Raw genomic sequence first — 453,955 nt, 5'->3', positions numbered from 1 at the left:
GCATCCGCCGCGCCTGCTTCGATCTTTTTCATCATCTGGGCGAACTGCGGCTCGTCCTTGCGGCGCAGCACGACGACGACCTGAATCGTTTCCGACGGATCGCACTGCGCGATCACCTTCGAACCGGGCGCGAGCGTGCGCTCGCTGCCGGGCAATGGATGCTTCGACATGGTTGCGATTCTCCCTGTGTCGACGGGAGTGAGCGCCTGGCGCTGACTCCCGTCTCATCCAGCATGGTTGCGGCGAATGACTCGAAGCCACGCGTTTTGATACACGCTGCACCGACGGACACTCAGGCGCACCGTCATGCCACGCGGCAACGACATCCGTCCGACCAATCCATTCGAACACAGTTCCAGCGCTTGCGACACCTGGCCGATCGGCTAGCTTCCGGCATGGGTCAAATCGGGGTTACGTTGCTCCAGCAGCTTTTACGCTGTTGCGTTACGCTATGCGACCGCGTGCCAGAGAGTGCGCGACTCCAGCAATTCAAGGACCCTCCATGACCATTTCGATGTTTCAGGCATCCATCCCCGTGCTGATTCGCGGCCTCACGAACCTGCAGGCCATTCTCGGCAAGGGACAGGCGCACGCGGCAGAAAAACAGATCGACCCGTCGGTGCTTACGGGCGCCCGTCTCTTTCCGGACATGCATCCGCTGGCCCGTCAGGTACACATCGCAACGGATACCGCAAAGGGTTGCGCAGCGCGGCTGGCTGGCGTCGAAGCGCCGAAGTTCGACGACGTGGAGTTCACGTTCGACGAGCTGCACGCGCGCATCCAGAAAACGATCGATTATCTGAAGGAGTTCAACGCGGCGCAGATCGACGGCTCGGAGACGCGCGCCGTGACGCTGAAGATGCGCAGCGGCCCGGTCGAGTTCACAGGCCAGTCTTATCTGCTCGGCTTCGCGATGCCGAACTTCTACTTCCACATCACGACGACGTACGACATCCTGCGTCATAACGGCGTCGAACTCGGCAAGCTCGATTTCCTCGGCAAGCCGAACAGCTAACGCTGAAGGGAAATATTGACGAGCGATGCGCGAACCGGTTCTAGCCGGGTTCGCGCATCGCGGCTCAAACGCGTAACAGCGCGTGGCATCACGCGACGTGAAGGGAAATCAGACGCGCGGCTGGAACGCGATGATGCCCATGCCCGCCAGCGTCAGCGCGACGCCCGCGAGATCCCATGCGCTCGGACGCACATGGTCAACGCACCATAGCCAGAGAATCGCCACCGCTACATAGACGCCGCCATATGCGGCATAGACGCGGCCCGCCGCCGCGCCATGAAAGGTCAGAAGCCACGCAAACAGCGCGAGGCTCAATGCGCCCGGCAACAACAGCCACGCGGGGCCGCCGTCCTTGAGCCAGCGCCAGGGCAGATAGCAGCCGACGATCTCGGCGATCGCGGTCACAACGTACAGCAACAGGGTCTTCATCGGCAGGATTGAGGTGATCGGTCAACACGGCTTCAAGGCTTTGGCCGTGCAGTCTATCGCCTTTATTAACACAATCACTTTGCCTGCCGGCGGCGCACCATGCGACATTGACCTTTCATCCTCCATTCAAACGATCACGTGTACGCCAGCATGAGTGTCAAATCGCCCTGTATCGACATCTGCAAGTTCGACAGCAAGACCGGTTATTGCATTGGCTGCCTGCGCACGAAGGAGGAATGCAAAGGCTGGAAGAAGATGAAGGACAAGCATCGCCGCAAGGTCATTGACCAGAAGCCGGAACGCGCGGCGATGATCCGCAAATAAACACGCGCAACGCAGGCGCGCTTCACAGACACATCAATCGAGCGACAGGCGCAGCGCGAAACCGATCAGCGCGGCGGAGAACGTCCAGCGCTGCACAGACTGCGCGAGCGGATGCGCGCGCACCCAGCCGGCAATCCGCGCGGCGCCGATTGCATAGACCGCGTCGAAACACGCGCCGAGCGCGACCAGCACGACACCCAGTTCGACCATCTGCCACGCGACGGGCCCCGCTTCCGGACGCACGAACTGCGGCAACAGCACCGAACAGAACAGCAGCGCCTTCGGGTTCAGCAGATTCGTGAACAGCCCTTTGACGAACGCCGTCCGCAACGCGCCGTCCTCGTCTGGCTGCATGCCGCTCGACGGCAGCGCGAACATGGGCGAGCGGAAAATCTGCACGGCAACCCACGCCAGATAGATCGCGCCGCCGTAGCGCACCACTTCGTAGAGCCACGGCGCGTTGCGCAGCAGCGCGGCGACGCCGCAAGCGGACAGCGTGACATGCGTCGCGCGCGAAAGGCCAAGACCGACGGCGGCGGCAAAACCATTGCGCGCGCCGCGTCCGATGCTCGTCTGCAGCACGAGCGCCATGTCCGGTCCGGGCAGCGCAAACACCACGACCAGGGCCGTGACATACATGATCAGAAGATGAGCGGAAATCATGGTGAACCTCACGTATCGAGGCATTCATGATGCATTCAAGCGAGTAGCGAATATTGGCGATTTTCTACCACTCAGCATCATGAATTAGCGGATTGCCCTAAAATAGCTCCATTCATAAAAGGTTTCCGCCAGGCATGATCGAACTCGACAAAACAGACCGCGCCATCCTCGCCGCGTTGCAATCGGACGGCCGGATGTCCAACGCGAAACTCGCCGACACGGTCGGCCTGAGCGAGACGCCCTGCGCGCGACGGCTCAAGCGGCTCGAAAACGACGGGTATATCGAGCGGTATCGCGCGATGCTGTCGCGCTCGGCGCTCGGATATGGCGTCGTTGCGTTCGTGTACGTGCGCTTTGCCGTGCATGACCGCGCCACCGCGACGCGCTTCGAGCGCGAGGTACTGGCGATTCCCCGCATCCTGTCGTGCCACAACGTATCGGGCAGCGCCGATTACGTGCTGCAAGTCGTGGCGCGCGATCTCGACGACTACGGCACGTTCATGCGCGACGAAATGCGCAGCTTGCCGGGTGTGACGTCGGTGGAATCGTCGCTGTCGCTGCGCGAGGTGAAGGCGAACGGCGGTTTGCCCTTGAGCTGAACCCTACGACGCAGAGCGCGAAATGCGCGGCGAGTCGTGGCATAGTGAGCGCCTCGCCGTCACGGCACGATGAATCACGGAGCATTGGTATGGACCACGCAGCGGCGCGAGCCGAAGAAACCCGCGCCATGGAGCGCGTTCTGAACGCAACGAAACAGGTGCAGACGGCATTCGCCGCGCTGCAGTCGCAATTCCCGCCGGACGGCAGCGGCCGTCCATCGCAGATCGCGTTGCAGACTTTCGACGCCGCGCTGCAGGAACTCGAAGACGCCCAATCCGAATTCGACACGATCCTTAACGATCTGCTTGACGGCAACCGTTGAGCCGACTACGCGCCGGGCGGCTGATGACGTCCGGCGTAACGCGCGGCGGGGGCATGTCCGGATGCCTCTGTCGCGCGCCGCGGAGAAGGCGGGAGTTAGCGGGGGCTGACAGTTAGTTGCGATTGCGCGGACCACTGTCATCACTATGGTGAATGGCGGATGATTCAATAAATAAACTTCGGAAATACATCCGTCGCCGCTAAGCTGGCTTCACCTCTTCAAGGCGAAGCATGTGATGGCGGAACTCTATCTGGTACGGCATGGCCAGGCGTCCCTGGGCGCCGACGACTACGACCGACTTTCAGACGTAGGCGAGCAGCAAGGCATCTGGCTCGGCGAATACTTCGCGCAGCGCGATATCGCGTTTGACCGCGTGATGACAGGCACACTCCGCCGCCACGCGCAGACCCTCGATGCGATCCGGCGCGGCCTCGGTGTGCCGCGCATCGATTGCGAGATCCATCCCGGTCTCGACGAATACGACTTCCACGCACTGTTTCGCGCGCTTGGCGACGAGCACAGCGCGCTGGCCGAACGCGCCACGCGCAGTCCGCGCGATTTCTTCAAGGCTTTGCGCGAAGTCCTGCAACTTTGGACGGAAGGCGCGCTCGACGGCCGCGCGCCCGAAACCTGGGTCGCGTTCCAGCAACGCGTCGCCGAAGCGCGCGGCGCGATCCAGCAAGGCAGCGGCCAGCGCGTGCTGGTCGTGAGTTCCGGCGGCGTGATCGCCGCGCTGACGCAGCAGGTCTTGCAGGCGCCCGCCGCCACGGCCATCGCGCTCAACATGCAGATACGCAACAGCAGCGTCAGTCATTACTTCTTCAATCGCGACACGCTGCATCTGTCGAGCTTCAACGGCATCGGCCATCTCGACGATCCGCAGCGCCGCGCCTTTCAGACCTATGGCTAATCCAGGGCTTAACGCATCGAACGATATGACTTGCGATCACCACGACACCACGCTCGACCTCGAACGCCTTGCACGATATCTGGAGCAACACGTCAAGGGCTTCCGCGGCCCGTTGCACGCGACGAAGTTCGCAGGCGGCCAGTCCAATCCGACTTATCTGCTCGACGCGCAGAGTGGCCGCTACGTGCTGCGCCGCCAGCCGCCCGGACAGTTGCTGAAATCGGCGCATGCCGTCGACCGCGAATTCCGCGTGCTGAGCGCGCTCGCCGATACGCCCGTGCCTGTCGCACGCGCCTGGCATCTGTGCGAGGACCGCGATGTAATCGGCAGCATGTTCTACGTGATGAGCTACGAGGAAGGCCGCATCTTCTGGAACCCGGCGCTGCCCGAAGTGGAACGCGACGCGCGACGCGACTATTACGCGTCGATCGTGAAGACGCTCGCAGCGTTGCATGACGTCGATCCGCAAGCAGTGGGACTCGCCGACTATGGACGCGCCGGGAATTACTTCGAGCGTCAGATTGGCGTCTGGACGAAACAGTACCGCGCCGCCGAAACGCAACGCATCGACGCGATGGAAGCGCTGATCGACTGGCTGCCCGCGCACTGCCCTGCCGATGCGCTGCGCGCATCGCTCGTGCATGGCGACTTTCGCATCGACAACCTGATCTTCGCGAGCGACGCGCCACAAGTACGCGCGATTCTCGACTGGGAACTGTCGACGCTCGGCAATCCGCTCGCCGATCTTGCGTACTTTTGCATGTGCTTGCGGCTGCCCGCGCACGGACATATCACGGGATTGCGCGGACAGGATCGTGCCGTCCTGGGCGTGCCCGACGAAGAAGAAATCGTCGCCCAGTATTGCGCGCTGCGCGGGCTGCCCGCGATCGACAACTGGCCGTTCTACCTTGCGTTCAGCTTCTTCCGGCTTGCGTCGATTGCGCAGGGCGTGAAGGCACGCGCGCTGCAGGGCAATGCATCGAGTGCGCAGGCGCATCAGGTCGGCGCGATGGTCGAGCCGCTCGCGCAACTGGCGGCCGAGCTGATCGCGTAGCCTCGAACACAATCATTGACGAGAACATGAAGGAGACAACATTGAGCACAAATCTTTTCGACCTGACGGACCGCATTGCACTCGTGACGGGCGCGAGCCGTGGCATTGGCGAGGCGATCGCGAAATTGCTCGCGCAACAGGGCGCGCATGTGATTGTGTCGAGCCGCAAGCTCGAAGAATGTGAGCATGTCGCGGCGGATATCCGCGCGGCGGGCGGAAGTGCCGAAGCGTTTGCGTGTCACGTCGGGCGTATGGAGGACATCGCGGCGACGTTCGCGCATATTCGCGAGAAGCATGGACGGCTGGATATTCTCGTGAATAACGCTGCCGCGAATCCTTACTTTGGGCATATTCTCGATACGGATCTTGCTGCGTATAACAAGACTGTCGAGGTGAATGTGCGTGGGTATTTTTTCATGTCGGTGGAAGCGGGCAAGCTGATGAAAGAGCGAGGACGTGGCGCGATTGTCAATACGGCGTCTGTCAACGCGCTGCATCCTGGTGATATGCAAGGGATTTATTCGATCACCAAGGCGGCTGTCGTCAACATGACTAAGGCGTTTGCCAAGGAATGCGGGCCGTTGGGGATTCGTGTTAATGCACTGTTGCCTGGGCTTACCAGGACGAAGTTTGCTGGCGCGCTGTTCGAGAACAAGGATATCTATGACCAGTGGGTCAACAGTATTCCGCTGCGCCGGCATGGGGAGCCTTCTGAAATGGCAGGGACGGTGTTGTATCTCGTTTCTGATGCAGCTAGCTATACGAACGGGGAATGTATTGTTGTTGATGGAGGACTGACCGTCTAGGGTTTTTTTGCCCTGCGGGCGCGTTGGGTCGTGGCGCGGCGTATTTGCTTTGCGTTGGGCGTTGCGTTGGCCTTTGCGTTGGCATCCGCGATTCGTTAGCTTGCTTCAAGCGTCGCCCCTGTGCGGGGCGGCACCTACTTTTCTTTGCCGCCGCAAAGAAAAGTAGGCAAAAGAAAGCGGCTCACACCGCCAACTCTAGTTTTTGCCTGAGGGCCCCCAAAGGTTCTTACGCTTCACACGGCAGCCTTTCTGTTCGCGTTCGTTGCCAACGCTACGAATGAGCGCCTCACCCGCTTCGAATACGTGTAGTCGGGCAAGCGGCAGCGAATGGTATGTGCCGCCCAGGTGGCAAACTGTGTGTAGGTTGTCGCGGCGTATAGCCTGGCGCTCTTACATGGTGGAACGCATGCGTTACCGGTCCGAAGTGAGGCGTGTGTGGCTCTACGGCCTACACACAGTTTGCCACCTGGGCGGCCGTGGACTATCTGGCACGGCGCGCTGTAGTGCGGGAGCGTGAAGCGGGTGAGGCGCACTGCAAGAGCGCTGGCAACGAACTTGAATCGAGAAGTTGCCGCCTGAAGTAAGGGACCGGTTGGGGGCCCTCAGGCAAACACAAGAATTAGCGGTGTTAGCCGCTTTCTTTTGCCTACTTTTCTTTGCGGCGGCAAAGAAAAGTAGGTGCCGCCCCGCACAGGGGCGACGCGTGAAGCAAGCTAACGAATCGCGGATGCCAGCGCAAAGGCAAACACCCAACACCCAACACCAGCACTCGCGCACCAAGTACCAAGTACCAAGTACCAAGTACCAAGTACCAAGCACCAAACATAGGAAACACATCATGAACTTCGGCTACAGCCAAAAAGTAGAAACCCTCCGCACCCGCGTAAGCGCCTTCATGAACGAGCACATCGTGCCCCGCCACGCCCAGTGGCTTGACGAAGTGCATGCGGGCCACTTCCCCGCCTCCTTCATGGAGGAGCTAAAAGCAAAAGCCAAATCGGAAGGCTTGTGGAACCTGTTCCTGCCACACCTGAAGACCGACGAACCCGGCACAGCCCTGACGAATCTCGAATACGCGCCGCTCGCCGAGATCATGGGCCGCATCTCCTGGGCGCCCGAAGTCTTCAACTGCAACGCCCCCGACACGGGCAACATGGAACTGCTCCACATGTTCGCGACACCCGCGCAACGGGAGCAATGGCTCACACCACTACTAGAAGGCACAATCCGCTCAGCCTTCGCGATGACAGAACCCGACGTCCCGTCGTCAGACGCAACCAACATCACGACATCGATCCGCCGCGACGGCGACGACTACGTGATCAACGGCCGCAAATGGTTCATCACGAACGCCGCGCATCCGAACTGCAAGATCTTCATCGTGATGGGAAAAACAAACCCGGACGCGGAAACGCACCAGCAACAAAGCATGATTCTCGTGCCCGCAGAAACGCCCGGCGTGAAAGTCATCCGCAACATTCCCGTGATGAACCACATCTCACCGGAAGGCCATTGTGAAATGACGTTCACGAACGTGCGCGTCCCCGCAACGAATCTGCTCGGCGAAGAAGGCAGCGGTTTCGCGCTCGCCCAGGCGCGGCTCGGACCGGGACGCATCCATCACTGCATGCGCTCGATCGGCGCGGCGGAACTCGCGCTCGAACTGATGCTCGAGCGGTCGCAGGAACGCAAGACCTTCGGCAAGTATCTGCATCAGCACGGCACGATCGGCGAATGGATCGCGAAGTCGCGCATCGAAATCGATCAGGCAAGGCTGCTCGTGCTGAAGACCGCGTGGCTCATCGACGAAGTGGGCGCCAAAGCGGCGCGCAAGGAAATCTCGATGATCAAGGCGGTCGTTCCGCAACTGCACACCACCGTCTGCGATCGCGCGATGCAGGTGTTCGGCGCGATGGGCCTGAGCCCCGATACGCCGCTCGCCGATCACTGGACATGGGGCCGCGCGCTGCGTTACGCGGACGGTCCCGATGAAGTCCACCTGCAGGCGATCGCGCGCATGGAACTCGCACAAAGCAAGGAGTCGCTGGGAGCCGCCGCCGCGTATCTGACCATGCCGCCGCGCGACTGAATGCGCACACGGACGCAACGCATCGATGCCCTCGCTTATCATCTCGCACGAAAGGAGACACTTCCGCGATGCGTCCACCCAAACTCGATCTGAACCTCTTCGTCGTATTCGAAGCGATCTACGACAAACGCAACCTGACGCGCGCGGCCGACATGCTGTTCATCACCCAGCCCGCCGTCAGCAACGCGCTCGCGCGCATGCGCAAGGCGTTCAACGATCCCCTCTTCGTCAGCACGCCGTCGGGCATGGTGCCGACACCCCTGTCCGAGAACATCATCGGCCGCGTGCGCGAAGCGCTGCAACTGCTGGAAACGAGCGCGACGGAAGGCGACGTGTTCGTGCCCGCCGCGTCGGAGCGCACGTTCCGTCTCAGCATGCCCGACCTGACCGAGGCGATTCTCCTGCCCGCGCTCGGCGAAGTGCTGCAGCAACAGGCGCCAGGCATGCGCATCGAAAGCTATTTCACGCCGCGCAGCGAAGTGGCCGCCGCACTCGCGACGGGCAAGATCGACTTCGCAATCGACGTGCCCCTCATCGACGATCCGCAACTGCATCAGATGCCGCTCGGCAGCGACCGCTACGCGTGCATGCTGCGCCACGATCATCCGTTCGCGGGCGACACGCTGACCATGGACGACTATCTCGCGCTCGGCCACGTTCAGGTATCGAGCCGTCGACAGGGCAGCGGTCTCGTCGACGCCGAATTGCACAAGCTCGGCAAGCGCCGCCAGCTGCAGATGCGCGTGCAGCACTACATGGTCGCGCCGCTCATCGCGTTGCGCACCGATCTCGCGCTCACTGCGCCCGTGCAGTTGCTGCAACGCTACGACGCGCGCATTCTCGCGTTGCCGTTTGCGCTCGCGAAGCTCGAGTGGCATCTGTACTGGCATCGCAGCGGCGAGCAGGACCAGGCGAACCGCTGGGTGCGCGGCGAAGTGATCCGGCTGATGAAGGAAATGGCCGAGGCGGGCGGCGAGTAGAACGTTGCCGCACATCAGTGACGGCGGCAGCAACATCTGGTAAGGAAAGGCCTCTTTTCACGGCTGTTCCGCGTTTTGGAAACAGCCGCTTGCGGCGATCATCGCTTGAATCCGCAGGCGCGCGTGCGCCTTGCGGAACGACCTGAGCGAATCATCGACGTAGAGAAAGACGTGAATACCTTGTTCGCACGAACGGTGCTGTTATCGGTGGCGATGTTGCTTACCGTGCATGTCGGTTATCGGCTGATCGAGTCGGTTTCTTTAGCCACCGACGGCTTTCCTTCCGGCACGCCGCAAGCGGGCGCGTCGTACGCCGCGCGCGAAGACACGTTCCTCGATACGGGCGACGCGGCGGGCATCGGCCCCGCCCTGTCGATCCGCCCGCGTATCGTCGATCTCGGCGCACCCGTCGCGCCCAGCCTGCGCGCCGCCGTGTGGTCCGGCGCGCCGATGTCCATGCAGCTGTCTGCCTCAATAAATGCGCTCGCGCTGGCCGACACCGCATCACCCGATAGCTGGGACGACGCGCCCTTCTCCTACGCATACGACCCGCGCTTCGCGCCGTTGATCCTGTCGCTGCCTGCCGCGTTGATCGCCCTGTGCGCCTACTGGTTCTGCCAGATGCGGCGCAACCTGTGCGAGCTCGCGCAGATGGCGCGCAACGCCGACGCAGGCGGCACCGCGCTGCGCGCGCCTGATCGCGGCGTCTGTGACGTGCGCGCGCTCGCGCGCGCGTTGAACGACCTGATGGGCCGCCACAGCCGGGCGCTCGACGAACAGTCGACGGCGCTCGCCGCGTTCTCCCGGCAGATCGATGCGCGCGTCGCCCGCTTGCGCACGCGTGCGCTGAACGTCGCGCAATGGCACCGGCGCGTGGGGTTCATCGAAGACATCGATCTGTTCTCGAGCGTCGCGCGTCAGTTCGTCGACGTCGTGGGACGCAGCGAAACGCAGGCTGCGCAGGTGTGCGTCGATGCGTGGCTGCACGACCGCTTCGTGCATGGCGCCACGCTCGACGACGCGAAGATCGTGCTGCGCCTGAATGCAGGCGCGGACTTCAAGCTGCCGCGCAACGCGCTGGAGCGGCTCGTCGGCAATCTGGTCGGCAATGCGCTCGCGCACGGCGCGCCGCCCATCGAAATCTGCACGGCGCGCGGCGTGCGCACGTGGATGCTGAGCGTGCGCGATCACGGCAAGGGCATCAGCGAAAGCGACCTGGCCGCGGCGACGCAACCGTTCGTGCGTCTCGCGACGAACGAGACAGGCGGCGAACCACTCATGGCGCACGGCGAGCATTGGGGACTCGGGCTCGCGATCGTCAGCCGGCTCGCGCAGCATTGTGGCGCGAAACTCAAGCTCGGCAATCATCCCGAAGGCGGGCTGTGGGCGCGCGTGATCGTCGCGATGCCCAAGGCCCGCCTGAATTGACGCTCGCGGGTTCCATGGCGGCGCTAACGGGTTCCATGGCGGATATGACCCGGTTGAAAGCAGAGGAAATAAGGCTCTCTTAAGCAGACGCCCCCTAGTCTGTGGCCTTTGTGCCGCGCTGCAGCGAAATACGACGCTCGACGCGACGCACCTTTCACTCACTTTCACGCCCGACGCCATGGAAAAACTGAATAACGCCGTCGCCAAGGTTCCCGAGGTCACGCTCGCGTTCTGGATCATCAAGATTGCCGCCACCACACTCGGCGAAACGGGCGGCGATGCCGCTTCGATGTCGATGAGCCTCGGCTATCTAGTCAGCACGCTGATCTTCGGTGTCATCTTTCTGGTCGCCGTAACCGCGCAGATCAAGGCGGACCGCTTCAATCCCGTGTTGTACTGGGTCACGATCATCGCGACGACGACCGTCGGCACGACGCTCGCCGATTTTGCCGACCGTTCGCTGGGCATTGGCTACGCGGGCGGCAGCGCGCTGCTGCTGGGGCTGCTGCTCGCCTCGCTGCTGGTCTGGTATCGGACGATGGGGTCGGTATCCGTGACGACCGTTTCGTCCTCGAAAGCCGAAATGTTCTACTGGGTGACGATCATGTTTTCGCAGACGCTCGGCACCGCGCTCGGCGACTGGACAGCCGACACCGAAGGTCTCGGCTACGCCGGCGCGGCGCTGATCTACGGCGGCCTGCTGCTTGCGATCGTCATCGCGTACTACGCGACACGGATGCCGCGCACCTTGCTGTTCTGGGCCGCGTTCATCCTGACGCGTCCGCTCGGCGCCGTCGTCGGCGATTTTCTCGACAAGCCGATCGCAAACGGCGGTCTCGCGATGAGCCGCTATGGTGCATCCATCGCGCTCGTACTGTTCATTCTGGTTTGCGGGACGCTTTTCCGGCAGCGGCCAGCGAAGGTTTCGCACTAGCTGCGCAATACCGCCGCCCACGCGGCGGCGCTAATTTGCAGCACTGCGCCTGTGCATGCAGTCGTCCGGGCGCAGCTTGCTGCCCCGCTCCGCAACGGGCACCTTGCAGTTGTCGACGCGCTGGTCGTCGCTTGCCTTGTCGCCCAAACGCTCCTTGAGCGTTTTGGGTTCGCTTGCCGCGGTGTCGGCGGCATTGGCCGCATGCGCCGACGCAGCCCCACCCAGCGCGAGCAGCGCAACAAAAACATACGCGATGGCGGACGTTGACGGCATCGCATGCCCTCCCGTGACTGTTGCGCAATATTAGGTCAACTCGCCGCTGGAAAGATTGCTTACTCATTCGTCCGAGCGCGCATCGCGTCCCAGTGCGCCATTTTTCGTTGGCAGATCCTGAGAACGATCCCTTCTCGGCCAACGTGCTCGCCGCGCAACGCCGCAAGGCGCGCCGCATGCCCAGCGGCACACGCAACCGCTAACGGCACCCAAAGCGCCGAAACTGCTTTGATTCTGAACATTGATTGGTTCGCTCGCGTGGTCGGCTTCGCTACATTGAAGGCTTCGATCACAGCCAGGCGCGAGGGCGATCAATGGCACAGCTTCGACGCTTTGCATCCTTCACGCAGTCGCGCGCTCTGCGCGACTTCCTGACGACGGCAGCCGCCGCGCTCGCCCTCAGCTACTTCGGAACCCCGCAATCCCACCGTTCGCTGGACTGAAACCCAACGAAACGCGCTATTGGACCGCCTTGGAACGCTTGCGCTCATACGCGATAACGATAGCGCTCGATATTATTTGCGCGGCCACGAGCGGCTCTCTACGATCTCGGCATCTTCAACCGATGACTTCTGAATCATGAAAACAACCAGGACGCTCAAAGCCGCACTCTTCTCCGTTCTGCTGACATGCGGGATTGTGAGCGCACAAGCGGCACTCGCCGCGGACCAGACGGTACGCGTCGGCATCATGTCCGGCGAAGACGAGGACGTGTGGCGCGCAGTCGCGGCCAACGCGGCGAAGCACGGCATCAAGGTCAAGATCACGACCTTCTCCGACTACACGCAACCCAACGAGGCGCTCGCGCAACACGATCTCGACGCCAACTCGTTCCAGCACAAGCCGTATCTCGATGCGCAGATCGCCGCGCGCCACTATGACATCGTGCCTGTCGGCTTCACCTATGTGCAGCCTATCGGCCTCTATTCGCGCAAAGTGAAGTCGGTCGCAGCCCTGCCGCAAAACGCGACCATCGGCGTGCCGAACGACCCGAGCAACGAAGGCCGCGCGCTGCTGCTGTTGCAGGCCAACGGGCTCATCAAGCTGCGTCCCGACGTCGGCCTGCTGCCGACGGCTCGCGACATCGCGGACAATCCGAAGCACATCCAGATCAAAGAACTCGACGCGGGGATCGTGGGCCGCGCGATCACCGATGTGGACGCAGCCGTCGTCAACACCGATTGGGCGATCAAGGCAGGCATCCAGATTCCGCAAGAACGGATCGCGCAGGAAAAAGTGCCGGGCAATCCGTATCGCAACTTCATCGCGGTCAATGCGAAGGATGCGAAAGCGGCCTGGGTGAAGACGCTGGTCGACAGCTATCAGCAAACCAATGTCGCTTCGTCGATCCTGACCGTCTATCACGGCGCAACGCTGCCCGCATGGGACGGCGCACCGCAGCACTAAGCGCGCACACTCGCCATGTCTATGACTAACCGACGTTCGTTTCTGAAACAGTCGCTGGCTGCCGCTGCGGCGGCGGCCGTGCCCGCCGCCTTCGCGCAAGGTTCACCGCGCACGCTGCGCATCGGCAACCAGAAGGGTTATCTGAATCTGCTCAAGGGGCGCGGCACGCTCGAAAAGCGGCTCGCGCCACTCAACGTAACCGTGAGCTGGACCGAGTTCTCCACGGGCCCTGTGCAACTGGAAGCACTGAACGTCGGTTCGATCGATTTCGGCGACGTCGGCGAAGCGCCACCCATTTTCGCGCAGGCCGCGGGCGCGCCGCTCGCGTACGTGGCGGCGACGGTGACGCGGCCGCAATCCGAAGCCGTGCTCGTGCCGCCGAACTCGCCCATCCGCACGGTCGCGGATCTGAAGGGAAAGCGGATCGCGCTCAACAAAGGCAGCAACGTCCACTACTTTCTGGTGAAGCTGCTGCGCCAGCACGGCTTGCAGTATGCCGACGTGAACCTCGTGTTCCTCGCGCCCGCCGATGCCCGCGCCGCGTTCGAGCGTGCCTCCATCGACGCATGGGTCATCTGGGACCCGTTCTTCGCCGCAGCGGAGAAATCGCTCGGCGCTCGCGTGATTGCGGATGCGAGCGGCGTAGTGGGAAATCGCGCGTACTACTTTTCGTCGCAGACGTATGCCGCGAAAAACGCCGACGTGATCCGCATCGTGATCGAGGAACTCGGAAAGGTCGACGACTGGGGCCGGCAGAACAAGGATCAACTGGCGAGCGAACTCGCGCAGTTGTGGGGCTTGCCGAAACCCGTCGTCGATGTGGTCGTGGCGCGCCAGCAGTTCGGCACCCAGCCCATCACGCGCGCGATCCTCGCCGAACAGCAGCAGATTGCGGATACGTTTCTCGAGCTTGGGCTGATTCCAAAGCACGTGGACGTGCTGAAGGCCGCGCCGCCGAACCTCGCGTAGCGCCACCCGTTTCGCGCGTTGCCGTTACAATCCAGCACTTCGATCGTAACAGGCAAACTGCGAGGCACACTGCGCGATGAAATTCCTTCCTGCATCGACACTCGCGGCGGCAATCGCCGTCGCGAGCACGGCTGCGATTGCCGCGGACTCCGGCTCGAACGGTAACCTCAGTTGCGCGATTGGCTATGTGACGGGCGTTGGCGGAGCGGCTGACAGCATGCGCGAATATCTCGCGACGCCCGACCGCGACCGCTATCGCTACATTTCCGAGCACCCGATCCAATGCCACGTGAACGACGATGGGCGCGCAAGCGGCTGCGTCGGCGTCGAGAACCTTCGCAAAGAGAAGGTGAGCGTGTACGACGAGATCGACAGCGCGACGATGTCGGTGGTCGCGCGCATCGAACTCGAACATGGCCAGACGTATCCCGTGATTATCGTCGTGCAGAAGAAGGACGTGCGCTGCGACGATTGAGTTCGCCGCCCTTCTCCTTCATGTCGACAACGGCTATTCGCGGGTGTCCGCGCCTGCTTCCGCGCTTTCGTCCTCACTTTCGTCCGGGTTTTCGTCCGCTAGCGCCGCCGTGATTTCCACCACCATCTGGTCGAGCAGCCCCAGCACGGGCGTATAACTCGTATGCACCAGATGCAGTTGCCCGTCGAACGTCGCCGCGCCGATCACCTGTTCATCGACGACACCCACCGAAACCGACGGGCCCCAGACCGCGTCGAGCGTGAGCGGGCCGAACCGCTTCGGCAGATTCACGACGCCCAGATTCGTGACCACTGCATCGTTCGCGAATGCCTGCGCGAAAACGGCTTTCGCGTCGGCCGTTCCATTCACGGTGTCGAGCAGCGCGTGTGCCGTCAGCACGCGCTCTGCCAGTACATCCGTCGACTCGATATCAGCGAACGCCTGTCCGGCGTGGCGCGCGCGGCTCCACAGGCCCGCGTCGCGCGGACCGTCGTCGGCGTGAACGACGCCACTCGCACACATCGCAAGATGATCGCTGCCGTCGAGCAGGCGACGCCGCAAATCGACGGGCGATAGTACGCGCGGTTCCCTTTGCGCATCGGCATTCAGAAAGCACATTGCCCGCGTGAACGCCGCGATCAACGCCGACTGAACCGAGGTACGCTCGGCCCTTGAGCGCTCGCGGAGCGCGCGCGTCATCGTCGACGTCAGACGCAGCGACTCGACATGCGGCGCCGACCCGTCCGGCCGCCGCATCTCCAGCGGCGCACGCATGGGCTCATCCGACGGCACGGGCGCGTTCGAAGGAAGCTTCGGCGCGCCATGCTTCAGTTCGATCAACCGCTCGAGCGCCCTGGTCTCCCCGCTGCGCATCAGATTTTCGCCCGCCACCGCGCGCAGCAGATCGCCGAGCAACGACGTCAGTGACAGCCCGTCACCGATCGAATGATGCGCGACGAGCACGATGATCGAACGTACTTCGCCATGCAGCAGCGTCGCGCGCAGCAGCGGCGGATGCAGTTCATCAAAGGGTTGCGCGATTTGCGCGGCGACTTCATCCGTCCAGTTCGTCGAACCAACCCGCGCCACTTTCATCGGCACCGAACCATGCGGAACGGGCACGAATGCGGGCGCGCCGTTGCTGCCCCGTTCGACGCGCGACCACACGAGCGGCGAATGGTGCGCGACCAGATCGAGCGCGTCCTGCCACTGATCCACGCGCGTAGGTCCCGACACCTCGCCAACCATGGCGAAATGGTTTGGATGACTCTGATTCAACAGATAAAAGAACTTTTCCATTGCACCCAGCGAACGCGCGGCGCGGATCATAACGGGTTCGGCTAATGAATTCATAACATCCTTCCATGTTTCGTTGGCGGTTGTATTTCGAAGAACGCCTGACGAATTCCGCTTATTCCGTCCACGCGCCAGAAATATCGATGATCTGATGAATAGCACTGGGCGCTTCGCATTTCAGCACGCGCTGCGAAGTCGCATCGTCACATGCGAAGGCGTGACCTGGATGCAACGCTCGAACGCAATAAGCAAAAAACGTTGGAATAGGCGGGCCGCGACAGTTGTTATGGAGAGAGGTCCTATCTCAAGCGGACCGTTTGAATCGCCCAAGAACCTCTCAGTTCTATTTATTAGCGATCCTATCTATACGTATCACAACGATTGAGGAAGTCGATGATGAAGACCTATAGACCTTTATTCGCAGTTTCACTCGCCGGCGTTCTGGCAGCCGGCCTCGCCGCATGCGGTGGCGGAAACGATTCGTCGGCGCCGCCCGCGCCGCCCCCCAGCCCGTTCACGTCGACTGCACTGGTTTCTGATGGCAGCACGGCGGCCGCGCATACCGATCCGAACCTTCAGAACGGCTGGGGCGTGGCGTTCAATCCGAAGGGCACCTTCTGGGTGTCGGACAATACGACTCACAAGTCGACGCTCTACGACGGCAATGGTGTCGTGCAATCGCTCGTCGTGACGATTCCTGATGGCAAGAACGGTCCCGCCGGACCGACGGGCATCATCTTCAATTCCACTACGGATTTCACCATCAGCAGCGGCGGCAACAGCAGCAGCGCTGTCTTCGTCTGGGCCACCGACGCAGGCACGATCGCCGCCTGGTCACCGAAAGTCCTGCCGACGCAGGCCGTCACCGCATTCGATGACGGCAGCGCAGGCGCCAACTACAAAGGTTTGACGGCAGCCGCCGTGAACGGCCAGAACCTGCTGTACGCGGCGGACTTTCACAACGGCAAGATCGACGTGTTCAATACCGCGTTCACGAAGGTCCAGCTCGACGGACAGTTCAAGGACCCGACGCTACCGGCAGGCTTTGCGCCGTTCGGCATTCAGGCGATCGGCAGCAACATCTTCGTCACCTATGCGAAGCAGAACGCGACGGCGAGCGCGCAGGTCGTCGGAGCCGGGCTGGGCGTGCTGGACGAGTTCGATCTCAGCGGCCACTTCGTCAAGCAGTTCGCCGGTATGGGCGGTGTGCTGAATGCGCCGTGGGGGCTCGCGCAGGCACCTGCGAACTTCGGCACGTTGAGCAACGATCTGCTGGTTGGCAATTTTGGAGACGGCACGATCGAAGCGTTCGATCCGAATAGCGCGAAGGATCTTGGCAAGCTCACGCTGCACGATGGTCAGCCGTTCACCCAGCACGGGCTGTGGGGGATCAGCTTTGGCAACGACGTCGATATTCAGCCGAAGAACACGCTGTTCTATGCGGCGGGGCCGAGCAAGACGACGGGGGTGTTCGGGAGGATCGACGCGGCGGCGAATTGATCGAGGGTCATTGGGGCGCCAGGCGCTGAAAGATTTACGGTTTCGGCCCGAGCGGATGCTGTTGCTGGGTTGGGTTCGCGGTTTGCTTTTGGTTTGCTAGCGTTGTCCCGCTCTCTGCAGGGAGTGTCTCTGCTCTTGGGTGTCTGCGACGCTGGGTGGTTTGCTTGTTTTTGCTGCTGGCATCCGCGATGCGTTAGCTTGCTTCAGGCGTCGCCCCTGTGCGGGGCGGTATCTGCGTTTGGTCGTCTGCGACGCTGGGTGGTTTGGTTGTTTTTGCTGTTGGCATCCGCGATTTGTTAGCGTGCTTCAAGCGTCGCCCCTGTGCGGGGCGGCACCTACTTTTCTTTGCCGCCGCAAAGAAAAGTAGGCAAAAGAAAGCGGCTAACACCGCTGATTCTTGTGTTTGCCTGAGGGCCCCCAAAGGGTCTTACGCTTCACACGGCAGCATTGCTGTTCGCGTTCGTTGCCAACGCTTCGAATGAGCGCCTCACCCGCTTCGAATACCCGTACTCGAGCAGGCGGCAGCGAATGGTATGTGCCGCCCAGGTGGCAAACTGTGTGTAGGTTGTCGCGGGGTATAGCCTGGCGCTCTTACAGGGTGGAGCGCACGCGCTATCGGTCCGAAGTGAGGCGCATGTGGCACTACGGCCTACACACAGTTTGCCACCTGGGCGGCGGTGGACTACCTGGCAAGGCGTGCTGCAGCGCGGGTGCATGAAGTGGATGAGGCGCAGTGCAAGAGCGTTGGCAACGAACATGGGTCACGTGATTGCCGTGTGAAGCGTAAGACCCTGTGGGGGCCCTCAGGCAAGAAGAAATGTTGGCGGTGTTAGCCGCTTTCTTTTGCCTACTTTTCTTTGCGGCGGCAAAGAAAAGTAGGTGCCGCCCCGCACAGGGGCGACGCCTGAAGCACGCTAACGAATCGCGGATGCCAGCGAAAACCCATAAAAACCAAACCGCCCCCGCCAGGAAACCAAACCGCGGATGCCAGCGCAAAGTCAAAAACACCAACCCGGCATCCAAACAAGATCAATCATCGAGCAACGACAAATCCCTCACCGCGCCCTTATCCGCCGACATCACGAGCTTCGCATAGGCCTTCAGCGCAGCTGACACCTTCCGCGGACGCGGCTTAACCGGCTTCCAGCCCTTGGCATTCTGCTCTGCACGACGACGCGCGAGCTCCTCGTCCGACAACAGCACATCGATCGTACGGTTCGGAATATCGATACGAATACGATCGCCATCCCGCACGAGACCGATCGCTCCACCCGCCGCCGCTTCCGGCGAACAATGACCAATAGACAGCCCCGACGTACCGCCCGAGAAGCGCCCATCCGTCAGCAGCGCGCACGCCTTGCCGAGCCCCTTCGACTTGATATAACTCGTCGGGTACAGCATCTCCTGCATGCCGGGACCCCCCTTGGGCCCTTCGTAACGCACGATCACGATATCGCCCGCCTTGACCTTGTCGTTGAGGATGTTTTCCACCGCTTCATCCTGCGACTCCGTCACGTGCGCCGAGCCTTCGAACACCAGAATGCTTTCGTCGACGCCCGCCGTCTTCACCACGCAACCATCGAGCGCGATGTTGCCCGTCAGCACCGCAAGCCCGCCTTCCTTCGAGAACGCGTGCTCATACGAACGAATGCAGCCTTCCGCGCGATCGAGATCGAGACTCGGCCAGCGCGTGTTCTGGCTGAACGCGACCTGCGTCGGAATGCCGGCGGGGCCGGCCATATAGAACGTCTTGACGGCTTCGTCGTCGGTGAGCGCGATGTCCCACTGGTTCAGCGCGTCCTTGAGCGTCGGAGCATGCACGGTCGGCACGTCGGTGTGCAGCTTGCCCGCGCGATCCAGCTCGCCGAGGATGGCCATGATGCCGCCCGCGCGATGCACGTCTTCGATGTGGTACTTGTTCGTGTTAGGCGCGACCTTGCACAACTGCGGCACGATCCGCGACAGACGGTCGATGTCCGTCATCGAGAAGTCGATTTCCGCTTCCCGCGCGATAGCAAGCAAATGCAGGATCGTGTTGGTCGAGCCGCCCATCGCGATATCGAGCGTCATCGCGTTTTCGAACGCCTTGAAGCCGACCGAACGCGGCAGGATGCGCTCGTCTTCGTTCTCGTAGTACTGGCGCGCCAGTTCCACCACACGGCGCCCCGCGCGCTTGAACAGTTGCTCACGGTCCGCGTGCGTCGCGACCACCGTCCCGTTACCAGGCAGCGAAAGACCCAGCGCTTCCGTCAGGCAGTTCATCGAGTTCGCCGTGAACATGCCCGAGCACGAGCCACAGGTCGGGCACGCAGAGCGCTCCACTTCGGCGACGTCGGCGTCGGAGTATGACTGGTCGGCGGCGATCACCATCGCGTCCACGAGGTCGAGCTTCTTGAACTCGATGGTACCCGTCTTCGGGTTCGCGAGGCGCGTCTTGCCGGCTTCCATCGGGCCGCCGGACACGAAGATCACGGGAATGTTCAGGCGCATCGCGGCCATCAGCATGCCGGGGGTGATCTTGTCGCAGTTGGAGATGCACACCATCGCGTCGGCGCAGTGCGCATTGACCATGTATTCGACAGAGTCCGCGATGATGTCGCGGCTCGGCAGCGAATACAGCATGCCGTCGTGGCCCATCGCGATGCCGTCGTCGACGGCGATGGTGTTGAATTCCTTCGCAACGCCGCCCGCCGCTTCGATTTCACGCGCGACGAGTTGGCCCAGGTCTTTCAGGTGAACGTGTCCGGGCACGAACTGGGTGAACGAATTGACCACCGCGATGATCGGCTTCGAGAAGTCTTCGTCTTTCATGCCGGTGGCGCGCCACAGCGAGCGCGCCCCAGCCATGTTGCGGCCGGCGGTGGAGGTTTTGGAACGGTATGCGGGCATCGTGGTTGTGGGTGAAATATCGCAGAGAGAAAGCGGGCCGCGGGAATAATGGCCCTTCTTGCGCCCGTGCGAACAACCTCGTGAGTCGCGCCCTGGGCAAACCGCGATTATCCCACACAGCCTTTAGGCGCGTCGGAATCCCACTACCTGGAAATCCCCGCCCGCGCTTACGGCGCGTACCGCGTGAAGACGTAGTCGCGGTCCTTCACCCGTGCCGCGTGACAGGCGAAACACGTCTGGTGCTGCGCGAGGTCGGCTGGCTGTCCGTTGATGAAGCGCCCGAACCCCCAACCACCCGTCGATGCATAGCGTCGCGAGTCCTTCACCATCACCTGCACCGTGGTCGCCTGTCCCGGCACGGTCGCGGATTCGAAATCGGGCGACTGCTTGCGCTTGTACGCGAGCTTCACGAGTATCGTGCCGTCCGGGTACGGCAGCGTCGAGCTTTCGATCGCCTTGATCGCAGCGGGATTGCCGAGCACGACGCGCAGTTCGTCGAGCGGCGCGGCTTCCTCGGCGGGCGCGATCATCTGCCACTTGCGGTATCCGTCGGGAATCGTGACACCGTAAATCGGCGATGCCGGTTTCGTTGCAGCGGCAGGCTTGGCGGATTCGGCAACTGCCTGATCCGCCGACACGGCGCCGAGCAGCAGCGCCGTGCTGAGGACAACATACGCGGTCCGGATGGCTCGCATTGGATGGCTCCCCGGTCGTCCGTTCAGAAACGCGCTACGTCGATAATCGCGTCGGCAAATGCCTTCGGCGCTTCCTGCGGCAGGTTGTGCCCGACGCCGCCGCCGATGTTCCGGTGCGCGTACTTGCCCGTGAACTTCTTCGCGTACGCAGACGGGTCCGGATGCGGCGCGCCGTTCGAATCGCCTTCCATCGTGATGGTCGGCACCGAAATGGTCGGCGCTGCCGCGAGGCGCTTTTCGAGTTCGTCGTATTTCGCCTCGCCGCGTGACAGACCGAGACGCCAGCGATAGTTGTCGATCACGATGGCAACGTGGTCCGGATTAGCGAACGACTCGGCCGTGCGATCGAACGTCGCGTCGTCGAAATTCCACTTCGGCGAGGCGAGTTGCCAGATCAGCTTGTTGAAGTCGTGGCGATTCGCGTCGTAGCCCGCATAACCGCGCTCCGTAGCGAAGTAGAACTGATACCACCACGCGAACTCCGCTTTCGGCGGCAGCGGCGCGTGGTTCGCCTGCTGGCTGCCGATCAGATAACCGCTCACCGACACCAGCGCCTTGACACGCTCCGGCCACAGCGCCGCGATGATGTCCACCGTGCGCGCGCCCCAGTCGAACCCGCCCAGCACGGCCTTATCGATTTTCAACGCGTCCATCAGCGCGATGATGTCGACGGCGATCACGGCTTGCTGGCCGTTGCGCGGCGTATCCGCGGACAGGAAGCGCGTGCTGCCGTAGCCGCGCAGATACGGCACGATCACCCGATAACCGGCCGCAACCAGCAGCGGCGTGACTTCGGCAAAGCTGTAGATGTCGTAAGGCCAGCCGTGCAGCAGGATCACGACCGGGCCGTTCTGCGGGCCCGCTTCCGCATAGCCGATGTTCAGCGTGCCCGCGTTGATCTGTTTGATCGTATCGAACGAAGCGGCACGTCCACCCGTCTTGACGCTGGTCTGCGCGTTGGCGAGCCCGCTCAGGCCCAGTTCCATCAGGCCGATGCCTGCAATGGTCGTCCCGAGCAGACGACGGCGCCGCGTGTTGATCTGATCCGACATGTTTTTTCCTCAGGTACGGTTGCTTGGATGACATCTGCGCGCTCTTGTCAGATGCGCAGCCTGTTGATTCGACAGCACGCGGAACGCGCACAGCGCGAGCGTCGGCTCAGTGCGTTTCACGCGAACGCCTGTTCGCGCTTCCCGTTCGCAACGCCAGAACAGCTGGCATGGAGGTATTAAACATGTCGGACGTATCTGCGGTTTGTCCGCAATGTCCGCCAATGAGTCGTTATGTATCAGGCGGCGGCGCAGATACATTGGGATACAAAAACGTCGTGGATTCCGGTCCGGGAAACGGGTTCGGCCATTCGGACCGTCTTACTACTTCTTCGCTTCGTCCGCATCGTAGGTGACGTAGAGCTTGGTGTAACCCTGCGTGTCGAACTGCCCCGTCCATCCTTTCGGCAGCGTAACGGCTTCGCCTGTATTCACGACCATCACCGAACCGTCCGACGACGTCAGCTTCACATTGCCCGAAAGAAAATAGAGGAACTCCGTATAAGGCAGACCTTGCGGACCTTTGATCTCCTCGTGCAACGGACCCGATTTGTAGACGCCCGTCTGATAGGCGTTATCCGGCGACGTGAAGGTGACCACGTCCGTACTTCGCTGACCGTTTTCGTCTTTCTTGACCGCGTCGTTCCGGTTGAATACCGCGCCCGCAAGTTCGGCTTTCGAAACCTTGACGGGCTTGATCGTTTCCGCGTGCAACCCCGTCGATGCGATTGCACTGCTCAATGCCAATGCTGCGAAAAATGCCTTGTTCACGACGTTTCCCTGTGAGTGAAATGCTTTTAAAAGTGATTGCCCAGAAAGCGGAAATCCGATGGCGACACGCCGTATTGCCGCTTGAACAGGCGGCTGAAATGCGCTGCCGTGGTGAATCCGCATTGCCATGCAACTTCCTGAATCGAACTGTCGTGCGCGCCGCGCGTTCGCAGCAACAGCGCCGCGCGCTCGAGCCGCGTCTGCCACAGATACCGCATCAGCGACATGCCTTTTACACGGAAGAGCCGCTGCAGGTGTTGTGAAGACACATGCACGCCGGACGCAATCGAAGCGACGTCGAGCCCCGCCTCGCCAAGATGGCTTTCGATGTAACGCTTCGCCTGATGGATCAACGCTTCGGGACACCGCCTCTTCGATCGCGCGCCAGGATCGATCATCGCGAACTCGATGAGTTCGAGCAGTTGCTCTCCCATCATATTTTGCGCAATGACGCTCGGCGCGGTGGATTGCCGCGCGATGCACTGAATGAGATCGCAGGTCGCGCGAACATCGGGCGACAGCGCATCGCCCACCAGCGGCCCCGCACTCGAACGATGCACGCCACGCTCGCGCAAACGCGCTTTCGGTACGCGCAACACCGTCATCCGCGCGCGCTCTGGGAACACTTCGACAAACGGATAGACGGGGTCGATGATGAACATGCTGCCCGCGTCGAAACGCTCGACCAGGCCGCGCGATTTCACATGCACATGCCCCTCCGTCACGAGCTTCACGAACAGCCAGCCGCCTTGCCACGACGGCAATTCCTCGCCGACGGGCGACAGCGTCTGCGTTGCCAAGTCGGCAAGCGAGACGCCGACTGCGCCTAAGGTCCAACTCTTGACGGTCGAGTCGATCGACTGCCGCGGATCGAATGCGCATTTCAATCCGTGGCTGTTCAACATGATGTGCGACCATCGCTCGCCCGCGCTCAGACCAGTAGCGAAAGTGATCTCGTGCGTGTCGAAGTGCATGAAAACGTCCCATGAATCAAAACGGACGGGCATGCGCAGGTCTTTGGCGCGCGCGTAACGAATCGACTATAACGATCGATCACGCCCGCGCCTCTCTGCCTGTCATCCAGCCGCCGTCGGCATGAACACTGCCTTGGTTTCGAGGTACGCCTCCAGTCCCTCGCGGCCGCCTTCGCGGCCCACTCCTGATAACTTGAAACCGCCGAACGGCACATTCGCAGCCAGTTCGATTCCGTTAATGCCGATATGGCCCGCCTGGATGCGGCACGCGAGCGCGTAGGCCCGCTCCACATCGCTGCTATAAACCGAGCCGCTAAGGCCATACGGCGTGTCGTTCGCAATACGCACCGCGTCGTCGATGTCATCATAAGGAAGAATCGAAACGACGGGGCCGAAGATCTCCTGCTGAGCAATCGTCATGTCCGGCGTGACGTGACTGAATACCGTAGGCTCGACGAAATAGCCCTTCTCGAAGCCACCATTGCCAGTACCGCCCAACACGATCTGCGCGCCTTCACTGATGCCCTGCTCGATATAGCCACGCACGCGCTCGCGCTGCACGGCGTTCAATACCGGCCCGATGCGCGTATCGCTCTCGCGCGGGTCGCCAAGCTTCAGCTTCGAAATGATCTCAGCGTACGCGCTGACGACCTCGTCATGTCGTGCCCTGGGCGCAAGTATGCGCGTCTGCGCGAAGCAGATCTGGCCGGAAAACGGCATCGTGAACGGTGTCAGTGCTGCCAGTGCCGAAGGCAGATCGACGTCGTCGAGAAGAATCGCCGCCGATTTCCCGCCGAGTTCCAGCGTCACACGAGCCAGACGGTCCACTGCCGCGCGTGCGATCCATTGCCCCGTTGCGACGCTGCCCGTAAAGCTGATCTTGTCGACATCGCGTGATTGCACCAGTTGCGCGCCCTCGTCGCGGCCCGCCGTGATGACATTCAGCACGCCCGGCGGCAGGCCCGCAGCCGCCGCGCATTCCGCGATGACAAGCGCATCCAGCGGACTCTCCGGCGGCGACTTGACGACGACCGTGCAACCCGCGGCCAGCGCCGCCGCGATCTTGTGCGACACGATCGGGAAGGTAGCATTCCACGGCGCAATCAGCACGGCGACGCCGACGGGTTCGCGGCGCACGCGCGCATGCCCGCGCCGCGTCGGTCGTGGGTCCTCGAACTCGAACGTCTCTGCGAGCGACGCAAAGAACTCAAAGCGCGTGATGCCCGTGGGAAGCAGACCATTCGCGAACGTAATCGGCGCGCCGACCTGATCGGTCCACAGTTGCGCGAGCAAGGGCAAGCGCTGGCGGATTTCTTCCGTCAGCCGCTTCAGATAGATGCTTCGCTCGGCGCCCGATAGCTTCGGCCACGGACCGTGGTCGAACGCCCGGCGCGCCGCCGCAATCGCGCGCTCGACGTCTACGGAATCCGCGAGCGGAACCGACATGAATGGCTCTTCCGTCGCGGGAGAGATCAGCACATGGCGTGCGTCGGAGTGGCTCAGCACCCATTCGCCATCGATGAAAAAGCGACTGCGGACATTCGACGAAAGTGCTGTGGAGTACTCGGTCATGGTCTTTCCGATTGAAAGTCTTCTACATCTACAGTGAAAGGGTTTCGATCGCGCGATGTCGGCTTGAAACCCACCAACGGATTCCGCCAACGTCGGGAACCTGTGACTTTTCAGTGTAGTGATTCGACTCTTTCGGAAATTGTCCAAGGCAATTCGATCGCTTGTCCAAAACGCGCTTTCTGACTGATGCCTGGTTATAGCCTGGTTTTAGCGCAGGAGTATGTCGTAATGTATCTGCCGCCACTCCGGATACATTCGGTTTCAAAGACCTTCCCGGGCATACGTACCCGCTGTCGTTCACGTCTATAGCGTTCGAATGCGCGTCCCAGACAAGACAAATGCGCCGCATGGACAAGGCATCCGTCAATTGGGAGCGATAGAGTAGACAGTTCCCCTCCGTCATTCCGCTTCCCGATTGCAATGCAGTGCATAGATTTTTCGCTCGTTCTTCCAGACATGCTTCCCCGGCTCTGGTCTTTCGCGTTACGGCTGACAGAGAACGAATATGAAGCGGAAGAACTCGTTCATCAAGCCTGCGCGCGCGGGCTTGAAGACTCACACACGCTGCCTCGCGACACATCGCCGATCGACTGGATGTTCTCGATCGTCTATTCCATCTGGCGCGCCGATCCGATAGGCCATGCGCGGCGGCATTGTACTGCGAAGAAAAGTTCTCTTTGCTCACAACACCTTTTCCAGAAAAACGTGTGTGGAATAGATCCACCTGGCTAAGCGTTGTTGAGAAGAGCACCCGAAATCCAGCATCGGATTCGTGCGACCCGCATTACGAAATCCTCACTTTCAATCGGAGTACGATCCGCTTCGCGCTCCGTTACGGCCTCGAAAGAACATGTCATCCTTTTCAAGAATGCTGCTTGTCTACGACGAAACGTTAGAAGCTCAAGCCGCGCTGAAACGTTGCTCGCAATTGTCGCTGGCGTTGTCCGCACACGTCGATGTGGTTTCCGTCGTCGATTCGATCACGGCCAATGCGACCTGTGCAGGCATGCTGTCGGATCTCGCATGCAGCAGTATGGAAGCACACGCGCAACACGCGCTCGACGTTGCAGTCGCGCATCTCGTGAATCTTGGCGTCACCGCGCATGGCTTCATCAAGTTCGGACGCACTATCGACGTGGTTCCGCTGCATGTCGCAGCATTCCATGCCGATATCGTGGTGATCGGCCATCGCGTGCAATCGGGGTTCGCGCGCTGGTGGGGCGGGCGCCCGGTTCATCTCGATCTGGCCGAACGGCTGCGTGGCGCCGCAATCGTGGCCGTCACCGCGCCCCTTTCGTGATTGTTGATGAGGGCGCGCGCGGACCGGGCGGCAGTTGCCGCCCGGCAAGCTCAAACAACAGGGTCGATAGGCGAAGGCGGTACGCCGCGCGCTTCGATCGCTTCACCCGCCAGCAGACACAAGTCCTCGCGATAATGCGCCGCGACGATCTGCACGCCGACGGGCACGCCGTCGACCAGTTGCGTCGTTACAGCCAGGCCCGGCAGCCCCATCGCGGGTAGCGCGCGCATCGTGAGCTGCGCTTCCCATACCCGGTCGAAACCTTCGGGGCCACGCTGATCGAGGTCGTCGGGAAACGGCAATTCGCCTGAGACGGGCATCAGCACCACCGCATACTGATCGAGGAACAGACGCCATTGACGCACCAGCGTCGAGCGCCGCACTAGCGAACGGCTGATGACATCGGCAGGCAGGCCCTGTACCTTCAGACGCGCCGCCGCGACGACGGCAGCGGCGCCTGGATCGCCGTCACGCGCGACAGAATCCGCCAGCGCGTCAAAACCGTCGCCCAGCCATAAGCGCTCCTGCAATTGCCCGGCTTCACGGATCGACGGCACGTCGTCGATTTCCTCGACGGTCCAGCCTGCATCGACGAGCCGGCGCGCCGCATCGAGCAACGCATCCTCGACTTCCTTCGCGATCTGCAAACCGCCAGGTCGCAGGCACAGCGCTGCGCGCAGCGGCACGGCGCGCCCTTCCAGCGGCAGCGGCACATACCAGGGGTCGCGAAGATCCGGCGCGGCAAGCGCAAGCAGGCCGAGACGAAGATCTTCGATCGTGCGTGCAATCGGTCCCGCTGCCGACATCAGTTGCGCGCCGATCGCGCGTTCCGGCGATGACGCGTTGAATGCGGGTACACGCCCGAAGCTCGGCCTGAGTCCATGCACGCCGCACGCATAGGCGGGATAGCGAACCGAGCCGCCTATATCGGTGCCGAGCGCGAGTTGCCCAATGCCCGCAGTGACAGCCGCAGCCGCGCCGCCCGATGAGCCACCCGGCGTTAGCTTTGCATCGCGCGGATTCAACGTGCGCCCGTGCACCTGGTTCGACGTGAACCAGCGCAGCGCGAAGGTCGGCGAATTGCTGCGGCCAAGCAGCACCGCGCCCGCCTTCGACAGATTGTCCACGGCCGGACTATTCGTTTCGGCGATCAGGTTTTCCTGTAGACGCGTGCCGTTTGTGGTCGCAAAGCCAGCCTGATCGACGTTGATCTTCACGGTGACGGGCACGCCTGCGAGCGGCCCCGGATCTTCGCCGCGCGCGATCGCCTGGTCGATTTCGTCCGCCTGGCGCAGCACCCATTCGGGCTTGTGCGCGACGACCGCGTTGATGATCGGGTTCACTGCATCGAGACGCGCCAGCGCGGATTGCGCCGCATCGCGCGCGGATACCTCACGGCTGCGAACACGCCTCGCGAGTTCAGCCGCCGACAAGCGCCATAGTTCAGTCATGTTGTCCCCGATAAAGATTCGGACTGGAAATGATACGCCTCACGCAGCCGCCTGTTCCGCGTGCGGATCGAGTGTCGCGGCGAGGATCATCTGATGCCGGTTGGACGGCACATGAAAGTCATGCGCGCGTGGACGAAACACCTCGTCGCCGCGGCTGATCGCGCGGCCCGTCAGCGCGCACACGGCTGCGTCGCGCGCGAGTCCGCTGCGCCATATCTGTGCGTTGTATCGCCCCGAGCAGGGATCGCTCCACGAGACGCTGATCGTGCATGACGACAGCCGCTCCTCGACGACGATATGCGCGGGCCGGGACGGCGCGTCGTACGTGTCTTCAACGACAGGCGAAGGGATGCTGACGCGCAGCTTCTTCAGCGCCGCATAACGGTTGACTGCGCACGCATCGCGCTGTTCTGTGGATGGGTCCAGCACATTCAGCAACGTGCGGACCACGATGTTGTCTTCGGATAGCGCATTCATCGACTCATCTCCCGTCCCTGTCGCGGGCCATAGCCTGAAAACGTCTTTGTTCTGACGGCGGTGGCCCTGCGGGACACCTGCCCGCAAGGCCGTTCGCCTTCGTGTATTACGCTGCGATCAACCGCCGCCTTGCTGGCGCAGCGTCAGCTTGCTGACGACGGCCGTGACGCCACGCACCTGCTTTGCCGTTTCGACGGCGAGGTGATCCTGGTCCTCGCTCGCAATCTGTCCGGCCAAGGTCACCTGACCCGTCTTCGCGTTGCCGAATGCCGTGATCGACGTATCTTCCAGGCCCTTCGTCTTCAACAGCGTCTTTTGAACGGTCTTCGAGAACGCGCGATTCGCAACGCGAATCGACTTCTTCGACGTGGCAGCGGGAGCGGCCGCCGTTGTGTCGGTTGCCGATGCTGCCGCGTCCGCAGCGAACACCTGCGTGCAAGAGAATGCGATAACGGCGGCGAGGCCGCTGCCCATCACGAATTGGCGGAGGTTCATTGTCTTGTCCTTGTCGTTGTAGAAACTGGTTTGCAGGCCATCGAACGAGCTAACGTCGATGCCTGCCAAGGATTAGAAGCGCCGAATGTGTCGTCTGTTTTTCCTCGACGTATCCAAATGTATCGGGATTACAGTTGCATTGCATTCGCTCACGCATAACGCTTTCAACAGTACGACCTGATCGTCATCCGTATCCGAGCGCACGACCTATCCACGTCTCCAGTTCCAACGCATCGATCGGTTTTTCGATCATGCATAGTGCCGCACCCGCCTGCACGCGCTCGCGTATGCGAACCGTGGCGAAGGCGGTAATGAAGATCGTGGGGATACGCATACCGTTGCGCTCCAGCGTGTCGAGCAGTTCGATGCCGTCCATGTCCGGCATTTGCACGTCGCAGACGAGGCAACGCGTGCGTTCGAGCACGTCGGAAGCAAGCAGGTCCGCGCCGGATGCAAAGACGCGTGCCTCCCATCCGAACGAACGCACCAGACTGCCGGCCGCGGCGCGCACAAGGGAATCGTCGTCGACGATGGAGACTAGCTCGTTGTTGTGCAGGGACAAGGACACTCTCACTGATGACCAGGCAAGCGAATGAGCGGATCCCAATCTTGCCCGGCAGCTTCAGGATAGGGCGCGTCTCACCTGCCCGCCATCATATGATCGTATATGGCCCTACTTGCCATTTTCCGGCTAGCCGAGTGTAGGCTATCGCGGCGTTTGAACGATGCCGAGCGCTTCCATTTTGCGCATCAGTTCCGCGACCGAACGTGAGTTCATCTTGCGCATTGCCTGGCCGCGATGAATCTTCGCGGTGATCTCCGCGATACCCATGTTCGCGGCAATCTGCTTGTTCAACAGCCCCGTTGCGACGAGTTGCAGCACTTCGCGCTCGCGTGGCGTCAGCGAGTCCCACGCCGTGCGCATCGTATGCAGTGAGCGATCCGACGCGAGGCGCCGCGCATCACGCTCCAGCGCGGCGATCACGGCGTCGATCATGTCCTGATCGCGGAACGGCTTGGCGAGAAAATCCATCGCGCCGGCCTTCATTGCTTTCACCGACATCGCAATGTCGCCGTAGCCCGTCATGAAGATGATGGGCATATGCAGGCGTCCGTCGTCGATCAGCGTTTGCTGCAACGCGAGGCCGCTTTGACCGCGCAACCGCACGTCGAGTACGAGACACGAAGGAATGGCTGGCTTGTCGGCAGCGAGAAATTCTTCTGTCGACGCGAACGCGCGCACGTCGATGTCGATCGAGCGCAACAGGCCCGAGAGCGCGCCACGAACGAGCTCGTCATCATCGACGACATAAACGAGGCGGGCATCGGATTCAAGGGAACCAGTCTGGAACGGCGTGGATTTGGACATCGTTGGTTTTTGCTGTTTTCGACGACGCGAACGTCCGCGCAATCAAGCGGACGGCGATGGTAACAAATGCGATCGCGACGGTCCACGACGCTCATCGGCGAACGCGCGGCAATCATACGATCGTATGCGGCGGCTCAAGCGACGAAGCGCGGCAGCGTGAACGTCGCGCGCGTGCCTTTCGTTTCGCGCGGCGACAGCGTCAACGTGCCGCCATGTGCTTCGACGATCGAATTGCAGATGGCGAGGCCCATGCCCATGCCGTTTTCCTTCGTGGTGAAAAGCGGTTCGAGCAGGCGCCCGGCAATCTGCGGATCGATGCCACTGCCGCGGTCTTCCACCGACACGCAAACAGGCGCCCCGTCATCCGATGTACAGATCAGTCGCAGCTTGCGTTCGCCCTGCGCGAGCGACGCCATCGCTTCGGCGCCGTTCGTCAGCAGATTGATGGCGACCTGCTGCAACTGGATACGGTCGCCGCGCACCTGCACAGGACAGTCGAGACCGCGCAACTCCAGCGTGATCGCCATGGCATCGAGTTGCCCGGCGACGAGCGCGGCCGCTTCACGCAGCGCCTCGTTCAGATCGAGCGTCGTGAATTGCGGCTCCGCTCTGCGCGCCTTCGCGCGCAGACCCTGAATGATTGCCCTTGCCCGCGTCGCGCTCAGGCCGATATGCGTGAGCATCTCGCGTGTCTCGCCGATCTCGGGCGGATTGCGGTTCAGCCAGCGCAACGCCGCACTCGCCGACGTATCGACGGCAGCAAGCGGCTGACCAACTTCATGCACGATCGACGCGACCAGTTCGCCCATCGCCTTCAAACGGCTCGCGCGCTCCAGATCGCCGAGCGCGTTGCGCAACTGGTCTTCGGCCTTGGCGCGCTGCCGGTTCTGCTCGAACAGCTCTTCATAGAGACGCGCGTTTTCGAGCGCGAACGCCGCTTGCGAAGCGACGACTTCGAGCAACGCCGCTTTCGCCGTCGTGAACACGTTCGCCGCGAGATTGTTCTCGATATAGAGCACGCCGACGAGCATCGCGTAACGCATCAGCGGCACGCACAGCACCGAGCGCGGGCGATGACGCCGCACGTAGTCGTCCTGCGCATAGGCAGGCGAATCGCACGCGTCGTCCAGCACGAGCTTTTCCTGCGTACGCGCGACGGCATGCACGATCGACACCGGCAGCGTCTCCGACGAGAAATCGGCCGCTTCGTGCGAGACGACGATGGCGCCGCCGAGCACATGCGCGCGCGCCGCGACACGCCACACGCCGCGTTGCAATAGCACCAGCGCGCCCTGCTCGGCACCCGCGCTTTCGAGTGCCGTGCGCAACAGCGTTTCCACCAGACGCGCCGGCACGATGTTGCTGGCAAGCGCATTGGAAATCCGCAGGACGGCCTGAACGTCGAGTTCCTGCAGACGGCTCGCGCCCGGCGCGCTGCTATCGGACTCAAAATAGTCCGGGTAGTCCGCCTGCAACTGGCGCACCTTGCCCGTCGCTCCCCAGCGCTGCCACGCGCCGCGAGCATGGTTCAGATACGCTTGCGCGGGCACCTCTTCCTCGCGCGCGGCATGGAAGCGCGCCGCCAGTTCGGCGGCCAACGCTTCGACCTGTGTGAAGCCGTGACGGCGCGCGTGCGACACGGCCTTCGCATAACCTTGCCCGGCTTCGTTCGAGAGGCCCACTGCGCGCAAGTATTCGGCCCGCACCAGTTCACGGCGCGCCACGAAGTTCATCGGGCATGCGCGAGCCCACACATCGAGTTGATCCATATGGCGCTGAAGCGCCGCTTGCTGTGCGGCATCGCGCGTGGGCAACGCGAGCAGCGTCAGCGCGCCGTAGTACGGCAACTCGGCGCGCTCCGCGAACGAGCGCGCGAAGTGCGCGCAGGCGTCGGCCCGTCGATGCGACTCGACGGCATCATGCAGATCGCCGAACAGCAGCGCGCGTTGCATGCGATACACCCAGTAGGCGAGATCCACCAGCGTGACGGGCGCGCCCTCGACGGGAACGGGCGGCGGCTCTTCGTCGGAATCCGGCGCGCCATCCTGCAGCGCCGTGACGAACGCCCACTTCGCGAGAAACGATTTGATGACGAGGCGAAAATTCGCGTCGCGCACCAGCGCGAGACCTCGCGCAATCGTCGCGCGCACGTCGCCGAGGAACTCGCCTGCGAACAGCATCCCCGTGACCTGGTTGCTGGGGCAATACATCGCGAAGGTGTGATCGCCGCTTTGGACGGCGACATCGAACGCACGGCGGATGTAGTCGTGCCCCGCTCTCGCCGGCAACGCCCACGGTACGACGAAGGTGCCGAACACCATATAGACCCGCGCGCGATAACGCGCGAGGCCGCGCTCGTCGACGAGATGCAGCGCCAGCTCGCCGAACGGCAACGCCGCCGTATGGTCGCCGTAGCGTGCGCCGAAAATCTGCTGCATGCACGTGTACACGTTCGCGGACGCATCGGAGTGGCCGTGCTCGATCCCGAGATTGACGGCACGCAGCAGCATCAGGTCGACGAGATCCTGATCCGTGTAGAGCGCGGGTGGAATCAGATCCGCGAAGATGTCGGTGATCGCGCGGCGCAACGGGTCAGCGACGATCGGCAGGCGGCGCAGCCCGTCGATGCCATGCTCGTCGAGCCAACCGCGCAGACGCGCGTATTCGCGGTCGACGTCGTAGACACTCGGGCGCAACGGCACGTCGATGCCCGCTTTGCTCAGGAACGCGAGCCCCACTTGCAGCGCGAGATCGTAGCGGCCGAGCGTCGTGTAGAGCGCCGCGCGCAACCGCGCCAGGTCCGCGCCGAAGATGCCGTCGCCCGCCACCTGCTCCAGCGCCGACAGCCGCGCCTCGGCGGGTTCGAGCGCGCCCGTCATGAACTCCGCCTCGCCGCACAGCATGCGGGCTGTCAGACCTTCTTCGCTGTTGTCATCGTCGCCGAGAAAGTCGAGCGCCGCGCGAAACAGGCCCAGGGCCGAATGGTGCGCCGTCGCTGCCTTCGCCTGGCGCCCGGCATCGAGATTGAGGCGCGCGAAGGCGAGCCGCTCGTCAGGGTCCGTGACGGCGGACCGCGCGAGATTGATCTGCACGGCCATCGCGAACACGTCGGCTTGCGCGGCGCGGTGCGCGAGCATGCGCCGCGCGATCTTCAGATGCAGCGGCGCGCGGTCGGCCTTCGGGATCGACGCATACGCCGCCTCGCGGATGCGGTCGTGCCAGAACACCCAGTCCTCGCCGTCGCGGTAGACGCTGCCCGCTTCGAGCGCGGCATGCAGGCCTTGAACCGTATCGCAGGTTGGCAGCGCCGAGGCGATGGCGAGCATGTCGCCCGATGCGCGGTCGCCAAGGCAAGCTAGCGTGCGCAGCACGCACTGCGCGGGCACGGGCAACTGCTCGAGCTTGTGCGTCAGCAGGTCGATGACGTTGTCCGCGCCGCGATGGCTCATGATGCGTTCGAGGTGCCATCCCCACGCGCCTGCTTCGAGGTCGTATTCGAGCGCGCCTTCGTCGGCGAGCACGCGCAGCAGATGGCGAACGAAGAACGGATTGCGCCCGGTCTTGCGGCCGATCTCGTCGGCCAGCGGCGCGAGCGCGTGGATGTCCCGATGCAGCGCAAGCGCGATCAGTTCGCGCAGCGCGTGGTCGTTCAACGGTCCCAGTTCGATGCGCAGCGTGTCGCGCGAGTGCGCCAGCGGACCGACCCGCAACGGATGATCCGCGCCGACTTCGTTGCCCCGGAATGCGCCGATGAACAGCAGCGCCGCGTCCGCGTGCCTGAACAGCCGTTCGAGCACATGCAGCGTGCCGACGTCCGCCCATTGCAGGTCGTCGAGCAACAGCACGAGCGGACGCGAGGCCGTCGCGAAGCACGCGATCAGGCGCGCCATGCCTTGCAGCACGCGCTCGCGTTCGAGCGAAGGCTGCGGGTCCGGCGCCTCGCCGATGCCCGGCTGCGAACCGAGCACGGCCGTGAGGGTCGGCAACAGACCCGCGAGCGTGCGGCCTGCCGGCCCTGTCGCTTCACGGATGCGGTTGCGCCACTGCGCGAATTCGTCGTCGGCGCAGCCCAGCACGTATTGCAGCAAGGGCTCCAGTGCCTGCACGAGGATCGCATACGGTGTCGCGCGGCGGCCTTCCTCGCTCTTGCCCGCGGCAAGCAGCGGCGCGTCCGTGCGGCGAATGCGCGCGACGGCTTCCTGCAGCAAGGTCGACTTGCCGATACCGGACGCGCCGGCGATCCATGCGACGCGCGCCTTGCCGCCGTCAGCGACGATACGGTAAGCCGTGGTCAATGCTTCGAGTTCTGCTTCACGTCCAAACACACCGTCGGCACGCTGCAGCGATTGCAGCGCGGCGTGTGTATCGAGCGCAAATGGTGGGATGTGCCCGGCACGGTCGTGCAGGTCCTCGCACCGGCGCAGATCGGCGAGCAGGCTTGCGGCATTGGCGTAACGCTGCCCCGGCGCCTTCTCCAGCAACTTCATGACCAGTTGCGAGACTTGCGGCGGCACGTGCGCCGCGAACTCGGCGGGCGGACGCGGGCGATGCGTCGCGTGCGCGTGGACGCGCGCGGCCGCATCCGTCGCGCTGTCAAAAGGCACGACACCCGTCAGCAGTTCATAGAGGATGCAACCCAGCGAATAGAGATCGGCCCGTTCGTCGACCCGCACGTTCATGCGCGCGCCAAGCTCGGGCGCCATATAACTGAAGCTCGCTTCGCACCATTCGAAGTCGGCATCCGGCACGCTCGCCAGGTCGTTCAGTACACACGACGCAAAGCCGAAGCCCACCAGTCGAGCCCGGCTTTCTTCGTCGATGAGGAAACTGCGCGGCATCAGCGCGCGATGGACCACGCCCGCCGCATGCATCGCGCTCAACGCGGTCGCGAGGCTCACAGCCAGCGCGAAGAATGCCTTCAGGCCAACGGGACCTTGCATCCGCGCGTGCAACGGCTCGCCGCCCGGGTCGGCCAGCACCAGCAACGCGCCGTTGCCATGCGGCTGCAACGTCAGCGGCACGGCGCACCACGCTTCGTGCAACCTGTCGCGCAGTGCGTATTCGCGTTGCAACACGGCCAGTTCGGCGGGAGTCGCATTGGCACGGCCAACGACGAGAACGGGCGCAGCGCTTTCGGCTACGGCCCGTTGCAGTCTGAGCGCTCCCGCGCTGAGTTCAATGAAGTTTCGGGTAAGAAGATCGATCATGCGATGACGTTGCAGACACAGCGACGGGCATAACAGGCCCGATACTGTACCGTGCCTGTCACCCCGCAACGCCCGTATGTGACGCCGGGCTCATATTGTGACGTCGTGCGATCGCCGGTCGATCTTCCCGGGCTCAACGCAACGGCCTGAACCCGGCCCGCACTTCCTGGGCGAACAGCAGCGGCTCTTCCCACGCCGCGAAATGGCCGCCCTTGTCGACCTCGTTGAAATAGATCAGGTTGTGATAACAACGCTCGGCCCAACTGCGCGGCGCCTGATAGATCTCGCCCGGAAAGACGGTGATCGCGGTGGGCAGCGAGATATCGACGGCATTGAAGTTGTTCGAGTGGTCTTCCCAATAGATCTGCGCCGACGACGTCGCGCTGTCGGTCAGCCAGTACAGCGAGATGTCGTCGAGAATCTCGTCGCGCGTCAATGAGCGCTCGGGCACGCCGCCGCTATAGGTCCACTGCGAGATCTTGTCGTACATCCACGCGGCCTGGCCGGAGGGCGAATCGGCGAGCGCATAGCCAACCGTTTGCGGACGCGTGACCATCATCGCCGAATAACCGCAGTTGTCGCGATAGAACACGGCGAGCTTCTCGTATGCGTTCTTCTCCTTGGGCGACAGGCCGGCCGGCGCGGGATCGCCGAGCGCCAGCGAGCGCGCGATATCAGCCGGGACGGTGGCGGGCATGTTCACATGAATGCCGATCAAACCCTTGACGTGCTGCATCGCCATGCGGTGCGACACCACGGAGCCGCAATCGCCGCCTTGCGACACGAAGCGCGTATAACCAAGCCGCTCCATCAGCACGCCCCATGCGCGCGCGATGTGATCCGAGCCCCAGCCCGGCGTGGTCGGCTTGCCCGAAAAGCCGAAACCGGGCAAGGACGGCACGACCACATGGAAGGCATCGTCGGCGCTGGCGCCGTAGGCGGTCGGGTCGGTGAGCGGACCGATTGCCTTGATGAGTTCGAAGATCGAACCCGGCCAGCCATGCGTCATGATCATCGGCATCGCGTTCTTGTGGCGCGAGCGAACATGGATGAACTGGATATCCAGCCCGTCGATCTCCGTCACGAACATCGGCAAGGCGTTCAGCTTCGCTTCGCCCTTTCGCCAGTCGTATTCGCTGCCCCAGTATTGAACGAGTTGCTGCATGCGCGCGAGCCGCACGCCCTGGGATTCGTCGGTGACCGTTTCCTTACCTGGCCAGCGCGTTTTAGCCAGACGCTGGCGTAAATCAGCGAGGTCGCTATCGGGAATATTGGCTTTGAATGGACGGATATTCCCCGCGTTATTCGCCGCGTAAATCGCTTCGGGAAATAACGCAAATGCGCCCGCTGCCGCCGTGGCGGCCAGCACGTTACGCCGCATCGGCGAGAACGGAGTTGAAGACATGCTTTGTCATCCTGTTTCCAAGGAGTGGGCATCGACGTGCATGACGCTATGCACATCGATGTGAGCGAACTGGCAGAGCAATGCTTGACCGCTTGCGAAGCGAATGGCCAGAAGCGTCCCACTCATTAGAAACGACGAATGTATCTCGCGTTTGTCCGCGATGTACCTGTTCGTAACAGGCTGGCGTTAAAACACCAGGAATAACTTAAAGTTGCACGCGGGAATAAACGAAGGAATCGATATAGGCGAGCGTGCATATCATACGTTCGTTTGGATTGACCCTTGCCCCCATAGCCGCGATTATTCCAGCGCAATAGCAAACAGAGGAATGCGATGAGTCAGCATCGACACGACAGCGACGATCCACAGGCAGGCAAGCGTCCTTCCCCGCTGGAGCCGCAATCGGATTCGAATGCGGCTCCGAAGGCCGCGCCTGCCGATGACCGTTACCCACGCTTCAGCACCGCCGACATCGAAAAGATGATGCGCTTCGGCATGATTGAGCATTGGCGCGCAGGCGAGGTGATGTTCCGCATCGGCCAGCCCGGACTCGGCATGCGCGTGCTGCTCAGCGGGCGTGCAAGGCTGTCCCGGCGCGATGGGCTCGGCAGGTCGCAGACCATCGTCGAGTTGGGCGCAGGCCAGTTCCTCGGCGAAGTGGCGCAGCTCACGGGCAAGCCTGCGCTCGCCGATGGCCTCGCACTCGACGACGTTGACGCACTAATGATTCCGCCACAGCAGATCCGCGACATGCTCGTCGCGGAAGCGCACCTGGGCGAGCGGATCATGCGCTCGCTGGTGCTGCGCCGTTTCGGCCTCGTGCGCGAAGGCGCCGGCCCGGTGCTGATCGGACGATCCAGCGATCTCAGGCTGCTCGCGCTCGAAGGGTTGCTGCATCGGCTCGGTCATCCGTACTCCGTCGCGGACCCCGCGACCGATACCGACATCCGCGCTCTGCTCGAAGAATGGGGCGTATGGCACGACGACGTGCCCGTCGTGATGCTCGCGGACGGCACGCTGCTGCGAGACCCCGATGAGCGTCAACTGGCCGCGCGCCTGGGCCTGCTGCCCGAACTCGACTCGGCGCGCACCTATGATGTTGCCGTGGTCGGCGCGGGACCAGCCGGCCTCGCCGCTGCCGTGTATGCGGCATCCGAGGGTCTGTCGGTGATCGTCTTCGACAGCCACGGCCCAGGCGGACAGGCAGGCGCCAGCGCGCGGATCGAAAACTACCTCGGCTTTTCGACAGGCGTGTCGGGCCGCGAACTGGCGGCGAACGCGTTCGCGCAAGCAGTGAAGTTCGGCGCGGAAGTCGTGATCCCCACCCGCATCGACCGGCTCGACTGTGCGCAGGCGCCGCTTCAGCTCGAACTGCAAGGCGGCCAGCGCATCTCGTCGCGCACGGTCGTGATCGCGACGGGGGCGGCGTACCGGAAGCCCGCCATCGAAGGCCTCGACGAAGTCGCAGGCCGTGGCGTCTACTACTGGGCTTCGTCGATCGAAGGACGTCTGTGCCGTGGCGCGGAAGTGGTCCTCGTCGGCGGCGGCAACTCGGCGGGGCAGGCCGCCGTGTTCCTGTCGACACACGCGAGCCGTGTCCACATATTGATTCGCGGCGACAGTCTCGAGTCGAGCATGTCGCGCTATCTGATCGATCGTATTGCGTCGCTGGGTAACGTGGTGCTGCATACACGGACCGTCGTCGCGTCCGTCAGAAGCGATGAATGGGGCCTCGAAGCCGTCACATGCAACACGCCCGAAGGGGAGCTCGTCTTCGATACGCGGCACCTGTTCCTGTTCACGGGCGCGAACCCCAACACGCAATGGCTGCGCGATTGCAGCGTCGAGATCGACGACCGGGGCTTCGTCAAAACGGGCCTCGCGGCAGGCGTGCGCGCCGATACGGCATGCTTCGCGCTGCAGACCAACGTACCCGGCGTGTTTGCGATCGGCGATGTGCGCAATGCATCGGCGAAGCGCGTCGCGGCGGCAGTCGGCGACGGCGCCGCTGTCGTCGCGGAGATTCATCAGTTTCTGAGCGCGCCGTTGCCTATCGCATGAGCGCGCCGTTCGCATGAACCGACGGGTTTGGGGAGAAACCCAGCGTAACCTATACGAACGTATGCGGTTGCCCATCCGTATGAATCAGCTGGCTAGATGCAGATTGTATGGAACACATGCAGCCCGCAGTCTAATCTTTGCACATCGATGCTTTGAAGCGGCGATCGGTCAGCTTGCCTTGCGTTAGCGAAGCAAGCCCGAACGACTCTGACAAAAAAACTGTACGAAAAAAAGGAGTACGCACATGCAAGACACGGTGAATCTGCGCCGCCGTCGACTGATCGGGACGACTGCGGCAGGCATCGGGCTGCTGGAACTGGGCCTCGGCAACCTCGCGCACGCGCAAGCCACGAAGAGCGCGCACGCCGCAAAGAAAGCGGCTCACCATACGTCGTTCGATGCGATCCAGCAGATCGACGCCGGCACGCTGAACGTCGGCTACGTGGACATGGGCCCGAAGGACGGACAGCCTGTCGTCCTGTTGCACGGCTGGCCGTACGACATCTACGCGTTCGTCGACGTCGCGCCGATCCTCGCTGCGGCGGGTTACCGCGTGATCGTGCCGTTTCTGCGCGGCTACGGCTCGACGCGCTTTCTTGCCAACGAAACGCCGCGCAACGGCCAGCAGGCCGTCGTCGCCGTCGACATCATCGCGCTGATGGATGCGCTGAAGATCGATCAGGCCATTTTCGGCGCATTCGACTGGGGCGCGCGCACGGCGTGCATCATCGCCGCACTGTGGCCGCAGCGCTGCAAGGGGCTGGTGTCGGTGAGCGGCTATCTGATCGGCAGCCAGGAAGGGAACCGCAAGCCCTTGCCGCCCAAGGCGGAGTTCGCGTGGTGGTATCAGTTCTATTTCGCCACCGAGCGCGGCGAACTGGGCTACGCGGCCAACCGCAACGACTTCAACCGGCTGATCTGGCAACTCGCGTCGCCCAAATGGCATTTCGACGATGCCACCTATCAGCGCACGGCGGCATCGTTCAACAACCCCGATCATGTGGCCGTGGTGATTCACAACTACCGCTGGCGTCTGGGCCTCGTGCAGGGCGAGCCGCAATACGACGAGATCGAGCAGCGTCTCGCGGCGCTGCCCACCATCGGTGTGCCGACCATCACGATGGAAGGCGACGCGAACGGCGCGCCGCATCCCGATCCGTCCGCGTACGCGAAGATGTTCACGGGCAAGTATCAGCACCGCAACGTGAGCGGCGGCATCGGCCACAATCTGCCGCAGGAAGCGCCTCAGGCATTCGCCGAAGCGGTCCAGCAAGTCATTCGCCTTTGATCTCCGATGCGTTCAAGCATGACACGCCAATCGTCGCCCCTGACCTGACATCATGGACAAACCCGACCACGTTCTGATCGTCGACGAGGACCGCGGCATGCGCGAGTTCGTCGCCAGCTATCTGGAGAAAAACGGCATGCGCGTCTCGCTCGCGTCCAGCGGACGCGACATGCACGCCGTGCTCGACCGGCATACGCCCGATGTGATCCTGCTCGACGTGATGCTGCCGGGCGAAGACGGCCTCGCGCTGTGCCGTGGGCTGCGCGCGGGCCGCCATCGTGCCGTACCCGTGATGATGGTGACAGAGCATTGCGATGAGATGGACCGGATCATCGGCCTGGAGATGGGCGCCGACGACTATCTGGCCAAGCCGTGCGCCGTGCGCGAGTTGCTCGCGCGCATCCGCGCGGTGCTGCGGCGCACGCGTATGCTGCCGCCCGGCATGCTGGTGGAGGAATCGACGGAGATGCTGAGCTTCGGCGACTGGCGGCTCGATACGACGGCGCGTCACCTGCTCGACACCGCGGATGCCGTGGTCGCGTTGAGCGGCGCGGAATACCGGCTGCTGCGCGCGTTTCTCGATCACCCGCAACGCGTGCTGACGCGCGACCAGTTGCTCAATCTCACGCAGCGGCGCAACGCCGAACCGTTCGACCGTTCGATCGACCTGCTGGTCAGCCGTCTGCGGCAAAGGCTCCGCGACGTCGCCCGCGTGCCGCGCTACATCAAGACGCTGCGCAACGAAGGCTATGTGTTTTCGTCGACGGTGAAGGCTGTCGAGGAAGCGCGCGCGAGGCAGCATGCCTGATGCGTGGCGCGTCCCCGGCGTCTTCATGACGACGCTTTAGCCACGCTCGCCAACGAACGGCGGCCGCCCCGGCCGTCGTTTGTATCGCCATGTATCCGGCGGCGCAGCCGATACATCGCGATACGCAACCCCTCCCTCCTGAAATTCGCCGGATACATGTGCGGGCTTTAATCCGTCACAAGGGCACGCGCGCGATCGACATGCGCTGCGTGCAGACCGGTTGAATCAACCGTTTCCGGATCAGGAGGTCGATTCCATGTTACTCATCGTCATTGCGTTTCTGGGCGGGGTGCTCACCATCCTGAGCCCATGTATCCTGCCCGTCGTGCCATTTGTCTTCGCCCGTTCCGACAAGCCGTTCGTGACGGGCCGGCTGCCGTTGCTGCTCGGCCTGGCTATCACGTTCGCGCTCGTCACGGGCGTCGGCATTGCCGGCCTGAGCGGCGCCGCGCAACTGAACCACTACGGGCGGTGGGTGTCGCTCGCGCTGTTCGGCGTGTTCGGCGCATCGCTGCTGTTCCCGGCGCTGTCGGCGCGTCTGTCGCGGCCGTTCTTCGGGATCGGTAACCGCGTCGCCGCGCTGTCGCAAATGCGCGGCACGCGTTTCCAGATCGGCTCCGCGCTGCTGCTCGGCGTGGCGACGGGCTTGCTGTGGGCGCCCTGCGCGGGCCCCATTCTCGGCCTGATTCTCACGGGCGCCGCGCTGCATGGCGCGACCTGGGCGACGGCGGCGGCACTGACCGCGTACGCGCTCGGCGCGGCGAGTTCGCTCGCCGTCGTGTCGGGGCTCGGCAAGCAGGCGCTCGACGGACTCAAGCGGTCGCTCGGTCTCGGCGAGCATGTGCGCCGCGCGATGGGCGCGCTGGTGCTGTTGAGCGTCACGGCCATCGGCTTCGGTTTCGATACACGCGCCCTCGCGCAGTTGCCGTCGGCATCGACGACGGGCGTCGAGAGCCGGCTGGTCGGCCTGCTTGGTTCCGACCACACGCAACAGCCGCGTACGCTGAAGCCGCACATCCAGCGCATCAGCGCGAAGGTTCCGTCCGCGCTGCCTGTCGAAGGCCATCTGCCTTCGCTCGATGGTGCCGAGAGCTGGATCAACTCGCCGCCGCTCACGAGCGACGCGTTGCGCGGCAAGGTCACCGTCGTCAACTTCTGGACGTATTCGTGCATCAACTGCCTGCGCACGCTGCCGTATCTGAAGACGTGGTCGGACCGCTATCGTAACGATGGCCTCGCGGTGGTCGGCGTGCATACGCCGGAGTTCGCCTTCGAGCACGATCCGTCGAACGTGAAGCGCGCCGTCGCCGACCTCGGTGTGCGCTACCCCGTCGCGATCGACAACGGATACAAGATCTGGCAAGCGTTCGGCAATCAGTACTGGCCGGCGTTCTATATCGTCGATGCGCAAGGTCGCATCCGTTATCACCATTTCGGCGAAGGCGGCTATGCCGAAGCCGAGAAGGTGATCCAGCAGTTGCTGGCAGAGTCGGGACACACGACGCAGGCGCGCGATCTGCCGCCCATTCAAGGCGCCGGCGCGCAGGCGGCCGCGGATAACCCGAATGTCGAATCGGGCGAGACCTACGTGGGTTATCAGCAGGCGCGCGGCTTCGCGTCGCCGGAAGACCTCCGGCCCGATGACGTTGCCGCGTACACCGTGCCGTCGCAGTTGCAGCTCAATAGCTGGGCATTCGGCGGGAAGTGGATCGTGGGCGGCGAAGCGGCCGTGCTGGACGACGCGCATGGACGCATCGCCTATCGATTCCATGCACGCGACCTGCATCTCGTGCTCGGCCCCGGCGTGAATGGCAAGCCCGTGCGCTTTCGCGTGACGATCGACGGCGCGGCGCCCGGCGACTCGCATGGCGCCGATGTTGCCGCCGACGGCAGCGGCGTCGTGACGAGCGCCCGCCTGTATCAACTCGTGCGTCAGCACGACGCCGTGCGCGACCGGACCTTCACGATCGAGTTTCTCGATCCGGGCGTGCAGGCTTTCTCGTTCACGTTCGGCTGACACGCGTGGTCAGCGCTTCAGGCAACGCCACTGCGCTTTCGCGGCGCAGTGGCGTTTGTCATTGGCAACCCGCTGCCCGAGATTTGTACCGAAATGTATATATCCGCGATAGAGAAATACTGGCTTACATTCCGGCGCATTCTGGAAACAAGCCAGATACGTGAGCGGGTTCAAATAACGACACGCAAGGTTGATTCATGACAGTGCGACTGACCGGGCGAGAAAGCATCGCGAATGCAATGCGCAAAGCGCGATGACCGCCCGGAATGACATCAACGCAGACCCGCTTCACTACTGGAGAATACTCATGAAACTCGTTCAATCCCTCATCGTTGCAGCCTTGATCGCCGCTCCCGCCGTGTCGTTCGCGCAGTCGAACCAGCCCGTGACCCGCGCGCAGGTGCGCGCCGAGCTGGTCCAGTTGCAACAGGCCGGCTACAACCCGGCGAGCGACAACACGCAATATCCGAAGAACATCGAAGCCGCGCTGTCGCGTATTCAGGCTGAAAACGGTGCTGCGTATGGCGGCGTCGCAGCGGGTCAATCGAACTCGGGTGCGCATCGCGACACCGCACAAACGCCCGCTCCTCAGCAGGACGTGCTCGGCCTCGAACCGATCTACGCGCACTCGTGATCGCCGCTGCTCCGTTGCCGATGCATGCATGCGCATGCGTCGCAACGGAGCGCCCAACTGACGCAGCAGAAAAACATCCATCGATAACGCGGTACTCAGGGGCAACACAATGACAAGAAGCTTCAGGACCATCCTCGCGTTCGCCACGATGCTGTGCGGACTTTTTGCGCTGCAGGCTGCACACGCGGCCACGCCAGCCGATCTCAAAGGCACCAGTGTCGTTCTCGTACACGGCGCATTCGCCGACGGATCGAGCTGGAACCGCGTGATCCCGTTACTCGAAGCACATGGGCTGCACGTCGTCGCGGTGCAGAATCCGTTGAGTTCGCTCGCCGACGATGTCGCGGCAACGAAGCGCGTCATCGATCAGCAGACAGGACCTGTCGTGCTGGTCGGTCATTCGTGGGGCGGCGTGGTCATCAGCCAGGCGGGCAACGACGACAAAGTGAAGTCGCTCGTCTACGTCGCGGCCTTCGCGCCCGACGCCAACCAGTCTATCGCCGACATCACGCAAGGCATGAAGCCGCCAGCATGGGCGAATGAACTGCAAAAGGATTCGGCCGGCTATCTGACGCTGTCGGACAAGGCCGTGCGCGACGACTTCGCGCTTGATCTGCCCGCAAGCCAGCAGCGCATCGTCGCCGCGACGCAAGGACCGTGGTTTTCCGGCAGCTTGAACGACAAGGTGACGCAGGCCGCCTGGCACGAGAAGCCGTCGTACTTCGTGATTCCCAGCCGCGACAAGATGATCGATCCGCATCTGCAGGTGAAGATGGCGACGCAGATCCATGCGAAGGTGACGCGCGTCGACGCGAGCCACGTCGCGATGCTGAGCCAGCCCGAGGCCGTCGCCAACGCGATTCTCGCGGCAGCGCGCAACGCGCACTAAGGCAGAGGCGCACGACATGAAGACCATCATGATGGACGGTCCGGGAGGGCCGGAGAAGCTTCGGCTGGTCGAATGCGACGAACCTGTCGCTGGCCCGGGCGAAGCCGTCGTCGAAGTGGATGCCGCCGGCGTCAACTTCATGGACATCGGCGTGCGGCGCGGCGGCATCTGGTCGACGATGGCGAATCCGAAACCGCTCGGCGTCGAAGGCGCGGGACGGGTGTCGAGCGTCGGCGACGACGTTGCGGATATCCGGCCGGGACAGCGTGTCGCGTGGGTCTATGCGCCGGGCAGCTACGCGCAGCGTATTGCGATACCTGCAGCCTCGCTCGTCCCCATTCCCGATGCGATCGATCACACCACCGCCGCCGCCGTGATGATGCAGGGCCTCACGGCCAGTCACTTCGCGACGGACTTCTACCCTGTCCGCCAGGGCGACATCGCGCTGGTGCATGCGGCAGCGGGCGGCCTCGGGCTGTTGCTCACGCAGATCATCAAGCTGCGCGGCGGCATGGTGATCGGCCGCGTGTCGCATGAAGACAAGATCGAAGCCGCGCGGCAAGCGGGCGCCGATCATGTGATCGTCGACAGCGAAGGCCGGTTCGCCGATGAAGTCATGCGCGTCACCGACGGCGAAGGCGTGCATGTCGTCTACGACGGTTCGGGACCGGCAACGTTTCAAGGCTCGCTTGCATCGCTGCGGCGCTCGGGCACGTTCTGCTGGTATGGGCCGGTGCTGGGCGCGGCCGGCCCGCTTCATATCATGAGCCTGCCGAAGAGCATCAAGATCGGGTACGCGACGTTCGCCGATCACGTCCACACCCCTGCCCTGCTGCGCGCGCGTGCGAAGCAATTGTTCGACTGGATCATCGCGGGCGTGCTCGACGTGCGGATCGGCGGCGTTTATCCGCTTGCGGATGCTGCGCGTGCGCACGCCGACATGGAGAGCCGCAGGACCACGGGCAAGCTGCTGCTGATTCCCTAGGCGATGCAGTTCATCACAGGCGCATGCGATATATGGCTTTCGACACGCATCACCGCGGCCGAAAACAGATAGCCTTCGTTGCGCAGCGTCTTGATGTAGCGTCCGTCGCGCACGCCGTCCTGCAGCCGTTGACGCACGCGGCTCACGAGCAGATCGATCGAACGGTCGAGCAGGTCGGCGTGACGGCCTTGCGTCAGGTTCAGCAACTGGTCGCGCGTGAGCACGCGGTTCGGATGATCGAGGAACACTCGCAACAGCCGATACTCCGCTCCGCTCAACGCGACCACCGTGCCTTCGGGATCGAGCAGACGGCGCGCCGCCGTATCGAGCCGCCACTCGCCGAAGCGCAGCACGGTGGCCGATTCCGCGACGCGCATGCCGGGCGGCAGCATGTTCGTGCGGCGCAGGACGGCGCGAATGCGCGCCAGCAGTTCGCGGATTGCAAACGGCTTGGACAAAAAGTCGTCGGCACCCAGTTCGAGGCCGACGATGCGATCCGCTTCGTCGTGACGCGCGGACAGCATGACAACAGGTATCGCGTGAAATTCGCCTGCGCGCAATTCGCGGCACAACGACAGGCCGTCCGCATCCGGCAACCTCGCGTCGAGGACGATGAGATCGGGCGTGTCGCGCGCGAGCGCCGCGCGCATGTCGCGCCCGCTGGACGCGTGCGATACCCGCATGCCGTTTCGTTGCAGATGGATGGCGACGAGTTCGCGGATCTCGCGATCGTTATCGACGATCAACACGTGTTCGAGCTTCTTCATGACTGATTCAACGACTGCGGCTACAGCAAGGCGCGCTGCTTCCGGCTCGCACTGATGGCGCGACCGTGCTGACAGCAGCACGGTCATCGCCTTCGTACGCGCATGTATCCGGCCCACACCCGCCGATACAAAACACTGCCTGCGAGCCACTTCAAGACATGTGACGGATACATGCCGCTGCTCAAATGAGCAACGTCGACACGCGTCACGCCGGCCACCGGGTGCGGGTTAATGTGCCGCGCATGGTGGCAGGAACGCATCGTTGACACAACAGCAACTGTGCTCACTCTCTGTTGCCCTATGGGCAACACTTGAGATTTCATGGGTCTGACAACGATGCGAACAATCAATCACCAGCGCCTGAGATATTTCTACGCGGTCCTGACGCAAGGATCGATTCGCGGCGCCGCCGACGACATGAACACGTCGCCGTCGGTCATCACGCGGCAGATCCGGCTGCTCGAAGACGAACTGGGCGTCAGGCTATTCGAGCGCGGAGCCAGAGGTGCGCGGCCGACGGAACCGGCGGCGCATCTGCTGGAGTTCTGGGAGGGCTGCCAGTCGCAGCAGGAGAAACTCGAAGACCAGTTACATGCATTTCGCGGCCTGCGTCATGGGCGGGTGCAGTTGGCTGTGAGCGAAGGTTTCGTCGATACATTGACCGAGGATGTGCTCGCGCCGTTCTGCGCGAAGTATCCCGCGCTGACGATCGAGATGAGCATGCTGGCTCGTGATGGGATTGTCGAAGAGGTGGCTGAAAGCCGGGCGCATATCGGGCTGGCTTATAACCCGCCGCCGCATCCGCGGCTTGAGTGTCTTGCGAGCTCGGTTCAGCGGGCGGTTTTGCTGATGCGGCGGGAGCATCCGCTTGCGATGCGCAAGCGTGCCGCTACCGTTCAGGATTTGCGGGCGTTTCCACTGGCGTTGATGCCGCAGACGTTTGGGATCGGACATGCGGTGAAGATGCTTGAAGTTGCCGAAGGCGTGCAGATCGAGCCGGCGGTGACGAGCAATTCGCTTGCTGTGCTTAAACGGATGGTTGCGGTGGAGAACTTTGTTACGTTGATTGGGGAGTTTGCGGCGCGGCGTGAAGTGGCAAGCGGTGAGCTTACGACGGTGCCCGTCGATCATCCTGTTTTTCAGAGTACGCACGCGCGGTTGATCGTAAAGGCGGGGCGTTTGCTTACGCCTGGGCCGATGGAATTGCTCAAGTGGATTCAGCGGAGGCTTTCTGTGTTTTCGGTGGAAGGTGTCCACATGTCGTAGTGGTGGTTTTTTGTCTGCGACTGCTGGATGGGTTTGGTTTGTACGCTGCGCGGGCATCTGGTTTGGGTTTTTGTTTTTACGCGGGCTTTAGCCTTCGTGGCGCAGTTGGTTTGGTTTGCTTGTGTTTGCGCTGGCATCCGCGACTTGTTAGCGTGCTTCAAGCGTCGCCCCTGTGCGGGGCGGCACCTACTTTTCTTTGCCGCCGCAAAGAAAAGTAGGCAAAAGAAAGCGGCTCACACCGTCAGCTCTTGTTCCTGCCTGAGGGCCCCCAACGGGTCTTACGCTTCACACGGCAGCCTTTCTGTTCACGCGAGTTGCCAACGCTTCGAATGAACGCCTCACCCGCTTCGAAGACCCGTACTCGGGCCAGCGGCAGCGAATGGTATGTGCCGCCCAGGTGGCAAACTGTGTGTAGGTTGTCGCGTCGTATAGCTCGGCGCTCTTACATCGAGGCGTGCGCTATCGGTCCGAAGTGATGCGTGTGGAGTACTACGGCCTACACACAGTTTGCCACCTGGGCGGCGGTGGACTATCTGGCACGGCATGGTGAAGCGCGGGTGCGTGAAGCGGGTGAGGCGCACTGCAAGAGCGCTGGCAACGAACATGGGTCACGTGATTGCCGTGTGAGGCGTAAGAACCTTTGGGGGCCCTCAGGCAAACACTAGAATTAGCGGTGTTAGCCGCTTTCTTTTGCCTACTTTTCTTTGCGGCGGCAAAGAAAAGTAGGTGCCGCCCCGCACAGGGGCGACGCTTGAAGCACGAAGGCATAACGCGGATGCCAGCAAAAACACAAGCAAACCAACCCGGCCGCGCCACGAAGTCAAAGCCAGCGCAAACATAAGCAGCCCAAACCGCCCGCGCCGCAAAGGCGCCACACACTAAATCCTCTCTACAAGCAAATCCTCAATCATCACCGGCAACCTCCGCGCTCTGACACCCGTCGCATGATGCACAGCATCAGTAATCGCCGCCGCGACGCCAGCCAGCCCAATCTCGGCAATCCCCCGAGCGCCCAGCTCGTTAAACACAGGATCGGGATAATCCAGAAACGTCACATCGAGCGCCGGCATATCCGCATGCGAAGCGACAATATAGTCAGCAAGATTGCTATTGATCGGCGCACCGCTTTGCGCGTCATACATCGTATGCTCGAAGAGAGCCATGCCAACACCCATCACCACAGCCCCTTCAATCTGATTGCGCCCGGCGCGCGGATTCAGAATCCGCCCCGCGTCGATTACCGTCACGATGCGGCTCACGCGCAGCCGCGCCGTCTCCGGCTGCCACGTCACCTCAGCGAAATGCGCGCCATACGAGTAGATCGAATAGTGCTTCTTCAGCGGATCGTCGAAGCCGCCCTGCGCACTGCCCTTCCCCGACGCCGCATGCATCTTCGCGGCCTGCAAAATCTGCGCAAACGGCACACCCGTCCCGGCCGCATCAGTCTTGCGAAACACACGTCCCGCCCCGAACGCGAGCGCGTCCTTGTCGGCACCCTTGAATGGCGACTCGTCGACAGCGACAGCGCGCGCCAACACCATGTCCGTTGCCGCGCGCGCCGCCTGCAGCACGGCGGGAATCACGGAAGCCGTCGCCGCCGAGCCACCCGATATCGGCCCCACGGGCAGCATCGTATCCCCGAGCACGACTTCAATCTGGTCGAGCGGAATGCCCGTGTGCCCCGCGACCAGTTGCGCGAGGATCGTGTACGTGCCCGTGCCGATGTCCTGCGTGCCGCACACGACGCGCGCCGTGCCGTCCGCGCGCAGATCGACGCTCGCCTCGGCGGAAAAACGCAGCCCCGGCCAGCCGCATGCGCCGACGCCCCAGCCGAGCGTCAGCCCGTCGCGCGTCATCGAACCGACTTCCGACGTGCGCTGCCCCCAGCCAAACCTTTCCGCGCCCGTCGTCAGACACTCGACGAAATGCCGCGACGAAAACGGCAAGCCCGTCGATTCGTCGACCTTCGGCTCGTTCCTCAAACGGAATTCGACAGGATCGATGTCGAGCTTGCGCGCCAGTTCGTTCATCGACGATTCGAGCGCGTAGAGTCCCGGCACCGCGCCCGGTCCACGCATCGCGGTCGGCGATCCGACGTTGCGCCGCACGAGACCTGAACTCACGCGCAGATTCGGCACGCTGTACAAAAACGGCGTGATCTCTCCGCAGCTTTCCTCGTAGTCGTCGGCGATCGCGGTGTGATTCACGTAGTCGTGGCGAATCGACGTGAGCTTGCCGCCGCGATCGGCAGAAAGGCGCATGCGCTGCTGCGTCGTCGGACGATGCCCGACGTTCTGGAACATCATCTTGCGGCTCACGACCAGCTTCACCGGCTGCCCCGTTTGGCGCGACGCAGCCGCCGCCAGCAGCGAGTGCGGCCACATCCACAACTTGCCGCCGAAGCCCGAGCCGAGATAGCGCGAGATCACGCGCACTTTCTCTTTCGGCAGGCCAAGCATCTGCATCAGCGTGCCCTGATGATTCGACACGGCCTGCGTGGTCTCGTAGAAGGTGTAGCCCTCGCCGTCCCACTGCGCGACGGTCGCGTGCAGCTCGATCGGGTTGTGCGTTTCGACGGGCGTCACATACGTCTCGTCGAGCGTCACTTCGCTCGTGTCGAATGCGGATGCCGCATCGCCGCGCTCGCTCTGGACATGCGGCTCGCCCTTCGCCTCGAGTTCGTCGCTGACGTCATGCGCCGTCTTTTCATAGCCGACTTTCACGGCGGCCGCGGCGTTGCTCGCCGCCTCGAATGTCTCGGCGACGACGGCGGCCACGTACTGGCCGTAATAGCGGATCACGTCGTCCTCGAACGGCGGACGCGCTTCGTCGACGAAACCCGTCTCCATCGAATTACCCGAAATACGATAGAAGCGGCCGATGTTGCCGCGATGCAGAACCACGCGCACGCCGGGCATCGCCTGCGCGGCGGCGAATTCGAGCGACGTGACACGGCCGCTCGCGATCGTCGCGCACACGGGCACCGCGTACAGCATGTCGGGCAAATCGATATCGGAGGTGTACTGCGCGCGTCCGCTCACTTTCAGCGGACCGTCGATGCGCGACTGCGGCTGCCCAATGATGGACAGCAAGGAATCGGACACAGTGGACATGGAAAGAAGTCCTCGAAAAAGTTTCAGACGGACTGCATGACCTGCGTCAATGCATGTATCAGGCAGCGCCTCGATAGTTCGATCTTGAAGCCGTTCTGGCTCTGCGCTTTCGCATTCACGAGCGCGGCGTCGGCGGCGCGCGCAAAGCTCGCCGCATCGGGCACGGCGCCCGCGAGTTCGGCTTCGGCTTCGCGCGCATGCCACGGCTTCGTGCCAACGCCGCCGAGCGCAACATGCGCGCGCGTGATACGCCCGTCGGCCACATTGACGACGACAGCCGCCGACGCCAGCGCGAACTCATACGACGCGCGGTCGCGCAGCTTCAGATACAGCGAGCGGCTGCCCGGAATCGGAGGCAACGTGACATGTGTGACGAGATCGCCCGGTTCGAGCACGGTTTCGCGCTCCGGCGTGTCGCCCGGCAGCAGGTAAAAATCGTCGATCGGGACACTGCGCGCGCCCTTCGTCCCCTGAATCTGCACAGTCGCGCCGAGTGCCGTGAGCGCAACGTTCATGTCCGACGGATTGGTCGCGATACATGCATCGCTCGTACCGAGTATCGCCATCGTCCGGTTGAAGCCGGTGATCGCAGCGCAGCCGGAACCCGGCACGCGCTTGTTGCACGGCATCGCGGTATCGCGGAAGTAGACGCAGCGCGTGCGTTGCAGCAGGTTGCCGCCCGTCGTCGCCATGTTGCGCAACTGCGCGGACGCGCCCGCCAGCAGCGCCTGCGACAGCACTGCGTACGGCTCGTGAATCAGCGGATGCAGCGCGAGGTCGGCGTTGCGCACGAGCGCGCCGATACGCACGCCGCCGTCGTCCGCTATTTCGACGCGATCGAGCGGCAAGCGGCTGATATCGACCACGCGCGCCGGTTTCTCCACATCGAGTTTCATCAGATCAAGAAGCGTCGTGCCGCCCGCGAGAAAGCGCACCTGCGCGCCCTGCTGCGCCGTTTGCGACGCGGCGCCTGCGACGATCGCGTCGCGCATGTCGTTGGCGCGCGAAAGCTGGAACAGTTCCATCGTGGCCTCCTAGCGCTTACCGCGCACGGTCTGGATGGCCGTCACGATGTTCTGATAGGCGCCGCAGCGGCACAGGTTGCCGCTCATCGCTTCGCGCACGTCGGCGTCGTCGGGGCCGATCGCTTCGTCGAGCAGCGCGACGGCCGACATGATCTGGCCGGACGTACAGTAGCCGCACTGATAACCGTCGCATTCGACGAACGCGGCCTGCATCGGATGCAGCGCATCGGGCTCGCCGATGCCTTCGATGGTCGTGATCGTGTCGCCTTCGTGCGTAGCCGCGAACGACAGACACGCGTTTTCGCGGTGGCCGTTCACGTGAACCGTGCATGCGCCGCACTGGCCGTGGTCGCAGCCTTTCTTCGTGCCCGTCAGATGCAGATGCTCGCGCAACGCATCGAGCAAGGTCGTGCGTGGATCGAGCGCGAGCGCGTACGACGTGCCGTTCACGTTCAGTTCGACGGGAATCGTGACGCTCGACGACGGCTGTGCGTGCGGCGTGTCACCGGGTTGATTCGCTTCCTGCGGAGTGACTTCGGGTCGGGCGATGGTATGGGGCATCGGGAAATCTCCATGCAGCAATCGGAAGGGGACGATCGGAAGGAAGACGGTCGAATGCCAGATGGCGCGTGCCACGATCGCGCGACGCCGTCGCAACACCGTGGAGCACCGATGGACAAGCGAAAAGTATAGGCGCCGATCCGTGGAAGCGCCGGTGGCGTGCTTGCTTTAAACCCTTCGCGTTTGAAACGTTCCGCGCTTCTGGCCGCCCGGATGCCGGACTGACCGACCGGCAGACTGATCAGGCGCAGCAAGCGCAATGCCCGGCCTCGTGCGAGCCGCTGCAAAAATCCATACCCGGGGACATCTGCCCCTTACAGCGACGCTCGGCTTCGGCGCGGACGCGTACGCCGCGATCCATCACGGCGAGGACCCGGACGAACGCCCGACAGGCGACGGCATCCTGTCGGGCATCGTGTCGGTGTCGGCGTCGTATCGTTTCACGCAGCACTGGGCGGCGCGCGTTCACGCCAGCGCTTGCTCCTCGCCAAGATCAGCCAAAGGATGCGCCTGCGCGCGCCACGGCGACGACAGGAAATGCCGCACGCGCTCGGGCCGCACTTCAGCCAGCGTCGCGGGCGCCCAGCGCGGCTTGCGGTCCTTGTCGACGAGATGCGCGCGCACGCCTTCGCTGAAATCGCCCTCTTCGATCGCGCGCGTGACGATACCCAATTCCATCCGGAAACATTCGGCGAGCGTCATCTGACGGCCGCGCAGCAACGCGTCGCGCGTGACGTATAGCATGGTCGGCGAATGCGACGTCAGCGCTTCATGCGTCGCTTGCAGCCACTGACGCACCTCGCGCTGGCCCATTTGGGGCGAATGCTCGCGCTCCAGATCCTGACGCAGCGTCGCGACGATCCGCTCGACGCCCGAGCGCCGGTCGAAGTGCCGCAGGATCAACTGCGTGAACGCGCCGAGCCCCGCGTGCGGGACGATGTTGCACGGCGGCTCGAATACGGTGCGCAAGGCGCGCAGCAGATCGTCGGCGGCGACGTCGGCCGTTGCGATGCGCAACAGACGTTCCTCGAACGTATCGAGCCATTCGGACGGCACGCACAGATCCGCCAGCTGGAAGCGCAATGCCTCCGCACCCGACAGCGTCACGCCAGTCAGTCCGACATACAGTTCGACCTCGGCGGGCATCACGCTCAGAAAACGCGTTGCGCCGACGTCGGGCAGAAAGCCGATGCGCGTCTCGGGCATGGCGATCTTCGTGCGCTCGGTGACGATGCGCAGCCGCGCCGCCTGGCCAAGCCCCATGCCGCCGCCCATCGTGATGCCGTCCAGCAGCGCGACAACGGGCTTCGGGAAGGTATGCAGCGCGTAGTCGAGCCGGTATTCGTCGATGAAGAACTGCTGCCAGTTTTTTTCGTTACGCTGCCGCATGCCGTACAGCGCGCGTACGTCGCCGCCTGCGCAGAAACCTTTCGCACCCGCGCCGCGCAGCACCACGGCAACGATCTCGCTATCGGTGCGGCAGCGCTCGATCAGCACGGCCAGTTCGCGCACCATCTCATGCGACAGCGCGTTCAGCGCAGCCGGGCGGTTCAGCGTGACGATCGCGACGCGATTGACGACGCGGAACAGCACGTCGGGTTCGTGCATGCTTGCCTCTTTGAGAACAGCGTTCATCGCTGCGACTCCTTCGATTGCGCGCCTTGCCACTTCGGCGCGCGTTTTTCGAGGAACGCGTTGACGCCCTCGCGCTGATCAGCGCCGTCGAACAGATCGACGAAGCGCTCGCGCTCCACGGCCAGCGCCGCCGTGCGCGGCACACCGTTGCGCGCCTGCTGGATCAGTTCCTTGCTGAAGGTGACGGCCTGCGGGCTCAAGGCCGCAACGCGCGCCGCCATCTGCAGCGCGAATTCGCGCGCCGCGCCTTTCTCGACCACTTCCTCGACGAGCCCGATGCGCAGCGCCGTCGCGGCATCGACGCGTTCGCCCGTCAGCACGATGCGCTTCGCCCAGCCCTCGCCGACGAGCCACGGCAGCGTCTGCGTGCCGCAGCCGCACGGCAGCAGGCCGACGGCCGTTTCCGGCAGCGCCATCACCGCGTGCTGCTCGGCAATGCGGATATCGCACGCGAGCGCGCATTCGAGCCCGCCGCCCATTGCATAGCCGTTGATCGCCGCGATCACGACGGGCCGCGCGTTTTGCAGCGTCTCGAACGCCGTGCCGAAGCGCGATGCTGCTTGTCGCGCGACTTCCTTGTTGCCGTCGGCGAAGGTGTTGAGATCGGCGCCCGCGCTGAAGAACTTCGGACCGTCGCCCGTGATGACGATTGCGCGCACTTGCGCGTCGTTGTTCAGGCGTTCGACGGTGTGGTGCAGCTGCAATAGCCCTTCCGGTGTGAATGCGTTCGCTGGCGGGCGCTTCAGGGTCAGCACGGCGACGCTGCCGTCATGCGCGTGGTCGAGTTCGATCATGACGCGCCTCCGTCCTTGCGATACAGCTTGATCACCGCTGAGAAGTCGAGCTTGCCGGCGCCGTTCGTGCTCATGGTTTGATAGAGCTGTTGCGCGAGCGCGCCGAGGTAGACGGGTTGGCGCGCGAGCTTTGCGGCATCGGTGGCGAGTCCGAGGTCCTTGAGCATCAGGTCGGTGCCGAAGCCGCCTGTGTAGCCGCGCGTCGACGGCGCGGTGTCGATGACGCCGGGGAATGGGTTGTAGGTGTCCGAGCTCCAGCAACGGCCCGTCGATGTGTTGATGATTTTGCCCAGTACCTGGGGGTCGATGCCGAGTTTTTCGCCGAGTGCCATCGCTTCTGACACGCCTGCCATCGTGATGCCCAGCACCAGGTTGTTGCAGATCTTTGCGACCTGGCCGGTCGAGGTATCGCCGCAGTGGACTATGTTTTTGCCCATTGCTGAGAGGATTGGCTTCACCTGTTCGTAGGTTTCCGCGGTGCTGCCGACCATGAATGTCAGTGTGCCGGATGTGGCGCCGCCTGTGCCGCCTGAGACTGGCGCGTCTACGAAGGTGTTTCCGTTTTGTGTCGCCAGGTCGGCGAAGGCTTTTACGCTGGCCGGGTCGATCGTGCTCGAGTCGATGATCGTTATGTTCTTCGCGATGCCCGCGAGGATGCCTTCTTCGCCTGTTAGCACGGCTCGTACATGCGCTGCCGCTGGGAGCATCGTGATGACGTATTCGACGTCCGTCGAGGCTTCTTTTGGGGTTTTTGCTGTTCTTGCGCCTGCTTGTTTCAGGGTTTCTAATGCTTGCGTGTTCAGATCGAAAACGCTTAGGGCGTGGCCCGCTTTCAGCAAGTTCAGCGCCATCGGCGCGCCCATGTTGCCTAGTCCTATGAAGCCGATTTTCATGTTCGCTCCTGTGGTTTTGTCTGCTATCGCGGTGTTTTGCTTTCTGCGCTGGCATCCGCGGTTTGTTAGCGTGCTTCACGCGTCGCCCCTGTGCGGGGCGGCACCTACTTTTCTTTGCCGCCGCAAAGAAAAGTAGGCAAAAGAAAGCGGCTAACACCGCCAACATTTCTTCTTGCCTGAGGGCCCCCAAAGGGTCTTACACTTCACACGGCAATCACGTGACTCATCTTTGTTGCCAGCGCCCTTGCGCTGCGCATCACCCGCTTCATGCACCTGCGTTGCGGCACGCCGTACCAGATACTCCACCGCCGCCCAGGTGGCAAACTGTGTGTAGGCCGTAGTACTCCACACACCTCACTCCGGACCGATAGCACACGCGTTCCACCATGTAAGAGCGCTAACGTATATGCCGCGACAACCTACACACAGTTTGCCACCTGGGCGGCACTAACCGTTCGCTGCCGTTTGCAGTTATGCAGGCAGTTGAAGCAGGTGAGGCGTTTATTCAAAGCGTTGGCAACGAACGTGGGTCACGTGATTACCGTGTGAAGCGTAAGACCCTTTGGGGGCCCTCAGGCAAATACAAGAATTAGCGGTGTTAGCCGCTTTCTTTTGCCTACTTTTCTTTGCGGCGGCAAAGAAAAGTAGGTGCACACAAGAACTGGCGGTGTTAGCCGCTTTCTTTTGCCTACTTTTCTTTGCGGCGGCAAAGAAAAGTAGGTGCCGCCCCCCACAGGGGCGACGCCTGAAGCTAGATAACAAATCGCGGATGCCAGCGCGAAGCACAGCGGACCACCCAGCGTCGCAGACAAACAAAAAGCCCTTATCGAAGGCTAATGGTCGTATTCACACCATCACTGACAGTGGCGTCATCAAACCATCTCGCGGTGACAGTCTTAGTCTGCGTATAAAACTGCACAACCTGCTTGCCATAAGGCCCAAGATCCCCAAGCTTCGACCCGCGAGATCCAGTAAAACTAAAAAACGGCACCGGCACGGGAATAGGAATATTGATCCCAACCTGCCCAACATCGATCTCGCTTTGGAACTTGCGCGCCGCCGCGCCGCTCTGCGTAAAGAGCCCCACACCATTGCCCATTGGATTGCTATTCACGAGCGCAATGGCATCATCCAAGGTCGGCACGGTCATCACACACAACACAGGCCCAAAGATCTCCGTCTTATAGACATCCATCTCAACCGAAACATCACTAAAAACCGTCGGCCCGATGAAATTACCCGCCTCGTAGCCAGGCACACCAACACCCCGCCCATCCAGCGCAAGCGTTGCACCCTCCTTCACGCCCGCGTCGATCAGACCAAGAACACGCTCCTTCGCAGCACGCGAAACCACAGGCCCGATATCCGTGCCGGCCTCATGACCGGCATTCACCTTCAACGTCTTCGCCTTCGCGACAAGTTCCGGCAACCACTCCTTCGACGACCCCACCAGCACCACCACCGATGTCGCCATACACCGCTGCCCCGCCGCGCCGAAGCCGGCACCCACCAGCGCATTCAGCGTCTGCTCGCGGTTCGCATCAGGCAACACGACAGCGTGATTCTTCGCGCCCATCATCGATTGCACACGCTTGCCGTGCTGGCTGCCCAGGTTGTACACATGCGTACCCACCGCGGTCGATCCGACAAACGAAATCGCCTTCACCAACTCATGCGTACACAAGCCATCGACAACTTCCTTCCCGCCATGCACCACGTTCAACACACCCTTCGGCACGCCCGCTTCGATGGCCAGCTCAACCAGCTGCATCGTCGATAGCGGGTCCTGCTCCGATGGCTTCAGCACGAATGTGTTGCCGCATACGATCGCCATCGGGAACATCCACAGCGGAATCATCGCCGGGAAGTTGAACGGCGTAATGCCCGCGCATACGCCAATCGGTTGACGCAGCGTGTACGTGTCGACGCTGCCCGCCACGTTCTCCGCGAACTCGCCCTGCTGCAACGTGCCGATCGAACACGCATGCTCGACCACTTCGAGGCCTCGGAAAATGTCGCCTTCGGCATCGGGCAACGTCTTGCCCTGCTCCGCCGTCAACGTCTTCGCAATGCGCGGCATGTGCTCGCGAATCAGCGCCTGGTACTTCAGCATGATCCGCATGCGCGCGCCAATCGGCGTGTTCTTCCACGTCGCAAACGCGGCATGCGCGGAACGGATCGCCGCGTCCACTTCCGCTTTCGTCGCGAACGGCACGCGCGCCAGCACTTCCTGCGTCGCCGGATTCACGATGTCGCGCCACTCGGTCGCGCTCGACTCGACAAATTCGCCGTTGATCAACAGCTTGACCGTGTCGACCTTGCGGTCAGCCAGAGTCGAAGGAATTGCGCTCATTCTGCATGTCTCCTGAAGTAGATATCAGTGGCTCGACTGTCGTTCAGTTCGGGCTCAGTTTCCGTTTCCATTGCGAAGCTCGGGGAAATCCTCTTCCCAGTATTCATCCTGCAAGCGCGCCGGCTCTGCCGTGCGCTCCAGTTCGCGCCGCCTCAACTCGACGCGGCGAATCTTGCCGGAGATCGTCTTCGGCAGATCGCTGAATTGCAGGCGGCGAATACGCTTGTACGGCGCGAGCTTTTCGCGCGAAAAGCGGAACACGTCGCGCGCGAGTTCGGGACCCGCTTCGAATCCATGTCGCACGGTCACGAAGGCCTTCGGCACCGACAGTCGCAGCGGATCGTTGCTCGGCACCACGGCCGCTTCGGCAATCGCTTCGTGCTCGATCAGCACGCTCTCGAGTTCGAATGGACTCAGCCGGTAATCGGACGACTTGAACACGTCGTCCGAGCGGCCCACGTACACGAGATAACCATCGTCGCGCCGCATCGCGACATCGGACGTGTGGTAGTAGCCGTTGCGCATCGCGTGTTCGGTGGCCTTTGCGTTGTTCGCGTAGCCCGTCATCAGGCCGAGCGGACGTGAGCCAAGCGGCAGCGCGATTTCGCCTTCCGTCACAGGATGATCGTCCGGATCGACGAGTTCGACGCGGTAGCCCGGCAACGGACGCCCCATCGAACCCGGCACGACAGGCTGCCCCGGCGGGTTGCCGATCTGGCAAGTAGTTTCCGTCTGCCCGTAGCCATCGCGAATCACGATGTTCCAGGCATGCCGCACGCGTTCGATGATCTCCGGGTTCAGCGGCTCGCCCGCGCCGACGATCTCGCGAAGCTTCACGGGATACGACGCGAGCGGCTCCTGCACGAGCATGCGCCACACAGTGGGCGGCGCGCACAGCGTCGTGACGTTGTAGCGCACCAGCACGTCGAGCGTTTCTTTCGGCACGAAGCGCGCGAAGTTGTAGACGAACACGCACGCCTGCGCATTCCACGGCGCGAAGAAGCAACTCCACGCGTGCTTCGCCCAGCCGGGCGAACTGATGTTCCAGTGGATATCGCCCGGTTGCAGGCCGATCCAGTACATCGTCGACAGATGGCCGACGGGGTAGCTTTCGTGCGTGTGCTCGACGAGCTTCGGCTTCGACGTCGTGCCCGACGTGAAGTACAGCAGCATCGGATCGGTGCCGCGCGTGGCGCCGTCCGGCGTGAAGGTCGGCGACGATGCGTACGCGGCTGCGATATCCGTCCAGCCTTCGCGCGGCGCGCCAACCGAGATGCGTTTCAACGGCGTATCGAGCGCGTCGAACTTGCCCGTCTCCGCGCTATCGACCACCACGAAATTCGCGCCGCCGATCTGCACGCGGTCGCGCACGTCGTCGGGCGACAGTTGCGTCGTGGCGGGCAGCACGATCGCGCCGAGCTTCATCGCCGCGAGCATCACGTCCCACAACTCGACGCGGTTCGGCAGCATCAACAGCAGCCGGTCGCCGCGCCCCACGCCTAGCCTGCGCAGAAAATTCGCCATCCGCGACGAGCGCTCCGACATCTGCGCATACGAGAGCTTCAGCCCTTCTTGCGCCGGATCATCGACGATCCACAGCGCCGGATTGTCGTTCCCTCTCGCGACGACGTCGAAATAATCGAGCGCCCAGTTGAACTCCCCGAGTTCCGGCCATCTGAACTCGCTGTATGCGCGCTCATAGTCGGTGCGATGGCGCAACAACAGGTCGCGCGCGTCGAAAAAGCCTTGGGCTGCCGTCATCGTCGTCTCCATTGATGGCGCGTTTGCGCCCGGCGCGGGTGCGCTCTATTGGCGGATTATTCTGCGCTCAAACGTGCCGCGCGATAACCATTCTTTGTACTTCGCTCGTGCCTTCGTAGATTTGCGTAATGCGTGCATCGCGATAATGCCGCTCGACGGCGTAGTCCTCCAGATACCCATAGCCGCCGTGAATCTGAATCGCCTTCGAGCAAATCTCTTCAGCCATCTCTGACGCATACAGCTTCGCCTGCGATGCCTCCGACAGACACGGCCGCCCCGCGCTGCGCAGCCGCGCCGCGTGATGCACGAGCAGGCGCGCGGCGTTCAGGCGCGTCGCCATGTCGGCGAGCATGTTGGCGATGGTCTGATGTTCCTTCAACGCCTTGCCGAACTGGACACGCTCGTTCGCATACGCGCGGGCCGCATCGAACGCGGCGCGCGCAATGCCGATCGCCTGCGCCGCGATGCCGATGCGTCCGCCTTCCAGATTCGACAGCGCGATGCGCAAGCCCTCGCCCGGCGCGCCGAGCAGATTCGCTTCGGGCACGGCGCAATCGTCGAGCGAAATCGGGCAGGTATCCGACGCGCGAATGCCGAGCTTGCTCTCGGGACGCCCGACGTTGAACCCCGGCGCATCCGTCGGCACGATAAAGGCCGAGATGCCGCGCTTGCCCGCGTCGGGATCGGTGACGGCGAACACGATCGCGATGCTGGCGCGCGCGCCGTTCGTCACGAACTGCTTGCTGCCGTTGATGATCCACTGTCCATCGCGCAGCACGGCGCGCGTGCGGATGTTGTTCGCTTCGCTGCCCGCGTGCGGCTCGGTCAGGCAGAACGCGCCGATGCGCTTGCCCGTCGCGAGATCGGCGAGATAGCGGTCCTTTTGGGCGTCGGTGCCAAAGTTGAGGATCGGCCCGCAGCCGACTGAGTTGTGAACGCTCATCAGTGTCGCGCAGGCGGCGCAGCCGGCCGCGATCTCTTCGAGCGCGAGCGCATACGCGATGTAGTCGGTGTACGAGCCGCCCCATTCGGGCGGCACGATCATGCCGAGAAAGCCCAGCTCGCCCATCTGCCCGACGACTTCCGCAGGCAACTGACCTTCGCGGTCCCACTGCGCCGCGTTCGGCGCGAGGCGTTCGACCGAGAAGTCGCGCGCCGCGTCGCGGATCATCCGCTGCTCGTCGGTATAGAACTCGTCCATGTGTCTCGCTCCGTTTGTCTCTGCGCGCCTGCTGCACTGCACACTCAGCGCGTCTGTTGGAACCCAGTGTAGGCGGCGCGAAAGCGGGATTCGATGCCGCGTCCGCTCAATTTTCGTGAGCGCATTTGCCATAACCGGATTTCGTGCGTGGCGCCGATACGACAGAATGGCGGTTCCGGCAGGCGCTCGCGGCAATTCACGTGAGCGCATTTGCCAGAATTCATGAAACGCCCACTTCCGGGCTGCGCGAGGAACCTGGACCGGATGAAAACCGAAAGAGGCACGATCTCAGTGAGTCTCGTCGAAGAAACGCTGGCGCTCGCCCGCGCGCGCGGCGTCGACGTGCAGCCGATCGTCGAGGCGGCGGGCATCGCGCCGCAGGTGCTCGCGAGCCCGAAGAGCCGCGTGACGCCGGGGCAATACGGCGCGCTGTGGGCCAACATCGCAAGAACGCTCGACGACGAGTTCTTCGGCCAGGATACCCACGCGATGAAAAGCGGCAGCTTCATCGCCATGACGCAGATGGCGCTGACGGCGCGCAGCGGCGGCCAGGCGCTGACGCGCGCCGTCAACTTCATGCGCCTCGTGCTCGACGACATGCGCGCTCAGATCGTCATGCGCGACGACCGCGTACGCCTCGCATTCGCGCATCGCGACGGCGCGCCGCAGCCGGCCATGTTTGCTTACGCAACATACTTCATCCTCGTCTACGGACTCGTATGCTGGCTGGTCGGGCGGCGCATCCCGCTGATCGAGGCGCGCTTCAGTTGCGCCGAGCCGCCCGCCGCGCACGAGTATCGGCTGATGTTCTGCGACGACCTGTCGTTCGGGCAAAGCGAGTCGTATGTCGATCTCGCGCCGGACTTTCTGGAACTGCCCGTCGTGCAGACCACGAGGTCCATCAAGCCTTTTCTGCGCGACGCGCCCGCGAGCTTCATCATCAAGTACCGCAATCCCGGCTCGCTCGCGGCGCGGGTGCGCAAGACGCTGCGCGCGCTGCCGATGTCCGCCTGGCCCGGCTCCGACGAAATGGCGCAGCGCCTGCACGTTGCCGAGGCGACGATGCGGCGTCATCTGAAGCAGGAAGGCTATACGTACCAGTCGATCAAGGACGACTTGCGGCGCGACATCGCGATTTCGCAGTTGCAGCGCGGCGGCCAGTCGGTCGCCGACATCGCGGCGGCGCTCGGGTTTGCGGAGCCGAGCGCGTTTCACCGGGCGTTTCGCAAATGGACGGGGATGCGGCCGGCGGATTATCGGGCGGTGAACGCGCACACGGCCGGCGCGTACACGGCGGGCGCGGGTATCTCCCGCCGGGCGGAACGCGCGGAATCCGACTAAGCTTAAGACAGGCCAGCTCTTTTCAGGCCTGGCGCGCCGCCATGCGAACGTGATCCGTCGCAGCGCGGCGCACCGGCCGTCGACGATGGGAACGTACCGGCTTCTACCGATCCGGCAAGCGGGTTCGCGACGCACGCCGCGCCGCGCGCGTAGCGCTTTCATGGCCGCCGCGCCCCGTGCCGCATGGGCTTGCGCTCCGCGCATCATCCCCGGCGCGGCGGGAGGGCTGTTGCAGCGCGCGTTGCTGCTCGTGCTGGCGTTCTGCGCCGCGGCAGCGTTTGTGCCTTCCGCCCACGCCGCGCCATCCTCCGTTGCGCCCGGCAGCGTGGTGGTGATTCCCGTCGCAGGCGCCATCAGCCCCGCCACCGCCGATTTCATCGTGCGCGGCCTCGCCCGCGCCGCCGACGATCACGCCCAGCTCGCCGTCCTGCAGCTCGACACACCGGGCGGGCTCGACACGTCGATGCGGCAGATCATCAAGGCGATTCTCGCGTCGCCCATCCCCGTCGCGACGTATATCGCGCCTGGCGGCGCGCGCGCCGCGAGCGCCGGCACCTACATCACCTATGCAAGCCACATCGCGGCGATGGCGCCGGGCACCAATCTCGGCGCGGCGTCGCCCGTGCAATTGGGCATCGGCGGCCAGGATGCGCCGAAACCCGGCCAGCCGCCCGCGTTGCCGGGTGCGACACCTGCGTCCGGCCCGGCCCAGAAGGACAATGCCGCATCCGGCGCGCTCCCGCTAGACAGTCAATCGACGGAGCTGCGCAAGCAGCTTCAGGACGCGCAGGCTTATATACGCGGCCTCGCGCAACTGCGCGGCCGCAACGTCGACTGGGCCGAGCGCGCGGTGCGCGAGGCGGTAAGCCTGTCGGCACGCGACGCGCTCGAGCAGAAGGTCGTCGACCTGATTGCGCGCGACATTCCCGACCTGCTCCGGCAACTCGACGGCCGCACGTACGACACGGCCGCCGGCGCGAAGCATCTGACGACGGCGCACGCGCCCGTCGTCACGCTCGAAGCGGACTGGCGCAGCCGCTTCCTCGCCGTCATCACCGACCCGAACGTGGCCTTGATCTTGCTGATGATCGGCATGTATGGCCTGTTCTTCGAGTTCGCGAATCCCGGCTTCGTGCTGCCCGGCGTGGCGGGCGCGATCAGCCTGCTGCTGGGTCTGTTCGCGCTGCAATTGCTGCCCGTCAATTACGTCGGTCTCGGTCTGATCTTCCTCGGCCTGGCGTTTCTGATCGCCGAAGCCTTCCTGCCGACCTTCGGCACGCTTGGCTTCGGCGGCATCGTCGCGTTCGCGATCGGCGCGCTGATGCTGATCGATACCGACGTGCCCGGCTACGGCGTGCCGCTGCCGATGATCGCCGCCGTCATCGTGTTCAGCGTGCTGTTTATCTTCGGCGTGTCGGGGATGGTGCTGCGCTCGCGGCGGCGGCCCGTGGTGACGGGCGCCGAGGCGATGATCGGCAGCATGGGCGTGGTGCTGGACGACGGCCTCGTCGCCGATACGGCGCAAGCGCGCGCCGACGGCTCGCGGGACAGCCCGCAAGACAGCCTTCTGCACGGCGAGCCTGACCGCGTCGGCTGGGCGCGCGTGCATGGCGAACGCTGGCGCGTGCGCAGCACCTCGCCGCTCGCGGCGGGCCACGCCGTGCGCGTGACGGGGCGGCGCGGCCTGATGCTTACCGTGGTTCCCGCAAGCAATCCATCACAAGAGGGAGAACACACATGATCGGTTTCACTTTCGGCTTCGGCAGCATCCTGATTATTCTGGCGATCGTGCTGGTCGCTTCGGCGGTGCGCGTGTTTCGCGAGTACGAGCGCGGCGTGGTGTTCATGCTCGGCCGCTTCTGGAAGGTCAAGGGACCGGGTCTCGTGCTGATCATTCCCGTCGTGCAGCAGGTGGTGCGGATGGATCTGCGCACCGTCGTGTTCGACGTGCCGCCGCAGGACGTGATCACGCGCGACAACGTGTCCGTCAAGGTCAATGCCGTCGTGTACTTTCGCGTCGTCGATCCGGAGCGCGCGGTGATTCAGGTCGCGCGCTACTTCGAAGCGACCAGCCAGCTGTCGCAGACCACCTTGCGCGCGGTGCTCGGCAAGCATGAACTCGACGAACTGCTGTCCGAGCGCGAGCAGCTCAATACCGACATCCAGCGCGTGCTCGATGCGCAAACGGATGCGTGGGGTATCAAGGTATCGAATGTCGAGATCAAGCATGTCGATATCAACGAGACGATGATCCGCGCGATTGCGCGTCAGGCGGAAGCCGAGCGCGAACGCCGCGCAAAGATCATTCATGCCGAAGGCGAGTTGCAGGCGTCGGAGAAATTGCTGCAGGCGGCACAGATGCTTGCGCAACAACCGCAGGCGATGACGTTGCGGTATTTGCAGACACTGACAACCATTGCCGCCGACAAGAATTCGACCATCGTGTTTCCGTTACCCGTCGACCTGTTGACGGCCGTGATCGATCGGATAGGCAAGCCTTCTCAGCATATGGGCTAGGCGACGGTCTGTCCGTGCGAATCCCGCTCAAACGTTCGAATGCGAAAGCGCTTGAGGCATGCATGAACCACGCCTCGAGCGCGGCCATAGATGCAAACTGAGCAATGGTTCATTTCAGTTACGGGCCTTACTCATTGCGAATGCAGAACCTAGAATAAAAGGGTCATCCTAACTTTTCAGGCCCTTGCCATGAAGCTGATTCCTCGTATGGTTCTGGGCGCGCTTATCGGCGTAGCAGCCGTATCGTCCGCATTTGCGCAGACGTCGCGCGTCTATGATCAGAACACACCCAAGACCCGCGCCGAAGTGAAAGCGGATCTCGTCGAATGGCGCAAGGCGGGCTACGATCCGCTCGACTGGATCAACTACCCGGCCAATGCGATCGCCGCAGGCCGCGTCGTCGCGCAGCGCCGCGCGCAGGCTCAAGGCACGCAACAGTAATATCAATGGACGCGTGACGCGCTCATTCGACGCGCGTCTCGCATTGCATTGTCCGTTGAAACGTTCAACGCGACTACGCGCGCGGCCTTTGTCATGACATTACGCAAGGCCGTATTCACTGCGATTCCTTCCTTTCCGCTCCCCTCGTAATCCAGCCTGATGCGCCGCGTCAGGTATCATCACGCCCCTTCGCCAGCAAAACGCATCTGGGCGCCGCCCGTTGCCGCGGCGCGCCGTGTACACGTCCCGAGTGTTGCATGGGCTCCACGCGCGCGCGGCAAATGCGGTATTTAGTGACCAATCGTGATTAAATCCGCCCGTGGCGTCATGATGGCCGATGCGGCGGAGAAGCCCGCCTGCGTCGCCATGCGGAACGGGGCGTCATCGCGCGGTAGAAGACGCGCGGAAGCAGGCAGAGACAGGCAGCACGACAAGCAGTGACCAACGACATTTCAAACGACGAGAGACTCGGCTCATGGACTCCGTAAAACGGTATTTCGGCTTTGACGAAGCGGGCACGACCCTGCGCGTGGAAGTTCTGGCAGGCGTCACCACCTTCCTCACAATGGCCTACATCATCTTCGTCAATCCGGCGATTCTCGGCGATGCGGGCATGCCCAAAGACTCGGTGTTCGTGGCGACCTGCCTTGTCGCGGCGCTCGCCTCGCTCATCATGGGCTTTTACGCGAACTACCCGATTGCGTGCGCGCCGGGCATGGGCCTGAATGCGTACTTCGCGTACACGGTCGTCAAGGGGATGGGCTTCACGTGGCAGGCCGCACTTGGCGCGGTCTTTATCTCCGGCTGCCTGTTCCTGATCGTCACGCTGTTCCGCGTGCGCGAGGTGATCGTCAACGGCATTCCGCATTCGATTCGCGTCGCGATCACGGGGGGCATTGGTCTCTTTCTCGCGATCATCTCGTTGAAGGCGGCGGGCATCGTGACGGGCAGTCCGGCGACGCTGGTCACGCTCGGCAACCTGCACGATCCGCATGTGGTGCTGGCGATCATCGGCTTCTTCGCGATCGTCATGCTGGATGTTTTGCGCGTGCGCGGGGCGATTTTGATCGGTATTGTCGGCGTGACGATTTTGAGCTTCTTCTTTGGCGGCAACCAGTTTCACGGCATCGTGTCCGTGCCGCCGTCGATTTCGCCGACGCTGTTTCAGCTCGACGTGAAGGCTGCGTTGTCGACGGGCGTGCTGAATGTGATTCTGGTGTTCTTCCTCGTCGAACTGTTCGATGCGACGGGCACGCTGATGGGTGTCGCGAATCGCGCAGGGTTGCTTGTGCATGGCAAGATGCATCGCTTGAACCGCGCGCTGCTTGCGGATAGTACGGCGATCCTCGCCGGGTCGGTGCTGGGTACGTCGTCGACGACGGCTTATATCGAAAGCGCTTCGGGTGTGCAGGCGGGTGGGCGTACGGGTGTTACCGCCATTACGGTCGCTGTGCTGTTTTTACTCGCGCTGTTCTTTGCGCCGCTGGCGGGGGTTGTGCCGGGTTATGCCACGGCGCCGGCTTTGCTTTACGTGTCGTGTCTCATGCTGAGGGAGATGGCTGATCTGCCATGGGATGATGCTACTGAAGTCGTGCCTGCTGCACTTACCGCTCTTATGATGCCGTTTACCTATTCCATCGCGAATGGGGTGGCGTTTGGGTTTATTTCTTATGCTGGACTTAAGTTGCTTACCGGGCGCGCGCGGCAGGTGAAACTCGTTGTCTGGATTATTGCTGCTGTGTTTTTGTTTCGGTTTTTTTATCTTGGGTCGGAGTGAGGTTTTTGGTTTTTTGGTTTTGGTTTTTGTCTGCGACGCTGGTGAGGGTTTGCGCTTCCGCTGGCATTCGCGCTTTCACTTCGTGGCGCGGCCGGTTTGGTTTGCTCGTGTTTGCGCTGGCATCCGCGATTTGTTATCTAGCTTCACGCGTCGCCCCTGTGCGGGGCGGCACCTACTTTTCTTTGCCGCCGCAAAGAAAAGTAGGCAAAAGAAAGCGGCTAACACCGCCAACTTTTCTTCCTGCCTGAGGGACCCCAACCGGTCCCTTACTTCACGCGGCAACTTCTCGATTCAAGTTCGTTGCCAGCGCCCTTGCAGTGCGCCTCACCCGCTTCACGCTCCCGCGCTTCAGCATGCCTTACCAGATAGTCCACCGCCGCCCAGGTGGCAAACTGTGTGTACGCCGTAGCGCCACACACGCCTCACTCCGTACCGATACCGCACGCGTTCCACCCTGTAAGAGCGCCAAGCTATACGACGCGACAACCTACACACAGTTTGCCACCTGGGCGGCACAAACCGTTCGCTGCCGCTTGCCATTGTGCGGGTGTTTGAAGTGGGTGAGGCGCTCATTCAGTGCATTGGCAACGCGCGCTAACAGATACGCTGCCGTGTGAAGCGTAAGAACCTGTGGGGGCCCTCAGGCAAACACAAGGATTGGCGGTGTTAGCCGCTTTCTTTTGCCTACTTTTCTTTGCGGCGGCAAAGAAAAGTAGGTGCCGCCCCGCACAGGGGCGACGCCTGAAGCAAGCTAACGCATCGCGGATGCCAACAGCAAAAACAAGCAAACCACCCAGCGTCGCAGACAACCAAAAGTAGGTACCGCCCCGCACAGGGGCAACGCATGAAGCACGAAGGCATAACGCGGATGCCAGCGCAAAGGCCAGAACAACCAAACCAGCCGCACCACGAACCCTCATGCCAGCGCAAACGCCCAAACGGCATCGCCGCACCGCAGGTCCCTCGCACAAAACCCTTGCCCCCATCCCCGTTGCACCGCACAATCCCCCTTCAAACCCCACCTTCTGGTGCCACCCATGGCATACGCCTCCTTCGCCACCGGCGTGCTCCTCGCGGCCGGCTACGGATCGCGCTTCGACCCGGAAGGCATCCACAATAAACTCCTCGCCCGCCTGCCCGACGGCACCCCCGTCGCGTTCGAATCCGCGCATCGTCTGCTGCTGGTCGTCCCGCACGTCATCGCAATCGTGCGCCCCGGCTCGGAGATGCTCGCCCGCGTGCTCAACGACGCCGGCTGTCACGTGATCTTTTCCGCCGACGCCGAGCGTGGCATGGGCGCAAGCCTCGCCGCCGGCATCGAAGCGAGCGAGGACGCCGACGGCTGGATCGTCGCGCTCGCCGACATGCCCCGCATCGCCACGTCAACCATCGAAACCGTCGCGCGCGCGGTCGACGAGGGCGCGTCCATCGTCGCGCCCTACTATCAGGGACAACGCGGCCATCCCGTCGGCTTCGGTATCGAGCATCGCAACGCGCTGCTCACGCTCGACGGCGACACCGGCGCGCGCGCCCTCTTCGCAACGCATCCCGTGAAGCGCATCGAAGTCGACGATCCCGGCGTGCTCAGCGATATCGACACGCCCGAAGACCTGCGCAACGTCTAGTCTCCTCGCGCTCACACCTTTGACATATCCGCGCGCTTGAATCGGAAACACGCCGCCGCGCACGGTGAGAACATCCGGGAGCGCGACGTCGATCGAGGTGAGCCGATACGGGAAACCTCAGCGGATCATGCGCTTGCAGGCACGGCGCTTGCGGGCTGCTGCACCGCGAAAAACCGGCGAGCACGCATCGCATCGTTGGTCTAAGCTGTCCACGTTGCCGCGCGCCGACCTGGTGCGTGCCTCCCGTGCATCACGTCGCCCGGCGCCCGTCCCGTATCCTGCCCAGGATCTCATGAGCGAAACCAGCCCGCGTCTGTTCATCGTGTCACCGCATTTCGACGATGCCGTCTTCGGTTGCGGCGCACTGCTCGCCGCGCATCCCGATGCCGCCGTCTGCACCGTGTTCGCCGCGCCGCCCGCACAGGACATGCACACCGAATGGGACCAGAAAGCGGGCTTCGCGAGCGCGTACGAATCGATCCACGCGCGCACGCTCGAAGACAACAACGCGCTCGCCGTGCTCGACGCCATTCCGCTGCGGCTGCCGTTTCGCGACGCGCAATACGGCGATTCGCCGTCGATCGCCAGGCTCGCCGCCGCGCTGGAGGAAGCGATCTATGGCTCGACGTCGAACACGCTGCTGATGCCGCTCGGCCTCTTTCACGACGATCACGGCCGCGTGTTCGAAGCGTGTTGCGAGATTCTGCCGCGCATGTCGCACCTCGAATGGTTTGCGTACGAGGAAGCTATCTATCGTCCGATGCCGGGGCTCGTCCAGCAGCGGCTCGTCGATCTGGCCGGGCGTGGCATCGTCGCGACACCCGCCAGCCCCGCTGTGGAACACGCGCTCGACCGCGAGCGCCAGGCGCTGCTCAAGCGCGAGGCCGTGTCCGCGTATGAGAGCCAGTTGCGCGCATTCGGGCCGCACGGCTACGACGACGTGTACGCCGCGGAACGCTACTGGCGGCTGACCGTCGACCGGCAGCGCGCCCGCCGGGCGGGACACTGAGCCGTATCGAACCACGCCAAACCCCGTTGAAGCGTTGCATCCGGCGATCACGCCAGCAGTCTTCGCGGTCATCGCCTACGCTAGTGTAAGCAGGACGCTTCGTACCTTGCCGCGAGAGCAGCGCGCATGCGTCCACCGCCGTTGCCGCATAGGCCACATCGGCCGCATCGACGGCATCGACCACAACGCCACGAGGTCACACCATGCACACCAGTCCGATTCCCGACCCGAACGCCGATCCGACGCGCGACCCCGAAGGGGACCCGCTCACGCCGCCATCGCCGGGTCATCACAACGACGAGCCGCAGCGTCCCGAAGGCCCACCCGACAAGGACCCCGTGGTTCGATGACAATCTGGTGACGCGCCGGCCGCTCAGTCCAGCTCGATCGGCTGGCCGTGCGGCGTGCGGCGCGCCGCCGCGTCCCATGCGTCCTTGCGCTCGATCAGCCCCTCGCGCGTCACGCAGCCTTTGGCCGTCGCGATGCGTTCGAGCGCCGTCAGCCAGTGTGTGTAGTAGGTGTCGCCGCGATCGGGATCGCCGTGAGCCTGCGCGTCACGGATCGCATCGGCGAGGATTGCGGCCCATTCGGGCCATGTGAACACGCCGCGCTCATGAAGCGCGAGCGTCATCGCGAATGCCGCGGCCTGCCACGGCGCGGCGAAGACCGGGCCGGCGCCGTCGCGCGGCATGTCGGGCAGCGCCTCGAGCAACGCGGGCAACTCGCGCGAAACAGCCACCGGCGTCACGCAAGCGGAAGTGCATGCGGGCGCGCTCATGCCTTCCCGTCCGCTTCGAGATACGGCTCCCAGCAATCGGCGCACACCGACGAGGCCGTCGTGTCCTTGCCCCACAGCTCGACGGCATCGAAGCGCACCGTGTACAGCCATTGCGGATCCTCGCCGCGTCCAAGCGCGTTCGAATCGGGGAACACATGCGCGCCACGCACCGCGACGATCCGGCCACGCTTGCCCCGGCAATAGCGCGGCAGGCGTGTGTGCGTGGTTGGATTGAGCGTCAGCGTGCGCACCGCGTCGCCCACGGCAAAGCGCGCGGGATGCGGCTCGGGGCGCGACGCGGGACTGCCGCGAAATAGCATGGGGTTGACCTGCTCGGCGGCGAGCACGCGCGGAACGGGCACACCGGCGCGCTGCGACACGCCGCTGTCGATCTCGTCGCGCGTCGCAAGTCCCGAGTCGATCAGCAGCTTGCGCAAGCCCGCGAACCAGATCTCGTAGTAGCTGCTCGACAGATACTGCGCGGGCGGCAGGCTTTCGCGCGCGGCGCGCGACATGTCGATGTTCCATTTACCCGTCGAACCCATCGCGATCGTCAACGCCAGCGCGCGACGCTCCCAGTCCGCGTGGAAATACGGCTCGTCGGCTTCGGGCGCGATAGGCCCGAACGACTGCATGCCGCCCATGTCCTGTGCGCCGTTCATGGCTGGCCTCCGCTTGCGGGCTTAACTTCGTGCGGCGCGAGCGCGAGCCCCGTACCGATCATCGAGTCACGCGTCACGAGATCGGCGAGTTCGTCTTCGTTCAGCGTGTCCGTATTGGGCGGGCGCATCGGCAGCACGAGGTAACGCACTTCCGCCGTCGAATCCCACACGCGGATGTCGGTGTCGTCGGGCAATGCCACGCCGAACTCGGTGAGCACGCCACGCGGATCGATCACCGCGCGCGAGCGATACGGCGCCGACTTGTACCAGATAGGCGGCAATCCCAGCACGGGCCACGGGTAGCACGAACAGAGCGTACACACGACCATATTGTGTACGCCTGGCGTGTTCTCCAGCGCGACCATGTGCTCGCCCTGCCGCCCCGTGAAACCGAGCGACGCAATCGCAGCCGTCGCATCGTCCAGCAGCCACTGGCGAAAACCGGCATCGGACCATGCCTTCGCGACGACACGCGCGCCGTTGCGCGGACCGACCTTGTGCTCGTAGGTATCGATCAGCACGTCGAGCGCTTTCGGATCAACATAGCCCTTTTCGATCAGCAGCGACTCCAGCGCGCGCACGCGCAGATCCATCTCGGGCAGCGCGCTGCCTTCGTGCGCGTGATCGTGTTCATGTTCGTGTGAAGCGTCATGGCTCATCTGCGTTCCGCCTGAAGAATGCGACACTCGCGCAGTATGGTCGGGCAAACTGGCGAATGCAAACGCATGCAGACCTGCAACGCATTCGACACGCATCGCCGCCTCATATCTCCACCCGCGCGCCGACCTCGATCACGCGATTGGCAGGCAACTTGAAATACGCCGCCACGTTGCCGACGTTATGCAGCATCACCGCGAAAAGTCGCTCGCGCCACATCGCCATGCCCGCGCCCGGTGTCGGCACGACGGTCGCGCGGCTCAGAAAATACGACGCCTCGCAGGGATCGAAATCGAGACCCAGCGCCCCTGCGGCTGCGAGCGCTTTCGGCAGATCGACTTCGTCCTTGAAGCCGTAGCGGATCGTCAATTGGTAACAGCTCTCGCACACCGCGTGCAAAGCAACGCGCTCATGCTCGGCGACCCACGGAATCTCCTCGTTGTTCACGGTCAGGAACACGACGCGGTTGTGCAGCACGTGGTTATGCATCAGGTTGTTCACGAGCGCATGTGGCACGCTGTCTGGATTGGGCGTGAGAAAGATCGCCGTGCCGGGGACGCGCACCGGCTGACACGCGATCAGCTTCTCCAGATACGCCTTGAGCGGCATCGTGCCCGCATGCACCCGCGCTTCGGCCCGCATGATCTCCCCGCCGCGTCCCCATGTCGCCATGATCGTGAACATCACGAAGCCGATCATCAGCGGGAACCAGCCGCCTTCGACAATCTTCAGCAGATTCGCCGAGAAGAACATCGCGTCGATCACAAAGAAGAACGCGGTCGCGAACACGCACAGCAGCCAGTTGTAATGCCATGCATAGCGTACGACGAAGAAGGTCAAGAGCGTCGTGATGAGCATCGTGCCCGTCACCGCGATGCCATACGCGGACCCGAGCGCCGTCGACGAGCCGAAGCCGAGCACGGCGGCCACCACGGCCGCGAGCAGCGTCCAGTTGATGCCGGGCACATAGATCTGGCCGATCTCTTTCTCCGACGTGTAGACGACGTTCATGCGCGGCAGGAAGCCTAGTTGCATCGCCTGCTTGGTCATCGAGTAGGTGCCGGAGATCACGGCTTGCGAGGCGATCACAGTGGCGACCGTCGCGAGCACGATCATCGGATACAGCGCCCATTGCGGAAAGAGCCGGTAGAACGGGTTTTGCAGCGCGGTGGGGTCGGAGATCAGCAATGCGCCCTGCCCCAGATAGTTCAGCGCGAGCGCGGGGAAGACGATGGCGAACCAGGTAATGCGGATCGGCCGCGCGCCGAAGTGGCCCATGTCGGCATAGAGCGCCTCGGCGCCCGTCAGCGACAGCACGACGGCGCCCAGCGCGACGAACGCCAGCCACTCGTGACGCAGGCAGAACGCGAGACCGGCGAGCGGATCGAGCGCGGCGAGAATCGCGGGTGCCGAAATCACGTTGGTCACGCCGACCACGGCCAGCACCACGAACCAGACCACCATCACCGGCCCGAACACGGCGCCGATCCCCGACGTGCCGTGTTTCTGCATCACGAACAGCGTGACGATCGCAGCGAGCGTCACGGGTATCACGCAGGTCTTCAGAAACGGCGCGGCGACTTCCAGCCCTTCGACCGCGCTCAGCACGGAGATGGCGGGCGTGATGATGCTGTCGCCGTAAAAGAGCGCTGCGCCCATCACGCCGACGAGCAGCAGCACATGACGCAGGCGCGGCCGGTCCGCCACCGACGAAGCCGCCAGCGCAAGCAGCGCCATGATGCCGCCCTCGCCGTGATTGTTCGCGCGCAGGATCAGCGTCACATACTTGAGCGACACGACAATGGTCAGCGACCAGAAGATCAGCGACACGATGCCGATCACGTTCAACGGCGTCAGCGGCAGACCGCCCGCTGACGCGAAGACGGTCTGCAGCGTGTACAGCGGACTCGTGCCGATATCGCCATAGACGACGCCCAAAGCAGCAAGCGCCAGCGAGCGGAGCGCCGGTTTGTGCGGCGCAGGCGCGCCGATCGCGCCCGAACCGGGGTGCGTGGCTGAAACGCTCATGTCTCCCTCCAATGATCGCCTCGTCGTTAGCTGCTATTGAGCGATCTGAAAGCCGGATGAATGGTCGAACCTTTAGTACGCGTGATCCGTTGTGCTGACGGCTGATCCCAGTATAGAAAGCGCCTCGGGAAAAGCGCAGCGAACGTGCGTGGACATCGCGCGACGCCCGATGTGCGCTTCACCACATATTTCGGTTCTGCTTAAGAAAGTGCATTGACGCGGCTTTGCGCGCGGGCATAAAATTCTCTTATCTTGAAATTTGAGGGGCGTTGCCTTGGACAGTTGCAGTAGTACGTTTTCGAACAGTTTCGCCGCCTGAACGGCAGACGTCCGCGCTTCCTCATCTAGCCGCCGTCTTGCCAGCAGGCAGACGGTGCGCGTCGCAGTTTCATTCCTCGTGCATCCTGTTTAGCGTCGTTGGGTTCAGCACCCGGCGCAGCGCGTTCGCGCGCGATTCGTAGCCGCCTTCGTGACATGTGCGGTTTCGCCTCGCGTGCCTGCGTCCGCGTGCGTGTGCCTGCTTACCGCCGCCGTCGACGCCGCGAAAGTTCGACCTGTCCATCGCCACGTATCTCGCCGACGTGCGTTTCGCCAATCGCGATCCGTTTTTTTCAATGAACCGGGAGCCACCATGCCCGACAGTGACAGTCATCCCTTGAACCCAGAAATGCCTTTATCGACCTGAGGCAGGCAAGCCGACCGCTTTCGATTCCATCGATTCTCCAGCGCCTGCCGCCTCGCATGCACGAGCCTTCGTGCCGGAGAACCGACATGTACTTCCTGCTTCTTTCGACCTTGCCGCAAACCCGCGAAGCACGCGCGCACTACGACGCGTTCCTTTCGCTGCATCACGAGCGACGCCACGTATTCGCGAAGCTCGTCAGCACGCTCAGCAGCATTGCCGCCCGCTTGCGGAAGCGGCAAGCCGCATAAACGGAAATCATTCGACCTATATCCGTTCACGGGAGAATAACAATGGCAACGCCACCACAAGCACTACCGACGCGCACCGCCGTTCTCGACGACGCGCATGTCGGCGATATCCGCGGCGCGCTCGGTACGATCGCGCATCACGACACTGCGCCACGCAACAGCTGGGGCGCGCGCTTGCGCACGCTGCTCGCGATCGTCGGACCCGGCCTCATCGTGATGGTCGGCGACAACGACGCGGGCGCCTTCGGCACCTATACGCAGGCCGGCCAGAACTACGGCACCACGCTGTTGTGGACGCTGCTGCTGCTCGTGCCCGTGCTGTATGTCAATCAGGAGATGGTGCTGCGCCTGGGCGCCGTCACGGGCGTCGGTCATGCGCGCCTGATCTTCGAACGCTTCGGCAAGTTCTGGGGCGCGTTCAGCGTCGTCGACCTGTTCATCCTCAATGCGTTGACCATCGTCACCGAGTTCATCGGGATTACGTTCGTGCTCGACTTCTTCGGTGTATCGAAAGTGGCGGGCGTGTGCATCGCGGCCGCATTGACGATGGCGGCCGTCAGCACCGGCGACTTCAAACGCTTCGAGCGCTTTGCGATCGTGCTGTGTCTGTTGAGCCTGCTGCTCGTGCCCGTACTCGTGACGATCCATCCGCCCGTCTCGCAGATGGCGAACCATCTGTTCATGCCCGCATGGCCCGCGCATGCAAAGCTCTCGGATGTGATGCTGCTCGTGATCGGTATCGTCGGCACGACGGTCGCGCCATGGCAGCTGTTCTTCCAGCAGAGCTACGTAATCGACAAGCGCATCACGCCGCGCTTCATGAAGTACGAAAAGGCCGACCTGTGGATCGGCATCGTGTTCGTGCTGATTGGCGCGATCGCGATGATCTCGTTCAGCGCCGCGCTGTTCGGCGGCAAGCCCGAGTTCGGCCAGTTCACCGATGCAGGCGGCGTGATCGCCGGCCTCGAAAGGTATGCGGGCCGCACGCCCGCCGTCCTGTTTGCGATTGCGCTGCTCGACGCGTGCATCATCGGCGCGGCGGCCGTGTCGCTGTCAACGGCCTATGCGATCGGCGACGTGTTCAAGATCCGTCATTCGCTGCATCGCGGTGTCGCCGATGCGAAGGGCTTCTATCTCGTGTACTTCGGCATCGTGGCGGCGGCGGCAGGACTCGTGCTGATTCCGGGCAGCCCGCTCGGCCTGCTGACGGAAGCCGTGCAAACGCTCGCGGGCGTGCTGCTGCCGAGCGCAACCGTGTTCCTGCTTCTGCTGTGCAACGACCGCGCGGTGCTCGGGCCGTGGGTCAACTCGAAAGGGCTGAACCTGTTCACGGGCGGCGTCGTGTGGGCGCTGGTGCTGCTCTCCGTCGTGCTGACGGCGTCCGTCGTTTATCCCGACATCAGCGGACACACAATTATCGAGATTCTCGCGGGCGGCACGCTGCTCGCCGTGGTGGCGTTAGTCGCAGCGACGGTGCTGCGGCGGCTGCGGGGCGCGCAGAGTGCGGACGGCGCGCCGTTCGTCAGCAAAGCCGAGCGCGCAACGTGGCGCACGCCGCCGCTCGACTCGCTGCCAAAGCCCGCGATGACGCTCGCCCGCCGGATCTGGATGGGTGCGCTGCGCGGCTATCTGGTGGTGGCCGTTGCGCTCGTGATCGTGAAGGTGGTGCAGATCGCATTGACGTAAGTCAGAACACGCTCACATCACTTTCAAAGAATCCTGATAGTCCGCGTTGGGCGGTTGTGACGAGTATCGGCGGCCGATCCGCGTGCAGATATCTGCCGGCGCAATGCGAAGCGACAGCGCATGCCATGAGCGACGCATTGCGGTTGATGGGACGTGGATCGGCTGCTTACTGTTTGCGCTCTCACACCCGCACCATCAACACGACGAGGCGAGCCACGCGACATGGCTCGCCTCTTTACGCCGAACACATGCTGATCAAACCGGGGTCGCGCCCGTCGGCACGTCGCCGTGATACGGCATGATGACAGGTCCGCCTCCGTCCGCATACACGGGCGGATGGGGTAGATTCATCGGCGGCCAGGGTATTGACGGCTTGCCGGGGAAGCCTGGCCACGGGCTCGGCTCCGTCGGCTTGGCGATAGTGAGCATGCCGCCGTGTACGGCCTTGGCGGTTTCACGGTCGAGTTCGTCGACCCTCGACAGGTCTTTCACAAGCAGGTGGGTCATGATGTGTCTCCAGCAACGATAAAGGTTGGCGAGCGAGCGCGCGCTACGCCGCGCCCGATAACCGTGCTGCACGCACCGTGCCAAATGCGACAAAGCCCGCTGTCACGGGCCTGTCATCGATACTGGAGAAGCCGACTGAACGATCCGGACCAACTGTCGGCCGTCAAGGTGTTGGGCGTCGGGACTCGGTTGGTCTTGAGGTTGTCCGCCTGTCACCGGGTCTATGCGATTCAGCGCGGCAGCCACCCAAGCGGATCGACGGGCTTGCCGTCCTTGCGCACTTCGAACTGGATGGACGGCACGCCGTTGTTGTCCACGCCGACTTCGCCGATCGGCTGACCCTGCGTGACGGCATCGCCCTCTTGCACGAGCAGCCTGCTGTTCTGGCCGTAGGCCGTGATCAGCGTGTCGTCGTGCTTGATGATGACGAGCGGCCCGTAGGCCTCGAGCGTGCCCGCGTACACGACCCGCCCGGTCGCGGCCGCGCGCACCTGATCGCCCGGACGCCCACCGATCACGATCCCCTTCGACTTGCCCGGCACGTACGGCTTGAGAATCGGACCGCGCAGCGGCCACGCAAGCGTCACCTGCGCGGGGGCAACGGGCGCCGGCTGAACGGGCGTGGTGGTGGGCGCGGGTGTTGGCACGGGCGTGGTCTGCGCGTACGCGGGCGGCCCGACTCGCAGCAACTGCCCAGGCACCACGGGCGACGACAAGACCAGACCGTTCCATGACGCGATGTCCTGGGTCCGCTGACCGTACGCGCCGGCGATGCTTTGCAGCGTATCCCCCGGGTTCACGCGATAGAACCCGGCCGGCACGCCACTGGCGGCCGCGCCGCCCGATGTCCGGTACGTGGGCGCCGGCGACGGCGTCGCTTCCCACGGGTACGTGGTACACGCGCCCAGCATGCTCGCGACGGCTAGCGAGACCAACGCCTGCGTGACGACGTATTGCCGTTTTACTGTCATTTTTGTGGCCCTCGACGCGGTATGGGACGGCGGCCCATAGGGGCCGCGCGTCATTTGAACGTGTAGCGGGATATGCAGTGCAAATATTATGCCTCGACTGTCCGTCGGAAAAATGACGGATTGACACGCGCGGACCGCACAGCCCCGACACGCCTCTCGCCGACGGTCAACTCGCTCGCACTGCTGCTTCGGCCTGCTCTTTGATTCCTTCTGCAATCCCAATCAATTTTGCCCGATCAGCGAACGCAAAACGTCATACGCTGCCTTCCGACTCGATCACCAGAATGCGCGCTTCGCCGATCGGATGCGCAACGTGTTCCGTACCGACCGACGCATGAAACACGTCGCCCGTCTCGAGCACCGTTGAATACTCGACGCCCGCTTCGCGGTAGCGCATCTCGACGCGCCCGTCCAGCACCGCGAATACTTCCTCGCCATCGTTGACGTGCCATTTGTACGGCTGGTCGGTCCAGTGAAGACGCGTGGTGATGCCGTTCATGTTGGCGATATCGAGCGCGCCCCATGGACGCTCTGCCTTGAACGTGCTGCTGCGGACAATTTTCATGACGGTCTTGCGCAATGACGGTTGTCGGACTGGTCATTATAGTGGCGCCCGCGCGCACGCACGTGTCTTGCTCACATGGCCGGAGAAGGCCGTTACATGCGGCTCGCGAGCCATTGCATAGCTGGAGCGCTCGCCTATACTGAAACTTGCTGCGGTCAACCAATATGCGCATACCCGCAAGCGCGATGCGCGGCAAGACGGTTCATTCCACTTCAGCGTTTCCGTCTAACGAGGAGGTTCCATGAACAAGGCGCTGTTTCTTGCCGTACAACTGAATGTCGACGAGATGACTGCATCGCCTGCGCTGGTCGAACTGCTCAACGCGCATCTCGTGTTCGCCGTCGATGTCGCCGAGGCCGCCGATGCCCTCGTGCAACTGGCAAGCGTAAGCCACCTGTCTAGCGGCGTGGAAGCGAGCGTCGAGATTCCGGCGGTCGCCCTCGAACAATTACGCCAGGCGCTGGAAGCGCTCAGCGAATACGACCAGTCGTGGCTCTTCGCGCTGGAACCTGGCCATGCTCTATTCGACGATATCGCGCGTGGGCAACGCACGCTGCATTGATGCGCCCGCAACCCTGAAGAGGTACGGCTTCCCGGCCGCCTACCGAGGATCGATCGTGAAAAATCTATTGAACATGCGTCGCGCTGCTGTCAGCAATGGGGCCGCGGCTCACTTTCATTTCCCGCCACAGAACGCCCCGCAAGCCGAACCCGCCCGACTCGACGACCTTCCCGCCAGCGAAAGCGATGCGGGCGCAACCATCGAAACTCGCCCCGTCAACTCGCCGCCGCGACCCGTCACGCCGCTGCATGCGGTGCAGGTCACGCCCTCGGCGCCGAACGGACGCGCCGTGCAGCTCGCGGACCCAGCCGATGTAGAACGCATGAGCGACAACGCGGAACTCACGACTTTCCACACGTTTCGCACTTTTGACTATTCGGTCAGCCTGCTGTTTTACCCAAAGGAAATGAAATACTTCGCCGCACTGTTTCAGGAAGACCGGCTATGGCGCGTGCTGAGCACGAACGACATCAATACGGCCAGGCAGCTGTTTCACCATATGCAGGATCAGGCGACACGGCTTTCCGACGGCGAGACGCGCCGCTTGCAGCTCGAAGCGCAGAATGAGCAACTGAAGCGGGCGATCGCGGAATCGGAAGCGCACGCGGAACGGCTGCGTCAGGGCTTGCAGCGTACGACCGAGCAGGATCAGGCGGTGACGAGCCGGCAGCATCAGTTGCGTAAGGAGCTCGCGCAACTCGAAGCGCAACGCACGGCCGCGCAGGCGCAGTTGAACAAGCTGCATCGGCAGGTGCATCAGTTGAACGTCGCGAACAACGAGACGATTCCGCATATGCCGCGGTAAGGTGACGCGCGGCCTGAGCCGACTTCGCCCGCGCCGGACGCAAAAAAACGCCGCCCAGGTTTTACCTTGGGCGGCGTTTTTTTTACCTGCACGCGTCAGTTGAGGCTCGCGGACCCCAGCCGGCGCTTTCGATCTGGTTACTACGTCAGCTTCGTCGGCAATCAGTTACCGAAGAACACCGAACGAGGACCCTTCTCATCAGCCAGCGAGCGGCCGGCTTGCGACGTGCCGTTCGTCTGCACGCCATAGCCGCTTGCGTTGGCGTCTTCTGCGTGGACACGCGCTTCCGCGGCCTGGATGTTGTTCGGGTAGTTCTGGCGATCCGACAGCGGATCATAGCCAGCCTTTTCCAGACGGGCGAGATCGGCGCGAACTTCGGCGCGCGTCACCGGTTGCTGGCTCGATTGGGCAAACGATGCAACGGGAGCGGCAACAGCGGCAGCAAGAACGACTGCGGAAATAAGGGCTTTCATGGACAACCTCCGAGAACTTGTTTTTCGATTCACTGCGAACATCGTGTCCGTCAGCATTGATGCAAGTTTATGGAAGGCAAGGTCCTAGGGAAATCCCTAATCTCGCTAAACTATGTTGCGAGAATTGAAATAATTGGCTTACTCAGGCGTTCGGCTTGCTTTTTGAGATCAAATAATTGCAACACTGTGTTCCAAAAAATATGCACTGGGTGGAACAATGAGTCGCGCAAAGGCAAACGCCCCGGCGCCGTGAGGCGCCGGGGCGTTTGAAATCAGACCAATCTTCGCTTTACTGTGCGAAGGAAAGGCCGTCCGTTCAGGACCAGTTCGCGTGGAAGCTACCCGGCTTGTCGAGGCGCTCGAACGTATGCGCGCCGAAGAAGTCGCGTTGCGCCTGCACGAGGTTGGCGGGCAGACGCGCCGAGCGGTAGCCGTCGAAGTACGCGATCGCCGACGAGAACGCCGGTACGGGCACGCCCGCCGCCGTCGCGGCGATCACGACGTCGCGCAGCGCCCCCTGATAGTTCGCGGCGATATCGCGGAAATACGGATCGAGCAACAGGTTGGCGATCTGCTTGTCCTTCGAGTAGGCGTCCGTGATCTTCTGCAGGAAGCGGGCACGGATGATACAGCCCGCGCGGAAAATCTTCGCGATCGTGCCGTAGTCCAGATCCCACTTGTATTCGTCCGACGCCGCGCGCAGTTGCGCGAAGCCCTGTGCGTACGAAATCACCTTGCTGAAGTACAACGCGCGGCGCACTGCTTCGATGAACGCGGCGCGGTCGCCCGAGAACGGCTTGGCGGCCGGCCCTTCGAGCACCTTGCTGGCTGCCACGCGCTGATCCTTCAGCGACGACAGCACGCGCGCGAATACGGCTTCCGTAATCAGCGGCAGCGGCGCGCCGAGATCGAGCGCGTTCTGGCTCGTCCACTTGCCCGTGCCCTTTTGCGCGGCGCGGTCCATGATGATGTCGACGAGATCGTTGCCCGTTTCATCGTCCTTCTTGTCGAAGATCTTCGACGTGATCTCGATCAGGTAGCTGTCCAGCTCGCCCTTGTTCCACTCGGTGTAGACCGCGCCCAGTTCCTGGTTCGACAGCCCGACCACCTGCTTGAGCACCGCATAGCTTTCGGCGATCAGCTGCATGTCGCCGTATTCGATGCCGTTATGCACCATCTTCACGAAATGGCCCGCGCCGTCAGGACCCATGTACGCGACGCACGGCTCGCCGTCCGGCGCCTTCGCCGCGATCTCGGTGAGAATCGGGGCGACGAGGTCATACGCTTCGCGCTGGCCGCCCGGCATGATCGACGGGCCCTTCAGCGCGCCCTCTTCGCCGCCCGACACGCCCGTGCCGATGAAGTGCAGACCCGACTTCGCCAGTTCCTGATTGCGGCGGATGGTGTCGGTGAAATGCGTGTTGCCGCCGTCGATGAGAATGTCGCCCTTCTCCAGCAGCGGCTGTAGCGACGCGATCGTCGCGTCGGTGCCTTCGCCCGCTTTTACCATCATCAGGATGCGGCGCGGCTTTTCCAGCGAGTTGACGAATTCTTCCAGCGTGAAAGTCGGAACCAGCTTACGGTCGGGAAACTCCGCGATCAGTTCGTCGGTTTTCTCGCGGGTGCGGTTGAACACGGAGACCGCGTGACCACGGCTTTCGATGTTCAGCGCCAGATTCCGTCCCATCACCGCCAGCCCCACTACGCCGATTGCCTGTTTGCCCATGTGAATTCTCCTGATTCCGGTGAGTCGTGAAGCCGCGCCCACCATCAGGGCGCGGCGTCGAGGATGAAAGGATAAAAGAAATGACGGGATGACGCTCGCGTACTCCCCGCCCGCCGTGTTCGTGTCCGGCACAGTCGATGCGTGCGGGCTTTCGCCGCGCTTTCGCGCCGCGCTGCTTGTGCGCCCCGCTGCCGGCACTCTAAAGCTTAGTCCGCGAAACGCGCTGCGAGCGTTTGTCGTGCAAACGCAGAGTCAAGCGGGGTAAAACGTCAGACCGGGCGCGTGTACTAACGTTTCCTGAACACAAGGCTGAAGTTGTTGGCAGGCATCTCGACCGGCTCGTCGGCGTCGAAGCCCGCCGCGTCCGCCAGCGCCACCACGTCTTCCATGTCGCGCACGCCCCATGCGGGATTGCGGCGTCGCAACTGTTCGTCGAACGCAGCGTTGGTCGGCGCCGTATGCGCGCCGCCGCGCCGGTACGGCCCGTACAGGAACAGCACGCCGCCCGGTCCGAGCAGCCGCCCCGCGCCGCCGATCAGCGCCTGCGCCGACGCCCACGGCGAGATATGGATCATGTTGATGCAGACGATCGCAGCAGCGGCTTCGATGCCCCACGACGCGTCGCGCACGTCGAGCGCGAGTGGCGGCCGCACGTTGGCCAGCCCGCTATGCGCCGTCCACGCGGCAATCGACGCGCGCGCCTCGTCGTCGAGGTCGCTCGGCTGCCAGACGAGATGCGGCAGCGCCGCAGCGAAGTGGATCGCGTGCTGGCCCGTGCCGCTCGCGATCTCGAGCACGGTGCCGGTGGCGGGCAACACACGTTCGAGCACGGCGAGAATCGGCGCGCGGTTACGTTCGGCGGAAGGCGCGTGCTGGCGCAGGTTGAGATCAGGCGTAGTCATGGCGGTTCAATCAGTAGAGACCGGTTCGCATCCGTTCAACGAGGTCGCGATCATACGCGAGCGCGTCGAAAGTCTCACCGAAAATGCGCTTGTGCATGTCGCCCGCGCTCGGCAGCCGCGAGCGCTCGACATGGCGCGACGGGTCCCACAGCTTCGAGCGCGCCAGCGCTTTCGAGCAGTGAAAGTACACCGCGTCGATATCGACGATCAGCACCGTGCGCGGCTTCTTGCCGTCGACCGCGAAGCTCTCGAGCAACGCCGACTCGGCCGAAACGCGTCCACGTCCGTTGACGCGCAGCGTCTCGCCGACACCCGGCACGACGAACAGCAGCCCCACATGCGGATTGACGATCACGTTGCGCAGACTGTCGACGCGGTTGTTGCCGACGCGATCGGGAATCGCCAGCGTCCTTTCGTCGATCAGCCGCACGAAACCGGGCGCATCGCCACGCGGCGAGCAGTCGAGTCCTTCGGGACCCGCCGTCGCCAGCACGATGAACGGCGATTGCTCGATGAACGCGCGATAGCAGTCGTTGACGTACGGAATCTCCTTGCGTACCGAGCGCTCGTGCGGCTGCCCGTACAGCGCTTCCAGTTCTTCTATCGACGTGAGCATCGGCGTTCCTTGTGAATTGACATGAAGCTGGCGCGCACGTGCGTGCCGCACCTGCCTGCATTAGCTGACCGCGAGACGCGCCGCGAGCGCGGCGAGCGCGTCGCCGCATGGGGCTTCCACTTTCAGCGACAGCAACTCATCGGCGCGCGTGCGTCCGAGATTGATCACGGCAACCGGCTTGCCCATCTTCTGCGCCCACACGCAGAAACGGTAGCCCGAATACACCATCAGCGACGAGCCGACTACGAGCATCGCGTCGGCGGCTTCGAGCGAGTGGGTGGCCGCCTCGACGCGCGCCTTCGGAACGTTCTCGCCGAAGAACACGACATCGGGCTTCAGCAGCCCGCCGCAGTGCGGGCAAGGCGGCACGCGAAACGACCCGAGGTCGTGCCATTCGAGATGTGCGTCGCCGTCGGCGGCTGGCTCGGCGATCACATCGAGCAGCGCGGGGTTCGTGTTGATCAGCGTTTGCTGGATCGACGCGCGCGTGTGATGCGAGTTGCAATCGAGACACGTCACTGCGCCGATGCTGCCGTGCAGTTCGATCACGTCGCTGCTGCCCGCGCGCTGATGCAGACCATCGACGTTCTGCGTGACGAGCCCGCCCACGTGTCCGGCCGCTTCGAGCCGCGCCAGCGCGTGATGCGCGGCGTTCGGCGCAGCCTTCGCGACCACGGGCCAGCCGACTGTGCTGCGCGCCCAGTAGCGCTGGCGCGATGCGACGGAACCAAGAAACTCCTGCAACGTGATGGGCGGCGAGCGTTTCCATTCACCGTTTTCGTCGCGATAGCCGGGGATGCCGGAATCGGTGCTGATGCCTGCGCCCGTCAGCACGAAAAGCCGCGGATGGCGTTCAACGAAGTCATGCAAAGCGGCAAGCGCGTGAGGTTCGATCAGCGTGGACATAGAGTCGATGAAGCGGCGCGAGAGAGTGGTTGCAGAGAGTGATTACAGCGGGTCAAGAGGCAAACACTTAGCGCTTCTTGCCCGGCTCGCCTTCGTGCTCAATCGGCTGCGCGTGCCGCGCTTCCCACGCAGCCAGCGCCGCGCGATACCGTGTGACCTCTTCCGCGTACAGATCGAACACGCACGGATCGCAGCCGCTATCGCAGCATTCGCTGCGGTCGGGCCGCGTGGGCGGCGTGGGGCGCGGATCGGCGGTGGCCGGCGCCTCCGAGTGCGTGGCCTCGTCAGCAGTCACATTGACTTCCAGTGGTTCGGGAAGCGTCAAGTATACGTCGACTGCCCGCGCCGCGTTGTGTCACATCCGCGTCATCCGCGGCCGACGAACGGCATCTTGCTCGCCATGATCGTCATGAACTGCACGTTCGCCGACAGCGGCAGATTCGCCATGTGCAGCACGGCATCGGCGACATGTTCGACGTTCATCAGCGGCTCGACGGCGATCGTGCCGTTGGCCTGCGGCACGCCGCGCGCCATCCGCTCGGCCATTTCCGTCTCGGCGTTGCCGATGTCGATCTGGCCGCACACGATGTCGTAAGGCCGGCCATCGAGCGAGACCGATTTTGTGAGACCCGTGATCGCATGCTTGGTCGCCGTGTACGCGATGCTCAGCGGACGCGGCGCATGCGCGGAGATCGAGCCGTTGTTGATGATGCGGCCGCCGCGCGGCGATTGCGCCTTCATCATCCCGAATGCCGCGCGCGTGCAGAGGAACACGCCCGTGAGGTTGGTATCGACGACGGAACGCCAGTCGTCGAGTTCGATCTGGTCGATTTCGACGGGCGGCGCATTGCGGCCCGCGTTGTTGAACAGCACGTCGAGCCGCCCGTAGCGCAGCCGGATTGCGTCGAACAGCGCGGCGACGCTCGCGGCATCCGTCACGTCGCAGGCGACGGCGAGTGCGTCCTGGCCGTGCGCCTGTGCATCTGTTGCGAGCGCATCGAGTGGGGCCTGCCTGCGCCCGGTCAGCACGACGCTATAGCCATTGGCGAGCAGCTTGAGCGCCGTCGCCTTGCCGATGCCGCTGCCCGCGCCCGTCACGAGCGCTACTTTGTTTGCTTGCGTTGTCTCTGCTGTCTGCGTCACACCGTATCTCCAGGTCGTGCTGCCCGCGACGCGGCGCGACGCAGGCCCGTCAATCGAGCGCGCGGTCGTTCGGCTTCGCGAACAGCTGTTTCATCTCCGCCGACAACGGATAGTTCAGGTTGATGCCCTTCGGCGGAATGGGTTGCGTGAACCACTTCTGATAAAGGTTCGCCGCTTCACCAGAAGTTTGCAAGCGCGCGATCACGCCGTCGACCAGTTTCTTGAAGCCCGGATCATCTTTGCGAAACATGCAGCCATACACCTCCGACATCGGCGACGTGCCCGTGATCACGTAGTCGTCGGCGTTCGCCTCTTTCGCTTTCGCGCCGTACAGCAGCGGATCGTCCATCACGAAGGCGACGGCACGCCCCGTCTTCACGTTGAGGAACGACTCGGCGTGATCCTTCGCGCTGATGAGGCGCATGTTCATCGACTTCTCAGCGTTCATCTGCCGCAGCAGACGCTCTTCCGATGTGCCCGCCGTCGTCACGACCGTCTTGTTGGCGAGGTCGCCGAAGTCCTTCACGCCCGAGTCCTTCTTCACGATCATGCGCACGCCGTACTGGAAGAAGCTGTTCGAGAACGCAGCCTGGTTGTCGCGCTCTTTCGTGTGGGTGGTCGAACCGCATTCGATATCGATCGTGCCGTTCTGCACGAGCGGAATGCGGTTCTGCGACGTGATGGGAATCTCGCGCACCTTCAGGTCCGGCAGCTTCAGCTCTTTTTTCACCTCGTCGACGATCTTCAACGCGATCGCCTGCGAATAGCCGATCACGTGCTGTTCCTCGTCGTAGTACGAGAACGGCACCGACGATTCGCGCACGCCGAGCGAGATCGCGCCCGTTTCGCGGATCTTCTTCAAGGTCGCGCTCGAGTCCTCCGCGTGCGCGTTGCCTCCGCAGAGGGTGACTGCGATCAGTGCCGTGAGCGTTGCGTGCTTCGTCATCGTTGTTTTCATGGTCTCTCCTGTTATGGATGTGTGTGCAACGAAATCAGCGGTCGTATGCGTAGGCGTCGATATCGACGGACGGCGCGCGGCCCGCGATCACGTCGGCGATCACGCGCGCGCTGCCGCACGCGAGCGTAAAGCCCAACGCGCCGTGGCCCGTGTTGAGCCAGAGGTTGCTGTACGGCGTTCTGCCGATTAGCGGCTTCGAATCGGGCGTCGCGGGACGGTGGCCGCACCAGGTCTGCGCGTTCGCGTAGTCGCCGGCGGCGGGGAAGATCTCCTGCGCCTGGCGCTTCAGCAGTTCGACGCGCCCTGCCCGCTGCGCGTCGCTCACCCCCGCAATCTCGACCATGCCTGCAATCCGCAAGCGCCCGCCAAGCGGCGCATAGACAATCTTTCGATGCAGGTCCGTCACGCTGACGCGCGGCGTGTGGAGCGGATCGGCGTTGAGTATCGTCAGGCTGTAGCCCGTCAGCGGATAGACGGGCAGACGCACGCCAAGCGCTTCGAGCAGCGGAACGCTGCCAAGCCCGAGCGCGACGACGAACGCATCGGCTTCGATATCGCCCGCCGCGGTGCGCGCCGCGACGATCCGGCCGTCTTCGCTGACGAGTTCGCGCACGGGCGTCTCGTAGCGGATCGTCACGCGATGACGCCGCTGCAGCGCATCCGCCAGCGCAACACCGAAGCGATGGCAATCGCCCGCTTCTTCCGACGGCGTATGGATACCGCCCGCGATCAGCGGCTGCGCGTGCGCGAGCGCGGGTTCGAGCGCGACGCAGGCGCTGCCGTCGAGCGCACGCTGATTCGAGCCCGCCGCGACGAGCAGTTCCATCTTGCGGCGCGCGCGCTCGAACTCGTGCGCGTCGCGATAGACGACGAGCTTGCCGTTGCGCACATAGTCGAACGCAATCGACTCGTGCTCGACGATGTCATGCAGCGCCGCCTTGCTGAGCGCGCCGAGGCTCAGCATTTCCAGTGCCGTCTGCCGCGCGCGACGGCTGCGGCACGCGAGCAGGAACGCGACGCACCAGCGCCACTGCTGCACATCGAAACGCGGAATAAAACGCAGCGCGGAGTCGCGCTGCAACAGCCACGCGGGCAGCTTGGGCAGCACGGCGGGATCGGCGAGCGGCGCGACGTAGCTGTAGCTCAACTGGCCGCCGTTTGCGAAGCTCGCTTCGAGCGCCGCGCCGCCGCGCGCCTCGACGATCGTGACGTCGTGGCCATCGCGGGCCAGGCTCCAGGCCGTCGTCAGTCCGACGACGCCCGCTCCGAGGACACAGACATGCATGAAGGCTCACTACCTTGCGATTACATTGCAGGCGAGTGTCGCGCGCCGAAAACGGCGTATCAATTGACGAGATGCGAGGCTGCATAACCTCAGGTTAAGGGTGTGCGTTTCCACGCGCCTGGCCTACGCAAAATGCGCGCGCAACACGTCGACGAACGCGTTACCCGCCTGCGACGTCAGACCGCCGTCGCGCCACAACGCGAACACGCCGACCGACAACGGCGGTGTAACCGGCCGCACGGTCACGGCTTCCGCACCGCTCTTCGCGGTCAACTCGTCGAGCAGCGCATGGCCGATGCCGCGCGCGGCCAGCGCGCGGGCGACGTGCCACGTGTGCGCCTCGACGGCGGGCGCGTGACCGTCGAGGCCCGGTGCTTCCAGCGCATTGCCGATCATCTCGCCAAGCGGGTCGGCATTGCCGATGCCGATCCAGTCGCCTTCCACGAATTCTTGCAGCGTGATCGGCGTGTCGCCTGCGGCTTCATCGCGCGGGCCGACGCACACGACGGGCGTGCGCCCCAGCTCGGCGGACGCAATGCCCGGCCGCGCCGGCGGATTCAGCGCGACGGCCAGATCGAGATCGCGCGTGAGCAGCGCGTTCAGCAATTCCTCGGTATGACGCGTCTGGATTCGCAGCGACACACGTGGATACGCCGCGCGAAACGCCTCGACGGCGGGCGGAATCAGGCTCAGGCCAAGGCTCGGCAGACAGCCGATGCGCAAATGCCCTTCGGGTTGCCGCGCGAGATTGCGCGCGAGATCGCGGATGCTGTCGAGGTTGGTCTGCAGCTTCTGCGTTTCGGAGAACAGCAGCTCGGCTTCGCGCGTCGGCTGAAGGCGGCCATGCACGCGGTTGAAGAGCGTGAGGCCCGCGCTGCGCTCCGCGTGCGCGAGCACCTTGCTGACGGCGGGCTGAGAAACGCACAGCAGTTCGGCGGCTTTCGACAGCGAGCCGGTGCGCATGATGGCGTGGAAAACTTCGATGTGGCGCAGACGCATGGCGCGGGTTCGGGTCGGCGGGTCGGTGGAAAGGGGTCAAGGATACTGGCTTCGGTTCCGCTACGGCTTCATTACCGTTCCATTGCAGCGCCCGTCTCGGCTGCCGTTCCGCCGTGCCCCTTTCCGTCAATTCTCCGAACCCGGCGGCCCGCGATCTCTTTCCAACTCTGCCAATTTCGAGACAGGACGCGCGCCAATGGTATCGTTCGCGTTTGACGTGCATCACGACAGTCCTGCTGGTATGACGAAACGGAATCCGGCAGACGAAACGCATCATGAATCAACCGAATCCGCCGCTGCCGCGCGCCGCCGACCATGCCGCGCCCGCGCGTCGCTGGCCCCGCACAGGCAATCCGCCGATGTTCAACGCCACCATCGCGTGGCATGCCGCGATGGTCGCGGGCTGGGTGCTCACGCCCATCGCCTGGCCGTGGTGGGTCGCCGGCATCTTCGCGAGCCATATGGTCGTTGTGACAATTGGCTTGTGGCCGCGCTCGTCGCTGCTCGGCCCGAACTGGACGCGCCTGCCCGACACGCCGCGCAACGCCGACGCCGTCGCGCTGACGATCGACGACGGCCCCGACCCGGTCGTCACGCCCCAGGTGCTCGATCTGCTCGACGCGCACGGCGTGCGCGCCACTTTTTTCTGCATCGGCACGCGCGCGCAGCAACATCCGGCGCTGATGCGCGAGATCGTCGCGCGCGGACACGCGGTCGAGAACCACTCGCAGGTCCACGTTCACACGTTCTCGGTCACGCTGCCGCGCGGACTGACGCGGGAAATCGACGCCGCGCAGCACACGCTCGAAGCGCTGACGGGCGAGCGCCCGCAGTTCTTCCGCGCGCCCGCCGGCCTGCGCAACGTGTTTCTCGAGCCGGTGCTGCAAAAACTCGACTTGCGGCTCGCCGCCTGGACGCGGCGCGGCTTCGACACCCGCGAGCGCAACCCGCAGCGCGTGCTGGAACGGCTCGTCGACGGGCTCGCGGCGCGCGACATCCTGCTTCTGCACGACGCGAGCGCGGCAAAGGACGCGTCGGGCAAGCCCGTCGTGCTCGACGTGCTGCCGCGTCTGATCGAGACCGTGCGCGCGCGCGGACTGCGCTTCGTGACGCTGCGCGAGGCGCGCGACGCCTGACTGACAGCGCCGCGCGCGGCCTGCGAACCGCCTAGGCGCGCCGCCGGACCAGGTGGTAGATCACTAGCAGGATGATTGCGCCGATGATCGACGCGATCCAGCCCGCCGCCTGCCCCGGTTGATACCAGCCAAGCGCGCGCCCGACATAGCCCGCGATCAGCGAGCCAGCGATACCGAGAATGATCGTCATGATCCAACCCATGCTGTCGTCGCCCGGTTTGAGCGCGCGCGCAATCAGACCGACGATCAACCCGACGACTATCGTGCCAATGAGGGAAAGCATGCAAACCTCCGATCAGAGTTAGCACTACGGTGCGCTGCTACTGCTCGCTACAGACGACATGCGGCCCCTGCCCGTTTTTCCGCCGCATGCCGCGACTGTACCGTTTCGGAACGCGCGCCATCGGACACAGCCTGGCGAACGCGCGCCATTGTCGTCGGGATTCCGGCGCGGACGCCGGATGCCCTATGCCCTTATGCCCGTCAGATACGGAAATCGGCGGACATGTCCTCGTCAGTGCGCGCCTCGAGCTCGCCGCTTCGGCACGCTTTCATGAACACGTCATAATCGCGCTCGACCTGATCCGCATACGCCGCCGCATACTCGGCCAGCGCTTCCGCGAACTGGTCGCTGCGTCCAATATACGCGCTGATCTCGATCGCCTTGCCGCCCGCCTTCGCGTGTGCGCGCGCCAGCGCCCAGCCGCATAGCCGCGCATAGCCGTTCAGCTGATCGACGTCGAACAGGTCGACGCTGGGCGTCAGTTTCATGTCGCGCAATTGCCGGAAGTAGAAATGCCGGCCCGCCGGACCCGTCGACCAGCCGAGAAAGATATCGCTAGCGGCCTGCAGCATGCGCTGGCCTAGCACGACGCGTTCGCCCTCGTGCTTCGGCTCGAACTTGCGCGGACCCGCCTTGAAATGCTGCGCGATCACCGAGCGCCGCGCCTCCTTGACCTGCAGAAAGAGCGGCTTGCCGTGCGGATCGACGGTCAGCAGCACGAGACAGCGCGTGCCGACACTGCCGACGCCGACCACCTTGAACGCGAGATCGTGCGGCACGAACTGCTCCAGCAGTTCGCGCCGATCTTCGTTGAGCGTCTTGAGATAGCCCTCGTACGTCTCGTGCATCAGCTTGCGCCAGTCGCCGATCCGGAACCAGTCGTCCTCGGCATCGAACAGCGTGCCCGAGCCATGCACGTGGAACAGGCTGGGCGGCATGTCGCGCATCACGTAGCGGTCGCCGTCGCGCTCGCACAGCTTGTCGAGCATGCTTTCGTGCGTGCGGGTGGCCGCCTTCTCCATCCCTCGACGGATCAGGCGGCGATTCTCGGCGTTCACCGCCATATCGACCATCCGGTCGAACGTGATCCGCTCGTACCACAGTTCCAGCGCACCGCATCCGGCGTACTGCGCCATGCGGTCGCGATACTGGTTGGCCGCCGTCATCACGAGATCGTAGGCGGCGCCGCTGCTGAAGCGCATGTGCCGCGCGGCGACCACGAAGCTCGCGACGAGCCGCTTCAGGTCCCATTCGAAAGGCGCGGTGGACACTTCGTCGAAATCGTTCAGATCGAAGATCAGTTGACGCTCGGGTGTCGCGAAGCCGCCGAAATTCAGCAGATGCGCATCGCCGCAGATGGGCAGCGTCAGCGACGTGTGCGGCGTCATGCTGAGATCGTGTGCCTGCAGGATCGCGCTGCCGCGATAGAACGTGAACGGCGACACCGCCATGCGCCCGTAGCGCAGCGGCACGAGGCGCTCGACGCGGCCTTCGCTGCTTTGCCGCAACAGGTCGACGGGATTGCGGTGCATATGGCCGATCGCGCGGTGACTGGAGCGTTTTGCGTGTTCGCGGGCCGCGCGCCCGTTGGCTTCCCGTTCCGCGATGGTGCTGGCCTTCATGCTTTTCTCCGTTCTTGTGAAACAGCTTGCATCGGGGCGCACTGCAACCGCGTGCCGCCAGGGCGCATCGTGACGTTGACCGCTTCGGGCTGGCGTGGATGGATCGTTCGAGGCGAGGCGCGACGCGCGCGTCGCCGATTTGCGCAAAAGGTGCCGGACCGCAAACGTCCATCGGATCGACTGTATTAAATCCTGCGGCGAACGGGTGCGCAAGTCCGCGTGCCGCCAAAGCGCAGCGGCAGAAGAACAGACGAGAAGGGAAAAGGCGATGGCGCAGGGCGCGCCATCGCATTGCCGCGTCAGAAGAAGCGCGGCGGCTGGAGAATCAGGGCGATGCGCACAGCCGGCGACGGCAGCGCCGCAAGGCTCGTGCGGGAGGCCTCGGCGCGCTCGTTGAAGGCGACGCGCGCGGTGCCCGACAGCGGCGCGACGAATTGATGTGCCGTCAGCGTCAGGGGATCGACGGGATGGTCATCTTTGCGCACTTCGAAGTGCAGATGCGGCCCGGTTGCCGTTCCTGTGCGGCCGACATAGCCGATCACCTGCCCCTGCTCGATACGCTGACCGACCTTCAGCGCGCCCGCGAACAGCGAAAGATGCGCGTAGTAGGTCGAATAGCCGTCCTCGTGACGCAGAACGATGTGTTTGCCATAACCACGGCCGTTGACGGCGATTTCGATGGTGCCTGCGGCTGCCGCGTAGATCGGCGTGCCGGCAGGCGCGGCCAGATCGACGCCCGTGTGAAAGCGAGGCTCGCCAAAGACGGGATGAATACGCATGCCGAACGGCGAGCTTACGCGCCGGTAGTCCAGCGGCATCGCGAACGGCTCGCTCGCGATCAGCTCGCCGTCGAGCGTGTAGTACGCACCTTGCGATGAGCCGGGCGCGGTGAACCAGAGGGCATCGTACGCGCGGCCATTCAGACGGACTTCGAGCGAAGCAATGCGCGATGCGCCCGATTCGCCCGTTGCGTCCATCACGATCCGGTATTCGTCGCCCGTCTGCGCAGGCGCATCGACATCCACGCGGCCAGCAAAGATCCGGCCAATCTGTGCGACGACCGTCGCCGGAAAACCCGCTTGTGCGAGCGACTCGCGCAGCGTGGTGCCGATCGGGCCGGAGCTCGAGCGAGGCTCATCGTTGGCCATACCGAAGCCGGTGGCGTCGCCGAATGGCGTCGTCGCGTGGGCGAGGTCGTCAGATGCGCCTTCGGGCGTCACGCGGCCCGACCATTCGTGGCCATCGTCGGAACGATCATGCGCAACGGGTACGCACATCGTCGGCGTGGTGGCGCAGACCGTGCCGAGCACCAGTTCGTTCGACGGTACACGCACGGTGAGCGATGCCGTCGAGTATGCGGGCGCGAGCGTGGCCGCGTCGTCGGGGTGGGCGATGGCCGGCGCCGACAATACATCGTCGGCGGGATGGGCAATGGATTCGGCCAGCGCGCGATCGGCGTCGCGCGACGAAGGCCCTACGGCATTGAACGAGGTGGCGGGTTGCGCGCCCGGCAATGTCATCTCGTGTGCAAGTGCATGATGGTGCTGCTGCTTGTGAGCGGAACCATGCTTGTGCGCCTTCGGAGCGGCCACGGCGGTGGACGTGCCAGGCACGACCGAAGCGCCGATCCACAATGCCGAAAAAGCGGCCACGCTCGAAAGCGTCTTGCGTTTGACGGACAGCGGACGAACCGCTGCCGTAGAGATGCCCTGCCTGCGCGCGAGGAATGATCGTAGATGCTTCACGTCAGGTTCTCGCGTTGGAATCAAAGGGCGGCGGGCATGAGCGGCTGTACCGGGAAGGCACGGCTACGGCGCGTGGCGAGGCGAAGACGGATCGATCGATCCCGCGACCGGCTGGTCGCTCCATCGCGCCGCGCAGCCCGACAAGTGAGCTTTTGAGTTTAGGGAGCGGAGGACGCGGGCTGAATCGCCTAATTCTTAATTTTCTTAAAACTTTCTTAGGTTGAATGCGTCTGCATTCAGAAAAGCGAGCCGTCGTCCGTTGCGGACGACGGCTTCAGGCTACAGCCGCTCGTTACAGCAAGCCGCGCAGATAGGCATCCCATTCGCCGATGCGCCTGTCCCACGAATAAAAGCGCGTGAAATATTCGACCTGTTGCGAGCGCAAGTACTCGTCTTCCGCTTTGCGCAGCCGGACAGTTTCGATTGCATCGTCGAGCACGGCGGCAAAGCGCTGCGCGTGTACCTGCAGGTTTTCAGTGAACGGATAGAGCCTCGCGAAGTTCGCACAGGTTTCCGGCAAGCCGCCGTACGCCGCGCAGACCGTGAGACAGCCCGCCGACATCGCCTCGATGGCTGCGATGCAACTCGTCTCCGGCTCGATGTTCGGGTACGCGAAGATGTCGCATTCGCTCAGCGCCTTGCGCACGACGGCGTTTGGCTGCGCGCCGTGATAGCGGATACGCGGATGCGCGCGGCATCGCTCGAACAGCGGCTGATAGGGCGCGTCGCGCTCCGTCCAGTCGTAGATGCTGAAGCTCGAAAAGACGTCCAGCTCGATGTCGGGATGGCGCGTCGCGAGATATTCGAAGACGGGAACAAGGATTTCGAGGCCGCGATCGGGCGTCGTGTGATAGATCAGACGGATGCGCTCGCTGCGTCGCGGAAGATAGGCGCCGAAGGGCTCGATTGCGTTTTGCAACACGCTCATCTCCGCGTAAGGTACGCCAGGAATCATCTGATAAAGCGACGCCTGATAATGCGACACACACACAATGCCCGCAAACGCCGCGCGATTTTCAGCCTGTTCCAGGAAACTGGATTCTTCGCGGCTTGGTTTGTCGTGCAACCAGAGAATGCGCTTACGGTCGGGGTCGAGTTCGCGCACGCGGGAGGGAATGATTTGAAACTGCCGCACCAGTTCCGGGTCGAGTCGAGCATGAAGCGCTCGTAGCATCAATTCCGTGCCGCCACGCGCGCGCACGCTCAGTTCGTTGGTTTCCATGTTCATGCGTCGAGCACGTTGTGCGTCAGCACCCGCCGCCAATCGCCGTCAACGGACTCGCCGCAATCGACGCGCCGAAATCGCCGTGCCACGTGTAGAGGCCCTGATGCGAGAGCTTCGATTGCGTATCGACGAATACCTGCCCGCCGATATCGCGCCAACGCCGGCAGAACGCATAGTCTTCCGACAGATAACGGCCCGTGGAAGGCTCGACCATCACATCGAAGAAGCGGTAGCAGAGATCGTAGAGCGGCGAATCCGGCGGACCGTCGGGCACGTACTTCAGTTCGGGCAGGCGCGCGATCATTGTTTCGATCGCGCTGCGCTTGATGCACATGAAGCCCGTCGGCGCTTCGCTGACTTCGAGAAAGCCGTCACCGTCGATCGCTGGCGAGACGCCGTCGTGTGCGTTCACGGGATAACGCAGATAGCGCGCGGCAAAGGTTTCCTGCGTGAGTCCGCCGGGCAGCACGCCGGGCCAGTCGAAACGCTTGAGGGGATACACGCCCGCCACGACATCGCGATCGGCAAGCAGCAGCCGCAACACCTGATCGACGGAAAAGCCGATGTCCGCGTCGATCCAGAACAGATGCGTGTAGCCCGGATCAAGCAGGAATTCCGCGACGGATTCATTGCGCGCGCGGGTAATCAGGCTTTCGCCTGAACGGATTCGCACCGAACCCTGCATGCCCGTCTGCCACATCGCGTTATTGAGCGCGAGCAGGCTATTTGCAAAGTTCGCCATGACGTTGCCGCCGTAGCACGGCGTCATGAAAAGCGGTTTCATCGATTGAAGTGCGGACGAGTCAAGCATGGAGGGTCTCTTTGTCTGGATGAAAATGAGCGTCGATGAGTATCGCGGACTATCCAAAAAAAGACTGTAAGAACACTCTTAATGCGATAAGACGGGCACTTTATCGAGATAAGGGGCTAGCACATTGATGCCGCTCAAAAGACTCGCCGCGAACGCAGCCGGATCGCCGGGAAACGCCCTCCCGCCAGGGTTCTGATCCCGCCGCGCACGTATTGACCGTGGCCAATTGTTCGACCGCTTGTGATTTCGATCCCACGCAGCGGCGGTATTTTTAGGACACGTCTCATATTCGCGCTCAGGTCCGCGCGACACACTCTCGGGTTTCGACTTTCATCCCGCAGCGGCACGCCCGCTGCGCTTTGCCGTGAACCCCCTTCTGCTCAAACGATCCAGCATCGCCTGCTTCGCGCTCCTCAGCTCCGCGTGCTCCTTCTTCGTGCCCCGCTCCACCGCGTCGACCTCGACGACGCCTGCGGACAACGCGCTCGTCATCGCCTCCGCCCGCGACTTCGCGTACATGCCCGCGCGCGATGGCCACGTCACCTTCGACCGCATCGCCAACACGGCGACGACGTCGATCCTCTTGAAGAAAGGTGTCGAGTCGGTGGTGCGCGACGCCGTCGTGTCCGCATGGCGCAAGTCGGGCATCGTCGTGACGACGCACGATAAGCTGGTGCTGAGCGGCCGAATCGATGTGTTGTCGGTGGACGATGCGCGGCCGCGGGCCACGTGGACCATGACCATCTGCTACTTCGTCACCAATGCGTCGACGAAGCAGACTGTCTATGTGAAGAGCAATACCGTCCATCTGTTCCGGCAGAAGTTCACGAACCCCGCACTCGCACTCGACGACGTCGTGAAAATCAGCGTTGATACGATCATCAGAGATCCCTCGTTTCATCAGGCGCTTCAGCCCGTCGAATAACAGGCGCGCTCTCCTCCGCGCTGGCGCCGCAGGGTTGCGGCGCAATTTCCTTCCGCTGCGGCATGTCCGCAGCCGGCATTTCGCTACAATCGGATATTCCCCATCTGAATTCGCCGCCGCGCGCGCCATGCGAACCAACGCCGCGCGGCGGCCCGTCCGAGCGAGCCGTCATGTCTCTCACCGCCTGGCTGTTTTTTCTTCCCGCGTGCTTTGCGATCAACATGGCGCCCGGGCCCAACAATCTGCTGTCGATCAACGTCGCCGCGCGGCACGGCTTCATGACGGCGTTCGTCGCCGGCAGCGGACGGTTGGTCGCGTTTGCGGGCATGCTGGTGCTCGCTGCAACGGGCCTTGCCGTCGTGCTGCACGCATCCGAATTGTTCTTCCTCGCGATCAAACTGGTGGGCGCCGCCTATCTGATCTGGCTTGCGATCCAGCTGTGGCGCAGCGACGCTGGACCGATGGATGCGCTGAAACAGGACGACGCATCGCTGTGGCGCATCGCGCGCCAGGAATGCTTTGTCGCTGCGGGCAATCCGAAGGCGATTCTGGTGTTCACCGCTTTTCTGCCGCAATTCGTCGATATTTCGAAACCGATGCTGCCGCAATTCGCCGTGCTCGGCGCGAGCTTTCTGGTGCTCGAATGGTTCGCGATCGCGCTGTATTCGTGGGCGGGCATGCATCTCGGCAAATGGCTGACGCGTGCCACCGTGCGCCGCTGGTTCAACCGCTGCTGCGGCGCATTTCTCGGCGCGATCGGCGTGAGCTTTCTGCTGGTGCGGCGCTCGAGCTGAATCTTCGCCGCGGCGCTTAAAAAAAACGGATCGGACGCAAAACGTCCGATCCGTTTTTTATTGCCGCGTCGCGATCAATGTTCGAGCGCGAGCCAGATCGACTTCGGTTCCGTAAAGTTTTCGATCGCGACATCGCCGTGTTCGCGGCCAAAGCCCGAATCGCCCGAACCGCCCCACGGCAGGCGCACGTCGGTATAGCCGTAGGTGTTGATCCACACCGTGCCCGCCTTCAGCGCATGCGCGACGCGATGCACGCGGCCGATATCCGCGCTCCACACGCCCGCCGCGAGGCTGTACGCGGTGCCGTTCGCGATGCGTACGGCGTCCTCTTCGTCGTTGAATCGCACGACGCTCGCGACCGGCCCGAAGATTTCCTCCTGCGAAATGCGCATTTCGTGCTCGACGTTCGCGAACACCGTCGGCTCGACGAAGAAGCCCTTTTGCCCAATACGCGCGCCGCCCGTTACAAGTGACGCACCTTCGTTGCGGCCGATGTCCACGTAATCGAGCACCGTCTTCATCTGCGCGGCCGACACGAGCGGGCCCATGGTCGTTTCCCGCTCGGACGGATCGCCGACCTTGAGCGCTTTCGCGCGCGCCGCGAGCCGTTCGACCACTTCGTCGTAGACATCGCGATGCGCCAGAATGCGCGAGCCCGCCGAACACACCTGCCCCGTGTTGAAGAAAATGCCCGAGGCGGCCGCGCGGACCGCGTTGTCGATATTCGCATCGGCGAAAATCACGTTCGCCGATTTGCCGCCGAGTTCCAGCGTCACGCGCTTGAAATTGCTCGCCGCGCCTTGCAGAATGCCGCGCCCGACCGACGGCGAACCCGTGAACGTCACCTTGTCGATGCCCGGATGCGCGACGATCGCATCGCCGACCACGCGCCCCTTGCCCGTCACGATGTTCAGCACGCCAGGCGGCACGCCCGCCTCCAGCGCAAGCTCGCCGATGCGCAACGCCGACAGCGGCGTAATCTCCGCGGGCTTCACGACCATCGTGCAGCCGCATGCGAGCGCGGGCGCGATCTTCCACATGCCGATCATCAGCGGGAAATTCCACGGCACGATCGCGCCGACCACGCCGACGGGCTCGCGCACCGTGTAGGTCAGCGCGTCGGGACGCACAGGCACGACCTGGCCGTTGATCTTGTCGCACCAGCCGGCGTAGTACGCGAGCGTGTCGATGGCGGCGGGCACGTCCTGGCGCTTGACGGCGGCGAGCGGCTTACCCGCGTCGAGGCTTTCCAGCGCGACGATTTCGTCCTGCCGTTCGCGCAGCAGTTCGGAGAAGCGCATCAGGATGCGGCCGCGCTCGGCGGCGCGCATGCCATTCCACACTTTCAGCGCGGCGCGCGCGGCCTTGACGGCCGTATCGACATCCTGCGCGCTGCCTTGCGCGACGAGCGCTATCGGCTCTTCAGTCGCGGGGTTGATATTGACGGTGTATTCGCCGGTGCCGGGCGGCAGCCGCTTGCCGTCGATGAGAAGATCGTAGCGTCTGAGGTCGGTTTCAGTGTCCATCTCGTACTCCTTGCGATTGCGATATAGCTTCTTCGCGAACCGTTGGCTGAACCGCCCGCACCCTCGCGCTTATGAAGCACGCATCAGCGCCTCATCAGGTACGCACGGCATCGGTTCGTGTGTGGCTCCTTTTATGGCTGGATTGATAGATGCTGCACCAGGCGCCGCGGACGCGCCAGCATGGTCGGGCAATTCCTTGCCGGCAAACAGCGCCCAGACGGCTTCGGCATTCGGTCGCAACGAGCGGTTGCGGCGGCGCACCAGCATCGTCGTCACGGACACCTCAGGCACGAGCGGAAGCGCGACAAGCGACGCCGGCAGCGCGGCGCAATGCTCGTCCACTGGCAATACGCCAATGCCGAGACCGAGTTCGATCATGCGCAGCGCCGCGGCGAGATGTCCACATTCGTTGGCGCGCGCCGCATCGATACGATGCATGTTCAATGCCCGCTCTGTCACGTTGCGCGTGCCCGCTTCCGCATTCAACGTGACGAGCTGTGTGACAGTCCTGGTATTGCGCAGCGCTTCCCAGTGCAGCGCGGCACCGGAGGCGAGCGGATGCGCCTGCGGCAGCACCGCGCACAGCGGCGTCGAGACGAGTGGCTGTGTGTGAAAGGCATCGGCGCCCGCGACGTGTGCGTCGCACAGTACGCCGAAGTCGACTTCGCCCTGCTCGATGGCGGCGAGCACGGCATGCTGAGGCTGTTCCTTCGCGGTGACGATCAGGTCGGGGAAGATCGCGGCGCTGCGCGCGAGCCGCTCGGGCAGCCAGCCCGACGACGTCACGGGATCGCACGCGACCACCACGACGCCCGTGTGCTCCTCGTGCGCGGCACGCTCTTCGCGCAACGTCAGCTCGATTTCCTCGATCAGGCGCCCGATGCGCCGTTCGAGCCTTGAACCCGCTGTCGTCAGTTCGACCTGCCGCGTCGTGCGATCGAAGAGGCGCAATGCAATCGCCTCTTCGAGTTCACGCACGCACCGGCTCACGGCCGACTGGGTCAGATCGAACTCGCGCGCCGCGCGGGTGAAACTCCGCTGACGCGCGACGGCGACGAACACCTTCAATTGCTGCAACGATACGTTCATGTGTTCAGGTCGCCAGGTTGAAGTGAAACGGGTTTATTCGCCCGTCTGTTCCGGCCAGTGACGCAGGGCCGGTCCGTTTGCCGCCAGTTCCGGCTCGCGTTCGAGAGACGCCTCGTTCGATGTCGCAATCCAGCGGGCACGCATCGGTGCGAGCACGAATTTCGCCGACACGCCCGCCGCAATCGTGATGACCGCCGAGACGATGAACACCAGGTTCCAGCCGCCCGTCGCCGCGAGCACGGAAGCGATCGGCACGATCAGCGATGCAGTGCCCTTCGCCGTGTACAGCGTGCCCGCATTCGCCGCCGCGTACTTGCTGCCGAACGTATCCGCACAGATAGCCGGGAAGATCGAGAAGATTTCGCCCCAGAACAGGAAGATCAGCGCCGCGAACGTCATGAACGCATACGGGTTCTGGCCGTACTCCATCAGTCCGAGCAGCGCGAGACCTTCGCCGATGAAGATCGCGAACATCGTGTTTTCACGGCCGAACTTGTCGGAGATGAAGCCGCACAGCGGACGCGTGAAGCCGTTGCAGACGTTGTCGATAGAGAGCGTCATCGTCAGCAGCGGCAGCGTGGCGCCGAACAGCGTCATCGGCAGTTTCGCGAGGCCCCAGTCCTTCGCGATCGGACCGAGCTGCGCCGTCGCCATCAGGCCGCCTGCGGCAACTGCAACGAACGACGCATAGATCACCCAGAACACAGGCGACTTGATCATCTGGCCCGGCGTGTAGTCCTGCTTGGTGACCGCGAACTTGCGTTTGGCGGGCGGTGCCTTTGCGCCGTCGGGTTTTCTCAGCAGCAGTGCGAGCACGAAAATGCAGACGCCCTGCAGGATGCCGAAGAACATGAACGTGTGCTCGTAACCCGTGCGCGTGATCATGTTCGCAATAGGAATCACCGTGACGGCCGCGCCTGCGCCGAAGCCCGCTGCCGTCAAACCAGCGGCGAGACCGCGCTTGTCCGGGAACCACTTCAATGCGTTGCCGACGCACGTGCCGTACACGCCGCCCGCGCCGATACCGGCGATCACGGATGCGGCGTACAACTCCGGCAACGTCGTCGCATAGGAATTCATCACCCACGCAAGGCCCGCGCAGATCGCGCCGCCCGCGACGACGGGACGCGGACCGAAACGGTCGACGAGCCACCCTTCCACCGGCACCAGCCACGTCTCGGTCAGAATGAAGATCGAGAACGCCAGCTGAACTTCAGCCTGCCCCCAATGATGCTTTGTGCTCATCGGTGTGACGAACAGCGTCCACGCGTATTGAAGGTTGGCGACGAGCGCCATACACAGGATGCCAAATGCTAGTTGCCACCACCGGTTGCGCCAGAACGCAACGGGAGCTTGCTGAGAAATGCTGTTCATGTGCCTGTCTCCGCTATCTATTTAGGGCAGCCGGCCAAAGCGCCGGTCTGTATGCATGCCACCTTATAGTTGTGTCCCCAAACGGGCTGCTTCGGGGTATTGCGCAATGCCAATTCCACTACTTCTTTTCTAAAAAAACCTTTAAGCCGATTTACCGTCTGCTTTATTCGCCTGTTAAAAGTACCTGTCATCGGCTCTTGTTTTTGTCGCATCGGAGCCTTGTTTTAAGCGTTAACCCGATGCTTGTGCTGCGAATCGTCCATTACAGAATCCATGCTAGGGTCAATGCTGAATTACTGATAATTAAAGTTTGTTACCATGAGGATTCACCTTCGCTTATACATCCGCCATGACAATGCGTAACGCGACCCTCCGCCAGCTGAAAGTCTTCGAAACAGTGGCGCGGCATCTGAGCTTCTCGCGCGCGGCGGAGGAACTGCATCTCACGCAGCCCGCCGTTTCCACCCAGGTCAGGCAGCTCGAAGAGCACGCCGGCTTGCCGCTTTTCGAGCAGCTCGGCAAGAAGATCTACATGACGCCGGCGGGCACCGAAATGCTTCACTACAGCCGCGCGATCATTCAGCAATTTCATGAAGTCGACGAAGCGATGGGCCAGCTCAAGGGCATATCGGGCGGCAAGCTGAACGTCGCGGTGATCAGCGCGGGCGACTACTTCTTTCCGCGCCTGCTTGCCGAGTTCACGCGTCGATACGCGGGCGTCGAATTGAACCTTGCCGTACACAACCGCGAAGAACTGCTGCATCAACTGTCGACCAATCAGACCGATCTCGCGGTGATGGTGCGTCCGCCGCAGGAAATGGATGCGATCAACGAAGTGTTCGCGCCGCATCCGTATGTGATCGTCGCGGCGCCCACGCATCCTCTTGCCAACAAGCGCAACATCAAGATCAGCCAGCTTGCGAGCGAGGCCTTCGTGGTGCGCGAACGCGGCTCGGACACGTGGAATTCGATGGAAGAAGGCTTTGCGGGGCGCCTCACGAACCTGAAGATCGCGATGGAAATCAAGAGCACCGAGACCATCAAGCAGGCCGTGATCGCGGGCATGGGCATCGCGTTTCTGTCTGCACATACGATCAGCCTCGAATTGCAGGTCGGGCATCTCGTCGTGCTGGATGTCGAAGGCTTTCCGGTGATGCTCAACTGGTACGTCGTGCATCGCAAGAACAAGCGGCTGCCGCCCGTTGCCGTGGCGTTCAAGCGCTTTCTGATGGAAGAAGGCGCGGCCCTGATCGAGCAGATTACGCGCGTGAATCAACTTGCCGTCCATAAGTGACGCGCTATGGATAGCCAATAAAACTTTAACTATTGCGGATTCATTGCGGCTCCTATGCTTCTGACGAGCCTCGTCACTCGACACAGGAGCATTGCAATGAATCAGTCTGCCGATCTGCACAATGAAGCGCTGCTGAGCGCCTACAACGCCGCGTTCAGCGATCTGGGCTTGCGGTTTCGCTGGAGCCAGGCCACGCTCGATTTCTTCGACGATGTCAGCAATGAAATGGCGCGCATTACCGCCTATATCGAGCGCTTTCAATCGCATCTGCTCAACGCCTATGAAGCCGATTTTCTCGCGCAGCTGATCTTCGACCGCAAGAGCCAGTTCTATCGCGAGTCCGTCGCTCAATGACGCAGGGTTGCAGTTCATCGATGACTCTCTCCGTCGGCTGTGCTTCGTGAATCTGACGATTCGCGAAGCGCGGCCGTCCTGTGTTTTGTTCAGTGACTTTTCAGTGACTTCAGTGACGCTTGACCTGATAACGTTGGCGGCTGCGCACGCGCATCGCCGCGTGCGTCATATGCAGGCTCCTCGCAGCTGACAGGCAGCGCGCCTGCGTGCGGCGCGGATTGCTCGTCCATGTCCAGCGCTGCATGAAATCGTCGGCGGCTTGCATGCGCGCAGGGTCGCCGTCCCACGCGACGCGCAACGACACCTCACGCCGGGCCAACATGCCGCAATGCGCAGGCGCGCGCACATCGTGCGCGTGCGTGGTCAGCATCACATGCGCGCCCAGCGCGGCCGCCAGCAGGCTCACCGCAAATAGAGCCGCGATGCCCGGCAGTTGCGCCGGCTCGTTGACAAAAGCGTAACCAAGCCAGATACACAATCCCATCGCCAGCAGATCGACGATCTTGTCGCCCGCCGCGACTTGCCGCATGTTCCGCCCGCGATGCGTGAACCGGTTGACGAGCGCGGTCGACGCGATCGCCAGCAGCAATGCGCCTGAAAACACGAACACATACAGCTCCAGGCGCTCGAGTCCCGACCACGCGATGAAGCCCGCACCTTCCGGCATGTCATCTCCTTGCGTCGCGCATATGCGCTTGTTCCGCTTGTTCGTTTTGTGCTTCGCTCAGATCGCGCCAGCTGTTCTGAGCGTTTCGATCTGCTCACGTGAATAGCCGAGTTCGGCCATCACTTCATCCGTGTGTTCGCCGAGCAGCGGCGAGCGCGTCACGTCCGTCGGGCTGTCCGACAGCTTGATCGGGTTGCCCACTGTCAGATACTTGCCGCGCACCGGGTGATCGACCTCGACGATCGTGCCCGTCTTGCGCAGCGAGTCGTCTTCCGCGATCTCCTTCATCGACAGGATCGGCCCGCACGGAATGTCGTACCTGTTCAGGATTTCCATGGCCTCGAACTTGGTCTTCGTCATCGTCCAGCGTTCGATCTCCGCGAAGATTTCCTTCAGGCGCGGCAGGCGTGCGGTCGGCGTCGCGTACTCGGGGTCGGTGGCCCACTCTTCCTTGCCGATCACGTTGCAGATCTTCACCCACACGGGTGCCTGCGTGATGAAGTAGATGTACGCGTTCGGGTCGTGCTCCCAGCCCTTGCACTTCAAAATCCAGCCCGGCTGTCCGCCGCCCGATGCATTGCCCGCGCGCGGCACCGCTTCACCGAATGTACCGTTCGGATACTGCGGATATTCCTTCATGACACCCGTGCGTTCCAGCCGTTGCTGGTCGCGCAGCTTCACGCGACACAGGTTCAGCACGCCGTCCTGCATCGCCGCGAGCACCTTCTGGCCGCGGCCCGTCATGGTGCGCTGATAGAGCGCCGTCACGATGCCGAGCGCCAGATGCAGGCCCGTGCCGCTGTCGCCGATCTGCGCGCCCGTTACAACCGGCGGGCCGTCATCGAAGCCCGTCGTCGAGGCCGCGCCGCCCACGCACTGCGCGACGTTCTCGTAGACCTTGCAGTCTTCGTACGGCCCGGGACCAAAGCCCTTGACCGATGCGACGATCATCTTCGGGTTGAGCTCCTGGATGCGCTCCCACGTGAAGCCCATGCGGTCCAGTGCGCCCGGCGCGAAGTTCTCCACCAGCACGTCGCACTTCTGGATCAGCGCCTCGAGCACGAGCTTGCCTTCGGGGTTTTTCGTGTCGATGGTGACCGAGCGCTTGTTGTGGTTGAGCATCGTGAAATACAGGCTGTCGGCGTCGGGGATATCGCGCAGCTGTTCGCGCGTGATGTCGCCTGCGCCCGCGCGCTCTACCTTGATCACGTCTGCGCCGAACCACGCGAGCAACTGCGTGCAGGTCGGGCCTGATTGCACGTGGGTGAAATCGAGAATGCGCACACCGTCGAGTGCCTTGCCCATGTTGTGTCCCCTCCGAGCACTTGACGCTCTGTTTTCGATCGTCCGTGTTCTATACGGTATGTGATATATCTAATCGCTGCAAGCGCTTTCACCTTCGTAAGCAGAATCCTTGAGAAACGATAAAAGCCTTGCGAAACAAGGCGAAGACGCCAAATTTCGCATTAAGGACTCGCTTCACAAAGGGAAAACCCCGATCCATTTATCTGCTTGAGCATAGCTGATATATCACATACCATATTTCTACCCTGAGCCGACCGCCCTATCAATTGACGCCACGGAGCGTCGAATCCACTCAGCGAGGAGACAGGTGAACATTCACGAATATCAGGCGAAGGAACTGCTGAAGGGCTATGGCGTCGCCGTGCCGAATGGGCGCGTCGCGTTCACGCCTCAGGAAGCGGAGGACGCGGCGCTTGCGCTCGGCGGCTCGGTGTGGGTCGTGAAATCGCAGATTCACGCGGGCGGACGCGGCGCAGGCCGTTTCGCCGACGATCCGAACGGCAAAGGCGGCGTACGCGTCGTCAAGTCGGTCAGCGATGTCGGTCTCGATGCGGCGCAGATGCTGTCGCACGTGCTCGTCACGAAGCAGACGGGGCCGGCGGGACGCGAAGTGAAGCGCGTCTATGTCGAGGAAGGCTGCGCGATCGAACGCGAGTTGTATCTCAGCATGCTGATCGATCGCAGCACGTCGCGCATCACGGTGATGGCTTCGACGGAAGGCGGCATGGAGATCGAAGAAGTCGCCGCGCGCACGCCCGAAAAAATCCTGAAAGTCGCGATCGATCCCGCGACGGGTCTGCAACCGTTCCACGCACGCCAGATCGCGTTCGGCCTCGGGCTGACGGGCAAGCAGATCAAGTCGGCGACGCAGTTCATCGCGAACGCGTATCGCGCGTTCGTCGAACTGGATGCGTCGATTGTCGAGATCAATCCGCTCGTCGTCACGCAGCAAGGCGACGTGATCGCGCTCGACGCGAAGATCAATTTCGACGACAACGCCCTCTTCCGTCATCCGTCCATCGAAGCGCTGCGCGACGAAGCGGAAGAAGACGCCGCCGAACTGGAAGCCGCAAAGCACGGCCTCAACTACGTGACGCTCGACGGCAACATCGGCTGCCTGGTGAACGGCGCCGGTCTTGCAATGGCGACGATGGACACGATCAAGCTGTTCGGCGGCGAACCGGCGAACTTCCTCGACGTCGGCGGTGGCGCGACGACCGAGAAGGTCACGGAAGCGTTCAAGCTGATGCTGAAGAACCCGAACCTGACGGCGATTCTCGTCAACATCTTCGGCGGCATCATGCGTTGCGACGTGATTGCCGAAGGCGTCGTGAGCGCCGCGCGCGAAGTGGACTTGCGCGTGCCGCTCGTCGTGCGGCTGGAAGGCACGAATGTCGAACTCGGCAAGCAGATCCTGCGTGACTCGGGCCTGCCCATTCTCTCGGCCGATCATCTCGCCGACGCGGCGAGCAAGGTGGTCGCCGCAGTGAAGGAAAACAACGCGACGGAGGCGAACTGACATGGCCGTACTGATCGATCGCAACACGAAAGTGATTTGCCAGGGCTTCACGGGATCGCAAGGCACGTTTCACTCCGAGCAGGCGCTCGCCTACGGCACGCTGATGGTCGGCGGCGTCACACCCGGCAAGGGCGGCGCAGCGCATCTCGGGCTGCCCGTGTTCGACACCGTCGCCGATGCCGTCGATGCAACGGGCGCGAACGCGTCCGTGATCTACGTGCCGCCGCCAATGGCCGCTGACGCGATTCTCGAAGCCGTCGATGCGGAGATTCCCCTCGTCGTCTGTATCACCGAGGGCATTCCCGTCATCGACATGGTGCGCGTGAAGCGCGCGCTCGCCGGTTCGGCGACGCGCCTGATCGGGCCGAACTGTCCGGGTGTCATCACGCCGGGCCAGTGCAAGATCGGTATCATGCCGGGGCACATTCATCGTCCGGGCAAGATCGGCGTGGTGTCGCGCTCCGGCACGCTGACCTACGAAGCCGTCGCGCAAACCACGGCGGCGGGCCTCGGGCAGACCACGTGCATCGGCATTGGCGGCGATCCCGTCAACGGCACGAACTTCATCGATTGCCTGGAGATGTTCCTCGCCGACGACGACACGCAAGGCATCATCATGATCGGCGAAATCGGCGGCTCGGCTGAGGAGGACGCGGCGCAGTTTCTGAAGGATTCAGGCTCGAAGAAACCGGTAGTTGGTTTCATTGCAGGAACGAGCGCGCCGCCCGGACGCCGGATGGGGCATGCGGGCGCGATCATCTCGGGCGGCAAGGGCACGGCGGGCGCGAAGATCGATGCGATGCGCTCGGCGGGCATCCATGTCGCGCAGTCGCCGGCGGCGCTAGGCGAGACGATGCTCAAAGCCATGCAGTCATGATGTGAAAAAGGCCAGCGGACTGTCAGTTCCGCTGGCCTTTGGATACATCGAGCAGCAAACGCTCAGTCGAGAAAATCGCAATTCGCTTCGACGAAAGCCGCCAGTCCCAGCGAGTGATCGCGCACGAGACGCTCGGCGAGTTCGGTGTCGCGCTTTTCCAGTGCCTCGATGATGCGCAGATGATCGACGATCGAGCGCGACGCGCGGTCGCTCTGCGAGATCGTCATGCGACGGATCGCGCGCACGTGGATAAAGATGTTCTTGATCGTGTCGAGAATGATCTGCGACTTCGACAGCTGAACGATGGACTGATGGAACGCGATGTTCGCGTCCGAATACTCGGCGATATGTTCGGCCGGCGTCAAATCACGGAACTGATCGAACATGTGCCGCAGCCGCGCGATTTCTTCGTCGGTTGCGTGCAGCGTGGCGAGACGCGCGGCCATGCTTTCCAGCGCGGCCCACATCTGGATCATCTCGACGATCTCACGCTTGCTCTTGCGCACAATATAGATGCCGCGCCTCGGCACCATGCGCAGAAAACCTTCCTGCTCCAGCAGCGTCATCGCCTCGCGCACGGGCGTACGGCTTACGCCTAGCGATTCGCTCAGCGCGCGCTCGTCGAGACGAATCTCTTCGCTCGACGCGTAAATGTCGGCATCCGCGATGGCCTGACGCAATAACGCGTAGGCCTGATCGCGGAGGCTGGCGCTGTTGCCGATGGGCTGCAGCGCCAGAGGAAGGTTCAGTGCGGGTGTGGACACTGCTTAGTTCGACGAGCCGACCGCGTTCATCGCGGCTTCGACACGCGAGCGGTACGGCGTAGCTTCACGCACGGTAGCGGCTTCAAGACCGACATAACGCCCGTGCTTCGATGCCAGTTCGGCGACATGCTGCGGAATCCACTTGGTCAGCAGCACGGTTGCGGCCGAACCCAGGCCCACGACAGCAACGGCGAAGAATGCAAGCGATACGAAATCCATTTGATGCTCCCGTCATTGAGTGATTCGATGACTCAATCATATGCTGCGTCGCGGAAAAAATCAAGTATGTTGTATGTGGTATATCAGATACAGTTGTTCAGCGGCCGCAACAATGCCAACGTAGCACGCCGGGCCCGGAACCGCGATGGCTGGCCGTCCCAGCCGATACTGTGCTTTTTTCGTCCGCTGCAAACTGTACTTCTAGAAGCGTTTGTCAGTACCAAAACGACATCCAACGCTATTCCAAAAAGCCACGCGCGAGCCTTTCTATGTGCGTACGCAGCAACTGGCGCGTCCAAATCGATTCGGCCCCGAAATGAATACCGGCGCGTGGCGCGTCAAGCGGTCACCTGCGGCAGCATGTCGCTTGAAATCGCTGTATCCCGCTGCGCACAACGGTCCCGGCGGTTTCCATATGTATTTAATTCTCATATTGCCAAGCTGATCGCGGGCACCTATCGTCTCGCCATTGCCGAATTTGGCCTCCAGGTAGCACGTTTCTAAATATGTTGCAGCCCAGCATATCCTCCGAAATTTGCGCTACCTCAAGTTTTGGCAATAGCAACCGATAACCAGACGTTTAGCCCGATCGGAGACCGACCATGAGCAGCATCACTGAGCCCGGCGGTAACGCCAGCTCGCCATCATTCTTTTCAAAACAGGCAACGATCGCCCAACCTGGCTTTTCCCGCTGGATGGTGCCGCCTGCCGCCCTCGCCGTGCACCTGTGCATCGGCCAGGCCTATGCGTTCTCCGTGTTCAACGGGCCGCTCACCAAAGTCATCGGCATCACGCAGTCCACGCCGGACGACTGGTCGCTGACCACGCTCGGCTGGATCTTCTCGCTCGCGATCGTCTGCCTCGGCTTGTCGGCGGCGTTCGCCGGCAAGTGGCTCGAAAAAGTCGGTCCGCGCCGCACGATGTTCACAGCCGCATGCTGCTTCGGCGGCGGCTTCATCGTCTCGGCGATCGGCGTGTGGACGCACCAGATCGCGCTGCTGTATCTCGGCTATGGCGTGATCGGCGGAATCGGGCTCGGGCTCGGCTACGTGTCGCCCGTGTCGACGCTGATCCGCTGGTTCCCGGACCGCCGCGGCATGGCGACGGGCATGGCGATCATGGGCTTCGGCGGCGGCGCGATGATCGCCGCCCCGCTGTCCGTCGCGCTGATGAACCACTTCAAGAGCGCGACGAGCATCGGCGTGGCTGAAACGTTCATCGTGCTGGGCATCGCGTACTTCATCTCGATGTCGATCGGCGCACTCGCGATCCGCGTGCCGCCCGCCGACTGGAAGCCGGCCGGCTGGACGCCGCCCGTCGAAACGAAGCAGAAGATGATCACGCGCAATCACGTGCATATCGACCAGGCACTGAAGACACCCCAGTTCTATCTGATCTGGCTGGTGCTGTTCCTGAACGTGACGGCGGGCATCGGCATTCTCGGCCAGGCGTCCGTGATGATCCAGGAAAGCTTCAAGGACACGGTGAGCGCCGCTGCTGCTGCGGGCTTCGTCGGCCTGCTGTCGCTCTTCAACATGGGCGGCCGCTTCGTGTGGGCGTCGGCGTCGGATTACGTTGGCCGCAAGAACACGTATTTCATCTTCTTCGCGCTGGGCGCCGTGCTGTACTGGCTCGTGCCGAGCTTCGCGTCGACGGGCAACATCGCGCTGTTCGTGCTGTGCTACTGCGTGATCCTGTCGATGTACGGCGGCGGCTTCTCGACCGTGCCGGCCTATCTCGCGGACATGTTCGGCACGGCATTCGTCGGCGGCATTCACGGGCGTCTGCTGACGGCGTGGGCGGCAGCGGGCGTCGCGGGCCCCGTGCTCGTCAACTACATCCGTGCCTATCAGGTCGCGCATGGCGTGGCGAAAGCGGACGCGTACACGATGACCGTCCACATCATGACCGTGCTGCTCGTGATCGGCTTCATCTGCAACCTGCTCGTCAAGCACGTTCACGACAAGCATCACATGACGGACGCGCAACTCGCGGCCGCCAAATAAGGTCAGACAAAGGAGAAACACAATGTCGACGCAAACGCCTCATCCGACGAACAAGGGCCTGCTCGCCGTGTTCTGGGTGTATGTGCTGATTCCGCTGACGTGGGGCGTGGTGAACACGCTGCTGCAGGCGATGAAGCTGTTCGGCTGAGCCGATTTCAGCACCGCAGTTTGAAGAAGGCCGGGCATCGCTGCCCGGCCTTTTTTATTGCGCTAGCGCTTCTGCGCGTCCGCGGTTCAGGCGGGCGCAAGCTGCATCGGGAACGTGATCTCGAACGTCGTGCCGACGCCGCGTTGTGAATCGAAGCGCAATTCACCGTCGAGCATGCGCGACAACTCCTTGACGATAGCGAGGCCGAGACCCGCGCCGGGCACGTCGTCGTCATTGGCGCGCTCGAACTCCTTGAATACGCGATCGCGATCCGATGCGCCGATGCCCACCCCCGTATCCGACACGCGCAGACACCATGCGTCGTTGCCGCGCGCCCTGATTTCCAGCGTCACCTCGCCTGCCTTCGTGTACTTCGACGCATTCGTCATCAGATTGATCGCGATCTGCTTGAGCTTGAGGCGGTTCGACTGCACGGACGCCAGTTGCCCGTCGAACGATGCATTCAGCTTGAGCCCCTTCTCGCGGATCGCCGGACCGCATGAAGCGACCAGTTCTTCGAACAGCGCGTGCAGATCGACGGTTTCGACAGCGGCCTGATTCGTGTCGCCGAGCACGACCGAATACTCGACCAGTTCATCGACCAGCACCTTCATGTCGGCGGCCTGCCGGTTCGCGAGCGCGAGCGCGGCCTCGGTTTTTGCCGGCGCGCGCGCGACGAGCTGCAACGCCATCGAAAACACATTGAGAAAGTTTCGCAGATCATGCACGACGCTGCGCGTGATCTGCATGCGCGACTCGTACAGTTCGCCGACCAGTTTCTGCTTGAGAAGCAGTTCGTGATTGGCGCGTTCGAGCCGCCCCGTATACTCGTCGATCTTGCGATCGCGTTCCGTGACGACTTCACGTATCGACGTCAGCGTGACGAAGCTGACGGCCTCGTCGATGAAATAGCGCGCACGTTCTTCGTGACGCCGCGTAAAGGCGGGATGCGTCTCCGCGTACTGGACGACCGCGCCCATCAGCACCTGGCGGAACAGATCGAGTTCGCGCACGAGTTCGTCGATGCGGTAGCCCTGCTTCCAGCGCATCTTGCCGTGCAGCTTCGCCTTGCGCTCGATTTCGGGCTCGACCTCTTCGAGGTCCTGCTGATCGAGCGCGCTGCACATGGAATCGAGAATGTCGGGTACGTGGTCCGTCAATTGCTCGTTGGTCAGACGGTCGGGTTCCGTCAGCTCGACATCGCTGAACACGGCCTTCAGCCAGCGTTCAGTCAGTTCGACCTCGTTATTGCGGACGTGCGCGGCGAATGCGCCGAGCGGTCGTGATTGCGTCGTGGCCATGGTTGTCGCTCGCGTCTCGCTGAATGCGCCATGCTGCGATATCGAACGGCTGCGATGCGGTGTCCCGCAGCCTCTCCCATGTCGGCTTCGCGCCAACGACGTTCATCGTACTACGACTTCAGGCGATAGCCCGTTTTGAATATCCACGCGATCACTGCAAGGAAGATGCAAAGAAACAGCGCGGTCATGCCGAGACTGATGCCGACGCTGACATCCGCGAGCCCAAAAAAGCTCCAGCGAAAGCCGCTGACCAGATAGACGATCGGATTGAACAGTGTGACGATTTTCCACGCGGGCGGCAGCATCGCGACCGAGTAGAAACTACCGCCGAGAAACGTCAGCGGCGTGATGATGAGCAGCGGCACGAGTTGCAGCTTCTCGAAGTTGTCGGCCCAAATACCTATGATAAAGCCGAGCAAACTGAAGGTAACGGCCGTCAGCACGAGAAACGCGATCATCCAGACGGGATGCTGCACCTGCAACGGCACGAACAGCCCCGCCGTGGCCAGAATGATCAGACCGAGAATGATCGACTTGGTCGCCGCCGCGCCGACATAGCTGATCACGATTTCCAGATACGACACGGGCGCGGATAGCAGTTCGTAAATGGTACCGGTGAAGCGCGGAAAATAGATACCGAACGACGCGTTGGAAATGCTCTGCGACAACAGCGACAGCATGATGAGCCCCGGCACGATGAACGAACCGTAGCTGATGCCTTCCACTTCACGAATGCGCGAGCCGATCGCCGAGCCGAACACGATGAAATAGAGCGACGTCGAAATGACGGGCGCGATCACGCTCTGCATCAGGGTGCGCCCGGTGCGCGCCATTTCGAAGCGGTAGATTGCGCGGATGGCATGGATGTTCATCGCACGCTCTCCTCTTGTTGTTGCTTGTGTACGAGACTCACGAAGATGTCTTCGAGCGAGCTTTGTGTGGTGTGCAGGTCCTTGAAGCGGATACCCGCTTCGCTGAGATCGTTGAGCAGCGCGACGATGCTGCTGCTCTTCTCGCGTTCGGCGTCGTACGTGTAGATCAGTTCGCCGTTGTCGTTCGCAAGCTCCAGCCCATAGTCCGCCAGCGACGCCGGAATGCTCGCGAGCGGCGTTTCGAGTTGCAGCGTCAACTGCTTCTTGCCGAGCTTGCGCATCAACTCCACTTTGTCTTCGACGAGCATGATCTGACCGCCGTTGATCACACCGATGCGGTCGGCCATCTCTTCGGCTTCTTCGATGTAATGCGTGGTGAGGATGATCGTCACGCCGTTCGCGCTCAGCGAGCGCACCAGCTTCCACATATCGCGGCGCAATTCGACGTCGACACCCGCCGTCGGCTCGTCGAGAAACAGGATGCGCGGCTCGTGCGACAACGCCTTGGCGATCAGCACGCGCCGCTTCATGCCGCCCGAAAGCTGAATGATGCGGCTATTGCGCTTCTCCCACAGCGAGAGATCGCGCAGCACCTGTTCGATATGCGCCGGATTCTTCGGCTTGCCGAACAGGCCGCGACTGAACGAGACCGTCGCCCAGACGGTTTCGAACGCATCCGTGGTCAGTTCCTGCGGCACCAGTCCGATGAGCGAGCGCGCGGCCCGGTAGTCGTTGCGGATATCGCGGCCGTCGACGGTCACGGTGCCTTCCGTCGCATTGACGATGCCGCAGATGATGCTGATGAGCGTGGTCTTGCCCGCGCCGTTTGGCCCGAGCAATGCAAAGATTTCGCCTTGGCGAATGGACAGGTCGATACGCTTGAGGGCCTGGAAACCCGATGCGTATGTCTTCGACAGATTCGAGACCGAGATGATGGGTAGCATAGACGCGAACGATAGCAGATACCGCCCCGCCACGCCGTTACTCTGCCCGATTTGACGTTCCAGCGCCGCCCACGCGCGCGGTCTTGTCAAACACCGTCGTCTTCCTGACTTTCGATCACCATCCGCGCTTCAACGCGCACGTGTACGCGCGTCAACGCTGCGCCAAGGCAAGGGCCGTCGACGCACACGCCGTCCTCGAAGCGGAACATCGCGCTGTGATGCGCGCACATCAGATGCTCGCTGTCATAGGTCCAGAACGTGTCCGGCTCGTAGTTGAGCGGGATCGAGAAGTGCGGGCATACATTACGATAGGCCCACGCGCGATCGCCGCGGCGCAGCACGACAATGGCAGCCTCGCCCCCTTCGGCAGACGCGACCTGCCTGCCACCGCCGTCGGGGATGTCATCGAGCGGACACAATGCCATTGCCGTCATCATCATGCCGCTCCGCCTGAGCGCGTCAGCACGAAGTCGCGCTGCACGTCGAAGAACGGGCTAGGCAAGTCCCACTCCTTCGCGTCGGCGCGGCTGTCGTTCGTCACGTACTCGACCACGAGCGAAGGCTTCACACCGAACACCGCATCCGAATCGACATACGGGTCGTCGGAACTGAACAGCGCCGTGGTGAGCGTGTCGTAGCCGGGCGCCTGGATCAGGAAATGCACATGCGCAGGCCGCATCGGATGACGGCCGAGCGCAAGCAGCATCTGGCCGACGGGACCGTCCGTCGGAATCGGATAGGGCGTCGGCTTGATCGAACGGAACGCGTATTCGCCGTTCGGCCCCGAGCGGAAGCGGCCGCGCAGATTGCTCTCCGGCTGGTCCGGGTCCTGTCCTTCGTACATGCCGTTATTGGCCGTTTCCCACACTTCGATCAGCGCGTTCGGCACGGGCTGGCCCGACTCGTCGATCAGCCGTCCGCGAAACAGTGCCGGCTCGCCTTCTGTGCGGGCGATGTTCGCGCCGAACGCTTCGTCGTGCGCGCCTTCGCGATAGAACGGCCCGAGCAGGCTGTGCTCCGTGGCAGCCGATTCCGTCACGTCGTGCTGACGATGAATCGCGTCGAGCATGATCGACAGGCCGAGCGTGTCCGACAGCAGAATGAACTCCTGGCGAATGCCGTCACACTTCTTGCCCGTCTGCGTGAGGAACTCGATGCCGCGCCGCCATTCGTCGCCCGTCAGCTGCACTTCTTCGGCAAACGCGTGTACGTGTTTGATTAACGCCGTCATGATCTCTTTCAGGCGCGCGTCGGCGCAGCCCGAAAGCGTGGCGAGCACGATGTCAGTTGTGGGGTGAACTGCGGAATCGCCGTTTGTCTCTCTCATGATGTCCTCACGCTCTTTTGGCGCTGGTTGCGTTGTTCATTGCTTCAGGAATATAGCGCCGGCGCTATGCGGGCCCGCGTCCTTCGTAAGCATTTTCCAGCAACGCGCGAAGCGGCTCGCGCTCCACCGCGCGCGGATTCCAGTAAGGGCTCTTCAGCGCGAGATCGAGCGCGACATCGATATCGCCTTTCTTCATGCCGATGTCCTTCAGCGCGATCGGCGCGCCGTTGTCGAGCGCGAGATCGAACACGGCTTGCGCGGCATCGTCCGCATGCAGGGCGCGCGCGATACGCTGCATCGCGTGCGGCGCCGCCGCGCGGTTGTACGCGAGCGCATGCGGCAAAACGATCGTGTGCGTCTCGGCATGCGGCAGATTGAACGTGCCGCCAAGCGTATGACACAGCTTGTGATGCAGCGACATGCCGACACTGCCCAACACCGCGCCGCACAGCCATGCGCCATAGAGACACGCGGCGCGCGCATCGAGATCGTCAGGCGTCTTCATCACGCGCGGCAAGCCTTCGCCCAACGCGCGTATGCCCTCTTCCGCCATCAGGCTCATGATGGGATTCGCGTCCTGCGCGTAGAGACCTTCGGCGGCATGCGCAATCGCGTTGATGCCGCTCGTCAACGAAAGCGCGGGCGGCAGCGATACGGTCAAAGACGGATCGTAGATGACCGTCTTCGGCAACACGCGCAAGTCACGGCCTGTCTTCTTTACACCGCCTTCCGTGAGGCCGTAGATCGGCGTCATTTCCGAACCCGCGTACGTGGTCGGAATTGCGATGATGGGCAGTGACGTTTCGAGCGCGATTGCCTTGCCGAGGCCCGTCGTCGAACCGCCGCCGATAGCGATCGCGCAATCGGCGCCGACACTCGCCGCGTAATCGCGCGCTGCACGCGCCGTTTCGACGGGTACGTGCATCACCGCTTCCGCATACACACCCGCCGCGCGCGGCCCGATGCGTTCCGCGAGTTGCTCGGCCTGTGCGCGCTGCTGCGGCGTCGACAGCACGATGGCGCGTTGCGCGCCGAGCAATTCGATCTCGCGGCCCAGATGATCCAGACTGCCGACGCCGAATACGACGCGCGAAGGCAAGCCCTGATAGACGAACGGTTCCATGTCGTTAGCGTTCCAGCACGGTTTCAGCACAATTCAGCGCGGATAATAAGGCGGAATCTGCGCATCGACATTGATCCACACCGACTTGGCCTGAGTGTACTCGCGCATCGCTTCGAAGCCCATTTCGCGCCCGTAGCCGCTCGCGCCGACGCCGCCGAACGGCGAACCCGGGCTCACGCGCTTGTAACAGTTGACCCACACCATGCCGCTATGAATCTCGCGTGCAATCAGATGCGCGCGTTGCAGATCGCGCGTCCACAGGCCCGCACCGAGGCCGTACTCCGTGCCGTTCGCAATGGCGAGCGCTTCTTCGTCGGTGCGGAACGTCGTCACGCTCATGAACGGGCCGAACACTTCTTCCTGCGATACACGATCAGTCGGCTTCGCTTCGACGATGGTCGGCTCGACATAGCAGCCATTGGCGAGCGCCGCGTTGTCCGGCGACTTGCCGCCCGACAGCACGCGTCCGCCCTGCTCGCGCGCGATATCGACATACGACAGCACGCGATCGCGATGCTGGCGTGACGTGAGCGGGCCCATTTCCGTCAACGGGTCGAGCGGATCGCCGATACGGATCGAACGCGCGAGTGCGACGAACTTCTCCAGCACTTCATCCGCGATCGATTCATGCACGATCATCCGCGACGCGGCGATGCACGCCTGCCCTTGATTATGGAAAATCCCGAACGCGGAGCCTTGCACGACGGCATCGATATTCGCGTCGCTGAACACGACGTTCGCGCCCTTGCCGCCCAGCTCGAGCTGCACCTTCTTCAGATTGCCACTCGACGCCTGCACGATCTTGCGCCCCACAGCCGTCGAGCCGGTGAACGCGACCTTGCCAATCTCCGGATGCTCGGCGATGTACTGGCCCGCCACATGCCCAAGCCCCGGCAGAATATTGACGACACCCGGCGGAAAGCCAACCTCGGCCATCAGTTCGGCAATCGCAAGACTGGAAAGCGGCGTGAGTTCAGCGGGCTTCATGATCACGCAGTTGCCCGCTGCGAGCGCGGGCGCCATCTTCCAGCTGGTGAACATCAGCGGAAAATTCCACGGCACCACCTGCCCGACGATGCCGACCGGCTCGCGCGTCAGGTAGTTCAGAAAACCCTGCTCGACGGGAATCACCGAGCCTTCGAACTTGTCGGCCATGCCGCCGAAATAGCGGAACGTCGCCGCCGTGCGCGGCACGTCGAGATTGCGCGTGTCGCGGATCGGATGACCGGTGTCGATCGATTCGAGGCGCGCGAGCCGGTCCGCATTCGCTTCGATCGCATCGGCGAGCTTCAGCAACAGACGCCCGCGCTCGGCGCCCGCCATGTTGCTCCACTTCGGGAACGCCGCTTTCGCCGCAGCGACGGCGCGATCGACGTCGGCGTGATTCGCCATCGCAACGTCGGCGATCACCGAGTTGTCGTGAGGGTTGAGCGTGGCAAGTGTTTCGCCCGAAAGCGATGGCACGAAGCGGCCGTCGATGAAGAGTTGCGTTTGCATGTCAGTCCTGCTCGATGAGGCGTTTGGGCGTGAGCGTCCCCGCGGCGCCGGCTATCCGGCGCCGTGTATCGGAGACCACCAAAGGAAGTGCTTAAAGCTGAATCGGATACGGCGGCAGTTCACCGCTCTCGTAGCGCTTCGGTAGATCGGGCGTTGCGTTCTCCCACACCAGCAACATCGAACGCTTCTGCGAATAGCCCTTGTGGCGGATATCGGCGGGCATCGCGGCAATATCGCCCGCGTTCATCGTGATGCGCGCACGCGGCTCGCCCGTATCTTTGTCGGCGACATCCCAGATGATCTGATCCGACAGTTGCAGGAACCACTCGACGCGATCGTTGCCATGAAACACGGGCAGCACGAATTCTTCCGTCGTCGGGCAAAACAGGCTCTGCTTGCACACCGACGTCACCGACGGATTCCACGTCACATCCGAGCGCGACAGATACTTGAACAGACTGAACGCATGGAGTTCCTTCTCGAAACCGGGCGCAGCGTGAATCTCCGGCTCGTCCTGCACGACATCGGCGAATTGTCGATTGATGGGGAAATCGTCGCGCAGCGGCGAATCGCCTTCCAGTCCCGGCATGCGCTTCGTCGCGATGCGCGTGCGTTCGATCGCCGCGATGTTGTCGCCATGCTTCGCGCCGAATGCGGAACCCGTCTCTTCGGGCGCGGCGAACGGGTCGAAGCCTTCGTTGACCCAGTCCCGCAGAATCGCCTTGAAGGTCGCCATGATGACGGGCGTGTCGAACTGCTGCGTATGATCGACGGCGGCGTCACGGAAGCTCGCGTTATACGCGCCCGCATACATGTCGACCTTGCCGTAGTGATTGCGCGTGCCGATCACTTCGTCGAAATTGACCCAGCCGTAGAAGAAGCCCCACGCGACGTCGCGCATCATCGCGCGCAGGAAATCGTCGGCGTGCATCTGATGCGAGCGCTGCTCGCCTTTCGCGGGCCACTTGACGGTGACGAAGTAGGCGTCGCGTGAAAACTCGAAATCGCCGAGGCGGAACGTGCGATACCCCGTGGCGGCATCCGGCTCGCCGGCGCTGACGTTTTGCAGCGTATTGACTGTGCTCATGACCGACTCCAGAAAAAGGTTGTGCGTTACTGAATGCAGATGTCTTTCCACTTCTCGACCGAATGGCGGCCCAGAATGGTCTGCACGAGCAGCACGCCTTGTCCTGCCGTCTCGAAGCGATACGCGGCGCCCGCGGGCAACAGCGCCTGATGGCCGCGGCTCAGCCGCACGAAGCCCATGCTCTTACCTGAAGGCGTGCCGTCGAGCCGCACACTGCCTTCCGTTTGCGCATCGACGAGCGGGCCGTCCGAAGGCTTGATGAAATGCACGTCGATCTCGCCGTCCATCACGACGCAGAACTCGTCGTGCGATGCCGTGAACCACGGCGACGTACCTTCCGCGCGCAGCGTTTCGATCACGTACTTGAGGTTCTTGCCGACCACGATCTTCTCGTACGGCGCGGCATGGCTCGCGACTTCGAACACATTCGACATTGCGTAGTGCTCGGGCTTGCCCTTGATGATTTCGATGGAGCCTTTACGGTAGTTGTCGAGACTCCCCAACCAGGTTTGCTGCATGTCTGCCTCCTTGAATCTGCGTTGATTCTGTCGGCCACGTCTTGCGTGGTCTTGCGTGATTCCATGGACGCAAGAGTAAGTGCCGGGAGGCGCAACAGCAATGATCTGAGGTTCGGCAAATCCGAACGCTGGGTGCGGGCAGAAGACCCCAGGGAAATTACCTGGCGTCGTCGTTCAGGCCTGCGGGGCGGGCCGTGCGGCCCGCGTGGCCCGTGTAGCGCTCACTGGTCGGCGAGTTCTTCGCCGACGCTCTTCGTATCTTCATCGTCGGGTGCGATGCCGAGCGCCTTGTCCCACTGCGGCTCGCGCAGATAACGCCCGCGCAGGAAGTCGACGAACGCCTTCACCTTCGCCGTCGAGCGATGCGACGCGGGGTACACGGCCGACAGCCACAGCGGCGGTGCCGCGTAATCGGGCAGCACGCGCTCCAGACGGCGTTCGAGCAGATCGGCGGCGGCGACCATCGTCGGCAAATAGACGACGCCCGCGCCCGCCCGCGCGAATTCGAGCAGCAAGTGGACGCTATTTGTTTTCAGCACCGGATTCAGCGCGATTTCGAAGCACTCGTTGCCCTTCATCAGCGGCCACTTGTCGCCCCACGGGTAGTACGAGTAACGCGCGAAATCATGCCGCAGCAGGTCGAGCGGCGTTTCGATCACGGGCTCTTCCTTCAGGTAGCCGGGTGCTGCGCACAGCACGCCGCGCACGGGAAAGAGCCGCCGTTCGACGAGCAGATTCGACGCGGGTGGATAGATCTGCAACGCGAGATCGAAGCCTTCCTGCACGGGGTCGATCACGCGGTCGTTGACGGTCACGACGAACTCGATGCGCGGATGTGCCTCCCGAAACTCGATCAGCGCGCGCGAGAAATGGCCGAGCGCGAAACCCGGCAGCACATGGACATTGAGCGTACCCGACAGCGACTCGTGCTGCGCGGCCGAGCGGCCGGACAGATCGTGGACCTTGTTGACGAGTTCGGCGCATTCCCGGTAATACGTCTCGCCGATCTCCGACAGACGCACCGCGCGCGTCGAACGATGAAAGAGCGGCACGCCGAAGTGCTCCTCGAGCTGCTTCACGCGCGACGTGACGACGGATTTCGCCACGCCCAGCTGGCGCGCGGCGCTCGCGAAGCTCTGGGCCTCGGCGGCCCGCACGAACGCTTCCATCGACATGAACAGATCCATGCTGTCTCCTGTGCAACGCCTGCTGAATGACGGACCGTTCTCTGCTGCATGGCATGAAGAAGGCCGCTTCCGTTAATACGGTGAGTGTACGTTTTTTCGCGCGCGGCATCGCGATGCGCGGCGAATCAGGATGCCGCGTAAAAACGGCAATGCCCCCGTGCAGTTTGTACAGAACACTGTGCAGCGCAACAGCGTGCATCCTGGCGGCCAGCCTTGCTGCACCGCGAACGCGGACGAATCCCAAAACCTGGAACAACCGTTGCTTTACAAGGCGAAAGCCATTGCCCGGCCGCGAGGTCCGGGCGGGTGCAATCATGCGGACATGGAGGGTTCATGCGTCTGTCGATTCTGATCAATACATCCGACCCGACCGTCAATCACGACTACGCGGTGTTGTGGCTCGACACGATCAACCACGCGTGGACGTCGCAGGATCGTCGCGGCGTCGAGTTGCCGTCGTCGGGCGAGGTGCGCGAGGACGGGCACGTCATGTCGCTGTGCGCGCGCGGCAGCGAAGCGCCGCTCGTCACGCTGTACGGCGTGCGCGTCGACCGGCATGGGAACGTGACGTCGGCACAAGGCCAGGCGACGTGGGTCTCGCACTCGCGGCCCGACGCCGTCGCGGGCTTCTGGCGCTTGCAGGCCGTCGAGCGAGAAGGCTCGCCTTCGATGCGCCGTTAGCCGCTTTTCTCCTCGCTCGAAAAAACGCCGTTGCTGCACGATGGCAGCAACGGCGTTTCTATGCCTGAGCGTACGTCGCTTTCTTCACGCAGGCACGGTCTCAGCCATCTGCCGACGCGCCCATACGCGATGCTCCCCCACCGCTTCGATGAACGGCTTCAACACCGCATCGACCTTGCCGTCGTCACCGATGAACACGCCATCGCCTTTCTCGGGCAGATGGGCCGCGCTCAACACGTCCTTGCCCGCGCCCGTTGCCGCGATCGCCTTCAGATGCCGGAACGCTTCAAGCACGAAGTGTCGCGCGTCGCCCGATTGCGCGAGCGCCTTTGCGCCCTGCGCGCCGCCTACGACCACGACGCCATCGAACATGATCGACGGCATGCCGGAGATCGTCGCATCAGGGTTCATGCCGTCGATGGGCGCGAGTGTCGGCGCGACCAGCATCGGCGTCGCACCCTGCGACTTCAGCGCCGCCTGCACGCTCTTGATGGCGGCGCCATCGCTGCCTGGCGCGGCGAGCACCGCAATCTTGCGTGTCTTGATGCCGGGCACGCCGCGGTTCAGCAGGCTCAACGCTGGCGAAGGCTTTTGCTTGCCTGCTGCCCGCGCGCCCTTGGCAGGCTTCGGCAGGCCGAGACCCTCCGCCACCGTCGCGGCGAGATCCGCATCGAAGTTCGCGAGAATCTCGTTGACCACGCGCGCGCGAATCTCCGGCTTCGTCACCTTGCCCAGCTCGAACTGATACGCGAGTGCGATATGTTCTTTCTCGACGTCGCTCATGCTTTGATAGAACAGTGCGGCCTGCGAGAAATGATCGGCGAACGATTCGCTGCGCACGCGGATCTTCGTGCCTCCCATTGGCTCGGCATAGCTTTCGAAACCGCCATCCTTTGCAGCGGGATCGGTTTCCTTGGGCCATGCGTCGCTCACCGAATTCGGCTCGTACGAGGCCTGGCCTACGTTGATCGTCTGCCTGTGCATGCCGTCGCGCTGGTTGTTGATGTTCGGGCTGACGGGCCGATTGATGGGAATCTCGTGGAAGTTCGGTCCGCCAAGCCGGCTGATCTGCGTATCCGTGTACGAGAACAGCCGCCCTTGGAGCAGCGGGTCGTTGCTGAAATCGATGCCCGGCACGACATGACCCGGATGGAAAGCGACCTGCTCGGTTTCGGCGAAGAAGTTGTCCGGATTACGGTTCAACGTCATCTTGCCGATGATCTTCACGGGCACGATCTCCTCGGGCACGAGCTTGGTCGGATCGAGCAGATCGAAGCCGAACGAATCCTGATCTTTCTCTTCGATGATCTGCACGCCCAGCTCGAACTCCGGATAGTCGCCACACTCGATCGCTTCCCACAAATCACGCCGGTGGAAATCCGGGTCCTTGCCCGCGAGCTTTTGCGCTTCGTCCCACAGCAGCGAATACGAGCCGAGCACGGGCCGCCAGTGCAGCTTCACGAGCCGCATCTTGCCCTTCGCGTTGATGAAGCGGAACGTGTGGACGCCGAAGCCTTCCATCGTGCGCAGGCTGCGCGGGATCGCACGGTCCGACATCGTCCACAACACCATGTGCGTAGCCTCGGGTACGAGCGACACGAAGTCCCAGAACGTGTCGTGCGCCGAGCCGCCCGTCGGCATTTCGTTCGGCGCTTCGGGCTTCACGGCATGCACGAAGTCGGGAAACTTGATCGCATCCTGAATGAAGAACACGGGCATGTTGTTGCCGACCAGGTCGTAATTGCCTTCCGACGTGTAGAACTTCGTCGCGAAGCCGCGCACGTCGCGCACGGTATCGGCGGAACCGCGTGGGCCCTGCACGGTGGAAAAGCGCACGTACACGGGCGTTTGCACCGACGGGTCCTGTAAAAAGGCCGCCTTCGTGTATTCGGCCATCGGTTCGTAGACCTGAAACACGCCATGCGCTGCCGAACCGCGCGCATGCACGATGCGCTCTGGAATTCGCTCATGGTCGAAGTGCGTGACCTTTTCACGCATGATGAAATCTTCCAGCAACGACGGGCCGCGCGGCCCCGCGCGCAACGTGTTCTGGTTATCCGCGATCTTCACGCCCTGGTTCGTGCGCAGCGCTTCGTTTTGAGGACGCGCGCGAGAACGTTCGAGATCCTTCGACTTGAGATCTTCCGCCGGTGCGGAAGGCTGCTGGTTACGCTGCTTGTTTGCCATCTGTGGGGCTCCTTTGCCTTTGCATTTGCCTGAAAAACCGCGCGACGCACGGGGCGTCCGCGCCTGCATCGTCAAAGGGTCTCCGCAAGCACTGTTCCAGACGGAAGTGACTCACGACGAGTCGGTCGTGCGACTCGCGCGGCACGGGGTTTGCGCTAATGAATGCACGGGCGGGTCAATAACACCGACTCGTGACGATCAAATCATCCTGGGAGTTCGACCATGAAACGCACGATGAAGAAGGTACTTGCTACTGCCCTGGTCTTCGCTTTGTCCGGCGGCGTCTATGCTCAAGGTGCAGGCGGCGCGGGTGGCGGCGGTGCTGCTGGCGGTGGTAACGGCGCAGGCGGCAGCTCATCCGGCAACGGCGTGGGCGCGGGCGGTGGCAACGCGGGTGGCGCAGGCGGCGTGGCAACGCCCGGCGCAGGCGTGAACCGCATGCAGCGCGGCAGCACGAACGACAGCGGCTACGGCACGCCAGGCACGACCGCGACAGGCGGCGGTGCGGGCACAGGCACAGGCTCGACGCCGAACAGCGCGGGCATGAACCGTTCGAACAACGGCACGATGCAGCAACGGGGCACCATGCAGCAGAACGGCACGATGCAACCGGGCACGAACGGCACGAATCAGGGCGGCCAGTGATGCCCTTCGAATCGTAGAAAGCGACCGCTGTTCACGCGCCCCGGCGTCATATCCACGCCGGGGCGCTTTACGTTTCCTGCGGCCCGCTTCGGTAGACGCGCGCGATGAACTTCCGCCGTATCGCACGAGTCCATTGATGGACATCGCGTGGCCCTCCGCGGAGACAAGCTTTGAGCCCACAGACCGACCTGATCGTCGCGCGTCCCGAAGGCCTGTACTGCCCGCCAGGCGACTTCCATATCGATCCGTGGCGGCCCGTCGAGCGCGCGGTCATCACGCACGCGCATGCCGATCATGCGCGCTTCGGGCATCGCCGCTATCTCGCAGCTGAACCCGGCGCGCTCGTGCTGCAGTCGCGGCTACCGGGCATCGCGTTGCAGACGCTCGCGTATGGCGAGCGCATCACGATCAACGGCGTCGCCGTGTCGCTGCATCCGGCGGGACATGTGCTGGGCTCGGCGCAGGTGCGCGTGGAATATCGCGGCGAAGTGTGGGTCGCATCCGGCGACTACAAGCTCGACGCCGATCCCACTTGCGCGCCGTTCGAGCCCGTGCGCTGCGATACCTTCATCACCGAGTCCACCTTCGGCCTGCCCATCTACCGCTGGGACGCGCCGCGAACGGTGTTCGACGGCATCGACAGCTGGTGGCGCCACAACGCGGCCACGGGTCGCGCTTCCGTGCTGTTCTGCTATTCGTTCGGCAAGGCGCAGCATATTCTCGCGGGCGTCGATTCGGGCATCGGCCCGATCTTCTGTCACGGCGCAGTCGAACCATTGAATCGCGCGTATCGCGCGGCGGGTGTCGCGCTGCCGCCCGTGCGCCTCGTCAGCGAGATTCCCTCGAAGAGCAAAGAGGCCTTCCAACAGGCGCTCGTGATCGCGCCGCCGTCCGCGCAAGGCAGCGCCTGGCTGCGGCGCTTCGGCGAATACAGCGACGCGTTCGCGTCGGGCTGGATGCGTCTGCGCGGCACGCGCCGGCGGCGCGGCGTCGATCGCGGCTTCGTGCTGTCCGATCATGCCGACTGGCCCGGCCTGCAAAAGGCCATCGCCGCGACGGGCGCACAGCGCGTGATCGTCACACACGGACAGGTCGAACCGATGGTGCGCTGGCTGCGTGAGCAAGGCCTCGAAGCGGGCGCGTTCGCGACCGAGTATGGCGACGATGCAATCGAAGCGGATGCTGCAGCGGCCAGCGAGGGCGAACCTGCAATGAACGCCGACGCATCGACGCCCGACGCATCATGAAGCGCTTCGCCACGCTCTATACCGCGCTCGACGCCACGACATCGACGCGCGACAAGCTCGAAGCGTTGATCACCTATTTCCACGCCGCGCCGCCCGAAGACGCCGCGTGGGCGTCGTATTTTCTCGCGGGCGGCAAGCCGCGCCAGTCGGTGCCGACGCGTCTGCTGACCGACATCGCGCGGACCCGCGCCGGCCTGCCCGAGTGGCTGTTCGAAGAGTCGTATCAGGCCGTCGGCGATCTCGCCGAGACCATCGCGCATGTGTTGCCGCCCGCCGCGCGCACGTCGGAGCTTGGCCTCACGCAGTGGATCGAGGAACGCATCCTGACGCTGCGCGGCGCGTCGCCGGACGCGCTGCGCGAACGGCTCGTCGCGTACTGGGACGAACTCGACTGGAGCGGCCGCTTTCTGTTGACGAAGCTGATCGGCGGCGGCTTTCGCGTCGGCGTGGCGCGGCAGCTCGTGGTGCGCGCGCTCGCCGATGTGGCGGGCGTCGATCACAAGCTGATCGCGCAACGCATGGTCGGCTGGACCGATTCGAGCCAGCCGCCCGACGCCGCGCGCTATCTGCGCCTGATCGCGCCCGCGCCTTCCGGCGACACAAGCGACGACGCGCAAACCGCGCAAATCCGCCATGAAAGCGAACTCGGCCTGCCCTATCCGTTCTTTCTTGCGCATCCCTTGCAGGTCGACCCCGCGACGCTCGGCGATCCGTCGTCGTGGTTCGCCGAATGGAAGTGGGACGGCATCCGCGCGCAAGTGGTGAAACGCGATGGCCGCGTGTGGGTATGGTCGCGCGGCGAAGACCTGATCACGGACCGCTTTCCGGAAGTCGTCGCGCTGGGCGAGACGCTGCCCGACGGCACCGTGCTCGACGGCGAAATACTCGCATGGGAACCCGGCGCGCTCGCGCCGCTGCCGTTCGCGCGGCTGCAACCGCGCATCACGCGCAAGTCGCTGACGAAGCGCGTGCTCGCCGAATCGCCCGCGACCTTTCTCGCGTACGACCTGCTCGAAGCGAACGGTGACGATCTGCGTATGCAACCGCTGCACGAGCGGCGCGCGCGGCTCGATGCACTGGGCGCGACACTTTCGGACACGCTCGCGAAAGACCTGCTGCGCGTATCGCCGCTCGTCGACGCACGCGACTGGAACGCGCTTGCGACGATGCGCGACGAGAGCCGCGCACGCGGCGTCGAAGGTCTGATGCTGAAGGAGCGCGCGTCGATGTATGGCGTGGGGCGAACCAAGGCGTCGGGCACCTGGTGGAAATGGAAGATCGACCCCTATGCCGTCGATGCCGTGCTGATCTACGCGCAACGCGGCCACGGCCGCCGCGCAAGCCTCTATACGGATTTCACGTTCGCCGTGTGGGACGAGGCCGACGGCGTGCGCACGCTCGTGCCCTTCGCGAAAGCGTATTCGGGCCTCACCGATGAAGAGATGCGCGAGGTCGATGCCATCGTGCGCAAGACCACCGTCGAAAAGTTCGGCCCGGTGCGCAGCGTCACGCCGACGCTCGTGTTCGAGCTCGGCTTCGAAGGCATTCAGGCGAGTCCGCGCCACAAGTCGCGCGTGGCCGTGCGCTTTCCCCGCATGCTGCGCTGGCGCACCGACAAGCACATCGACGACGCCGACACGCTCGCCACGCTCAAAGGTTTCATCAATGAACGCGAACGCGCGCGTTGATGTCCGCATTTTTGTGCATTCTAGCCAATGGTGTCAAAATACGGTTTTGGGCATTTCCAGGACCGAGGCAAACCATGGCAGGAGTTCGTCAGTTCAATGAAGACGACGCTTTCGCGCACGCGCTGGACGTCTTCTGGCGCAAGGGCTTTCGCGCCACGTCGATGCTGGACCTCGCCGAAGCGACGGGCGTGCAGCGCGGCTCGCTGTACAACGCATACGGCGACAAGGAAGAGATCTTCATGCGCGTGTTCGAACGCTATGCGCAGCGTTTCGTCGCGGACGCGCGCAAGGCACTCGACAAGCCCGATCTGCATGACGCGCTGACGTCGTTCTTCACGTTCGCGATCCGCTCGATCTCGCAGGGCACGCCCACGCGCGGCTGCCTGTCGACGAAAACGGCCGTCGAGATCGAACCCGACTCGCCGCGTCCGCGCGAGGCGTTGCAGGCCATGCTCGATACGCTCGAAGCGGCCCTGCTGAGCGTGCTCGACACGAAAGAAGGACGCGCGCAATTGACGCTGCCGCCACAGCAGGCGGCAAACCTGATCGTGACGACGACGCGCGGCATCGCGGTGATGGAACGCGTCTACGGCGATCCGAAGAAGCTCAGGCAGACAGCGTTCGCACTCGTCGACGTGCTGGTGCGCAAGCACTAACCGATTCGCTTCAACCGATACGCGTACGTCACATAAGGCACGGTTACCGTATCGTGCGCGGCCAGCGCCGGCTCCGACGCGATCAGCGCGCGCACCTCGCGCTCAACTTGCGCCCATTCTTCGGGCGGCAACGCGAGAATGAAGCTCGTCGAGTGTACGCGCGTCACGATCACATCTTCGACGGGTCCCGTGTGCCCGTGCGGCATGTGCCGCTCTTCCAGATCACCGAAACCCTCGGCCGGGAACACGTTGCGCCATTCGCCCGTGTGATAGCGCGGCGCATCGCCTTCGCGCGCGTTGACGATCGCGTCGAGCCGCTCGACCCACGGCACGCGCGCATCGCGCACGTTCCACACGAGCCCGAGATGGCCGCCCGGTTTCAGCACGCGGCGAATCTCGGCGAGCGCAGCGGGCGTCGCGAACCAGTGAAACGACTGCGCGCACAACACGGCATCGACGGATGCGTCGCCGAGCGGCATGCGCTGCGCAGTGCCATCGCGCACATCGACTTGCGGCAGCGCAGCGGCGATTTTTTCGCGCATTTGCGCAACGGGTTCGACGGCGATCACGCTTGCGCCCGTTTCGACCAGACGTGGCGTGAACTTGCCCGTGCCCGCGCCGAGATCGACGGCCGTCTTGCCCGGCCCGAGCGCCAGGTCGCCTTTCAGCCAGCCTGCCAGTTCCGGCGGATAGTCGGGGCGGCCCTTCGCATAGGTATTCGCGCCCTTCGTGTAGCCTTCCGACGCGGCGTGATGAACATGTGGCGTTTGGTCGGTCATATCGGTGATCTCAGTATCGAAGCTCTTCATTGTGAACGATCCATTTACGCGCGAGCAAATGATCATGTTCATGACGCACCGCCGCATCGATTGGAGACCGCCTCGTGCCGTAACCATGACCATTCGCAAGGCAAACGGGCATCGCTCTTGCGAGACTGTCGCGCGCGCGTCGACAGCGCGATAATGGTTATCGCACGACAGCGCACAGCGCATGGAGGTCGGCATGCAAGGCAGCCAGCTCACCGTGTTCGCGGCCACGACCGGCCCGCGCAAGCACCATCAGACGACAGTCAGCTGGATACTCGACGAAGCGCGGCAAGCTGGCATCCATGGCGCGACGGTCGTCGAGGTCAGCGAATGCGTGGACGTGCATGGCAAATATCACGCGGCGCGCTTTGTCGAACTCGCCGATCAGCCTGTCGCCATCACGCTCGCGGGAGAAAGCGAGCGCGTCGATGCGCTGCTCGACCGCCTGCGGCAAGGCAGCGTGCCGCTCTTCTATACGCGCTGCGCCGTCGATTACGAGGTGCTCGGCAGCGGTGTCCCGTGAAAGCGCGTAATCTGCTTCACGTCTGACGCACACAGCGACGCACACGCTGACCGATCCACGCGCTAGCGGTGCAACGCGAATCCGGGCGACAGGAGAAACGCGATGAAAACAGAGCCAAGACTCTTGCATGATGTCGGACTGTTCGATGCGGTGTTCGCTTACGTTCAGGACAAGGACCCCACGGTACACGCGGGCGCGATGTTCGGTTGCCCGGCTGCGTTCGTCGGCTCGAATCTCGCGTTTTGCGTGTACGGCAGCGGCATCGGAATCAAGCTGCCCGCCGAACGCGCGGCGCAGCTGGTGGACACGGGCCGCGCGTTCGCCTTCCAGCCGTATGGCCGCTCGGCGATGCGCGAATGGGTCGAGATACGGATAACGCGCGAGCGCGTCGGAGAGATCGCCTCGGTTCTGATCGAAGCGGTCGAATATGCGCGGCATCACGTGAGCCATGCGGGCGCCAGGGCGCCGTCGGCTTCGGCGTCGCGGGCCTAGCGGGTTGGCATCGAGCGTGCGAGCGTCACGATGAACGGCTGTCAATTGACTTTCTTCACTGAGCGCAACCGGCGGCACGGGCATCAGACCGTGTGCGAATGGCTGCTGCACGAGGCGCGCGGGCTTGGGATTCGCGGCGCGACGGTGGTGAGTTGCGCGCAGGGCGTTGGGCATGCGGGGGCTCTTCATGCTGCGCATGCGCTTTCGCTCGGCGACCAGCCGCAGCAGGTGATTCTCGCGACCACGGACGCTGAGGCGGATCGTCTGCTCGAGATTGTGCGTGCGGCGAATGTTCATGTGTTCTTTACTCGCATGCCGGTGGAGTTTGGGTGGATTGGCGGGGATGAGGCGGACGGGACGGATAAGCATCACGGGTTGTTCAGCCGTCACGGGAGTTGACGGGCGGCAGTTGCTTTGTCTGCGACGGCTGGTTGGTTTTTTTGCGTTTGCGCTGGCATCCGCGATGTGATGTTTGCCGTTCACGCGTCGCCCCTGTGCGGGGCGGCACCTACTTTTCTTTGCCGCCGCAAAGAAAAGTAGGCAAAAGAAAGCGGCTCACACCGCTAATTCTTGTTCCTGCCTGAGGGCCCCCAACCGGTCCCACGCTTCACACGGCAATCACGTGACCCATGTTCGTTGCCAACGCTCTTGCGCTGCGCCTCACCCGCTTCACACACCCACGCTGCATCATGCCGTGCCAGATAGTCCACCGCCGCCCAGATGGCAAACTTTGTGTAGGCCGTAGCGCCACACACGCCTCACTTCGGACCCGATAGCGCACGCTCCACCCTGTAAGAGCGCCAGGCTATACGCCGCGACAACCTACACACAGTTTGCCACCTGGGCAGCACATACCATTCGCTGCCGCTGGCCCGAGTACGGGTATTCGAAGCGGGTGAGGCGTTCATTCAAAGCGTTGGCAACGCGCGCCAGCAGAGACGCTGCCGTGTGAAGCGTAAGGCCGGTTGGGGGCCCTCAGGCAAATACAAGAACTGGCGGTGTGAGCCGCTTTCTTTTGCCTACTTTTCTTTGCGGCGGCAAAGAAAAGTAGGTGCCGCCCCGCACAGGGGCGACGCGTGAACGGCAAACATCACATCGCGGATGCCAGCAAAAACACAAGCAAACCAAACCGGCCACGCCACGAAAACACCGCATACGCCGCATACGCCGCATAGGCGCCACGACGCATGCCAGCACAAAGCCAAATCCCGAGATCACTTACCCCGCACAGCGCTCATTACGAGTAGATAACCCATGCCGACGGCAGCCATCCCTGCCCACTGAAAATCCAGTTGTAACCACAACGTCATGGCATTTGCCCGACTGGCTATGCAATAATCAACGTTCACTTACATCGCTCGCCGCCCGTGCTGCTTGCCATCAAGGCTTTTATCGCTCCCGTCATCGTCGCCTGCGCGATGTTCATGGAGAGCGTCGATGCGAATGTCATCGTCACTGCGCTGCCTGAAATGGCGCGCGCCTTCGGCCGGGACCCCGTCACGCTGAAAATCGCCGTCACCAGCTACGTGCTCGGGCTCGGCGTGTTCATTCCCGTCTGCGGATGGCTGGCCGACCGTTTCGGCGCGCGCTCGGTGTTCCGCACGGCAATCGGCATCTTCGTGGTCGGCTCGCTGGCGTGCGCGGCATCGACATCACTCGCGACATTCACGGTCGCGCGCTTCATACAGGGCGTGGGCGGCGCGATGATGGTGCCCGTCGGGCGGATCATCATCTTCCGCGTGGTGGAGCGTTCCGAATACATACGCGCGATGAACTACCTGAGCGTGCCCGCGATGCTCGGACCCGCGGCGGGACCGCTGCTAGGCGGCTTCATCACGACGTATCTGCATTGGCGGCTGATTTTCTTCATCAACATTCCCGTCGGCATTCTGGGCATCTGGCTCACCAACAAATACATCAAGAACACGCGCGAGCCGCATCCGGGTCCGCTCGACTGGGTGGGTTTCGTTTTGTCGGCGGGCGGCGCGTCGCTGTTTCTGCTTGGGCTTTCGCTCACTGACGGCGAACTGGTTACGGGCACGACAGCCACCGTGATGACGGTGATCGGCGCTGTGATGCTTGGCATCTACGTGCTGTATGCGCGGCGTGTCGAACGTCCGTTGCTCGATTTGCGGTTTTTTCGCGTGCCGACGTTTCAGGCTAGCGTGCTGGGTGGATCGCTGTTTCGTATCGGGCTTGGTGCTGTGCCGTTTTTGCTGCCGCTTGTGCTGCAGGAAGGGCTTGGGATGAGCGCGTTCGAATCGGGGTTGATTACGTGTGCCTCGGCGTTTGGTGGCATGTTCATGCGGACGCTTGCTGCCACTGTCTTGCGGCGCTGGGGGTTTCGCACTGTGCTGATGTATAACGCGGCGTATTCGGGTATCGCCATTGCCGCGTGCGGTGCGTTTTTTCCTGGGACGCCGACGTGGTTGATCTGGGTCATCGTGCTGCTTGGTGGGTTCTTTCCTGCTTTGCAGTTTACGAGCTTGAATTCGATGACTTATGCGGAGATTGAAAGCCGTGATGTGGGTCGGGCGACTAGTCTCGGCAGTGTTGTGCAGCAGATTTCTCTTGGGCTTGGGGTTACCGTTGCTGGGATTGTTTTATCGATTACTCGCGCTGTGCATGGGCATGCTGCGCTGCAGTGGTCGGATTTCTGGCCCGCGTTTGTTGTGGTTGGGCTCTGTTCGTTTGCTTCGATTCTTGTTACCAGGAAGTTGTCGGCTAATGCTGGGGATGAGATTGTGAGGGGGAAAAGAGAGGTCACTACGAAGTAGGTTTTTTGTTGTCTGCGACGCTGGTCGGTGTTTGCGCTTGCATCCGCGTTTGCGTTTTCTCGGCGCGGCCGGTTTGGGTATGCTGGTCGTTTCGCTGGCATCCGCGCGGTATGCCTTCGTGGTCCACGCGTCGCCCTCGGCGGGGCGGCATGTCTTCTCGCTGGTATCCGCGTTTTGCCTTTTCGCTGGCATCCGCGATTTGTTAGCTTGCTTCAAGCGTCGCCCCTGTGCGGGGCGGCACCTACTTTTCTTTGCCGCCGCAAAGAAAAGTAGGCAAAAGAAAGCGGCTAACACCGCCAACATTTCTTCTTGCCTGAGGGCCCCCAAAGGGTCTTACGCCTCACACGGCAATCACGTGACCCATGTTCGTTGCCAGCGCTCTTGCTGTGCGCATCACCCGCTTCACGCACCTGCATTACAGTATGCCGTGCCAGATAGTCCACCGCCGCCCAGGTGGCAAACTGTGTGTAGGCCGTAGTGCCACACACACCCCACTCCGGACCGATTGCGCACGCGTCCCACCCTGCAAGAGCGCCACGCTATACGATGCGATAACCTACACACAGTTTGCCACCTGGGTGGCACATAGCATTCCCTGCCGCTTGCCCGAGTACGGGTATTCGAAGCGGGTGAGGCGTTCATTCGAAGCGTTGGCAACGAGTTCCGACCAGGGCACTGTCATGTGAAGCGTGGGGCCGTTGGGGGCCCGTGGACAAGAACACGGGCTGGCGGTGTGAGCCGCTTTCTTTTGCCTACTTTTCTTTGCGGCGGCAAAGAAAAGTAGGTGCCGCCCCGCACAGGGGCGACGCTTGAAGCACGCTAACGTAATCGCGGATGCCAGCGCAAAGCACAGCGGACCGCCCAGCGTCGCAGACATAGAGAAAAGGAGCCACTGCAATGCCAGAAACAACGATCAGCCGATACCCAGTCCCGACCCCGGGTGAATGGCCCGACGACATCCGCGCCCGGATACTGGAAGTCCAAGCCAAAGCGGGCTTCGTCCCAAACGTCTTCCTGACACTGGCCCACCGCCCGGACGAATTCCGTGCCTTCTTCGCCTACCACGACGCCCTGATGTTAAAAGAAGGCGGCCTCACCAAAGGCGAGCGCGAAATGATCGTAGTCGCAACGAGCGCCGTGAACAACTGCCTCTACTGCGTAGTAGCGCACGGCGCAATCCTGCGCATCTACGAAAAGCAACCGTCGCTAGCGGATCAACTAGCCGTGAATCACCGCAAAGCCGACATCACCCCACGCCAAAAAACGATGCTAGATTTCGCGCTAAAGGTATGCCGCGACTCGGCATCCATCAACGATGAAGATTTCAACACCCTGCGCACACACGGCTTCAACGACGCCGACATCTGGGACATCACCGCGATCACCGCATTCTTCGGCCTGTCGAACCGCATGGCCAACGTCATCTCGATGCGCCCCAACGACGAGTTCTATCTGATGGGCCGCATCCCGCGAGAATAGAAGACAGCCAGCAGCACTACTGCTCCATCGCCCGCGACCGCGGCGACAACGGCGACGACATCAGCGCGTCCAGCGACATCGGCCGCGCCAGGTGATACCCCTGCCCGTGCGCCGCGCCGATCGTGCGTAACAGCTCGAGCGTCGGCTGATCCTCGATGCCCTCCGCGACCACCGTCAGCTCCAGCGATTCCGCCATCCGCACGATCGCGCGCACAATCGCGCGGCTGCGCGCGCTCTGCGTCAATTCGAGCACGAACGACTTGTCGATCTTCAGGCCGCTGAATCGATACTGGTGTACATAGCTCAATGAAGAAAAGCCCGTGCCGAAATCGTCGAGCACGACGCACATGCCGTTATCCGCAAGGCTTTGCATCGTCGTGCGCGCAAGGTCCGGCTCGGCAACGAGCGCGCCTTCCGTCAGTTCGAGCGAAATGCGCGAAGGATGCACGCCATAGCGCTTCAACAGTTCGAGCAGTTCGTCCGCGAACTCGGGGCGCGTGATGCTGTAGCTCGACAGATTCACCTGCACGGGCGGCCAGTCGATATGCTCCGGCTGCGCGAGAATCTCCGCCACGCGCGTGAGCATATACATGTCCAGACGACCGATCAGCTTCAGCCCGTCCACCGCGGGCAAGAAACGCCCCGGCGCCCAGACCTCGCCGTTCGGCTGCTGCCAGCGGATCAACGCCTCCAGCGCGACCAGCTGGCCGCTGCCGATATCGACGATAGGCTGGAAATACGGCACCAGCTCGTCATCGCGCTTGAGCGCATTGCGCAGCGCGCCCTCTGTTTCGATCTGATCCGACAGCTCACGGCGCATCTGGTGGTTGAACACCGCGAAGCTGTCGCGGCCGCGATTCTTCACGCGGTACATCGCGGCATCGGCGTCGCGCAGCAGGTCGGCGGGCTCGCGGTGATGCGCGCTGTCCGCGCTCACCACGCCGACGCTGCATGACGTGAACACCGTCTGCTCGCCGATGTTGAACGGCGTATCGAAGGCCGCAAGAATGCGCTCTGCAAGCGACAGCACCGTTTGCAGGTTCGCGCCCGGCACCACGACAGCGAACTCGTCGCCGCCCAGACGCGCGAGCAGATCGTCGCGCCGCAAGCATTCGCGCAGACGCCCGGCCACGTCGACGAGCAATGCATCGCCGAACAGATGGCCGAGGCTGTCGTTGACGACCTTGAAGCGGTCGAGGTCGATGAACAGCACCGACAACGGATCACCGCGCTTGCTGTAGCCATGCCACGCCGCTTCGAGCCGCTCGTACAGATGCGAGCGGTTCGGCAGGCCCGTCAGCGCGTCGTGATAGTTCTCGTGCAACAGCCGCGCGTTGGCCGCGTCGAGTTCCTGGGTGCGCGCCAGCACGCGCGCCTCGAGTTCGAGATTCGCCGCCTGCTGCGCTTCCGCGACGCGCCGCCGCGACAGCGCCGTATCGATGTGGCGCGACACGAAGGTCAGCAGTTCCTGATCGCGCCGGTCGTAACGCACGCTCGACGAATAGCTCTGCACGACGAGCACGCCGCGCACCACGCTGCCGTCGAAGAGCGGCACGCCAAGCCACGAGCGCAAGCGGATGTTCTCGCTGTCCAGCTTGATCTCGCCCGCCTCGACGAGACGCACGGCGTCGCTGGTGTCGAGCAGGCAAGGCACGCGCTGGCGGATCACATACTCGGTCAGCCCGCGCTCGTGGCGACGAGGTATGGGCACATCGTGCTGCGTTTCGTCGATGTAATACGGAAACGACACTTCCGCCGTCGCGGGTTCGAAGAGCGCGATATAGAAGTTCTTCGCATACAGCAGCCCGCCGACGATCGCATGCAGGCTGCGAAAGAACTTGCCGATATCGACGGATTGACTCGACAGCTCAGCGATTTCGAATAGCGCTGCCTGCAGGTGCTGCGCGCGCTCGCGCTCGGCGATTTCCGCGCGCAGCGTGTCGTTCAGCCGCGACAGTTCGGCCGTGCGGCGCGCCACTTCGGCTTCGAGGCCGACGCGGTGCAGAATGCGGTCGAGCGCCATCGCCACGTGCCGCGCGACGACGAGAAACAGCGCGCGGTCCTCGGCGCTATAGATGCGCGACGCGTCGTAGACCTGCATCGTCACCATGCCGAACACCTCGTCCGAAGCGTTTTTCAGCGGCGCGCCCATCCAGAACTTCGGCCGGTGCCCGACGCAGTAAAAGCGCCCCGTCGCGGCCGCGTCGATGATGCCCTTCTCGTCGATCAGCAGCGGCTGCCCCGTGGTCAGCACGTAACCCGTGAGCGACAGGCGCCCGGGGTCGACCATGTCCATGTGATTCGTATCGACGGCTTCGGTGTCGATCAGGTCGATGTAATACGGATACGTGACGGCGCCCGTTTGGCCGTCGTAGAGCGCGAGATAGAAGTTCTCCGCGTCGATCAGCGTGCCGAGACGTTCGTGGATGGCCTGCAGGAACTCGCCGCGCTCGCTGATCGAACTGGCGAGATACGCGATGTCGTACAGCACCCGCTGCACGTTTTGCGCGCGCACCAGCGCATCGGCCTGCATCTGTTCGCCGATCGCGCGTGCGAGCGCGGTAAAGGCCGGATCCGATGCGAACGACGCGGGCGCGAGCAGCCATCCGAGCGCGAGGTCGCTGCGGCCCGTCGGCCACGCGAACCAGCCGCGCTCGACGCAGGCGTCGTGCAGCATCGCAGGCACGATCGTGCGTGGCCAGTCGAAGCGCGTCGCGCCCTCGCGCACCAGTTCGAGATGCTGGCCCGCGCGATACCACGCCCAAGGCACGCCGAGCGCCTCCACCGCGCGCGCCGCCTCGTCGATCGATTTCGCTCCCGTCCCGCCTGCCGACAGATCGGCATTCCACATAAATCAGCCCTCGTGCCGTCCCGTGATTGTTTTGCGCCTCGAACCGTTATATCGACGTAAGCAACAGCAAACTTAATGTATCTGGCCCGCAAAAAAAATGCCTCAAGCACACGAAAACGTTTGCTTGAAGATTTTTCGGATGCGGTTTTGCCCTGATTGCTACGGAATGGGATTTGCTGTTTAGCTGACGTCCGCGCCGCTCATGCGAGGCAGTCTTTCGCTTCGCATGCACGGCGCATCAGCGTCAGTTCGAGGAGCAGACATGCAAGCACATATGAGGGGCGCGGTACACGCGGAGGTATTCCGGCTGGGTCCGCGTGACTGGGTGCCGAATAATGCGCACCTCCCCGTCATCCTGTATCGGGACGTGCTGGACGGCGACGGCTCAGGCGGCGGCGAGCGGCTTGCCGACGCGTTCGAAGCGATGTTCAAGCGCAACGGCTGGCCGCCGAAATGGCGCAACGGCATCTTCGACTATCACCATTTCCATTCGTCGGCGCATGAAGTGCTGGGAATCGCCGGGGGCGCGGCGGATGTGATCGTGGGCGGCCCGGGCGGCCGTGTCGTGCATCTGGAAGCGGGCGACGTGATCCTGCTGCCGGCGGGCACCGGGCATTGCCTCGAATCGTCGAGCGGGCCGCTCAACGTGATCGGCGCGTATCCGCCGGGCCAGCAATGGGACATCCGCCGCGACGCTTTGACCGGGAAGGAGCGCGCCGCGATGGAAGCCCTGCCGTTTCCGCACAGCGACCCGGTGCGCGGCGCACAGGGTCCGTTGATCGAGCACTGGCTGAACGAGGCGTAAGCGTTGTCAGCGCCGGCGTTGCATCGTCATGGTGCAGCGTCAGTGCTGCACGCCCCAGCGGCGCACGGTCACGCGTTCCAGCGTGTCGAACACCAGATGCTCGACGAGCAGGCCGATCGCGATGACGGCGGCGAGTCCCGCGAACACGCGGTCGGTGTAGAGTTCGTTGCGGTTCTGGAAGATGTACCAGCCGAGTCCGCCGTTGCCGCTGCTCGCGCCGAACACGAGTTCGGCGGCGATCAGCGTGCGCCACGCGAAGGCCCAGCCGACCCGCAGCCCCGCGAGGATCGACGGCAGCGCGGCGGGCACGAGGATCAGCACGACATGTCGCAAGCCCGTCAGGCCATAGTTGCGGCCCGCCATCCGCAAGGTCGCGGGCACCGCGCGAAAACCCGAATACGTGTTGAGCGCAAGCGGCCACAGCACGGCATGCACGAGCACGAACAGCAGGCTGCCCGTGCCGAGGCCGAACCACAGCAACGCGAGCGGCAGCAAGGCGATCGACGGCAACGGATTGAACATCGCGGTCAGCATCGACAGCAGATCGCGGCCGATGCGAGTCGACACGGCGAGCGATGTCAGCACGAACGCGAGCGCGACACCGAGCAGGTAGCCGCGCAGCAGCACCGACATCGACACGGCTGTTTTCTGCAGCAGTTCGCCCGATGCGATGCCTTGCACGAATGCCAGGAACGTCGCGCCGAAGGTCGGCAGCAGCAGATCGTTGTTGATTGCGCGCGCAGCGATTTCCCATATGGCGATCAGCACGATCGCGATGATCGTCTTGCTCAGCCACGACTGGTTTGCAAGGCGCCGCGCGAGCGGCAACGGCGCTTCGACGGCGAGATCGCCGACGGGTTCGAGCGGCCGCTCGTATTCGGCCCGCACGGGCGGCAACAAGGTGGAAGGCGTGCTCATCGGGCGAACTCCGTCTCTTCGAACAGCAACCGATGGATCTGCGCGACGCGATGCTGGAAGTCGCTGCGGCCCAAGCTGTCCTGCGTGTACTGGTGGCTGTTGAGTTCGGCGCGCACGCGCCCCGGGTGCGGCGACAGCAGCAGAATCCGGCTGCCGACAATCAGCGCTTCCTCGATTGAATGCGTGACGAACAGCAGCGTGAAGCGGACTTCTTCCCACAGGCGCAGCAACTCTTCCTGCATCTTGCGGCGCGTGAGCGCATCGAGCGCGGCGAACGGCTCGTCCATCAGCAGCACGCGCGGCTGCATCGCGAGTGCGCGCGCAATCGCGACGCGCTGCTTCATGCCGCCCGACAGCGTGTGCGGATACGCATCGGCGAACTGCGCAAGGCCGACCTTGTCGAGATAATGCTGCGCACGTTCTTTCGCCTCGGCGCGGCTCAGCTTCTTTGCCGCGCGCAAGGGAAATGCAATGTTCTCCAGCACCGTCTTCCACGGCGGCAACTGATCGAATTCCTGGAACACGACGATACGATCCGCGCCTGGCTCGCGCACCGTTTCACCGTCGAGCGTGATCGTGCCCGAGGCAGGCTTGATGAATCCGCCGACGGCTTTCAGCAACGTCGACTTGCCGCAGCCCGACGGGCCGAGCAGCACGAAACGGTCGCCGCCATAGACGTCGAAGCTGACGTCGTGCGTGGCGCGCACCACGCGCTCGCGCGTGCGGTATTCGAGGCTCACGCGATCGACGGCAAGCAGGCGGCTCGAATGCGCCGGCTCGCTTGCCTGCGTCGCGGCAGGTTCAGGGAAAAGCACGGAAGGATTCGCGACCATTAGCGCGCTCCTTTGAGTTGAACTGCGTGCGAAATGACTTTCACAATGACGACACCGCATAAGCAAAACGACAACATACGGTGAGCCTCCGCAAAGACCAACCAATGAATGTAGATATTCAATGCGCTGTGATGCATAAGCGCCGTAAATCGCGCTATGACCGCCGTCGCGTCTTGTTTAGCAGCGTGATTTCACTCGTGCCAGAAACAGAAAAACCCGCTGAAATAGCGGGTTTTTTGCGTATCGAATGTGGCAGCGGTCAGCTTCCGGCCGCCGTCGCCGGGTCGTCGAAGAAGTAGTCTTTCCACGACTTCGGTTCGTTGCGGATCGCGCCAACGCGATACATGAACTGCGCAAGCGCAAACGTGTTTTGCGGCGCGACCTTGAATTGCACCTGCGGATTGCGGATCACCGAGAGCAGCAGATTGCGATCCGTCTTCGCCTGATTCACGCGAATGTAGATATCGGCGGCGGCTTCCGGATTCGCCGTGACGAATTGCGCGGCATCGGCGAGCCCGTTGACGAACGCGCGATACGTCTTCGGGTTCTCGCTACGGAATTTCTCTGTCGCATACAGCACGGTCGCCGAACTCGGTCCGCCCAGCACGTCGTATGAATTCAGCACGATATGCGCTTTCGGATTCGCGGCCAGTTCCTGTTCCTGGAACGGCGGATTGCCGAAGTGCCCCGTAATCTCCGTGCCGCCCGCAATGATGGCAGCCGCTGCATCGGGATGCGGCACGGCCTGCGTGAGCTTGTCGAGACGGTTGTACTCCTTGTCGCCCCAACGCTTTGCAGCCGCAAACTGCAACACGCGCGATTGCACAGAAACCGTGACGGCCGGCAGCGCGATGCGGTCCTTGTCGGTGAAGTCAGCGATCGTCTTCACGTTTGGATTGTTCGACACGAGGTAATACGGCAGATTGCCGAGCGACGCGACGCCCTTCACATTCTGCTTGCCGTGCGTGCGATCCCAGATGGTGAGCAAGGGGCCGACGCCTGCGCCCGCAACGTCGACCGAGCCGGACAGCAGCGCATCGTTCACGGCAGAACCGCCCGACAGCTTCACCCAATCGACCTTGATGTCGAGCCCTTCCTTGCGCCCTTCTTTCTCGATGAACTTCTGGTCGCGCGCGACGTTCAGCAGCAAATAGACGATGCCGAACTGTTCGGCAACACGGATCTGGCCTTCAGCGTGCGCGTCGAGCGACACACCGAGACTGGTTGCGCCGAGCGACAACGCGAGCATCGTCGAAACGAAACGGCGAGCGAAAGACGGCCGCGCCGCGGCCGGGCGAAATGAAAACTGCATCGGAACTCCGGGTGTCGGAAAACGGGAATGAGGACTGCGCGCGGATCAGAACGGCGCGTTGCCTTCGATCGTCGTGCGATACAGCTTGCGGCGCAGATGATCGGGCGTGCCTGCCGCGAGATGCATCAGCGAGCGGTTGTCCCAGAACACGAGATCGTGCTCCGCCCACTGATGACGATAGATATGTTCGTCACGCACGCTGTGCGCAAACAGCGCTTCGAGCAACTTGCGGCTTTCGTCTTCGGGCAGGCCGACGATATGCGTCGTGAAATGCTCGCTGACGAACAGCGCCTTGCGGCCCGTTTCCGGGTGCGTACGCACGATGGGATGCACGACGGGCTTCACTTCGGCGATCTGCTCGGCCGACAGGTTCGGCCGCCACGGGCTGCGCTTTTGCAGTTCCGCGTATTTGGCGAGGTACGTGTGCTCCGCCGAGCGTCCCTCGACGGCCTTGCGCAAATGCTCGGGCAGCGTGTCCCACGCCAGATGCATGTTCGCGAACAACGTGTCGCCGCCTTCCGAAGGCAGTTCCTGCGCGTGCAGCAGCGAGCCGAGACTCGGCTTTTCCTTGTACGACAGGTCCGAATGCCAGAAGTGGCCGGCGTCGCCGAGTCCGATCGGCTGACCGTTCTCGCGAATGTTCGACACGATCAGCACTTCAGGATGACCGGGCAACTGAAACTGGTGCAGCACATGAATCTGCAGCGGCCCAAAACGGCGGCTGAAGTCGATGTGCTGCGCGGGCGTGATCTGCTGATCGCGAAACACCAGCACGTGATAGTCGAGATGCGCGCGGTGAATGCGCGCGAAATCTTCGGCGGAAAGCGGCTGGTTCAGATCGAGGCCGAGGACTTCGGCGCCGACGGGCGCATTGAACGGAACGATTTCGAGCGGTCGGCGCGCGCCGGCCGATTGCACGCGCGGCGCGGCGTGTTGAGAAGACGAAACAGTGGTTGTCACGCTGAATGTTCTTTGTAGGGTTGCAACGATGGAATCAATCTACGGCCAGCGTACGGGTGCGTCAACGAAGCAAATCCCATACTCATATCTGCTTTAGCGATAAACGGTGGGCTAGCCTGGAGAGCCGCGCTTTCTGGTTTCGCGCAATTTTGCGCGACCGCTTCGCCGTGCTCGCGCAACTTTCAGAGACGGTTGCGTTGGGTGGCCGCATAGTGGCATCGCGCGCTAGCGCACAGACGATGGCTGACGTGCGTGACAAGTTCGGGCTACCATCAGGGACCGGCCACTGCCGGCTCAGGGTCTCGCGCCAGTTCCATGACAAAGGATTGCATCCACTCGATTGCCGTGCTGGCCGCCCTCGGAGCGGGACTCTGCTGCGCACCCGCGCATGCGCTCGAACTCGACGGGCAACTCGTCTGCAAGACCGACGCGCACACCTTCATTCAGCCGCTGCTCGACGATGAATACATCGACCCGAATCCGATGCGGGTCGAATCCAATTCGGTCAACGCATTCCGCCCGAAGCGCGGCCGCGATCTCACGGCGTTCGGCTTTCACGTCTACGCCGTGCTCGGCTATCAGCGCGACGATGCGATCTTCCGGCAAGGCACCGGCAAGGCAGAAGCCGATTCGATCTATGGCGTGGTCGTGTCGGGTCCTTCGGAGTCGGTGCGCGTGCGTGTGCAACAGTCGGGCAGCGAAGCGACCGTCAAACAGGTGTTGCCTTTCATACTGACAGCGATCGTGTGCAGCGCCGGCTGAGACTGTTGTAATTCGCCCAAACGGTGCACGCTGCCATCAAACGGAAATCCCCTCCCAGCTAATCTCATCCGCGCAATTCATGCGTAGCGGGTTGATCGCGCGCCGCTTCACGGCGAACTTTCCAGCGATTGTTTCGATTTGATGACTCTTTCCTGCGATATGACGCAAGAGTCTGCTGCAGCAACACGGCGTTAAATCGGACCCCGCGTTTTCCTATACTCGCCAGGCTGTTTTTCACTCATTGTCTGGAATAGCTGGAGCTCAACCATGAAAAGAATTCCCGCCGCAGTTGCGGTGCTCGGCGCATTGGCCGCAACGGGCGCGCACGCGCAAAGCTCGGTCACGCTGTACGGCATCATCGACGCGGGCCTGATGTACACCAACAACGTGCAGAAGAGCGGCACGAGCGGCGCGCTGTTTCAGGCGACGAGCGGCACCATCAACGGCAGCCGCTTCGGCCTGCGCGGCGCTGAAGATCTGGGCGGCGGCTACAAGGCGATCTTCGTGCTCGAAAACGGCTTCAACGTGCAGAACGGCACGCTCGGCCAGCACAGCCGTCTGTTCGGCCGTCAGGCGTATGTGGGCCTCGCCAGCGCCAACTACGGCCAGCTCACGCTGGGCCGCCAATATGACTCGCTGGTCGACTTCGTCGCGCCGCTGTCGGGCACGGCTGGCACGTTCGGCGACACGGGCTTCGCTCACCCGTTCGACAACGACAACCTCAACCATTCGATCCGGATGAGCAACGCGGTCAAGTACACGAGCAGCAACTACGCAGGCTTCAAGTTCGGCGCGTTGTACGCGTTCTCGAACAGCACGGACTTCGCGATCAACCGCGCGTATAGCGCGGGCGCGAGCTACCAGTGGGGTCCGTTGAACGTCGCGGCCGGCTATTTGCAGATCAACGGCTCGAACAGCACGACGAACACGGGCGGCGCAGTCGATACGGCTGAATCGGCGGCAAACGGGATTGGCGGCTTCCAGGTCGGCGCGGGCGTCGAGCGCGTGTTCGGCGCGGGCATCAACTACGCGTTCGGTCCCGCGACGGTCGGCTTCGTCTACACGAACAGCCACTATCAGCAAACCAACGCGTTCGCGATGACGAACGGCTCGATGCACTTCGACAACTATGAACTGAACGCCAAGTATCAGTTCACGCCCGCCATCACGTTCGGCATCACCGACACCTACACCGACGGTCACATCAGCGGCTCGCCGACGTTCGGTTCCGATCCGAAGTTCAACCAGGTCAATGCGCAGGCCATCTACGCATTCTCGAAGCGCACGGACGTGTACGCCGAAGCGATGTATCAACACGCCATCGGACAGCACTACGTCGCGTTCATCAACACGTCGGGCGGCGCGTCGTCGACGGCCAACCAGGTTGTCGCGACGATCGGCATGCGTCACCGCTTCTAAAGCGTCACAGCTTCAACTATCGGGATTTGCGTTTCGAAGCCCGCCGCGTTCTGCGCGGCGGGCTTTTTTGCGCGCGCGTCGCGCCGTATCGTTCTGCGAGACGGAAGGCTGCCTTCCAGATACGGCCGTTTTTCTCTGCGTGTGCGATCCGTAGACTTGTTTTGCTGGCTCATGCAACACCGCCGGCATCCTCGGATCGCTATTGGAGAACGTCTTGAAGTCCACAGTTGCCGCCGCTGTCGCCATGTTGGCAGCGGCCTTGCTCGCCGCCGCACCCGCCCTTACGCAAGCGCAGGAACCCAGCACTCGCCTCACGCGCGCTCAGGTCCGCCAGGAACTCGCCGATCTCGCGTCCGTCGGCTACCAGGCTGGAGGTGGCGAAGACCCGACTTATCCGTCGAAGGTGCAGGACGCGATGCAGCGGCTCACTGCCAAACGCGCCGCCCAATCCGCGTATGGCGCGGGCACGTCGGGTTCGTCGCAGACGGGCGCGGGGCATCCTGCCGCGCAGTAACGTTTGGATTAGCGCAGTGCCGCGTAATTGCGGCACTTTCACGCGTTGTGGGCACTGCATGACCTGCACAGCTCGGCGTCCCCAATGTACGAACGACCGTGCGTCAATGTCGAAGGCGTACGGTCGTTACTCGCAAGTTCAGCCAAATCGCATGATCTAACTCGCAATCGCACGCTTCTCCTCGCTTCCGTTCAGCACTTAACCACGCCACCGCAAGCGGATTGACTCCAAAAACAACGATTAGACCGCAAACTCAATCCGGCTTTGTGCATCGCACCATATTTTTGTCTATAGTGGTGGGTGGAGATGTCTTTCGCATCCGCGAAAGCGCTGATTATTGACGGATAGTCCGCCCCGAAGCGGACACCAGCCCGCCGCGGCCCATCAGGCTCGCGGCCGCTCAGGCGAGGAGAAATCACGATGTTCGATGCCGAAATCGCCGCAAAGCTGCTGAACCGGTGGACGGTCAGGCCACCGGCCGCGCAGTGCGACAGCTATCTGGATCTGCTTCGCGAGGGGAATCTCAACTTCACCCATCAGCTGGGTCGCGCGACGCCGGGCGGCGTCGCTTCAGAGAGTCTCTTCGATCTCGAATCGCTCGTATTCGTCGACGGCTCGCGCGCACTTCGCCTGAAGGCGCCCGGCGCGACGCCCGACTGGACGCAGTGGGCCGCGTTCGAGCCGCCGCTGCGCCCTGTGGCGAATGAGACCGCGCCGTTTGACGACGAGTCCTGCACGCTCGAGGCGCCCGAACGCTGAGTCATGCCTATGCGCTGTTACTGCGCCGCCTTGATCCGCTCGATGAGCGCCATCGCGGCGGCGGGATTGTGTACCTTGTGCCCGCTGATCACGAACAGGTAGACATCGCGCGCCTTCTTGGGCGCGGCGCGGGCATAGGTGTCGAGATCGTCGGGCGCACCGCCCGCGGCCCAGGTCTGCGCGCGCTCGGTCCATTTGTCGAGCGCCTTCTTCGTGTAGCCGCTCGGATTCGCCTCTTCCGTGCCCATGATGCGCGCGTAGACGAAGGACGCCGTCGGATCGGCGATCTGCGGATACTTCGAATCACCCGCTACGACAATCGCGACGCCATGCTTGCGCGCCAGCGCGACGAACGCCTCGTCGCAGAAACTCTCGTGACGCACTTCGACGGCATGGCGCAACGTCTGCCCATCGACCTTCGCTGGCAATAACTCGAGGAAGCTGCCGAAGTCATCGGCATCGAACTGTTTGGTTGGCGGGAATTGCCAGTTGATCGGACCGAGCTTGTTCTTGAGTTCGAGCACGCCGCTCGCGACAAAGCGCTCGATGGAATCGCGCGCTTCCGCCAGCACGCGCCGGTGCGTCGCGAAGCGCGGCGCCTTCAGCGCGAACACGAAGTCGTCGGGTGTTTCGTCGTGCCACTTCGCAAAGGTAGCGGGCTTTTGCGAGCCGTAGAACGTGCCGTTGATCTCGATCGCCGTGAGCTGGCGGCTGGCGTATTCCAGCTCGCGCTTCTGCGCGAGCCCTTCCGGATAGAACACGCCGCGCCACGGTTCGAAAGTCCAGCCGCCAATGCCGATATGAATTCGCGTTGCCTTCGCCGTCGTTTTTCGAGTCGTCATGGTTCACGCCTTGGCGCATGCCGCGCGAGAGCAATGATGCACAGAATAGACGATGCAAGCCGGCATTTCCGCAACGGCACATCGTCGCATCACGCCAATCGAAGGCGGACAAGGCACGGCGCGCCCGGCAAGAAGCATAAGGCGCGCTCGTTCCTTTTTGCGGCCGCGTGAGCGACCAGAAAATCAGAACACCGCACGCACCACGCCGCCATCCGCGCGCAACGCCGCGCCATTGGTCGCCGACGACAGTTCCGAGCACACGAACACGACCATGTTCGCGATTTCCTCGGGCGTCGTGAAGCGCTTGAGGATCGAGCTGGGCCGCGCCTGTTCGAAGAACTGCTTTTCGAATGCCTCGAAGGTCTGTCCGCCCGAGAGCTTGTCGATGAATTCCTCGACGCCATCCGAGCTGGTCGGCCCCGGCAACACCGAGTTGACCGTCACGGCCGTGCCCGTGCATGTTTCGGCGAGACCGCGTGCAAGCGCAAGCTGCGCGGTCTTGGTCAAGCCGTAGTGAATCATCTCGGTTGGAATCTGGATGCCGCTTTCGCTGCTGATGAACACGACGCGCCCCCAGTCCTTCTGCTTCATACCGGGCAGATACGCGCGCGACAGCTGCACGCCGGACATCACGTTCACGTTGAAGAAGCGCAGCCACTCTTCATTGGAGATTTCTTCGAACGGCTTCGGATCGAAGATGCCCATGTTGTTGACGAGAATGTCGACCTGCGGAAAACGCTCGACGAGCCGCGCGACTTGCGCCGCGTCCGACACATCGCCGGCGAATCCTTGCACGGTCGCGTCGGGCACTTGCGCGCGCAGTGTTTCGATGGCGTGATCGACCGATTGCTGCGAGCGGCCGTTGACGATCACGTGTACGCCTTCGCGCGCGAGCCCGACGGCGATCGCATGACCAATGCCTTTGGTGGAGCCCGTTACGAGCGCAAGCTTGTTTCTGATCTTGAGATCCATCTGGTTTCCTTTCAATCGTGCGATAAACGGATCGCGGACAAGACGCGCGCAACGCGCTATCGTCCCGCATCGTGACGTTGCATTCGCGAGTGTAGGACCGGGATAGAAATATTGCAGCCGGCGGGACGGATACCGCGTGAGGCGCCCGCGATCACTGAGTAGCCAGCGTCCTGAGCGATTGCGAGCACGATTCTTCAAACAGTACTAGCATCCGACTGACATTCGCCGGGTACAAGAGAACACATTCATGCATAACGCGTGACCATCCGGCGCAATGTCCAGATAACGAGTTATCCACGCATCGAGGATACGAAGAGACGCCCATGAAAACACGCACCCGGCTCGCCGCGCTGCTCGCGCTCGCCACTCCCGTCGCGTTCGCGCAGAACAGCGTGACGCTCTATGGCCGCATCGATGGCGGCGTCCAGTATCTGAATCACATCGCGACGCCTTCGGGCGGCAGCACCTCCAGTTGGACAGCCGAAGGCGGCGACTGGGGCACCAGCATGCTGGGCTTCAAGGGATCGGAAGATCTTGGCGGCGGCATGTCGTCGGTGTTCGATCTGGAAACGGGACTGCAGGTGATGAACGGCACGACGAGCGGCGGCCGGCTGTTCTCGCGCCGCGCGTATGTCGGACTCGCTGATAAACGCTTCGGTCAGATTCAGGCAGGCCGGAACCTGTTTATCGATAGCGACGGTGTGTGGGAATTCGATCCCTTCGTGCAGCAGGCTTTCTCGTCGGCATCGCTGGTGCGTGGGCGCAACTGGCAGCAGACGAGCAATAACATCGAGTATCACAGCCCGGTTTTTCACGGCTTCGATGTCCAGGGGCAATACGCGTTGGGCAATCAGGCGGACGGCTTCAATCGAGGCGCGCCCGGCGAGTTCGGCCGCTCGGACGGCATCATGCTCACGTACCACTCGCAACTGTTCGACGTGCGCGGTATCTACGACGAACTGCGCGACGTGAATGGGCGCATGACCAACGTCTTCACGAGTTCGCGCGAATACTTTGTCGGCGCGAATGTGCGTGTATCGAAGGTAAAGATTCAGGGCGCCTATACGCACCTCGCCGCGCCCGATACGCCAGCGGGCCTCGCCGACAGCGCGGACTACTACTGGCTCGGCGCGACGTGGGAAGCCACGCATCAATTCGCCGTGACGGCGGCGGCCTTCTACGTCCATCTGAGCGAAGGCTCGGGCGACGCGACACACGACCCCGCCGGACACGCGACGATGTTCGTGCTCGGGTCCACCTACAACCTGAGCCAGCGCACTTTCCTCTACGGAACGGTCGCCTACATGCGCAACAGCAGCCACGCGAACTTCTCGCTGCTCGCAACTTCGCGCGATGCGACGGGCAGCGCGAACACGAACCCGTTGCCCGGCGAATCGCAAACGGGCGCCTACGTCGGCGTAATGCACGTCTTTTGATCGAGGCCGTCATTCGTACGAACAATGGCGGGCTCATTCCACTTCGGCATCGATCTCATTCCAATACCGGAATACCCGCTGCTGTCACGCGATTCGAGTAGTGCTTCGATATGCGGCGCTTGACCACGCGCAAGACAACCCGCATTTGCCTACTATTGAATCGCACACTGATTCAACCTGAGACGGAAGCCAGAGATCAACACGCGCATTCGCGCTCACCGCATCTCTCCAGGTCGATTTCGATCGCAGCAATCGCGCTCCTGCCGCTGACGGGCTTGCTTCCGGCCTATGTTCAGTTTCTACAACGGCAATGAGAAAGGCCGTGTCTTGCACGACACGCCAGCGAATGCTGCCGCAGCGATTTCAACCTTGAAGGAGGTGCCATGAAAAGCCCCATCTATGAAGAGCGTCTCGAACTGCTTGGCTTGATCGCGCGCGAAGCGCTCGGCATCGAGGAACTGAACGAGCATCCGGACGTGCTCGCCGCGCTGGAAGCGGCCTACGACGCCGGGCTGTGGGTCGGCCATAGTGTTGGCCGGCGTGAGGAAGCCTGCGTCGGCTGATGGGGAAGTGGCACGCGGGCCGTGTGACGGCCCGCGCGCGTTTTACTCCTCAATACGACACCGCGCTACTTATGCAGCCTTCGCGCTCGGCGCAGCGTGTTCCGCCTTGGCCGCTGGCGCGCCATCCTTCTGCTGGGCGATCTGCTCGCGCAGCTTGATCAACGCGAGAACGGTATCGACGGTCGGCGTTTCATGCCCGACCAGCCGCCCCATTTCCTGCACGACGGTCAGCAGCGGATCGATTTCCATCGGGCGTCCCGCTTCGAGATCCTGCAGCATCGAGGTTTTGTGCGCGCCCACCGCGCCCGCGCCATCGATACGCCGCTCGACATCCACGCGGAAATGCACGCCGAAACGATCCGCCACGGACTTCGCTTCGAGCATCATCGTCTTCGCAACGGCGCGCGTGCCGACGTGACTCGTGATGACATCGAGCGTCGCGTGCGTCAGCGCGCTGATCGGGTTGAAGCACAGATTGCCCCACAATTTCAGCCAGATTTCATCGCGGATGTTGTCGCGAATGGGCGCGTCGAGCCCTGCTGCGACCATGATCTGCGACAGCGCTTCGACGCGCGGAGAACGCGTGCCGTCCGGCTCGCCGATGGGAAACTTCTTGCCGTACACATGCTTGATCACGCCCGGCTCGACGATCTCCGCGGCGGGATAGACGACACAGCCGATCGCGCGCTCCGGTCCAAGCTTCTGCCATTGCGTGCCACCCGGGTCGATGCTTTCGAGCGTCGTGTTCGCGAACTCGCCGCCATGCTTGTAGAAGTACCAGTACGGAATACCGTTGACGGCCGTCACGATGGCCGTCTCCGGCCCGAGTAGCGGCTGCATCGCGTCGACGACGCCCGGCACCGAATGCGCCTTCAGCGCGATGATCACGTAGTCCTGCGGCCCCAGCTCGCGCGGGTCCGACGAACAACGCACGTTGACGACACGCTCGGTATCGTCGATCAGCAGACGCACGCCGTTGCGTTGCATCGCGGCAAGATGCGGGCCGCGAGCGACGAAACTGACATCCGCGCCCGCAAGCGCCAGTTCCGCGCCGACATAGGCGCCAATCGCGCCGGCTCCATAAACACAGATCTTCATCTATCTGCTCCCATTCCAAGAAGTGATCAGTGAGATCGAGCCGGGCGTCTCGCGACGCAGCGCGCGATCGTCATTGTCGATTCATGGTCGACTCATTGGCGATGACGCGTCCGGCTCTCATTTGCATGCTCAGTGCGTGTTCTTTTCAGGCCGCCGTCTCGAGCTGCCTTAAGGCAGCGAGCTGATTCGGCAGCGCGCCGATACCGTCGATCGATACGACGACCGTCGAGCCGTCCTTGATCGAGCCGACACCGATCGACGTTCCGCATGCGATCACGTCGCCGGGCATCAGCGTCATGTCGTGCGAGATCATGCTGACCTGTTCGGCCGGCGTGAAGATCATGTCGGAGATCGGATAGTTCTGCCGCTCGACATCGTCGAGACGCGTGACGACGTTCGCGTTGCGCCAGTCGAACTGCGTTTTGATCACGGGGCCGATGCAGCTGAACGTATCGAAGCCTTTCGAGCGGCACCATTGCGCGAAATTCGGGTCTTCGTTCAGCAGGTCGACGGCCGTGACGTCGTTGATGCAGGTGTAGCCGAAGATGTAGTTGTCCGCTTCTTCGGGCGAGACATTGGTGCAGCGCTTGCCGATCACGATGCCGAGTTCGCCTTCGTAGGCGATCTTGCCGCTATAGCCTTTGGGGCGGCGAATGGGCGCGCCGGGGCCGATCACCGACATCGGCGGCTTGATCAGAAAGAGCGGGTGCGACGGCGCCGCCTTGCCGAGCTTCTGCGACAGCGCATGAAAGTTGTTCCAGAGCGCGACGACCTTGGTCGGCAGGCAGGGGCTCAGCAACTCGACGTCGTCCTGTTGCCACTGCTTGCCCGTCGCTGTTGCCTCGCCGAACATGTCGCCTTCGAATTCGGCGATGCTGCCGTTGTCGAGCACGCCGAAACCGATATGACCTTGCGGCTGCCGGAAGCGTATCCACGATGTCATCGAAACTGTCTCCACAAATTTTTTGTCGACCGACACGGTGAATACGCCCGCGTCACGAGTTTGAATCGGGTTTGATTCTTCAGATCGCGCCAGCTGTTCTGAGCGCTTCGATCTGTTCACGCGAATAGCCGAGTTCGGCCATTACTTCATCCGTGTGTTCGCCGAGCAGCGGCGAGCGCGTCACGTCCGTCGGGCTGTCCGATAGCTTGATCGGGTTGCCCACCGTCAGATACTTGCCGCGCACGGGATGATCGACCTCGACGATCGTGCCCGTCTTGCGCAGCGAGTCGTCTTCCGCGATCTCCTTCATCGACAGGATCGGCCCGCACGGAATGTCGTACTTGTTCAGGATTTCCATGGCCTCGAACTTGGTCTTCGTCATCGTCCAGCGTTCGATCTCCGCGAAGATTTCCTTCAGGCGCGGCAGGCGTGCGGTCGGCGTCGCGTACTCGGGGTCGGTGGCCCACTCTTCCTTGCCGATCACGTTGCAGATCTTCACCCACACGGGTGCCTGCGTGATGAAGTAGATGTACGCGTTCGGGTCGTGCTCCCAGCCCTTGCACTTCAAAATCCAGCCCGGCTGCCCGCCGCCCGACGCATTGCCCGCACGCGGCACCGCTTCACCGAATGTACCGTTCGGATACTGCGGATATTCCTTCATGACACCCGTGCGTTCGAGCCGTTGCTGGTCGCGCAGCTTCACGCGACACAGGTTCAGCACGCCGTCCTGCATCGCCGCGAGCACCTTCTGGCCGCGGCCCGTCATCGTGCGCTGATAGAGCGCCGTCACGATGCCCAGTGCCAGATGCAAGCCCGTGCCGCTGTCGCCGATCTGCGCGCCCGTTACCACCGGCGGGCCGTCATCGAACCCCGTGGTCGAGGCCGCGCCGCCCACGCACTGCGCGACGTTCTCGTAGACCTTGCAGTCTTCGTACGGCCCGGGACCAAAGCCCTTGACCGATGCGACGATCATCTTCGGGTTCAGCTCCTGGATGCGCTCCCACGTGAAGCCCATACGGTCCAGTGCGCCCGGCGCGAAGTTCTCCACCAGTACGTCGCACTTCTGGATCAGCGCCTCGAGCACGAGCTTGCCTTCGGGGTTTTTCGTGTCGATGGTGACCGAGCGCTTGTTGTGGTTGAGCATCGTGAAATACAGGCTGTCGGCGTCGGGGATATCGCGCAGCTGTTCGCGCGTGATGTCGCCTGCGCCCGCGCGCTCTACCTTGATCACGTCTGCGCCGAACCACGCGAGCAACTGCGTGCAGGTCGGGCCTGATTGCACGTGGGTGAAATCGAGAATGCGCACACCGTCGAGTGCCTTGCCCATGCTACGTCTCCCATCATTGTTGAATGTGTTGCTTGCGCATGTCGGGGGGTTTTTGCCCGGGATTTGAACACGCCTGATATGTGATATATCGTATTTACAGCCCGGTATTTGAGCAAGCTTTTTTGCCAGGTTTTTAGTGGGGATAAACCCCAAGGTCGTCGTTGGCGCTGGCGGTTGGGGGTTTTGGTTTTTTTGCGGCGGTTGGTGGTGGTTTTTTTGCTCTTCGCGGCGCGGGCTTTTTCGCTGGCATCCGCGTGGCGCCTACGCGGCGCAGGCGTCGCCCCTGTGCGGGGCGGCACCTACTTTTCTTTGCCGCCGCAAAGAAAAGTAGGCAAAAGAAAGCGGCTAACACCGCCAATTCTTGTCTTTGCCTGAGGGCCCCCACAGGGTCTTTCGCTTCAAACGGCAACGAAATAGCCAACGCATGTTGCCAGCGCACTGAATGAGCGCCTCACCCTTTTCATGCACCGGCGCCCTGACCCACGATACGAAATATCCACGGCCGCATAGCGGCAAACTGTGTGTAGGTCGTGCCGTCATACAAGGCAGCGCTCCTACATGGAGGTATGCGCGCGCTTTCGGTCCGAAGTAAGGCATATGTGGCGCGATGGCCTACACACAGTTTGCCGCTATAGAACGTGGGAAATTTGGTCACGCGCGTGGCGACGCGGGAGCGTGAAGCGGGTGATGCGTATGGAGAGAGCGTTGGCAACTCCCGCGAACAGAAATGCTGCCGCGTGAAGTGTGGGGACGTTCGGGGCCCGTGGATAAGAACAAGGGCTCGCGGTGTTAGCCGCTTTCTTTTGCCTACTTTTCTTTGCGGCGGCAAAGAAAAGTAGGTGCCGCCCCGCACAGGGGCGACGCCTGAAGCACGCTAACAATTCGCGGATGCCAGCAAAAACACGAGCAGACCAAACCGCCCGCGCCGAGAAAGCGCAAATGCGGATGCGAGCGCAGAGGCAAAAAAACCAAACCTCAAGCGCCAACAAAAATCCCCCACGCCGCACGGCAAAAAACCTATACAGCCTGCGGCCCAATAACCGCAACAACAACGCCACGCGCAGCGTCAATAGCAGCCGCCTCAGTAGCAAACACAGTGTGATCAACAACATGCTGGAAAGGCAAAACATGAACGGGCACATCAGCCCCATCATCCAGTTTGCGCACGGCGGCAAACGCCGCCCACCCACCGTTATGAATAAACTGCATAGCAGACAGCTCGACCTGATAAGGTCCAAAAATTTCCACACGCATCGATGTTCTCCGTACCAAATCGCCGCAACGACGATCGACGTTGATATTGACTGCGCGAGAGCAAAGCGCCACCTTCAAGGCACATTCAGGCGCCAACGCGCGCCTCAAGTTCCGCGATGCGCTTGCGCAGATTGCGGTCTTCCTGAAAGCGCGCGGTTTCATCGCGGATCACCGCGACAATGCCCGTCAATTCGCGCTCGGGTGAATACAACAGTGCAACCGTAAAAGCGATCGACAACGCCCGCCCGTCCTTATGAATCGCAGGCACGCGAAGAAGATCGTTGCCATAGCGCGTCTGTCCCGTCGCCATGGTCTTTTCATAGCCTTCCCAGTGACGCCCGCGCAACCGCTCGGGAATGATCAGATCAAGCGACTGACCCAACGCATCTTCCTGAGTAAAACCAAAAATGCGCTCCGCTGCGGGATTCCACAGCGTAATCGCGCCGTGCTGGTCCGAAATCACGACGGCATCGCCAATTACGTTCACCAGCTGTTCAAAATCGATGGCTGCTTGCATATAGGGGCTCGTGTGTTATGGGCTCGCTGCCGCTCAGAAAAAACAGCGCCACGCGGGCGCTGTTCGAGTGGGCTCCGTCTCTCTCCGTACAACTCGGAGCCCATTGATACGCCGGTGACAATTACACCACTTTCGCTTCCCGCAAGTTCGCGATCTGATCGAAGCTGTAGCCCAGATCCTTCAGCACTTCTTCCGTGTGCTCGCCGAGCAGCGGCGAACCCGTGATCTCAGGCTTCATGTCCGAGAACTTGATCGGGCTGCCAACCGTCAGGTACTTGCCGCGCGCCTTGTGATCTACTTCGACGATCGTCCCGCTCGCACGCAGCGACTCGTCGTTGGCGATTTCCTTCATCGACAGAACAGGCGAGCACGGAATGTCGAATTTACGCAGGATGTCGACCGCTTCGAACTTCGTCTTGTCGGCGAGCCACGCTTCGATCGTGTTGAAAATATCGAAAATGTGCGGCTGGCGTGCCTGCGCCGTCTTGTACGCCGGGTCGTCGATCCATTCCGGCTTGCCGATCGCGCGGCAGATCGGGTCCCACGCGTGGCCCTGAATCGTGAAGTAGATGTACGCGTTCGGGTCCGTTTCCCAGCCCTTGCACTTGAGCACCCAGCCCGGCTGACCGCCGCCGCCCGCATTGCCGCCGCGCGGCACGACATCGCTGAATTCGCCGTGCGGATACTGCGGATACTCTTCGAGGTAGCCGACGCGGTCCAGACGCTGCTGGTCGCGCAGCTTCACGCGGCACAGGTTGATCACGCTGTCCTGCATCGACACGGCCACCTTCTGCCCCTTGCCCGTCTTGTCGCGGCCGATCAGCGCCGTGAGAATGCCGATCGCGAGATGCATGCCCGTGTTGCTGTCGCCAAGCGCTGCTGCGCTGACCGTCGGCGGGCCGTCCCAGAAGCCCGTCGTCGAAGCCGCGCCGCCTGCGCACTGCGCGACGTTTTCATAGACCTTCAGGTCGTCGTAGTGGTGGCCGTCGCTGAAGCCCTTGACCGATGCAACGATCATCTTCGGGTTCAGTTCGTTGATGCGTTCCCACGTGAAGCCCATGCGGTCCAGCGCGCCCGGTGCGAAGTTTTCGACCAGCACGTCCGATTCCTGAATCAGCTTTTCGAGCACTTCCTTGCCGTCTTGCGTCTTCGTGTCGAGCGTCAGCGAACGCTTGTTGCTGTTGAGCATCGTGAAGTACAGCGCGTCGGCTTCCGGAATGTCGCGCAGCTGGTTACGCGTCACGTCGCCCGAACCGGGGCGCTCGACCTTGATCACATCCGCGCCGAACCAGGCAAGCAACTGGGTACACGCAGGACCGGCCTGGACGTGCGTGAAGTCGATGATCTTGACGCCTTCGAGTGGTTTGCTCACTTTTGTATCTCCGTGGTTGGCTGATGTCACTTTTTCATTGCCGCGCTTTGCGGGTTCAGATTGGTCAAGCGTCCGCTTTCGGTGCCTGCCGCTTCGTCGATCACTGCGTTGATGAGCGTCGGCTTGCCCGATGCGATCGCTTCCTTCACCGCTTTATCCAGTTCTTCCGGCGTCGTCACGTTGTAGCCGATGCCGCCGAATGCCTCGATCATCTTGTCGTAGCGCGCGTCCTTGACGAACACCGTCGGCGCAACGTCCTTGCCGCCCGTCGGATTCACGTCGGTGCCGCGATATACGCCGTTGTTGTTGAAGATGATCGTGCACACGGGCAGGTCGTAACGGCAGATCGTTTCGAGTTCCATGCCGCTGAAGCCGAACGCGCTATCGCCTTCGATCGCGAGCACCGGCTTGCCGCTCGTCACGGCTGCGCCGATTGCGAAGCCCATGCCGATGCCCATCACGCCCCACGTACCCGAGTCAAAGCGCTTGCGCGGCTGATACATGTCGATGATGGCGCGCGCATAGTCGAGCGTGTTCGCGCCTTCGTTGACGACGTTGATATCCGGGTTCGCCTTGACGATGTCGCGCAGCACGCGCAGCGCGCTGTGGAAGTTCATCGGCGACGGATTCTTCGCGAGCGTCGCGGCCATCTTCTGCAGGTTCGTGTTCTTCTTCTCGCTGACGGCGTCGAGCCATTCTTTCGGCGGCTGCGGGAAGTTGTCGCCAACCTGGTCGAGCAACGAAGCAACGCACGAACCGATATCGCCGACGATAGGCGCCGCGATCGCGACGTTGCTATCCATCTCCTGCGCCGAGATATCAATCTGCACGAACTGCTTCGGCTTGCCCCACGTCTTGCCCTTGCCGTGCGACAGCAGCCAGTTCAGCCGCGCGCCGATCAGCACGACGACGTCCGACTCGGCCAGCACGAACGAACGCGCAGCCGAAGCCGATTGCTCGTGCGTGTCGGGCAGCAGCCCCTTGGCCATCGACATCGGCAGATACGGGATGCCCGTCTTCTCGATGAACGCGCGGATTTCCTTGTCGGCCTGCGAGTACGCTGCGCCCTTGCCGAGCAGCACCAGCGGACGCTTTGCGCCCTTCAGCAGATCGATGGCGCGCTTGACGGAATCGGGCGCGGGCAGCTGGCGCGGCGCGGCGTCGATCACACGGACCAACGACTGCTTGGCCTTCACGGCGTCGATGGTCTGCGACAGCAGCTTCGCCGGCAGATCCAGATACACGCCGCCCGGACGACCCGACACGGCAGCGCGAATCGCACGCGCCAGACCGATGCCGATGTCTTCCGCGTGCAGCACGCGATACGCAGCCTTCGCGTACGGCTTCGCCGCGTTCAACTGATCCATCTCTTCGTAGTCGCCTTGCTGCAGGTCGACGATTTCGCGTTCGCTCGATCCGCTGATCAGGATCATCGGGAAGCAGTTCGTCGTTGCGTTGGCGAGGGCCGTGAGGCCGTTCAGGAAGCCCGGTGCGGACACCGTGAGACAGATGCCGGGCTTTTGCGTCATGTAGCCCGCGATGGCGGCTGCATGACCTGCGTGCTGCTCGTGACGAAAACCGATAAAGCGCATTCCTTCGGCTTGCGCGAGGCGCGCGAGGTCGGTGATAGGAATGCCGACCAGACCAAAAATCGTGTCGATGTCGTTCGCTTTAAGTGCATCAATGACGAGGTGGAAACCGTCCGTCGTTTGTTGTGCGTTCTCTTCAGCGGATTCTTGCGGTCTGATCTCAAGTACATCTGCCATGACGTCTCCTCCTTGGCCGGGTGTTGTGTGGCGTCTCGTGATATACAATATTCCAAACACAATATTAGTCAACGGATTTTTGCAGGTGCTTCAGGTTTCATCCGGTGTTGCTGCAGTGCAAAAGTTGGCTAGCGCTTTGTGTCTGAAGGGTCTGGGCGTCTGAATCGTGCATCGCATCAAGTGCCCGTTCGGGATAGTCCTGGGGTCGCTATATGTCAGTGATGGCGGCCCTCAGTCCAGAAAATCGCAATGTGCTTCGACATACAGCGCGAGGTCGAGCGAGTGCTGCCGCACCAACGCTTCGACGCGCTCGGTATCGCGCGCTTCCAGCGCTTCGATGATGCGCATGTGGTCCTCGATCGAACGCGACGCGCGGTCGCTCTGCGCGATCGTCATGCGGCGTATCGCGCGCACGTGCATGAAAATGTTCTTGATCGTGTCGAGAATGATCTGCGAGCCGGATAGCTCGACGAGCGCCTGGTGAAACGCAATGTTCACCTCGGAGTACTCCTCGATGTGATCGGTTGGCGTGGTCGAATGGAAGTCGTCGAACATCGCGCGCAGCCCGGCAATGTCCTCATTCGACGCGCGCTGGGTCGCCAGACGCGCCGCCACGCTTTCGAGCGCGGCCCACATGCAGATCATCTCGACGATCTCTTTCTTCGTCTTGCGCAGGATGTACACGCCGCGGCGCGGCACCGTGCGCAGAAAGCCTTCCTGTTCGAGCAGCGTCATCGCCTCGCGCACTGGCGTGCGGCTCACGCCGAGCGCCTCGGTCAGCTCCTTTTCATCCAGCCGCACTTCGGTGCGCGAGTGATAGATGTCGGTGTTCGCGATCGCGTGCTTGAGTCGCGCGTACGCCTGATCCCGCAGCGAAGCTGTCGCGCTGATCGGCGTGAGGTTCAGGCTCAACGGGATCGTGCGGACATTTTCTTGCGTGTCGGTGGACATGGTCGACGTGTCTCCTCGGTGTCGAAAACGGTGGTGGCCCGTTTGACGGAAGCGCCGGGTAAGGCGCGGTCGTTCGGCCCTTCTGCATGTCTGAAAATACCGTTCTGCATATGTGCAATACTGTATATCACATATCTAGTCGCCACCAATTCTCCTGCACCCTAGGTCTGTAGCAGGCTTTCCATAAACGTTAGCGAATAGTTTTCAAAGAAAACTTTAACTATCGTGAATCTATCGACGCGCCTAAGCTGTCTTCACGCAATCGACGAATTGGAGGGGATGATGCGCAACGCACACGATCAACACCGGACTCACTACGAGCGCGCAATCGAGGCGCAGCTCTGCGCGTTCAACAGCGCGTTCGCGGACCTCGGTTTGCGCTTCCGCTGGGACGCGCAGACGCTGACGTCGCTCGCGACGATCGACGGCGAGCACGCTCGCGTCGTCGCTTATCTGGAGGCGCATCAGGCGCATTTGCTCAATGCGTACAGCGCCGAGTTCCTGAGCGCGGCGATTCTCGCGAAGAAGAGCGCGCACACGCCCGAGGTGCTGCCGACGCGTATCGATGCGTCGAGCGACACGCAACGTTCGAATCGTTCGGCCTTTTCGTTTTCGCAGTACTTTGCCGATGACGGTGTGCCTGCTCTTGCAGGCGCCTGAAGAACGGCAAGCCGCACAAGAAACAGAAGCAAGCCGCAAGCAATCTCCCGCGCTGATGAAGCGCGGGAGATTTTTTATTGACTCGTCGATTGTCGAGGGCGCGGGTTCGGCGCAAACCGCGCGATGCAAGCGACCGGCCAAAAAAAACAAAGCGGCGCGCCGCCCTTTCAGGCCACGCACCGCTTCAAGATTTCAATGATGAACCCGCAGCGCCGGAACGGCGCCCTGCCTCACTCGCCCGAGCTTGCGCTTAATCGCGACGCGTTGGCCGACGAAGAGGACGCGGACGTCCCCGACTCGATCAACCGTGCGCGCATCGGTGCGAGCACGAACTTGGCCGACACGCCCGCCGCAATCGTGATGACGGCCGAGACGATGAACACCAGGCTCCAGCCACCCGTCGCCGACAACACCGACGCGAGCGGCACCAGCAGCGCCGCCGTGCCCTTCGCCGTATACAACGTGCCCGCGTTAGACGCCGCAAACTTGCTGCCGAACGTATCCGCGCAGATGGCCGGGAAGATCGAGAAGATCTCGCCCCAGAACAGGAAGATCAGTGCCGCGAACGTCATGAACGCATACGGGTTCTGGCCGTACTGCATCATGCCGAGCAACGCGAGCCCTTCACCGATGAAGATCGCGAACATCGTGTTCTCGCGGCCGATCTTGTCGGAGATGAAGCCGCACAGCGGACGCGTGAAGCCGTTGCAGATGTTGTCGATGGACAGCGTCATCGTCAGCAGCGGCAGCGTCATGCCGAACATCGTCATCGGCAGTTTCGCGAGGCCCCAGTCTTTTGCGATCGGACCGATCTGTGCCGTCGCCATCAGGCCGCCTGCTGCAACTGCGACGAACGCTGCATAGATCACCCAGAACACGGGCGTCTTGATCATCTGCCCTGGCGTGTAGTCGATCTTGCTCACCGCGAACTTGCGCTTGATGTTCGATACGGCGCGCGTCGACGGCTTGTGCAGCAGCAGCGCCAGCACGAAGATCGCCGCGCCTTGCAGGATGCCGAAGAACAGGAACGTGTGCTCATAACCTGAGCGCGTAATCATGTTTGCAATCGGAATCACCGTCACGGCCGCGCCCGCGCCGAAACCCGCCGCCGTCAGGCCCGCCGCGAGACCGCGCTTGTCCGGGAACCACTTCAGCGCATTGCCGACGCATGTGCCGTACACGCCGCCCGCGCCGATGCCGGCGACGACGGAGCCGATATAAAGCTCAGGCAGCGTCGTCGCATGCGCGAACAGCATCCACGCGAGGCCCGCGCAAATCGCGCCGACCGCGACTACGGGACGCGGACCGAAACGGTCGACGAGCCATCCTTCGACAGGTACAAGCCACGTCTCCGTAACAATGAAGATTGAGAACGCAAGCTGAATCGATGCTTCGCCCCAGTGGTGCCGCGCGTTCATCGGCGCGACGAAGAGCGTCCAGGCATATTGAAGGTTGGCGACCAGTGCCATACACAGCATGCCGATCACCAGTTGACACCAACGGTTCGAAAATAGACCGTTTCCCGTCGCCTGTCGGGTATTTCCATTCATGAGCATCGTCTCCGCATTTCTAGTGTTTTCGATGCAAGCCGCGCAATTCGTGATCGCGCTGCCCGCATCCGCCTTGCTGTTTTGTTCTACCCGGCGCTGGGGATTTTCGACAGACCTGCGTAGTTAACCATTCAAACAGGTTTCAGTCTTTACATTTTTATTCCAGCGGCCTGCGGATTTTCCCCAATGCAGTGCGCTTAAAAAGCGCCATTGCACGCGTTAACCCTTAAAACAGGACGCATCCGGGTGAACCCATCGTAAGAGCGCACAGGGGATTGGGAATAATTAAAGAAACTTATCGAATGCATTCGCGATCGTTTATGGATGCGATGGCACGGGGCGCGCAGAGAAGGTCGCCGGTTGGCAATGAGGGAAGATGCGGACATCCGGGAACGGATGTCCGCGGTAGATCAGAGTGAAGCGACTGCTCTTAATCGAGGAAGTCGCAATTTACCTCGATGAAGGCGGCGAGGTCGAGCGAGTGCTGGCGCACCAAGCGCTCCGCGAGTTCGGTATCGCGCTTTTCCAGTGCCTCGATGATGCGCAGATGATCGACGATCGAACGCGACGCACGGTCGCTTTGCGAAATCGTCATGCGACGGATCGCGCGCACATGAATGAAGATGTTCTTGATCGTGTCGAGAATGATCTGCGACTTCGACAGCTCGACGATGGCCTGATGGAACGCAATGTTCGCATCCGAGTATTCGGCGATATGCTCGGCCGGCGTCGAATCGCGGAACTGGTCGAACATGTGACGCAGCCGCGCGATTTCTTCATCCGTTGCGTGCAGCGTGGCGAGACGCGCGGCCATGCTTTCCAGCGCGGCCCACATCTGCACCATCTCGACGATCTCGCGCTTGCTCTTGCGCACGATATAGATGCCTCGGCGCGGGATCGTGCGTACGAAGCCTTCCTGTTCGAGCAGCGTCATCGCCTCGCGCACGGGTGTGCGGCTCACGCCCAGCGATTCGCTCAGCGCGCGGTCGTCGAGGCGTATTTCGTCGCGCGACGCATAGATATCGGCATCGGCGATTGCCGCGCGCAGCATCGCATATGCGCGATCCCGCAAACTGGCGCTCGTCCCGATGGGCTGCAGTGACAGGGTGAACGGCGTAGCCGCTGGCTGACTGTCAAGTTCTGACGACATGCATCGCCTCTGATCCGGTCGGTGCGAATGAGCACCGTAGTTGGCTTGAGCGGCGCACTGCGCCGCTCCCGTATCCGCGCCCGTCTACTGCCTTCATCGTCACGCGGACTGTGAACGTATTTAGTATATCAGCGCGTGAGGTATTGTCGATGAAAGCCGCATCGGTGCTGGCTGAGCAGCTTCGCCACGCGAGTCGCGCAGTGTAGCGCGTGCCCGGCAAAAGAGCTTAAGGATTAGGAACCGTCGATGCGGCGCCCGTCGCGGCTGCCGTCAAAGCCTCGGGCGCCGAGGACGCTTCGCGCGGCGCCTCATGCGCGATCGTGCCGCATTGCAGCTGGCCGGCGTCGCTGGATTCGAGCTCGGCGGCGTTCAGGTTCGCGCAGGCGGCTTCGACGATCGTGCCGATGTCGTGCCGGTTGCGCTCACGCGCGGCGTGCTTCATTTCGCTCTGGAGCCAGCCGCTGAAACTGACGACGGCGAACACGGCAACGGTGAGCAGTACGGACTCGGTCTTGGACACACGCATCTTTGATAGGGCTTTGCAGGAGGGACGGCCAGACACGTTATCGGCAGCGGCGCGAAAAGCTTGAATGGTTTGAGCGGCTCAGGTGAATCAGCGCGCGCTCATCGACGGCGAGTAATCGAGCGATTCAGCTTCATGCAAATTATGTTGAGCCAATCGTCTTGGTGTTAGCTGAATTAATCCAATAGCCTGTCGCCTGCATCAAGCTTCAATACCACGAACATTACTCCCGGCTTTCGCATTCAATTCGAAAAGCCGCAATATGCAATACGGATTTCGCCAATCCGATCATTGGAGACCGCCATGGCCGCCGAACCCGAGAGCTTCCGCGATCAATTCGTTTCGCTGTTCCAGTCAGCCGTCGATCAGGTCGTGCGCAACACGACGCCCTCCTCGGCCCTCGCCTCGCGGCCTGGAACGGACAACGCGCTCGTCAATGCGGCAGCGACGATTGCGTCGCTGAAGTCGCAAGGTCAATCGCCCTTGCCCGACGTCGCGCCGGACGAAGTCGCACAGGACGCCTGGACCTGCGCGAAGATGGGCTTCGCGTTGATGGAAGCCCGCGCCCGCGGCGACTCGGCCGGTGCCGACAGCATCGAGAACGACCTGCGCTTCAACGTTTGCGATCCGGCGTGGATCAAGGTCATCGAGAGCTACATGCAGTACTTCGGCCCGGACGGCAAGCGCGCGTCGATTCCATACCGGCGCGCGGCCGCAATCGGCCCCGTCACGGTGCCGCTGAAAGCGGGCGCAACAGTCGCGCTGATCGCCGACTGGGGCACGGGCACGGACGTCGCGGTGGATCTGCTAAAGCAGGCCGCGCTGCAAAACCCCGACGTCGTGATTCATCTCGGCGACATCTACTATTCGGGCACGCCGCAGGAGTGCGACGCGAACTTCAGGAATATCGTCGACAGCGTGCTCTCGCGCAGCACGAAGGACGTACCCGTCTACACGCTCTCGGGCAACCATGACATGTACTCGGGCGGCGCCGGCTACTACGGGCTGATCGACACGCTCAACGATCACGCGCGCCTTCAGCCTGCCAGCTTCTTCTGCCTGCGCAACGACGACTGGCAGTTCATCGCGCTGGACACGGGGCTGCACGACTACGACCCCTTCCACGGAACGGACGTCCTCACGTTTATCGAGCAGGACGAAGAGGACTGGATCGTCGAGCGCATCGCCGAATTCAGCGGCAAGACGATCCTGCTTTCGCATCACCAGTTGTTTTCCGCGCTGTCGCAGATTGGACCGTTGCAGACAGGCGGCAAGCTCATCGCGCACAACCCGAAGCTGCTCGCGAGCTTCCAGCGTTTCGCGCAAGCCGCGAAGCAGCCGGTTAGCGCATGGTTCTGGGGCCACGAGCACAGCCTGAGCATCTATCAGCCGTACCTCGGATTGAACCGCGGACGCTGCATCGGCCATGGCGCAGTGCCCGTGATCGTCGACGGACCGGAGAACGCACCGGACGCACGTATCGTCAATCCGCCCGCGCTGCAGAACGTACTGCTGAAAGAAGCGGACAAGATCTACATGCACGGCTTCACGATCATCCGGCTTGGACAAGGCGCGCAGAGCGGACAGGCGTCGGCCGAGTACTACGAAAGCAGCGACGGCACGACGCCCATGTTCACGGAAACGCTCTAGCGCCCGCTGAACGCCGTCACACGTCGACGATCACTTCGAAGCCGCCGTAGATCAGCCGCTTGCCGTCGAACGGCATCGTCATCACATCCGGTTGAAGCCGCGGATCGGCCATCACCTTGCCCATGCCTTCGTCGCGCTTCGCGCGCGAAGGCCAGACGACCCACGAGAATACGACCACTTCGTCCGGCTCGCGCTTGACGGCCAGCGGGAACGACGTGAGCTTGCCTTCGGGCACGTCGTCGCCCCAGCATTCGACGACGTTCAGCGCGCCGTACTCCTTGAACACGCCCGCCGCCGTCTCGGCGTGCTTGCGGTAAACCTCGCGATTCTCCGCCTTCACTGCCACCACGAATCCATCCACGTAGTTCATTGCCGCCTCCTGTGCAAAGTCGTCAGATGCCGGGCATAAAAAGCGCCGTTGCCCGGTTCTACACAGACGACGATCGACGCGACAGCAAATCGACAGCTTCGCGAAAATTTTCATGTTCGAATGCGCGGCGGGCATTCACCGTATGCCGCGCCAATGTCATAATCCGCGCAGCATCCCACACACGTTTTCAATCAAAATGGCGAGCCGGTTCCATCGGAAGATTGGCTGCATTCTCGGATTGCTCGCGATCCTGATGGCGGCGCTCGCACCTACCGTCTCGCAGGCCATTGCGGCGAGCCGCGGCGCATACGATCCCGCCGCCGCGCTCTGCTCCGCCCAAACGGCCAGTCCCGCCGACACGCAAGAGGACGACACCGGCAATACGCACACGCTCGCCTCGCACTGGCATGCGTGCGGCTATTGCAGCCTGCTCGCGCATATTCCCGTGCTGCCCGCGTCGCCGTCGACGTTCGCGCTGACGGTCGCCGCGATCACGCAGCGCGTGGCGGTTCGCTTCGAAAGCGTCGCGCTCATCACGCCGTTCGAAAGCGCGCAGCCGCGCGCGCCGCCCGTGCATCTCTGAGTCGAACCCGCGTACCCGCAGCGCCGTCACGGCGTTGCTGTATTCGCGCACGCCGCGTTGCCGCTTTCCGGCGCGTACGCGGCCGGCGCGCGCTCTCACTCAGGATCACCTACATGAATATCCGACACGCCAGGCGCGGCACGCTGCCGTTCGCCGGCTGCATCCTTGCAGCCCTGCTCGTTCCGTCCATTTCTCATGCGCACGCCATTGCAGGCGACCGCGTCTTCCCCGCCACGATGGCCGTCGACGATCCGGGCGTCAGCGACGAACTCAATCTGGAATATGGCCACCAGCGCGTGCGCGGCGACGATGGCGACCAGAGCGTCAACAGCTTCAGCTTCGAATACGACAAGCTGATCACGCCGCGCCTCGCGGTATCGATCGGAGGCGCGTATGTCGGGCAGAACAATCCGACCGCGCACGGCTTCGACAACTTCAGCGTCGGGCTCAAGTACCTGTTGTATGTGAACGAGGCGCACGAGTTCATGACGTCGATCGGCGTCGATGCGGACCTGGGCGGCACGGGCAGCCACGCGATCGGCGAGAGCTTCTCGACCATCTCGCCGACGATCTTCGCCGGCAAGGGCTTCGGCGACCTGCCCGATTCGCTCGCGTATCTGCGCCCCATCGCGATCACGGGCGAAGCGGGCCCCGCGCTGACGACGGGCGCGGGCCAGCCGAACGCGTTCAACTACGGCGTGACCGTACAGTACAGCCTGCCCTATCTGCAGCAGCACGTGCGCGACGTCGGCTTGCCGCAGCCGTTCGCGAACCTGATACCGATCGTCGAAATTCCGCTGTCGCGCAGCCAGGGGCAAACCACGGGCACGGTCAACCCGGGTGTCATCTGGATCAACCGATATGGGCAATTCGGCATCGAGGCGCAGATCCCCGTGAACCACGCGAGCGGCTCGCATGTCGGCGTGCTGGTGCAGGCGCATCTGTTCTTCGATGACATCGCGCCCACGACGATCGGCAAACCGCTTTTCCCGTAACGAGGACACCACCATGAACACGACACGACTCGTGGCGGCGCTCGCGCTGTCACTCATGCTGACGCCGCTCGCGGCGCTGGCCCATGTGTTTCCGCAGAAGCAGGAGCCCGGCGCGGGCACGACCGTCGAGGCGCCCGCCAGGGTGACCATCACCTTCGATGGCCCGCTCGAACCCGCCTTCAGTTCACTGACCGTCACGGATGCGGCGGGCAAGCAGGTGAGCACCGCGAAATCGACGGTCGATGCGCAGCAGCCGAGCGTCGCGTCTGTCGCGCTGCCCGCTCTCGCCCCAGGCAAATACACGGTGCATTGGGTCGCGGTGGCATCGGACGGTCATCGCACGCACGGCGACTACGCGTTCAATGTGAAGTGACGCGTGGCGTAACAGCGGGTGCCGAACCCCACGTACGCTCTGCTGCATCGCGATTAAAAATGTCGTAAAAAATGGGCTGAATGCGCGACGCGCGGCGTCATGAAACTGGACATGACGCCGCGTTGCACGAGGCCGTGCTACTGTCGCAAACAGCCGTTGCCAACGACGATTGCATGAGGCTGGCGTACACGTCGCTTTGACCGTTCAACCCCGCTATGGAGTGTGCGTGAACAATCCGCTGATTTTTGGCTTTGCGCTCGTCGCAGTCGATGTCGTGATCTGGCGTTGCACCACACCCAAAAACGAAGTCGCGCGGCTGCTGGTGCGCCTGTGCATTTACGCGGCCTTTAGCGCGCTGCTGTTCGGCTCGGGCCTGAGTCCGTTCTCGCAGGCGCCCTACGCGGATTCGAAGCCGTTGCACGTGCTTGGCCAGGTGCTCGAAATCATCTGGTGGCTGATGGGCGCGCGCCTGTTGAGCCTTGCGCTCGACACCCTGCTGTTGCCGCAGACCTGGCGCCGTCAACGGCTCTTCTCTGACGTGTTCGGCGCGGTGGTGTTTCTCGCGGCTGTCGTTGCGGCGCTTGGCTTCGTGCTCGAGTTGCCGGTGCGCGGGCTGGTCGCGACCTCGGGCGCGCTCGCCATTGTGCTTGGGCTTGCGATCCAGAGCACGCTCAGTGACGTGTTCGCCGGCATCGTGATCAACACGACCGAGCCGTATCACATCGGCAACTGGGTGATCATCGACGGCGTCGAGGGCAAGGTGTTGGAGATGAACTGGCGCGCGACGCATCTGCTGACCTCGCAAGGCAATATCGTGATCGTGCCGAATGCCGTTGCGGCGAAGGCGAAGATCACGAACAACAGCCGCCCGTCGGCGCTGCACGGCGTGACCCTCATGCTGGAAATCACGCCCGAAGCGCGTCCGAGCGTGGTGCTGGCTGCGCTCGAACGTGCGCTGGCGGGTGTGCGGGCGGTGATCGCCGATCCGGCGCCGTATGCGATCGTGAAGCGGACCAGCATCATGTCCGTCACGTACGAGGCGACGGCGTATGTCGATGACATGAGCAAGAAACTCGCCGTCACGAATGAGCTTTTTGACTTGTGCTACCGGCAGTTGCAGGCGGCGGGTGTCGAGTTGAAGCCGCTCGGGGCTGGGTATGCGCCTTCGTCTTCGCCTTCGCTGGCGCAGCAGACCGATCCGCGCGTTGCGCTGCTGCGGCGCGTGGAGATATTTGCCGCGTTGACGGCGGAGGAGTTGCAGCGTCTCGCGCCTATGCTTTCACGTCGCTCGTATGAGCGCGGCGATACTGTGGTCACGCCGGACAAGGTGCTCGACCATTTGACCATTGTCGATTCGGGTGTGCTGTCTGTTGTGGCTGAAGATGCGTCTGGGCCTGTCGAAGTGACTCGTCTTGGTCCTGGTGATGCGTTGGGCGAATTCGGTCTGCTGGCAGGCATGCCCGCGCGTGTGACGATCTCGGCGCTTACGGCGGCGACTGTTTATCAGTTGAAGAAGGAGGACTTGACGCCGCTGCTCAAGGATAAGCCCGATGTCGCCAGGGAGATGTGTCAGATGCTGTCGCGGAGGCAGGATACTCTGGGTAAGCTCGGGACGCCGACGCCTGTTGCTCAGTCGGAGCAGTCGATTTTTCAATGGCTGTTGGATGGGATGAAGAAGTTGCACGATCTGACGTTTTGAGGTTTTTTTGTCTGCGACGCTGGGTGGTTTGCTTAAGTTTGCTGGCTGCGCGGACGGTTTGGTTGTTTGGCCTCGGCGCTGGTATCCGGGTGTTGCCTTCGTGGCGCGATTGGTTGGGTTGGGTTTGCTTGTTTCTGCGATGGCATCCGCGATGCGTTAGCGTGCTTCAGGCGTCGCCCCTGTGCGGGGCGGCACCTACTTTTGGTTGTCTGCGACGCTGGGTGGTTTGCTTCGGGTTTGCGCTGGCATCCGCGCTGCGGTGTTTGCCGTTCACCCGTCGCCCCTGTGCGGGGCGGCACCTACTTTTGGTTGTCTGCGCCGCTGGGTGGTTTGCTTCGGGTTTGCGCTGGCATCCGCGCTGCGGTGTTTGCCGTTCACGCGTCGCCCCTGTGCGGGGCGGCACCTACTTTTCTTTGCCGCCGCAAAGAAAAGTAGGCAAAAGAAAGCGGCTAACACCGCCAGCTTTTGTTTGTACCTGAGGGCCCCCAAAGGGTCTTACGCTTCACACGGCAACGCATCTGTTCGCGTGCGTTGCCAACGCGCTGATCAGATGCATCACCCGCTTCAGACACCCGTACATGGTCAAGCGGCAGCGAATGGTTTCTGCCGCCCAGGTGGCAAACTGTGTGTAGGTAATCCCGTCGTACAGGGTAGCGCTCTTACAGGGTGGCACGCATGCGCTATCGGTCCGAAGTGAGGCATGTGGAGCACCTGGGGCCTACACACAGTTTGCCACCTGGGCGGCGGTGGAATACCTGGCACGGCATGCTGTAACGCGGGGGTGTGAAGCGGGTGATGAGCCCTGCAAGAGCGCTGGCAACGAACATGGGTCACGTGATCGCCGTGTGAAGCGTAAGACCCTTTGGGGGCCCTCAGGCAAAAACAAAAGCTGGCGGTGTTAGCCGCTTTCTTTTGCCTACTTTTCTTTGCGGCGGCAAAGAAAAGTAGGTGCCGCCCCGCACAGGGGCGACGCTTGAAGCAAGCTAACGCATCGCGGATGCCATCGCAAAGGCCAGAACAACCAACCCGGATGCCAGCACAAAGCACAAACCCCAAACCATCACCCAGCGTCGCAGACAAAAAAAAAGCAACCACCTTAAGGACCCAAATGCCGCCCCCGGCCCCGCGCCCCGCACTAGAATGCCGCTCACTGAGCAAAGCCTACGCGACAAACCGCGTAGTCCTCGCCAACCTGGACTTCAAACTGGAAGCAGGCGAATTCATCGCCATCATGGGCGACTCAGGCGTAGGCAAATCAACGCTACTAAATCTGATAGCAGGCCTGGACCGCGCCGACAGCGGTGAGGTGCTAATCGACGGCACGCCCGTCTCGACGCTGAACGATGACACCGCCACCCGCCTGCGCCGCGAGAAACTCGGCTTCGTCTTCCAGGCGTTCCACGTACTGCCACATCTGACGCTCGCGCAAAACGTCGCGCTACCGTTACTGCTGAACGGCATCGCACCACAACGCGCACTCGACATGCTCGCCGCCGTCGGTCTGGAAGGACGCGGAAACGACATGCCGCGCCAGCTATCAGGCGGCGAACTGCAGCGCGTCGCCATCGCGCGCGCCCTCGTGCATCGTCCCACGCTGATCCTCGCCGACGAACCCACGGGCAATCTCGACCCCGACACCGCACATGAAGTGCTCGCGCTGCTGCGCGAAGAAACCAAGGCAAACGGCGCAGCGACGATGATGGTCACGCATTCGCAAGCGGCCGCCGCCGTCGCCGACCGCGTGCTCATCCTGAGCGAAGGCAAGCTGCACGCAATGCGCGAAACATCGCCCCACGCATCGCGCCAAAACCATGAATGACACAGCGCTAAATGCAACCGCGCACCACGCGCACCCCACGCGCCACGGCCTGCGCACGCTCACGCGCTGGCTGCTCGCCGCCGAATGGCACAGCCACAAAGGCCGCGCGCTGATCGCGATTGCGACCATCGCGCTCGGTGTTGCACTCGGCTACGCCGTGCAATTGATCAACAGCGCCGCGTTCAACGAATTCTCGGCGGCGACGCGCAGCCTGTCGGGCCAGGCGGACTTGCAGGTGCGCGGCGCGCAACCCACGTTCGATGAAAGCGCCTATCCACGACTCGCGACTCAACCCGGCGTCGCGCTCGCCAGCCCCGTGCTCGAACTCGACGTGACCGTGCCGGACCGCACCGCGCCGCTGAAAGTGCTCGGCATCGACATGTTCCGCGCGAGTCGCATCGCGCCCGATCTGACGGGCGTGACGGACAGCGACCGCCCGCTCGACGCGCTCGACGGTGACGCCATCTTCCTCTCGCCCGCCGCGCAGCAGTGGCTCGGCGTGCGCGTCGGCGAGACCGTGACGTTGCGCAGCGGCACGTCCGATGTGCATCTGCGCGTGGCGGGCGGTATCGTCAGGGCGCGGCCCGGACAACGCATCGCGGTGATGGACATCGCGGCCGCGCAATGGCGCTTCAGTCGCATCGGCAAGCTGTCGCGCGTCGATCTGCAACTCGAACGCGGCGTCGATCGTGAACGGTTCAGGCAAGCGTTGCAGGACCAGCTCGGCAGCCGCTTCGCCGTGGGCGAAACGCGTGATGTCGAAAGCCGCACCGACCGGCTGTCGCGCGCCTACCGGATCAACATGAACGTGCTCGCGCTCGTCGCGCTGTTCACGGGCGCGTTTCTCGTGTTCTCGACGCAGGCGCTCGGCGTGGTGCGCCGGCGCGCGCAGTTCGCGATGCTGCGCGTGCTCGGCCTCACGCGTGCGCAGTTGTTGCGGCAGATTCTGCTCGAAGGCGCGTTGCTCGGCACGCTCGGCTCGGTGGCGGGTATCGCGCTCGGCTTCGCGCTCGCGTACGTCGTGCTGCGCTTTTTCGGCAGCGATCTGGGCGGCGGCTATTTCCCCGGTGTTCAACCGACGGTCGGCTTCGAGCCCATCGCCAGCGCGATTTTCGTCGTGCTCGGTATCGGCGTGTCGCTGCTCGGCAGTCTCGTGCCCGCGCTCGAAGCGGCGCGCGCGCATCCCGCTCCCGCGCTGAAAGCAGGCGGCGAAGAAACCGCGCTCGGCAAGCTGTCGACGCCGTGGCCCGCGCTCATCTGCATCGCCCTCGGCGTGGCGCTGACGCAGACGCCGCCCGTGTTCGATGTGCCGATTGCGGGTTATCTCGCCGTCGCGCTGCTGCTGATCGGCGGCATTGCGCTGATGCCGCGCGTCACGTCGCTGCTGTTTCGCGCGCTGGGCCGTACGCTCGATGGGGACAATAGACGTCGCCCCGCCAAGCCAGTCATCGCGCTTGCGCTCGCGCGCCTTGCAAACGCGCCGGGTCAGGCATCCATTGCAATGGGCGGCGTGCTGTCGAGCTTCACGCTGATCGTCGCGATGGCGATCATGGTGTCGAGCTTTCGCGTGTCGGTCGAAGACTGGCTCGCGCACCTGCTGTCCGCCGACGTCTATGTGCGCGTCGCGCCGAACGGCGACACGGGCGGGCTGAACCCGCAGCAACAGGCGATGCTCGCCGCCGCGCGCGGCATCCGGCACGCAGCGTTCGCGCGCACCTCGCAACTGACGCTCGACGCATCGCGGCCGTCCGTCGCCTTGCTGGCGCGCGAAATCGATGCCGCCGATCCCGGCGCGAACCTGCAGATCACCGGCGAGATCCTGCCGCCGTCCGCGTTGCGCGCTGGCGAGACGCCCGTGTGGGCGTCGGAAGCGATGGTCGATCTGTATGGCTATCGCGTCGGTCAACGGCTGATACTGCCGATCGGCGAGCACGGCACAGTGTTCGTCGTCGCGGGGATATGGCGAGATTACGTGCGGCAAACGGGCGCGCTGCAAATCCGTCTCGCCGACTACCGACGCCTCACGGGCGACACCGGCGCCACCGACGCCGCCCTCACCCTGCAACGCGGCGTGAGCGCGGCGCAGGCCATCGCCGCGATGCGCGCGTTGCCGTTCGCGAGCGCGCTCGACTTCGCGCAACCCGGCGAAATCCGCGCGCGCACCTTGACCATCTTCGACCGCAGCTTCGCTGTCACGTATCTGCTGGAAGCCGTCGCGATCGTGATCGGATTGTTCGGCGTCGCGGCGACGTTTTCGGCGCAGACGCTGTCGCGCTCGCGCGAGTTCGGCATGCTGCGACATGTGGGCGTGACGCGTGGACAGATTCTCGCGCTGCTCGCAACGGAAGGCGGACTGCTCACCGCGCTCGGCATCGCGATGGGCTGCGTGCTCGGCTTCGCGATCAGCCTGATCCTCGTGTTCGTCGTCAATCCGCAGTCGTTTCACTGGAGCATGTCGCTGCATGTGCCGTGGACGCTGCTATCCGTGCTGGCGCTCGTGATGCTCGCGTCGTCGTGTACGACGGCCGTCGCGGCGGGCCGCCGAGCTGTCTCCATCGATGCCGTGCGCGCGGTCAGGGAGGACTGGTGATGCGTGCCGCCCGTAGTCTGTTGCTCGTGTTTGCGTGCCTGCTTCGCGTATCGCTTGTGTTCGCGGCCGATCCACAGTTCGCGGCGGTCGTGCCGGGCAAGTCGATTGAACTGCCGCGCGACACGGGCGCGCATCGCGCGTTTCGCACCGAATGGTGGTACGCGACGGGCTGGCTGGAGACGCCCGATCATCAACCCCTCGGCTTCCAGATCACGTTCTTCCGCTCGGCAACGGGCCATCCGGCGAGCGATCCCAGCGCATTTGCGCCGACGCAACTGATCATCGCGCACGCCGCGCTCAGCGATCCGAAGCTGGGCCGTCTTGTGCATGACCAGAAGATCGCGCGACAAGGCTTCGGCCTCGCGTACGCGAAGCCCGACAACACCGACGTTCGGCTCGATACCTGGCGCATGGTCCGCGCGCCGGACGGCCACTACGACGTAAGCGCCGACGCCGCCGGCTTCGCGTTGCATCTGACGTTCACGCCGACGCAGGCGCCGCTGCTTCAGGGCGACAACGGCTACTCGCGCAAAGGACCACTGCCGGAACAGGCGAGCTACTACTACAGCGAGCCCCAACTGCGCGTGACAGGCACCGTCACACGCCCATCCGCCGATGGCGCGAGCCGCACGCCAACACCCGTCACGGGCAGCGCGTGGCTCGATCACGAATGGTCGAGCACATTGCTCGCATCCGATGCCGTCGGCTGGGACTGGCTCGGCGCGAACCTGACTGACGGCGCCGCGCTGATGGCCTTCAAGGTACGCGCCGCCGATGGGCGCGCGGTCTGGGCGCACGCCGCGCTTCGCACGGCCGACGGCCGCGTCACGCAATACGGCCCCGGCGACGTCGACTTTTCGCCGACCCGCCAGTGGCGCTCGCCGCGCACGAACACGCAATACCCGGTGGCGACCGTCGTCCGCACGGGCGACATCCGCTGGCAACTGACACCCTTGCTCGACGATCAGGAACTCGATTCGAGCGAATCGACGGGCTCGTTGTATTGGGAAGGCGCCGTCGCCATCAACCGCGACGGGCAACCTGCGGGGCGCGGCTACCTCGAACTCACCGGCTATGGAAAAAAGCTGAAGCTCGAACGGCGCTGACGCACGTCCAGCGGGCACTTAGGGGTAAACCCTAAAATTTGGAAAAGTCACTTCCACCGGACGGTCTTAATCTTAAGCGGCTACTTACCTACACTTGCTTCAACTGATTGCGAACAGGGCTGTTCGCAAGGTCGAAAGCAAAGTTGGAGGTTCATCATGAAGTCGCTGATCAAGGCTGTTGCCATCGCTGCTGTGCTCGCTATCCCCGCTGTGTCGTTCGCCCAGTCGAACCAGCCCGTGACTCGCGCTCAGGTCCGCGCCGAACTGGTTCAGCTGGAAAAGGCCGGCTATCGCCCGGGCGCAGGCACGGAAGCGCACTACCCCGATGAGATCCAGGCCGCCCAGGCGCGCGTGGACGCGCAGAACGGCGCAGCGAGTGGTTACGGCGGTGTCGCGAACGCGTCGCAGTCGGGCCGCCCCGGCGTGTCGGCTGCGGACTGGAATGCGATGTACAACCGTCCGTAAGTCGCTCTGATGCCCGCTTCACTCTGACGTCTGCCTAGCGTCTACTTCGTGCCCGCCGTTCCTGTCGCGGGCGCGATTCGCCACACCGCGTTGCCGACATCGTCGGCAACCAGCAGCGCGCCGCGCGCATCTAGCGTGACACCGACGGGCCGCCCAACCGCGTGCCCGTCCGGCGTCAGGAATCCCGTCAGAAAATCTTCCGGTCCGCCCGACGGCTTGCCATTCTCGAACGGCACGAAGATCACCTTGTAGCCCGCAAATGGCTTTCTGTTCCACGAGCCGTGTTGTCCAATGAACGCGCCGCCACGGTAACGGTCCGGGAACAGCTTGCCGTCATAGAACGCCAGCCCGAGCGACGCCGTGTGATTGCCGAGCGCATAGTCCGGCGCGATGGCGCGCGCAACCATGTCCGGGTTCTGCGGCTTCACGCGCGAATCGACATGCTGGCCGTAGTAGCTGAACGGGAAGCCGTAGAACGCGCCGTCCTTCACCGACGTCATGTAGTCGGGCACAAGGTTGTTGCCCAGTTCATCGCGTTCGTTCACGGTCGTCCACAATACGCCCGTTTGAGGTTGCCACGCCATGCCGTTCGGATTACGCAGGCCAGTTGCGTAAGGCCGCATCGTGCCGCTCGCGATATCGAGTTCGACAATGCGGGCGCGGTCCGCTTCCGCTTCAACGCCGTTCTCCGCTGCATTGCTATTCGAGCCGACCGTGATGTAAAGCCGCTTGCCGTCGCGGCTCGCAAGAATATTTTTCGTCCAGTGATGATTGATCGGACCGGCGGGCAGATCGGCGACCTTCACACCCTGCGATGCAATCTTCGTTTCGCCCGTGACGTAATCGAAGCGCAGCAGCGCATCGGTATCGGCGATATAGAGTTGATTGCCGATCAGCGCCATGCCGAACGGCGAATGCAGCTTGTCGATGAACACGCTTTGCGTTTCAGCGCTGCCGTCGCCGTCTGCGTCGCGCAATAGCACGATCCGGTCGGGGCTCGGCACGCCCGCGCCCGCGCGTTTCTGGAACTGCTTCGTAATCCACCCGACCACGCCGCCGCCTTCGTCGTGCGGCTGCGGCGTGTTGGTCTCGGCAACCAGCACGTCGCCGTTCGGCAGCGTGTAGAGCCAGCGCGGATGCTGGAGATTCGTGGCGAACGGCGTCACTGCGAAACCGGGCGGCGCGGTGGGATGCGTGCCGGCGGCACGCGTTTCGACAGGCGCGACGTGGACCGTCGGCATTAGCGATGTGGTGGGCGCGGGTAGTGTCGGCGAAGGGCCGAAACTCGCTTCTTCCGGCGTCGTGGATGGCGCCGCGCAAGCGGCAAGCGGAACGACGACACTCGCGATCAGAAACGGACGAACGCGCATGGAACCTCCAGCGTCAGTGCAACCGGGAGCGGCGCAATTGATGACTGCGCAGCAAATGTCTTGCCCGATGCTGACGATTTGTGGCTGGTGAGGTTTGGAGATGGTGGCTCGGACTTCTCCACAGATTTCGTTCATAAGGCTGTGGGTAACCTGGGCAAGACTATCGCAAGTCATTGACGCCATTCAGGTTGCACACGCTGCATCCGCCTCGCGTCACTCGCGCACGCTTCTTCTACGGGTGGACACGCCGCGAGGTTGTCCACAGTTTCCGTTCATAAGCCTGTGAGTATCCTGCGCAAGACTCGCGCAACTCATTGATGCGACTCAGATTACAAGCGATGCATCGGCTATCGCTCAATACACGGCCTCGACGTTATCCACAGTTTTTGTTCACAACCCTGTGGACAACACCCGGACTCGCGCCTTATCCCACTGACGCATCACGACTTTTCCCCGCGACGCCCTCATGCAGCACATCCCGCTACTGCCGCGCATGCACGCGCTCGCGCACGCCTTCCAGCCGCTCCCGCACAAACCGCACATGCTCGCGCAGCACATAGAACCCATCGGCATAAGCAAGCGGCATCCGCAGCGTATTCAGCGACGCCTCGATCCCATCCAGCTCCGTAAGCAGCTTCGCGCGCTCTTCGTCCGATGAGCTGCGCATCGCGTCGCGCTCGATCGCGATCAGCGCGCCGTAGTACCGGTAAATCCGCGAGCGCACGCGCCACGTGAACAGCGCGGGAATCAGCCGCAACGCGGGAATCAGCAGCACCGCGATCGGCAGCAGCAACACCAGCAAACGGTCGACAACCGTCGCGAGCCAGAACGGCAGCGTCCGGTACAGAAAGCTCTTGCCCGACTTGTAGTAGCGCGTCGCGTCCTCGCTGATGCGGAATTCGCGCGCGACGGAATTCGGAAACTGCCCTGCCTTCTGCAACAGGCCCGCCGGGCCATTCACTTCCTGTGCGGCTTCGATCAACAGATCGGATATCGCCGGATGCAGATTCGAGCGCGCCACCAGTTCGACGGTCGGGCTGATCAGATGAAGCGGTGCGGGGGGAATGCGGCGCCTCAGATCGAGCAGACCAATGGGGAGATCGAGATTGTCGAGATAAGGAAAGATCCGCGTATAGGCATCCGCTTCGTTGAAATTCATCACCGACACGCCCGGAATGGTCAGCAGGCGCAGGATCATCGCGCGCGTGGTCGAGTCCCCGCTCAGCAGCGCCGCGTCGATCTGGTTGCTCACGAGCGCTTTCGCGGCATCGAGTCCATCGAGCGGCAGGAGCGTCGTATCGCCGCCCGGCAGGATGCCGTTCGCCCCGAGCAGTTCGAGCGACAGCATCCGCGTGCCGCTGCCTTCGCGGCCAATCGCGACCCGCTTGCCTTCCAGATCCGACAATTGCGACAGTCCCTTGCCGCGATACACGACGATCAGCGGCACATACGACACCGTGCCGAGCGACATCAGCGACGTCGTATCCCGGCCAGCCGATACGCCGCCCTGCACGAGCGCGACATCCACCCGCTGCTTCCGGTCGAGCAGCCGGTCGAGATTCTGCACGGAGCCATCGGACTCCAGCACGTTGAGCGTCACGCCATTGCGCCCGAGTATCTTTCGATATTCCTGCGCGTACTGCATGAACGAGCTGTCGTGCGGACCGGCGCTGATCGTGATCGTGCGCGGCGGCGCGGGATCGACCAGCCATATCACGAGCCAGGCGAGCACGGCGAACAGCACCACGAACGGCATGAACGACACGGCGAGATCGCGCCACATCGCATGCGTGTGGTCGCGAACGACTCGCGGAGAATGCTGACGAACATTTTTCTTCATGGCCCGGCTCGCCTCCGAGATGCATCATCGCCCATCGTAGCCGTCTCGCGCCGCTCTGTGGAGCACCTTGCGCGCGCCCGTCCCAACCCGCTGCTTCGCACCCGTCACCCGGGCCATTTTGTGATCGACAACAAAATCGCCCCGGGCACTTGCGCGATCGAAAGTGTGTCTCTATAATTCGCGCTCTTCGCTAGGCTCGTAGCTCAGCTGGTTAGAGCACCACCTTGACATGGTGGGGGTCGTTGGTTCGAGTCCAATCGAGCCTACCAACGAATATACGCAGTAAATGGAAGCGGCAAGCATCGTATGCTTGCCGCTTTTTTTTGCGTTCCGCGTCGACGAAAAAAAACCGAAGGACCAACCTGTCCTTCGGCTTCGTTCGCCGGGCATCGCGCTGGCGCGCAACGCCCGGATGCATGTGCAACGGCTTCAGCGCGACATCATGTTCATGCTGACGTTGTGCATCACCCACACCGTCCCGAACACCAGGAACATCGCGGCCAGCACCGTATAGGCAAGGGCAAGCGTGTTCCATCGCTGCCCGGACGTCGACACGCTCATGTGCAGGAAGAACACCAGGTGTACGACGATCTGCACGACAGCGAGCGCCGCAAGCGCGAACGGCGCCGATGCAGCCGGCAACCAGCCTTGCAGCACGATGCCGAACGCGGCGGCCGTCAACACCACGGCCAGCACGAAGCCAACCACATATCCGCCGATACCGCCGTGCCCTGCTTCGCCATGAAGCGCATGGGAATTCGAGTGAGCCATTTAGATCGCGCTCCCGAGATAGACAAAAGTGAACACGCAAATCCACACGACATCGAGGAAGTGCCAGAAAAGACTCAGGCACGTCAGCCGCGTGATTTCACGCTGCGTCAGTTGCGGCGCGCGCGCCACCTGCACGGCGAGCACGGCCATCCAGATCAGCCCCGTCGCGACGTGCAGGCCGTGCGTACCGACCAGCACGAAGAACGACGACAGGAACGCGCTGCGCGACGGACCTGCGCCTTCGGCGAGCAGATGCGAAAACTCGCCCAGTTCGAGCTTCAGGAACACGACGCCAAGCACGAACGTGACGGCGAGCCAGCCGAGCACGGCACGCGTGTTCTGCCGGCGCGCGGCGACCATCGCGAAGCCGTACGTGATGCTGCTCAACAGCAGCGCAGCCGTTTCGACAGCGACGCCGGGAATGTCGAACAGGTCCTTCCCCGTCGGCCCGGCGTTGAACTGATGCGCCATCACGGCGAACACCGCGAATAGCGACGCGAACAGCACGCAGTCGGTCATCAGGTACAGCCAGAAACCGAACACCGAATGCGATTCGCCATGATGGCCGTGACCATCGATCCCGTTCAGGGTTGCGGTATGGACTTTTTGCAGCATCACTCGACCTCCGCGAGCACCGGCGACACTTCCACATGCTTCGGAAGCGGCGTACGGCCTTTGTTTTCGATTGCCCGCACGACGTCGGACGGGATGAAATAGCCGTCGTCGCGACCGAAGCTGCGGCCGATCACGGTCACCGCAATCGCCAGCAGCGAGACGATCGCGAGCCACCAGATGTGCCACACAGCCGCGAAACCAAACGCAAGGCTGAACACGCCGATGAAGAAGCCTGCGCTCGTGTTCGAAGGCATGTGGATATCCTGATACGCCGCCTGGATGCCGAGGCCCCTGCCCGTTTCCTTCATGTGCGCGAAAGCATCGAGTTCCTCGACGACGGGAATCGTCGCGAAGTTATAGACGGGCGGCGGCGACGAGATCGACCATTCGAGCGTGCGGCCGCCCCACGGATCGCCCGTGACGTCGCGATACTCCGGCTTGTTGCGATTGATGATGCTGACCACCACCTGCGTGACCTGGAACACGACGCCGACCGCGATCAGCGCGACGCCGCATGCCGCGATGATCATGTACGGCTGCCATGCGGGATTGTCGTAGTGGTTCAGACGACGCGTCGCGCCCATGAAACCGAGCACGTACAGCGGGGTGAACGCCACAAAGAAACCGACGAACCAGCACCAGAACGCGCTCTTGCCGAGCTTGTCGTTGAGCTTGAAGCCGAACACCTTCGGGAACCAGTAGCTGAACCCGGCCAGATAGCCGAACACCACGCCGCCGATAATCGTGTTGTGGAAGTGCGCGACCAGGAACAGCGAGTTATGCAGCACGAAGTCCGCGCCCGGGATCGCGAGCATCACGCCCGTCATGCCGCCGATCGTGAACGTGATCATGAAGCCGATCGTCCACAGCACGGGCGCCGTGAATTCGAGGCGGCCTCGATACATCGTGAACAGCCAGTTGAAAATCTTCACGCCCGTCGGGATGGCGATGATCATCGTCGCGATGCCGAAGAACGCGTTGACGTCAGCGCCCGAGCCCATCGTGAAGAAGTGGTGCGCCCACACGAGGAACGCCAGCACCATGATCGCGCACGACGCATAGACCATCGTCTTGTAGCCGAACAGCGGCTTCTTGGCGAACGTCGAAATCACTTCCGAGTAGATGCCGAACGCGGGCAGAACCAGGATGTAGACCTCGGGGTGTCCCCAGGCCCAGATCAGGTTCAGGTAAAGCATGGCGTTGCCGCCGGCTTCGTTCGTGAAGAAGTGCATGTCGGCGTAACGGTCGAGGCCGAGCAGCGCCAGCGCAACCGTCAGGATCGGGAACGTAGCCATGATCAGCACGTTCGAGCACAGCGCCGTCCATGTGAACACGGGCATCTTCATCAGCGACATGCCGGGTGCGCGCATCTTGATGATCGTCACGAAGAAGTTGATCGCCGTGATCAGCGTGCCGACGCCGGACAGCTCCAGCGCCCAGATGTAGTAATCGACACCCACGCCCGGACTGAACTGCAACTCCGACAGCGGCGGATACGCGAGCCAGCCGACCTGCGCGAACTCGCCGATCACTAGCGAGATGTTCATCAGGATCGCGCTGATCGCCGTCATCCAGAAACTTAACGAATTGAGGAACGGGAACGCGACATCGCGCGCGCCGATCTGCAACGGCACGACGATATTGAAGAGACCCACCATCAGCGCCATCGCCATGAAGAAGATCATGATGACGCCGTGCGCGGTGAAGATCTGGTCGTAGTGATGCGGCGGCAGATAGCCGGTAGCGCCGCCGCTCGCGAGTGCGAGTTGCAGGCGCATCATTACGGCATCGGCGAAACCGCGTAGCAGCATCAGTACGGCGACGACGATATACATCACGCCGATGCGCTTGTGATCGACGGACGTGAGCCATTCCGTCCACAGCCAGCGCCATTTTTTCAGGCGCGTAACGAGCACGACGACGGCCAGCACGATCAGCCCCATCAGGGCGGCCGCGCCCATGATGATCGGCTGATCGAACGGAATCGCCTCTAAAGTAAGAATGCCGAACATGGGTTACTCCTTCGAAGTGTTCGTGATGCAGTTGGCGTCACGGAAATCGACGACATGCCCGCTGTTGTATTTCGCGATGACGTTGCGGAACAGCTTCGGATCGACCGCGGAGAAATAGCGCACCGGGTCTTTCTCGCTCGGTTTCGCGACCGCGTAGTAGCCGTCCATATCGAGCCGTTCTGGCGACGCCTTCACTTTCTGCACCCAGGCGTTGAAATCGGCGGCGCTCACGGCGAGCGTGCGGAACTTCATGTCCGAAAAGCCCTTGCCGCTGAAATTCGCCGATACGCCCGCGTAGTCGCCCGGTTCATCCGCGATCAGATGCACGCGCGTCTGCATGCCCGCCATCGCGTAGACCTGCGTGCCGAGTTGCGGGATGAAGAACGAATTCATCACCGAATCCGACGTGATGTGGAAGTTGACGGGCGTGCCGACAGGCATCGCCAGCTGGTTCACCGACGCAATGCCGAGATCGGGATAAATGAACAGCCACTTCCAGTCGAGCGCGACGACTTCGACGTCGATCGGCTTCACGTTCGATTCGAGCGGCTTGTATGGATCGAGTTCGTGCGTGGTTCGCCACGTCAGGATGCCGAGGAACAGGATGATCAGCGCGGGGATCGTCCACACGACCACTTCGATTGCTGTGGAGTGCGCCCACTTCGGCGCGTAGACCGCGCTTTTGTTCGACGCGCGGTAGCGCCACGCAAAAAACAACGTCAACAGAATGACGGGCACGACGACCAGCAACATCGTCCACGTCGCTGTCGCGATCAGCGACTTCTCGGCGACGCCGACGCTGCCCTTCGGGTCGAGCACTTCAAGTTGACATCCCGTGAGAAACGCGGTCAGACCGATGCTGACCGGTAAGAGGCAAGCTCTTAAGGTTTTTCTGGCTAACATGTTTGCCCAATAATCGTTGAACCACGCTGAACACGTGTGGGGTTTGCAAGGCAAAGCGCACAAGGTCCTATGTGCCCCGCGATTCTAGGGACGCGTTGCGTTTGAAGTCCTGATCCGCATCAAGGACACGACGCTAAGGTGTGTGATGGATGTGCGACGCGATGTCACACGGTCGGAGCGTGGCGGGCGCGTCTGATTATTCTTGTGCCGCCCCGCGCGCGTTTGATGCACCGCGAGGGTAGGGAGAAGCCGCCCGAACATCGAATGGATGTGGGCGGCTGCGTGAGCGACGGTTAGTTCGTCAGACCTTCGGGCAGCTTGCCGCCATTCGCGGCGAGCGCCGTCATCAACTGCTTGTGCAGCCAGATGTTCATCGACGCCGAATCGTTCGTGTCGCCGCCGTACTTCAGTTCGCCCGCCAGCAGCTTGCGGTGCTCCAGGCTGCTGTCGACGTCGAGCAGCTTCATCAGATCGACGATCGAACGACGCCAGTCGAGCTTTTGCGGGTTCGCCGCGGCCAGCTGGTCCATCACGGCCGCGACATCGACGTCTGCAAGCGCCGTCGAGACAGGCGCGCCCGCCGACGCTTCCGCAGGCGCCGGCGCGATGGGTTCGGCGGGCAGCGTCTCAGCTGGCTTGGCCTTGCCGAAAATCTTGCTGACGATGGTTCCAAAGATGCTCATGGTGTGGGCTCTTCCTTTTCAAGTGGATAACGAGAGACTGCGCAACGGCATCCGCCTTCCGGTTGTCTGGACTCGCGACGACACTGCTTGCGACTAACGCCATTTGATCCGAACTCTTGACCTTTGCGTGTGGTCGGCTGCAAGTTTCACGTTTGTTCGCACTTCGGTGCGTCCACGCGACAACTCCGTGTCAAATTTTGAAAAACTTTGCATGCCTTATCAAACTTTCTCTTGGTTTGATGAAAAATCCTGGTCTGACGCGACTTTCCTTCCCACCTCTCCCACAACGCCATCATCACTATGAAAAAACTGTTGACCATCGCAGCGTGCGCCCTTTCCCTGTCGATGCTCGCCGCGTGCAGCGGCCTCGATCGCAGCAAGGAAGAAGCGCTGAACCAGCAAGCCGGGATCGAAGTAACGCAGACCAAGGAGGGCGTGCAGGTTCGTCTGCCTGAGAAGGTCCTGTTCAACTTCAACGAGTCGAGCTTGCGTCCTGACGCAGGCCCTGCGATTGCCCGCGTAGTCGTCGTACTGAGCCGCACGCAAAAGCCGATGATCGTCGAAGGCCATACGGATAACGTTGGCACGCGCGAGTACAACCAGCGGTTGTCCGAAGCGCGCGCGAAGTCGGTCGCGGATGAACTCGAGCGCCGCGGCATCAGCGCGTCGCGCATCACGCTGGTCGGCTATGCGTTCGATCGCCCCGTGGCGGACAACGACACCCCCGATGGCCGCGCACGAAACCGGCGTACGGAGATCATCGTGAAGGGCGAATCCCTCGAAGCGGTGATGGGCAAGTAACCGTTCGTCATGCGCAGTCAGGCGCCGTTCAGTGGCGCCTGACTGTCGCCGGATCGGCTTCGCGAGCGCGTAAAGATTTGTCAAAACATCGCCACCACTGTCGCATACCGTCAACCCGAAAATATTGAGACCGTTAGACCCGCTTCTCTTGCTGATTCGTGGTCTGTCATGTCAACCGTTCGTCTTTTTGGATTACTAGGAATTTTCGGATTATTTGCCGGTTGCGCGCAGATTCCGTCCGAGCATCAGGCGGCGAGCACGACAGGAATCGTGTCGACGCCAATCACGCCCGCCAAACCGGATAGCGTGTCGGATAACGAGAAGGTTCAATCTGAAGTCATCGCACTCCAGCCGGCTGGCGCCGCGCTGCAAACGGGCCACGCGTCATGGTATGCGCGCAAGTTCGAGGGACGCCGCACTGCAAACGGAGAACGCTACAACGGTCACGCGTTGACGGCTGCGCATCGCTCGCTGCCGTTCGGCACTTATGTGCGCGTGACCTCGCAGTCCACTATGAGATCGGTGGTGGTTCGCATCAACGATCGCGGCCCGTTCGTCAAGGGACGCATCATTGATTTGTCTTATGCGGCGGCAACTGCACTCGGCCTGACTCGAGCCTCGTCGATGGACGTACGGATAGAACGCGTCGAACAGCAAGCAGACACTCGAACGGCATCCGGTGGATCAGAATCTTGAACCCCAAGATGGCGATATCTCATGCACACGCGGCGAGACTGAAGAAAATCAGTGTAGTAGCGCGGTATGTCGCAGTTGCCGCGTGCATCGTCGCCTGGTGTGCTTCGGATGCGTTCGCCGCACGCCGTAAGCCCGAGGCACTCGTATCAGATAACGCGGCGCGCAGCCCGTCGACGCAGGCCCTCAAAAAGCCCAAAGCCAGCAAGAAGCTCGTAAAGGCTCCACGCAAAACCCACCGTAAAGCCAAAGCGGCTCGTCGTCCAGACGTGTTTTACCGTTGGTCCTACGAACAGTTGATGTTGGGCGGCGTCAGCCCATCGCAAATCGGCAAGCGCGGCGAAGACGCAAACGGTAAGCAGACGAGCAAAGGCGCGGCCTCCGCGAAATAGACGCCGCGCCCGACACCCGGTCTTAAATAGACCCGCCGCTGTACCTCACGACATCCAGCAGCGTCTTCTTCCTGTCCTGATAGTGATATAGGGTGATCGCGCCTTCCTTCATGTCGCCGTGTGCGTCGAAGGCGATATGTCCGATCACACCGTTGTAGTCGGACATGGGCATCGCGGCGAGCACCTTCGCGGCGTCTGTGGTGTTGGCGCGCTTCATTGCATCGACGACCACGTACACGGCGTCGTAGGCGAACGGAGCGTTGAAGAGAATCGGACCGTTGAAACGCGCCTCGAAGCGTTTTTCGAACTCGGCACCCTGCGGCATGCGCGATACCGCGAGACTCGCTTCGGAACAAACGAGATTGTTCACAGCATCGCCCGCAAGCGCCGCCACCTTTTCCGTGCATGCGCCGTCGCCGCTCAGAACTTTCGCACTCAAACCAAGCGCCGCCGCCTGACGAATGAACGGACCGACCGTCGAATCCATTCCACCGAACATGATGACATCCGGATGCGCGCTCTTGATGGTGGTGAGAATGGCGCGGAAGTCGGTGGACTTGTCGGTTGTGGCCTCGCGCGCGACGACGCGCCCGCCGCCCGCCTGCGCCGCCTTCGCGAACTCGTCGGCGAGGCCTTTGCCGTACGCCGTTGCATCGTCGACGACGGCAATGGTCTTCGCGTTCAACGACTTCAGCGCGTAATCGCCGAGCGCGGGCCCTTGCTGCGCATCCGTCGCGACCACGCGATACGCGCTTTTGTAGCCCTGCTTCGTATAGTCGGGATTGGTCGACGACGGCGAAATCTCCGCGATGTTCGCGTCGTTATAGATGCGCGACGCGGGAATCGACACGCCCGAGTTCAGGTGGCCAATCACCGCAACGACATGTTCATCGACGAACTTCTGCGCGATCTGCGTGCCCGTCTTCGGATCGGCCGCGTCGTCTTCGCCGTCGAGTTCGAGACGTACCTTCTGTCCTGCGATCACGAGCCCCGTCTTGTTGATTTCCTCGACAGCGAGCCGCGCGCCGTTCTCGTTGTCCTTGCCGAGATGGCTGCTGCCGCCCGTGAGCGGCCCCGCGTGGCCGATCGTCACCACCTGCTCGGCTGCACCGCCGTTGCCTTGTGCGGCCTCGTGCGATGGGGGCTCTTTCTTGTCGCAACCCATCAGCGTCAGGCTGGTCAGCGAGATGCCGACCACGGTCAGTTTTACCAGATTGTTCACAGCTTTCTCCTCCATGATTGTTTGAATTTTCAAGCTACCGTCGTTCGATTCGCATTCCGAACAGATACTCAAAAACGGTAGCACAAGGGAAAAGCTGGGACTGTAAAGATTGGTCAAGCAGACAACTCAAGAACTGATGGGAGGCCGCACAACGACAAACGGGCTAGCCGAAGCTAGCCCGTTTGCTTTTACAGCGAACACAAAACCCGTCGATCAGGCCTCAGCCAGTTCCGCTGCCTGCGCGTCTTCCAGATCTTCGACGCTCGAACGGATCAGATGATCGAACGCGGCCAGCGATGCCTTCGCGCCCTCGCCCACGGCGATCACGATCTGCTTGAACGGCACCGTCGTCACGTCGCCGGCGGCGAACACACCCGGCACCGACGTCGCGCCCTTCGCGTCGACGACGATCTCGCCGTGCTTCGACAGCTCGACCGTGCCCTTCAGCCACTCGGTGTTCGGTACCAGACCGATCTGCACGAACACGCCTTCGAGTTCGACATGCTTCGACTCGTTCGATGCACGGTCCGTGTAGGTCAGACCGTTGACCTTCTTGCCGTCGCCCGTGATTTCCGTCGTCTGTGCCTGGGTGATGACCGTCACGTTCGCGAGGCTGCGCAGCTTGCGTTGCAGCACTTCGTCAGCGCGCAGCGTTGCGCCGAATTCGATCAACGTCACGTGGCTAACGAGACCCGCCAGATCGATCGCCGCTTCGACACCCGAGTTACCACCACCGACCACCGCGACGCGCTTGCCCTTGAACAGCGGACCATCGCAGTGCGGGCAGTACGCGACGCCATGATTGCGGTACTCGCGCTCGCCCGGCACGTTGATCTCGCGCCAGCGCGCGCCCGTCGCCAGCACGATCGTCTTCGCCTTCAGCACCGCGCCGCTCGCGAGGCGCACTTCGTTGATCTTGCCGGGGATCAGCGCTTCGGCGCGCTGTACGTCCATCACGTCGACTTCATAGCTCTTCACGTGCTGCTCGAGCGCCGTGGCGAACTTCGGCCCTTCCGTTTCCTGCACGGACACGAAGTTTTCGATCGCCAGCGTGTCGAGCACCTGGCCGCCGAAGCGTTCCGCGACGACGCCCGTCGCAATGCCCTTGCGCGCCGAGTAGATCGCAGCCGCCGCGCCAGCAGGACCGCCGCCGACGATCAGCACGTCGAACACTGGCTTCTTTTCCAGTTCCTTCGCGGCGCGCGCGCCGGCGTTGGTGTCGAGCTTCGCGAGGATTTCCTTCACGCCGCTGCGGCCCTGGCCGAACACTTCGCCGTTCAGGAACATCGTCGGCACGGCCATGATCTGGCGCGACTCGACTTCGTTCTGGAACAGCGCGCCGTCGATCGCCACGTGCTGGATGCGCGGGTTGATCAGCGCCATGATGTTGAGCGCCTGCACGACTTCCGGGCAGTTCTGGCACGACAGCGAGAAATACGTCTCGAACGCGAAGTCGCCGTCGAGTTCGCGGATCTGCTGGATCACGGCGTCGTCGAGCTTGATGGGGTGGCCGCCCGTTTGCAGCAGCGCCAGCACCAGCGACGTGAACTCATGACCCATCGGAATGCCGGCAAAGCGGATGCCCGCAGCCTTACCCGGCTCACCGATCGAAAACGAGGGCTTACGCTCGTCGTCGCCGCGGCGCTCGATCACGCTGACGCGCTCCGACAGCGTGGCGATGTCGTTCAGCAGCGCGAGCATTTCCTGCGACTTCGCGCTGTCGTCGACGGAGGCGACGATCTCGATAGGACGACTGACTTTCTCGAGGTAGGCTTTGAGTTGGGTCTTCAGATTCGCGTCGAGCATAGTTTTTCGAGTCCGTGGCGAGATGGGAATGAGAGGTTCGATTCGCGCCAAACCGTTACAACGAACGTGGCGCGTAAGACAGTTCGCAAGGCTTGTGACCTTGCGGACTGCCTCACAACGACGCCGCGGGAGGCGGCGCCGCTCAAGGCAGGGTTTGCAGCGGGTAGCGTGTGGCTTCTAGCGAGCCGGTAAAACTTAGATCTTGCCGATCAGGTCCAGCGACGGCGTCAGCGTTTCTGCGCCCGGCGTCCACTTGGCGGGGCAAACTTCACCCGGGTGCGCCGCGATGTATTGCGCAGCCTGCACCTTGCGCAGCAGTTCGCCAGCGTCACGGCCGATGCCGTTGTCGTGGACTTCGCACAGCTTGATCTCGCCTTCCGGGTTGATCACGAACGTGCCGCGCAGCGCCAGACCTTCTTCTTCGATCAGAACGTCGAAGTTGCGCGAGATTGCCAGCGTCGGGTCAGCGATCATCGGGTACTTGATCTTTTGGATCGTGTCCGACGTGTCGTGCCATGCCTTGTGCGTGAAGTGCGTATCCGTCGACACGCTGTAGATTTCGACGCCGATTTTCTTGAATTCTGCGTAACGGTCGGCCAGATCGCCCAATTCGGTCGGGCACACGAACGTGAAGTCGGCCGGGTAGAACACGACGACGGACCACTTGCCCTTCAGGCTTTCGTCGGTGACGGTCACGAAATCGCCATTGTGGTATGCGGTGGCCTTGAACGGTTTGACCTGGCTGTTGATGATCGGCATCTGATGCGTCCTCTTCGGTTGAGTGGGTTTGGGTACTGCGATGGAATGGATTATGAAGAAGTCGCAGAATTTGATAAATTTGATTGTTGCGATGCACCCTATTTAAATTTCCTATCGGCAAGCCCAAACCCCTACCCGACAAGGGAAAGCGCCCCGGGCGCGCGGTTTCGGGCGCGCGTAGAATTGCCGAAAAAAGTGTCGGGGACGAGCGTTTTCAGCAGAGGTTTTCGTTTGAGTGAGCTTCAAAAGGGGTTTCTTCTCACCCGTCACTGGCGCGATACGGCCGCCGGAACGGAGGTCGAGTTCTGGCTCGCGACCGACGACGGTCCGCGTCATATCCGCCTGCGCCCGCAGCCGAACGTCGCGTTCATCCCCGCCGCGCACCGCGAGCGCGCGGAGGACGTGCTGCATCGGGAGAAGAACGCCCAGTCGCGCGGCGTCGAACTGCGCCCGCTCGATTTGTGCGACTTCCAGCATCGGCCGGTGCTGGGGCTGTATTGCCCGCAGTATTGGCAGCTGACCGGGATCGAAAAACGTCTGAAACAGGGCGGCGTCGACGTCTACGAAGCCGACGTGTTCCCGCCCGATCGCTACATGATGGAGCGTTTCATCACCGCGCCCGTGCTGTTCGGCGGCGAGGCGAATCCCGCCAGCGGGCCGTTGCTGAACGCCGACATGAAGCCCGCGAGCGGCTATCGTCCGAAGCTCAAGCTGGTGTCGCTCGATATCGAAACCAGCGCGCACGCCGAGTTGTATTCGATCGCGCTGGAAGGCTGCGGGCAGCGTCAGGTGTACATGCTCGGCCCGCAGAACGGCGACGCGACGGACATCGATTTCGCGCTGGAGTATTGCGACACCCGGGCGCAACTGATCGAGCGGCTGATCGGATGGCTGGAGACGCACGATCCCGACGCGATCATCGGCTGGAATGTCGTGCAGTTTGATTTGAAAGTGCTGCATGAAACCGCGCAGAAGTGCGGCGTGCCGCTGCGCATCGGGCGCGGCGGCGCGGTGATGGAATGGCGCGAGCATGGCCTGAAGCAGAACCACTTCTTTGCGGGCGCGGCGGGGCGGCTGATCATCGACGGCATCGAGGCGCTGCGCTCGGCCACGTGGAGCTTTCCGTCGTTCAGCCTCGAATACGTCGCGCAGTCCGTGCTGGGCGAAGGCAAGTCGATCGACAACCCGTATCAGCGGATGGACGAAATCCAGCGCCGCTTCGACGAAGACAAGCCTGCGCTTGCCCGCTACAACCTGAAAGACTGCGAACTCGTCACGCGCGTCTTCGGCAAGACGGACCTGCTGTCGTTCCTGCTCGAACGCGCGACTGTCACGGGGCTGCCTGCCGACCGCAGCGGCGGGTCGGTGGCGGCGTTCACGCATCTATATATGCCGCGCATGCACCGTCTCGGCTACGTCGCGCCGAATCTAGGCGACGTTGCGGGCGCGGCCAGCCCTGGCGGCTTCGTGATGGACTCGAAGCCGGGCCTCTATGATTCCGTGCTGGTGCTCGACTACAAGAGCCTGTATCCGTCGATCATCCGCACGTTTCTGATCGATCCCGTGGGGCTGGTCGACGGCGTGCGTCACCCCGACGATGAGCATTCCGTGCCCGGTTTCCTTGGCGCACGGTTTTCGCGCGCGCACCACTGCCTGCCGTCGATCGTTGCGCAGGTGTGGGAAGGACGCGAAGCCGCGAAGCGCGAGCAGAACAAGCCGTTATCGCAGGCGCTGAAGATCATCATGAACGCGTTCTATGGCGTGCTTGGATCGACGGGCTGCCGGTTCTTCGATCCGCGCCTTGCGTCGTCGATCACGATGCGCGGCCACGAGATCATGCACCGCACGCGCGAGCTGATCGAAGCGCGCGGGTATGCGGTGATCTACGGTGACACCGATTCGACTTTTGTGTGGCTGCGCCACGCGCATGATGAGGAAGACGCGGCGCGCATCGGACGAGAGCTGGTTGGCGGAATCAACGCATGGTGGCGTGAGCATTTGCGCGAGCGCTTCGGGCTGGAGAGCGCGCTGGAGTTGCAATTCGAGCGGCATTACAAGCGCTTTTTCATGCCGACCGTGCGCGGCGCGGAGGAAGGCAGCAAGAAGCGCTACGCGGGGTTGACTGTGCTTGCCGATGGGAGTGAAGAAGTCGTCTACAAAGGTCTCGAAACGGTGCGCACCGATTGGACACCGCTTGCGCAGCGGTTCCAGCAGGAACTGTATCTGCGCGTTTTCAAGCAGCAGCCGTATCGGGATTATGTGCGCGATTATGTGCGGCGCACGCTGGCGGGTGAGTTCGATGATCTGCTCGTGTATCGCAAGCGGCTGCGTCGGCCGCTGTCCGACTATGAGCGCAATGTGCCACCGCATGTGCGTGCTGCGCGTTCCGCCGATGAGTTCAACCGGCGGCGCGGTCGGCCGCTTCAATATCAGAATGGTGGATGGATCAGTTATGTGATGACAGGCAGCGGGCCTGAGCCGCTCGAAACGCTGCGCTCGGAAATCGACTATGAGCATTATCTGACGCGGCAGCTTCAGCCTGTTGCGGATGCGATTTTGCCTTTGTTGAAGGATGATTTTGCTACGTTGGCTTCGGGGCAGAAGCAGTTGTTTTGAGGGGGTTTTTCTGTCTGCGACGCTGGGTGGTTTTGACTTTGCGCTGGCATCCGCGTTTTGTCTTTGGGCTTCATGCGCCGCGGTTTGGTTTGCTTGCGTTTTCGCTGGCATCCGCGCTTTGTTAGCGTGCTTCACGCGTCGCCCCTGTGCGGGGCGGCACCTACTTTTCTTTGCCGCCGCAAAGAAAAGTAGGCAAAAGAAAGCGGCTAACACCGCTAATTCTTGTGCTTGCCTGAGGGCCCCCACAGGGTCTTACGCTTCACACGGCAATCACGTGACCCATGTTCGTTGCCAGCGCTCTTGCGGCGCGCCTCACCCGCTTCACGCACCCGCGCTTCACCATGCCGTGCCGGATAGTCCACTGCCGCCAGGTGGCAAACTGTGTGTAGGCCCCTTGTGCTCCACACGCGTCACTCCGGACCGATAGCGCGCGCGTTCCACCATGTAAGAGCGCTACCCTATGCGACGCGACAACCTACACACAGTTTGCCACCTGGGCGGCACATACCATTCGCAGCCGCTTGCCCGAGTACGGGTATTCGAGGCGGGTGCGGCGTTCATTCGAAGCGTTGGCAACGCACGCAAACAGAAAGGCTGCCGTGTGAAGCGTAAGACCCTTTGGGGGCCCTCAGGCAAGGAGAGGTGTTGGCGGTGTTAGCCGCTTTCTTTTGCCTACTTTTCTTTGCGGCGGCAAAGAAAAGTAGGTGCCGCCCCGCACAGGGGCGACGCGTGAAGCACGAAGGCATAGCGCGGATGCCAGCGAAACCACAAACACCGTAACGCGGATGCCAGCGCAACGTCTAGAACAACCAAACCGGCTGCCAGCAAAAACCCAAACCACCACCCAGCGTCGCAGACAAAACCAAAACCAAACCCAAACCCAAAACCAAACCCTAAACACTCTGCTCAACAGGCACAACAACCACCTCCACCCGCTGCGCCCCGCGCAAAACAGACACGCTCACAGAGCGCCCAATCCTGGACCCATCCATCACGCGCTGCAGCGCATCGACACCTTCAACAACCTGCCCATCAACCGCAACGATCGTATCATCCGTCCGCAGCCCGCCGAGCGCGGCAGGACTCTCCTTAACGATCTCCATCACCCGCACGCCGCTTTCCGATTCCAGCGCGAAATACCGCTGCACACGCCGCGGCAGCGCGAAAGTGGTACCCGCCACGCCGATATAAGCGCGCCGCACGCGCCCGTGCGCAAAAATCTGCATGATGACCCACTTCGCGGTATCGATCGCCGTCGCGAAGCTGATCGACTGCGCGCCCGGAATGATCGCCGTATTCACGCCGATCACCTGGCCCGCGGAGTTGATCAACGGCCCGCCCGAATTCCCCGGATTGAGCGCGGCATCCGTCTGGATCACGTCATAGATCATGCGCCCCGAGTTCGACCTCAGCGAGCGCCCAAGCGCGGAAACCACGCCCGCCGTCACCGTCTGCTCGAGCCCAAGCGGATTACCAACCGCGATCGCGATCTGACCGACGCGCAGCTTGCCCGATTCGCCAAGCGCGACATGCGGCAACGGCTCCGGCGAGCCGACACGCAACACGGCCAGGTCGCTGTGCGGATCGTCGCCGACCAGATCGGCGTCGAACTTCGTGCCGTCGGCGAGCTGCACGCGGATATGCGTCGCGCCATGCACGACGTGGCTGTTGGTCAGTAGATAACCATCGGGTGTGAAAATAAAGCCCGAGCCGGTGCCCGCGCGCGCATGGCGCTCCGGCGCGCCCGGCACGCGGCGCTCAACAGTGATGAAGACGACGGCCGCCCGCACCCGTTCGAGCGCATCGATGACGGTGCGCGAATAGGCGTCGAGGAGTGCGTCGTCTTCGGACGATCCGGCGGCAGAGGCGCTCGGCAGTACACCCGACAGATCGTCGACAAAACGGGGACGGCTTCCCATGACAAGGCTCCGTATAAACGAGAGCCGCAGTTGCAGGGCAAGCAAGCCATTTTCAAGCGCAGCGGCCGGCGAGGAAAAAACGACGAGGCCGGCCCGGGGAAAAAGTCAGATGAGCCTGAGGTTGCGGATGCGGCCGATGCGCGGAGAACGTTCGAGTATCAGCTTCTCGATTGCTTCGGGCAGCAGCGCCTTGGGAATGTTCGACGGCACGTCCGACACCAGTTGCGACGGCACATTCACGATGAAGTCGTCGGGGGCGGTGGCGAGGCTGTGCTCGTAGGTAACGCGGTAGTCCATGCTGGGTGCGAAAACGTAGGTGATGTTGCGAAATCGTGGCGTCGGAAGGCGCACCGCTATCGCGCGGGCGCATTCTTTCCGAGATCGTACAGCAACCCGCAGCGCGCGCGGCCCCGCATGCGCCCGCAATGTGCGCCGCCTAACGCCGAACGTCGAACGCCAGCCACCGGGCCGCCCACATGCCGCGCCGCGTAAAAAGCCGGACGGGACGCTCACGCATCCACATCCGGCTTCTTTGGATCTCGATGACGTGATCGTTCTGGATGATTCCCGCCGTGCGGCCTGAGTTCACCCTGTCGCGGCCACGCGCTTACCGATGCCACCCGCCATGGCCCCAGCAACAGCTATAGCCGATGCCGACGTTCACCGACGGCCCCGCGTAGTACCCCGGCCCGTAGCCATAGCCGTAGGCGGGCGCGTACCCATAACCATACGGCGGCGCGACGACGCAGCCTCCCAAACTAATCGTCGCCACGGCGACGGCTGCCAGCGTCAGAAGCTTTTTCATGGTCGTTCTCCCTTCTCTTCTGTCATTTGAGCAGACGCTACAGAAGACGTGCGTGACCACTTGTGACAGTGCATTACGGCTCGATACCAACGGACAGCCACCGCGCCTCACACTCGACCCGCGCAAGAAAGGCGCCCGCGCAACCCAGGGCCTCTACGTGCAGACCGGGCAATAACAGTTGCTTACCATTCGCCGGGATGTGGACGGGAAGCGGGCATTCTGGTCGTTCGCAGGCACATTTCGATGACGGCGGTATGAATCCGAAATCGGCCTCTGTTCGACCGATTGAACGCCGGCCCCGCAGCGCACACTGCAGTCATGCCAGTGTACTGAGGAGCCTGAAATGTCTTCCCGTCATGACAGCAGCAACCCGTTCGAGCCCGACGCGCTCAACGCGCCGGAATGGAATAACCCGCGGGAATACCCGGAGTCCGATCTGATGCGCGGCTTGCAGCTCGCGTCCGACACGGTGCTGCGCCTCGCCACCCAGACGCACGCCGCCGTCGCACGTGGCGATGCGGTGAGCGCGGAACTGGCTCGCGTATCGCTGGAGAAGCAGCTTGCACTGACCACGCGGCTGATCGACGAGCTTCTGTTCGACGGCGAGACGCAACACACCACGCATTGACCGGCCGCCCGCGCGACCGGGCGAACTGAACTGAACGGCAGCAACCGCACCAACTGCAGCGCCGACTGACTGAGACTGGAACTGAAAATGGACGTCTTGACCGTACTTCTCTGCATCTGGGCCATGGTGGCGTTGTGCGCAGTGCTGTTCATCCGCGGCGCGAGCCCGCGTGTCGAGCGTCCCAGCAAGGCGAAGCAGACGCGGTCGTCGCGTTTTTCGATCGCCGAGTAATCCTTCCGCCGATACGGCGAGGATGCGCTGACCATCGGCGCCCTCGCCTTCCGGCCAGCACTTTCCGAAACTGCTGTTCCAATAGACCGATAACGCGCGCCGCCGCGCGCTATCGCGCCCTTTTTACGGGTCAGCCCGTCGTCGCGCCTAGTGACGGCAGCGCCGCCCGGCCTTCCTGAGCCGCCGGCTCCGGCCAGCGCATACGCTCGACGGTGATCTGCCGTTGCGCCGCCTCGCCCACGAACGCATCGAGCGTGTCGCGGATATCCCGGTCGATGAAATCGGCACGCTCCGCGTCGATCAGCACCGTCGCTCGATCCGGAATCTGCGCGAGACAGCGCGTGAGCATCGGCTTCGACAGGAACGTCGCGTCCTTGCGCAGCACCAGCAGATAGTGATCGTCGTGACACGTCAGCGTGAACGTGCGCGACAGGTTCGAGCGCAGCGCGAGCACCGCGCTCGTCGCAATGCCGATGCCAATGCCGATCAACAGATCCGTCGCGAGCACGCCAGCAATCGTCGCCACGAACGGCACGAAGCGGTCGACGCCTTCGCGCGCCATCGCCGCGAACAGCGCCGGCTTCGCAAGCTTGTAGCCCGTGTGAATCAGGATCGCCGCGAGACACGCGAGCGGAATCAGGTTCAGCACGGCCGTCAGCGCGAACACGCTCGCCAGCAGCAGCACGCCGTGAATCACGGCCGACATGCGCGTCTGCGCGCCCGCATTCACGTTCGCCGAGCTACGCACGATCACGGCCGTCAGCGGCAGACCGCCAAGCACGGCCGCCACCATATTGCCCACGCCCTGCGCCTTCAACTCACGGTCGGGTGACGCGCGGCGGCGCTTCGGATCGATCTGTTCGACGGCTTCGAGGCTCAGCAGCGTTTCCAGACTCGCGACGATGGCGAGCGTCAAGCCGACGCGCCAGACGTCACCATCCACGAGTTGCCTGAAGTCGGGCATCGAAATCGCGCCCGTCAGCGCGGCGAACGAATCCAGCGACACCAGCGACACCCGATGCTCAGCCGGCACCGCGAGCGCGGGCGCCAGCACATCGAGCGCGAGCGTCACGCCGATGCCGAGCGCGACGACCGCGAGTGGCCCCGGCAGCATGCGCACGATCGCGTAGCGTTTCGCGCGCGGCGTCTCCCACGCGAACAGCATCGCCACCGAGATGAGCGCGAGCGCAGTCGTCACCATCGACAGGTCGCCGAACGGCGTCGCCAGCATGGCCGCGTGCGCGACGTTGGCATCCGCGCCGCTCACGAGCCCCACGCTGAGCGGAATCTGCTTGATGATCAGGATGATGCCGATCGAAGCCAGCATGCCCTTGATGACGGCGACGGGCACGAAGCTGGCAAGCTGTCCCGCGCGCAGCAGGCCGAAGCCGATCTGCAACGCACCCGCGATCAGCACGGCGGCGAGAAACGCGGAGAAACTGCCGAGCGATGCGATCGCCGACACAACGATCACGACGAGGCCCGCAGCCGGCCCGCTCACGCTCAGATGCGAGCCGCTCAACAGCGCGACGACCAGTCCGCCGACAATGCCGGACACCAGCCCGGCAAACGGATCGACCCCGGACGCAGTGGCGATGCCCAGACACAGTGGCAGCGCGACGAGAAACACGACGATCCCGGCGAAGACATCGCTGCGCAGGTTCGATAGACGGGAAACAGGTGGAGTGTGCATGGGATCCGCAAGGTCGAGTTGAGCCACGCCGCCCGGCGACGCGCGCCGGCGGCTCGATGAACATGAACGTGAAAAGGCGTGAGTAAGTCTGAAAGGGGCGTTGCCCGAAGGTCGCTACGCGGCGTCGCGCACAGCGACGGATGGGGGCGGCTCGGCGTGCATAACGGCGATGTCGCGGGCTTCATCCATATCGGTGAGTTGCGTGATAAGCCCTGCGCGCAGCCCGAAAATCCAGCCATGCACCTGCGGCGGACGCGGCGCGCGGCGCACGATGGGCGACTCGCGCAACAGCCGCACCTGCTCGATCACGTTCAACTCGGCAAAGCGGTCGACGCGTTCGTCGAAATCCGCGATCGCATGCAGTTCGTCGCGATGACGTCCGGCGAGCTCGCGCAAACCGGCGATGCGCCGGTTCACGATGGGCAGCGCATCCGAAGGCGGCGACAGCGCGGCGCGCACGCCGCCGCAATGATGATGTCCGCAGATGATCACGTGCTCGACCTTCAGCGCATGCACCGCGTATTCGATCACGCTCGACGTGTTGCCGTCGTCGGAGGTGTAGAGGTTCGCGATGTTGCGATGGACGAACAGCTCGCCCGGCTGCGCGTTGGTGATGCGCTCGGCGGGCACGCGGCTATCGGAGCAACCGATCCACAGGAAGCGCGGCTGCTGGCCGCGCGCGAGTTCTGTGAAGAACTCGGGCTCGCGCGCCGAGACCTCTTGCGACCACGCCAGGTTGGACAGCAATAAGCGTTTTGGATGATTCATCGATCGGGCTCCTGCCGGGTTCTGAATTGAACGGAGTCAGTCCATCGCGGACAAACGTGATGGTGTTTACGAAAAGCTTACGGCAAGAAGGTTCCGAAAAAAAATCAACAAAAATCATTTAATGCCCGCTGCATCCGATGCCCTGAAAGCGTGCATACATGCGGCTTTCGGGCTTTTCCCCGGTTTGATCGAGCGGTTGTACGGTGGGCTAGCGGAGCATTTCGGAACGGGATTTTTTCGTCATTGATTTCCGTCAAGCGTGCGACGTCAGATCGCGTTTTCACACGTTCTGGTCACTTTTGACAAAGATGTCAACGACGGAAATACGACGGAGAACCGGCGACGACGCGTCGCGATTCGATGGAAGAAGTGAAAGTCTTGAAGCCCTCGAACGAGGGCTTCGGTGTCGCCGCAACGGGCCAGAAACTAGCCGCCCGCTTGCGTCTCATTGCGTCCTCATTGCGTACTTATTGCGCGCTGACCTCGATGGCGTCCACGCGGTCGCGATAGAACGCAACATGTTCCCGGATCGACTCGACCGCTTCGTACGGGCTTTCGTAACTCCACACCGCGTTGACGGAACGCTCGCCGCCGGCGGGAATGCTGTAGTAGCTGCACTCGCCCTTGTACGGGCAATACGTCGAATGACCGGTGCGTTCGAGCAGCGACATGTCGACGTCCTTGCGCGGAATGTAGAGCACTTCCGGGTACGACGCTTCATGAAAGGACAGCGCGTCGGTGCTGTCAGCGATCTTGTGGCCTGCCACGGACACGACCACGCGTGATCCGCTTTTTGCAATCGTGATGGGGTGATCGGGTCCGGGAATCTTCACTGTCTTGTGCATGTCGACGTGTCCTTCCGATGGGAACAGGTTGTGGCCGGGCGGCGAAGTACCGTCCGAGTATGGTCGCCCGTCTTGCGATGTCAAGACAAGACCTTGCGCCGCGTGGCGGCTATCGGGCGTTTCCGCGCACGATCGGTGTGCATATGCATCGCCGGACAGCCTGATACGGCAAGCGATTGGCGTCGTTTGCCGTATCCGTGCCGTCCCATTGTTTGAATTAGATAAATTGAGTGTTCATTTAGCTGGCATTTATCTGCCAATGGCAAGCCGTTAGGATGCACGCCATGCGACCGGTCATCCGTGCCGGCCGCGAAAGCTGATTGCAACGCTGTGATGCAGCGTGAAGCCGCTCCCATCGCACGCCGTCAGGGCGCAGCGACGCGCGGCGCATGCGTTTTCGCCCGCGCGCAAGTGGCCGCAAATGCGGCTGCCGGGTGGCCATCAAAAGCAGAACGTAAGGTTCTGCGTGATCGAATGAGCCGCCTCGATGGGCCACGCTTTAACGAGGAGTCGACGTGAGCAGGATTGGAACTGCAACAGGCACTACGCCTGAACCCAGGCCTCGCGCCCACGCAAACCGGCGCGCGAACGGTGAGCCGGAACTGCGTCGCAAGGAAACGCTGTACGCCGACCTTCGGTCCGAGCCTGCAGGCGGCGGTATTACGCCCGCCGCGCCCGCGCTGCACGACCCGTGGACCGCGACGATTTCGCGACTCGGCAAGTCGCCCGCGCAGGACAGCAAGCTCGCATCTTCCGACAAATGCGACAAGGGCGCTTGCGCCGCGCGTCCCGCGCGCCGCAGCCCCACCGCCGAACGCGCGCAAGCGGCGAGCCAGCATAGTGACGCGGTGATCACGTTCGTCGAACGCTTCGGCGCGAAGTCGATTTCGATCACGTGGCGCGATTCGACGGCCGGCCGCTATACCGAGCAGTTGTGGGTGCGCCGCATTGCGCGCTCGCGCGGCGTGTGTGCGCTGACGGGCGCCAGCATCGTGCGCGGCGATGCCGTCTATGGACCGTTCAGCCGTCCGTCGAGCCGCCCGCGCAACATGTCGCAGATGATCCTCGCGGAACAGCTCGACGACCTCGAATGATCGACACGGCGCGCACGCGCTACACTTCGGACGCGCACGGCTAGCGTGCGACGCGCCGCTCGCGCTGACACGCCGGGCGGCGCTTTCAGTCCGGAGACCTGCCATGGCTACACAAGCCGATGTGGCGCGCACGGCGCCCGTCAAGCTGCACTCCGCGTCGTCGGCGACGATCGACGGCACGACGAGTACGGGCGCAATGGACCGCTTCGGCTCGCTCAACATCTTCGTGCGCGCCGCCGAAACCCGCAGTTTCACCGAAGCGGGCCGTCAGCTCGGCATCTCGGCTTCGGCAGTCGGCAAGGCCATTTCACGACTCGAAACACGGCTCGGCGCGCGGCTATTTCATCGCAGCACGCGCAGCATCACGCTCACGCCCGAAGGCGCGCTGTTTCTCACGCGCTGCCAGCGCATCTTCGAAGAGATCGAGGCCGCGGAGAGTGAACTCGCGCTCGCGCATGCAGCGCCGCGCGGCAAGCTGCGCGTGAGCATGCCAATGGTCACGAAGCTGATGATGCCCGTGATCGGCGAGTTCATGAAGGCGTATCCCGAAATCATACTGGACATCGACTTCAGCGACCGCATGGTCGACGTGATCGAAGAAGGCTTCGACGTCGTGATGCGCACGGGCGACGTCAACGACTCGCAACTGATCACGCGAACCATGGGCACGTATGTGCATCTGATCGTCGCGTCACCCGCGTACCTGGCGAAGCATCCGCCGCTCACGACGCCCGAGGCACTCGTCCATCATGCGTGTCTTCAGCATCGTTTTCCGACGACGGGGAAGCTGCGCCGCTGGCCGCTCGAACGCGATGGCGAATCGATCGATATCGACTTGCCCACGACCGCCGTCGCAACAGCTGTCGAGCCGCTGATCGCGATGGCCGAGCAGGATCTCGGCCTGGCCTGCGTGCCGGATTTCACGGTGCGCGCGCAGGTGGAGAGCGGCGCGCTCGTGCCGGTTCTGCGCGAATATTCGGGCGCGCTCAGCGTGTTTCGCGCGCTGTGGCCTTCGGGCGGGCAATTGACGCCGAAAATGCGGGCCTTCGTCGACTTCATGAGCGTGCATCTTTTTCCCGTGAAAGCCACTACCAAAGCACACTCGCGCAGCGACTGACTCCATACGCGCGATGCCGTAAACAAGGCCGCAAATCGTACAATGTGTGCGCGTTGTTTTCGTCCGCTCACTGCTCACAGGTCACCATGCTTTCGCACGAACCGCTTCAGAAGCTCGACATCATTGCGCCCGACAGCATCGGCGCACATCTTCCCTCACACGTCGCTGCATCCATCGAAGGCCGCGACATCGTCGTGTTCGCCGTCACCGACGACGCCTCGGACACCGCCGACTTCAGCACACGCTATGGCTTTCCGATGGACGACTGCGCGAACACGATCGTCGTCAAGTACAAGAAGGATGGCGGCGAGCATCTGGCCGCCATCGTGACGCTCGGCTCGCTACGGCTCGACGTCAATGGCGCAGTGAAAGCCGTGCTGGGCGCAAAGCGCATTTCGTTTGCGCAGCGCGAGATCGCGACGGAACAGAGCGCGATGGAGTTCGGCGGCATCACGGCGTTCGGCTTGCCCGCGAACTGGCGCGTTCTCGTCGATGCCGGCGTGATGGAACGCCGGCAAGTGGTGATGGGCGCGGGCATTCGCAAGGCGAAGCTGTTGCTCGCGCCGTCCGTGCTCGAACAGCTCGACAACGTCGAAGTCGCGCAACTGACGTTGCCGCCCGACGCGCCAGCAGCGGCCTGAACGACGGCGCATTGAATCACACGCGAGTTCTTGTGCATTCAATGCGCCCCGCCGCCGACGTCAACAAGCAAAAAACCGTTCAACCAAACAGCTTCGCCGCCGTCTTCGCGACCAGTTCGCCCTGGTGCCGCGCACCTTCGAGATCGATTGCGCTCGGCTGACGCGAGCCGTCGGCCGCTGCGATCGTCGTGGCGCCATAAGGCGCGCCGCCGACGATCTCCGTCATGTTCATCATCCCCTGATGGCTATACGGCAAGCCCACGATGATCATCCCCAGATGCATCAGGTTCGTGATGATCGAGAACAGCGTGGTCTCCTGGCCGCCATGCTGCGTACCCGTCGATGCGAACGCCGCGCCGACCTTGCCGTTCAGCGCGCCGCGCATCCAGAGTCCACCCGTCTGATCGAGAAACGCGGCCATCTGCGACGACATGCGTCCATAACGCGTGCCCGTGCCAACCACGAATGCATCGTATTGCTCGAGATCGGCGACCGTTGCAACGGGTGCCTGCTGGTCGAGCTTGAAGTTCGACTTCTTCGCGATCTCTTCGGGCACGGTCTCCGGCACGCGCTTGATATCGACCTGCGCGCCCGCGGCACGCGCGCCTTCCGCGATGGCCTCCGCCATCTTTTCGACATGCCCATACGACGAGTAATAGAGAACGAGAACCTTGGCCATTGCGATCTCCTGACGAGTGTGCGAAGCCGGCACCGTTTGCCGTGCCGCTCACGATACTCCTGACGCGCTGCAAATGTCTTCGCAGGGCCACTCGGCGCGCGAACGCATTGCATCGCCGCGCGCCACAAGCTTTACGCCCCGTTACACAAGCGACATCGTCGTTTCACCTGCACGCGGGACCGGCCCCTAGAATGCCTTCGGCTGATTCATACATCACTGAAGGAGAACACATGATCCGTTTGCCCATCGCTTCCATCGTCTGTGCATCCACGACCAGTCTGTTGCTGTTCGCATCGGCGGTACACGCGCAAACCACGCAACCGGCACAGGCCGCGTCCGCGGATTCCGTGCGGCTGCATGCAGCCGACCAGACCTTCATCAACGACGGCACGCAAAACGTCGCCACGCAGCGCGATGCCGCGCGCATCGCGACGTCGCGTTCGACCGACCGCGACGTGAAGGCATTCGCCGAAAAGGCCGCTGCCGACAACCTCACGATCGCCAATGCGCTGCGCGCAGCGAGCCCGCGCGGCGTCGACGTGCCGCACAACAATCCGGATACGGCGACGCTCGACAGCATCAAGAATCTGCGCGGCGCGGAATTCGACAAGGCGTATATCGAGCAGGTTGCATTGAGCGGCGAGCAGAAGACGCTGTCGGCGTTCCAGGCGGAGATCGCGTCGGGACGTGACGCGCAGTTGAAGGAAGCCGCGCAGAAGGCGTTGCCCACCATCCAGGCGCAATACGCGGCCGCGCAGGAACTCGCGAAACGCAAGCATCTCGCGACGCAGTAAGCCCACGGCTCAAATAGAAGTAGACGTTCAGCAAAGCGCATCGCGGCATCGCCGCGCGATGCGCTTTTTTATTCAGGCGTCGGCTCCGCTTCCTTCGCGGACCAGCTGACGCTCGACACGCTCTTCTCCATGCTGATCCGGCTCGCCATCAATTCGAGCTTGGCCTGATCCTTCGGGTGCATGCGCAATGTCGCCGTCACCTGGATACGCGACGGATCGTTTTCAACGTCCTCGCTCGTCAGACTCTGAAACGACAGCGGTTGCGAATACATCGAGTTCGACAGCACCGTGCGAATGTGGATCTCGTCTTGTTCGCGGCACACGACAGTCAACACATATTCGCGCACGAGGTCCGCGCTCGATACCGGCGTCGCGTTGATCGCGCGGCTCACTTCGCGCAGCACCGTGTTGGTCACGAGCACGACGACCGTGCCCGCGAGCGCCGGTCCGTAATGCCCCGCGCCGCACAGCACGCCGACGGCCGCCGAACACCAGAGCGTCGCCGCCGTATTGATGCCTTGGATCGAGCCCTTGTCGCGCATGATCACGCCGCCGCCCAGGAAGCCCACACCCGACACCACATACGCGGCGATCTGCGTGACGCCCGCGACGCCATTGCCCGTCAGCATGCCGAGCGTGACGAACAGGCAGGCGCCGCTCGCGACGAGCGTAATCGTACGCAGCCCTGCTGTGCGCTGCCGCATCTGACGTTCGAGACCGATTGCGACGCCGCACGCGAACGCGGCGAGCAGCCTCCAGATGAAATCCGCTGACATTTCGTTTGACTAGTTGATGCAGGACCGACGTGGAATGAAGCCCGGTTGCTCAAGCCGGGGGCATGGGGACGATATCCCGAGGGGGCTGTGTATCAGGTCTGTGTTACGCGATCATGTTGATCGCTAAATGAGTGCGATTGCCGCGGCGCTCCCGGCGATCGACAAGCGGAAATGCCATCCGCATAGAACCGGTTGCGCGTTCAAACATGCCTCTTTGCGCGGCCAACCCCTGAGGCAACCTCACCGCTTTTCCCAATCCTCCACGGTCAGAGTTTCCGAACGACCGCTGTTCTTGAGTCAAGTTTCCCGATTTGGCAAACGTTTGCGGTTTGCATATCAAGTTCGACGGGATTCTGCCGACAAATCCGAAATAGCGTCAACGACTTCTGGGAGCAGCTCGTGAAGCAGCTTGCGTTTTGTATGGTTATCGCCGCGCTGGCCGGTTGCGCGCAATTGCCGGCCAATACGGCGCCGCAGGCGGACAAGCCGCCCGTGTCGAACGATGTCATCAGCTTTACGATTCCGCCCGATGCGCTCGGCGCCCGCGATCCGCAACTGTCGGCCGTGCTCGCCAAGGCGGGCGCGCTGGCCGCAGCGCAGAAGCAGCCGACCACGATTCTCGTTACCGCCCTCGGCCAGGATCTGCCGTACCTGAACCAGGCAATCTGGCGTGGCGTGCCGTCGCAGCATCCGGCGAAGCTCAGCCTCGAGAACCTGACGGCAGGCGCGAACCAGCCGTATAGCGTGTCGGTCCGGCCGACAGCCGCGACGCCATGAGGGGAAGCCAGGTCATGTTCCGTATTGTCATCTGCGCGGCGAGCCTCGTTGCGCTCACCACGTTCATGAGCGAGGCCGCGCAAGCGGGTCAGCCGGCCGTCGCAGGCACGCTGTCGGCGAACGGCGCCGCTGCTGCCAATGGCACCAATGGCGCAACCGCAGCCGCGACAGCCGCCTCTGACAAGGTCTATCCGCCGCTGCCGACGCTCGCAATGCTGCCGCCTACGACCGACGACGACGAGCCGCTCGCGCCGAAGCCCGCCGCGAAAAAACGCAAGGTGCGCGCCGCCGTCGACGTGCGGCCCACCGCGCCCGCCGCGCGTCTCGTCGTGTCGGACGCTTCGCGCACCTATCTGCGCTCGGTCGACAAGCAACTCGACCTCGCGCTGGCGAAATAACCGCTGATTCGCACACTCAACGGAGCGTCACCCGTGTTCAACCATCGACTCCGCGCCGCGCCCCGCTCGCTGCGCCCGCTCAGATGCGCGCTGGGCGCGCTCGCGCTTTCGCTTGCCTCGTTGACGTGCGGCGCCGCCCACGCCGACGACTGCTTCGAGCAGGCTGCCGTCTATCAGGGCGTCAATCCGCTGATCTTGCGCGCCGTCGCGTGGCATGAATCGAAAGGCGACGCCGCTGCTGTCAACCGCAATGCGAACGGTTCGATCGACGTCGGCCAGTTGCAGATCAACTCCGTGCATTTCAGCGATCTGAAGCGCCTCGGCATTCCGCATCGCGCGCTCACCGACGCTTGCGTGAACATCTATGTCGCCGCGTGGCTCATGAAGCAGAAGATGGTGAAGTACGGGAACACCTGGCGCGCGATCGGCGCCTATCACTCTGAGTCGCCGAAAGAGCGCGACGCTTACGCGCGCAGCATCCAGAAGATTCTCGTCGCCTGGGGCGAACTGCTGCCTGCGGCGCGCTGAGGACGACGGCGCGCGCTTATTTGCGGGATTTGGTAAGCCGGTGCCCGAGGCCGAGATTGGTGGCAATCTGCCACGTGTAGACACGCGAATAGCTGACACCGAACTGGGCGCGTATCAGCTCGCGTAGACGGTTGCTGGTCCATGCATCGGACGGAAAGCCGTGTATACCCGCGGGCCCGCTCAGCGCAGCCGCGATCCACCGCATCGCGGCCTCGTCTAGCACCGACGAACGGCCGCCCACACTCATCTGCCGCAACGACTCCAGTCCGCCCTCGTTCACGAGCGCGCGATATTTGCGCACGGTGTTCTCGGAGATATGCAGCTGCGCGGCGATGTCGCTAACGGACGCGCCTTCCATCAGCATCTTGCCCGCCGCGAGCCTGCGCATGACAGTCGGCAATGCTTCGTTTCGTGAAGGCATGAGCGGTCTCGTTGACGGTCGGACGACGAAAGCCCGAGGTGCCGCATAACGGGCCTGCGTGGCGCATGACATGACACAAGACAAAAACCAATATATGTTCTAAGGCCGGTTGTGTCGGCTGTCCGTAAAATTTCATGAATATCGAAGAATCATTTGCGAATTTTATTGCGTTGCGTTTAACGGCAATAAACAGTCAAACCATTTCGATAAACAATATCACTCGTCACATTTTTTCAATCGCATTACATTGCGCGCCTTGAACTTACCCAAATCGTTTGCTAGCATGCTGTAACAGTTACTCGCATCGACTGCAATCCAGCCTGACAGTCCGCACTTTGGTCCGTGCGCCTGCTACGTTTTTAAGGAACGTTGTATGGCAAGACCTGGCTACACAAATCGAACATCTCGATTGCATCGCTAATAGTATTTATTCATGCTCTGTTCGCTGCTCTAAAATGCGGCGTGTATGCGTATGTCCAGAAAAATGCTTTTGCATATTGAGTTAAATCAATATTCCAGCAACGCGAAACAACTTCATCTATAAACTGCATAACCGATTAATTGCAGTAGCCTGTCGCGCAGCATGTTCATTGTTCGCGTGATGGAGCTTCACGCGCGGAGGTCAAGATGGAACCCGAACGGGTCGAGCGTATCGTGCTGGCATTGCGACGCGCCGCGGAACATGAGCGTCTCCTCAGTTATCAGCGCTTTCACGCCATGTTCGGCGCGGGCGATCCGCTCACCGCGCGCTACGACGCACTCGAGCGCGCCATCGCGTCGCTCGGCGAGGTGTCGGCCATCGACTACGGCGTGCTGCTCTCTCTGAGCAACGGCTTGCCCGGCCCTGACTTTTTCCGCCGCTACCAGAAGCATCGCTATGCCGATTACGTCGCGGTGATGGGGCCGCCCATTCATCGCCAGTCGGTCAAGCGCAAGCGCCTGCTGGTCGAGGCGGAACGACGCCGCGTCTATGAAGATGCAAGAAGAAAAGCGGCCAGCCACGTCGCTGAACCCGCCTGAACCCAGACGCCGGTTTCGCGCCCAGCTTCGTCGCGACCAATCGGCCCACGGACCACAGGCCCATTCTACCGAGGAGTCTTCCATGCAACTTGCAGCTCGCCGTCCGGTTCGCATCCTGGCCATCGCAGCCGCATGTGCTGCACTCGCCGCGCCCGCCATCGACGCTCGCGCGCAGGACAATCCGGCGTCCTCGCCCGCTCCGAATGCCATCGGCACGGCCGCCGTCGCCGACGTCACGGCGCACATCGTCAAGATCGACGCCGACAACAACGAAGTGACGATACGCGGGCCGCGCGGCGAGACGACGATCGTCGACGTCGATCCCGATGTCGGCGACGTGAAGAAGCTGAAAGTCGGCGACGAGGTGCATATCTCGTACAAGGGCGCGCTGCTGCTGACGGCGGACAAGGTCGACGCGAAGGGCGTGCGTTCGCGCGTCGAATCGCAAACGACCACACCCGTGCAAGGCGGCGCATCGACACAGACTCGCCACGTCGAGGTCGTCGCGACCGTGCAGAAGATCGACCGCAAGAAGCGTCTGGTGACGCTGCGCGGCCCTCAGCACACCGTGGTTCTGCAAGTCTCGCAGGACGTGCCACTCACCAAAATCAAGGTTGGCGACAGCATTCGCGCGACCTACGTGTCCGCGACGGCCGTGCAGATTACGCGCGACGGTACGCCGATCAAGTAAGCGCGCGTTTGCACGACTCCGTCTCGCCATGCTGGCGAGACGGAGTCGTACATCATCTCGCAGTCCCGCACAATCAACCCGATGCCTATTGAACCCTGGAATTCCCCGAAGCGCCGCGCGCGCCGCAAAATGATCTGGAGCAAGGCGCACGTCGTGCTGGCTGCGATCGGCACCTTGTCGGCCGTCGCCGGCATTGCCGTCGCGATCAACGGCGGACTCGAATTCAACCGCACGAAAGTATTCGTCGGCGCCGGGATCATCGTCGTGTCGACGATCCTCTACGTGTCGATGCTGTTCATCGACGACTAGCGCAGCCGCGCTTACACGACGAGCGTCGCCACGCGATTGCGTCCGTCGCTCTTTGCCTTGTACATCGCGCGGTCCGCTTCGTCGACGAGCGTGCGTCCGAGTCCGTCGAGATCGGCGCCTTGCTGCATTGCATGCGCGGATACGCCGATCGACACCGTCAACGGAATGCGCGCGCCGTCGCCTGTGCCGTCGTTATCACGCAGGTCGAGTTGCGCGACGGCCGCGCGCATGCGCTCGGCCACGACCAGCGAATCCTTCAGGTCGCCTTGCAGCAGCACGGCAAATTCTTCGCCGCCGTAGCGCGCGATCGTGTCGCCGAGGCGCGTCTGCTTGCGCAGACAGGCGCCGACCATCGCCAGCGCGCGGTCGCCTACGGCGTGACCGTGCGCGTCGTTGATCGGCTTGAAGCCGTCGATATCGATGAACAGGCAGCCCAGCGGCAGCCGGTAGCGCGACGCGCGCGTCGTTTCTTCGCGCAGGCGTTCGTCGAAATAGCGGCGGTTGGGCAGACCCGTGAGCGCGTCGGTTGCGCCAAGGCGTTCGAGCTGCTCGCGGTGCGCGACGTTGTCGAGGCTCGCCGCGACGATCACGGCAAAACGCTCCAGCATGTCGGTCGCCATGCCGGGCGCAAAGCGGCTTTCGTTGTCGCTCGCGAGGCATAGATAGCCGCTCGGCTGTCCGTTCGTCGCGAGCGGCAACAGCGCGATGCTGGCAGGCCGCGGGTCGCTGCCGAAGCACGCATTGATCGCCGTGTCGTCCATCGCCGCGGGCGTGCCGAGCCACGGACGCCCCTGAGAACAGAGCCGCGCGGCGGCGTCGCCCATCTCGCGCGAGGTCTTAAGCGACGAGGCGGCCACCCCGTTGTTCTCGTTGCTTCGCCGGTTCGCGTTGCTCGCGTGCCGCAACGCCAGTTCGTGCAGCAGCGGCAGCGTGTCGTTGAGCCACAGCGTCACGCCCTCCAGTCCGAATTCGCGCGGCAGATAGTCGAGCAGCACACGACAAAGCGACAGGAAATCCTGCGCGCGGATCAATTGAAGCTCGACATCCTGGAAGCGGCGCAACGTGCGTTCGTTGCGCTGCACCGTATCGACGAGTGCGCGAAGGCGGATGGACTGGGGCGTGTGTGTTGTGCTCATCTGGGCCGTGGCATTGGGGCCCGCTACAGGAGCCCAACGTCTGGTTATCGGCCTCGAAGCGCATTTGCTTGAGGCCGATGCACGCAACCAGCCTGATCAGATGTGTTTGCAACGAATGCGCTTACGAGCGCCGGCCGAGCGCTTCGTCGATCTTACGGTCGGTGTTGTACTGGCTGAGCGCATACACGGACCAGATCGCCGCCGGCAGCCAGCCGATGATCGTGAGTTGCAGCACCAGGCAGATGATCCCGGCGAACGGCCGGCCAATCGTGAAGAACTGGAACCACGGCAATAGCAGAGCAAGCAGCAGACGCATTGACATTTCCTTCTGGTTGAAAAACTTCGGTTACACGTTGCGGCGCACGTGTACGGCGGTTCCATAGCACAGCACTTCCGTCACGCCCGCGCCGATCTCCGTTGCATCGTAACGCATGCCGATCACGGCATTCGCGCCGAGCGTCGCCGCTTCGGCTAGCATGCGCTCGTAGGCATCCTGCCGGGCGCGCTCGCACAGCGACGTGTACAGCGAGATATTGCCGCCAAAGATGGTCTGCAGACTCGCGCCGATCGCGCCCACCACCGAGCGCGAACGCACGATGATTCCGCGCGCGATGCCAAGCGACGTATCGACGGTATAGCCGGGCAAATCGAAGGCCGTGGAGACCATGTTTCGTTCGATCATGTCGTTCCCTTCCCTGTTGTAGCTGTTTCGATCAGCGTCCCGCCGCCCACAGCAGCGACAGGCCGGACGACAGCATCAACCCGTCGACGACCAGCCTGAACGTGCCGGGACTCATGCGCACGACGATGCGCCGTGCGCAGAACGCGCCCACCATCAGCGCGGAACCCGTGATCAGGCCATCCAGCACGACGTGCAGCGGCAGCGCGCCGAAGTGGTTGAAGGTCGCGACCTTCGCGGCATAGACGGCCAGCGAGCCGGCCGCTTCCGTCGCGAGAAACGCGCCTTTCACGAGTCCATAGCCCATGAACACGGGCACGGTAATCGGCCCCGTCGAGACCACGATGCCCGTCAGAAACCCGACGGGCGCGCCGATCGCCGCCAGGTGCCACGGCGAGAAGCGCACCGAGCGACGCGCGAGCCAGCGGCGCACCGGCACCATCGCGACGAAGAAGAGGCCGAGTGCGATCTCGACGGCATGCGGCGGCAGTGCGAGCAGCGTCCGTACACCGAGCGCCGCGCCCGGCACGGCGGTCGAACAATACGCGCCGCAGGCGCGCCAGTCGATCTCGCGCCACCACGCGAGCACCTTGCCGAAATTGCCCATGATCGCCGCGATCGCCATGATGGGCACCGCCTGCTGTGGACCGAACAGCATCACGAGCACGGGCATCAGCATCATCGACGAGCCCGTGCCGATCACGCCGCTCAGCGTGCCCGCCGCGAGGCCCACGGCGAGAACCAACAGATAACCCATGCGCATCCCCGAAAAACGCGTTGGCGCCATGCTACTGGAAAATGGCGGCACATCAGCCAAACCTGTGACGAATCCCGCTCGCCAGATTTTATTTGCCCACGTTGCTGCATCCAATTGCTGCTACAACTCGTATTGCATACGGGCGCAGCTCGCGCTTTTTTTGTCTGCGGAATGCGCGTGAAGCGATGCGCGTATCGACGTGTGCGGCACTGACCCGAAGGGAAGCGCGATGTTGAGTGAATCCAACAGAATGTTCGTCGCGGGCGGCCTGCTGATCGGCGCGCTGGCACTTGCGACGCTGGGACTTCGGTTCGGCAATCGCGAGTCGGCTGCGAAGAATACGGAAGGCCGCGTCGATAGCGCCCTGTCGTCCGCCGCGCGCCCCGTGACGCCCGACGCGCCTGTCGACGATCCGCGCAACGCGGGCATCGCGCGCGTGTTGCAGGCGGTACACGACAGCCTGCAACGCGGCGACCTCGCGTCCGCGCACGTGCTGCTCGACGCGGTGCTGACGATGCGCGGTGACGAGCCGCAAGCGCTGCTGCTGCAAAAAGAACTGGCCGTGCGCGAAGCGCAGGCGCGCGAGATGCGATCGGCCACGTTGAATGAGCAAAGCGCTGCGCAGCCGCTTGCGCGCGCTCGTGCTTCCGCGAAAACGACGCATGCGCGGTCGGCAACGTCACGTCATGTGACGGACACTTCGGACCGTGACCAACCCGCAATCGATGCAACGCCGCTCGTCGATATCCGCTCCGACAGTGCGACGGACAATGCAGCCGCAAGCGGTCCCGCAGCCAACACGGCTGCGCTTCACCCTCATAAGCAGCCTGAACCGGTGATCGCATCCGCGGTGCAAACTGCCGCTACGGTCGCCGAACCCGTTGAGCAGCCATCGGCACCCGCTGCGCCATCGACGGTGCAATCCCACGAGCCCCCTGCCCCGCCGCCCGCAGCCGCACCCAGCGACGGACCGAAGACACGCGCCCAGGTGCGCGACGAACTGAGCCGCGCGCGCACGAACGGAACGATGTCGCGGTTCGGCAATCCCGACCCCTATGGTCCAGGCGGTTCGCCGAGGGACAACACGCAGCCTTCGATCCGGACCTGGTAGCCTTCCGCAGCTTGGTCCGCATTGCGAACCATCACCAACATGTGATGGCTCGTTTGCGCCCCGCCTCCCCCGCCGACTTCTTCAAGTAGTATTTAGTGGTTAACCCCATCATCATCCCTTCACACGCCCTCTCATAATAGACACAAGCCCCGCGTCAGATCGCTTGCCGGGACCAATTGGCGAATCCATCAACCTCGCTCTACAATGGTCCGCTATGCGAACCACAACCCCACAACCGATTGACACGAAGTTGAGCGACATGACAGCATTCGCCCCAAGCACCAAAGCGGGAGACAAGCGCGACATGCGTCCCAACCAGCCGCCCGAGCATCGCGACATCGCGCGTTTCGACGACGAACCGTACGACACCGATCGCCAGTTCGTCACAGCGCTCGCGCGTGGCCTCGAACTGCTGCGCTGTTTCGGCCTGAAGGAACGGCATCTCGGCCTGACCGAACTGGCGCGCAGGACGGGCTTGCCGAAGGGCACCGTCGCGCGGCTCGCCGGCACGCTCGCGAAGCTCGGCTATTTGCGTTACGACGAAGCGCTCGGCAAGTACAGCCTCGGCACGGGCGTGCTCTCGCTTGGCTACGCGATGCTGTCGAACCTCGACATTCGTGACCTCGCGCGACCGCTGATGCAGGAGCTTGCCGAATACGCGGGATGCTCGGTGGCGATCGGCGTGCGAGACCGGCTGTCGATGCTGTACGTCGAATGGGTGCGCAGCAGCGCGCCGATCACCGTGATGCGCAGCATCGGCACGCGTCTGCCGATCGCGACGACATCGATGGGCCGCGCGTATCTCGCCGCCACCACCGATGCCGAACGCAACGCGGTGCTCGAACAGGTGCGCGCGCAGGACGAAACCGCCTGGCCGTGCATCGAAAGCGGCATGGGCGAAGCGATGAAGGATTACGCCGCGCGCGGCTTCTGCCTGTCGTATGGCGACTGGGATGCGGACATCGCGAGCGTCGGCGTGCCGTTCATGGCACCCGATGGCACTCAGATGGCCTTCAATTGCGGCGGGCCCGCCTTCGTGCTGAGCCGCGACAAGCTGGAGAACGACATCGGCCCGCGCCTCGTGGCCCTTGTCAAACGCGTGGAGGCCGCCATCGGGCGGCGATGAAAAGACCCGGCGCGGCGTGCCTCACGCGTTCATGCGAGCGCGACAGGCGAACCGCGTCATAGCACACAGGTAAAACGATGATCCGCGATCAGGAAACACTGTCCATTCTTCTCGACTCGCTGTCGCGCTTCGTGCGCGAGCGTCTCGTGCCCGCAGAAAACGAAGTCGCCGAAACGGATGAAATCCCCGCCGGCATCGTCGGCGAGATGCGTGAACTCGGTCTCTTCGGGCTGTCGATTCCGGAGGAATACGGCGGCCTCGGACTCACAATGGAAGAGGAAGTGCTCGCCGCGTTCGAGATCGCGAAGACCTCGCCCGCGTTCCGCTCGCTGATCGGCACGAACAACGGCATCGGCTCGCAGGGGCTCATCATCGACGGCACCGACGAGCAGAAGCACTACTATCTGCCGAAGCTCGCGTCGGGCGAACTGATTGCGTCGTTCGCACTGACGGAGCCGGGTTCGGGTTCGGATGCCGCGTCGCTGCGCACGACGGCTGTCCGCGACGGTGACCATTACGTGATCAACGGCACCAAGCGCTTCATTACCAACGCACCCGAAGCGGGCATCTACACGGTGATGGCGCGCACCAACGCCGAGATCAAAGGCGCGAGCGGCATCTCGGCGTTCATCGTCGAGAAAGGCACGCCTGGACTTTCGCTCGGCAAGATCGACAAGAAGATGGGCCAGAAAGGCGCGCATACCTGCGACGTGATTTTCGAGAACTGCCGCGTGCCTGCTGCGAACATCATCGGCGGCAGGGAAGGCGTCGGCTTCAAGACGGCGATGAAGGTGCTCGACAAAGGGCGCCTGCATATCTCGGCGATCTGCGTCGGCGCGGCCGAGCGCATGCTCGACGATGCGCTGCGCTATGCGATGGAGCGCAAGCAGTTCGGCCAGCCGATCGCCGAGTTCCAGCTCGTGCAGGCCATGCTCGCCGACAGCCGCGCGGAAATCTACGCCGCGCGTTCGATGGTGCTCGATGCCGCGCGCCGCCGCGACGACAAACAGGACGTATCGACGGAAGCATCGTGCTGCAAGCTGTTCGCTTCGGAGATGTGCGGCCGCGTCGCGGATCGCGCGGTGCAGATTCATGGCGGCGCGGGTTATGTATCCGAGTATGCCGTCGAGCGCTTCTATCGCGACGTGCGCCTGTTCCGCATTTACGAAGGCACGACGCAGATCCAGCAACTGGTGATCGCGCGCAACATGATTCGCGACGCAAGCCGCTAGCCTGGATAAAACATTCGATCAAGGCGGGCAATGCAATCGCCTTGATCGAAGTCAATGCTTCAATTCCACACACCCTCGCTGGCATATTTCAGATTGCCAGATAAATCATCCCGTCCTACACTGGGTTGTTGACGCAACGCAACAAGCATCGGGTCGCGCAACGTGCGAGTCCGATGTTCGCATTCATCAAAGCGTCATGCTTCTGCCATTTTTATCGCTGATCTTGATCGAAGCCGCGCCTCGTCGAGGCGCGTTGATGTCTCGCCCTGGTTTCAGGCCGCGCGACTCATTGCGACGATGCTCGCGCGTCGGGTAAGCGCTTCATGCGCGCATCGCACGTGCATGTGAGCCTCGCGTGAGACCGCGGCGCCGACCCATTGAGGGAGCAGATGCGACCATGAATCAGTCTCAACCGAACTCCGCTACACCTGACACATTCGCGCCTTCGATGCCCTTCGCATCGATGCCCGGCAATCTGTTCGCGCAAGGCTACGCCTACGCCGTCGACGCATGGCAGCGCAGCGTGCTGTTCGCCGACGTGATGCGCGAACGCGGCAATCAGTATCAGGCGCACATGCAGGAGCGCGTGCCCAACGTGCTCGACTTCGGCACCGAGCTCATCATCGATGGGCGCACGCTGCCGCGTCCCGTCAATTACGGGCTCGTGCGCATCGTCGCGCCGGATGATCTGAAGCCCGACCGCGACCTTGCGGAGGGACATGATCCCGGCCGCCTGCGTCCGTTCGTCGTGGTCGATCCGCGCGCGGGACACGGGCCCGGCATCGGCGGATTCAAACGCGACAGCGAAATCGGCGCTGCGTTGCGCGCTGGCCATCCCTGCTATTTCATCGGCTTCCTGCCCGACCCCGTGCCAGGACAAACCGTCGAAGACGTGATGCATGCGGAAGCCGCGTTCCTCGAAAAAGTCATCGAACTGCACCCGAACAGCCCCGGCAAACCCGCCGTGATCGGCAATTGCCAGGCAGGCTGGCAAGTGCTGATGACGGCCTCGATGCGCCCCGACCTGTTCGGCCCGATCGTCGTCGCGGGTGCGCCCGTGTCGTACTGGGCCGGCTGGCGCGGCAAGAACCCGATGCGCTATTCGGGCGGCATGCTCGGCGGCTCGTGGCTCACGGCGCTCACCGGCGATCTCGGCGATGGCCGCTTCGACGGCGCGTGGCTCGTGCAGAACTTCGAGAACCTGAACCCCGCGAACACGCTGTGGACCAAGCAGTACAACCTGTACACGAGCATCGACACGGAAGGTCCGCGCTATCTCGGCTTCGAGAAGTATTGGGGCGGCCACGTGTTCCTGAACGCGGGCGAAATGCAGTACATCGTCGATAACCTGTTCGTCGGCAACCGCTTCGTCAGCGGCGAGATCGTGACTTCGGAAGGCGTGCGGCTCGATCTGCGCAATATCCGCTCGCCCATCGTCGTGTTCTGCTCGTATGGCGACAACATCACGCCGCCGCCGCAAGCGCTCGGCTGGATCACCGATCTCTATCGCGACGACGCCGATCTGCTCGGCCACGACCAGACCATCGTCTACGCGACGCACGACAGCATCGGCCATCTCGGCATCTTCGTGTCGAGCAGCACGGGGAAGAAAGAACATCGCGAGTTCGTCAGCAATATCGATCTGATCGACCTGCTGCCGTCGGGCCTGTACGAAGCGCACATGGGCGCGAAGACGGATGCGACGCCTTACGCGGAACTCGCGCAAGGCCAGTATGTGCTGTCCATTTCTCCGCGCACCATCGCCGACGTGCGCGAGATCGTGCAGCCCGACCCCGAAAGCGACCGGCGCTTCGCCACGGCTGCGTATCTGTCGCGCGTCAACCTCGGCCTGTATCGGAGCTTCATGCAGCCGTGGGTGCGCGCATGCACGACGCCGTGGACAACGGATCTTTCGAGCAAGCTTCACCCGCTGCGCGTCACGTACGAACTGTGGTCCGATCGCAATCCGTTTGCGTCGTCCGTCGCGAAGGCGGCCGAAAGCGTGAAAGAAGCGCGCGCGCCCGTTGCGGCCGACAACCCGTTCCTGCAGATGCAGACGGTCATGTCGAATGCCGTCATCGCGTCGTTCGATTTCTATCGCGACATGCGCGACGCTGCCGTCGAGCAGATTTTCGAAACCGTCTATGGCGCGCCCTGGCTGCAAGCCTTCGCGGGCCTCCCGCCGCGCAGCGACAGCGAAGCCAACGCCGCGTTGACGGAACCCGGCGACACCGAAGAGCGCGAAGCGTCGATCGTTGCGGAACATGAACGTCTGCGCCACGACATGACGGAAGGCGGTCTGCTCGAAGCGAGCGTGCGCGCGCTGCTGTATGTGAAGCGCACGCATGGCGAAGCGGACGAGCGCCGCTTCAACCTCGCGCGCGAAATGCTGAGCAAGCTGTCGGATCAGGGCATTCTGTCGTTCAAGCATGTCGTGCGGGAACAGGCCGCGCTGCTGCGCCTCGACAGCGAGGCCGCGATCGACGCATTGCCGGGCCTGCTCGCGAGCGCGCCGCCCGACAACATCCGCAACGCGGCACGCGACATCGACAAGCTCAGCACGGTGCTGACGCTCGACGACCACGAACGCGCCGATCTCGCACGCGTGCTGACGATCTTCGAATCGGCATCGAAGAAGAAAGCATCGCGACGCGCAGAGCCTGCGCGCCAGCAGGTCGAATGACAGATGGCATCCGCGTGCGCGAGTGGACGGTCACAGTCCGCCGCGCACGACGGGCACTCCGATCGCCTCACCTACGAGGGCACTGAAGATGGAACACAAGCGCGAGAAATACGAGCGTCTGATCGCCTTTGCCGCCACGCTTCCGCCGACGCCTACGGCCGTGGCGCATCCTTGCGATCACGATTCGCTGTCGGCTGTCATCGAAGCCGCGCGGCTGAAACTGATCGCGCCGATACTGGTCGGCCCGCGCGCGAAAATCGAAGCGGCCGCGAAACAGGGCAATCTCGATCTCGGCGATCTGCCCATCGTCGACGCGGCGCATAGCCACGCCGCTGCCGAATGCGCGGTGCAGCTCGTGCATGAAGGCCGTGCGCAGGCACTGATGAAAGGCTCGCTGCACACGGACGAGCTGATGGGCGCCGTGGTCGCGCGCGCCACCGGCCTGCGTACCGAGCGGCGCGTGAGCCACTGCTTCATCATGGACGTGCCGGGCCGGGCCGAAGCGCTCATCATCACCGATGCCGCCGTCAACATCACGCCCACGCTCGACGAGAAACGCGACATCGTGCAGAACGCCATCGACCTCGCGCATGCGCTGCGTTTTCCCGTTGCGCGCGTCGCGATCCTGTCGGCGATGGAAACCGTCAACTCCAAGGTCCCATCGACACTCGAAGCCGCCGCGCTGTGCAAGATGGCCGACCGCGGCCAGATCACGGGCGGCATACTCGACGGCCCGCTTGCGCTCGACAACGCGATCAACGAGGAAGCCGCGAAGATCAAGGGCATCAACTCGCCTGTTGCGGGCCATGCGAACGTGCTCGTCGTACCCGATCTCGAAGCGGGCAACATGCTCGCGAAGAGCCTGACGTTTCTCGCGGGCGCCGATGCCGCCGGCATCGTGCTCGGCGCGAAGGTGCCCATCATTCTCACCAGCCGCGCAGATTCCGTCATCACGCGGCTTGCTTCGTGTGCCGTTGCGTCGATGGTCGCGCTCGCGCGGCGCGAGCAATCCTCTTCCGCCATCGTTTGACACGTCTTGAGGGAGTGGCATGGACGTCATCCTCGTCATCAACGCGGGTTCGTCGAGCATCAAGTTTCATGCGTTCGAAGCGCAAGGCGCGCAGCTCGAACCCATTGCAGGCGGCAAGATCGAAGAGATCTACACGAACCCGCGCTTCACCGCGAAGCGGCAAAACGGCGAAGTCATCGAAGACAAACGCTGGCCCGAAGGCGAGCGGCTCGGACACGACAATGCGACTGCGTTTCTGCTCGACTGGCTGCGCAGCCATGGCCAGGGACGCGCAACACTCCTCGCAGTCGGCCATCGCGTCGTGCATGGCGGCGACAAGTATTCGAAGCCCGTGCGCGTCGATGCGCAGGTGATGCAGGATCTCGAAGCGCTCGTGCCGCTCGCGCCGCTGCATCAGCCGCACAATCTCGCCGTTATCCGTTCGATCATGGCGCGCAATGCGCAGGTGCCGCAGATCGCATGCTTCGATACGGCGTTTCACCACACGCAGCCCACTGTCGCAACGCGCTTTGCGTTGCCGCCTGATATTACGGAGCGCGGCGTGCGGCGCTATGGTTTTCACGGGCTGTCGTACGAATACATCGCGAGCGTGCTGCCGCAAATCGACGACCGCGCCGCGAAAGGCAAAACCGTCGTGCTGCATCTGGGCAACGGTGCGAGCATGGCCGCCTTCGACCAATGCAAAAGCATCGCGAGCACGATGGGCTTCACGGCCGTCGAAGGACTCGTGATGGGCACGCGCTCGGGCAGCCTCGATCCAGGCGTCGTGTTGTGGATGCTCGAAGAAGCGAATATGGATGCGCGTGCGATCGAGTCGCTGCTCTACAAGCGCTCTGGTCTGCTCGGCGTGTCCGGCATTTCCAGCGACATGCGCACGCTGCTCGCAAGCGACGATCCGAAAGCCGCCGAAGCCGTCGAGCTGTTCTGCTATCGCATTTCGCGCGAACTCGGCTCGCTTGCAGCCGCGCTCGGCGGGCTCGACGCGATCGTGTTCACCGCGGGCATCGGCGAACGCGCGGACCCGGTGCGCAAGCGTGTGGGCGAGCTGGCGGCGTGGCTCGGCGTCTCGCTCGATGAAGCGGCGAACCAACGGCACGGTCCGCGCATCAGCAGTCCGACCAGCGCCGTCGACGTATGGGTGATTCCGACCAACGAAGAACTGATGATCGCCCGGCACGCGCTCGGCCGGCTGGAGGGGTAAGCATGGACACGCCAACGAGTCAGGTGATGGCGCAACACAAGGTGCTGGTCGTCGGCATCGCGAACGAGCATTCGATCGCGTACGGCTGCGCGCGCGCGTTCCGCGAGCTTGGCGCCGAACTCGCGATCACCTATCTGAATGAAAAGGCCAAGGCTTACGTCGAGCCGCTCGCGCAGGAACTCGGCGCGTCGCTGCTGCTGCCGCTCGACGTGTCGAAGCCCGGCGAACTCGAAGCCGTGTTCGATGAAATCCGCGCGACGTGGGGACGGCTCGACGTCGCCGTGCATTCGATCGCGTTCGCGCCGAAGGCCGATCTGCAAGGTGGCCTGCTCAACAGTTCGGCGGAAGGCTTTTCGGTGGCGATGGACATTTCGTGCCATTCGTTCATCCGCATGGCGCGCCTCGCCGCGCCGCTGATGGACGAAGGCGGATCGCTGTTCGCAATGAGCTATCTGGGCGCGACGCGCGTCGTGCCGAACTACGATCTGATGGGGCCCGTGAAGGCCGCGCTCGAAGCGTCATGCCGCTACCTGGCACATGAACTCGGGCCGAAGCGCATCCGCGTGCATCCCATTTCGCCGGGGCCGCTGAAGACGCGCGCCGCGTCGGGACTGAAGGACTTCGATCTGCTACTCGCCGAAGCGGCCGAGCGAGCGCCCATCGGCGAACTCGTCGACATCATGGACGTCGGCTACACCTGCGCGTTCCTTGCGACGCCCTACGCTCGCCGCATGACGGGCAACACGGTGTTCGTCGACGGCGGCGTGAGCATCATCGGCTGAACCGGATAAGGGCATGAAACTGTTGATTAGCGGTCTGCCGCAAAAAGCCTCGCTCGATGAAGTGAAGGCGCTCGTGTTCCGCTACTCGCACGCGGACTGCCGCGATATCGAACTGGTCGGCGAGGCCGACGAGCACCCCGCCGCGCTCATCGCCATCAAGGGCGCGAACTGGACGACGCTGAACTATATACGGCGACGCCTGCATGGCATGTACTGGCATCGCTGCCGGCTGTCGGTGCAGGTGCTGTCGTTCTGGGACGTCAGCGAAGCGGCCGAAGCACGACGCCAGACACGGACCGCGTTGCCGGGGCCCGTCTAGATAGCGGATTCAGACCGCGGGCGGATTGGTTGACGAAAAGCCATAACGCGCGATCCGCCAGATGCCGTCCGCCCCGCGATGCAGGATGAACAACTCCTGATTGGCCTCGGGCTGCGTCGAGTGCTTACCCGTCAACGTTTCGATCGTGCCCGTCGAGCGCGTGCGTGCGAACGCCCAGTCAGGCGACAGCGGCTTGATCTCATCGATCGAAAAACGCACGTTCAGCCTGACCGCGCTGAAGGCGTGCGTGTACGCGTCGCGCACGGCTTCACGCCCTACTGCCGGCGGCGCGTACTGTGCCATGACAACAGGTGCGTCGTCGTAGAGGCTCATGATCGCGTTGGTGTCCGACGCGTTCAACCCCTGCTCGTAGCGATGCAGTTGTTGCGTGATGGCGCGGTCCGTGTCGGTCAAGGGCGCGGCAGACGCGGCGTCCGGCAGCGCGACGCTAGCCGCAAACAGCACGGGAACGAACCATGTTCTGAGTCGCATGGTGACAGTCCTCTCACATGCCGCATTCATACCCGCACCACGATCTTGCCGAGCGCACGATTACTCTCGATCAGACGATGCGCGTCCCGCAGTTCGTCGAATGCAAAAGCCTGTACGAGGTGAGACGGGATACGCCTGTTTTCCACATCGAGTGCGAGCGACTTCAACGGCGTATTGGTGAGCGGCATAGCCTCCGTGCCGAACAGCTGGCTCGGAAAGAAGCTCAGTCGCGCGGCAGGCGGCAGATCGGCGATCAGATTGAACTGATCGAGCACGGGCGGGCCGCCGAGCATGCCAATCACCGTGATCGCCCCGAACGGGCGCACCGCTTTCATGGTGTCGCGAAGCGTCGCGGCGCCGACGATTTCGAGCGCAGCATCGATGCCGGCCGGTTGTGCATCGAGCACCTGTTCTGCGATCGTCCCGACGTCGACGATGACCGCGTCGGCGCCTGCGCGATACAGCCGCCCGGCGTGCTCCGTGGAGCGGGTCGAAGCGAGCACGCGGGCGCCCGAGGCCTTCGCATACGTGACGGCAGCAAGGCCGACCGACGAAGTGGCGCCCCGCACCAGCAGCGTTTGCCCCGCTTCGATCTTCAGACTTTTACGCAGCGCGCCCCACGCGGTCAGATACGCTTGCGGCAGCGCGGCCAGCTCTTCCCACGGCAACGCGCTGCCCTGAAGCGACACCACGTTGCGTGCGAGCACGGTGACTTCCTCCGCATAGCTCCCCGCCCGCGTGAACTGCAGCCCACCCATCGCGGTTGCAACCCGCTCGCCGACGCGAAATGCGCCGGACGGATCTTCGAGTATTTCGCCGACCGCTTCGATGCCGGGCACGCGCGGCGCGTCGATCGGTCCGAGTTTGCCGACGCGCAGATACGCTTCAGCTCGGTTGATACCGAAGGCGCGCACGCGAATGCGCACTTCGTCGAACTTTGGCGGGACAGACGGCATGTCGCGCAGTTCGAGCACTTCCGGGCCGCCGGCCCGTTCGATCACATAGGCTTTCATCTTGGACTCCTGATTAATTGGGTAATTGTTCCGCTTTCTTCTGAAGGTGCCGCTATCAGGCCAACTGCAATACGTCGGCAACGGGTCTGCGTGGTTTTTGCGGCCAGTTACCCGGTGCGGGATAGCCAACGGTGACGAGCATCGCGGGCACGTCGGTCGACGCGAGTCCGAACTCGCGCGCGACACCGGCCGGATCGAAGCCGATCATCGGACCGGACGCGAGTCCCTTCCCCTGCGCCGCGAGCATCAGCGTCATCGCGGCAAGCGACGCCGAGCGGATCGCCTCGTCGCGCTGGAGCGCCGGGTTGTCCTGATACATCGAGCGCGCGGCGCCGAGCCAACCGTCGCGGGTCGCGTCATCGATCAGCCCGGCGTTCACAGACGGCTGAAGCGCAACCGGCAGCGTCCGGTGCGGTTCGAGCGTGCCGCAGACGATGAACGTGACCGCCGCGTCCACGACCTTCTGTTGCCCGTACGCGTGCGGCAACAGACGCGCCTTCGCGTCGGCAGTGCGAACCGCGACAAATTTCCAGTTCTGCAGGTTGAACGCCGAAGGCGCCTTCGTCGCGAGGCGAATCAGGTCTTCGATTTCATGGTCGGCCAGAAGGCGCGCCGCATCGAAATGGTTTGCCGAGATGCGCGATTCGATGTGGCTTTCAACCGGGTTCTCAACGATAGACATCTGGTTCTCCTTGTTGATTGGGACGATGTGATGCTACTTTGGCCTATCGGAATGAAAAGCGGAACGCGCAAAACTGGTACCCCTCCTCTCAAATATGGAAGGACGAACGATGGATCTGAACGCGGTCGAAATGTTCGTCAACGTCGTGCAGACGGGGAGTCTGTCGGCGGCGGCGCAGCGGCTCGGCATTCCGCTGCCCACACTGAGCCGCAAGATGCGCGAACTGGAGCAGCAACTGTCCGTGCAACTGCTCGAACGCACGGCCCGTGGCACGAAGCTGACGGACGCCGGCACGCGCCTGTACGAACACGCAAGCCGTGGCATCGAGTCGCTCGTCGACGCGCGGGAGGCCGTACACAGTTCGCAGGCGCAACTGAAGGGTTATCTGCGACTGTCGCTGCCGCCGTCGTTCGAACCGTGGTGGGCCGTGCTCGACGCGTTCCAGCAGCGCTATCCGGGCATTCGCGTGTTCGTCTATTCGACCGAGCGCCGCGTCGATCTGACGGCAGACGGCATCGATGTCGCGCTGCGGGTCGGCGCGATCGATCACGAGATGATGGTCGCGCGCAAGATGCTCGCGTACCGGCACGTGCTGGTCGCAAGCCGGGCGCTCGTCGAGCGGCTCGGCGCTCCCGTCACGCCGGACGACCTCGCTCGCTATCCTTGCGCGGCGTGGATGCAGAACAGCTACGCGCGGCCGCTATGGCGGCTCGGCAACGCGACATTCCAGCCGAAGCCGCTCATATCGACGAACGACTACGCGCATTTGCGGTTTCGCGTGCTGCGCGGCGAGGCCGCGACGGAACTACCGCCGTACCTGATCGCCGATGATGTTAAAGCAGGCCACGTCGTCGCGCTGCTGCCCGATTACCCGTTGCCCTTGCAGGAGATCAATCTGCTGTATCCGTCGCACCGGCATCCGTCGTCGATCGTTCGCGCGTATCTGGATTTTTGTCAGGAACGCCTGGGCGGCGGCGACACGGGCGATGGCCCGTTACCTTGACGTTGTACTTCTGCACACCCCACGCGTTGCCCGCTGACGCCGTTCCCGTTATGTCATAACATGATGGACCTCGCAGCGCGGCAGCCGGCCACGGCGTACGCCCATCCTGTCCAGTTACCGGTTCGAAAGAAACACGTTGTCGAAATGAACGATGCGTCGCATAAGATAGGTTCTATCTCTTCGTCGTCTAAAGCTTCCGCCGTGACCACACCGTCTACCGTTCCCGAGCCGGAACGCGCGCAGGACAACTGCGTCGCGAAGGATGCCGCGAAGCACGGCGGCGCGCCGTGGGCGATGTTCGCGCTGTCGGCCGTTGGGCTGCTGGTCGGCGCGTTCGCGGTGATCGGGCCCGAGCATGTGTCCGTGGCCGTCGCCAAGACGCTGCTGACGGTCGGCTGCCTGCTGGTCGCGGCGCTCGCGGGCATTGTCGCGTCCGACTTGTCGCGCGATCGGCGGTAATGGGCATGCACCAGCACGGGGCATCAGCGGTTGCATAAAACTGGTGCGCTGCACCACCTTTTCTGCTACACTTGCAGATTCACTTTTCAGCACGCGTCGAATTGCGTCCTAACTGGAAGGCACTGCGCCGGAGTCGGGTGAACGTGCTGGCATGCCAGCGCATCGCCAGTGACTTCGAGCACACCGTTCCGCGTCAATCGATTCGTGCAACACCCCGCCCACACCTCACGATCCGACAGGTTAGCCCGCCTGCCGCGCGTGTTTGCGCGGGGATGCGAAACAGCCTGCCGAGGAGAACGTATTGGCAAAGCTTGACCGGGACAATTCCCAGTTCGAAACCACCGCACCAAAGGCGCCCAAGCGCGCAGCAAAAGCGAAGGCGCAACCCGCCGCCGCGCCGCTAGATGCGGCCTTGCTGGAATCCCTCGTTGAAGAGCGTCAACGTCAGATGCGCGCGCTGATCGCGCTGGGCCGCGAACGCGGCTATTTGACGCACGCCGACATCAACGACCACTTGCCCGACAATTTCACCGAAACGGCCGCGATGGAAACCATCGTCAGCACGTTCGGCGAAATGGGCGTGTCCGTGTACGAAACGGCGCCCGACGCGGAAACGCTGCTTCTGAACGACGGCCCGTCGGCTGCCGCATCGGACGATCAGGCCGATGAAGAAGCGGAAGTCGCGCTGTCCACGGTCGACTCCGAATTCGGCCGCACCACCGACCCGGTCCGCATGTATATGCGTGAAATGGGCGCGAGCGAGCTGCTCACGCGCGCCGGCGAAATCGAAATCGCCAAGCGCATCGAAGGCGGCCTGCAGGACATGGTGCAAGCCATCGCGATGTGCCCGTCGATCATCTCGACGATCCTCGCGGACGTGGACCGCGTCGTAGCGGGTGAAATCCGCATCGACGAACTGGTCGACGGCATCAGCGACACGAGCGAAGCCGCCGAACTCGACGAGGAAGCAGCGGACGCCGCTGCGGAAGAAGAGCTGGAAGCGAGCGCCTCGGACGAAGATTCGGACGAGGACGACGGCGACCTGTCGGACGACGGCGGCGAAAAAGCCAACGCCGCGCGCCTCGAGCAACTGACTGCGGACAGCCTCGCGATCTTCGGGCGCGTGCGCGACCTCTTCGCCAGCGTGCCCGACATGCCCGTCACGGACAAGCGCCGCGCCACCGCCATCGCGAACCTGCGCGAGTCCATCCAGCAGGAACTCACGCCGATCCGCTTCACGGCCAAGACCATCGATCGCCTGTGCGCGGAAGTGCAGGCGCAGGTCGCGCAGGTTCGCGCGATCGAACGCCACATCCTGCAGATCGCCGTGGACCGCTGCGACATGCCGCGCGAAGCATTCGTCGAATCGTTCCCGGGCAACGAAACCGATCTCGACTGGACGATGCGCATCGCCGCGAAGTCGAAGTCGTACGGTCCGGCGCTCGAGCGTCACCTGCCTGCGATCCAGTCGGAACAGCAGAAGCTGGTCGACATCGAAGCGTCGATCGCGCTGCCGCTGCAGCAGCTCAAGCAGATCAACAAGCAGCTCGGCTCGGCTGAAGGCAAGATGCGTCAGGCCAAGCGCGAGATGATCGAAGCAAACCTGCGTCTTGTCATTTCGATCGCGAAGAAGTATGTCAATCGCGGCATGCACTTCCTCGACCTGATCCAGGAAGGCAACATCGGTTTGATGAAGGCAGTGGACAAGTTCGAATACCGTCGCGGCTGGAAGTTCTCGACGTACGCAACGTGGTGGGTCCGTCAGGCCATCACGCGCGCGATCGCCGACCAGGCGCGCACCATTCGTGTGCCCGTTCACATGATCGAATCGATCAACAAGCTGAACCGCATCCAGCGCGAGATCGTTCAGCAGACGGGTCAGGAGCCGCATCCGTCGGTGCTCGCCGAGCGCATGGACATGCCCGAAGCGAAGATTCGCAGCATCCTGAAGATCGCGAAGAATCCGGCCTCGCTGGATTCGCCCGTGGGCGAAGACGCCGACACGACGCTCGGCGACATGATCGAAGACACGTCCGCAACGTCGCCCGCCGACGCCGCCGTGCATGCGAACATGCGCCGCGCGATCGACGAAGCGCTCGATGCTCTCACGCCGCGTGAGGCGAAGGTGCTGCGCATGCGCTACGGCATCGACACGGCCTCGGAACTGACGCTCGAAGAAGTGGGCCGCCAGTTCGACGTGACGCGCGAGCGTATCCGCCAGATCGAAGGCAAGGCGATCCGCAAGCTCAATCACCCGAGCCGCGCGGACAAGCTGCGCCCGTTCCTCGAACGCAGCTGATCGCTATCGCCGCCGCCTGATAAGGGCGCGGCGGAGCCTCAAACGAAACGCGGCAGCCCAAAGGCTGCCGCGTTTTTTTATGCGTGCGGTTCGCTCGAACTCGATGCGAACCGCATGACACGCTTAGTGATGCTCGCTGTATTCCTTGCGAGCGATCGGCGTTGCGCGAACCTTCGCGTACTGGAACGCCGGAATGGCCTTCACAGCGTCTTTGGTTGCGCCTGCCCAAACCAGCTTGCCGCCCGTAAAGTCGATCTGCGAGAACGGCACGGCGACGTCATGCTGCGACACGCCGAGGAACTGATGCGCGGCGACGATCGCGAACGAAGCAGCATTGTCCGGCGCGATGATGATGTCGTGCAGCACGCCGACCTTCTGGCCCTGCTCGTTGTAGATCGGCTTGCCAAGCAGGCTCTTCTTCGCGCTCCAGCCGTTGACGATGATCGATTCCTGCTCGACGCTCACGCCGATGGTCTGCGAGCCTGCCACTTGCGCGCTTGCCTGGCCTGCCATCAAGCCGAACGTCGATGCCGCGATCAGAACCGCTGCCCACTTTGCCTTCATAGCTTATTCTCCGATGTGAAATGTTGCGAGGGACTGCCGCTGCTGTAAGAAGAAGCGTAATACCTTACCGCATCAGAAAGAAAAAGTCGCAGAAGGGTACGTAGGTTTTTTCCGAGAATGCATGCGCCGTTTCCGACATGCACGGCGACGCGTATCGGGCCGATATGCGTCGATATGCGCCGCTACTTCCCGAGCCGCAGCCCTTTGCCAATCACGGTGCCGTCTTTCTGGTTCACCAGCCAGACTGCCTGAACGTTCGCGTGCAGCGTCGAGGTGCGACGCGTGATGTCAGTGGGTTCTTCGTCGGTGGGATCGCTGTGCTCTCGCGTCTCCGTCAGATAAGGCGGTTCGAGCGTGCAGACGAGCACGATCGCAAAGCTGTTGTCGGCCTGCTCGAAGGCTGCTTGCGGGACGGTCAGACGCCCGCGCGCCGCCGTCTTCGCCTTGCCTTCCGTCGCCAGTTCGATCGAATCGATCTTCTGGATAAAGCCCTTGGCCTTCGCATCGGGGGCGATCACGAGGCCGCGCCCGCTCGGGCCATCGACGCTCTGGTAGAGCTGGATCGCGTCGGGATCCTCGTCGCTTGCAAGCGGCACGTTCACACTCAGCACATGCGTATTCGACCGATACAGGATGCCGTGCGGCGCCGGAATCATGAACAGGAAAGTGCGTTGCCCATTTTCGGCCGCCGCGGCATGACCGCGCACGATGCGATCGTAGGGTTCGCGCGCGTACTTGCGGATGCGCGTGCTCAGCGAATCGGTCGCGGCCGGGGGCATCTGGCTCGCGAGCATGTCGCGCACCTTGACGGGGTCGTCGGCGGTAAAGCGGTCGGGCGTTGCCGGGGCGCTTGTCTCGTGCGCCACGTTGCCCTTGGGCGCGGCCGGCGTGGCGTTCGCTACGCCAGCGCACAACGCCAGCGCAACACACAGCATTGGCAGCACGCGATTGCCCGAAGCAATCGTGCGATTCAGAAATTGCACAACATCCTCTCCGTTGAAAACGGCGCTATCGGTGCGCCTCGCTGCGTTGAACGCAATCCATTTCAGCACGCATTCTAAGCGTATTCGATCAACGGGATATGGCATGCACGCATTTGCCCAAATGCGTTGGCGCAAAAAAAAGCCAGGCGCAAGCGCCTGGCGTCCATCGACATCGAACTGCACGGCGCGCGAAGCGCCTTCGTTCTTCTTGGTTATCTGATTGCGAGCACGCTGCTCACCAGTTGGCTCCACCAGGCGGGCAGATTCTTGTACGGATTCGGCAAACCCGTCGACGTGACGAACACGCTGCCCGCGCCATGCATCGCCGCGTACGACACGATGCCCGGCATCTGCGCCTCCGTCGCGCCGTACACCATGTGCGCGAAACGCTTCGCCGGATAGCTGGCTTGCCACTTCGCCGGTGCGTAGCTTGCGTAGCGCTTCGCCGAATCTTCGAATACGACGAACTGATCGGCGGTGGGCAGGCTTGCGTAAAGCTCGGGAATGTTCGTGCCCGGATTGCCCATCACCGAGTACGCGGGCGAAAGCCCTTTGATGTAGTTGTAGACCGACTGATAGAACTGGATATGCGACGTCACGCTATCCGACGTCATCTCGTCGATGAAGAAGCCGTCGATCTTATAGAGCGCGATATAGCGATTGATGTCCGTCACGACAGCCGACAACGAACGCTTCGCATACGCCGTCGACACATAGCCGATCACGCGGCCGCCTGCTGCATGCAGCTTCGCGATTGCCGCGATATACGCTGCATCCGCGTTCGTGCCGGGTCCGCTGTTGGGATTCAGAATGACCATGGTCGGCACTTTGGCCGCCGTCGTCGCGAGATCGTTCCAGTAACCGGCGCCCTTGCCGACGGGATCGAAATACGCGGGAACGGTCAGCGGCAGCACAGTTGCCGCATAAGCGTTTGCATGAACGGCAATGGCCAACGGTGCCACTGCAAGCAACGCCACGCGACGCAACCACTGAATAGCGCGAAACCCTGAAACGGGTGTGCGAGCGTTGAACATCTCGATGCCTCCTGACGACGGCTTGTATCACCGTCCATCGCTTGGCCCGCTGCGGATGCAACAGGCAACTGGCTGACTCCTGCACGGAGTCCCTATAGCTTTGCGTCGCCGGATCGCTCCGGTTTTGCCTTTCCGTGTATATCGACGCCCAGTCGCCCGCCTTTAGGCTTTAATGCGGAATTTTAAATGGGGAGAGAATGCAGAGATATTCGATGATTTTGTGATCCTGATTATTTGAACGTTTGCGAATTGCGATAACGCGATTCGCAAACGTTTACTTCTCGAATATTGACCAAACTGCGGTCGCGAAAAAAATTACTGCGTGTTCGAACCCAGCAGTCCACGCGCCGCCAGATTCGCGTACAGCGCGCGCACGCCGAAGGTCCACGGCGTGATCTCCGTGCATAGCTGCACCGTGTTGCGCAACGCGCCGAGTTGCGGCGTCGAGATCGTCACGATATCGCCGAGGTGATGCGTGAAGCCACCGCCTTTCGCGTCGCGGTCCTTGATCGGCGAAAACATCGTGCCGAGGAACAGCATGAAGCCATCCGGATACTGATGATGCTTGCCGCACGTCTGCGCGACGAGATCAGCGGGATCGCGGCTGATCTCCGACATATGGCTCACGCCTTCTAGCAGAAAGCCATCGTCGACGCCTTCGACGCGCAGCGACACGCTCGTGCGACGTACGGTATCCAGCGTGAAGTCGCCATCGAAGAGCCGCACGAAAGGTCCGATCGAACACGACCCGTTGTTGTCCTTGCACTTGCCGAGCAGCAATGCCGAGCGCCCTTCGATATCGCGCAAGTTCACATCGTTGCCGAGCGTCGCGCCCACGATCACGGCCCTGCTGTTGACGGCCAGCACGATTTCCGGCTCAGGGTTGTTCCATGTCGATGCCGCGAGCAGGCCGACATCCGCGCCGAAGCCCACGGACGACATCGGCTGCGACTTCGAAAACACTTCCGCGTCGGGGCCGATGCCGACTTCCATGTATTGCGACCACGCGCCGCGCCGCTCGAGTTCCGCCTTCAGTCGCGCCGCCGCTTCCGAGCCGGGCTTGATCTTCGACAGGTCGGTGCCGATCACCGTTGCGATCGTATGCCGCACTTCTTCGGCCTTCGCGGGATCGCCGCCCGCCTGCTCTTCGATCACGCGCTCGATCAGGCTCACGGCGAATGTGACGCCGCATGCCTTGATCGGTTGCACGTCGCAGGGCGCGAGCAGTTGCAGGTTCGCCGACGTGTCGTTCGCGAGACTCGCGGCGATCAGATCGGCTGCGCTGCCGAGCCGCTCGCCGGGCGCGTTGCGCGCGATCTCGACGGCATCGTCGCGTTCGAACAGATCGGCCGTGGTCGGCGCGCTCGATGTGATGTCGAACACGTCGCCATTGCGCACGGCCACGACGCTCGGCCCTTCATGACGGTCCGTCTTGCGCCATACGCGGCCAATCAGCAGCGCGCGGTCGAGGTCGTCGGGAAGATAGTTCGTTTCGTTCGATGCAGTCATGAAGCGAGCCTCCAATCATTGTTGGTCAATGCGAATGCCGCGGATTCCCGCGCTCGGCGATCACTTTCAGATAGAGCGTCGCAGGTTCGAGACAGCCGCCCGTCGAAAGCTGCCCGACCGTCTGACGATACAACTCTTGCCACGGCGTTTGCGAAGCCGGAATGTCGAACCTCATGCTTGCGCGGCGGCGCGCCAACTCTTCCTCATCGACGAGCAACTGTACGCTGCGCGCGTTGAGATCGACGCGAATGCGGTCGTTCGTGCGCAACAGCGCAAGACCGCCGCCGACGGCCGCTTCCGGCGACATGTTGAGGATAGATGGACTCGCCGACGTGCCGCTCTGCCGTCCGTCGCCCATGCAAGGCAGCGACGTGATGCCCTGGCGCACCAGTTCCGCGGGCGGCGCCATGTTGACCACTTCCGCGCTGCCCGGATAACCGACCGTTCCCGCGCCGCGAATGACGAGCATGCAGTGTTCGTCAATTTCAAGCGACGGATCGTTGATGCGCGCGTGATAATCCTCGGGACCGTCGAACACGATCGCGCGCGTTTCGAACGTATTCTCGTGGCCCGGCTCGCTCAGATAGGTTTGCCGGAACGCTTCGCCGACCACCGACATCTTCATGATCGCGCTATCGAAGAAGTTGCCCGACAGCACGATGAAACCCGCGCCATGTTTGAGCGGCTCGGCTGTCGTGCGAATCACGTCGCGATCGCCTGTCACCGAACTCGCGGCGATATCGCCGATCGTCCGGCCCGATACTGTCATACACGATTCGTGTACGAGGCCTGCTTCGCACAGTTCGTGCATGACGGCAGGCACGCCGCCCGCGCGATGAAAACTCTCGCCGAGATATTCGCCCGCGGGCATGCAATTGACGAGCAACGGCACCTGTTCGCCGACACGCTGCCAGTCCGAGAGACTCAATTCGATGCCCATATGCCGCGCAATCGCGATCAGATGCGGCGGGCAATTGCTCGACGCGCCCAGCGCGGACGCCATTACGATCGCATTTTCGAACGCCTCTTTCGTCATGATGCGCGAGGGCTTCAGATCTTCGCGAACCATCTCGACGATACGCTTGCCCGTCGCATACGCCATCTGCCCGCGCTCGCGGTACGCAGCGGGAATGCTCGCGCAGCCGGGCAGCGACATGCCGAGCGCTTCCGCGAGGCTGTTCATCGACAGCGCCGTGCCCATCGTGTTGCAGTGTCCGATGGAAGGCGACGAGGCCGTCGTCAGTTCCATGAAGCCTTCATAGTCGATCTCGCCCGTCGCGAGCAGATTGCGCGCGTGCCAGATTACGGTGCCGGAGCCGACCCGCTTGCCTTGATGCCAGCCGTCGAGCATCGGACCGCCCGACAGCACGATAGCGGGCATGTCGACGGTCGCGGCCGCCATCAGGCACGCGGGCGTGGTCTTGTCGCAGCCGGTGGTCAGCACCACGCCGTCGAGCGGAAAGCCATGCAGGATTTCGACGAGGCCGAGATACGCGAGATTGCGATCGAGCGCGGCCGTTGGCCGACGGCTCTGTTCGGCAAGCGGGTGTACGGGAAATTCCATCGGAATGCCGCCCGCGTCGCGGATGCCCGCCTTCGTGCGCGCGGCCAGTTCGATGTGGTGACGATTGCAAGGCGCGAGATCGCTGCCCGTCTGCGCGATGCCGATGATCGGCCGGCCCGACTGCAACTCTTCGCGGGTAAGGCCGTAATTCATGAAGCGCTCGACATAGAGCGCGGTCATGTCCGCGTGCGAGGGATCGTCGAACCATTCCTGGCTGCGCAGACGACGTGCTTGCGTGTTCTCCGTCATCTCGTGTCTCCATGTTTGCTTGTGCCGTCGTTGCTTCGCTCGCATCGCGCGTCAAAGGCGCATCACGTACGGCACGTTATCGGTAACATCGGATCATGGTAGCACGGCACTCGCGCGACACGAAAGGCCACAACGACAAGCGTCAGGCGCTTTCGCGCGCGATCACCGCGTAGTCGATTTTCACGCTTTTGCGCGTCGATGTGCGCGCCGATGCATGACGCGCTGCACCGTCGTTTTCGGCAAGCGCGGCCAGCAGCGTTTCACCCGTGCGCGTACCGATGCCGTAAGCGTCGACGGAAACCGTCGTGATGGTCGGCGTGCAGCACGTGGCCATTTCGAAGTTGCCAAAGCCCGCAATCGCGATATCGCCGGGCACCGACAGGCCGCGCCGGTGGCACTGCATGATCGCGCCAAACGCCGACATGTCGCTCACGCACATCACGGCATCCGTGTCGGGCCATTGCTGCAACAGCGCTTCGAGCGCGGGCGCACCGTGGCTCATCGTGATGGGCGACTCGCCCAGCCGTACGACGCGCGGCTCGCCCATACCCTGCGCCTTCACTTCCTGCAGATAGCCCTTCAGGCGTTCCATGCCGCGTCTGTCGAGCTCGCTTGCGCCGCCCAGAAAGCCGATGCGCCGATAGCCGCGCCCGGCCAGATAGCGCACCATTTCGCGTGCCGCTTTTGCATTGGAGAAACCTACGGCCGCGTCGATCGGCGTCGCGGGCAAATCCCACATCTCGACGACGGGCACGCCCGAGCGCACCAGCAGTTCGCGCGTCGCGGGCGTGTGCTGCGCGCCCGTCAACGCGATGCAGCGCGGCTGATGCCGCAGCATCGAACGCACGAGCCGCTCTTCGCGTTCGAGGTCATAGTCGGTATCGCCGATCAGCAGTTGCAGGCCGTGCGGTTCGAGCGCGGCCGTGAGTCCGCGCACGGTGTCGGAGAAGTTGGAACTGGCCAGCGACGGCACGAGCACGGCGGCGAACGCCGAGCGCCCGGAGGACAGCGCGCCTGCCGCAGCGTCCGCGACGTAGCCGAGTTCGTCGATCGCAAGCTGCACGCGCTCGCGTGTCGCGGGCGCGACGCCGCGGCCAGCCAGCACGCGTGACACTGTCATCTTCGATACGCCCGCCAGCGCCGCGACGTCGGACATGCGCGGCGGTCCCGCGAGCGCGCTGCGTGTTGCGGAGACGCGCCTGGTGATGCGTGGAGTGCTCGACATGCTGATGGGTTCGGTCGCGTTCGTGGACAGGCGCATATGATAACGGCAGCGCTGTATGCCCCCTTCATTCGCGACTGATGCGACGCCGCGCGCTTACTCCTTCACGCGCAACGCACTGCGTTTTTCGATCAGCCCTGGCACCGATACGCGCATCGCGAACACGCCGCCCGATTGCGGAAACTTTTCGATCTCTTCCGCGGGACGCCCGCCACGCGCCGTCGTCACGTAGAGCGTACGCAGATCGTCGCCGCCGAACGTACACATCGTCGGACAGCGCGCGGGCAGCGGATGTTCTTCGACGACCTTGCCCTCGGGCGAAATGCGCACGACGCGCCCGCCCTCATACAACGCCGACCAGTAGTAGCCTTCGCTATCCACCGATGCGCCATCGGGACGCCCGCGATCCGTCGCCGTCGGCTGGAACTTCACCCAGTCTTCACGCGGCCCGACCTCGCCGCTGTCGATGTCGTACGGATGACGGTAGATCGTGAAGCGCGGCGTATCCGAGTGATAGCACCAGCGATAGTCAGGGCTGAACCCCATGCCGTTCGACGTGAGCAGGCCCGCGTCGATCTTCGTCAATGCGCCGTTCGCATAGCGATACAGCGCAGCCGCATCGCCCGCCTTCGGCTCGTCGAGCGTGCCGAGCCAGAAGCGTCCGCGCGCGTCGCAACGGCCGTCGTTGAAGCGGCTCGTGGCGGGGTTCTCGGCGTTCGCGCACAGCTTGCGTACAACCTGCCCTTTCGCATCGAGCAGAAAGATCCCCGTGCGCATGCCCGCGATAAAACCATCGTCCTCGGTCAGCGAGAAGCAGCCAATGTTCTCGGGCATCGGAATCGCGGTGTTCTCGCCTGTCTTCGGATCGAAGCAATTCAGCGCGGGCGCGTTGATATCGACCCACCACAGCTTCGCGCGGCGCTCGTCCCAGCGCGGACATTCGCCGAGCGCGGCGGCGGCGGGCAACACACATTCCAATGTCTGCATGATGACGATCCTCTGCGATGAACGATGGGCCGCGCGCTGGACACGACGCGTTGACGAATCAGTCAACAGTAGCAGACATTCCCACGTGTTTCGAGTCCGACGATGCCGACGCTCACGCGCACAGCCGCTTCAGAGCGCGCTCCAGTTCGCGCGCCAGCACGATACGTTCGCCCGCTTCGTCGTTTTCACCCGCCGGACGCGAAACGGTCAACGCGCCCTCCTTGACCGCTTTCGACAGTATTCCAAGTAGATCAGTCTCGTTGCGGCTGCCATCGATATGGGGTAACAGCAACTGCGTGACCGCATCCATCTGGACGGGTTGATGCCAGGGATTGAACGTGTGCGCCATTTGCCCTCGCGGAAGCCCGGCCGGATAGTTGCGCACAGCGGCGTGCAGATGCGCATTGCCTGAGCTTCGCGTCAGCGGATGAAGCCGGAAACGGCCCAGCCCTCTGACGACCATTGCGTTGAAGAACACGTCGAGCCGGGCTTCGATGTCGCTATCGGGCAGCGCTGCATCGTTGCCCAGACGCGTCCGCACATTGCGTTTCAACTCGTCGAAGCTCATGGTGAATGGCCAAACCCGTTCAAGCTCGATCGCGGCGGTCTTGTCGATGGCATGGTTCAATATGATCGAGTTGCCGTTCTCCGCGTCGAAACGCTGCGGAGAATCGTCCATGCGGACGTCGTCGTCCGCGCACTTCAGCGACGCCGCGAGATGCAACTTGCGCAGACGCTCATGTTCGACGCGATACTGGATGCCGCCGTCGCGTTCCTTATGCACGATTAGCGAAGTCCGGAACGCCCGGTCGCTCACGAAATCCAGATACTGTTCGGTCAGCACCTGGCTGTGACCGCATTCCGCCAGCAGCAGCCGCCCAATCTCATCGCCGTAATTGGATGCGAACATCGAAGGCAGGTTCGCATCGGCGAGATACGCGAGCCCGTGCTCGTCGATCCGTTTCGCAAAGTCCTGGAAGTAACACGGCGCGTTCGACGATGCCAGATAGTCGTGATTCACATAGGCGGAGAAGCCCGCGTCGCTGTTGTTGACCATCTCGTGATCCTGCTCGACCGCACGCGCCAGCACGCTGTCCTTCCTTGCATGCTCGCGCAGAAAATCGAGCATGCCGCGTCCATGCGCGAGACGTTCGCCAGCGCCTTTCAGTCCGCCGGCGCGCAACAGCATCGCATCGCGCACGATCTCGCGCGACTTCCATCCCGGATACGTCTTGTAGCCAAGGTAAGCAATGCCGTCCGCCGACAGGTTCTCGCTACAGACGCGCAAGATAGCCTGCTGCACGGCTTGCGGCACCCAGCTATACACGCCGTGACAGATGATGTAGTCGAACTTCCCGTCCACCGCGCCCAGTGTCGTGAGATCCTGCTGTCGCAACTCGACGTTCTTCAGCTTCAAGCGTTTGATGTTTTGACGCCCTTCCTTCACCTGCGCGCTGGAGAGATCGACGCCGATCGCGCGCGCACCGGGATTGCGCACGGCGAACGGAATGAGATTCCTGCCTGCTGCGCAACCCAGTTCGAGCACGCGCGCCTTGCTCACATCGGGCGCGGACAGTCCGAACACATGCGCGACGGCGGCAAGGTGTTCCGGCGCGGACTGCTCATAGGAGAATGAGTAGTAAGGGTTGTCGTCGTAGTTCTGCTCGATCTCGTTCGTGTGTTGTGTGGTGTCCATTGTGTGTCATCCGAAGGTGTTCGGAATTGCAAAAAAACACAATGTAGTCACAGCGCAAATTCGAAATGTCGATTTGTGTCAATGTCCATTCCGGGTCGAGAAATCAGTCCCTGCGACGGCGGGTCTAGCAACCGCAACTTGCCGTCGCTGCCTGCCTGTGCGCCATGGCGCGGGGCATCCGCGCACGCGATCCGCGACGCCCTCTGAGCCGTTCGGGACGAATGCAGGCGCCATTTCGCTGACGGTCTTCGTCATCCGTCACGTGCGAAACCATCGACGCCCTTTCTCCCGCGAAGAATTCGATCAACGTCGAGATGCGCTGCTTCATTTTGTCTCCAGATGTCTTAGGCAATGCAACGCGAAGCACGCGTGCCAGTAAACGCAAACGGCGTCCCGACCGTCCGGTTCGAAAACCGGATAGAAGGGACGCCGTTGTCCAATTCGAAGCCTGAAAAATTTGATGCGACGCGGGTCATCGTCGACGCCGCGGCAGTTTGGTGACGCAAGCTGTGTGCCATGCGGGCAAGCATGGCCGGACGCGATGCGTGGCAAGCGTCAGAGGATGTTTGCCTCGTTCAGCGGAGCGACGAGTAGCGATTCATCGTGATGCCTCACGGCACGTTCGTGGTGCGTCGCAGCACTGCGTGGGTGCGCGCCCGCTCTCGCCGGCGCAGCCTGCTATGCCTCATATCCGCATGGAAGCTGGGAATGCGAACATTGGCCTCGTTCTTGCAATAACTGCTTCGCCGGCAAAGGCGCCGGCATCGAATTACTTAACAGCAGAATCACACAGGACAGCGGCGTCCCCTTCGTGCATGCACGGACGGGACGCCGTTTGCATTGGCGGCCAAAGATCGACGATCACGCGATGGAGAACAGAATGAACACGGGCAAAGTCACACTCGTCAGCGCAGGACCCGGCGACCTCGATCTGCTGACCTTCAAGGCGGCCAAGGCGATCGCAGCCGCCGACGTGCTGCTGATCGACGACCTCGTGAACGACGAGATCGCGACGCTGAAAGCGCCGCATGCCCGCGTCGTCAAGGTCGGCAAACGCGGCGGCTGCAAGTCCACGCCGCAAGCGTTCATCCAGCGCCTGATGCGCCGCTACGCGCTGCAAGGCAAGCACGTCGTGCGTATCAAGGGTGGAGACGCGTTGCTGTTCGGCCGCGCCGGTGAAGAGATCGCGGATCTGCGGCACGCAGGGATCGACGTCGAGATCGTCAACGGGATCTCATCGGGATTCGCGGCGGCGGCCTCGCTTGGCGTGTCGCTCACGCATCGCGATCATTGCCAGGGGGTGATCTTCGTGACCGCGCACCTGCGCGACGGCACCGAGCCCGACTGGGCGAAGCTCGCGGCGACGGGCATGACGCTCGCGATCTACATGGGCGCGAGCCGTATCGACAGCATCAGTGAAGCATTGGGCGAGACGCTAGCACCCGATACGCCCGCTGCCGTCGTGCAGTGGGCAGGCACGTCGCGCGAGAAGCGGGTTTGCGCGCCGCTCGGCGACATCGCGGCGCGCGCGGCGGCGCGACAGATTGCCAGCCCGGCCGTGATCCTGATTGGTGGCGCGATCGGCGAGGCGATCGTGGAACTGGCCGCGCGCGGCGAACCGTTACGCCAGCTGAGCGCGTGAATTCGAATGCACGGCGCGCTTACAAGCCGCCCGGATGGCCGTACATCATCTTCATGATATCGGCCTGAGTCAGCATGCCGACGACGCGCCCGTCCTCATCCGCGACAGGCAGATGATGATGGCCGTTCTTCGTGAACAGCGGAATGACTTCCATGAGCGGCGCCGTCGCATCGACGTGCTGCGCGTGGCTCGACATCACCGTCGTGACGGGCCATTCGCGCCTTTCGCTCTCGGGCGCGACGGTGTCGGAAGCGAGCTTGAGAAAAGGCAGCACTTCGTCCAGCGGCTGCAGATCGACATGCGTTACCACGCCTTTGAGGCGCCCTTCGGCATCGACCACGGGCAGCAGCTTGATATGGTGCGCGTCCAGCGTTGCCAGCGCGCCGCCGATGGTTTCACTGACAGACACCGTGACGGGCGGTTTGCGCATCACATCCGCGCACGTGAGCCGCAGCAGATCGCGCAAATACGCCTGCCGACGCAGCTCGTCGAGCAGTGCTCGCTGTTCCTCCTGCCGTTCCGGTGAACGCCGCTCGTCGCCCGATTCACCGTTGCCGTGGTCGAGTCCCATATGATGCCGCTGGGTTCCGAAACACCATTGCAATACCGACGAAATCGACATGTTGCGCCTCCATACCTTCAGCTTACGTCGCTTTCCGTTACTTTACATCATAACGTGAGGTATTTGCACGCGAGCGCCGCTTGCGGGTGCGGACGGCCGCGGACGGAAAAAACAGTCCGACATGCGATAATCCATCGATACGCCGCGCCGCGGCGGCCTTTGGCTTCAGCCCTTGAACTCGCTTCTCGTCACGCTCGACCAGATCGCGGACTTCGATGAAATCGTCGACGTCCGCACGCCGCTCGAATTCGCCGAGGACCACATTCCCGGCGCCATCAACGCGCCCGTGTTGTCCAACGAGGAGCGCGTGATCATCGGCACGATGTACGCGCAGGTGTCGCCATTCGAGGCGACCCGGCAAGGCGCCGCAATGGTGTCGCGCAACATCGCCGCGCATCTGGAGACGACCTTCGCGGACCGTCCGCGCAACTGGCGTCCGCTGATTTACTGCTGGCGCGGCGGCAAGCGTTCCGCTTCGATGGCGACGTGGTTCAATCTGATTGGCTGGCGCGCGCGGCAACTGGACGGCGGCTACAAGACCTACCGCCGCAACGTCGTCATACTCCTCGACACGCTGCCACAGCAGTTCCGCTACATCGTGCTTGCGGGCCACACGGGCAGCGGCAAGACGCGTCTGCTGAACGCGCTCGCGGGGGCCGATGCGCAAACCCTCGACCTCGAAGCGCTGGCCGCGCATCGCGGCTCGATTCTCGGCATGCTCCCCAACGAGCCGCAACCCTCGCAGAAAGCATTCGATACCGCGCTCGTCGGCACCTTGCGCAGGTTCGACGCGAAACAGCCCGTGTTCGTCGAAGCGGAAAGCCGGCGCATCGGGTCCATTGCGTTGCCCGCTTCGTTGACGGAGCAGATCCGTCGCGGCTCGTGCGTCGCCGTGGTGACGGAACGCGACGAGCGCATCCGCCTGCTGCTGCAGGACTATGCGCACCTGTTCGACGACCGTGCCCTCTTCAAGTCGCAACTCGCGCGGCTCGTCGAATTGCATGGACGCGTGCGAATCGGCGAATGGCACAACATGATCGACGAAGATCGCCGTGTCGAGCTATTCGAGCAGCTGATCGATCTGCATTACGACCCCGCGTATGCGCGCAGCACGGGCAAGCACTTTGCGCGGCTGCCCGAATCGACACGTTTCGCGCTTCGCCCAACGGCTTCTGATCTTCACGAACAGGCCTGCGCGCTGCTCGCGCAACTGCATTCATCGAGCGACGAACCGGCCTTCCGATAACTCCTGCATCACCAATGCTCGGCCGTCGGCCAAGGCAGACGCTGCAGCGACCAGTCCAGCTCCGCGCCGACCACGCAGCGTCCCACGGCCGACTGCAACGCGACCGTCACCGCGATGCACGGCCTGCCGCTCGCCAGCGACAGATACGGGCTGCTCGTGATGGGCACGCCCGGCCGCAGCACGGCATTGCGGAAATACGGCCGGTGGTCCCAGCGCGCATCGCGTGGATTCGCGACGGGATGCAGCGAACCGCCGTCGATGACAGAAGCCTTGCCCGACACTTCATGCCCGATTTGCCGGCCCGTGTCGTCGAGCACGAAGCAGCTGATGCATAGCTCCATTTGCGCGAGATCGTAGAACGCGTCGTTGAGCGGCACGCCCTTGAGCCACGCATCGACACCCGCGTCGAGCGCCTGCCGGTACGGTCGTACTTCCGATTCGAACAACGCATGCTGATGCGCGCGCCCTTCGGCGATCACGTCGAACGCGTGATCGATGCGCCGATGCACGGCATCGGGCGGCGTCACGGTCGGTGCCGGACGGCCGAGCAGATAGCCTTGCGCGAAATCGACATTCGATTCGACGGCGAGAATCAGTTGCTCCGTGGTCTCGACGCCTTCGACGACCACGAGCATGCCCGCCTGATGCAGCAGCGACACGAGTTTCGGCAGGATCGGCTGATCCGCGCCGGGGCTCTTCGCGCGGATCAATTCGCCGTCGAGCTTCACGAGATCGGGCCGGATGCGCAGCAGCCGGTCGAGGTTCGAATGGCCCGCGCCGAAATCGTCGACGGCAATCAGGAAGCCGTGATCGCGATATTGACCCGCCGCGCGCGACATATCGTCCACGCTGCCGCCGTGCGACTCCAGCAGTTCGAGCACCACGCGATCGGACGGAATGCCCGCTGAGCGCGCGATCTCCGCGAGCTGGTCGGGATAGCCGTCGGCGACGAAGGTAGCGGGCAGGATGTTGAGGAAGACCCACGCGTCGTCCGGTATCAGGCGGCGCGCATTGTTCAGATGCAGCGCGTGGCTGGTGCGGTCCAGTTCGCCCTGATCGGTGAATGGCTTGGGGGAAAACAGCTCGACGGGCGGCACCTGCGCGCCATCCTCGCGCTCGCCGCGCAACAGAGCCTCGAAGCCGACCTGCTTCTGGTGCGACAGGCTGTAGAGCGGCTGGAAATGCGAGGTCAGCCAGAAGTCGTCCCATTGCTGGCGGATCGGCTGCGACGCCGTGCCGTCGCCCGCGCGGACGTGCGTCCATGTCAGGCGCACCGGGTCGACAAGGGTCGCGCGTTCCGCGCACACGCGGTTGCGCCCCGAATACTTCGCGCGCAGCAGCGCCTCGTCCGCGCGGTCGAGCAGCGCCATCACGCTTTCGCCCGGCCGATATTCCGCGACGCCAAAGCTCGCGCTCAACTGGCCATCGGGGCGCGCGATGCGCCCGATCGCCGCGCGCAGCGTTTCGGCCAGCTGCGCGGCGGGACGCAGCGCTGCGTCGTGCAACAGCGCAAACTCTTCGCCGCCGATACGGCTCACGATATCGGCCGCCGCCGTCAGCTCCTTCAGCACGCGCGCCACGTCCGACAGCGCCTGATCGCCGACAGCATGGCCGAACTGGTCATTGAGCGACTTGAAGTAGTCGATGTCGAGAAAGATCGCGCTGACCTTCGCGCCGCTATTCAGCTTCGACAGACGCAGCGCCGCCTGCTCCAGAAACGCGCGGCGGTTTTGAAGGCCTGTCAGCGGATCGGTGGCGGCGAGGCGCGCGAGCCGGTCTTCGAGCAGGAAGTGATTGCGCCGGAACCAGTAGAAGCCGAGATGAAACACGGCCGAGGTCGGCACCGCGATCAGGATCCACATCCAGCACACGACGCTGACGTCGCCGTGCGGGTCCGGCAGGCTCAGCAGCAACGGCGTGCCCGCCGCGTAGAACAGCGCGGTGCCGATGCAGAAGTGCGCGGGTGTGAGCCACAGCGGCGCAGCGCACACGGAGATCACCACGATCGCCGGCAGCGCCCATAACAACGGCTCTTCGAGCCCGACCACATTCAACGCGAGCCCCGCCAGCAGGACGAGCGTGTACGCGACGCCGATGCCGCCGAATACCCGGGTGCTCCTGGTCCGCGGAATCGCGACGACCAGCAACGCGAGCACGATCGCGCACGCGAGCCGCCATACGAGCGGCACGGCTGGTCCCGCGTCGAGGCTGCGCGCGAAAGCGAAGGCGATGTACGCGACGACGGTAAACGCCATCGTCACGGTCGAAAGGGGTCGCTGATGTTCCAGCGAACGTCGGTGAAACCGGCTTCTAAATCCGGCGTCGGACGTCTGTTCCGTCGGGGAGAAAAGCATTATTCACTCAGGCCAGTTCGGTCACTCTGCCGATGTATAACGGCAGCAAACGCCTGAGGTTAATACTTCACATCAATTCTCACAGTCAGGCAGTCAATGCCAGCCGGCCTGTTTTGTTTCACATTTGACGTTCGCGGTGCGGGCAGCTTGCATTCAATGCAATTTATGTTGCGAATGCAACCGTTTACTCCCTTTATGTGGGAAACAAATCGCAGCCCACGCGTTAAAGGGGTGGCCGCTGCAACTGGACCCAGCGTTGCACGGACGGCCTTTGCCATTGATGTCGCGCGTAATCGGCGAGATGTTTCGGCACGTCGTCACCGTTCAGCACGAGGCGGTTGAGCATCAACGCGAGGTCGACATCGGCAATGCACCATTCATCGAACAGAGACTGTGCGCCTGGTGCGAGCCATGCATCGCAAGCCAGGAAGAGCTTGTCGGCCGACTTGCGCGCGATGGCGGAGAGCGCCCCGCCTTGCGCGCCGTAGAACACCACTTCTGTCGGGCGCTCGCTACGAATCGGCATCAGGTCGCTGCGCAGCCACGCCTGAATCTGGCGCGCCCGCGCGCGCTGCTTTCTATCCGCCGGATAAAGCAGCGTGCCTTCGAAAGCGTCGTCGATGTACTCGGTGATCGCCGACGACTCGGACACCGCAAACCCATCGTGAACCAGCGTCGGCACACGCTGCGTGACGGAAGTCGCGGCGTAATCCGGCTCGTTGTTCGCATGACGGCCCAGATCGACGGTGCGCATGTCGAATGTCAGATGCTTTTCGTGAAGCGCGACGAAAACCGACATCGCATACGGACTCGCGAATTGCGCATCCACATAAAGAAGCAGTGAGTTGGCCGACGACATAGGCTCCTTGCAAGCGTGCGTGATGAGCGTTCGTGGCGCGCGCCCTCTTGCGCTTCAGAGCACGAGTTCGAGAAAGCGCGTACCGGGAACGGGATTCGCATAGTACGGAGACGTTTCGGTAAAACCCAAACGCTCGTAGAGTCGTTGCGCGAAAGCCGTTTGAGGTACGGAATCTAACACGAGCTTTGCGTAGCCCAGCGACTTCGCCTTGTCGATCAACCCATGCATGAGCGTCTCGCCAAGCGCAAGCCCACGATACGCGGAGCGCACGTAAAGCCGCTTCACTTCGGCGACCTCATCCGAATGGCGCAACAGCCCCACGCAGCCCGCTATCTCCGCCGTAGTTTCCGCAATCAGGAACATGCCTGAAGGCAACGTATACGTTTGCTCGAACGACTGCATCTCTTCTTCGAAGCCGCGATACGACAGGTCCATATCGAGCCATCTCACGTATTCACGAACGATCTCGACGAGCGGCGCGGTATCGCCCGGATAAACCGCTTCGCGAATCTGGGGAAGCACCTGAGGCGTGGTTAACGTGGTTGCAGTGGTGGAAGTCGTCATGTCGCCCTCGCGCTGAATACCCGGATCTACCGTACGGAATCCAGCGTATCGCGGATGGCGGCGCGCGGTCTTGAACGTTTGTGCATGCTTCGCGCTTGCTCAGCGCGCCATCTCTTCCACATCCTGACGGGTGCGCAACTTCTCGTAAGCAATCGGCTTTATCGCCCGTTGCTCGCCTAAATGCGCGCGCACACGGCACCTATGCTTGCGGATCGAGACTATCTGCATCGAGGGGCCAATGCGCTTTACCACTGCTTCCATCCTGCTCGCGGCCATCCTGTGTCTGCAAGGATGCGCGACGTCGCTTCAGACCTTCATGCTCGGCGGCCTGGTCGGCGCGGCGGCGGGCATCAGCGCCGTCACATGCGTTGTCGTGTGTCACTAGCCATCTACATTCCGATGAAGCTCAACCGATCCACCGTAGCCGCGCTCGGCCTGCTTGCGATGACCAGCGCGCATGCCACCAGCTTCAACTGCGCGAAGGCGCATTCGCCGGCCGAGACGCTGATCTGCCACGACGATGGTCTGTCCAGAGCGGACGACGAACTGGGCAAGCTGTTCAAGCTCGCCCAGCGACAAGCCGCCGATCGTCGCGCGTACAGAAAAGAGAGCGACAGCAAATGGGCATGGCGCGAAGAAAACTGCAGGGACGTCGCGTGTCTGACCGACTGGTACTCGACGCGTATCGAAGAGATCCGCGAGCAGTTGCACACGCCATCGCCGGACGAACCGCGCGCGCCGCGGCCCGTCGACACGGATCTGGCCGCCGTGAGCAAGCCCGCCGACAAGCCCAAGGCATTCGATTCGCAGGCGTTCAGCCGCGACGTCCAGCAATGCACGGCCACGACGCAAGACCTCGTGCCGCCCGCGCAATGCGATAACGTGCTGGGCAAACGCGCGCAATGGCAAGCGCGTGAGCCTGCATCCGATGGCTGGTTCTGCGGCGTCGCGATGATTGCAGCGCCTTCCGCCGACGGCAGCGCGTCGCAATAGGCAGCGCGTCGAAAGCGGCCACAGCGAAGAAACGAAACGTTAAAACAAAAGATCTCGAACGCCACAACGTTCGAGATCTTTTGTTGCATCTACAGCGTCGGGCCCGATGGCGCGTAGTAGAGAAGCAACCGCCCAGATCCAGCTTTTCGCTGAACACAACCTCAGACCGATAGCCAACCGACACGGCGTATTCGTCGCGCGCATGATAGTTGACGACGATTTTTCCCTCCTTGGATTTTCCGAAGGGCCGCGGCGACGGTCGCAGGCGCGTGTCAAGCCGTGACGGTAGACTTCCTTTTTCGAATCGAATCGAGGAGCGCCACTTGAACACGCCCGACATCGTTTATCTCTTCTCATACGGCACGCTGCAGGATCGCAACGTACAGATCTCCAGCTTCGGCCGCGAACTCGCCGACCGGCCTGACGCGCTGCCCGGCTATGCGCAGACGCTGCTCGCCATCGGCGATCCGAAGGTCGTGGAAATCAGCGGCAAGACTCATCATCCCGTGGTGCGCCCGAGCGCCAATCCGGCCGACGAAGTGGCAGGCACGGTCTTCGAGATCACCCAGCAGGAACTGCTCGCCGCCGACGAATACGAGGTGTCGGACTACAAGCGCGTACACGTCACGCTGAAGTCCGGCATCGATGCGTGGGTGTATATCGCCGCATGACGCATGCCCGGTTTGCTTACCGGGCCTTACGAGGCCTCAAGTTGCGCGCGCAACTGGACGTTACCGCCATCAGTGCAACTGGAATTCGCGACTGAAGGAGGCGTGCAATGGTAAGCAGTGTCGGATATGGGACGGCGACAACGCCATCGACGAATCTCGCTTCCGTGTCCGGCGAAGCATCGGCGCAAGCCGCGCAGTCCGCGGCGAACAACGTGATCGGCGCTGCGCAAAACGAAGGGAAGCGGGACGCTGCGACGAAACCCGCGCAGCCGGGCGTCACGGTCAGCATTTCGCCCGAAGGCGCGGCGGCGGCTTCGCGTGCGCAGACTACGGATCAGGCGAATGTGCAGACGGCGACGGCATCGACTGACACAGGTACGGATACAGAAACGGATACGGACACCGACACGCCGGACTCCGCCGCGACCGACAGCGACATCGCCGATCCCGCCGCAACAGACGATGTTACTGGCGGCACAGAAGCAAGCCCCTCCAACGTCTCGCCGGTAAAGGCATTCGCCTATGGCGCATTGGGACTGGAGCGGCCGGACCAGCCGCAGGACGAGCGCAACAGCTTCTACACCGCAGGCAAGTGGCTCGCGGCGGGGCTGACGATCGGAGGATTGATCTCGCTGCTCGCGTGATGCGGGCAGCGAGCAGGGACACGCGTCAGCGCTTCGGGCGCAGCGCAGCTTGCTTGTCGAGCGTGTCGATATCTTCGTCGAGGCTCTTGCGGATCGTGTCGATCGCCTGATCGACGTTGGCGGGTTTCAACTGGTTGCGCGCCAACGCGACATACACGTAGTGACGCAGCGCCGTATCGTGCGTCTTCGACAGCACGTCGTGATAGACCGCGTTCATTTCGGCATCGCGTCCGCTCATGTCGTAGAGACGCTGCAGATGCTCGAGGTCGTTGATGGCCGCGAAGCCGGGACCATGCGGCGGCGGACCGTCGTGCGCAGGGCCGTCGTGCGACGGCGGAAGATCGGACGAAGGCGGCACTTGTGCATGAGCGGCGGACGTCAACGCGACGAGCGCGGCGAAAAGTGAGAGGCGTTTGAGCGAGAGCATGGCGATCGGCAGAACGGCGGCTGCCGTTGCAGTAATGAAGATGCCGAAACGATAACAACGCGCTCCACGCGTTGGGAGGCTCGCCACAAAGGGCTCGCTTACGCAGACTTTCGCGTATCACATGCGTGCTGGCTCGATTGTGCGCGTCAACGGGCGGCGTGCTCCGTCCGGGCTCGGCGCATGGCGATCGTCCTTCGCTAACACGAGCCTGAAAAAGAAAGGCGGTGAAAGACACCCTGTCCTTCACCGCCACGCTCAACGCATCACGACACGCTCACAGCACGCCAAGCAACGCCTTCGGCTCAAGAAACGCTTCGATGCCGTATGTGCCGTACTCGCGTCCAATGCCCGACTGCTTGAATCCGCCGAACGGTGCAGCCGGCTCATGCGCCAGTGTGTTGACGAGCACACGTCCCGCCTCGATGCGCGACGCCACTTCGTGCGCGCGCGTCTTGTCCTGCCCGAACACGTACGCCTGCAAGCCGTAGTTGGTATCGTTGGCGATCTTGATTGCTTCTTCGGTGTCGTTGTACGCGATGATCGACAGCACCGGCCCGAAGATTTCCTCGCGCGCGATCGCCATGTCGTTGGTCACGTCGCTGAAGACGGTCGGCCGCACGAACCAGCCGGCATCGAGACCATCGGGACGCCCTTCTCCGCCCGCAATCAGCCGCGCGCCTTCGTCGATGCCGATGCCGATATAGCGCTGCACGCGCTCCCACTGTTTCTGGCTGACCATCGGACCGACGGTCGTGCGCGGATCGCGCGGATCACCCGATTGCGTCAACGCCACTTCGTCGCGCACGCGCGCCTCGAACTCCGCGAGCCGCTGGCGTGGCACCAGAATACGCGTACCCGCGATGCAGGCCTGCCCGCTGTTCATGAAGCCCGCGTTGATCGCGAGCGGCACGACCTGCTCGAAGTCCGCGTCGTCGAGCACGATGGTGGGCGACTTGCCGCCCAGCTCAAGCGTGACGCGCTTGAGCGTATCGGCCCCCGTGCGCAGAATCGTCTTGCCGACGGCCGTCGATCCCGTGAACGAAATCTTCGCGACATCCGGATGCGAGCTGATCTGCGCGCCGACGGAATCGCCGCGTCCCGTCACGATGTTGAACACGCCCGGCGGCAAATCCGCTTCGTGGAGCGCCTGCGTGACGATCTGCGTCTGCAGCGCGCTCATTTCACTCGGCTTGACGACAGCCGTGCAGCCCCCCGCCAGCGCGGCCGCAAGCTTGCCGCAGATGAAGCCTGCGTTGCTGTTCCACGGCGTGATCAGCCCCGCGACGCCGAGCGGCTGCATCACGACTTCCGCCGTGCCGGCGCGGCGCGTGAACTCGTACTGCTCCAGCACCTTCGCCGCTTCGATCAGCACGTTGCTCGCGTGCTGCGCCATCCAGCGGCCGCGCGACACAGGCGCGCCGTATTCCTCGACGATCGCCTCGTAAAGCTCGTCCTCTTTCGCGACGACGGCGGCATGCATGCGCTTGAGCATGTCGATGCGCGCACGCTTGCTGGTGCGCGAAAACGTCGGAAACGCGCGCTTCGCCGCCGCGATTGCATCGCGCGCATCCTTTGCGTCGGCGAGACGCACGCGGCCGATCACGCGCTCGGTCGCGGGGTTGAAAAGGTCGAACCATTCGTCGCCGTGCGGCGTGACGAACGCGCCGTCGATATAGATCGTGTCGATTGTGTGCATCTGCGTATCCCGTGACTTGCCTTCAGTGCCATAAAGATAGCGGCGGCTGATTGACGCGACTAGTCGTACAATCGGAGATGACCTATTGAGCAAAACAGGATAATGAAGACCACCGGCCTGAGCGAACTCGAAGCGGTGCTGGCTGTTGCGCGTCACCGGAGCTTCCGCGCCGCCGCCAACGAAATGGGCGTCTCGACCTCAGCGTTGAGTCATTCCGTGGCGGCGCTCGAAGCGCGCATCGGCGTGCGGCTCTTCAATCGCACGACGCGCAGCGTGTCGTTGTCGGAAGCGGGCGCGCAGTTTGTCGACAGCGTGGCGCCCGCGCTGTCGACGATCCGCGTCGCGCTGGAGCAGGCGGGCAGCTTTCGCGACACGCCGAGCGGCACGTTGCGCATCAACACGGCCGTCGGGGCGGCGCATCAGGCGATGTCTGTTTTCATTGCGTTCCTCGCGCGTTATCCGGAGATGAAGCTCGATATCGTTACTGAAGGCCGGCTGATCGATATCGTGGTCGAAGGGTTCGATGCGGGGATTCGGCTTGCGGAGACGGTGCCGCAGGACATGATCGCCGTGCCGTTCGGCGATAAGCAGCGGTTTGCTGTGGTCGGGAGTCCGGCGTATTTTGCGCGGCATCGGCCGCCGCGTACGCCTGACGAGTTGAGTCAGCATCGTTGTATTCGGACTCGTATGCCGAGTGGCACGATCTATCAGTGGGAGTTCGAGCGGCATGGGGAGACGGTGCGGATCGATGGCAAGGGGGCGCTGACCCTTGATGAATCCGGTTTGATGTTGAGCGCTGCGCGGGCTGGTGTTGGGCTGACTTACTTGTCCGAATGGACGGTGGCTGAGGATCTCCTCGCGGGGACGCTGGTTCGTGTGCTCGAGGATTGGACGCCGCCGCTGGATGGGTTGTGTCTTTATTATCCTGGGAGGAGGCATGTGCCCGCCGGGTTGCGGGCGTTGATCGCCATGATTCGGGAATCGGCGGATTTGCAGCGCAAGGGGTAGGGGTTGTTTGTCTGCGACGCTGTGTGGTGTTTTGGTCTTTGCGGTGGCATTCGCGTTTGCGGCTTTGCGGCGCGGGTGTTTCGGTTTGTTCGCTCTTTCGCTGGCATCCGCGTTATGGTGTTTGCCGTTCACGCGTCGCCGTTCGGTGTTTCGGCCTTTGTGCTGGCATCCGCGTTTTGTTAGCGTGCTTCAAGCGTTGCCCCTGTGCGGGGCGGCACCTACTTTTCTTTGCCGCCGCAAAGAAAAGTAGGCAAAAGAAAGCGGCTAACACCGCCAGTTCTTGTGCTTGCCTGAGGGCCCCCACAGGGTCTTACGCTTCACGCGGCGGCGTCTCCGTTCAGCGTATGTTGCCAACGCTCCGAATGAGCGCCTCACCCGCTTCAAGCACCCGCACATGGGCTCACGGCAGCGAACGGTATGCGCGGCCCAGGTGGCAAACTGTGTGTAGGTTGTCGCGTCGTACAGGGTAGCGCTCTTACAGGGTGGGACGCATGCGCTATCGTCCGAAGTGAGGCGTGTGAGGTGCTACGGCCTACACACAGTTTGCCACCTGGGCGGCCGTGGAATATCTGGCACGGCGTGCTGCGACGCGGACCCGTGAAGCAGGTGAGGCGTCAATTCAGAGCGTTGGCAACGAACATGAGTCACGTGATTGCCGTGTGAAGCATAAGACCGGTTGGGGGCCCTCAGGCAAACACACGTGCTGGCGGTGTTAGCCGCTTTCTTTTGCCTACTTTTCTTTGCGGCGGCAAAGAAAAGTAGGTGCCGCCCCGCACAGGGGCGACGCTTGAAGCACGCCAACAAATCGCGGATGCCAGCGAAAAACACAAGCAAAGCAAACCGCCCGCGCCAAGAAAGCAAAACCCGGCTGCCAGCGCAAAGGCAAAAAAAACCAAACCATGTTGTCGATTCCCCCCACCCTCAATCGTCGTCAAAATGAAACCCGCCATTCCGCGGTCCCAACCAGGTCAGCCAGGAGAAAAAACATGCGAGTCATGGTAATCGTAAAAGCAACGAGCGACTCAGAAGCCGGCAAGATGCCCACCACCGAGCTACTAACAGCAATGGGCCAATACAACGAAGAACTCGTGAAGGCGGGCATCATGCAGGCAGGCGAAGGCCTGCACCCAAGCTCCCGCGGCAAGCGTATACGCTTCTCAGGCGCAAACCGAACCGTAATCGACGGCCCGTTCGCAGAAACAAAAGAACTGATAGCCGGCTTCTGGCTCTGGCAGGTGAAATCGATGGAAGAAGCTGTCGAATGGGTCCGGCGCTGCCCGAACCCAATGGAAGGCGATTCCGAAATCGAGATCCGTCAGGTCTTCTCCGCCGAAGATTTCGGCGACGAGTTCACCCCCGAACTACGCGAGCAGGAAGACCGCCTACGCGCCGAGATCGAACAGCAAACGCACAAGCCAAACTAACGACAAAACCCGTCGGCGGCACGCAGCAAACTCACCGCGCACGCAACGCATCAACGATATTCATGCGCGCCGCCCGCATCGCGGGCAAAAACCCGCCGACGAGCCCCATCGTCATCGAAAACGCCAGTGTCTTCAAAACAATCGCCGGCGTGAGGATGAACCGGAACGATAGGTCCGCAAAGGTCTGGAAGTTCGTCGTGGAAAACGACGCGAACTGCATGAAGGCTGCGCATCCCAACCCCGCCAACCCGCCGACCAGCCCCAGCAACACCGCCTCGATCAAAAACGCGGCCAGCACGTTCGCCCGCTGAAACCCGAGCGCGCGCAGCGTGCCGATTTCGGCGACGCGATTGGCAACGGACGCGTACATCGTGATCATCGCGCCAATCATCGCGGCAATCGAAAAGATCGTCGACAGCGTAAAGCCAAGGATGTTGAGAAACGTCGAGAGCGCCTTCGACTGGTCGCTATAGAACGTCTGCTCGCGCTTCGCCTCCTCCGCAAGACGCGGATCGACATCGATATCGGCCCTGAAACGCTCGAACTGATCGGACTCCACGATCCGCACCACCATCGACGAATAACTCGTGCGCCGGAACGCTTGCATCAATTGATCGACGTCGCCCCAGATTTCCGAATCGAAGCCGCTGCCGCCCGCATCAAAGGTGCCGACCACCGTCCAGTCGCGCTGCGCGAAACGCAGATGCTCGCCAAGCTGCGTGCCGCTGAAGCCCTTCGCGATACTGCTGCCCACAATGATCTCCGACGACCCCGGCGCAAACATGCGCCCCGACGCGAGCTTCACCTGCGGCCGCAAGCTCATCGCGGCAGGCGAGACGCCGCGTATCACCACGTTCGACGGCTTGCCCGTGCCGAGCTTCAGCAGCGAGATCAGCACGACGGACTCCTTCGACGCCATCCGCTTGCCATCGCCGCCCATCGCCACGGCAGGATGCATCTCGATCACGTTGGCCTGGCCGCGGTCGATCGCGCTCTGCACCTCCGTTTCCGCGCCCTTGCGAATCACAACGACGTTGTCCGCTTCGCCCGTCGAAACAAGCGTTTTCTTGAGCCCCGCGTCGAGCATCAGCACCGTCGCGAACACGAACACCACAAGCGCGAGGCCGCCCGCCGTCAGCGCCGTGGTCAGACGGCGCGTCCACAGATTGCGGGCGATGTACGAAAGCGGAATGGCCACGTTGTGCTTGCCTTTAGCGTTGATCTCAGCCGATCGCCCGCAGGCCTTCGACGATCCGCACGCGCGCCGCCTGCAGCGCCGGAATGATGGCAGCAGCCAGCCCGACGACGAGCGCGCACGCGGCCTGCTGCAGCATCGTTTCGTGCGACACCGTGAACACCGGGAACACGCCGCCCGTCGCCTGCTTGAAGAAGCTCGCGGCGGGTGGTGTCGCGAGCATGCCGAGGCCCGCGCCGACCGTGCAGATGGTCAGCGACTCGCCGAACATCAGCAGCGCGAGAAAGCCCGGCCCGAAGCCGAGCGCCTTGAGCGTCGCGTATTCGGTGGTGCGCTCGCGCGCGCTCATCGCCATCGCGTTCGCCATCACGGCCATGATGATCACGATCACCACGTACGACACGAGCCGGATCGCCGCAATGATCTGATTCGACATCGCGACGAAGCCGAGTTGAAACGCCTGTTCCGTTTCCGTCAGCGTTTCGGCGAGCGAGTTCTTGAACACGTTGTCGACGTTGCGGGAAATCGCGGCGGCATCGTCAGGATTGTCGATGCCGACCACGTACACGCCGACCTGATCCGCGCGCCGCCCCGGCATCTTGCGCACGGATTCGTTCAGATAGTCCCAGTGAAAGATCATCTGGCGCGTGATCGTCGATTCGTCGCGGCCATCCAGAATGCCGCGCACGACGAATTCCCACGTGCCCGGATAGATCGTCCCCTTGATAGGGATCACATCGCCGACCTTGAAGCCATACGCGGTCGCAAGCTGCCTGCCGATCAGGCAGCCCTTGCGGTCGCGCTCGTAATCAGAGCGCTGCTGCGCGGGCAGAATGAATTCAGGGTAAAGGTCGAGATAGTTGTCCGACACGGCGAACTGCGCGAAGAAATTCTTCGGGTCGCGGTAAACGCCGCCGAACCAGTTCGAGCGCGCAACCAATGTCACACCGTCCACACCGCGAATACGGGCCTCGTAGCTGAGCGGCAGCGGGAACGTCAGCGAGATCGCGTTGCGCGTCACGAGCCGCGCATTCGATGCGGCCGCCGCGCCCGCATACCACGCGTCGATCACGGTATGCAGCAGCCCGAACGCGAGCACGGCAATCATCAGGCCGAGCACGGTCAGCGTCGTGCGCAGCTTGTGCCGCAGCGCGTTACGCGTGATCAGCTTCAGCAGATACATGGCGGCGTGATCCCGGATTCTGTCGCGATCGCTTCAGCGAGCCGTGCCATCGATCAGCTCTCCCTTCTCCAGATGCACGAGCGCTCTCGCCGCGCCCGCCGCGTGCGCGTCGTGCGTGACCATGATGATCGTCTTGCCCAGTTCGCGGTTCAGGCGCTGCAGCATCGCGAGCACTTCTTCGGCGGATGCGCGGTCCAGGTCGCCCGTCGGTTCGTCGGCGACGATTAGCGTCGGGTCGGTGATCAGCGCGCGCGCAATCGCGACGCGCTGCTGTTGCCCGCCCGACAGCTCAGACGGGTAATGATGCGCGCGATTGCCCAGATTCACCATGTCGAGCACGAGCGCGACGCGCTCGCGGCGCTCCTTGCGCGTCAGGCGCGTGAGCATCAGCGGTAGCTCGATATTCTCGAACGCCGTCAGCACGGGCATCAGGTTATAGAACTGAAAGATGAAGCCGACGTGCGCCGCGCGCCATTGCGCAAGCGCGGACTCGTTGAGCCGCGTGATATCCAGCCCGCCGACGCGCAACTCGCCGCCGTCCGGCCGGTCGATGCCCGCAATCAGATTGAGCAGCGTGCTCTTGCCCGAGCCCGATGGCCCCATCAGCGCGATGAAGTCGCCTTCGCCGATCGCCAGCGTGATGTCGGACAGCACGGGCACGGTCTGCACGCCGCGCCGGTACGATTTGACGAGATGCCGGATATCGACGAGCGGCGGCGTTGCGTTGATCGGCTCGCTCACTGTTTCTTCGCCACGGTGACTTTGGCGCCGTCCTTGATGTGCTCGTTCGGCGCGCGCACCAGCACGTCGCCGGGCCGCACACCGCTCACTTCCACCAGTTCGCCGAGCGTCGCGCCTGTCGCGACGGGCACTTCGCGCACGCTGTCATCCTTGACGACGAACGCCACCTTGCGGCCATCGCGCTCGACGATGGCCGCCGGCTGCGCCGCGACCACGGGCTTGCGGTCTTCCGGCGGCACCGGCTTCGACAGAAACGCGATCTTCGCGCTCATGTCGGGCAGCACGCGCGCGTCGCGATCGACGAAGCGCACCTTGACGAGCACCGTCGCTTTCGAACGGTCGACGGTCGGCACGATGCGCGACACGCTGCCCGCAAGGCGCATGTCCGGCAACGCGTCGAGCTGGATCTCGCAAGGCGCGTTCACGGCGATCTTGCCGATATTCGATTCGGCGACGTCGGCTTCGACTTCGAGCGTGTCCATGTCGGCGATCGTCACGACAGCGCCCTTGCTGTCCGAGGCCTGCGAAAACGGCGTGATGTTGTCGCCGACGTTCGCGTGCTTTTCGATCACCACGCCGTCGAACGGCGAGCGGATCACGGTCTGATCGACGGCGACCTGCGCGGCCTGTGCGTTCGCCTGCGCGGCCACGATTGCGGCGCGGCTATTGTCGATCGATGCCACCGCCTTGTCGTAGCGCGCGACGTCGGCGTCGTATTGGGTGGCGGGGATCGCGCCGTTCGGCGCCAGGATTTTCGAGCGCCGCAGATTGACCTCGGCGTTCTTCAACTCGGCCTGCTGCAGCGCGAGGTTCGCCTGCGCGACCTTGATCTGCGCCTTCGCCTGCGCAAGCGACGCCTCGACGTCATTGCTTTCAATTCGCGCGATGATCTCGTCTTTCTTGACGCGCGTGCCTTCCAGCACGCCGAGCCATTCGAGGCGCCCCTGCGCTTTCGAAGAGACGGCCGCCTTGCGTTGCGGCACGACATAGCCCGTTGCATTGAGCAGCGTGTAGGTTTGCGACGGATAAGCCGACACCACGGTCGTGGTCTCGACGGTCTGCGGACCCGCCAGCCTGAGGCCGACGACGAGCGCGACGACGAGGATCAGCGCGACGACCCCGTAGCCGATCCAGTTGCGCCGGCGGCCACCCGTGGCGACGGCTGGCCGGTCGATTTTCAGCCGCTTCAGATCGTGATCTGCCAATTTCTTATGTCGTTGCCGCAGGGTTGATGCTGTCGCGCGTCTCGACGCATCGCCACGCCGGCTACTTATAGTGTGTAAATGGGTCCACAGTATAGCGCCGCCCCCTGCCCGCGTCTGCACGGGCCTGGCATCCCGCTTGCGACGACACAGTGCTTGCGCGCAAAACGCCGGGAGTGCTTACGATTCGGGCCACGCGTCGCGTGCCGTGTATGCGATAAGCATCCGCTGCATCGCGCAAGTGTTGACAGGCATCTGCGCTAACGGTTTAGATTCTGGCCGTTGGTGTTCGATTTCCGAGGGAGGCATCATGGAAGAAAAACAAACTGTCGCAGCGGACAGCACTGCCGTACGCGTCGCTCTGTGGCGTGCGATGCATGTTCAGGTCGACGCGCCGCCGCATGTGCTCGACGACGAAGTCGGTCTGCGGCTCGCCGCGCCCGACGCAAGCTGGCGCGAACGTCCCGATATGGATGCGCAGGGAACGCGCGGCTATCGCGCGTCGATCGTGGGCCGCGCGCGTTTCATCGAAGACCTGGTTGCGGAGCAGGCCGATCGCGGTGTCGGCCAGTACGTGATCCTCGGCGCGGGTCTCGATACGTTCGCGCAGCGCAAGCCGCGCATCGCGTCGCGGCTGCGCGTCTTCGAAGTCGATCGGCCGGGCGCGACGTCATGGAAGCGCGAGCGCCTGCTCGAACTGGATTACGGCATTCCCGACTGGCTGCGGCTCGTACCGGTCGACTTCGAAGCCGGTCAGTCGTGGTGGGAACAGATTGCGGACGCGGGTTTTGATGCGAGCGCGCCCGCCGTGATCGCATCGACGGGTGTTTCGATGTACCTGACGCGCGAGGCGAATCTGGCGACGCTGCGTCAGATCGCGAAACTCGCGCCGGGCTCGACGCTGGCAATGACGTTTCTTCTGCCGCTCGATCTGATCGATCCCGCCGAGCGCGCGCAGCATCAGTTCGTCTATGAGCGCGCGCGGGCCGCGGGCACGCCGTTCGTCAGTTTCTTCAAGCCAGTCGAGATGCTCACGCTCGCGCGCGAGGCAGGTTTCAAGGGCGTCAAGCATGTGTCGACGGCCGATCTCGTCGAGCGCTATTTTGCGGGCCGGTCCGATGGACTCAGGCCGTCGACGGGTGAAGCGTTTCTCGTTGCAACCACCTGAAGGTTCATGAACCGCGCGCCGTCCGTCATGAAAAGACGGCGCGCGGTCATTGCCTAGAACCCGTTGGACGTCTTCCGATAGCTGCTCCAGTTATTGCCGCCCGTGCAGTTCAGCTGCGAGCCCTGCGCCTGGCACCATGCCTCATAACCCGGCGAGTAGAGCCACTCTCCCATCCAGTTCAGATCGACATGCGTGTCGCCTTGCGCCGACACGAAGTTAGACGCGTCGTCGGTGCTGCCCGAGCCGGTGTAGCGCGCCACGGCCGGATACGGGAATACCGGGCGTGTGCGCGTGGTTTGCCCCGTCGAATCGACGATCGACGCGACGATCTTGCCCGGCTTCGCGCCCGTCTCCGTCCATGACATCAGCGGCGTGAGGATATCGAACGTGTTCGGCCCCTCCCCGCCGCCGCAATGCGCGACGCCCGGGAACAGATAGAGCTTCGCGAAGGCGTCGACGCGTTCGCTGCCCATCAGGTTCTTCATTGCGGTGTAGTACTCGATCGTCGAGCGCGGCGAAATGTGCTGATCTTCGAGGCCGTGCCACAACAGCAGCTTGCCGCCGCGCCGTTCGAACGGATGCAGGTCGGGGTCGGTGGCCGCGAGGTACTTCGAGGTCGGCACGGTCTTCAGGAACGCGTCGATCGTGAACTTCAGATCGCTAAAGCTCGCCGATGCATTCGATCCATTGAAGTAGTCGAGGTAGCGCAGGAACGGCATCACGAAGTTGATGCTGCCGCTCGGCCCTGCATCCGTTGCCGGTACGAAGAGACTCCAGTTCAGCTCCGAGCCCCATTCGCGCGAGACGAACGGCTCCAGACGCGCGCCGCTCGCATCGGTTGCGCCGTCGTGAATCTTGCGCACCACCGTCGCCTCGGCCGCCGAGAGGCACGTCGCCGCCGCCTGCCCTTTCGCGCACACCAGCGTCGCAGGATCGAATCGACAGGCCTGCGGACGGTCGATCACGCCATCCGTCACGCCGTCGATACCGTCGCACGCCTTCATTACGGCGGCATGGACGAGCGGCAGCTTGTCCGCGAGCAGAATGTATTTGCCCGTCTTCGGATCGATGTTCGCGGCGGCCGCCCAGCCGTGATGGAAGGTGTTCTGCACGATCAGATCATTGGCGGGCGCGCCTGCTGCAATGCCGTCGAAGTCGTCGGGAAAGCGCTGCGCTTCCATCAGCGCTTCGCGCCCGCCATCGGAGCAACCGTCGAAGTACGCGTACTTCGCGGGCCGCGCGTAGAACTTGTTGATGATCGCCTTCGCCACTTGCGCCGTCGCGTGCTCCGCGCGATACGCGAAGTCGAGCTTCGCCTTCGGGTCGAGCGCCCATGACCCGTCGTTGCCGCCTTCGTGGCCCATGTCGGTTGCGGCCATCGCGATCTGTCCGTTGGTGACGGGCACGCAGGTCGAGGCCATCGGCGCGTTGACCGACAGGTTTCCACAAAGCCCGCCGCAGCCCGTTTGCAGATAGCGCTGGGTCCAGCCTTGCGTCGGCAGTTGCAATTCGAACAGCGATGCACCCGGCCCGATCGTGCCCTTCACGTCGCACACGGGTGCGGGCAGCGTGCGCTGGCCGACGGCCGTTCCCGCCGGCAGCACGACAGCCGAGGTGATCGTGACCGTGCCGTCCGTCACGCCGCTCAGGTCGAGTCCCGCGACGGCTGCGCAGTTCATCGCGGGCATCACGGCGGCCAGGTTGGCGAGGCCCGCCGCCGCATGCGCGCCGGACGGCCAGGCCATTGCCGTCAGCAGCGACACGAGCAAGGTGAACGCGGCCAGCAGGCGGCGCATGAGGTCATGTTGCACACGTTCTGTCACACGCCCTGCGCTCGCCGCTGTCGGCAAAGCGCACGCAAGCGATCCTGCGTTGCAGATCACACGCATCTCTGTCTCCTGTTGTCATCGGAATGCGGCGCTCGCGCGATGCGCCGCTAGCAGAACAAGCAACCAGTTGCACGCTCAGGATAGCCAACGTAAGGGACTGACACGATTGCCAATTTGGCGCGATCCAATCTGTTTTTCTTATCGGTTCACAGACGACCGCCGCGCTAAGGCTGCGCTAACTCTGCAACGGCAAAATCCTGCGATGCACCGAGACAAGGCGTGGCAACGCCTGAAACCACGCGCCCAACGCGGGATTTGCAATCCGTCTGCCTGTTTTCAGAAGCGGTGATATGGTGCGCGCAATTGGCGGCGACGCGTGTCGTCGCCCGCTCACCTCAATGGTGCAGCGTGCGAACCGCACGCCATGCACTCATCATCGATCAGCGATAAAGACATGAACTTCGAAAACAACGCTTCGAGCAATTCGCTGGACGTCGCCGACGAGACGTCTTCGCCGTTGCGAGCATGGCTCGCGGTCGCATCGGTAACGATTGGCGCGTTCGCCTTCGTGACGACGGAATTTTTGCCCGTCGGTCTCCTGCCGCAAGTCGCGCAGACCTTCGACGTATTGCCGGGCACAGCCGGCCTCATGGTGACGATTCCCGGCATCATGGCGGCTATCTCCGCGCCGGGCCTGATGCTCGCCGCCGGACGCGTGAACCGCCGGCTGATTCTGATCCTGCTGACCGTGATGCTGCTCGCGTCGAATCTGCTGTCGGCGTTCGCGCCGAATTTCCCGTTGATGCTCGTGGGCCGCGCGCTGCTCGGCGCCGCGCTCGGCGGCTTCTGGACGCTCGCGCTCGCAGCGGCGGGGCGTCTCGTGAAAGCGCATGAAGCGGCCCGTGCGACGGCAACCATTCTCGCCGGCGTCACCTGCGCGACGGTGATCGGCGTGCCGCTCGGCACCTTCATCGCGAGTCTCGCTTCGTGGCGCATGTCGTTCATCGCAACGGCCGTGCTCGTGAGCGTCGCGCTGATTGCGCAGATTGCGCTGCTGCCGTCGCTGCCTTCCAAAGCGGCTTTGCGTTTCGCCGATCTCGTGACGCTCGTGCGCCGTCCGTTTCCGCGCAAGAGCCTGTTGATGGTCGCGTTGATTTTCGGCGCGCATTTCTCGTCGTACACGTATATCGCGCCGTTTCTGCAGAACGCGCATTTCAGCACGTCGACCATCACCGCGGTGCTGCTCGGCTTCGGCATCATCGGCTTCTTTTCGAACTTCGCAGTATCGACGTTCGTCGCGCGCAGGCTCAAGGCCACGCTCGCCACGGTGACCGTCCTGCTGATGTTCGCGTTGCTGACGATGCCGCTGCTCAGCGACATGGCGCCCGTCGTGACGGGTATGGTGCTCGCGTGGGGCGTGGCGTTCGGCGCGATTCCACTGTGCGTGAGCGTATGGATGCAGGAAGCCGCGCCCGATTTGCCCGAAGCGGGTTCGGCGCTGTTCGTCGGCATCATTCAGGTGGCGATTGCCGTGGGGTCGTCTGTGGGCGGCACGATCGTCGATCACGCCGGCATTCCCGTCGACTTCTGGTTCGGCAGCGTGCTCGCGATTCTCGGCCTCGTCACGCTGGCGAGCTTCCGCTCGCGCAACAACGCCGGGCAGGCCGCCGCGCCTGTGGCGTCAACCGAGGTTCAGACCGAGTGCGTCTGATGCGTGAAGCGCGGCGTCTTCACGCTGCGCGCACTACTTCCGCTTGAACGCGGCGCGCCGCTCGGCGCGCTCGCTGGCAAACCGGCTGCTGAGCGTCGAATCCAGATCCTTTCGCTCGACGTGCTCGCCACAATGCGGGCACACATTCGCCAGTCCGACATCGTGGCCGCACTTGCGATGCACGAAGCGCACCGCGATGTCCTCGTGCTTCTCCTTGCACCACGTTTCACCCCACGCGCGCAGCGCGTGAATCACGGGATAAAACGCCCGCCCTTTCTCCGTCAGACGATATTCGTAGCGCAACGGCTTCTCGCTGTACGGATGGCGCTCGATCATGCCGTCCGCTTCGAGCGACTTCAGGCGCGTCGCCAGCATTTGCGGCGTCGCTTCCGTCTGGATCTGTATCTCCTCGAAACGCGCTGCGCCCATGTACAGCTCCCGCAGGACGAGTATCGACCACCGGTCGCCGACGACATCCAGCGACCGCGACACCGGACACACCGTATTGGCCTTCTCGGCGACACGTGCCACGATTCTTCCCCATCGAAACTCTTAATTTCATAGTAACACAAACGGGCATCGGCGTGCATACACACACGCTGTCTGCGCGCCTGTTGGCGGACCTTGAGGGCTAATCGGAAGCCATCGCAAAACGGCCCGCAAAGTCACGTCGGACTTTACACTATGATTTTCATAGTGATATGCTGCGTTCACGTTAGCGATGCGCGAGACGTCACGCATCGTCCGATCAAGGCAGCCGGTGCCGGGTGGGGAACGCGAATTCGTACGCACCCTTTTCGATGGAGAACTGAAATGCCCAATACTGTTTATCGCGCGGAACGCACCGGCCTGTTGCTGGTCGATCCGTACAACGACTTTCTGTCGGAAGGCGGCAAGCTGTTTCCGATGATCAAGGAAATCGCCACCAACGTCCGCCTGCTCGACAACCTGCGCGCGACGGTCGCCGCCGCGCGCAAGGCCGGTATCCAGGTGTTCTACGTCCCGCACCGCCGCTGGCAGCCGGGCGATTACGACAACTGGGATCATCCGAATCCGACGCAGCGTCTGATTCAGCAGCGTCAGACGTTTGCAAAGGGAACGTGGGGCGGCGAATGGCACCCCGACTTCGTGCCGCAGGATGGCGACATCATCGTGCAGGAGCACTGGGCGCAAAGCGGCTTCGCCAACACCGATCTCGACTTTCAGTTGAAGCAGCAAGGCGTCACGCACGTGATCGCCGTCGGCCTGCTCGCCAATACGTGCATTGAATCCACCAGCCGCTTTGCGATGGAACTGGGTTATCACGTCACGCTCGTGCGCGACGGCACGGCCGCTTTCTCGGAAGCGATGATGCGCGCCGCGCACGAACTGAACGGACCGACCTTCGCACATGAAATCCTGACGACGGCCGAACTCATCGCCGCGTTGCCCGCAGTGAAAGAAGCAAAGGGAGCACAGGTATGACACTCACTGGCAATCTGCTGATCGGCTCGCATGAAGTTGCTGCGACGGCCGGCACCATGAAGGCACTGAACCCCGCAACGAATGCCGCGATCGAACCGGAGTTTGCATTCGGCGGCGTCGCGGAAGTGAATCTCGCGGCGCAACTCGCCGACGACGCATTCGACAGTTTCAACAACACGTCACTCGATGAACGCGCGGCGTTTCTCGAACGCATCGCCGATGGACTCGATGCCGTCGCGCTTGAACTTGGGCAGCGCACATCGCTGGAAACGGGCTTGTCTGCCGCGCAGCTCGAAGCGGAAACGGCCAAAGCGGCCACCCAGTTCCGTCAGTTCGCGACTGTGGTGCGTCAAGGGCGCTTTCGCCAGGCGACGATCGATCCCGCGCAGCCCGAGCGTCAACCGCGCGCGCGCATGGATCACCGGATGCAGAAGATCGCACTCGGCCCCGTCGCGATCTTCGGTGCCAGCAACTTTCCGATTTCGTATTCGGTGGCGGGCGGCGATACGGCATCCGCGCTGGCGGCCGGCTGTCCTGTGATCGTGAAGGCGCACAACGCGCATCCGGGCGCGTCCGAAATCATGGGCCGCGTGATCCAGCAGGCCGTCGAAGCATCGGGCCTGCACGAAGGCGTGTTTTCAATGCTGCGCGGCGGCGGCAATGAAATCGGCGAAGCGCTGGTCGATCATCCGCTTATCAAGGGCGTGACGTTCACGGGCTCGGAAGTCGGCGGCATGGCGCTGTTCCGGCGCGCGCAGCAGCGTCCCGATCCGATTCCCGTGTTCACCGAAATGACGAGCGTCAATCCGACCTTCGTGTTGCCGGCTGCGCTCGCCGCGCGCGGCGGCGCAGTCGGCGATGGCTTCGGCGAACGCATGCTGGTCAACGTCGGGCAAGCGTGCCTGAAGCCCGCGATTCTGCTTGCGATCGACGGCCCCGGCTACACGGAACTGCGGCAGGCGCTGATCGCCCGCGTCGAAGCGATGCACGCTCGCACGATGCTGACGCCCGGCATCTGGAAGTCGTACGGCGACAATCTGGAGCGGCGCAAAAACGCGGGCGCGGAACACATCGCAGCGGGCGGCAATGCACAAGGTGAATGGGACGGCCAGGCGGCACTGCTCGAAGTCGACGGCGCGCGCATGCTTGCCGATGCGTCGCTGTCGGAAGAAGTGTTCGGTCCGGCTGCGCTGCTCGTGCGTGTATCGGATGTCGAGCAATTGATCGCGATCGCAAAGCAGTTCCGCGGCCAGTTGTCGGCGACGATGCAACTCGATTCCGCCGATCACGCGCTCGCCGCGCGCCTGTTGCCCGTGCTCGAACGACGCACGGGACGCATCGTGATCAATGCGTTCGCGCATCCGCAGGAAGTGTCGTATGCGTCGATTCACGGCGGTCCGTTCCCGGCAACGTCTGACAGCCGCTTTACGTCGGTCGGCATGACGTCGATCGAGCGCTTTCTGCGTCCGGTGTGCTATCAGGGTTTTCCGGACGATCTGCTGCCTGAAGCTTTGAAGCATGACAATCCGCGCGACCTGTGGCGTCTCACGGATGGCGAGTTGTCGAAAGCCTGATCGCTTTCGATGAAGTGAAGCCCGCGCACCGTACACGTGCGCGGGCTTTTTATGTTTAAAGATCCAGCACCAGCAGTTCGCTTTTCGCGCGCGAGACGCACAACGTCAGGAAGTTCTGCTGCTCAGCGGCATCGAGAATGCAATCCTGATGCTCGACTTCACCGCTCAGATAGCGCACCTTGCACGTCGCGCACAAGCCGGCTTCACACGATGTCTGCACGCCAATGCCCGCTGCCTTGAGCACATCGGCGATGCTCTTGTCGATGGGAACGGGCAGACGTTGGCCCGTGCTCGCGATCTCGACGGTGAACTCACCCGGCTTTCGATCAGCAGGCGCGATCGCGCGCTCAGGCGCCTTGAAATGCTCGCAATGCACAGCATCCTTCGGCCAGTGTCCCGACGCGTCGGCGCACGCGCGCATGAAGCCAGCGGGACCGCAATAGTACACATGCGTGCCGTCTTGCGCCTCGTCGCGCAAGAGCGCCGCGATATCGAGCCCGCGAGACGGATCGCCGCCGTCGAAGTGAAAATGCAGCCGCTCCCGTTCGACGAAAGCCTGCAATTCTTCCGTGAACGCCGCGCATTGCGCATCGCGCGCGCAGTAGTGCAACTCGTATTCCACGTCATCCGTATTCGCAAGCTGATGCGCCATCGACTTGAGCGGCGTCACGCCGATCCCACCCGCGATCAGAATCACCTTGCGCGCGCCTTGCGCGAGTTCGAAGTTGTTGCGAGGCACGCTCACGCGCACACGGCCTTGCACCTGCAACTGTTCGTGAACGGCCTTCGATCCGCCGCGTCCCTTCTCGTCGCGCAGCACCGCGATCACATAACGATGCCGGTCCGCGGGTGAATTGCACAGCGAATACTGGCGGATGACACCGTTCGCAAGATGCACGTCGATATGCGCGCCCGCCGTGAACGGCGGCAGTTCCGCGCCTTCGGGATCGACCAGTTCATACGACTGAATATTGCGGCCTTCGTAGCGGACCTGCCGCACGAAAAGCTCCAGCGTGGCCGCTGCCTGATTGAATGCTGTCAATTGATGTCTCCTTGCACTTGCATTGCGCGCGTTGTCGGCAGATGCGGCGCCACGTTGCTGCTGCGTGGCGCCGCGTCTCGTCGGCTAGCGCGTCGACTGCTCTAGCTCATCCATCTTTGCGCGCACGAACGCGGCCCGCTCATCGCCCTTCAGGTGATCGCTCTGCGTGAGAATCGCGACGACCGCTTTCGAAATGCGGCGGCGCTGCGCGACCTCTTCTTCGACGGTCGCGGCCTCGGGAATCTCGAACACGTTGCCGGAGCAATAGCTGTTCGGCGCGGCACCGACATCGCGCAGCCACTGTGCAAACTCCGCCGGCGACGCCGCCGGGTTGGTGCCGCGCACGGCATCGCGCAGCATCTTGCGGAACAGATAAAGGCCGGCGTCGAACTTGGTCGGATGTTCGAGCGAATGCACGGCGATCGGGCGCTGGCTGATGATCGCTTCGTAATCGCCCGGCGCGTACTGCGCGTCCTTGTAGTGCGCGCGCTCGCGATGGTTGGGCGGAATGGGTGGCATGTCTTCGAGCTTGTACTTGCCGAAGCGCTCGGGCCTGCGCATCGCCACCTGGCCTTCGAGGAAGTCGATGGTTTCATAGCCGACCATCGACTTGTCGCCGACGCCGCGCGTATCGACGCCCGGCCCCATCACGCGCCAGCCGATCATCTTGCTGTTCTCGTCATCGACGGGCACCGTCCAGCGGATCATGTGGAAGCGGCTGAACAGCTTCTTGTTCAAACCGTCTTCGGATGTGTACGCGTGCAGGCTCAGATTCGGCAGCACCTGATGCTGGACGCGCACGAACAGATGATCCTTGTCCGCGCGGCGCGCGCCCGCACAGGCGAGACTGCGGCCTTGCTGCACGGGGATGAACTGCATGTCGGGTGGCACTTCCATCGATGCCGCGCCGACTTCGTCGAACGTCGTGCCCTGATAGTGGCCGCCCACGACGTTCCTGCCCGCATGCAGCGCGGCCGTGTGGTAGTTGTCGGCGGCGTTGTCCTGGACCTGCAGCCAGTTGCAGTGCTGGAAGTTGCTGTAGGGAACGAGTTCGTCAGTGGGCAGCACGGTGAAGTTGCCTTCCCATTCGGGGAACGGCGGCTCTTCTTCGGGCGGGCCCATGTAGGCGAACACGAGGCCGTTGCGCTCGATGGCCTTGTACGCGCCCTGACGGATCGAGCATGCGTACTTCTCGGCTTCCGCCTCCTCGCCCTTCGGAAACGGCGCATGCAGACAGGTGCCGTCGACGTCGAACACCATGCCGTGATAGCAGCACTGGATGCCGCGCTCCTGGATCGCACCGTATTCAAGCGACGCGCCGCGATGCACGCAATGCGCATGCAGCAGGCCGATGCGACCACTGCCGTCACGGAACGCGACCAACTCTTCGTTCAGGATCTTCAGGAAGCGGGGCGTGTCGGTGAGTTCCATCGACATGCAGACGGGATGCCAGAAGCGGCGCATATATTCGCCCGTCGGTGTACCGGGACCCGTCTCGGTCAACTCGACATCGTGTGTCGGAATCTTGTTCGTGTAGTAGCCGCCGTAGGGAATCAGCTTCTTCACCACGGTGCCGCCCGCGCTGCCGCCCTTCTCCATCTGCTCCGACTTGATCGTCATGACCGCTCCTTTTTGACTGTGGGTAACTGAAGACCGCCGTTTTGACTGCCTTCCGTCGTGTGAATACGGATACCGAACTCTGTATACAAAGATTAAGCATGTGCCGAATCCGCGCCAATCAAGGTTTACACCTAAGGTTGACCGGTTGGCGAGCGCGATGTAGTCTGTATCCAAAGTACAGAGGCTCACGATGACAATGAAGTTCGAGAAGCTGCAGGTTCGTCCCGACTATGTCGAGGAGGTGTATCGGGTACTCGCCGATGCGATTAGCGACGGGTCGCTCGCGCCCGGCACGCGATTGACGCAGGAAGAGATCGCGGAGCAGTTCGCGGTGTCGCGTTCACCTGTGTTGCAGGCGCTGCGTCTGCTGAAGAAGGACGGGCTCGTGCAGGATGCGCCGGGACGCGGGGTGCTGGTTGCGCCGCTCGATGTCGAATGGACGAGCCATCTTTACCAGGTGCGCGGCGCGCTCGATACGCTTGCTGCGAAGCTTGCCGCTGAGCGCGGCGCTGTGATCGATAGCGCGCTGATCATGCGTGGGCGGCTCGTGTCGAAGGGTAAGGACGTGAAGGCGATGATCGATGCCGATATTGCCTTTCATACGGCTATTTATGAAGCGTCGGGGAATCCGCTGATCGTTGAGAGTGCGCAGTTGCATTGGGTGCATTTGCGCCGCGTCATGGGCGCTGTACTGCAGTCTTCGCGGCTGCGGGATTCGATCTGGGATGAGCATCAGGCTATCGCAGATGCCATTGCTGCGCGCGATGCCGCGCGGGCTGCTGAGCTTACCGAATTGCACACTAGCAGTGCGAGGCAGAATCTTGTTGCCAGGCTTGGGGAGATGTTGAAGGCGGGGTGATTTTTTTGTCTGCGACGCTGGTTGGGGTTTTTGCTGGCATCCGCGGGTTGGCTTCGGGGTGCGGCTGGCTTGGTGGTTTCAGGTTTTCGCTGGCATCCGCGTTATGCCTTCGTGCTTCAAGCGTTGCCCCTGTGCGGGGCGGCACCTACTTTTGGTTGTCTGCGACGCTGGTTCGTTTGCCCGTGTTTTCGCTGGCATCCGCGTTACGGTATCTGCCGTTCACGCGTCGCCCCTGTGCGGGGCGGCACCTACTTTTCTTTGCCGCCGCAAAGAAAAGTAGGCAAAAGAAAGCGGCTCACACCGCCAGCTCTTGTGTTTGCCTGAGGGCCCCCAAAGGGTCTTACGCTTCACACGGTAACAACGTGACCCACGTTCGTTGCCAGCGCTCTTGCAGTGCGCCTCACCCGCTTCACCTCCCGCACTAGAGCACGCCATGCCAGTTATGCCACGGCCGCCCAGGTGGCAAACTGTGTGTAGGCCGTAGTGCCTCGCATGCCTCACTTCGAACCGATAGCGCATGGGCTCCACCCTGTAAGAGCGCTACCCTGGACGACGCGACAACCTACACACAGTTTGCCACTTGGGCGGCACATACCATTCGCTGCCGCTTGCCCGAGTACGGGTATTCGAAGCGGGTGCGGCATTCATTCGAAGCGTTGGCAACAAGCACCAGCCAAGGCACTGCCGTGTGAAGTGTGGGAACGTTGGGGGCCCGTGGATAAGAACACGGGCTGGCGGTGTTAGCCGCTTTCTTTTGCCTACTTTTCTTTGCGGCGGCAAAGAAAAGTAGGTGCCGCCCCGCACAGGGGCGACGCTTGAAGCTAGATAACAAATCGCGGATGCCAGCGCAAACACAAGCAAACCAAACCACCCGCGCCACGAAGGCAAATCGCGGATGCCAGCGCAAAGCCAAATCACCCACCTCAAGCGTCGCAGACAAAAACAACCATCTACTCCCGCTTAGAAAAAACATTCACATGCGCCCGCCGAAGCGCAAGCGTCAGCAAACTCCCAAGCACCATACTCACAGCAATCCCGACCACACCACTCCCGGTCGACCCAGTCGAAGTCTGCAAAAACCCAATCACATACGGGCTAACAACACCCGAAATCGACCCAACCGAATTAGCCAGCGCAATCCCACCAGCGGCAGCGGTACCTTGCAAAACAGCCGGCGGCACAGTCCAAAACTGCGAAATCGTCGTAATGACACCCATAGTGCCAATCGTGAGCGCAATCATCGCAAGCACCGTCTGATGCGCATAGACGACACTCGCACACAACGCAATCGCGCCGACCACACCAGGCACCGCGAGATGCCAACGCCGCTCGCCATACCGATCCGAACTGCGCCCGACGAGCACCATCGTGACAGCAGCAGCCGCATAAGGCACAGCCGACAACAGCCCAATATTCAAAGTCCCCGACACCCCCGAAGCCTTAACAAGCGAAGGAAGCCAAAAGCTCACTCCATACAACCCCATCGTGAAGAAGAAATAAATCGCCGACAGCAACAGCACACGCGGACTCGCAAGCCCATCGCGCAGCGAATGCAACTTATGGTGCCCGCTCTCCGCCTGCAAATCAGCCTCGATCAACGCCTTCTCATCGTCGCGCAGCCACCGCGCATCCGACACCTTGTCGTCAAGATAAAAGAACGCAACGATCCCGACGATCACAGTCGGAATGCCTTCCAGAAAAAACAGCCACTGCCAGCCGGCAATACCATGCGCGCCGCTCATCGAATGCATGATCCAGCCCGACAACGGGCCGCCAATCACACCCGACATCGGAATGCCCGTCATGAAAAGCGCCGTCACCTTGCTACGGCGCCCAGCAGGAAACCAGTACGTCAGATACAAAAGAATCGCCGGAAAGAACCCGGCCTCGGCCACACCCAAAAGAAACCGCACCACATAGAACTGCGTCGGCGTCGACACAAACATCATCGCCGCCGAAATCACACCCCACGTCACCATGATCCGCGCAATCCAGCGCCGCGCCCCCACCTTCAGCAAAATCAGATTGCTCGGCACTTCGAACATCAGATAGCCGACGAAGAAAATCCCCGCGCCGAGCCCATAGACGGCATCGCTCATCCCGAGATCCTGAAGCATCTGCAGCTTCGCAAAGCTGACGTTGATGCGATCAAGATAAGCGCACAGATAGCAGAAGAACAGAAATGGAATCAGGCGCCATGCAACCTTCGCATAGACGCCCGCTCCCGAACGCTCCAGATACACGTCCTGGCTGATCGAACTCATGGGGATGTCTCCGTCGTGTATTGATCTTTAGCTGATTGCGGCGGACGGACATTGCATCTCGCCCGCCGCGTCGTACTTCAGTCGAACATGTCAGGCTGCGTCTTCACAAGCTGATCCCAGATGGTCTGGAAATGCAGCCAGCCGATGTATTCGCTGCCGACATGCTCGCGGCTATAGCGCGCACGCTCTTCCGTCACGAAGCGCGGCTTGATACCCGTCGACTCGATCATCAGTTGCTGCTGGCAGCAGCGCTCGAGCGCAATGAACCAGAACGCAGCCGATTCGATGCTGTGCCGGCTCGCCGTCAGCAGCCCGTGGTTCTGGTGAATCGCCGCCTTCACGCCCGTGAACGCATGCGCGACCTTGTGGCCCGCCTTCACTTCGACGGCCACCTGCCCCGCTTCCTCGCCGATCACGACGTGGTCTTCGAAGAATGCAGCAGCATCCTGGCTGATGGGATCGAGCTTCTTGCCAAGCGATGCGAACGCGGTGCCATACACGGTGTGCGCGTGACACATCGCGACGATGTCCTGATGCATCTCGTGAACGGCCGCGTGCAGCACGAAGCCCGCGCGATTGATCGCATAGTCGCCTTCGACGACGTTGCCTTCGTGGTCCGCGCAGATCAGGTTCGACACCTTGACCTGCGAGAAATGCACGGCCATCGGGTTCGTCCAGTAAAGCCCTGGATGCTCCGGGTCACGCACGGTCAGATGGCCCGCGAAACCGTAATCGAAGCCCTGCAGCGCAAACGCGCGGCAGGCGGCGACAAGACGCTCCTTCAGATACTGCCGATGCTGCGCGTGGCTCTCGAAGTTCGGCAGTTGCGGAAAGATCAGGCCGTCCTGCTCGGGCTGATAGATCGAGATGCGGCCCTTGAGGTCGATCGCTTTCGATGGGGCTTCCATCACTTCGGACATGTCGGCTCCTTTTGAACATGTGGACATTAGGTAAGCACATGGTCGTTCCCGCCGATCGCGTTGACAAACGATGGTTGTTCATGAAAGCATGAATGACATTCACCTGAAGGGGAAACACATGAGGCGGATGCCGAATTTCGTGCTGCTGCGTTCCTTCGAAGCCGCCGCGCGGCTAGAGAGCTTCGCGCTCGCCGCGCAGGAATTGCATCTGACGCCGTCCGCGATCAGTCATCAGGTGAAAGAACTCGAAGAGTATTTCGGGCGGCCGCTGTTTCTTAGGCGCAACCGGCGCATCGAGCCCACGCCCGAGGCCGTGCGCCTGCTCGAAAGCCTGAGCCGCGTATTCGACGTCGTCGAGGCGGCATGCAGCGAGGTCATGCTCGCGCCCGATTCGCAGGTGCTCGCCGTCCATTGCGCGCCGAGCTTCGCGGTGAAATGGCTAGGGCCGAAGCTGCCCGAATTCAACAAGGCGTATCCGCACATCACCATCCGCCTGTCGACGGGCGCCGAGCCGCTCGATCTCACGCGCGTGCAGGAAGTCGACGTCGAGATTTCGTACGGCAGCGCGCTCGATCGGCCCGGCATCGACACCGTGCCATTGGGCCGCGAAGCGATCGTGCCGCTCTGCTCGCCCGCGCTGCTCAGCGACGGCACGCCCGTCGCGACACGCATGAGCCAGCTGACGCTGATCGACACACAGTTGAGCCGCGTCACGTGGGCCGACTGGTTCGCGGCCAACGGGCTCGACATGCCGACCACGCCCCGCCCTTCGTTCGATCGCGCGGCGCTCGGCATCTCGGCGGCAGCAGACGGCATGGGCGTCGTGCTCGAAAGCATGCGGCTCGCCGAGCGCGAAATCGTGCGCGGCGACCTGATCGAAGTGCGCAGCGACGCGTTCGTGCGCTTCGAGCGCGACACGCATTTTCTGTCGTATCGGAAGAACGAATTCCGCGTTGAGAAGGTGGCCGCTTTCACGCATTGGCTGCTTGAGCGCGCAGGGGTCGGAAAGGGCGAAAACGCGCCGCAGTAGGTATCAGAGGCACGGGGGCCGCTACCTGCGCGCGGCTAATTTTCTCCTCATTTGCGTGACGCATGATGTCGTCACAGCCAGCCAGGACCGCACAGTCGAGCTGGAAACAAGGACATCGAGCATCAACGGCAATCAGGAGCAACCATGGACTTTCACCCGCCCTTTCTCGTCTTTTGCGCACTCGGCGCGAGCGTCATGATCGTTTCGGTGTTGCTCGCGATTGCCGCCGAAAAGATCGACAACTGGCTCGCGCGGCAAACGGCGCGTGTTTCGAGCCGGCGTCCCGCAGTGGTTCGCCATGCGGAAATCTCGCATCTCCTGTGAGCAACGCAAAACGAAACGCGTGATCGCGCGCCGCCACCCGCGTGCCGCGAAAGGATCATCGTCATGAAACGTCTGCATGCCGTCGTCCCGCTCGCCGCGTTGCTCGCTGGCATCATCGCAGCGCCCGTCGACGCAAAGACCGTCAGCTATCCGCTCGAAAACGCCTGCCCTGTCGTCGCGAACCGGCCGGACCAAGATTCGACCACTCGCGAGCAGATCGCGCACACGCCACAGGGCGACATCGCGTATTACCGCTTCGGCCACGGCAGTCCCATCGTCCTGCAGACGGGCTTTCGCGCGACGCTCTCCGAATGGGACGCGGCCTTTCTCGCGGACCTCGCGAAACATCATGAAGTCATCGTCTTCGACAATCGCGGCGTGGGCCGCTCGCTGCCGACAGCGTCGAGCTTCACCGTGCAGGACATGGCAAGCGACCTCTCCGCGCTGATCGACACGCTGAAGCTGCGCGACGTGACGGTGCTCGGCTGGTCGATGGGCGGCGCAGTCGCCACGCAGCTCGCCATCGACCATCCCGCGAACGTGCAGCGCGTCGTGCTGATGAGCGCGCCCGCGCCGGGACGCCTCGGCGTGCCCATCGCGCCCGACGTCGAAGCCACGCTGTCGGGCAAGCCGGGGACGACGTTCAACGACGTGATGAAGGTGCTGTTTCCGCCATCGGCAGCGAACGCGGCGGGCGAATGTTTCCGCAAGAACATGTTCGTGCCCGTCGGCTATGCGTCGCCGACCATCTCCTCTACCGTGACTGCGGGCCAGACCGCGCTGCTGCGCGCATGGGAACAGGACGATGCCGCCGCCGACGCACTGCGCACCCTGCACACCCACACGCTGATCCTCACAGGCGACGACGACACCATCCTGTCAAAGCAGAACGCCGAAGCGCTCGCCCGCACGCTGCCCGACGCACAATTGCTGGTCGTGCGCTCGGCCGGTCACGCGATGATGTACCAGTATCCGCATGCGCTGGCTTCGGCCATCAACCGTTTCATTACGCAGTCGCAGGCACATCCTCGGCAGACGGCAAAAGCAGCGCAACTGCACGAGCAGGCGTAAGATCAAAAGCCTTCTTCGAGGCACAACGGCGCGTTCTGTTGCGACCCATCCGGAGGTGGCGATGACGAACGAAACCTGCCCTGTACGTCGTCTGCAGCTTCTGCTGCACGATCCCTGCCGCACCGCCGCCGCACGCGAAGCGGCTAGACTCGCCGCCGAGCAACTCGGCATGCAGATCAGCGGCGAGGGCCATGCCACGCTGTCCGCGCGTATGCCCGATGACGCATTCCGCCAGCTTTTTTCCTGTTCTTCCGGCACGAGCGGAACCCTTGCCGTGCCGGGCAGTCTCCAACCGTACGTCTCGTCGATCAGCGAAGCACCGCAACATCTTTCATTCGAATAACCCGCATTCGTCTTGCATGTGACGGGGCAGCGCAGACACGCCCACGCGCCGACTCCCGTCGACACAGGAGAAGAAACGATGAAGGCCTACGATCCCAAAGACGCGGCCGCGCGGCCCGCACGCGGCGACGCCGCCAACGAAGAACTCCGTGTTGCCGTGACGTTCAACCGGCCGGGCCAGGACATCGGGCCTACCCGCTTCGGCGCGCGCATGTCGACGGAAACGGTCGCCTCGTTCATCCCCGATCCCGCGCAGGCCGATCTCGCGCTCGCCGAACTCGCGCGGCGCGGCTTCACACTGACGGGCCGCGGCTCGTTGTCGGCGTCGATGCGCTGCACGCGCGCGCAGTTCGAGGCGGTGTTCCAGACGCGCCTCAAGCGCATGAAGGCGCCGTGCGCATCGGCGGCGCAGTTCAGCTCGGTCCTCTATCCGCCCGACGACGCGCCATGGAACCCGGACCCCGCGATCAAATCGCTGCTCGACGACGTGTATATCCAGTGGCCGCACATCTACATGGCGAGAGCGGCGAAGGCGGCAAAGAGCACGAAGGCGAAAAAGACCACGACAGCAGCAAAGAAGCGTCCCGCCACGAAGAAGCCGCGCGAGGCCAGCGCGCCGTCCGCGACGCCACCCACCGTGCCCTACTTCCATCTCGCCGCGCCTGCCGACATCGCGCTCAAACTCAACGCGACGCCCGTGCATCAGCAGGGCATCACGGGCAAAGGCGTGCGCATCGCGATGATCGATAGCGGCTTTGCTCACGGCCATCCGTACTTCAAGGCGCACGGCTATTCCTCGTCGATCGTGCTCGCGCCGGGCGCCACCGATCGCCGCACCGACGGCAACGGCCACGGCACGGGCGAATCCGCGAACATCTTCGCGATCGCGCCTGGCGCGACCTTCATCGGCGTGAAGCTCGACAACGAAGCCGATCCGACCAGCGGCGCGTCCGTGCTCGAAGGTTTGCAAGAGGCGCTCAAGCACGATCCGCAGGTGATCTCCGTGAGCCTCGGCTACGACCTGCGCGGACCCGGCGACACGCCGCTGAAAACACTGCCGAACGGGCTCGTCGCGCTGGAGGCGGAAATTCAGGCCGCAGTGAAGCGCGGCATCGTGATCGTCTTCTCGGCGGGCAACGGCCACTATTCGTTCCCCGGCCAGATGCCCGACATCATTTCGGCGGGTGGCGTGTTCGTCGATCAGCACGGCGCGATGCGCGCGTCGGACTACGCGAGCGCGTTCACGAGCCTGATCTACTCGGGCCGCAGCGTGCCCGACGTCTGCGGGCTGGTCGGCATGCTGCCGCACGCAACCTACATCTCGCTGCCCGTCTCGGCCGGTTGCGAAATCGACCGCGAAAACGCTGCCTTCGACGGCACCACGCCCAACGACGGCTGGGGCGTATTCAGCGGCACGTCGGCGGCTGCGCCGCAGTTGGCGGGCCTGTGCGCGCTGCTGTTGCAGGCGGACCCGCACCTCTCGCCTGGCGACATCAAGGCGATCCTGCGCCGCACCGCGCGCGACGTGACGAAGGGCCACGCGAACCCCGCCAGCGATCCGAAGGGCGCGGGCGTGCCAGCGGGCGTCGGCGAAGACGGCGCGACGGGCGCAGGACTCGCCGATGCACTCGCTGCAGTGAAGCAGATCTGACGCTTTCGCGCGCAGACGGCGGTTCGTCCCGGAACGCCCAGCCGTCTGCGCGGGGCAGGACGCCGTGCCATACTTGCGGATCGTCCCGGCCCACATTCCAACGTAATGATCGTCCCTTCCGCTTCCATCGGCTTCAATCTCAACCTGCTCGACCGCCGCTCCGAACAACGCGACGACGAGGCCTTCATCGCCAGTCTGCACGACGCTCCCGCCGCGCGCTTTCTCGTCTTCGATGGCGACGTTCCCTTGCTCAAGCGCGGCGACACACACGACGCATGGTTCGTCGCAAGCGAGACAGCCGCGTTCGGCGAGCCGCTGCAACGCGTGTTTCTCGGCCAGGACAGCGATGGCAGCGGACGTTTCGCGCTCGGCTTCGCATCCGGTCTCGCGCAAGACGAAGGGCAATCGCAAGAAAAATTGCACGACCGCATCGATCTGCGCTCGATCGCTTTGCAGGGCCTCGTCGCGCAAGAAATGCTCGGCGTACTTGGCCAGGCCAAATCGATGTTCGACTGGCATCGCCGCCACCGCTTCTGCGCGAACTGCGGCTCAGCAAGCCGCGCGACGGCGGCCGGCTGGCAACGCACCTGCGATGCGTGCGGCACGCGCCATTTTCCGCGCGTGGACCCCGTTGTCATCATGCTGACCATCGACGGCGAGCGCTGTCTGCTCGGGCGCCAGCGTCAGTTCGCGCCGGGCATGTACTCGGCGCTCGCGGGCTTCGTCGAGCCGGGCGAAACCGTAGAAGACGCAGTGCGCCGCGAAGTGCATGAGGAAGCCCACGTGACATGCGCTGAGGTCGTCTATTTCGCATCGCAACCGTGGCCGTTTCCTTCGTCGCTGATGATCGGCTGCTTCGCACGCGCCAGCAGCAAAGACATCGTCATCGACACCAACGAACTCGAAGACGCGCGCTGGTTCACGCGCGCCGAAGTCGCCGCGATGCTCGCGGGTACGCATGCGGACAACCTGTCGGCGCCGAAGCCGTTCGCGATTGCGCATCATCTGCTGCGCGCGTATGTCGAACACGGCGAAGCTGTGCTCCGCGGTTGATTCGACAGCAGCAGTTCGTCTTTTTCACGCCCTCGATGCGCTAACGCGCGTGCCACGAAATCCCGTGGCATCGGCAAACCTGTACGCGCACGTTCACGTTGACGTATAATGCGGCTCTTCCTGACCGCATGGCAGCAGCACTTCCCGCATGTCCACCGAAGTTCCAACCGCCGTCACGAACGGCGCCACGCTCCTTACGCGCACTCCGGCGGTGTCGCACAGCAGCGCGGGCGCCCGCGGCGCGTAACCGTCATGTCAGCCGCACATACGCCGTTCATCGCCAGGCGGTTTCGCGAGGACCTCTTCCCGTGGGCCATCGCGCTCGCCACCGGCCTCGAGTATTTCGACAACACGATTTTCTCGTTCTTCACCAGCACCATCGCGGGCGGCATCAATGCATCGACGGATGAACTCGTGTGGTCGTCGAGCGCGTATGCCGTCGCTTCCGTGCTCGCCATTCTTCAGCAGCAGTGGTGGGTCGAGCGGGTCGGCTACAGGCGCTATATCGGCGGATGCCTGTTGTTGTTCGCGGCGGCCTCGGCTGCGGCGGCGCTGAGCGAATCGTCGATCGAACTGGCCTTCGCGCGCGGCGCGCAGGGCTATTTCATCGGCCCGATGATGAGCGCGTGCCGCATTCTCATTCAGACGAACTTCCCGCCGCAGCGGCGCTCGTCGGCGGTGCGCGCGTTCCTCGGCATGATCCTGCTGGCGAGCGCGCTCGCGCCGCTCGTGGGCGGCTACCTGGTCGCTTCGTTCGACTGGCGCGCACTCTTCACCTGCACGACGCTCGCGGCCGTCGGCCTTGCGCTCCTCGTGCTGCTGGTCGTGCCGCCTGCGGGCAAGCTGCATCCCGAAGCGCGCGGCGATGCGCACTTCTGGCCGTATATCGTCTTTGCGTTCGCGCAGGGCGCGTTGCAGATCGCGATGCAACAGGTACGGTTCGAACTGTTCTTCAGTTCGCCCATGCTGGTTGGACTGACGGTGGCGGGATTGCTGTCGCTTGGCTGGTTCGCGTGGCATCAATGGCATCAGCCCGCTCCCCTCGTGCGGCTTCATGCATTGCGCGAACGGACGTTCCAGACGGGAATCGCGCTGTACGTGATGTTCTACTACATCAGCAATGCGATGAGCTATCTGGTCTCGCGCTTTCTCGAAGGCGGACTTCGATATCCCGTCGAGAACGCGGGGCGGCTGGTCGGCCTCACATCGTTTGGGTCGCTGGCCGTCGCGTTCCTCTATTTCCGCGTGTCGCCCCTCATCAAGCACAAGCGATGGCTGATCGTCCCCGGCTTTCTGATCGCCGCGCTGATCGGTGCCTGGATGGCGAGCATGCCGCCCGACGTCAGCATGCCGTGGCTGTTGCCGCCGCTTCTGCTGCGCGGCCTGCTGCTCGTGTTCATCGTATTGCCCGTCGCCAATCTAACGTTTCGCATCTTCGCGATCGAAGAGTACAACCATGGTTACCGCCTCAAGAACATGGTCAAGCAATTGACCTACTCGTTCTCGACAGCGACGATCATTATTCTCGAACAGCACCGTGAGGCCGTCCACGAGACACGCCTGACCGAGTTCGTAAATCCGTTCAATCCGGTGTTCCAGAACTCCTTCGAGAGCCTGACACGCGCATTCGAAGGGCTGGGCCATACGGCGGGCGACGCGAAGGGCCTGGCGCTCGTCGAGATCAGCCGCGTCGTCTCGCAACAGGCGAGCTTTCTGAGTTCATTGGACGGCTTTTACTTCCTTATCGTCATCGCCCTTTGCGGCGGCCTCTTTGCGCTCTACCAGCGGCAAATCGATTGATCGCGTATTCTGCAAAGCGTCATCAACATTGATTGCAGATTTGCAGTGCGCAAGCTTGAAGAAGGTGCGCGGCGCGCACTGTGGAGCGTTTGACAAGTGGATACTCTCACCAACATGCGGATCTTCGCTCGCGTAGCGGAGGAAGGCAGCTTTACGGGCGCTGCGCAGCGCATGAACGTCACGGTGCCCGCCGTATCGCGCGCCGTCTCTTCGCTCGAAGCGTATCTGCGCACGCGCCTGTTGAACCGCAGCACCCGCAAGGTCGTGCTGACGGAAGCGGGGCATCGTTACCTGCAGCGCTGCGAGCAGATTCTCGCCTTCGTCGATCAGGCCGAAGCCGAGGCCGCCGATGCGCAGGTCCGTCCCACCGGCCAGTTGCGCGTGCATGCGACGTCGAGCTTCGGTCAAACCTATGTCACGCCCGTTATCGTTCGCTACCGGCAGCGCTATCCGTCCGTCTCCATCGAGTTGACGCTGTCGCAGCATATGCCCGACATCATCGACGAAGGGTATGACGTGAGCGTCCAGTTGAGCGTCGAGGAATTGCCCGATTCAAGCCTCGTCGCGCAGCGGCTCGGCACGGTGCATAGCGTGCTATGCGCAGCGCCCGCGTACTTGCGCGAGCACGGCATGCCGCGCGACGTTCATGAACTGACGCAGCACGCATGCTTCCAGTTCGTCTCCCCCGTCTATCCCACCGACCGCTGGTTGCTCGAAGGACCGGACGGCATCGAGACCGTGCATCTGCAGGCCGGGGGTTTTCGCATCAACTCGGCGGACGGGCTTGCCGTCGCGTTGAAAGAAGGCATCGGTATCGGCGCGGTGCCGATGTCGACGGCCGTGTCGGCGCTGCGCGACGGATCGCTCATACGCGTGCTGCCCGACTACCACTTGCAGCCGCTCTCGGCTTACGCGCTTTACACGTCGCGCCGCTATCTCGACGCGAAGATCAAGACCTTCGTCGAGTTTCTAAGGGACGAGATTCCACAGATGCTCAGCGCGTCCGCAGCAAACCTGCGCGACATGAAGCAGGCGCACGCCGATGCGTGAGTGTGGCGTCGGACTCAACTCTCCCAATACCCTTTCTGATTGAAAACGGCCGTGTAAAAGTCGATAAAGGTCCGCACCTTCGACGACACGGTTTTCTTTCGCGGATACACAGCCCATATCGCCGGCGCCGCGCGGGTCGGCTGAACGTCCCACTCTGGCAAAAGATGCACGAGCTTGCCGTCGCGCAGCGCGGTGCCGATCGCCCACGTCGGCAGCAATGCGACGCCGCGCCCTGCGAGCGCCACCGCGATCAACGCCTCGACGTCGTCGACACGCAGCCGGCCATGCAGTTGCACAGCCGTTTCCACGGGCTTTGCGCCGCGCGCACGATGAAAGAAAAGCCAGCGGTCGTCAGCCGCCAGCGGCGAGCGCAGCGCCGTGTGCGTCGCGAGATCGTCCGGCGCGGCGGGCGTGCCGTGTTGCGCGACATAAGCCGGGCTCGCGCACACGATGCGCCGTTGCACCGCGAGCTGACGCGCCATCAATTGCGAGTCGGGCAATACGCCGATGCGGATCGCGAGATCGATGCCGGAGTCGATGACGTTGATCGTGTCGTCGGTCATCACGGCATCGACGTCGATCTTCGGATAGCGGTCCATGAATTCAGGCAGATGCCGTATCACGTGCCGCAGTCCGAATGAGCGCGGCATCGTCACGCGTAGCAGCCCGCGCGGCGACGTATTCAGCGAAGAGGTGATTTCGCGCGCATCGTCCAGCGTCTTGATGACGACCATGGCATGCTCGCGAAACACCCGGCCGCCTTCCGTCAGCACGAGACCGCGCGTGGACCGGTTGAACAGCGCAATGCCGAGATCGCGTTCGAGTTCGCTGACGTAGCGCGATACCGTCGACGTCTTCACGTCGATGCGATTCGCCGCCTTGCTGAAGCTCCCCAATTCGGCGGCAAAAAGAAATGCACGTATGGCAGAAAAGTAATCCATGTGAATGCCGCGTTCCGAATGAAAAGCCGCGCCCAGTGTATTGCAACGCCTCGCTCGAAGTTATCCCCTTTCTGCAAAGCTGATTTCCGGTCAGCGTGATTCTGTCACACGAATCGCGTTCCTATAGTTGAGTCAACGCCGTTGCACCGGGCTTCAGTTGTGATGAGCCGCCGCGACGACGCTTCCCGCGCGAGAAGCGCTCACCCTCACTCAGGAATTCAGTCATGTTGGATAAGACCGCCCTGTCGACGCTGCAATTCGACGATCAAGCCGTGACACTCGACGCCGAGTACTTCGAATACACCTCGTCGGCCAATCCCATCGGCGCGAAGCTGATTTCACGCGTGCCGTACCGCACGTTTCCCGCGTCGCTGTACGACAGCGGGCCGACGCGCATGGTGCCGCTCGATCTGTCCGCCGAACTCGGATGCGACTATCCGGCGACGGGCCCTGGCCTGATGGCGAACTTCTTGCGCATCGTCGCGGGCGAATCGCTGACGGTCCATCCGAAGGCGACGTCGCAAGTGTTCTATGTGCTGGATGGCTCCGGCTCGGTCACGCAGAAAGACACGGCATTCCGCTTCGGGCAAGGCGATTTCTTCTCGCTGCCGGGCGGCGCCCAGGCACTGCTGGCCGCCGATTCGACGGCGCGCCTGTACTACGTCAACGATGCTCCGCTGCTCGCTTACCTCGGTGTCGACGTGTCGCGTGCGCGCTTCCAGCCGACGCTCTATCCGGCTGCGCGCGCGAGAGCCGAGCTCGAAAAGGTTGCGCGCGCACCGGGCGCGGCGCAACGCAATCGCGTGAGCGTGCTGCTCGGCAACCGCCTGTTCCCGCAGACCCGCACGGTCACGCATTCGATGTGGGCGATGTTCGGTGTCGTCACGCCGAACAGCATGCAGAAGCCGCACCGGCATCAATCGATTGCCCTCGACTTCATTCCCGACTGCAAGCCGGGCGTCTATACGCTGGTCGGCACCGAAGTGAATGCGCAAGGCAATATCGTCGATCCCGTGCGCGTCGACTGGACGCCAGGCATGGCGTTCGTGACGCCGCCGGGCTACTGGCACGCGCACTTCAACGAGTCGGACGACTTCGCGTATGTGATTCCTCTGCAGGATGCAGGCTTGCAGACCTATTTGCGCTCGCTCGATATCCGCTTCGCGAGTTGATATGACGTTATGGGGTTTCGGGCGTCGAAAAGCGCCCGAATCTCTGCAAGTCTTCTGCCAGAAGCACGCCCAATAACCGCGCGATATGAGCGGCAGCGCACTGAACGATTACGCGCGGGACGTTATTCTCGCGAAGTTCACCACGAACCGCGCCGACGTCTCCGGCGCGGCCTTCGCTTTGGCACGCGTCGTCCAACCGCCATCACGGTCGCCACCCATGCAAAAGCAAGCCGTCAACTATGCACTGGTTCTCGCCTGCGGGTGCGCAGCGGCGATCGACACATTCGGCGCGGATTCGATCGGCGTCGTCAAGACGGTCAAAGGCTCGGTTCATATCGAGCGCACCGCGCAAAGCGTGGACGCCGCCGTCGGCAGCGAGGTGTTCAAAAGCGACCGCATCGTGACGGGCCCCGCGTCTTCCGTCGGCATCACGCTGCGCGACAACACGCTGCTTTCCGAGGGCTCGAGTTCGGTGCTGGAACTCAACCAGTTCGCCTTCGATACCACCACCCATGACGGCACGCTCGACGCGACGATCCGGCGCGGATCGCTCGCGGTCGTCGACGGCAAGCTGGCGAAGGCCCATCCGGAAGCGGTGCGTTTCAGCACGCCGACCACGACGCTCGGCGTGCGCGGCACCGAATTCATCATCGAGGTCGGCGACGGGGAGAACGGGCGTTGAGGCCCGCGGCACTGCGCCGAAGGCTCACCTGGTGCGCAACCTGCGCGACGCTGGCGTTCGTTTCCGCATGTAGCTCGACGCCCGACAAGATCACCTTGCTGCCCGATCCGGACGGCACGGTCGGCAGCGTCGTCGTGCGCAGCGGTAACAAGACGCAAGTCATCGACAAGGCTTACGCGACGGCCGAAGTCGCAAAAGGCGGCGCGATCGAGCAGACCGCGACCACTCCGGCCAATGTCGAAGCGCGCTATGGCGACGTGCTCGCCGCGCAGCCGCCGCGTCCGAAGACCTTCACGATCAACTTCCTGTTCGACTCGGCCACGGAACTCGCGCCGCAGTCCAATGCCACCGTCCAGCAACTGAAAGCGGCGCTCGCGACCTGGCCCGCGCCGCATCTCACCGTCGTGGGTCATACGGACCTGGCGGGCTCGCAGGAATACGACGACAAGCTGTCGCTGCAGCGCGCGCAGACCGTCGCGAAGTTCCTCGTCAAGGCGGGCATCCCGGCGAAAGAAATCGAAACGGCGGGACGCGGCAAGCGCGAGCCGCTCGTGCATACGGCGGATGGCGTCCCTAACCAGATGAATCGGCGCGTCGTCATTACAATCCAGTGATCCGGGTGATCCGTCACTGCGCCTGTCACGGGCATTGATCTGCCGCTGCCGACATGAAACGCTTTCGCGACTACTCATGGCTGGTGTTTTTCATGAAGCTGATGAGGGCGGGACAAGGACGCCCCGTCGCGCTCGCGGTGCTGCTCGGCCTGAGTCTGCTGAATCTGTACAGTGAATCGCCCGGCGTGATTCCGCGACCGGCGCTCTTCGACAAGCTCGACGACATGGTGCCCGATACGTTCGGCACGGCGCGGCAACTGCTATTCGATCACTACCAGCGCCGCTTCCCACGCATTCCGGCCTCGCAGCCTGTGACCATCGTCGCGATCGACGACCGGACGCTGGCGGCCGTCGGTCAATGGCCGTGGCCGCGCAACCGGCTGGCGAACCTCGTCGATGCGATCGCGGCGCAAAAGCCGCTCGCGATCGGCCTCGACATCTACATGCCCGAGGCCGATCAGACCTCGCCCGACAAGGTCGCCGACAACCTGCCCGATTCGGCCGCCGCGCTCGCGGCCGGCTTGCGCGCGCTGCCTCGCCACGAGACCACGCTCGCGAACGCGCTGCGCGCCGCGCCTTCGGTTCTCGGTGCCGCCGCCGTCGATCACCCCGCTTTCGACACCAGCACCGACCTGCGCAGCGCGCCGATTCTCGTGCATGGCGTCGACCCGCTGAACCGGGTGAAGCGGTACACCTACGTGCTCGCGAGCCTGCCGGAATTGCAGGCGGCGGCGCACGGACAGGCGATGCTGAATGTCGCGCTCGAACAGGGCACCGTCCGGCGCATTCCTCTCATCCTCGGGTTGGGCGACAAGCTCGTGCCGTGCATGCCCATCGAAATACTGCGCGTCGTCACGGGCTCGGCGGCCGTCGATGTGTATGCGGACACGGCGGGCATGCAGTCAGTCGGCGTCGCGGATGTGCAGGTGCCTACGCAGCCCGACGGCGACATCTGGCTGCATTTCGCGTCGATACGCTCGACACAGCATCGCTACGTCTCCGCGCGCGACGTTCTGCAAGGCCAGGTCGATCCCGAACGCTTTCATAACAAGCTGGTGCTGGTCGGGCTGACTGGAACAGGCAATACCGACATGCGCACGACCGCGCTAGGCGAACTGGTGCCGGGCATCGAGATTCAGGCTCAGATCATCGAGACGATTTTCGACGGGCGTTTCCTGCGCCGCCCTGTCTGGCTCAAGTGGGCCGAGACGATCTTCGTGCTCGCGTTCGGGATTCTGATCATCTGGTATCTGCCGCATACCGATTCGCGTCTTGCGGCATTCGTGCGGGCCGTGCCGAAAGCGTCCGCGGTCCTCGGCTTGCTGCTCAACCTGCTGTTGCTCGCGAGTTGTCTGCTGCTGTTCAAATACTTCGGCTTGCTCGTCGACGCAGCGTCGATTTTCATCATCCTGTCTGCAGTGATGGGCTGCTTTTTTTCGACCGCATTGCTCGACCTGGGCGTGCAAACCAGGCGAGAAGCGAAGCGCCGGCGAGCCGGCGCTCCGCGATCTGCGGATCAGATTCCGCGATAGACCGGACCCTGGCTATCGGCAGGTGCGCGGCGGCCGGACTGCGTGGTCATCGCTTCGTCGCCGCCGACGCCGGCGCGCTTTTCGTCCATCATGCCGGCCTGGGCTGCTTCTGCCGCGAGTGTTTGAGCGCTTTGGCCAGCCTGCGAAGCCGGTGCGCCGACATCCGGACGATAGTAAGGCGCAGGACCGTAACCGCTTGCGAAAGCGGGTGCTGCCAGCGACGCCGAGCTTGCGATGAGCAAAGTAACGATGAGTTTCGATTTCATAAGGACTCCAATTAAATCAACGAACGGATCGACGCGCAAGGACGATGTCCATTGCGTCGTGTCGTGTTCAATGTTGATGGGACGATGTGCAGGGCCGTCATGCGGCACGCTGCCAAAGAGGCTCAAACGAACAACACTTTCCAGGAATCTGAGCAATGCTGTTGACGCCGTGGCGGCCTCGCCAAGCTGGCCGTCGTTGTGCCCGCGGCTACCAATGCAGGGGTTGTGCCAGCGGCGCTATATTTGCCGCCGGTTGCCGTCAGGTAGTTGAAAACAAACAGAATTACTGCATTGAAAAGCGAATCCGTTCGACGCGTAAGGCGTCATATTGTCGGGCCGCTACCAACTGTTCTCTACTTGATGTACGTGGTCGCCCAACAGAATGCACTCGCAGCACTACGACGTCTTTAACGAAGCACTGAATGACACGCTGACGCCGCACGACAGGATGAAAGCAATTGGGCCGCGAAACACGACGCTCGATGCGTGCGCGTATCGCGGCCCATATCAGCCACCCTGCGTCGACCCTGGATGTATTCTGCAGTGCGGAACACACGTCGCGCACCGCCTTTTGAACCATACAGCACTATCCCCGCGCGCAGCGCCCGTTATTCGTCACACGTCGCGAGCGCCGACTGCTGATCGACACTGCACACCGTCCCGCCATTCGCTTCGTTTGCACCTGAGTTGCCACGCATCCACGCACGGTACTCAATTGGGGACTTGCCCACGCACCGGCGAAACAGCTTGCCAAGTCTATCGCCGTTGGTCAGTCCAACGCGTCGTGCCACTTTGTCCGCAGGCAGCGAAGTCTCCACGAGCAACTGGCACGCACGCTCGAGCCTGACTCGTTGCAAATACTCCGACGGCGACGCGCCTATGTATGTCTGAAAGTTGCGTAGCAGTGTCCGTTGGCTCATCGCGCAGGCTTCGGCGGCGTCGTTCACGCTGACGGCGCGATGGCAGTTGTCCTGTAGCCACCGTGCCGCTGCGCGAATTCGCTCCCCCGCCGTATTGGTTGTCTCTACGGACGGCGAAAGCCATTCGCCTGAATCCACGAACGATGTGCGGCGCAGCGCTTCGTGCGCGATCGATTCGCCGAAATCTGCGCGGATAACTTCGAATGCCGCCTTGACCGCATTACCCAGTTGCGCCCTTCGACGGCGCGCCTGTTCGTATCCGCTGACCGTGCCTTGATCGTCGGTTCCGTTCGATGTTTCGAAGCCTGCTGTGAGGAACTTGATGCGCGCACCATTGGCCTTCATCCGTTGCAGCCAGCCGCCTAATGAAGGCGTATCGCAGGTCGCCCTCGAATGCGTCCTACCGGCGACGAACACATGAGCGAACGTTTCGTCACCGTTCTTCGGCAATTCATCTGTCGAGACGAACAGCGAGCGATCGCATTTGACATGTCCACCCGCTTCGGACAGAAATCGCATCTCGTATCTTTTCGAAGTCTCGCTCATCGCCATCGAGCACGCGCATTCAAGCGCCTCGGCGATGGCGCCTATCCCTAGCAGATCGCACGATTCGGTGAGTACGAAAGCGATACGTTGTGTGGTCGATGCCGCGCTGATCTGCTTGTGTAGTATCCATTGCAAGTTGTTCTCGACGAACATGGTCTCTCCCGCGTGCTGTGTGAGTGGCATGCCTGCGCATGCAATGACTTCTAAGACGATCGTTTAAGGCGTTCGCTTAAACGCGAACGGAAAATCGGCTCGTGACTCGAGCTCAGCCCGACGCCGAAGGGTTATCTGTCTGAAGGTTGGTGCGAGGTCACTGCGCAGGAGCGCTGCGTCGAACATCGTCGCCTCCGGCCTAACGGTTGTAGTGACGTGTGTTGTCCTGGACCCATCGGCTGGAGTTGCTTCACCCCTTCACAATGGGCATTCAATGCATGGCGCATTGAAAGAGCAGCATCCATGCCACACGGATAAATGGCATGGAGACGGAGGTTTTGAAGATTGCGTGCTCAGCGTTTTGAAGATTTGGCTTGTAGAGTGCGCAAACTCGCGGAGCCGAATTTGTCAAATCGGCAAGTTTTTCATTCGATGAGAGAGCGTTGCACTTGCCTGCAACTCTTGCTCGATCGCGCGGATGACTCGCGACAAAGCTCATAAACGTGTCGTAGGAAAGATTCAAAGTGACGCCATCGACACACGCGGCTTACCCCTGCCCGCCATGGTGCCTTCGTTGCCGACCCATGCCCGCGTCTGTATCTTGAGATCGTGCATCGGCACACGCGACACCCATCGACCCGAGGACCACCCATGACCACTCCGGCAGACACGCCGCCCGCTTCACCCATCAGCACCGACGTGCTGATCATCGGCGCGGGACCCGTGGGGCTGTTCGCCGCGTTCGAGGCAGGCGTGATCGGCCTGTCGAGCCAGATCGTCGACAACATCGAGCGTGTGGGCGGGCAATGCATCGAGTTGTATCCGGACAAGCCGATCTACGACATTCCGGCAGTGCCCGTATGCACCGCGCGCGAACTGGTCGACCGGCTCGTCGAGCAAATCCGGCCCTTCGCTCCGCCGCTGCACCTCGGCCATCGTGTCGAAACGGTCGAGCGGCTCGACAATGGACACTGGCTCGCCAGCACCGATAAAGGACTGACATTCGAAGCAGCGGCCATTCTGATCGCGGGCGGCAACGGGTCGTTTGTCCCGCAGCGTTTGCTGCTCGAAGAGGCCGTGCCGCTCGAAGGCCGTCACGTTCACTACAGCGTCCCCAAACTCGACGACTTTGCCGGCAAGAAAGTGATCGTGGCGGGCGGCGGCGACTCCGCGCTCGACTGGGCATTGGCGCTGCGCACGGTTGCACAGCACGTGACGCTCGTGCATCGTCGCAATGGTTTCAGCGCGGCGGACTCCAGCGTCGCCAACATGCGCCGCGCAGTCGAAGCGCGCGAGATGGATTTCGCGGTCGGCACGATCGCGAGTCTGAGCGCACCCAATGGGCAACTCCAATCAGTCGAAATCCGGCAAGCTGAAGGCTCTGCGCATCTTGAAGCCGATCACGTGCTGGTGTTGTTCGGTCTCGTAGCCGACCTCGGTCCAATTGCGAAGTGGGGAATCGAAGTACAAGGCGGACGCATCACGGTCGACACGTCGAACTACGAAAGCACGTGTCCCGGCATCTTTGCGGCAGGCGATATCGCGGGCTATCCGAACAAGCAGAAGTTGATTCTTTCGGGCTTTCACGAGGCGTCGCTCGCGCTTCGAAAGGCGTACAACTACGCGTTCCCCGACAAGAAACGCGTGCATATCCATTCGAGCTATGACGCGAAGCTGGCAGAGCGCGTCGCCGCGTCTCACGCGTAGCAGACAGATCGCCTTTGCCGCGACGGGATGCGCGTCGCGCTTCGTGTATAAAGGAGGAAGCCAGAACCAACGGAGCGCTCCGTGTCCGAAACGCCGCCGTCAAGCACGAACCCAAACACCGAAGACTTGCGTTCATCCACGTGGCGTCGCGCCACACCGTGGGCCATCGGCGCCGCGGTCGTCCTGTTGCTCATCATCCTGTTCGCCGTGTTCAGTACGTCGCGCAGAAGCCCGGACGAACGGGCACTGGGCGAACTGGGATTCATCAAGGCCACCTGCAGTAACAGCGACGGTTCTGCCGCACCACCCGATTCCACCTGCCTGGCCTTGCGGGCAAAGCCGACGTTGACGGCATCCGAAGTCGCGGCCGCGATTCCGCACCTGAAGGATTCAGACCGCAAGATCGAACTGAACCTCGCCAATACGCAAATCGACAACCTCGATCCGCTGAAAGAACTGGATACGCTGGATTCGCTCGACCTGACGGACACGCCCGTCTGGAACATCGATGCACTCAAAGACATGCATTCGCTAAAGCGGCTCGTACTCCATCGCACGGATGTAGAGAACATCGCCGCGCTTAAAGGGCTGACCGGTCTACAATCGCTCACCCTCTGGGATACGCGGGTCTCGAATCTCGATGCGCTAAAGAGTCTGACTGACCTTCGGCAACTCGACCTGCGCGACACCCAGGTTCGGGATCTCGATCCGCTCGAAGACCTGCCTCATCTGGAAACACTGAAACTCGGCGGCGCGCGGAATGTGCGTGACATCGATGCGCTCGGCCAGCTCACTGCCCTCAAAACACTCGACCTCAACGAGACACAGATCGACAGCATCGCGGCGTTGAAGAAGCTGCGCGACATGCAAGCGCTTTACCTTGCGAACACGCCGCTGCGCGACATCGACGTGATAAAGGGCATGCCGTCGCTGAAGACGCTCGTGCTGGACGGCTCCAAGGTCGACGATATCGACGGCGTGCGCGGCTTGCGCCAACTGGATACGCTCGTGCTCGCCCGCACGCAAGTGACCAGCATCGACGCGTTGAAGGATCTGACCGCGCTGCAAAGACTGAATCTCGCCGACACCCGCGTCGAGAACATCGACGCGCTAAAAGACCTGAAAAGCCTGCGCATGCTCAACCTTTTCCGCACGAGAGTTCGCAATATCGATTCGCTGAAAAGTTTGACGAATTTGCAGGAGCTGTATCTCGCGAACACCCCTGTCGAAGATGTCGACGTGCTGAAGGGCCTCACCGGATTGCGCGAACTCGTTCTCTATGGGACCAAGGCCAGGAACGTCGACGAACTCAAGGCGGCGCTGCCGAAAACGCGCATCGTGTGGTGAGCATTCGACATTTTCGCAACAGGTGCGCAAGGTCACACAGTAGCAGCCTGGTTTTTGATAGTCTTTATCCGACAGCACGCGTGACGTTTAAGCGCGCGCTGGCAGAGAAATTCGACCAGGTGTTTGAGTACCGGAGGGTACGCTCATGCTTAACTGGCTTGCAAACCTGATTTCCCATCACGCCCCGACTCCAGAAAAGCAGGCCGAGCGGGCCTTGAGCGAGCTTCGAATGGGTCTTTTCCAGGCGGAGCAACGGGTTCTGGACGCGCAGTTGCAAGCCGACTATTACCGATCCCGCATCGCGTTCTGCGAACAGGTTGCAAAAGCGGGCATCGAGCTGGTATCCGACCGCCGCAAAATCCCGCAGGAGGTCGCTGTCGACAGTTCGCGGCCAAGCCTGAAGCTCACAGCCGCGCAATAGCGGCGGCGGGTGTACACGGTTGCACGGTTGCGCCACTGCGCGCGCCGCCGTCATTTGCATGATGAGCGTCAGGAATACGGCGTGCCGTCCTTGTGCAGGAAACGGCCGTCGCTGCTGGGGCTCATCATGTCGATGTCGGAGCAGGTGATGACATCCGCGGCCGAACGCGAACCGACTTCGAGGTAAAGAGCCGTCACGTTCGACCTGTTGATCATGTGATGGCCATTTCCGGAGTTCTTCGGAAAGGCTGCGCAATCGCCCGCGCGCAAAACCGTTTCGCCGCCGTCTTCGATCAGCGTCAGCTCGCCTTCGAGCACGAAGACGAACTCGTCTTCAGCCGAGTGCCAATGGCGCTGGCTCGACCAGTTGCCCGGCGGCAGGCGCATGAGGTTCACGCCAAAATCGACCAGTCCGCCAGCGTCGCCCAGCCGCCGGCGAATACGTTCGGCACTGCGCGCGGCATACGGCTGCGGATAACCCGTGCCTTGAAGTTCCGGTACGTCGGCAATGTCGATTTTGGGCATGCAAGACTCCGTCGATCCACGCGAACAGCCCATTCAAACACGGCATCCCCGATTGTTGTGGCATTGTTCGCTCTCAGCCCTTCAGCACGAAAGGCCTCTTTTGCAGATTGCGCGCGGTCATCGTACGATCGCGTACCGCTGCGTACGCCTCCCACCCGACTCATGAAAGACTCGCCATCACGCTCAGGTTCACTCGGGCCGCTGCCTTATGTCGTCGCCGCGACCTTCTTCATGGAGTATCTCGACACCACGATCATCGCCACGGCCCTGCCGGCGATGGCGCGCTCGTTCGGCACCAGCCCGAACGCGCTCAGCCTCGGCATGAGCGCCTATATGATCGCGCTCGCGATCTTCATTCCGGCAAGCGGCTGGGTCGCGGACCGCTTCGGCTCCCGCAGCGTGTTCTTCTCGGCCATCGTCACGTTCACGCTCGCGTCGTTGCTGTGCGGCATTTCGCAGAACGTGGTCGAATTTACCGCTGCACGTGTGCTGCAGGGCGTCGGCGGCGCGCTGATGGTGCCAGTGGGACGGCTAACGGTGGTACGCAGCATCGACCGGAAGCAACTGATGCAGGCAATTTCAACGATCACCTGGCCGGGCATCGTCGCGCCCGTGATCGGACCGCCCGTAGGCGGTTTCATCACGACCTACGCGTCGTGGCGCTGGATCTTCCTGCTCAACCTGCCCGTCTGTCTCGTCGTGCTCATCGCCGTGCTCAAGTGGGTGCCGAATCTGCGCAGCGCCGAACGCCGCCCCTTCGACGCGCTCGGCCTCGTGCTGAGCGGCGCGGCGCTGACGGCCATTCTGTACGGCGCCGATGTGGCGAGCCAGCCGGACATGAATCCCCTCGTCGGACTCGGCATCATCGCCCTCGGGCTCGTGATCGGCGCCATCGCGTTCTATCAGGCGCGCCGCCAGCGGCATCCGCTGATCGACGTCACCACGCTGAAGATCCCGACGTTCTCCGTGACGGTCGTCACAGGCACGCTGACGCGCATCGGCATTGGCGCGGTGCCGTATCTGATGCCCTTGCTGTTCCAGATCGGCTTCGGATTGTCGGCGTTCAAATCGGGCTTGCTGCTGCTTGTCAGCGCAACGGGCAATCTCGGCATGAAAGCGCTCACGACACGGATCCTGCGGCGCTATGGTTTCAGGCGCGTTGCGATAGCCGGCAGCGCGGTATGCGGCGTGTTCACCATCGCGTGTGGCGTGCTGACGCCTGCGTCGCCGCTCGCGTGGGTACTGGTGGTCGTGTTCATCTACGGGCTCGCGCGTTCGCTACAGTTTTCCACGCTGGCCACGCTCGCCTACGCGGACGTGCCCTCCGAACAGACGAGCGCGGCCAACACGCTGTGGAATGCGGCGGCTCAGATGAGTATCGGTCTTGGGATCGCCTTCGGCGCGCTGGCGCTGCGCGCGGCAGCGGCCGTCAACGGCTCGGGCGGTGGTCAGGGACATGTGTTCACGCTCGATGACTTCCGCTTCGCGTTCCTGTGCGCGGGCGCGTTGACGATTGCGTCGGTGTACGGCTATGTAAGGCTCGCCCGCGATGCCGGACACAGGCTGAGTGCTGCGTCGCGTTAGAGACATACCTCAGTTTCAGCACACATCGAGCATAAAGCGGATTTTTATGCTCAAGGTTAAATTGCAATCGCCGATATCCGGTGCATGAAAGCAAACGAACTTGACGAGCACGTCCCGGACGACCCCATGTGGCGTGTTGCGCAGGCAGTCGAAGGGAGCGTCCGCACCATTCGCAAGGCCCGCGGAAAATTGAACCCGGAAGACTGCACGCCCGGAACACTCGAATACGAAGTGGTCACGATGGAGTTTCTCGACGACTGCATCCGATCGTTGGGCGGCGACCCTGACGCGGACGACGAAGCGACGGGCTGAGTGTCGGCTCATGTGTGTCGAACCTCAGCGGCCCCTGGTGTGCCGCGCGTCGATTTTTGTCCGATACAGAAGAGTGAATTTCGCGCCATGCATTAATGGTGCCAGTATACTTCGCAGAGGTCGCGCACTTCGCGCAGCCGGCGACCCAGCGAACAATCTGGGATTCTTTTCTCGATGCAGCGACGTTCGGATGCGTTGCCGGCTGGCAGACCAGGGAGATGGCGTGAAGAAACGGTTGGCCTCGCTGACGGCCGAGATCATCTGGCTCTTGTGCTTTCTGGTGCTGGCGGCATTGGCACCGACGCTCTTTGCGAAGATAGTGTTGCTCGCCATCTGCGCGCTATTGGTCTGGCTATATAAGCCCAATAAAAACAGTAGCTAGGCAGAGAAGCCTCAACTCCCCATCGCAGGTCATCTTCCCGTCGGACGCCCGGACCGACTTCCAGCGGCGCATCGCCTGTCGCGATCGCCGCCGTGCTGCCAGACCCACCTGGCGTCGCCGCTTACCGCACATTCGAACACATCGCGTCACACTCCCAAGCCGGATCCCTCGGCTATTTCACGCATTCGACAGCGTAGTATCAGGCGGTGTACGCGTCGGGTTCGGTGCTTGCTCATCACTCATCACAGGCGGTGCGCCGACGCTGCACTGTCCCGTCGTCGACATGGCGGTTTATCACATCGTGCTCAACTGGAGTGACAAATGGAAACGACCAAGGCGGAAGGTACCCTTCGCGAAGCTGCAGGCAATGTGAAGGAAACAATCGGCTCGCTCGCAGGCGACGTCGGGATGCAACTCGAAGGCAAAGCGAATGAGTTGCACGGCAAGGCGCAACAACTCTGCGCGGACGCAAGCGATCTGGCACGCGACGCCATGTCGTCCCGCCCGCTTGCCGTGCTGGCGGGCGCGACTGCAATCGGCTTCGTGATAGGCGCGCTATGGTCAGCGAGGCGCGACACGGGCGACTAACCCGGCATAGGACGAGAGACCGCGCAGGCCACCCTACTTTCAGGAAGCCGTGAGATGTCGATCCAATCCAAAGTGAACCAGTGGAGCACCGTGAGCCGGTTCTGCATGGACCGGATGGCAGACTACGGCGAACTCATTTCCATCGAACTGGCGCAGGCGCGTGCGCAGCTCGCTCGCGAAGTGATTGCGCTCGTGGCGCTGGCGGTCGCGGGATTGTTTGCGCTGTCATTCTTTTGCATCGCGATCATCGCTACGGCATTGTCCACCCCGTACTTCGTTCAGGTGGCGTGGGCGATCGCCGCGGCGTGGCTGCTGTTGTGCGTGATTTCCTTCATCGTCGTTCGTACACAAAAGCCGGTGCGCTCTTTCCGCGTGCTTCAGGATGAAATTCACCACGACCTGCAAGCGGTCAAGGAGGCGTTGAAATGACTTCGCGACTCGCGGCGCTTGCCGCGGCTGAATCCGACGTGCGAGCGCGAATGGCCGTATCGCGCGCGAACCTGGTTGCCGCGCAGCAAGCAGCGCGTCTGGTTCCTGGCGCCAGGAGGCCTTCATTGACGATGCGCGCGCGAGAACTGGTATCGATTGCGCCGAACGTCACGCTGCTCGCGGCAGTGCTCCTCGGTTCGCTGGTGATAGGGCCGCGCAGGATCGTGGGCGTCGTCGTGCGCAACGGGCTCGTTGCGTGGATCGCCAAGACGGTGCGGCGTGTCGCGGGGAACTGAGCGTCGTCGCGATTCGCCGCCGGAGAGAAGCGTTCACGGTGTTGACGCAACCCTCCGTCTCAGCGCGATGATGGGACGTGTCAGATTGCGCTCCTGACCGCTCGTCCGCCAATTTTCACCGTCCCGTCGCCCGCGTATCGCGCCATGAGCGTACACGGCTGGCCGAGCGCGTCGCCTTGCTTCAGCGTAATGCTTCGCTCGAGAGACAAGGCCAGCGCACCCGCCGCCACCCCCGTCGCAGCATCTTCGAAGCGCGGCTCGAGATGATTGAAGTTCCGCCCCGCGTAGACGTCGTCATGAAGGCGGCAATAGACGTACATGCCTGAAACGCCGTGTGTGCGGCTCCATTCAGCAATGCCTGCCAGATCGGGGCGCAAGGAGGCCAGCACGGATTGATCCGCTACCTCGACCAGCAGCTTCGCGCTCCCCACCGATGCGAGTCCAGGTGTACCAATCAGGTCAGTCGGTTCGACGCGAAGCAACCGCGCCGTCTCCGCCACATGACTGGTCAACGCCGGGCAAGGCTGCGCCTTCACGCCGACGAAGATTCCCTCGTCAACGCGCTCGACCTCGAGCACCTGCCGATGCATGCTCGTGACGCACCGAGCGCGACCGATGTCCGGGTACCGCTCGAAGAAAACCGCGCTCGCCGCAAGCGTCGCATGCAGGCAAAGGGGGCTGCGGGCATGCGGGTAGTAATAGTCGAGCTGCATGTCGCCGGCCGCATCGACTTCCACAAACACCGTAGCGCTTGCGTTTTGCCGCTGGGCAAACTTCAGTCGTTCCGGTTCCGCCATCGCGGAGTCCTCGACAACGATCGCAGCGTTGCCACTCTCGTCATTGCGGCCGAAGCAAAGCATGCGCTGGATATTCATTGTCGGTCGTGTCGCTGGCGGATTGCATGGAGGTGGAAATTATCGCGCATTCCATCTCTCGAAGGCATTGGGTTGGGTCGACCGCCTCGACGTCCCCAGTCCGCTGCTGACGACGAACTGATCGCACCTGGCTTTTCTCATCGCGAAGCCTTGAACGAATCATGCACGTTCTTGCACGTTTACATTCTCGTTTATGCACGATATTATTCGGACATGACTGACGACATCCCCCTCGCACGACGCGACGAGATCGCGAACCGGCTCGCCCAAGGCCAGCCCGTCGTCGCCGCCGCGCTCGCTGCTGAATTCAATATTTCGGAAGACGCGATCCGTCGCGACCTCCGCGCGCTGGCAACGGAAGGCCGCTGCCGCAGGGTCTATGGCGGCGCGTTGCCGATCACGCCCGCATCCGCACCAATGGCGGCCCGCATGGATCTGGCACGCGAGCGGAAGTCGGCGCTGGCTCGTTCAGCCGTGCCGCTGATTCAATCCGGCGAACTCCTGTTCCTCGACAGCGGCAGCACCAATCTCGCGCTCGTCGACGTGTTGCCAGAGGAAAGCGAACTCACCGTGGCGACCAATTCCGTCGACATCGCCGCTGCCGTACTTCGCCGCTCCGATCTGCAGCTCATCATGATCGGTGGATCGGTCGATACGGCCGTGGGCGGATGCGTCGACGCGAGCGCGGTGGAGGCCATCGCCCAGTTGAATATCGACCGATGCTTCATCGGCTCGCGCGCGATATCGCCGAAGAGCGGGATCAGCGCATTCGGTCTCGCGGACGCGACGTTCAAACGCGCGGTCCTTGCGGCCAGCGAGCACAGCGTGGTACTCGCGCTCACCGACAAGTTCAATGCGCGCGCGCCTCATCGGGTCGCCACGCTCAAGGCGATCGAATGCGTGATCGTCGAACACGACCTGCCGCGCGCGGAGCGTACGGCCTTGTCGAAATCCGGCCCATCAGTTGTGAAGGCCGATCCGCCCGCCAGCCTGTGAGCGCGCGGCCAACTCATTCAGGACACCCGTGACAATGACGTTCGACCGCCCCGCAGCCCGACTCGCGACGCGCCTTGCCTTCCTCGTGGCCGGATTCGGTGTCGCGTGCTGGGCGCCGCTCGTGCCCTTCGCCAAGCAGCGGCTTGGCGTCGATGACGGCGTGCTCGGCCTGTTGCTGCTTTGCCTCGGCCTCGGATCGGTCATCGCGATGGTGATCACGGGCGCGCTCAGCGCGCGATACGGCAGCAAGCCGATCATCGTCGTGGCAGGATTCGGCCTGGCCGTGGTCCTCCCGTTTCTGACCGTTGTCAGCACACCGCTCACACTGGGTATTGCCTTGCTCGCGTTCGGCGCGTCGCTCGGTTCGCTCGACGTCGCGATGAATATCCACGCGATCGATGTCGAGCGGGCGGAGGGCCGGCCATTGATGTCGGGGTTTCACGCGCTGTTCAGCATCGGTGGCTTTGCGGGATCGATGGTGATGACCTTTCTTCTTTCGATGCACATCGGTCCGCTCGAAAGCACGTTGCTATGCGCCGTACTGATGCTCGGCGCGATCGCCTATGCAAGGTCACGGCTGATCGAAACGGCACACGCGAAAGAAGGTCCGCTATTCGTCGCGCCACGCGGCATCGTGCTGGTGCTTGCCGGTCTCACAGCGATTACGTTTCTTGTCGAAGGCGCACTGCTTGACTGGAGCGCGCTGCTGATCACGGGCGCGGGACTGGTGGCTGCTGCGCAAGGCGGAGTCGGTTACATGATTTTCTCGGTTGCGATGACGGCTGGCCGCCTGGGCGGCGACGCGGTGACCGCACGCGTCGGGGATCGCGCCATGGTGTTCTGGGGTGGATGGGTAGCGATGGGCGGTTTTGTTGTTCTGTTGACCGCCCCGGGCGCTGCGATTGCGATGGCAGGCTTTTTGTTGATCGGTCTTGGCGCATCGAACGTCGTGCCAGTGCTGTTTCGTCAGGCGGGCTCGCAACGCGCGATGCCATCGGCGCTCGCTGTCGTCGCGATCACGACGACCGGTTATGCGGGGAATCTCGTCGGCCCCGCGGGTGTGGGGTTTGTTGCGAATGGAGTAGGACTGCCGGGGGCATTCTGGATGCTGGCTGCTCTGCTTTGTCTTGTGCCGTGTTGTGCCCGGTTGGTTACGGCGAAACGGCCGCAGGTGGACTTGTCGTAACTTCGGTTACGGTGATGCCCTAAGACTGTCCACCTCGGTTGTCGTCCGCAGCACTTTCGGGCGGACAGCCGCCCGAATGCCCACATCCCGTCGCTTGCGAAGGTCGCCCGTGGATTATCGGCTTAGGGCGGCCTGGGCCCGTTGCAGCCACTCGCTGTTATGTTCACGGGCGTGGCGTGGCCAATGCCTGGCATCGTGAACGATCTCAGCGTAAAGTTCGCGCGCACGCTGGCGGTCGGCCTCGTCGGGCTGCGCGGCCAGCCAATCGGCATACAGGCAACGCGGTGCGGCGTCGCTTGCGTTCGCGAGCGCGCTATCGAACGCGGCGCGCGTGCCTGGCGCGCCAAGCGCGGCCAGCGTTCGTGCGTACAGCAAGGCAGGTTCCGGCTGCCGGCGGCCGAGAGGATCGGCGGCGAACAGCTTTTCCAGTGCGTCCAGCGTGGCCGCAGCATTACCATTGGCAAACTGCGCACGCGCCAGCCCCAGTAGCAGAGCCGGATCGGATGAGAATGGCCCGCTGGCGGCTGCCTGATAATGCTCCAGGGCTTCCACGGCATTTCCTGCGTCGAGCAGCGCTGCAGCCAGACGCATACGATGCGCGACGGTCGGCGCGCGATCGAAATCCGTGAGCGCCTCGCGCACCGCCCGGTTGGGATCGACAAACTGCGAAATGGCCCTCGTTGCCGTCCTCGCCCCACGCGACTGGCGCAGGGAGGGCAAGTAAATGACAAAGAAGTAGACCGCGCTACCAAGGCCAGGGAAAAGAAACAGGATCAGCAGCCAGTACATGTTCTGCTGGTTGCGCACGGCATGCACCGCAAAGAACAGGGCGATGATGACGTAAAGGCTGATTCCGAAGATGCGCATGACGGGAAGCTCAGTTGTGAGGCGCTGCCGACGGTGCGTCAGCGAAACGGCCGAGCGTTATTTTGACAGAAGCGCGCTGCCATGCCTGATGGCTCGGCGGGCTCCTTCCCGCGCCACTCCTGATGAGCCAACTTCAGACCTGACCCACGCCCCGGAAAGCGACACTGTGCGTAGAACGTCGCTATGATCCTTTGCCTCTGGCGGCTGTGTTTTGCGCGACGCATATACAGGCGCTCAGGCTGACCAGCTCGAACAATAGGCGCGGCCACGCCCGCAGGGTATGGCTTCGCACAAGCCACCCGCTTGCACCGCTATAATGGAGGGCTGGAGACGTGGTGGCGGAAAGCACCCGGAACCGGCGGGTCACCCGTCGAATTTGCCCGAAATTTTCCGGGTGCCCGGCCTGACCGGGGTTTGCGCGACGCGTCGGCGTCTATGAGGCACGGGGTTTCGGCGTCCAGGCTTGCCCCCTTTCATGTGCTCCCGGTCATCGTACGTCCGGTCGCGTGCTTGCCTGATGATGACTTCGGGGCGGAACGGCCTTCCCCGCACAGACTCGCTTCAGTTTCTCATCGTGAAGTTGCTTGAGTTGTCCGGCCTGGTCAGTTTGCAGTCCCGTGTACAGCTTTTTCCGCCGAGGGAAGATCTGCACCCGGGATGCCCACGTAGCGAACAACGCCGCCATCAGCATGCCGGTCTCCACCTGTTTCAACACCGCCACGATTCCGTGGTGATCACATTTCAGTACTCATGCTACGTCTAAGCGAAGTCAAACTCCCGCTCGACCATCCCGAGAGCGATCTCGAAGCCGCGATTCGCGCGCGCCTCGCGGATCTCGGCGTGCCGGCAGACGGGCTCCTCCGTTACACCGTGTTCCGCCGTGCGCACGACGCACGCAAGCGCTCCGACATCAAGCTGACCTATATCGTCGATGTCGAAGTCAAGGACGAAGCGGCCGCGCTCAAGCGGATGGCCGGCAAGCCGCATTGCGGACCGACGCCGGACATGGCGTACCACTTTGTCGCAAAGGCTCCCGAGCACACAGATTCCCTGCGCCCGGTCGTGATCGGCATGGGGCCGTGCGGCCTGTTCGCAGGACTTATCCTCGCGCAGATGGGGTTCCGTCCGATCATCCTCGAACGCGGCAAAGCCGTGCGCGAGCGCACCAAGGACACCTTTGGCCTGTGGCGCAAGTCCGTACTGAACCCGGAATCCAATGTGCAGTTCGGCGAAGGCGGGGCCGGAACGTTTTCCGACGGCAAGCTCTACAGCCAGATCAAGGATCCGAACCACTACGGCCGCAAGGTGCTGGACGAATTCGTCAAGGCGGGCGCGCCGGACGACATCCTGTATCTGAGCCGGCCGCACATCGGCACGTTCCGCCTCGTCAGCATGGTGGAAAAAATGCGCGCCAACATCGAGGAACTGGGAGGCGAAGTGCGCTTCGAAACCAGGGTCGAGGACATCGAAATCGATCAGGGCAAGGTGCGCGCGCTCAAGCTCTCGAATGGCGAAACGTTGCGGTGCGATCATGTGGTGCTGGCCGTGGGCCACAGCGCGCGCGACACTTTCCAGATGCTGCACGATCGCGGCGTGTATATGGAAGCGAAGCCTTTTTCACTGGGGTTTCGCATCGAGCATCCGCAGGGGGTGATCGATCGCAGCCGCTTCGGCAAGTTCGCGGGCCACAAGCAACTCGGCGCGGCCGACTACAAGGTGGTCCATCACTGCAGTAACGGACGGGCCGTCTACAGCTTTTGCATGTGCCCTGGCGGCACGGTGGTCGCGGCCACCTCCGAGCCGGGCCGCGTGGTCACCAACGGCATGAGCCAGTATTCCCGGGCCGAGCGCAACGCGAATGCGGGTATCGTCGTCGGCATCACGCCGGAAGACTATCCCGGCGGCCCGCTGGCCGGCATCGCGTTCCAGCGCAAATGGGAAGAGCGCGCATTCGAACTCGGCGGCGGCGATTACCACGCGCCGGGTCAACTGGTCGGAGACTTTATCGCCGGCCGGCCGTCGACGTCGCTTGGCGCGGTGGTGCCGTCGTACAAGCCGGGCGTACGCCCGACGGATCTCAGCACCGCGCTGCCCGACTACGTGATCGAAGCAATCCGTGAAGCGCTCCCGCAGATGGATAAGAAGATCGCAGGTTTCGCGATGCACGATGCAGTGCTCACCGGCGTGGAGACGCGCACGTCGTCACCGCTGCGGATTCGACGCAAAGACGATTTCCAAAGCATGAACGTCGACGGTCTGTATCCGGCCGGCGAAGGCGCGGGGTATGCGGGCGGTATCTATTCGGCGGCCATCGACGGCATCGAAGTGGCGCAAGCGTTGGCACTCAATCTGACGTCGGCGCACACGCCCTGAAGTGCCGGACAGGATCAGCGCGTGAAGGTCCGATAGCTCAGTGAAGCCGACTTTCGAATGTCAGCATGAAAACCCCGGGGCCGGCGCTCGCGTGCCGGCGGTTTGACAGTCGCGAGACGGGCGGCGGATACTGAATCGCGCGGTCGCCCGCTCGTGCCCGGCGCCGCGCGTTCCGGGGGAGCGCCGTGAAGCCAGGTGCCACAGGTTCCGCGTCCGAGTCTGCCTCTGCAAGCGCTGCCGCACCGCGCATGACGACTGTCGGCCTGCTCGGCGACCTGACGGCGGGCGCCGTCTCGACGCTCGTCATGCTCTGCTACGCAATGAGCCTGGGCACGCTGATCTTCAGCGCGGACCTCGCGCGCTACGCCGAACTCGGCGTGCCTACCGCGCTGGTCAGCTGCATCGTCACGGCGCTGGTGATCGCGCTGACCAGTTCAATGCGCCTGAATATCGCCGGGCCGGACAGCAACGCGACGGCCTTTCTCGCGGGCGTGGCGGCAGGCGTCGCGAGCAGCGTGCGTGCCGACGGCGGCTCGCCGCAAACCATTCTTCTGACCGTACTGATCGCCATCGCGCTGTGTTCGGTGATGACGGGCATCGTGCTGTACGCGATCGGTTCGTCGAAGCGCAGCCGTTCATTGCAGTTCCTGCCGTATCCCGTGGTCGGCGGATTTCTGGCGGGCACCGGTTATCTGCTGCTGGCGGGCGCGTTCCGCGTGCTGACGGGCGCGTCGCCGCAGTGGCACACCCTGCCCCTGCTCACGCATCTGCACTGGCTCGCGTGGATGCCGGCGCTGTTCATCGGCGTGCTCACAACCGTTTTCACGCGCGGCCGGCAGCACATCGCCGCGCTGCCGTTCGTGCTCGCGTGCGGGGTCGTGCTGTTCTATCTGTCGCTGCACTTCGCCGGACTCTCAATCGACGATGCGCGCAACATGGGCTTGCTGCTGCCGCATGTGAAGCTGCACTTCTTCCCGGATATGCACATGCCCGCACCGCTCGCGAATGGTGCAATCGACTGGGCCGCGATCGCGGCGCATCTGCCGGAGACGCTCGTCGTGACGTCTGCGTCGGCGATCACGATCCTGATGAACTCGACGGCCATCGGCGCGGCAACAGGCGAGGATGTCGACCTGAACCGCGAAATGCGCGCGGCGGGCCTTGCCAACATCGCGAGCGGGTTGCTGGGCGGGATGGTCGGCTATCAGTCGTACAACCGCTCGATGCTCAATGCGCGCGCTGGCGCGACGAGCCGCATGGCGGGCGTATTCGCGGCGCTAGCGTGCCTTGTTGCGCTCGTGGTATCGCCCGATCTGGTAGCGCTCTTTCCCGTCCCCGTGCTGGTCGGGCTGCAGCTTTTCATGGGGCTGCGGCTGCTGATGCAATGGCTGGTCGGTGCGTATGCAAGGCTCAGCTGGTACGAGTACGCGCTCGTGCCCGGCATGCTTGCCGTCGTGGCGCTCTATGGCGTCGTTGCGGGCGTGATCGCGGGCGTCATTGCCGCGTGTGTGATGTTCACGCTGCTGTACGGACGCGTTAGCTGCGTGCGCATGGCATTCGATGCGACCACGCGCACCTCGACCGTCGAGCGCAGTATCGAGGATGCCGCGCGTTTGCGCGAACTCGGCACGCAGTTATGCGGGATGTGTCTGCAGGGCTTTCTGTTCTTCGGCACCGCGAATTCGATTCTGCAACGCGTGCGCGAACGGCTCGAGGCAAAAGATGCCGTACCCGTGCGCTATATCGTGCTCGACTTCGCGTCGACCAACGGCATGGATGCGTCGGTATCGATCGCGTTTGTGAAGCTGCGGCAACTGTGCGCGGCGTCGGGCGCCGACCTCGTGCTCACCGCGTTGCCCGCGCGCTCACGCAGTTTGCTCGTGAGGACGGGTACGCTGAACTTGCGGATACACGAATTCGCCACGCTCGATGCGGGTCTCGAATGGATCGAAGACACGCTGCTCGGATCGGGTTCCGCCGTGCAGCCATCGGGCGAACAGAATTTCCGCTCGACACTCGCTCCGCATTTCACGCCACCTGCGCTGGAAAGACTGTGTGAGTGCCTCGAAGTACGCGATCTCGACGCAGGTCAATTACTGTTTTCGCGCGGCGAGCCGGGTGACGCGCTGTATATCGTCGAGCGCGGACGCGTCGCCGTTTCGCTGCCGCTGCCCGACGGCCGGCTCGTGCGGCTACGCTCGTTCGGCCCCGGCACGGTGGTCGGCGAAATGGCCGTGTACACGCAGACCACACGAAGCGCCGATGTGATCGCCGAAACGCCGACGCGCGTTCACCGTCTGTCGGTGCCCACACTGCTCGCGCTCGAACGCGAAGACCCCGTCACCGCACAGCAGTTTCACCGCTTTCTGATCAAGACGATTGCGTCGCGGCTCGCTGTTGCCGATGAAGCGCTGCGTGCCGCGTATTGAGCGCGTTGGGTGTCAACGGCGAGCTAGCCACGGTCAGCTGGATCGTTCTCGACGAAAGCCGTTAGCGATGGCGATGAAGCTTGACGGTCGCCTTGCTGCTTGCGGGCGCAACCGACAACGCACAGCCTACGAAAAGTCAGTTGATCGGCTTACGTCTTCCCACGCGTCGATCGCCGTTTGCATCGTGGATAGCTTTCGTCGCACAACACTCAACGCATCGCTACCTAGCAAAAGATGGACGGGTGGATCGGGATGTTCGACGAGATCCAGCAGCAGGCGCGCAGCCTTGTCCGGGTCGCCCGCCTGTCTGCCGTCCTTCGCCTGGCGGGCCTGGCGAACGGGATCGAACACGGCGTCGTAATCTGCGATGCTGCGTTCAGAGCGCACCATCGAGCGGCCCGCCCAATCGGTGCGAAACGAACCCGGCGCGACGGCCGTCACGCTGATACCGAAGCCGCGAACTTCCTGCGCCAGCGACTCGGAAATCCCTTCGAGGGCAAACTTGCTGCCGCTGTAGTACGAGATGCCGGGAAACGTCGTGAGGCCCGCCATCGATGTCATGTTGATGATGTGACCGGTTCGGCGCACGCGCATGGATGGCAAGACAGCCTTGATCATTGCAACGGCGCCAAATACGTTCACGTTGAACTGATGCATCAGTTCATCGAGCGAAGACTCTTCGAGCGTCCCCTCGTGACCATACCCCGCGTTATTGACGAGTACATCGACCGGGCCGGTTCGTTCAGCCACGCCTGCAACGGCCGCGTCGATTTTGGCGAAATCGGTTACGTCGAGGACCACACCATGAGCACGGTCCGACTGCAGTTGCTCGAACGTTGCTTTCGCCGCTTCGCTCCTGACTGTGCCGATGACGATGTGCCCAGCCGACAGCGCACTTTGCGCGAAAGCGCGTCCGAACCCAGAACTCGCACCCGTAATCAGGAACACCCGTTGCCGAGATTCGCTCATGGTAACGACCTTGCCAAATTGGTGATTATCGATAGGACCGGGTACCGCTTACCCGGTGACGCCACTGTACTTGCGCCAGGCTGGCCGTTGCATCGAGTGGCGTTCAATTCAGTTTTTCGTGTGGGGAACAACTCGCAAAAAGACGCCTGCAGTTTTCAACGCCGAGGGGACACGCCACAACAGTTCTTCGAAAGGCTCACGCCGGAAATGGCTTCGTCTGACCCGCTTTGCGGTAAGCGGCGGAGCCCCCTTCATACCATCGGATGATCCGGCAAAACTATCGTTCGATGGCGCGCACCCAGCAGTCGGACTTGAATACAAGCGTTCCTTGAACGTGTCAGCAATAGCGACGACTTCCGCCTCATGCCATCCCCTGGCGATGTCTCGATTAGACATCGGCCTTAACGAACGGAGATTGAAATGAAAATTCTGTTAGTACTGACTTCGCACAACGTGCTTGGAGATACTGGCAAGCCGACCGGCTCCTGGCTGGAAGAGTTCACTGCGCCCTACTACGCCTTCACGGACGCCGGCGCACAGGTCACCGTGGCCTCTCCCAAAGGCGGCCATCCCCCCATCGATCCTCGAAGCGACGATCCGGACAATCAGACCGATACGATGCAACGCTTCAAGAAAGATCCCGCTACGCAAAAGGTGCTTGCCAATAGCGTCAAGCTCGCCGACGTCAAGGCGGCCGACTACGACACGATCTTCTATGCGGGTGGTCATGGTCCGATGTGGGATCTGACCAATGACAGGAACTCGATCGCGTTGATCGAAGATTTCTACAACGCCGGCAAACCGGTCGCCGCTGTCTGTCACGGACCATGCGTGTTTCGACAGGCTACCTATGAAGGACAACCGCTCGTCAAGGGCAAGCGCGTCACGTGCTTCACCAATGATGAAGAGGAAGCTGTCGGCTTGACCAAGGTCATGCCGTTCCTGGTCGAGGATGAGCTAAAGCGTCTAGGCGGACACTTCGAAAAAGTGGCCAACTGGGCCGTACACACCATTGTCGATGGGCGCCTGATCACGGGCCAGAATCCGGCTTCGTCTGGCCCGACTGCCAGAGAGTTGCTCAAGGTTTTGCAGGCCTAGTTTCCATCCGGCGCGAGCCATCACGCCCGTTGCATATGCCGGCGACAGGAGTCACCCATGAATGCGACCACGAACCCCGTTCAGATCAGAGTTACACAGCGGTCCCCCGCCTATTGGCGCGTCACGATCGACAACCCGCCCATCAACGTCATGGGCCCGCCAATGGTCCAGCAGTTCAACGAAGTCATTGACGCTCTCGAAACCGACGAGCACGTGAAAGTCGTGGTGTTCGACAGTGCCGTCGACGGCTACTTCCTGAATCACTCGGATTTCACGGCCAGGCTCGACGAGCTGACCGCCCTGCCACCCGGTCGCACAGGCTTGCCGCAGTGGCCAGACTTTCTCGTGCGGCTGCCACGTGCGCCTGTCGTCTCCATCGCCCTCATCCGCGGACGGGCGACGGGTAATGGCAGCGAAATTACGCTCGCCTGTGACATGAGTTTCGCCAGTCGGGAAAAGACGATCATCTCGCAGTGGGAGGTCGGCGTAGGAATGGTCGCAGGCGGTGGTCCAATGGCCCGGCTGCCCCAGCTGATCGGCCGTAATCGCGCGCTGGAGGTGCTTCTGGGTTCGGAAGACGTCGATGGCGACAAGGCCGAGGCCTATGGCTACGTGAACCGGGCGCTACCCGATGCCGAGCTCGACGCGTATGTGGACGCGCTCGCGACCCGAATCTCCGCGTTCGACAAGTGGGCGATCGCAACCACCAAGCGCCTCGTCAATACCAGTTTGCCCCCGGACGTCGAACTCGGGGCGGGATGGGATGCGTGTATCGCGTCTCTCGGGAGGCCCGCGGCGCAACAGGGCATCAAGGCGCTGCTCGCCCGTGGATTTCACAAGCCGGGCGATGTTGAAGAGCGACTGGGGTATTACCTTGGCCGTCTCGCGAATTGAACCGGCGCGCGACGTGGTTCGCAAGCGATCGTCTTTAGGCGATGCTCGCAGTATTCAGATTGTCAAATGACCATGAGCTGGAACCGTCGTCCGATATGTATCGAACTGCCCGCACACGCGTTGGATACTCGTTTCGAGCGCGTGTTTTTTTCGGAGGACGATGAATCAGGACTCTTACAAAGTCCGTTCGGCTTGCTACCGGTTCACATCAACCGCGAGTGTCGATCCAGTGGCATGCCCAGCTTCGCGCGTAATCGACCGCGTCGGCCTCGTCGACGAAATAGTCGAGCGAAAAGAATTCGTATTGATTCGGTGCGCGTCGCGCGCCATCGCGCTCGAGCAGCAGATTTGCGGAAAACAGACCATCGGGCAGGCAATGTGCTGACGGACGTACGGTATAACCCCCGTATTGCTGGGTTGTTGAATTTTGCATTTGTCTTTGATGTTTTGAATTGTATTAGTCACGCCTGGAAAGCATGTGCCGCTGAGACGGCAACCAGCATGACAGAGGCGGCTTCGCGCCGTTTAAGATGCGACTGGCAAGCGCCAGTGCGGGAGACGTGGAGCGTGGACTTCGGGGAGAAAACGAATCGGGGCCGCGATCGGGCCCCGCACTGCTACGCCTTAAACCGGCGTGATGTTTGCAGCTTGCACGCCCTTCGGGCCGCGCTTCGTTTCGAAGCTGACCTTCTGGCCTTCAGCGAGGCTCTTGAAGCCATCGCCGCGAATTTCGGAGAAGTGCGCGAACAGGTCGTCACCGCCGTTATCCGGGGAGATGAAGCCGAAGCCCTTTGCGTCGTTAAACCATTTGACAGTACCGGTATCCATACGAATCCTTGAAACAGAAAAATTGAAGAGATTGTCGCTCCAGAGTTTGGAGCCAAAGGATCAAGGAGGGAGAGGACAACGAATACCGCCGAGGGGCAACGGAACTATTGATGAACAGCAATCGAACTTCTTGAACTTCGGGGCACATTAACACCTGTGCGCCACAATTGCAAGGTTTCAGTGAGCTGGCCCGGGTATTTCTCGACCCGGTGCCAGTCAACGTCATCGAAACGAGCCGCTCCGCTGAGCCGCCACTCGCCGGACAAGCGCCTCAGAAGCCACACGAAGATTGACGACGCGGGGTCAATACATCTTCCTTGGCGGCAGTGCGCGGCGAATCTGTTTGCGCAACCGGGCCACGGCGGCCGCTTTCTTGCGCTTACGCTCCGTGGTGGGCTTTTCATACGCCGTGCGCGCACGCAACTCCGCGATCAGTCCGTTATTCTGGATTGCACGGCGGAAACGTCGAAGCGCAACTTCGACGGGCTCATTGGGTTTGGGGATGACGGTAGTCAGATCGTTCCTTGAAGTCTTGATTCGATTGATAAAAAGCCGCGCATAGCGAGCACGTCGTCCGATGCAGACGGCAAAAGACACTTCACTGTACACGCGAAATCTCGAGACCGTCTGGTAATTTGCACAGTCTTCGCTGAGAGCGAGGCAACAGGAGCCCCGCCGCACGGACCCGGCGCAGTGAATTCTTGCGACAAAGTTTGTCGTTGCAGCCAGCCTCGTCAGAACGAATGCCGGACACCGACAATCGCGCCGAGCTGGCCGACGCCCGCTGCGGGCGTCGTGCCACCGCCGCCCGCGCTGACGGAATAGCGCGCGTGCGCGCTATTCCACAGGTACGCGACATTGCCGTAAACCGCCGTTCGCTTCGACAGGAAGTAAGTGGCGCGCAGGCTCGCCAACGTTGCGCGTGCGTCGTGCTGCTGGACGACCACGCGGTAGGCTTCTCCATCGACGGCGAACACGGGCGTCACATAGTATTGCGCGCCGAGGTAGAACAGATTCGAGCGCACGTCGCCGCCCGGTCCGCTCGATTCGACGCGGCGGCCGATCCATCCGCCGCCCAGCTTCACGCCCGCAACATTCACATAGCCGTTCGCCTGCAGACGCGCATCCTTGTCGCCGCTGCCGTGAATCGCAAACGGCGCAACGCCATCGAAGAAGTTTGCCGCTGCATTCGTGCCGCCGCGTTGTTCGTCGTACGCTGTGGCCACGCCGAAGTAGGTGCCGTCGTACTTCAGCATTGCACTCCATTCGCGGCATTGATTCACATCGCCGGGCACCTGTCCTGCGCAGGTCCCCTGCCCTGGAGAATTGCCCGTCCCCGCGCCGTCGCGTCCAAACGACCAGGACGCGCCGAATGTGAATCCATAGAACTTGCCTTTATAGACGGCCGTGTTGTCGCTTCTTGCGTTCGGCAAGAACGCATCCAGCGCGCCGATGCCGTAAATGTCCGGCCCAAGAATATCGGCATCCGACATCGCCCAATACGACATCGTGTATTGACGGCCAAACGTGAGAGAACCCCACGGCCCTTCGAGTCCAACGAGCGCCTGTCGTCCGAACAGCCGTCCGCCCTGCCCCGAATCGCCTCCGCGCAGGTTGAATCCGCTTTCGAGAATGAATACGGCCTTGAGTCCGCCGCCAAGATCTTCGCCGCCGCGTATCCCCCAGCGTGAAGGCAGTTCGCCCGTGATGCCCGGCATACGGATGACATGATCACCTGCGGCATTTGCATGGGAAACATACTCGATGCCCGTGTCCAGCACGCCATAAAGCGTGACGCTGCTTTGCGCAAATGCGGACGCACTGAAAAGCCCCGCTGCCAATGCCGCAACCCTGCCGTATTTCATGAAGTCTCCTTGACCGCCAATCATTATTTCGGATGACGAACTTAACCGCCTCCGGATGAGTGCATGCCAGGCGAGCTTAGAGTTGGACAATAAAAGCAACAACGGGGAAAACCTCAACGCCTCGATGCTGATCGAAGCGACGAGGAAAAAGCGGCAGGATTTTGCTACTCGAATTCAATTCGAGCAGTTGGCAATTCTTCTATCGACAGCGCGATACGCGGACAAATCTACTGATACGGAGATGATGCGCCCACGTAGCGCGATGAAAAATTCGAACGTGAAATGTATTCAATCCAATCTTGAACGCGCCGAATCGGCGGGCGCGATTCGGCGAAGCTATCGCATGTCAAATCCAGCGTCTGACTCGCGAAGAGTAGTCGGCGTACCGTTGCGCGTGCAACCGGAACATGTGCTCTTCTTCGAACCCGACCTGAATCTGGACGAGCAACTCGGACATCGCCCAGATCACCAGCACAGGCCACGTTCCCACCACTAGCAATTGGCTCAGTATCGTTGCGCGGATGCCGAGGTAAATGGGATTGCGCGACAGCGCGAACGGGCCTGTCGTAATTAGTTCAGTTCGCGTGCGAGTATCGACGCCCATTCGCCACGCGGTTCCCATCGTGGCCTGAGCACAAATCACCCATATCAGCGCTACAACCATGCACGTGACGCCAATCCACCGCGTCCATTCCTGATCGAACCATTGCGCGACGAGTTGTCCGCGTTCGCCAGTGATGCCGTAAAACACCAGAAGCAAACCGTCGACGACGGGCAGCCAGAAATAGAAACATCGCGCGACAAAGTCGTGCGCCGAATCGCCGCGCGAGAACGACACGGCGTCGTGTCGGTTCGTTCGCGCAATCAACATGCGCCCGACAACAGCCGTTGCGCCAAACACACCTGCGTGAACGAGAGGAAGGAATCGCCAGAAATCGGAACCGGTGAAGTGCATAGCGTGGAAATGCAGTGACCATTGTGGATCGGCATGTTCTCACAACGCGCAATGGAACACCGGGCGGGCGCGCGATCTATCTCACACCGTTCAAGATGAACGACCGCACTATGAATAACGTGCATTGTGGACTTGCAATAGTTTCGCTTCTTCGAGCGGTATGGCTATGGCATCTTGAAACCGCCACCACGCACATCGGAAGGCGCGCATCGCCGCGGCGGAGAAGACGTGCAAGGCACTCAATCCACGGAGGAAACGCAATGTCTCAAACCCCCAGCACCAAAGACCAGCTCGTAGCACGTTGCCTGCCATTTCTCGAAGAAGTGAGAGACATGACCTCAGGCGTCGAGGTCGAGCAATGGCTCAACACGAAATACGGCGTCGATAGCGATCTGTACAAGGATCTCGCCCGCCTCATTACGCTCGGCGTAAAAGAAGGCTGGGCGGCCGACGTCGAGATTTCCGGCCCGAAGTACCGGCGCGCGCGGCTCGTCGAGCCTTCTGCGGAAACGTTCTATTTCAGCATTACGGCGGTGCTGATGGACAGCACCGACAATGCGCAGAACAACCCTGAAGGCGCGTTTCGCGGCGACTACCACTCGCACCCTTATGGCGAGTTCAATCTCGTCGCGCCGCTCAACGAAGGCGCCGCGCTCGCCGGCCCGAGCGGATGGTGCTACGGCGGCTGGACCGCGCCCGCGCCAGGCAGCCATCACTTTCCCGAGGCAAAAGGCGGGGCGGTGATCGCGCTGTTCTTCCTGCCCTCGGGACGCATTGCATACGACATCACGCCGCCCGCACACTGAACTGCACAAGTACTGCGAGCCTCAACAGAGGCTCGCAGCAATCGCATCGCGTTTCAATCGTTCGCCGCTAGTGTGCGAGCGATTCGCCCTCCGCGACATCCTGCACACCTGCGCTCGAACACGTCGCCTGCTTGATCAGCAGGGCCACGCACGCGACCGCGCCCGATACCGCAACGACCGTGAAAATGCCCGGCAGACTGACCTGCTGCCGCGACAATTCCGCGACGAGAAACGATCCCGCGATGCCGCCAAAGCGCCCTACGCCCAACATCCACGCGACACCCGTGCCGCGTCCCGCCGTTGGATAGAACGCAGCCGCGAGAGCGGGCATCGACGCCTGCGCTGTGTTCACCAGCACACCAGCGATAAACACTGCGCACATCAGCAGGCCGATATCGCCGACTGCCTGGCCAATGGCATACACGCTGATCGCACCGAATGCATAAGCGGCAGCGACAACGCGATTAGGATTGAAGCGGTCCATCAGCATGCCGCACAGCACCGTGCCCACGCCGCCCAGCGGAAACAGCGCGGACACGAGCGCGGCGCGTTGCGGACTCAGTCCCGCATCCTTGAGAAGGACGGGCATCCAGTTGACCAGTCCATAGAAGATGACGAGGCCCATGAAGTAGCACAGCCACAGCATCACGGAGCCGAGAATGAATGAACGCGACAACACGATACGAATGCCGCCACTCCCCGGTGCATGCCTGACGGATTCCCGCATGACGAAAGCATGCGCAGAACGCGCGTCCGCGCTGATGCGAACCATCACGTTGCGAATCTTCTCGACCGGCTGCTGTCGCGCCACCATGTATCGGATCGACTCCGGCAACCTGAACGCGAGCACGATGGCGAGCAGCAACGGCACTGCGCCGCCGAGCAGCAGGACGCTGCGCCAGCCGAACTGTGGAATCATCCACGCAGCGAGAAATCCACCCAGGGCGGCGCCCAAAGGGAATCCGCAGAACATCAGATTGACGATCGTGGCGCGTCGGCCGTCGGGGCAGTACTCGCTCATCAGCGTGACGGCATTCGGCATCGCGGCACCGAGTCCGACGCCCGTGACGAAACGCAGCGTCGTCAACGCGGCCAGATCCTGCGCGTAAGCCGATGCGAAACACGCCACGCCAAACAGCAGCACGGACAAGGTCAGCACGAGGCGTCGCCCGCACCTGTCAGACAGAGGTCCAGCAAGCAAGGCGCCGCAAGCGAGCCCAAAGAGCGCGGCACTCAGCACAGGCGCAAGCGCCGCCCTGCCGATATGCCACTCCGACAGCAGCGAAGGCGCGATAAAACCGATCGCCGCCGTATCGAAGCCATCCATCAGCACGATGACGAAGCACATCGCAAATACGAGCCATTGAAAGCGGGAGAAAGGGTGCTCGTTGATGAGCGCTTGTATATCGACAGTCCGGGTCTCTTCCATTGCATCCTCACTGATGGGATTGAATTGCCGGCGTCGACACGTCAGCGCTTGCTGCGTGCCTCGCCGATCTATCGGGGGCCAAGATTAAGAGCGCCAGATATGGTCAACAACCCGGCGAAGCACGCACGTGGCGCGCACATGCCCCTCGCGCGGCGTGGCAAGCATCGCGCGATGCGTTCGGTTTGAATCGAGAAGACCTATGTTTTCAGGCCGTTTCGACGACGTTGACGAGATTGCGCGCCATGGCGCGCGTGCAGTGAATTGTTTGCATACCGATCTTGCACAGTCCGGATCAACAGCTGCGAACCTGCCGTGCGACATCGGCAAGCTGGTGCCGCAGCCATTGCAGCGCGGGGTCCGTGTCGTTGCGTTCGTGCCAGACTGCGCGCACGGCGGCGTTGTGACACTCGTATGGCGTCGCGTGCATTTTCAGTTCGCCGTAGCGCTCCAGTTCACGGCCAAGCGATGACGGCACGAGCGCGAGCATGTCGCTATGACGAAGCAGCGCAGGAATGGCAAGCGAATGCGCGACCGACATGCGCATGCGTGGCACGTCGGCACCATCGGCGAATGCGCGGTTGAGCGCGTCGCGGTTGAACATCTCTGATTGCCGCGCGAGCCCGCGTTCGACGATGAAGCCGCTCACTGCGCCCTCTTCCTCGCCGCCTTGCGAAATCGCGACGAGCGGATAGGCGAGCAGATCGTCACGCGTAACGGCGCGCTCGGCGATCGGGTGGTCTCGATGAAGCAGCACCACATCCGTCTGCTCCCACAACTGCGCCGACCGCAAGCGCGTCGGCACATCCGCGAATATGCCGATCGCCACATCGATCCGGCCGACGTCGATCTGGCCTGCGAGATCGAGCCGCGTCGATGGACGGATCACCAGGTCCACGAGCGGCGCTTCCGCGCGCAGCCGTTGGCTCAAACGCCCAAGCACCAGCGACGTGATGTAGTCGTTCGCCGCGACGACGAACTTGCGTTGCGCGACGCGCGGATCGAATGCATCCACGCCCAGCGCCGCCCTGATCTGCGCCAGCGCGCCGCGCACCTGCGCAGCCATGCCGATGGCGCGCACCGTTGGCTCCATGCCCTTGCCCGTGCGCACGAACAGGTCATCGCCGAGCACCTGCCGCATGCGTCCGAGAGCGTGGCTGATCGCGGATTGACTCAGATTCAGGCGCTTGCCCGCGAGAGCAAGATTGCGGTCTTCGAATATCGCGTCGAATACGCGCAGCAGGTTCAGGTCGATGCGATCCGCTGACATGGTCCTAACCCTCATGATGATAGGTTGCGGGCTGTGCCGCATGACGATACCGGCGGCAACTCGCGCCGAATGCTTCGAAAATCGAACGTGACAATGCGTCGCGTTGCGTCATGACTTCCGGGTGCCACTGCACGCCGAGCGCGAAGTCATGTCCGTTCAGCCGATACGCTTCGATCAGGCCGTCGGGCGCGCGAGCTTCGACGACAAGGCCCGCCGCGAGCGCGGCAACGCCCTGCCGATGCAGCGAATTCACGCGCACGCGTTGCGCATTAGCGAGCGTCGAAAGCATGCCAGCAGGCGTGAGTTCGACTTCGTGGCGGTATCGATAGCGGGTGGGAAGATCTTCTGTGAGATCTTCGAGATGGTCTTCCGAATGACCCGAAGCGTAGATATCCGTGTGAAGCGTGCCGCCAAAGGCGACGTTCATTTCCTGGAAGCCACGGCAGATCGCGAGAATGGGCATGCCGCGCGCCGCCGCGCCGCGCATCAGTTCCAGCGCGACGTGATCGCGATCGGGATCGACGAGCACGTCGCGACTTGTTTCGCCGCCATACCTGCGCGCCTCCACGTTCGATGCGCCACCTGGAAACAGCAACCCGCTCACGCTATCCAGATAAGCATCCACCGATTCGATCTCTCGCGATGCTGGAATCAGCACGGGACTAACGTTCGCACCCGACATCAGGGCGCGAACATAACTGTGCTTCGCACCATGTTGATCGTGTTCACCGACGAAGAATCGGTCGCATACCACTCCGACGAGCGGACGGCCGTGTTGTTCTGCGCTCATTGCGCGACTCCCCATGGCGCATGCACATCGCCGCTCGCGAGCGCTTTCAGATCGAATGCGGGATCGCGCACTGCCTCCGGTGTAACTCGCGCGCCGTTCGAGAGCAGCTTGCGCGCGAACATGTGATCCTGCGGCCGGTTGATGCTATCGACAGCGATCAGCTTGTCGTCGCGAAAGTAGAACAGCGAGAAACGCTTGTCTTCGACGGAACCGCGCATCGCGTAGTCGGTAAAGCCCGCGTTCACGCCGGCCATCTGCAGCTTCAGGTCGTATTGATCGGACCAGAACCAGGGCAGCGCGCGATACGGCTCCGACCGCCCGACAACTGTTGCCGCTGCCGTCTTTGCCATATCGTTTGCGTTCTGCACGGATTCGATGCGGCATGCGCGCGCACCCGGCGGCGCCCAGTGAGGGACGAACGAAGCGCAATCGCCGGCGGCGACGATCGACGGGTCGCTGGTGCGCGCGCAGGCGTCCACCACGACGCCGCCCGCCACGTTCAGTCCGCAGTCGGCGGCGAGTTCGGTATTCGGAACCACGCCGATACCGACCACGACGAGCTCGCAAATGAGCCGTACGCCATCATCGAGTTCAACCGATACGCTCCCATCCGCGTCGTGCAGCGCGACCACCTTGCGTCCGAATTCAAACGCAACGCCATGCTCCGTGTGAGCACCCAGCATGAAGCCGGACAGCCACGGCGACGCGACGCGTGCCAGCAGACGCGGCTCCGTCTCCACCACCGTCACTTCGAGTCCCTGCTGACGCAGCGACGCCGCCGCTTCGAGACCGATATAGCCGCCGCCGATCACAACCGCTCGTCGCGCCGTGCGCGTTGTCTGCGCAAGACGCCTTGCGTCGCGCAGATCGCGTAGATAGTGAACGGCATCGAGAGTGGCACCGGGACAGTCGAGCTTGCGCACGCGCGCACCCGTCGTCAGCGCAAGGTGGTGATACGCGATGCGCGAGCCGTCGTGCAGTTCGATCTCGCGACGCTCGCGGTCGATGTGCGTGGCGCGCGTCGACGGCATCCATTCGATCTTCTCTTCGTCGAAAAACGCCTGCGAACGCAGCGGTAAACGCTGCTCCGCAAAGCTGCCCGTCAAAAAACCCTTCGACAGCGGCGGTCGTTGATACGGCGCATCGGGCTCGTCGCCGAGCAAGACGATACGGCCGCCGAAGCCGAGTTCGCGCGCGGACGCCGCAAGCTGGACACCAGCATACGACGCGCCGACAACCACAAGCGTGCTATTCATGATGTCACCCTTGCGTGGGCGGAATGCGGACAACGAGCCCCTCCATCGCAGCCATCATGACGAGCTGGCAGCTCAGTCGGCTTTCGGGCCGCCGCTCGGCGGCAACGCCGTCGAGCAGTTCCAGTTCGGAGTCGTCGGGCAACGGCAGGTCCGCTGTCGACGATGCATCGATATAAACATGGCACGTCGCGCACGACAGGCAGCCGCCGCATTCGGCATCGATGCCGCGCACGTTGCCGTGAATCGCGGCCTCCATCACGCTGGTGCCAGCGGGTACGTCGATCTCGCGGCGATCGCCGTCGCGCAAAATGTAGGTGACGATAGGCATGACTTTTCTCCTCGATGGGAACGCCATCAGAACGTTTCGAAATACTCGCGGTGTTCCCACTCGGTGACTTCCAGATTGAAGCGGTTGATCTCCGCTTCCTTCAGCTTGCAGAAGTAGTCGATGAAGGCGCTGCCGAATCCTTCGCGCAGCGATTCATCGGCATGCAGCGCGGCGATCGCATCGCTCAATGTGCGAGGCAATGCATCGGCCTGCGTTTCGTAGGGCGTATCCGCAGAGGCGGGCAGTTCGAGTTTGCGTCTGAGTCCGTCCAGCCCCGAGAGCACCTGCGAGCCAAAGTACAGATACGGATTCGCGGCCGGTTCGCCGACGCGGTTTTCGATGCGCGTCGCGGGATCGTTTTGTCCTCCCAGCACGCGCAGCATCACGCCGCGGTTGTCGCATCCCCAGTTCGCGCGATCGGGCGCATTCGAGTACGGCCGATAGCGGCGATATCCGTTGATGGTCGGCGTCGACAGTGCGGCTGCGCCCTGCGCGTGCGCGAGCAAGCCTGCGAGATAACGCTGACCGACGGTCGAGAGCGGCGCGTCCGTATTCGTCGGCATGAACGCGTTGCTGCCGTCCGCGCTATGCACGAGCGACTGATGCAGATGCCATCCACTCGACACGACATTCGGAATACGCGGGCGGCACATGAAGGTCGCGTGATAGCCGTTGCGCTGACAGATCTGCTTGACCGCGCTGCGAAACAGAATCATGTCGTCGGCACTCTTGATGCCTCGGGTCGGCGCGAACGTGAACTCGAACTGGCTCGGGCCGTATTCGACTTCGAGCGAGCGCACGGGCAACGCGAGCCCGTCGATGCCGCGCCTGAGCATTTCCATCACGTTATCGACGGCGTCGTAGCGCAGTTCCGTCAGATACTGATAACCGTGCGAAAGGAGCTCGACATCGGGCGGAATGCCCGGCTGTCCCGAATGTTCGGGCTTCATGTTCGGATCGGTGACCTTGAAGACATGAAACTCGACTTCGAGACCGGACACGAATTCGAACCCATGATTGCCGAGTTGCTCCAGCGCACGGCGAAACAGATGACGCGTGCCGAACGGCACGGGCCTGCCGTTCGGAAAATAGACGTCGCACAGCACCCATCCCGTATGCGGCGCCCACGGCAGAATGCGGAAGGTCTCGGGATCGGCGACCATTAACGTATCGCAGGCGCCCTGCATTTCAGGCATGTCGAAGCCGCCGCCTGCCGTGAACACGGGGAACACCGTGCGGTGCGAAGTATCTTTGGCGAGCAGCGTGCTTGTCAGCGTGACGCCGGACTTGAATGCGCTGATCGCCTCGTCGACGACGAGCGTCTTGCCGCGCAGCAGTCCGTGCTGATCGGGAAACGAAAAACGGACCACTTGAACGTCGCTCTTTTTGAGCCGTTCGAGCAACTCGGCGTACGCAGCATGTTGAGCGTCCGTCCACAAACCATGGTTTTCAACAAAAGACATCGTGCTTCACGCGGCAGTTGAACGGCCGCGCGCTCCATTGTGATTGCGGGATACGTCCTCAAGCCTTCGGCGCGGGCCACGGCGCGGCAGCGCGGCGTTGGACGTCGGATGCCTTCCAGTAGTCGTCCCAGCCATCGGCGGGCCCAATGCCGTCGATCGATGCCGGTCCCGTCAGATGCGCCGCCTGCTGTTCGTCGATCATCATCAGCGTCTTCTCGCCGGCGCGCGTCTTCTCGATCGCATCGACGAGCAGACGCCGGTACGCGATGATCCCCTTGTCGGTCGTGCCCAGATGCTCGCGCGTGCGGTCCTGGATCGCGCCCTGCGATTCGACGGCCCACTGGTCGTGGACGTTGATGTCGAAGCCCATGCCCGTGTAGGTTTGCGTCTGTTGCTCGTCGATATCGAAGCCGTAGTGATTGCGTTTGTTCTTGCGCGATATGTAGTCGGGCAGCTCATACAGTTCGAACCGTTGCGCGCGCATCTGCGCCTTGTCGGTCGGCGCGCCGAAGCTCGTGAAGATCGCGTACCAGTAACAGTTCTCGTCGTCGACGGGCACGTGCCATTGCGTGATCGTCATCTCCGCGCTCATCGGAATCACGAACGCCTGCGGAAACACGACGTTGGTCACGCGCACGTGCGTCTGCGTGTCGTCGAGCGGACGCTTCGCGATCAGCCGAAGCCCATAGTCAGCCGGACTGACGAGAATCTCGGGCGACTCGTATTCGCGCAGCACCTTCGTGATCGGCATATCCGAATCCGCTGACGCGCCGCGAAACTGCTTGCCGTAGCTGTCGCTCACGTCCTCGTCTTCGAAGAAGCGATGCAGGAACGATGCGTGGGCGGGATCGATGCCGACTTCGAGCGCCTGCAGCCAGTTGCATTCGAACAGCCCCTTGAAGGCGAACGTGTATTCACCCGGCGCGGCAAAGCAGTCGAAGTTCGGGAAGGCTGGCGGCTCGCCGCCGCCGATGTAGGCGAACAGGATGCCGCTGCGCTCGACCACGGGATACGCGCTTTGGCGGACCTTCTTGCAAAGCGTGCTGCCGATGGGTTCGCCGGGCGTCGACAGGCAGCTTCCGTTGACGTCGAAGAGCCAGCCGTGAAACGCGCAGCGCAGGCCGCCCGCCTCGAGACGGCCCGCCGCCAGATCAGCGCCGCGATGCGGGCAGTCGCGATCGAGCATGCCGTAGCGGCCCTGCTCGTCCTTGAATACGACGAAATCCTGACCCATCAGCCGCACCGCGCGGACGGGGCGCTGCGCGGGCAACTCCTCCACGAGCGCCACGGGCTGCCAGTAGTTGCGCAGTAGCTGGCCGGCGGGCGTGCCTTTGCCGACGCGCGTGATCGTGTCGTTTTGCTGGGAACTCATCATGGCCTGTCTCCGGTTGACCTGAATGCATGAGGCGGGTTGCTGTATGCAATGACGCCTCCGATGAGCACGAAGAATAGAGTTAAGAATTCATAAACTCAATCATTGCATACACTATCTGTCGGCCAGAATCTCATATTCACCATCAAAAGCACAATCTTTATGCGCGCACACCGTTGATATATATAGATATTTTTTAACTTACCAGGATTTTCCCTGGCAAGCGCATTCGAGGCTCGAAAATCACGGATCAGTCAAAGTTGCATACATCTCAGAACAACATGTCGACAAGCCTCACATTTTTCGACCCCACGCCACCTCGCATGCCCTACAATCAGACGCACGAAGTCCGCCGCGCCTAACCCGGCAAAGAGCACCGGAGAATGAAATGGAATCCCAGCAAGAACGTGTATTGGTGTATCTGCGCGACCTGATCCTCAAAGGCGAATTCGCCCCAGGCGAGCGCCTCGGCGAAGTCGCGCTCGCCGAGCGGTTGCAGGCATCGCGCACGCCCGTTCGGCTCGCGCTCACCACGCTCGAACAGGAAGGCCTTGTCGAACCGTCCCCGGCGGGCGGCTATGTGATGCGGCGCATCACCGCCGCGGAAATCGCGGATGCCATCGCGGTACGCGGGCATCTCGAAGGCATGGCTGCGCGTCTCGTGGCCGAACATGGCGTGCCGCGCCAGTTGTCGAACGCGCTGAACGAATGTCTGCGCGGTGGCGACCGGCTGCTCGCGAAGTCCGAACTCGACCTCGACGACTACGCTGCATACACGGATATGAATAGCCGGTTTCACAAGCTGATCGTCGAAGGCTCGGGCAACGCGGCGCTGATCCGCGCGATCGAAATGAACAACCGTCTGCCGTTCGCCGCCGCAAGCGCGATGCTGCCGATGCAATCCGCCATCGACGAAGGCCGTCAATGGCTTTTCATGGCACATCAGCAGCATCACAGCCTCGTGCAGGCGATGGAACGTGGCGAAGGCACTCGCGCACAGTCGCTGGCGACGGAGCACGTGCAGATCGCGCAACGCAATCTGACTTATGCGCTCGAACGTCCGGAGGTCTATCTGAAACTCGCGCCTGCGTTGCAGCTTGTCGCGGAGGCGGTTTTATAAGCGCCGAGTCTGTACACGTACCGACTGTATGGCGTCGCAACCCACTTTAGACGCCGGCTGGCAAATCCCATCTGCTGCAAGTTGAACTTGCAGCTTTTTCACCGCAGTCCGCGCCTCGCCTGTGTCATCATCGGCTCAACATTTTCAAAGCCGTGGAGACCGGTCGCAAATGAATTCGGATGCCTATATTGTCGACTCCATTATCCGATCGCGGAAAGCTGTTCGGGTCTTTCGTCCAGACGCAGTTTCGAAAGAGGACGTCATTGCCATTCTCGATGTCGCACGCACCGCGCCCAGCAATTCGAACACGCAACCATGGCGCGTTCACGTTCTGGGCGGCCAGATCAAACAGCAATTCAGCGACGCGCTAGCGCGTGCTCATGCGGATGAAACGCATCCGCCGCTGCAACACATGCCGGACCCTTTACCTGACTCATTCCGCGCACGGCAGGAGGATTTCGGTGCGCGCTACTACGGCGCACTGGGCATCGACAAATCGGACGTTGGTGGACGTTCCCGGGCAACAGGCAGAAACTTCGATTTTTTCGATGCCCCCATCGGCATGATTTTCACGATCGATGCCCGCCTGAAGAAGCACAGTTGGCTCGACTATGGGCTGTTCCTTCAAACAGTCATGATTGCGGCTCGCTCTCGCGGACTCCATACGTGCCCGCAGGTCTCGTTCGCGCGTTACCAGTCGGTCATCGCCAGGCAACTTGCGCTTGAACCTGGCCACGAGGTGGTCTGCGGGATGTCTCTCGGCTATGCGGATGAGGATTCCATCGTGAACCAACTCCAGATCCCGCGTGAGTCGGTCGACGGGTTCGCAAGGTTCGCCGGGCTCGACGAATAGAACTGACGTACGTCTTGCAAGCACGCCCACAAACGCGATGCGTGCGCGTGATCGCATTGACCCATTGAGCCCGTCGGACCATTGGCCGCGTCACACAACCGAAACCTTTCCCTCTCTGTTCTCAACATCTTCTCCTCAGAATCATGACCATCAAAGTTCTTGCCCTATGCGGAAGCGGCCGCCGCGATTCGTTGAATCGCAAACTTCTGGACGTAGCGGCGCGCGGCGCGCATGAGGCCGGCGGCGAGATTACATTTATCTCGTCGGCGGACTATCGGTTGCCACTGTATGAAGGCGACTTCGAACACGAACACGGCGTGCCTGACACCGTGAGAAATCTGCAGCGACTGTTTGCGGAACACACCGCGCTTCTGATTGCATCGCCGGAGCACAACGGCGGTTACACGGCGTCGCTCAAGAACACGATCGACTGGATCAGTCGCCCTCTTGCGAGCGGAGAACCCGGGATTCGGCTGATCGCAACGAAAGTGGCTGCCGTGGTATCCGCATCGCCAGGACCGATGGGCGGCGTTCGTTCGATGCTCGGCATGCGAGGCGTGCTTGAAAAGCTGGGCGCCATCGTCATTCCACAAGGATTTTCACTTGGCGCCGCGCATCTGGCGTTCACCGAAGCGGGTCGTCTCTCCGACGAAAAGGCGGACGCCGAGGTCCGACTGGTTGGCGCCCGCCTGGTTGAAACGACACGGCAACTCTCCCGACAACAAGCAGAAAGGGGGTGCGCAACCCATACGCCAAGTCGGCCGATCGAATCTGATGCGTAACTGGCACCCCCTACTCGTTGCTTTTAACCAGGTTGGGTATCTAAAATATTTATCGGTAATAAATTTTCGGCGGCCTGCAGACCGCTTTGCCGACCGTGCTTCGCGCCTGTCGCCCCGCCTGAAGACACCATAACTGGCCGTAGAACCGTGGTTGACACACCCGAGACCGCTGTTATCTCATGCGTTTATTCAATGCGGGATTTGCTTCATGGACAGACCGTCTTGCGAAGCGACGCGTGTCACGGGACTTACGGCTATGGCAAAAATCATCGGCGGGCTTGCCGCATCACATACTCCGACGATCGGCTTCGCGTTCGACAAGAACAAGCGGGACGACCCGGTCTGGGCGCCAATCTTCGAGAATTTCGCGCCGCTGGCAGACTGGCTCGCGGAGAAGCGCCCCGACGTGCTGGTCACGATCTATAACGACCACGTCACGTCGTTCTTCTTCGATCACTATTCGGCGTTCTCGCTAGGCGTCGGCGAGCAGTGGCAGGTCGCCGACGAAGGCGGCGGCGCACGCGATTTGCCCGCCATCAAGGGCCATCCGCAATTCGCTGCGCACATCGGCAAGTCGCTGATGACGGACGAGTTCGACATGTCCTTCTTTCAGAACAAGGCGCTCGATCACGGCTGCTTCTCGCCCCTGTCGATGCTGTGCCCGCACAAGCCGGAATGGCCCGTCAAACTCGTGCCTCTGCAGATGGGCGTTCTGCAACTGCCCGTGCCCAGCGCGCGGCGCTTCTACAAGCTCGGTCAGGCGCTGCGCCGTGCGATCGAAAGCTATCCGGAAGACCTGAAAGTCGCGATTCTCGCGACGGGCGGCCTCTCCCACCAGGTGCATGGCGAACGCGCCGGCTTCAATAACACCGAATGGGATCAGCGCTTCCTGGACCTGTTCGAGCGCGACCCCGAGCAGCTCGCGAACATGACGATCGCTGAATATGCGGAACTCGGCGGCTATGAAGGCGCGGAAGTCGTCATGTGGCTCACGATGCGCGGCGCGCTGTCGTCGAACGTGGTCTGCAAGCACCGCAGCTACTATCTGCCGTCGATGGCGGGCATCGCGACGGCGATTTATGAAGGCGAAGACAGCGAGCCTAATCCGGCCATCGTCGAGCGGCATCGTCAGAAGATGGCGGTTGAACTCACCAATGTCGAGAAGCTCGACGGCACGTATCCGTTCTCGATCGAGATGGCCGTGCGCGCGTATCGGATCAACGACTACCTGCATCGCATGGTCGAACCGGAGCATCGCGAAGCGTTCAAGCGTGACGAAGAAGCGAGCTTTGAGGTGGCAGGCCTGACCGAGCAGGAGCGCGACCTGATCCGCCGGCGCGACTGGCGCGGACTGCTCCACTATGGCGTCATCTTCTTCATGCTGGAGAAGCTCGGCGCCGTGACAGGCGTGTCGAATCTGCACATCTACGCCGCGATGCGTGGCGAAACACTCGAAGCATTCCAGAAGACCCGCAACGCGCCCGGTGCGCTTTATTCGGTAGCCGGCAAGGGTAGTCAAAGCCTTTCATGGGACAAGTCCGGGTCGCCCAAGCAGTAGACCGCACGGACGCCTAGCCATTGCACTGACAGAGACAGCAACGATGATCATCGACATTCACGGCCACTACACCACCGCACCGAAAACGCTGGAAGCCTGGCGCAACCGCCAGATCGCGGGCATCAAGAATCCGGCTGAGATGCCGCACGCGTCCGAACTGCGCATTAGCGACGACGAGTTGCGCGAGTCTATCGAGAGCAACCAGCTTCGGCTGATGCGTGAGCGTGGCCTCGATCTGACCATTTTCAGTCCGCGTGCGAGCTTCATGGCGCATCACATCGGGGACTTCGAGGTCTCGAGCACGTGGGCGGCCATCTGCAATGAACTGTGCTTTCGCGTGAGCGAGCTGTTCCCGGACAACTTCATTCCGGCCGCGATGCTGCCGCAAAGTCCCGGCGTCGATGTCAAGACCTGTATCCCCGAACTGGTGAAGTGCGTCGAACAGTATGGCAATGTCGCGATCAACCTGAACCCGGACCCGTCGGGTGGTCACTGGACCAGCCCGCCGCTGTCGGACCGGTACTGGTATCCCATCTACGAGAAGATGGTCGAATACGATATCCCGGCGATGATTCACGTCAGCACGAGTTGCAACGCGTGTTTTCACACTACCGGTGCGCATTATCTGAACGCGGATACGACCGCGTTCATGCAATGCCTCACTTCGGATCTGTTCCAGGATTTCCCGACGCTGCGCTTTGTCATCCCGCACGGCGGCGGTGCTGCGCCGTATCACTGGGGACGCTTCCGCGGGCTTGCGCAGGAGTTGAAGAAGCCGCTGCTCAAAGACCATCTGCTGAACAACGTGTTCTTCGATACCTGCGTCTATCACCAGCCGGGCATCGACCTGCTGACGCGCGTGATCCCCGTCGAGAACATTCTCTTCGCGAGCGAAATGATTGGCGCCGTGCGGGGCATCGACCCTGAAACGGGCTTCAATTACGACGACACGAAGCGTTATGTTGAGGCAGCGGCCATCGACGCAGAGGACCGTTACAAGATCTACGAGGGCAACGCGCGACGTGTCTATCCGCGTCTGGACGCAGCCCTCAAGGCAAAGGGAGTTTAACTATGTATGAAATGGGCGTTGTCTACCGCAACATCAAACGCGCGGACAAGGAAGTTGCCAGCAAGCTTGGCGCCTTGGGTTCTGCCACCGTTCACGAGGCAATGGGTCGTACCGGCCTGCTCAAGCCGTACATGCGCCCTATCTACCCTCACGCCCAGGCGTGCGGTACAGCGGTCACGGTCCTGCTGCATCCCGGCGACAACTGGATGATGCACGTCGCCGCCGAACAGATTCAACCCGGTGACATCGTCGTTGCAGCCATCACGGCGGATTGCACCGATGGCTACTTTGGCGATCTGCTGGCGACCAGCTTCAAGGCGCGCGGCGCCACGGGTCTCATCATCGATGCCGGCGTGCGCGACGTAAGAGTTCTCGAGGAGATGGGCTTCCCCGTCTGGAGCAAGGCGATTTCTTCGAAGGGCACGATCAAGGCAACAGTGGGCTCGGTCAATATCCCCGTGGTTTGCGCTGGCGCACTCGTTTCACCTGGCGATGTGATCGTTGCCGACTTCGACGGCGTGGTCGCCGTTCCTGCTTCTGCCGCCGCCGCGGTGCTCGACAAGGCGAGCGCGCGGGAAGCACTGGAAGCAGAAAAACGCGCGAAGCTCGCTTCCGGTGTTCTGGGACTCGACATGTACAACATGCGAGAACCGCTGAAGCAGGCCGGCCTGCGTTATATCGACTGATTGAGACGGGTATGTCGACTGATTCATTGACCGTCATATCGTCGATGGCGACGCGTCATGTTTTGACGCAGCTCGCGCAAGCGTATGAGGCGGTGTCCGGGCAGCGCGTTTCGATTGTGTCGGTAGGCGGCGTTGAAGCGGCCCGGCGCATTCAGGAAGGCGAGCGTTTCGATGTTGTCGTGCTTGCATCCGATGCGCTCGATCGGCTGGAGCGTGATGGTCACATCATCTCTGGAAGCCGCGTCGGTATTGCGCGCTCCGAGGTGGCCGTCGCCATCAAACACGGAGAGCCGCGTCGGGACGTCAGTTCAGAATCCGCTTTACGCGATGCCGTGCTGCGCGCCCGGACCATCGGGTATTCAACGGGACCGAGCGGGACGCATATCATCAATCTGCTTCGGCAATGGGGCATTGCTGACGTCGTCGTGGATCGGATCGTCGAGGCGCGGCCCGGTGTACCCGTCGGCAGTCTCGTCGCTGAGGGAAAGGTCGAACTCGGCTTCCAGCAGCTGAGCGAACTTGTCCACGAACCCGGCATCGATATAGTCGGCATGCTTCCGGCAGCAATCCAGGCTGTTACGGTCTTTTCAGCGGCTATCTGCGCAACGTCGGAGCAACAGGAAGCCGCCAAAGCCTTCCTGAACCATCTCGCTTCCACGGACGGCGATCAAGTGAAAATCGCGCACGGAATGGCGCCTGTCTGACTTTTGTGTCAATCAGCGAAAAGCCAGGAGATTGCCAGAGTCTGCGGTGACGGCCGTGCCTTCACCGCAGTCTGTCAAGTTTCGCGTCCGAATCGCATTAAACGAACTTAACCCATTCACCCTTCGCTCGGATCATACGGCGAAACGCAGTTCTCAAGCTTCCATTTCTTCTCTGCGTCCGTATCAGGCCGAGGCGGTCGAATACCATCGATCAACCACAGTTCTCGCGGCGTTTCGCCGACGTGCAACTCGTAGTGGTAGCCCCGCTCCTGGACGAATGGCGCTATCGCTGCATTCGCCTTGCGCAGCCACGACTCCGTCCACACGACGTCCTTGGCGATGTGTCTGGCGAACTGGTCCAGTCTGATTCTCACAAAGTCGTCTCGTGACACGCCTCCCATGTAGAAGGAGTCCTTTGGCTGTTCATGAAACAGGACGCCTACGTAGAAGCGAGGAATGATGTAAATGTCTGCGATACGGTTGGCCAACTCCAGCTTGTCATCTGCCGTGTAGGCGCCGACGGGATGATAGATATTCCACAAAGGCATTTTTGTCTCCATGCATCAATAGATGCCGCGTTTCTTATGTCAGAACATCTGGGTCTCTTGCGAGCTTGGATGAATTTGACATGAGTGAGGCGGCGGTATCGGTAGTCCAAGGATAGGCTACCGGTGAAAACCAGTGCGCTCTATTGGCGACGCGCAAGGCCGAGCATGCTGCGAGCCTCGTCAGGCGTTGCCACGTCTCCTCCGATGCTTTTGATGATATTCACCGCACGCTTAACCAGCGCCGCGTTGCCTGGCGCCAGTTCCCCTTTGGCAAGATACAGATTGTCTTCGAGGCCTACGCGGACATGGCCGCCAAGAATCACGCTCTGCGCCACGATAGGAAATTGGGCGCGCGAGATGCCGAACGCCGACCAATGCGCGCCCTCGGGCAGATACCGCTTCATCTGAAGCAGGCTCTCAGTGTCGGCGGACGCGCCCCATGGCACGCCAAGGCACAACTGGAACAGCGGAGCCTGGAGAACGCCCTGCGTTTCGATCAGATGGCGCGCGAGACGCACGTGCCCGAGATCGAATACCTCGATCTCCGGCTTCACGCCTGCTTCCTCGACCAAGGTTGCCATCTTGATCAGATGGTCGGGCACGTTCACGAATGCGCGAGTGCCGAAGTTCATCGTGGCTACGTCGAGCGTGCAGATTTCCGGGCGCAATTCGAGCACATGCTGCACGCGTGCCTCAGGCGTCATCATCGTACTCAGTTCACTGCCTCGGTTCGGGTCTTCGTCGCTGGGAACGAAACGCGCGCCCGGGCCCGTCGTCAGGTTGATCAGAATCGGGCACCCGCTATCGCGGATACGCGAAACCACTTCTCTGTAGTGCGACAGCTCCGTGCTTGGAACGCCAGTCCTGGGGTCGCGAACGTGAATGTGAGCGATGCTCGCACCGGCTTCACATGCAGCAATGGCCTCATCGGCGATCTGTCTGGGCGTAATGGGCACTGCAGGGTTCAGCCGCGGGGTATCGTCGCTTCCAGTGAGTGCGCAACTGATAATCGTCTTGCTTGTCATAGTGTTCGTTCAAAGGGAATATGAATGAAGCGCCACAATCGCGCGCTTCGCCATGGGCGCCGCGTCAGGCGGCCCGCGCGGGGCCGAACGGTGCCACCCCGACGGGCGCAACCTTGATCAGCTTCTTGTTGACGAACTCGTCGAAGCCCAGTTGGGAAAGCTCCCGACCAAAACCTGAACGCTTGACGCCACCGAACGGCAGTTCCGCCGACGTGCCGAAAGGCTGATTGACGAACACCATGCCGCTGTCGATCTGCGCCGCGACCCGCTCGCCGCGTTCGGTATCCGCAGTGAACACCGATGCGCCGAGACCGAACGGCGTGCCATTGGCGAGCGCAATCGCGGCGGCTTCGTCCTCGACGACGTGGAAAGCGGCGACCGGGCCGAACAGTTCTTCGGCGAAGACGGGATTTTGCGGCGTGATGTCGGTAAGAACTGTCGGTTGCAAGTAGAAGCCAGGGCGCTCGACGCGCTTGCCGCCACACACGATGCGCGCACCGTGCGAAGTCGCGCGCTCGATCTGCTCGAGCAGCAGGTTGAGTGCGCGCTCGGACGAGACGGGGGCGACGGCGGTTGCCGGATCGGTGGGATCGCCGGTCTCGAGCGCTGCCATACGCGTCGCGAAGCCATCGAGGAATGCGTCGCCGCGTGCCTTGCCAACCACGATGATGCGCTTCGAACTGACGCACAGTTGGCCTGAATTGAACATGCGGCCCGCGACGGCACTTTGGATTGCCCAGTCGAGCGGCGCATCCTCCAGCACGATGAACGGATCGCTGCCGCCCAGTTCGAGCACGACTTTCTTCAGATTGCGGCCGGCACGCTCGGCAACTGCGGCACCGGCACGCTCGCTGCCCGTCAGCGTCACACCCTGGACGCGCGGATCGTCGATGACGCGCCCGGCCTGTTCGATCGAGATGAACAGATTCGTATATACGCCATCGGGCACACCCGCTTCCTCGAACAGCCGCGCGAAGGCCAACGCCGATTGCGGCACGTTTTCCGCGTGCTTGAGCAGCAGGACGTTGCCCACCATCAGTTGCGGCCCGGCCACTCGCGCAATCTGGTAGTACGGCAGATTCCACGGCTCGATGCCGAGCAGCACGCCGACCGGCTCGATATGCACCGCCGCGCCGGGCGCTTCTGCGAGCGGACGGGGCTGCAGATAGGCTTGTGCGTGCTTCGCGTAGTAGTCGAGGATGCTGGCCGCCGATTCCACTTCCCTTAGCGCTTCCCCGCTGCGCTTGCCCATTTCCAGCGTCAGATAGCCAGCGTATTCGACAGCCTTTTCCCGCAGCAGCGCCGCCGCGCGCGACACGATGCGTGCCCGGTCGCTGACCGGACGGCGGCGCCAGTCGGTTTCAAAAGCGCGATGCGCCGCAGCAAGCTTCGCTTCTAGCAACGCGTCGGATATGTCCTCGTAGGTGGCGAGCAGTTCGCCAGTGGCAGGGTTGATGGTCGTGTACGGCATGAGGTTCTCCGTGAAAAGGATAGCGTCGAGTCATCGCGTGACTTCATGCTAACACCGTTAACACCATTTTTGCACACGCTTTTGACGCCAGGAATAACCCTCATGGAACCTTATGTTAACGGTGTTACTATAGTCGGGTGTTCTTTCAACGGAGGAAGCGAAATGACAAAGGGATATTGGGTGGCGGCGTATCGAGCGGTTCATGACGCAAGCAAGCTCGCGGCATACGGCGTCCTGGCGACAGAGGTGGTCAAAGCGGCGGGCGGAAAGTTCCTGGTGCGAGGCGGAGAGGTCGTTGCGTTTCAAGCGGGTCTGAAGGAACGGACGGTCGTGGTCGAATTCCCGAGCTTCGAACAGGCTCTTACCACGTTTCAGAGTGAGGCTTATCAGAAAGCGTTGGCCGTGCTGGGGGACGGAGCCGAAAGGGACGCGCGCGTTGTCGCAGGCGTCGACTACTGACGCTCATTGAAGGGTATCGAGGCCGCCCGCACGGTATGTCAGCGCGGGCGCTGTTCACCATGGAGCAGCCAGCATTCGACCAGCGTGACGATATGACTGTCGACTCATGCGACGTCGGCACGAAGTTCAATCCCAATAGGCGGATCTCCCTGCCGCACTGTTCCAATCGAGGATTTCCGGAGAAAGTTTTGGCTGATGGACAAACGTCGTTACGCGCCCTGGTCGAGCATTGGCTTGCACCCGGTGAGACGCAGCGGGTCAGAGTCGTCGAGTTTCGGAATAGCAGAGTCAGGCAGCAATGCTATGTACGTGTCGAGGTGTTGAAGACAGGCGAGCGCATGGCGATGTTCTTCTTCCGGCACCACGATGGCATATGGCGCGTATTTCCTCCTGCTCGCGTTCGGCCCGCGATGGGTTGCAGTCTCAGTTTTACTCGCTAACGGAATCAACGTGATGTCTTGACGAACAAACGTGCGTCGAGCGGATCATGATGATCTGCTATCTATTTCGTTATGCGATCAATTTCGAATTACGGCTGCACTGCAACGTTCGAATGATCGCACCCCAGGCTGTCTTTCCAACGACAGAGAAACGAACCTCTCCACGCATTACTCATTGAGCGGCCCGGTCTGCGCAGTGGCCAGGGAAAACGCGACTATCAACACATCGCCTCAATGTTATGCTTGTTAACATCAAAAGCAGAAACACCTGAACCAGACAAAATGGAGCAACGATGGACGAAGCAATTGTTCTGACAGAACTCAAAGGTCACGTGACGGTCCTTACGATGAACCGCCGCCCACATAACCTGATGGGCCCGACGCTGTATCGCGCGCTACTCGATGAGTTCGACGCGGCGGTGAAACGCGGCTCGCGCGCGATCCTGCTGCGCAGCGGTCTGCGGCACTTCTCGGCCGGCGCCGAAGTGTCCCTCTTCCCGGATCGCATCGCCAGGCAAGGCCAGGGGCTGATGGACCCGCTCGACGTGCTGCGAGGCTTCGAAACACTGCCGATCCCCATCGTTGTCGCGGTGAACGGCACGTGCCTTGGCGGCGGCTTCGAAGTGGTGCTCGCCTGCGACTTCAGCGTGGTCGCCGAATCGGCCCGGATCGGATCAGTTGAGGTCGCGCTGGGCCTGCATCCGCTGCTGGGTGGCATCCAGCGTCAGGTGATGCGGGCCGGCCCGGCGCGCGCCAAAGAACTTGCGATGCTCGGCCGCCGTTACGACGCGGCGACGCTCGAACGCTGGGGCTTGATCAATCTCGTCGTGCCCGACGACAAGCTCGATGAAGTCGCGCTGTCCGTTGCGCAGGAACTCGCGGCCGGTCCGACCGTCGCGCATGCCGCCACCAAGCAGCTCGTGCGGGTCGCGGTCAACGAAGGTGTCGCTGCCGCCGACGAAGCAATGTTCGAACTGCAAAAGCCGGTCTGGGCGTCGCAAGATCTCAAGCGTGGACTGGAGGCCTTCGATACCGCCGGCCCGGGTACCGCCATTTTCGAGGGGAATTGACATGGCCGGACCACTCGAAGGACTCAAGGTTGTCGACTTTTCGCGGGTGCTGGCCGGGCCGCTGTGCGCCCGGACGCTAGCCGATCTCGGTGCCGACGTGATCAAGATCGAGCCGCCACGGCCCGATGTGTCGCGTGCTGCGTTCCCGAATCGCGACGGCATGTCGGGCTACTACGCGCAACAGAATAGCGGCAAGCGCAACGTCAGCATCGATCTGAACGCGCCGCACGCACGCGAGCTCGTGCTACGGCTGTGCGACGAGGCGGACATCATCGTCGAGAATTTTCGGGCCGGCACGCTCAAGGGCTTCGGACTCGACTATGACACGCTCGCGAGGCGCAATCCAAAGGTCGTCTACGTATCCATCACCGGCTACGGCCAGCGCGGCGCCTGGGCGTCGCGCATGGCCTACGCGCCGACCGTGCAGGCCGAAACGGGCTTTACGCACAACACGCTGCGCCACTTCGACAGCGCGGTCGACGGCCGCAAGTGGACCGATCCGCTGTCGCACGCTGACGTCTATGCGGGCCTGCAGGCGACTATCGCCGTGCTTGCAGCGGTGCGCAAGCGTGAGGTAACGGGACGCGGCCAATACATCGACGTCGCAATGGCCGCCGTGATGCTGTCGATCAACGAACGCGCTCACCTCGATCTCGCGGGTGTCGATACGGGCGCCGAGCCGGGTATCCTCGGCGCCTCCGACGGCCCGCATTTCGTTGGCCCTGGTGGCGAAGAGTTCGTGGCGGCGCAAAGCATCATCGGCAGCAACACGTTTCCGAATTACTTGCGCGCCATGCGCCGTATGGACCTTGCGCGGGATCCGCGCTTCAGCACCGCTGAGCGCCGCCTGCAGAACTACAACGCACTGCATGCAGTGATCCAGACGTGGATGCTGTCATTCCGCGATCTCAGGACGCTCGATGCGCAGTTGGACGAGGCCAAGATCGCGATAGGCCAGATTCGCACGCTAAAAGAACTGGCCGAGACCGATTGGGCGAAGCAGTGGGGAGCGGTACACGAGGTTCCGGACCGTCGCGGCGGCTCGTATCTGATCCACGGCTATCCATGGCGCTTTTCCGATGACGAGCTTGGAATGCGAAGCGCGCCCGCGTTTCGCGGCGAGCACAACGAACAGGTGTTCCGCGAAGCGGGCCTGGCGGATGTCGAAATCCGCAAAGCTGTCGACACCGGCATTCTGGTCGGCGGGCCGCCACCGTCCGCGAAGCAGATAGACGCGGCTGTTCTTGCGGAAGCGCAGTCCAGCTAAACGCAACCACATGTCGCGGCGCGTCAACGGCGCTGCAGCCCGTGCGCCTTCTTCCGTCGATGAGGGCGTGCGGGTGGTGACCTCTGATAGCTGCAGTCCACCTTGTACTACCCGCATCAACACAACACGTCGGAGGACCGAATGGAAGTGGCGAAGCAAGCCTGTGTAGACGAATCATCGTCAGATGACAACACCCTGCTGCGGAAGGCCTACGCGTCGGCGCAATGGAGGATACTGCCGATACTGTTCGGCTTGTGGATGCTGGCGTGGGTCGGTCGTTCCAACGTTGCTTTTGCGAAGTTGCAGATGGTCGTGGATCTGCGATTCAGCGAAACAGTATATGGATTGGGCGCCGGGCTCTTCTTTGTCGGCTACGTGCTGTTCGGCGTGCCCACTACGATATTGCAAAAGAAGTTCGGTGCGCGCGCCGTGCTTGCCGGTATCGCCGGCGCGTGGGGCGTGACGAGTGTCGCGATGACGTTCGTCAATAGCGCGCCGACGTTCTACGCGTTGAGGTTCCTGCTCGGTGTGTTCGAGGCCGGTTTCTACCCGGGCGTCGTGTTGTACTTCAATGCATGGTTCCCGGGCAAAAGGCGCACTCGCAATTTCAGCATGTTCCACTCAGGGTCGCTCTTCTCGACGGTCGCGATCGGTTTGACGGGTGGATTCGTGCTTGAGTACATGAATGGACTGGCTGGCTTTCAGGGCTGGCGGTGGATGTTCTTCACTCAGGCTGTCCCTACCGTCGTGTTGGCGTGCATCGCGTTCGCGATACTTCCGGATCTGCCCGGCAGCGCAAAGTGGCTTTCGGCGCGACAGCGCAAGCTCGTCGAGGACGATCTCAGGAAGAATGCCGAAACGATGGACGACTCCGGCGCAGACGAGCGTTCCCTGCTACTCAACCCGACTGTCTGGGTCCTGAGCGCGGCCTACTTCAGCCTCCTTGCCGCCACGGCGGCGCTGTTTTTCTTCTCCCCGACGATACTTCGTGAGGCTGGATTCGGTGGGTACAAAGAGATTGGCCGGGCGGTTGCCGGTGCCTGCGTTCTGGGCGCACTCGGCAATGTGCTCATCTGCAGCATCGGGGGCGCCCCGCATCGCCGCCGGCTCTTCTGTGCGCTGGCGGCGGTCTTCACTGCGGCGAGCCTCTCGACGCTCGTCTTTGTCTGGCACAGTAGTACCACCGCGACTTTCTTCCTGCTTGTTCTTGGCTTCGCGGGAACGGGGGCTGGTATAACGCTCTTCTGGCAGATGTCTGTCGGCCTGCTCAGCGGCAAGTCGCTGGTGGTCGGCGTGCCGCTCATCAGTTCCATCGCCAACGTCGCCGGCTTCGTTACGCCTTTTCTGATCGGCTATGTCCGCGACGCAACGGGAACTTACGCGAGTGGGTTCATCATGATTGCCTGTGTCCAGGCACTTGGCGTCGTCGTTCTTCTGTTCGGCGTGCAGCGGATTGTCAGGAGGCGATCGCGCGTTGTCGATATAGCGGTTCAAAGCACAACGTGACTAGTCGATGCCGACACCCAGCCGCGCACCTGAACCGCTAGAATGCGTGTAGCGACACACGCTCGTTAAACGCGTGATTCGCGATATTGCGTGCCTCTCTGCGCGGAATTTATAATCAATCCCTTGCCTTGCTCCCCGAACGAAGGTCACGTGAGTCCCAAGCCATCTATCGCGAAGAATGCGGATTACCACCACGGCAATCTGCGCAATGCGCTCATCGAAGCGGGGCGCAGCGCGCTCATGGAGGTATCGGCGCAAGACCTGAGCCTTCGTTATCTCGCGCGCATGGTGGGCGTATCGGAAGCCGCGCCCTCGCGGCACTTCGCCGGCATCGACGAACTGCTTGCCACGATCGCGGCAAGCGGTTATCGCGACCTCGCTGCGCTGCGCGTTGCGATCCGCGACAGCGAGGATACGGCGCTTGCCAAAGCGTACCGGATGATGCGGGTGTACATCGAGTTTGCGCAGCACCACAATGGGCTGTTCAGTCTGATGATCGGGCCTCGCATCGCGGCGCATCAAGCGTATCCGGAACTCACCGAGGAAAGTAACCGGTCTTTTGGGTTGTTTTCCGAGACGATCGAGGCGCTGGCTATCGAAAGTGGTTGGGCTCAGTCCGATCTCAAGCTCGTGACCCATGCAGCGTGGAGTATGGAGCATGGTCTCGCCACGCTGATCCTGTCGAACCGCGCACCGCGTGCGGACACCAAAGTGGCGATACCCAAGCTGATCGACTTCGTGGTGACGACACTGCTTAGCGCCGTCACGGCGGGCCCGGATCATCTCCAGAGCGTGATAGAGCAATGCGAGCTGGTTCAGAAGCCTGTGGCTACGCGCACAGCGCGAAAGCGGGCCAAAGCGTAGCCGTCGTCGCGGTCGAAAACGAGGCACCGATGACGTGCCCCGGCAGAGAGGCCGGCAACTCCCCACCAAAATCAATCAGGATTATAATAATCCTCTTGATTTGTTGATCCGTGGGAGCCGAAGACGTGGGACATTCGCAAGCTGACAAGATCGCCACCCATCAACGCATCGTCGATGCCGCTGCCAAACGCTTCCGCGAACAAGGGCTGGACGGCATCAGCATCGCTGACCTGATGAAAGATGCGGGCCTGACCGTAGGGGGTTTTTACCGGCATTTCGCTTCCCGTGATGAACTCATCGCCGAGGCTTTCGAGCATGCCCTGCGCGACGTCGAGCCTTGGGAAGCGGCGATGGTCACGTCACCCCGGCAAGCGATGCGCATGTACCTCTCTGATACGCATCGTGACGAGGTGTCGAATAGTTGTCCCGTATCAACGCTCGTGAATGATATGAGCCGCAGCACGGACGACGCGCGCGAGGCCTATACGGCCCGTGTCAAACGCATGGCCGAGTTGATCGCAAAAGCCATACCGACTGAAGACAGCGCGGACAAGCGTGCCGAAGCACATCTCATCATGAGCGCGTGTGTCGGCGCGGTTGCACTGTCGCGCGCCGTGACGGACCCCAAGCTTTCGAAGCAGATTCTCGATGGCGCGTTGAGCCAGATACTCGAACTGCTGTCGCCGAAACGCGCTGCAAAATAACCAAAAGCGGAAGGAGCGGCGAGCATCACCAAAGGTGCGCTCGCCGCTTTTTTCATGCAGACCGCTCGCGCTTCACTGTCGTCTGAACGCCCGACAGATTCAGCAAGCGGCATGCGTTCTCGGCCGTTACTCCAGCCGTCCCGTATCAGTGGAACCGACGGTAACGTCACCACCCCATCCGCCACCGAGCGCGCGAACGAGATTGACGGTCGCCGCCGCCTGAACACCAGTGAGCTGCACGGCCGTCGTTTGCGACTGAAGCACCGTGCGTTCGGCGTCGATCACATCGAGATAGTTGACGGCCCCTTCCCGGTACTGCGTGCGCGAGATCGTCGCCGCCCGCGTCGACGCCTGCACGGCCTCATCCTGCGTCTGGATCTGCTGTTCGAGAATCCGCAAGTCCGACAGGTTGTCTTCGACCTCCTGGAAAGCCTGCAGCACCTGCTGACGATACTTCGCCACGTCTTCGTCGAACACGGCCCGCGCGTTCGCGAGATTCCCTGCGCGACGGCCTCCATCGAAGATCGGCACGGTCAGCGCGGTGCCCGCCAGCGGTCCGAGAATGAACGCCCGGCTGGACCATTTGAAAAGGTCTGCCAGCGTCGCGGACTCGAATCCTGCTGCACCCGTGATGTTCAGCGCAGGAAAATACGCCGCCTTCGCCACGCCGACGCGTGCATTTGCCGCCGCCATCGCCCGCTCGGCAGCCGCAATATCGGGTCGCCGCTCGAGCAGCGCGGACGGCAAACCCGGCGGAATGCGGATCTGCACGGGTCGCAACGGGTTCGATGCCATCGAGAACTCGGACGGCGCCTTGCCCAGAAGAACAGCGAGACTATGCTCGGCCGTCGCCCGTTGCCTCTCTGCCGTCATTGCATCGGAACGTGCCGTTGCCAGTTCGGCTTTGGCGCGAGCGACATCGAGTTCAGCGATGTCACCCGCACCGAACTTCGACTGCACCAGTTTCAGCGCCTGCTCGCGAAGCGACACGTTCTGCGCGTAGACCTGCAGTTCCGCGTCAAGCTCGCGGACCTTGAAGTAGTTCGCAGCGACGTCCGCCTGCAACGAGAGCTGAACCGAGCGCAACAGCGCCTCCGATTGCTCGCTCTCTGCGCGACTCGCCCGCACCGCGTCGGAGACGCGTCCGAACAGGTCCACTTCATAACTCGCGGTCGCCTGAGCGCGCCACAAGGTCTGTGCCGGAATATTCCCACCGTCCGGCTGCAACTGCGAAGCGGGCGAGACCTTTTCCCGGGTGGGTCCAAAGCCTGCGTCGATAGTCGGAAACAGGCCGGCGCGGGTGGCCTGCTGGAGCGCGCGCGCTTCCTTGAGCCGCGCCGCTGCCGCAGCCAGGTTCTGGTTAGCGGCGAGCGCCTGTTCTTCGAGATCGTTGAGAGCGGGATCATCGAAAATCACCCACCACTTCCCGCGCGGAATCTGGTCGGACGGTTGCGCGATTTTCCACGTCCCCGCCTGCCCTTCCGCTGCCGCCGTAGCCGTCGTGACGGGCGCTTCCTTGAAAGCCGCGGAGGCAGCCGAAGCAGGCACCTTGTACTCGGGCGCCAGCGAGCAACCCGCCGTCAGAAGGGCCGCGCTCAACAGCGTCAACGAGCTCCAGAGCGCAACCTTCACTCTATTGTTCGACATGGTGATCCTCACGCTTCGACGGAAGCATCGACACCGCGAACGTGCGGGTGATGTCCGTGTTTGTCCACGATGTGCTCTTTCCTGTCGAGCTTTCGCAGAACGACATAAAAGACGGGTGTCAGCAGCAAGCCGAACAGCGTGACGCCCAGCATCCCAAAGAACACAGCGATACCGATCGCGTGACGCATCTCCGAACCCGCGCCGCTCGACACGACCAGCGGCACCACACCCATGATGAACGCGAAGGACGTCATCAGGATCGGGCGCAAACGCAGCCGGCTTGCTTCGATCGCAGCCTGCACGATCGAGCGCCCTTCCATTTCCAGTTCCCGGGCAAATTCGACAATCAGAATCGCATTCTTCGCGGACAACCCGACCAGCACCATGAGGCCGATCTGCGTGAAGATGTTGTTGTCGCCGTGAGTCAACCAGACGCCGAGCAGCGCGGACAGCACGCTCATCGGTACTATCATCAGAATGGCGAGTGGCAACGTGAGGCTTTCATACATCGCGGCCAACACCATGTAGACGAGCAGAACGCTGATCGGAAACACCCAGAGCGCCGCATTGCCCGCAAGAATCTGCTGATACGTCAGATCGGTCCACTCGAACTTCATCCCTCGCGGCAAGGTTTTGGCGGCGACTTTTTCGATGGCGGCCTGAGCCTGCCCCGACGAATAGCCCGGTGCGGGACCACCGTTGATATCCGCAGCCGTATAGCCGTTGTAGCGGACCACCGAGTCAGGACCGTAGGTTGGCGTGACTTTCACGAGGGTCGACAGCGGCACCATCTCCCCCTTGTCGTTACGCGTCTTCAGCAATCCGATGTCGTCCATGTGCGCGCGGAATGGCGCATCCGCCTGCACGCGCACCTGATAGACACGGCCGAAACGGTTGAAGTCATTCACATAGAACGAACCGAGATACACCTGCATCGTGGTGAAAATGTCGTTCACGGAGATACCCAATTGCTTGGCCTTCACGCGGTCAACGGCGACATTCACTTGCGGCACGTTGATCTGGTACGTCGAGAACGCCGGGCCGAGTTCAGGTGTCTTCGCTGCCTCTTTCAGAAACGACTGGGTCGCGTTGTTGAGCGCGGTATAGCCCTGGGCCTGCTGGTCTTCGATCTGAAGCTTGAAGCCACCCAGCGTGCCCAGACCAAGAACGGGCGGCGGCGGAAACACCGCGACGAACGCCCCCTTGATACCGGACAGTCGCTTGTTCAGTTCGGCGGCAATGCTCAGTCCGTTCATCGACTTGCCTTCACGCTCTTCGAAGGGCGTTTCGCCGAAAAAGATGACGGCCGAACTCGACGAATTGGTGAAGCCGTTGATCGACAAGCCGGGGAACTGCACGGCTGATTCGACGCCGGGTGTCTTCAGCGCGATCTCCCCGACTTCGCGCACCACATCTTCCGTGCGGTCGAGCGACGCGCCGTTGGGCAACTGCACGATGGCGACCAGGTACTGCTTGTCCTGAACGGGAACGAATCCACCCGGCACGACCTTGCTCATGAGCACGGTCAGCCCCAGCAACACGGCATAGATCGCGAGAATAACCACCTTGCGGTTGACGACCTTCGATACGCCGCGGCTATACGACTCGGAGCCGCGATGAAATACCTTGTTGAATGCGTTGAAGAACGGTCCGAACACCCGATCCATTGCACGCGTGAGCCAATCCTTCGGGTCGTGATGTCCTTTGAGCAACAGCGCGGCAAGAGCGGGCGAAAGTGTCAGCGAGTTGAACGCGGAAATGACCGTCGAAATGGCAATGGTCATCGCGAACTGCTTGTAGAACTGGCCCGTCAAGCCGTTCATGAAGGCGAGCGGCACGAACACGGCAATCAGCGTCAGGGCAATGGCGATGATCGGCCCGCTGACCTCCTGCATCGCCTGATGGGTCGCCTCCTTCGGAGTCAGGCCCGTAGAGATATTGCGTTCGACGTTCTCGACCACCACGATCGCGTCGTCGACCACGATGCCGATTGCCAGCACCATGCCGAACAGCGACAGCGCATTGATCGAGAAACCGAACGCAAGCAACAGCGAGAACGTGCCGACAATCGAAACGGGTACGGCGAGCAGCGGGATGATCGACGCGCGCCACGTTTGCAGGAACACGATGACCACCAGCACGACCAGCGCGATGGCTTCCAGCAAGGTGTGAATCACGGCATGAATACTCGAACGCACGAACTGCGTCGGGTCATAGACGATGTCGTACTTCACGCCTTCCGGCATGTCTGCCTGGAGTTGCTTCATCGCCTCGCGAACGTGTTCCGAAATGTCCAGCGAGTTCGCTCCCGGCAACTCGAAGATCGCCATCGCCACCGCCGACTTGTTGTTCAGCAGCGAACGGCGTGCGTATTCGGATGCCCCCATTTCGACGCGCGCGACGTCCTTGAGTCGCGTCACCGCGCCATCGGGCGATGTCTTCAGGACGATGTCGCGGAATTCGTCTTCGGTTTCGAGTCTGCCCTGTGCATTCACGTTGAGTTGCAGCGGCGCATCGGGAGTCGACGGAGACGCACCCACCTGGCCGGCCGCCACCTGAAGGTTCTGGTCGCGGATCGCTGTAACGACATCGTTGGCCGTCATGTTGTGCTCGGCCACCTTCTGCGGATCGAGCCACACGCGCATCGAATAGTCGCCGGAACCCCACAGCGTGACCTGGCCAACGCCGGGAATGCGCTCGAGCCGGTCGCGAACGTTGATCAGCGCATAGTTGCGCAGATACGTGCTGTTGTACTTCTCGCTCGGGGAAACAAGGTGGACAACCATCGTGAGGGTCGGCGACGACTTGATCGTCGTGACCCCGAGGCGTTGCACGTCCTCGGGCAGGCGCGGCAGCGCCTGGTTCACACGCGTCTCCACCTGCTGCTGCGCGAGGTCGGGATTCGTGCCGAGCTTGAACGTGATCGTCGTTGTGAGCGTGCCGTCGCTATTCGCTTGCGACTGCATGTACAGCATGTTTTCAACACCGTTGATCTGTTCTTCGAGCGGCGAAGCCACCGTTTCGGCAATCACCTTCGGATTGGCGCCGGGGTATTGCGCCGTCACCACGACGGACGGAGGGACCACGCCGGGATATTCGGAGATGGGCAGATTGACCATCGAGATCAGCCCCGCCAGCAAGATCATTGCTGACAGGACAGCCGCAAATATCGGGCGTTCGATAAAAAACTTGGAGAGGTTCATGACATTCTCTGGCTAGGCGTGAAGGGCAAGGCGCGATGCGCGCACTCAGGACGCCCTTGTCGTAGAGGCGGTGCCGCCCGACATCTGCACCGGGTTGGGCTTGACGGGATCGCCCGGACGAACGCGCTGTATGCCGTTCACGACGACGCGGTCTCCCGGCTGCAGGCCACCCGTGATGACACGCAAACCCTGATGCTGGTCGCCCAGCTTCACTTCGCGGTATCGGACCTTGTTCTCCGTATCCACCAGCAGCACGAACTTCTTGTCCTGATCGGTCTGAATGGCTGCGTCGTTGACCAGCACGGCCTGATGCGGCACACCGCCGCCCACGCGAGCCCGGACGTAAAGACCCGGGACCAGCACGCCGTCCTCATTGTCGAAACGCGCGCGCACGCGAATCGTCCCGGAACTGGTGTCGAGCCGGTTGTCCACGGAATCGATCACGCCCTGACGCGAATAGCCCGTCTCGTTCGCGAGTCCAACGGAGACGGGTACCGTCACTTTCGAGTCACGGCTGAGAAAGCGCAGGTACGTCTGCTCGTCGACGTCGAACGATGCATAGATGGGCGACGTCGACACCAGCGTTGTCAGCACAGGCGCAGTGGCTCCCGGCGAAACGATGTTGCCAACCGTCAGTTCCGCGCGGGATACGCGTCCCGACACGGGCGCCGTGATGGCGGTGTAGCCCAGATTGATCTGCGCCGCTTCAAGCGCGGCTTTCGCCGCCTTCACGGCTGCCACTGCTTCGCGATTGGCGTTCTGCGCCTGGTCGTAGTCGCGTTTGGCGATGGCGTTGTCCGTCAGCAGCCTTTGCGCGCGAGCCCAGTCCGCCGTCGCATAACCGTTGCGGGACTCCGCCGAAGCCAGTTGCGCTGCTGCCCGGTCGACCTCCGCCTGATATGGACGCGGGTCGATCGTGACGAGCAGGTCGCCCTTTCTGACCATCGCTCCGTCGTGGAAGTGGACGGCGACGATCGTTCCGGAGACGAGCGGCCGGATCTCGACGTTGTTGATGGCCTCGATGCGGCCCGAGTAGGCCTGATAGTCGGTGATGGTCTGCGAGACCACGGGCGCGACATCGACGTCCGCAGCCGGCGGCGCTGCAGCGGCAGCCGCCTCGCTCAGGGGCGCGCTGCCACGCACGTGATAGGTCGCGGCAGTTCCCGCGACAACGACCAGAAAGACCGCGCTGGCGGCAACCAGCCTACGCTTTGACGGCATTTTCAAACTCCCATTTATTGGCTACATGAATCAGGAACGCTTCGGCGCGGAGCCCAGTTCTTTGCTGAAGAAGGCGGCAACGTCAGCCGTGACGTCCTGTCGTGACGCCAGTTCGTAGTGCGCGACGCCGCGGTAGCGTGTGACAGTCGTGGGCACGCCCGCTGCGATCAGCCCGGCGGCGTACCGCTCTGCCTCCACGTGCATCAGGTCGTTTTCCGCGCTTGCGATGAATGCGGCAGGCAGCCCCGCCAGACGCAGGGACTCTATCGGCGCGGCGTAGGGATGAAGCCTCAGCGACGCCAACGGCAGATAGGCTCGATAGCCGGAAGCGCACTCCTCGGCGCACATATCTAGAGTCACCTCATCATCCAGATCAGGGAAGCGCGTCATACTTGGATCGAGCAGCGGCGCAAGCAGCGCCTGGGCGCGCAAACGAAAAGAAGCCCGGTCACGGACCATCGCCGCGAGACCTGTCGCCAGATTGCCGCCTGCGTCGTGCCCGGCAACAGCCATTCGCTTCGCGTCGGCATGAAGCGCGCGCGCATGGGTGACCACCCACTGCGCGGCGAGAAATCCGTCATGGAGCGCGGTAGGAAACGGAAATGCCGGCGCCAGCGAGTAACCCACCGAGACGACCAGCGCATGCACCTGAAGCGCAATCTGCGAGCACATGGGATCGGACTGCTCGGGCGTTCCCTTAACGAATCCGCCGCCGTGAAAGAAAAATATGACAGGCAGCACGTCGCGCCTGCCTGGAGGACGATAGGTACGCAAGCGGATGGCTTGTGCGTGACCATCCAGATCCACGCTCTGAATTTCGATCGCCTGTTCGACATTGATTGACATAGCCTGCAGGCCTGCGCCTTCCCGGATGTTTCGATGCGAGCAATTCTGTTCGAAGACGCCAATCAGATAAATGGTTATAATCCAGAACACTATTCACGGCAGCCGAAGAATCACAGGTATCTCCCGCCCTGCCGCGTCCGAAAGCGAGTTGCAGCTGATTTGTGTGAGGTAAGGGAATATGGACAAGCTCCTGGCGATGAAGGTCTTCACCAAGGTCGTCGAGATGAACAGCTTCGCTCGCGCGGCGGACGCTCTGGACATTCCGCGTGCGTCGGCCACCACCATCATCAAGAATCTGGAAGCGAATCTGCACACGCGCCTGATGCAGCGAACCACGCGCCGCCTGAACCTGACGCCCGAAGGCGCGGGATATTACGAACGCTGCGTGCGGGTGCTGGCCGACATCGACGAGATCGAGGACAGCCTCGCCAATGTCGTCAAAGGCCCTCGGGGCAAACTCCGAGTGGACATGCCCGGTTCGCTGGGGCGCCTGATCGTGATGCCGCGCCTCGAGGAATTTCGCGAGCGGCACCCGCACGTCGAACTCATGCTGGGTTTCGGAGACAGGCAAGTGGACCTGATTCAGGAAGGGGTCGACTGCGCGCTCCGGGTCGGCAATCTGGACGACTCCACCCTGGTTGCGCGGCGGCTCGGCTCTTTGTCGACCATCACGGCCGCCAGTCCGGCCTACCTCGCTCGCTACGGCGAACCTCGCTCACTCGAAGAACTCGAGCAACACGTCGCGGTACATTATTTTTCCAGCCGTACCGGTCGAACCCTGGGCTTGAACTTCGATGTGAATGGCGAAAGCCGGGACATGAAAATGAATGGCGGCCTGGCCGTCAACGATGCGGACGCTTACGTCATGTGCGGCGTCAACGGTGCCGGCATCATTCAGGCGCCATTGTTCATGCTTGCATCGCATATCGAAGCGGGTGATCTCAAGGAAATACTCGCGCCGTGGAAAGTCCGCTCCATGCCGCTGTCTGCCGTCTACCCTCACAACCGGCATCTCGCGCCAAAGGTCCGGGTGTTTGTCGAATGGGTGGCGGAGATTTGCGCACAGTCCCCGCTGGCATTCGCGCGCAACCGTCCTCCGATTGACAGGACCCGCGACGACCCTGCGGTTGCAACCCAATTGCCGCTCCCCGCTGACGAGGTCTATTCCGATGAGATGGACATGGCAGTCAGCACCTGATCGTCGCAATCGATGAAATCAATCGCGACGATTTTTCACTTCATCCGAACACAGATGTCGGCACGTGCATCTTTATCGCTCACGGGCCGCTTCATACACTTGCGCTCACGCTGTGGGCAATCGTGTCCGTCTATCTCCAACGTCACTACTCCACGATGAAATCGACCGTTAAAGCACTCACCATTGCGGCGATCTTCGCCACTCCGCTGTCCAGCTACGCGCAGGCGAGTCAACCGCTCACTCAATCGCCGGTACACACGGCGCCCGTAGCGGCCGATCAAGGCGGCCCCTCGCCACAGAGCCTTCGCACGCCGGGTCATTCAGCCGCCACGGACGAAGCGGGCTTTGGTGGCGACGCGAAAGGTATGTCGCAAACGGGTGGGAGTGGCGATACGACGGTTAGCTCTTATTCACCGCCCATTCGTATCGCACGTTAAGCACAGCAGACAGCCAGCGGGCTCCCGTGCGCGAGCCGCGCTCATACAGAAAGAGGCGTCTCTGCGACACCCCTTCTCGTTGCCGTGCGACACCCCCAGCGTCATGCGCTCGACGTTTCCCTTCCCCACAGACTTGCCGCATACAGGGACTCGTCGAACTCGGCAGGTACGTCAGCGGCGAGCCGTTGCGCGTGCGAATCGATATCGCCGAGAAACAGATCGCGGCTGATGCGGCGAACCACGGCGGGAATATCGCGCTTCATGCTCGGCACATCGCCGACAGGCACGCCCGCGCTGACGAATCCCGCGGGGTTGTACACATGAATGTCCTTCAGATACGGCGCATCGCCCGGAACCTTCTCCTTGTATTCGAGCGCGTGGCCGAGATACGGATGCGCGCCTAGCCCGTCGTCCGCCTCGTTGCTGGACGGTATGAACTGGTCGCGCCACAACAGGATGTGCGACGCGAAGCTGGCCAGCTCGGGACGCGCGGCAGGATCGATGAAATAGCCGGTGCCCGCAATCGCGAAGTCGAAGCGGAACGTCTCGCCGGACACGCCAGCAGTAATCTGCCCCGACGCTTCACGCGCGCTTTCCCACTGCGCGCCGAGGTGCAGATGGAAGTTCTCGAAGCGCGTCACGCGCTCGATTGAATCCGGCGGCGCCGTCGAACCCGAGCGTTTGAAGCGCAGCGCCTGCGCCCAACGCAACGCGTCGGGCAGATCGAAGTAGTTGTCGTATGCGCCCGGATAGGCCCGCGCGCGTGATACGGGCGTGGCCGCGAGCGTCGTATGGCGCGCGAACAGATGCACGTCCGCTGCGCCTGCTTCGAGCGCGGTCGCGGCGGCATCGAACGCAGAGGCCGCTCCCCCCAGCACGGCAACCGACTTGCCACGCAACGCCGCGAAATCGATTGGATCGGACGTATGCGCGACAAGCTGCGGCGGCAAGTTCTTGAGCACCGCCGGCACGAACGCGCCGCCATTGCCCGCGACGCCATTGCACAGCAGCACCTTGCGCGCCGTTTCGACACGCGCGACGCCGTCCACTTCGAGATGGACCGCGAAATGCGTACCCTTCGGTTCGATCCGCACGAGACGCGTGCCGTAGCGAACCGGAATCTCAAGAAACTCGCGATACCACGCGAGATATTCGGCCCAGCGCTCTCGCGGAATGCGGTCGATGTCCTGATACGACGCCACGCCGAAACGCGCTTCGTACCACGCGCGAAAACTCAAACCCGGCAAGCCGCCTTCAGGGCCGACAAGCGTCTTCGGCGTACGCAGCTTGTTCATGCGCGCACGGTTGAGCCATACGCCCGCCTTCGCTGCATCCGCCGCCGCATCGATCACGCTGACGCGGCCAATGCCCGCGCGCCGCAGCGCAAACGCGAACGCACAGCCCGTCTGCCCCGCACCGACGATAAAAACGTTGTGATCGACGCCTGGCCGGTCCGGCACCCAGTTGTCGGGCGCGGGTCCGAGCAGATCGAGCGTACGGAGTGCATCGCGGTCCAGATCGGCAGTCTGTGTCATGGGTCAGTTTCCCTTGTTGGCGGCGTATTGCCGGTGCCATTCCTGCAACCGTTGCGACGGCGGCATGTGCCACTTGTTGCCTTCGTCGATCAGAAAACCGCTGCGATGCCAGTCCTTGACGATCTTGTCGAAGGCGGCAACGGTATCGGTCTGTCCTTTACGCACCCAGATCACGGAAGGCGACGGAATCAGCTGCGTCGGCATCGGCGATTCATAGTACTTCCATTCACCCGATGCGTTCGCAAGACGCGCCTCGATGCCTGGCGTCACGTGGACCGATGCGACGCACGTTCCGCCGCGCAGCGCGAGCAGCGCTTCGGGCATGCCCTTGAATGCCTTGACCTGCGCACCGTATTGCTCGATCAGCGGCTTCGTGTAGTTGCTGCCTTGCGAGACGCAGACGGGCTTGTCGCGCAGATCCTTCCAGTCGTGGATGCCCGCGTCCTTGTGTACCATCGCGCTGCCGCCTATCTCTTCGAAAGGCGTCGGCACGTAGCTAAGTATTTCGTCGCGCTCCTTCGTGTACTGCATGCTGGCGATCAACGCATCCACCTTGCCTTGCTGCAGGAACTGCACGCGGTTCGGCGGCGTCACTTCAATCGCTTCGAACTTCACGCCGAGATGGCTCGCGAGGCTTTCGCTTAGCTCGACGTTGTAGCCGATGGGCTTGCGCGTCGCGGGATCGAGCGTGCCGTAGGTGCCGTCGAGTACGACGCCGACGACCAGCGTGCCGCGCGCCTTGATGCGGTCCAGAGTGGCGTCCGCGTGCGCGATGCCCGTCGATGCGAAGCATGCGACGACGGCGGACAAACACGTGGTTGCGCGCAGCACGCGCTTCGAAAGGCGGTCGATCATGAACGAGTCAGTTCGCGATGAAGATCCGCACCCGACGATGACGCATCGATGCGGAAGTGTTGGAGTTCGTCCGGCGCGCACTGCGCGATGAGGCCCGTTTCCCATGCCAGATAGGCGCGCGCGGCATCGAGATTGCCTTCGTGCCGGTCGTGGACGAAGAACAGATAGTCGATGCGTTCGCTATCCGGCGGCGACGCGGGCGAGGCTTCGAGTGGATAGCCTGCCTGTTTGAAGGTGTCGAGGCCTGCCTCCGCGATCGATACGCTTGTGAAACCGGCTTCGCGAAGATCGAGCGCCGCGAGCGCGGCCAGTTCAGTCGAATCCGCGAATAGCACGATGCGATCGGATCGCGCCGCACTCTCCAGCGTGTCGGGCAACTTCGGACGAATCGACCAGCGCGCGGCCTCTGGATGGCCGCCGCGATGCGCCGCGCTGGAGCGCAGATCGATCAGATGCAAGCCGTGGGTGCCTCGCAGCGTGCGCAGTTCGTTCGCATCGATCAGGCCTTCTGCTATGCCTTGTGTTTCAACAACGGCGCGATGCAATGCGTTCGCCTCTTGCGCTGGAACGAGCGCCGTTTCGATGCCGAGTTGCACAAGCCATGTGGCGATGACAGGCGCGCGCACGCCGTCGTGATCGACCAGCAGCACACGCGCATTGCGCACGCCGATCGTCTGATCGGTCGCCTGAAGAAGCTGGCCGCCCGGCGCGTGTACGGCAGCTCGTACGCCGTCACGCGCGAACTCGTCGGCGCTGCGTATATCGAGAAGATAGGTCGTGCGATCCGTCGCATCGAGCCATGCCTGCGCGCGCTTTGCGTCGAGCGTTTTCAGCGAGAAGCGCTCCGCCAGTCTGGAAGCACGATCACGCGCGGCGGCCAATGCGCGTTCATCGACCGTATCGGGATAACGTCGCACGCTGCCATGCTCGAGCGTGAGGCCCGCAAGCGCCCAGCCTTGCGTGCCGTTTTCCAGCGCGACAACGCGATTCGGCAAACCGAAGCTACGCAGCAATTGCGCACCGATAATGCTGCGCGTCCGACCTGCGCAATGAATGACGACGGGGGTATCGGGATCGCCTGCAAGCGCGCCGATACGGTACGCCAGTTCACCGTTTGGGCAACTCACCGCGCCCGGTATCGTCATCTTCCTGTGTTCTTCGACCGTGCGGCCGTCGAGCAGCACGAGTGGCTTGCCTTCGGCCTGCAAACGCGCGAGTTCCGCCGCTGAAACACGCGGCGTCTCGTACGCATGCTCGACCAGTTCGCCAAAGGTCTTCGACGGCAGGTTCACGCCTTTGAAAAGCGTGTAACCCGCAGCGGACCATCCACGGGCACCACCTTCCAACACAAAAACCCGCGTATAGCCCAACGCATGCAGCCGCCGCGCTGCGCGACGCGCAATCGCTTCGTCGTTCGCGCCATCGTCGAGCAAAACGACGCGTACATTGCGGCGCGGCGCGAGCCGGCTGACGTCGAGTTCCAGCCTGCTATACGGCAGCGGAATCGCGAAGAACGGATGACCTTCGCCGAACTCGCCGGCTTCGCGCACATCGAAAAGCGCGAGTTCGTCGCCGTCGTTCAGCCATTCGCGAACGGTGGTCGCAGGTATCAGCGAAAAACTGTCTGTCATTCGGAGTAGAGGCAATGAAGTGAGAGTGAGCGCGTCTATTGCACGACGCGACGAAACGCCTGCTTCAGATCATCAATCAGATCCGCAGGATCTTCGAGGCCGACATGCAGGCGCACGACGGGCGCGCTGCCCTGCCAGTAGCTGTGTTCACGCACACGCGACGGTGGTGCAATCAATGCAAGGCTTTCGTAGCCGCCCCACGACGCGCCAATGCCGAACAAACGCAGCGCATCGATGAACGCACGCGCCTTGTCGTGATCCGCGTGGTGCAACGCAAACGAAACCAGCCCATTGGCACCCGCAAAATCGCGACGCCAGAGTGCGTGACCGGGATCGTCAGGCAACGCGGGATGAAACACGCGCGCAACCGCATGGCGTTCCGTCTGCAAATACTGCGCGACTTCGAGCGCATTTCGCCCATGCTGCGCGAGGCGCACCGCGAGCGTGCGGATGCCGCGCAGCGCGAGATAGGCATCGTCCGCGCCGACGCTCAGGCCGAGTGCGTCGTGTGTATCGCGCAGCTTACGGGCGAGCGCCGCATTGGCCGTCGATACAGCGCCCTGCATCAGATCAGAATGCCCGCCGAGGTATTTCGTCGTGGCCTGCACCGAGATATCCGCGCCGAGCGCCAGCGGCCGATACAACAGCCCCGCGCCCCATGTGTTGTCAGCCGCGAGCAGGATGCCGCGCTCGCGCGCAAACGCGGCAAGCGCGGGCAGATCGACCACTTCATAAAAGAACGACGATGGCGACTCCGCGTAGATCAGCCGCGTGTTCGGTCTGACGTGCGCTGCGGGCACGCCTTCGCTCGCGCTGAAATAGCTGAACGACACGCCGAGCCGTGTAAGCAGCGGCTCGGCGCGCTCGCGCACTGGTCCATAGACACTGTCCTGCACCACTACATGATCGCCCGGCGACAACAGCGCGATAAACACCAGCGTAATCGCCGACAAACCGGAAGGCGCGAGCAGCACTTCACTTGCGCCCTCGAGTTCACCAATCGCGGTTTCGAGCGCGCGATGCGTCGCCATGCCGTGCCGTCCATACGTACCGACAGATTCGCCCGCTTCGCGCCGATGCTGCAGCTCGACGCGAGCCGCGTCGCTCTCGAAACGCACCGTACTCGTGCGCACGACGGGCACGTTGACGGGCGCCGCGCCGCCTTCGAACGCTGGCGCGCCGGCGCGCAGAACGCGGGTCAGCAAATGGTCGTCCGTTGCCGCCATCAGCCGACCGCCTGCGTCGCGCGTTGCATGTGCGTCGCGTTGTAACGCACGACGGCGCCCGTGCCGGGTTCGAAACCGAGGCGGCCCGTCAGCGTGTCGAGCGGACGGCCATACAGATGGAAATGCAGCGTCGGTTCCGCGCCGCCGACGTGAATGCTGTGGATATCGTCCGGCAGAAACGCGATCGGCACGCCGGGCCGCACGACCACTTCATGCGACAGTTCGAGTTGCGCGCGCTCAGGGTCGCGGCCATCGTCCGTGCGCCGGTAGATACGGTTTAGCTCCGCACCATCGATGGCGGCGATCACGGCCCATGTGTCGTGGTTGTGCGGAATCGTCGTCTTGCCCGGCAGCAGTGAATTCAGATACAGCGCAAAGCCGTCTTCGCCGGGATTGAGCCGGTAGCGCGTCGACGTGTCGCCGCTGTCGCGCTGCGGCGGTGGGAAATCGGCGGCATCGAACAGTGTGCGCTGCGTCGCGAGTTCCAGCAGCCGCGCGCTGATCGCGGCGAGCGCATCACGCGTGACACCTTTGTCGTCAATGATCTTGCGCGCACCGGCAAGCAGCTTCTGCACCGCTTCGCAGCGTTGCGAGGCGACGGCATCGATGGTTTCGTTCGTGATTGTGCTCATGGTCGTGAGGATGATTGATCGTTGAAAATTCACGCGTCGTCTTGCACGCGCCGCCGCGCGCGGCCTGTGCGGTCCTCGCCGCGGGCGCGCTGCAGAAAGAGTCTGGTTCGCTCGTGGATGGGATCGTGAAAAAGCTGTCGTGCGCTGCCGTGCTCGACGATCACGCCGCCTTCCGTGAAAAACACTTCGTCGCTGATGTCTTCGGCAAAGCGCATTTCGTGCGTGACCAGCACGCAGGTCTGCCCTTCGTCGGCCAGTTCACCGATCACGTTCAGCACTTCGCCGACCGTTTCGGGATCGAGCGCCGACGTCACTTCGTCGAACAGAATCAGGTCGGGCCGCATCGCCAGCGTGCGCGCAATCGCGACGCGCTGCTGCTGTCCGCCCGACAGCGCGCCAGGATACGCCTTCGCCTTATCGGCGAGACGTACCTTCGCGAGCAGCGCGTGCGCGTCGCTCTCGGCTTCCGCGCGGCTGCGCCCGAGCACGCGCATCGGCGCGATGATCAGGTTCTCCACCACGTTTAGATGCGGAAACAGGTTGTATTGCTGGAACACAAAACCGATCCGCTTGCGCAGCGCGATGCGTTGCGCGTCTGTTCTCTGCGCGCGCACGTCGATGCCATCGACGTGAATCTCGCCGCTTTGAGGCGAAACCAGTCCGTTGACACAGCGCAAGATCGTCGACTTGCCCGAGCCTGATGGACCGATGATCGACACGGCCTGCCCGCGTCGGACGGACAGATCGATGCCATTGAGCACGGCCGTGTTGCCATAGGCGAGGCGCACGTCGCGCAGCGCCAGCAGCGCGTCTTCCGCGCCGCGTATCTTCGCGAGTGCCGCCTGTTCATCGATGGCAATGCGGTTCATACGGCCTCCGTAGCGAGTGTGCGCGATGCGTCCTTGCCGACGCTGTGATGCGTGGGCTCCGCGACAACCGCCGCGTTGGGCGCGAGGCCGATACGCGCTGCACGCGCCGAAACAATGAGTTCTGTCATCGCTGTCCTGTCGTCAGTGCTGATTGGCCGAACCAACGCATCGACGTCGAACGCCCACTCAGCAGCCGATCATTCTAGAAACGCCAACGTCATTCGCTAACCAACGAATCGGCGAAACCATATGCGGCGATCTGCTATGTGTACGAAAACCGCGCCTCGGCATTCGGCGCCGCGCTTTAACGTCTGTGTACTTTGCTTAGCAGATTCATTTCGTTTGCTGCGCATCGGGATTGGCATAGCGTATGCCGTCGCAGTGGCGCATTCACTGCCACGACGCATGCGCCCATTCCTTTCATTTATCCGATCGCTCATGACATCCAGCAAAGCGGCATATAACAAACGATTCGCGGCTCTCTCCCTGGTTACGGCCCTTTCCGCTGCGGCAATCAGTACACCCGTTCACGCGGACCAGACGCTCGACAAGATCAATTCGCGCCATGAAATCGCGGTCGGCGTGCTGATTGGGGGCAGCCCATTCGGCTCGCTCGATCCGCAAACGCAGCAGCCGCGCGGCATGAACGTCGATCTCGCCAACGATATCGGCAAGCGCCTCGGCGTGAAGGTACAACTGGTGTCCGTGCAACCATCGACACGCGTGCAGTTCCTGCAGCAGGGCAAGGTCGATATCCTGATTGCGAACATGGAATTCAACGCGCAGCGCGGCGAGATTCTCGATCACGTGCCGACGCCGTATTACCGCGTCGGCGGCACGGCCATTACGCCGAAATCGAGCGGCATTACGAAGTGGGAAGACCTGCGCGGCAAGCCCGTGTGCATTTCGCAGGGCAGCAGTTATATCCGGCCTGTGGTCGAGAAGTACGGTGCCGTGCCGCGCGCGTTCCCCGGCTCGTCCCAATCGCTGCTCGCGCTGCGCGGCGGCAGTTGCGTCGCGGCCGTGCATGACGCCGCACCGCTGCTTTATCCGCTACAGCAGCGTGATCCCGAATGGCGTGACTACCGCACGCTGCAACCGGAACTCGAGCCTGCGCCGTCGGTGATCTGGGTACGGCAAGGCGAAAAGGACACGGCAGCGAAGCTCGATGCGATCGTGCGCGACTGGCATCGCACGGGCTGGCTGATCGACGATGAAGCGAAAAACGGCCTGACGCCGCCATCGCCGGCGCTGGCCGAGTGGCATCACCAATTGCCTGCTGAGCAGTGAGCATGGCTGTCTCGCTTCATGCTTTCATCGACGCCGCCGCGCGTGCCGGCCTCGACTATCGCTTTCTGCTGGACGCCTACGAGCGCGTGCCGTTTCTGCAGGGGATCGTGGTGAGCATCGAACTGGTCATCGCGACGATGTTCGGGAGCGCGCTCGCGGGCTTGCTGCTGCTCATCGCGCTGCGTCATCGCCATGCATGGATCGCGGCGCCGGCGCGCGCCTTCGTCGATCTCACGCGCAATACACCGACGCTCGTTCAGCTGTACTGTGCGTTTCTCGTGCTGAACATGCTGATCACGCAATGGCTGCGCGAAAGCCACATCGACAACCCGTTCAAGCCGTTCTTCTGGGTCGTGCTGGTGTTGTCGCTGCACAAGGGTGCGTTTCATGCGGAAGCACTGCGCGCGGGCTTCGACGCGTTGCCCGTGCAAACGCTCGAAGGTGCGGCCTCGCTCGGCTTCGATCGCAGGACGCGCTTCTGGCGCATCGAATTGCCGCTGGCGCTTCGCACGGCATTGCCGGCGCTCGTGAACAACTTCGTCGAACTGGTCAAGGCGACGGCGCTTGCATCGGCGATTGCCGTAGGCGACGTCACGTATCAGTCGATCATGATCTGGACGCAGCGCGACAACGTGCTCGCGTTGATGATCGTCATTCTGTTGTTCTTTGGTTTGCTGACATGGCTGGTCAGCCTTGCGGGGCGCTGGCTCGAACGACGTTTATGGATTCCCGGTTATGGCGCCTAGATCGGCTGCATCGCCCTTTTCCGATATCGAATCGCGCCGCGATGGGCATGCACGCCGCATCACGCGTGTACGCGGACCTGCCCCTGGCATCGCCGCCGCGCTCGGCGTGCTGATTGTCGGCGCACTGCTCTGGACGTTTGCGCCTGACTCGGGCTCGCGAGGCGAAACGCTCGCGCGCTTCGTCGAGTGGACACCCGCGCTCGTGCATGGCTTCGCGTTGAACGTACTGATCAGCGTCGGCGCGGTTGCGATCGGCTCGGTCCTCGGTCTTGCGATTGGAGCGCTCGGACTCGCGCCCTCGCTGCCGGGACGCATCGCACGATTCTGGGTTCAGGCTTTTCGCAATGCGCCGTGGCTGGTGCTCGTCTATTTCACGACTTATGTCTTTCCGTTCGAGTTCACCTTATTCGGCAAGACGCTGCCGTTTCCGGACTGGCTGAAGGTGACGCTCGCGCTCGCGCTGCCCGCAAGCGCCAACATCGCCGAGGTATTTCGCGGCGCGGTTGCATCGATACCGACCACGCAATGGGAAGCCGCCGGTTCACTGGCATTCTCGCGCGCGCAGATTCTGCGGCATATCGTGCTGCCACAATGCGTGCGCCGCATGTTGCCGCCATGGATGAACGTCTATGCCATCATCACGATGGGCACCGCCTTGTCATCGCTGGTCGGCATCCACGATCTGATCGACACCGCGCAAGTCGCAAGCAGCACAGTAGCGAGGTCGAGCTTCACCGTCCTCACCTATCTGGCGACGCTGGTTATTTTCTTCACCTACTGCTATCCAATCTCGCTCTTCACCCGATGGCTCGAGAAGCGCATTGCCAATCCTTAGATATCTTTGCTCGCAGGGCAGATGCAATGCGATGCCAGGCCACCTCTAACGAACTCCACGAAAATCCGACACGACGGCAGGACCGCACGGCACAATCCTGTTGACCCTGCCCTTGGGGTCACCCTCATGCTAACTGGCACTCGTCAACTAACAGAGAGGTGACTGATGACTTCTTCCACCCGCTGTCTGACCGCGTCAGAGGCAGCCAGAAGACTCGGCGTATCCGCCAAGGCGTTACGGCTTTACGAACAGCAAGGGTTGCTGCGTCCGGGCCGAACGGCAGCGGGATATCGGTCGTACCGTGACAGCGATATGGCCCGTGCCACCGAAGTCGTCGGCCTGCGCGCGCTCGGTCTCAGCCTTGCCGAAGTGGCCCGCGTTCTGGATGGTGATCCTCGAGGTTTGGGCGCCGCGTTGGCGGCGCACGAAACCGCACTGGGAAATCAGGTTCGCGAACTGGTCGCGAGGCTCGACAAGGTGCGAAGGCTCCAGTCCGATCTCGCGCAAGGCCAGTTACCGGGCGGCGGAGAACTGGCCGGGCTGCTCGATCGGACCGGCCCGAGTGTCGGTTTCGAGCTGCCGTGGCCTTGGGGCGCGGAATGGTTCGAGTTGCGGGACATTCGCCCTGTGAACTACATCATCGGATCGCTGGGAAGCGGGAAGACACGGCTCGCGCGGCGCCTCGCGCAAACGCTGGAAGGCGCGGTGTTCCTCGGTCTCGACCGGCTCGACAATGAAGGCGCCTCGGCAGCTGCGTTGCTGAACGGCGATGCCGATCTCAAGTCGCGCGTCGATCAGGCGTTGGCGTGGCTCGTCGATGAAGGCGCAAGCGTGGGCGCTTCCAACGCGCTGATCGCTTTGCTCGTCACGCTGGAAGGTGAAGCGCTTCATCCGCTGATCGTCGATATGATCGAACAGGATCTCGATCAATCCACCCAGGAAGCGCTTATCACCTATCTGCGCCATCGCGCGAAAACATCGCGACGCCCCGTCTTCCTGCTGACGCGCTCGACGGCCATCCTGGATCTCGCGTTAGTCGGACCCGACGAAGCCATCATTCTTTGCCCCGCTAATCACAGTCCGCCCACGCGCGTGGCACCTTACCCGGGTGCGCCAGGCTACGAAGCTGTCGCCACTTGCCTGGCATCGCCCGAGGTGCGTGCGAGAGTCGCGCGCAGTCCGGAAACAGCGTGACCGTCGTCCGCACGGCGTTTGCAGGCAAGCGCTTATCCCGCAAGCGGTTCGACCTCACGCGTGTACCCGGCGGCGCCCTCCTCCTTCGCGCGCCGCAACGACGGAGCGGACGACATCAGCAAGCGCGTGTAAGCGTGACGTGGCGCGACGAAGAGACGCTGCGCGTCACCCGCTTCGACAACGCGTCCGTCCTTGAACACGAGAACGCGATCGCTGACATGCCGGATCACGTCGAGATCGTGCGAAATGAACAGCAGCGACAAACCCAGCTCAGCCTGCAACGTGCCGAGCAGATCGAGCACCTGCGCCTGCACGTACACATCGAGCGCCGACACCGGCTCGTCGCAGACGATCAGCGTCGGCTGCGGTGCAATCGCGCGAGCGATCGCCACACGCTGCCGCTGTCCGCCCGACAGCGATAGCGGCCGCCGTTCGAGATAACGCGCATCGAGCCCGACCTGTTCGAGCAGTTCGACGCTACGGTCCCGCACCTGCTGCGTGCCCAGGCCCGACGCCGACAACGCTTCGTCGAGCAATTGCCGCACGCAGTAGCGAGGATCGAACGAACTGAGCGGATCTTGCGGAATGTACTGCAGCTTCGAGCGCAGCGCGCGGCGCGCCGGTTCGCGCACGCCCTCGCCATTCCACTGCGTGCCGAAAAAGCGCACACAGCCCGCCGACGGCGTCGCGAGCCCCAACACGAGCTTCGCGCAGGTGCTCTTGCCCGAACCCGATTCGCCGACGATGCCGACCACTTCGCCGCGCTGCACGTCGAACGACACGTCGTCGAGCGCGACGAAATCGCCCGTGTCGGCTCCGCCGTCCGCTGTCCCTTTGCGCGCGCCTCGCCACCCATAGCGCTTGCCGAGCGCTTCGACCTGCAACAGCGTCTCGCGCGCAGCGCCTTGCCGCGGCGGTAACGGGTCGCGCACGATCAGCGACGCGACATCGGAACGCCCCTTCGGCGCACTGTGCGCGCCCGCATCGAGACGCGCCGACGTCAGCCGCTGCCCGCGCGAACGCGCGGACGGCTGAGCGGCGATCAGCCTGCGTGTGTAGGCATGCGCGGGATTCGTCAACACGTCGAGCGTCGCGCCGCTTTCGACGACCTCGCCGCGATGCATGACCAGCACGCGGTCCGCCACCTCCGCCACGACGGCCAGATCGTGAGAGACCAGCAGCATGCCGACGCCCTCGCGCAGGCGCGCGGCGAGCACGTCGAGAATCTGCGCCTGCACGGTCACGTCGAGCGCGGTGGTCGGCTCGTCGGCGATCACGAGCGCCGGGCCCGCGACGATCGCCGACGCGATCAACGCCCGCTGCCGCAAGCCACCTGACAACTCATGCGCGTACTGCTGCGCGCGGCGCTCCGGCTCCGGCATGCCGACGTCGCGCATCGTCTCATGCACGCGCGCCCGGCGTGCCTTGCGCGAGCCCGACGGCGTGTGCAGCGCAAGCGTCTCTTCGATCTCGGCGCCGACCGTGCGCAACGGATCGAGCGACACCAGCGCGTCCTGCATCACGAGGCCAGCGAACCCGCCGCGTACGCTGCGCCAGTCGCGTTCGCGGAACTGCAATGCGTGTCGTCCGTCGATCACGAACTGCTGCGCCGCGATTCGCGCGCCGTGGCCGGCAAGGCCGATCAGGCTGCGCGCCGTCAAACTCTTCCCCGAGCCCGACTCGCCGACCAGCGCCACGCATTCGCCCGCGCGAATCGTCAGATCGACGCCCCGCACCAACGGCTGGCCGTCGTTCGCATCGGCAAAACCGATCTCGAGTCCGCGCACGTCGACGAGCGTGCGCGCGGTGGAGAAATCGTTCTTCATCGCGCTTTGACTCCATAGACGCGGGACAGATGTTTGCCGATCACGGAAAACGCGACCACCGTCAGCGTGATCGCCATGCCGGGAAACACACTCGGCCACCACGCGACGCGCAGCACGTCGCGGCCTTCGGCGAGCATCACGCCCCATTCGGGCGTCGGCGGTTGCGGGCCGAGACCGAGGAAGCTGAGACCGGAGACGGCGATGATCGCGCTGCCGATATCGATGGTCGCGATGACGGGCACGGCCGCCAGCACGTTCGGCAGGATGTGGCGCAGAAAAACCTGGCGGCGCGACAGGCCCCAGACGACGGCATGCGTCACGTAATCGGCGCGGCGCACCACCAGCGTCTGCGCGCGCAGCACGCGCCCGAACTTCGGAATGCCCGCAATGCCGACGGCCACCGCGATGTTGACGATGCCCTGGCCGAGAAAGGTCACGACGAACAGCGACAGCAGAACAGGGGGAAACGCCGACAGCACGTCGAATACGCGCGACGCGCTCTCGTCGACGGCACGCCGCCCGAGCCCCGCCGTCATGCCGACCACGAGACCGATCAGCAGACTGACGATCATGCTGGCAAGGCCGATCAGCAGCGAATAGCGCGCGCCATAGACGACGCGCGCAAACACGTCGCGGCCGATGCGATCCGTCCCGAACCAGTGCCCGGCGCCGGGCGCCTGCATCGCGTGCGCGACATCGCTGACGAGCGGATCGTAAGGCGTGACGACACGCGGAAAGGCCATCGCGAAAGCGAGCGCGACGAGAAACGCAGCCGACACCAGCACGGCTGCGGGCAGCCGCTTCGCAAGCAGTGACCGGCGCTGCTGTCCAACGGCAACAGATGAGAGTTCGCTCATGATGCACGCAGCCTGGGATCGATGAACAGATACAGCACGTCGAGCAGCGTCGAGATCGCGACATGCACGAAGGCGGCCAGCAGCACGACGGCGAGCACGACGGGCACGTCCTGCGACGTCACCGCCGTCAGCGTCACGCTGCCGATGCCCGGACGGCCGAACATCTTCTCGGTGATCACCGCGCCGCCCAGCAGGCCGCCGATCAGCCAGCCGCCCAGCGTGACGACGGGCAATAACGCATGGCGCAACACATGCCGCGTGCGCAGCGCGAGTTCGGACACGCCGCGCGCCCTCACCGTCGTCACGAAGGGCCGTTCGAACACGGACTCCAGCGCCTCGCGCATGACCTGCGACAGCACGCCTGCCGTCGGCAGCGCGAGCGTGACGGCGGGCAGCACGAGCGAGCGCCAGCCGGCCGCGCCCGACACCGGAAACAGCCGCCAGTGAAACGAGAACACGATCAGCAGCAACAGCCCGAGCCAGAACACCGGCGACGACGTGAACAGCAATTCCAGCGCCGACGCGACGCGGCTCGCCCAGGCGCCGCGCCCCGCAACGACACCCGCCGTCGAGGTCGCGACGAGCAACGCGAGAACGATGGCGAGCAAGCCCGCTGCGCACGCGAGCTGGATGGTCGGCCACAACTGGCTGCCGAGCACGGCGAGCACCGGCTGCTGCATGACGAACGACGTGCCGAGGTCGCCGCGCGCGAGGCGCAGCAGGAACTCTCCGTATTGCCACGGCAGACTGTGATCGAGGCCCCACTGCGCGGCGATCGCCTCGCGCAGGCCCGGATACGCGAGGTCGCCCGCCAGCACGTCTTCGATCCGGCCCGGCAGCGCGTGTATCGCGAGGAACGCCGTGGTCGCCGCGAGCCACATCACCAGTACGCCCGTCAAGACGCGCGTGACGATCTGCTTCAGCACGTCAGCCTCCCTGCCTGTCGACCCAGATGTCGTACGCACTCGCCGGGCCGTCGAGTTGCGGCTCGAAGCCCACGCCATGAACCGTCGACTTCGCGGCGAGGTGATAGGCGGGTGCGAAGAGCGGCACGATGAACGCTTCGTCTACTGCGCGCTTCTGCACGAACGCGAGCAGCTTGTGGCGCTCGTCGCCGATGGGAAGCAGCCGCGCCCGGTTGATCGTATCGACGATGCTCTGGTCGGGCGTTTTGATCGCGTTGTAGAGGAAGCCCTGGTCGCCGAGCATGTCCCACAGTTCCATCGCGACATCCGACGGATTGTCGGTGTTCGGGTAGATGGTCCAGTTGCCCGTCGCCTTCTGGTTCGCGAAGTCGCCCGCCGTGGTGATGCGCAGCCCGAGATCGAGGCCGATGTTTTGCCGCAGCGCCGACTGGATAGCACGGATCAGCACGTCGCGGCTGTCGCGCACATAGGGCTGCGGGTAGCCGACTTCGATCGACAGCCGCTTGCCGTCCTTCGTGCGAAAGCCCTCGCTGTCGCGCTTCGTCCACCCTGCTTCGTCCAGCAGACGGTTGGCCTGCTTGACGTCGTTGCCCCACGACTGCTTGAGGTCAGCGTTGTAGTCGGGGTTGTCGGGCCCGATGTTCGACCATGCGCGCTGCACCGTGCCGAGATAGACGCTCTTGACGATCGCATCGAGATCGAAGCCATCGCGCAGCGCACGACGCACGTTGACGTCGCTGGCGGGCGGCACCGTGTAGTTGATGTTCAGCGTGAACGAGGTCGTCGCGGACGGCCCCGTCAGGTACTGGAAGCCATCCACCTTGTCGAATACGGCGGCATCCGTCGGCTGCACGCCTTCGATCAGGTCGACCTGTCCCGAACTGAGCGCGCCCGTGCGCACGGCAGCCTCGGGAAGAAAGCGATAGGTCACTTGCTCCAGCCATGCCGTGCCCTGATGTTGCGCATTCCCCGGCGCCCACTTGTAGTCGGCGTTGCGGGTGAAGGTCGCCGATTGACCGCGCTGGTAAGCATCGAACACGAACGGCCCCGTGCCGACGATGCCGGGGCCGCCGCCGCACAGATCCTTGTTTTCGGCGAGCGACTTGGGCGAGATGAAGCCGAGCTTCACGCTCGACAGCGATTCCAGTGTGGTGGAATCCGGTTGCTTCATCACGAGACGCGCGACATACGGCGACACCACCTCGACGTGATCAAAATGCACCAGCAATGACGCCGATGCAGACGTCGTACTGACGTTCTTCAGGATGTAATCGAAGTTGGCTTTCACGGCGTTCGCATCGAACGGCGTGCCATCGGTGAAATGCACGTCGTCGCGCAAGTTGAACGTGTAGCTCTTGCCGTCGTCGGCGACGGTCCACGATTTCGCGAGCCATGGCGCGTAGGTGCCGTCCGTCTTTTTGCTGATCAGCGAGTCGATGTAGTTGCGGATGACCCAGAAGGCGTTCTGCTGTGAAGCGCGGTGTGGATCGAAACATGCCGGCTCGGTCGTCACGCCCCATGTCAGCGTGCCGCCCGCGACAGGCTTCAATGATTGCGCGCGTTGTGTTGTCGTGTCGGCGTCCGACTTGCTGCAGCCGCTCAATGCGAGCATAGCGCCGGCAGCCAGCGTGCCGAGCAATGCGAAAGTGGTTTTCTTCGGGTTGAATGCGCGTGCGCGGGTAGAAGCGTCGTGAATCATCGGGAGAAGTTGAGAGATTAATCCCACAGCGTAAGTAAAGACTTTCGCGTTCTCCAACGAATCAATCTTGCTAACGATATCTGACGCGTACGCAATGTGAAAAGCGCACTCGCTTTGGTGATGATTTACGCCAATATCGCGGCGCCTATGTCCGCGATGTTCTCTGTTTCATGAGAATAGCCACTCGCTTAGCAGCGTCACTCGATTGCAAAGCGCAAGATATCCTAACCTTTCATCTCCGGCGAACCCGGCTGGCGTACGTAGGCAATGTTTCACACGCGTTGCGCAAGACGACGAACCAGGCGGTCGCCCGCAAACTGCACGGCCGTGACGATCGCGATCAGCAACACGATGACCGTCACCATCACGGTCGTGTCGAAACGCTGGTAGCCATAGCGGATCGCCAGATCGCCGAGCCCGCCCGCGCCGACGGCGCCCGCCATCGCCGACGAGCCGATCATCGCGACGACCGTGATCGTGAATCCGCCCAGAATGCCCGGCAATGCTTCCGGCAGCAGCACGTGCCAGATGATGTGGCGGCGCTGCGCGCCCATCGCTTGTGCTGCTTCGATGAGACCGCGATCCACCTCGCGCAGGCTCACTTCCGCGACGCGCGCAAAGAACGGAATCGCCGCGATGGAGAGCGGCACGATCGCAGCCCATACGCCGATCGTCGTGCCAACCAGAACGCGCGTGAGCGGCAGCAGCGCGACGAGCAGAATGATGAAGGGCGTCGAGCGAAATGCGTTGACGAGCGCGCCAAGTGTCGAATTCACCGCGCGCCGTTCGTAGATGCCGCCGCGCGTGGTCGTGACCAGCACCAGCGCGAGCGGAATGCCGACGATCAGTGCGACGAACGCCGAAATGCCGACCATCAGCACCGTGTCGCGAATCGCGCCCGTCAGTTCCGAAAGCCAGAGTTCAGACATAGCCGAGTACCTCCACGTGATCTGCGTGTCGCCGCGCACGCTCGATCAATGCGGCGATGCGGTTCGCGAACGCGCCTGCTTCGCGGCCGGGCCCGGACAATTGCGCGGCCACCACGAGACGGCCCTGCGCATGACCCTGAATGCGATCGATGCCGCCGTGTACAAAGCTCACGCGGCCGCCGTCCACGGTCAACGCCGCGCTCAGCGCCGTGAGATCCGGATCGTGACCGTTGGCGCCCGTGTAGTACACGTCGAGCAGAACATCGGTGGCATCGCGTGGCAATGCATCATCGCTCGCGGGCTTGAGGCGGGCGGCGAGATCGTCCGGAAGGTCGTGTACCAGCGTGCGCAACAGCGCGCGCGTCGCAGCGTGCTGCGGCGCGCCGAACACGCGCCACACTGCACCCGTTTCGACGACGGCGCCCTGTTCGATCACGGCGACGGTATCGCACACTTCGCGTATCACGGCCATCTCGTGAGTGATGAGAATGATCGTGAGACCGAGACGCCGGTTGATATCGCGCAGCAGCGCAAGAATGGACCGCGTCGTTTCCGGGTCGAGCGCGGAGGTCGCTTCGTCGCACAGCAGAATGTCGGGATCGTGTACCAGCGCGCGTGCAATGCCGACGCGCTGCTTCTGCCCGCCCGAAAGACTCGCCGGATACGCATTGCGCTTGGCCGACAAGCCGACGAGTTCGAGCAGGGCAGCGACTTTTTCCTCGATGGCTGCTTTGGGCACGCCCGCGATCCTGAGCGGCAACGCGATGTTGTCGTACACCGTTTTCGCCGACAACAGATTGAAGTGCTGGAAAACCATGCCGATGCGCCGCCGCAACGCAACGAGCCCGCGCTCGTCGAGTTCGCCGACGCTCACGCCGTGTACGCGCACCGCGCCCGACGTCGGCTTTTCGAGTCCATTGACCAGACGCAGCAACGTCGATTTGCCCGCGCCGCTGCGGCCGATGATGCCGAATATCTCGCCACGTCGGACATCCAGCCGCACGTTCGCCAACGCGATTGAAGGCTCGCCGTGTGCTGTGGAAAATACCTTGCCTGCATCGTCGAAGACGACGGCGGGCGCGGTGTCGTCCCGAGGCGCCGGCCTGATGGCAAGCGCCGGGCTCTCTTCGATGAATCCCGCTACGTCGAGCAGATGGGTCATGTCGTCGGTTCCTTTTCAGGCGGCTGGTTCACGCGAGCACACGGGCACGCAAGCGCGGCCCGCAACGGACATCGCATCACCAGGCAACGGCGTACAGGTTGCCGAACGCCTTGTCGAGCGCTGCGCGCACGGCGGGCGAATGCTGATAGATCGAAATGAACTTGCGGATGCGAGGGTCGTTGACGCTTTCCGGACGCACCACCCATTGAATGGCGAAGTTCTTGTTTTCGAGGCCGTCGAAAAGCAATGCGCTATTTGGGTCGGTCGTGCCCGCGAGCTTGATGAAGCTCGGATAGCCCTGCGCGAGGTCGACGTCGTCGAGCGAGCGCGCCAACTGTGACGCTTCGAGCGCAACGATCTTCAGATGCTTCGGGTTATCGACGATATCCAGCGTGGTCGCGCGATAGTCGACCCCCGGCTTCAGCTTGATGAGTCCGGCGCGTTGCAGCAGCAACAGTCCGCGACCGCCGTTGACAGGGTCGTTCGCGATCGCAACCGTCGCACCGTCCTTCAGATCTTCAAAGCGCTTAACCTTCTTCGAATACAAACCGATCTTCATGATCGTGCCAGGCGCGATCGGCACGAAATCGTAGCCGCCCTGCTTCTTCGCGTTTTCCAAGAAGGGAATGTGCTGGAAATAGTTGACGTCGATGTCCTTGTTGCCGAGTGCGGCGTTCGGTGTGTTCCAGTCCGTGAACTCGATGATCTTGACGTCGAGGCCTTGCTGTTTGGCCTCCTGAGCCGCGATTTTCAACGCTTCGATTTGCGGGCTGGTTGCCGTGCCGATCTTTAGGGTCGACGTGTCGGCGGCAAATGCGGGAGCGGCATTGAACGCGAACGCAGCGAGGATGGCGTGGATTGCCGGCCTGTTCCGCGCAAAGAGGACACGCTTTAATGCGGACAAAAATTGACTCATGCTCTACTCTCGACAATGGGATGTTCCGGTTCCGGACGCGTGCGAATACGGGCGTGTTGGGTCACGCCCGGATGGGATCGCAATGCTCGGGAAGACTGTGTGTCCGCCGACGATAGGCGCCGCGTGCGGACGGCCGCCGCGCTGGATCAGCGCCGACAGTGGGAAACGGGACGGGTCATGGGATGAATCATTGCCTCTCTCCAAATGAGGTCAAACGATCATAGAGGGGCGCAGAAAAGCGGTCTACCAAGCGATTAGCAAATGGAAATCGCGAAACGCGATATGTGAGCGTCAGTCGACGGGACTCTTTTTCAAGCTGAGTTCTCGATTTGACATTCAACCGTCATCGCCACCGCTGGACTACATTTAATTGAATGAGTAATCTGTGAGCGCAGGATGACGTTTGTTGGCCACGCCGACCTTGACCTTCGTCCCGGGGAGGACTCATGGAAGTGAGCACCGAAACGCTTGTCGACATGCTCGGAGAAGTCGAAGCAGAAGATCCCATCGACTATGCGGACCTGCCGTTTGGAGAGCAGGAACTCAAGCGCCTCATTGTCAGTTCGCTTGTTGAACGTCACCACAACGTGGAGACCGACATGTCCGTCTCCGATATTCATGCTTTATATCTGCTGAGCACCGCAAAGCTCGTCCTTGAAAACACCGTGCTCCATGCGCGATTGCTGCTTCTTCAAGGACACCAACTCGACATCGAGTCCCTGTTGGCGCCCTTCACCCTCAAAGGAAAGCGTAGCTGACTGACAGCACCCGGCCACGGGCGACCTACCCCACTCCGGGTACGGTGCCCGGCCGTTTCCTTTTCCCGTCAACGCTTATGGGCTGAAGTAGTGGCCCAATGAGCCGTCCGCGTTTTCGTCCGATTTGAGACTGCTGGCGGCCAGCATCCTGCCTGGGCATGCGCATTGCGCTACAAGAAGTCTACCCATCAGGAGCAAAATCATGACACCACTCGACCCCAACACGCAGTCCCAGTCGCAATCGGCGGACCAGGGTGCGGGTATTGTCGGCATTGGCGTCGGCGACGGCCCCGGGCCTGAAGTGATGGCTGCATCCACGCTGGATGGAACCAAAGTCGTAACGGCCGACGGCGAGCATGTCGGCAAAATTTCGGACATCATGCTCGACGTTCGTGACGGGCGGATTGCGTATGCCGTGCTATCGGAAGGCGGCTTTCTCGGCATGGGAACGACGCTTCATGCAATTCCATGGAGCGCACTGACGCTGAACGTCGATGAAAAGGTCTTCCTCGTCAACCTGATGGCAGACGAAATCAAAAACGCGCCCGGATTTGACAAGGACCACTGGCCTTCGATGGCAGACCCGCAATGGGGTTCGTCCGTCCATCAATACTACCGGCAACAGCCCTACTGGGACGCCACACGCGATGCGGTGGAGGAACGGTCCAGCGATCTGTAACTGTCTGGTCAACCTATGAGCCTGCGATACGCGCTGAGATGCCGCAAGAGCCCCTGCTGGTCGCCGCGTATCTCGCTGAGCCGGGCAAGGTTGAAATGCGCGTCGGCATGGTCGGGGTCGAGCTGGAGGCATCGCTCGTAGCCTTCCATCGCCGCCCCGTAGCGCTTCAGCTCCTCCAGAGCGACAGCGCGGTTGAAATGCAGCAGCGCATCGTCTGGAAAATGCTCTAGCGCGCGCTCGAACACGAACAGCGCTTCTTCGCAGCGCGTTTCGGTCTCGCAAAGCAGCACACCGAGATTGGTGTACGCGTGGTAGTGCGGTGCGTCGGCCAACTCAAGCACCTTGCGGTACGCCTGCTCCGCGCCGACAACATCAGAACCGGTGAGCTGCTCCGCCAGGGCGAACCATTCCTCGGCCTGTTGCTCTCTGCTTCGCAGCGTGCGGGGCGCAGTGTCAAGAAAAGCAACGTCGCCCCGAAGCGGTGCGACCTCGAAATCGAGCAGATGCTGCCCTGACGTCGCGTCCCATTGCGATTGCCCCGTCTTGACCGCAATGGTGTCGCCGACGGCAGTGATACGAATGCCGGAAAGGGGAAGCTCTTCCGGAAGATCGGCCTTCAGCTTGGCAAGCGCGCGCAAAATCTTGCGGGAGGTGATTTTCGCCGCTTGCAACTGAAATGCTGTGCGCAAAACCACGACGTCCTGGAACGTAAAGCGCAACTCGTTGCGCCGACCGCGAGAAGGCTCCACGAATCCGGCTGCGATTAGCCCGGAAAGCACACGTCGCGAAACGCCGAGCAACGATTGAAGGCTGCGCAGCGAGTAATCGTGTGATTGATTGCGGCTGCTCACTTTCGGGCTCGAACCTTTGCCGGCGGCGCTTCTTTGACTTCGGGCGTCGATGCGGCTCGCCTGGCGGGCCGACGGGGTTTGCTCGCAAGAACCTCGACATCGACAGGCGTACCTTTCTTTGACGCAGGCGTCTTCGCTGGCCCGGCTTTCTTCGTCTTGTTGGCGCCGAGGCTCGCGCGAAGCGCCTCCATGAGATCGATTACCTGACCGCCCGAGTCTTCGGCAGGCGCTTCTGGCGACACGATCTGCTTACCGGCAATCTTCCGGTCTATGGCTTCCAGAATCCGCTTCTTCTCCTCGTCTTCGTATGCCGATGGGTCATAGGCATCTTCTGAAACCTGGTCGATTATTTGTAGCGCGAGTTGCAACTCGGCATCGGTCACAGCTATCTGCTCGATGTGCAAGTCGGCCAGTCCCCGCACTTCGTCTGCGAACAACAACTGCTGAAAAACCATGCCTTCATCGGCCGGCCGTATCTGGACGATACGGGTCTTGCCCTTGGACGACCATTTGGCCAATGCGCAGCGTTCACTTTCTCGCATGGCTTGCTGCAGCAGGCAGTATGGTTTGCCGCCGCGCTTGTCGGGTGCGATGAAGTAGGCTTTGTCGTAATAGAGCGGGTCGACTGATTTTTCCGGGACAAAAGAGACAATTTCTACAACGTGCGACGCACCTTCTTCCAGGGCTTTGAGCTCTTCCGGTGCGAAGACGACAAACTGGCCCTTCTCGAACTCGTATCCCTTCTTCATATCTACCCGTGCCACGACTTCGCCCGTGGCCTCGGAAATGTACTGTTGCTTCACACGGCCGCCCTCTGGCGTCAGCAGATGGAAGCCGACTCCAGATGCCGTCTCGGTCGCCGAATACAGCTTCACCGGTATGGAGACCAGCCCGAAGGAAAGCGTGAGAGATGCGATTGAACGCGCTGTCATGACATTCTCCTGGTGGCCACCGGATGCGGTCGCACGGCTCGTACGAAGATCCGGCTTGTCGACCCGGGCGGCTGGGCGCGGCCTTGACTGGATACCGTGCCGCACCGGTTCGTCGAGCAGTTGAGCACTTGATGTGCCTATTCTACGACCAACCTGCAAATCGCCCCTTCAATGGCGCGGACGCGGATGAGGCCTGGTCCACCGGGTAGTCCGGCATACTGGCGAGTATGCCCGGGCAGCCTCGACAGTCTTTGCGTATCGAGCCCGGTTTCGACCCCACACCACCTTCCAATGCGATACGCCTCCTACTCGCGGCGCGCAACAGCGCTGACGATCGATTCAATCTGGTGGACTGCCATCGTGCTGCTCGTCCCGCTCGGACCCTCGACAGAGGACATCCTGCTGGCCCCAGAGTCCTACGCTGCGACCATCCTTTTCTGGTTGGCCATCGGGCAATGCCTTCCCATCCTGTTGACGGGTGTCATGTGGGCCGTATGGGGCACGTCACCCGGCAAACGCGCGTTGCGTCTTCGGATCGTCGATGCCGATACCGGACGCGCGATGACCGTGCGACAAGCGGGTCTGCGCACATTCGGATATCTCCTGACATTCGCGACTTGCGGTGCCGGATTTCTATGGGTGCTGTTTAACGACCGAAAGCAGACTTTGCATGACCGGATAGCCAATACGACGGTGGTCGAGGATGAAATTCGCGAGCGCGTCGGGACTTGAGCCATCCGGAAGACGCGGCGCGATACGGCAGATGCGGGAGAGTTTTGCGGTATCGCGCCGGTCTACGTCCTCAAGTCAATTTCCCTTGCCGGGATAAGTAGTCGTTTTGCATCCGTTGCGCTTTGCACGCCGTATACGAGGTCAGAACGTATCGAGCGCTTGCACTTCGCCGCTATGCAAGCATCCTGTTCAGCGGCACATTGAATCCAGCGACATGGAAATGTGCGCTGGCACGCACAGGAGTCATGCCATGAAACACGCAACGTGGAAAGTTCAGTTGGCGCAAGTTTTTGTCGTCGCGCTTTGCGGATGCGCGGCAACATTCGCGTACGCCGGAGGGAACGGCAACGGCGGAAACGGCAGCGGCGGCGCTCACGGTGCGGCGACGGCTGGGATGACGTATCACGGTGAGCCCGTGTCCAGCCCATGGAACCGGATACCCGGCGATATGTCCCGGAAGGCAACCGGGAGCACAACGGATATGCCAGGCATGACGCCCGTTGAAGGTGTCGATAATGTAAAGACCGTTCAGTAGTTGCAGTAGCGTCCGAGACTGGCAGCGCACACTTCGATCGTTCGCTACTGACTACCCCGTCCGTCTCTGCCCTGAAACAAGGAATGCCGTTTGTGTGCTGAGGGCTGCCGTCCGGAGACGGCAGCGCCGGTTGAAACTTCACAAGCAATCCGGCACGCCGGTTAATCGATCAGCGCAAGTTCCTCTGTCACCGCGAGGAAGCGAGCTATATCGCGAGCGGTATGGCAATGCAGCGGCGACACCCGCACAGCGCCCTCCAGACCGAACGACTTCAACATCCGCCCGGAGTAAAGGCTCGTCCCGATCCGCTCGTACACGATCACGCCGCGCTTTTCATATTCGCGCACGGCGACGGCGGGATCGAGACGGTCGAATCCGATGCCGGCAATCAGATCGCGTTTCGTCAGGTCGTCGTGATCCCAGAACACACGCACGCCCTTCATCGCTCGCAACCCGCATTGCCCGTCCGTGCCATCGAGCAACGCCGAAAGCAGCGCGCGTTCGTGGCTTTCGATGCGCTGCATGCCTTGCACGAATAGTTCTCGACGGTCATCCGCATCGCTGGATTGCCCGCCGATCCATGCGACGTAATCGACGATCGAGCTCACCACCGCAAACTGCGCAGGCGCGGGACTGCCGAGTTCCCATACGCCCTTTTCCTTCGCTTCGAGACGATGATGCGGCAGCTCCGCCATCCGATCGGACAACCACGCGATGCCTGAACCTCTGCATCCAAAGAACTTGTACGGCGCGACGTTGATGCCGTCGACGGGCGTTTTCTGCAGGTCGATCACAGCATGCGGCGCGTGCTGCACGGCATCGACGATGATGAAAAGATCCGGCCGCTTTGCGCGCGCACGCTCCACGATGGCAGCGATATCGAGCTTCGCGCCCGAAATGTTCGACGCGTACATCACGCTCAGGAGTGCCGTGTCTTCGTCGATCAGCGACACGATCGCATCGACATCCACGCCCCCTGTCTCCGGATTGCTCGGCGCGATGCGCAGCGCTTTTCCGGTGCGTTCGCAATACAGCTTCATGGCATCGAACGACGACGGATGTTCGAGTATCGTGGTGACGGCATTCGTGCCAGGCACGTTTTCCATCACGGCGCGCACCATCTCGAACATCGCGGCCGACGCTGTCAGAGACGGATAGACACTGCCGCCTCGCGCATTGAAGATCCGCCGGATATCCTCTTCGCCGCGCGCCTGAACGTCTTGCAGGTAACGCGCGCGCTCGTGGATGCGCTCCGGACAATCCGGCAGCGCGTCGACGCTTGCAAACGCCTCCAACGCCGCCTTGAGCCGGAACGAACCGCCCGCGTTGTCGAAGAAGAGCCGCTCGCGCCCGTCCATGTCGTGATCGACGAAATGGAACCGGCTCTTGATCTCCTGCATGAGGGACTCGGGAAAGAACTGCCCCTGGTTGCTGCTCATCTGAATTTGCTCCTCGATAGGGTGCTTTTACCTGCGTTCAGGCGTCGAGCGACGCGAGATACGCCTTGCCTTTTTCCGCGTCGTACTGTCCTTCCCACTTCGCGATGACGAGCGGCGCGAGCGCGTTGCCCACGACATTCAACGCCGTGCGTCCCATGTCCATGATCCGGTCCACGCCCGCGATGAACGCAAGCCCTTCGAGCGGCAAACCGGCGCTGGCGAGTGTCGTCAGCAGGATCACGAACATGAAGCCCGGCACACCGGCGGCGCCTTTCGACGTCACCACCATCGTCAGGATCAGGACGATCTGTTCCTGCACGCCGAGATGCACGCCGTACAGTTGCGCGACGAACAGGGTGCCGATGCCGAGGTAAATGGATGCACCATCGAGGTTGAACGTGTAGCCCGTCGGCACGACAAAGGTGGTGATGCTCTTGGGCACGCCGAAGTCTTCCATTTTCTTCATCAACTGCGGCAACACAGTGGCCGAACTGCACGTCGAAAAGGCAATGATCAGTTCATCCTTGATGACCTTGAGCAGCGTGAAGATATTGAAGCCGAACAGGCGCGCGGTGACGCCGAGCACGAAGACCGCGAACAGAATGATCGCGAGATACGTCACGGCAACCAGCTTGACCAGCGGCAGCAGCGATCCGAAACCGAAGTTCGCGACGGTCACCGCGATCAGCGCGCACACGCCGAACGGCGCGTAGCGCATCACCATGCCCGTGACCTTGAACATCGCGTCGCCGATGCCCTTCAGCGTGGCGAGCACGGGCTTTCTGTACTCCGCCGGCACCGACTGCAAGCCGAGCCCGAACAGCACCGAGAAGAAGATGACGGGCAACAGATCGCCTCGTCCCATCGACGCGACGATATTGTCGGGAATGATATTCAGCAGCAAGGACATGAAGCCGTGATGGCCTTGCGACTGCGTGGCTTGCTGGAGATGCGAGATATCCGTGTGGCCGAGTTGCGACATGTCAGTGCCGACGCCCGGCTGCAACACATTGCCGAGCACGAGCCCGAGCACGATCGCGATTGTCGTGACGATCTCGAAATACACCAGCGTCTTCAGGCCGATGCGCCCGAGCGCACGCCCATCGCCCACGCCTGCAATGCCGGCCACCATGCTGGTGAACACGATGGGCACGACGACCATCTTGATGAGCCGGATGAAGATGTCGCCGGCAGGCTGCAGAAAGCCTGTCACAACCGAATCACGCATTTGAGGAAAGCGGTTCAGCACGACGCCGACCGCGATGCCGACGACGAGGCCGATCAGTATTTGCCAGGCCAGGCCGATGCGCGGCTTGCGCTCGATGAGTTCGGCAGGCGGTGTTTCGATCACGGATTCCATGCGTTCTCCAGACGGACCGATTGATATGGATTGACGCGGGAAGCGGCGTGCCTTCTTGCGAGCGCGCTCGGTCGAGCCTGTCCCGCATGTGCTGTGTTTCAGCTCGATGTCGAAACCATAATCATCCAGAATAAACATAAAAAGCGATTTTTTTCTATGCGAACATATCGCTTTTATTCATGTCATGGCAACGCGATGCTGACCTTCAAGCAGATGGAAGCGCTGTACTGGATCGTGCAACTGGGATCGTTCGAAGCTGCGGCGACGCGTCTGAATACGACCCAGTCGGCGGTTTCCAAGCGTGTGCAGGAGCTCGAGCGCGCTTTCGATCTCGTCGTGTTCGACCGCGCCCATCGCAGCGCGCGCCTGACCAAGAAGGGGGCTGAATTTTTCGAGTACGCGAAGGAGTTGCTGGAGCGCCGCGATCAGATCGTCGAGCGCGTCAGTTCGAAAGAGGCGCTCGTGAGACAGATACGCATCGGCGTAACGGAACTCACGGCGTTGACATGGCTGCCCCGCCTCGTCTCAGCGATACAGGCGGAATATCCGAAAGTGAAGGTGGAAGCGGAAGTTGAACTGAATGCGACGTTGCGTGAGCGGCTCTCCACCGACACCATCGATGTGATCATCGTGCCGCAGACCCAAGGCACGGAACCGTTCGCGACCACGGCGGTTGGCCAGGTCGACAACGCGTGGATGTGTGCCGCGAGCCTTGCGCCGCGGAAGACGGCCATTCCGATCACGGAGATTGCGAAGTATCCCCTGATTCTGCAAGGCGGGTTGTCCGGCACCGGCTATGTGTATAGCCGCTTTTTGCAGGACCACGGCGTCAGCCTTCAGAAAGTGCTGGCGAGCAATAGCCTCATCGCGCAAATCGGTCTGACGTTGTCGGGGCTCGGCGTCAGCTATCTGCCCAAAGCCTGCCTGCGACATATGCTGGAGCGGCGTGCGCTCGTGATCGTGCCGACACGGCCCGCGCTGCCGCCGGTGAAATACATCGCGATGCACCGGGCAGACCAGTCGCATTCGTTGAGTGCGGCCATCGCGAGGCTGGCTGCGCAATCGTGCGATTTCAGTTCGAATCTGCTCGACCCAGGGATGCCGCAACTGGACCCTGCGCAATAGCGATCGCGTGGAGTCAGGTGACGTCTATTTGGCCTTTGCAATCGGCCTGGTCGATTCGCGCGCGAGCGTCATGCCACCCATGGACGCAGGACTGGCCGACATGTGGATTGCGACGGAAACGGGAACCAGCCCGCGCGCCTCGGCGGCGGCTGAAGCGCCGGCGCGATGCACGTTCGCCACTTCGTGGCGCCCCGCCTGAACCGCGCGCGCACGCGGTCGAGCGCTAGTCTTAGCGCGGACGGCGATGCGATTCGGCGATGATTTCGCACACTTCCAGATGGGTACGCCACGCGTCAGCGAAAAATTCGCGCACACGGGCAAGGAAACCGCCTTTCGTAGCCGTCGAGGTAGCAGTAGCGTAGTTCATTGCAAGCTCCATTTAGGGGTTATTGCCTAGGTATTAACCCTATAGTACACCCGTCTATGGTGCATTGCAAAATAAAAATCCACGTGTACTGGCACCTTTTCCAGCGATGTTGTCTCTTCGTGCGTGCTGCATCGAAGCGCGCGTCAACCCTGGCCGCGCGCTTCTTCATCGATGACCGAACGATGCCGCGTTTCCGGCATCAGCCAATACGTGACGAGCGAAACCGCGGCGCACGCGCTCACGTAGTAGAAGAACCACGACTCGTGGCCCGCATGCTTGAACTTCAGCGCGAGATATTCGGTCGTGCCGCCCATCACCGACGACACCACCGCGAACGGCAAACCGACGCCGAGCGCGCGCAGTTTCGCGGGGAACAGTTCCGACTTCACGAGCCAATGGATCGACGAGAAGCCGCTCAGGATGGCGAGCGCCGCGAGGTTCAGCGCAAAGGCGGCCCACACGCTGTGCGTGCTGCCGAGCGCGTGCATCAGCGGCACCGTGCAGAACGTGCCGCCGATGCCGAAGATCAGCATGACGGGCCGCCGCCCGACCACATCCGACAACAGTCCGTAGAGCGGCTGGAAGCACATGTAGATCACGAGCGCGACGGTCGTGATCAGCGTCGCGGTATCGCGGCTGAAGCCCGTCGTGTTGACCATGTACTTCTGCAGATAGATCGTGAACGTATAGAACGCAACCGTGCCGCCGATGCTGATGCCGATCGTCCATAGCGTTTGCATGCGATGCCGGACCAGCAGCGCAAGCAGGCTGCCGCGCTCCGACTCGCGCGACGCCTGGCCGGCGGCGAGCGTATCGGCACGCTCGAACGCATCCGTCTCCGCGATGCCGCGCCTCAGATACAGCGCGAACACGGCAAGCGCGCCGCCAATCGCGAACGGTATGCGCCAGCCCCATTCTTCGAGCTGCGTAGGCGTCAGCGCGAAGCGCTGCAACATGAGCATCAGCGCGAGCGCGACGAGCTGCCCCATCACCACCGTCACCTGCACGAAGCCGACGAAAAAGCCGCGCCGCCCGGTCGGCGCCATTTCGCTCAGGTACGTGGCGCTCGTGCCCGCCTCGCCGCCCATGCTGAAGCCTTGCAGCAGACGCGCGCAGACGAGCACGGCTGGCGCCGCGACGCCGATCGTCGCGTAAGTCGGCGTGAGCGCGATGATCAGCGAGCCGACGCTCATCATCGCCACCGACAAGCTCAACGCGACGCGCCGTCCGTGGCGATCCGCGAGCGCGCCGATCGCCCAGCTTCCGAGCGGTCTCACCACATAACCGATCGCGGCAACGGCAGCCGCGTTCAGCAGCTGTGCCGTCTGATTGCCGCCGGGAAAAAAGGCCTTGCTGAAATAGATCGAGAAGATCGAGTACGCGAGAAAGTCGTACCACTCGATCACATTGCCCGCGCTCCCGCCGATGATCGAGCGCAGCCGCTCGCGCCGCGCGGCGGGGGAAGCCTGAAGCGTCAGATCATGCGGCGTTGCGGCCATCCTGTGTCTCCTTGCGGCTATCGGGCCGCTTTGCTTTGTGCTTACCTGCGGTACTGCTTGCGCCCTGTTGCTAGCCTCGCGTCGAGAGCAGGCGCACGAGTTCTGCCGCATCCGTCTTGCTCTCGGCGTGCATGATCCACTCGACGATGCGTTCAATCTGCGCGCTCTCGATACGATGCTCGGCAAGCTTCGTCATCTTGTCGATAATTTCCGCTTCGCTCGCGAACGCATGCTCGCTGCCGCGTTGCGACTCGACAGTTTCTTCGAGCCGCGTGCCGTCGCGCAGCGTCGCCTCGACGCGCACGGTGTGACGCGCGCCGCGGCCGCGTGCTGTGATAGCCGGGTCTTCGAGCACCTGTACGCGGTTCGCCAGCGCCATGCGCTGCGGGTCCGCCACTTTCGCTTCGCTGAACTGGTCGACGAACACATCGCCTTCGAGCAACAGCGTCGCGACGCAGTACGGCAGGTTGAGTTGCGCGGACGTCAGGCCCTGCGGCACATACGGCCAGCCGACATGATCGACCGTCACGCGCGAGCCATGCACGACGATGCACTCGACGTCGTCCGCGCCGAACGGATGGCGCGCCTGCATGGCGCGGATCGCATCGAGCGTCGTATGGTTGCTGCCGACGCATGAGTAGAACTTCAGCGCAATGTTCATCGTCTCAAAGCGCTCGCCGAGTCCGTCGATGAGTTGCGTGAGGTCGTAGCGGTCCGTCGAGCGCGAGAACGTGCTGCAAAAACCGCCGTACGTGTTCTCGAACACATCGACGATGCCGGTAAAGCCGTTCTGCGCCAGCAGCGCGCCATACAGCCCGCTTTGCGCGGCGCGCCCGGCATGCATGCGCTTGACCATCGCGCCGAATTGCGCGGCCATCAGGCCCGCCGACTGCGTGCCGCCGATGCCGAGCGCATGCACGGTCTGCGCGGCGTCGAGGCGCAGCGCAGCCGCCGCGCCCGCCGCCGCGGAAAACACGCCGACCGTCGCGCCCGAATGCCAGCCCTGCGCGATATGTTCAGGGCCCATGCACATGCCGACGCGCGGCCCCACTTCATAACCGGCCACGCAGGCACGCAGAAAATCGCGGCCGCTCATGCGCGCATCGGCGGGCAGCGTCTCGGCGACGGCGAGCACGGCGGGCAACGTGACGGCGCCGACGTGCAGCACGCCCGCGCGATGCACGTCATCGAGTTCGAAGCTCTGGATCAACGTGCCGTTCACGAGCGCGGCGTGCGGTGCGGACAGCTTCATCGGCGTGCCCCATACGGCGCATCCCGGTGTCGTGTCGACGCGCGCGAGCGTGTCCGCGAGGATGCGGCTCCATTCGAGCGCCGAGCCGAACAACGCGCAGCCGATGGAGTCGAGCAGCAACAACTTGATGCGCGCGATCACGTCGTGAGGAATCGCGTCGTAACGCAATTGCGCGACGAATGCCGCTACGCCGCCGGTATAGGGGTTTGTGCCGATGTCGTGGTGCTGGTTCATCGCGTGTCGGGCGCACTGGCGCGGAGTGGAAATTCGACGACCAGTATCCGCACGCGACGGGCGTTTGTGAATTGCACGTGGCGTGATTATTATTGCGTCACACGCAAGAGTTGGCAGTCCGCGAATCGCCTGACCATGAGGGCTCATGAACCGCTTTCCCGGCGTCGATCTCGACGCGCTTCGCGCTTTTGTTGCCGTTGCATCGCACGCGTCGTTCAACGATGCCGCCATCGAACTCAGCCTGTCCGCGTCCGCGTTGACACGCCGCATCAAGCGGCTCGAAGAGGCACTCGACCTGATGCTGTTCGAGCGCACGACGCGCACGGTCGCGCTCACGTCATCGGGCGAACTGCTGCTGCCGCGCGCGCAAAGCGTGCTGCGCGAACTCGATGCGTCGCTGCAACTCGTCACGCAAGCGACGCGTATCCGCACAGGTCAGTTGACCATCGCGTGCATTCCCACTGTTGCGAAGTTTCTGTTGCCGAAGATCGTCGGCAGCTATCACCGGCGACGGCCCGAGGTGCGGCTGCGGCTGCTCGAAACCGATCTCGCGACAGTCGCGCGGCGTGTCGCCGACGGCGACGCGGAGTTCGGCATCGCGTTTCTCGTCAACGAGACGCCGGATCTCGTCATCGACGAACTGTTGGTGGACCCGTACGTGCTCGCCTGCCCCGCCGATCATCCGCTCGCAAAGAGCGAGCATGTTGCGTGGCGCGAGCTGCGCCCGTGGCCGCTGATCGTCTCGGGCACGACGAGCGGCAACCGGCGCATGCTCGATGCCGCGTTACGCGACATCGACTGGCGCCCGGACCGGCTGATCGAAATTGAACATCTGACGACGTCGCTCGGACTCGTCGAAGCGGGGCTCGGTATCTCGATCATTCCGCGCTGCGCGGCGCCGCGCGACGCGCAATCGCGAATCGCCATACGTCCGCTCGTGGAGCCGACGGTTGCGCGCACAATCGGTTTGATCCGGCGACGCGATGTAGTGCTGTCGGCAGTCGCGCGGGACTTTCGTCTCGCGCTGCGCAGAATGGCGCCGCTCGATCCTTCGATGATGCAGCCGGAGTGATGAAAGACAGGTGTGTGCCGTACCGGCGTTATTTGCTCAACTTGCGGTACAGATGATTGGCGCGTGACAGGTGCGCATGCATTGCTTCGGCAGCCGCATCGCCGTCATGCGTCGCAATGGCGTCGACGATGCGCTGATGCTCCGCCAAGGTCAGCTCTTCCGCGCCCGGCGCACGCACGAGCGGCCGGTAGTATTCGCCCGCCCAGCGGAACAGCGACTCGACGATCGACGGAAAAATCGGATTGCCGCTGATCCTCGCGATCTCGCGGTGAAACGCCATGTCGCGCTCGATGAACTCTTCGAGATTGACCATCGAAGCCCGATGTTGCGCGACGCTCAATTGCAGTCGCGCCACGTCCTCTTCCGTCGCGCGCTCGGCGGCCATGCGCGCCGTGCCCGTTTCGAGAAAGAGGCGCGCGTGCTTGAGATGCTCGAGCATCTCCGGGTCAGTGCGCAGCAAGTGCATCGCGCCGCTTGCGATCTGGCCGATCAGCCGGTCGGCCGTCGGCACGACGACACGCGCGCGCTCGCCGTGTACGATCTCGACGATGCCCGAGCGTTCGAGCGTCTGCAGCGCCTCGCGCACGGCAGGCCGCCCGACGCCATAGATTTCCATCAGTTCCCGCTCTGATGGCAGCTGCGCGCCGGGCGCGATTTCGCCCGAGCGGATACGCTCCATCAGACGGTCCACCACTTCCTGGTACAGCTTCCGACGCGGGATGATCTCGCCCATTACATTTCAGCGACAAGCTTCTGGTGTAATGACAATACCATACACCGATCGATTCTTGCGAGGAACCGCTCGCTGTATCGGTTAGCCGCGCAGCGTTCACTCCACGTCGCGGCCCTCTTTGACCAATCCGAAGAACGACGCGCCGCCGATCTGCCCGCCCTTCAGCACGATCTCCAGCCCGTCGCGCTGCGCCGACTTCGACCACGCGCGGCACAACGGCGCGCCCGGTGCGAGACCCGCTGCAACACTGAGCGCATCGATGCCCAGCGTACTCGCGACTTCGCCTGAACTGTCGCCGCCCGCGACAACCACACGCGACAGCGGCACGCGCTCCAGCAAGCGTCGCATCACTTCGGCCAGCGCGCCGCCGACGTTGCGCGCCGCTTGCTGACGCGTCAGGCCCGCATCGCGCGCAATCGCGTCGAAGCCGATCACGTCGGGATCGTCGGGGCCTTCCGCGCTATGCACGATGCTGCTCACGCCGCGGCGAAGCGCATCGGCAGCGGCGCCAACCGCGCGCTCGATCTCCGCGCCGCCCGATTGCGAATCGAGCGCGCGGCGCAGATCGAGCCGTTCGACATGAAACCCGTGCGCCCGCGCCCAGGCGATTTGCGACGCCGTGACGGGCGAACAGCTACCGCTCACGGCGGCGATCGTTTCGACGGGCCGGGCGACGGGCAGCGAAGGCGTCGCGGGCAACCAGCCGCGCGAGCGCCAATATGCGGCCAGCGCGTATTGCAGCCCAGACGATGACGCGCTGAACACGCCCTCGCCGCGCCGCTCCCACACGAGGCGCCCCGCTTCGATGAGCGTCTCTTCATCGAGCACGTCGATCAACACGACGGGTTTGTCGTCCGCACTGAGCGCATCGACGCGCGCCGTGCCCGAGCCGTCGCGCAATTGCAGTATGTCGATCAGCTCGATGCGACGCGACGTCTGCCGCCCGAGATGCACGCGCAGATCCGCTTCGTCCATTGGCGTCACGGGATGACGCGACATCGTCGGATGACGGTCGAGCCGATAGCCCGTACCGTTCACGGCGGCAAACAGATTGCCGAACATCTGATAGCGCTTCAGGCGCGGCGCGCCAATTACCATCGGCGACCAGCGCGCGCGCATCACGTTCACGCCGATGTCGATGGCCGCGCCGATCGAACCGACTTCCGGCGACGAGTCGAACGTCGAGCACACCTTGTATTGCAGGATCGGTGCGCCGAATGCCGCAAGACTTGCAAACGCGGCTGGCAACTCGTCGCGCATCCATGCAGGGTCACGCCCGCGCGATGAACCCGCCAACCCGACGCAACGGATCTCGGGAAAACGCGCGAGCAGGTCAGGCGTCGGCGTGTCGAGACACAGCACCGTCGGCACGCCCGCTGCCGTCATCGCCTCCATCGCATCCGTCGAGCCGGTGAAGTCGTCGCCGTAATAGGCGAGCAGCGGCCCCGCCAGAAATGCCGTTTGCGCGGAATCGGGCATACGCGTGCTCACTTCCAGAAACCAAGCGCCGCGCGCAGCGCCGGATTGCGCTCCGCGTGCTTCTCCAGCGGCACGCCCTCGATGGCCGCAACCCATGCTTCGCGCAGCGCTTCGACACCCGCTGCGACGCCCTGCGGATGGCCGAAGATGCCGCCGCCCGCCGTGTGGATCAGATCGGCGCGGCCGAGCGCGGCGTACGTATCGGCGGCCTGCAAGCCCGTCTGCCCCGAACTGAAGACGGGCATCGCCGTCATCGGCGCGTCGGGCATGACGGGCGCGAGCACCGCGCGCGCCGCCGCGACGACGCTTTCATCGGACTCGCTGAACTTGTTGCGCAAGCCGTTCACGTGCAGATGATCCGCGCCCGCGAGCCGCCAGATCATCTGCCATGGCGCGTAATCCCAGCCCAGTTCCGGACTGCGTGACAGATAACCCCAGCCTGCGCGATGCGCATGAATCGGCAGTTGCGCGTGCTTGCGCAATTCGTGCATGCCGACCAGTCCAATCGAATTGAGCACCGCCATCACGCAGGTTCCGCCTTGCGCCAGCACGAGATCATGACGCCGACGCATCTGATCGAGATCGCCCGTCACGTTGAAGGCGACCATCGCCTTCTTGCCGGTGCGATCGGCGTGTTCGTTGACCACGCGCATCACCGCCTTCACGCGTTCGTCGAACGGGCAATGCGAGCCGTCGGCTTGCAGTTCGTCATCCTTGATGAAGTCGATGCCGCCTTCCACCAGCTCGCGCACCTGCTGCGCGGTCTCCTCCGGCGACAGCCCGACGCTCGGCTTGATGATCGTGCCGATCAGCGGACCATGCGTGACGCCGCTCAGCTTGCGCGTACCGTCGATGCCGAACGCCGGGCCGGGATACGCCGCCGCGAACGACGCCGGCAGCTTCAGGCCCGTTAGCCGCAAGCCCGACACCTGGCGCAGTTCGAACAGATTGCCCGCGATGGTCGACATCAGATTCGGCAGCGACGGCCCGAAGTTCTCGATTGGCCACGACAGTTCGAGCGTGCAGCGCGTGTACACCTCTGATTTCATGCCGCCCGGCAGGCTCGGTGTGTCGACGGTTTCGAGTATGTCCAGACGCTCGACGCGCGCCCCGGAACGCGCCTTCAGTTCGGGCGTCTCGCCGGGCAGCGCGACGAAGGTGCCGCTCGACTGTTCGCCGGCGATGACATCGGCGGCCCGGCGCGGATCGTCGCCCGTTTCGAGCCAGTAAGTAGCGTGAATGCGTTCGCTCACGATGCAGTCCTGTTGGAAGTCAAAAGAAAACAGCGCTCAGCACGCATCACGTGATACGGCGGATGCTGTCCGCAATCTCCGCATGATCGAACACGCCCTTCCAGTCGTCGCGCATCAGGCGCGGCTTGCCGAACTCGATTGCCTTGTTGCACGCATCGGAAAATGCGCCGGGGATTTCGTTGAAAATCACCGCGCTCAGGATGTTCATGTGGCCGAGCAGGAAATCGCGCGCGGCCTGTTCGGGCACGCCGCGTTTCACGGTTTCGTCCATCGCTTCGCGCATCACGTAAAGCAGCGTCGCGCAGATCGTCTCGGACAAGCCCGGTTCCAGCAGCGCCATCTGGTCGACGGTCAAACGGTATGAACGCAGGATCGGCTGATAGATCGTCTTCGCGACATCTTCGCCGAGATCGAACGCGGACTCGGGGCCTTGCATCAGCGCGCTCGTGATCGACTGCTTCGCATACGCGCCGCCGAAGAAATCGCGACGCGCTTTCGGATCGTCATCGTTGTTGAAGATGATGGGATGACACGGATGCGCGACGAAGTAAGTCAGATCGGGCCTGTCGGGCAGATGGCCGGCGAACGGCGCGGCGGCGTCGAGCGTCATCACCATCGTGCCCGCCGGCAGCTTCGGTGCGATTTCGTGGCTGATCTTGCCGATCAGCGTATCGGGCACGGCGAGGATCACGACCTGTGCGCCGTCGAGCGCCGCAGCGACGGATACGCAATCCACATTCAGTTCATCCTTCAGGCGCTTGCGGCCCGCTTCGCTCACTTCGATGTGCGCGACACGATAGTCCGACTTCAGCAGGTTGCTCGAAAGACGGAAGCCCATCTTTCCGCCAGCGCCGAACAGTGCAATTTTCTCTTTCATCGTGCTCTCTCCTTGCAGGGGTGCGTCATGTTCATGAATTTCGGTTGATCAGCCCGCGCGCGGGTCCAGCGCGACGGCTGCGTGTTCGTCCTGCGGGCGCGGGCGGCGTTCGCCGCAGAACGCGAAGGCAAGCACGGCGCTCATCAGCATGAAGGCGCCGACCACGAACATCGGCGCGTGATATGAGCCCGTCGCGTCCTTCAGCGCGCCCGTCACGTACGGCGCGACGAAGCCCGCCAGATTGCCGACCGTGTTGATCAGCGCGATGCCTGCGGCGGCGGCCGCACCCGACAGGAAGCGCGCGGGCAATGCCCAGAAGTTCGGCAGCGCCGAGAAGATCGCGCAGGCCGTGATCGTGATGACGGCGATCGCCGTCGACGGCGACTTCATGAAAAGGGCGAGCGGAATGCTGAGTGCGCCAACCAGCGCCGGAATGCCGATGTGCCATGCGCGCACGCCGTGTTTCGTCGCGTTGCGGCTCCAGAGGAACAGCACGATCGCGGCAGGCAGATAGGGAATCGCTGTGATCAGCCCTTTCTGGAACACGTTGAACTGCGAGCCGAACTGCGCCTGGAAGCCGCCGATGATGGTCGGCAGGAAAAACGCGAGCGCATAGAGGCCGTAGATCAGGCCGAAGTACATCAGCGAGAACAGCCAGACACGGCCGCTCGTCAATGCGGCGCCTGCGTGGTGGCGATGCTGCGACGAACCGGCTGCGCGCTGGCGCTGCTCGGCTTCGAGTTCCGCGGTGAGCCACGCCTGCTCGCTGGCAGTGAGCCAACGCGCCTGCGACGGCCGGTCGCTCAGATAGAACCACGCGACGATGCCGACGACGATCGCAGGAATCGCGACGCCGAGGAACATCACGCGCCAGCCGGCCAGGCCGAACAGCCCATGCGCTTCGATCAGCAACGCGGCGAACGGCGCGCCGATCACGATGGTCAGCGGCTGCGCCAGATAGAACAGCGCGAGGATGTGGCTGCGATGGCGCTGCGGCACCCACATGCTCAGGAACAGGATCGCACCGGGAAAGAAGCCCGCTTCCGCCACGCCCAGCAGAAAGCGCAACCCATACAGCCCCGGCACGCTGCTCACCCACGTGAAGAGCAGCGCGACGATGCCCCACGTCACCATGATCCGCGCGAGCCAGCGGCGCGCGCCGAACTTGTGCAACGCGAGGTTGCTCGGCACTTCGAGAAAGATGTAGCCGATGAAAAACACGCCCGCCGCGAAACCGAACTGGGCGGCGTCCAGCCCCAGATCCTTCGTCATGCCGTTCGGTCCAGCGAACGAGATCGCCGTGCGGTCGAGGAAGTTGATGAAAAACATCAGCGCGACGAACGGCACGAGGCGCAGCGAAACCTTGCGGATGGTCGAGCGCTCAAGTTGGCTCGGGCTTGCCTGTTCGGCGTGCGGGGCAGTTTGCATTGCGTCTCCTCCGATGGGTCTCGCGGCTCTGCGCTATTGCACAGATCACTCATGTGCTGTGCTGGTGTGATGAGTAGACCATCAAGATTAAAAAAGCGGCACTGGGTTTACTACCAACACCTTTCAGCAGTTCATTGGCGCGTCGGCGCGCCTTCGTTATGGGCGCGCGGCGGCGTCGCTCGTTACCGTCGTCGCGATCAGACAGGCAAACGGACGCAGCCTGAATGACGCCGCGCGCGACATGCCGACTTTGCTCCGCAGCGACGCTTCGTCGATCATCACCGCGCGCAACCCGCCCGATGTCAGGCCACGCAGATCGAGCCGCGCGGCGCGTGTGGAGCCGGTCAGATTGGCGACGATGAGATGCGCTTGCCCCTGCGCGTCGCGCGCCGCCACGCACGCGATTTCGCGCGGATTCACGCCCGCGCATGTGAGCCGCGTCGCGCCCGCCATGCCAGCCAGCGCCTTCGCCACATCGAACATCGGATAGCGGCGCACACCGTTGCTTACGTCAGCGAGTCCGCGTGTACCTGTCAACGCGCCAAGCGTCAACGTGTCGACGCGCGCGCCCGCGAGCGCGGCTGCGTAACCGGCCAGCCACGCGCCGCCGAACAGCGCGCGCTGGCGTGGATCGCAGGCGGCCATCGCGATGCGCTCGCCGTGCGGATTCGGCATCACGCGCGACCCGTACGGGTTCTGGCGCATGCCGATCGACACCGGGCCGATGGCATACGGCTGCGCGCCGATCAGCGCGCGACATGAGCGCGTGATGTGCGGTATGGCTTCCAGCGTCTGCATCACGCTGCGATCGTCAGCGGCGTGGACGATCGGACAGGTCGCGTGCGTCGTCCAGTCGACAAGTTCGAGCGGCGGACGCTTGCGATTGAGTTCGGTGAAATAGCTGAGCATGCCCCCGCCGATGCGCAAGCCCGGAAACGCGCGGCGCGCCTCCCGATACACCTCGTCAAGCGCGGGACATGGCGGGCTGACGCTGCCAGGCGGATTCGACTGCCGATGCACCGACGGACTGACGACGATCCCCGTCAACTCGATGCCGGACAACGCGACCAGCGAGGCAAGCGCATCGAGTTCCGCGCGCGGCGCATCGACGCCGGGCAGCGCGTATTCGAGCACGCAGCGAATGCCGCTTTCGCGCTGCAACGTCGCGAAGCGTTCAAGCTCATGCAAGCCGTGGCCTGCCGCCAGATCGAAGCTCAGCGTCAGTTGATGCGGCGAGAGTTCCGCCAGCAACGCCCGGTGATCGAGCGCGGCGTCGACTTCGTCGGCTGCGATTGCGATGCCGAGCGCTGGCATTCGTTCGTCCACGCGTTCGTTCAGGTCGAGTGTGAGCGTTTGAAGGTGCGCTTGCGTGGATACGTGCGGGTCAGGACGAGCCAATGCCTGCTCTTTGACATTGAGCGTCACTGTCTGCGTCATCGTCGCGCCTGCGTCGAGCGTGAAGGGCCACGGCAATTCCAGTGGCCGCGAATAGGTCTTGAACGACGCATCCGACCAGTTGCGCTGGTCTTCCATTTCGAACACATCGCCCGTGAACGAACAGTACACAGTGAGGCCACACGGCATGTCATGTTCGATCGAGCGGATGTCCTTGAAGGGCTGCCACGGATCGATCAGCGCAGGAAACGCCGCGCTTTCGCGCGTGCCGTCACAGTGCTCGACGCGTGCCGGGGCACCCGCCACGCCCTCTAGCGGATGCAGCACGCAAAAGCCGCAGCGTGCCGTGAGAAAAGCATCATGCGCAGTCACGGTTGCGCTGAACGCCAGCGCGCCGCGCCCCATGCAATCGATCGACAACGCATAGCTCAACACATGTCCATCGGGATTCGTGCATTGCGCACGGTACGCCACGCGAAATCCGTTCTCGTTCTCGTCGATCTCGATGCCGCTCAGCGTGGGGCGGCAGGTTCCCCAATCCTTGTCACGCACCAGGAACGCAACCGCGCGGATCACTTCGACGTCGCGATAGCGGATGTCGTGCAGCGCGCCGTCGATCAGCAGCGCGGACCAAGGCCCCGCCTGCAGATGCCGCGCCAGATCGACTGGCTGACTCGTGCCGTAGTAGGTTTGCGCGAAATCGCCGCTCATCGCGCAACCTGCCGAAACCCGGCATCCCCGCGCGACGAGGCTCGCTCCAGTTCGCGCAGATCCACGCCGCGCCCTTCGCGCGCGGACAGATACGTCGCTTCGACGAGCGCGAGCGTGCGCAGATTGTCGCGACCGCTCGTCGCGGGCTCGCGCCCGCTGCGCAGGCAATCGATCCAGTGCGACTGGATGTTCAGCACGCTGCCCTGAATCGCTTCCCACGGCGCGCTGGACCACGACAGCGCGGGCGGCGTCGCGTCGCGCAATTCGGTGCCCGCTGCGGTGTGAATCTGCAACTGGTAATCCGCCATGAGCCGCAACGTGCCGGCCGAGCCGTCGACCTCGATCAGCGTCTGCGGAAACAGTTCGTGCGGCAGCCGCGTCGCGTAGCTGCAATCGACGATGCTGTTCACACCGCTTTCATGACACAGCATGATCGTCGCGACGTCTTCGCCCTTGATCGCGGGATTGACGCGCGACATGCTGGCCGTCACGCGCGTCGCGTCGCCGAACAGAAAGCGCGCGATATCGAGCACATGAATGCCCAGGTCTTCGACGATAAAGCGCTCGCCTTCTGCCAGATAAGGCTGGCCGCTGAACACGTCGAATGCCGAACGAAACGACACGCGACCCCAGAACGGCCTGCCGATCGCGCCCGCTTGCAACGCCGCGCCGACAGCCTGAATCGCGCTTTGCCAGCGGAAGTTCTCATGTACCATCAGCGGCACGTTCGCTTCGCCGCATGCGGCGACCATCGCATAAGCGTCGTCGAGCGTGCGGGCGAACGGCTTCTGGCAAATCGTCGCGACGCCCGAGGCGGCCGCCAGTTCGACCAGCGCGTGATGACTCGCGACCGTCGTCGCGATATCGACGAAATCCAGCCGTTCTTCGCGCAGCATTGCAGCGGCATCGGTGTAAAGGCGCTCGATGCCGAACTCGCGACCGGCGGCAGTCAGACGCGCTTCATCTGCATCGCACAGCGCGACGATGTTTGCGCCAGAGACATCGCGCCACGCATGCAGATGATTGCGCGCGAAGAACCCGCAACCGATCAAGGCGCCATCGAATGGTTCGCGCCCACGAAGCGTCGATTCACTCATCGTTCACGCTCCCGTCGCGGCCTGCTTCTGCAACGCGAAGCGTTGCTGCACGCGGCGCTGGATCTGATCGACCACGACAGCGGCCACGATCACGACGCCCTTGATGACCGTCTGCCAGAACGCGCTGACGCCCATCATCACGAGCCCATCGGACAGAATGCCGATCACGAACGCGCCGATGATCGTGCCGCCGATCTTGCCGCGCCCGCCCGACATCGACGTGCCGCCGAGCACGGCTGCCGCGATAGCATTCAGCTCGAAGGTCTCGCCGCTCATCGGATGCGACGCGACCAGTTCCGACGAGATGATCAGCCCGACGATCGCCGCGCACAGCCCCGAAAACATGTAGACGAACATCTTCACGCGGTTCACGCGCACACCGGACAGTTGCGCCGCGCGCTCGTTGCTGCCGATTGCGTAAATCTGCCGCCCAAGCGGCGTGCGGCCCGCAATATACGCGGCAATCGCACCGACGACGACCAGCAGCCAGATCGTCAACGGAATGCCGAGTATCGTCGCGCTGCCGAGCAAGGGAAAACCCGTCGTGCCGTAATCGGGATTACCCGTGAGGTTCGGAAACGTCTCGCCGCCCGACGACAGCAACGCCGCACCGCGCGCGATATACAAGGTGCCGAGCGTCGCGATGAACGGCGCGACGTTCAGGCGCGTGATCAGCAGTCCGTTGACCGCGCCGACGGCGACGCCCGCCAGCAGCGCAACCACGATCGTTTCCGGCACGCTCAGGTACAGCGTGTACTCGTCGCCGAGTGGAATGCCGTGCAGGATCAGCCCGCCCGCGACCATGCCGGACAACCCGACGATCGAGCCGACGGACAGGTCGATGCCGCCCGCGACGATCACGAACGTCATGCCGATCGCGAGAAACGCATTCAGCGCGACGTGCCGCGACATGATCAGCAGGTTTTCGATGCTCAGAAAGTTATGCGCCGCGAACGAGAAAAAGATCGCAACGGCAAACAGCGCGATGAACGTGCGCAGCTTGAGCAGCAGCAGAAGCGGCGCTTCGCCGATGCTCGCGCCCGGTGCTTCGCCCTTGATAGCCATCGTCATGAATAATCTCCAGGGTGTTGCTGGATTTGCTTTGAGACACGCCGCGTCATGCCGCTGCGCGTTGTTCGGTTGATGCCGTGCGATGTCCGATCGCGGACGCCGCGACGAGTGCGTCCTGCGTCGCTTCGGATGCGTCGAATTCGGCGGTCACGCGTCCGTTCGACATCACCAGAATGCGGTCGGACAGCGCCATCACTTCTTCGAGATCCGACGTCACGAACAGAATGCCGAGCCCCTTCACGGCGAGATCGCGCATCACCTTGAAGATGTCGGCCTTCGCGCCGACGTCGATGCCGCGGCTCGGTTCGTCCATCAGCAACACTTTCGGCGCGGTCATCAAGGCGCGCGCGATGATCACCTTCTGCTGGTTGCCGCCCGACAGCGAACTGACGGGCAGCCGCCAGTCGGCGACCTTGATCGCGAGATCGCGGATGTATTGCGTGATCGAGCGCTGCTCGCGCTGCGTGCTGATATGGAAAACACGCGCGAATTCCGCGAGACTGGACAGCGTCATGTTCTCGCCGATCGAGAGAATCGGCAGCAGCGCATCGGCCTTGCGGTCCTCGGGAATCAACGCGAGACCTTGCGCGACGCGGCGCGCGATCGGCTTGCCCGCAAGCGGCTTGCCGTCCAGCACGATCTCGCCCGTCGCATGCGGATGACAGCCGAGAATGCATTCGAACAGTTCTGAGCGCCCGGCGCCCATCAACCCGTAAATGCCGACGATCTCGCCCGCATGCAGCGACAGCGACACGTGATCGACCAGCAAGCCGCTGCCTTTGCGGGGCAGCGACACATCGCGTACCGTCAGCACTTGCGCGCCGCGCGCGTGACCGATCGGGCGCGAGAAATCTTTGGTGTCGCGACCGACCATCTGACGCACGATCCATGGCACGTCCACTTGCGCCATCGGCTGATTGCCGGTGATGCGGCCGTCGCGCAACACGGTGATGTAGTCGCCGATACGGATCAGTTCTTCGAGCCGGTGCGAGATATAGACGATGGCGACACCATGCGCCTTCAGGTCCGCGATCACCTGAAACAGCACGTCCACTTCAGCCGCGCTCAACGCCGAAGTCGGCTCGTCGAGAATCAGCACGCGTGCGTCGTGCGCGAGCGCCTTCGCAATCTCGACCAATTGTTGCTGGCCGATACGCAGATCTTCAACTAGCGTATCGGGGCTCACGTCCAGTTCGAGCCGCTTGAGCAGTTCACGCACCTTGCGCCGCTGCGCGTCGGCATCGATGTCGATGCCTGCGCGCGTGATCTCGTGCGCGATGAACACGTTCTCGGCAATCGTCAGATTCGGGAACAGATTCAGCTCCTGAAACACGATGCCGATGCCGTGCCGCAAGGCGTCCGCGCTGCTCGTCAGCTCGATCGGCTTGCCGTCCAGAAGCAGGCGTCCGGTGCTCGGCTGCTCCGCGCCGGCGATGATCTTCATCAAGGTCGACTTGCCCGCGCCGTTCTCGCCGACCAGCACGTTCACCGCCGCGCGCCGCACCGCGAAGTTCACCTCTTTCAGCGCGACCGTGCCGGGATAGACCTTCGTCACGCCTTCTACATGAAGAATCACGTCGTCCACTGCGCCGGCCTCGCTCATGACTTGCCTCCCAACGCGAGCGCAAGCGGCACGATCTCGGGCTGATCGGCGGATGAGTCATACGAGAACGTGCCCGTCACGGTGATCGGCTTGCCCTTGAGCGCATCGCGCGGAAAGGGCTTCATCACATGCGTGGCCGCGTAGCTGTTCAGCGCGGTGCCGAACTGCGCGTATTCGATCTGATTGCGAAAGCTCGTGAACGAGATGAAATCGAGCGTGTCGCGCAGCGTCGTGCCGAGCACGGTCGGACCGATATCGACGATCACGTCGGCCTTGCCGTCGCCATCGATATCGACACCCACGGTGCCTTGGCTCGATTGCGTGTCGACCTCGACGATCGTGCCGTGCAGCTTCGTCGGGAAATTCCACGGCGCGCCGTCGTCCTTGCCGCGATAGCCGTATTTCTTGCCAGCCGTGTCAGGGTCCGCCTTGATCGCGTCGCGCAACGTCGCGTAGTCGGTCGCGCGCTTTTCGACGTCGGGCACGATTTTCGTGCTCCACATCGACGCGACCATCGCGTTCGGATCGTAGTCAGCCGACGCGTAGGCGTCGCGAGAATTTTTTGATGTCTGTGCGTCGTGTTTGACCAGCTTGCAGCCTTGCAACGCCCCGCTCGCGGCAATGACGACGATCGCCGCGTACATGCAACCTCTCATGGATGACCTCACGGTACGCCGGATGAGAAAACTGATGTGACCGGTGATGCGAATCGGTGACAAAGCGCGGGGATGCGCGTGGCATCCCCGTCGAGTCGAACGATGATTTCAGCGCAGCGCGAACATGTCGAGCTTGCCGGCGTTCGTCTTCGTGATGAGCGAGCAGTTGATCAGCTGCTTTTCCGGCTTGCCGGTGGCGCCCGTCTTCATGTACTTGTCGGCCTGATCGACGGCTTCCGTCGCGGCCTGCGCGGCGGGTTGCAGCACGGTCGCGCGAATGTCGTTGCGCATGATCGCGTCGCGCACGTCGTTACTGCCGTCAAAGCCGACGACGATCACGTCGGAGCGCTTCGCCGCCTTCAGCGCAGCCGATGCGCCCATCGCCATGGTGTCGTTGCCCGCAATCACGCCCTTGATGTCCGGGTGGCTCTGCAGGATCGTTTCCATCACGCGATAGGCTTCCGTCTGGCTCCAGTTGGCCGACTGCCGCTCGACCATCTTCATGCTCGAAAACTGGTCGATCACGTCGTGATAGCCCTTCGAGCGGATGCCGGCATTGATGTCCGCCTCGCGCCCCACCAGCTCGACATAGTTGCCCTTCTCGCCAAGCGCCTTGACGAACGCACGCCCGCCGAGCTGCGCGCCCTGATAGTTGTTCGACACGATCTGCGACACGGCAATGCCCGTCGCGTTGATTTCGCGGTCGATCAGGAATGACGGAATGCCTGCCGCCTTGGCCTTCTTGACGGCGGCAATCGATGCCTCGGAGCCCGCATTGTCGAGGATGATCGCCTTCGCGCCGCGCGCAATGGCCGTATCGACGAGATTGGATTGCTTGTTCGCGTCGTCGTCGTGGACGAGGACGATGGTGTCGTAGCCGAGCGCCTTCGCACGCGCGTTCGCGGTGTCGGCTTCGGCCTTGAAGAACGGGTTGTCGTGTGAGGGAGTAATGATGGCGATCAGATTCGCCGCCTGCGCCGTGCCGCTCGCGCCGACGACCGCCAAGGTGGCCAACGCGAGCGCGAGCCACCGCTTCGATGCTTTCATCGTTTTGTCTCCTTTCTGGTTAAACGCCTATGCACTGCCTGAAACCAGTCGACGGTCGGATTTTGTCGTTACAGTCTACTCATCACTTGTGCCGTCATGATGTCATCATACCAGTCGCATTGCGGTCGACAAGGAGAATCGAGCCAGGGTTTTCGCCTGGTATGGGCAATGTTCTGGGAGATCGTTGGGAATAGGCTTCGGAGGTCGAGCCTTCGCTGTCACGGGGCGTTCAGCGCGTTGGCGGGCCGTAGCCGAACCGGGTCCGGCCGTTGGTGGGCGTCCCGCGGGCGGGGACTTCGAGATTGGAACCGGTTTCGTTGGTAGCAAAAAAAATGACCCCGAAGGGTCATTTTCTAATACTGGAAACGCGTTACTGCGGCTGGATGTTCGCAGCCTGCTTGCCCTTAGGGCCCTGCTTCACTTCAAACGTCACTTTCTGGTTTTCCTGGAGCGATTTGAAACCGCTCGACTGGATTTCCGAAAAATGTGCGAACAGGTCTTCACCGCCGCCATCCGGCGTGATGAAACCAAAACCCTTTGCATCATTGAACCACTTCACCGTACCTGTTGCCATTTTGCAAGATTCCCAAAATTAATATTGCGCGTCGGTGGCGCTCGGCCAGCCGTGCGATGCACTTTTTAACATGGAGTCGTGGTTCCTCACAATCAGCATTTTTGCTTGGGCCCGCTGGCACAACTGGAAACCTGCTGACGGCGCGCGATCTGAATTGCATACACTTTCATCGGCTCCCGTCCCGAGACCGTTCATTCCGTGGGCATCAGCGCGATTTCGCCGCTCTCGATCACCTGTTTGAACTGAAAATTGAAACGGCCGTTCGACGCTGGAGATACCAGTTTGACCCGATTATTTTCTACCGCCTTCGTCGGGTTTCATCGAGCATCCGTCGTCGTCCCGTTGCCCGCCTCGCCCCGACCGGAAGGCGATCCCTGCGGAATTGGCCGGACCGGGCGTGGAGTCCTCGATGACTTGAGACGGCGCCACATTGCCCCTTGCTCCCGGCGCGAACGCGAGAATGCGCAGGTTCTGTTGGGCAACGAAGAGCCGTCCATCCGGTGAGACGGTGATCCTGTTACCCGGGAACGCCAAAACCTGGCCGATGATTCCCGTGGCTGGACCGCTGATTGTCCGTATCGGTCGCACGTTGCCATTCGCCTTGGCGGCGAAAACGCTCACCTGGGTCTGGGTCGCATCCGCGGTCGTGTTGTAGACGAATAATTCGTCAGTGCGAGGATCGATAGCAATCGACGTGGCGATCTGTGAGAAAAAAACATCGCGGCCCGGAAACAGGCCGGTTTTGGGACCTGTGAGGCTGCGCAGAAGCGAGGGCGCGGTCACGCTTCGGCTCGTGCCGAACGTGTCGATGATCGCCGTTCCCTGTATGTCATAACCCGCGATCAGCAGATTGTCGTCGCTGTCGATCGCGATGCTCTGGTACTGGGTGATGTTCGGATCGGTAATGCGGACCGGATTGGGTATATCCCCAGAACTGTGGACGGGAATGACCATTACGCCCGCCGTCGATGGGCGAACGCTCATGACGAAGTCGTTGAGGCGGGAATCCACCGCAATGCCGGGCAGGTCATTTGTGTTCGTCAACCTGAACGAGCGATCGGGTGCCTGATTGCCCTCAGCCTTACGCGGAAAGATGTCGACCGTGCTCGCGCCAAACTGCGCAATGTGAAAGGCGTCCTTCCTGTCGATCACCGTCGCCCCGGCCGACATCAGGGTGGTGAGCGGCCCTTGCAGCACCTGGCAGGGCTCGGTGGCTCCGTTGGCGCGCGCGGAGTAACCGCGAATCTGATCACCGAGCGCGACAAAGACGGCGTCATGGGAGCAGACAGCGTGCGCCAGTTGGACCCCGAAAACCATACTGGCGATAGCGACACATAGCGCGGGTTTCATGCACGCCTCCTTGGTCATGTCGAGCGAATGCGCCGATAAAGCATAGACGCCAGCCGGAGACCGAAGGAGCTTCCGCCAGTTTGAACCTGTGTTTTGGCGGGCAATGCGAGGGAGCAACCGTCGATATCGAACGATGGTCCAGTGTGCTGACGGGTTATGGACCTGTGTCGCACGTGCATGGCCGGGTTTTTACTGACAGTCAGCGGAAACTATCCGAAAACCCGTACCCAGGCCGCCCGAATTCGCCGCGCCCGGTCTTCAAAGAGATAGGAGGCGGCCAGCGCGAGCAGACCGGAGACGACGCCCGTCGCAACGTGCTCGACAACAGGAAGCCGATAGTGACTCGCGTGCGCGAACGCGTCGCCTAAGCCCGTCAGACAGCCGACGATCAGCGCATTGCCATATCGATGCGAGTAGAGTTTCGCGGCTGGCGTGAAAGTCAACAGTACCGCGAGGACCCCGGTGAGCAGCCCTGTCTGGAGTGCAATCGTCCAGTGTACAAGGCTCAAGACGTTGCCCCAACTCCCCGGCATGCAGGTCATGCACGCGCTGGTGGGCTGCCAGAAACGCTGGACAAACAGGCGCATCCGGCGTTTCCATTCACTTGACATGATGCGCTCCCCGTCATGGATGCACGGAACGCGCGCCCGAGGGAATCAGGATCCAAAGAGCAGCGTATCCACGGTGGAATCATACCTCGCGACCAGATCTACGCCCTGTTCACGTGTGACGGTAACTCGAAGGCCGCATGACCGGCATCGCCCAGCTGTGTTAGAGCAGACCTACCCACGAGATCGTGTTGTAGATGCTGTGTTGCGCCTTGTTAGTCGGATACCGGGACTGCTTACTAGCGGCCATGGTAATTAATACGGTATCCGTATCATTTCGACGCAAATGAATTGAAACGAAGCCGCGATTTCGTCGCCAACCCGCAGAACCATTCCGCATGAACCGGTTGGTGTGTTCTTGCGTAGCTAGCTGGCAGGGAGCCTGCCGGATTGGCATACGGTAGGGATTTCACCAAGTATTCGCGAACCGACTGCTGTGCGACGCTATGTCTCATGCCATTCCTCATGGAGACAGGCATGCAATCTGAGACACACAAGAAAGCAGCAGTCGGAGCCTTTCTTAATCGGTCGGCTCTGTTCCTGCTGATGTTGCCAGTTGCCTTCTTTCTCTGGGCGCTCCACGCCTACCCGCCTCACGAAGCATGTTGGCTCGGCGTCGCCTCTGCCATCTATGTCTGGCCTGTGGCTGGAATCCTCTTTGTCGTCGCCGCAGGCTTTCACGTCGGCTCCACCAGTCGTCGACTGGGTACAGCCGGCGAATTGCGGAAGGCGCACGGGCACTAGATCCCGGCAGTGACAGGTGCGATGGACTCGACGGCCTCGGCAGAGGCCTCGTCGATGACGAGGTTCGTCAGGCGGAAATCGGTGCAGTCCAGCAAAGGCGCGCATACCGGCGTGTACGGAAGATGCGCGGGAAATTCGCACGCTGGTCTGTGACGGGTCGCGTCTCCGCTACCCCTTTCACCCGTCATGCCATCGCGGCACGGTCTCTGAAAACACAATGCCCCAGCGTCTCCTCGACAGGAGGCCCGGGGCATTTTTAATCGGCGCAAATTATTCTGCTATGCGTTTGAAACTGGCGTAGTAATCCTCGGTGTAGTAGCAGTCGCTGGTTTGCTTGCGCGGTCCACCACATACGATGCGGCGTAGTCCGCGATCCGTTGCACCAGGCGTGCGAACTGTATATGCGTGGTAATAGCCGCGCGGATGCTGCGGCAGCAATGCCGCGCTGTTGCGGAATAAGACACCGTCCTCGCCAAAAGGGAAAGGGCCGCCCGCTTTGATCAGGCGCAGTGTTTCGGCTGCTTCCGCCGGCAACTGCGCCTTGGTGACGGCGGCCGGCCCGCTCGGCGCCTGCGCGCCCGATGCAGCCGTTGTGCCACTCGCGGCCTGCCCAGGCTGACTCGCCGCCTGACTCGCGGAGGCGCCCTGTTCCTGAGTACCACTTTCCGATCCGTTCTTGCCGCATCCGCCGAGGATCGCGTTCAAGGCGAGGATGCAGGAGAAAGCCCACGCTCGCTTCACGAAATGGTTGTCTCCGGGTTGACTGGCATTCGACGTTCACGAACGATTCAAGGGTATCGCTAATGGCAGAGTGAATCAATGTTCGGCCCGAAATAGGCGTTTTTGCCCGGCAACCAGGCTGATGCGCGCTTCACGGCGTTCGAGAAGCAGGCAAATCAAGCAGATCGCGGTGAAGCTTTGAGGTGTGAGAAGCTATGGCTCAACCGGAACATCCCGGTCGTCCCCCATCCCGTGATACCCACCTTGAAATATGACAGTCACGTTGCGGGGGTTGTCTGCACGATAGACGTTGGCATAGATGGGGGTCGCCACGATGCCCGCGCCGCAATCGAATTTCAGATCCCTGTCGATTTGTCCACTCTTGATATTGACAAGGCGCAGGCGGACCATCGACAACGAACAATCCATCGAAGACTGGTACACACCCAGCAACAGATGGTTCTTCGTGTGATGCCACATCGGTATTTCGACAACACCGACCACTCGGGGTGTTTCGAGGCCAGTATCGTTGAGACTGCCGACTTGATGCAGCGCGATCGGCAGGACTTTTCTGCCATCCCGCCACTCCCCCGATGCCTTCGTATCGCTGATTTTTAACGTGATAGGGCAAGGAACAGGGTGCGTCGGCGAAGCGGCAGGCACCGTTGGCGAATCACCAAACGAAACAGGCTCTACTGCTTCGCATAACTGCATCTCGCCATTGGGTTGGCGTTTGCCTTGCAATGGAATGGGAACACGATGGGCATCGTAGTAGTAACTGCCATCGACGCGCCACTGACCAGAGGTATTTCGGTTGATGTCATCGTAGGTCTGTAACGACACATGAACAGGGAGGCTACCAATCGTCCCGGCATAGTTCCTGATCTCATACCACCCGGCATGGGCCGACGAAGCGGTGAACAAAATCACGCATAGGATAGTGCGAGAGATATTTCGTTTGCGTTTCATCGGTTATTTTCAGTTGTCGCCGATAGTTATGCCCGCGGACCGGTATCGGCCATTCGCGGCCGTTTCACTGAATTACAAACACCGCTGCCTTCCTTTCGCGCAATTACAAAACATCAAGTCTCACGCGAGGGTCCCGATAACCCGATTGTACGTCGCTACCGTGCATTCGATTTTCGACCGTCCCTCCAAGCGCTGAACAAAGGAAGCATCAGCCCCATGTCGCCTGATCCGATCAACACGAACACGTCAGTCACCACACCGCCACCGCCCGAGCCTCCTCCATCAAAGGATGCATCGTCGACGGCCAGCACGTCCGACCGCAGTAACGATGCACTGATGGCAGCACTCAAGCGTACGTTGACGCGGCTCGGCATCGATGCATCAACGGGCTTGACCATCAGCGACAGCGTCAACGACAACTCCGACGCCTTGTCGTTACCCAGGCGCGTGAGTGCGTCGAGCGCATCCCTGATCGCGGCGCTCTATCAGGCACTCGAACTGCAGCAGTCAATTGCCCTGGCCAATGGCCAGAGCATATCGGGCAAAGAGACGAAGGACGCGCTTTCCGTCGTGACAGATATTCAGCCGTCTAACTCGGCCGTAAATGGCTATCGCGATCTCGGCGCCCAGATTGCCGGTCTGGCGAAGATGTCCGGTTCAGTGGCAAGCGACGGCGATGCCGATACGGATGAATGGGATTTCGATATCGACGATTCCGCAACCATCTCTAGCGCTGACACACAGTCGGGCGATCCGATGACAGCTGCAATTGGTCAATTGAATCAGGCGTTAAAGGATCATGTCGTGACGCTCGCGCAGAATGCAAACGCGAAAGTCTCGCTGGCTGCGGTACTCGACGGATTATCAGACGAGACGAAGGGAGTCCAGTGGCGACCGCTTGGCGTGCTGATTGACGTGCGGGCGTAATACCTGATCAACGCCTCATACTCGAAAGACCTGCCTGCACCCTGAAACAGGCCGACGCTGTATGCATCCGGACGCGGCAATCGAAGCCACTCGCCACGTCCCTCCGGCGCAGATTTCATTCACGCATGCCTTCCGGAGGACAGCAGCCTCAACGGCCGTTCGGAACCTAGAACGTCAATGGCCGCTCCGCAGCGCATTTCGGTCGTCGAAATCTAGTCGAGATACGCGAACGGCGCATGCGAATCCATCCAGTCATATCGACTGCTTGACGTCGTCCACGCCCACTTTCGCTCGGGATCGAGACTCATCTTGCCGGATTCGTCAATGCGCTGATTTTGCGTGCGATTGCACTGGCCGTTACTCTGCCGGGCAGCGTGTTTTTCCTCTGTTTCGTGTTTCATGATTAACGTGTTTCAATGTAGTTGATGGTATGCATCTTGTGTCTGCCGCTCTAGCCGAGAGGAGACGAACTATTCAAGGCGAACTGCATCAGTCCGCATATCGTTCGCTATGCCTTCTGTCGGAGCACAGTCGTCAATCTTCGGCACCATCCATGTACCGGTCGTTGACAGGCTGGAGCTCGTATAGCGCCTTGACGGTGATCACCGCACCCGTTCGATCGGATGACCGAGCGAAATGCCCCGAGCCATTCGGATTCACTGGCCGGATTCCAGCTCGAGCAGTTGCATCACAGCGCCTACCTGCGCGGCGAATGCTTGGTTCGACTCGACGACATCGAGGTCCGCCACATGCAACCGGCACGCTGCAGGGCGGCACGCGTGGCCCGGAGAACATTTGAGTGAATCGTATCCTTGGAGGGCGCAGGCCGGGTGTCCAATCTGGACGATCTATTGACATCCCTGGCCACGTCGGGGCGGTTCGGGTACTCCGAACGGCGTTCTACCAGCTAACCGAGCCGTATGAAAAGGGGTAGCATTAGGGCGTTATCGAACGTCAGGCTCATTTGCGCCTGAGCGTGTAACGCCTCCCTGGAAAGGTGGCCTTGCCATGATCCTGTATCACACCGAGCCCGATTCCCCGGTCATCGAGATTTCCGTCGAAGGTAAGATCACCGACCACGATCTGCGCGAAGCCATTGAGCGTATGCGTGGCGATCTCGAACTGAACGGCAAGACCCGCGTGCTCGAACGCATCGAGCGTTTCGCCGGTATCGAGCCGAGGGCGCTGTGGACCGATATAACGCTCGGCGTTTCCCTGGCCCGCAAGGTCACGCGCGCCGCCGTGGTGGCCGATGCGGGTTGGATCCGCGCCTCGATGCATCTGGCGCGATTCTTTACGAAGGCCGAAGTCAAGGCGTTCCACGTCAGCGAGTTAGAGCAGGCGCGCATCTGGATCAACACCTGAGTGCCGCCTGGCGAATCTCGTGGTAGACCGGCTGGCCGTCAGAGCCCGTGCTACTCGAACCGACCCATTGCGATCTCTCGAGTCTGTGCAAAGCGGTCGTTCGATGTCGCGAATCAAGGCAACACGAAAGCCCGCTGCCACCATAATAAAATCGATTAGGCAGCGCGGGTTCATCGTCAATATCGCTTCATCCTCGTCGGTGCGGATTTAGTTCCAATAACTCGCGCGCAAGCCGACCTGTAATCGCCCGGCCGCACGTTGCGCAAAGTCCATCGTCAGTTTGCTTGCCACAACAGGGGCAAAACCATTTTCCAAGCTTGAACGGCATTTTCCCCGAGGGCAGAGGCGCGGCGCTGAATGCAAGCTGCTCGAATTGATACCGAACGGAAATGCTAAATAATGATCCCGTAAGCGGGCACTGAAGTTCGCGTCCACGGAATTCAATCAGTTGTACAGAGCAGTAAGGGCAGTACATAGGCGGAATAGAACAGTTTTGTCTGATTGTCGACGATCTCGGCGGTGCCCTTGACCGGCCGATTTGGTCGTTGCAGCACTGCGTCGTGCAACGTACATCATGCATGCGGTTGCGAGCCTAGTCCGGATTCGTTCTCAACGCGCCCATCGCATCGCTACAACAGCCACGAAAATTAGGACAAGCAGCACAAGTAACATATACCATCCCCTCCTCGAAAGCGGCGGACTCGCGCCAAGCCCCTCAGTTGCACTTAGCAACAAAAAGACCACGCCTACTGCGACGATAAGCCATCGACCTATCGTCGCAAGCGTACTACACAAACGACTCTGTAAATTCCCGCGGCGATAGGGGCCTGATGTAGGTCTACGGAATGTAGTTCTCTGGTCAAATGGCATTCGACATCCCAGTCGGGGCATTTTTATATTCGGGAATCATTGTCGACGATCCTGACCGTGCCGTCGACTCACCGAAACTGGCCGCAATTCGTCCTCGCGGTCGTCCGGCTACAGGTAGTCGACCTGCGCCGACCTGCGCTCCTTTAACAACGTAGCCATATATTTTGAAGCCGTTCCCGGTCTTTACACCGGGGACATGCACGGACTGGAGTAGACGCGGTACGGCGTCGTGCTGTGTCGATGAGGTCACCTCGACCTAAACCCATTCATCCGCTTCATTCCCGCCCGTATTGTTGACGATTCTCGTGGCCGTGTCGAATGACCGGTAGTGGCCGCGCACTGCCTCATGCAATCGGCATGAGCAGCGCGAACCGTGCGAGCCGGGGATCGACAGTACGCGACCCGAAGCGGTCACTCGTTGTTCTCAAGAGCGGTCATTCGAAGGCGCATCAATCCTCGACATAGACCGGTATGCGCCCGCAGTCATCTTCAGTGGACGTCCCGACTAAAGGTACTTGAACTTTTTGACCCGGACTTCGCTACTAAATCGAGCGGCCTTGAATTGAACTGGCTCCATTGTGTTTGCTACTGTTCGCTCCATAATCCACGGAATCGGTCGATACGTTAGCTTTCGGCCGTTGATAACCAAGTCCAGTATCTCGAATTCCTCCACGTAGGCACGCGTCAAATAGCGTCCACGTGTTTGCCACTCCCAATGGGCGGGCACAATTCGCTTTGCTATGACCTGGGCCATTCCGGTCTGCGTCTTCACCCCAGCGAAATTGGCAATCTCAAACAATGCCTTGGCGATACAGGCGAGCATGATCGCGTAGAAGAAGAACAACACCGCTGCAGCACCCAACTGACCGCGATTCAATGCCGTGAATGGAAGCAGCACAACGTTATGCACAGACACTCGTGATCTCCAACCTGGAGGAAGACCAGTGAAACGCGCCGATTGACGCTCACCCGCCGCCGGGCCCGCAAACGGCCGTTCGGTGTTCACACGCCTTGGTTACCTTTTCGATGAATTAATCGTTGATTGGCGTATCCGGCTCGAAGACATCCTCCGACACCCATTGCATCTCGATAATCGGCATGGATACCGTCCGTTCGTTGATCTGTGCGTCCGGCAACCTCAAACGATATCGGGTCCGCGGACCAGACGGTGTTGCGCCAATGGTCATTTCAGACGTTACTTCCAGCCACCGGCTGTAGCCCGGCAGCCAAGTCGTGGTGACCTTCCTTAACTCCGCTCCACGAAGCGAGCTTGTAGGCACAACGTTATAGACAGACATTGTGCCCTTTCCCCATGAATATTCATGAGTGACGACTGGGCCGTCCGAAAGAGATGTGTCAGTAATTGAGCACACGCGTCCCGGCGGTGGTTTGCAATAGTTGGTGAATCTCATCGACGCGATTTCGCCCGTCGATATCGTGGCTCCTTCATTGTCAAGCCACGCCAAACTGCTCGATGTCCATCTGAATGTCGTACCACTTTCAAGCCTCATCGACGAATAGACAAGAGGCAACCCGCCAGGTCGTCCCTGTACCCAGAACTCCAGTAACACACCTTGCGCGGGACTAAAGCGAGCGTGTCTTGGCCATGATGTGTAATCGCGTAGAGTATCAGGCCGATCAAGAACCGTTACCCGATAGAAGGACTCTCGTACCGTATGCCCACACCCGGCAATTACAACCGTACATAGTACCGCCGTAGTCATGAGGATTCCGCGAGTATTGCGCATGGTCTGCTGCGTTACGCTTGTAGTGACGTGGATTGGACGATGCAGATAAGGTTGCCGAACGGCAAAAACTGGCCGCACACCGCCTCGCGCCGCCCCCGTCACCATCCGCCTTGTTGTTGCCTCAGTGGATCAATGTGGCGGGTTCTCAGTCGTCTCGAGGAGTGGATTGAAAATCTGAACGATCTCGGCTTGGCCAACGATCACCGGATCCTCGCCGACGTCTAATAACCGTCCAATCCATAGCGAATGGGGATACGCCTCCGGCGTAAGCAGCGAGACCTCAGCCAAACACCGCTCTCCCGTTGCAACCATACCTTCCCCAAAGAATTCGTGGTGAGCCGACGACCAACAGTCGGCCCTTACATTGCAGGTAGGACGGTAACCCGACCGAACCAGCTTCGATGTGCATTCCGATGAAAATGCAGTCAGCGCAAACGTCACTAGCAAGTCGGGTTGGCGAATCGGACGCGTCATGTACCTGAACAAGTTGCGAATATCGACGAGAAATTGTCGACGATTCTTAGACGAATGTCGATCGGCTGCTTTTTGGCCGATTGCCGAAATTCGGACCGCGACGTTGATCGCTGGTGGCTCCTCAGGCACGAGATTCCGTAGTCGACCGTTGCGGCGATAACACACTCCGAATTTTTTGCTCAGGTACGGCCGCAAACGATTGCTTATACTCTGCAGACCTCTTTTATTCGAGGCGCATGGAATGCGGCACGAATGGCTTGAATATGTTCAGCGACTTAGCTGGGACACCCCAATAACTGTGGCGCTGACATCGGCGTCCGTAGGCTCAGTGATTACGCTCGCGTGGATCACTGCATCAAACGCGCGTCGTCGTAAGCGTCAGCGACGTGACACGGCGTTGGAACTCGCGTTGTCGCTGGAAGGACATGCTCGCGCCTGCCGCACGATGATGCACAAAGCCGTGTGGGCACTAACGGCGTCATCAGATCATGCTCGCCACGAAGTCTGCAAGGATGTAACCATCCCGTCTTTTGTTTTCCCAGACAAGCTTGATTGGCAGGTTCTCAGCCAAAAGGCCATTTCTGAGCTGCGAGAGTATCCTGCAATGGTGCATGCAGCCCGCGAACATCTGGAAGCTTTCCGCGAGTTTGGTGAACCAGCAGAATTCTGCTGGCAGGTTGAATTCGAATGCGCGAAGGCCGCGATGTCTGCGTTAGTGCTAGCCCGTGCTACGCGCCGCCGGTTCGGTACCGCAACGTGGAAACCCGGTGCCAGGGACTCTGCTATCGAACGCGAACTGTCTGACTTCATCGCAAATGCGGAAGCAAGGCGCAAAGCGTCACTTCAAGAACCAACGCGGTTCGCATTTGAACAAAAATTGGACGTGGACCCGATAGTCGCACGCACCAATGGAATCGCTGCGAGCGTCTAAACTTGAAGTGTTCAAGCGATGGTATTTATTGACCGCAGGTGCTGAGCGTCGTTCGGACCGCGGAAAGCGATGCCGCAGCAATGGCTGGACCATCTGCTTGCAGCGCCGCGGGATACACCCGCAAGTTAGGATCCTGCCACGCAGGCGAACGTCAGCTCAGCTTCCTGCGGCGTCCATCCGCGGACACCATGCGTTTGCATATCAACCTGGTGCATCTGCTTGCCCCGCTCTTTGCAGTATTCGTCCGCTCGTTTCAGGCTTGATGCTTTCACCTCACCCCACGGGGTCATCCCGCCTCGCACCTGCGTTGTCACGGTGTAGTGTCCGTCGCCGGCCGGCGTCACGTCGGAGATCGATGTGCAGGCTGTCAACAGAGCCAGAACGATAACGCCAGCAAAACGTTTCATATTTCGTGGGTGGATATTACGGACGAGCGAGAGCGGCCAGCAACTCGGCGAGGTTTCCTCGCCCTGCAGAGTCTTCGAGCAGACCAAGGTAGATGCGGTTGTAGAGTTGGTCTTGACGGGGGACACTAAGATCGACGCGAGCACGCACGATGGCCTGCGCAGCATGATGCGCGGCCCTTGTAATCTGTTGAGCGGTCTCTTTGTCCATGTCTGCGCTAACGGCGCCGCAGGACAAAACTTGAGGTGTGAATTAGACGACATGCGGGCGTCCGACTTTTTAATCGGAATTGGCGCGCAAAAAATGAAATGACCGTTCAGGCTGTGGCCCGAACACTGCGAGTGATCTCGCCGGATGGAAAAACGCCAACCTGTAGAGGTTGGCGTTTTCTCGGAGCACGACTGCTATCAGAACTGGTTCATGGTGTTGTCCTTACCCGCCGCTTTCAGGGCCGCGTCGCCGCTGAAATACTCCTTGTGGTCGTCGCCGATGTCCGAGCCGGACATGTTCTGATGCTTGACGCAGGCGATGCCCTGGCGGATTTCCTTACGCTGCACGCCAGCCACATAACCCAACATGCCCTGGTCGCCGAAGTATTCCTTGGCCAGGTTGTCGGTTGACAGCGCGGCGGTGTGGTAAGTCGGCAGCGTAATGAGGTGGTGGAAGATACCTGCTTCGCGTGACGCGTCAGCCTGGAAAGTCCGGATCTTTTCGTCGGCAAGCTTCGCCAATTCGGTCTGGTCGTATTCCACGCTCATCAACTGGGCGCGATCGTATGCCGACACATCCTTGCCCGCGGCCTTCATCGAGTCATACGCCTGCTGGCGGAAATTGAGCGTCCAGTTGAACGACGGGCTGTTGTTGTACACCAGCTTGGCGTTCGGGATGACCTTGCGAATCTCGCTAACCATGCCGCCGATCTGGGCGATGTGCGGCTTTTCGGTTTCGATCCACAGCAGGTCGGCGCCGTTTTGCAGCGCGGTGACGCAATCCAGTACGCAGCGTGCTTCGCCCGTGCCGGCGCGGAACTGGAACAGGTTGCTAGGCAGGCGCTTCGGACGCAGCAGCTTGCCGTCACGCTTGATGATGACGTCGCCATTGCCCAGTTCGTCGGCCGACAACTCTTCGCAATCGAGGAAGGAATTGTATTGGTCGCCCAGGTCGCCCGGCGTGCTGGTCACGGCGATCTGCTTGGTCAGGCCAGCGCCCAGCGAGTCGGTACGGGCCACGATGATGCCGTCGTCCACGCCCAGCTCCAGGAAGGCGTAGCGGATTGCACGGATCTTGGCGAGGAAGTCCTCGTGCGGCACGGTGACTTTGCCATCCTGGTGGCCGCACTGCTTCTCGTCGGACACCTGGTTTTCGATCTGAATGCAGCATGCGCCCGCTTCGATGAACTGCTTGGCCAGCAGATAGGTTGCTTCCGCGTTGCCGAAGCCCGCGTCGATGTCGGCGATGATGGGCACGACATGGGTGACGTGGTTGTCGATTTTTTCCTGGATCGCGGCCTTGGCGGCGCCTTCGGCGGCATCCAGCTGGCGGAACAAGCCGCCAAGTTCACGCGCGTCGGCCTGGCGCAGGAACGTGTACAGCTCGCGGATCAGTGCGCTGACCGAGGTTTTTTCATGCATCGACTGGTCCGGCAGCGGGCCGAACTCAGAGCGCAGCGCGGCCACCATCCAGCCGGACAGGTAAAGGTAGCGGCGCTCGGTGCTATTGAAGTGTTTCTTGATGGAGATCATCTTCTGCTGGCCGATAAAGCCATGCCAGCAGCCCAGCGACTGGGTGTACTTCGACGGGTCAGCATCGTACGCGGCCATGTCGGCGCGCATGATCCCGGCCGTGTACTTCGCGATGTCCAGGCCCGTCTTGAATTTGTTCTGAGCACGCATGCGTGCGGCGTACTCGGGGTTGATGGCATTCCAGGCGCTGCCGTTGTTCTCTTTCAAACCGGCAACTGCCTTGATGTCGTCTTGATATTGGGCCATGTGTATCTCCTAAGAGCAAAGCGCGTTTGTCTAGATCGTTCAGCGTGTCGCTACGTCTTTCGAAGCGAACTGCATGACTAAATAGTAACGCCACTTCGGCGTAGTCTTATATAAGACATAAGACATAATTTGTTATTATATTTCAAGGAGATACGTTGCAATTTTTGCGATGCAAAACATGTTTTCAAACGGCAAAATGATGATGGCGCCGAAACTCGGCGCAAATCCCGCAATGTGAAACGCGCTTTCGGCTGTCGGAGACAGGACAGCCACCGATGTCTTGACCAATGAACTACTGAAGCCCCGCCGACAAGCGACTAAAGAACTTGCAGGCCCTAGGCAACAGTGACGCAGAGCGCGCGCGCGGTTTGGTGAGCGGTTGGACAAGAACGTCCCGGCTGCACCCGTTGATTGAGCGCGCCTGGCGTCCCAGCGGCTCGACCTACGCCTCCCGCTTGCTTCGCCCATACAGCAGCAGCATCGCCGCGATCACCACGCCGTAGATGATCTGACGCCCCGCCTCCGGCATCTGCGCGACCGAGAGGATCGATTGCAGCAGTGTGATGAGGATCGCGCCGGCCACCGTGCCCAGGTATGAACCCCGTCCACCCAGAATCGACGTGCCGCCGAGCACGACCGCCGCGATCGCCGGCAACAGGTAAGCATCGCCCATCGACTGTGCGGCCTTCGACGCATAGCCCGCGAGCAGCACGCCGCCGAACGCGGCGAACGCGCTGCACACGGCGAAGGCGGTCACCGTGATGAGCCGCGTATCGATGCCAGAAAGATACGCCGCGCGCTCGGTGTTGCCGATCGCGTAAAGCGTGCGGCCGAAGGTCGTGCGCGACAGCAGGAACATCGTGGCGCCGCCGATCACCACCCACAGCGCGACGGCATTCGGCACGCCCGGCACGAGCCAGCCCGCCGCGAGCCAGCGCATCACCTCGGGCGCCGAATCCTGCGGCGACGATCCGCCCGTATAGACAATCATGATGCCCTGCGCGACCGCATTGGTCGCAAGCGTCGCGATCATCGACGGAATGCGCAACAGTGCGACGAGGATGCCGTTGACGATGCCGATCAGCACGCCGCACCCGATCCCGACCGGAATCGCGAGGATGCGCCCGAGATCGCCGTGCCCCGCGACCGCGCACGCCATCATCGCGCCGACGGTGATCGTCCACGGCAGCGACAGGTCGATGTGGCCGAGCAGGATCACCATCATCAGGCCGGTCGCAATGATGCCGAGGAATGCGCCGACCTTCAGTTGCAGCAGAATGTATTCCGGCGACGTGAAGTTGCGCGAAAACATCCCGCCGACGAGCAGCAGCGCGACGATGCACGCGAATGCGATAACGATCGGTTTGTCGATTCTGCGGGTGAGCCTCGACACGAACGTGGTCCGGCCGGTCGCGGAAGCCTGGCTCATTGAAACCACTCCAGACGGTTGCGCACCCTGAACAATCCGCACGCGCCGATCGCGACAGCAAGCAGAAGAATCACGCCCTGAAATAGCGGCTGCCACAGCGCATCAACGTTGAACACGAACAGCAGATCGCCGATGGAACGGAACGCGAATGCGCCGAAGATCGCGCCGATCGCGCTGCCCTTGCCGCCGAGCAGTGACACGCCGCCGATCACTACCGCGGCGATCGAAAACAGCGTGTACGAGTTTGCGCTGCCGAGGTTCGCGTCGCCGGTGTCCGTGAAGAACGTCAGAAACAGGCCGCCGACTGCCGCGAGCAGGCCGGCCAGCGTATAACTCACGAACTTCGCGCGGCGGATCGGCATGCCGGACAGGAAAGCCGCCGGTTCGGACGACCCGGTCGCGTAGGCCGCTCGCCCGATCGCCGAGCGTTTGAAAGGAATCCAGACGATCACGATCGTGGCGAGCAGGATCAGCAAGCTCGCTGGCAGAACGCCGGCGACCTTGCCCGTCAGTGCGTCGGCGAGGCCCTCGTTGATCGATCCGCCGGGCACAGGGCGCAGCAGCAGCGCCAATCCGTAGTAGACGGCGCCCGTCGCAATCGTCGTCACGATCGGCTGCAGCCGGCCGAAAATGATGATCACGCCGTTCAGCGCGCCACACAGCGCACCCGCCCCGAGCACGCCGGCGACGCCGAGCGCGCTGTGCAGCGAGTCGCCCGTGACGATCCACGACCCGATGCAATTCGTCAGCACCAGCGTCATGCCAATCGACAGGTCGATGCCGGCCGTCAGCACGACGAGCGCCTGCCCCATCGAGACGAGCGCGAGCAGTACCGCTTTGTTCGCTGCCGTCTGAAATACGTTGGCCGACAACGCCGACGGATAGTTGACGAGATAGATCGCGAACATCAGCACGAACAGGCCGAACGCGAACACCGCTCCGCGATTCTCCGCATACCAGTAACGCAGCCCGCTCATAGCGCCGCTCCCGTGGAAGGCAAAATCTGTCCGACGGGCAGGTCGAGCGCACTGGCAATCAGGTTCTGCTCGGTGATCGCCGAGCCGACGAGTTCCTTCTTGATCCTGCCTTCGTACAGTACGAGCACGCGGTCGCAGCAGCCGATCAGCTCGTCATAGTCGGTCGAATAGAAGACGATCGCGGCGCCTTCGTCGGCAAGGCGCCTGAGCAGCTGGTAGAGCTCCTGCTTGGTGCCGACGTCGATACCGCGCGTCGGGTCGCTGAGCAGCAGAATCCTCGGCTGCCGGATCAGCCACTTCGCGATGACGACCTTCTGCTGGTTGCCGCCCGACAGCGAGCCCACAGGCGCGTCGACGCTGAACGACTTGATCGCAAGCATGTCCATCATCTGCTCGACGAGCGACTGCTGGCGGTCGCGATCGATTATGCCGGCGGTGGACATGCGATCGAGTGCGGCAAACGACAGGTTCTCGCGTACTGACATCGGCAGCATCAAGCCTTCGGTCTTGCGGTCCTCGGGTATCAGCGCCATACCGATATCGTTGGCGCGCGCCGCCGTCGGGCTGCCAATCGACACGGCTTTGCCGTTGATCTCGATCTTGCCCGCGCAGCCGCGCAACACGCCGAACAGCGCGAGCAGCAGTTCGCGCTGGCCTTGTCCGTCGAGGCCGCCCAGTCCGAGGATTTCACCGGGCTGCAACGAGAAGCTTATGCCCCGCAGCGTGTCGCTCCATGCGAGATCACGACAGGCGAGAACCGGCGCGGTGCTGCGGGCGTCCGCCGGCTGGTCCGCCGGTTTGGCAGCGGGTCTGGCTGCGGGTTTGGCAGGAAATGCATGCTGGTACTTCCGGCCGATCATCATTTCGACAACCTCATTGTCGGAGCGCGTGCCAGCTTCGAAGCTCATCACATGGCGACCGTTCCGGTAGACCGTGCATTCGTCCGCGAGCGCCTTCACCTCGTGCATGCGGTGCGAGATGAACAGCAGCGCGAGCCCCTCTTTGCGCAGGCGCTTGAGCACCTCGATCACGCGCGCGACGTCGGCCGCGGTCAGCGCCGAGGTGGCTTCGTCGAGGATCAGAATGCGCGGCGCGTGCGCCAGCCCCTTCGCGAGCTCGACCATCTGCTGGCGCGACAGCGGCAGGTCCCGGACTTTCGCAAGCGGATTGATGTCGGCGGCGCCCGCTCGCGCGAGCGCCTCCTCGGCCTGGCGGCGTTGGGCCCGCCGGTCGATCATCCCGAAACGTCGCGGCGGGTTCGCAGCGTAGATGTTGTCCGCCACGCTCAAGTCGGGGATCAGCGACAGCTCCTGATACACGCAGACGATACCGGCCGCGTTCGCCTCGGCAGGCGACGCGAACATGACCTCCCGGCCATCGAAATGCATCGTGCCCTCGTCCGGCTGCACGACGCCGGACATCACCTTCAGCAACGTGGACTTGCCCGCGCCGTTCTCGCCGAGGATCGCGTGAATGCGGCCTCTGCGCACCGAGAGCTCGGCGTGATCCAGCGCGACGGCGCCGCCGTAGCTTTTCGACACGCCAGACATCTGAAAGAACGGCTGCTCTGCATCCTGCGGCATGCTTCGTCTCCGGTCAGAGCGCGGGCGATCATCCGGTCACTGGTTGCCCTGGTTCTGCTTCATGATTTCCTGCGCAGAGAAATTGATGCCGCATGTCGGAAACGAGTTGCCGACGAAAAAGTTGTCGGAGTCGTTCGGAAAATAGTTGACGCCCGACTTCAGCATCGAATCGTCGGTGACGTCGAGCGGCAGCTTGATCGCCACGGGAATTGTCTGGCCATCCAGCGCAGCGAGTGCCGTCTTGATCGCCACGGCCACCTGCGCGGGCCCGGTGCCCGCCGACGTACACTTCAGGCCCTGGCTCCCATACTGTGCGCAGAACTTGCGAAAGCCGTTCTCCGTCTCGCCGCCGAAAGGCACGAACGGGTGTTTCGCATCGATCATCGCGCGCACGACGCCCGTGTCGCCGCCTTGCGCCGATATGCCATCGAAATGACCCTGCACGGCAATCGCGTCGGCGGCGACCTTTTGCGCGACCCCGTCGTCCCACTTGCCGTAGACCTGGACGACGTTCCACTTCTTGCCGGTGCCGTCCAGCGTTTTCGTGAAACCATTGTGCCGGTCCGTGTCGACCGACGTGCCCGCCACCCCGCGAACTTCGAGCACCTTGCCTCCGTTCGGCAGGTGGCCCGCGAGCCATTTGGCCCACAGCGCACCGAGCCCATACTGGTCGACGTTGACGTTGATCGCGTCTTCGCTGTCGAGCGTGTTGTCGAAAGCGACCAGCACCACACCGGCGTTCTTTGCGCGGCGGATCGCCGGGCCGAATGAGGAGGGGTTCTGCGCGTTCACGATGACGGCGTCATAGCCGGCATCGATGAAGTTGTTGACGGCCGAGATCTGCGCCGGAACGTCCTCTCCGGTCGAGACGACCTTGAATTCCTTGAGCTTGGCGGCAACGGCCGGTTGCGCGGTGTAGGCCTTGGCCGTCCTGATCATCTGGATACGCCAGGTGTTCGCGATATAGCCGTTCACGAGTGCGATCCGGTAAGGCGCGTTCTTCTTCGGATATTTGATGAACTTCGTGTCGCTCTTCCAGGGGACCATGCAGGCGGGATCGCCGGACGGCCCTGAAACGATCGAAGCCTGCGCGAAAGCCCCGCTTGCGCAGAGCGCCAATGCGGCGCTCGCCGCCGCTCGAAGCACGTGGATTCCTGAAAGCATGTTGCCTCCTTTTTGTTCGATTGGACGTACCGATTGCCTGCGCACATGGCTGGTCGTGGACTGCCGGCACGGTGTGCGTGAAGCACGGAACCTTGCGGAGTTGCTATAGCGGGACTGGATCGGACTTGCAGAAGGAGCTTTTCAACGGCGCCTCCTCGAAGCGAAAAGAAGGGCATGCGTATACGCGTTCCCGTCTGACAGTACTGGCATACCAATCCACGCGCGATAGTGGTTTACCAGTGCGTCCAACGCACCGGGCTACCGGGCTGAAACCCTTGGTGGATAAGGACTGGGCTGCCGTGAACGGAGGCGGCGTTGCACGGGGATGGGGGTGCCATTTTGACGAAGATCAGCGGTCGGCCGGTGGCTTCGACCATTTCGAGAGCCGCAGATGGGCGATCTTTCGCACACGTCAACCGACCCAGCGACGGACTCGCACGCTGAATTCCCTTACGGGCGGATGGACCCGTTATCCGACGGTCGCAGTGCCGCCTGCTCCGCTCAAACGCTCAACGAAGACAGCCGCTCGACAATCTCATCGAAGGATGGCCGCATCTCGACACGCTCGCGGAAACAGTCTTCGATCAGCCCATCGAACCCAGCGGCGAGGTCATCGGCCTCTCCAGCCAAACGTTGCGCGAGTTCTTCGAGCAGGCAGCCGAACGCGCGCACCTCAATCCGCTCGAGCGCCAGTGCCCGTGCGCGATCATCGATATCGTGGCACGATGCCGCGCCGAAGTCCCCGAGCAATACGTGCCCCGCGCCGTCGTGCAGGATGTTGTGCGCGTAGAGATCGCCATGCATGATCCCGCGTCGATGCAGATGCTGCGCCGCCGAAGCGATCCCGCCCGCGATATGCAACGCAACCGGCTTGTCGAACCGTAGGTCGTCCGCATAGACGTCCCGTGTACAGGAGGCGAGGCTCGGAGGCCCGGCGAGATTGCCGAACGCCGGATGGATCAACTTCATCACGAGGCCGTGCTCGCCGAGCGGATGCCCCGTGATCTTGCCGAGCACCGGGATGAGATTCGGGTGCTGGCCGGCTTGCAGGCATGCGGCCATTTCGAGCTCCGGCAAACCGTCGCTCGTTATTGCGCCCTTGAACAACTTGACGGCGACCGCCTCGACGGGATGCCCATCGCTCAGGAGACGCGTCGCGCGATGCGTCACGCCGGATGCACCCTCCCCGAGCGTTTGTCCAAGCGCGAGCGTATGCCAGTCGATTTCCGGCACCGGCGCATCGGCCAGCGCCACCTGCTCGCGCGCTGCGTTCAGCGGATTGCCTGCGTAGGCGAGCCACGCGAGCCTCGGCAGGCGCAACAGCCAGTCGGGCAAGGCGTCGAGCCGGTTCGCCGAAATGCGCAGCAGTTCGAGGCGGCTGCAAGCGGCCATGGTCTCGGGCAGCGACCGCAGCCGATTGCCGGCGAGCATCAGCTTCTGCAAATTCGGACGCTCGCCGATTTCCGTGGGCAGCGTTTCGATATCGTTATCGGTCAGGATCAGCCAGCGCAATTGCCGCGGCAGCGCATGCCCCGAAACGTGCCGGATGCGATTCGCCTTGAAGCCGACCATGCTCAGCGATTCGCAATCGCCGAGCACGGGCGGCAATTCGGTGAACGGGTTATTCGAGGCGAACAGGACGCGCAGGTGGCGCAGCTTCGGCAAATCATCTGGCAGCGACGTGAGCGCATTGCCCGACAGGTCGAGTACCTCCAGAGTGTCGGCGAGGTCGAAGATCTCGCGCGGCATTTCGGTCAACCCGCAGGCGAGCTTTATCTGTCGCGCACCGGCGAGTTGCCCGTCACGCAAGTCTTCGAGGGTAGCAGTCTTCACACGTAGATTGAATCGGAGAATGGCAGGGAAGTCGCAAGCGCCGGAGCGCAATGCGGCCGGTGCGGCATCGGTTGGTGACCGCTCTTTATCTGGCCTCTATTCTATCGGGCGAACCGCACGATCAAGCATCCGCGCTCCGCCAGCAAGTGACCGGTTGTGGTCGCACGCGGTCCATCAAACTCTTCGCGTCGTCGCTCATTAAAGCAACTAGCCCCCGGCCCGCTTCGCGTTGTGGCCGTCCTTTCTGAGCGCTTCGATGATCCGCTCGCAATGGTCACCCTGCACTTCAATCACGCCATCCTTGACCGTTCCACCAGAACCGCAGGCCGTGCGCAACTGCTTGCCTAGCAACGCCAAGGCAAGAGGATCGAGCGCCAGTCCTTTAACGATCGTCACGCTTTTCCCGCCTCGGCCCTTGGTCACGCGAGTCACGCGTACCACGCCATCACCTACCGGTTGTGTGTTGGCAATCGCCTTGCAGACACATTCCGCGAGCACCTGTCTGCATTCGGGACACATCCGGCCGCCGTCGGTGGAATAGACAAGGCCACCTTTTGAACCACTCTTCATGATTGGCTTACTCAAAGACTAATCGGGACAAGTTTAGCAGGGGTGCATCCCGCTGGGCGTTCCAAACAATGCGACCGGAGCGCGCGATTTCATCGCGCTGAGTCCCGTCCATTCGCCAACTCCTGCCAACTGAACGCTTGCGACGGCGGAACGCCTTTTCAAGCATCGGCAACAGTAAAGCGGCGACATCAGCGCCAGACCCATCACCCACGAAACTCCCAAGCCACACAAATCCTCTAAATTTTTATTTAGTACGCCGTATATCTTACTTGCACAATCCCAAGAGTATGGCGTCGTTATCCAAGCATAATGTTCCGCTTGATATTAAGCGCGCACTCCATGCCCCAAGAGTATCAGGCGCTACTTAAACAGTATTGGACGGTGCTTCAGCGGTTCGCCTATTCTGAGCCCGCTACTAGACAAATAAATTGAAGGGATAGGTCACGGAGATGGGGGCATCATGCAGCACAGCCACACTTCCGCGTAGACGATCTAATCGGCAGTCACGATCTACGACACTGCGCCGAGCAAGCCCTCGCATCTAGAGAATCCGACATCGCGGTTTCACGCAATGCGTGCGCAGAACCGCGCTCATCCGCACACAAGCCATAAATCATGCATGAAAGGAGACAGCATGCGCCATCTCGACGTTCAAAAGCTTTGCGATGAAGCCCGATTCAGTAAGTTCCACCTTCTTCTGCTCTTGTGGTGCGCGCTCATCATCATCTTCGATGGATACGATCTCGCGGTCGTCGGCATTGCGTTGCCATCGATCATGCGCGACATGAACGTCGCGCCGACAAGTGCCGGCTTCATGGTGAGTTCGGCGTTGCTCGGCATGATGATCGGCGCCGTGTTTCTCGGCACCATCGCGGACCGCATAGGTCGCGTTCCCGCGATCGTCATTTGTCTGTTGCTCTTTAGCGTCTTCACTGCGGCGGCGGGCTTGACGGGCGATCCGGTGACGTTCGGCATTGCGCGATTCCTCGCGGGCCTTGGAATCGGCGGCGTCATGCCGAACGTGGTTGCGCAGATGACGGAATACTCGCCACGCAAAATCCGCAACACGATGGTCACGTTGATGTTCAGCGGCTATTCCGTCGGCGGAATGCTTGCGGCACTCGTCGGGAAAGCGATGATCGAACGTTACGGCTGGCAATCCGTGTTTCTCGCTGCAGGCATTCCCGCGTTGCTCGCGCCAGTCATCTGGAAGCTAATGCCAGAGTCGCTGGCCTTCCTGGTACGCAACCAGCGCGAGGCCAGGCTGAAACAGATTCTTCCGAAAATCGACCCCGCCTACGTCCCTCAGCAAGCCGATCATTTCACGCTGCACGACAAGGGCACCGAAACCGGGTCTCCCATCAAACAACTCTTCGCCGATGGCCGCGGCATCAGCACCGTGATGCTGTGGACCGCCTTCTTCATGTGCCTCTTCATGGTCTACGCGTTGAGTTCGTGGCTGACCAAGCTGATGGCAAGCGCGGGCTATAGTCTCGGCTCTGCGCTGACGTTTGTCCTCGTTCTCAACTTCGGGGCGATGCTCGGCGCAATCGGCGGCGGATGGCTCGCGGACCGCTTCAACATCAAGCACGTGCTAATCGTGATGTATGGACTAGCGGCAGTTTCCATCAGCTTGCTGGGAGTGAAGGTTCCCGTCGGAGCGTTGTTCTTTCTCGTTGGGTTGGCCGGGGCGTCGACGATCGGCACGCAAATTGTCACATACGCGTTCGCTGGCCAGTTCTATCCGACCGCGGCGCGATCAACGGGCATCGGCTGGGCGTCGGGCGTCGGACGAAGCGGTGCAATTCTGGCGCCGATCGTGATTGGATTCCTTGTGAGTCAGTCGCTGCCGCTGCAGCAGAATTTCATCGCGATTGCGATTCCTGGGGCCATCGCGATGCTCGCGGTGTGCCTCATCAAAGTGCGGCGTGCGCCGCCAGAAGTCGCTATATCCTCCGCCCCTGAAGTCGATCCCATTTAATCGCGACCCTACGCACGATTGCGCTCCCAGCCTGTTCTTCACGCTGGGAGCGCCTTGCTTCCGTGGCGTCGACGGTTTTCGCCGCGATCTCTCGCCGCTCTTCGTACTTAAAAGCGGCTGAATGGCCAATGCGGAATCACCTGCGCAAGGTGGTGCGGACGTCACTAAACCGAGTTTTTGTCGACGTGGTCATCTCTCCAACGACCACGGGTCATCGGACCTTTTCGCGGAGATTTAGCGACGCTTGCTACCGCCCGCGCACTCGAACGAGTGTTCAACACTCCCCAACTCTCCGCCGGCCACGTCCTGATTTGACGCTGCTTGAACGACCAAGTACCGCGCTGAAATCAAATGTCACCGCGCCACCTCACTTCGCCCTATTTGGTGGCGAGTCTACCCGTTGATCGACGCCATCACGATGGGCAAACGGATCGATTCTGTCGCAATAAGGATGGTCCTTTATGATTCGAGCGAACGCGACGAATGACATGGCTGATGAGGCGGACCTTGACTCCGACCGTGGCCCGCATATTTCAACGCCTTCACTACCCGCTGGATGCAATGTTGATGTGCGTGCGGTAGTACGTGGCCTGCGGGCTGAGTGTCCGAAATCGGGAAGAGATGATGGCTGAACGCGGCATACTGCTCGATCATTCGACCGTGCATCGTTGCGCCATAAAACTGCTTCCGGTGCTGGAGAAGGCGTTCCGGCGTCACAAGCGCCCTGTTGGCAGGAGCTGGCGCGTCGATGAGACCGGCATCAAGGTCAAGGGTCAGCGCTACTTCGAGAAGTCGATCGATCAAAACGGCGAGCCCGAGACGGTCACGATCGATAAAAGTGGTGCGAATCTGGCCGCACTATTTGCGCAAGCCACCGTCTCTACTGCGACAGAACCCAGCCCAGTCAACTCGTTGAGAAGGCGGCTCTTGCCGTGCTTGTATTTGCCGATGACGGAGACGATAGCTCGTCGTGTTCGAGCAGGATTGCCAGCCGCGCCATGTCGTCTGTGCGACTCGGGAGTAAGGAAACGACATCGCGTGTTGCTTGCTGATGCATTTCGCTGGCCAATGGCCGGCTCCTTATATTGGCATGCGCCTGGCTCCCGCGTCACTCAGGCAGTACAGCTACGGCCTTGATTTCAACAATGTAACCGGCCGTTCCGCCGAGCATGTGGGCGCCCACCGCCGTCCAGGCTGGCAGCGGGTCCGTCGCAAGATATCGGTCACGCACTGCCATGAAGAGCGGAAGATCACGCATGTCGGTGTGGAACGTGGTCAGATCAACCACGTCGCTCATCGATGCACCTGCAGCAGCCAACACAAGCTTGAGGTTCTCGAAAGCCTGGACGATCTGCGCCTCGCGACCTTCAACTAATTCCATAGCCGCATTCCGACCAATCTGACCAGATACGTAAAGAGTGTTGCCAACCTTGAGCGCAGGGGCGTACCGAATCTTTTCGTACACGGCTTCCATCCCGTCAGGGACGATGGCTTTACGTTCGCTCACAGATTTGTCTCCTTGTATATGTCGAGCGTGGGGAGCGTCGACAATGTCAGCCGTTATCTCCGCCCGCTACCGGCAACACAGTGCCAGTGATATAACCCGCCTCGTCCGAAGCGAGGAACAGAATCGGCGCGGCCTGTTCGTCGATGCTGCCGTAGCGTTTCAAGAAGGTCGATTCAGTGACCTGCTTCACTGCTTCGCTCATCCAGACTTTTTCCTGCTCGCTGTCGCCGGCCGTGTTGCGGGGGACACGTCGTGGAGGCGCATCGGTCCCACCCGGCGCTGTGGCAACCACGCGGATGTTGTGCTCCGCATATTCCATCGCCAACGACTGCGTAATCGCGTTGACACCGCCCTTGGCCGCCGAATACGGTACGCGGCGGATGCCGCGAGTGGCGTTCGAGGAGACGTTGACGATGGTCCCTCCCCCGCGCTTAAGCAGGTACGGCAACACGGCATGGCAGGCGTACAGCGTCGGCATGAGTGACCGACGGATTTCTGCATCGATCTGTGCTGGCTCGAACTCGGCGAAGGGACGCATGCGAATCGCGCCACCCACGCCATTTACCAGAATGTCGATGCCGCCGAACTTGCGTGCGGCAAAGTCCATCGCCGATGCGGCGCCGTCATAAGTCTCAAGGTCGGCGACAAACCCGGCTGTTTCCGCGCCTTCCGCCTCGGCGGCGACTTCTGACACGAAGTCAGCGCGGTCTACGAACAGCACCTTGCCGCCTTCTGCGGCTGCGCGAAGCGCTACCGCGCGACCAATGCCCTGCGCGGCACCCGTGACCACCATGACCTTGCCGGCAAATCGTTGCGTGCTCATACGGTCCTCGGCGCTGCGTTCGGAGTGAACTTCTCGTAGTGAAAGCTGTTGGGCGTCATGCCGCTGTCGTCGAAATACTTACGCACGGCATCGACCATCGGTGGCGGCCCGCAGAGGTAAACGTCGACATCCCCCTCGTTCAGGATCTCAGCTGGCATGTGCTGCGTCACCCAACCTTTGCGCGGATGATTCGAATCCGCATCGGCTACAACCGTGTCATAGCTGAAGTTCGGCAACTTCGCCTTGTACGCTTCGATGGCATCAACCTGCACCAGGTCGAGGTCGCGGGTCACGCCATAAATGAGGTGGACCTTCTGCTGCGAGTCGGCGCGCGCCAGCACCTCCAGCATCGACAGAAACGGAGCCAGGCCCGTGCCACCAGCGAGGAACAGCAGCGGCCGCTCGACGGTGCGCAGATAGAAACTTCCGAGCGGTCCGACTAGCTCTACCTTGTTGCCTTGTTGTGCGGATTCGAGCCAGGTGCTCATCACGCCACCAGGAATCTTCTTGATCAGAAAACTGATCTTCGATTCGCCCGGTGCAGACGAGAACGAATATGAGCGATATTGACCGCTGCCTGGAACATCGATGTTGATGTACTGGCCTGCCAGGAAAACGGGCGCAGCAGCATCCACGTCCAGTTCGAGAACAACGGCCGCATCGTTGTGCTGGTCGATCTTCGCCACAGTCGCGGCGAACCTGCTTTGCTCAGTCTTGCATACCGTGGAAGATGCCGGCACTGCAATCACACAGTCGCTTTGCGGCACCATCTGGCAGGTGAGTACGAGACCGCTTTCCTTCTCATCCTCGGTTAGCGCATCTTCGATGTAATCGTCGCCAAGGTCGTAGCGTCCGCTCTCGGCGCGGCACTTACAGGTACCGCACACGCCGTCTGAGCAATCCATCGGCAGGTTAATCTTCGCGCGAAAGGCGGCATCAAGCACCTTCTCGCCCGCCTTGCATGTGACAAAGCGGGTCACGCCGTCTTCAAAATTCAGTGCAATGTTGTAGCTGGACATCTTGCCTCCTGTACTTCTGATTTCCACTGACACTCGATATCAAACGTGATAAACGTCGAGCACCTGGCGGATGTAGTCATCCTTCAACACAATGCGCTTGTAGGAAATCAATAGTTCATCATTGACTTTGCGCAGAGTGACAAACATCGTGCCGAAAAACTGGTCGGTGGTTTTGTAGCGGTGGCTGAGCGTATTGAAGTTGTAGCGCACGTCCACTTCGTTCTCGCGCTCGGCCAGCACTTCTATGTTCGTCACGTTGTGACTGGTGCGTGGTTCAGGCATCGAAGCGCTACTGCGCTCTGTCTTGATGCGGAACACCCGGTCTTCAAGACCGCCACGGTCCGGGTAGTACATAAGCGAAATCTGGCTTTCGTGGTCGTCGGTGAGCTGGTCGTCGTCATCCCACGCGGGCATCCAGTACGTGACGTCCTCGGCATAGCACGCAAGCCATTCTTCCCACTGCCGGTCGTCGAGCAGGCGCGCTTCGCGGTACAGCGCGGCACAGATTGTCTGGTAGTCGAAGCTCATGCCAGTGCCTCCCCTTGTTCCTTTTTGAGCGCGTCCCGCATCACATGCACCCAGTATTCGTGCTGACACACAAAGAGCCCTTCGTCTTCGCTACGCTCGCCTGAGATGAGCGGCTTCAGTCCCATATTTTTGGCGTTCGCGTCGGCCCCCTCGACCCACAGCGGCGCCCCACGCGAAAGGTCGTTCCACAGCGCAGTGGTGCCGGCATAGCCTGCCTGGCAAGCGCGGAACTCTTCAAGGTCATCTGCCGTGCCCATTCCAGAGACGTTGAAGAAATCTTCGTATTGCCGGATACGGGTAGCCCGGTCGGTCGCGCTTTCGCCCTTAGGGGCAAAGCAGAAAATACTGACCTCAGTTTTGTCTACGCTAATCGGACGTATCACGCGAATCTGGGTACTGAACTGGTCCATCAGGAACACGTTCGGATACAGACACAGGTTTCTTGTCTGGTTGACGATAAAATCCGCCTTGACTTCGCCCACGCGTGCCTTGATTTCATCGCGGTGTTGATAGACCGGGCGCACTTCGGGATTCATGGTCTTGGTCCACAGCAGGATGTGGCCGTGGTTGAATCCGTACACGCCGGCCACCGACTTGCTCCAGCTGTTCGCGTCCACCGCCTTGGTGCCCTCTACCTTGCGACGGTCCATCGTCGCGGCATAGTTCCAGTGAACGGTGCTCACGTGATAGCCGTCGCAACCGTTCTCCATCTGCATCTTCCAGTTGCCGTCGTAGATGTACGAGGAGTTGCCCCGCAACACTTCCAGCCCGTTTGGAGCCTGGTCGACAATCTGGTCGATGATCACCTTCGTCTCGCCGAGGTACTCTTCCAGTGGAATAGCGTCCGCGTTGAGGCTGCCAAACAGGAAGCCGCGATAGCTCTGAAAGCGTGCAACTTTCTTCAGGTCGTGCGAGCCGTTGGTATTGAATTGCACCGGGTATTCGGTGGTCTTCACATCTTTCACTTTCAGCAGCTTGCCGGTGTTGGCGAAGCTCCAGCCGTGGAAAGGACAGGTGAAGGTGCCTTTGTTGCCGTGCTTTTTCCGGCACAGCATCGCGCCTTTGTGCGCACAGGCGTTAATGACCGCGTGGAGCTCGCCGTTCTTGTCGCGAGTGATAACCACGGGCTGACGCCCAATCCAGGTCGTGTAGTAATCGTTGTTTTCGGGAATCTGGCTTTCATGCGCCAGATATATCCAGTTGCTCTCGAAGATGTGTTTCATCTCGAGCTCAAACAGATCGGGGTTGGTGAAGATGTCGCGGCGGCAACGGAATACTCCGTTTTCCTTGTCGTCCTGAACCGCGGTGTGCAGCAGCTCATCCAGTTGCGTAGCTTTGTTGAGAATGGCAGACATGTGTGCTCTCCTACGCGTGCTTCAGGCGATGAAGCACGCGCATCGGTGTCGAAAGATTCTTGAGGAGAATTGAGCGGCAGCAGCGGTACGAGGTAGCAGCCGCGCGGAACGGTTACGCCGTGACGGAGGCGCGCAGGCGACTGACGAGCTGGTTATCCTTGCCATGAACCAGCGGAGTCAACTCGATGTTGAACTCGATTTCCTTGTACGTGTCGGCCTTCATGCCCAGAGCCGTGCCGCCCGTCTTTTCGACCACGTGGGGAATCAGGTCTTCACGGGTGGCGTAGGCGAAGTCGTCCCAAATCAACGGGTCGCCCTCGATGTTGATTTGTGTCGTCAGCTTGCGGTACTTGTCGGTAGTGACGAAAAAGTGAACATGCGCCGGACGGTTGCCGTGACGTGCAAGCACATTCAACAACTGCTGCGTCGCGCCATGCGGCGGGCAACCGTAACCCACCGGCATGAGTGTGCGGAACTCGTACTTACCGTGAGCGTCAGTGCTGACGGCACCGCGCAGGTTGAACTCGCTCTGCGCGCCGGTCGGGTCGAAGTGCGAATAGAAGCCCTTTGAGTTGGCGTGCCAGCACTCGACCAGGGCATTTGCGACAGGCTTGCCATCCGGGCCAGTGACCGTGCCGCGGATGACCAGCGGGCCCGCGCCTTCGTCCGGATTGACGTCAATCTTCGATATACCGTCGCGCACCGGCGCACCCGCAACATACAGCGGACCTTCGATGGTACGCGGCGTGCCACCCGTGATTTCTGCCGCCTTGTCCTCTGCATCCATGCGAATGTCGAGGAATTTTTCCAGACCGAGACCAGCAGCAAGCAGAGCAGCTTCGCCGTCCTGGCCAAGCTTGTTGAAGTAGTGGACGCCGGCCCAGATTTCGTCGGGCGTCATGTCGAGGTCGTCGATAGCCTTGAACAGGTCGCCCAACAGGCGATTGACGATCTGCTTTGCGCGTGTACTGCCGTCCTCGCTACCCATGTTTGCGGCCGCCTTCAGCAGGTCCTGCACTTCCTTCGTATCGAACACTTTGACGCTCATGTCTGCTCCTGAATCTCTATTTTTTGCTGGGGTAAACCCTTCGTTTAGCGCCCGCCTGAATATGCCTGAGAGGTATAATGGGTGCTGAAACAGAGTGTGAATGCAGAATAATCGACGCCGGAAGGCCTCGTCCAACACTGATTTAGTATCGGTCTATATCTACGAGGTATTGAGATGGAACTGCGGCACCTTCGCTATTTTGTCGCTGTGGCCGAGGAACGCAATTTCACACGCGCGGCAAAGCGCCTGAATATGGCCCAACCGCCGTTGAGCCGTCAGATACAGCAACTTGAAGAGCTGCTTCAGGTACAGCTATTCCAGCGCGATTCACGCCCGTTGCAGTTAACGGAGACGGGCAAGTTCTTTTACGCTCATGCCCTCCAGTTGCTGGCTCAGACCTCCGACCTCGAATCCATGACGAGGCGCGTGGGCAACATCGAGCGCAGCCTCTCTATAGGGTTCGTTGGCTCGACCTTGTACGGAATGCTGCCCAAAATCATCCGACGATTCCGCGACGAGAACACTACAGTCGAACTCAGCCTCCACGAGATGTCGACGATGGACCAGATCAGAGCGCTGAAAAGCGGTCAAATTGATGTCGGGTTCGGCCGCATTCGGCATGAGGAAGCGAACATCCGTCGGGTGATTCTTCGCGAAGAGAAGATGATTGTTGCGCTCCCGGAGGGCCACTCACTCTCACTGGTCAAGCCCGTCCTCGCTCTCAGCGACCTGGTCAACGAGACCTTGATTATTTTCCCTAAGGCGCCGCGACCCAGTTACGCGGACCAAGTACTGTCGGCATTCAAGGACCGCGGTCTCAAGCCTCGCCGGATATACGAAGTACGAGAATTGCAGATTGCGCTAGGCCTCGTGGCGGCGGGCGAAGGCATTTCGGTCGTTCCGAGTAGCGTCTACGGTCTGAAGCGAGACGATGTGAGCTACAAGGAACTTGACGACCCGACTTTGGTTTCGCCAATCATCATGAGCATGCGTGCGCTCGACGAATCACGCGACATTCGGGAAATGCTCGAACTCATCTATCGGCTGTATGAGGAGGAAGGCATCCCCTATGCGGCCCGCAACGATTTCGGCCGGTGACACACGCCATACCTCGGGGGTATGACACTAGACGTCGATGGTGTTGGACATGGGGTTGCTGAGCACGCAATACTTCAGCAACCCTTCAACTCCAACATTCCAGGTATGAACGCCCAAATCACATCCGTCGAAACCGTTCTGGTTGACCTCCCAACCATTCGCGCGCATCAGCTAGCAATGGCGACCATGCAGCAACAAACTTTGGTCGTCGTTCGTCTGCGCTCGAGCGACGGCATCGAGGGTATTGGCGAAGCCACCACGATTGGCGGCCTGTCTTACGGCGAAGAAAGCCCCGAAGGTATCAAGCTGACCATCGACACTTACCTGGCGCCGGCACTTGTTGGGCTGGACGCGACCAACGTCAATGGTGCAATGATCAAGCTGAATAAGGTTGCTCGGGGAAACCGGTTTGCGAAATGTGCAATCGAGACGGCCTTGCTGGACGCGCAAGGCAAGCGCCTCGGCGTCCCTGTTTCGACCCTTCTTGGCGGCGCCGTCCGCAAGACACTTCCCGTCCTCTGGACGCTCGCGAGCGGCGATACACAACGAGACATCGAGGAAGCAGAAATGCTCCTGGCGGAGCGTCGCCACAACACTTTCAAATTGAAGATTGGCCGACGTAGCGTTCGCGATGACGTCGCTCACGTATCGAAAATCAAGTCCGCGCTTGGCGACCGCGCCAAGGTCACAGTCGACGTGAATCAGGCGTGGAATGAGGTGGACGCAACGCTCGGAATCCAGGCGCTCGAAGCTGCTGGCATTGATCTCATCGAGCAACCTACGCCGCGTGAGCAGCGCGGGGTACTCGCCAGACTTTCCGCGCGGTTCATCCTGCCCATCATGGCTGACGAAGCTGTGACGGGACCGGAGGACGCGCTTGAACTCGTACGTGACGCATGCGCGGACGTGTTCGCGTTGAAGATTGCGAAGTCCGGTGGGATTTACGGAATGATGCGCGCGGCCGCTATCGCGGATGCGGCCGGCGTAGCGCTGTACGGCGGCACGATGCTGGAGGGCAGCATTGGGTCGATCGCGTCGGCACATGGGTTCAGCGCGCTTCCACAACTTGCGTGGGGTACTGAGTTGTTCGGGCCACTCTTATTGAAAGACGACATTGTCACCACAAGACCGCAGTATCGTGACTTCGACCTTCATCTGCCAGAAGGACCGGGGCTAGGTCTGCATATCGACGAAGAAAAGCTCGCTTTCTATCGTCGCGACAAAAAATAACTGAGCGCACAGTCGTTCCGGCATCGAACACACCGGTTCATTCCGACGGTGTGTTGCTGAACCTGAGAGACCCAATTTTATAAATGAGAGACACATGCTTTATCTCGTAAGAATGGATGTACACCTGCCAAACGATATGCCGATGGCTCAGGCTGATGAAATCAAGGCCCGCGAGAAAGCCTACTCGCAGAAGCTTCAACGTCAGGGCAAATGGCAGCAACTGCATCGCGTGGTCGGTGAATATGCCAACTACAGCATTTTCGATGTCGAGTCCAACGACGAACTGCACACGATTCTCTCTGGCCTGCCACTGTTTCCGTATATGACGATGAAGGTGACTGCGCTCGCACGTCACCCGTCCTCCATCCACTAACGCCTTCTGGATGCCATGCAGCGCGACAACGAAGGTACGCTGGTGTCCGCCGCTCCGATGGGGCGGTGGTCCGTGTCGGCAGTCACCGCAGGGCTGCTTGCCGTCATCATTTCCTACGCCGGACCGCTTGCAATCTTCTTCCAGGCGGCGCGTAGTGCCCATGTCGGCAATGACGTCGTCGCGTCCTGGATCTGGGCAATTTCTATAGGCGCTGCAGTCTCCGGCATAACATTGAGTTGGTGGCTGAAGCAGCCAATCATAACGGCCTGGTCTGCGCCCGGAACCGCGTTGCTTGTTTCGCTCTTTCCTGGCATGCCTGTGAGCGAGGCAATCGGCGCATACATCATCGCCGGCGCGTGCATTTTCGTGCTTGGCGTGTCGGGGTTGTTTGACCAGATAGTGAAGCGCATACCGAAAGGGATAGCCTGCGCAATGATGGCAGGCATTCTCTTTCAGTTCGGCACTAATGTATTCAAGTCGGTGGCAACCACTCCGTGGCTTGCGCTGGGAATGCTCGCGAGTTACATCGTTTTCCGTCGATGGGCCGCGCGCTACTGCCTCATCCTGGTTCTGGCGTTTGGTTGCGCTCTCGCTGTGGCACTCGGTTTGACGAATCTGCAGTCGGTAAGTCTCCACGTTACCCGTCCCGTGTTCACAATGCCAACCTGGTCCTGGCAGTCAACCGTGAGTCTGGCTGTCCCGCTGGTTATCGTGAGCTTGACTGGCCAATTCCTGCCCGGCTTCGCTATCTTGCGGGTATCCGGTTATCAGACGCCGACTCGCCCGGTTCTCGTGGGGACCAGCCTGGCGTCGATTCTGGTCGCGTTCGCCGGTGGCATAACGATTGTCATCGCAGCAATAACCGCGGCCTTGTGTACCGGTCCCGACGCACATCGTGACGCGGAGCGCCGCTACGTCGCAGGCATAGCGAATGGGTTCTTCTACCTCATAGGGGGCGCCTTCGCGGGGACGGTAGTCATGCTGTTCGCAGCCCTCCCTAACGCTTTCGTTGCAGTGCTCGCAGGTCTTGCTTTGCTCGGTGCTATTGCGACGAACATCGTCGGGCTGGTGCAAGACGACGCCCATCGCGAAGCGTCGTTCATCACGTTCATCGCCACAGCTTCCAACATGAGCTTTTTAGGTCTCGGTGCGGCGTTCTGGGGTATCGTCCTGGGCACGTTGGCTCATCTGGTTCTCGGCGGAGCCGGTCATAGGCGGTGAGGAATGGCTTTGTCACCAGTGCATGTCAGGTCAAACATCCTTATCCGAAGGAACCGCAATTGAACGCGATGATGCAACGCAAAAATACTCAGCACCTTTTTGCCTATCTGCCAATTTGGCGGAAGACTCAGTATGTCACGTGATGACATGGCCAAGGAAACTCGCCGCTGGGGCCTGAGCGTCTCGAACCGGCTCACTCTCCGCAACGCAGATGCAGAAATTTCCAATCTGGAGAAAGCGCTGGCTGCAGACGGAACGCACTCGGTATTCGCTCAGACTTACTGGCGCCGGCGTCTGTATGAAATCCACGAAATGCCGGGGCTGGGACCTGCTCAACGTATCAAGCTGGAAAAGCTTCTCAGTATCCTGGAGGGGCACGAGAGGCGGATGAAATAGATGTCGCATCCACACTAAACAGTTTGCCGGCATGTGAAGCGAGAGACAGTCGCAGCTAGTGCGTCGCTTGCCCGCTCCGAAATTGGCTCGATATCACGTTGGAAAAAGCGCGCAACTGCCTGTACAGAGCTCGGAACGACGATAACCGTTCTAACAGTATTGGGGGCTGGAAACCATGTTATTTTGGCTTCGGCGTCGTCTCGATGATCCGATTGACGACGTTGCCCCCGCGGAAGAAGCCACCCATTCGTAAGTGCAACTGCAAAGTACGCTAAATGGACGCAATCAAACTGAAGAAGTACGCTCAACTGCTTGAGGGCGAGCTCAAACTGAATTTGGGTAAGAGCGGGGACATAGACTGGTTGGCGCAGTATCCGATATTGCTGAAAGCACTGGAGGATGCAAAGAAAGGCCGAATCGACGAGCCGCGCACTCTCGGATTAAATCGATGGATCTTCGAGTCCGATATTCAGAGTTTCGCTGCGTTATCTACCAGGTTGACTCAGTTTGAGAACCTTCTTCGTGGCTGGGAGCTTTCGACGGAAACTGATTGAAGCCAGGGGTGCGCACTGATCACACGGGGATTATTCTCAATCGGGATTTGTTACCTGGTCCGTAGATAACAACTTCTGTTCGTGACTTCGTGGGCTGGCTGCGCGCATCCGTGGGCAAGGCGAAGGACGGCAGCCACCTCACGCTGGCCGCCGGATATGGTCGAGCATGCGCGGAACAGGATACGCCTGGCTCTACATTGCTGCCAATGCCACAACTGGTTTCGCCATCAACCAATGCCGGGCTTCCTCTTTCATCGCCATTTCCAGTTTGCTTCCGCGCGTCGCAAAGATACGCCTCACGGGAAAACCGCTCTTTTCGAGCAGATATGCCAGCGGAGCATATTCACGCGGATACTTTGCAACGACGGAGGCGTCGATCGCCACGATGCCCACAGGAAAGGCAAACGAACCCATGTCGTACACGCTCTGGCGTTTGCATAGTTTCCACACGCCATTGCGCCGTTCAACTGTGTCGACGAAACGGTTGTGGGCAACACAACCCAATCCCAATTCGACGTTTTCTCCAACGATGACCGCATTGGTTTCCACCACCGCCCGGTCGCCGTTGAACGTCACAACGGGCGTGCCGATGAGATGCTTGGTCCGCAACGCGGATACGCCCATGCGCATTGAACCATCGACGAAATCGGTGAACGCTCCTTCGAACCAGGTGACTTCGATCTCGCCATCGGGATGGAACAGGTTGCGCAACTTGTCCCATTCGCCCAGATCGCGATGGATCCAGCCCGTGATCAGGTCGGTGATCTGCAAACGGTCTTCTACAGCGGTTGACATGCTCGAACTCCTTTAATGTGGCGTACTAAAAATGCCTCGAATAATCGCGATTCGATTCAATACTGTTATGCATTGGCCGATAACGACCCGCCGCTGAGAAACCGTCGAAGCACGGCGTTGAAGCGCTCGCCTGTATGTTGTGGCGCATGGCCGCCGCCTTCGATGACGACACGCTCACCGCCCAGTCGCACCGCCAGCGCATCGGTAATCCCTTCGTATGCGGCACTGTGCCCTCCCGACACATGCAGCTTCGGCATGTGCGCCACCGATAGCTCTCGCTCGGGAACGACCGCTTCCGACGGAGAACGAAAATGCCGTAGATGGCTCGCGAAGACTCGCAACGGCGGCGGCAATGGTTCGGGCAGCGGCTGCGTCGGCTCCAGTATCCTGAAGAGCGCGCGAAGATACGCCTCGTCTTCCGCAGGTGGATGCGCGGCAAGCCCCAGCGCCGCATAGTGAAATGCCGTCACTCGCGGATCGTCTTTGGCAATTGCGCTCGTGCCCGATTCAATCAGCGTCAGCGACGCAACGCGAGCGCAATCGCGGGCGACCGCCAGCATCGCAACGGCGGCTCCGTACGAATGGGCCACGACGTGATCGCCCGGTTCCAGAAGTTGCGCGACGTACGCTGCGTCCCGTTCGAAGTCTTCGCTGCCCGGCCATGGGCTTTTGCCGTAACCGGGTCGCGCCGGCATCACGAGTCGCCATTCATCGGCGAGCGGCCATTGCGCCTGCCACGCCATCGCTCCACCGATACCACCGCCGTGGACGAACACGATGCGAGGGCCGTCGCCGCGTTCGTCGACGACCATGCCTCCGGGGCCGTTGTACTGTTTCTCATCCATGTTCCGTTACCTGTTGGTTCGTGTCTCTACACGTTGTTGAATGCCGCGCCGCGATGGGGGTTCAGAAGCGCGTCGCCAGACCGACACGCAATGCGGTCTGCCGGTTCGAGCCGGACGGCGACAGCCCGTTGATCCAGGCGAACGCCGGGCCATCTCCGCCCGCCTGCTGGAATGCGCCTTCTACGTAGACATTGGTCCGCTTCGACAGCAGATACTGGACGCCGGCCGTCACCTGGCTCGCCTTGTTGTGCGCGAGTTGCGCATTGCCCTTCATGTACTGATAGTTCGCGCCGATAAGCCACGCCGCGCCCAGCCAGCGTGACACGCCGGCCTGCACCACCCACACCTCGCCGCCCGTCAGCGTATTTTTCGTGTCGGTAAAAAGCAGGTTGTAGCGATTGCCGAGGCCGTCGTACCGCATGCCGACGCCGTAATTGCGGATGCCTTCCTGACCATTGGCGAGTTCCGGGTAGTGCGCGTCGACATAGGTGCCGCCGATCGCGAAGTCGCCCGCAATGTAGTTCACCGAGAAGCCTGTCGTACGGTTGGCCTGGAACGATCCCGCCACGCCGCCGAAACCGTACATCGCGCCGACTGTCACACCGGCGACATTCGGCGATACGTACTTGACCGAGTTCTGCACGCGATGCGCGCCGCCGACGTTGTCGAACTCGAAGGCGCCCGTCGGATTCTCCGGTACGCCCAGTTTCGCGAACGGTCCCTGTCGCAGGTTGTAGAGACCGCCGTACGCATAGCCCGCGTCATAGCCGTTGTAGAAGAGCGTGTCGGTCATGAAGTCGTATTGGTTGCCCATCGTGAGCGTGCCGTATCTGTCGTTGGCGACGCCGATATAAGCGTTGCGCCCGAAGATCGAACCGGCGGGCATCGACGCACCCGTACCGATGTTGAACTGCGAGACCAGTGCAAACACGGCTTTCGTGCCACCGCCGAGATCTTCCGCGCCTTTGATCCCGAACATGCTCGGATAAAGAATCGAGTTGTCGAGTTTGTAGCTATGACTGCCTTTTTCGTTCGTCACGAATGTCAAGCCTTCGTCCAGTAACCCAAAAATCGTCGCGCTGCCTTGAGCGTGTGCGCCCACTGCAACGCACGCGACGCACGTCGCGACCGCAAGCTTTTTCATCGATGTCTCCGTTCCTGTTGTTGTCGTTATGGGCGCGTCTTGTTGCGCCGCTTTATGTGACTGCGTGTATGGGTCAGTACACCGCCTTCGCCCGATAAAGCCAGCCTGTGCCGAGCATTGCGATCGCGGCCACCAGCGCGGGCGCCGCGAAGACGGGAAACGCCACGGCTGGCGAGTGCAGCAGTGCGAGCAGCAGGCCGCCCGTCATCGAACCGATGATCGATCCCACCCGCCCGACACCGAGCGCCCAGCTGACACCCGTGGCCCGCGCCCGGGTTTCGTAGAAGCCCGCGACCAGCACATTCGCGCCCGTCTGCGCACCCGAGAGCCCCAGCCCCGAAAACCACACGGCTACCGCGAGCAGAACGGGGTTGTTCATCGCGTGCCCGATGCACGCGATTGAAATCGCCGCGACCACGTAAGACACGCTGAGCACGATGAACGGGTTCATGCGCCGCATCAGCGCGGCGTTGACGAGCGCGCCGACTGTGCCGCTGACGGGCAGCAGCGCACTCACCTGCGCGGCGCGTGCCGCGCTCATGCCGGAGTCGGCGAGCACGGAAGGCAGCCAGCTGCTGATCTGGTAATAGACCCACAGCGTGCAGAAGAACGCGAGCCACAAGAGCAGCGTGCCCTTCCGGTAGTGCGCGTTGAAGAGCGTCGCGTAAGGCCACGTCGATGCGGAGGGTGCGGCCGGCGTGGTCGACGTTGTGGGCGCATGCGTCACCGGTTCGGCGGCGATCGCGGCGGCGTCCGACAGACGATCCAGAACACGCTGCGCTTCGGCTTCGTACTTGCGCTTGCCGAGCATGAAGCGCAGCGACTCCGGCAGCATCCACCACAACAGCGGCGCGAGAACGAGCGGCGCGACCCCGCCCGCGACGAAAACGCCGCGCCAGCCCCAGACGGGCATGATGAGCGCCGCAAGCTGGCCGCCGAATGCGAGGCCGATCGTAAAGCCGCAGAACATCAGCGTGACGAGCATCGGACGATGCCGCTCCGGGCTGTACTCCGAACTGAGCGTGATGGCCGTCGGCATGCCACCGCCTAGCCCGACGCCCGTGAGGAAACGCAGCGCGATGAACCAGCCGGGCGTCGTCGCAAACGACGTCAACAGGCTGCCAAGGCCGAACAGCACAACCGACATCACGATCGTCCGCTTGCGTCCGATGCGATCGGCAAGCGGACCGAACACGAAACTGCCGACCGTCAGACCAACGAGTCCCGCGCCGAACATCGTTCCCAGTTGTTGCGGTCCCATCAGCCATTCGCGCTTGAGCAGCGGCGCGACGTAGCCGACTGAGGCGACGTCGAAACCATCCATCGCCACGACGAGAAAACACATCACGAGGACAACGATCTGTAATCCTGATGTTTTTCTCGCATTGATAAGACCTTCTGCCGTGATCGTGCTGCCGTTCATCGATTTGTCTCCTGATTGTGTGTGTAGGTGCCGCGTCTGTGCGCGGTCGATTGCATGGGGTCCAAGTTAAACGCAGCAGTGCTATAAATCTATACAATGTCTTTCATACCGAATATGAATCTGGTGCATAGATGGATCAGCCCGATCTCAACGCTCTGTACGTCATCGAAGCCCTTGCGCTCGAGCGCAGCGTGTCCCGCGCGGCAGACCGGCTCGGGCTGACGCAACCGGCCGTCAGTCACGCGCTCGCGCGTTTGCGTGAGTCGTTCCAGGACGATCTGTTCGTGCGCGCGGGTGCCGTGATGGCGCCCACGCCTGTCGGAGAAAAAGTGATCGACGGCGTGCAGCGTGCGTTGGCCGTCATCCGCCAGGACATCTGGCAGGCGAAGTCATTCGACGCCGCGACGACCACACGCACGTTTTCCGTGTGTCTGAGCGATATGGGCGTGATCGTGCTGCTGCCACGACTGCTTGCCGCGCTGCACGCACAGGCGCCGAACGCGACGCTGCGACCGATCCAGGTTCCGTCGGTGGAACTGGCGTCAGCGCTGCAGGACGGCGAGGTCGATCTGGCGATCGGCTATCTGGGGCGGTTAGGCGAGAACCTGCACCAGCAGTCGCTGTTCCGACGGTCGCTGGTCGGCATCATCGCGGGAAGCGGCACGCGCAAGACGGTGAAGATGTCGCTGGAGCGTTTCGTCGCGAGCCGGCACGTGGTCTCGGCGACGCTTGCGATCACCAACCAGCTGCTTGAAAAGGAACTGCGGCGGCAAGGCATGAAACTGCGGATCGGCGTGGACGTGCCCTATCTGCTCGCCGTGCCCGGCATCGTCGCCAATTCCGATTACATCGCCGTCGTGCCCGAAGAACTGGCTGCGCTCTTCTCGCGACTCGCAGCCGTCGACGTCTTCACGCTGCCGATTCCACTCGAAGACCTGACGGTGCAGCAGTTCTGGCACGCGCGCTATCACAACGATGCGGGGCATCGCTGGTTCAGGGCGCTGGTCGCCAGCACGTTGCGTCAGTGAGGCGCCTGCTAGCGGCCAACGACGCCGCTAGCAGGCCCGCATGAACTCACTGCCCTTCGTCGCGCACGCCGAGCGCGTTTTTCACCGACGCGACGCCAGCCACCGACTCAGTCGCATGCGCGGCAACGTCAGTCTGGGACTGCTCGGGCACCGTGCCCTGAAGCGTCACGACACCATTACGCGCGCGAACCGAAATGCCCGACGCGTTCAGCCCCTTCGTCCTCGCCAGTGCGTGCAACACGTCTTTCTGCAGCCGACGATCGGCGGCTTTCATCGCCTTCGGACTGGTGGCGGGCGAACTCGCCATCGCGGAAGCCGCGAGGGGCGAACTGGCGCTTTGCGCTTGCGCGTTAAAAGACGTCAGCCCGGCGATCGCGGCTGCGATCATACTCATCAGGTAGCCTGCTTTCATGCGTGTTCTCCTGTTGTCATTGTTGTGAGTGCCTGTCGCCCGCAGCGCGACTTACGCTTCGAGTGCGCCGACGCCCTCGTCGCTACGATCCGGCTCACCCGAGAGCGCGAGTCGCGACGTGAGCATGCCGGCCAGCGTGGGGAGATCGGACAGCGTATCCACCGCGCCGAACACGTAGTAATCCGGCCGCACGATCATCGCCTTCGCGCCGTGTTCGGCGAAGAACGTCTGATACTTTCCGCTCACGTCGTACAGCACGCGTCCCGCGACAACCTTGCTTTCATCGCGCGTAACGCCGATGCTCCGCGCACCGATGCGCGCGAGCGTAGCGAGCGTCTCACCGTCGAGATGCAAGTCCGGGTCGGCATCGAGCGCGATCACGTGGAAGCCATTGCCGATCGCTTCGTCGTAGCGCATCACTTCGCCGTCGTTGCGTACCTGCCCGTGAACGCTCAGTTGACCCGCGATACCGCCATCCGCGGAATTCTGTTCGATGCGGATCAGCCCATCCGTCAAGCCGGGGAAAGGCGGCAACGGCGGCACGTCGCCGGATAGATAGGACGCGTCGCGCCGCGCGGCCTGCTCCGGGTCCGAAATGCACACGACCTGCCCCATCGCGATCGACGCGTCGATCACGGCGCGTACCTGCGGCCGACGCTCGGGCGTGTAGCCGTCGAGCACATCGTCGCGCGCAATGCCCTTGAGGATCAGATCGAAACGCCACGCCAGATTCCATGCGTCGCGCAGACCCGAGCACATGCCCTGCCCCATGAACGGCGGCATCTGATGCGCGGCGTCGCCCGCAAGCAGCACGCGCCTCTCGCGCCAGTTCTCCGCGATCAGCGAGCGGAACGTGTACAGCGCGTAGCGAACCAGCGTGGCCTGCTCCGGCGTCACCCATTTCGACAGCAGCGACCACACCTTTTCGGACGTCTGCATTTCCTCGCGCGTCTCGTGCGGCAGGCGCATGAATTCCCATCGACGGTAGCCGGGGCCGCCGGGCACCATCGTCGTCGGTCGCGCCGGGTTGCACCACTGTCCGATGTCGGGTACGTCGAGCTTGACGCCTTCATGCGGCTGAAGGTCGATCACGAGCCAGTCTTCCTGGAAGCCCAGATCCTCGAACGTAATGCCAAGCGACTTGCGCACGAAACTGTTCGCGCCATCCGCGCCGACCACATAGCGCGCGCGTACCGTGCGCGTTTCATCCGTCAGCACCCAGGTGCCGTTCTCGTTGTGGCTGCGGCGCAGCGTGACTTCGCAATAGTCGGCCTGCTGGCGCAGGTCGACGGCTTCCCAGCCCTGATTCACCGACACCGTTGCGAGCGACTTCGCCTTGCGGTCGAGCAACGCTTCGAGCGAAGGTTGATTGAACAGATAGCCGACGGGACCGTCGCTGATCGACTCGGCCGACCAGTCGATTTCGACCAGCGTCTTCCAGTCCGCGTTGAACCACTGATACTTGGCCGACGGCTGCGAAATGGCCTCGATCTCCTCACCGATTCCCATCGCGTGAAAGACGCGGCGAATCTCGTGATCGTGGAATACGGCGCGCGGCAGCGGATACAGCGACGGCCACCGCTCGTAGACGGCGACGTCGTAGCCGCGCTCGCCGAGCAGAATGGCCAGCGATTGTCCGACGGGACCGTAGCCGATGATGACGACGTCATGAATGTGGGAGTCGGTCATGTGATTTCACCTTCGAAAAGTGCGAGTTGTGCCCTGGCGCCGCGCGTTTCCGGCTGCCATTCAATGCACGACGGGAAGAAATGCGATCAGCCTTTCGGCATCACGGCTGCGGCCCTATGCAGGCGCCTCGGTGTTGCGGATGAAGTTGTCGGGCACGGGCGGGCCCCACAGGTACAGCGAATCGTGCGGCTCGTAGTCGCCTGCGGGCCACGTCTGACCTGCCGACACGAAGTCGATGTCGGCCGAGTATTCGCAGAACGAACCCCACGGATCTTCGACGTAGTGGAAGTAATTCGAGCCGAGCACATGGCGACCCGTGCCCCAGCCTTTCGGATAGCCGGCTGCCGCCATCTGCGATGCGCCTTCGCCGACCATGTTGACGTCGTCCACGTCCCATGCCGCGTGATGCCAGCCGCGCGCGTGGCTCTTCGCAAACGCGACCAGATGATGATCGCTGCCGTGCGGCGCATGCGTGAACGCGATGATGTCCTGCGACTTGTCCGAGAGCCGCAAGCCAAGCGCGTTGGCGTAGAAGTCGAGCGCGCGCAACACGTCGGGCGTGAACAGCAGCACATGCGAAAGACGCCGCGGATGCACGACCTTCGATTCGGAACGCGTGTGCGAGCCGCGCGCATCGGCGGGACAACCTGCGATCATGCTCGCCTTCTTGGACGAAGGACTCGTCTTCGGGCCGACCTTGACCTGCAAAAGGTTGCCGTCCGGATCGCGGAACCAGATTCCGTCCTGTTCTGCGCCAACCACGAACTGCGCGCCAGCGTCCGCGATGCGTGCATACAGTGCGTCGAAGTCGGCGGCGAAGCAGTTGAACGACAGATACGCAAGCGACTTCCGCGCGGCGGGCAGGATGCGCGCCCAGCGATGGCCGTCCGCCGCGTATAGCGCGAGTTCCTGCCGACGCTCGCCGGCAGTTTCGACACGAAGCCCGAAGCTGCGATAAAAGTGCGCGGCCTCTTCGATCGACGGAACGTTCAACGCGAAGTGGTCGATCGAATGGACGCTCGCGCGTGCGGAGGCTGCCGGATTGACGGTCATCTCTGTCTCCATCTTCTGGATTCGCCCGCTCGACGGCGGGCTGTCTCAACGATTATCGGAAATCACTCAGCGGATTCGTCGGCGATGACGTTGCGCAGCGTGCCGATCTTCTCGACACTGACCTCGCACACGTCGCCCGCTTTCATCAGCAGCTTCGGCGAGCGCGCCCAGCCGATGCCCGACGGCGTGCCCGACACGATGACATCGCCCGCTTCCAGCGTGATGGCCACGCTGATGATGCTGATCAGGCTCTCGACATCGAACACCATCTCGTCCGTACACGCCGACTGCACCACTTCGCCGTTCAGGCGTGTTTCAAGCCGCAAGCCCTTTACGCCCGGCGGCAACTCGTCGGCCGTGACGAGATCGGGGCCGAATGCGCCCGTGCCGTCGAAGTTCTTGCCAACCGTCCATTGCGGCGTCTTGAACTGGTACTCGCGCACCGATCCGTCGTTGAACACCGAGTAGCCGGCGACGTGCGAAAGCGCAGCGTCCTTGCTGATGTGGCGCCCACCCTTGCCGATCACCACCGCGATCTCGCCTTCGTAATCGAGACCTTCGGAATCGGTCACGCGCGGCCGGATCATCGGCTGATCGTGCGCAATCAAGCTCGTCGCGACGCGGAAGAACAGCGTCGGATAGTCGGGCTGCTCGTATTTGCTTTCGGACGTGTGGTCCGAGAAATTCAGGCCGACGCAGATGATCTTGGGCGGCCGGGAAAGCGGCGGAAGAAAGCGGATCTGCGAGACGGGCACGCGTTCCTGCGAAGCATGTTCGCGCGCGTATCCCACCAGATCGACGCCTCGCGCCAGCAAAGACTCCAACGTCTCGCTGCCAATTACCCGCACTTGTTCGCCTTCGCGGATACCCAGCGCGGCCTTGCCGTCCCGTTCAAAACTCACCAGTCGCATGTGTGTCTCCTGACATTCGATGCAGACGAGCCATCGGCTCACCTTGTTTTGACAAATTCGTCATAACGAATATTAGTCGTTTTGACAAAAACGTCAATTAGAATGGCGCCAGGACAAACCCGTACAATGGGACGGCGTTGCGACGAAGGATGAAAGACCGAATGAAAGAGCCCGAGGACAACTATCAAAGCCGTGTCGGCGCGCTGCGTCGTGAAAAGACGCGCAACCGTCTGATCGAGAGCGCGCTGGCTGTTTTCGCCGAGAAAGGACCCGACGCGCCGATGATCGACGACTTCATCGCGGCGGCGGGTGTGGCGCGCGGGACGTTCTACAACTATTTCCGGACCACTTCCGAATTGCTCGTGGCCGTCGCGGGCGAAAGCAGCGACGAAGTGCTCGAGGTCATCGATCCCCTCGTTCTGAATGAGCCGGACCCCGCGAGACGGGTTGTCGTCGGTTCGCGGTTGTACATGACGATGGCCGTCCGTTATCCGCTGTGGGGCGCGTTCATTACGCGAGTGGGTACGCGGCGCGGCTCACGCGGCCGGTTGCTCGATGAATACCTGACTCGCGATCTTCAACTCGCGATTGACGCGGGCCGGTTCCATGTAGGGCACGTTACCGTTGCGCGTGATATCGCCCTGGGCGCAATCATGTATGGCATCGAAACGCTACTGTCTGGTGAAGCGCCCGACGACTACACCGAACAGTCCATGTTCGCCCTGCTACGAGGTTTCGGCGTCGACGAGGCCGAAGCACGCGAACTCGCATTTGCGCCAATCGCAGATTGCGGCCGGCCTCAGGGCGTGGTGTTCGAGAAAGTCGTCTGATCCGTTTGCCGCGCCGGCCTTTCATTGCTTTGCTGTCAACGACAGGCTTCCTTCCTGTGCATGTGCCGGTCCGGAGGTCAGGAGGCGTTGAGGGTGGTTCGGCGCATGCCGGCAGGCACCGAACGAGCCTCAACGAACCCGGAAGTTCGCGATGGAAACGCGATGCCTGGAAGGCTACGCATGCCGTTCCCGATGGGCCGGTGAAGACGACGGAGCAAGTACCATAGTGGAGACTTGGCCATCGTTTTCGATTTCGACAAAACCGATTCTGCTGTACCAGTCATAGGCAACTTGGTTGCATACGAGTACATTCAAGTACAGCGGTTTTTGTAAGTGACTGGACAACGACATCACCTTGGCAATCACTGCGCGGCCAATTGACCTGTTTTGCATTTCCGGCACGACACAAAGCATCCGCAGCCATACGAGATCGGGTTCGACCTCCCAGTGTACAAACCCGCATTGGTTGTCTTCCCATGTCACTATTTGACAAGCGCCTTGGCGAAGGCTTTTGGCAAACCCAGCCCGCTGCAGGTTGTCATCCCAGCCATACGCCGAGGTAACGAAACCTTTCATCGTTCGCCGATACGTGTCAAATAGCCATTCCGAGTCTTCAGGTACAGCCTGCCGATAATCCAGATTCATCACAACCGCCGATCGAGATACGCAGGTCTTCCCCAGAATATCGGATGCAAGGGATTGGCATCAATCGATAGATGCCAGCGAGTGTCGACGGATGCGTAATGACGTTCAATGAACGTTTTGGGTTGGCGATCTGCGCCGGCCTGCCAGGGCTCGCGACGAACCGCTGAAATCGACTCAGAGCCGCCAGGTTGCTCTGCTGTAGCGGACATCGATTGAGACAGCCGCAGGCACTGATGTAGTCGTCGCACAGACCATGATTCGCTGCCGCCGACACAGAACTCACTCCGCGTGAAATCGGGCCGATCGACTTCGCGCAAAGACACCTGATCCACCATCTACCGACTCAACACCATGCGAGAGAGTCGCCCGTGTCGTAACGCCCCTTCGGTCGTCGCATCGATCATGGGCCCTCCACCTGATAGCCCTTCGATGGGTTGCCGCCTTCCCGCATTGCGGGCTGATTTTGATGTTGCAGAAGAATCCGGAAGATGAGTCCGTGCGTGATCAGCAGTAGTGGTACAACGAGAGTCGGAATGAAGTAAGTCGCGCCCAACTGCCCCGCCACGAGCCCGGCATCATTGGCCTGATAGAACGCGTTCAGGAGATCTGCCAGGCCCCACAAGTTGAATATCCAGGCGACTACAATGCCAGCCCCGCGTGGCAGCAATACCAGCGATAGCGACGCGAGCGTCGCCGCAACGAGATCCCCGTAGGCGGCGCAATTCGCGAAGGCAGACGGCAGATCGGGCGACACGACGCCTGGGACGAGGAATGCCAACCCAATGAAGCGGAAGCTGTGCAGGATGAGAAGAGGCCGCAGCGCATCGACCGGTCGCAGGAAGCGGAGTTTTGGCCAGATGTATCGCCTGGTGACGACTCCCCACGTGCTGAAGCTGAATGCGATGCTAACGAAAAACCAGAGCTGGGGCAGCATGAGTCTCTCCTTTGGTTCGAATTCCCGCGATCGATCGTGAGAACTTAAGCGCGCTGTGTGCGTAGCGCTGCGATCACAGCGCTTCGCTCCGCGTGAGCCATGGCATGCTCGCGCAGCCAGACCTTGGATTCAGGGGCAAACTGCGGTTCTGACGGGAACGGGCAACGTAGTTCACGGTCGTAGCGCTCAAGATCGAAACCGGGGCTGAGCGGGGCGATCACGAATTGCGCGAACTGGCGAAGCCAATTGCCAGGCGTCCGCCGGTTGCCTGGAAGCGCCGCGTAGCGACGCGCGATCGTCTCGAAGTCCTCGGCGGGTTGACCGGTCACATCGGGGACGTCCGTGGTCGGAGCGCCCAGCTCGAAAGCCCCGCGTCTGTGATCGTCAATGTAGTAACGAACGCCGCTGATCAGGTCGATCGGCAAGCCGCCCATCCGGGCGGCCTTCATGAATAGCCAGTTCGGCATTGGCACGACCTTGACCGATCGTCCGACGGCCCGGCCGATCGCCTTGGCCATGTCCTCCGCGCCAAGGAGTTCCGGTCCAGTGGGGCGGTAGCGCTTCCCGGCGTGCCGCGCAGGATCCATCAGGGCCGCGACGGCGACTCGCGCGATATCCTCATTGGACGGTGGCGCGTTACGGCTATCGCCATAGATCCAGGGAAATGCTCCGAGGTGGGCAGCAAATCCAGTCAGTGCGAGGTAGGCGTCAGCGAAGAAGCCCGGTCTTACGATCGTATGCGCGACTCCCGGCGTCATCGAGAACAGCCGATCGACGAGCCAGAGCTGCCGGGTCATGAGAGAGGGATGCGAGGGACTCGACAGCCACTGGGTCAGGCTAACGATGTGTTCGAGCCCGGATTCCCTGGCGGCGACGGCGAACGCGACTGCGCCCTGAATCATGTAGGGATCGAAAGGCGGACAAAAGTAGGCGCGCTGAACGTCTTTCATCGCATCGGCGACGCGCTCGACATCACTCATGTCGGCAACCGCTATCTCGGCCCCCTGCGCTTTCAGCCGCACGCTGCGCCCATCTTCCCGATGCACCATGGCGCGTACGGGGTAGCCGGCCTTCAGCAATTCGGCAACGACGACGCTGCCTGTCTTCCCGGTCGCACCGGTTACGAGGATCCTTGGCTTGAGCATGATCGCCTCCGAACAGTCGCGGTACTTGCGAGTACCAGATGGTCGTTCCAGTATGGTACTATGCGGTACCGAATGTCAAGAGAGACGACGATGGCCACGGTATCGCAGTCAAAGGACCGCCTGGAAGGCCGCGACGAAACTGAGGTGCGCGCGCGTATTCTCGATGCAGCCTTTGCGTCGTTCATGACGAGTGGCTACGCGGCGACCAGCACGCTTGAGATCGCCACGCGCGCGCGGGTTTCGAAACGAGAACTTTATGCGCTGGTTGGCAATAAGAAGGAAATGCTAATCGCGTGCATCAGCGCGCGCGCCACGAGACTGCAGGTACCCGCCGACCTGCCTGTGCCGCACGACCGCGAGACACTCACACAGGTACTGACTTCCCTCGGGACGCAGCTCGTCCGCGAGATCACCGATCCAACGGTCATCGCGGTCTTCCGACTGGCAATCGCCGAGGCGGTCCACGCGCCCGAGGTTGCGCAAGCGCTCGACTCAACAGGGCGAGAGGCAAGCCGCGCCGCCTTGCGTCAGATCATGGCCCGGGCTCAGGCGTCCGGACTTCTCAATGGCCGTCCTGTCGACCTTGCCGAACAGTTCAGCGGGTTGCTGTGGGGTAATTTGATGGTCAGCCTGCTGCTTGGCGTCGCCGAGCGGCCGAACTCACGCGAGGTCGCGGCACGTGCCCGCAACGCCACAGCGGTCTTTCTTCAACTTCATCCGCTCCCGTAACGCTGCGATGCCCCGCCAGTACATTTAATGCGGGATGCTGATCAGCAATCCTGATATCCAGTCGGATGTCGGGATTGCGGGTGAAGAACTTCGGCAAATCCGGAATGACGCTCGATTTAGCCACTAGCGAGGGGATGTAGACGCGAACTGTTCCGGCTCGGATGTTGGTCCGGGGTGGGGCACTCAACCGATTTTTTCGAATGCGGCTTTGTACAGGGTTCGCTTCGGCTGGGCAAAGACTCGCCGTACCATCGGTTCGAAGAACTCAAGCGGCAGCGTTTCCGCATCCGGATCGAAGGCCGCCGCGTCATATTTCTCGCAGAAAAGCGCGGTACGTTTGAACAACTCCGGCACGTCGCGATAGTTATCGCGCAGATTGCGGTCCATGCCCATGTGATGGAAGAAGTAATACCCCTGGAAGATCGCATGGTGTTTGACCATCCAGTGATTTTCCGCACTGACGAATGGCTCCAGCAGTACTGCTGCAACGTCGGCATGGTTGTAACTTCCCAGCGTATCGCCAATGTCGTGCAGCAGCGCGCAGACCACGTATTCCTCGTCCTGGCCGTCGCGATGCGCCAGCGACGCAGTCTGCAAGCTATGCGTCAGACGATCGACAGGAAAGCCGCCAAAGTCGCCATCCAGCAAGCGCAGGTGGTCCAGCAGGCGGCCAGGCAGTCCTTTGGCGAAAGGTCCAACCTCATTGCCAATGATCGCCCAATCCTGCTCGGTACCCTCGCGCATATGGCGGAACGCGGCGCACTGTTCATTGTGTTCCATGGGACTACTCCTTCTCTGTGACAGGAACTTCATTATTTGAGCGAGGGAGATATAAAATCCAATAACTGGAAGGTCAAGATCCATAACCGCAGGGAATGGCATGATTGATGGTGACCTTACCTACTTCCTGACCATTGCGAGTGCCGGAACGCTGGCGCGCGCCGCCGAGCAACTTGGCATTTCCCAGCCGGCCGTGACCAAGGCGATACAGCGTCTGGAACGCAAGGTGGGAGTAACGTTGGTCGAGCGCACCGCACGCGGCTCGGTATTGACCGAGGCGGGCAAGATATTTCATACACGGGTATTGGGTGCGTCCATGCAACTCGATAGTGCGCTGCAGGAAGTGCGCGATATTGGTGGAGGACACGCGGGCCTGCTGCGCATCGGTGCCACGCCGGCCACCACGAGTTTCGCGCTGCGCTCGCTGTTCCCAACGCTGCTGGTGGAGCGGCCCGCCGCACGCGTCAATGTGACGACAGCGTTTAGCGACACGCTTTTGGACGCCATCGACAAGCGTGAAGTAGAACTGGCTGTATGCCCCTTGCCCGACACATTGGACGCATCCATGGCCAAGGAGCTTCTGTATGACGATCACTACAGCTTGATGGTTAGCACTACAAACCCTCTGGCTGATCGGGAATCGATCACGCTACACGATCTGGTGGAGTGCTCATGGGCCGCGTCAAGTCGACAGGAATTTGCACGTGTGCAGCTCGAGCAAGCCTTTGCAAAACAGGGCTACCCGCGTATGCGCATCGTGGCCGAGGCCAATAGTCTGGCCGCGTTGATTCTTATCGTATCCACCACACGGCTGGTCAGCTTGATCAACGCGCGCAGCTTCGACCTTGGCCCCCTACCGTTCAACATTGCTGTACGCCCGATCCAGTTCGACGGCCTGCGGCGTCAGGTCGGACTGATTCGAAGGGCCGGCTACCTATCCCCGATCGCCCAACGCGCTCAGGAAATTTTGCGCAACGCAGCCCGGGAGTTATAAGCCTATACGCCTCGAATCGCAACTGGCGGCTATGGTCGAGCACTTACCTTCCGGGTCGGCTGCTCGAATGGCCATTGCAATTCGTGAACCTGCCGTCGAAGTCGCGCCGGATCGAAGGCGGGTTAGGGTCGTGATTGCGCGTTCAGTTGCACCTTGAGTCATCGTTCGCAGTTGATGGCAAGCGAACGTCAGGAATGCAGCCCGCAGCCGCCTCTCTATGGCGGATAACCGAACTGTACTCGTAAGTTATCGGGCAAGCCTCCGGGCGCGGAAGCCGTCCGCGCGACGGCGTCGACGGACGGTAGCTGAAGTGCCCACCTGCGAGGCTCGCGTAAATTCACAGAAGGCGGGCGTCAAAGTCGGCTACCGCTGCTCCGTGGCGAGACTGCCTGGTGCGCAACAGGGTTTGTGCGCGCAAGCCGCCTTTGCCGGCATGACGAGCAGGGGACGTTCTCGCGGTCGTGTGTGCGACTCGCACCTGCACCCTCCACTACCCTAACCCTCCCTGAAATGCCGTGATGGCGGTGTACTATCGTGATCGCGGGACCGTTTGCGCACGACATCCATATACGTCTTCGCGGACGACAATCGACCCCGACGGGGTGGTGGGGAACAGCATGAGGGGCTTGCCTTTGGCGTGGGCATTGACATGCGCATGTGCGTGCGTGCCGCCAATCGCCGCTGCGCAGGGTGTCACCGCGGCCTCTGCGCCCGCAGCTTCGGTTGCCGGGAGCGCGAGAAGCTTTCTGGATGAAGCAAAGCGCATCGTCGACGCTGCGTCGCGGTCCGTCACGCCGTGGAGCGGACCGCGTACCGGGCCACGCGCCCAGCCCGACAAACACATCGCCGTCCTCGCTGAGGATTTGCGCAACGGCGGCGTGCTCGGTGTGGTCGACGGCATGCTGGAAGCCGCGAAGGTCATCGGCTGGAGCGTGAAGGTCTTCGACTCCGAGGGCCTGCCGGATCTTCGACTGAAAGTCCTCGAGAGCGCCCTCGCCAGCCATCCCGATGGTCTGATCATTGCGGGTGCGGATGCCCGTTCGCTGGCACCCGCGCTGCGGCCGTTCGCCGATCGGGGCATTCCCATCGTCGGCTGGCATGTCGCTGCCCAGGCCGGTCCCGTGCCCGGCACGCCCGTAGCCATGAACGTCTCGACCGATCCGCTGGAAGTCGCGCGCGTGACGGCGCTCGCGGCTATCGTGCAGTCGGGCGGACAGGCGGGCGTCGTCGTCTTCACCGACGCGTACTTCCGGATCGCGCGCGACAAGGCCGATGCGATGGCCGCCGTCATACGCGCATGCAGCGGCTGCACGCTACTCGACATGCGCGACGTCGCGATCTCGCGCAGCCGGGAGCTGATGCCGGACACGACTCGCGCGCTGCTCGCACGCTACGGTAAGCGCTGGACGTACGCGCTCGCAATCAACGACATCTACTTCGACTATGCCGCGCCTGTGCTGACCCAGGCCGGTATACCCGACGGCGGGCTGTCGATGCTGTCGGCGGGCGACGGCAGCGAGTCCGCTTTTCTGCGGATCCGCACGGGCACGTTCCAGACGGGCACCGTCGCCGAACCGCTGAATCTGCACGGCTGGCAACTGATCGACGAGATGAACCGGCTGTTCGCCGGCGAAAGCGTCACGAACTACGTGGTGCCGGTGCATCTCGTGACGGCCGACAACGTCAATGCGGACGGCGGTGACCGACTGATCTACGATCCTGCCAATGGCTATCGCAACATTTATCGCCACATCTGGCAACGCCCGTGAAACTGATCCTTCCTCAATCGCTGACCGCGCAATTTGCGCTAGTCGTATCATGCCTCGCGGCGCTGGTGGTCGCGGTCGGCGGCACGACGCTTTACTCGCTGTCCAGCTCGGCCCACGCTATCCGTGAGTTGGCTGAAGCGCGCCTGGCGCGTCTCGAGGATGCTCAAAATCTCGCGCAGCAGACGCTGAAGATCGAACGCCTGGCGTCGCAACTGTCCAGCGACGACACTGTCGAAGCCGTGCGGGAGACACATCGCCAGATCATCGACCAACTCGCGTCATTCGATGGCCTGGTGGACCGCCTCGCGTCCCCTACGGCGAGCGACGACGTCGGCGTCGACGCGCTGGCGCTGCATCGCTCGAGCCAGCGCTTTCGAAACACCGTCAACGTCGAGGCGCAGATGCGCGAGACGGCGCTCGCTACCGGGACTGCGCGGGAAAGCTCATCGGGCGCCGCGCCGCAGCCCGGCGCGTCACTAGCGAGACTCGATGACGAACTGCACCGCCAGGCCGATGCCCTCTCCGCCGCGGCGCGCCAGCAATCAGGCTATCTGTCGCGCGCTTATCGCGAAGCCGTCGAGGCGCTTGCCAACGAGGCGGACCGCACGCGTAGGTGGGTGGCCGGCGAAGTGGCGGTGAGCCTGCTGATCGCGTGGCTGATTGCCCGCGTCTTTCTCGGCCGCCGTGTCGTAGCACGCCTGCGGCGGGTGAGCCATACGCTGCGCCATGGCGATCCCGAAGGCGAACAAGCCGGCGTGCCCGTACACGGCGGTGACGAGATCGCCGACATGGCGCGCGCCGTTGAGCAGTTCCTCGAAGACCGGCGCCAGCGACGCCAGGCGGAAGAAGCCCTGAAAGAACTCAACGTTGAACTCGAGGCGCGCGTCGCGCAGCGCACAGCCGAACTCAGCACGGCGCTGGCCGGCCAGGCGGCCGAGATTGTCGAACGTCAACATGCCGAAGAGTTGGCGCGCGCCAGCGAACAGTTTCTGAGCAATATCGTCGAGAACATCCCGGACACCGTCTTCGTCAAGGAGGCGGCAACGCTGCGCTTCGTGCGCGTCAACAAGGCCACGGAGAAACTGCTTGGCTACGGGCGCGACGAGGTGATTGGCAAGTCCGTCCACGATCTGTTTCCGCCGGATGAGGCCGATTTCTTCGCGTTGAAGGATCGAGACGTGCTCGCGTCGAAGCAGATGGTCGACGTGCCCGAAGAGCCCGTCCACACGCGTCATGGGCAGCGCTTCTTGCACACGATGAAGATGCCGATCCTCGATGTGCGCGGCGAGCCGCAGTTTCTGCTCGGCATTTCGCGCGACATCACCGAACACAAGCGCGACGAAGAAGAGCTGCGCCGGTATCGCGAGCATCTGGAAGACATGATTCGCGAGCGCACGGCCGAACTCGCGATCGCGAAGGAACACGCAGACGCGGCCAATCAGGCAAAGAGCGATTTTCTGGCACACATGAGCCACGAGCTACGCACGCCGTTGAACGGCATTCTCGGGTTCGCGCAGATTCTCAGGCGGGACACGCGCCTCAATCAACGCCAGATCGACGGACTCACAGTGATCCAGCGCAGCGGCGAACATCTGCTGACGCTCATCAATGACATCCTCGACATGGCGAAGATCGAGGCCGGCAAAGTGGAGCTGAACCCGACGGACGTGCCGCTCGAACGCTTCATCTACTTCGTCGCGGAGACGATCCGGGTGAAGGCAACGGAAAAGGGCCTGGCGTTCGCATGCGAGATGACGCCGCCTTTGCCTGCAGCCATACGGGTCGATGAAAAGCGCTTGCGACAGGTGCTGCTCAACCTGCTCGCCAACGCGATCAAGTTCACCGAGGAAGGCGACGTGCGGTTGCGCGTCTCCTTCCTGCCGCCCGAATGCCTACGTTTCGAAGTGCAGGACACGGGCATCGGCATCGACGCAGCGCGTCTCGAAACGATCTTCCGGCCCTTCGAACAGGCGAGCGACAACCGGCACCGGTTCAGCGGCACCGGGCTCGGCCTCGCGATCAGCCGGCAGCTCTTGCAACTGATGGGCAGCGATATCCATGTCGCGAGCCGCCGCGGCGCGGGCAGCACGTTCTCGTTCGAACTGAATGTCCCCGTGGTCGCGGCCCAGGCCGCCGATACCGCACCCGAATGGGCGGTCAGCGGTTATAAGGGGCCGCGCAAGAGCGTGCTCGTCGTCGATGACGTGATGGAAAACCGCGCCGTCGCGGTCAACATGCTCGGCCAGATCGGCTTCGAGACGGCGGAAGCGGTCAACGGGCTGGATGCGCTGGAAAAGATACAGGCACTTCGGCCGGCGCTGGTGCTGATGGACATCGTCATGCCCGGCATGGACGGGCTCGAAGTCACGCGGCGCTTGCGGCAGATGCAGGCGTTCCGCGATCTGCCCATCATTGCGATCTCGGCCAGCGCGTCGGGCACCGATGCGGCGAAAACTCTGGCGGCGGGCGCGAACGCGTTTTTACCAAAGCCGGTCGACTATCGGGCGCTGTTGTCGCAGATCGCGAAACTGCTGGATCTCGAATGGAGCGACGCTATAACTGGCGCGCCATCGGTAATGGCGGGGACGTTGATCTCTCCGCCGCCGGATGAAATCAAGGCGCTGCATCATCTGGCGCGGCTCGGTGACATGCGCGCGATTGTGCAGCATGCCGCGCATCTTAATGAACTCGACGAACGCTATCGCCCCTTCGCAGATCACTTGTGCCAGCTGGCGAAGAACTATCGCTCGAAGGCGGTTCTCAGCTTTGTCGAACACTATCTGGAAAGAAAGCCCGTTGCGTGACTGTCCACCCAGCCACGACATGCCAACGCCAAAACAACCGCTATAACGTTTGGAACCTTGAAAGTTTCAAGCGCCCGAGCATTACGCAGGACGACCACCCGATAAGGCCAGATACTGATGCAGTGACTGAATAGCAGCCGCGCCTTCACCAACAGCGGCCGCGACCCGCTTCACGGAGCCGCTTCGCACGTCGCCCACCGCAAAGATCCCGGGGCGGCTCGTTTCCAGAAAGTGCGGTGGCCGCTCGGACGCCCATTTCGTGCCGATATCAGGGCCGGTCAGCACAAATCCGTTCTTGTCGAGCGCAACGCAGTCCCGCAGCCAGGCGGTATTAGGCTGCGCGCCAAGAAACAGAAACACATGGCGGATCGTTTTATGTTCAATCTCGCCTTGCCGGTTCCACTTGATGCCCTCAAGCCTGTCTTCGCCCTGCAACTCGACAATTTGCGTGCGCACGTGCAACGTGATGTTGGCCGCCGCGTCGATGCGCCTGATCAGGTAGTCCGACATGCTGGCGTTGAGTCCATCACTACGAATCACGACATGCACGTGCCGCGCGAAACCCGACAGAAACACGGCAGCCTGGCCCGCCGAATTGCCGCCGCCGACTACGACCAGTTCTTCGTTGCTGCAGAGAGCCGCTTCCATATAGGTCGCGCTGTAGTAGACGCCACGTCCCTCAAAGTTTTCCAGATTGCCGAGAGCGGGCTTGCGATAGCGAGCCCCCGTCGCGACGACGACCGCCCGGGCGTAGACGTGCTCATTGTGACTGAGGCTAATGTGAAAGAGTGGTGCGTCGTTGCACTCGATTGCCAGCGCTTCGATCGGCACCCCAACCTCGGCACCGAACTTGCGGCACTGCGACAAACCGCGGCCCGCGAGCGCCTGGCCAGAAATGCCCGTCGGAAAACCAAAGTAATTTTCGATCTTTGAACTGGTGCCAGCCTGGCCGCCCGGCGCTTTGGTGTCGAGCACCGCGACACGTAATCCTTCCGAAGCAGCGTACACCGCAGCCGCCAGACCGGCCGGGCCTGCGCCGACCACGACAACGTCAAAGCGCCCGTCGTTCAACCGGTCTGGACTCAGGCCGATGGCGTCGGCGACGGCACGGTGCGTCGGCCGCTTAAGCACGTCACCCTGCAGCGTGATAACAACCGGCGTGTCCGCTTCCACCGCGCCGTATCGCTCAAGCAGTTCCTTGGCCTCGGGATGCTCAACGATATTGAAGTAGGCAAAAGGTTGGCCGTTACGGCTCAGAAAGTGACGAAGACGATGCGTTTCGGCCGATGCAGAACTGCCGATCACGAGCACTCCGCCATGCTGGTCCTGGATGAACGCGACGCGCCGCAAAATATAGGCGCGCATGATCGTTTCACCCAGTTCGGCCTCTGCGATTACCAGCGCGCGCAACGACTCTTCGTCGATAACGATGACTTCGCAATCCGTTTGGGCCCGCGCCGTCGCGATGGCTGCCCGGCCGGCAAGCGTGCCCACTTCGCCCGTAAAACAGCCCGGCCCGTGCATGCCAAGGGGATGGGAGCCGTCAAGCGAATCGCGAGTCGCCTCGATCGTTCCGGAAACGATCGCAAACATTGGGATATGCCGGTCACCTTGAGAAAACAGGACGTCCCCCATCTTGAGCATGCGGCGCTCGCCATATCGATCGAGCAACGCGACCTGTCGCTCGGTCAGCGTGGGGAAAATCTGATGATGGCGGCTGCCGCCCGCGAGCAGGTCACCCACCTTCCCAGAGGAGTAGTTGCCCATGATGCCGTTCCTGATGAGCGGGCGCGGGACGCGTCCTGGGTGAAGTTGACGTCGGATTATTCCGAAGTATGTTAAACGAAGCCCGAAGCGTGCGGCCTTTGCGAGCGCAACAACAAATGGAGTTCACCAATTGATGTCGCGCAAAGAATACCAATTCCTGTCGTATTTGAGGTCCGAACTCTCCGTTTGCATGCCCAGGGAGTTCTAGTACCAACCTATTCTTGTCGCATTGACATGCAGACGCTTAAATTTTCGATGTTCTGCCCCTTGATAGAAATCGCATGCCTCGGGTTGTTGATCGCTTCGTCGCCTGCAGCGCCCACACACGCCCCAGACGGCGCGCTCTGACGGCGAATGGCACTTTCCACTAGCAATGAACGAGTCTCCCCGACCCTCTCCGGTCATTCGCGGTTGCTATCGCTCGAAGCCCGCTTCGGAAGGTGCAACGGTCACTCGTGCTGTCACGTCAGCCACCCCGTAGGACCATGGCCGCCGTTCGTCGGATATCAAATTAAGGGATACAAATCCGCTGACGAGCCCGCACAGTTCCCGCGCAGTGCGGCTTCGATCGCATCGCCTGCCGTTTGCCCAGAATTCACCGGAGTGAATGCTACCTTGAGGGGGGAAAAGGCCTCGAAAGACCTAAACTAATATCCAATGCAGCCAGTTTTCGATACTGGCCAGCACCTTGGGCCAAGATTCAATTGACGCGGCGAGTAAATCTGCCTGCCGCAGCCCTCGGAGGGAAATGTTCATGAAGACTCTGATAGTACTGGCATGTGTCATGCTGTCCGCGAACGCGTTTGCGGAATGTTCGACAAACGCCCGTGGCGAGACCGTCTGTGGCAACGGACAGACGGCCGGCGGCTATAACCGGAACACGGGTACGGCCTGGACGTCCCAAGCGAATCAGAATGGAACGCGGACGACTCAGACCAACCGGGGTGGCGAGGCGAAGACGATGAACGGCAAAGGTGTGGTTCACGGCTCGGGCGGAAAAACCTGTTACCGGACCGCAGACAGTCACGGCTGCAACTGACGACCCTTCGGCACCCATTGTTGCATTCGCCTCAATGGCCCGCCGCGAGTACCGAAAAGCCGACGGATCGACGATCAGAGTGACGCTCCGAAGAACTTCACTCATCAGCGAAGCTGGTCATGAGCAGCCGACGGCGTACTGTCAGCGGCAAACCTGATCCTCGAATGTCCGCAAGCGGGTTGAGGTGAATGACCCGGACCTGGTCGAACCCGGATGTCCGTCGAGAGCCGATGCGCGGCGCGATTGCCTTGAGCCGCGATCTTCCGTAGCTGTGCCGACTTTCGACTATGTGCATGAGGCGGGTGCAGTGCTTGCCGTTGTCTGGTCAATACTTACATCAGATTCCAGACGGGTTCTCAATGGGAGATCCGTCGTTGCCGGTGAGCACTGGCCTACCAAAGGGCGAGGCGGACCAACCGATGGACGACGATATGCGCTTTCGAATGGTAATAGAGCGCAATGCGCTTACCATCCAACCCATCAGATTAGGTCGCACTCTCACAATCGGAACCTACGAACTGTGCAGGACCGCAAGCACCGAGTACATTTTTATCAACGACTGCGCAACCGACCGGCAGCAGTACATTCAAGACTGGCTGAAAACGACGCCCCCCTCCCGCGGCAAGCTCCTGGTACAAGAAGCACAAGGAAAGCAGTGAGTTTCACTTGATGTCAATTCGGGTTGACCGGATAAATCTGGACGCGGCCTTGGTCGATACCATGTGTTACAGAACAAAGAGGGAGCCGCCGCTGCCTTACGTCGTGTCATATTGGTTCAACGGTTTTTGCAGCCAGGCGAAATCGAAATTCCAGGACCGAAGCGCACCTTCTGCTCCTGAAGCCGCTTGCCGCAACAGATTCGGGCTTACGTCAATGGGTCGGGTGACCCTGGATCGTTTTAGCCTCGCGGCCAACCGTTGATCTGGAATCGTCCGCACGCCGTTCTGTTTTCCTTTCGGACGCCTGATAACGTCGCACATGCACCGAGCAAATCGGCGGGCACGGCCTCAATACATCGAGCTTACAGGCCCGTATCAAAGGTAGTCCTTTGGTCTAATTGCGAACTATAGGGTCGTGACCAATAGTGTTAGACGTTAGGTCGACACGAAAGGGTGAAACTATGACCAAGATTGTCTTCCATGGCGTCTCCGCAATAGTCGCCGCGATTTTGCTCGCCGGATGCGCGAGCAACAGCAATATGCCGAGCCAGACGGAATATTCAGGCTATTTACCGAACTACTCCGACCTGACGCAGGCGACTGATCCCGACGGGGAGACGTTCCTGCGGTACATCAACCCCAAGCTCAACCCGGCTAACTACAGCGCGATCATCGTGGATCCCGTCGTGTTCTATCCCAAGGCCGAACCGACAGCGCAAGTGAGCCAAGCGACGCTCGACCAGATACGAGGCTATGGCACCACCTGCTTGAGACAGGCGATCGCATCGAGAGTCAGGGTCGTGGACGCGCCGGGACCGGGGGTGGTCAAGCTACAGGTAGCCTTAACCGGAGTAGCCACCACAGCAGCGGGTCTCAAGCCATATCAGTACGTGCCGCAGGCCTTCGTCATCTCAATGGCGATTAATGCGGTGGAGGGTGCGCCGCAGCAGTCGAAGCTGCTGGTCGAGGCACTCGGCACCGACAGCGTATCCGGAGAGGTTCTGTCAAAAGTCATACGCACGCACACCGGCGAGCGTCTGGCCCGTGTTGCATCGAATGAGCCCGTGGTTACGTTCGATTCTGTCAAGCCGATCATGGACCAGTGGTGCGACGCCGTTTCCAAATCTGTAGCGCAATACATTAAGCCTCGATAGCCAAACAAAGAGGAACTGAGCACCTGTGAACCGAGGTGCGCAACTGGAGGGCTCAAAGCGACGAGGAAACTCAAATGCACTATGGGTCGCCAATATCGGTATTCCCAGTCAACCTGCACCCTACTTCTTGGACGCGGAGCATCGCACATTCGCGGACGACGCGCACCAGGAAATCAGGCGCCACGTCGACACTCGCGGAAAGCGATGATCTCTGACCGGCCCGTTCGACCGGCCGGCGAGCGTCCGGCCCGGCGACAGAACACCGGGCACGAGTGGCAGGAGACAATCAGGCCGCGAGACATGCTGGACTGCTCCTTGCCAGCGGACCTGGAGGATTGAACGGTGAACGATCTCGTCATCGCCTTGATCGTGTTTGCCTGTGTATTCGGCAGTGCAATGCTCGGCTTGTTCGTGCGCTCCATGCTGCCGGAGCACCACCTTAGCGAGGAATCAATCGGTGTCGTCAAAGTGGCAACTGGCCTGATCGGCACGATTGCCGCGTTAGTGCTTGGCCTGCTGATCTCGTCGGCGAAGAGTTCATTCGATACGGTGAACAGCGAGCTTGTGCACAATGCTGCCAGCATCGTGCTCCTTGATCGAATACTCGCGAAATATGGAACGGAAACGCAGGAAGTCCGTGGCTTGATCAAGCAGAGCTACGGCAGGTCGATCCAGATACTCGCTTCCCGCGATCCTGCGGAGCTTGCAATACTTCGTGGCGCTGAGATACTTAAACAGATGGAAAGCCTTCAGCGCAATCTGGAGGAACTTTCGCCGCGCACCGAAGCACAGCGTAAGCTGCAGGCGAATGCCATCCAGATTGCCGCTGAAGTGCTGGCTATGCGCCGGCTGGCCCTGCTGCAAGCGGTGGACTCAGTCCCCATACCGCTGCTGATAATCTTGGTGTTGTGGTTGTCCATTATCTTCGGCGCGTTCGGCACGTTCGCTCCACCCAACGGGACCGTCATTGCAGCGTTGCTTCTGGGTGCGCTTTCCGCTTCCGCGGCGATTTTTCTGATCCTGGAAATGAACTCGCCGCTCGATGGGGTGATCAGCATCTCGCTTGCGCCTATGCGCGAGGCGCTCGACATGCTCGGCCAGTAGCGGTTATAGGTGTCGTCGTCACCCGCAGCGACGCGTTGGTTGAGGTTGGCACTCTGACGACGCGATCTCGTCAGGCTTTACGGCAAGTGAGTTGGAGAGACACCGGATACGTGGGGTATCGGTCGCATCTGCCAATGCCTGAAAACGAGCCGACATAGTGACCGCGTGAATGTTGCTTGCTACTCACAGCCGTTTCACGGCGCCCCAATTGAATCGATCCCTGTGAGGACTTCAAGTTGGCCGCTGCTTGTCCTAGCATGAACAAGGTGCCCACACGGATCGTCGTAGGGTACGAGGGATGCTGAACGTGAATCCGAAGGACTGGCGACTTCTGTGGAACGGCCCGAGCACGCATCTGCGAGCCCCCCGCGCTGCTGCCGTCGCCGGCATCGTATTTTCTGTCTTGCTGATTTCTAGCCTTCTGCTGCTAAGGCGTTCTGTTCCGGATAGTCCTTCGGACGCGGGCCGGTGGCTTCTAAGAAGTTCGGGTACGGTAGCTGTTGCCGTCAACCTGGTGCCGTTCGCTGGCATTGCCTTTCTCTGGTTCATTGGCGTGCTGCGGGATCGTCTCGGAGATCGCGAGGATCGCTTCTTTACTACGGTGTTCCTGGGGAGCGGCCTCCTGTTCCTGGCGATGCTGTTTGCCGCTGCTGCTTTCGTCGGCGGGATTGTGAGCGCGTATAGCATCGGCTTCGATCGACTTCCGGGTTCGGCCACGTTCACCGTAGCGCGAGAGTTTGCCTACGAAGCCACCAATGTCTACGCGGTCCGCATGGCCGCAGTATTCACGACGGCCACCAGTACACTTGCTCTTCGTACCGGCTTCGTTTCGCGCTGGATTGCGTTTATTGGATACGCGGCCGCGCTCGCGTTGCTCTTTGCAGGCCGCAACATAGATTGGATCGTGCTTGTTTTTCCGATCTGGATTCTCCTTCTCAGCCTCCACATCCTGGTCGACAATTTCGGCGGATCGTCGAAGGTCGGCGCAAGTGATTCTGACGGGAACGGCGACGCTTGATTCGTTGATCCGGCGGGGGAACGCTGGCGGCAGACTGCGTCAACTGACTTGGGCGCTCAGTTCGATTCGGGCATGTCGATGTCCAGCAGCACGAGGACCAGCCAGTACTCGAACAACAAACGCGCGCGTGTCGGACTAAGGTCGTATTGCTTCTATTGAGCCGCGTGACAAAATAAAACCAATGCTCCGGACTGGCGTTCGCCCGCCAGGTGCCGATTTAGCATCGCGCATCACAATTCACGCACGATCGCTGCACCCAGGCGAGTGCACAACACTGGAACGCGTATTGTGATCGGCAATGCGGTTCGCAAGACGACCGAGCGCATTTCCGACTTCCTCAGACTGGAGTCGGCGGGTGGCTTGTTGCTTGCGGCTGCGGCCATGCTCGCGTTGATCTGCAGCAATACACCGCTTCGCGTCGCATACGACGAACTGCTAAAGATCCCCTTGGAAGTTCGGTTCGGCTCGTTCGCTCTGGCAAAACCGCTTTTGCTATGGATCAACGACGGCCTGATGGCCGTCTTCTTTCTCCTCATCGGCCTGGAGGTCAAGCGCGAGGTGGTCGAAGGTGAGTTGTCCACGCCTGCGCAGATCGTGCTTCCTGTCGTCGGCGGAGTGGGCGGGATGCTGGTCCCTGCGCTCCTCTTTGTCATCGCCAACCGTCACAGCGGCGCGTTGAATGGCTGGGCCATTCCCACCGCCACTGACATCGCCTTTGCGCTGGCTATTCTGTCGCTGCTCGGCGACCGCGTGCCGTTGTCGCTCAAAGTATTCCTGACAGCCGTGGCGATTGCCGACGATCTGGGCGCGATCGTCATCATTGCGCTGTTTTATACCGCCGACCTTTCGCTCTCGATGCTGATTTTCTCGGCCATTCCCATCGCACTGCTGGTTGCCTTGAATCTTCTCAAAGTCACGCGAATTGCACCTTACATGATCGTGGGTGTGATCCTGTGGGTACTCGTTCTGAAGTCGGGCGTCCACGCCACGCTCGCCGGGGTAGCCGCCGCTTTCGCCGTGCCGCTCAAGGCAACAGATGCTGAAGGACACGCCCCCCTGCATCGGCTTGAACACAACCTCCACCCCTGGGTGGCATTCGCGATCCTGCCCATCTTTGCTTTCGCCAATGCCGGAGTCTCCTTCGCCGGCATCACCTTCGCCGCCTTTTCTGATCCACTGACGCTCGGTATCGCCGTCGGTCTTTTCGTCGGTAAATCCGTAGGCGTCTGTGGGGCGTGCGGCGCGCTGATCGCCTTGGGGGCGGGCAGACTTCCTGACGGCGCGAGCTGGCCGCAGTTCGCAGGCGTTGCCGCACTGTGTGGCGTCGGCTTCACCATGAGCCTGTTCATCGGCTCCCTTGCGTTCGAGGGACCGGAATATTTCACACCGATCCGCCTGGGCGTGATTGCCGGGTCGTTGCTCTCGGGGATCATCGGCTATCTGTTGCTCAGGTTCGCGCCCCGACATGCCAGCTCAACCTCGCACCCCGGTCGACCTGTCGAACCATAAACGGGAGAAGAACATGGTGAGCCTCGACACGCAGGAAACGCTGATGGCGGCGTGCCTCGTGCTGCTGCTCGGGCGGCAGATCCTTGCTCGAACACCCGTACTGCGCACGTACAGCATTCCAGAACCCGTCGCAGGCGGGCTGCTCGTCGCGTTGCTGGTCTTTGCGATGCGCAGCCTCTCGCACATCGAGGTGCGTTTCGATACTGGACTTCAAACGCCGTTGATGTTCGCTTTCTTTGCCACTATCGGGCTGAACGCCGACCTGTCAGCGCTGAAATCCGGCGGGCGCGCCATGGTCATCTTTCTATGCGTCGTGGCGGGCTTGCTCATCATGCAGGATGCGCTCGGCATTGCCCTCGCCTGGATGCTGGGGCAAGAACGCATTCTCGGCCTGCTTGGGGCATCCGTGACCCTCTCGGGCGGTCATGGCACGGGTGCAGCTTGGGCCAAGGTGTTCGCGGAGCGTCACGGGCTTGCAGCCGCGACGGAAATCGCCATCGCCTGCGCCACCTTCGGCCTGATACTCGGCGGATTGATCGGGGGGCCGGTCGCGCGTTTCCTGATTACTCGCTATCGTCTCACCCCAAGGCCGGAGCCCGGCGATACCGCAGACACGACGGCATTCGAGCAGCCGAAGGCTGTTCGCCCGATTACACCAGACGCCGTCATCGAAACCGTCGCGTTGATTGCGATTTGCCTCGCGGTCGGCTCGTTGCTCGCTTCCTGGTCGAATGGCAAAGCGTTCGAACTGCCCGCCTTCGTGTGGGTGCTGTTCGTTGGTGTCATGCTCCGCAACGTCCTCACCATACGAGGCTGGTACGAGGTTTCCGGACTCGCCGTATCAATGCTGGGCAATGTCAGCCTCAGTCTCTTTCTCGCCATGGCGCTGATGAGCCTCCGCCTGTGGGACCTCGCCTCGCTGGCGCTGCCGCTGGTTGTGATCCTCGCCGTACAGTCGATTGCGATGGCCGCGTATGCGATGTTCGTTACTTTCAGGGTGATGGGCCGCAACTATGACGCGGCGGTCCTGGCCGCTGGTCATTGCGGGTTCGGCCTTGGGGCCACGCCGACGGCGATCGCGAACATGCAGGCCATCACGGAGCGGTTTGGTCCATCTCATCTGGCATTTCTGGTCGTGCCGATGGTAGGCGCATTCTTCATCGATATCGCAAACGCAATCGTCATCAAACTGTTCCTGCTGTTGCCGATTTACGGGTAACGCTTATCCAGTTGAGCGCGGGAGAGCCATCATGTCGCCGCTTTTGCACCGGGAGATTGATGTATCGCCGTATCGCATCGTCATCAACGCCCGACCAGAGTATCGACCAGGTTCACTCACCGAGATTGCAGGCTACGTGGCGCGAGCCACCATCACGAGGCTGGACGGATTACCGGTCTATGAAAGCTACCTCGCCTATCAGATCTACGAAGGTGAAACCTTCCTGGATCCTCAAACCGCTATGCGCGATGGCGAACAGCGGGCGCGAGAGGATATCAGCACGGGATTCCCGCATTAGCGTTATCGGGATTGCGCCTCGATGTAGAGCGCAAGCATTTGTGATTGGCGAAGTGGCTGGGATTGCGGGAGGCTTTTCCGGGCGCTTTGTCCGTAAGCGTGGTTCGCCTCCGCCTGCAAAGCCAGAAGATCCCTGCATTGCCGGATTCGCAGCATGACCATTCAGCGCGCGCGAAAACGTCAACGCGCGGGTCTCACAACCTGCGAAGCTTTGTGAGGAAGCCGTTCGCCGAGCGAATCATAAATGGGTGGACAGTGCAGCATGATGGGAACGACCATTGCCGTGAAGCACGCGGTAAGCATCGGCAAGAGCAGCGTAAAGCCCCCTGTCATTTCGGTGACCAGGACGATCCCGGTCACGGGCGCGCGCACGACAGCCGCAAAAAACGCGGTCATTCCAACCGCGGCAAACGCGCCCGGATCTGCGAAGTCAGGAAACCAGAGGAAACCGATTCTGCCGAAGATGAGGCCAGCTTGCGCGCCAAGTACGAGCATGGGCGCAAACAGGCCACCCGGCGTGCCAGCGGCGTATGAGACAGCGCCGAATCCAAAGCGGATGACGAATGCCACTGCGACGCCTGAAAGTTCGCCGGCCCCCAGGAGCGCGCGCTGCGTGAGCGGATCTCCACCGCCAGCGAGGTCTGGCGCACACCACGCGAGCACCCCCGCTGCCGCCCCGATCAGCGCGCCCCGGACATATACCGGCCAGTGCGAGAGCCAGTCGGCAATAGCCAGCGCCCACAGTATCGCGCGGCAATAGGCCGCGCCTAAAAGACCGGTGACGGCGCCAAGCAGGAGATAGGCCGGCACTGTCCCGAAGCCGGGATGAGGGGGAACACCAAACTGGAAGTCCGGCGCGTCACCATGCATCAGGCGCGCCACGGCAATCGCTCCGGCCGACGCACCGAGCGCCGCGACGGTCGTGCGCATATCGAAGCGGCGCAGCAGTTCCTCGAGCACGAACACGGCGCCCGCAATCGGGGCGTTGAACGCCGTGGCGAGCCCAGCCCCAGCGCCGGCGGCGATCAGGATCCGGCAATCGTCCGCGTTCCGGCGCAGAAGCGTACCAATCCAGTTTGCGATCGTGGAGGCCATCTGAACAGTCGGACCTTCACGACCGAGCGCGAGCCCGGCACCGATGGCGAGCACGCCGCCGACGAACTTCACTGGAACGAGCGCAAGGGGCGCGGGGGGCAGGTCACCGCTCACCACGGCCTCGACGTGAGGAATCCCGCTGCCGATTGCGTGGGGGGCACGGCGCTTGACGAGGTTCGCAGCAAATGCGGTCGCAGCCGACGTGGCAAGGAGAACACCAATGAAGCCAACAAGGTGCTCCGTGTGCGCCCATCCGATGAATACATTGCGTACTCTGTCCGCGCTTTCCAGCGAGAACCGGAAAAGCGTGCCGAGCAAGCCGCAGGCCGTTCCCGCGAGGAGGGAACTAGCGGCTAGCATGACCAGTCCGTGACTGGGCTCCCCCGTTTCGGTATTGTCCATGATCCTTTCGCGTCCGTTATTGGATCCGCGCAATACAGACAAGGCGAAAGCCCTCTGTAGTGCTTCGATCTCCAGCCATGGCGTCCGCATTGCGACTCATTGCCATACGCAGGCACGGCACCCGGCACGACTCACGCACGTGAAACAGGCCAGGCAAGCTACGACGGCGTGCAGGTCCCGAACAGCACAAATACGTCGTCGCGATTCACCAGCGTCGCGGACATACCGCCCGTCTTCGTGTCGAGCACAATGCTCCAGCCATAGCCCAACTCGGTGCCCTGCAGCAGCAACTGGCCGTCACCCGATTCGATGTACCGGATCGGAATGCTGCGCTGCGAACCGATTACCAGTTTTTTGGCAAAGTTAAGGTGTACGAAGTCGGGTGCGCCCAGGATCGCCGGCAGCGTCCGGTAACAAATCTCCCCGATCTCGCAAAAGTGCGCATCGATCGTCGCGCACAGCAGTGGCTTGCTGCCATCGAAGTCCGCACCGGCCACCCATGTCGGTGTCGAGCAGACCAGGATTGCGACGGCAGTCATCCGCAATGACTTCAGCATGGCTTATCCTCCAGCGTCTCGTGAACCAGTCGGGAGGCCCGCTGCACGGCGGACTGACTGTCCCGCGCAGGGGTGACGTTGACCCGATACCTACTCGACCGTGTAGCCGCGTCCCGTCATGCACGCGGCGACCGCGCGGTTATAGGTCGCAAGCTGCCCTGTTGCCTGCTGCTGCATGCCTTCCTGCTGCATGGCGGCCTGCTGGCGCTCGCGCCGCATTCGCATACCCATGCCCATCGAGCCGACCAGTGCGCCGATGCCCGCGCCCTCGCCCCAATGCCCGCCGGCCACGCCGCCGATCATTGTCCCGAACAACGCGCCGCCACCGGCACCGCGCAACAATCCGCCTCGCTGCTGCCCCGGCGGCGGCGCATTCGCCATCTGCTCGGCAAGGGCGACGGGATCGACACCCGTGGTTCTCTGGGCCCATGTATGACATTCCTGCGTGTCGATCTGCTGCCTTTCCGCACTCTGGCCACGGGCGGGATAGATAATCGGCTGAGCACCGAACGCTGCAAGCGATAGCGACGAGACCAGCACTCCACCAAGAAGTCGAACAGTCCGTAACATGGCGTGAACTCCCAAAATTCCCCGATCAGTCACTCCGGGCCCGAAAGAACGTCGCTTCATCGCGCACCTCGCGTTCAGCGGCGCTGGGTTGTCTCCGCAGCGACACCGCAGTCAAGGTCCGTAACTAAAACCTGGCTATGCACACGGTGGGAGATCCCCTTGCCAATACGGTTCGCCGTGCCGGTGTCGATAGCGGTTTTGTCTTGCAGCTCTACGATACGAGTTCTCAATCCGACAGATAGTCGTGAACAACCGTACCGAGACCGAGCGTCAGGTCAGTCAGAATATGTACTCCGGAAAGTACTTCGAGAACCGGGAGTTCCGCGACAGGAGCGAGGGCATGATGGAATAGCTCGAGCGCTGCGGGACCTTCCCACGCGCCCTTGACTGTGATCTCTTCGCAGAAATAACGCACCAGTTCGCAGATCCGTGGGGAGCCATCCACGTGTGGAATGATCTTGAGCAGGTAATTTGGCGCAGACAGTGATGCGAGGATCCTGTCATGGGGCACCGGACGGTGCTTGTAACCCATCGTTGCGACTGCAATTGGAACCGGCCCATACCGCAACACCCCGCCAATCGTGTCCTTTTCGACACGGAGCTGGGGACTCGCGAGTTTTTTCGGGAATCCCCATATTTCCCGGCCGCCGGCAATTGGCGCCATGTCGTCAAGGAACATGGCATGCACATACCCGCCAGCCTGCCCCTGAAAGCTCACGGGAATCACCTGTCCACTTTCGGTGTAGTCCCCGAAACCCGTCGAGTTCGGCATCCGGATGAACTCAAATTTATCGATCGGTTCGATCATCTCGAGCGGGCCCGGTATCACTTTCCTCAGTGCGTCGGGATCGGTTCGATAGGTGATGATCAGAAATTCCCGATCAACGAATCGATAAGGTCCTGGTGGAAAAGCGGGACTCGTGAGTGGCATGGCGAAGGCGCGCTCTCTTACATCAGACTCAGTCATGGTGATCTCTCCTGCTGCCCTGGATTGAGTGGTGTGAACTCGTAGACATGAATTCCCTGTGCAAGCTCGACCACTTTCTGCCACGCTTGCCGTGAGACAGCGTTGCGCACATCATCGAGCCCCCCTTGCCATAGTTCGTCAATGGTGGCCCGCGAAAACTCATAGTCCTTGAACTCTGATGAGCGGGTGTTATGACGGTTGGTCAGATGGACAAGCGCAACCGCTCCCCGCGTGCTCACTGCCGCTAGCCGCTGTACATCCGGATCGGAGCGCATCGCCTCAGGAAGCTTGTCCAGCAGGCGCCGCAGCGCCGCCCGCAGCTCCTCGGTTTCCCTGACGCGGGTCGCACTAAAGCGCGTCTTGCTCGCATATTGAAGGTCCTTGAGGCGCTCCTGAACCTGTTGCAGGTTCTTGGGCAATTCACCTGAACCGGCGAACACATCGACCTGCAAGACAAGAGCACTTTCCCGATAGGCCTCATCGACGACGTACCACATCGGTGTATTGGATGAGATTCCACCGTCCCAGTACCACTCACCATCGATCTGAACGGGTGGAAACCCCGGAGGCAGTGCGCCGCTCGCCATGACATGCTCTGCGCCAATTCTTGTTCTGGTGTTGTCGAAGTAGACAGACTCTCCCGAGCACACGTTGACAGCTCCCAGCGAAAGACGCGTCTTCTGACCGTTGATCAGATCAAAGTCGACAAGCTCCTCGAGCGTAGCCTTGAGCGGCTGGGTATCATAAAAACTCAGGGCGCCGACACTGCCCTGAACCGCGAGGAATGGCGGGGGCACACGCGGCACGAAAAATCCGGGCACGCCGAACGTGACAACGGACGCCGCACTCCACGCGTTGAACCATGGTCGTGCGGTGTCATACAGCGCGTGCGGCAAAAGAGACGTCCGCGCTGATGCGCGTTCCCAGAACTCACGTAGCCGTTCAACCCGTTTTTCCGGAGGGTTTCCGGCGATGAGCGCGGCATTGATCGCGCCAATCGAGATGCCTGCAATCCAGTCCGGAACAATACCGACCTCCGCAATACCCGTGAACACGCCGGCCTGGTATGCGCCCAGCGCGCCCCCGCCTTGCAGCACGAGAACGGTGTGGTCAAATTTCGCAAGGTTTTCTGCCACACGGGGAGGCAGTTGCTTCGTTTCAGCTTCCTTTGAAGCACGTTGTGACGGGTCCGTTTTCATTTCTTCATTCCTGAAACGATCGCGTTTGAAATCTCCCGGCTAAGCGCTGCGAGCGCCCGGCTGTGTGCGTCAACCAGCGCGTCGTAACCCGGACCGTTAATCTGTTCATGCACGACGTACTTCCCGTCGGTTGCCCCTTTAACATCGGGATAACGTACTGACCACAGTGCGACGAGGACGGCGCTCTCTCCTGCAGTGGAGTCGAAAACCTGCACATTGACCGAGAGCCGGACGGCAGGCTTGCCAGCCAATTGCGGATAAATGAAAACGAGGGAATCGGGGAACAGCTCGCCCAGGTTGGCCGCAAGGACACCCGCAATCTGACTCTTGAGCGGTTCGGCCCACCGCGCAAACTCGTCCACCCTCACCTGCGACTGACTCACGCGCAGCACGAACTGCGGACGGTCAACCATATCCGGCACGGTGACAGTGTCGATAACAATCGCCGCTGGAGTCACGGGCGCAACCAGTCGGGCCATGGGTTCGGCGCTCAAGGTATAGAAATCCGCCCGCGGGGATCTTGCGCAGGCCCCCGCAATGACCAGCAAGTGGACCATTACGATAAGCAGGCAAAGGCGGCGAATCATTTTTCGACCTCCGTCTTGCCTCTGAGGAGCGCCTCCGGATGCCGTTCGAGATAATCAGCGAGCGTGCGCAACGCGGCAGCCGCACGCGACATTTCGCGCATCGTCTCGACCGTGTTTTGCGTCAGTGCGCTATCCGGCTGTAACGCGCCGTTGGCCGAATCAATCGCGGTTCGGGCCGCAGCAAGCGTAGCGCGAGCTTCCGGCGCAACATCGGAGTCAAGGGTCTTCACCAGCCTGTCTGCGTCTGCCAACGTCTGCTGAGCCCTGTTTCCGATTCCTTCGAACGGCACCTTGTTCATTTTGGCTACCAGACTGGAGACCGAGTCCTGTAGCGACTGAAGACCACCTGGGATGGTCGGCAATTCCGGCGGATTCGCAGTCAGATCAAGAGAAGCCCTTGGCGCGTTGGGGAAAAAGTCCAGGGCGATGTATCGCTGGCCAGTCAGGAGGCTGCCCGTCCGCAATTGCGCGCGCAAGCCCCGCTCCACGAGTAGCTGGGCGAGTCGGTGAGGTTCCGAAGTGAGCCTGCCCCCCTTCTCACCCGACGCGTAACGCGATGTGAAGCGTTCGGGAAAAAGTTGGACTTCGACGGGTATGGTGAACCCCATCGTGGTGCGATCAAACCGTGTGTTTATCGCTGTCACTTCACCGACCGGGATTCCCCAGAATTCCACCGGCGCGCCAACGACCAGACCCCGCACGGACTCCTTGAATTTGAAGACATACGTCACGACAATGCGATCCGGATGCTTCATCGCTTCTTCACGGTCGCGGTACAAGACGAATTCGCTCCGCGCGGCAGCCGGCTCGCTGCTGGTTGTTTGAAGTTGACCCGCGAAAACGGACACCTATCCTTTTGATCAGGAGGTGCCGATGATGGGCAAGCATCGTACCCCGTACCCGGCGGAATTCCGGGC

At 62.3% G+C, this 453,955-nt stretch carries 427 protein-coding genes, 1 tRNA gene, 3 pseudogenes and 1 riboswitch (1 of these 432 cut by a window edge); of the genes and pseudogenes, 192 read left to right on the top strand and 239 right to left on the bottom strand.

Going from position 1 to position 453,955, the window contains the following annotated elements; genetic code table 11:
- Window positions 1-170, bottom strand: partial view of a S53 family peptidase gene (locus tag BLT65_RS10880; RefSeq protein ID WP_091777629.1) — the 5' portion only. The gene continues 1,390 nt to the left of window position 1, outside the view; only the first 170 of its 1,560 coding nucleotides appear in the window; it begins with the start codon at window positions 168-170; its stop codon lies off the left edge, out of view.
- 332 nt (window positions 171-502) lie between these two features.
- On the opposite strand from BLT65_RS10880, the gene BLT65_RS10875 reads away from it, so the two are divergent.
- A complete protein-coding gene (locus tag BLT65_RS10875) occupies window positions 503-1,015 on the top strand; it encodes a DUF1993 domain-containing protein (protein ID WP_091777627.1) in 513 nt (170 codons plus the stop codon).
- A gap of 108 nt (window positions 1,016-1,123) precedes the next feature.
- Here the strand turns inward: BLT65_RS10875 and BLT65_RS10870 are convergent, their stop codons facing one another.
- Window positions 1,124-1,444: a YnfA family protein gene (locus BLT65_RS10870; RefSeq protein ID WP_007587341.1), complete on the bottom strand. Its 321-nt coding sequence runs from the start codon at window positions 1,442-1,444 to the stop codon at window positions 1,124-1,126.
- Between the two features lie 150 nt (window positions 1,445-1,594).
- On the opposite strand from BLT65_RS10870, the gene BLT65_RS10865 reads away from it, so the two are divergent.
- A complete protein-coding gene (locus tag BLT65_RS10865) occupies window positions 1,595-1,768 on the top strand; it encodes a DUF1289 domain-containing protein (protein WP_036001247.1) in 174 nt (57 codons plus the stop codon).
- Between the two features lie 33 nt (window positions 1,769-1,801).
- Here BLT65_RS10865 and BLT65_RS10860 read toward each other — a convergent pair whose 3' ends face one another.
- Complete coding sequence (locus BLT65_RS10860) at window positions 1,802-2,431, bottom strand: LysE family translocator (RefSeq protein ID WP_091777625.1); 630 nt, start codon at window positions 2,429-2,431, stop codon at window positions 1,802-1,804.
- 134 nt (window positions 2,432-2,565) lie between these two features.
- On the opposite strand from BLT65_RS10860, the gene BLT65_RS10855 reads away from it, so the two are divergent.
- The 9 genes from BLT65_RS10855 (at window position 2,566) to BLT65_RS10815 (ending at window position 11,554) form a co-directional block, all read left to right on the top strand.
- Complete coding sequence (locus tag BLT65_RS10855) at window positions 2,566-3,030, top strand: Lrp/AsnC family transcriptional regulator (protein WP_042315919.1); 465 nt, start codon at window positions 2,566-2,568, stop codon at window positions 3,028-3,030.
- A gap of 89 nt (window positions 3,031-3,119) precedes the next feature.
- Complete coding sequence (locus tag BLT65_RS10850) at window positions 3,120-3,353, top strand: hypothetical protein (protein WP_007587337.1); 234 nt, start codon at window positions 3,120-3,122, stop codon at window positions 3,351-3,353.
- A 235-nt stretch (window positions 3,354-3,588) separates the two neighbouring features.
- Window positions 3,589-4,263: a histidine phosphatase family protein gene (locus tag BLT65_RS10845; RefSeq protein ID WP_091777623.1), complete on the top strand. Its 675-nt coding sequence runs from the start codon at window positions 3,589-3,591 to the stop codon at window positions 4,261-4,263.
- 25 nt (window positions 4,264-4,288) lie between these two features.
- Window positions 4,289-5,317, top strand: a complete 1,029-nt coding sequence (locus tag BLT65_RS10840) for a phosphotransferase (RefSeq protein WP_091777621.1) — start codon at window positions 4,289-4,291, stop codon at window positions 5,315-5,317.
- Between the two features lie 41 nt (window positions 5,318-5,358).
- Window positions 5,359-6,123 carry an SDR family oxidoreductase gene (locus BLT65_RS10835; protein ID WP_091777692.1) on the top strand — a complete coding sequence of 255 codons (765 nt, stop codon included), beginning with the start codon at window positions 5,359-5,361 and terminating at the stop codon, window positions 6,121-6,123.
- 838 nt (window positions 6,124-6,961) lie between these two features.
- A complete protein-coding gene (locus BLT65_RS10830; protein ID WP_091777619.1) occupies window positions 6,962-8,212 on the top strand; it encodes an acyl-CoA dehydrogenase family protein in 1,251 nt (416 codons plus the stop codon).
- Window positions 8,213-8,280: 68 nt separating this feature from the next.
- A complete protein-coding gene (locus BLT65_RS10825) occupies window positions 8,281-9,192 on the top strand; it encodes a LysR family transcriptional regulator (RefSeq protein WP_091777617.1) in 912 nt (303 codons plus the stop codon).
- A gap of 171 nt (window positions 9,193-9,363) precedes the next feature.
- Window positions 9,364-10,620, top strand: a complete 1,257-nt coding sequence (locus BLT65_RS10820) for an ATP-binding protein (RefSeq protein WP_244186478.1) — start codon at window positions 9,364-9,366, stop codon at window positions 10,618-10,620.
- Window positions 10,621-10,798: 178 nt separating this feature from the next.
- Window positions 10,799-11,554, top strand: coding sequence for a COG4705 family protein (locus BLT65_RS10815; protein WP_042316864.1), 756 nt, complete (start codon window positions 10,799-10,801; stop codon window positions 11,552-11,554).
- 30 nt (window positions 11,555-11,584) lie between these two features.
- Here BLT65_RS10815 and BLT65_RS10810 read toward each other — a convergent pair whose 3' ends face one another.
- Window positions 11,585-11,827: a hypothetical protein gene (locus BLT65_RS10810; RefSeq protein ID WP_091777615.1), complete on the bottom strand. Its 243-nt coding sequence runs from the start codon at window positions 11,825-11,827 to the stop codon at window positions 11,585-11,587.
- Between the two features lie 314 nt (window positions 11,828-12,141).
- Between BLT65_RS10810 and BLT65_RS48400 the strand changes: the two genes are divergently transcribed.
- The 4 genes from BLT65_RS48400 to BLT65_RS10795 all read left to right on the top strand — a co-directional run bounded on the left by BLT65_RS48400 (window position 12,142) and on the right by BLT65_RS10795 (window position 14,678).
- Entirely contained in the window at window positions 12,142-12,270 is a 129-nt protein-coding gene (locus tag BLT65_RS48400; RefSeq protein ID WP_279634447.1) for a hypothetical protein, read from the top strand.
- A gap of 136 nt (window positions 12,271-12,406) precedes the next feature.
- Window positions 12,407-13,234, top strand: coding sequence for a MetQ/NlpA family lipoprotein (locus BLT65_RS10805; protein ID WP_091777613.1), 828 nt, complete (start codon window positions 12,407-12,409; stop codon window positions 13,232-13,234).
- 15 nt (window positions 13,235-13,249) lie between these two features.
- Complete coding sequence (locus BLT65_RS10800; RefSeq protein ID WP_091777611.1) at window positions 13,250-14,203, top strand: sulfonate ABC transporter substrate-binding protein; 954 nt, start codon at window positions 13,250-13,252, stop codon at window positions 14,201-14,203.
- Window positions 14,204-14,279: 76 nt separating this feature from the next.
- Window positions 14,280-14,678 (top strand): hypothetical protein, encoded by a 399-nt coding sequence (locus tag BLT65_RS10795; protein ID WP_091777609.1) that lies wholly within the window; start codon window positions 14,280-14,282, stop codon window positions 14,676-14,678.
- A gap of 33 nt (window positions 14,679-14,711) precedes the next feature.
- Here BLT65_RS10795 and BLT65_RS10790 read toward each other — a convergent pair whose 3' ends face one another.
- Window positions 14,712-16,031, bottom strand: coding sequence for a condensation protein (locus tag BLT65_RS10790; RefSeq protein ID WP_091777608.1), 1,320 nt, complete (start codon window positions 16,029-16,031; stop codon window positions 14,712-14,714).
- A gap of 336 nt (window positions 16,032-16,367) precedes the next feature.
- Between BLT65_RS10790 and BLT65_RS10785 the strand changes: the two genes are divergently transcribed.
- Window positions 16,368-17,474, top strand: coding sequence for a TIGR03118 family protein (locus tag BLT65_RS10785; RefSeq protein WP_244186477.1), 1,107 nt, complete (start codon window positions 16,368-16,370; stop codon window positions 17,472-17,474).
- Between the two features lie 1,029 nt (window positions 17,475-18,503).
- Here the strand turns inward: BLT65_RS10785 and ilvD are convergent.
- The 6 genes from ilvD to BLT65_RS10755 form a co-directional block, all read right to left on the bottom strand.
- The gene (gene ilvD / locus BLT65_RS10780; protein ID WP_091777605.1) at window positions 18,504-20,363 is read right to left on the bottom strand and encodes a dihydroxy-acid dehydratase; all 1,860 of its coding nucleotides are present in this window, start codon (window positions 20,361-20,363) and stop codon (window positions 18,504-18,506) included.
- 167 nt (window positions 20,364-20,530) lie between these two features.
- Entirely contained in the window at window positions 20,531-21,058 is a 528-nt protein-coding gene (locus tag BLT65_RS10775; protein WP_091777603.1) for a cytochrome P460 family protein, read from the bottom strand.
- A gap of 23 nt (window positions 21,059-21,081) precedes the next feature.
- A complete protein-coding gene (locus tag BLT65_RS10770; protein WP_042315804.1) occupies window positions 21,082-22,110 on the bottom strand; it encodes an alpha/beta fold hydrolase in 1,029 nt (342 codons plus the stop codon).
- A 321-nt stretch (window positions 22,111-22,431) separates the two neighbouring features.
- Window positions 22,432-22,878, bottom strand: coding sequence for a cupin domain-containing protein (locus BLT65_RS10765; RefSeq protein WP_091777601.1), 447 nt, complete (start codon window positions 22,876-22,878; stop codon window positions 22,432-22,434).
- A 26-nt stretch (window positions 22,879-22,904) separates the two neighbouring features.
- Complete coding sequence (locus BLT65_RS10760; RefSeq protein ID WP_244186476.1) at window positions 22,905-23,885, bottom strand: AraC family transcriptional regulator; 981 nt, start codon at window positions 23,883-23,885, stop codon at window positions 22,905-22,907.
- A gap of 69 nt (window positions 23,886-23,954) precedes the next feature.
- A complete protein-coding gene (locus tag BLT65_RS10755; RefSeq protein ID WP_091777599.1) occupies window positions 23,955-25,424 on the bottom strand; it encodes an aldehyde dehydrogenase in 1,470 nt (489 codons plus the stop codon).
- Window positions 25,425-26,274: 850 nt separating this feature from the next.
- Here BLT65_RS10755 and BLT65_RS10750 point away from each other — a divergent pair.
- Window positions 26,275-26,724, top strand: coding sequence for a universal stress protein (locus tag BLT65_RS10750; RefSeq protein WP_244186475.1), 450 nt, complete (start codon window positions 26,275-26,277; stop codon window positions 26,722-26,724).
- 50 nt (window positions 26,725-26,774) lie between these two features.
- Here BLT65_RS10750 and BLT65_RS10745 read toward each other — a convergent pair whose 3' ends face one another.
- The 7 genes from BLT65_RS10745 to BLT65_RS10715 all read right to left on the bottom strand — a co-directional run bounded on the left by BLT65_RS10745 (window position 26,775) and on the right by BLT65_RS10715 (window position 37,128).
- Entirely contained in the window at window positions 26,775-28,175 is a 1,401-nt protein-coding gene (locus BLT65_RS10745; RefSeq protein WP_091777595.1) for an amidase family protein, read from the bottom strand.
- Between the two features lie 39 nt (window positions 28,176-28,214).
- Window positions 28,215-28,652, bottom strand: a complete 438-nt coding sequence (locus BLT65_RS10740) for a DUF3331 domain-containing protein (RefSeq protein ID WP_091777593.1) — start codon at window positions 28,650-28,652, stop codon at window positions 28,215-28,217.
- 117 nt (window positions 28,653-28,769) lie between these two features.
- Entirely contained in the window at window positions 28,770-29,147 is a 378-nt protein-coding gene (locus tag BLT65_RS10735; RefSeq protein ID WP_091777684.1) for a BON domain-containing protein, read from the bottom strand.
- A 184-nt stretch (window positions 29,148-29,331) separates the two neighbouring features.
- Entirely contained in the window at window positions 29,332-29,709 is a 378-nt protein-coding gene (locus BLT65_RS10730; RefSeq protein WP_091777591.1) for a response regulator transcription factor, read from the bottom strand.
- Window positions 29,710-29,853: 144 nt separating this feature from the next.
- Window positions 29,854-30,516, bottom strand: coding sequence for a response regulator transcription factor (locus BLT65_RS10725; protein ID WP_042315811.1), 663 nt, complete (start codon window positions 30,514-30,516; stop codon window positions 29,854-29,856).
- 134 nt (window positions 30,517-30,650) lie between these two features.
- Window positions 30,651-35,723, bottom strand: a complete 5,073-nt coding sequence (locus BLT65_RS10720) for a trifunctional serine/threonine-protein kinase/ATP-binding protein/sensor histidine kinase (protein WP_091777589.1) — start codon at window positions 35,721-35,723, stop codon at window positions 30,651-30,653.
- A gap of 133 nt (window positions 35,724-35,856) precedes the next feature.
- The gene (locus BLT65_RS10715) at window positions 35,857-37,128 is read right to left on the bottom strand and encodes an epoxide hydrolase family protein (protein WP_091777587.1); all 1,272 of its coding nucleotides are present in this window, start codon (window positions 37,126-37,128) and stop codon (window positions 35,857-35,859) included.
- 333 nt (window positions 37,129-37,461) lie between these two features.
- On the opposite strand from BLT65_RS10715, the gene BLT65_RS10710 reads away from it, so the two are divergent.
- From BLT65_RS10710 to BLT65_RS10680, 7 genes are all read left to right on the top strand, one after another.
- On the top strand, window positions 37,462-39,189 hold the full coding sequence (locus BLT65_RS10710; protein WP_091777585.1) for an FAD-dependent oxidoreductase: 1,728 nt from the start codon (window positions 37,462-37,464) through the stop codon (window positions 39,187-39,189).
- A 244-nt stretch (window positions 39,190-39,433) separates the two neighbouring features.
- A complete protein-coding gene (locus tag BLT65_RS10705; protein ID WP_091777583.1) occupies window positions 39,434-40,477 on the top strand; it encodes an alpha/beta hydrolase in 1,044 nt (347 codons plus the stop codon).
- 52 nt (window positions 40,478-40,529) lie between these two features.
- The gene (locus tag BLT65_RS10700) at window positions 40,530-41,285 is read left to right on the top strand and encodes a response regulator (protein ID WP_091777581.1); all 756 of its coding nucleotides are present in this window, start codon (window positions 40,530-40,532) and stop codon (window positions 41,283-41,285) included.
- A 256-nt stretch (window positions 41,286-41,541) separates the two neighbouring features.
- A complete protein-coding gene (locus BLT65_RS10695) occupies window positions 41,542-43,302 on the top strand; it encodes a cytochrome c biogenesis protein DipZ (protein ID WP_091777579.1) in 1,761 nt (586 codons plus the stop codon).
- 307 nt (window positions 43,303-43,609) lie between these two features.
- Window positions 43,610-43,936, top strand: a complete 327-nt coding sequence (locus BLT65_RS10690) for a DUF4148 domain-containing protein (RefSeq protein WP_091777577.1) — start codon at window positions 43,610-43,612, stop codon at window positions 43,934-43,936.
- Window positions 43,937-44,045: 109 nt separating this feature from the next.
- Entirely contained in the window at window positions 44,046-44,825 is a 780-nt protein-coding gene (locus BLT65_RS10685; protein WP_091777575.1) for an alpha/beta fold hydrolase, read from the top strand.
- 16 nt (window positions 44,826-44,841) lie between these two features.
- Complete coding sequence (locus BLT65_RS10680; RefSeq protein ID WP_091777573.1) at window positions 44,842-45,810, top strand: quinone oxidoreductase family protein; 969 nt, start codon at window positions 44,842-44,844, stop codon at window positions 45,808-45,810.
- Here BLT65_RS10680 and BLT65_RS10675 read toward each other — a convergent pair.
- Complete coding sequence (locus tag BLT65_RS10675; RefSeq protein ID WP_091777571.1) at window positions 45,807-46,577, bottom strand: response regulator; 771 nt, start codon at window positions 46,575-46,577, stop codon at window positions 45,807-45,809. The two genes, BLT65_RS10680 and BLT65_RS10675, sit on opposite strands and share 4 nt — an antisense overlap.
- A gap of 336 nt (window positions 46,578-46,913) precedes the next feature.
- Between BLT65_RS10675 and BLT65_RS10670 the strand changes: the two genes are divergently transcribed.
- Entirely contained in the window at window positions 46,914-47,843 is a 930-nt protein-coding gene (locus BLT65_RS10670; RefSeq protein WP_174485113.1) for a LysR family transcriptional regulator, read from the top strand.
- Between the two features lie 878 nt (window positions 47,844-48,721).
- On the opposite strand, the gene BLT65_RS10665 is transcribed toward BLT65_RS10670, so the two are convergent.
- The 9 genes from BLT65_RS10665 to BLT65_RS10625 form a co-directional block, all read right to left on the bottom strand.
- Complete coding sequence (locus BLT65_RS10665) at window positions 48,722-50,956, bottom strand: xanthine dehydrogenase family protein molybdopterin-binding subunit (protein ID WP_091777569.1); 2,235 nt, start codon at window positions 50,954-50,956, stop codon at window positions 48,722-48,724.
- Between the two features lie 23 nt (window positions 50,957-50,979).
- Window positions 50,980-51,981, bottom strand: a complete 1,002-nt coding sequence (locus tag BLT65_RS10660) for an FAD binding domain-containing protein (protein ID WP_091777567.1) — start codon at window positions 51,979-51,981, stop codon at window positions 50,980-50,982.
- A gap of 9 nt (window positions 51,982-51,990) precedes the next feature.
- Window positions 51,991-52,542: a (2Fe-2S)-binding protein gene (locus BLT65_RS10655; protein WP_091777565.1), complete on the bottom strand. Its 552-nt coding sequence runs from the start codon at window positions 52,540-52,542 to the stop codon at window positions 51,991-51,993.
- 465 nt (window positions 52,543-53,007) lie between these two features.
- A complete protein-coding gene (locus tag BLT65_RS10650) occupies window positions 53,008-54,177 on the bottom strand; it encodes an enoyl-CoA hydratase/isomerase family protein (RefSeq protein ID WP_091777563.1) in 1,170 nt (389 codons plus the stop codon).
- Window positions 54,174-54,971 carry an enoyl-CoA hydratase gene (locus BLT65_RS10645; RefSeq protein ID WP_091777561.1) on the bottom strand — a complete coding sequence of 266 codons (798 nt, stop codon included), beginning with the start codon at window positions 54,969-54,971 and terminating at the stop codon, window positions 54,174-54,176. Before BLT65_RS10645 ends, BLT65_RS10650 begins: the two co-directional genes overlap by 4 nt.
- Window positions 54,968-55,864 (bottom strand): 3-hydroxyisobutyrate dehydrogenase, encoded by an 897-nt coding sequence (gene mmsB / locus BLT65_RS10640; RefSeq protein ID WP_091777559.1) that lies wholly within the window; start codon window positions 55,862-55,864, stop codon window positions 54,968-54,970. Before mmsB ends, BLT65_RS10645 begins: the two co-directional genes overlap by 4 nt.
- 823 nt (window positions 55,865-56,687) lie before the next feature.
- A complete protein-coding gene (locus tag BLT65_RS10635) occupies window positions 56,688-58,217 on the bottom strand; it encodes a CoA-acylating methylmalonate-semialdehyde dehydrogenase (protein WP_091777557.1) in 1,530 nt (509 codons plus the stop codon).
- A gap of 54 nt (window positions 58,218-58,271) precedes the next feature.
- On the bottom strand, window positions 58,272-59,978 hold the full coding sequence (locus tag BLT65_RS10630; protein WP_091777682.1) for an AMP-binding protein: 1,707 nt from the start codon (window positions 59,976-59,978) through the stop codon (window positions 58,272-58,274).
- A 67-nt stretch (window positions 59,979-60,045) separates the two neighbouring features.
- Window positions 60,046-61,179 carry an acyl-CoA dehydrogenase family protein gene (locus tag BLT65_RS10625; protein ID WP_091777555.1) on the bottom strand — a complete coding sequence of 378 codons (1,134 nt, stop codon included), beginning with the start codon at window positions 61,177-61,179 and terminating at the stop codon, window positions 60,046-60,048.
- 264 nt (window positions 61,180-61,443) lie between these two features.
- Here BLT65_RS10625 and BLT65_RS10620 point away from each other — a divergent pair, with 264 nt between their 5' ends.
- The 8 genes from BLT65_RS10620 to BLT65_RS47180 all read left to right on the top strand — a co-directional run bounded on the left by BLT65_RS10620 (window position 61,444) and on the right by BLT65_RS47180 (window position 70,239).
- Window positions 61,444-62,520 (top strand): AraC family transcriptional regulator, encoded by a 1,077-nt coding sequence (locus tag BLT65_RS10620; protein ID WP_091777552.1) that lies wholly within the window; start codon window positions 61,444-61,446, stop codon window positions 62,518-62,520.
- A gap of 85 nt (window positions 62,521-62,605) precedes the next feature.
- Complete coding sequence (locus tag BLT65_RS10615) at window positions 62,606-64,261, top strand: NfeD family protein (protein ID WP_091777680.1); 1,656 nt, start codon at window positions 62,606-62,608, stop codon at window positions 64,259-64,261.
- A complete protein-coding gene (locus tag BLT65_RS10610; protein ID WP_042316257.1) occupies window positions 64,258-65,037 on the top strand; it encodes a slipin family protein in 780 nt (259 codons plus the stop codon). Before BLT65_RS10615 ends, BLT65_RS10610 begins: the two co-directional genes overlap by 4 nt.
- A 189-nt stretch (window positions 65,038-65,226) precedes the next feature.
- Entirely contained in the window at window positions 65,227-65,478 is a 252-nt protein-coding gene (locus BLT65_RS10605; protein ID WP_036001118.1) for a DUF4148 domain-containing protein, read from the top strand.
- 475 nt (window positions 65,479-65,953) lie between these two features.
- Entirely contained in the window at window positions 65,954-67,255 is a 1,302-nt protein-coding gene (locus BLT65_RS10600; RefSeq protein WP_091777550.1) for an NCS2 family permease, read from the top strand.
- Between the two features lie 1,037 nt (window positions 67,256-68,292).
- Complete coding sequence (locus BLT65_RS10595; protein WP_042311092.1) at window positions 68,293-68,880, top strand: nucleotidyltransferase family protein; 588 nt, start codon at window positions 68,293-68,295, stop codon at window positions 68,878-68,880.
- A 292-nt stretch (window positions 68,881-69,172) separates the two neighbouring features.
- On the top strand, window positions 69,173-69,889 hold the full coding sequence (locus tag BLT65_RS10590; RefSeq protein ID WP_042311094.1) for a PIG-L family deacetylase: 717 nt from the start codon (window positions 69,173-69,175) through the stop codon (window positions 69,887-69,889).
- A 203-nt stretch (window positions 69,890-70,092) separates the two neighbouring features.
- On the top strand, window positions 70,093-70,239 hold the full coding sequence (locus BLT65_RS47180; protein WP_007744312.1) for a hypothetical protein: 147 nt from the start codon (window positions 70,093-70,095) through the stop codon (window positions 70,237-70,239).
- A 23-nt stretch (window positions 70,240-70,262) separates the two neighbouring features.
- On the opposite strand, the gene BLT65_RS10585 is transcribed toward BLT65_RS47180, so the two are convergent.
- From BLT65_RS10585 to BLT65_RS10570, 4 genes are all read right to left on the bottom strand, one after another.
- Window positions 70,263-70,667 (bottom strand): nitrile hydratase accessory protein, encoded by a 405-nt coding sequence (locus tag BLT65_RS10585; protein ID WP_091777548.1) that lies wholly within the window; start codon window positions 70,665-70,667, stop codon window positions 70,263-70,265.
- Entirely contained in the window at window positions 70,664-71,329 is a 666-nt protein-coding gene (gene nthB / locus BLT65_RS10580; protein WP_091777546.1) for a nitrile hydratase subunit beta, read from the bottom strand. The genes BLT65_RS10585 and nthB overlap by 4 nt, the downstream gene beginning before the upstream one ends.
- Window positions 71,326-71,988, bottom strand: coding sequence for a nitrile hydratase subunit alpha (gene nthA, locus BLT65_RS10575; RefSeq protein ID WP_244186474.1), 663 nt, complete (start codon window positions 71,986-71,988; stop codon window positions 71,326-71,328). The genes nthB and nthA overlap by 4 nt, the downstream gene beginning before the upstream one ends.
- Window positions 71,989-72,091: 103 nt before the next feature.
- Window positions 72,092-74,014, bottom strand: coding sequence for a potassium transporter Kup (locus BLT65_RS10570; RefSeq protein ID WP_091777542.1), 1,923 nt, complete (start codon window positions 74,012-74,014; stop codon window positions 72,092-72,094).
- Window positions 74,015-74,785: 771 nt separating this feature from the next.
- On the opposite strand from BLT65_RS10570, the gene BLT65_RS47175 reads away from it, so the two are divergent.
- Complete coding sequence (locus BLT65_RS47175) at window positions 74,786-74,947, top strand: hypothetical protein (protein WP_167306472.1); 162 nt, start codon at window positions 74,786-74,788, stop codon at window positions 74,945-74,947.
- 42 nt (window positions 74,948-74,989) lie between these two features.
- Window positions 74,990-76,633 carry an NRAMP family divalent metal transporter gene (locus BLT65_RS10565; RefSeq protein WP_091777540.1) on the top strand — a complete coding sequence of 548 codons (1,644 nt, stop codon included), beginning with the start codon at window positions 74,990-74,992 and terminating at the stop codon, window positions 76,631-76,633.
- Window positions 76,634-76,888: 255 nt separating this feature from the next.
- On the opposite strand, the gene BLT65_RS10560 is transcribed toward BLT65_RS10565, so the two are convergent.
- From BLT65_RS10560 to BLT65_RS10550, 3 genes are all read right to left on the bottom strand, one after another.
- Window positions 76,889-77,140 carry a hypothetical protein gene (locus BLT65_RS10560; RefSeq protein ID WP_042311104.1) on the bottom strand — a complete coding sequence of 84 codons (252 nt, stop codon included), beginning with the start codon at window positions 77,138-77,140 and terminating at the stop codon, window positions 76,889-76,891.
- Between the two features lie 230 nt (window positions 77,141-77,370).
- Window positions 77,371-78,111 (bottom strand): peptidoglycan DD-metalloendopeptidase family protein, encoded by a 741-nt coding sequence (locus BLT65_RS10555; RefSeq protein ID WP_042311107.1) that lies wholly within the window; start codon window positions 78,109-78,111, stop codon window positions 77,371-77,373.
- Between the two features lie 253 nt (window positions 78,112-78,364).
- Window positions 78,365-78,676, bottom strand: a complete 312-nt coding sequence (locus tag BLT65_RS10550; protein ID WP_091777538.1) for a cupin domain-containing protein — start codon at window positions 78,674-78,676, stop codon at window positions 78,365-78,367.
- A gap of 241 nt (window positions 78,677-78,917) precedes the next feature.
- On the opposite strand from BLT65_RS10550, the gene BLT65_RS10545 reads away from it, so the two are divergent.
- The gene (locus BLT65_RS10545; protein WP_091777536.1) at window positions 78,918-79,238 is read left to right on the top strand and encodes a hypothetical protein; all 321 of its coding nucleotides are present in this window, start codon (window positions 78,918-78,920) and stop codon (window positions 79,236-79,238) included.
- 55 nt (window positions 79,239-79,293) lie between these two features.
- The gene (locus BLT65_RS10540; RefSeq protein ID WP_042311181.1) at window positions 79,294-80,043 is read left to right on the top strand and encodes a DUF2968 domain-containing protein; all 750 of its coding nucleotides are present in this window, start codon (window positions 79,294-79,296) and stop codon (window positions 80,041-80,043) included.
- Between the two features lie 161 nt (window positions 80,044-80,204).
- Here BLT65_RS10540 and BLT65_RS10535 read toward each other — a convergent pair whose 3' ends face one another.
- From BLT65_RS10535 to BLT65_RS10490, 10 genes are all read right to left on the bottom strand, one after another.
- Window positions 80,205-80,516 carry a DUF4148 domain-containing protein gene (locus tag BLT65_RS10535; protein ID WP_007744289.1) on the bottom strand — a complete coding sequence of 104 codons (312 nt, stop codon included), beginning with the start codon at window positions 80,514-80,516 and terminating at the stop codon, window positions 80,205-80,207.
- A 316-nt stretch (window positions 80,517-80,832) separates the two neighbouring features.
- The gene (gene gndA / locus BLT65_RS10530; protein WP_091777532.1) at window positions 80,833-82,242 is read right to left on the bottom strand and encodes an NADP-dependent phosphogluconate dehydrogenase; all 1,410 of its coding nucleotides are present in this window, start codon (window positions 82,240-82,242) and stop codon (window positions 80,833-80,835) included.
- A gap of 287 nt (window positions 82,243-82,529) precedes the next feature.
- Complete coding sequence (locus BLT65_RS10525; RefSeq protein ID WP_091777530.1) at window positions 82,530-83,144, bottom strand: DUF938 domain-containing protein; 615 nt, start codon at window positions 83,142-83,144, stop codon at window positions 82,530-82,532.
- 10 nt (window positions 83,145-83,154) lie between these two features.
- Entirely contained in the window at window positions 83,155-83,760 is a 606-nt protein-coding gene (locus BLT65_RS10520) for a pyridoxamine 5'-phosphate oxidase family protein (RefSeq protein ID WP_091777528.1), read from the bottom strand.
- Between the two features lie 60 nt (window positions 83,761-83,820).
- A complete protein-coding gene (locus BLT65_RS10515; RefSeq protein ID WP_091777526.1) occupies window positions 83,821-84,666 on the bottom strand; it encodes an NAD-dependent protein deacetylase in 846 nt (281 codons plus the stop codon).
- A gap of 67 nt (window positions 84,667-84,733) precedes the next feature.
- The gene (locus BLT65_RS10510; RefSeq protein WP_091777524.1) at window positions 84,734-84,961 is read right to left on the bottom strand and encodes an oxidoreductase-like domain-containing protein; all 228 of its coding nucleotides are present in this window, start codon (window positions 84,959-84,961) and stop codon (window positions 84,734-84,736) included.
- A 71-nt stretch (window positions 84,962-85,032) separates the two neighbouring features.
- On the bottom strand, window positions 85,033-85,809 hold the full coding sequence (locus BLT65_RS10505; RefSeq protein WP_091777522.1) for an SDR family oxidoreductase: 777 nt from the start codon (window positions 85,807-85,809) through the stop codon (window positions 85,033-85,035).
- Between the two features lie 49 nt (window positions 85,810-85,858).
- Complete coding sequence (locus tag BLT65_RS10500) at window positions 85,859-86,755, bottom strand: glutamate/aspartate ABC transporter substrate-binding protein (protein ID WP_091777679.1); 897 nt, start codon at window positions 86,753-86,755, stop codon at window positions 85,859-85,861.
- Between the two features lie 46 nt (window positions 86,756-86,801).
- A complete protein-coding gene (locus tag BLT65_RS10495; RefSeq protein ID WP_091777519.1) occupies window positions 86,802-88,052 on the bottom strand; it encodes a D-amino acid dehydrogenase in 1,251 nt (416 codons plus the stop codon).
- A 123-nt stretch (window positions 88,053-88,175) separates the two neighbouring features.
- Entirely contained in the window at window positions 88,176-89,051 is an 876-nt protein-coding gene (locus tag BLT65_RS10490; RefSeq protein WP_091777518.1) for a LysR family transcriptional regulator, read from the bottom strand.
- 275 nt (window positions 89,052-89,326) lie between these two features.
- Between BLT65_RS10490 and BLT65_RS10480 the strand changes: the two genes are divergently transcribed.
- Window positions 89,327-90,187: a polysaccharide deacetylase family protein gene (locus BLT65_RS10480; protein ID WP_091777516.1), complete on the top strand. Its 861-nt coding sequence runs from the start codon at window positions 89,327-89,329 to the stop codon at window positions 90,185-90,187.
- A gap of 31 nt (window positions 90,188-90,218) precedes the next feature.
- On the opposite strand, the gene BLT65_RS10475 is transcribed toward BLT65_RS10480, so the two are convergent.
- From BLT65_RS10475 to BLT65_RS10455, 5 genes are all read right to left on the bottom strand, one after another.
- On the bottom strand, window positions 90,219-90,470 hold the full coding sequence (locus BLT65_RS10475; protein WP_091777514.1) for a GlsB/YeaQ/YmgE family stress response membrane protein: 252 nt from the start codon (window positions 90,468-90,470) through the stop codon (window positions 90,219-90,221).
- Window positions 90,471-90,670: 200 nt separating this feature from the next.
- Window positions 90,671-92,092, bottom strand: coding sequence for a DUF2252 domain-containing protein (locus BLT65_RS10470; protein WP_091777512.1), 1,422 nt, complete (start codon window positions 92,090-92,092; stop codon window positions 90,671-90,673).
- 299 nt (window positions 92,093-92,391) lie between these two features.
- Window positions 92,392-93,837 carry a M23 family metallopeptidase gene (locus BLT65_RS10465; RefSeq protein ID WP_091777510.1) on the bottom strand — a complete coding sequence of 482 codons (1,446 nt, stop codon included), beginning with the start codon at window positions 93,835-93,837 and terminating at the stop codon, window positions 92,392-92,394.
- 292 nt (window positions 93,838-94,129) lie between these two features.
- On the bottom strand, window positions 94,130-95,065 hold the full coding sequence (locus tag BLT65_RS10460) for a glycosyltransferase family 4 protein (protein WP_091777508.1): 936 nt from the start codon (window positions 95,063-95,065) through the stop codon (window positions 94,130-94,132).
- A gap of 19 nt (window positions 95,066-95,084) precedes the next feature.
- Window positions 95,085-95,873, bottom strand: coding sequence for a hypothetical protein (locus BLT65_RS10455; RefSeq protein WP_091777506.1), 789 nt, complete (start codon window positions 95,871-95,873; stop codon window positions 95,085-95,087).
- 436 nt (window positions 95,874-96,309) lie between these two features.
- On the opposite strand from BLT65_RS10455, the gene BLT65_RS10450 reads away from it, so the two are divergent.
- Together BLT65_RS10450 and BLT65_RS10445 are read left to right on the top strand one after the other, a co-directional pair.
- On the top strand, window positions 96,310-96,798 hold the full coding sequence (locus BLT65_RS10450) for a hypothetical protein (protein WP_244186473.1): 489 nt from the start codon (window positions 96,310-96,312) through the stop codon (window positions 96,796-96,798).
- Between the two features lie 170 nt (window positions 96,799-96,968).
- Window positions 96,969-97,592 carry a LysE family translocator gene (locus BLT65_RS10445; RefSeq protein ID WP_091777677.1) on the top strand — a complete coding sequence of 208 codons (624 nt, stop codon included), beginning with the start codon at window positions 96,969-96,971 and terminating at the stop codon, window positions 97,590-97,592.
- 74 nt (window positions 97,593-97,666) lie between these two features.
- Here BLT65_RS10445 and BLT65_RS10440 read toward each other — a convergent pair whose 3' ends face one another.
- The 3 genes from BLT65_RS10440 to oxlT (BLT65_RS10430) all read right to left on the bottom strand — a co-directional run bounded on the left by BLT65_RS10440 (window position 97,667) and on the right by oxlT (BLT65_RS10430) (window position 101,581).
- Window positions 97,667-99,118: an aldehyde dehydrogenase family protein gene (locus tag BLT65_RS10440; RefSeq protein ID WP_079501139.1), complete on the bottom strand. Its 1,452-nt coding sequence runs from the start codon at window positions 99,116-99,118 to the stop codon at window positions 97,667-97,669.
- 69 nt (window positions 99,119-99,187) lie between these two features.
- A complete protein-coding gene (locus tag BLT65_RS10435) occupies window positions 99,188-100,207 on the bottom strand; it encodes a LysR family transcriptional regulator (RefSeq protein ID WP_091777502.1) in 1,020 nt (339 codons plus the stop codon).
- A 33-nt stretch (window positions 100,208-100,240) separates the two neighbouring features.
- Window positions 100,241-101,581 (bottom strand): oxalate/formate MFS antiporter, encoded by a 1,341-nt coding sequence (gene oxlT, locus BLT65_RS10430; protein ID WP_091777500.1) that lies wholly within the window; start codon window positions 101,579-101,581, stop codon window positions 100,241-100,243.
- 349 nt (window positions 101,582-101,930) lie between these two features.
- Between oxlT (BLT65_RS10430) and BLT65_RS10425 the strand changes: the two genes are divergently transcribed.
- Together BLT65_RS10425 and BLT65_RS10420 are read left to right on the top strand one after the other, a co-directional pair.
- Window positions 101,931-102,875 carry a LysR family transcriptional regulator gene (locus BLT65_RS10425; RefSeq protein WP_042311141.1) on the top strand — a complete coding sequence of 315 codons (945 nt, stop codon included), beginning with the start codon at window positions 101,931-101,933 and terminating at the stop codon, window positions 102,873-102,875.
- A 96-nt stretch (window positions 102,876-102,971) separates the two neighbouring features.
- A complete protein-coding gene (locus BLT65_RS10420) occupies window positions 102,972-103,229 on the top strand; it encodes a hypothetical protein (RefSeq protein ID WP_042311185.1) in 258 nt (85 codons plus the stop codon).
- A gap of 109 nt (window positions 103,230-103,338) precedes the next feature.
- On the opposite strand, the gene BLT65_RS10415 is transcribed toward BLT65_RS10420, so the two are convergent.
- Complete coding sequence (locus BLT65_RS10415) at window positions 103,339-103,896, bottom strand: NADP transhydrogenase subunit beta (protein ID WP_091777498.1); 558 nt, start codon at window positions 103,894-103,896, stop codon at window positions 103,339-103,341.
- Window positions 103,897-103,953: 57 nt separating this feature from the next.
- Window positions 103,954-105,201, bottom strand: a complete 1,248-nt coding sequence (gene frc / locus BLT65_RS10410; RefSeq protein WP_091777495.1) for a formyl-CoA transferase — start codon at window positions 105,199-105,201, stop codon at window positions 103,954-103,956.
- A gap of 307 nt (window positions 105,202-105,508) precedes the next feature.
- Between frc (BLT65_RS10410) and sucC the strand changes: the two genes are divergently transcribed.
- Window positions 105,509-106,720, top strand: a complete 1,212-nt coding sequence (gene sucC / locus BLT65_RS10405; protein WP_091777493.1) for an ADP-forming succinate--CoA ligase subunit beta — start codon at window positions 105,509-105,511, stop codon at window positions 106,718-106,720.
- A gap of 1 nt (window position 106,721) precedes the next feature.
- Window positions 106,722-107,597, top strand: coding sequence for a succinate--CoA ligase subunit alpha (gene sucD, locus BLT65_RS10400; RefSeq protein ID WP_042311149.1), 876 nt, complete (start codon window positions 106,722-106,724; stop codon window positions 107,595-107,597).
- Between the two features lie 62 nt (window positions 107,598-107,659).
- Here the strand turns inward: sucD and BLT65_RS10395 are convergent, their stop codons facing one another.
- Both BLT65_RS10395 and BLT65_RS10390 read right to left on the bottom strand, forming a co-directional pair.
- Entirely contained in the window at window positions 107,660-108,361 is a 702-nt protein-coding gene (locus BLT65_RS10395; RefSeq protein WP_091777491.1) for a GntR family transcriptional regulator, read from the bottom strand.
- A 3-nt stretch (window positions 108,362-108,364) separates the two neighbouring features.
- Window positions 108,365-108,580 (bottom strand): hypothetical protein, encoded by a 216-nt coding sequence (locus BLT65_RS10390; RefSeq protein WP_007733323.1) that lies wholly within the window; start codon window positions 108,578-108,580, stop codon window positions 108,365-108,367.
- A gap of 27 nt (window positions 108,581-108,607) precedes the next feature.
- Between BLT65_RS10390 and BLT65_RS46410 the strand changes: the two genes are divergently transcribed.
- The 3 genes from BLT65_RS46410 to BLT65_RS10380 all read left to right on the top strand — a co-directional run bounded on the left by BLT65_RS46410 (window position 108,608) and on the right by BLT65_RS10380 (window position 110,734).
- The gene (locus BLT65_RS46410) at window positions 108,608-109,084 is read left to right on the top strand and encodes a hypothetical protein (RefSeq protein WP_143036502.1); all 477 of its coding nucleotides are present in this window, start codon (window positions 108,608-108,610) and stop codon (window positions 109,082-109,084) included.
- Window positions 109,085-109,182: 98 nt separating this feature from the next.
- Entirely contained in the window at window positions 109,183-110,586 is a 1,404-nt protein-coding gene (locus tag BLT65_RS10385; RefSeq protein WP_091777489.1) for an L-lactate MFS transporter, read from the top strand.
- A 22-nt stretch (window positions 110,587-110,608) separates the two neighbouring features.
- The gene (locus BLT65_RS10380) at window positions 110,609-110,734 is read left to right on the top strand and encodes an MFS transporter small subunit (RefSeq protein ID WP_036000996.1); all 126 of its coding nucleotides are present in this window, start codon (window positions 110,609-110,611) and stop codon (window positions 110,732-110,734) included.
- Window positions 110,735-110,820: 86 nt separating this feature from the next.
- On the opposite strand, the gene BLT65_RS10375 is transcribed toward BLT65_RS10380, so the two are convergent.
- The 10 genes from BLT65_RS10375 to BLT65_RS10330 all read right to left on the bottom strand — a co-directional run bounded on the left by BLT65_RS10375 (window position 110,821) and on the right by BLT65_RS10330 (window position 120,590).
- Window positions 110,821-112,035, bottom strand: a complete 1,215-nt coding sequence (locus BLT65_RS10375) for a sensor histidine kinase (RefSeq protein ID WP_042311156.1) — start codon at window positions 112,033-112,035, stop codon at window positions 110,821-110,823.
- Between the two features lie 110 nt (window positions 112,036-112,145).
- Window positions 112,146-112,907: an ABC transporter permease gene (locus tag BLT65_RS10370; RefSeq protein ID WP_036000988.1), complete on the bottom strand. Its 762-nt coding sequence runs from the start codon at window positions 112,905-112,907 to the stop codon at window positions 112,146-112,148.
- The gene (locus BLT65_RS10365; RefSeq protein ID WP_036000986.1) at window positions 112,904-113,851 is read right to left on the bottom strand and encodes an ABC transporter ATP-binding protein; all 948 of its coding nucleotides are present in this window, start codon (window positions 113,849-113,851) and stop codon (window positions 112,904-112,906) included. Before BLT65_RS10365 ends, BLT65_RS10370 begins: the two co-directional genes overlap by 4 nt.
- An 86-nt stretch (window positions 113,852-113,937) precedes the next feature.
- Window positions 113,938-114,291, bottom strand: coding sequence for a Rieske (2Fe-2S) protein (locus BLT65_RS10360; protein ID WP_091777487.1), 354 nt, complete (start codon window positions 114,289-114,291; stop codon window positions 113,938-113,940).
- Window positions 114,288-115,178: an intradiol ring-cleavage dioxygenase gene (locus BLT65_RS10355; protein ID WP_091777485.1), complete on the bottom strand. Its 891-nt coding sequence runs from the start codon at window positions 115,176-115,178 to the stop codon at window positions 114,288-114,290. The genes BLT65_RS10360 and BLT65_RS10355 overlap by 4 nt, the downstream gene beginning before the upstream one ends.
- A gap of 64 nt (window positions 115,179-115,242) precedes the next feature.
- Window positions 115,243-116,301: a maleylacetate reductase gene (locus BLT65_RS10350; protein ID WP_091777483.1), complete on the bottom strand. Its 1,059-nt coding sequence runs from the start codon at window positions 116,299-116,301 to the stop codon at window positions 115,243-115,245.
- Between the two features lie 33 nt (window positions 116,302-116,334).
- The gene (locus BLT65_RS10345) at window positions 116,335-117,798 is read right to left on the bottom strand and encodes an aldehyde dehydrogenase family protein (protein WP_091777481.1); all 1,464 of its coding nucleotides are present in this window, start codon (window positions 117,796-117,798) and stop codon (window positions 116,335-116,337) included.
- A 91-nt stretch (window positions 117,799-117,889) separates the two neighbouring features.
- On the bottom strand, window positions 117,890-118,885 hold the full coding sequence (locus BLT65_RS10340; RefSeq protein WP_091777479.1) for a hydroxyquinol 1,2-dioxygenase: 996 nt from the start codon (window positions 118,883-118,885) through the stop codon (window positions 117,890-117,892).
- Window positions 118,886-118,911: 26 nt separating this feature from the next.
- Window positions 118,912-119,403, bottom strand: coding sequence for a cupin domain-containing protein (locus BLT65_RS10335; protein WP_091777477.1), 492 nt, complete (start codon window positions 119,401-119,403; stop codon window positions 118,912-118,914).
- A gap of 221 nt (window positions 119,404-119,624) precedes the next feature.
- Window positions 119,625-120,590 (bottom strand): LysR family transcriptional regulator, encoded by a 966-nt coding sequence (locus BLT65_RS10330; RefSeq protein ID WP_009770382.1) that lies wholly within the window; start codon window positions 120,588-120,590, stop codon window positions 119,625-119,627.
- A gap of 333 nt (window positions 120,591-120,923) precedes the next feature.
- Here BLT65_RS10330 and BLT65_RS10325 point away from each other — a divergent pair, with 333 nt between their 5' ends.
- Complete coding sequence (locus tag BLT65_RS10325) at window positions 120,924-121,271, top strand: DUF3564 family protein (protein ID WP_042311173.1); 348 nt, start codon at window positions 120,924-120,926, stop codon at window positions 121,269-121,271.
- Between the two features lie 84 nt (window positions 121,272-121,355).
- Here the strand turns inward: BLT65_RS10325 and katE are convergent, their stop codons facing one another.
- Window positions 121,356-123,458 (bottom strand): catalase HPII, encoded by a 2,103-nt coding sequence (katE, locus tag BLT65_RS10320; RefSeq protein WP_091777475.1) that lies wholly within the window; start codon window positions 123,456-123,458, stop codon window positions 121,356-121,358.
- Between the two features lie 222 nt (window positions 123,459-123,680).
- Here katE and BLT65_RS10315 point away from each other — a divergent pair, with 222 nt between their 5' ends.
- The 4 genes from BLT65_RS10315 to BLT65_RS10300 all read left to right on the top strand — a co-directional run bounded on the left by BLT65_RS10315 (window position 123,681) and on the right by BLT65_RS10300 (window position 127,694).
- Window positions 123,681-124,103 carry a hypothetical protein gene (locus BLT65_RS10315; protein ID WP_091777473.1) on the top strand — a complete coding sequence of 141 codons (423 nt, stop codon included), beginning with the start codon at window positions 123,681-123,683 and terminating at the stop codon, window positions 124,101-124,103.
- A 170-nt stretch (window positions 124,104-124,273) separates the two neighbouring features.
- On the top strand, window positions 124,274-125,350 hold the full coding sequence (locus BLT65_RS10310) for a ligase-associated DNA damage response exonuclease (protein WP_091777471.1): 1,077 nt from the start codon (window positions 124,274-124,276) through the stop codon (window positions 125,348-125,350).
- The gene (locus tag BLT65_RS10305; RefSeq protein ID WP_091777469.1) at window positions 125,347-127,038 is read left to right on the top strand and encodes an ATP-dependent DNA ligase; all 1,692 of its coding nucleotides are present in this window, start codon (window positions 125,347-125,349) and stop codon (window positions 127,036-127,038) included. Before BLT65_RS10310 ends, BLT65_RS10305 begins: the two co-directional genes overlap by 4 nt.
- Window positions 127,039-127,112: 74 nt before the next feature.
- On the top strand, window positions 127,113-127,694 hold the full coding sequence (locus BLT65_RS10300; protein WP_091777467.1) for a TetR/AcrR family transcriptional regulator: 582 nt from the start codon (window positions 127,113-127,115) through the stop codon (window positions 127,692-127,694).
- On the opposite strand, the gene BLT65_RS10295 is transcribed toward BLT65_RS10300, so the two are convergent.
- A complete protein-coding gene (locus tag BLT65_RS10295; RefSeq protein ID WP_208545753.1) occupies window positions 127,691-128,503 on the bottom strand; it encodes a class I SAM-dependent methyltransferase in 813 nt (270 codons plus the stop codon). The two genes, BLT65_RS10300 and BLT65_RS10295, sit on opposite strands and share 4 nt — an antisense overlap.
- A 193-nt stretch (window positions 128,504-128,696) precedes the next feature.
- Between BLT65_RS10295 and BLT65_RS10290 the strand changes: the two genes are divergently transcribed.
- From BLT65_RS10290 to BLT65_RS10270, 5 genes are all read left to right on the top strand, one after another.
- Window positions 128,697-129,023 carry a DUF190 domain-containing protein gene (locus BLT65_RS10290; RefSeq protein ID WP_091777674.1) on the top strand — a complete coding sequence of 109 codons (327 nt, stop codon included), beginning with the start codon at window positions 128,697-128,699 and terminating at the stop codon, window positions 129,021-129,023.
- Window positions 129,024-129,125: 102 nt separating this feature from the next.
- Window positions 129,126-129,515 carry a hypothetical protein gene (locus tag BLT65_RS10285; protein WP_042311179.1) on the top strand — a complete coding sequence of 130 codons (390 nt, stop codon included), beginning with the start codon at window positions 129,126-129,128 and terminating at the stop codon, window positions 129,513-129,515.
- Window positions 129,516-129,545: 30 nt separating this feature from the next.
- Window positions 129,546-129,914: a DUF190 domain-containing protein gene (locus tag BLT65_RS10280; protein WP_091777465.1), complete on the top strand. Its 369-nt coding sequence runs from the start codon at window positions 129,546-129,548 to the stop codon at window positions 129,912-129,914.
- A gap of 938 nt (window positions 129,915-130,852) precedes the next feature.
- A complete protein-coding gene (locus BLT65_RS10275) occupies window positions 130,853-132,292 on the top strand; it encodes an MFS transporter (protein ID WP_279634448.1) in 1,440 nt (479 codons plus the stop codon).
- 897 nt (window positions 132,293-133,189) lie between these two features.
- Window positions 133,190-133,771: a peroxidase-related enzyme gene (locus tag BLT65_RS10270; RefSeq protein ID WP_091777462.1), complete on the top strand. Its 582-nt coding sequence runs from the start codon at window positions 133,190-133,192 to the stop codon at window positions 133,769-133,771.
- A gap of 16 nt (window positions 133,772-133,787) precedes the next feature.
- On the opposite strand, the gene BLT65_RS10265 is transcribed toward BLT65_RS10270, so the two are convergent.
- Window positions 133,788-136,622 (bottom strand): sensor domain-containing phosphodiesterase, encoded by a 2,835-nt coding sequence (locus BLT65_RS10265; protein WP_091777460.1) that lies wholly within the window; start codon window positions 136,620-136,622, stop codon window positions 133,788-133,790.
- A gap of 262 nt (window positions 136,623-136,884) precedes the next feature.
- Between BLT65_RS10265 and BLT65_RS10260 the strand changes: the two genes are divergently transcribed.
- Window positions 136,885-137,427: a cupin domain-containing protein gene (locus BLT65_RS10260; protein ID WP_091777458.1), complete on the top strand. Its 543-nt coding sequence runs from the start codon at window positions 136,885-136,887 to the stop codon at window positions 137,425-137,427.
- A 39-nt stretch (window positions 137,428-137,466) separates the two neighbouring features.
- Here BLT65_RS10260 and BLT65_RS10255 read toward each other — a convergent pair whose 3' ends face one another.
- The 4 genes from BLT65_RS10255 to BLT65_RS10240 form a co-directional block, all read right to left on the bottom strand.
- Window positions 137,467-138,345, bottom strand: coding sequence for an ABC transporter permease (locus BLT65_RS10255; protein WP_091777456.1), 879 nt, complete (start codon window positions 138,343-138,345; stop codon window positions 137,467-137,469).
- A complete protein-coding gene (locus BLT65_RS10250) occupies window positions 138,342-139,178 on the bottom strand; it encodes an ABC transporter ATP-binding protein (protein WP_091777454.1) in 837 nt (278 codons plus the stop codon). The genes BLT65_RS10255 and BLT65_RS10250 overlap by 4 nt, the downstream gene beginning before the upstream one ends.
- Window positions 139,179-139,437: 259 nt before the next feature.
- The gene (locus tag BLT65_RS10245; RefSeq protein ID WP_091777452.1) at window positions 139,438-140,490 is read right to left on the bottom strand and encodes an ABC transporter substrate-binding protein; all 1,053 of its coding nucleotides are present in this window, start codon (window positions 140,488-140,490) and stop codon (window positions 139,438-139,440) included.
- A 45-nt stretch (window positions 140,491-140,535) separates the two neighbouring features.
- Window positions 140,536-141,408 (bottom strand): TauD/TfdA dioxygenase family protein, encoded by an 873-nt coding sequence (locus tag BLT65_RS10240; RefSeq protein ID WP_091777450.1) that lies wholly within the window; start codon window positions 141,406-141,408, stop codon window positions 140,536-140,538.
- Window positions 141,409-141,765: 357 nt separating this feature from the next.
- Between BLT65_RS10240 and BLT65_RS10235 the strand changes: the two genes are divergently transcribed.
- The 4 genes from BLT65_RS10235 to BLT65_RS10220 all read left to right on the top strand — a co-directional run bounded on the left by BLT65_RS10235 (window position 141,766) and on the right by BLT65_RS10220 (window position 144,904).
- Window positions 141,766-142,212 (top strand): hypothetical protein, encoded by a 447-nt coding sequence (locus tag BLT65_RS10235; RefSeq protein WP_091777448.1) that lies wholly within the window; start codon window positions 141,766-141,768, stop codon window positions 142,210-142,212.
- Window positions 142,213-142,479: 267 nt separating this feature from the next.
- Window positions 142,480-143,631, top strand: a complete 1,152-nt coding sequence (locus tag BLT65_RS10230) for a porin (RefSeq protein WP_042311207.1) — start codon at window positions 142,480-142,482, stop codon at window positions 143,629-143,631.
- Between the two features lie 214 nt (window positions 143,632-143,845).
- Window positions 143,846-144,145: a DUF4148 domain-containing protein gene (locus tag BLT65_RS10225; RefSeq protein ID WP_091777446.1), complete on the top strand. Its 300-nt coding sequence runs from the start codon at window positions 143,846-143,848 to the stop codon at window positions 144,143-144,145.
- 420 nt (window positions 144,146-144,565) lie between these two features.
- Entirely contained in the window at window positions 144,566-144,904 is a 339-nt protein-coding gene (locus BLT65_RS10220) for a hypothetical protein (RefSeq protein ID WP_091777444.1), read from the top strand.
- A gap of 17 nt (window positions 144,905-144,921) precedes the next feature.
- On the opposite strand, the gene BLT65_RS10215 is transcribed toward BLT65_RS10220, so the two are convergent.
- Window positions 144,922-145,746: a DUF72 domain-containing protein gene (locus BLT65_RS10215; protein WP_091777442.1), complete on the bottom strand. Its 825-nt coding sequence runs from the start codon at window positions 145,744-145,746 to the stop codon at window positions 144,922-144,924.
- 183 nt (window positions 145,747-145,929) lie between these two features.
- Window positions 145,930-146,718 carry an SDR family NAD(P)-dependent oxidoreductase gene (locus BLT65_RS10210; protein WP_091777440.1) on the bottom strand — a complete coding sequence of 263 codons (789 nt, stop codon included), beginning with the start codon at window positions 146,716-146,718 and terminating at the stop codon, window positions 145,930-145,932.
- Between the two features lie 323 nt (window positions 146,719-147,041).
- Here BLT65_RS10210 and BLT65_RS10205 point away from each other — a divergent pair, with 323 nt between their 5' ends.
- Window positions 147,042-148,154: a porin gene (locus BLT65_RS10205; RefSeq protein WP_091777438.1), complete on the top strand. Its 1,113-nt coding sequence runs from the start codon at window positions 147,042-147,044 to the stop codon at window positions 148,152-148,154.
- Between the two features lie 383 nt (window positions 148,155-148,537).
- Entirely contained in the window at window positions 148,538-148,717 is a 180-nt protein-coding gene (locus BLT65_RS10200; RefSeq protein WP_042311216.1) for a hypothetical protein, read from the top strand.
- Window positions 148,718-148,786: 69 nt separating this feature from the next.
- Here BLT65_RS10200 and BLT65_RS10195 read toward each other — a convergent pair whose 3' ends face one another.
- The 8 genes from BLT65_RS10195 to BLT65_RS10160 all read right to left on the bottom strand — a co-directional run bounded on the left by BLT65_RS10195 (window position 148,787) and on the right by BLT65_RS10160 (window position 157,945).
- Window positions 148,787-149,815, bottom strand: a complete 1,029-nt coding sequence (locus tag BLT65_RS10195) for a 2-dehydropantoate 2-reductase (protein WP_091777436.1) — start codon at window positions 149,813-149,815, stop codon at window positions 148,787-148,789.
- A gap of 145 nt (window positions 149,816-149,960) precedes the next feature.
- On the bottom strand, window positions 149,961-150,758 hold the full coding sequence (locus BLT65_RS10190; protein ID WP_091777434.1) for a fumarylacetoacetate hydrolase family protein: 798 nt from the start codon (window positions 150,756-150,758) through the stop codon (window positions 149,961-149,963).
- Between the two features lie 79 nt (window positions 150,759-150,837).
- Window positions 150,838-152,085 (bottom strand): formyl-CoA transferase, encoded by a 1,248-nt coding sequence (gene frc / locus BLT65_RS10185; RefSeq protein ID WP_091777432.1) that lies wholly within the window; start codon window positions 152,083-152,085, stop codon window positions 150,838-150,840.
- Window positions 152,086-153,102: 1,017 nt separating this feature from the next.
- The gene (locus BLT65_RS10180; RefSeq protein WP_042311220.1) at window positions 153,103-153,339 is read right to left on the bottom strand and encodes a hypothetical protein; all 237 of its coding nucleotides are present in this window, start codon (window positions 153,337-153,339) and stop codon (window positions 153,103-153,105) included.
- Window positions 153,340-153,424: 85 nt separating this feature from the next.
- On the bottom strand, window positions 153,425-153,856 hold the full coding sequence (locus tag BLT65_RS10175; protein WP_042311222.1) for a PAS sensor domain-containing protein: 432 nt from the start codon (window positions 153,854-153,856) through the stop codon (window positions 153,425-153,427).
- A gap of 121 nt (window positions 153,857-153,977) precedes the next feature.
- A complete protein-coding gene (gene frc / locus BLT65_RS10170) occupies window positions 153,978-155,228 on the bottom strand; it encodes a formyl-CoA transferase (protein ID WP_042311224.1) in 1,251 nt (416 codons plus the stop codon).
- Between the two features lie 26 nt (window positions 155,229-155,254).
- Window positions 155,255-156,994: an oxalyl-CoA decarboxylase gene (oxc, locus tag BLT65_RS10165; protein WP_091777430.1), complete on the bottom strand. Its 1,740-nt coding sequence runs from the start codon at window positions 156,992-156,994 to the stop codon at window positions 155,255-155,257.
- Window positions 156,995-157,225: 231 nt separating this feature from the next.
- Window positions 157,226-157,945, bottom strand: a complete 720-nt coding sequence (locus BLT65_RS10160; protein ID WP_042311228.1) for a GntR family transcriptional regulator — start codon at window positions 157,943-157,945, stop codon at window positions 157,226-157,228.
- Window positions 157,946-158,227: 282 nt separating this feature from the next.
- Between BLT65_RS10160 and BLT65_RS10155 the strand changes: the two genes are divergently transcribed.
- A complete protein-coding gene (locus BLT65_RS10155; RefSeq protein WP_091777672.1) occupies window positions 158,228-158,605 on the top strand; it encodes a hypothetical protein in 378 nt (125 codons plus the stop codon).
- Between the two features lie 230 nt (window positions 158,606-158,835).
- Here BLT65_RS10155 and oxlT (BLT65_RS10150) read toward each other — a convergent pair whose 3' ends face one another.
- The 3 genes from oxlT (BLT65_RS10150) to BLT65_RS10140 form a co-directional block, all read right to left on the bottom strand.
- A complete protein-coding gene (oxlT, locus tag BLT65_RS10150) occupies window positions 158,836-160,155 on the bottom strand; it encodes an oxalate/formate MFS antiporter (RefSeq protein ID WP_042311247.1) in 1,320 nt (439 codons plus the stop codon).
- Window positions 160,156-160,585: 430 nt separating this feature from the next.
- A complete protein-coding gene (locus BLT65_RS10145) occupies window positions 160,586-161,305 on the bottom strand; it encodes a GntR family transcriptional regulator (protein WP_042311231.1) in 720 nt (239 codons plus the stop codon).
- 226 nt (window positions 161,306-161,531) lie between these two features.
- Entirely contained in the window at window positions 161,532-161,831 is a 300-nt protein-coding gene (locus BLT65_RS10140) for a hypothetical protein (protein ID WP_042311234.1), read from the bottom strand.
- A gap of 300 nt (window positions 161,832-162,131) precedes the next feature.
- On the opposite strand from BLT65_RS10140, the gene BLT65_RS10135 reads away from it, so the two are divergent.
- Window positions 162,132-163,478, top strand: a complete 1,347-nt coding sequence (locus BLT65_RS10135) for a metallophosphoesterase family protein (RefSeq protein ID WP_091777428.1) — start codon at window positions 162,132-162,134, stop codon at window positions 163,476-163,478.
- Between the two features lie 16 nt (window positions 163,479-163,494).
- Here BLT65_RS10135 and BLT65_RS10130 read toward each other — a convergent pair whose 3' ends face one another.
- Window positions 163,495-163,848, bottom strand: coding sequence for a DUF1428 domain-containing protein (locus BLT65_RS10130; protein WP_091777426.1), 354 nt, complete (start codon window positions 163,846-163,848; stop codon window positions 163,495-163,497).
- A gap of 196 nt (window positions 163,849-164,044) precedes the next feature.
- On the opposite strand from BLT65_RS10130, the gene BLT65_RS10125 reads away from it, so the two are divergent.
- The 8 genes from BLT65_RS10125 to BLT65_RS10090 all read left to right on the top strand — a co-directional run bounded on the left by BLT65_RS10125 (window position 164,045) and on the right by BLT65_RS10090 (window position 173,478).
- On the top strand, window positions 164,045-164,431 hold the full coding sequence (locus tag BLT65_RS10125) for a DUF2946 domain-containing protein (RefSeq protein WP_042311239.1): 387 nt from the start codon (window positions 164,045-164,047) through the stop codon (window positions 164,429-164,431).
- Between the two features lie 113 nt (window positions 164,432-164,544).
- Window positions 164,545-165,426, top strand: coding sequence for a hypothetical protein (locus BLT65_RS10120; protein ID WP_042311240.1), 882 nt, complete (start codon window positions 164,545-164,547; stop codon window positions 165,424-165,426).
- A 13-nt stretch (window positions 165,427-165,439) separates the two neighbouring features.
- The gene (locus tag BLT65_RS10115) at window positions 165,440-165,799 is read left to right on the top strand and encodes a copper resistance CopC family protein (protein ID WP_042311242.1); all 360 of its coding nucleotides are present in this window, start codon (window positions 165,440-165,442) and stop codon (window positions 165,797-165,799) included.
- Window positions 165,800-166,025: 226 nt separating this feature from the next.
- Entirely contained in the window at window positions 166,026-167,498 is a 1,473-nt protein-coding gene (locus BLT65_RS10110; protein WP_091777424.1) for a mechanosensitive ion channel family protein, read from the top strand.
- A gap of 1,108 nt (window positions 167,499-168,606) precedes the next feature.
- Entirely contained in the window at window positions 168,607-169,317 is a 711-nt protein-coding gene (locus BLT65_RS10105) for an ABC transporter ATP-binding protein (protein ID WP_091777422.1), read from the top strand.
- Window positions 169,310-171,907, top strand: a complete 2,598-nt coding sequence (locus tag BLT65_RS10100; RefSeq protein WP_091777420.1) for an FtsX-like permease family protein — start codon at window positions 169,310-169,312, stop codon at window positions 171,905-171,907. The genes BLT65_RS10105 and BLT65_RS10100 overlap by 8 nt, the downstream gene beginning before the upstream one ends.
- Window positions 171,907-173,013, top strand: coding sequence for a lipocalin-like domain-containing protein (locus tag BLT65_RS10095; RefSeq protein ID WP_091777418.1), 1,107 nt, complete (start codon window positions 171,907-171,909; stop codon window positions 173,011-173,013). The genes BLT65_RS10100 and BLT65_RS10095 overlap by 1 nt, the downstream gene beginning before the upstream one ends.
- Window positions 173,014-173,169: 156 nt before the next feature.
- Entirely contained in the window at window positions 173,170-173,478 is a 309-nt protein-coding gene (locus tag BLT65_RS10090; protein ID WP_007737169.1) for a DUF4148 domain-containing protein, read from the top strand.
- A gap of 41 nt (window positions 173,479-173,519) precedes the next feature.
- Here the strand turns inward: BLT65_RS10090 and BLT65_RS10085 are convergent, their stop codons facing one another.
- Both BLT65_RS10085 and BLT65_RS10080 read right to left on the bottom strand, forming a co-directional pair.
- Window positions 173,520-174,848, bottom strand: a complete 1,329-nt coding sequence (locus BLT65_RS10085; RefSeq protein ID WP_091777416.1) for a PQQ-dependent sugar dehydrogenase — start codon at window positions 174,846-174,848, stop codon at window positions 173,520-173,522.
- A 481-nt stretch (window positions 174,849-175,329) separates the two neighbouring features.
- Entirely contained in the window at window positions 175,330-176,688 is a 1,359-nt protein-coding gene (locus BLT65_RS10080; protein ID WP_091777414.1) for a TAXI family TRAP transporter solute-binding subunit, read from the bottom strand.
- A 192-nt stretch (window positions 176,689-176,880) separates the two neighbouring features.
- Between BLT65_RS10080 and BLT65_RS10075 the strand changes: the two genes are divergently transcribed.
- Window positions 176,881-176,957 (top strand) — tRNA-Val (locus BLT65_RS10075).
- Window positions 176,958-177,117: 160 nt separating this feature from the next.
- Here the strand turns inward: BLT65_RS10075 and cyoD are convergent.
- The 5 genes from cyoD to BLT65_RS10050 form a co-directional block, all read right to left on the bottom strand.
- Window positions 177,118-177,459 (bottom strand): cytochrome o ubiquinol oxidase subunit IV, encoded by a 342-nt coding sequence (gene cyoD, locus BLT65_RS10070; RefSeq protein ID WP_091777412.1) that lies wholly within the window; start codon window positions 177,457-177,459, stop codon window positions 177,118-177,120.
- Window positions 177,460-178,074, bottom strand: coding sequence for a cytochrome o ubiquinol oxidase subunit III (cyoC, locus tag BLT65_RS10065; RefSeq protein ID WP_244186472.1), 615 nt, complete (start codon window positions 178,072-178,074; stop codon window positions 177,460-177,462).
- Window positions 178,074-180,086, bottom strand: coding sequence for a cytochrome o ubiquinol oxidase subunit I (cyoB, locus tag BLT65_RS10060; protein WP_091777410.1), 2,013 nt, complete (start codon window positions 180,084-180,086; stop codon window positions 178,074-178,076). The genes cyoC and cyoB overlap by 1 nt, the downstream gene beginning before the upstream one ends.
- Window positions 180,087-180,089: 3 nt before the next feature.
- Entirely contained in the window at window positions 180,090-180,989 is a 900-nt protein-coding gene (gene cyoA / locus BLT65_RS10055; protein WP_091777408.1) for a ubiquinol oxidase subunit II, read from the bottom strand.
- 293 nt (window positions 180,990-181,282) lie between these two features.
- Window positions 181,283-181,672, bottom strand: a complete 390-nt coding sequence (locus BLT65_RS10050) for a DUF3597 domain-containing protein (RefSeq protein ID WP_091777406.1) — start codon at window positions 181,670-181,672, stop codon at window positions 181,283-181,285.
- A gap of 300 nt (window positions 181,673-181,972) precedes the next feature.
- On the opposite strand from BLT65_RS10050, the gene BLT65_RS10045 reads away from it, so the two are divergent.
- From BLT65_RS10045 to BLT65_RS46405, 3 genes are all read left to right on the top strand, one after another.
- Window positions 181,973-182,473 carry an OmpA family protein gene (locus BLT65_RS10045; protein ID WP_091777404.1) on the top strand — a complete coding sequence of 167 codons (501 nt, stop codon included), beginning with the start codon at window positions 181,973-181,975 and terminating at the stop codon, window positions 182,471-182,473.
- A 270-nt stretch (window positions 182,474-182,743) separates the two neighbouring features.
- Window positions 182,744-183,169, top strand: a complete 426-nt coding sequence (locus BLT65_RS10040) for a septal ring lytic transglycosylase RlpA family protein (RefSeq protein WP_425273114.1) — start codon at window positions 182,744-182,746, stop codon at window positions 183,167-183,169.
- Window positions 183,166-183,558, top strand: a complete 393-nt coding sequence (locus BLT65_RS46405; RefSeq protein ID WP_143036501.1) for a hypothetical protein — start codon at window positions 183,166-183,168, stop codon at window positions 183,556-183,558. Before BLT65_RS10040 ends, BLT65_RS46405 begins: the two co-directional genes overlap by 4 nt.
- Window positions 183,559-183,580: 22 nt before the next feature.
- Here the strand turns inward: BLT65_RS46405 and BLT65_RS10035 are convergent, their stop codons facing one another.
- From BLT65_RS10035 to ahpC, 3 genes are all read right to left on the bottom strand, one after another.
- Window positions 183,581-184,723: a branched-chain amino acid ABC transporter substrate-binding protein gene (locus BLT65_RS10035; protein ID WP_244186481.1), complete on the bottom strand. Its 1,143-nt coding sequence runs from the start codon at window positions 184,721-184,723 to the stop codon at window positions 183,581-183,583.
- A 270-nt stretch (window positions 184,724-184,993) separates the two neighbouring features.
- A complete protein-coding gene (gene ahpF / locus BLT65_RS10030; protein WP_091777400.1) occupies window positions 184,994-186,586 on the bottom strand; it encodes an alkyl hydroperoxide reductase subunit F in 1,593 nt (530 codons plus the stop codon).
- A gap of 195 nt (window positions 186,587-186,781) precedes the next feature.
- Complete coding sequence (gene ahpC / locus BLT65_RS10025) at window positions 186,782-187,345, bottom strand: alkyl hydroperoxide reductase subunit C (RefSeq protein ID WP_007737185.1); 564 nt, start codon at window positions 187,343-187,345, stop codon at window positions 186,782-186,784.
- A gap of 231 nt (window positions 187,346-187,576) precedes the next feature.
- Here ahpC and BLT65_RS10020 point away from each other — a divergent pair, with 231 nt between their 5' ends.
- Window positions 187,577-189,961, top strand: a complete 2,385-nt coding sequence (locus BLT65_RS10020) for a DNA polymerase II (RefSeq protein ID WP_091777398.1) — start codon at window positions 187,577-187,579, stop codon at window positions 189,959-189,961.
- Window positions 189,962-190,854: 893 nt separating this feature from the next.
- Here BLT65_RS10020 and BLT65_RS10015 read toward each other — a convergent pair.
- From BLT65_RS10015 to BLT65_RS10005, 3 genes are all read right to left on the bottom strand, one after another.
- Window positions 190,855-191,880, bottom strand: coding sequence for a S1C family serine protease (locus BLT65_RS10015; protein WP_091777396.1), 1,026 nt, complete (start codon window positions 191,878-191,880; stop codon window positions 190,855-190,857).
- A gap of 105 nt (window positions 191,881-191,985) precedes the next feature.
- A complete protein-coding gene (locus BLT65_RS10010; RefSeq protein WP_036000819.1) occupies window positions 191,986-192,177 on the bottom strand; it encodes a hypothetical protein in 192 nt (63 codons plus the stop codon).
- A gap of 310 nt (window positions 192,178-192,487) precedes the next feature.
- Window positions 192,488-192,685 carry a hypothetical protein gene (locus BLT65_RS10005; protein WP_042312653.1) on the bottom strand — a complete coding sequence of 66 codons (198 nt, stop codon included), beginning with the start codon at window positions 192,683-192,685 and terminating at the stop codon, window positions 192,488-192,490.
- 343 nt (window positions 192,686-193,028) lie between these two features.
- On the opposite strand from BLT65_RS10005, the gene BLT65_RS10000 reads away from it, so the two are divergent.
- Window positions 193,029-193,313, top strand: a complete 285-nt coding sequence (locus BLT65_RS10000) for a hypothetical protein (RefSeq protein ID WP_091777394.1) — start codon at window positions 193,029-193,031, stop codon at window positions 193,311-193,313.
- Between the two features lie 87 nt (window positions 193,314-193,400).
- The gene (locus BLT65_RS47170; RefSeq protein ID WP_167306471.1) at window positions 193,401-193,544 is read left to right on the top strand and encodes a hypothetical protein; all 144 of its coding nucleotides are present in this window, start codon (window positions 193,401-193,403) and stop codon (window positions 193,542-193,544) included.
- Between the two features lie 130 nt (window positions 193,545-193,674).
- Here BLT65_RS47170 and BLT65_RS09995 read toward each other — a convergent pair whose 3' ends face one another.
- From BLT65_RS09995 to BLT65_RS09985, 3 genes are all read right to left on the bottom strand, one after another.
- Window positions 193,675-195,237 (bottom strand): SulP family inorganic anion transporter, encoded by a 1,563-nt coding sequence (locus BLT65_RS09995; RefSeq protein ID WP_091777392.1) that lies wholly within the window; start codon window positions 195,235-195,237, stop codon window positions 193,675-193,677.
- A 114-nt stretch (window positions 195,238-195,351) separates the two neighbouring features.
- Window positions 195,352-196,005 (bottom strand): carbonic anhydrase, encoded by a 654-nt coding sequence (locus tag BLT65_RS09990; RefSeq protein ID WP_042312658.1) that lies wholly within the window; start codon window positions 196,003-196,005, stop codon window positions 195,352-195,354.
- 467 nt (window positions 196,006-196,472) lie between these two features.
- Entirely contained in the window at window positions 196,473-196,850 is a 378-nt protein-coding gene (locus tag BLT65_RS09985; protein ID WP_007586033.1) for a DUF427 domain-containing protein, read from the bottom strand.
- A gap of 515 nt (window positions 196,851-197,365) precedes the next feature.
- Here BLT65_RS09985 and BLT65_RS09980 point away from each other — a divergent pair.
- From BLT65_RS09980 to BLT65_RS09970, 3 genes are all read left to right on the top strand, one after another.
- Window positions 197,366-197,944: a DUF3331 domain-containing protein gene (locus BLT65_RS09980; protein WP_091777390.1), complete on the top strand. Its 579-nt coding sequence runs from the start codon at window positions 197,366-197,368 to the stop codon at window positions 197,942-197,944.
- 103 nt (window positions 197,945-198,047) lie between these two features.
- Window positions 198,048-199,061 carry a LysR family transcriptional regulator gene (locus BLT65_RS09975; protein ID WP_091777388.1) on the top strand — a complete coding sequence of 338 codons (1,014 nt, stop codon included), beginning with the start codon at window positions 198,048-198,050 and terminating at the stop codon, window positions 199,059-199,061.
- Between the two features lie 86 nt (window positions 199,062-199,147).
- Window positions 199,148-199,702 carry a YbaK/EbsC family protein gene (locus BLT65_RS09970; RefSeq protein ID WP_091777386.1) on the top strand — a complete coding sequence of 185 codons (555 nt, stop codon included), beginning with the start codon at window positions 199,148-199,150 and terminating at the stop codon, window positions 199,700-199,702.
- 79 nt (window positions 199,703-199,781) lie between these two features.
- Here the strand turns inward: BLT65_RS09970 and wrbA are convergent, their stop codons facing one another.
- Window positions 199,782-200,381, bottom strand: coding sequence for an NAD(P)H:quinone oxidoreductase (gene wrbA / locus BLT65_RS09965; protein ID WP_042312671.1), 600 nt, complete (start codon window positions 200,379-200,381; stop codon window positions 199,782-199,784).
- Window positions 200,382-200,611: 230 nt separating this feature from the next.
- On the opposite strand from wrbA, the gene BLT65_RS09960 reads away from it, so the two are divergent.
- Window positions 200,612-201,175, top strand: coding sequence for a DUF4142 domain-containing protein (locus BLT65_RS09960; protein ID WP_091777384.1), 564 nt, complete (start codon window positions 200,612-200,614; stop codon window positions 201,173-201,175).
- A 68-nt stretch (window positions 201,176-201,243) separates the two neighbouring features.
- Here the strand turns inward: BLT65_RS09960 and BLT65_RS09955 are convergent, their stop codons facing one another.
- Complete coding sequence (locus BLT65_RS09955) at window positions 201,244-201,951, bottom strand: MgtC/SapB family protein (protein WP_042312676.1); 708 nt, start codon at window positions 201,949-201,951, stop codon at window positions 201,244-201,246.
- Window positions 201,952-202,350: 399 nt separating this feature from the next.
- Here BLT65_RS09955 and BLT65_RS09950 point away from each other — a divergent pair, with 399 nt between their 5' ends.
- The 3 genes from BLT65_RS09950 to BLT65_RS09940 all read left to right on the top strand — a co-directional run bounded on the left by BLT65_RS09950 (window position 202,351) and on the right by BLT65_RS09940 (window position 203,654).
- Window positions 202,351-202,728, top strand: coding sequence for a hypothetical protein (locus tag BLT65_RS09950; RefSeq protein WP_416365522.1), 378 nt, complete (start codon window positions 202,351-202,353; stop codon window positions 202,726-202,728).
- Window positions 202,729-202,742: 14 nt separating this feature from the next.
- A complete protein-coding gene (locus tag BLT65_RS09945) occupies window positions 202,743-203,126 on the top strand; it encodes a hypothetical protein (RefSeq protein ID WP_091777382.1) in 384 nt (127 codons plus the stop codon).
- A gap of 69 nt (window positions 203,127-203,195) precedes the next feature.
- Window positions 203,196-203,654, top strand: coding sequence for a lytic transglycosylase domain-containing protein (locus BLT65_RS09940; RefSeq protein ID WP_397326804.1), 459 nt, complete (start codon window positions 203,196-203,198; stop codon window positions 203,652-203,654).
- A gap of 16 nt (window positions 203,655-203,670) precedes the next feature.
- Here BLT65_RS09940 and BLT65_RS09935 read toward each other — a convergent pair whose 3' ends face one another.
- Complete coding sequence (locus BLT65_RS09935; RefSeq protein ID WP_091777377.1) at window positions 203,671-204,075, bottom strand: helix-turn-helix domain-containing protein; 405 nt, start codon at window positions 204,073-204,075, stop codon at window positions 203,671-203,673.
- Between the two features lie 627 nt (window positions 204,076-204,702).
- On the opposite strand from BLT65_RS09935, the gene BLT65_RS09930 reads away from it, so the two are divergent.
- The 3 genes from BLT65_RS09930 to BLT65_RS09920 all read left to right on the top strand — a co-directional run bounded on the left by BLT65_RS09930 (window position 204,703) and on the right by BLT65_RS09920 (window position 206,095).
- On the top strand, window positions 204,703-205,095 hold the full coding sequence (locus BLT65_RS09930) for a hypothetical protein (RefSeq protein ID WP_042312682.1): 393 nt from the start codon (window positions 204,703-204,705) through the stop codon (window positions 205,093-205,095).
- Window positions 205,096-205,177: 82 nt separating this feature from the next.
- Window positions 205,178-205,786: a hypothetical protein gene (locus BLT65_RS09925; RefSeq protein ID WP_042312686.1), complete on the top strand. Its 609-nt coding sequence runs from the start codon at window positions 205,178-205,180 to the stop codon at window positions 205,784-205,786.
- 81 nt (window positions 205,787-205,867) lie between these two features.
- Window positions 205,868-206,095, top strand: coding sequence for a DUF2964 family protein (locus BLT65_RS09920; RefSeq protein WP_042312688.1), 228 nt, complete (start codon window positions 205,868-205,870; stop codon window positions 206,093-206,095).
- 11 nt (window positions 206,096-206,106) lie between these two features.
- Here BLT65_RS09920 and BLT65_RS09915 read toward each other — a convergent pair whose 3' ends face one another.
- The 4 genes from BLT65_RS09915 to BLT65_RS09900 form a co-directional block, all read right to left on the bottom strand.
- The gene (locus tag BLT65_RS09915; RefSeq protein ID WP_091777375.1) at window positions 206,107-207,231 is read right to left on the bottom strand and encodes a GGDEF domain-containing protein; all 1,125 of its coding nucleotides are present in this window, start codon (window positions 207,229-207,231) and stop codon (window positions 206,107-206,109) included.
- Between the two features lie 121 nt (window positions 207,232-207,352).
- The gene (locus BLT65_RS09910; protein ID WP_007586056.1) at window positions 207,353-207,547 is read right to left on the bottom strand and encodes a YqaE/Pmp3 family membrane protein; all 195 of its coding nucleotides are present in this window, start codon (window positions 207,545-207,547) and stop codon (window positions 207,353-207,355) included.
- A gap of 30 nt (window positions 207,548-207,577) precedes the next feature.
- Window positions 207,578-207,913 (bottom strand): YbjQ family protein, encoded by a 336-nt coding sequence (locus tag BLT65_RS09905; RefSeq protein ID WP_042312692.1) that lies wholly within the window; start codon window positions 207,911-207,913, stop codon window positions 207,578-207,580.
- A 31-nt stretch (window positions 207,914-207,944) separates the two neighbouring features.
- Window positions 207,945-208,667, bottom strand: coding sequence for a sulfite exporter TauE/SafE family protein (locus tag BLT65_RS09900; protein WP_042312787.1), 723 nt, complete (start codon window positions 208,665-208,667; stop codon window positions 207,945-207,947).
- A gap of 229 nt (window positions 208,668-208,896) precedes the next feature.
- Between BLT65_RS09900 and BLT65_RS09895 the strand changes: the two genes are divergently transcribed.
- From BLT65_RS09895 to BLT65_RS09860, 8 genes are all read left to right on the top strand, one after another.
- Window positions 208,897-209,778 carry a DUF4148 domain-containing protein gene (locus BLT65_RS09895; RefSeq protein ID WP_091777373.1) on the top strand — a complete coding sequence of 294 codons (882 nt, stop codon included), beginning with the start codon at window positions 208,897-208,899 and terminating at the stop codon, window positions 209,776-209,778.
- Window positions 209,779-210,037: 259 nt separating this feature from the next.
- Window positions 210,038-210,904, top strand: a complete 867-nt coding sequence (locus tag BLT65_RS09890; RefSeq protein ID WP_091777371.1) for an IclR family transcriptional regulator — start codon at window positions 210,038-210,040, stop codon at window positions 210,902-210,904.
- 77 nt (window positions 210,905-210,981) lie between these two features.
- Complete coding sequence (locus tag BLT65_RS09885) at window positions 210,982-212,136, top strand: acyl-CoA dehydrogenase family protein (protein ID WP_091777369.1); 1,155 nt, start codon at window positions 210,982-210,984, stop codon at window positions 212,134-212,136.
- A 397-nt stretch (window positions 212,137-212,533) separates the two neighbouring features.
- Window positions 212,534-214,819, top strand: coding sequence for a DUF3141 domain-containing protein (locus BLT65_RS09880; protein ID WP_091777367.1), 2,286 nt, complete (start codon window positions 212,534-212,536; stop codon window positions 214,817-214,819).
- A gap of 88 nt (window positions 214,820-214,907) precedes the next feature.
- Window positions 214,908-215,849 carry a phosphate acetyltransferase gene (locus BLT65_RS09875; RefSeq protein ID WP_042312699.1) on the top strand — a complete coding sequence of 314 codons (942 nt, stop codon included), beginning with the start codon at window positions 214,908-214,910 and terminating at the stop codon, window positions 215,847-215,849.
- A 19-nt stretch (window positions 215,850-215,868) separates the two neighbouring features.
- Entirely contained in the window at window positions 215,869-217,050 is a 1,182-nt protein-coding gene (locus BLT65_RS09870) for an acetate/propionate family kinase (protein WP_091777365.1), read from the top strand.
- A 2-nt stretch (window positions 217,051-217,052) separates the two neighbouring features.
- Entirely contained in the window at window positions 217,053-217,832 is a 780-nt protein-coding gene (fabI, locus tag BLT65_RS09865) for an enoyl-ACP reductase FabI (protein WP_086916204.1), read from the top strand.
- Window positions 217,833-217,845: 13 nt separating this feature from the next.
- Entirely contained in the window at window positions 217,846-218,151 is a 306-nt protein-coding gene (locus tag BLT65_RS09860) for a hypothetical protein (RefSeq protein WP_007586072.1), read from the top strand.
- Window positions 218,152-218,160: 9 nt separating this feature from the next.
- On the opposite strand, the gene BLT65_RS09855 is transcribed toward BLT65_RS09860, so the two are convergent.
- From BLT65_RS09855 to BLT65_RS09845, 3 genes are read right to left on the bottom strand one after another with little or no spacing between them, the layout of a single operon-like run.
- The gene (locus tag BLT65_RS09855; RefSeq protein WP_167306470.1) at window positions 218,161-218,643 is read right to left on the bottom strand and encodes a YybH family protein; all 483 of its coding nucleotides are present in this window, start codon (window positions 218,641-218,643) and stop codon (window positions 218,161-218,163) included.
- 26 nt (window positions 218,644-218,669) lie between these two features.
- The gene (locus tag BLT65_RS09850; protein WP_091777361.1) at window positions 218,670-219,656 is read right to left on the bottom strand and encodes a zinc-binding dehydrogenase; all 987 of its coding nucleotides are present in this window, start codon (window positions 219,654-219,656) and stop codon (window positions 218,670-218,672) included.
- A 55-nt stretch (window positions 219,657-219,711) separates the two neighbouring features.
- Complete coding sequence (locus BLT65_RS09845; protein WP_091777359.1) at window positions 219,712-220,338, bottom strand: nitroreductase family protein; 627 nt, start codon at window positions 220,336-220,338, stop codon at window positions 219,712-219,714.
- Between the two features lie 109 nt (window positions 220,339-220,447).
- Between BLT65_RS09845 and BLT65_RS09840 the strand changes: the two genes are divergently transcribed.
- The 3 genes from BLT65_RS09840 (at window position 220,448) to rpoD (ending at window position 224,099) form a co-directional block, all read left to right on the top strand.
- On the top strand, window positions 220,448-221,341 hold the full coding sequence (locus tag BLT65_RS09840; protein WP_091777357.1) for a LysR family transcriptional regulator: 894 nt from the start codon (window positions 220,448-220,450) through the stop codon (window positions 221,339-221,341).
- 201 nt (window positions 221,342-221,542) lie between these two features.
- Window positions 221,543-221,800, top strand: coding sequence for a hypothetical protein (locus tag BLT65_RS09835; protein ID WP_229513826.1), 258 nt, complete (start codon window positions 221,543-221,545; stop codon window positions 221,798-221,800).
- A 301-nt stretch (window positions 221,801-222,101) separates the two neighbouring features.
- A complete protein-coding gene (rpoD, locus tag BLT65_RS09830) occupies window positions 222,102-224,099 on the top strand; it encodes an RNA polymerase sigma factor RpoD (RefSeq protein ID WP_091777355.1) in 1,998 nt (665 codons plus the stop codon).
- Window positions 224,100-224,222: 123 nt separating this feature from the next.
- On the opposite strand, the gene BLT65_RS09825 is transcribed toward rpoD, so the two are convergent.
- The 8 genes from BLT65_RS09825 to BLT65_RS09790 all read right to left on the bottom strand — a co-directional run bounded on the left by BLT65_RS09825 (window position 224,223) and on the right by BLT65_RS09790 (window position 233,907).
- Complete coding sequence (locus BLT65_RS09825; RefSeq protein ID WP_042312716.1) at window positions 224,223-224,663, bottom strand: PRC-barrel domain-containing protein; 441 nt, start codon at window positions 224,661-224,663, stop codon at window positions 224,223-224,225.
- Window positions 224,664-224,845: 182 nt separating this feature from the next.
- On the bottom strand, window positions 224,846-225,646 hold the full coding sequence (locus BLT65_RS09820) for a hypothetical protein (protein ID WP_244186471.1): 801 nt from the start codon (window positions 225,644-225,646) through the stop codon (window positions 224,846-224,848).
- A 212-nt stretch (window positions 225,647-225,858) separates the two neighbouring features.
- The gene (locus tag BLT65_RS09815; protein ID WP_091777353.1) at window positions 225,859-226,680 is read right to left on the bottom strand and encodes a spherulation-specific family 4 protein; all 822 of its coding nucleotides are present in this window, start codon (window positions 226,678-226,680) and stop codon (window positions 225,859-225,861) included.
- Between the two features lie 60 nt (window positions 226,681-226,740).
- Window positions 226,741-226,819: riboswitch (cyclic di-GMP riboswitch) on the bottom strand.
- 176 nt (window positions 226,820-226,995) lie between these two features.
- On the bottom strand, window positions 226,996-228,189 hold the full coding sequence (locus BLT65_RS09810; protein WP_091777351.1) for a fumarylacetoacetate hydrolase family protein: 1,194 nt from the start codon (window positions 228,187-228,189) through the stop codon (window positions 226,996-226,998).
- A gap of 25 nt (window positions 228,190-228,214) precedes the next feature.
- Entirely contained in the window at window positions 228,215-230,002 is a 1,788-nt protein-coding gene (locus BLT65_RS09805; protein ID WP_091777349.1) for an IlvD/Edd family dehydratase, read from the bottom strand.
- Window positions 230,003-230,144: 142 nt separating this feature from the next.
- Complete coding sequence (locus BLT65_RS09800) at window positions 230,145-231,158, bottom strand: LacI family DNA-binding transcriptional regulator (protein ID WP_091777346.1); 1,014 nt, start codon at window positions 231,156-231,158, stop codon at window positions 230,145-230,147.
- Between the two features lie 162 nt (window positions 231,159-231,320).
- Window positions 231,321-232,211 carry an SMP-30/gluconolactonase/LRE family protein gene (locus BLT65_RS09795; RefSeq protein WP_091777344.1) on the bottom strand — a complete coding sequence of 297 codons (891 nt, stop codon included), beginning with the start codon at window positions 232,209-232,211 and terminating at the stop codon, window positions 231,321-231,323.
- Between the two features lie 112 nt (window positions 232,212-232,323).
- Complete coding sequence (locus tag BLT65_RS09790) at window positions 232,324-233,907, bottom strand: methyltransferase regulatory domain-containing protein (protein WP_091777342.1); 1,584 nt, start codon at window positions 233,905-233,907, stop codon at window positions 232,324-232,326.
- Between the two features lie 880 nt (window positions 233,908-234,787).
- Here BLT65_RS09790 and cobA point away from each other — a divergent pair.
- Window positions 234,788-235,549: a uroporphyrinogen-III C-methyltransferase gene (gene cobA, locus BLT65_RS09780; RefSeq protein ID WP_091777338.1), complete on the top strand. Its 762-nt coding sequence runs from the start codon at window positions 234,788-234,790 to the stop codon at window positions 235,547-235,549.
- A 19-nt stretch (window positions 235,550-235,568) separates the two neighbouring features.
- On the opposite strand, the gene BLT65_RS09775 is transcribed toward cobA, so the two are convergent.
- On the bottom strand, window positions 235,569-236,171 hold the full coding sequence (locus tag BLT65_RS09775; protein WP_091777336.1) for a CBS domain-containing protein: 603 nt from the start codon (window positions 236,169-236,171) through the stop codon (window positions 235,569-235,571).
- Between the two features lie 172 nt (window positions 236,172-236,343).
- Here BLT65_RS09775 and mnmH point away from each other — a divergent pair, with 172 nt between their 5' ends.
- On the top strand, window positions 236,344-237,417 hold the full coding sequence (gene mnmH, locus BLT65_RS09770; protein ID WP_091777334.1) for a tRNA 2-selenouridine(34) synthase MnmH: 1,074 nt from the start codon (window positions 236,344-236,346) through the stop codon (window positions 237,415-237,417).
- 8 nt (window positions 237,418-237,425) lie between these two features.
- Here the strand turns inward: mnmH and BLT65_RS09765 are convergent, their stop codons facing one another.
- The 3 genes from BLT65_RS09765 to BLT65_RS09755 form a co-directional block, all read right to left on the bottom strand.
- Window positions 237,426-239,771: an EAL domain-containing protein gene (locus BLT65_RS09765; RefSeq protein WP_091777332.1), complete on the bottom strand. Its 2,346-nt coding sequence runs from the start codon at window positions 239,769-239,771 to the stop codon at window positions 237,426-237,428.
- A gap of 223 nt (window positions 239,772-239,994) precedes the next feature.
- Window positions 239,995-240,630 (bottom strand): glutathione transferase, encoded by a 636-nt coding sequence (yfcF, locus tag BLT65_RS09760; protein ID WP_091777330.1) that lies wholly within the window; start codon window positions 240,628-240,630, stop codon window positions 239,995-239,997.
- A gap of 54 nt (window positions 240,631-240,684) precedes the next feature.
- Complete coding sequence (locus BLT65_RS09755; RefSeq protein WP_091777328.1) at window positions 240,685-241,194, bottom strand: GNAT family N-acetyltransferase; 510 nt, start codon at window positions 241,192-241,194, stop codon at window positions 240,685-240,687.
- Window positions 241,195-241,432: 238 nt separating this feature from the next.
- Between BLT65_RS09755 and BLT65_RS47165 the strand changes: the two genes are divergently transcribed.
- The 4 genes from BLT65_RS47165 (at window position 241,433) to BLT65_RS09740 (ending at window position 243,502) form a co-directional block, all read left to right on the top strand.
- Window positions 241,433-241,579 (top strand): hypothetical protein, encoded by a 147-nt coding sequence (locus tag BLT65_RS47165; RefSeq protein WP_007745195.1) that lies wholly within the window; start codon window positions 241,433-241,435, stop codon window positions 241,577-241,579.
- Window positions 241,570-242,187, top strand: coding sequence for a lysozyme inhibitor LprI family protein (locus tag BLT65_RS09750; RefSeq protein ID WP_244186470.1), 618 nt, complete (start codon window positions 241,570-241,572; stop codon window positions 242,185-242,187). The genes BLT65_RS47165 and BLT65_RS09750 overlap by 10 nt, the downstream gene beginning before the upstream one ends.
- A gap of 323 nt (window positions 242,188-242,510) precedes the next feature.
- Window positions 242,511-242,858, top strand: a complete 348-nt coding sequence (locus tag BLT65_RS09745; protein ID WP_091777324.1) for a gamma-glutamylcyclotransferase family protein — start codon at window positions 242,511-242,513, stop codon at window positions 242,856-242,858.
- 107 nt (window positions 242,859-242,965) lie between these two features.
- On the top strand, window positions 242,966-243,502 hold the full coding sequence (locus tag BLT65_RS09740) for a hypothetical protein (RefSeq protein WP_091777322.1): 537 nt from the start codon (window positions 242,966-242,968) through the stop codon (window positions 243,500-243,502).
- A gap of 25 nt (window positions 243,503-243,527) precedes the next feature.
- Here BLT65_RS09740 and BLT65_RS09735 read toward each other — a convergent pair whose 3' ends face one another.
- Together BLT65_RS09735 and BLT65_RS09730 are read right to left on the bottom strand one after the other, a co-directional pair.
- Window positions 243,528-243,929 (bottom strand): hypothetical protein, encoded by a 402-nt coding sequence (locus tag BLT65_RS09735; protein WP_425273113.1) that lies wholly within the window; start codon window positions 243,927-243,929, stop codon window positions 243,528-243,530.
- A 274-nt stretch (window positions 243,930-244,203) separates the two neighbouring features.
- Window positions 244,204-245,625, bottom strand: a complete 1,422-nt coding sequence (locus tag BLT65_RS09730) for an aldehyde dehydrogenase family protein (protein WP_091777318.1) — start codon at window positions 245,623-245,625, stop codon at window positions 244,204-244,206.
- A gap of 102 nt (window positions 245,626-245,727) precedes the next feature.
- On the opposite strand from BLT65_RS09730, the gene BLT65_RS09725 reads away from it, so the two are divergent.
- Together BLT65_RS09725 and BLT65_RS09720 are read left to right on the top strand one after the other, a co-directional pair.
- Window positions 245,728-246,633, top strand: a complete 906-nt coding sequence (locus tag BLT65_RS09725; protein ID WP_091777316.1) for a LysR family transcriptional regulator — start codon at window positions 245,728-245,730, stop codon at window positions 246,631-246,633.
- A 986-nt stretch (window positions 246,634-247,619) separates the two neighbouring features.
- Window positions 247,620-248,057 (top strand): YciI family protein, encoded by a 438-nt coding sequence (locus BLT65_RS09720; protein WP_042312756.1) that lies wholly within the window; start codon window positions 247,620-247,622, stop codon window positions 248,055-248,057.
- Window positions 248,058-248,088: 31 nt separating this feature from the next.
- Here BLT65_RS09720 and BLT65_RS09715 read toward each other — a convergent pair whose 3' ends face one another.
- From BLT65_RS09715 to BLT65_RS09700, 4 genes are read right to left on the bottom strand one after another with little or no spacing between them, the layout of a single operon-like run.
- Window positions 248,089-249,255 carry an ABC transporter permease gene (locus BLT65_RS09715; protein ID WP_091777314.1) on the bottom strand — a complete coding sequence of 389 codons (1,167 nt, stop codon included), beginning with the start codon at window positions 249,253-249,255 and terminating at the stop codon, window positions 248,089-248,091.
- 25 nt (window positions 249,256-249,280) lie between these two features.
- Window positions 249,281-250,435 (bottom strand): ABC transporter permease, encoded by a 1,155-nt coding sequence (locus BLT65_RS09710; protein WP_091777312.1) that lies wholly within the window; start codon window positions 250,433-250,435, stop codon window positions 249,281-249,283.
- A gap of 33 nt (window positions 250,436-250,468) precedes the next feature.
- Complete coding sequence (locus BLT65_RS09705) at window positions 250,469-251,176, bottom strand: ABC transporter ATP-binding protein (protein ID WP_042312763.1); 708 nt, start codon at window positions 251,174-251,176, stop codon at window positions 250,469-250,471.
- Complete coding sequence (locus BLT65_RS09700) at window positions 251,173-252,381, bottom strand: efflux RND transporter periplasmic adaptor subunit (RefSeq protein ID WP_091777310.1); 1,209 nt, start codon at window positions 252,379-252,381, stop codon at window positions 251,173-251,175. Before BLT65_RS09700 ends, BLT65_RS09705 begins: the two co-directional genes overlap by 4 nt.
- A gap of 307 nt (window positions 252,382-252,688) precedes the next feature.
- Here BLT65_RS09700 and BLT65_RS09695 point away from each other — a divergent pair, with 307 nt between their 5' ends.
- Complete coding sequence (locus tag BLT65_RS09695; RefSeq protein ID WP_091777307.1) at window positions 252,689-253,546, top strand: class I SAM-dependent methyltransferase; 858 nt, start codon at window positions 252,689-252,691, stop codon at window positions 253,544-253,546.
- A 53-nt stretch (window positions 253,547-253,599) separates the two neighbouring features.
- On the opposite strand, the gene BLT65_RS09690 is transcribed toward BLT65_RS09695, so the two are convergent.
- The gene (locus BLT65_RS09690; protein ID WP_091777305.1) at window positions 253,600-255,435 is read right to left on the bottom strand and encodes a tannase/feruloyl esterase family alpha/beta hydrolase; all 1,836 of its coding nucleotides are present in this window, start codon (window positions 255,433-255,435) and stop codon (window positions 253,600-253,602) included.
- Window positions 255,436-255,829: 394 nt separating this feature from the next.
- Here BLT65_RS09690 and BLT65_RS09685 point away from each other — a divergent pair, with 394 nt between their 5' ends.
- A complete protein-coding gene (locus BLT65_RS09685) occupies window positions 255,830-257,086 on the top strand; it encodes an MFS transporter (protein ID WP_091777303.1) in 1,257 nt (418 codons plus the stop codon).
- Window positions 257,087-257,119: 33 nt separating this feature from the next.
- On the opposite strand, the gene BLT65_RS09680 is transcribed toward BLT65_RS09685, so the two are convergent.
- Window positions 257,120-257,617, bottom strand: a complete 498-nt coding sequence (locus BLT65_RS09680; protein WP_091777301.1) for a winged helix-turn-helix transcriptional regulator — start codon at window positions 257,615-257,617, stop codon at window positions 257,120-257,122.
- A gap of 282 nt (window positions 257,618-257,899) precedes the next feature.
- On the opposite strand from BLT65_RS09680, the gene BLT65_RS09675 reads away from it, so the two are divergent.
- The gene (locus BLT65_RS09675) at window positions 257,900-258,550 is read left to right on the top strand and encodes a cysteine hydrolase family protein (protein ID WP_091777298.1); all 651 of its coding nucleotides are present in this window, start codon (window positions 257,900-257,902) and stop codon (window positions 258,548-258,550) included.
- Complete coding sequence (locus tag BLT65_RS09670; protein ID WP_091777296.1) at window positions 258,547-260,124, top strand: aldehyde dehydrogenase (NADP(+)); 1,578 nt, start codon at window positions 258,547-258,549, stop codon at window positions 260,122-260,124. The genes BLT65_RS09675 and BLT65_RS09670 overlap by 4 nt, the downstream gene beginning before the upstream one ends.
- Before the next feature lie 55 nt (window positions 260,125-260,179).
- Here the strand turns inward: BLT65_RS09670 and BLT65_RS09665 are convergent, their stop codons facing one another.
- Window positions 260,180-261,166: a PDR/VanB family oxidoreductase gene (locus BLT65_RS09665; RefSeq protein WP_091777294.1), complete on the bottom strand. Its 987-nt coding sequence runs from the start codon at window positions 261,164-261,166 to the stop codon at window positions 260,180-260,182.
- An 84-nt stretch (window positions 261,167-261,250) separates the two neighbouring features.
- Window positions 261,251-262,786: a Rieske 2Fe-2S domain-containing protein gene (locus tag BLT65_RS09660; protein ID WP_042312779.1), complete on the bottom strand. Its 1,536-nt coding sequence runs from the start codon at window positions 262,784-262,786 to the stop codon at window positions 261,251-261,253.
- 190 nt (window positions 262,787-262,976) lie between these two features.
- On the opposite strand from BLT65_RS09660, the gene BLT65_RS09655 reads away from it, so the two are divergent.
- Entirely contained in the window at window positions 262,977-263,645 is a 669-nt protein-coding gene (locus BLT65_RS09655; RefSeq protein WP_042312781.1) for a GntR family transcriptional regulator, read from the top strand.
- A 950-nt stretch (window positions 263,646-264,595) separates the two neighbouring features.
- Here BLT65_RS09655 and BLT65_RS09650 read toward each other — a convergent pair.
- Both BLT65_RS09650 and BLT65_RS09645 read right to left on the bottom strand, forming a co-directional pair.
- A complete protein-coding gene (locus tag BLT65_RS09650) occupies window positions 264,596-265,909 on the bottom strand; it encodes an MFS transporter (protein ID WP_091777292.1) in 1,314 nt (437 codons plus the stop codon).
- A gap of 77 nt (window positions 265,910-265,986) precedes the next feature.
- Window positions 265,987-266,829 carry a class II aldolase/adducin family protein gene (locus tag BLT65_RS09645; RefSeq protein WP_091777290.1) on the bottom strand — a complete coding sequence of 281 codons (843 nt, stop codon included), beginning with the start codon at window positions 266,827-266,829 and terminating at the stop codon, window positions 265,987-265,989.
- 88 nt (window positions 266,830-266,917) lie between these two features.
- On the opposite strand from BLT65_RS09645, the gene BLT65_RS09640 reads away from it, so the two are divergent.
- The 8 genes from BLT65_RS09640 (at window position 266,918) to BLT65_RS09605 (ending at window position 275,150) form a co-directional block, all read left to right on the top strand.
- The gene (locus tag BLT65_RS09640) at window positions 266,918-267,859 is read left to right on the top strand and encodes a LysR substrate-binding domain-containing protein (protein WP_425273112.1); all 942 of its coding nucleotides are present in this window, start codon (window positions 266,918-266,920) and stop codon (window positions 267,857-267,859) included.
- A 144-nt stretch (window positions 267,860-268,003) separates the two neighbouring features.
- A complete protein-coding gene (locus BLT65_RS09635) occupies window positions 268,004-268,183 on the top strand; it encodes a hypothetical protein (protein ID WP_091777286.1) in 180 nt (59 codons plus the stop codon).
- Window positions 268,184-268,246: 63 nt separating this feature from the next.
- Window positions 268,247-269,254 carry an alpha/beta fold hydrolase gene (locus tag BLT65_RS09630; protein WP_091777284.1) on the top strand — a complete coding sequence of 336 codons (1,008 nt, stop codon included), beginning with the start codon at window positions 268,247-268,249 and terminating at the stop codon, window positions 269,252-269,254.
- 61 nt (window positions 269,255-269,315) lie between these two features.
- On the top strand, window positions 269,316-269,597 hold the full coding sequence (locus BLT65_RS09625) for a hypothetical protein (RefSeq protein ID WP_091777282.1): 282 nt from the start codon (window positions 269,316-269,318) through the stop codon (window positions 269,595-269,597).
- Window positions 269,598-269,675: 78 nt separating this feature from the next.
- Entirely contained in the window at window positions 269,676-271,247 is a 1,572-nt protein-coding gene (locus tag BLT65_RS09620) for a S8 family serine peptidase (RefSeq protein WP_091777280.1), read from the top strand.
- 105 nt (window positions 271,248-271,352) lie between these two features.
- Window positions 271,353-272,300 carry an NAD(+) diphosphatase gene (nudC, locus tag BLT65_RS09615; RefSeq protein ID WP_091777277.1) on the top strand — a complete coding sequence of 316 codons (948 nt, stop codon included), beginning with the start codon at window positions 271,353-271,355 and terminating at the stop codon, window positions 272,298-272,300.
- Between the two features lie 252 nt (window positions 272,301-272,552).
- Complete coding sequence (locus BLT65_RS09610; RefSeq protein ID WP_091777275.1) at window positions 272,553-274,100, top strand: MFS transporter; 1,548 nt, start codon at window positions 272,553-272,555, stop codon at window positions 274,098-274,100.
- Between the two features lie 96 nt (window positions 274,101-274,196).
- On the top strand, window positions 274,197-275,150 hold the full coding sequence (locus BLT65_RS09605) for a LysR family transcriptional regulator (protein ID WP_091777273.1): 954 nt from the start codon (window positions 274,197-274,199) through the stop codon (window positions 275,148-275,150).
- A gap of 14 nt (window positions 275,151-275,164) precedes the next feature.
- Here the strand turns inward: BLT65_RS09605 and BLT65_RS09600 are convergent, their stop codons facing one another.
- Entirely contained in the window at window positions 275,165-276,091 is a 927-nt protein-coding gene (locus tag BLT65_RS09600; RefSeq protein ID WP_091777270.1) for a LysR family transcriptional regulator, read from the bottom strand.
- A 224-nt stretch (window positions 276,092-276,315) separates the two neighbouring features.
- Between BLT65_RS09600 and BLT65_RS09595 the strand changes: the two genes are divergently transcribed.
- From BLT65_RS09595 to BLT65_RS09580, 4 genes are all read left to right on the top strand, one after another.
- Window positions 276,316-277,263: a cupin domain-containing protein gene (locus BLT65_RS09595; protein WP_091777268.1), complete on the top strand. Its 948-nt coding sequence runs from the start codon at window positions 276,316-276,318 to the stop codon at window positions 277,261-277,263.
- A gap of 217 nt (window positions 277,264-277,480) precedes the next feature.
- On the top strand, window positions 277,481-277,945 hold the full coding sequence (locus BLT65_RS09590) for a FecR family protein (RefSeq protein WP_091777664.1): 465 nt from the start codon (window positions 277,481-277,483) through the stop codon (window positions 277,943-277,945).
- On the top strand, window positions 277,942-278,559 hold the full coding sequence (locus BLT65_RS09585; protein WP_091777266.1) for an OmpA family protein: 618 nt from the start codon (window positions 277,942-277,944) through the stop codon (window positions 278,557-278,559). Before BLT65_RS09590 ends, BLT65_RS09585 begins: the two co-directional genes overlap by 4 nt.
- Window positions 278,560-278,612: 53 nt before the next feature.
- Window positions 278,613-280,091, top strand: coding sequence for a CHASE2 domain-containing protein (locus tag BLT65_RS09580; protein ID WP_091777264.1), 1,479 nt, complete (start codon window positions 278,613-278,615; stop codon window positions 280,089-280,091).
- On the opposite strand, the gene BLT65_RS09575 is transcribed toward BLT65_RS09580, so the two are convergent.
- On the bottom strand, window positions 280,076-280,357 hold the full coding sequence (locus BLT65_RS09575; RefSeq protein ID WP_091777662.1) for a hypothetical protein: 282 nt from the start codon (window positions 280,355-280,357) through the stop codon (window positions 280,076-280,078). The two genes, BLT65_RS09580 and BLT65_RS09575, sit on opposite strands and share 16 nt — an antisense overlap.
- A gap of 608 nt (window positions 280,358-280,965) precedes the next feature.
- Window positions 280,966-281,976 (bottom strand): helix-turn-helix domain-containing protein, encoded by a 1,011-nt coding sequence (locus BLT65_RS09570; protein ID WP_091777262.1) that lies wholly within the window; start codon window positions 281,974-281,976, stop codon window positions 280,966-280,968.
- Window positions 281,977-282,627: 651 nt separating this feature from the next.
- Between BLT65_RS09570 and BLT65_RS09565 the strand changes: the two genes are divergently transcribed.
- The 3 genes from BLT65_RS09565 to BLT65_RS09555 all read left to right on the top strand — a co-directional run bounded on the left by BLT65_RS09565 (window position 282,628) and on the right by BLT65_RS09555 (window position 285,451).
- Window positions 282,628-283,683, top strand: a complete 1,056-nt coding sequence (locus BLT65_RS09565; RefSeq protein WP_091777259.1) for an NAD(P)/FAD-dependent oxidoreductase — start codon at window positions 282,628-282,630, stop codon at window positions 283,681-283,683.
- An 81-nt stretch (window positions 283,684-283,764) separates the two neighbouring features.
- The gene (locus BLT65_RS09560) at window positions 283,765-285,030 is read left to right on the top strand and encodes a leucine-rich repeat domain-containing protein (protein ID WP_091777257.1); all 1,266 of its coding nucleotides are present in this window, start codon (window positions 283,765-283,767) and stop codon (window positions 285,028-285,030) included.
- A gap of 145 nt (window positions 285,031-285,175) precedes the next feature.
- Window positions 285,176-285,451: a hypothetical protein gene (locus tag BLT65_RS09555; RefSeq protein WP_042304542.1), complete on the top strand. Its 276-nt coding sequence runs from the start codon at window positions 285,176-285,178 to the stop codon at window positions 285,449-285,451.
- A 68-nt stretch (window positions 285,452-285,519) separates the two neighbouring features.
- On the opposite strand, the gene BLT65_RS09550 is transcribed toward BLT65_RS09555, so the two are convergent.
- Window positions 285,520-285,975, bottom strand: a complete 456-nt coding sequence (locus BLT65_RS09550) for a cupin domain-containing protein (protein WP_091777255.1) — start codon at window positions 285,973-285,975, stop codon at window positions 285,520-285,522.
- A gap of 162 nt (window positions 285,976-286,137) precedes the next feature.
- On the opposite strand from BLT65_RS09550, the gene BLT65_RS09545 reads away from it, so the two are divergent.
- The 6 genes from BLT65_RS09545 (at window position 286,138) to BLT65_RS09520 (ending at window position 289,566) form a co-directional block, all read left to right on the top strand.
- Complete coding sequence (locus tag BLT65_RS09545; RefSeq protein ID WP_091777253.1) at window positions 286,138-287,559, top strand: DHA2 family efflux MFS transporter permease subunit; 1,422 nt, start codon at window positions 286,138-286,140, stop codon at window positions 287,557-287,559.
- Window positions 287,560-287,643: 84 nt separating this feature from the next.
- Window positions 287,644-287,871: a hypothetical protein gene (locus tag BLT65_RS09540; protein WP_042304545.1), complete on the top strand. Its 228-nt coding sequence runs from the start codon at window positions 287,644-287,646 to the stop codon at window positions 287,869-287,871.
- 223 nt (window positions 287,872-288,094) lie between these two features.
- Complete coding sequence (locus BLT65_RS47160) at window positions 288,095-288,253, top strand: hypothetical protein (RefSeq protein WP_156132204.1); 159 nt, start codon at window positions 288,095-288,097, stop codon at window positions 288,251-288,253.
- Window positions 288,254-288,574: 321 nt separating this feature from the next.
- Window positions 288,575-288,841 carry a CsbD family protein gene (locus BLT65_RS09530; protein WP_091777249.1) on the top strand — a complete coding sequence of 89 codons (267 nt, stop codon included), beginning with the start codon at window positions 288,575-288,577 and terminating at the stop codon, window positions 288,839-288,841.
- A gap of 54 nt (window positions 288,842-288,895) precedes the next feature.
- Window positions 288,896-289,270 (top strand): phage holin family protein, encoded by a 375-nt coding sequence (locus BLT65_RS09525; RefSeq protein ID WP_042304547.1) that lies wholly within the window; start codon window positions 288,896-288,898, stop codon window positions 289,268-289,270.
- Entirely contained in the window at window positions 289,267-289,566 is a 300-nt protein-coding gene (locus BLT65_RS09520) for a hypothetical protein (protein ID WP_091777247.1), read from the top strand. Before BLT65_RS09525 ends, BLT65_RS09520 begins: the two co-directional genes overlap by 4 nt.
- An 80-nt stretch (window positions 289,567-289,646) precedes the next feature.
- Here the strand turns inward: BLT65_RS09520 and BLT65_RS09515 are convergent, their stop codons facing one another.
- Window positions 289,647-290,441: a PhzF family phenazine biosynthesis protein gene (locus tag BLT65_RS09515; protein WP_091777245.1), complete on the bottom strand. Its 795-nt coding sequence runs from the start codon at window positions 290,439-290,441 to the stop codon at window positions 289,647-289,649.
- 213 nt (window positions 290,442-290,654) lie between these two features.
- Here BLT65_RS09515 and BLT65_RS09510 point away from each other — a divergent pair, with 213 nt between their 5' ends.
- Window positions 290,655-291,437, top strand: a complete 783-nt coding sequence (locus BLT65_RS09510; protein ID WP_091777660.1) for a DeoR/GlpR family DNA-binding transcription regulator — start codon at window positions 290,655-290,657, stop codon at window positions 291,435-291,437.
- A 34-nt stretch (window positions 291,438-291,471) separates the two neighbouring features.
- The gene (locus BLT65_RS09505; protein WP_091777242.1) at window positions 291,472-292,623 is read left to right on the top strand and encodes an MFS transporter; all 1,152 of its coding nucleotides are present in this window, start codon (window positions 291,472-291,474) and stop codon (window positions 292,621-292,623) included.
- 114 nt (window positions 292,624-292,737) lie between these two features.
- Here BLT65_RS09505 and BLT65_RS09500 read toward each other — a convergent pair whose 3' ends face one another.
- On the bottom strand, window positions 292,738-293,490 hold the full coding sequence (locus tag BLT65_RS09500) for a hypothetical protein (RefSeq protein ID WP_091777240.1): 753 nt from the start codon (window positions 293,488-293,490) through the stop codon (window positions 292,738-292,740).
- A 750-nt stretch (window positions 293,491-294,240) separates the two neighbouring features.
- Between BLT65_RS09500 and BLT65_RS09490 the strand changes: the two genes are divergently transcribed.
- Together BLT65_RS09490 and BLT65_RS09485 are read left to right on the top strand one after the other, a co-directional pair.
- Window positions 294,241-295,863, top strand: coding sequence for an NAD(P)/FAD-dependent oxidoreductase (locus BLT65_RS09490; RefSeq protein ID WP_091777235.1), 1,623 nt, complete (start codon window positions 294,241-294,243; stop codon window positions 295,861-295,863).
- A gap of 185 nt (window positions 295,864-296,048) precedes the next feature.
- On the top strand, window positions 296,049-298,292 hold the full coding sequence (locus BLT65_RS09485; protein ID WP_425273111.1) for a SulP family inorganic anion transporter: 2,244 nt from the start codon (window positions 296,049-296,051) through the stop codon (window positions 298,290-298,292).
- Between the two features lie 126 nt (window positions 298,293-298,418).
- Here the strand turns inward: BLT65_RS09485 and BLT65_RS09480 are convergent, their stop codons facing one another.
- Window positions 298,419-299,261 (bottom strand): oxidoreductase, encoded by an 843-nt coding sequence (locus tag BLT65_RS09480; RefSeq protein WP_091777231.1) that lies wholly within the window; start codon window positions 299,259-299,261, stop codon window positions 298,419-298,421.
- A gap of 420 nt (window positions 299,262-299,681) precedes the next feature.
- On the opposite strand from BLT65_RS09480, the gene BLT65_RS09475 reads away from it, so the two are divergent.
- Both BLT65_RS09475 and BLT65_RS09470 read left to right on the top strand, forming a co-directional pair.
- Entirely contained in the window at window positions 299,682-300,359 is a 678-nt protein-coding gene (locus BLT65_RS09475) for a type 1 glutamine amidotransferase domain-containing protein (RefSeq protein WP_091777229.1), read from the top strand.
- A 57-nt stretch (window positions 300,360-300,416) separates the two neighbouring features.
- Window positions 300,417-301,253, top strand: coding sequence for an enoyl-CoA hydratase/isomerase family protein (locus BLT65_RS09470; RefSeq protein WP_091777227.1), 837 nt, complete (start codon window positions 300,417-300,419; stop codon window positions 301,251-301,253).
- A 208-nt stretch (window positions 301,254-301,461) separates the two neighbouring features.
- On the opposite strand, the gene BLT65_RS09465 is transcribed toward BLT65_RS09470, so the two are convergent.
- The 5 genes from BLT65_RS09465 to BLT65_RS09445 form a co-directional block, all read right to left on the bottom strand.
- Window positions 301,462-301,686 (bottom strand): hypothetical protein, encoded by a 225-nt coding sequence (locus BLT65_RS09465; RefSeq protein WP_042304564.1) that lies wholly within the window; start codon window positions 301,684-301,686, stop codon window positions 301,462-301,464.
- A 191-nt stretch (window positions 301,687-301,877) separates the two neighbouring features.
- Complete coding sequence (locus BLT65_RS09460; RefSeq protein ID WP_007580847.1) at window positions 301,878-302,081, bottom strand: cold-shock protein; 204 nt, start codon at window positions 302,079-302,081, stop codon at window positions 301,878-301,880.
- 303 nt (window positions 302,082-302,384) lie between these two features.
- Complete coding sequence (rpsU, locus tag BLT65_RS09455; protein WP_081920737.1) at window positions 302,385-302,597, bottom strand: 30S ribosomal protein S21; 213 nt, start codon at window positions 302,595-302,597, stop codon at window positions 302,385-302,387.
- Window positions 302,598-302,815: 218 nt separating this feature from the next.
- Window positions 302,816-303,946, bottom strand: coding sequence for a porin (locus BLT65_RS09450; RefSeq protein WP_091777225.1), 1,131 nt, complete (start codon window positions 303,944-303,946; stop codon window positions 302,816-302,818).
- A 346-nt stretch (window positions 303,947-304,292) separates the two neighbouring features.
- A complete protein-coding gene (locus tag BLT65_RS09445) occupies window positions 304,293-304,784 on the bottom strand; it encodes a methyltransferase family protein (protein WP_244186469.1) in 492 nt (163 codons plus the stop codon).
- A gap of 377 nt (window positions 304,785-305,161) precedes the next feature.
- On the opposite strand from BLT65_RS09445, the gene BLT65_RS09440 reads away from it, so the two are divergent.
- Window positions 305,162-305,707: a 4-hydroxylaminobenzoate lyase gene (locus tag BLT65_RS09440; RefSeq protein WP_091777221.1), complete on the top strand. Its 546-nt coding sequence runs from the start codon at window positions 305,162-305,164 to the stop codon at window positions 305,705-305,707.
- A 67-nt stretch (window positions 305,708-305,774) separates the two neighbouring features.
- On the opposite strand, the gene BLT65_RS09435 is transcribed toward BLT65_RS09440, so the two are convergent.
- The 7 genes from BLT65_RS09435 to BLT65_RS09405 form a co-directional block, all read right to left on the bottom strand.
- Complete coding sequence (locus tag BLT65_RS09435) at window positions 305,775-307,136, bottom strand: MFS transporter (RefSeq protein ID WP_091777219.1); 1,362 nt, start codon at window positions 307,134-307,136, stop codon at window positions 305,775-305,777.
- 292 nt (window positions 307,137-307,428) lie between these two features.
- Window positions 307,429-308,403: a LysR family transcriptional regulator gene (locus BLT65_RS09430; protein ID WP_091777217.1), complete on the bottom strand. Its 975-nt coding sequence runs from the start codon at window positions 308,401-308,403 to the stop codon at window positions 307,429-307,431.
- Between the two features lie 4 nt (window positions 308,404-308,407).
- On the bottom strand, window positions 308,408-309,193 hold the full coding sequence (locus tag BLT65_RS09425; protein ID WP_091777215.1) for a gamma-glutamyl-gamma-aminobutyrate hydrolase family protein: 786 nt from the start codon (window positions 309,191-309,193) through the stop codon (window positions 308,408-308,410).
- Window positions 309,190-310,449, bottom strand: coding sequence for an NAD(P)/FAD-dependent oxidoreductase (locus BLT65_RS09420; protein ID WP_208545752.1), 1,260 nt, complete (start codon window positions 310,447-310,449; stop codon window positions 309,190-309,192). The genes BLT65_RS09425 and BLT65_RS09420 overlap by 4 nt, the downstream gene beginning before the upstream one ends.
- Before the next feature lie 4 nt (window positions 310,450-310,453).
- Complete coding sequence (locus BLT65_RS09415) at window positions 310,454-310,777, bottom strand: 2Fe-2S iron-sulfur cluster-binding protein (RefSeq protein ID WP_091777213.1); 324 nt, start codon at window positions 310,775-310,777, stop codon at window positions 310,454-310,456.
- A gap of 26 nt (window positions 310,778-310,803) precedes the next feature.
- Window positions 310,804-312,240, bottom strand: a complete 1,437-nt coding sequence (locus BLT65_RS09410; protein ID WP_091777211.1) for a glutamine synthetase family protein — start codon at window positions 312,238-312,240, stop codon at window positions 310,804-310,806.
- A gap of 58 nt (window positions 312,241-312,298) precedes the next feature.
- Entirely contained in the window at window positions 312,299-313,615 is a 1,317-nt protein-coding gene (locus BLT65_RS09405; protein ID WP_091777210.1) for an aromatic ring-hydroxylating dioxygenase subunit alpha, read from the bottom strand.
- A 385-nt stretch (window positions 313,616-314,000) separates the two neighbouring features.
- Between BLT65_RS09405 and BLT65_RS09400 the strand changes: the two genes are divergently transcribed.
- The 7 genes from BLT65_RS09400 to BLT65_RS09370 all read left to right on the top strand — a co-directional run bounded on the left by BLT65_RS09400 (window position 314,001) and on the right by BLT65_RS09370 (window position 320,384).
- Entirely contained in the window at window positions 314,001-314,732 is a 732-nt protein-coding gene (locus tag BLT65_RS09400) for a GntR family transcriptional regulator (RefSeq protein WP_007730231.1), read from the top strand.
- A gap of 169 nt (window positions 314,733-314,901) precedes the next feature.
- Window positions 314,902-315,585, top strand: a complete 684-nt coding sequence (locus BLT65_RS09395; protein ID WP_091777208.1) for a nitroreductase — start codon at window positions 314,902-314,904, stop codon at window positions 315,583-315,585.
- A 143-nt stretch (window positions 315,586-315,728) separates the two neighbouring features.
- Complete coding sequence (locus tag BLT65_RS09390) at window positions 315,729-316,367, top strand: NADPH-dependent FMN reductase (protein ID WP_091777207.1); 639 nt, start codon at window positions 315,729-315,731, stop codon at window positions 316,365-316,367.
- A gap of 256 nt (window positions 316,368-316,623) precedes the next feature.
- Complete coding sequence (locus BLT65_RS09385) at window positions 316,624-317,925, top strand: gallate dioxygenase (protein WP_091777205.1); 1,302 nt, start codon at window positions 316,624-316,626, stop codon at window positions 317,923-317,925.
- Window positions 317,926-317,968: 43 nt separating this feature from the next.
- Window positions 317,969-318,994, top strand: coding sequence for an amidohydrolase family protein (locus tag BLT65_RS09380; protein ID WP_091777203.1), 1,026 nt, complete (start codon window positions 317,969-317,971; stop codon window positions 318,992-318,994).
- 2 nt (window positions 318,995-318,996) lie between these two features.
- On the top strand, window positions 318,997-319,680 hold the full coding sequence (gene ligK, locus BLT65_RS09375; protein ID WP_091777201.1) for a 4-carboxy-4-hydroxy-2-oxoadipate aldolase/oxaloacetate decarboxylase: 684 nt from the start codon (window positions 318,997-318,999) through the stop codon (window positions 319,678-319,680).
- Window positions 319,681-319,691: 11 nt separating this feature from the next.
- Window positions 319,692-320,384: a substrate-binding domain-containing protein gene (locus BLT65_RS09370; protein ID WP_091777199.1), complete on the top strand. Its 693-nt coding sequence runs from the start codon at window positions 319,692-319,694 to the stop codon at window positions 320,382-320,384.
- A 116-nt stretch (window positions 320,385-320,500) separates the two neighbouring features.
- Here BLT65_RS09370 and BLT65_RS09365 read toward each other — a convergent pair whose 3' ends face one another.
- From BLT65_RS09365 to BLT65_RS09355, 3 genes are all read right to left on the bottom strand, one after another.
- Window positions 320,501-320,932: a tautomerase family protein gene (locus BLT65_RS09365; RefSeq protein WP_091777197.1), complete on the bottom strand. Its 432-nt coding sequence runs from the start codon at window positions 320,930-320,932 to the stop codon at window positions 320,501-320,503.
- 140 nt (window positions 320,933-321,072) lie between these two features.
- A complete protein-coding gene (locus tag BLT65_RS09360) occupies window positions 321,073-321,957 on the bottom strand; it encodes a beta-keto acid cleavage family enzyme (RefSeq protein ID WP_091777195.1) in 885 nt (294 codons plus the stop codon).
- 64 nt (window positions 321,958-322,021) lie between these two features.
- Window positions 322,022-323,428, bottom strand: coding sequence for an NAD-dependent succinate-semialdehyde dehydrogenase (locus BLT65_RS09355; protein WP_091777193.1), 1,407 nt, complete (start codon window positions 323,426-323,428; stop codon window positions 322,022-322,024).
- 162 nt (window positions 323,429-323,590) lie between these two features.
- Between BLT65_RS09355 and BLT65_RS09350 the strand changes: the two genes are divergently transcribed.
- From BLT65_RS09350 to BLT65_RS09320, 6 genes are all read left to right on the top strand, one after another.
- Entirely contained in the window at window positions 323,591-323,887 is a 297-nt protein-coding gene (locus BLT65_RS09350) for a DUF1330 domain-containing protein (RefSeq protein WP_091777191.1), read from the top strand.
- A 733-nt stretch (window positions 323,888-324,620) separates the two neighbouring features.
- Window positions 324,621-325,397 (top strand): enoyl-CoA hydratase/isomerase family protein, encoded by a 777-nt coding sequence (locus BLT65_RS09340; RefSeq protein ID WP_091777189.1) that lies wholly within the window; start codon window positions 324,621-324,623, stop codon window positions 325,395-325,397.
- Between the two features lies 1 nt (window position 325,398).
- The gene (locus BLT65_RS09335) at window positions 325,399-326,664 is read left to right on the top strand and encodes a CaiB/BaiF CoA transferase family protein (RefSeq protein ID WP_091777187.1); all 1,266 of its coding nucleotides are present in this window, start codon (window positions 325,399-325,401) and stop codon (window positions 326,662-326,664) included.
- A 141-nt stretch (window positions 326,665-326,805) separates the two neighbouring features.
- On the top strand, window positions 326,806-328,170 hold the full coding sequence (locus tag BLT65_RS09330; protein ID WP_091777185.1) for an MFS transporter: 1,365 nt from the start codon (window positions 326,806-326,808) through the stop codon (window positions 328,168-328,170).
- A 150-nt stretch (window positions 328,171-328,320) separates the two neighbouring features.
- A complete protein-coding gene (locus BLT65_RS09325; RefSeq protein ID WP_091777183.1) occupies window positions 328,321-329,034 on the top strand; it encodes a TetR/AcrR family transcriptional regulator in 714 nt (237 codons plus the stop codon).
- A gap of 125 nt (window positions 329,035-329,159) precedes the next feature.
- Window positions 329,160-329,738: a TetR/AcrR family transcriptional regulator gene (locus tag BLT65_RS09320; protein WP_042304752.1), complete on the top strand. Its 579-nt coding sequence runs from the start codon at window positions 329,160-329,162 to the stop codon at window positions 329,736-329,738.
- 126 nt (window positions 329,739-329,864) lie between these two features.
- Here BLT65_RS09320 and BLT65_RS09315 read toward each other — a convergent pair whose 3' ends face one another.
- Genes BLT65_RS09315 through BLT65_RS09300 form a run of 4 tightly spaced genes read right to left on the bottom strand, consistent with a single transcriptional unit; the run spans window position 329,865 to window position 336,655 of the window.
- Entirely contained in the window at window positions 329,865-331,385 is a 1,521-nt protein-coding gene (locus BLT65_RS09315; RefSeq protein WP_091777181.1) for an efflux transporter outer membrane subunit, read from the bottom strand.
- A gap of 8 nt (window positions 331,386-331,393) precedes the next feature.
- The gene (locus BLT65_RS09310) at window positions 331,394-334,588 is read right to left on the bottom strand and encodes an efflux RND transporter permease subunit (protein WP_042304594.1); all 3,195 of its coding nucleotides are present in this window, start codon (window positions 334,586-334,588) and stop codon (window positions 331,394-331,396) included.
- Window positions 334,589-334,633: 45 nt separating this feature from the next.
- Complete coding sequence (locus BLT65_RS09305) at window positions 334,634-335,809, bottom strand: efflux RND transporter periplasmic adaptor subunit (RefSeq protein ID WP_042304595.1); 1,176 nt, start codon at window positions 335,807-335,809, stop codon at window positions 334,634-334,636.
- Window positions 335,810-335,839: 30 nt separating this feature from the next.
- A complete protein-coding gene (locus BLT65_RS09300; protein ID WP_091777179.1) occupies window positions 335,840-336,655 on the bottom strand; it encodes an alpha/beta hydrolase in 816 nt (271 codons plus the stop codon).
- Window positions 336,656-336,833: 178 nt separating this feature from the next.
- On the opposite strand from BLT65_RS09300, the gene BLT65_RS09295 reads away from it, so the two are divergent.
- Both BLT65_RS09295 and BLT65_RS46400 read left to right on the top strand, forming a co-directional pair.
- Window positions 336,834-337,853, top strand: a complete 1,020-nt coding sequence (locus tag BLT65_RS09295; RefSeq protein ID WP_091777177.1) for a LysR family transcriptional regulator — start codon at window positions 336,834-336,836, stop codon at window positions 337,851-337,853.
- 155 nt (window positions 337,854-338,008) lie between these two features.
- A complete protein-coding gene (locus BLT65_RS46400; RefSeq protein WP_143036500.1) occupies window positions 338,009-338,290 on the top strand; it encodes a hypothetical protein in 282 nt (93 codons plus the stop codon).
- Between the two features lie 101 nt (window positions 338,291-338,391).
- Here BLT65_RS46400 and BLT65_RS09290 read toward each other — a convergent pair whose 3' ends face one another.
- Genes BLT65_RS09290 through BLT65_RS48395 form a run of 7 tightly spaced genes read right to left on the bottom strand, consistent with a single transcriptional unit; the run spans window position 338,392 to window position 345,166 of the window.
- A complete protein-coding gene (locus BLT65_RS09290; protein WP_091777175.1) occupies window positions 338,392-339,825 on the bottom strand; it encodes an NAD(P)-binding domain-containing protein in 1,434 nt (477 codons plus the stop codon).
- Window positions 339,826-339,828: 3 nt separating this feature from the next.
- A complete protein-coding gene (locus BLT65_RS09285) occupies window positions 339,829-340,680 on the bottom strand; it encodes a transporter substrate-binding domain-containing protein (RefSeq protein ID WP_091777173.1) in 852 nt (283 codons plus the stop codon).
- Window positions 340,677-342,311 (bottom strand): rhodanese-like domain-containing protein, encoded by a 1,635-nt coding sequence (locus tag BLT65_RS09280; protein WP_091777171.1) that lies wholly within the window; start codon window positions 342,309-342,311, stop codon window positions 340,677-340,679. The genes BLT65_RS09285 and BLT65_RS09280 overlap by 4 nt, the downstream gene beginning before the upstream one ends.
- Window positions 342,312-342,346: 35 nt before the next feature.
- The gene (metC, locus tag BLT65_RS09275; protein ID WP_091777169.1) at window positions 342,347-343,537 is read right to left on the bottom strand and encodes a cystathionine beta-lyase; all 1,191 of its coding nucleotides are present in this window, start codon (window positions 343,535-343,537) and stop codon (window positions 342,347-342,349) included.
- Window positions 343,537-344,169, bottom strand: coding sequence for a cysteine dioxygenase family protein (locus tag BLT65_RS09270; protein ID WP_091777167.1), 633 nt, complete (start codon window positions 344,167-344,169; stop codon window positions 343,537-343,539). Before BLT65_RS09270 ends, metC begins: the two co-directional genes overlap by 1 nt.
- Before the next feature lie 29 nt (window positions 344,170-344,198).
- Window positions 344,199-345,038, bottom strand: a complete 840-nt coding sequence (locus BLT65_RS09265) for an amino acid ABC transporter ATP-binding protein (protein ID WP_091777165.1) — start codon at window positions 345,036-345,038, stop codon at window positions 344,199-344,201.
- A complete protein-coding gene (locus BLT65_RS48395; RefSeq protein WP_279634446.1) occupies window positions 345,035-345,166 on the bottom strand; it encodes a hypothetical protein in 132 nt (43 codons plus the stop codon). The genes BLT65_RS09265 and BLT65_RS48395 overlap by 4 nt, the downstream gene beginning before the upstream one ends.
- Window positions 345,167-345,476: 310 nt before the next feature.
- On the opposite strand from BLT65_RS48395, the gene BLT65_RS09260 reads away from it, so the two are divergent.
- From BLT65_RS09260 to BLT65_RS09245, 4 genes are all read left to right on the top strand, one after another.
- The gene (locus BLT65_RS09260; RefSeq protein WP_091777159.1) at window positions 345,477-346,328 is read left to right on the top strand and encodes a transporter substrate-binding domain-containing protein; all 852 of its coding nucleotides are present in this window, start codon (window positions 345,477-345,479) and stop codon (window positions 346,326-346,328) included.
- A gap of 2 nt (window positions 346,329-346,330) precedes the next feature.
- Complete coding sequence (locus tag BLT65_RS09255; RefSeq protein ID WP_091777157.1) at window positions 346,331-347,074, top strand: amino acid ABC transporter permease; 744 nt, start codon at window positions 346,331-346,333, stop codon at window positions 347,072-347,074.
- The gene (locus tag BLT65_RS09250) at window positions 347,064-347,909 is read left to right on the top strand and encodes an amino acid ABC transporter permease (RefSeq protein ID WP_091777155.1); all 846 of its coding nucleotides are present in this window, start codon (window positions 347,064-347,066) and stop codon (window positions 347,907-347,909) included. Before BLT65_RS09255 ends, BLT65_RS09250 begins: the two co-directional genes overlap by 11 nt.
- Window positions 347,910-348,074: 165 nt before the next feature.
- A complete protein-coding gene (locus BLT65_RS09245) occupies window positions 348,075-349,103 on the top strand; it encodes a MerR family transcriptional regulator (protein ID WP_091777152.1) in 1,029 nt (342 codons plus the stop codon).
- 32 nt (window positions 349,104-349,135) lie between these two features.
- Here BLT65_RS09245 and BLT65_RS09240 read toward each other — a convergent pair whose 3' ends face one another.
- The 7 genes from BLT65_RS09240 to BLT65_RS09210 all read right to left on the bottom strand — a co-directional run bounded on the left by BLT65_RS09240 (window position 349,136) and on the right by BLT65_RS09210 (window position 357,418).
- Window positions 349,136-350,929, bottom strand: a complete 1,794-nt coding sequence (locus BLT65_RS09240) for a dipeptide ABC transporter ATP-binding protein (protein ID WP_091777150.1) — start codon at window positions 350,927-350,929, stop codon at window positions 349,136-349,138.
- Window positions 350,926-351,786 carry an ABC transporter permease gene (locus BLT65_RS09235; RefSeq protein ID WP_091777148.1) on the bottom strand — a complete coding sequence of 287 codons (861 nt, stop codon included), beginning with the start codon at window positions 351,784-351,786 and terminating at the stop codon, window positions 350,926-350,928. The genes BLT65_RS09240 and BLT65_RS09235 overlap by 4 nt, the downstream gene beginning before the upstream one ends.
- A complete protein-coding gene (locus tag BLT65_RS09230) occupies window positions 351,783-352,712 on the bottom strand; it encodes an ABC transporter permease (protein WP_091777146.1) in 930 nt (309 codons plus the stop codon). The genes BLT65_RS09235 and BLT65_RS09230 overlap by 4 nt, the downstream gene beginning before the upstream one ends.
- A gap of 1 nt (window position 352,713) precedes the next feature.
- Entirely contained in the window at window positions 352,714-354,411 is a 1,698-nt protein-coding gene (locus BLT65_RS09225) for an ABC transporter substrate-binding protein (protein ID WP_091777143.1), read from the bottom strand.
- 272 nt (window positions 354,412-354,683) lie between these two features.
- Window positions 354,684-355,340: a methionine ABC transporter permease gene (locus BLT65_RS09220; protein ID WP_007580930.1), complete on the bottom strand. Its 657-nt coding sequence runs from the start codon at window positions 355,338-355,340 to the stop codon at window positions 354,684-354,686.
- Window positions 355,333-356,502 (bottom strand): methionine ABC transporter ATP-binding protein, encoded by a 1,170-nt coding sequence (locus BLT65_RS09215; RefSeq protein ID WP_091777141.1) that lies wholly within the window; start codon window positions 356,500-356,502, stop codon window positions 355,333-355,335. Before BLT65_RS09215 ends, BLT65_RS09220 begins: the two co-directional genes overlap by 8 nt.
- A gap of 76 nt (window positions 356,503-356,578) precedes the next feature.
- The gene (locus BLT65_RS09210) at window positions 356,579-357,418 is read right to left on the bottom strand and encodes a MetQ/NlpA family ABC transporter substrate-binding protein (protein WP_091777139.1); all 840 of its coding nucleotides are present in this window, start codon (window positions 357,416-357,418) and stop codon (window positions 356,579-356,581) included.
- Window positions 357,419-357,864: 446 nt separating this feature from the next.
- On the opposite strand from BLT65_RS09210, the gene BLT65_RS09205 reads away from it, so the two are divergent.
- Window positions 357,865-358,176 (top strand): hypothetical protein, encoded by a 312-nt coding sequence (locus tag BLT65_RS09205; RefSeq protein ID WP_042304609.1) that lies wholly within the window; start codon window positions 357,865-357,867, stop codon window positions 358,174-358,176.
- Window positions 358,177-358,378: 202 nt separating this feature from the next.
- Window positions 358,379-358,855: a PRC-barrel domain-containing protein gene (locus BLT65_RS09200; RefSeq protein WP_091777137.1), complete on the top strand. Its 477-nt coding sequence runs from the start codon at window positions 358,379-358,381 to the stop codon at window positions 358,853-358,855.
- 8 nt (window positions 358,856-358,863) lie between these two features.
- Here BLT65_RS09200 and BLT65_RS09195 read toward each other — a convergent pair whose 3' ends face one another.
- Window positions 358,864-359,706, bottom strand: a complete 843-nt coding sequence (locus BLT65_RS09195) for a tetratricopeptide repeat protein (protein WP_091777135.1) — start codon at window positions 359,704-359,706, stop codon at window positions 358,864-358,866.
- Window positions 359,703-360,638, bottom strand: coding sequence for a non-homologous end joining protein Ku (gene ku, locus BLT65_RS09190; protein WP_091777133.1), 936 nt, complete (start codon window positions 360,636-360,638; stop codon window positions 359,703-359,705). The genes BLT65_RS09195 and ku overlap by 4 nt, the downstream gene beginning before the upstream one ends.
- Window positions 360,639-360,929: 291 nt before the next feature.
- Here ku and BLT65_RS09185 point away from each other — a divergent pair, with 291 nt between their 5' ends.
- Window positions 360,930-361,370 (top strand): RDD family protein, encoded by a 441-nt coding sequence (locus tag BLT65_RS09185; protein ID WP_091777131.1) that lies wholly within the window; start codon window positions 360,930-360,932, stop codon window positions 361,368-361,370.
- A 1,206-nt stretch (window positions 361,371-362,576) separates the two neighbouring features.
- Here BLT65_RS09185 and BLT65_RS48695 read toward each other — a convergent pair.
- Window positions 362,577-363,263, bottom strand: a pseudogene (locus BLT65_RS48695) (aminotransferase class V-fold PLP-dependent enzyme); the annotation flags it as partial.
- Window positions 363,264-363,381: 118 nt separating this feature from the next.
- A complete protein-coding gene (locus BLT65_RS09170; RefSeq protein ID WP_091777124.1) occupies window positions 363,382-364,704 on the bottom strand; it encodes a cation:dicarboxylate symporter family transporter in 1,323 nt (440 codons plus the stop codon).
- Window positions 364,705-364,899: 195 nt separating this feature from the next.
- Here BLT65_RS09170 and BLT65_RS09165 point away from each other — a divergent pair, with 195 nt between their 5' ends.
- Window positions 364,900-365,829: a LysR family transcriptional regulator gene (locus BLT65_RS09165; RefSeq protein ID WP_091777122.1), complete on the top strand. Its 930-nt coding sequence runs from the start codon at window positions 364,900-364,902 to the stop codon at window positions 365,827-365,829.
- A 229-nt stretch (window positions 365,830-366,058) separates the two neighbouring features.
- Here the strand turns inward: BLT65_RS09165 and BLT65_RS47155 are convergent, their stop codons facing one another.
- The 3 genes from BLT65_RS47155 to BLT65_RS09155 form a co-directional block, all read right to left on the bottom strand.
- On the bottom strand, window positions 366,059-366,196 hold the full coding sequence (locus BLT65_RS47155) for a hypothetical protein (RefSeq protein ID WP_165576496.1): 138 nt from the start codon (window positions 366,194-366,196) through the stop codon (window positions 366,059-366,061).
- Between the two features lie 143 nt (window positions 366,197-366,339).
- The gene (locus tag BLT65_RS09160; protein WP_091777120.1) at window positions 366,340-367,695 is read right to left on the bottom strand and encodes an MFS transporter; all 1,356 of its coding nucleotides are present in this window, start codon (window positions 367,693-367,695) and stop codon (window positions 366,340-366,342) included.
- Window positions 367,696-367,765: 70 nt separating this feature from the next.
- Window positions 367,766-369,181 carry an MmgE/PrpD family protein gene (locus tag BLT65_RS09155; protein ID WP_091777118.1) on the bottom strand — a complete coding sequence of 472 codons (1,416 nt, stop codon included), beginning with the start codon at window positions 369,179-369,181 and terminating at the stop codon, window positions 367,766-367,768.
- Window positions 369,182-369,326: 145 nt separating this feature from the next.
- On the opposite strand from BLT65_RS09155, the gene BLT65_RS09150 reads away from it, so the two are divergent.
- Window positions 369,327-370,253: a LysR family transcriptional regulator gene (locus BLT65_RS09150; protein ID WP_091777116.1), complete on the top strand. Its 927-nt coding sequence runs from the start codon at window positions 369,327-369,329 to the stop codon at window positions 370,251-370,253.
- Window positions 370,254-370,281: 28 nt separating this feature from the next.
- Here the strand turns inward: BLT65_RS09150 and BLT65_RS09145 are convergent, their stop codons facing one another.
- The 14 genes from BLT65_RS09145 to BLT65_RS09080 form a co-directional block, all read right to left on the bottom strand.
- Window positions 370,282-370,986, bottom strand: coding sequence for a transcriptional regulator NanR (locus BLT65_RS09145; RefSeq protein WP_007580961.1), 705 nt, complete (start codon window positions 370,984-370,986; stop codon window positions 370,282-370,284).
- Between the two features lie 96 nt (window positions 370,987-371,082).
- Window positions 371,083-372,465 (bottom strand): 3-oxo-isoapionate kinase OiaK, encoded by a 1,383-nt coding sequence (gene oiaK / locus BLT65_RS09140; RefSeq protein ID WP_091777114.1) that lies wholly within the window; start codon window positions 372,463-372,465, stop codon window positions 371,083-371,085.
- Window positions 372,466-372,473: 8 nt separating this feature from the next.
- Complete coding sequence (locus BLT65_RS09135; protein WP_091777112.1) at window positions 372,474-373,718, bottom strand: ribulose-bisphosphate carboxylase large subunit family protein; 1,245 nt, start codon at window positions 373,716-373,718, stop codon at window positions 372,474-372,476.
- A gap of 46 nt (window positions 373,719-373,764) precedes the next feature.
- Window positions 373,765-374,595 carry a phosphogluconate dehydrogenase C-terminal domain-containing protein gene (locus tag BLT65_RS09130; protein ID WP_091777110.1) on the bottom strand — a complete coding sequence of 277 codons (831 nt, stop codon included), beginning with the start codon at window positions 374,593-374,595 and terminating at the stop codon, window positions 373,765-373,767.
- Between the two features lie 48 nt (window positions 374,596-374,643).
- Window positions 374,644-376,023, bottom strand: coding sequence for an MFS transporter (locus BLT65_RS09125; RefSeq protein ID WP_091777108.1), 1,380 nt, complete (start codon window positions 376,021-376,023; stop codon window positions 374,644-374,646).
- Window positions 376,024-376,179: 156 nt separating this feature from the next.
- The gene (gene apnL / locus BLT65_RS09120) at window positions 376,180-378,129 is read right to left on the bottom strand and encodes a D-apionate lactonase (RefSeq protein WP_091777106.1); all 1,950 of its coding nucleotides are present in this window, start codon (window positions 378,127-378,129) and stop codon (window positions 376,180-376,182) included.
- Window positions 378,126-379,226 carry a Gfo/Idh/MocA family protein gene (locus BLT65_RS09115; protein ID WP_091777104.1) on the bottom strand — a complete coding sequence of 367 codons (1,101 nt, stop codon included), beginning with the start codon at window positions 379,224-379,226 and terminating at the stop codon, window positions 378,126-378,128. The genes apnL and BLT65_RS09115 overlap by 4 nt, the downstream gene beginning before the upstream one ends.
- 3 nt (window positions 379,227-379,229) lie before the next feature.
- A complete protein-coding gene (locus tag BLT65_RS09110) occupies window positions 379,230-380,297 on the bottom strand; it encodes an ABC transporter permease (protein WP_042304623.1) in 1,068 nt (355 codons plus the stop codon).
- A 46-nt stretch (window positions 380,298-380,343) separates the two neighbouring features.
- The gene (locus BLT65_RS09105) at window positions 380,344-381,900 is read right to left on the bottom strand and encodes a sugar ABC transporter ATP-binding protein (protein WP_091777102.1); all 1,557 of its coding nucleotides are present in this window, start codon (window positions 381,898-381,900) and stop codon (window positions 380,344-380,346) included.
- Window positions 381,897-382,544, bottom strand: coding sequence for a DUF2291 family protein (locus BLT65_RS09100; RefSeq protein WP_244186467.1), 648 nt, complete (start codon window positions 382,542-382,544; stop codon window positions 381,897-381,899). The genes BLT65_RS09105 and BLT65_RS09100 overlap by 4 nt, the downstream gene beginning before the upstream one ends.
- A gap of 120 nt (window positions 382,545-382,664) precedes the next feature.
- A complete protein-coding gene (locus BLT65_RS09095) occupies window positions 382,665-383,603 on the bottom strand; it encodes a D-ribose ABC transporter substrate-binding protein (protein ID WP_042304626.1) in 939 nt (312 codons plus the stop codon).
- A 370-nt stretch (window positions 383,604-383,973) separates the two neighbouring features.
- On the bottom strand, window positions 383,974-384,177 hold the full coding sequence (locus tag BLT65_RS09090) for a cold-shock protein (protein ID WP_036000361.1): 204 nt from the start codon (window positions 384,175-384,177) through the stop codon (window positions 383,974-383,976).
- Between the two features lie 291 nt (window positions 384,178-384,468).
- Window positions 384,469-385,527 (bottom strand): NHL repeat-containing protein, encoded by a 1,059-nt coding sequence (locus tag BLT65_RS09085; RefSeq protein WP_091777654.1) that lies wholly within the window; start codon window positions 385,525-385,527, stop codon window positions 384,469-384,471.
- A gap of 209 nt (window positions 385,528-385,736) precedes the next feature.
- Window positions 385,737-386,138 carry a hypothetical protein gene (locus tag BLT65_RS09080; RefSeq protein ID WP_091777099.1) on the bottom strand — a complete coding sequence of 134 codons (402 nt, stop codon included), beginning with the start codon at window positions 386,136-386,138 and terminating at the stop codon, window positions 385,737-385,739.
- Window positions 386,139-386,612: 474 nt separating this feature from the next.
- On the opposite strand from BLT65_RS09080, the gene BLT65_RS09075 reads away from it, so the two are divergent.
- Complete coding sequence (locus BLT65_RS09075) at window positions 386,613-386,879, top strand: hypothetical protein (protein WP_007580977.1); 267 nt, start codon at window positions 386,613-386,615, stop codon at window positions 386,877-386,879.
- A gap of 270 nt (window positions 386,880-387,149) precedes the next feature.
- On the opposite strand, the gene BLT65_RS09070 is transcribed toward BLT65_RS09075, so the two are convergent.
- The 3 genes from BLT65_RS09070 to BLT65_RS47870 form a co-directional block, all read right to left on the bottom strand.
- Window positions 387,150-387,620: a ribonuclease gene (locus tag BLT65_RS09070; RefSeq protein WP_042304628.1), complete on the bottom strand. Its 471-nt coding sequence runs from the start codon at window positions 387,618-387,620 to the stop codon at window positions 387,150-387,152.
- A 192-nt stretch (window positions 387,621-387,812) separates the two neighbouring features.
- Window positions 387,813-388,568, bottom strand: a complete 756-nt coding sequence (locus tag BLT65_RS09065; protein ID WP_091777097.1) for a hypothetical protein — start codon at window positions 388,566-388,568, stop codon at window positions 387,813-387,815.
- A gap of 155 nt (window positions 388,569-388,723) precedes the next feature.
- The gene (locus BLT65_RS47870; RefSeq protein WP_229513696.1) at window positions 388,724-388,981 is read right to left on the bottom strand and encodes a hypothetical protein; all 258 of its coding nucleotides are present in this window, start codon (window positions 388,979-388,981) and stop codon (window positions 388,724-388,726) included.
- On the opposite strand from BLT65_RS47870, the gene BLT65_RS09060 reads away from it, so the two are divergent.
- On the top strand, window positions 388,959-389,495 hold the full coding sequence (locus BLT65_RS09060) for a hypothetical protein (RefSeq protein WP_244186466.1): 537 nt from the start codon (window positions 388,959-388,961) through the stop codon (window positions 389,493-389,495). The genes BLT65_RS47870 and BLT65_RS09060 overlap by 23 nt on opposite strands.
- A 212-nt stretch (window positions 389,496-389,707) precedes the next feature.
- On the opposite strand, the gene BLT65_RS09055 is transcribed toward BLT65_RS09060, so the two are convergent.
- Window positions 389,708-389,896, bottom strand: a complete 189-nt coding sequence (locus BLT65_RS09055) for a hypothetical protein (RefSeq protein ID WP_042304631.1) — start codon at window positions 389,894-389,896, stop codon at window positions 389,708-389,710.
- 607 nt (window positions 389,897-390,503) lie between these two features.
- Between BLT65_RS09055 and BLT65_RS09050 the strand changes: the two genes are divergently transcribed.
- The gene (locus BLT65_RS09050; protein ID WP_042304632.1) at window positions 390,504-390,860 is read left to right on the top strand and encodes a SpoIIAA family protein; all 357 of its coding nucleotides are present in this window, start codon (window positions 390,504-390,506) and stop codon (window positions 390,858-390,860) included.
- A gap of 1,375 nt (window positions 390,861-392,235) precedes the next feature.
- On the opposite strand, the gene BLT65_RS09045 is transcribed toward BLT65_RS09050, so the two are convergent.
- Window positions 392,236-392,646 (bottom strand): hypothetical protein, encoded by a 411-nt coding sequence (locus BLT65_RS09045; protein WP_091777093.1) that lies wholly within the window; start codon window positions 392,644-392,646, stop codon window positions 392,236-392,238.
- Between the two features lie 1,547 nt (window positions 392,647-394,193).
- On the opposite strand from BLT65_RS09045, the gene BLT65_RS09040 reads away from it, so the two are divergent.
- Window positions 394,194-394,883, top strand: coding sequence for a hypothetical protein (locus BLT65_RS09040; protein WP_091777091.1), 690 nt, complete (start codon window positions 394,194-394,196; stop codon window positions 394,881-394,883).
- A gap of 125 nt (window positions 394,884-395,008) precedes the next feature.
- On the opposite strand, the gene BLT65_RS09035 is transcribed toward BLT65_RS09040, so the two are convergent.
- The 9 genes and pseudogenes from BLT65_RS09035 to BLT65_RS47610 form a co-directional block, all read right to left on the bottom strand.
- Entirely contained in the window at window positions 395,009-395,290 is a 282-nt protein-coding gene (locus tag BLT65_RS09035; protein ID WP_091777089.1) for a hypothetical protein, read from the bottom strand.
- A 405-nt stretch (window positions 395,291-395,695) separates the two neighbouring features.
- A complete protein-coding gene (locus tag BLT65_RS09025) occupies window positions 395,696-397,276 on the bottom strand; it encodes an isocitrate lyase (RefSeq protein ID WP_091777085.1) in 1,581 nt (526 codons plus the stop codon).
- Window positions 397,277-397,718: 442 nt separating this feature from the next.
- Window positions 397,719-398,705: an ABC transporter permease gene (locus BLT65_RS09020; RefSeq protein WP_091777083.1), complete on the bottom strand. Its 987-nt coding sequence runs from the start codon at window positions 398,703-398,705 to the stop codon at window positions 397,719-397,721.
- A complete protein-coding gene (locus BLT65_RS09015; RefSeq protein ID WP_042304640.1) occupies window positions 398,702-399,682 on the bottom strand; it encodes an ABC transporter permease in 981 nt (326 codons plus the stop codon). Before BLT65_RS09015 ends, BLT65_RS09020 begins: the two co-directional genes overlap by 4 nt.
- Window positions 399,679-401,265 (bottom strand): sugar ABC transporter ATP-binding protein, encoded by a 1,587-nt coding sequence (locus BLT65_RS09010; RefSeq protein WP_091777081.1) that lies wholly within the window; start codon window positions 401,263-401,265, stop codon window positions 399,679-399,681. Before BLT65_RS09010 ends, BLT65_RS09015 begins: the two co-directional genes overlap by 4 nt.
- Before the next feature lie 36 nt (window positions 401,266-401,301).
- Window positions 401,302-402,429 carry a sugar ABC transporter substrate-binding protein gene (locus tag BLT65_RS09005; RefSeq protein ID WP_042304642.1) on the bottom strand — a complete coding sequence of 376 codons (1,128 nt, stop codon included), beginning with the start codon at window positions 402,427-402,429 and terminating at the stop codon, window positions 401,302-401,304.
- 501 nt (window positions 402,430-402,930) lie between these two features.
- Window positions 402,931-404,262 carry a leucine-rich repeat-containing protein kinase family protein gene (locus BLT65_RS09000; protein WP_167306469.1) on the bottom strand — a complete coding sequence of 444 codons (1,332 nt, stop codon included), beginning with the start codon at window positions 404,260-404,262 and terminating at the stop codon, window positions 402,931-402,933.
- A 207-nt stretch (window positions 404,263-404,469) separates the two neighbouring features.
- Window positions 404,470-404,832, bottom strand: coding sequence for a translation initiation factor Sui1 (locus BLT65_RS08995; RefSeq protein WP_091777079.1), 363 nt, complete (start codon window positions 404,830-404,832; stop codon window positions 404,470-404,472).
- Window positions 404,833-404,932: 100 nt separating this feature from the next.
- Window positions 404,933-405,016, bottom strand: a pseudogene (locus tag BLT65_RS47610) (IS6 family transposase); the annotation flags it as partial.
- Between the two features lie 450 nt (window positions 405,017-405,466).
- On the opposite strand from BLT65_RS47610, the gene BLT65_RS08990 reads away from it, so the two are divergent.
- Both BLT65_RS08990 and BLT65_RS48690 read left to right on the top strand, forming a co-directional pair.
- On the top strand, window positions 405,467-406,813 hold the full coding sequence (locus tag BLT65_RS08990; RefSeq protein WP_091777077.1) for an MFS transporter: 1,347 nt from the start codon (window positions 405,467-405,469) through the stop codon (window positions 406,811-406,813).
- Between the two features lie 495 nt (window positions 406,814-407,308).
- Window positions 407,309-407,950, top strand: a pseudogene (locus BLT65_RS48690) (IS6 family transposase).
- Here the strand turns inward: BLT65_RS48690 and BLT65_RS08980 are convergent.
- The 6 genes from BLT65_RS08980 to catA all read right to left on the bottom strand — a co-directional run bounded on the left by BLT65_RS08980 (window position 407,922) and on the right by catA (window position 413,093).
- Window positions 407,922-408,320 (bottom strand): RidA family protein, encoded by a 399-nt coding sequence (locus BLT65_RS08980; protein WP_091777075.1) that lies wholly within the window; start codon window positions 408,318-408,320, stop codon window positions 407,922-407,924. The pseudogene BLT65_RS48690 and the gene BLT65_RS08980 overlap by 29 nt on opposite strands.
- 46 nt (window positions 408,321-408,366) lie before the next feature.
- Entirely contained in the window at window positions 408,367-409,143 is a 777-nt protein-coding gene (gene benD, locus BLT65_RS08975; protein ID WP_091777073.1) for a benzoate diol dehydrogenase BenD, read from the bottom strand.
- A complete protein-coding gene (gene benC, locus BLT65_RS08970) occupies window positions 409,140-410,162 on the bottom strand; it encodes a benzoate 1,2-dioxygenase electron transfer component BenC (RefSeq protein ID WP_091777071.1) in 1,023 nt (340 codons plus the stop codon). Before benC ends, benD begins: the two co-directional genes overlap by 4 nt.
- A gap of 39 nt (window positions 410,163-410,201) precedes the next feature.
- Window positions 410,202-410,690, bottom strand: a complete 489-nt coding sequence (benB, locus tag BLT65_RS08965) for a benzoate 1,2-dioxygenase small subunit (RefSeq protein WP_091777068.1) — start codon at window positions 410,688-410,690, stop codon at window positions 410,202-410,204.
- A complete protein-coding gene (locus BLT65_RS08960) occupies window positions 410,687-412,045 on the bottom strand; it encodes a Rieske 2Fe-2S domain-containing protein (protein ID WP_091777066.1) in 1,359 nt (452 codons plus the stop codon). Before BLT65_RS08960 ends, benB begins: the two co-directional genes overlap by 4 nt.
- A 112-nt stretch (window positions 412,046-412,157) precedes the next feature.
- Complete coding sequence (catA, locus tag BLT65_RS08955; protein WP_042304653.1) at window positions 412,158-413,093, bottom strand: catechol 1,2-dioxygenase; 936 nt, start codon at window positions 413,091-413,093, stop codon at window positions 412,158-412,160.
- A gap of 174 nt (window positions 413,094-413,267) precedes the next feature.
- On the opposite strand from catA, the gene BLT65_RS08950 reads away from it, so the two are divergent.
- The 6 genes from BLT65_RS08950 (at window position 413,268) to BLT65_RS08925 (ending at window position 417,965) form a co-directional block, all read left to right on the top strand.
- On the top strand, window positions 413,268-414,191 hold the full coding sequence (locus BLT65_RS08950) for a LysR family transcriptional regulator (protein ID WP_042304654.1): 924 nt from the start codon (window positions 413,268-413,270) through the stop codon (window positions 414,189-414,191).
- A 105-nt stretch (window positions 414,192-414,296) separates the two neighbouring features.
- The gene (locus BLT65_RS08945; RefSeq protein ID WP_091777064.1) at window positions 414,297-415,421 is read left to right on the top strand and encodes a muconate/chloromuconate family cycloisomerase; all 1,125 of its coding nucleotides are present in this window, start codon (window positions 414,297-414,299) and stop codon (window positions 415,419-415,421) included.
- 94 nt (window positions 415,422-415,515) lie between these two features.
- Window positions 415,516-415,794, top strand: coding sequence for a muconolactone Delta-isomerase (gene catC / locus BLT65_RS08940; RefSeq protein ID WP_091777062.1), 279 nt, complete (start codon window positions 415,516-415,518; stop codon window positions 415,792-415,794).
- 15 nt (window positions 415,795-415,809) lie between these two features.
- Complete coding sequence (locus BLT65_RS08935; RefSeq protein ID WP_244186465.1) at window positions 415,810-417,015, top strand: benzoate/H(+) symporter BenE family transporter; 1,206 nt, start codon at window positions 415,810-415,812, stop codon at window positions 417,013-417,015.
- A 147-nt stretch (window positions 417,016-417,162) separates the two neighbouring features.
- Window positions 417,163-417,411 (top strand): hypothetical protein, encoded by a 249-nt coding sequence (locus BLT65_RS08930; protein WP_229513667.1) that lies wholly within the window; start codon window positions 417,163-417,165, stop codon window positions 417,409-417,411.
- 275 nt (window positions 417,412-417,686) lie between these two features.
- Window positions 417,687-417,965, top strand: a complete 279-nt coding sequence (locus BLT65_RS08925; RefSeq protein WP_091777057.1) for a hypothetical protein — start codon at window positions 417,687-417,689, stop codon at window positions 417,963-417,965.
- Window positions 417,966-418,157: 192 nt separating this feature from the next.
- On the opposite strand, the gene BLT65_RS08920 is transcribed toward BLT65_RS08925, so the two are convergent.
- The 4 genes from BLT65_RS08920 to BLT65_RS08905 all read right to left on the bottom strand — a co-directional run bounded on the left by BLT65_RS08920 (window position 418,158) and on the right by BLT65_RS08905 (window position 422,172).
- A complete protein-coding gene (locus BLT65_RS08920) occupies window positions 418,158-418,760 on the bottom strand; it encodes a nuclear transport factor 2 family protein (RefSeq protein WP_091777055.1) in 603 nt (200 codons plus the stop codon).
- Between the two features lie 65 nt (window positions 418,761-418,825).
- Window positions 418,826-419,605, bottom strand: a complete 780-nt coding sequence (locus tag BLT65_RS08915; RefSeq protein WP_091777053.1) for an alpha/beta fold hydrolase — start codon at window positions 419,603-419,605, stop codon at window positions 418,826-418,828.
- 61 nt (window positions 419,606-419,666) lie between these two features.
- A complete protein-coding gene (locus tag BLT65_RS08910) occupies window positions 419,667-420,749 on the bottom strand; it encodes a porin (protein WP_091777050.1) in 1,083 nt (360 codons plus the stop codon).
- Between the two features lie 73 nt (window positions 420,750-420,822).
- A complete protein-coding gene (locus BLT65_RS08905; RefSeq protein ID WP_091777048.1) occupies window positions 420,823-422,172 on the bottom strand; it encodes an MFS transporter in 1,350 nt (449 codons plus the stop codon).
- A 131-nt stretch (window positions 422,173-422,303) separates the two neighbouring features.
- Between BLT65_RS08905 and BLT65_RS08900 the strand changes: the two genes are divergently transcribed.
- Window positions 422,304-423,200: a LysR family transcriptional regulator gene (locus tag BLT65_RS08900; protein ID WP_091777046.1), complete on the top strand. Its 897-nt coding sequence runs from the start codon at window positions 422,304-422,306 to the stop codon at window positions 423,198-423,200.
- A gap of 46 nt (window positions 423,201-423,246) precedes the next feature.
- Here the strand turns inward: BLT65_RS08900 and BLT65_RS08895 are convergent, their stop codons facing one another.
- From BLT65_RS08895 to BLT65_RS08880, 4 genes are all read right to left on the bottom strand, one after another.
- On the bottom strand, window positions 423,247-423,612 hold the full coding sequence (locus BLT65_RS08895) for a BON domain-containing protein (RefSeq protein WP_091777044.1): 366 nt from the start codon (window positions 423,610-423,612) through the stop codon (window positions 423,247-423,249).
- 51 nt (window positions 423,613-423,663) lie between these two features.
- Window positions 423,664-425,301 (bottom strand): bifunctional 3-(3-hydroxy-phenyl)propionate/3-hydroxycinnamic acid hydroxylase MhpA, encoded by a 1,638-nt coding sequence (gene mhpA, locus BLT65_RS08890; RefSeq protein ID WP_091777042.1) that lies wholly within the window; start codon window positions 425,299-425,301, stop codon window positions 423,664-423,666.
- 114 nt (window positions 425,302-425,415) lie between these two features.
- A complete protein-coding gene (locus BLT65_RS08885) occupies window positions 425,416-426,354 on the bottom strand; it encodes a VOC family protein (protein WP_091777040.1) in 939 nt (312 codons plus the stop codon).
- A 62-nt stretch (window positions 426,355-426,416) separates the two neighbouring features.
- Entirely contained in the window at window positions 426,417-427,265 is an 849-nt protein-coding gene (locus tag BLT65_RS08880) for a fumarylacetoacetate hydrolase family protein (RefSeq protein WP_091777038.1), read from the bottom strand.
- A gap of 161 nt (window positions 427,266-427,426) precedes the next feature.
- On the opposite strand from BLT65_RS08880, the gene BLT65_RS08875 reads away from it, so the two are divergent.
- Window positions 427,427-428,095 carry a TetR/AcrR family transcriptional regulator gene (locus tag BLT65_RS08875; protein WP_042304667.1) on the top strand — a complete coding sequence of 223 codons (669 nt, stop codon included), beginning with the start codon at window positions 427,427-427,429 and terminating at the stop codon, window positions 428,093-428,095.
- Between the two features lie 174 nt (window positions 428,096-428,269).
- On the opposite strand, the gene BLT65_RS08870 is transcribed toward BLT65_RS08875, so the two are convergent.
- The 3 genes from BLT65_RS08870 to BLT65_RS08860 all read right to left on the bottom strand — a co-directional run bounded on the left by BLT65_RS08870 (window position 428,270) and on the right by BLT65_RS08860 (window position 430,819).
- On the bottom strand, window positions 428,270-428,740 hold the full coding sequence (locus BLT65_RS08870; RefSeq protein WP_091777036.1) for a GNAT family N-acetyltransferase: 471 nt from the start codon (window positions 428,738-428,740) through the stop codon (window positions 428,270-428,272).
- 400 nt (window positions 428,741-429,140) lie between these two features.
- Complete coding sequence (locus tag BLT65_RS08865; RefSeq protein WP_091777034.1) at window positions 429,141-429,674, bottom strand: hypothetical protein; 534 nt, start codon at window positions 429,672-429,674, stop codon at window positions 429,141-429,143.
- A gap of 44 nt (window positions 429,675-429,718) precedes the next feature.
- Window positions 429,719-430,819, bottom strand: coding sequence for an NmrA family NAD(P)-binding protein (locus BLT65_RS08860; protein ID WP_091777032.1), 1,101 nt, complete (start codon window positions 430,817-430,819; stop codon window positions 429,719-429,721).
- A 90-nt stretch (window positions 430,820-430,909) separates the two neighbouring features.
- Between BLT65_RS08860 and BLT65_RS08855 the strand changes: the two genes are divergently transcribed.
- Window positions 430,910-431,548, top strand: coding sequence for a TetR/AcrR family transcriptional regulator (locus BLT65_RS08855; protein WP_091777030.1), 639 nt, complete (start codon window positions 430,910-430,912; stop codon window positions 431,546-431,548).
- A 183-nt stretch (window positions 431,549-431,731) separates the two neighbouring features.
- Here BLT65_RS08855 and BLT65_RS08845 read toward each other — a convergent pair whose 3' ends face one another.
- Window positions 431,732-432,328 carry an HD domain-containing protein gene (locus BLT65_RS08845; RefSeq protein ID WP_091777026.1) on the bottom strand — a complete coding sequence of 199 codons (597 nt, stop codon included), beginning with the start codon at window positions 432,326-432,328 and terminating at the stop codon, window positions 431,732-431,734.
- A gap of 100 nt (window positions 432,329-432,428) precedes the next feature.
- Here BLT65_RS08845 and BLT65_RS08840 point away from each other — a divergent pair, with 100 nt between their 5' ends.
- The 3 genes from BLT65_RS08840 (at window position 432,429) to BLT65_RS08830 (ending at window position 437,895) form a co-directional block, all read left to right on the top strand.
- On the top strand, window positions 432,429-433,322 hold the full coding sequence (locus BLT65_RS08840) for a LysR family transcriptional regulator (protein WP_091777024.1): 894 nt from the start codon (window positions 432,429-432,431) through the stop codon (window positions 433,320-433,322).
- A 617-nt stretch (window positions 433,323-433,939) separates the two neighbouring features.
- On the top strand, window positions 433,940-435,091 hold the full coding sequence (locus BLT65_RS08835) for a substrate-binding domain-containing protein (RefSeq protein ID WP_091777022.1): 1,152 nt from the start codon (window positions 433,940-433,942) through the stop codon (window positions 435,089-435,091).
- On the top strand, window positions 435,088-437,895 hold the full coding sequence (locus tag BLT65_RS08830; RefSeq protein ID WP_091777020.1) for an ATP-binding protein: 2,808 nt from the start codon (window positions 435,088-435,090) through the stop codon (window positions 437,893-437,895). Before BLT65_RS08835 ends, BLT65_RS08830 begins: the two co-directional genes overlap by 4 nt.
- 81 nt (window positions 437,896-437,976) lie before the next feature.
- On the opposite strand, the gene BLT65_RS48390 is transcribed toward BLT65_RS08830, so the two are convergent.
- Window positions 437,977-439,662 carry an FAD-dependent oxidoreductase gene (locus BLT65_RS48390; protein WP_091777018.1) on the bottom strand — a complete coding sequence of 562 codons (1,686 nt, stop codon included), beginning with the start codon at window positions 439,660-439,662 and terminating at the stop codon, window positions 437,977-437,979.
- A 1,458-nt stretch (window positions 439,663-441,120) separates the two neighbouring features.
- On the opposite strand from BLT65_RS48390, the gene BLT65_RS46375 reads away from it, so the two are divergent.
- From BLT65_RS46375 to BLT65_RS08785, 7 genes are all read left to right on the top strand, one after another.
- On the top strand, window positions 441,121-441,360 hold the full coding sequence (locus BLT65_RS46375) for a hypothetical protein (protein ID WP_143036498.1): 240 nt from the start codon (window positions 441,121-441,123) through the stop codon (window positions 441,358-441,360).
- Window positions 441,361-441,821: 461 nt separating this feature from the next.
- Window positions 441,822-442,514 carry a DUF3313 domain-containing protein gene (locus BLT65_RS08810; RefSeq protein WP_091777014.1) on the top strand — a complete coding sequence of 231 codons (693 nt, stop codon included), beginning with the start codon at window positions 441,822-441,824 and terminating at the stop codon, window positions 442,512-442,514.
- A gap of 342 nt (window positions 442,515-442,856) precedes the next feature.
- The gene (locus BLT65_RS08805; protein ID WP_091777012.1) at window positions 442,857-443,618 is read left to right on the top strand and encodes a bestrophin-like domain; all 762 of its coding nucleotides are present in this window, start codon (window positions 442,857-442,859) and stop codon (window positions 443,616-443,618) included.
- Window positions 443,619-443,916: 298 nt separating this feature from the next.
- The gene (locus tag BLT65_RS08800) at window positions 443,917-444,636 is read left to right on the top strand and encodes a hypothetical protein (protein ID WP_091777010.1); all 720 of its coding nucleotides are present in this window, start codon (window positions 443,917-443,919) and stop codon (window positions 444,634-444,636) included.
- Window positions 444,637-444,921: 285 nt separating this feature from the next.
- Window positions 444,922-446,145, top strand: coding sequence for a Na+/H+ antiporter NhaA (gene nhaA, locus BLT65_RS08795; protein WP_091777647.1), 1,224 nt, complete (start codon window positions 444,922-444,924; stop codon window positions 446,143-446,145).
- A 13-nt stretch (window positions 446,146-446,158) separates the two neighbouring features.
- Window positions 446,159-447,364 carry a sodium/glutamate symporter gene (gene gltS / locus BLT65_RS08790; RefSeq protein WP_091777008.1) on the top strand — a complete coding sequence of 402 codons (1,206 nt, stop codon included), beginning with the start codon at window positions 446,159-446,161 and terminating at the stop codon, window positions 447,362-447,364.
- Window positions 447,365-447,395: 31 nt separating this feature from the next.
- Window positions 447,396-447,662 (top strand): hypothetical protein, encoded by a 267-nt coding sequence (locus BLT65_RS08785; RefSeq protein ID WP_091777006.1) that lies wholly within the window; start codon window positions 447,396-447,398, stop codon window positions 447,660-447,662.
- Window positions 447,663-447,841: 179 nt separating this feature from the next.
- Here BLT65_RS08785 and BLT65_RS08780 read toward each other — a convergent pair whose 3' ends face one another.
- From BLT65_RS08780 to BLT65_RS08750, 7 genes are all read right to left on the bottom strand, one after another.
- Window positions 447,842-449,158: a ClC family H(+)/Cl(-) exchange transporter gene (locus tag BLT65_RS08780; RefSeq protein ID WP_091777004.1), complete on the bottom strand. Its 1,317-nt coding sequence runs from the start codon at window positions 449,156-449,158 to the stop codon at window positions 447,842-447,844.
- A 158-nt stretch (window positions 449,159-449,316) separates the two neighbouring features.
- On the bottom strand, window positions 449,317-449,715 hold the full coding sequence (locus BLT65_RS08775) for a hypothetical protein (RefSeq protein ID WP_091777002.1): 399 nt from the start codon (window positions 449,713-449,715) through the stop codon (window positions 449,317-449,319).
- A gap of 90 nt (window positions 449,716-449,805) precedes the next feature.
- Entirely contained in the window at window positions 449,806-450,285 is a 480-nt protein-coding gene (locus BLT65_RS08770; protein WP_091777000.1) for a glycine zipper family protein, read from the bottom strand.
- Between the two features lie 226 nt (window positions 450,286-450,511).
- Window positions 450,512-451,252 carry an acetoacetate decarboxylase gene (locus tag BLT65_RS08765; RefSeq protein ID WP_091776998.1) on the bottom strand — a complete coding sequence of 247 codons (741 nt, stop codon included), beginning with the start codon at window positions 451,250-451,252 and terminating at the stop codon, window positions 450,512-450,514.
- Window positions 451,249-452,451 (bottom strand): patatin-like phospholipase family protein, encoded by a 1,203-nt coding sequence (locus tag BLT65_RS08760; protein ID WP_091776996.1) that lies wholly within the window; start codon window positions 452,449-452,451, stop codon window positions 451,249-451,251. The genes BLT65_RS08765 and BLT65_RS08760 overlap by 4 nt, the downstream gene beginning before the upstream one ends.
- Window positions 452,448-453,038 carry a PqiC family protein gene (locus tag BLT65_RS08755; protein ID WP_091776994.1) on the bottom strand — a complete coding sequence of 197 codons (591 nt, stop codon included), beginning with the start codon at window positions 453,036-453,038 and terminating at the stop codon, window positions 452,448-452,450. Before BLT65_RS08755 ends, BLT65_RS08760 begins: the two co-directional genes overlap by 4 nt.
- A complete protein-coding gene (locus BLT65_RS08750) occupies window positions 453,035-453,817 on the bottom strand; it encodes an MlaD family protein (RefSeq protein ID WP_244186463.1) in 783 nt (260 codons plus the stop codon). The genes BLT65_RS08755 and BLT65_RS08750 overlap by 4 nt, the downstream gene beginning before the upstream one ends.
- Window positions 453,818-453,955 lie beyond the last annotated feature (138 nt).

This window comes from Paraburkholderia steynii (assembly GCF_900100565.1).
Taxonomy (GTDB): domain Bacteria; phylum Pseudomonadota; class Gammaproteobacteria; order Burkholderiales; family Burkholderiaceae; genus Paraburkholderia; species Paraburkholderia terrae.
The sequence above is the reverse complement of the archived record's forward strand: the minus strand, read 5'-3'. Positions and strand labels throughout refer to the sequence as shown.

What these genes read in the sequence shown, in the direction of transcription:
- BLT65_RS10875 (WP_091777627.1), top strand. Translation starts at nt 503, where the DNA reads ATGACCATTTCGATGTTTCAGGCATCCATCCCCGTGCTGATTCGCGGC.
- BLT65_RS10870 (WP_007587341.1), bottom strand. Translation starts at nt 1,444, where the DNA reads ATGAAGACCCTGTTGCTGTACGTTGTGACCGCGATCGCCGAGATCGTC.
- BLT65_RS10865 (WP_036001247.1), top strand. Translation starts at nt 1,595, where the DNA reads ATGAGTGTCAAATCGCCCTGTATCGACATCTGCAAGTTCGACAGCAAG.
- BLT65_RS10860 (WP_091777625.1), bottom strand. Translation starts at nt 2,431, where the DNA reads ATGATTTCCGCTCATCTTCTGATCATGTATGTCACGGCCCTGGTCGTG.
- BLT65_RS10855 (WP_042315919.1), top strand. Translation starts at nt 2,566, where the DNA reads ATGATCGAACTCGACAAAACAGACCGCGCCATCCTCGCCGCGTTGCAA.
- BLT65_RS10850 (WP_007587337.1), top strand. Translation starts at nt 3,120, where the DNA reads ATGGACCACGCAGCGGCGCGAGCCGAAGAAACCCGCGCCATGGAGCGC.
- BLT65_RS10845 (WP_091777623.1), top strand. Translation starts at nt 3,589, where the DNA reads ATGGCGGAACTCTATCTGGTACGGCATGGCCAGGCGTCCCTGGGCGCC.
- BLT65_RS10840 (WP_091777621.1), top strand. Translation starts at nt 4,289, where the DNA reads ATGACTTGCGATCACCACGACACCACGCTCGACCTCGAACGCCTTGCA.
- BLT65_RS10830 (WP_091777619.1), top strand. Translation starts at nt 6,962, where the DNA reads ATGAACTTCGGCTACAGCCAAAAAGTAGAAACCCTCCGCACCCGCGTA.
- BLT65_RS10825 (WP_091777617.1), top strand. Translation starts at nt 8,281, where the DNA reads ATGCGTCCACCCAAACTCGATCTGAACCTCTTCGTCGTATTCGAAGCG.
- BLT65_RS10815 (WP_042316864.1), top strand. Translation starts at nt 10,799, where the DNA reads ATGGAAAAACTGAATAACGCCGTCGCCAAGGTTCCCGAGGTCACGCTC.
- BLT65_RS10810 (WP_091777615.1), bottom strand. Translation starts at nt 11,827, where the DNA reads ATGCCGTCAACGTCCGCCATCGCGTATGTTTTTGTTGCGCTGCTCGCG.
- BLT65_RS48400 (WP_279634447.1), top strand. Translation starts at nt 12,142, where the DNA reads ATGGCACAGCTTCGACGCTTTGCATCCTTCACGCAGTCGCGCGCTCTG.
- BLT65_RS10805 (WP_091777613.1), top strand. Translation starts at nt 12,407, where the DNA reads ATGAAAACAACCAGGACGCTCAAAGCCGCACTCTTCTCCGTTCTGCTG.
- BLT65_RS10800 (WP_091777611.1), top strand. Translation starts at nt 13,250, where the DNA reads ATGTCTATGACTAACCGACGTTCGTTTCTGAAACAGTCGCTGGCTGCC.
- BLT65_RS10795 (WP_091777609.1), top strand. Translation starts at nt 14,280, where the DNA reads ATGAAATTCCTTCCTGCATCGACACTCGCGGCGGCAATCGCCGTCGCG.
- BLT65_RS10790 (WP_091777608.1), bottom strand. Translation starts at nt 16,031, where the DNA reads ATGAATTCATTAGCCGAACCCGTTATGATCCGCGCCGCGCGTTCGCTG.
- BLT65_RS10785 (WP_244186477.1), top strand. Translation starts at nt 16,368, where the DNA reads ATGATGAAGACCTATAGACCTTTATTCGCAGTTTCACTCGCCGGCGTT.
- ilvD (WP_091777605.1), bottom strand. Translation starts at nt 20,363, where the DNA reads ATGCCCGCATACCGTTCCAAAACCTCCACCGCCGGCCGCAACATGGCT.
- BLT65_RS10775 (WP_091777603.1), bottom strand. Translation starts at nt 21,058, where the DNA reads ATGCGAGCCATCCGGACCGCGTATGTTGTCCTCAGCACGGCGCTGCTG.
- BLT65_RS10770 (WP_042315804.1), bottom strand. Translation starts at nt 22,110, where the DNA reads ATGTCGGATCAGATCAACACGCGGCGCCGTCGTCTGCTCGGGACGACC.
- BLT65_RS10760 (WP_244186476.1), bottom strand. Translation starts at nt 23,885, where the DNA reads ATGCCCGTCCGTTTTGATTCATGGGACGTTTTCATGCACTTCGACACG.
- BLT65_RS10755 (WP_091777599.1), bottom strand. Translation starts at nt 25,424, where the DNA reads ATGACCGAGTACTCCACAGCACTTTCGTCGAATGTCCGCAGTCGCTTT.
- BLT65_RS10750 (WP_244186475.1), top strand. Translation starts at nt 26,275, where the DNA reads ATGTCATCCTTTTCAAGAATGCTGCTTGTCTACGACGAAACGTTAGAA.
- BLT65_RS10745 (WP_091777595.1), bottom strand. Translation starts at nt 28,175, where the DNA reads ATGACTGAACTATGGCGCTTGTCGGCGGCTGAACTCGCGAGGCGTGTT.
- BLT65_RS10740 (WP_091777593.1), bottom strand. Translation starts at nt 28,652, where the DNA reads ATGAATGCGCTATCCGAAGACAACATCGTGGTCCGCACGTTGCTGAAT.
- BLT65_RS10735 (WP_091777684.1), bottom strand. Translation starts at nt 29,147, where the DNA reads ATGAACCTCCGCCAATTCGTGATGGGCAGCGGCCTCGCCGCCGTTATC.
- BLT65_RS10725 (WP_042315811.1), bottom strand. Translation starts at nt 30,516, where the DNA reads ATGTCCAAATCCACGCCGTTCCAGACTGGTTCCCTTGAATCCGATGCC.
- BLT65_RS10720 (WP_091777589.1), bottom strand. Translation starts at nt 35,723, where the DNA reads ATGATCGATCTTCTTACCCGAAACTTCATTGAACTCAGCGCGGGAGCG.
- BLT65_RS10715 (WP_091777587.1), bottom strand. Translation starts at nt 37,128, where the DNA reads ATGTCTTCAACTCCGTTCTCGCCGATGCGGCGTAACGTGCTGGCCGCC.
- BLT65_RS10710 (WP_091777585.1), top strand. Translation starts at nt 37,462, where the DNA reads ATGAGTCAGCATCGACACGACAGCGACGATCCACAGGCAGGCAAGCGT.
- BLT65_RS10705 (WP_091777583.1), top strand. Translation starts at nt 39,434, where the DNA reads ATGCAAGACACGGTGAATCTGCGCCGCCGTCGACTGATCGGGACGACT.
- BLT65_RS10700 (WP_091777581.1), top strand. Translation starts at nt 40,530, where the DNA reads ATGGACAAACCCGACCACGTTCTGATCGTCGACGAGGACCGCGGCATG.
- BLT65_RS10695 (WP_091777579.1), top strand. Translation starts at nt 41,542, where the DNA reads ATGTTACTCATCGTCATTGCGTTTCTGGGCGGGGTGCTCACCATCCTG.
- BLT65_RS10690 (WP_091777577.1), top strand. Translation starts at nt 43,610, where the DNA reads ATGAAACTCGTTCAATCCCTCATCGTTGCAGCCTTGATCGCCGCTCCC.
- BLT65_RS10685 (WP_091777575.1), top strand. Translation starts at nt 44,046, where the DNA reads ATGACAAGAAGCTTCAGGACCATCCTCGCGTTCGCCACGATGCTGTGC.
- BLT65_RS10680 (WP_091777573.1), top strand. Translation starts at nt 44,842, where the DNA reads ATGAAGACCATCATGATGGACGGTCCGGGAGGGCCGGAGAAGCTTCGG.
- BLT65_RS10675 (WP_091777571.1), bottom strand. Translation starts at nt 46,577, where the DNA reads ATGAAGAAGCTCGAACACGTGTTGATCGTCGATAACGATCGCGAGATC.
- BLT65_RS10670 (WP_174485113.1), top strand. Translation starts at nt 46,914, where the DNA reads ATGCGAACAATCAATCACCAGCGCCTGAGATATTTCTACGCGGTCCTG.
- BLT65_RS10665 (WP_091777569.1), bottom strand. Translation starts at nt 50,956, where the DNA reads ATGTCCACTGTGTCCGATTCCTTGCTGTCCATCATTGGGCAGCCGCAG.
- BLT65_RS10660 (WP_091777567.1), bottom strand. Translation starts at nt 51,981, where the DNA reads ATGGAACTGTTCCAGCTTTCGCGCGCCAACGACATGCGCGACGCGATC.
- BLT65_RS10655 (WP_091777565.1), bottom strand. Translation starts at nt 52,542, where the DNA reads ATGCCCCATACCATCGCCCGACCCGAAGTCACTCCGCAGGAAGCGAAT.
- BLT65_RS10650 (WP_091777563.1), bottom strand. Translation starts at nt 54,177, where the DNA reads ATGAACGCTGTTCTCAAAGAGGCAAGCATGCACGAACCCGACGTGCTG.
- BLT65_RS10645 (WP_091777561.1), bottom strand. Translation starts at nt 54,971, where the DNA reads ATGATCGAACTCGACCACGCGCATGACGGCAGCGTCGCCGTGCTGACC.
- mmsB (WP_091777559.1), bottom strand. Translation starts at nt 55,864, where the DNA reads ATGAAAATCGGCTTCATAGGACTAGGCAACATGGGCGCGCCGATGGCG.
- BLT65_RS10635 (WP_091777557.1), bottom strand. Translation starts at nt 58,217, where the DNA reads ATGAGCGCAATTCCTTCGACTCTGGCTGACCGCAAGGTCGACACGGTC.
- BLT65_RS10630 (WP_091777682.1), bottom strand. Translation starts at nt 59,978, where the DNA reads ATGACGGCAGCCCAAGGCTTTTTCGACGCGCGCGACCTGTTGTTGCGC.
- BLT65_RS10625 (WP_091777555.1), bottom strand. Translation starts at nt 61,179, where the DNA reads ATGGACGAGTTCTATACCGACGAGCAGCGGATGATCCGCGACGCGGCG.
- BLT65_RS10620 (WP_091777552.1), top strand. Translation starts at nt 61,444, where the DNA reads ATGAAAACCGAAAGAGGCACGATCTCAGTGAGTCTCGTCGAAGAAACG.
- BLT65_RS10615 (WP_091777680.1), top strand. Translation starts at nt 62,606, where the DNA reads ATGGGAACGTACCGGCTTCTACCGATCCGGCAAGCGGGTTCGCGACGC.
- BLT65_RS10610 (WP_042316257.1), top strand. Translation starts at nt 64,258, where the DNA reads ATGATCGGTTTCACTTTCGGCTTCGGCAGCATCCTGATTATTCTGGCG.
- BLT65_RS10605 (WP_036001118.1), top strand. Translation starts at nt 65,227, where the DNA reads ATGAAGCTGATTCCTCGTATGGTTCTGGGCGCGCTTATCGGCGTAGCA.
- BLT65_RS10600 (WP_091777550.1), top strand. Translation starts at nt 65,954, where the DNA reads ATGGACTCCGTAAAACGGTATTTCGGCTTTGACGAAGCGGGCACGACC.
- BLT65_RS10595 (WP_042311092.1), top strand. Translation starts at nt 68,293, where the DNA reads ATGGCATACGCCTCCTTCGCCACCGGCGTGCTCCTCGCGGCCGGCTAC.
- BLT65_RS10590 (WP_042311094.1), top strand. Translation starts at nt 69,173, where the DNA reads ATGAGCGAAACCAGCCCGCGTCTGTTCATCGTGTCACCGCATTTCGAC.
- BLT65_RS47180 (WP_007744312.1), top strand. Translation starts at nt 70,093, where the DNA reads ATGCACACCAGTCCGATTCCCGACCCGAACGCCGATCCGACGCGCGAC.
- BLT65_RS10585 (WP_091777548.1), bottom strand. Translation starts at nt 70,667, where the DNA reads ATGAGCGCGCCCGCATGCACTTCCGCTTGCGTGACGCCGGTGGCTGTT.
- nthB (WP_091777546.1), bottom strand. Translation starts at nt 71,329, where the DNA reads ATGAACGGCGCACAGGACATGGGCGGCATGCAGTCGTTCGGGCCTATC.
- nthA (WP_244186474.1), bottom strand. Translation starts at nt 71,988, where the DNA reads ATGAGCCATGACGCTTCACACGAACATGAACACGATCACGCGCACGAA.
- BLT65_RS10570 (WP_091777542.1), bottom strand. Translation starts at nt 74,014, where the DNA reads ATGAGCGTTTCAGCCACGCACCCCGGTTCGGGCGCGATCGGCGCGCCT.
- BLT65_RS47175 (WP_167306472.1), top strand. Translation starts at nt 74,786, where the DNA reads ATGTACTTCCTGCTTCTTTCGACCTTGCCGCAAACCCGCGAAGCACGC.
- BLT65_RS10565 (WP_091777540.1), top strand. Translation starts at nt 74,990, where the DNA reads ATGGCAACGCCACCACAAGCACTACCGACGCGCACCGCCGTTCTCGAC.
- BLT65_RS10560 (WP_042311104.1), bottom strand. Translation starts at nt 77,140, where the DNA reads ATGACCCACCTGCTTGTGAAAGACCTGTCGAGGGTCGACGAACTCGAC.
- BLT65_RS10555 (WP_042311107.1), bottom strand. Translation starts at nt 78,111, where the DNA reads ATGACAGTAAAACGGCAATACGTCGTCACGCAGGCGTTGGTCTCGCTA.
- BLT65_RS10550 (WP_091777538.1), bottom strand. Translation starts at nt 78,676, where the DNA reads ATGAAAATTGTCCGCAGCAGCACGTTCAAGGCAGAGCGTCCATGGGGC.
- BLT65_RS10545 (WP_091777536.1), top strand. Translation starts at nt 78,918, where the DNA reads ATGAACAAGGCGCTGTTTCTTGCCGTACAACTGAATGTCGACGAGATG.
- BLT65_RS10535 (WP_007744289.1), bottom strand. Translation starts at nt 80,516, where the DNA reads ATGAAAGCCCTTATTTCCGCAGTCGTTCTTGCTGCCGCTGTTGCCGCT.
- gndA (WP_091777532.1), bottom strand. Translation starts at nt 82,242, where the DNA reads ATGGGCAAACAGGCAATCGGCGTAGTGGGGCTGGCGGTGATGGGACGG.
- BLT65_RS10525 (WP_091777530.1), bottom strand. Translation starts at nt 83,144, where the DNA reads ATGACTACGCCTGATCTCAACCTGCGCCAGCACGCGCCTTCCGCCGAA.
- BLT65_RS10520 (WP_091777528.1), bottom strand. Translation starts at nt 83,760, where the DNA reads ATGCTCACGTCGATAGAAGAACTGGAAGCGCTGTACGGGCAGCCGCAC.
- BLT65_RS10515 (WP_091777526.1), bottom strand. Translation starts at nt 84,666, where the DNA reads ATGTCCACGCTGATCGAACCTCACGCGCTTGCCGCTTTGCATGACTTC.
- BLT65_RS10500 (WP_091777679.1), bottom strand. Translation starts at nt 86,755, where the DNA reads ATGACGAAGCACGCAACGCTCACGGCACTGATCGCAGTCACCCTCTGC.
- BLT65_RS10495 (WP_091777519.1), bottom strand. Translation starts at nt 88,052, where the DNA reads ATGCATGTCTGTGTCCTCGGAGCGGGCGTCGTCGGACTGACGACGGCC.
- BLT65_RS10490 (WP_091777518.1), bottom strand. Translation starts at nt 89,051, where the DNA reads ATGCGTCTGCGCCACATCGAAGTTTTCCACGCCATCATGCGCACCGGC.
- BLT65_RS10480 (WP_091777516.1), top strand. Translation starts at nt 89,327, where the DNA reads ATGAATCAACCGAATCCGCCGCTGCCGCGCGCCGCCGACCATGCCGCG.
- BLT65_RS10475 (WP_091777514.1), bottom strand. Translation starts at nt 90,470, where the DNA reads ATGCTTTCCCTCATTGGCACGATAGTCGTCGGGTTGATCGTCGGTCTG.
- BLT65_RS10470 (WP_091777512.1), bottom strand. Translation starts at nt 92,092, where the DNA reads ATGAAGGCCAGCACCATCGCGGAACGGGAAGCCAACGGGCGCGCGGCC.
- BLT65_RS10460 (WP_091777508.1), bottom strand. Translation starts at nt 95,065, where the DNA reads ATGAACATGGAAACCAACGAACTGAGCGTGCGCGCGCGTGGCGGCACG.
- BLT65_RS10455 (WP_091777506.1), bottom strand. Translation starts at nt 95,873, where the DNA reads ATGCTTGACTCGTCCGCACTTCAATCGATGAAACCGCTTTTCATGACG.
- BLT65_RS10445 (WP_091777677.1), top strand. Translation starts at nt 96,969, where the DNA reads ATGTCTCTCACCGCCTGGCTGTTTTTTCTTCCCGCGTGCTTTGCGATC.
- BLT65_RS10440 (WP_079501139.1), bottom strand. Translation starts at nt 99,118, where the DNA reads ATGGACACTGAAACCGACCTCAGACGCTACGATCTTCTCATCGACGGC.
- BLT65_RS10435 (WP_091777502.1), bottom strand. Translation starts at nt 100,207, where the DNA reads ATGAACGTATCGTTGCAGCAATTGAAGGTGTTCGTCGCCGTCGCGCGT.
- oxlT (WP_091777500.1), bottom strand. Translation starts at nt 101,581, where the DNA reads ATGAACAGCATTTCTCAGCAAGCTCCCGTTGCGTTCTGGCGCAACCGG.
- BLT65_RS10425 (WP_042311141.1), top strand. Translation starts at nt 101,931, where the DNA reads ATGACAATGCGTAACGCGACCCTCCGCCAGCTGAAAGTCTTCGAAACA.
- BLT65_RS10420 (WP_042311185.1), top strand. Translation starts at nt 102,972, where the DNA reads ATGAATCAGTCTGCCGATCTGCACAATGAAGCGCTGCTGAGCGCCTAC.
- BLT65_RS10415 (WP_091777498.1), bottom strand. Translation starts at nt 103,896, where the DNA reads ATGCCGGAAGGTGCGGGCTTCATCGCGTGGTCGGGACTCGAGCGCCTG.
- frc (WP_091777495.1), bottom strand. Translation starts at nt 105,201, where the DNA reads ATGGGCAAGGCACTCGACGGTGTGCGCATTCTCGATTTCACCCACGTG.
- sucD (WP_042311149.1), top strand. Translation starts at nt 106,722, where the DNA reads ATGGCCGTACTGATCGATCGCAACACGAAAGTGATTTGCCAGGGCTTC.
- BLT65_RS10390 (WP_007733323.1), bottom strand. Translation starts at nt 108,580, where the DNA reads ATGGATTTCGTATCGCTTGCATTCTTCGCCGTTGCTGTCGTGGGCCTG.
- BLT65_RS46410 (WP_143036502.1), top strand. Translation starts at nt 108,608, where the DNA reads ATGACTCAATCATATGCTGCGTCGCGGAAAAAATCAAGTATGTTGTAT.
- BLT65_RS10385 (WP_091777489.1), top strand. Translation starts at nt 109,183, where the DNA reads ATGAGCAGCATCACTGAGCCCGGCGGTAACGCCAGCTCGCCATCATTC.
- BLT65_RS10380 (WP_036000996.1), top strand. Translation starts at nt 110,609, where the DNA reads ATGTCGACGCAAACGCCTCATCCGACGAACAAGGGCCTGCTCGCCGTG.
- BLT65_RS10375 (WP_042311156.1), bottom strand. Translation starts at nt 112,035, where the DNA reads ATGGCCACGACGCAATCACGACCGCTCGGCGCATTCGCCGCGCACGTC.
- BLT65_RS10370 (WP_036000988.1), bottom strand. Translation starts at nt 112,907, where the DNA reads ATGAACATCCATGCCATCCGCGCAATCTACCGCTTCGAAATGGCGCGC.
- BLT65_RS10365 (WP_036000986.1), bottom strand. Translation starts at nt 113,851, where the DNA reads ATGCTACCCATCATCTCGGTCTCGAATCTGTCGAAGACATACGCATCG.
- BLT65_RS10360 (WP_091777487.1), bottom strand. Translation starts at nt 114,291, where the DNA reads ATGATGATGACGGCAATGGCATTGTGTCCGCTCGATGACATCCCCGAC.
- BLT65_RS10355 (WP_091777485.1), bottom strand. Translation starts at nt 115,178, where the DNA reads ATGAGAGAGACAAACGGCGATTCCGCAGTTCACCCCACAACTGACATC.
- BLT65_RS10350 (WP_091777483.1), bottom strand. Translation starts at nt 116,301, where the DNA reads ATGGAACCGTTCGTCTATCAGGGCTTGCCTTCGCGCGTCGTATTCGGC.
- BLT65_RS10345 (WP_091777481.1), bottom strand. Translation starts at nt 117,798, where the DNA reads ATGCAAACGCAACTCTTCATCGACGGCCGCTTCGTGCCATCGCTTTCG.
- BLT65_RS10340 (WP_091777479.1), bottom strand. Translation starts at nt 118,885, where the DNA reads ATGAGCACAGTCAATACGCTGCAAAACGTCAGCGCCGGCGAGCCGGAT.
- BLT65_RS10335 (WP_091777477.1), bottom strand. Translation starts at nt 119,403, where the DNA reads ATGCAGCAAACCTGGTTGGGGAGTCTCGACAACTACCGTAAAGGCTCC.
- BLT65_RS10330 (WP_009770382.1), bottom strand. Translation starts at nt 120,590, where the DNA reads ATGGATCTGTTCATGTCGATGGAAGCGTTCGTGCGGGCCGCCGAGGCC.
- BLT65_RS10325 (WP_042311173.1), top strand. Translation starts at nt 120,924, where the DNA reads ATGCGTCTGTCGATTCTGATCAATACATCCGACCCGACCGTCAATCAC.
- katE (WP_091777475.1), bottom strand. Translation starts at nt 123,458, where the DNA reads ATGGCAAACAAGCAGCGTAACCAGCAGCCTTCCGCACCGGCGGAAGAT.
- BLT65_RS10315 (WP_091777473.1), top strand. Translation starts at nt 123,681, where the DNA reads ATGAAACGCACGATGAAGAAGGTACTTGCTACTGCCCTGGTCTTCGCT.
- BLT65_RS10305 (WP_091777469.1), top strand. Translation starts at nt 125,347, where the DNA reads ATGAAGCGCTTCGCCACGCTCTATACCGCGCTCGACGCCACGACATCG.
- BLT65_RS10300 (WP_091777467.1), top strand. Translation starts at nt 127,113, where the DNA reads ATGGCAGGAGTTCGTCAGTTCAATGAAGACGACGCTTTCGCGCACGCG.
- BLT65_RS10295 (WP_208545753.1), bottom strand. Translation starts at nt 128,503, where the DNA reads ATGAAGAGCTTCGATACTGAGATCACCGATATGACCGACCAAACGCCA.
- BLT65_RS10290 (WP_091777674.1), top strand. Translation starts at nt 128,697, where the DNA reads ATGCAAGGCAGCCAGCTCACCGTGTTCGCGGCCACGACCGGCCCGCGC.
- BLT65_RS10285 (WP_042311179.1), top strand. Translation starts at nt 129,126, where the DNA reads ATGAAAACAGAGCCAAGACTCTTGCATGATGTCGGACTGTTCGATGCG.
- BLT65_RS10280 (WP_091777465.1), top strand. Translation starts at nt 129,546, where the DNA reads ATGAACGGCTGTCAATTGACTTTCTTCACTGAGCGCAACCGGCGGCAC.
- BLT65_RS10270 (WP_091777462.1), top strand. Translation starts at nt 133,190, where the DNA reads ATGCCAGAAACAACGATCAGCCGATACCCAGTCCCGACCCCGGGTGAA.
- BLT65_RS10265 (WP_091777460.1), bottom strand. Translation starts at nt 136,622, where the DNA reads ATGTGGAATGCCGATCTGTCGGCAGGCGGGACGGGAGCGAAATCGATC.
- BLT65_RS10260 (WP_091777458.1), top strand. Translation starts at nt 136,885, where the DNA reads ATGCAAGCACATATGAGGGGCGCGGTACACGCGGAGGTATTCCGGCTG.
- BLT65_RS10255 (WP_091777456.1), bottom strand. Translation starts at nt 138,345, where the DNA reads ATGAGCACGCCTTCCACCTTGTTGCCGCCCGTGCGGGCCGAATACGAG.
- BLT65_RS10250 (WP_091777454.1), bottom strand. Translation starts at nt 139,178, where the DNA reads ATGGTCGCGAATCCTTCCGTGCTTTTCCCTGAACCTGCCGCGACGCAG.
- BLT65_RS10245 (WP_091777452.1), bottom strand. Translation starts at nt 140,490, where the DNA reads ATGCAGTTTTCATTTCGCCCGGCCGCGGCGCGGCCGTCTTTCGCTCGC.
- BLT65_RS10235 (WP_091777448.1), top strand. Translation starts at nt 141,766, where the DNA reads ATGACAAAGGATTGCATCCACTCGATTGCCGTGCTGGCCGCCCTCGGA.
- BLT65_RS10230 (WP_042311207.1), top strand. Translation starts at nt 142,480, where the DNA reads ATGAAAAGAATTCCCGCCGCAGTTGCGGTGCTCGGCGCATTGGCCGCA.
- BLT65_RS10220 (WP_091777444.1), top strand. Translation starts at nt 144,566, where the DNA reads ATGTTCGATGCCGAAATCGCCGCAAAGCTGCTGAACCGGTGGACGGTC.
- BLT65_RS10215 (WP_091777442.1), bottom strand. Translation starts at nt 145,746, where the DNA reads ATGACGACTCGAAAAACGACGGCGAAGGCAACGCGAATTCATATCGGC.
- BLT65_RS10210 (WP_091777440.1), bottom strand. Translation starts at nt 146,718, where the DNA reads ATGGATCTCAAGATCAGAAACAAGCTTGCGCTCGTAACGGGCTCCACC.
- BLT65_RS10205 (WP_091777438.1), top strand. Translation starts at nt 147,042, where the DNA reads ATGAAAACACGCACCCGGCTCGCCGCGCTGCTCGCGCTCGCCACTCCC.
- BLT65_RS10200 (WP_042311216.1), top strand. Translation starts at nt 148,538, where the DNA reads ATGAAAAGCCCCATCTATGAAGAGCGTCTCGAACTGCTTGGCTTGATC.
- BLT65_RS10195 (WP_091777436.1), bottom strand. Translation starts at nt 149,815, where the DNA reads ATGAAGATCTGTGTTTATGGAGCCGGCGCGATTGGCGCCTATGTCGGC.
- BLT65_RS10190 (WP_091777434.1), bottom strand. Translation starts at nt 150,758, where the DNA reads ATGACATCGTGGATACGCTTCCGGCAGCCGCAAGGTCATATCGGTTTC.
- frc (WP_091777432.1), bottom strand. Translation starts at nt 152,085, where the DNA reads ATGGGCAAGGCACTCGACGGTGTGCGCATTCTCGATTTCACCCACGTG.
- BLT65_RS10180 (WP_042311220.1), bottom strand. Translation starts at nt 153,339, where the DNA reads ATGCGTGTGGAAATTTTTGGACCTTATCAGGTCGAGCTGTCTGCTATG.
- BLT65_RS10175 (WP_042311222.1), bottom strand. Translation starts at nt 153,856, where the DNA reads ATGCAAGCAGCCATCGATTTTGAACAGCTGGTGAACGTAATTGGCGAT.
- oxc (WP_091777430.1), bottom strand. Translation starts at nt 156,994, where the DNA reads ATGGCAGATGTACTTGAGATCAGACCGCAAGAATCCGCTGAAGAGAAC.
- BLT65_RS10160 (WP_042311228.1), bottom strand. Translation starts at nt 157,945, where the DNA reads ATGTCCACCGACACGCAAGAAAATGTCCGCACGATCCCGTTGAGCCTG.
- BLT65_RS10155 (WP_091777672.1), top strand. Translation starts at nt 158,228, where the DNA reads ATGCGCAACGCACACGATCAACACCGGACTCACTACGAGCGCGCAATC.
- oxlT (WP_042311247.1), bottom strand. Translation starts at nt 160,155, where the DNA reads ATGAATGGAAATACCCGACAGGCGACGGGAAACGGTCTATTTTCGAAC.
- BLT65_RS10145 (WP_042311231.1), bottom strand. Translation starts at nt 161,305, where the DNA reads ATGTCGTCAGAACTTGACAGTCAGCCAGCGGCTACGCCGTTCACCCTG.
- BLT65_RS10140 (WP_042311234.1), bottom strand. Translation starts at nt 161,831, where the DNA reads ATGCGTGTGTCCAAGACCGAGTCCGTACTGCTCACCGTTGCCGTGTTC.
- BLT65_RS10135 (WP_091777428.1), top strand. Translation starts at nt 162,132, where the DNA reads ATGGCCGCCGAACCCGAGAGCTTCCGCGATCAATTCGTTTCGCTGTTC.
- BLT65_RS10130 (WP_091777426.1), bottom strand. Translation starts at nt 163,848, where the DNA reads ATGAACTACGTGGATGGATTCGTGGTGGCAGTGAAGGCGGAGAATCGC.
- BLT65_RS10125 (WP_042311239.1), top strand. Translation starts at nt 164,045, where the DNA reads ATGGCGAGCCGGTTCCATCGGAAGATTGGCTGCATTCTCGGATTGCTC.
- BLT65_RS10120 (WP_042311240.1), top strand. Translation starts at nt 164,545, where the DNA reads ATGAATATCCGACACGCCAGGCGCGGCACGCTGCCGTTCGCCGGCTGC.
- BLT65_RS10115 (WP_042311242.1), top strand. Translation starts at nt 165,440, where the DNA reads ATGAACACGACACGACTCGTGGCGGCGCTCGCGCTGTCACTCATGCTG.
- BLT65_RS10105 (WP_091777422.1), top strand. Translation starts at nt 168,607, where the DNA reads ATGCCGCCCCCGGCCCCGCGCCCCGCACTAGAATGCCGCTCACTGAGC.
- BLT65_RS10100 (WP_091777420.1), top strand. Translation starts at nt 169,310, where the DNA reads ATGAATGACACAGCGCTAAATGCAACCGCGCACCACGCGCACCCCACG.
- BLT65_RS10095 (WP_091777418.1), top strand. Translation starts at nt 171,907, where the DNA reads ATGCGTGCCGCCCGTAGTCTGTTGCTCGTGTTTGCGTGCCTGCTTCGC.
- BLT65_RS10090 (WP_007737169.1), top strand. Translation starts at nt 173,170, where the DNA reads ATGAAGTCGCTGATCAAGGCTGTTGCCATCGCTGCTGTGCTCGCTATC.
- BLT65_RS10085 (WP_091777416.1), bottom strand. Translation starts at nt 174,848, where the DNA reads ATGCGCGTTCGTCCGTTTCTGATCGCGAGTGTCGTCGTTCCGCTTGCC.
- BLT65_RS10080 (WP_091777414.1), bottom strand. Translation starts at nt 176,688, where the DNA reads ATGAAGAAAAATGTTCGTCAGCATTCTCCGCGAGTCGTTCGCGACCAC.
- cyoD (WP_091777412.1), bottom strand. Translation starts at nt 177,459, where the DNA reads ATGGCTCACTCGAATTCCCATGCGCTTCATGGCGAAGCAGGGCACGGC.
- cyoC (WP_244186472.1), bottom strand. Translation starts at nt 178,074, where the DNA reads ATGCTGCAAAAAGTCCATACCGCAACCCTGAACGGGATCGATGGTCAC.
- cyoB (WP_091777410.1), bottom strand. Translation starts at nt 180,086, where the DNA reads ATGTTCGGCATTCTTACTTTAGAGGCGATTCCGTTCGATCAGCCGATC.
- cyoA (WP_091777408.1), bottom strand. Translation starts at nt 180,989, where the DNA reads ATGTTAGCCAGAAAAACCTTAAGAGCTTGCCTCTTACCGGTCAGCATC.
- BLT65_RS10050 (WP_091777406.1), bottom strand. Translation starts at nt 181,672, where the DNA reads ATGAGCATCTTTGGAACCATCGTCAGCAAGATTTTCGGCAAGGCCAAG.
- BLT65_RS10045 (WP_091777404.1), top strand. Translation starts at nt 181,973, where the DNA reads ATGAAAAAACTGTTGACCATCGCAGCGTGCGCCCTTTCCCTGTCGATG.
- BLT65_RS10035 (WP_244186481.1), bottom strand. Translation starts at nt 184,723, where the DNA reads ATGGGTTGCGACAAGAAAGAGCCCCCATCGCACGAGGCCGCACAAGGC.
- ahpF (WP_091777400.1), bottom strand. Translation starts at nt 186,586, where the DNA reads ATGCTCGACGCGAATCTGAAGACCCAACTCAAAGCCTACCTCGAGAAA.
- ahpC (WP_007737185.1), bottom strand. Translation starts at nt 187,345, where the DNA reads ATGCCGATCATCAACAGCCAGGTCAAACCGTTCAAGGCCACCGCATAC.
- BLT65_RS10015 (WP_091777396.1), bottom strand. Translation starts at nt 191,880, where the DNA reads ATGGGAAGCCGTCCCCGTTTTGTCGACGATCTGTCGGGTGTACTGCCG.
- BLT65_RS10010 (WP_036000819.1), bottom strand. Translation starts at nt 192,177, where the DNA reads ATGGACTACCGCGTTACCTACGAGCACAGCCTCGCCACCGCCCCCGAC.
- BLT65_RS10005 (WP_042312653.1), bottom strand. Translation starts at nt 192,685, where the DNA reads ATGAAAAAGCTTCTGACGCTGGCAGCCGTCGCCGTGGCGACGATTAGT.
- BLT65_RS10000 (WP_091777394.1), top strand. Translation starts at nt 193,029, where the DNA reads ATGTCTTCCCGTCATGACAGCAGCAACCCGTTCGAGCCCGACGCGCTC.
- BLT65_RS47170 (WP_167306471.1), top strand. Translation starts at nt 193,401, where the DNA reads ATGGACGTCTTGACCGTACTTCTCTGCATCTGGGCCATGGTGGCGTTG.
- BLT65_RS09995 (WP_091777392.1), bottom strand. Translation starts at nt 195,237, where the DNA reads ATGCACACTCCACCTGTTTCCCGTCTATCGAACCTGCGCAGCGATGTC.
- BLT65_RS09990 (WP_042312658.1), bottom strand. Translation starts at nt 196,005, where the DNA reads ATGAATCATCCAAAACGCTTATTGCTGTCCAACCTGGCGTGGTCGCAA.
- BLT65_RS09985 (WP_007586033.1), bottom strand. Translation starts at nt 196,850, where the DNA reads ATGCACAAGACAGTGAAGATTCCCGGACCCGATCACCCCATCACGATT.
- BLT65_RS09975 (WP_091777388.1), top strand. Translation starts at nt 198,048, where the DNA reads ATGGCTACACAAGCCGATGTGGCGCGCACGGCGCCCGTCAAGCTGCAC.
- BLT65_RS09970 (WP_091777386.1), top strand. Translation starts at nt 199,148, where the DNA reads ATGCTTTCGCACGAACCGCTTCAGAAGCTCGACATCATTGCGCCCGAC.
- wrbA (WP_042312671.1), bottom strand. Translation starts at nt 200,381, where the DNA reads ATGGCCAAGGTTCTCGTTCTCTATTACTCGTCGTATGGGCATGTCGAA.
- BLT65_RS09960 (WP_091777384.1), top strand. Translation starts at nt 200,612, where the DNA reads ATGATCCGTTTGCCCATCGCTTCCATCGTCTGTGCATCCACGACCAGT.
- BLT65_RS09955 (WP_042312676.1), bottom strand. Translation starts at nt 201,951, where the DNA reads ATGTCAGCGGATTTCATCTGGAGGCTGCTCGCCGCGTTCGCGTGCGGC.
- BLT65_RS09945 (WP_091777382.1), top strand. Translation starts at nt 202,743, where the DNA reads ATGTTCCGTATTGTCATCTGCGCGGCGAGCCTCGTTGCGCTCACCACG.
- BLT65_RS09935 (WP_091777377.1), bottom strand. Translation starts at nt 204,075, where the DNA reads ATGCCTTCACGAAACGAAGCATTGCCGACTGTCATGCGCAGGCTCGCG.
- BLT65_RS09930 (WP_042312682.1), top strand. Translation starts at nt 204,703, where the DNA reads ATGGAACCCGAACGGGTCGAGCGTATCGTGCTGGCATTGCGACGCGCC.
- BLT65_RS09925 (WP_042312686.1), top strand. Translation starts at nt 205,178, where the DNA reads ATGCAACTTGCAGCTCGCCGTCCGGTTCGCATCCTGGCCATCGCAGCC.
- BLT65_RS09920 (WP_042312688.1), top strand. Translation starts at nt 205,868, where the DNA reads ATGCCTATTGAACCCTGGAATTCCCCGAAGCGCCGCGCGCGCCGCAAA.
- BLT65_RS09915 (WP_091777375.1), bottom strand. Translation starts at nt 207,231, where the DNA reads ATGAGCACAACACACACGCCCCAGTCCATCCGCCTTCGCGCACTCGTC.
- BLT65_RS09910 (WP_007586056.1), bottom strand. Translation starts at nt 207,547, where the DNA reads ATGCGTCTGCTGCTTGCTCTGCTATTGCCGTGGTTCCAGTTCTTCACG.
- BLT65_RS09905 (WP_042312692.1), bottom strand. Translation starts at nt 207,913, where the DNA reads ATGATCGAACGAAACATGGTCTCCACGGCCTTCGATTTGCCCGGCTAT.
- BLT65_RS09900 (WP_042312787.1), bottom strand. Translation starts at nt 208,667, where the DNA reads ATGGGTTATCTGTTGGTTCTCGCCGTGGGCCTCGCGGCGGGCACGCTG.
- BLT65_RS09895 (WP_091777373.1), top strand. Translation starts at nt 208,897, where the DNA reads ATGTTGAGTGAATCCAACAGAATGTTCGTCGCGGGCGGCCTGCTGATC.
- BLT65_RS09890 (WP_091777371.1), top strand. Translation starts at nt 210,038, where the DNA reads ATGACAGCATTCGCCCCAAGCACCAAAGCGGGAGACAAGCGCGACATG.
- BLT65_RS09885 (WP_091777369.1), top strand. Translation starts at nt 210,982, where the DNA reads ATGATCCGCGATCAGGAAACACTGTCCATTCTTCTCGACTCGCTGTCG.
- BLT65_RS09880 (WP_091777367.1), top strand. Translation starts at nt 212,534, where the DNA reads ATGAATCAGTCTCAACCGAACTCCGCTACACCTGACACATTCGCGCCT.
- BLT65_RS09875 (WP_042312699.1), top strand. Translation starts at nt 214,908, where the DNA reads ATGGAACACAAGCGCGAGAAATACGAGCGTCTGATCGCCTTTGCCGCC.
- BLT65_RS09870 (WP_091777365.1), top strand. Translation starts at nt 215,869, where the DNA reads ATGGACGTCATCCTCGTCATCAACGCGGGTTCGTCGAGCATCAAGTTT.
- fabI (WP_086916204.1), top strand. Translation starts at nt 217,053, where the DNA reads ATGGACACGCCAACGAGTCAGGTGATGGCGCAACACAAGGTGCTGGTC.
- BLT65_RS09860 (WP_007586072.1), top strand. Translation starts at nt 217,846, where the DNA reads ATGAAACTGTTGATTAGCGGTCTGCCGCAAAAAGCCTCGCTCGATGAA.
- BLT65_RS09855 (WP_167306470.1), bottom strand. Translation starts at nt 218,643, where the DNA reads ATGCGACTCAGAACATGGTTCGTTCCCGTGCTGTTTGCGGCTAGCGTC.
- BLT65_RS09850 (WP_091777361.1), bottom strand. Translation starts at nt 219,656, where the DNA reads ATGAAAGCCTATGTGATCGAACGGGCCGGCGGCCCGGAAGTGCTCGAA.
- BLT65_RS09845 (WP_091777359.1), bottom strand. Translation starts at nt 220,338, where the DNA reads ATGTCTATCGTTGAGAACCCGGTTGAAAGCCACATCGAATCGCGCATC.
- BLT65_RS09840 (WP_091777357.1), top strand. Translation starts at nt 220,448, where the DNA reads ATGGATCTGAACGCGGTCGAAATGTTCGTCAACGTCGTGCAGACGGGG.
- BLT65_RS09825 (WP_042312716.1), bottom strand. Translation starts at nt 224,663, where the DNA reads ATGAAGGCAAAGTGGGCAGCGGTTCTGATCGCGGCATCGACGTTCGGC.
- BLT65_RS09815 (WP_091777353.1), bottom strand. Translation starts at nt 226,680, where the DNA reads ATGTTCAACGCTCGCACACCCGTTTCAGGGTTTCGCGCTATTCAGTGG.
- BLT65_RS09810 (WP_091777351.1), bottom strand. Translation starts at nt 228,189, where the DNA reads ATGACTGCATCGAACGAAACGAACTATCTTCCCGACGACCTCGACCGC.
- BLT65_RS09805 (WP_091777349.1), bottom strand. Translation starts at nt 230,002, where the DNA reads ATGACGGAGAACACGCAAGCACGTCGTCTGCGCAGCCAGGAATGGTTC.
- BLT65_RS09800 (WP_091777346.1), bottom strand. Translation starts at nt 231,158, where the DNA reads ATGTCCGACGTCGCGGCGCTGGCGGGCGTATCGAAGATGACAGTGTCA.
- BLT65_RS09795 (WP_091777344.1), bottom strand. Translation starts at nt 232,211, where the DNA reads ATGCAGACATTGGAATGTGTGTTGCCCGCCGCCGCCGCGCTCGGCGAA.
- BLT65_RS09790 (WP_091777342.1), bottom strand. Translation starts at nt 233,907, where the DNA reads ATGGACACCACACAACACACGAACGAGATCGAGCAGAACTACGACGAC.
- cobA (WP_091777338.1), top strand. Translation starts at nt 234,788, where the DNA reads ATGAACACGGGCAAAGTCACACTCGTCAGCGCAGGACCCGGCGACCTC.
- BLT65_RS09775 (WP_091777336.1), bottom strand. Translation starts at nt 236,171, where the DNA reads ATGTCGATTTCGTCGGTATTGCAATGGTGTTTCGGAACCCAGCGGCAT.
- BLT65_RS09765 (WP_091777332.1), bottom strand. Translation starts at nt 239,771, where the DNA reads ATGCTTTTCTCCCCGACGGAACAGACGTCCGACGCCGGATTTAGAAGC.
- yfcF (WP_091777330.1), bottom strand. Translation starts at nt 240,630, where the DNA reads ATGTCGTCGGCCAACTCACTGCTTCTTTATGTGGATGCGCAATTCGCG.
- BLT65_RS09755 (WP_091777328.1), bottom strand. Translation starts at nt 241,194, where the DNA reads ATGACGACTTCCACCACTGCAACCACGTTAACCACGCCTCAGGTGCTT.
- BLT65_RS47165 (WP_007745195.1), top strand. Translation starts at nt 241,433, where the DNA reads ATGCGCTTTACCACTGCTTCCATCCTGCTCGCGGCCATCCTGTGTCTG.
- BLT65_RS09740 (WP_091777322.1), top strand. Translation starts at nt 242,966, where the DNA reads ATGGTAAGCAGTGTCGGATATGGGACGGCGACAACGCCATCGACGAAT.
- BLT65_RS09735 (WP_425273113.1), bottom strand. Translation starts at nt 243,929, where the DNA reads ATGCTCTCGCTCAAACGCCTCTCACTTTTCGCCGCGCTCGTCGCGTTG.
- BLT65_RS09730 (WP_091777318.1), bottom strand. Translation starts at nt 245,625, where the DNA reads ATGCACACAATCGACACGATCTATATCGACGGCGCGTTCGTCACGCCG.
- BLT65_RS09725 (WP_091777316.1), top strand. Translation starts at nt 245,728, where the DNA reads ATGAAGACCACCGGCCTGAGCGAACTCGAAGCGGTGCTGGCTGTTGCG.
- BLT65_RS09720 (WP_042312756.1), top strand. Translation starts at nt 247,620, where the DNA reads ATGCGAGTCATGGTAATCGTAAAAGCAACGAGCGACTCAGAAGCCGGC.
- BLT65_RS09710 (WP_091777312.1), bottom strand. Translation starts at nt 250,435, where the DNA reads ATGTATCTGCTGAAGCTGATCACGCGTAACGCGCTGCGGCACAAGCTG.
- BLT65_RS09695 (WP_091777307.1), top strand. Translation starts at nt 252,689, where the DNA reads ATGGAAGAAAAACAAACTGTCGCAGCGGACAGCACTGCCGTACGCGTC.
- BLT65_RS09690 (WP_091777305.1), bottom strand. Translation starts at nt 255,435, where the DNA reads ATGCGTGTGATCTGCAACGCAGGATCGCTTGCGTGCGCTTTGCCGACA.
- BLT65_RS09685 (WP_091777303.1), top strand. Translation starts at nt 255,830, where the DNA reads ATGAACTTCGAAAACAACGCTTCGAGCAATTCGCTGGACGTCGCCGAC.
- BLT65_RS09675 (WP_091777298.1), top strand. Translation starts at nt 257,900, where the DNA reads ATGCCCAATACTGTTTATCGCGCGGAACGCACCGGCCTGTTGCTGGTC.
- BLT65_RS09670 (WP_091777296.1), top strand. Translation starts at nt 258,547, where the DNA reads ATGACACTCACTGGCAATCTGCTGATCGGCTCGCATGAAGTTGCTGCG.
- BLT65_RS09660 (WP_042312779.1), bottom strand. Translation starts at nt 262,786, where the DNA reads ATGACGATCAAGTCGGAGCAGATGGAGAAGGGCGGCAGCGCGGGCGGC.
- BLT65_RS09655 (WP_042312781.1), top strand. Translation starts at nt 262,977, where the DNA reads ATGACAATGAAGTTCGAGAAGCTGCAGGTTCGTCCCGACTATGTCGAG.
- BLT65_RS09650 (WP_091777292.1), bottom strand. Translation starts at nt 265,909, where the DNA reads ATGAGTTCGATCAGCCAGGACGTGTATCTGGAGCGTTCGGGAGCGGGC.
- BLT65_RS09645 (WP_091777290.1), bottom strand. Translation starts at nt 266,829, where the DNA reads ATGTCCGAAGTGATGGAAGCCCCATCGAAAGCGATCGACCTCAAGGGC.
- BLT65_RS09640 (WP_425273112.1), top strand. Translation starts at nt 266,918, where the DNA reads ATGAATGACATTCACCTGAAGGGGAAACACATGAGGCGGATGCCGAAT.
- BLT65_RS09635 (WP_091777286.1), top strand. Translation starts at nt 268,004, where the DNA reads ATGGACTTTCACCCGCCCTTTCTCGTCTTTTGCGCACTCGGCGCGAGC.
- BLT65_RS09630 (WP_091777284.1), top strand. Translation starts at nt 268,247, where the DNA reads ATGAAACGTCTGCATGCCGTCGTCCCGCTCGCCGCGTTGCTCGCTGGC.
- BLT65_RS09625 (WP_091777282.1), top strand. Translation starts at nt 269,316, where the DNA reads ATGACGAACGAAACCTGCCCTGTACGTCGTCTGCAGCTTCTGCTGCAC.
- BLT65_RS09620 (WP_091777280.1), top strand. Translation starts at nt 269,676, where the DNA reads ATGAAGGCCTACGATCCCAAAGACGCGGCCGCGCGGCCCGCACGCGGC.
- nudC (WP_091777277.1), top strand. Translation starts at nt 271,353, where the DNA reads ATGATCGTCCCTTCCGCTTCCATCGGCTTCAATCTCAACCTGCTCGAC.
- BLT65_RS09610 (WP_091777275.1), top strand. Translation starts at nt 272,553, where the DNA reads ATGTCAGCCGCACATACGCCGTTCATCGCCAGGCGGTTTCGCGAGGAC.
- BLT65_RS09600 (WP_091777270.1), bottom strand. Translation starts at nt 276,091, where the DNA reads ATGGATTACTTTTCTGCCATACGTGCATTTCTTTTTGCCGCCGAATTG.
- BLT65_RS09595 (WP_091777268.1), top strand. Translation starts at nt 276,316, where the DNA reads ATGTTGGATAAGACCGCCCTGTCGACGCTGCAATTCGACGATCAAGCC.
- BLT65_RS09590 (WP_091777664.1), top strand. Translation starts at nt 277,481, where the DNA reads ATGCAAAAGCAAGCCGTCAACTATGCACTGGTTCTCGCCTGCGGGTGC.
- BLT65_RS09580 (WP_091777264.1), top strand. Translation starts at nt 278,613, where the DNA reads ATGAAACGCTTTCGCGACTACTCATGGCTGGTGTTTTTCATGAAGCTG.
- BLT65_RS09575 (WP_091777662.1), bottom strand. Translation starts at nt 280,357, where the DNA reads ATGAAATCGAAACTCATCGTTACTTTGCTCATCGCAAGCTCGGCGTCG.
- BLT65_RS09570 (WP_091777262.1), bottom strand. Translation starts at nt 281,976, where the DNA reads ATGTTCGTCGAGAACAACTTGCAATGGATACTACACAAGCAGATCAGC.
- BLT65_RS09565 (WP_091777259.1), top strand. Translation starts at nt 282,628, where the DNA reads ATGACCACTCCGGCAGACACGCCGCCCGCTTCACCCATCAGCACCGAC.
- BLT65_RS09555 (WP_042304542.1), top strand. Translation starts at nt 285,176, where the DNA reads ATGCTTAACTGGCTTGCAAACCTGATTTCCCATCACGCCCCGACTCCA.
- BLT65_RS09550 (WP_091777255.1), bottom strand. Translation starts at nt 285,975, where the DNA reads ATGCCCAAAATCGACATTGCCGACGTACCGGAACTTCAAGGCACGGGT.
- BLT65_RS09545 (WP_091777253.1), top strand. Translation starts at nt 286,138, where the DNA reads ATGAAAGACTCGCCATCACGCTCAGGTTCACTCGGGCCGCTGCCTTAT.
- BLT65_RS09540 (WP_042304545.1), top strand. Translation starts at nt 287,644, where the DNA reads ATGAAAGCAAACGAACTTGACGAGCACGTCCCGGACGACCCCATGTGG.
- BLT65_RS09530 (WP_091777249.1), top strand. Translation starts at nt 288,575, where the DNA reads ATGGAAACGACCAAGGCGGAAGGTACCCTTCGCGAAGCTGCAGGCAAT.
- BLT65_RS09525 (WP_042304547.1), top strand. Translation starts at nt 288,896, where the DNA reads ATGTCGATCCAATCCAAAGTGAACCAGTGGAGCACCGTGAGCCGGTTC.
- BLT65_RS09520 (WP_091777247.1), top strand. Translation starts at nt 289,267, where the DNA reads ATGACTTCGCGACTCGCGGCGCTTGCCGCGGCTGAATCCGACGTGCGA.
- BLT65_RS09515 (WP_091777245.1), bottom strand. Translation starts at nt 290,441, where the DNA reads ATGAATATCCAGCGCATGCTTTGCTTCGGCCGCAATGACGAGAGTGGC.
- BLT65_RS09510 (WP_091777660.1), top strand. Translation starts at nt 290,655, where the DNA reads ATGACTGACGACATCCCCCTCGCACGACGCGACGAGATCGCGAACCGG.
- BLT65_RS09505 (WP_091777242.1), top strand. Translation starts at nt 291,472, where the DNA reads ATGACGTTCGACCGCCCCGCAGCCCGACTCGCGACGCGCCTTGCCTTC.
- BLT65_RS09500 (WP_091777240.1), bottom strand. Translation starts at nt 293,490, where the DNA reads ATGCGCATCTTCGGAATCAGCCTTTACGTCATCATCGCCCTGTTCTTT.
- BLT65_RS09490 (WP_091777235.1), top strand. Translation starts at nt 294,241, where the DNA reads ATGCTACGTCTAAGCGAAGTCAAACTCCCGCTCGACCATCCCGAGAGC.
- BLT65_RS09480 (WP_091777231.1), bottom strand. Translation starts at nt 299,261, where the DNA reads ATGAGCGAATCTCGGCAACGGGTGTTCCTGATTACGGGTGCGAGTTCT.
- BLT65_RS09475 (WP_091777229.1), top strand. Translation starts at nt 299,682, where the DNA reads ATGAAAATTCTGTTAGTACTGACTTCGCACAACGTGCTTGGAGATACT.
- BLT65_RS09470 (WP_091777227.1), top strand. Translation starts at nt 300,417, where the DNA reads ATGAATGCGACCACGAACCCCGTTCAGATCAGAGTTACACAGCGGTCC.
- BLT65_RS09465 (WP_042304564.1), bottom strand. Translation starts at nt 301,686, where the DNA reads ATGCAAAATTCAACAACCCAGCAATACGGGGGTTATACCGTACGTCCG.
- BLT65_RS09460 (WP_007580847.1), bottom strand. Translation starts at nt 302,081, where the DNA reads ATGGATACCGGTACTGTCAAATGGTTTAACGACGCAAAGGGCTTCGGC.
- BLT65_RS09450 (WP_091777225.1), bottom strand. Translation starts at nt 303,946, where the DNA reads ATGAAATACGGCAGGGTTGCGGCATTGGCAGCGGGGCTTTTCAGTGCG.
- BLT65_RS09440 (WP_091777221.1), top strand. Translation starts at nt 305,162, where the DNA reads ATGTCTCAAACCCCCAGCACCAAAGACCAGCTCGTAGCACGTTGCCTG.
- BLT65_RS09435 (WP_091777219.1), bottom strand. Translation starts at nt 307,136, where the DNA reads ATGGAAGAGACCCGGACTGTCGATATACAAGCGCTCATCAACGAGCAC.
- BLT65_RS09430 (WP_091777217.1), bottom strand. Translation starts at nt 308,403, where the DNA reads ATGTCAGCGGATCGCATCGACCTGAACCTGCTGCGCGTATTCGACGCG.
- BLT65_RS09425 (WP_091777215.1), bottom strand. Translation starts at nt 309,193, where the DNA reads ATGAGCGCAGAACAACACGGCCGTCCGCTCGTCGGAGTGGTATGCGAC.
- BLT65_RS09420 (WP_208545752.1), bottom strand. Translation starts at nt 310,449, where the DNA reads ATGAATAGCACGCTTGTGGTTGTCGGCGCGTCGTATGCTGGTGTCCAG.
- BLT65_RS09415 (WP_091777213.1), bottom strand. Translation starts at nt 310,777, where the DNA reads ATGCCTATCGTCACCTACATTTTGCGCGACGGCGATCGCCGCGAGATC.
- BLT65_RS09410 (WP_091777211.1), bottom strand. Translation starts at nt 312,240, where the DNA reads ATGTCTTTTGTTGAAAACCATGGTTTGTGGACGGACGCTCAACATGCT.
- BLT65_RS09405 (WP_091777210.1), bottom strand. Translation starts at nt 313,615, where the DNA reads ATGATGAGTTCCCAGCAAAACGACACGATCACGCGCGTCGGCAAAGGC.
- BLT65_RS09400 (WP_007730231.1), top strand. Translation starts at nt 314,001, where the DNA reads ATGGAATCCCAGCAAGAACGTGTATTGGTGTATCTGCGCGACCTGATC.
- BLT65_RS09395 (WP_091777208.1), top strand. Translation starts at nt 314,902, where the DNA reads ATGAATTCGGATGCCTATATTGTCGACTCCATTATCCGATCGCGGAAA.
- BLT65_RS09390 (WP_091777207.1), top strand. Translation starts at nt 315,729, where the DNA reads ATGACCATCAAAGTTCTTGCCCTATGCGGAAGCGGCCGCCGCGATTCG.
- BLT65_RS09385 (WP_091777205.1), top strand. Translation starts at nt 316,624, where the DNA reads ATGGCAAAAATCATCGGCGGGCTTGCCGCATCACATACTCCGACGATC.
- BLT65_RS09380 (WP_091777203.1), top strand. Translation starts at nt 317,969, where the DNA reads ATGATCATCGACATTCACGGCCACTACACCACCGCACCGAAAACGCTG.
- ligK (WP_091777201.1), top strand. Translation starts at nt 318,997, where the DNA reads ATGTATGAAATGGGCGTTGTCTACCGCAACATCAAACGCGCGGACAAG.
- BLT65_RS09370 (WP_091777199.1), top strand. Translation starts at nt 319,692, where the DNA reads ATGTCGACTGATTCATTGACCGTCATATCGTCGATGGCGACGCGTCAT.
- BLT65_RS09365 (WP_091777197.1), bottom strand. Translation starts at nt 320,932, where the DNA reads ATGCCTTTGTGGAATATCTATCATCCCGTCGGCGCCTACACGGCAGAT.
- BLT65_RS09360 (WP_091777195.1), bottom strand. Translation starts at nt 321,957, where the DNA reads ATGACAAGCAAGACGATTATCAGTTGCGCACTCACTGGAAGCGACGAT.
- BLT65_RS09355 (WP_091777193.1), bottom strand. Translation starts at nt 323,428, where the DNA reads ATGCCGTACACGACCATCAACCCTGCCACTGGCGAACTGCTCGCCACC.
- BLT65_RS09350 (WP_091777191.1), top strand. Translation starts at nt 323,591, where the DNA reads ATGACAAAGGGATATTGGGTGGCGGCGTATCGAGCGGTTCATGACGCA.
- BLT65_RS09340 (WP_091777189.1), top strand. Translation starts at nt 324,621, where the DNA reads ATGGACGAAGCAATTGTTCTGACAGAACTCAAAGGTCACGTGACGGTC.
- BLT65_RS09335 (WP_091777187.1), top strand. Translation starts at nt 325,399, where the DNA reads ATGGCCGGACCACTCGAAGGACTCAAGGTTGTCGACTTTTCGCGGGTG.
- BLT65_RS09330 (WP_091777185.1), top strand. Translation starts at nt 326,806, where the DNA reads ATGGAAGTGGCGAAGCAAGCCTGTGTAGACGAATCATCGTCAGATGAC.
- BLT65_RS09315 (WP_091777181.1), bottom strand. Translation starts at nt 331,385, where the DNA reads ATGTCGAACAATAGAGTGAAGGTTGCGCTCTGGAGCTCGTTGACGCTG.
- BLT65_RS09310 (WP_042304594.1), bottom strand. Translation starts at nt 334,588, where the DNA reads ATGAACCTCTCCAAGTTTTTTATCGAACGCCCGATATTTGCGGCTGTC.
- BLT65_RS09305 (WP_042304595.1), bottom strand. Translation starts at nt 335,809, where the DNA reads ATGCCGTCAAAGCGTAGGCTGGTTGCCGCCAGCGCGGTCTTTCTGGTC.
- BLT65_RS09300 (WP_091777179.1), bottom strand. Translation starts at nt 336,655, where the DNA reads ATGTCAATCAATGTCGAACAGGCGATCGAAATTCAGAGCGTGGATCTG.
- BLT65_RS09295 (WP_091777177.1), top strand. Translation starts at nt 336,834, where the DNA reads ATGGACAAGCTCCTGGCGATGAAGGTCTTCACCAAGGTCGTCGAGATG.
- BLT65_RS46400 (WP_143036500.1), top strand. Translation starts at nt 338,009, where the DNA reads ATGAAATCGACCGTTAAAGCACTCACCATTGCGGCGATCTTCGCCACT.
- BLT65_RS09290 (WP_091777175.1), bottom strand. Translation starts at nt 339,825, where the DNA reads ATGACACAGACTGCCGATCTGGACCGCGATGCACTCCGTACGCTCGAT.
- BLT65_RS09285 (WP_091777173.1), bottom strand. Translation starts at nt 340,680, where the DNA reads ATGATCGACCGCCTTTCGAAGCGCGTGCTGCGCGCAACCACGTGTTTG.
- BLT65_RS09280 (WP_091777171.1), bottom strand. Translation starts at nt 342,311, where the DNA reads ATGACAGACAGTTTTTCGCTGATACCTGCGACCACCGTTCGCGAATGG.
- metC (WP_091777169.1), bottom strand. Translation starts at nt 343,537, where the DNA reads ATGGCGGCAACGGACGACCATTTGCTGACCCGCGTTCTGCGCGCCGGC.
- BLT65_RS09270 (WP_091777167.1), bottom strand. Translation starts at nt 344,169, where the DNA reads ATGAGCACAATCACGAACGAAACCATCGATGCCGTCGCCTCGCAACGC.
- BLT65_RS09265 (WP_091777165.1), bottom strand. Translation starts at nt 345,038, where the DNA reads ATGAACCGCATTGCCATCGATGAACAGGCGGCACTCGCGAAGATACGC.
- BLT65_RS48395 (WP_279634446.1), bottom strand. Translation starts at nt 345,166, where the DNA reads ATGACAGAACTCATTGTTTCGGCGCGTGCAGCGCGTATCGGCCTCGCG.
- BLT65_RS09260 (WP_091777159.1), top strand. Translation starts at nt 345,477, where the DNA reads ATGACATCCAGCAAAGCGGCATATAACAAACGATTCGCGGCTCTCTCC.
- BLT65_RS09255 (WP_091777157.1), top strand. Translation starts at nt 346,331, where the DNA reads ATGGCTGTCTCGCTTCATGCTTTCATCGACGCCGCCGCGCGTGCCGGC.
- BLT65_RS09250 (WP_091777155.1), top strand. Translation starts at nt 347,064, where the DNA reads ATGGCGCCTAGATCGGCTGCATCGCCCTTTTCCGATATCGAATCGCGC.
- BLT65_RS09245 (WP_091777152.1), top strand. Translation starts at nt 348,075, where the DNA reads ATGACTTCTTCCACCCGCTGTCTGACCGCGTCAGAGGCAGCCAGAAGA.
- BLT65_RS09240 (WP_091777150.1), bottom strand. Translation starts at nt 350,929, where the DNA reads ATGAAGAACGATTTCTCCACCGCGCGCACGCTCGTCGACGTGCGCGGA.
- BLT65_RS09235 (WP_091777148.1), bottom strand. Translation starts at nt 351,786, where the DNA reads ATGAGCGAACTCTCATCTGTTGCCGTTGGACAGCAGCGCCGGTCACTG.
- BLT65_RS09225 (WP_091777143.1), bottom strand. Translation starts at nt 354,411, where the DNA reads ATGATTCACGACGCTTCTACCCGCGCACGCGCATTCAACCCGAAGAAA.
- BLT65_RS09220 (WP_007580930.1), bottom strand. Translation starts at nt 355,340, where the DNA reads ATGTCTGAACTCTGGCTTTCGGAACTGACGGGCGCGATTCGCGACACG.
- BLT65_RS09215 (WP_091777141.1), bottom strand. Translation starts at nt 356,502, where the DNA reads ATGACCCATCTGCTCGACGTAGCGGGATTCATCGAAGAGAGCCCGGCG.
- BLT65_RS09210 (WP_091777139.1), bottom strand. Translation starts at nt 357,418, where the DNA reads ATGAGTCAATTTTTGTCCGCATTAAAGCGTGTCCTCTTTGCGCGGAAC.
- BLT65_RS09205 (WP_042304609.1), top strand. Translation starts at nt 357,865, where the DNA reads ATGGAAGTGAGCACCGAAACGCTTGTCGACATGCTCGGAGAAGTCGAA.
- BLT65_RS09200 (WP_091777137.1), top strand. Translation starts at nt 358,379, where the DNA reads ATGACACCACTCGACCCCAACACGCAGTCCCAGTCGCAATCGGCGGAC.
- ku (WP_091777133.1), bottom strand. Translation starts at nt 360,638, where the DNA reads ATGACAGCGCGTTCAATCGCATCTCTCACGCTTTCCTTCGGGCTGGTC.
- BLT65_RS09185 (WP_091777131.1), top strand. Translation starts at nt 360,930, where the DNA reads ATGCGATACGCCTCCTACTCGCGGCGCGCAACAGCGCTGACGATCGAT.
- BLT65_RS09170 (WP_091777124.1), bottom strand. Translation starts at nt 364,704, where the DNA reads ATGGAATCCGTGATCGAAACACCGCCTGCCGAACTCATCGAGCGCAAG.
- BLT65_RS09165 (WP_091777122.1), top strand. Translation starts at nt 364,900, where the DNA reads ATGCTGACCTTCAAGCAGATGGAAGCGCTGTACTGGATCGTGCAACTG.
- BLT65_RS47155 (WP_165576496.1), bottom strand. Translation starts at nt 366,196, where the DNA reads ATGAACTACGCTACTGCTACCTCGACGGCTACGAAAGGCGGTTTCCTT.
- BLT65_RS09160 (WP_091777120.1), bottom strand. Translation starts at nt 367,695, where the DNA reads ATGGCCGCAACGCCGCATGATCTGACGCTTCAGGCTTCCCCCGCCGCG.
- BLT65_RS09155 (WP_091777118.1), bottom strand. Translation starts at nt 369,181, where the DNA reads ATGAACCAGCACCACGACATCGGCACAAACCCCTATACCGGCGGCGTA.
- BLT65_RS09150 (WP_091777116.1), top strand. Translation starts at nt 369,327, where the DNA reads ATGAACCGCTTTCCCGGCGTCGATCTCGACGCGCTTCGCGCTTTTGTT.
- BLT65_RS09145 (WP_007580961.1), bottom strand. Translation starts at nt 370,986, where the DNA reads ATGGGCGAGATCATCCCGCGTCGGAAGCTGTACCAGGAAGTGGTGGAC.
- oiaK (WP_091777114.1), bottom strand. Translation starts at nt 372,465, where the DNA reads ATGCCCGATTCCGCGCAAACGGCATTTCTGGCGGGGCCGCTGCTCGCC.
- BLT65_RS09130 (WP_091777110.1), bottom strand. Translation starts at nt 374,595, where the DNA reads ATGAAAGAGAAAATTGCACTGTTCGGCGCTGGCGGAAAGATGGGCTTC.
- BLT65_RS09125 (WP_091777108.1), bottom strand. Translation starts at nt 376,023, where the DNA reads ATGCAAACTGCCCCGCACGCCGAACAGGCAAGCCCGAGCCAACTTGAG.
- apnL (WP_091777106.1), bottom strand. Translation starts at nt 378,129, where the DNA reads ATGAGCGGCGATTTCGCGCAAACCTACTACGGCACGAGTCAGCCAGTC.
- BLT65_RS09115 (WP_091777104.1), bottom strand. Translation starts at nt 379,226, where the DNA reads ATGAGTGAATCGACGCTTCGTGGGCGCGAACCATTCGATGGCGCCTTG.
- BLT65_RS09110 (WP_042304623.1), bottom strand. Translation starts at nt 380,297, where the DNA reads ATGACGATGGCTATCAAGGGCGAAGCACCGGGCGCGAGCATCGGCGAA.
- BLT65_RS09105 (WP_091777102.1), bottom strand. Translation starts at nt 381,900, where the DNA reads ATGAGCGAGGCCGGCGCAGTGGACGACGTGATTCTTCATGTAGAAGGC.
- BLT65_RS09100 (WP_244186467.1), bottom strand. Translation starts at nt 382,544, where the DNA reads ATGTACGCGGCGATCGTCGTCATTGCCGCGAGCGGGGCGTTGCAAGGC.
- BLT65_RS09095 (WP_042304626.1), bottom strand. Translation starts at nt 383,603, where the DNA reads ATGAAAGCATCGAAGCGGTGGCTCGCGCTCGCGTTGGCCACCTTGGCG.
- BLT65_RS09090 (WP_036000361.1), bottom strand. Translation starts at nt 384,177, where the DNA reads ATGGCAACAGGTACGGTGAAGTGGTTCAATGATGCAAAGGGTTTTGGT.
- BLT65_RS09085 (WP_091777654.1), bottom strand. Translation starts at nt 385,527, where the DNA reads ATGAAACCCGCGCTATGTGTCGCTATCGCCAGTATGGTTTTCGGGGTC.
- BLT65_RS09080 (WP_091777099.1), bottom strand. Translation starts at nt 386,138, where the DNA reads ATGTCAAGTGAATGGAAACGCCGGATGCGCCTGTTTGTCCAGCGTTTC.
- BLT65_RS09075 (WP_007580977.1), top strand. Translation starts at nt 386,613, where the DNA reads ATGCAATCTGAGACACACAAGAAAGCAGCAGTCGGAGCCTTTCTTAAT.
- BLT65_RS09065 (WP_091777097.1), bottom strand. Translation starts at nt 388,568, where the DNA reads ATGAAACGCAAACGAAATATCTCTCGCACTATCCTATGCGTGATTTTG.
- BLT65_RS09055 (WP_042304631.1), bottom strand. Translation starts at nt 389,896, where the DNA reads ATGAAACACGAAACAGAGGAAAAACACGCTGCCCGGCAGAGTAACGGC.
- BLT65_RS09050 (WP_042304632.1), top strand. Translation starts at nt 390,504, where the DNA reads ATGATCCTGTATCACACCGAGCCCGATTCCCCGGTCATCGAGATTTCC.
- BLT65_RS09040 (WP_091777091.1), top strand. Translation starts at nt 394,194, where the DNA reads ATGCGGCACGAATGGCTTGAATATGTTCAGCGACTTAGCTGGGACACC.
- BLT65_RS09035 (WP_091777089.1), bottom strand. Translation starts at nt 395,290, where the DNA reads ATGAAACGTTTTGCTGGCGTTATCGTTCTGGCTCTGTTGACAGCCTGC.
- BLT65_RS09025 (WP_091777085.1), bottom strand. Translation starts at nt 397,276, where the DNA reads ATGGCCCAATATCAAGACGACATCAAGGCAGTTGCCGGTTTGAAAGAG.
- BLT65_RS09020 (WP_091777083.1), bottom strand. Translation starts at nt 398,705, where the DNA reads ATGAGCCAGGCTTCCGCGACCGGCCGGACCACGTTCGTGTCGAGGCTC.
- BLT65_RS09015 (WP_042304640.1), bottom strand. Translation starts at nt 399,682, where the DNA reads ATGAGCGGGCTGCGTTACTGGTATGCGGAGAATCGCGGAGCGGTGTTC.
- BLT65_RS09010 (WP_091777081.1), bottom strand. Translation starts at nt 401,265, where the DNA reads ATGCCGCAGGATGCAGAGCAGCCGTTCTTTCAGATGTCTGGCGTGTCG.
- BLT65_RS09005 (WP_042304642.1), bottom strand. Translation starts at nt 402,429, where the DNA reads ATGCTTTCAGGAATCCACGTGCTTCGAGCGGCGGCGAGCGCCGCATTG.
- BLT65_RS08995 (WP_091777079.1), bottom strand. Translation starts at nt 404,832, where the DNA reads ATGAAGAGTGGTTCAAAAGGTGGCCTTGTCTATTCCACCGACGGCGGC.
- BLT65_RS08990 (WP_091777077.1), top strand. Translation starts at nt 405,467, where the DNA reads ATGCGCCATCTCGACGTTCAAAAGCTTTGCGATGAAGCCCGATTCAGT.
- benD (WP_091777073.1), bottom strand. Translation starts at nt 409,143, where the DNA reads ATGAGCACGCAACGATTTGCCGGCAAGGTCATGGTGGTCACGGGTGCC.
- benC (WP_091777071.1), bottom strand. Translation starts at nt 410,162, where the DNA reads ATGTCCAGCTACAACATTGCACTGAATTTTGAAGACGGCGTGACCCGC.
- benB (WP_091777068.1), bottom strand. Translation starts at nt 410,690, where the DNA reads ATGAGCTTCGACTACCAGACAATCTGTGCCGCGCTGTACCGCGAAGCG.
- BLT65_RS08960 (WP_091777066.1), bottom strand. Translation starts at nt 412,045, where the DNA reads ATGTCTGCCATTCTCAACAAAGCTACGCAACTGGATGAGCTGCTGCAC.
- catA (WP_042304653.1), bottom strand. Translation starts at nt 413,093, where the DNA reads ATGAGCGTCAAAGTGTTCGATACGAAGGAAGTGCAGGACCTGCTGAAG.
- BLT65_RS08950 (WP_042304654.1), top strand. Translation starts at nt 413,268, where the DNA reads ATGGAACTGCGGCACCTTCGCTATTTTGTCGCTGTGGCCGAGGAACGC.
- BLT65_RS08945 (WP_091777064.1), top strand. Translation starts at nt 414,297, where the DNA reads ATGAACGCCCAAATCACATCCGTCGAAACCGTTCTGGTTGACCTCCCA.
- catC (WP_091777062.1), top strand. Translation starts at nt 415,516, where the DNA reads ATGCTTTATCTCGTAAGAATGGATGTACACCTGCCAAACGATATGCCG.
- BLT65_RS08935 (WP_244186465.1), top strand. Translation starts at nt 415,810, where the DNA reads ATGCAGCGCGACAACGAAGGTACGCTGGTGTCCGCCGCTCCGATGGGG.
- BLT65_RS08930 (WP_229513667.1), top strand. Translation starts at nt 417,163, where the DNA reads ATGGCCAAGGAAACTCGCCGCTGGGGCCTGAGCGTCTCGAACCGGCTC.
- BLT65_RS08925 (WP_091777057.1), top strand. Translation starts at nt 417,687, where the DNA reads ATGGACGCAATCAAACTGAAGAAGTACGCTCAACTGCTTGAGGGCGAG.
- BLT65_RS08920 (WP_091777055.1), bottom strand. Translation starts at nt 418,760, where the DNA reads ATGTCAACCGCTGTAGAAGACCGTTTGCAGATCACCGACCTGATCACG.
- BLT65_RS08915 (WP_091777053.1), bottom strand. Translation starts at nt 419,605, where the DNA reads ATGGATGAGAAACAGTACAACGGCCCCGGAGGCATGGTCGTCGACGAA.
- BLT65_RS08910 (WP_091777050.1), bottom strand. Translation starts at nt 420,749, where the DNA reads ATGAAAAAGCTTGCGGTCGCGACGTGCGTCGCGTGCGTTGCAGTGGGC.
- BLT65_RS08905 (WP_091777048.1), bottom strand. Translation starts at nt 422,172, where the DNA reads ATGAACGGCAGCACGATCACGGCAGAAGGTCTTATCAATGCGAGAAAA.
- BLT65_RS08900 (WP_091777046.1), top strand. Translation starts at nt 422,304, where the DNA reads ATGGATCAGCCCGATCTCAACGCTCTGTACGTCATCGAAGCCCTTGCG.
- BLT65_RS08895 (WP_091777044.1), bottom strand. Translation starts at nt 423,612, where the DNA reads ATGAAAGCAGGCTACCTGATGAGTATGATCGCAGCCGCGATCGCCGGG.
- mhpA (WP_091777042.1), bottom strand. Translation starts at nt 425,301, where the DNA reads ATGACCGACTCCCACATTCATGACGTCGTCATCATCGGCTACGGTCCC.
- BLT65_RS08885 (WP_091777040.1), bottom strand. Translation starts at nt 426,354, where the DNA reads ATGACCGTCAATCCGGCAGCCTCCGCACGCGCGAGCGTCCATTCGATC.
- BLT65_RS08880 (WP_091777038.1), bottom strand. Translation starts at nt 427,265, where the DNA reads ATGCGACTGGTGAGTTTTGAACGGGACGGCAAGGCCGCGCTGGGTATC.
- BLT65_RS08875 (WP_042304667.1), top strand. Translation starts at nt 427,427, where the DNA reads ATGAAAGAGCCCGAGGACAACTATCAAAGCCGTGTCGGCGCGCTGCGT.
- BLT65_RS08870 (WP_091777036.1), bottom strand. Translation starts at nt 428,740, where the DNA reads ATGAATCTGGATTATCGGCAGGCTGTACCTGAAGACTCGGAATGGCTA.
- BLT65_RS08865 (WP_091777034.1), bottom strand. Translation starts at nt 429,674, where the DNA reads ATGCTGCCCCAGCTCTGGTTTTTCGTTAGCATCGCATTCAGCTTCAGC.
- BLT65_RS08860 (WP_091777032.1), bottom strand. Translation starts at nt 430,819, where the DNA reads ATGCTCAAGCCAAGGATCCTCGTAACCGGTGCGACCGGGAAGACAGGC.
- BLT65_RS08855 (WP_091777030.1), top strand. Translation starts at nt 430,910, where the DNA reads ATGGCCACGGTATCGCAGTCAAAGGACCGCCTGGAAGGCCGCGACGAA.
- BLT65_RS08845 (WP_091777026.1), bottom strand. Translation starts at nt 432,328, where the DNA reads ATGGAACACAATGAACAGTGCGCCGCGTTCCGCCATATGCGCGAGGGT.
- BLT65_RS08840 (WP_091777024.1), top strand. Translation starts at nt 432,429, where the DNA reads ATGATTGATGGTGACCTTACCTACTTCCTGACCATTGCGAGTGCCGGA.
- BLT65_RS08835 (WP_091777022.1), top strand. Translation starts at nt 433,940, where the DNA reads ATGAGGGGCTTGCCTTTGGCGTGGGCATTGACATGCGCATGTGCGTGC.
- BLT65_RS48390 (WP_091777018.1), bottom strand. Translation starts at nt 439,662, where the DNA reads ATGGGCAACTACTCCTCTGGGAAGGTGGGTGACCTGCTCGCGGGCGGC.
- BLT65_RS46375 (WP_143036498.1), top strand. Translation starts at nt 441,121, where the DNA reads ATGGACGACGATATGCGCTTTCGAATGGTAATAGAGCGCAATGCGCTT.
- BLT65_RS08810 (WP_091777014.1), top strand. Translation starts at nt 441,822, where the DNA reads ATGACCAAGATTGTCTTCCATGGCGTCTCCGCAATAGTCGCCGCGATT.
- BLT65_RS08800 (WP_091777010.1), top strand. Translation starts at nt 443,917, where the DNA reads ATGCTGAACGTGAATCCGAAGGACTGGCGACTTCTGTGGAACGGCCCG.
- gltS (WP_091777008.1), top strand. Translation starts at nt 446,159, where the DNA reads ATGGTGAGCCTCGACACGCAGGAAACGCTGATGGCGGCGTGCCTCGTG.
- BLT65_RS08785 (WP_091777006.1), top strand. Translation starts at nt 447,396, where the DNA reads ATGTCGCCGCTTTTGCACCGGGAGATTGATGTATCGCCGTATCGCATC.
- BLT65_RS08780 (WP_091777004.1), bottom strand. Translation starts at nt 449,158, where the DNA reads ATGGACAATACCGAAACGGGGGAGCCCAGTCACGGACTGGTCATGCTA.
- BLT65_RS08775 (WP_091777002.1), bottom strand. Translation starts at nt 449,715, where the DNA reads ATGCTGAAGTCATTGCGGATGACTGCCGTCGCAATCCTGGTCTGCTCG.
- BLT65_RS08770 (WP_091777000.1), bottom strand. Translation starts at nt 450,285, where the DNA reads ATGTTACGGACTGTTCGACTTCTTGGTGGAGTGCTGGTCTCGTCGCTA.
- BLT65_RS08765 (WP_091776998.1), bottom strand. Translation starts at nt 451,252, where the DNA reads ATGACTGAGTCTGATGTAAGAGAGCGCGCCTTCGCCATGCCACTCACG.
- BLT65_RS08760 (WP_091776996.1), bottom strand. Translation starts at nt 452,451, where the DNA reads ATGAAAACGGACCCGTCACAACGTGCTTCAAAGGAAGCTGAAACGAAG.
- BLT65_RS08755 (WP_091776994.1), bottom strand. Translation starts at nt 453,038, where the DNA reads ATGATTCGCCGCCTTTGCCTGCTTATCGTAATGGTCCACTTGCTGGTC.